The sequence below is a fragment of the Bacillus sp. FSL L8-0152 genome (genome assembly GCF_038006365.1).
Taxonomy (GTDB): Bacteria; Bacillota; Bacilli; order Bacillales; family Bacillaceae_G; genus Bacillus_A; species Bacillus_A cereus.
This window is the reverse complement of the sequence record NZ_JBBOVB010000001.1, coordinates 2953261-3414633: the sequence shown is the minus strand read 5'-3', so window position 1 is coordinate 3414633 and position 461373 is coordinate 2953261. Positions and strand designations below refer to the sequence as shown.

The following is a 461373-nucleotide window of genomic DNA, read 5'->3' as shown; positions in this document are numbered from 1 at the left end:
AATTTGCAATAGCGATATCAGCGTTAGGTAATACGAGTGTTTCACCGATTGTAAATAAAATTACACAAATAAAGAGCCAATATGGGTGTTGAAATAAAGGAATGAGTAAAAAGGAAATACTCATTAATAAAACACCGTATTTAATAATCGAAAGTGTGTTGTATTTGTGGAATAATTTTCGGAATAATACCATAAATATGACGCCTGTTATCGCATTTATCGTAATAACGAGTGTAGCAAGTTGATTGCTATTACTAATGTTTTTCATATGAAGTGGAAGTGCGACAGTAAGCTGAGTAAACATAATATAGAAGAAAATCATGATAAAGGAAAACAGAAGGAAAGACTTGTTTTGTAAGATGGCCTGTATTCCTAATGTAATAGACGTGTTTTCAGTAGTGACTTGGAAGTGATTTTTAAGTAAGTAAAAGATAAAAGCAAATAACAGCATAAGAGATCCTGTTAGAGAGAAAGCGTAGAGTGGATCGAGTAAGAGTAAGAACCCTCCTGCAATTGGTCCGATTATTGCACCGCAATTAAAGCTAAGGTTTAAATATGTAAATAAATTTTTTCTCAAATGAGCTGGCTGTGAGCCAAATATAGCCCGAGCGGCAGGTTCGTAAAATGCAGTTCCGAAGCCAATAAGTGCAGAAGAAATAGAAATTGTATAGAAATCAGAGCATATTCCTAAAGCGATAAATCCGATTCCTCTCAAAAATAAACCAGCTATCATCATAATGATATAGCCTATTTTGTCAGCAATTAACCCTGAGAATAATGGGATAACTCGTGATGTAATTGTCATAACCGTCAACACTGTTCCTACTTGGACAGCAGAAAAATGAAGAAAGGTTAATAGATAAATAGCTAAAAATGCGTATACTGCAAAATATCCAAAAGACATAAAAAATGAAGAAATACGCATGAAACGTATCGGTGTTGAGAAACTTTTCATAGAAATCCCCCTAATTATGTAACCAGTAAAATTATTTGATGGTTAACTATTTTATACTATAATTATACATAAAGTCAGAAAAAAGTAAATTTTAAGAAGAAGGTGGATCGAATTGAATCAAAACGCTCCAAATGAACTAGAATATATTCGGGAATTTTTAAATACATGGAGAATACCAAACGATACGAGAGAGCCAATTGATTTGCTGCAAACAAAAGAAGATATAAAGCTCTTTATGAAAGAATATTTTGATGAAGAGTTTCCATTTCATACGATAGAGGAATTAAGAGGTTTTCGAGAAGATATTCGGATGACAATTGAAGGCGAAGGATCATTGCAAAAATGGTTAGAGAAATACCCATTTCATGTACATATAAAGGATGATATGAAAGGTATTACATATGAACCAGTATATGAAGAGAATGTGTATACAAAAATGTTAAGCATTGTGTTAATGTCAATTCAAGAAAATGTGTGGGGAAGGTTAAAAGCATGTCCAGATTGTCGCTGGGTATTTTATGATTATTCGCGAAATGGAAGTAAAAGATGGTGCGGTATGTATGCTGGAGAAGAAGGAGGAAGAGCATGCGGTACGATTGCAAAAGTGAAAAACTACCGGGCGAAGAGAAAAGGGCGATCTGGTTATGATATGTAATTAATATTAGAGAAAGAAAAATGGATGGGGGGAATGAATAATATGAAAGGCACACAAATGCTAGCTACAAATAAAAAGTGTTGGGATACAGTTGCACCTTATTTCTTTCAAGTGGATTGTTTACCGAAATACGGACCGTATACGGCATCTGAAGATGAGATCCATTTGTTCGATTCAATTAAAGATAAAAAGGTACTTGATATTGGGTGTGGAAGTGGACATTCGTTGCAGTATATGGCGGAACAAGGGGCAAAGGAATTGTGGGGACTTGATCTTTCAAGTGCACAAATTGCAATAGCGAATAAGACGTTAAAGGATTGGAATCCAAAGTTAGTATGCGGAGCAATGGAAGAAGAAGGAGATATTCCGAAAGGGTATTTTGATATTGTATATTCCATTTATGCATTAGGTTGGACTTCAGATTTAAGAAAAACGTTGGAACTGATTTATTCATATGTAAAGCCAGGGGGAAGTTTTATTTTTAGTTGGGAGCACCCAGTATATTCAAACTTACAGTATGGTACGGAAAAAGTTGCTATAAAGTCTTCTTATCATGAGAAAACGCCCATTACGTTTGAAACATTTAAAGGAGAAAATGTACAAGCGACATTATATAAGAGAAAAATAAGTACATACATAAATGAGTTAAATAGATCGGGATTTAAAATTGAGAGAATAGAAGAGCCTGAACCATCGAGCTCGCTTGATGGAGAACTAGCTGAGCCGTCTACGAAATATTATTCTTTATATAAAGCTAGGATGGTGCCAACTACTTTTATTATTAAGGCGAGGAAGTAAATTGTTTTATAAAAAGAAGCCTATCATTTCAAATAGATGAAATGATAGGCTTCTTTATTTTAAAAAAATGAGGTCAAAGGTGTACTTTTCTTATAAAAATGCATTTCATATAAAAGGTGTAATTATTTTGGGGAAGGGGGATTGTTGTGCGTCATCATAGAAAGTGCAAAAAATTTGGAGTGGCACTGCCTCTTCCGCTTATAGGAGCAACGGGTCCGACAGGTAATAGTGGTCCAATCGGTCCAACTGGAGGGCATGAAGGTCCTGTTGGTCCTACAGGGGTGACTGGATCGACGGGAGCAACTGGGCCCCAAGGTCCTCAAGGTATCAGGGGGATACAAGGTCCCCGAGGGACAACAGGAGCTCAAGGGATACAAGGTCCCGTTGGTGATACTGGAGAGCAAGGAATTACTGGTCCGGTCGGCTTACAAGGTCCTCAAGGATTAATTGGAGAGCAAGGTTCTGTTGGCGATATTGGATTACAAGGTATGCAAGGAATACAAGGAATTACAGGCCCTGCTGGTAGTCAAGGTATACAAGGCACACAAGGAATACAAGGGGAAATAGGTGAGCGAGGACAAACGGGAGCACAAGGAATGCAGGGAGAGAGAGGCATAACTGGAGTCTCGGGTGTAACTGGTCCACAAGGTCCTCAAGGTGTTCAAGGAATACAAGGAGAGCAAGGGGCTACTGGTATACAAGGAGAAGACGGCTTCCAAGGGATACAAGGAATTACTGGGGAGGAAGGCCCGCAAGGAGCACAAGGAATACAAGGTGAAGTGGGTCCAACTGGTTCTACTGGAATGCAAGGTGCCCAAGGTATAAGTGGAATAAAGGGGATAACAGGTGCAATAGGTTTACAAGGACCACAAGGTGTGCAAGGAATACAAGGTATAACGGGAGCAACAGGTTTTCAAGGGATAAAAGGAATAAGAGGTATAACGGGAGCGACGGGTAGCGTTGGTATTCAAGGCTCAGAAGGACCACCGGGCGGTCCGACGGGAACAACAGGTCCAATTGGTCCATCTAGTGGGGTGACTGGACCAGCTGGCCCACCCGGTCCACCAGGAGGTCCAACAGGTCCGACGGGTGCGACTGGTTCAACAGGTGTAAGCGGAGGGAGAGGACCAATTGGAGCGCAAGGAGTGCAAGGTATAACAGGTCCAACAGGTCCTCAAGGTGTAAGAGGAGCACAAGGTTCCCAAGGTGTAGTTGGAGCAGTTGGAGTACAAGGGGCACAAGGTCCTCAAGGTAACCAAGGTATAACCGGTCCAACGGGTGCAGAAGGTTCTCAAGGAATACAAGGTCCGCTGGGAGTAATGGGTCCAACAGGTGCAGAAGGTCCTAAAGGTATTCAAGGTATTCAAGGTATTCAAGGTGTAATAGGTCCAACAGGTGCACAAGGAATGGTGGGAATACAAGGCGTAGCTGGTCCAGCTGGTGTTACAGGAGCGGAAGGAGCTCAAGGTGTACAAGGAATCCGAGGAGCAACCGGTCCTGCTGGATCACAAGGTATACAAGGAGTTCAAGGGATACAAGGAGAAACAGGAGCAGCTGGAATACAAGGTCCTCAAGGTGTTCAAGGGATACAAGGGACTACCGGATTGACAGGCACACAAGGTGCACAAGGTCCTCAAGGAGTGCAAGGAATAATAGGACCGACTGGAGCTATTGGCTTGCAAGGTCCTCAAGGATTACAAGGAATAACGGGTCCAACAGGAGCGCAAGGAGTGCAAGGAATACAAGGAGTGCAAGGAATTATCGGTCCAACAGGTGCACAAGGAATTAGAGGTCCCCAAGGAAATACAGGGGAAGTCGGTATAACAGGCTCACAAGGAGTCCAAGGAGCGCAAGGTAGTCAAGGCCCACAAGGCCCACAAGGAAATGTTGGAATTACAGGAGCAACGGGCGAAACTGGAGCCACAGGAGCAACTGGGGCAACTGGACTACAAGGTGTGCAAGGTGTTCAAGGGATTACGGGAATACAAGGAATAACGGGAACGACAGGCAATACAGGAGCAACGGGTCCGCAAGGAATACAAGGTATACAAGGAGTTCAAGGGTTGCAAGGCCCAATTGGAGCAAGTGGGGTGACAGGTGCTAGTGGTAGTATAGGCCCAGTTGGAGCACAAGGTAGTCAGGGCCCAAATGGCGTGGTGGGACCGACAGGAGCAACTGGTAGTGCAGGGTCAATAGGTTTCTTGGGAATAGCGGGAGCGACAGGAGCGACTGGCTTACCTAGCGGGGGCGGTTATTTCTTTTCTACTTCAACGAGTACAATTGCAGCGAATGCGTTAATACCAATTAATTCTGGATCTACAGTTTTTGGTTCTGATGTCAGTTTAACAAATGCAACAACTGTAACGTTAAGTACGCCGGGAATTTATTTAGTAAGTTATTATTTTCAAGGCGATCCAACTGCCGGAAATGAAACAATTTCAGTGAGGCTTACTTTAAATGGAACACAAGTCGCAGGGAGTTTTATTTTTTATGTTACAGGAGGTACTTTTATATTAGAACCAGCAGTTTCGAATACGATGGTCATTGAAGTTACTTCTTCAAATGCAACTTTGTCTTTACAAAATGGTCCGTTAGCTATCGGGCATGTAACGACATTATCTGGTGTGATAACAGCTAGTTTAAATGTATTAAAAATAGTTTGATACGTTAGTTATAACGGGGGAGATGCTTGTGAAGAATCAAGATAAGTGTAGCAAGTTTCAAGCACCTATTCCTTTTCCACCGCCAGGTATTACGGGGCCCACTGGTCCAACCGGTCCAACTGGTGCTTTAGGTGGACCAACTGGACCGCAAGGAATACAAGGCGTACAAGGTCCAATCGGTCCAACCGGCCCACAAGGAATACAAGGAGTGCAAGGGGTGCAAGGAGAAAATGGTCCAACCGGCCCAACGGGTTTAACTGGACCACAAGGTTCTCAAGGTAATCAAGGACCTGTGGGAGAACGAGGGCCACAGGGAATACAAGGTGTTCAAGGAATTCAAGGTGAAAGAGGTCCGACTGGTCCAGCTGGTATTCAAGGGATACAAGGAATTCCTGGCCCAATAGGTCCAACAGGCCCGCAAGGGATTCAGGGAATACAAGGGATACAAGGTCCAACCGGTCCACAGGGAATTCAAGGTCTGCAAGGAATTCAAGGTCCGATTGGTCCAACAGGCCCGACTGGACCTCAAGGCATACAAGGTATAACTGGCTCGACGGGTCCAACCGGTGCAACTGGAGCAACAGGTCCGACGGGAGTAACGGGCCCTCAAGGTCCTCAAGGAATTCAAGGTCCACAAGGAGTAACAGGCCCAACAGGAGCGACCGGCTCTACGGGAGTAACAGGTCCACAAGGAATCCAAGGAATCCAAGGTTCGCAAGGGATAACGGGTCCGACGGGAGCAACCGGAGTGACTGGAATAACAGGCCCACAAGGAATCCAAGGAATTCAAGGCCCACAAGGTGTGACGGGAGCAACCGGCGCAACAGGAGCGACAGGAGCGACTGGTGCAACAGGACCGACAGGAATCCAAGGAATAACAGGAGCAACAGGGGGAACGGGAGTAACAGGCCCAACAGGTGCCACGGGTCCAACAGGTTTAACTGGAGCAACAGGATCATCTGCTATATCGACAGGTGGCGGATATTTCTTTTCTACATCAACAAGTACAATTGCAGCAAATACTAACATTCCAATTAATTCTGGATCCACTGTATATGGAACGGGTGTATCTTTAACTAGTGCTACGACAGTCACAGTAGCGACGCCAGGAATATATTTAGTAAGCTACTATTTCCAAGGGGATGCAAATGGTGGAAATGAGACAGTATCTGTTAGATTACTATTAAATGGAACGCAACTAACAGGGAGTTTTATACAAAACGTAACGACATCAACTGTAGTAATCGAACCAGCCATTTCAAATACACTTCTTGTGAATGTGACGAGTGCCAATTCAACATTAATATTACAAAATGGCCCGTTAGGTGTAGGGCATGTGACTACTATAGCAGGTGCGATTACAGCAAGTTTAAATGTAGTGAGAATTTTATAAAGAATATAAAAAACACAAGGAATGTCTTTGTAAGACACACCTTGTGTTTTTTAATATTAAATAAACATTTTCTTTATCTTTTCGGTTGAAAAATATGCTGAAAGAAGTATTTGTGATGTAAGTTATCTACAACTTTATTTGCTTGATATGTGCGTTGTTTTTCAATTCGTAGTCTTTGCTCCATCATTTTTATTGCGTGATCAGATAAACGTAACATAATACATTCTCCTTTTCTATAAATATAGGTGACTATTTGATATCGATCCCATATTTATAATTAAGGAGGCAAAATGTGTAACATAGGCAAAAAGCACCTTCCTCTCCCATTACGCTTACGAGGTTAGCTGTCGGACTCGGGAAGTGAGAGTTTCCCTACTTAAAAAAGATTCGCCCCAAGTAGCATAGCTACAAAAATGGTTCCCCCGCTCCAAAATTTGGACTCAGCAAAAGGTTTTATAAAGTAAAAGATAACATAAATAAATTGACGAGTCAAACTATTTATTGTTTTCTGATTTTTTAAGTGAGGTTAAAACCACTCCATCGGGTAATATGATATCCTTTACTTCAATAAAGCCATGTTTTTTATATAAAGACAGAGCAGGGGTGTTTTCTTTCCCTGTTTGTACAATATATGTTTTGGAAGGGGAAAACATGTCAAATACATACAGTAGTAGTTTTGTTGCAATCCCTTTATGAAAATGATTAGGGGATACTACTAAACGATGAATATCCACTTCCTCTTCGTCTACTTTAAAAGAAATAAACCCAGCAAGTGTATCTTCATAAAAATAGCCGTAGAAAATTTCATCACAGGATTGAATATCAGCTACAGTATCATAAAGGCGAGGGATAGCTGTACTATTTATATATTTTGCCTCAATTTCATAAGCTGGTATTTGAATGCTTAAAATAGAAGTAGCGTTTTTGTGAGAAGTTGTTATTAATTTTTGAATCATAGAGAAAGAACCTCCTTGTTGGCTGTATTTTCATAGATTTGACAAGATTTTTCTTTATTGGATATAATAATTATAATAGTTACATAACAATTTAGTATGAAAAAGAAATACACCATAATAGAAATGGAGGACTAAAAATGGGATGGATTATCACATTAATAGTTGGTGCTATTATAGGTGCAATTGCTAGTTCTATAACGGGTAAAAATTTCCCAGGTGGTATGTTCGGAAATATTATCGCAGGTTTATTAGGTGCTTCGTTAGGTGGTAGATTATTTGGATCCTTTGGGCCATCATTTGGTGGGATTCATGTCGTGCCAGCATTATTAGGTGCAATCGTGTTAATTCTTATTGTATCATTTGTAGTGAAAGCTGCAAGGAAATAGAGATATAGATTATGATGAAGAGCCCTGAATAAGGGCTTTTCATCATTCGAAGAGGTGGTTTCATTGGAGAAAATAAATATAAGAAAAAGAGATAAGTTAAGAAAGTTTTTTAGAGAACAAAATTATTTGGCGGTATTACTTGGATTTGCGTTATTGTTCATTAATATTTTATTGCTAACAAAAATATCATTTGTTTTTACACCGTTTATCGTATTTTTAAAAACAATTTTCTTCCCAGTACTATTAGCGGGCGTGCTATTCTATATTTTACATCCATTCGTTTCGCTTTTAGAAAAGAAAGGTGTTTCAAGAATCGTATCGATAGCCTCAATATACTTAATAGTAATTGGATTATTTGTGTTTTTAGTTTTAACGGTTATTCCTATTATCAAAGATCAAATTGACGCATTGATAGATAATCTACCATATTTTGGTCATGAAATCGAAAGGGCAGCACGTAGATTTGGGGAAAGTAACTTACTCGGTAAAATTCAGGAGAATTTAAATATTGATGTTGCGAATATTGTAAAAGACTACACAGTTGATTTTACAAAGTCATTATCATCAGTAACTGGTAATGTAACTGGATTTTTGAGTACTATTACAGAGGTTGTTTTAACATTTGTAATGGTTCCATTTATATTGTTCTATCTTTTAAAAGATGGTGAGCAATTACCGAATCACTTTTTAAAGTTCATTTCAGAGCAAAGACAACCAGCAGCAATGAGAATACTAGATGATATGCATTATGCGATTAGTTCGTACATTAGGGGGCAAATTATAGTTAGCTTGTTTATCGGTATTATGCTATTAATTGGTTACCTTATTATCGGTATTAAATATGCAGTACTACTCGCTATTTTAGCGATGATTGTAAATATCGTTCCGTACGTAGGACCAATTATCGCCATTACACCAGCGTTAATTATTGCGTTTATTGATTCGCCAGGGATGGTTTTAAAGGTAATTATTGTAATGATGGTTGTACAATTAGCAGAAGGTAAATTTATTTCTCCGCAAGTTATGGGTAAGAAGTTAGATATCCACCCAATTACAATCATATTTATTATTTTAACTGCCGGAAACTTATTCGGGATTATGGGCATTATTTTAGCCATTCCAGGATATGCGATATTAAAAGTGTTAGTTACACACGGTTATAGATTTGTTAAGTTGAATACATGAAAAAAAGAGCTAAAACAGTGGGAACTGTTTTAGCTCTTTTTTATTAACAATTCATTTGCATATTGGCGCGCCCATTGATCCGCTTCCAATATAGCATCAAGTGAAGGATCTTTTACATTATGATGAGCTTCAACTGTTTTGTAAATTGTTTTTTCAATATCGAAAAAGGCAATTTCATTTTTTAAGTATAGTGCATTCGCAATTTCATTTGCTGCATTTAATACAGCGGGAGTAGTACCACCGATTTTGCCACATTCATATGCGTATTGTAGACAAGGGAACTTCTCTAAATCTGGTTTTTCAAAATGTAAACTACCGATTTCTAATAAATTTAATTTTTCATAGGAAGAAGGTAGCCGAGCAGGATAGTGAAACGCATATTGAATCGGCATTCTCATATCAGGAGCACCGAGCTGTGCCATAACTGATCCATCAATAAATTCTACTAAAGAATGAATGATACTTTCTTTATGAATCATTACATCAATTTTTTCATACGGAATATCAAATAGCCATCTCGCTTCCATTACTTCAAAGCCTTTATTCATTAATGTGGCAGAATCAATCGTTAGTTTTGCACCCATTAACCAGTTTGGATGTTTTAAAGCGTCCTTAGCTTGTAATGTTTGCATTTCTTCACGTGTTTTATCACGAAAAGCACCACCGGAAGCTGTTACAATTAACTTCTCAATCTCTTTATTATTTTCTCCGTTTAAACATTGGAAAATAGCTGAATGCTCACTATCTACTGGAATTAAGCGACATCCGTTTTGTTTCGCTAGTTCAGTTACGATATGTCCAGCTGCAACCAAAGTTTCTTTATTAGCAATAGCGATATCTTTCTTCGCTTTTAATGCTTCAATTGTTGGGAGTAATCCTGAAACACCTACAACAGAGCTTAATACAAGATTTGAATCAGGGTGAGTAGCTACTGCAATTAAGCCATCAGTCCCGTGTGTAATTTTTGTATTTGCTGAAATACGCGTACGAAGCTTGTCTGCTAAGTCTTTTGTCGCAACGCTTACAATACGAGGTTGAAACGTTTTGATTTGTTGCTCAAGAAGATCGATATTATAATTTGCGGTTAAACCAACGATTTTAAAATGTTCAGGATGAGCTGAAACGACATCTAATGAAGATGTGCCGATGGATCCTGTTGAACCTAAAATTGATATATATTTCACCATGAAAAAACCTCCAAAGTTGTTTCGAATATTTCTACAAACCTATATAACATTAGACAATTGAAGTGGAAATTCCTGCTATATAAAATAGAAAATTAGGGTTTGTTTGGAAGTGAAATGTGATAAACTGTAAAAAATAACGAAAAAGCAATGAAAGAGAAGAGTACATATTCGAAACTTTTTAGAGAGCTGATGTGTGGTGGAAATCAGTAAGGGATGAATATGGAATGGGCTCTGGAGCTTCTAACTGAAATGAGTAGGTAAAGACGGTTACTTCACGTTAAGAAGTTGAAGTGAGCTATAATGATAGCTAATTAAGGTGGTACCGCGGGAGTCTCTCGTCCTTTTTTAAGGATGAGAGGCTCTTTTTATTTTGAGAAAGGAGGAGTTAGTGTGAGTGAGAAAATAATGTTAACAGGAATTAAGCCGACAGGTTATCCGCATTTAGGAAATTATATTGGTGCGATTAAACCTGCATTACAAATGTCAAAGAATAATGAAGGAAAAGCATTGTACTTTATAGCTGATTATCATGCATTAAATGCTGTTCATGATCCAGAGAAGTTCAGCAGTTATACGAAAGAGGTAGCAGCTACTTGGTTATCGCTTGGACTTGGAGAAGATGTTATTTTTTATCGGCAAACAGAAGTGCCGGAGATTCTAGAATTAGCTTGGATTTTAGCTTGCCTAACTCCGAAAGGTCTTATGAACCGTGCTCATGCGTATAAAGCGAAGGTGGAGCAAAATAAAGAAGCGGGTTTAGAGGTAGATGCAGGAGTGAATATGGGATTATATACGTATCCGATTTTAATGGCGGCGGATATATTACTATTTCAAGCTACTCATGTACCAGTTGGGAAAGATCAAATTCAGCATATTGAAATTGCACGTGATATTGCGACGTATTTTAATCATACATTCGGCACGACATTTACACTTCCGGAGTATGTAGTGCAAGAAGAAGGAGCAATATTACCAGGACTTGATGGAAGAAAGATGAGTAAAAGTTACGGGAATGTGATCCCATTATTTGAAGAGAAAGAAAAACTACGAAAGTTAATATTTAAAATCAAAACAGATTCTTCACTTCCAAATGAACCGAAAGAACTAGAAACGTTATTTACGATTTATAAAGAATTTGCGACGGAAGATGAAATACAGTCGATGAGTGAAAAGTATGAGGCTGGAATCGGATGGGGCGATGTGAAAAAAGAGTTATTTCGCGTTGTAGATCGTGAGTTAGCTGGACCTCGTGAGAAATATACTATGTATATGAATGAGCCGAATTTATTATACGAAGCTTTAGAAAAAGGTGCTGAGCGAGCAAGAAAAATCGCGAAGGTAAATTTAGCGGAAATTAAAAAACGGATTGGATTTGAGAGGGGGCGCTGAGCGTTCCCTCGTTTTTCGATATAAATTATTCTTTATATCGATACGTAGAGCAAGGAGTTCGCACTTCTTTTCCGAACTTATTAGTTGCATATATGAAAAAGTATGCTAATATAGGGTTGCTTATTAAACGTGTTTAATAAGTTTAATTAAAGGCACTTATTAAAGGTATTTAATAAGTGCATCCCATATAATAAAAAAGGAGAGGATTGTATGAAAACGGAGAAAGAAAAGATGGTGGCAGGAGAAATGTATATTGCTGATGACGAAGAATTGGTGGCTGATAGGGTGGAGGCAAAACGTTTAACACGCCTTTATAACGAGGCGATGGAGACAGGAGATGAGAGGCGTTTTACGTTGTTAAATCAGCTTTTAGGTTCTTCAGCTGATGGGAAATCCCAAATTAATCCTGATTTTCGTTGTGATTACGGCTACAATATTCATGTCGGAAAGAGCTTTTTCGCAAATTTCAATTGTGTGATTTTGGACGTTTGTGAAGTTCGAATTGGTGATAATTGTATGTTTGCACCTGGTGTTCACATTTATACTGCTACTCATCCATTACATCCGGTGGAACGAAACTCTGGCAAAGAATATGGAAAACCGGTAAAGATAGGTAACAATGTTTGGGTTGGCGGAGGCGCTATTATTAACCCTGGTATTTCAATTGGAGATAATGTTGTAATTGCTTCAGGGGCAGTTGTGACAAAAGATGTACCTAATAATGTAGTTGTTGGTGGTAACCCAGCTAAAGTTATTAAAACGATAGAAGAGTAAAAGGTGTTTCATATGAAGAAAGATTTTGCGGAAAATGATACAAAGACGCTACTTGTCTCTCGAAATGCTCTATTCCTCTTATTTGCTTTGCCAGGTGTGGCATTTGCTACATGGATTTCTAGAACAGCAGCTACTCGAGATATTTTAGCAGTGTCAAATGCAGAAATGGGCTGGATTTTGTTCGGATTATCTGTCGGTTCAATAATTGGTTTACTAAGTGCAAGTCATTTTATTGACGGTAAGGGAGCTAGAGACGTTATTATAGGCAGTATGTTTTTTATGATTGTTGGATTGCTTTGTTTAGGTATTACTATTTATTTTGTTTCTAGTATGGGGGCTTTTGGTAGCTTACTAGTATTTGGAGTAGGATATGGATTAGCAGAAGTCGCATTGAATGTAGAAGGTTCTGCCATTGAGCAGAAATTAGGAACAACTCTTCTTCCGAAATTCCATGGTTTTTTTAGTATAGGAACTTTAGTAGGCGCGCTTAGTGGTTCTGCCGCCATCTCGCTTCACATCCCGATTCTGTATCAATTTCTTGCGATTTCGGTCATGTTTGTATTACTTGTATGTATGTTGTATCGTTTTCTTCCGCATGGAACAGGAAAGAAGGAGAAATCGCGGAACAAAAAGCGAGCGAAGCATACTTCCTTACGTATGGAAAGAAGGGTGCTTTTACTTGGTCTTTTCGTGCTTGGAATGGCATTTGCAGAAGGGAGTGCAAATGATTGGCTACCTATTGTGATGGTAGATGGACATGAGCAAAGTGTAGTAACAGGTTCTATTATGTACACTATTTTTGTATTGGCAATGACATTAGCTCGAATGTGCAGTAGTTATTTTCTTGATCGATTCGGTCGTGTCGCGGTTATGCGTGCTACTATTATGATGGCGATTATAGGAATGACAATCGTCATATTTGGGAGTAACTCATATTTTCTAGCACTTGGTGTAGTACTGTGGGGGATTGGTGCCGCGTTAGGTTTCCCGATTGGGCTTTCTGCTGCTGGAGATGACAGTGAAAATGCGACTTCTAATGTTGCTGCAGTTTCTATCATCGGTTTTACAGCGTTTTTAGTCGGACCACCATTTTTAGGAATACTTGGAGAAGCATTCGGAATACGTAATGCTTTGCTAGCTGTTTTATTATTTGTTATCTTGTCTGGAATTGTATCGTCTGTTATGAGAGAGAATGCATCGAGTTAAATACGGAGTGCCGCTAGTAGAAATATATCATCTCTATTGCTTTAGAAAATGATGTATGATATATTGTCAACGCAACTTATTAAAAGTGTTTAATAAGTATGTTGATTAAGGTGGTGAGCGATTTGAGTGAACAATTTGTTACTCAAAAATCGATTAAAGAGACGATCCTTCGCGGCATTCGTACAGCTCTTCTAGAGCGAGGTAGTGCAACGAAAGTTGAACTTAGTAATACATTAGAAATCAGTTTTCCAACGATAAGTAAATTTATAGAAAAAATGAAACAAGACGGTGAAGTCACTTTAGCCGGTTTAGATGATTCAAGTGGTGGAAGAAGAGCAAAACGATATGAATATAATCCAGAATATATGTTAGGTTTAGCGATATTTTTAGAAAAAAATGAGACGAACTATACAATTTTTAACTGTTTAGGGGAAGTAAAAGAACAAGGCAGTACTTCAAGTGCATTAATTGATACGGGTCTAAGTGTATTGACAGAACATATAGAAAGTCTTATAGCTACGTTTCCAAAGATAAGTTCAATCTCAATTGGTGTTCCTGGTGCTGTCGATAATGGGCGTATTTTCTATATTCCTGGATATGAAAAGTTCCAAAATTTTAATTTGAAAAGTCACTTGGAGGAACTGTTTTCTATACCAGTAGTAATAGAAAACGATATGAATGCTGCAGTGCTCGGCTATCATAAAAATACTGGAAACAATGAAAATTCCTCTCTTGTATATTTGTATTCAGGTCAAAATGGCCCAGGTGCGGGGATTATGGTAAATGGAGATGTCGTACGCGGAAGCACATTTTTCTCAGGAGAGATATCTTTCGTCCCGCAGTACGATAATAAAAATTTCTTGCAAGCTTTGAGAAGTGAAGATTCGAATAATCCAGAGGAATATAATATAGATGCTATTACTCGTTTAATAGCTACATGTATAGCTATTATTAACCCTCATGGATTCATCTTCTGTGATGATGAAGTGAACCAAATTGTAATAGATCAGATTGTAAAAAGTTGTCCGCAGTACATTCCGGCAGAACATATTCCGAAAATAACAGTGAGCAACTGGAAAGAAGATTATTTATATGGGTTAAAAAGCCTTGGACTTGATCTTATGATTACGAGAACAAATAAAGAAAATTAAATGAACTGGCAATGAAGCATCCAATTGCCAGTTCAATAACATAAAAGAAAAGGTGTCGATTATGAAAATTGAACATGTAGCAATTTGGGTGAATGATTTAGAAAGAATGCGTGATTTTTATAAACAGTACTTCGGTGGTGAAGAAAATAGCTTATATCACAATCCGAAAAAGCAGTTTGAATCTTATTTCATAACTTTTGAAGGCGGTGCGCGTCTAGAACTTATGAAGCAGGTAGGGATAGACGAGAAAGTACAAACACAAACAATAGGATATGCGCATATTGCTTTTTCAGTAGATAGTAAAGAAAAAGTGAACGAATTAACTAATACATTAAGAGAAGCAGGATACTCAGTGTTAAACGGGCCGCGTACTACAGGGGATGGTTATTATGAAAGTGTAGTAAGTGATCCTGAAGGAAATCAGATTGAGATAACAATCTAACATTATATTAACTAATAATTGATAAAAAATAAAATTTTGTTGTTCCCCAAAATGTGTACGAGAAACCTATTATTTCTGCAGAAAGGGGGACATAATGTTGAGTGAAATCATTTTTATTTTCTGTATATATCCATTGCTTGTTTGTATTGTTTCAATAGCTGGAGCATATAAAGTAGGTAGATTTTATGTGATGCCAATAGTAACATTTCTTATTTTTCTTATGTTAAATGTTACAGTGCACGATCCAGCATTTTTCTTTTGGGTGGGCATGTATACTATTCTTTCATTTATTGTTTCTTATATAACTATCCTTTTTATAAAGGGATATAAAGTTGTAAAAAGAGAGCGTTAATATCATTTTGGGGAAATAGGGATTTACGGTGAACGATAACAACCTCATTTCACGTTGTAATGACGGGAAATGAGGTTGTTTGATTTCTATTTTTTATTGGATTGATGAAAATCGCGAAGAATCTTCTCAATGACTGGATGAAGATTACTAGGTAACTCATCAAGCGGAAAGAAGCGTAATTCTTTCGATTCCCTTTGATCGCATACAAGCTCACCGTGGAATTCTCGGCAAATATAAACAACGAGTACACCATGTACTTGATCACCATTTGGATAGATTTGAAAGAAGTCTGGTCCTGAGTATGTACGGAATAATTCTGGCTCTTTAATAATAAGTCCAGTTTCTTCAAACACTTCTCGTTTTAAAGCATCTTCTAACGTTTCGTTATATTCTAGGGCACCGCCAATAATGCCCCAGCGTTTAAAATCTGTACGGAGCTGCAGCAATACTTCATCTTTTTCATTTAATATAATGGCGTGTGATCCTATTAAAATAAGTGGATGATTTCCTACTAGATTTCTCATATCTTCAATATAACCCATGTCATTGCTCCTTGTATTTAATAATAGTTAGGAAGTTCTTTTAACATTCTTTCTGTTTTACGTGCTGTAAAGGCTAAGTTATGGTCATCTTTCGTTCTGAAAAATAATGTGCGTAAAAAGGTTTTAATATTGGCACATAAAATACAATACTCAGTAAGCGAAAGGCGTTTTCTAATTTGAGGAAGCCTTTTTATTTTTTTTTGAATAATAGAAATTAACTCGTTTTGAGGGAAATCATGATACAGCATTGCTAGTAATGGAGTAACGATGCGCTCATCTTCGTTATTATGAAAAAGGTCAGATGGAATAAAGATTTTATTTAATAAACAATGAATTAATTCTTCGTACCATTCAAAAGTGGTATACGTATTATGAACAATTTCAGTAAAGGCATCAGATACGTGAGCAAGACAATGAGCCCATCCTTTATTTTCGATATAGCCCCGAAAATCTGTTTCTAAGTTTGTGTAAGTAATGAGTTTATTTTTTATTTCTTTGATATCCTCCTCTGTACAAAAGTAGTGCGAATTAGCGAATTGGAGTATTAACGCAATTAACGAAACAGTGTAAGAACGTGTGAAAACCCCATCTGTATGTGGGGAGTAAATGTCACAATATAAATACTCATCACTTAAACAAGTTTGCAGAAGTAATTTCAGCTGATCGTCCATAAGGAATTCATGATGAATGAAATGCGCAAAACATTTATATATAAGTTGGTAACGAACGTAGCTATCAGTCGTTCCGATATACTGAAGCATGTTCAAAGTTAACTCATTTACGTCTATATGTTGCAGTTGCGTATAGTCATTTTGTTGTATAAGCTCTAACTGTTGTTGCAATGCTGTAATATCCACTGGAGAACCTCCTCCGCACTTTAAAGATGCGATCTTTTCTAGTATTCTATATATTCAAGGACAATCCTGCTCATGCAAGGAGAACGATTAGAAATTCGAGTATGATATAGATGAGGGAAGAATATGACGACGATAGAACAGTTAGAAAAACATTTTAAAATAAGAAGAAGTGCTTCTTCTATTATGATAAAAGAAAATAATGCAGAGATTTTTACAGAAGAGCAATTAGAGGAAATGATGCAGTATTGCGTTGCCGAAGCTAAAAAAGGTGGATTAGAAAAACTACATTTTGAAATCTCTTCAAAAAGTCCAAATTATGATGTGTATAAAAAATGTTTTGAAACGTATTCATTTGAATATGTTACGGAAAACATGATTGTATTTAAAGATATATATGAAGTAGAAGATGCAGAAAGTGAAATTGATTTTAAGCTTATTGAAGAAGTAGGGGAAGAGGCTTTTTATTCACTGTGGAATGAAGCGACGGGAGAACCAGTCGCTCATGATCAATTTGTGCATATGATGCTACAAGAAATTGGTGAGCAATGGAAAGAACATTGCTTAACAGCGAGTGTCGATGAAGAGCCGATAGGAATTGTAATCCCGCATATTGAAAGAGGTACGTTAGAAGAAGGGAAACTTATGTACTTCGCAGTTACTCCAAATATACGTAACAAGGGATATGAAGCTGCACTATTTGCAGGTGCGATGTTTGTCTTAAAGGAAATAGGTGCATCTTATTATATTGGTGAGACAAATATACAAAATGAGTGGATGAAGGATGTTTTTGAAAAGAACGGATGTCAGTTGCTGAGTTGTACTGAGCGGTATGTGAGGGAGTTTTAAGATATACCCTGGGACACATCTAGTGGGAACCCGTGTACAAATTTTGAACAAGTAAAAGAACTTTTCGCCTGTTTGTAAGATAAAAAGAAAAATGAGAACGACAAAGTAGATATTTGTATAATAAAATAGAGTAAGATTTGACTATAAGAGAAAGCGTTGGTGAAAGAATGGAGCAGCAAAGAAATTGGCTACAAGCAACTGTAGAGAGAAATGAAGATAATACGTTACAAATAAAATGGGAAAATAATATAGAAGAAGTTCGTATTTATTGGAGTACTTCACCAGATCGTATTGAAGAAAATGGAGAACTACTTGCAACTGTAAATGGAGAATTATCATATACAATTGAAAACCCGAGTGAAAATGAACGTCCATATTTTAGACTAGTAGGAAGTAATGGACAAGCAGTGACAGTAGCTGAGCGTAGATTGCCATTACAAGGTGCGTTTAACTTCCGTGATATGGGTGGATATGAAACGACTGAAGGCCGTAAAGTGAAATGGGGCAAATTATACCGTTCTGAAGAATTAGCAGGACTAACAGAATGGGATATTGCGTATTTACAAAAGTCTGGCTTAAAGTTAATTTGTGATTACCGTACAGACTTTGAAGTGAAGCATAAGCCGAATCCAGAAATTACAGGTGCTCGTCAAGTGTGCTTACCAGTTATGCAAGACTTAGCGAAAGACTTAAATATAAATGAGTTTTTCCAAGTTGGTGACCTTTCTATGTTAGGAAAACCAGGTGAGTATCTTGTGAAAATGAATCAAGATTTCGTAAGTGGAAACGAGGCATTCGTGAGCTTCTTAAACTTAGCGCAAAACCCGGAAAACTTACCGTTAGTAAACCACTGTACAGCTGGAAAAGATCGTACTGGATTTGGTTCAGCATTATTATTACTTTTACTAGGCGTACCGGAAAAAACGGTAATGGAAGATTACTTATTAAGTAACGGATTCCGTGAAAAGTTAAATGAAAAAATGATGGCCTTTTTAGGTGCGAAATTACAAAACGATGAGAGCAGAGCGATATTAGGTGCAATGTTTGAAGCGCGCGCCGAATATTTACAAGCTGCGATTGGTGAAATTCAAAAGCAATACGGATCAGTTGAAGCATACGCTGAAAGGGCTCTTGGCTTTACGAAAGAGTCGTTAGAGGAAATGAAAGAGTTACTGCTGGAAGAAAAGTAAAAAGAAGGGAGGCTGGTTTTAATTAGCCTCCCTTTCTTATTGTTGTTATAATTAAGCTATGAGAATATAGGAGTTGAGAAAAACATCATGAAATACAAAGTTATATTATTCGACGTAGATGATACATTATTAGATTTCCCAAAAACGGAAAGACACGCATTACATAATGCGTTTGTACAGTTTGGTATGTCTACAGGGTATAATGATTATCTTGCAAGTTATAAAGAGATTAGTAATGGATTATGGAGAGATTTAGAAAATAAAATGATTACGCTAAGTGAATTAGCCGTAGAGCGATTTAGACAATTATTTGCAATTCATAATATAGACGTAGATGCGCAGCAATTTAGTGATGTATACCTTGAAAATTTAGGGAAGGAAGTACATCTTATAGAAGGCGCAGTACAATTATGTGAAAATCTACAAGATTGCAAGTTAGGTATTATTACGAATGGATATACGAAGGTGCAACAATCAAGAATCGGAAATTCGCCTTTATGTAATTTCTTTGATCACATTATTATTTCTGAAGAAGTTGGTCATCAAAAACCAGCACGTGAGATTTTTGATTATGCGTTTGAGAAGTTTGGGATTACTGATAAATCAAGCGTACTAATGGTTGGAGATTCGTTAACTTCTGATATGAAAGGCGGAGAAGATTACGGCATTGATACGTGTTGGTATAATCCGAGTTTGAAAGAAAACGGGACAGATGTTAACCCGACTTATGAAGTGGAGAGTCTTCTACAAATTTTAGAAATTGTAGAAGTGGCGGAAGAAAAGGTAGCTTCATTTTAATCATGCTGATATTTGTCGAAAAATCGATATATTGAAAAAATCGTTGATATATTGTAAGTTGCGATAGATATATTTGAAAAATCGCTCATATAAATTCATATACTAAGATATAGAACGAAAAAATAGAGCTACTATACAAGGTCATTCACGTGTTATAATGCGTGAATTAAATATACGTATATAAATAGTTTCCTAGCGTGATGCGATGTCATGTATGATTAGTGTAACAACTAGAGGTGAATAAAGAATGTTAAAGTTTTTATTTGAGTTAGACAAGAATCTCCCGCAGAAGGATGAGCCACGGTATGATGCTTATTCAAAGGGCTTTATCGAAGGAGATGTAACGATTTGCGCGAGTGACAGCGTATTTTTTCAAAAATCATGTATGAAGGTTGCGGAGCTGGGCATTTATTTAGGTCAGTGGATGGAACAAGTTCAACACGGGCAGAACGTACCTATGAAATATGAAACGGCTGACCGTGAAGAGGTAATTCTTGGTTTCTTCTATGAAGAGGATCATAATCAATGGAATGTTTCTTCCAGCTGGCAAGAATTTGAACTTCAAGAGCTTATATCTACTACAACATTAATAGAGAGTGTTCAACACTATTTGTATGAGCTAAATAAAGAACTGCGCATGATAGAATATCCTGTGACGTTTGATCAGTACTTAAGAGGAGAGCGAATGATGCAGCTCTCTTACAAACGACCGTGTGATAGCAAAGCAGATACGACGCCGATAGAGTTTTATAATGGAAGTGAGCAAGTAGGCGTAGTACGGGGTTATTATAAAAATACGTTGATGAGAGTGCTGGACTTCATTCCGAAAATTGGTAGTAATATCATTTATGAAATAAAGGATAGTAAGGGCAATATTCGCGTCATTGCAAAGGATGTAAGTAGGCAGCGCCAAAGAAAGATTTTAGTAACGTACATCGATAATAATGATGCAGAGCATGAAATACTTGTATGTGACGGAAAGTTATTGGATGCAAATTTTATATTTACCTTTACATATAAGGCAGAAGAATATGTTGTTCATAAAACTTCATTTGGAATGGGAAAATTATTACGAAAAGGCTATTTAATCGCAGATTGGAACATTCGTCTTGAGGAAGATATGTATTACATCGAGATGAATGCATATGATGGAGATTACATGGAGGATCAATACTTACTATTAGGCGTATTTCATGCGGTTTTATATGGATAATCTATGAGAAATACCGTCATTCTTCTTGGAAAGAATGACGGTATTTTTTATTTATCCTCAAAAATAAAAATCTCATCAATCGTACTATGAAGTGCCTTCGCTATATCGTGAGCGAGTTGCAATGAAGGATTATACTTACCTTTTTCAAGGTGGCTAATTGTTTCACGCCGTACACCAACTTGCTTCGCTAAATCTTCTTGTGTCATGTTCAATTTTGCGCGGTATTCTTTTATCTTCGTTACGAACGCCATGGTGCATCTTCCATTTCATCAACAGGTTTATCATAAAAGAACATAGAAAAACCGAACGTAAGAATGAGTGTGCCGAAAATAAGAGCGATATCAATTTCTTGTAGCGCCGGGTTTGGAAATAACATTTCAATAAATATAATGATAGCGGTAGTTAGTAATGTAACGATAAATGCATTGCGACACGATTTATTGACAATTTGTTCAAACAGTTCATCGTGTTGAACTGTTCTATACGATGTGAAAAAGGAGAAGAAACAGAACATAGTAAACAATCCTTTTTCATAAAAAAATCCGAGGAAACCGAAGAAACCGAGAAATCCTAAATATTTTATCCAAGTTGTTTTCATGATAGGTCCTCCTTACGTTGTTAGAAATAAGTCACGTTATGTTACAAATATATCACAATTGGATAGGAATGGTAATAATAGTTTTCCAGTTTGCTTCATAATAATAGTAAAAAGAGGAAATATGCTGCGAAATAAAGAGGATAATATTGTAAAATGGTTGTAAGGAGGGGGAGGAAGAAATGCTAACTTGGATCATGATCGTTGTATTACTTGTAGTGATTACTGTCATTGCGACGGTGTTAATTGGGCGGAATGGTGATGCAAATTATAGCAAAGCGACAAAGGGGAATATTAAACGATTAACAATGATTTATATTATACTAGCTGTCGTTTTAGTTGTTGGATTAGGGGTGTATATTTATTTTAAAGGTTAAATAAACTGAAAAATGTAAAAATCTTAAAATGGAAGTATGCTATAATATCAATATAGTTATTTGGTAATTAAGGAAAGGATTGGATGGAATGATTGAAATTACGAATGTGTCAAAAAGTTATAATGGGTCTACTTATGCAGTAAAAGATTTAAGTTTATCTGTACCTAGCGGCGAAATCTTTGGATTTTTAGGACCAAATGGTGCGGGTAAATCCACGACAATTAAGATGATTACTGGCATTCACGGGGTGGACAAAGGGACTATTACGATTAATGGAAAAAATATTATGGAAGAGCCGATGGAAGCAAAGAAGACGTTTGGTTATGTGCCGGATAGCCCAGATATGTTTTTACGTTTAAAAGGAATTGAATATTTAAACTTTATGGCTGATATGTATGAAGTGCCGAAGGAAGTAAGACAAGAACGAATAGAGTCTTTAGCGAAGAAGTTTGATCTTTATAATGCATTATCTGATCAAATTCAAAGTTATTCGCACGGTATGAGACAAAAAATCGTTATTATTGGTGTGCTCGTGCATGAACCAGATGTATGGATTTTAGATGAACCGTTAACAGGGCTTGATCCGAAATCTGCATATATTTTAAAAGAAATGATGAGAGAACATGCGGATAAAGGAAAGATTGTATTTTTCTCTACGCACGTATTAGAAGTAGCGGAAAAAATATGTGACCGGGTTGCTATTATTAATAAGGGGAATTTGCAGTTTAAAGGAAATTTAGATGAAATGAGAGATCATTTTAAATCCAATGAATCACTTGAAAAAATGTTCTTGGAGATGACGGGCAATGAGTAAAATTTGGACGTTAACGAAGGTACTATTAAAGTTAAATTACGCAGATTTTATAGCAGATAAGAAGAAGCGATGGGCGTATTTATTTTCATTTGCAGCTATTTTATTTGTTGGATTTTTAATATTTGGTTCGATGACGCACGGAATGTATGAAGGTTTGAAACAATTAGGGCAAGGGCCGGGAATGATTATTGCAATGGGACTTGCGATTGCGAGTATATGGGTATTTTTAATGAGTATAACGAACATTTTAACTGTATTTTACTACAGCAATGATATTGAAATGTTACTGCCGTTACCATTAAAACCAGCGCAAATTATTTCGGCAAAATTTTTAACGGTATTAATTACACAATACGTAATGAGTTCATTTATTTTATTACCAATCTTCATTACGTACGGTTTAAAAAGTGGCGCATTTATTACATATTACATATATATGATTTTTATTTACTTACTCTTCCCAATCGTGCCGTTAGTATTAGCTTCGTTACTGATGACAATTATTATGAGGTATACAAATATAGCGAAAAATAAAGATCGAGGAAATATATTTATTGGAATCGTAAGTATATTATTTATTGTAGGAATTAACGTATTTATGCAGTGGAGAAATAAAAGTGCGTTTTCTGGAGATGGGGCTGCGGAATACCTTGTAAATAATCAATCTTCTCTTTTAGTACAAATGACAAATTATTTTCCAACTACATATTTTGGAGCAGTGGCATTAGTAGAAAATGCAAATTGGAAGGGACCTTTATATGTAATAATCTTTGCAGTTATTTCATTTGTCTTCTTTGTGTTGTTTTATTACATAGCAGAGCGTACATATTTAAAAGGGGTTATTGGACTTTCAACGAGTACAGCAAAGAAACAAGTTATTTCGGCGGAAGGTTTACAGAAATCAACAGTACAAAGTTCGCATTTAAAAGCGTATGTGAAAAAAGAATTTAAAACGTTATTCCGTACACCACAATTTTTCTTAAATTGCATTGTACAAACTTTCGTTATGCCAATTATGTTGTTCTTTATTTTATTTGTGCAAGATGGAAATTTAAAGTTTATTACAGAGTATATTAACAATCCAGAGACAACGGGATTTGCAATAGGTGTTGGCCTTTGTGCATCGTTATTTTTAATGGGGAGTAACGTCATTGCAACAACGTCATTTTCGCGAGATGGAAACTCTTGGTTTGTGAATCGTTATTTACCAGTAAAGGCTGCGGATATCTTTTTTGCGAAAGCAATCACTGCTTGGTTAATTAATGTAATCATTTTAGCAGTATTCGGTATTACGATGGCAGTTGTAGCTGGGATTTCTCCAGTCTTTATGATACTGTGGTTTTTACTAAGTGCGAACGGGTTACTGTTAATTAATTTAATTGGAACACGCTGGGACGCACAAACTGCAGATATTCATTGGGATACAGAGCAGAAATTATTTAAAAGTCGATATACAACTTTATGGAATTTTTTAGCTAATATTTTAATAGCTTTAATTATTGTGGGGGGAGTAAGTGTATTATACTTCTTCCTTCATGTCGGACTGTGGGTTATGTTTATCGTTTTATTTGTAATGTTTACGATTGTAAATTATATCTTTATTAAAATGTTAAAATTAGGTGCTGAACGTATACTGTCAAATATTCAATAAGAAGATAGATCCTCTGTATTCATGCAGGGGATCTGTGTATAGATGGAGGAGAAAAAGGTGAAGAAAATAGCAATTGTAACAGGGGCAACTCGTCTGAATGGAATTGGTGCAGCTGTATGCAAGGTGCTTGCTCAAAAGGGGATAGACATTTTTTTCACGTACTGGCCAAAGTATGATAAAGCGATGCCATGGGGAATGAGTGATCAAGAACCCTTTTTGCTGAAAAAGGAAATTGAAAGTTACGATGTTCGATGTGAAATGGCAGAAATCAATTTATCGCAGTCTTATTCGCCAAATCGTTTGTTTTATATGGTATCAGAACGGTTAGGTGATCCATCTATTCTAGTTAATAATGCAGTATATTCTACTCATACGAGAATTGAGGAATTAGATGTAGAGCAGTTGGATAAACATTATACAGTTAATGTTCGGGCTATTATGCTATTAAGTTCATTGTTTATAAAACATTATTCACTTAAAACGGGCGGGAGTATTATTAATCTTACTTCAGGACAGTCAGTAGGTCCAATGCCAGATGAACTAGCATATGCAGCAACGAAAGGGGCAATTGAAGCATTTACAAAGTCAGTAGCACCAGTTGCGATGGAGAAGGGGATTACAGTGAATGCTGTAGATCCAGGACCGACGAATACAGGATGGATTACAGAGGAGCTGAAGCATCATTTAGTATGGAAGTTCCCGCAAGGTAAAGTAGGAGAACCGGTGGATGCTGCGCGCTTAATTTCTTTTTTAGTAAGTGAAGAAGCGAAATGGGTTACTGGGCAAGTCATTCACTCGAATGGTGGTTATTCATAAAAATATTATGTTAACAAATGTTGAGAAACAAAAAACGAAAGAAAATTTTATTTTTTTGTATAAATAAAATGTCAAGAAAGATAAAAATTTGATAGAAGAGTATATCGTCATATGAAGATAGTAATTCTTAATGTGACAATATACTCTTTTTCTTTTACTTGCAAGTAGAAAAATGAAGTAGAAGAAACTCGAATATTAAAATGAGTTTATCAGTTTTTGTACGTATTATTATGAAGATTACTGTCGGAAAGATGATAATTCGTATGAAAAGGGATTTTTTAAGGGGGAATCGAATCGTAAAGGGGAGGATAAATTATGTAAAACATAGGGGGATTTATATGAAAATGAAAAAGGTCGCTATCGCATCGATAACAATTGGTACAATGCTTACTATGGCAGCTTGTAGTCCTTCAGCAGATAAAGAAACGGAAAAGAAAGAGCAAGTAACTGCGCAAAATGATGGAGAAGCAAAAACGACAAGTGCAGATGAAGCGTCAAAAACAACGAAAGATACTGAAAAAGAAACAAATACTTCTTCAAATGAAAAAACAGATAAGGATGTAAAAAATACGAAAGAATCATCAGGGACAGAAAGTAACGGCAAAACGTCAACTCAAAACGAAAATGTAAAAACAAAAGAAAAAGAGACGACAGGAAAAACGAATGATCAAACGACTAGCGGGAAAACAACAGATCAAAGCACAAGTACAAGCACAAACAATAACGGAAAGACAACGAAAGATCCGAAGAAAAGTGTTGCTGTGAAAACGAATGTTAAAGAAGTTGTAGCATTAATTGATAGCTTGGACAAGCAGTTAGCTGCTAATCCGAAATTGGAAACAGTGAATAAGCTTGGCAAACAAATTAATGAAAAGTGGGATGTGATTGAAAAAGAGCTAGAGGCATCACATCCGACGGATTCTAAAACAATCGGTCAAAGTATGTATCCGTTAATTGTAGGAGCGGAGAAAGAAAAAATCGATATTAATAAAATGAAATCTTTAACGACGAAAACGAAAAAAGATTTAAATCAGTTATTGACGAAACTTTCGTAGTTTCAAAAGCCTACTCGTGTCAGTAGGCTTTTTTGGTTGTTATACTGTGCATAGTATAACTTATTTATTTTCATTTTCAATTACGATGCGAAAAGAACTGAATGCTTGTTGACTGACATAATCTTCTTCGCTAACTTTAAAAGGAAATGGAAAAGCGACGAGTTGAAAATTACTTTCCTGATCCACTGAAGGCAATATGAAATTAAAGATTTGCCTCGTTTCAGGTGCAACTTTAGTATAAACGACTTTTCTATTGTTAAATATTTCAACTTGTTTCCAATCTTTAAAAGCCACGATTGCGTAAGTCATTTCATCATTCGTTTCATTACCGTTTGATAGGGTTAATTGCTTGCCTTCCTTTTCAAAGAAGACAGTTTGTAAGTTCTCTTCACGGTTCGTAACAAATAATGGTTCGTAAAGACCATCTTTTAAAATAGCATCTGGATCTATAAGGGAGAGTTTTATTTTTTCGCTTTCTTTCTGAGGAGGATGCATTGAGTATCGCATACTTAGAATGTCTTCTAAAATAGCTGCTTTATTTAAGTTATTATCTTTTAATTTGTATTCAGGTTTTTTAATTATTAAAAAGGTTAATTCACTTGCATTAGGAGAAGTGTGTAAAGAGATTTTCGTAGTCATTGAACTGTTTGGCTTCATATCAAAAAAATAGTGTGATATTTCATTAGTAGTATCTTCTATTTTAAAAGGTTTTTGTTCGTAATCTTCTAGAACAATTAATCCATATTTTCGGTTTTCGTTAATAGTATGTACGAATGATAATGATACATTAATTTTATTATCCTCACTAGTAATTGTACTACCGTTGTTAATATGTTGGCCTTGATTATCCTTCAATCCGTAAGAAATAGTATTGGTTTGTTGCTCTCTCTTATTTTCTTTAGAAGGTGGATGAGGTTGTATGATTGAAGTATTGAACAAAATATAAATTGTAAGTAATGAAATGAGTAAAACACCGATAATAATATATATTTGTTTCATAAATAGCACCTCAATATATGTAAAGTATTAGAGAAAAAAGATATGCAAGATGCATATCTTTTTTCTCTTTCTTACCAGAAGGCTTTTGTTTCGTGATTCACATCATTATAACCACTTAATTTATAGGTATGATTACCGATAGCGTAATCATCTCCATAATAAATGCTTGTGTTGGTCGCTGTAGCACTTACAAAGGATGATTTTTTTGCACTATTACTTTTCGTATTTACTAATGAGCCATCGCCATTGAAAGTTCTTGCTTTTGCATAAACATAGTCTTCGGTCGTAGTTGATTTCGATTTCGCAACTGCATATGGGTTACCAAAAAAGGGAGTATATACGCTAATGTTAGAGTCATTCTTAGGTGCAGCTGCAACAGTCAAACTAGGAACACTAGATGTTTTTGTTGATTGAATTGTATCAAAGTCAACTAAAACGGGCTGCCTGTCTACAGTATCGACCTCTGAAGCACTTGCGTTATTAGTAAAACCAAAACCTAAAACCGCTAACCCTAAAGTTGTCACCGATAAAGATTTTTTCATATTCACTAATTTTCCCACCTTTTTAAATTTTTGAGTTCGAACTCAATTCATACAATATATGAAAATTTCGAAACTCTCAATGGTTTATCCCATACTTAACTTTTCTTTTACTTTCGATTCAACATGTCTTCATTTGCAAAAAAGCGAATATATCTTCTAATGCTTAGCCAGCAAGGGATACAGGTTTAATTTTATGAAATTCATGTAAATTTAAATCTATTCATGTCAGAATCTCTGTTATTTTTAAGTTCATATGGGAAACTTATTAAAAAAAGGATGGTGACAAAAATGAAAATCGATCGAATTTGTACAATTGGACCCGCAAGTAATAATAAAGAAACATTAGCGCAGTTAATAAAGAATGGTATGAAAATTGTTCGACTGAATTTATCGCATGGCACGCATGAAAGTCATAAAGACATCATTCGTTTAGTGAAATCATTAGATGACTCTATTAAATTTTTGGGTGATGTACAAGGACCTAAAATAAGATTAGGTGAAGTGAAAGGAGGGCAAATTAAACTTCAGGCAGGAGATTCTTTTATTTTACATACACAACCAGTTACAGGGAGTAATACAGAAGCGAGTGTTGATTATGAAGGAATTGCGAATGATGTGAAAGTAGGCAGTAGAATTTTAATTAATGATGGAGAAGTTGAATTAATTGTTGAAAAGATAAGTACGGACAAAATAGAAACGAAGGTAAAAACAGGTGGCAATATCTCATCTCATAAAGGAGTTAATTTACCAGATGCGGCTGTTCGTTTACCAGCTATTACAGAGAAAGATAAAAAAGATATTCAGTTTCTTTTAGAGGAGAATGTTGATTTTATCGCATGTTCTTTCGTAAGAAAACCTAGTCATATAAAAGAAATACGAGATTTTATACAACAGTATAAAGAAACGTCACCTAATTTAATTGCAAAAATAGAAACGATGGAAGCAATCGAGAATTTTCAAGATATATGTAAAGAAGCAGATGGAATTATGATTGCAAGGGGCGATTTAGGAGTAGAGTTACCGTATCAATGCATTCCGCTTTTACAGAAAATGATGATTCAGGAATGTAATCGAACGAATACATATGTCATTACAGCAACACAAATGCTTCAATCTATGGTAGATCATTCTATTCCAACAAGAGCAGAGGTGACTGATGTGTTTCAAGCTGTACTGGACGGGACGAATGCAGTTATGCTTTCAGCTGAAAGTGCATCAGGAGAACATCCAATCGAAAGTGTGAGAACATTACGTCTCGTTTCAGAATTTGCGGAGCATGTTAAAAAAGATGGACCTTTTGCGATGAAAGATGTACTGGAGTTACTGCATAAATCACTGAATGAGTGATGAATAAAAAAAGAGGGTGGATATGCATCCCCCTCGTGTTTACTCTTGTTCTTGTTCATCTAAAATCTTATCAAAAGCAGCAGATACTTTATCAAACTCTTCATCATTTTCAATGTATGAAAACTCATTATCTTCTTCTACTTTTAAAAAGAAAATATCAATGTCTTCCTCAGTTTCTGTTTGGATATCTTCAACAAAGGCAACTGCAATATACTCTGCGCCTTCGACATCCATCGCTCCAAGTACTTCTACTTCTTGCTCTTCGTTATTCTCATCACTAAGAGTAAACACTTCGCCAACTTCAATATCAGACATATTCATTCTCCTCCTGTTCGACTCTAAAAATAGAGCACTCAAACTGTATACATACTAACATATCTTTCCATGAAAAACCAAATTCATACGTAAGAAAACAATTGATTCTTCTTTAGTATGAGTATACAGCTATTAGGAGCATTATTTGTCTGTGCTATATTACTTAATCCATTCAACAATTGTATCCATAGTCTGTCTTGTTTTATCACGCTTTGGCTCTTCTTTACGGTAACCAAAGGCAACCATAACTGATACTTCAAGATTATCGCCTTGTATAATGCCTTCTTGACGAAGTAAAGAATCTACTTCCTCTTTATCAAATCCTTCTATTGGACAAGAATCAATACCGATTTGAGCTGCGCTCGTCATCATATTACCTAAAGCGATATAAGATTGCTTGGATGCCCAATCAAATACAGCACGATCGGATTGTAATAAGTTAAAATCTGTTTCCTGGAACTTTTTGAAGAATTCATATCTAATTTTTTGAGTGTCTTCAGGCAATCCAATAATATCGTTCATCATATATTTAATATACTCTGCATCATAATGCATATCTTTAATGTTTCTTGAAAGAACAATAACAAAATGACTAGCTGTTGCAAGTTGCCCACCAGCGCCCCATGAATACGGTTGTAGTTTTTCTCTTAATTCTTTATTTTGTACGACAATAAATTTCCAAGGCTCATATCCAAAAGAAGAAGGAGATAATCTGCCTGTTTCTAAAATGAATTTGAAATCCTCTTCTGAAATTTTGTGCATAGGATCGAATTCTTTACATGCATGTCTGAAATGAAAAGCCTCCATAATTTTTTCTTTTGTAATTTCTTTTGTATTTTTCATAAAAGTTCCTCTTTTCATGAATTTATTTTTGTAAGTAAATTATATTTTTAAAGTAACATAGATACAAGTACGCACATTTATGTGGTATAGTATCAAAAAAGATACTAATGTTAAGGGAAGGGATTTATTATGGATTGTCCAAACGAAAATAATATAAATTACCCATTTTTAAATAAATATTCTTGTCCAGTTGAAGCTATGGTTGAGGTGATTGGAGGGAAATGGAAAGGGGTAATTTTGTATCATTTATTAGATGGTACAAAGCGGTTTAATGAATTAAAAAGATTAAAACCAAATATCACACAAAGAATGTTAACACTGCAACTGAGAGAACTTGAAGCAGATGGCATCATACATCGCGAAGTATACCGTGAAGTGCCGCCAAAAGTAGAATATTCATTAACTGAGCTTGGTGAATCTCTTCGTCCAATGATTTTATTAATGATGGAGTGGGCAACTCATAATATGGAGAAGGTTTTGGAGAGTAGGAATACGAAAAATAATAATTAAGAGTTGAAATTGGTATAGACGAGATATGTGAAATAGTTGTAGAAATAAAAGGTGTTTCCATACGTGAAAACACCTTTTATTTCTATATTTTTACTTTTTAACTTCAACTGCTGAAGTTGGAAAGTTATTTAAGTTTGCAATTTGACCATACCAATCAGCATGTTTAAAAACAACACCTTTTCCATATCCTTCAGTTGAAGTACGTTCCCATAGTGTTGTTGAATAGCTAGCGGTAGGGGATGCTGTACGTACAGAAACAATTTGATTTTGCCAACTAGCAGACAAGTTTTTATAACCGCTACTTAGAGAAAAATACTCGCTACCTTGATTTGTGAGTTTATAGAAGTCTGTACTACCAGGTCCGCTTCCTCCAACACCAAGGGGAGTGATTGAATTATTCAACCTTTGTTTATCTTTTTCAATAAAAGACTCTAAACTTTCTTTGCTCGAAAATCCATAAGATAACCAGTCTCCATTTTGATTTTGTTTCGGTAGAACTAACGTTATTTTTACGTCTTCCTTTAATGGAGCACTCAATTTGTTAAACGAATCAACAGTCTTTTCATCTACAGTTACATATTCGAAAGAGGAAATCGTATAATCTTTTTCGGTACTAGCTGATACTGATCCCAGTCCTCCAGTTAACGACAAAACAGTTAATAATGCACCTGCTACCAACTTTTTCAGCATGGATTCATCTCCTTAAAACTTAGATTTTTTACATAACTAAAATGTATGTTAATTTGAATGTATTATAAATATTTAGAAATTTATAAAAATTAAACAGAATATTCTTTTATTAGTCTTGAGTAAGGAAAGTAATTAAAAATGAAAAAAGGTTTACTTAAAAAGTAAATCCTTTTTGCCAACCTATCTCAAAACTCTATGGATTAAAGTTTCATTTTATCCATCTATGAATCACAAACTTCTTTTGCATTCATAGAAGCAGCATCTAATAAAAGGAAAATGGCTGCTATAATATGTAGAAGGATTTCTATATAAGGAAAGAAGGCAACTAGAGTAACGATAATACCTATATAATGAGTGTACGTATTCATGCCTGCTTGTTTAGCTAATAAAAAAGTAGTGATATGTAAAGTAATCAATAGTAGTAAAGGTATCCCATATAGGTTAACAAGACTTGGAAATAAATAATAACAAGGAATTAATAAAAGGTGATAGATTCCTGTGATCCACTTTAGTGCTTGTATGTAAGTTTTCAAAGTAAATCCTCCTAAAACAATATATATCTATATATTACTAAAAATAACAGGTAATTGGATATTATATATTTTTAGTTTTAAATAGATTATAATTTTTTTATGTAAACTAATTATTGATTATCTATAAAATAGAAAAACCACCCAAACGAGGGTGGTTCGTATTATAAATAACTACTTAAAGAAGAAAGGGAGACCTTCACCTCACTACCTTCCTTCATATTTCGCAGCATAGCGGTTTCTGTACTAAGTTCTTCTTCCCCAATAATAAGCACGTAAGGGATATTCTCTTTATTGGCATAATTAAGGGCACGTTTTAATTTGCGTCCTGCTAGTTCTAGTTCGACTTTTAAGGAAGTGGTAGAACGTAATTGCTGGGCAAGTTGTAAGCAGTGTAATTCTGTCCCGAGTGGGATGATAAATAGATCCGCGGTAGATGATATCGTTTCTTTCTGTGATAGTGCTGTATAAATAACGTCTAAACCGAATGAAATACCGACTGTTGGATAGTTCATATTATCACCACGGAATGCTCCGATAATGTTATCGTAACGGCCGCCGCTACCGATGCTGGATGTAATCGATCCATCTTTTAAAAAGATTTCATATACGGTACCAGTATACATTGTGAGTCCTCTTGCTAAAAACGGATTGAATATCGTATTTTCATTTATTCCGAGAGCGAATAAATATTGCTGTAATTGTTGTAATTCGTTTACGCCATCGGCAACGAGTTGGTTATTGAAAGCTTCTTTAAAGTCAGCAATTGTAAGCTTTAGACAAGATAATACAGTATTACATATCGTATCAGCCATTTCTTCAGAAATTCCGCGCTCTAATACATCTTTTCGTACACCATCAATCCCAATCTTTTCGATTTTGTCTAATGATAAAATTACGTCACTTGTTAACTCAGTAGGGATGTTAATGGCCTGAAGAATACCATTTAACAATTTTCGGTTATTATATTGGATTGTTACCTCTAATTTTAACGTTCGGAACAGCTCAAGTGCCATGCTCATAAGTTCCGCTTCTGCCATGACTGATTCTACACCGACTATATCAACGTCGCATTGTATAAATTCACGAAATCTTCCTTGTTTAATGGGGCCATCTCGAAATACTTTCCCAACTTCATAACGTTTAAAAGGGAGGCGAATATTCGGATTCATTGCCACAACTTTTGCGAATGGAATAGTTAAATCGTATCGTAAGGCAAGCTCACGTTTTCCCTGATCCTCAAGTGTATATATTTCTTTTAAAATTTCATCGCCACCGCCGTACTTGTAAGACATAAGCTCATACATATTTAACGTCGGTGTCTCTAACGGTTTGCATCCGTATCGTTCAAACGTATCTTCACAAGCCCTTTTAATTTTATTTCGCAGCACTTGCTCCTCTGGTAAATAGTCTTTTGTCCCTTTTACATTTTTCATTTCCATTGTAATCACTCCTTTTTTAAATTAAAAAAAGCTATGCAGGTATAAAAATACCCACATAGCTTTATGAACGCTTCGTGGGTCAACAGGAAAAGCCCTGTACCCACGAAGAAAAATTTTTCTTCGGATACACGGCGTTACGTATGATGATGAAGTTGGAAAGAAGTATTAAAAATTCGCATTACAAATCTCTCCTTAACATAAGTTTTTCCAAATTATATCAGATGATTTTTGAATTATCAATATTTTTAGTTTTGAAATATACGTGAAGTTATGTAGGAGAAATGGAAAAGGGTGTATAATAAAACTTAATAATATGAAATAACCTTTTAAGGAGAACGTTATGAAAAAAGATAAAACAAATGCGATGCGAATATTAGATAAAGAAAAAATTGAATATTCGATGATGTCATATGATCCAGACAATGGGAAAATTGATGGCGTATCAGTAGCCGAGAAAATTGGACGAGAAGTGAGAGAAGTATATAAAACGTTAATCGCTCAAGGGAATAGTAAAAATTATCATGTGTTTATTATTCCGGTAGATGAGGAACTAAATTTAAAAGCTGCCGCAAAAGCAGTAAGTGAAAAGAAGATTGAAATGATTGCTGTGAAAGATATTACGAAAGTGTCAGGATATATTCGTGGCGGTTGTTCACCAGTCGGAATGAAGAAGTTATTTTCTACATGTATTGATGAAAGTGCCCAATCACTTGAAACGATGATAGTAAGTGGCGGGAAAATTGGAATACAAATTGAGCTTAAAGTAGATGACTTGGCGAAAGTGACGAGAGCGCAGTTTGGTGAGGTAACGAAGTAATGATACATAGGAAAAGAAGTTCTTGTTTTATTAAATTTAGATAAAGATTTATAGGATAATTAGTCCATTATGAGGACGGATTATCCTTTTTTCTTGCTACTGATCATGAGACGTTATGTTAACCGAGTGTTTATACAATATTCAACCGAAAACAAACAACATATCAACTCTATAAAATGGTAAAATAGGGAAAAGGGCATTCTGAATAATACCTTTAGAAACCACTATTTATCACATAGGGGTTTTCAAAAAAGTAAAGGGGGGGGGATAAATGAAATATATTAATGGATTGTACATAGCACTTATATTGATGATGTTCATTAATTTACTTAATTTCACAATTTTTGATAATAAATACTCAGGGATAACAATGTATCTTTCTTCCGTTATATTCATAATTGGGAGCGCATTTTTTGGAAGTGCAAAACGGCTTAAAATGAGTGAGAAAAAATAAACCTTTTAGGAGGTTATAATCATTAATGAAACAACAAGAACAAGTCATCTTTCGTGAGGTTCAGAGATCCCCAATTTGGGTATGGATAATCATATTAGGGATCTCCATGCTGATGTGGTATGGATTTATTCAACAAATTATTCTTGATATCCCGTTTGGAGATAAACCAGCTTCTAATGGTGTCTTAATTGTTATGTGGTTGTTCGGGATTGCCTTTCCTGTATTAATGCTTGGAGTATTGAAACTGATCATTGAGGTCCGTGAAAAAGGTCTTTATGTCCGCTTTGTTCCTTTTCATTTTCAATATAAGCAGTACCTTTTCAAAGATATACATCATTATGAATGCATTACTTACAGTCCAATAAAACGATTTGGAGGATGGGGAATTCGTTTTAACCTTAAGAATGAAAAAGCCTATAACATGAATGGAAATAAAGGTATAGAGTTAAAGTTGCAATATAACACAGTAGTAATCGGCACTCAAAAATCAGATGAATTAAAAAAAGCACTGGACTCAGTACAAAAAGTATAATGAAAATTAAACTTTAACAAACGGGCACAATTCAACAATTTCTACTAGGTATACCTACTTTAAAAACAACTTAAATTTACTTCCAATATCGAAAATTATGTAAATAAGCTGTTCACTGGATTCCCATAGAAAACTGTGATGAGATGAAATGTTTGATTTTGAAGCACTTCAAAATCTTAGCTAGATGGCTATGTAGCGGTACCGACATTAAAAAGGCAGGAACATATCAAATATGTTCCTGCCTTTGATTTTAGACAGATGTTTCCTAACAGTTGATTTTGTAAATGAAAGTCGAATTTAAATCCATATTTTGTGTGAAATATAAAACATATAATAAAAGTATGAGGTGATACAGTGAGAGAGATTCATATTCATAAAATCATTGCGAATAAGAGAAAAGAAAAGGGAATTACGCAGGAAGAGTTAGCGGCGTATATCGGTATTACGAAGGCATCTGTTTCCAAATGGGAGACGGGGCAGAGTTATCCGGATATTACATTTTTACCACTATTAGCATCGTACTTTAACATAAGTATTGATGAACTAATTAGTTATACACCACAAATGGAGCAGAAAGATATTAAAAATTTATATCATCGACTAGCCGAAGCTTTTAGTGAAGAACCGTTTGATGAAGTAATAATGGAGTGCAGGGGAATAATCAAAAAATATTATTCTTGTTTTCCATTATTAATTCAAATAGGAATACTTTTTATTAATCATCACATGTTAACAGAGGACACGGATAGAGGAATTGAAATTTTAGAAGAGGCAATGAATCTCTTTAGCAGAGTGCAGGAAGAAAGTGACGATGTTTCTCTTGTGAAAGAGGCGGCATCGTTTCAAGCAACTTGCTATCTTATACTCAATAGACCAAATGAGGTGCTTCAATTACTTGGCGAAACGATACGTCCTAACTTTCCAGAGGGAGATCTAATCGCACAGGCGTATCAAATGCTTGGAAATGCTGAGAAGGCAAATGAAGTGATGCAAATTAGTATGTATCAACATTTAATACAACTCGTTGGGACAATACCGAATTATGTAGTAGTAAATGCTTCAAGCGCTGAAAAAGTAGAGGTAATTTTAAATAGAGCTTTTATATTAATAGATATATATGAATTAGAAACGTTACATCCCAATATGACTTTAAAAGTATACTATGCTGCTGCACAAGTATATTGCATGCAAGGGAATTTTGAAGGTTCATTAGAAATGCTACGGAAATATGCAGCGGTTTGTACGAATAGCTTCACAGTAAATAGCCTGCATTTACACGGCGATTCCTATTTTGATGCGATTGATGGATGGTTTGCAGAATTTCCACTTGGTGCTAAAACAGTTAGAAATGAAGAGATTATAAAGCGAAGCATGCTACAAAGCATTGCAGAGAACCCGGTTTTCGTTCCGATGAAAGATGTAAGAGAGTACAAAAATATAATAGCGAGTTTGAAATTCAAATTAGATATAACGGAATAGAAGGAGGATTAATATAATGATCTTTGATGAATATGAAGTAGCGGTAAAAAGTGAATTAACTTTGCAAGGTACGATTACAAAGCCAAAAGCTGGTGGGAAGTATGCTGCTGTTGTAATTATCGCTGGATCTGGAGAAGTTGATCGTGATGGAACGATAGTACCGCTAAAGCTTGAGTCGAACATATATAAAGATTTAGCACATGTAATGGCGCAACTTGGAGTAGTGACGCTCCGTTTCGATAAGCGCGGAGTAGGAAAGAGTAACGGAGAAATTCTGAAGACTGGAATGTGGGATTTAGTTAGTGATATAGAGGCCATGATAACGTATTTAAAAGAACAACCATTTGTTGATCCAGAAAATATCATTTTAGCTGGTCATAGTGAAGGGTGTATGTTAGCCACTGTAGTAAACGCAAGAACACCAGTTAATGGACTCATACTTATTACAGGAGCTGCAGAATCATTAGAAGAAGCTACAAAAAGACAAAGAGAAATTGCTTATAAAGAACTAAAAGAGCAGAAAGGAATAAAAGGAAAACTAATGCGTCTTCTTAATGTAGAGAAACGCGGAGAAAAACAGATGGAAAAAATAAAAGAGAAAATGATGAACACAGAAAAAGATACGATTAAAGTTGGTTTTAAACCGATGAATGCAAAGTGGTTTAGAGAGCATTTTCAGCATGACATCTATAAAGACTTACAACAAGTAACATGTCCAGTACTAGCTATTGCTGGTGATAAAGATATTCAGGCTGACCCTGAAAGAGCGAAGCGGATCGGTGAGTATGTGAAGGGTGATTCTGAAGTACGTGTAGTAAAAAATATGGATCATAGTTTAAAAAGTTTTGAAGGTGAATTTAAAGCATTAGAGTTTAAAAAGAATTATGAAGAAGGGGCAGGAAAGCCGCTTCATCCAGAGTTGGAAGAAATAATTGTGAATTGGATGGAAGCACATTTTATCCCGGGCAGTAAAGCTTTTACATCAAAATTAGGTGAGGAAGTTGGGAAAGAAAGAAACTGCTTGTAAAAGATTGGTTGTTGAGTGGGAATCTAGTTTAGTATATAAAAGTTTTTAATAAAAAAATCTGTTAAGAGATAGGTTTTTTTATCTAATTTTCATTTAAAAACGAACATTTTAAGTTGTTTAATCGAAAATGTTCACTTTTTTCTTGCGCATATACTAGTATTTTGTTATATTATCCATATAATAATTTTGAATAACATCACTCGTATATACTCGGTAATATGGTCCGAGCGTTTCTACCTAGTTCCCAATGAAAGAACTGGACTACGGGTTAAAGTATTCGGGCGCTCTATGTAATGTGCGCTACCGATTTATAATTTTGCATGTGCTTAATTAACTTTGACTACCGTAGTTCTAGAAAGTAGAGAATCTTCTACAATTTCTAGAACTTTTTTGTTTGGACCAAAAGCATCGAGTATAGAAAACAACAAGAGAAAGAGGAGATTATTTATGAAGAAGAATACGTTGTAAAAATGTGCTACCCTAGTAACTACTGTTGCATTGTCATTCTCGATACTTGCGGGATGTGATGCGAGTCCGAAACAAGTTGAGGCAAAAAGCAATCAAAAACCAATCTTAATTCAAGGGCCAATGCCGATAGAAGCAGAAAAGTTTGCGAAAAGGCTAAAAAATGTGAAAGAAGAAAAGTCTGGAACTTTTGTATTTTATAAAGGAACTGTCGACAATTATCCTGTAATCGTTGCGAAAACAGGTAAAGGAATGGAGAATACAGCAGCTGCTACAGCGGTGGCTATTGAAAAATATAAACCTACAGCAATTATTAACCAAGGAACATCAGGTGGACATGATCCAAATTTAAATGTATTTGATATTGTGTTAGGAAAACAAGTTGCAAATATAGGTTCATTAAAAACAACAAATATGGATGAGAACCAAGGAATTGAGCCGACAAAATGGATATCTATGGACTTAATGGCTTCTGAAGGAAGTGCAGGAGAAGATCCAAATGCTGAGAAAATCCGATACTACGAAGGAGATAAGGAATTACTTGCAGCGGCTCATGCAGTGAAAGATAAATATACAAAAGGTAAAGTAGTTGAAGGTACGATTGGTTCAGCAGACGTTTGGAATAACGAAGTTGATAGAATTAAGTGGTTCCATACAAAATACGGTACATCTGTAGAAGAAATGGAAGGAGCTGCTGCAGCTCAAATCGCAAAAGCTTATGACGTACCGTTTTTAGGGATTCGAGTATTATCTAATAATAAAACAAACGGTGGGAAATATAACCCAAATACAGCAGCGGCAAATCAAGAATATGTATATGAAGTAGTTAAAAAATATATAGATTCAATGCAAAGTAAATAGTAGTAGTTCTGTTCCAGCATAAACGTCAAGTAACTGTAACTGTAAATGTTTTCGAGACGGATAAACTTGTCTTAGGAATGGTAGTTGAAAAAGAAAAGCTTGTTTCTTATAGAAAATATAAGAAACAAGCTTTTTTATTTAAAATAAATTGGGTAATTAAACTATAACATCAATATATAACGTTGAATATCATAATAATATAATGGAGGTGATGTTATATGGCTCTTACTACAGGACCAATTGAAAACGTAGGAAATCAACCTGCTAATGCAAATAGAGTTAGGGTAAAAATCCTTAACCGTACTGCTGGCCCACTTACTGGAGTAGCTAGAGTTTTTAGACTTGACGGTTCATTAGTATTAATTGAACAGGTAAACTTCAATGTAAATTCTAATGCTTCTACTTTTGCAACTCTAAGTTTAGTTCATCCTGCTCTTGGACAAGCATTTGAATATGAAGTTCAAATTGTTCCTAATCAACCTGGTGGACTATATAGTGTTTATGGACTAACAGCTGACAGTGTTATCATTACTGCACAACGTATTGTGAACTCAGAATTGACACAGTTTCTTTAATTAAAATAGATTGGTGCCTACATGGTATCCAATCTATTTTTGTACGTATTATTCAGAGAAAGAAAGGTTTTACACAAAAATAAAGACAGTTATGGAAACGGGAAAAGTCGAGTTATCATCTTGATTTTTATTATTTCTGTCTTAGACTGTATCTGTTTTGTTGCACGGTTTTCTTTGAATGCTTTTTATTCAAACTGTTTTTTAAAGTATTTATCAAATATGCATTATTGCATAAATAAATTTAAATTTATAAGTTAATATTAAACTACTTTTTAGTTGTAAAGAATATGTTAATAATCTTTATAAGAGAAGGATATTCCTTGTAAAAAGTGAAATTGTTTGGAATGTGAATAAACAAAAAGTTTAGAAGTGATACAGACTGGATAGAGTCTTGTATTAAATAAACAGAAAAGGGGTATGGGTTTCTAAAAGGTTTCGGGGGTTAGAAAGCATTTTTTAGTGAATAGCTTCAAATTATATTTTAAAGGGGAATGGGTATATGAAGTTTCGAAATACAAAGATTGCTATGGTTACACTATCTTCATTTTTTATTTTAGGTTCTGCATCTCTATCATTCACAGATACTATACACGGTGAAGTAGCTCCTGCATCAGCACAAGAGATTATTGTAAAAAGTTATGACGATACATATTATAATAATGCAATAGGAAAAACGGGGTTAGAATTAAAGAAGGAACTGCATAATATTATTGATAATCATACAAAGTTATCATACAGTGCGGTTTGGGAAGCACTAAGAGATACTGATGAAGATCCAAATAATAAAAATAATGTGATACTCTTATATACTGGTCGTTCGCAAGGGAAGCTTACGAATGGATCAGGAGTAAATAACTGGAACCGAGAGCATGTTTGGGCAAAATCTCACGGTGACTTTGGAACGACTGCAGGACCTGGAACAGATCTACATCATTTAAGAGCGACGGATGTATCTGTAAATAGTTCACGTGGAAATCTAGATTTTGATAATGGTGGTGTGAATCATTCTGAAGCGACAGAATGTAAATATGATAGTGATTCTTGGGAACCTCGTGATAGTGTAAAAGGAGATATCGCTAGAATGCTGTTTTATATGGCTGTTCGTTACGAGGGAGACAACGGCGAAATAGATTTAGAACTAAATGAAAAAGTGAATAACAATAAAGATCCATACATGGGGAAACTATCTGTCTTATTAAAATGGAATGAACAAGACCCGGTCGATGATTTAGAGCGAAAGCGTAATGAAGTGATTTTTACAAAATATCAACATAACCGCAATCCTTTTATTGATCATCCTGAATGGGTAAATAAAATTTGGAACTAAGATTTTTAAAGGTATTATATTTTGATAGAAGGGATTGATCATTATGATCAATCCCTTCTTATATTTTTACTAGAATAAATGATTTTAATAGGACTAGTGAGGGAAATAGAATAGATATTTATATGGAACGATAGTACTTATTTATCTAGTTAAGTATTTAGTAAGGTCCCCACTCAATATTCACCCCAACAATAAGAAAAACAAGTCCAATGATAAACCAAATGAGTGCAAGTGGAGCCATGAAACGAATCCATTTTCCATAAGAAATCCCGCTCGCTGCGAGAACGCCCATTAAAACACCAGAAGTTGGATTTAAGCAGTTTACTACACCTTCTCCAAGCATAACAGCTTGTACTGTAACTTGGCGTGTAATGTGCATGAAATCAGCTAATGGAGCTAATATCGGAATGAAAATAACCGATTCTCCTGTCCCGGATGAAATGAGGAAATGTAATGCGGCACTACTCACATACATGCCGATAACACCAAATACAGGGCTTTGTCCTTCGAGAGCTTGTGCGAGTTGGTTAACGATTGTATCAAGTAATTTGCCTTGTTCTAAAATGACTGAAATACAGCGAGCCATTCCGACGATTAAAGCACCGTAGATAAGATTTTGGCAGCCAGTTAGAAAAGTGGATGCGATATCGTTTGCTTTCATGCCACCTATTATTCCTGCTGTAATTGCTATGAAAATAAAAGTAGCGGTCATTTCTGCGTCCGTCCAATGTAGACGAAAAGCGCCTATTAAAAATACAATTAACGATAAAGCTGAAACGAGTAAAATTAATTTATGACGTATCGTCCAAGGGACTTCTTTTTTCTCTGTTTCTTTTTCGCTTGAAAGAGCGTTACTGGGAAACCAGTTGTCGCCAAGGATGCTTCCTTTATTTGATTTTTTCAAGCGTTTTACATACCAATTTATATAAAGGATAGTGGCAAGTAAAAAAGATATATAGATTGCGGTGCGTAAACCAATCCCGGAAAACATCGGAAGTTCTGCGATCTTTTGTGAAATGCCTAAAGGTGAGGGAGATAAAATAGTAGCATTAAAACCAGCATAAGTACCTAAATAAATAATTGCTACACCGACGATAGCGTCCCATTTTAACGTGCGTGCAACGATAATGCCGATGGGGATAAAACCGATAACTGAGTTAACGATAATACCAGTCGTTCCAAGAATAGAAAAAAGCGCAGCAACTATACAAATGAAAAGTAATTGCTGATTACGAAATTTGTTAATAACATGATAGATTAAACCGTCAAGAGCACCTGTTTTTTCAAGAATTGCAATGGCTCCACCTGTAAATAAAATTAGAAAGATAATAGGAGCAGCAAGTGTCATTCCTTTTTCAATAGCGGTAAAAAAAGAAACAAATCCTACGGGTGATTGCGGAACAGAATGGTAGCTACCTGGTATTGTCGTTGTAACGGTCCCGTTTGTAACCCTTTTAAATTCTCCAGCAGGAACGAAGTACGTAGCAATGGCGCAAAGTAAGGCAATAAAAAATAGTAGTACGTACGCATCAGGCATTTTAAACTTTGGTTTACTAGGTTGTTTTTTTGCCTCAGTTTGTATTTGCATAAAATCCCTCCTTCTTCACTTTATTAATTTTAAATATTCTGAATTTAATCCGTGAAATAGATTATAATAAAGGTAGCTTCTTAAGGCAATAGTTTTTGTATCCTTTCCCGTACATACAAATTATTGCAATATTAGACAGGGAAACGATAATAAGCCAAGAATATGTTATGTAGAAAGAAAAAGGAAAAGAGGGAACAAGATGTGGAAAACTACTGATCTATGTGATGAATTTGAAAAGGAATTACAAATATGTCGCCAGTCTTTTCGGTCTTTTGGGAAGAAAGAACAATTCCACGGGAAAATTGCAACTGTAAAAGTGAAAGATGATAATGTACTAGTGAAGGAAGGATTGCAAACATTACCAGAAGGAACAGTATTAGTTGTTGATGGCGGAGCGTCTACGAATTGTGCTTTACTCGGTGATAATTTGGCAGCTATTGCGGAAGAAAGAAAGCTAGCAGGAATTATTGTGAATGGGTATGTTCGTGATTCTAGTGAACTAAAGAATATTAATATTGGTATTTTAGCGTTAGGAACGATGCCAAATAGAAGTGTGAAAGAAGGAAAAGGAGAACGAAATATTTCATTGCACTTTGGACAAGTAGAATGGAATCCAAATGAATATGTCTATGCGGATGAAGATGGCGTCATTATTAGTGAAAAGAGTTTACATAGTTAAGAGTTAATAAGTTATTATTCTTAGAAAATAAATCCGATAAATCATGGACAAAATTCTTTGTCAATAGTAAAATAATACAGAAATTTAAAATTTACAGAATGTATAGGTTTATCGTTTTACGATAACTTAAATGGGAGTAAGTTGTGCCAAGAAAAGTGAATGTTATCACAATGATACGTTCATAAACAAAATTATTTTTCCTATACAAATATAGCCGCGAATGATGCGGGTAGGAGGTGTTGTACATTTTTGTTCGACACTTACAAAAAGAGAGTGTCAATCGCACGCCCTTGAAGGGCCTTTTTTTGTGTAAATGGTAGTAAGGGAGGAAATTTTGGGATGGCAATGTTGAAAAAATGGCTGCTTACATCATTAATGGCAGTGACACTTGTATTTGTTTCTTTTGCGAATACAGTACATATTACGTTTGCTGAAGGAAATACAGCAAAACTTGCAATTATTGGGGAATCACAAAAAGGCATTATGTTATGTCCGAAAGAAGAGCAAATTAAAGATGGAGAAACAGCTTTAAGTTTGCTGCAAAAGGTCATGGGGGACAAGGTAGAATCTGAAACGATGTCGTTTGGAACATATGTAAAAGGCATCGATGGTTTAATGGCCGGGGCTACAAGTGCTTGGCTGTATGATGTAAATGATCAGTCTGCAGAAGTCGGAGCAGATAGTTATAAATTAAAATCTGGAGACGTTGTTGTCTTTCGTTTTGTTTCAGACTGGAGCAATATAAGCCAGGAAACATTGAAAGAAACGTTAGATAAGTTCGGAACGTGTAAAACAGAAGAACCAAAACCAGAAGGCGAAAATGGTAAACCGACAGTCGAGCCAAAACCAGAAGGTGAAAATGGTAAGCCGACAGTCGAGCCAAAACCGGAAGGTGAAAATGGCAAACCGACAGTCGAGCCAAAACCGGAAGGTGAAAATGGCAAACCGACAGTCGAGCCAAAACCGGAAGGTGAAAATGGTAAACCGACAGTCGAGCCAAAACCAGAAGGTGAAAATGGTAAAAAACCAGAACAACCAAAGCAAGAGAATGTTCAAATTCCAGCGAAGCAATTAGAGGAAGCAATCTCAAAAACATCTGACAAGATGTTACAAGATGGAATTGAAAGTGATTGGGTAGCTGTAGCGCTTTCTCGTTCTGGAAAGAATGTGCCAATTGAGGCAAAATTAAATTATGTTAAGTCAGTAACTGAAAAAGTAGAAAAGCGCATTAATCGTTTTTCAGCGACAGATTTAGCTAGAACAATTATTATGATGAATGCAATGAGTGCAGACCCTAAAAATGTAGGTGGACATAATTTAGTTCAAAAATTGTATGAGTCAGATAAAGTGAATTCTGTTACAGGTTATGCATTTGCTTTACTTGCATTTGATACGAAGAAGTATGAGATTCCAGTTGAATCAAAATGGAACAGAGTTGCTCTAGTGGAAGCACTGTTAAATAATCAGCATACAGACGGTGGATGGACTTATAATAGTTCAGGTAGTAAAGATAGTGCTAGTAGCGTTGATGTAACAGGTATGGTTTTATCAGCATTAGCTCCTTATCAAGAGCGATCAGATGTGAAACCAGCTATACAAAAAGCTGTTGCGTATTTATATAACGAACAGCTGCAAAATGGCGGTTTTTCAGCTGATGGACAAGAAAATTCAAATAGTACTGCGCAAGCAATTATTGGATTATCACTTGTTAAAGATGTAGATCAAAATCGTCTTCATAAGGCAATGCAAAACCTATTATCATATCAACTTTCAAATGGTGAATTTAAATGGTTACCAAGTGATCAAAATGGTAACGGAATGGCTACAGAACAGGCTCTTTTAGCATTACTTCAATTTAAAGAAATGGGAAAATCTATTTATGATTGGTCTAATGTAGACGCTGGTGATGTAATTAAGCCAAAACCGATTGAAGAGCCAGAAAAGGTCGTTGAACCAGAAAATAATGTAGTAGAAAAAGAAGTTACTGAAGAACCGAAAGAACAAAACCAAGTACAACAAGAAACAAAAGATGAAAATCTAAAAGTAGTTGTAGATAACGAACCGGTTAAGAATAAAAAAATCGGAAACGGTAACAGTCTACCAAAAACAGGAGCATCTTCTCATAGTGCAGCAACAGAAGTAGGTATGGGTGTATTATGTATTGCTTCTGCATATGTATTATGGAGACGTAAAGCAGCTTAACAAAAAATTAGGAGCAATTATTTGCTCCTAATTTTCGTATGAAAGGTGAGAGATAGGATGAGTAAGGTGAAATGGTTCATTTCTTTACTGCTTTCGCTCGGGCTACTTGCCGGATGTGAAGAGGCAGCTGTAAAGCCTGAGAAGAAGGTAGAACCGAAGCAAGAAGAGGTAGCGAAACAAGAAGAACAAAAAGATGAAGCGAAGCCGGAAGAAAAAACAGAAGAAAAGCAAGCTGAATCAGAGCAAAAGCAGCAAGAAGAGCAGAAAGAGAAACAAGAACAAAAAGTAGAAGAGAAGCCGAAAGAGGAAAAGCCGCAGGCACAACCAGAGGTAAAGAAAGAAGAGAAACAACAGGAACAACCGAAAGAACAGCCGGCTGTAAATAAGCAACCAGAGCAGCAACAAGCACAAGAAGAGAAACAACAACCGAAAGCACCAGAAGTAAAAGAAGAAGCAAAGGTTGTGAATCAGCCGAAAGAAACACCGAAGCAGGAGCAAAAAGTTGATCCGAATAAAGCGGAGAAAACGATACCGACTCCGGCAGTACCAAAACCTGAACCACCAAAACCAGATCCAGTACCAGTACCGAAACCACAAGCAAAACAAGTAACAATCTCGGTAAAAGGAAATAACGGATATATAATGGGTGCGAAAAAGATGGATGTACAAGAAGGCGATACAGTGTATAAAGTATTGCAACGTACAGGATTAGATGTTGATGCAAGCGGATCTAGAGATAGTATTTATGTAAAAGGTATTAATGATTTATATGAAAAAGATATTTCGGATACTAGTGGTTGGAAATATCGTGTGAACGGTGCTTTTCCAAACCATAGTGCTGGTGTAGCTACGGTAAAACCAGGAGATACAATTGAGTGGGTATACGTATTACAATAAGAAAGGCATTCGGTAAAGGGCTATGAAAATAAGTTTTTCTTCTTTACATCCTTTTGTGAATTTTTTCTATTATATCGGGGTGATGATACTATGTATGATGTGTCTTCATCCTCTTTTTTTAATTGGAGCAATAGTATTAATTATTATGTTAAATGTGATGCAAGGAAATAGCGAAAAGATAAGAAAGATGCTACCGAGCACAATTGTTTTCTTTTTTATGGTAATTTTATTTAATTCGTTATTAACGCATAGAGGTCGAACTACGTTGTTTTGGTTAGGTGATAGCCGTATTAAGCTTGAGGCGATTATGTTTGGAATAGTAATGGGGTTATTACTAGTTGCAGTTATGTTTACGTTTGCGTCATACAATGATATTATTTCCAGTCATAAATTTTTATATTTGTTTTCAAGAATTTCACCGAAAGTTGCATTGTTAACGATGATTACAGTGAGATTTGTTCCTTTGTTTATAAGGCGATTAAAGAAAATCACACTCGTTCAAAAGACGAAAGGTGTGCAGGTAGATTCAGGTTCGATAATTGAACGCGTCAAAAATGGTATGCAATTGCTGCAAGTATTATTAATTTGTTCATTGGAAGATGCACTGCAAACGGCAGATTCTATGCAAGCTCGTGGATTTGGTGTAACGAAACGTACGACATATATTCGCTATAGAATGGAAAAACGAGATTGGTATACGCTCAGTTATTTAAGTATTCTATTTATAATTGCTATCATATGTAGTACGTATGGCGGAGGAAAGTTAATCATTTATCCGAAAGTCGAATCTATTTTATTTCAGCAATACGATGGGATGATGTTTATCGTATTTACGATGTTTATTAGTTTACCAATTATAATGGAAGGAAGGGAATGGTTATGGTGGCGCATGCAGAAATAAACAATTTATCATTTGTATATGCTGATGAAAACGAAAAAGCGTTACAGCATATTTCTCTTTCTGTTCAAAAAGGAGAGTTTATTGCACTTGCCGGCGGATCAGGATCCGGGAAGACGACTTTATTAAAACATTTTAAAAAAGAATTACTTCCAATTGGTAAGCGTACTGGGGATACATATTATGATGGTACTTTATTAGAAAATGTACCTGATTTGTTATCTGCTCAAGAAATTGGTATGGTATTTCAAAATCCAGAAAATCAACTCGTAATGGATACAGTTATTCAAGAATTAGCATTTTCTTTAGAAAATATTGGGTTACCATCACATATTATTCAAAAACGAATAGCAGAGCTTATTAGCTTTTTAGGATTTCAAGATTTATTGCATCAATCTGTTCACACGTTATCTGGTGGGCAAAAGCAACTTGTTAATTTAGCTGCGGTATTAGTTATGCAGCCGAAATTGCTATTATTAGATGAACCGACAGCGCAGTTAGATCCAATTGCTGCAAAAGAGTTTTTAGGATTATTAAAACGGATTAATGAAGAACTTGGAATTACGATTATTTTAAGTGAACATCGTTTAGATGAAGTTATCCCGCTTGCAACACGCGTTGTTTGTATGGATAATGGCTGTATTATGTATGATGGTAGTCCTAAAACTGTTATTACGAATATGTGGGGAGTAGAAACATTCCGTCCATTTATTCCGCAAATTCCAAGGCTATTTTTAGAGTGGAATGTGAGAGATATTCCGTTTACGGTGCGAGAGGCGCAAATGAAAATGAATAATTTTTCAGCGATATCATATGTAAATGAGCTAATAGCACAAAGTGAAAAGCAAGAGGTAATTTTAAGCGCAGAGCATATTTCGTTCCAGTACGAAAAAAATAGTCCGCTTATTTTACGTGATTTATCAGTTTCGATTGAAAAAGGAAAATGGGTAGCGCTCGTTGGAAAGAATGGGACAGGGAAGTCTACACTGTTAACGCTTTTAGCTGGTTTGCAAAAAGTGAGAAGAGGGAAAGTAAAGTGGAATGGGAAAGTGATACATAAAATTGATTCGAAAGAACGGTTTAAAAGTATTGGGTATGTATCGCAGCATCCATATTATCATTTTACATTTGATACAGTGTGGGATGAGGTGTATGAACGTGCACGTGAATTATACGGAGAACAAGGAAAAGAAATAGCAGAAGATACGCTAAAACAGTTTTGGTTGTACTCGCTTAAAGAACGCCATCCGCACGATTGTAGCGGAGGAGAGCAACAATTACTTGCGTTATGTACGACATTATTATCAAAGCCAACTTTATTATTACTTGATGAACCGACAAAGGGGTTAGATCCATGGAAGAAAGAAAGAGTAGGAGAACTATTTAGGGAGCTGCAAAAAGAAGGTACAACAATTGTAATGGCAACGCATGACATTGAGTTTGCAGCGAAATACGTGGATCAATGTATGATGTTATTTGATGGAGCAGTTATTATGAATGATGCACCGAAAGAATTTTTTAGTGGTAACTTCTTTTATACAACATCTATTAATCGATTCATTCGAAAAGAATTGCCATATGCATTAACGTGGGAGGATGTGTACGAAGCGTGTCCAAACGATATGTTGCATTCATAATAGGTATTTTTGCAGTAATAATAGGCACATTACTCTTTACTACACTTATTATGGACGGTTATTACATGTTAAGTAGTTTGTTTTTATTAGTTGTTATTATGTTACCTTTCTATATTCGTTTTGAAAGGAAGGCGTTTGTTTCACGTGAAATTGTTCTCGTCGCTGTATTAGCGGCAATTGCAGCAGTTAGCCGCGTACCATTTTCTATTTTACCGAGTGTACAACCAACTTCTTTTGTTATTATCGTTTCTGCAATTGTGTTTGGAAGTGAAGCGGGTTTTATGATCGGTGCAACAGCAGCGATTGTGTCTAACATCTTTTTAGGGCAAGGTCCGTGGACGCCGTGGCAAATGTTTTCATGGGGTATGATTGGTTTTATAGCTGGATTATTGCGTAATACATTTTTAATGAAAAAGCTATGGGGGAGACTTCTTTACGGAGTAATTGTTGGTTTTTTATTTGGTTGGATTATGAATTTCTGGGGCCTTCTCGGTTTTATACGAGAAGCAACGTGGGAAACTGTCATTTCGTATTACATCGCAAGTTTTTACTTTGATTTAAGTCATGCGATTTCGAATGTTATTTTCTTACTACTATTTAGTACGTCTTGGATTACGATTCTCACAAGATTTAAAAAGAAATACGGTATATTAGATAAGCATAACATAGCATAGAAAAGCATACTCATATAAGGTAGGGTCGCGACTTACATATTCGTTTGCCTCTTTCATGCTTCTTACATATTGTAAGGAGCATTTTTTTGTCAAAAAATAGATTCAATATGCATCCGCTATTATATAAAATTATTTGTATAATAGTACGTGAGAACTCTTTTCAAAAGGGAGGTGTATAGTTAATGAAGTTAGTTATTCCGAAGCAACATGGTGCATGGGCTATGCTTGTTATACCTTTTCTATTAAGTATCATACTTGGGAAACCTACTATTTATCATATTCCATTGTTTATAGCATGGTTCTTTATCTATTTAGCCACGTATCCATTTCTTACGTACATAAAGCAAAGAAGAAAAAAAGAATTTTTACATGCTGCTATTGTTTACTTTACTATCGCGTTCCTATTTGGGATGATTTCTTTATTATATGAGTGGCGAATTCTTTTATTCGTAATAGTAATGATTCCATTATTTATAGTGAATATGTATTACGCTCGTCAAAAAAATGAAAGAGCACTATTAAATGATATTTGTGCGATCATTGTGTTTTGTGTTGGTGGGTTAATTAGTTATTATTTTTCAATGAAACAAATCGATCATACAGCATTATTCATTGCACTTATTTCATTCTTATACTTTTTAGGTAGTACGTTTTATGTGAAAACGATGATACGTGAGAAAAATAATCCGAAGTATCGTTTTATATCTTGGGGTTATCATATTCTATTAACAATCATTGTATTTGCAATTAATCCGTGGTGCTCCCTTATTTTTATACCAAGTGTCATTCGAGCCATTATATTGTATGGCAAAAAAATTTCTATTATAAAAGTAGGGATTTTAGAAATTGTGAATTCTGTATATTTTTTAATCATAACGGCAATAATTATGAAGTATGCCATTTGAAAAAACTTCCCACTTTATGATGGGAAGTTTTTTCAATCTTGTTCTAAAATGTGAACGGTGTAATCGCAGCGTTGAATAGCTTGTTCGATCGCATAAAGGGATTGCTCAATACGAGCGCGATTAAAATCTTTTTCAACAGTCTGTAGTGCTTCTTCTAAACAATGTTTTGCTTCTTGTAATGATTGAAAAGAATCTTGTACATATCCGCGAGCATTTTGATGCATTTCATAATCCTCCTTGCATATTCATATATGTATAGTATGAACAGTAAAGAAGAAAATATTATTTGTTATATTTGTTTGACAATTAAAATGAAATTACGTATAGTAAGAATTAAGTGAATATTTTCTTATCCAGAGAGGTGGAGGGACTGGCCCGATGAAACCCAGCAACCGCGATGCAGGTGCTAATTCCAGCAGAACATATTTGTTCTGGGAGATAAGACGAAGATATATACGTAACTTCTTCTTATCGGAGAGGTTTTTTTGTTGCAAAAAAACCGATTACGAAAATTTATATTAAGAAGAAAGGGGTTGCGCATTGCTGTGACACTCGAAAAATACGTAAAACTGCGTAGTACAGTTTATGAATATATGATAGAGCAAGATAAGCCAATATCATTGTTAGATATTCAAGAACATATCGTTTCGCATCATGAAGGAAAATTCACGAAAAAGATGTTACATCAATTTTATTTATCAAGACTATTAGATGAACTGAAACTGGATGGGAAAATTACATTAGCTGATGAATATCTCTATACTGAAAAAGGGGTATTTTATAAGGCGAGAAAAGGGAGCTAAGCTCTCTTTTTTTTTAAATAACGGAGTATGTAGAGTAAAAGACTGCTTAAGCAGCCTGATACAGGGAATGGTGTTGAGTGTGTAGTGTCAAAAATTGAATGTGCCTGAAAGAGGCAATTCGTATCGGCTGCAAATGAAAAGAGACACCTTCGCCGAATAGGTGTCAGTCGTTTTGTCACGTAGACTTGCTACTTAACAGTAATTAGAATAACATGCAGGATTTTTGAAGTCAAAAGGGAATTAAAGGAAGGGGTACAATTATGTACGCTTACTTATTAAAAGATATAACGAAATGGATCCCAAAGTACATTGTAGATAAGGGATATGAATATTATGAAGATGGACATGTAGAAGATGTTGAAATACAAGATAAAAAAGTGTTTGCTTTCGTTACTGGAAATGCAGGGAATTATGAAGTAGTTATCGATCTCGAAGATTTTTCAAAAAGTAGTTGCGAATGTCCGTATGAAAATTATTGTAAACATATGGCGGCAGTTGTTTATGATATTCAAGGTGCTGGTGAGAGTGCAGTTAAAGAGAAACTGAAAGATTTAGAAAAAGAAGAGTTACTTACTGTATTAAATCGACTGTTGCAAAGTTCGAAAAACGTACAAATTGTAGAGAAGTTATTAAAGAAGGGGTAACTTTAACGATAGAGGGAGTTGTTTTGTAGTGAACGTACTGATTATATACGCTCATCCTAATCCTTCAAGTTTTAACGGGGCAATTTTAGAGCATGTGCAAAAAGGGCTACAGGAAACAAATCATTCGGTTACGTTGCTTGATTTATACAAGGAACAATTTGATCCGGTACTTGTATTCAATGAAGAGAAGAAAAGACGTGATTTAATAAATGAAGAAGAGACAGCGCGGTATAGAAAATTAGTGGAAGAAGCAGATACACTTCTCTTTATATATCCGATATGGTGGTGGGGGATGCCAGCTATTTTAAAAGGTTTTATTGACCGTATTTTCGTAGCTGGATTTGCTTATAAATATGAAGGGGCTCTGCCGAAAGGATTATTGCAAAGGAAAAAAACGTGGGTTATTAATACGTTAGACTCGCCTCTATGGTACGTCGCATTGTTATATCGATCAGCAGATTGGATTATGATGAAGAGAGGTGTTTTACGTTTTTGTGGCATTCGTGATATAAAACGGTCAGTTTTTCAATCTGTGAAAACGAGTAAAGTATCAAAGCGCGAAAAATGGTTATTACAAATAGAAGAAAAGGCTCGTACATTATGAATGAAGTCGATCGTATTATAAACTGTTGTCAGTATGATAACGAACTTTTTCGGAAGTATATTACGTGTTTACTTCAATTGAAAAAATGCAGCGATACATTTCAACAAATTCAAATAGAGTTAAGAAATGATTATTTAATAAGGGGAATTTGTGAAAGAGAAGTTGATGAGGTAGTACGGGGAAGTAAAGAATATGAAATGCATTTTCTTCCTAAAGTATTACAGTGGAATTTTTTGAGGGAACATCCACACCTGATTGGAAAAATTTGCGAAGATTTTTTTGCATTTGAGTCATTACATCTTAAGGACATAGAGTGGAATACAGTTATAAATTGCATGGGAAATAAATGATTTATTATGTAAAAAAGCTAGTATAAAACTAGCTTTTCGTTTAAATAAATAAGAAGCATAGACTAATGATAAAACCTGCATATAGTAAGTTCACGACGCAAAATCCCATAATATCACGAGCACCTAAACCAGCTATCGCTAATGCTGGTAATGCCCAGAAAGGTTGAATTAAATTCGTCCAAGCATCGCCCCACGCAATGGCCATTGCAGTTTTTGCAGCAGGTACACCAAGTTCAGCGCCAGCTGGAATCATAATTGGTGCTTGCACGGCCCATTGACCGCCACCAGATGGAACGAAAATATTAACGATGCCAGCACTTAAAAATGTAAAGAGCGGAAAAGTCGTTTCATTTGAAATGCTAATAAAGAAATTAGAAATAGCTCCTCCAAGTGAAAGTCCTTCACTATTTACTCCAATCATCATGCCCATAATTCCTGCGTAAAACGGAAATTGAAGTAAAATGCCAGAAGCACTTTTCGTAGAGTCTGAAAAAGCGCGAATATACTGAATCGGAGTACGGTGGAAAATAAGACCTGCAATTAATAACATAAAAATCACGATATCGAGAGTAAGGTTAAAACCTTTCGTATAAAAGTAATTGAAAATATAAATGAGACCTAACAATCCAACGCAAAGTGTAATAATAATGCTATTTTCCATCTTTTCAGCGAACGTATTATTTTCTACTTCTTGAGCAGCAGCTTCTTCATGGAACACGCTAGGATCTACAGTTATCGTATGTTTTTCATCTGGATGCATCGCTTTATTAATGAGAGGCATCGTAACGAGAAAAATAATAACTGGAACGAGAGCGTATGGTGAGAATAACGTTTCTGTTATCGGAATCGCCTCTTTAATACTTCCAGCAGTCGTTTTAATTAACGTTTCACCGCCTGTTGCTAACGTAAGAGGGATAGAGGCAGAAAGACCGGCATGCCAAATGAGAAATCCAGAGTAAGAAGAGGCAATTGCTAGTCTATAATCTAATCCGTCCAGTTGCCTTGCCACTTCTTTTGCGTATAAAACAGATACAATAATTCCAAAGCCCCAGTTTATGTATGCACCAAGTAAACTTACAATTGAAATGGCAATAATGCCTTGGCCATTCGTTTTTGGTAGTCTGGCAGCTTTCGTTAATCCTTTTTTAATAAGAGGAGCATTTGCTAAAGCAGATCCAGTCACGAGTACAAGTGCCATTTGCATAGAAAAGGCAAGGAGTCCCCAAATTCCATTACCCCAGTGATTAATCATTTCTACAGGTGTTTGGTGAGTCGCAAACATACCAAAGAAGATAACGAAAACAGTTAGTAAACATGATAAAATAAACGGTTCTGGCAAGAAGCGTTGCACTAAGGCGACGCAACCATTTGTAAAGGAACGAAACAAAATAGATCAACCTCCTTATGTATATGTATTAAAATTATTCGAGGTTGTTTGGGAGATAACCTTTAATGTAAAGAAAATTCAGATATTTATAGAGTGGTAATTTATTGATAGGTTGATATAGAGCCTTGTATCAGATTCTGCTTTTAATATACTAGAAGAAAACGGTTGGAAATGGGGTAGCACTTATAGGGATAGTATAGAGAAAGGTTACTAGCTTGCTTCAAAGCAACTGTTGCAAAATGGTCAAAAAATAAAGTTCATCATCCCGGAAGAAACTTTATTTTCATCTATAGAAGAAATTTTCGACCAATATGAACAGACAATCTTTGTAAGGGAAGTGTTTTAAAGGAAACGATTAATTTATTATCTTTTTAATAAAGTGATAGAAAGCTTCATTAAAAAGATGAAGCTTTCTACTTATAAAAGATAACAAAAATAATACATTCATTACTACATTTGTGTGCGAATTCAAGAAAAATTAAACCACCTAGCTCCTAAAGAGAATATAGGAAGCAGATGGTTTAGATGTTTTGAGAAGTATCCTGTTTTCAGGATTTAGTTAAGATTATTGATTTGCATTTTTATATCGATTAAATTTAAGTTTCTGGAATAATTGTAATAGCAACGGTCCGAATCGGAGCCTCTATTTCGTCATCTTTACTTTGGTTATTGTAGTATTTAATCATTAATTCGTTAAGTTCGTTTTGAAATTTTTCAAAGTGTTCCTCATCTAGCTTTAATTCTACTACAGAAAAAGTAGCCTTATCTTCTTGACTGTTTTGTTCCTCTAATTTCTTAAGGTAACTTTGATATTGTGTCATAAGTGATAACTGATAATAGGAAATGTAGTTTAACTTTTCATCATCAGATAATCCTTTCCATTCACTTCCTTCAATTTTTGCATCTTCTTCATTGATTGCGTAATATTTTTCAGAAACAGATTTTACCTTTTTTTCTTTAATTACATGAACGATACCTGAATCAACCATAGTTTGCAGCTGTCTATATAGTGTTGCTTGTGGTACATTTTTAATGATTTTTACCATTTCTAATGGTGTTAACCCATCTTCTTTATTTCTCATTAACACTAGGCAAATTTTCATTCTTACCGGATGCATTAAAATTTCAACTTTATTACTCATTATATCACCTTATGTATTGTTTTTTATTCTCATTATAAATAATGAGAATAATGATTGCAATCCATCCGTTTTTATTTTATCATTATCAATAATGATAATGAGATTTAAAAGGAGTGATGACAATGAAAATACATTATGGATTGAATGATCTTAAAGACATTGATATTATGGCTTTTCTACCCATTATATTACCAGTTATTGCAGTGGGAGCACTTTTAGTTTTAATTGCATTCATTGATTTATATCGACATAGGAAAACAAGAAAAAATGTACTTGTATGGACGTTAATTATTCTTTTCGTTAATATATTGGGACCTATCTTGTACTTTGTTATAGGGAGAAAGGACAGTGAGAAATTATGAAATTAGAGATTAAAAATGTAATAAAATCATTTAAAGGAAAAATTGCTGTGAATAATTTCTCGATGGAACTGCAAGCGGGGGAATGCGTCGGATTAATTGGACCGAACGGAGCAGGGAAATCCACATTAATAAAAGTAATTTCGGATATTATTCATCCAACTGCTGGTGAAGTTTTATTGAATGGGATAAAAATATCAAAAATGAAAAGTGAAATTGGTTATTTACCGCAATATCCTAATTTTTTTCATTGGATGACAGCGAGAGAAACACTTACCTTTATGGGCCAACTTTCGGGGTTGAAAAAAGAAGAATTGTCAAAGTCGATTCCAAAAATGTTGGAGAAAGTTGGACTAAAGGAAGAAGAAAATGCAAAGGTTAGTACATTTTCTGGTGGAATGAAACAACGACTTGGTATTGCACAAGCATTATTGCATAAACCTTCGCTTATTGTCATGGATGAACCAGTATCCGCATTAGATCCGATCGGCCGGCGGGAAGTATTGAATCTGATTAAAGAAATAAAAAAAGATACAACCATTTTATTATCAACCCACATCTTAAGCGATGCAGAAGAAATCTGTGAACGATTTGTCATTATAAAAGATGGAACAAAAATAGAAGATACAACGATTACGGAACTTTTACATCGTAATAGTGAAAATAAATTAATGATTGAAATAACAGCAAAAGATCAAAAGTGGATTGAAATTGTAAAAAAATTACCGTATGTGAAGGACGTTGAAGTGGTTGGGCTTAAAATCAAAGTGAAGGTTGAAAGTATTGAAATAAATAAAAATATGTTATTGCAAAATGCACTCGAACAGAAAGTGAACATCGTTAAATTTGAAATGAGCAACGATACTTTAGAAGAAATCTTCTTGAATTTGGTGGTGCAAAAATGAATAACTCAATTGTATTGATAAAAAAAGAATGTGTTCAAATGTTACGTGATTTCAAGATTATTTGGCTACCAATTGTTTTTATATTTTTAGGCGCAACACAACCGATAGTAATTCATTATTTGCCATCAATTTTAGAAGCGTTAGGTGGAGGACAGGGAATTACCATTGATCCGAGTATGGCAACGCAAAAAGGGGGCGAAGTATTAGCGAGTACTTTGGGATCCCAGTTTGATCAGCTTGGACTTATGATTCTAGTGATTTCTATGATGGGTGCAATTCAAACAGATAAAGCTAATGGTATGTTGGCCTTTATTTTAACAAGGCCCGTTACTGTTACTTCATATGTAGGTGGGAAAATAGTGTCAAACTATTTAATGGTAGCGTTTAGTGTAACAATTGGATACGTAGCTTCTTATCTATATGTAAATTTTCTTTTTACTGCCGTTCCATTTGCACACCTAATTACTGGATTACTATTTTATCTAATTTGGGTTCTTTTTATCGTATCTTTCACAACAATGATAAGTGCTATTTTTCACAGTCAAGGTATTATTGCATTAATTTCAATTGTATTCCTTTTAGCCTGCAGAGTAATCGTCGGTTTGAATCCAATAATGGATCAGCTTAATCCAGCCGGTATGAGTAAGTATGCAATGGAAACGTTAGTCACGGGGGTAGTAAATTCAAACGCAATAATTACTGGATTACTAACTATAGTGTGGATTTTATTGACACTCTTCGTAACGTATTATTGGATTGCTAATAAAAAGTTTCATTATGAATAACCGTGATGAGGGTAGTGGTTTCAAATAAAACAACGCAATAAGAAGAAGCTTCCACTACCGTGGAAGCTTCTCCAAATGATGTGCAATATCAATATACATATTTGAGTAAACTGAATGTATTTCATTACTTGGCGTAGCGTTAGAAGAGAAGTGGACAATTACCATATTTGCTTTCGGATCAATGTAAAGTGTTTGTCCGTAACTACCTAACACTTCAAAAGCACCCTGTTCATTGTGGGGAATCCACCATTGATTATGATAAGAAATGGAAGCTCCAGGGCCAATTGCAAGTTCACCTTCTTGGACATTTTTTATATCTTCAGTAATAGAAGAAGGGAGAATTTGTTTTCCGTTATATTCCCCGTTGTTTAATAGTAATTGCCCGAATCTCGCCATATCTCTAGCAGTTGCATTTAAGCCAGCGCTTGCTTGTTCTATTTTTGTTTCATCTGTAACGTAATACGCGTTTTCTTCCATACCAATTTGAGACCAAATTCGTTCGCTTACATTTTCAGCTAGTGATTTACCAGTAATAGTTCTAATAATCCAAGCGAGCGTTTCTGTTGATCCGTTATTGTAAGAAAAGGAAGAACCAGGCGGTGCAGTTTCTTCGGCTTCTCGTAACATATCATAAATTTTCATCGGACCGTCGTAATTTTTGCCGCGGGGTAAAATATTGCTAGCTAAATATAATTGTGCATCTTGATTTTCTAGCCCAGGCTGCTCATATCCGTGGGTCGGGTATTCTGCTGAAACTTGCATGTCCATTAATTGCTGAAGTGTCGCTTTTCCGAACGGTGTATTTTTTAATTCTTTTATGTAAGTGTCAGCTGTTTTCTCTAAATCAATACGATTTTCTTCAGCGAGAGATTGTATAATTGCCCCGGTAAAGACTTTTGCTAATGATGCCATACCATGAGGTTCATTCTGTTTATACCCATTGAAATATCGTTCATAAACAAGTTGTCCATTATGTACAACGACAAAAGCATCTGTTTTGTTATCGTCTAAAAGTTTTTTTAGAGGAGTTGTATTTCCGAATCTACGCTCCACAGCAAAATCGTCTAAGTTTTGCAATGCGGAAGGGAAGTGAGCAGTTTGGTCAGGATTGATTTTTACGTCATTAACTAAAGTGAATTCTTTCATATGTGTATACGACCAACGTAAGTAAGGGTCATTTAACCAGTTTTCTTTTGTCACATTATGTTTTGATGGGGTCGTTTTATTTTGTTTGAAGTAAGTAAACCCAAGTCCTGTAATTACAAATATGAATGTTAGTATAAGTAAGAGTAGGGGAGATTTTTTTAGTTTCATATATGGCCCTCCTTTTTATTTCTACTATAAGTATACGCTCGTCTTGAAAGAAATACAAAATAAGGAAAGTAAACGGGGAAGTTTACTTTCCTTATTAACGTTAAGCGGAAATTTTTCCGTCTGTAGATTGTTTCTTGAATTTTTGTTTTCGTCCGTGTAATCCATAATATAAAAGTAAAGTGAAAGCAACGATAATAGCTGCGATAAAATACATATTATGATAACTAGATTTCGCTGCGACAATACCTAAAATGAAAGAACCAAAGCCAATACCACTATCAAAGAATGAGAAATACGTAGCTGTCGCAGAACCACGTCTATGGTTTGGAGCAGCAGAAATCGCAATCGTTTGGAAACTCGGAATTAATGTTCCGTAACCTAAACCGATTAGCATACCTGCGCCAAGGAACCAAAATGAAGTTTGTGCTTGGCTTAATATGAACATTCCGATTGTGAAAATAATGATAGCGGGGTAAACGAGTACATTTTCACCGAAGCGATCAAAAATCTTTCCTGTAAATGGACGAGAAATGACAACAACAAGTGCGTATACAATAAAGAAATAACTTGCAATTTCACTTAAACCGAGTTCTTTCGCATAAATAGGAATAAAGGATAAAATACCACTATAAGAAAAGGCTAAAACAAATCCTGTAAGTGCAATCGGAATAGAAGATGGTTCGATTAAGTCTTTCCATTTCATTTTTTCACGTTTTTGTTTGCTCACAGGTGCTTCATGCGGAATATCTACAAGTAGTCCTAATAAAAATGCAAGTAATGAAAATACGGAACAAACGATAAATAAAACAGTAAACGAAAAATGAGAAATAATTGTTAAACCTAAAAAAGGACCAATTACCATCGGCAGACTCATAAATACGCCGAAATATGCAAGTGCTTCGCCTCGTCGATGAGCTGGCGCAACATCAGTTACAATCGTACCGGTAGCTGTCGTTGCCATCCCGAACCCAATACCGTGCAAGAAGCGAAGGGCAAGTAATAAGAATAAACTTTGCGCACCGAAATACATAACAGTAGCGGCTAAAAATAATGAAAGTGAAATAAATAATATTTTCTTTCTTCCTAAATCATCGAGCCATTTTCCTGTGAATGGTCTACATAAAACAGAAGAAATAAGAAACACAGTTGCAACTAAACCAATTTCCTCAGGTTTTCCTTTTAGGCCGTCTATTACATAGACAGGCAGAGTAGTCATAAGCATGTAAAATGTTAAGAAGAGAAATAGACTACTAAAACAAGTTCCGAGGAAATCCTTCGTCCAAAGTTTCTCACTTTGCATCGTCATCCCTCCAATTTAATCTAAATTTTTAATAATTTGTTGTAACACTTGAAATGCTTGATGTAAATCATCTTCATTAATACCTTCTAGCGTTTTTTCTTCGAAAGTATCAACTTCTTCTTGCCATACTGGAATCATCTTTATCGCTGTTTCGGATAAAGAAATGAGCTTCTCGCGGCGATCTTTACCTTCTGTACGAATAATCCATCCCATCGTTTCCATACGTGTTAACGTACGAGTCATCGTTGGTGATTCAACATTTAAATATTGGCATAATTCTGTTTGCGTACAAGAACCAGTTTGATTAATGCGGAAAATAACAGCCCACTGCGCACTAAATAACCCAGTTGGAGATACACGTTCATTAAATTTCTTCGTAAACTTTCGAGAAGTCTGGCTGACGATATGAAAAAAATGTTGTTTTTCGTCCATGTATTTTGATCCTTTCAAATTAGTTACCTAGCTAACTATATACTTTTTTATAATAATTGTCTAGTAATAGACATGTTGATTTATGTAAAAAATTCTTATAGGTTTTATGTTGCGAACGTATATTCTACGTGCTATTCTTTAATTAAGTAAAGAATTTTCTTTCTATTAAATAGAATGGGGGAACTTGTGATGATTAAGCCTGCAACAATGGAGTTTGTTTCACTATCGAACGGAGAAACGATTGCATATCAGGAAGTTGGAAGGCGAAATACAGATATTCTTGTACTCATTCACGGGAACATGACATCGTCACAACACTGGGATTTAGTCATTGAAAAGTTGCAAGATCAATATCATATTTACGCTCTTGATTTAAGAGGATTTGGACAATCAACATATAATAAGTCGATAGATTCATTACAAGATTTTGCAGAAGATGTAAAATTATTTATCGACGAGTTAAAGCTAGAGAAATTCTCATTAATGGGCTGGTCAATGGGCGGTGGTGTTGCGATGCAATTTACAGCGAATCACCCAACTTTTGTAGAAAAGTTAATTTTAGTAGAATCAGTAGGAATGAAAGGATACCCAATCTTTAAAAAAGATACGAATGGGCAGCCAATCGTATCAAGTTTAGTAAAGACGAAAGAAGAAATTGCGCAAGATCCAGTACAAATCGCTCCAGTATTAGACGCGATAAAAAATATGAACAAACTATATTACCGTACAGTATGGAATCTATTAATATATACACATAATCAACCTGAACCGGACCGTTATGAAAAGTATTTAGATGATATGTTAACGCAACGTAATTTCGTAGATGTGAATTATGCGCTCATTACATTTAATATTTCAGATGAACATAATGGGGTTGTAGAGGGAAGTAAGCAAATTCATCATATTAAAGCTCCAACGCTTGTCATACAAGGTGATAGAGATTATGTCGTACCGCAAGTAGTCGGTGAGGAATTAGCGAAACATTTGCCAAATGCAGAGTTGAAGGTGTTAGAAGATTGCGGACACTCACCGTTTATTGATTGTTTAGATGTATTTATAAAACATGTAGAAGATTGGCTAGAATAGAAAGAATCCCCAAAATGAAAAGTTTTGCATATACTATAACATTTGTATGTATAAGGGGAGATTATCAATGCATAAACCATCCTTAATCGCTTATTCGCCATATGATCATCATATCTATACAAAAATAATGATAGATCCGATGTATATGCAAGTTTCACCAGCTGTAGTCCCTTTACAAATGCAGCAGCCACTAACAGCTCATATGCAACATTACTTATATGGATCTTCATTTTATGAAAATCCATATTTTAAACACTTTCATTACAATGTGAAAGCGCAAGTTTGGGAAGGGTAGGAAGCTAAAAGGTTCATTCTTTTAGCTTCTTTTTTATTGTGAATATTCGTACACGCATTTGAAAAAACAGTTTATAATGAAAAGTGGAAGCGTGAGAAGGAGAGGGACAAAGGATGTCAATGCGTTTTACATTTTGGATTATGGTTGGGATTGTAGCAATTTCTGGTTTATCACAAGGAATGCTCTTACCTGCCATTGCAATGATTTTTGAACAAGAAGGGGTTAGTTCAAGTATTAACGGTATTCATGCGACGGCATTGTACATCGGGATATTAGTTATTTCGCCGTTTCTTGAAAAACCGATGCAAAGGTTTGGAATGAAGCCAATTATTGTTATAGGTGGGTTTCTCGTTATTATTTCATTATTCTTTTTTACACAAACATTTTCATTTTGGGTATGGTTTATCCTTAGATTTCTAGTTGGAGTCGGAGATCATATGCTTCATGTCGGAACACAAACATGGATTACGACAACATCGGACCCAAGTAAAATAGGGAGACAAGTATCGATATACGGTGTATTCTTCGGAATTGGTTTTGCCGTTGGTCCGTATTTAGCAAGCACTGTACAGTACGGTCTTGCAACGCCATTTATTATATCTACTATACTTTGTCTAATAGGTTGGCTGTTACTATTACCAACAAAAAATGCATTCCCAGCGCAAGATGAAAGAGAAGTGAAGAGTGAATCATCATTTTCTCGTTATAAACAAGTTGTTGGATTAGGATGGATTGCGTTACTAGGACCACTTGCATACGGTGTACTTGAGGCGATGTTAAATAGTAACTTACCAGTATACGCACTTCGTAAAGGGTGGTCTGTTTCAGATGTATCCTTCTTATTACCAGCATTTGCAGTTGGGGGTATTATTACACAGATTCCGCTCGGTATATTGAGTGATAAATACGGAAGGGATCGTATATTAACCTGGACGTTTAGCATAAGTACGGGCATTTTTCTACTTGCCGCCGTATTTGATCAATATTACTGGATCGTCTTTGCCTGCATGCTTTTAGCGGGTATGGTTATTGGATCGTGTTTCTCTTTAGGGCTTGGATTTATGACTGATTTATTACCGAGACACTTACTACCGGCAGGTAATATATTATCCGGAATCGCTTTTAGTTTAGGAAGTATTATGGGGCCTGTATTAGGCGGCGTATTTATAGAAAAAATACAGTATACAAGCTTTTTTATTGCGGTTATGATTATAATGGGAATTCTAGCAATGTTATACATGGTCTACATGAAGAATCAATTCGCATCAAGAAAAATAGAAAGTAGGTTAGGGCATGACAAAACAACCTAATAAAAAGAAATTTGAAGTACTTGAAAATGAAACAATTACAGACTGCTTAGCACGTATGGAACAAGAAGGCTACGCTCCGTCTCGTCGTATGGAAGAGCCGATCTTTCATGAAGTAAAGAAAGACGGCAAAACAGTAGTTGAGCCGTGCGGTAGGAAGATTGTTTTTGAAGGGAAATTGAAGTAATCCAATAACAAATTCTCTTTATCGTATAGAGCCATCCAATAGCTGGGTGGCTTGTTTTTTTATTAATCAATGAAGGAAGGAATTAATTAAAATGAATCTCCCTTTCATTTCTCCTAATTGGCTTCATTATATGGGTCAAAAGATTGCTACTTTTTTCGTATATTGGTAAAATAAGTTCTTGGGTCTTACTTATTGTTATCGGTATAATGTTTGTCGCTTAACGTAAAGAAATTAGTTACAAAGATTCCATAATATTTAAAGGGGGTACAGCAACGATCCCCTCTTTTTGGAGCCACTCACAAACGTAAAGCAAGAGAAGAGGCTATATGAACTATTCTTCTATCTTGTTTAGATTAAACGAGTTACTGCAATTGGAACAGGTATATGAAACTAGTCGACATCCTGATGGAATTGATAGATTGCTAGAGAATGGAAAATGATTATCTGTATATTCCGAAGCAGATGTAACAGAGTGTCCTTCCATAATTAAGGGTAAAACCAAAATACGTTGTTTTAAAGAATGATTTGTTAGAACTGGTTATAAGTAATAAAACAGAAAAGAGGATCACATGTTAGATACTTTACAGAGAAGTAAAAAGTTTTTTTTATTATGCCTTATTTTTTTAGTGCTTTTAACTGCTTGTGGTAATACAGATGTTAAGACATCTAAAGCTTCATTACCACCGGCTGAATCTAATATAGATATATCATTAAAAGCACCAAATTGGGTAGAGAAGAGTCCTATCCAACAGTCTCCTAATTTTACGGAAGATAAAAAAGTAAAATCGGTTGTGAATTTAATAGCAACGGGTGATAATTTATATCATGACGCAGTAATTAAAGATGGCAAACAAAAAGACGGTTCATATGATTATAACTATATTTATGAAAATATCAAAAAAGCTGTTAAATCAAGTGATCTTGCTATCGTGAACCAGGAGACTCCAATTGCAGGAAATAATCTAAAAGTACAGGGATATCCGACTTTCAATACACCTGAAGAAGTAGGCCAATCTTTAGTGGACACTGGATTCAATATAGTGACTCAAGCGACAAATCATGCTATGGATATGGGTATTAAAGGTGTTGCGAATACAAGAGAATACTGGAAGAAATATCCGGATGTTATCCCAGTAGGCATTAATGGGAGTCAAAACGAGCGTAATGAAATAAAAACGATTACAAAAAATGGTATTCGCTTTGCGTTACTAAATTATACATATGGTACGAATGGAATTAAAATTCCAGCTGATAAGTCTTGGGCTTTAAATTTAATTGATAAAAAAGCGATACAAAATGATGTGGAAAAGGCAAAGAGTAGCTCTGATATGGTGATTGTTATGGTGCATTGGGGAGTAGAATATACCTCAACACCTTCAAAGCAACAAAAAGAAGTTGCTCAATATTTAACAGATTTAGGTGTAGATGTAGTAATTGGAAATCATCCACATGTAATTCAACCAATTGAGTGGAAACAAAATAAAGATGGACATGAAACGCTAATCTATTATTCTCTTGGAAATCTTATTTCTGCGCAAGAAAAATTAGAAACATTGGTTGGAGGACTATCTTATATACAATTCGTCAAGTATGAAGATAAAACTTTTGGTATACGACAAGCGGCAATCGTACCGACAGTAACCGACTACGCTGATGGTAAGAAACAATTTAAAATTCAATTTTTAAAAGATTATTCGGATGAAGAGTCTAAAAAACATGGAATTAAAAAATTTGTCGGCCCCGTTTCTTTGAAGGATTTCAAGGAGATTCCTAGAGACGTGTTGGGAAATTGGTATAAAGACTAATAAACAAAAAGGGAATGAGATACAATTAAAAAATTTATAATTTTAGCATTGGTATTGGCAATGGGATGGAGTCTTGCTGCTTGTAGTGGAAAGCAAACATCTCAGGAAACTACTAATAATAACGATAAAAATAAAAAAGAGATACATGCGAATAAAAAAGATGTTTTACCTATCTCTGATCCTAATGATTGGAGAATTATTCTTGTAAATAGAGAGCATATGTTATCAAAGGAACTAGGAATTGAATTAACAAGTATTACCCAAAATGCTAAGCCGAATATGAAAATAGATAGTAGAATTGCAACTTCCTATCAGGATATGGTAGCGGCTGCAAAAAAAGAGGGAATCAATCTTTATTTAAGATCAGGTTATCGAGCTATAAAATTACAACAAACGTATTATGATGCTTCAGTTAAAAGCTATAAATCGCAAGGTTTGTCGGATAAAGAGGCTAGTGCTAAAGCATTGGAATATCTTCAGTATCCTGGTGCAAGTGAACATCATACTGGATTAGCGTTAGACATTATTTCAGTTGAATGGCAGAATACTGTAGAAGATTTAAATGCAAAATTTGAAACTACCGATGCATTCAAATGGTTAGATAAGAATGCTGCAGAGTATGGATTTACTCTCCGCTATCCAAAAGATAAAGAGAATATTACTGGCATTAAGTATGAGCCATGGCACTATCGTTATGTAGGAAAAGAAGTTGCTGTTTATCTAAAAGAAAAAGGGTTAACTTTAGAAGAATATAACGAAAAAATTAAGTCTGGTAAGTAAAAATACACTTTGATTCTATTAAAAAGTCAGATTTGGAGGGTGTGTTAATCTTCCTCCTAGAATTACGAAAACTGTGTATGATAATGTAAGCACGTATGAACCAGTTATCGTGTGAAACGATGTATGTATAAAAAAGTTACATTTATAAAAGAAGCAATGAAAAAGGATCTGATATTCATATCAGATCCTTTTTCATTCACAACATAGAATACTTACTTAACTAAGCTTTAAAGACTGCCTGCTTTTCAGGTACTATAATAGTAACCTCGCTTTTTTATTTTGGATGTTCGTTTTTCTTAGCTTGATAGACATGTGGAAGTAGTTCAAACAATGCGATTAGCATTTTTTTGTTTGCATGATTTGTGCACCGGATATTCACTATTGATTTCAGTTCAGTAATAACGAATTCTACAATAGATGACAGAACGTATATTTGGTATAATGGAAATATACTACTTAAAATAATGTACATGAGTTATAAAATCTATGTAAAGAGGTAAGGACTACATAACAATAACTAAATGTAAAAGTTCTAGTACATATAGGATTCAGTTCATGTTAAGCAAATTCGTTATGAGAAAGGAAAAGATGTAATGAATCAAATTTCATTTGAAGATTTATTTGAAGACGAAAAAGAAGATAAAAAAGAAAAGGTAGAGGTAGCCGAAATACCTGCACCTTTATCAGCATTGCAAAAAGATATATTGGAATTAATGGATTCTGAAGAAATAAGTGCACTGGAGCTATGCGAACAATTAATACGATCTGGTAAAATATCAGATGAAAGATTTACAACGAATAAGCCAAAAGCATATGGAAAAGTATGCTTAGCATTGGAAGGTTTTGTTACAGAAGGAAAGCTTACTTTTGTTAAAAACGATGAGAAAAGAGATAGGGTGTATAAAGTGAAAGAAGAAATTTCTAACATATAAGTTGTAAAGAGGGAAATGAATGATTTTTAGGGAGGTAGTCCATTTTCTACTTCTACATAAAAAAAAGGTGCCAATCTTTCTTGATTGACACCTTTTTTAATAATCTAACATCTAACGTATTTACGTTTGAAACCAACTCTTCCTCTATCGACTTCTTTCTGAATACTTTCGGAAGCATTTAACAAACTGCTTTTTTTATTATCACGTTTTACTTCAACTATACCAACTTCTTTTGCAGTCTCGACTGCTTTTTCGTGTAGTGGCACATATGAAATTGCTACAGTATTTATAAAATTATTCATAGCAGATTTTGTTCGTTCTGGCGCAGCATGAATTGTATTTTTTATAATTTCAAGCATATCGGAAATTTTGCTTTCGGCAAATTCATTGTCTTTGCGATTTCCTAAAAGCCAGCAGTAGCAACTCCAGCCCGCTGACATTCGTAGCTCATCCCCACTTGCAATCCATTTATCCGCAACGTCTTGGGCGATAGTTGACTCCGATAAAGTTACTGCTACCACATAATCAGATAGCATATAAAAATATGCCCCGTCCATCCAGCGATCAAAATCAGACTCATTCATAGCTTTTGGATCTGCAATAATGCCTGCAAAGTACATAGCATCGTAGTTACCTGTAGCATAAAGTTCCTCAGCTAACTCTTGATTTACTTTTATTTTCTTAGCGATTGGTTTCATAGCACCTGTAGCTACGCCAAAAACCGGCTCGTGTGCACCGTTAGAGATGTATGTTTTTTTTGTTCTTTCCTTACCAAGGGCTTCAAGCTCTTGCATGACTGTTTTAAAATCCATAGCTGTGCACTTCCTTCCTTAATATAAGTAATCATCTAGTTTATATATTTTCAATTCTAATACTAATCGTATGTGAGTAGGATGTCTACTTTCTATAATATTCCCGTATTAATTTTGAAAGCCTAGCTATTCATACTTATGAGGGTACTATATTAATGTAAAGGGAGGGACAATACGGATGTAAATAATATTTTATCTTTGGCTCTTTCTCTGTATTATCATGTTATTTTATAATAAGGAAATAAATAGCATTTTAAATTAAGTATGTGAGGTTAGTTATAAATGATAAAGAAATTTACTAGAGTAGTATTAACTATGGTTATGCCAATCAGTCTTATTACAGGTTGTGGAGCTGCTGAAAAAACTGAAGCACAAAAGCCGAAAGGGGTACAAAAGGAGAAAAAGGACTATACGGATTACTCATATGGTAGCAAAGGTATACTAGTAAGCGGAAAAGCGAAAGAACGGCAACAATACGAGATTGGATATATAGATGATAACAAGTTAATTGGGATTGATGAAAATATTGAAGACTGCATTATTTTAGATAATAAAGATGAAGTAGGTCTCATTTGGAAACAAATAGAGCGTGGATCTATTATTGAAGTGCAATACGGTAAGGATCGCAATGATATTGTAGGCGTGCAATTCGTAGGAGATCGTGAGCCATACGAAATTAGTGATAAGTTTGATCGAAATACGATAAACGAAATTGTCGGACAAGTTAAAGATAATTTGTAATAGTATATAATGTGAAAGAAATAGCATTTACTATAGCTATTAAAGTGTGGATTGTTGAAAATGCTTTTGACGGTATTGGTAATTAGTTGTAAAATAATTTTTGTTGACGGATTTTGTAAAAAGTATGTTAGATGAAATTCATTTGTAGGTATGACATATAAATATTTTCTTAACGGGCATAAAATAATATAATTTAAATATATAAATAAAAAGAAAATATATTAGAAGTACATAATAGATTCGTATTTTTAAAATTAATGTGACAACAAAAGGAGGTTGAGATATATACACGGCGAAAATGTGTGTATATCTATTTATAATAATGAATAAGACAATCAAACAACAAGTAATCGCACTATCAACAAGTCTGGTGATTTTAGGGAGTGTACCTTTATCAGCATCAGCAGAAGAGATAAACAAAGCTCAAACTGATCAACTAAATATTGCCCAAGGAGAACATGGAACGAGCGGATTAAATTATTCTAATTTCAAGTTGGAAGTTCCTGATTATGTACAAGTTAACGAAGCAGAAGTATCTGAAAATGAAAAAATGCTTTTAGAAGAATATAAGCATAAACATGATGAAACAGAAGAATTAAACAAAATGAAAGATGCAAAGAAGGGGCAAGTAGCAGAAAAGGAAGCTATTTTAAATATTGAAAAGGCATTTGAATCTGTAGATGGTCGAAATGATGGATCTGATCGTCAAATGAAACCTGTTGCAAAGCCAAGAGGTATTCAATATAGTGCACCGAGTACGAAGAAATATGGAACACTTGCAGGAGTTCCATTTGTAGAGTGGATTGTTCCGGCAGGAAACTCTGATATTCGTCCTGCAAATCCGATGAAAGCACGTTACATTACAATCCATGAGACGGCAAATACGGCCGCTGGTGCTAATGCTGAAAATCATGCGAAATATTTGTATAAACAAGCAACAGAGGGGACGTTCCGAACAGCTTCATGGCATTTTACAGTAGACGATAAACAAATTTATCAACACTTACCAACAAACGAAAACGGTTGGCATGCAGGAGATGGAGATGGATCAGGAAACAGGGAGTCTATCGGTATCGAGATCGCGGTTAACCAAGACGGTGATTACAATAAAGCTTTAGAAAATGCAAAACGACTTGCGGGTTATTTAATGAACAAAGAAGGAATTGGTGCAGATCATATTTACAAGCATCAACAATGGAGCGGGAAAAAATGTCCTGACATTTTAATTTCACGTGGTAATTGGGCTGGTTTCGTACAAGGAATTCAGTGGTATGCAAATATAAATGCGCAGATTGATACTCCTTTACAAGATAAAAATGACTCATTTAATCCAAATGAAAATAATCCAGCTGAACCTAGCATGGAACTAGTGGTAAATGGTAGTGGCATCAATGTACGTAGTGATGCGGGTATTGAACATCGTGTTGTACGTAAAGCTTCAAACGGAGATCGTTACAAAGTATTAGCGGTTAAAAATGGTTGGTATAAAGTAGGTAATGGAGAATGGATTTTCTATGACCCAAGTTGGATTAAAATTAACTACAATGTACCAAAGGAAGAGGTACAAAAGCCTAAGGAAGAAGTACAAAAACCAAAAGATGATATTACAGGTGGCTGGTTTGAAGGGCATATTCGTAAATTAAACAGTCTAGGTATTATGCAAGGCGAAGGCAATGGTGTATTTGCGCCATATCGAAATGTAACGAGAGCGGAGTTTGCGAAATTAATCTCGAATGCTCTTAAACTACCAGAGGGAAATAAGTCATTTGTAGATATTAATGAGGCACATCCATCACTTCATGACGGTATTAAACGTTGTGCAAGTGCAGGAATTATTAATGGTCGTGGTGAAGGGGTTTTTGATCCTAACTCACCAATTACTCGTGAAGAAGTATCTATTATGATTGACAAAGCATTACGATACAAAGGAATTACAGGTGAGTTAGTAGCATTACCATTTACAGATAAGCATTTAATAACATATAAAGAATCGGTTCAACGATTATACAGCTTAAAGGTAGTTAATGGTGTTGGAAATAATGAGTTTGATCCCCGAGGTACAGCGACTCGTGGTCAGGCAGCTGCTTTTATTGTGAAGATGTTAGATTCAATGCAAAAATAAAACTTTAATCAGTGGGGCCACTCGCGTTGCAATCGAGCAGTTTATTCACCGAATTTTGAAATGAGGGTTTTACTGCCTGCAAATAGCAGAATAAATTGTATGTAGAAGCTGACATTGGTAGAAGTAAAAAATAAGAAGAATTTGAAAGGAGCTATCCAAAATAATAATTTGGAATAGCTCCTATTTAGTAGGAAGAACAAATTGTATTTCATAGATTGTAATGCAGAATGCCCTTCCAAGCCCCTCATAAGCCCCTCATAAGTCCCTACCAAGTAATAAATCACTAAGAAAAAACAAAAACAACTACAAGAACAAAACAAGCACGAAAAAATGAAACCGGCGTTGTAGTAGTAAAAAAAATTGTAATTCGAATGCCAAAACCATTCCCGCATTCCTATTTTTATAATGAAGGATTAAAATCTTCCTATTTACTAGCAAAGAGTGGAGGGAAACATATGGCGGTATACCGTAATGTGCAGGTGAACTTTTGGCAAGATGAATTCATATTAGATTTAACGCCAGAGGAGCGTTATTTTTACATATATTTGTTAACTGGTACGAAAACGAAGCAATGTGGTATTTACATATTACCGAAGCGTGTGGCAGAGCTTGAAACAGGTTATAGTATGGAGACTGTTGAGAAGTTGCTAAACAGGTTTGTTGAGTATGGAAAGATTTTATATGATACGGAAACGAAAGAGGTATTCATAATAAACTGGTTACACTATAACCCTATTTCAAATACGAATGTAGAAAAGTGCGTATTACGTGAGTTAAAGACTGTAAAAAGTAATGAGTTCATACATATCTTTTTACGTAAATGCCTTGAAGAAGAATACACGATTCCATTATTATTGCAGCATTTTGGTATGCCAAAAGAAGAGGATAATAGTAGTTCACAAGTAGTTATTGAAGAGAAAGAAGAAGCGGAAGAGGTAGAAAGTATAGAAGAGAACGTTCCAAATAGTGAAGTTTATAAGTTTTATGAACAAAATATTAGTAGTTTATCCCCATATATTGTGAAAGAATTGAAGAATTGGATACAAAGATTTTCTGGAGAGAAAGTGTTAGTGGCACTTAAAATTGCGTTTGAAAATAATAAGAAAACGTTAGCTTATGTGAAGGGGATTTTGAGGAATTGGTGTAGCAAAAAGTTAAAGGATTTTAGTGGGGAGAAGTGTGTAATGGGAAGTTTAGAGAGAAGGAAATGTATGTTGAGTAGTGTATTTTAATTTAAATTAATTTAATGTAGAATGTACGTTCGTTTTTGTGGGTTTTATGCTATACTACCATTAAATAAGGGTATTTTTATAATAGATAAAAAGATGCGGGGGTACAAAGTTTGACTACTAGTACATCTGAGTTGTTTCAATATATTAATATGATAGAAGAACAGGAACAATTATCACTACGATATTTACAGACAAAAGAAGAAGAGATTTTAAAAGATATTGAACTAACGACGATTCGTGATCAAAAAAGAAGCGATTTTGCGGAGCGATTTATAAACGATTTTAGGAAAGTACATAAACAAGATCCGGGTTTCTTTCGGTTATTTTATCATATACTCGAGGAGCAATTATTAAATGTTCTTGTAGTCCGTTTTGCGCATGTCAGTTTTTCTAAAATGAAGGTTTATTTAGAAAAAAGTGCACTACCTTTGGACAAACTTGTAGCAATTGCATGTAGGTATTTATCTAGTATTTCAAGTTACGTCAATGAAGCAGATGTTTTTCTTAGAGAGTTAACAAAAGAGAAACCGAACTATATAGAGGAACAATTACATACTTTACCAACTAAGCAGCAATTAACATTACTTCTCGTAATGTTTGATGTAGAGTATGAAAAGTTTCGTACATATAGTTCTTTATTGAATGAGAGGTTAGAAGAACATACAGAATTTATATTGAAACTGCTAGGGGAAAAGGAAAAGGTTGAAGCAGTTAAACGGTATTTAAAAGGTGAAGATGATAGTGAAGTATTTATAGGTGGGAATTTACCGGAACATATTTGGCGGCTATTATTTTGTGTTCATAAACATTCGAATGTTGCGAGGCGATATATTGAGATATTGGCGAAGAAAAATGTTTGGGGTTTTATAAACTATGCAACACGTTATATGTGTCACACTCTCGGTCAGTCTCAAAACCACAAAAAAACTGGTAGTGTAAATAGAGAAACATATGAAGAAATTCAAAGTTTTTGTACACAGTTTTGGATTTCTAAGGAAAGATTTTTTGCGCATCGTCTAAGGCAACATGATTTGAATAGTGAGGATTTTTGTAAGACGTATGAATATGAATTGCTATGCTTTATGTTGGAGGAAAACCCTGAATTTATTCAACAAACTTTGCAATATGTAAGTAAAATGAATTATCTCATCATCGCACGAACGCTAGCCGAAAAAGGATATGAGCTAAATAGAGGGAAAATGCGAGAAGAATTTTTTGTTGCTGCTTTGCAAATTAAATTGTCTACAGTGCGGGATACATATTGTGATTATTTACTAGGGAAGTTGTCACTTGAGGATATAAAGCAAATACTTAAAAATCCGAAATATAGAAGTATGTATTGGGGTATGCCGGTGTTAGAGGTTGCGCTTCTTTGGGATATAGATGATGTAGCGAAAAGGGAAGCTGTACTTACACTACAGTTTGGAGATGATGATAGTGTTAATTTATACGAACTTCTTTACGAATGTTCTGTCAGAGGAGTAGAGCCGAAACAAGTATTAGAAGATCTGCTTTCGTATGGGTTAAGTAAGGAAAAACTTATCGCTTATGCAGTTGAAGAAGCTGCATGCTACAGTGAAGAGAGAAATAAGGCGAAGGAAGCGCTTGTTTGTGTAATTGTAAAAGAACAAGCATATATAATTGAACGGTTTGATGAGTATTCTGCTATGGCAAAAGCATATATTTTAGAAGAGTTAGCAAAGGATAACATGGTTAAAATGCGTCCGATTTTAATTAAAAGCTTAGGAGATTCATCTAAAAAAATGCGTGAGTCTGTAGTTAAACTGCTTTCAAAAGATATAGAAGCTGCAGCAGATGTAGCAGTTGAACTTCATAATAAAAAGAAGATTGTTCGTGAAAATGTGATGAAAATACTAATAGAGTATAAGCTTGAAAAATATACGAAACTTGTACAGGAAGCTTTGCAAGAAAGTAAAAATGCATCTTTCGCAGGAAAATTGTCGTTTTTATTTCAAACGGAGGAAGAAAAGATCGAAGAACTATGTGCACGTATTTTAACGGAACAAACAAGAAATTCACTTCTGCAATTGATTGGGGATGAGCCACAAATCCGTTTACGTGACTCTAATGAAATTGCTGATGCTGCAATTCCGTTAGCCTATTTACAACAGTATATTTCAGATGCTGTTATTGAGAAGAAAGAAACGGCAGAAGTAATTGGTAGAGCTTTAAATGAAGAGGACTTAAAAGAATATGTGCAAACAATATATCAAATATGGATTTCTCAAGACGCAGATGTGAAGAAGCGTGGAATTCTTTCGTTATACGGAATGTATAGTGACGACAAAATGGTCGACATACTTATAAAGCAAATTGATGAATGGGTGCTTCAAGTGAGAGGAAAGATAGCAGCGGATGCCGTTCGTGCTTTAGGTTTGTCTTCATCTAAGCTTGCACTTATGTCTATTCATGCAATAGCATTTAAATATAAACATAAGCAAGTACGTAATGCAGCAAAAGAAGCCCTAAGTCTTGCTGCGAAAACACGTGGTATAACAGAGGAAGAGCTGGAAGATCAATTGGTGCCGGACCTTGGCTTTACTATACATGGTGAAAAGATAATTGATTTCGGGAATCGAAGTTTTACTGCCATTTTAACTACAGAGTCAAAAATTGAATTAGAGACAGAGGAAGGAAAACGTATGAAGTCACTTCCAAAGCCGAATGCAAAAGATGATGTAGAAAAGGCTGAAGAGGCTAAAAAAGAATTAGCCTCTTTAAAGAAGGAGCTCCGAACTACTCTTTCAATGCAAAAACAACGATTAGAAGCGGCACTTTCGTTAAAGCGTTATTGGTCACATAATGCATGGAAGTCTGTATTTATGGATAATTCAATTATAAAGCAATTTTCTATTTCACTCATTTGGGGTGAGTATAAGGAAGGGAAGTTGCTGAACGCATTCCGTTATGCAGAAGGTGGCGTGTTCTGTACAATTGAAGGGAAGAGTTATGAACTTTCATTTGGCACTGTTATTGGTTTCGTTCATCCGTTAGAATTGTCTGGGGCGGAGAAGGAATTATGGAAAGAGCAATTAGAAAGTGCGGGAATTGTTCAGCCGTTCCTACAAATTGAGCGTCCAATGTTTGTAGTAGAAGAGAATGATGAGAGTGCTATTGAGAGATTTGGTGGTATTTTACTAAATGGTCGTTCGTTATTCGGTAAGATGACGAAGCTTGGATGGATCCGTGGATCTGTTCAAGATGGCGGTGTGTATTATACATTTTACAAAGAAGATACTTGTAACGGATTAGGAGTGCAATTGTCATTTAGCGGAGCGCTGATTGGTTATGAAGATGAAGAAGATGTATGTGTATTTGACATTCAATTTTATAAAGCAGGTACAGTGAATCGTGGTTCATATGAGTACGATGAAATTGATGATGAAAGACGCATTGTACCAAAAGAAGTAGATAAACGCTTCTTTAGTGAAATGTTATATGATGTGCAAGTAGCGACAGGTGCAAATCTTGGGCATAATGAAAGTTGGCGTAGCAAACGATAAGAAAGACCCCCTTCATTGGTAGGAAAATGAAGGGGGTTTTTTAATGTTTTTTAAAGGTTCATTCTCAAAAAGAAGCGAATAGTGTGAGAAAGGGGTGGTTATATGGAGGTAGTTATAAAGAAGAAACGAAAAAGGGGAAGAAGAATTTTTATTTGGGCTAGTAGTATCGTTCTCTTGTTAGTTATTTCCGCTGCGATTTTTTTGAATATATATACGCTGAAATCTATGCCAAAGATAGATGGAACGATAAAGCTAGAGGATTTACAACACGCTGTTACGGTGAAGCGGGATAGTAAAGGTGTCCCGCATATTAAATCGGAAAATGCACATGATTTATATTTTTCACAAGGGTATGTACAAGCGCAAGATCGGTTGTTTCAAATGGATTTAAGTAGAAGACAAGCTTCTGGTATGTTAAGTGAAGTTGTTGGGGAAGCAGCTGTTGACCGAGATAAATTGTTTCGAACACTCGGTTTACGGCGAGCGGCAGAAGCTTCAGTTAGTCAATATGATGGAGAAGCAAAATATGCCCTGCAGTCATTTGCTGATGGGGTGAACGCTTTTATACGTGAGGCGAAAAAGGAAAAGAAATTACCAGTTGAGTTTACTATATTAGGTTATGAACCTGCTGAGTGGTCAATTGTTGATACTTTAACGATCGGGAAGTATATGGCGTTTGACTTAGGAGGACATTGGCATGGACAGGCGTTTCGATATTGGGCGCTGAAAAACCTTCCGAAAGAGCAAGCAAATGAGCTATTTCCTAAATATCCGAAAGATGCTCCTAGATTGCTAGCTGAACTGAAAAATACAAATGTGGACGTAGCGCAAAGTTTTTCAAAAACGATAATTCCGCCGGAGTTTAACGGTAGTAATAACTGGGTTGTGAGCGGTGAGAAGAGTGCATCAGGTAAGCCAATTTTAGCAGATGATCCTCATTTATCTCTTGCGACGCCTTCTATTTGGTATCAAACGAGACTTGAAATGCAAGGTTTAAATGTGAGTGGCGTTATTTTCGCTGGAGTACCAGGTGTTATATTAGGACACAATGACAAAATAGCGTGGGGCGTTACGAATACAGGGCCTGATGTGCAAGATTTATATATTGAGAAGAGAAATCCTAATAATGAAAATGAATTTCTGTATAACGATAAATGGGAGAAAGCTACCGTTGTAGACGAGTCTATTAAAGTAAAAGGCGGGAAGACAATTCCTTATAACGTTACAATTACGAGGCATGGACCAGTAATTTCAGAGTTTGCGAATAAGGGGAAGGAGAAAACGAAAACCGTATTCTCTTTAAAGTGGACAGCTTTAGAACCGTCAGCTGAGTTAAAAGCTGTATTAAATATGAACAAAGCAAAAGACTGGACGGAGTTTGAAACCGCTCTTCAAGATTTCCATACACCAACGCAAAACTTTGTGTTTGCATCAAACGATGGCACGATTGCTTATAAAGCGAATGGAAATATACCAGTGCGTAAAAAAGGCGATGGTAGCTTGCCTGTTCCAGGATGGACAGATGAATATGAATGGGAAGGATATATTCCATTTGATCAGCTGCCGAAAGTTATAAATCCGAAAGAAGGTTTTATTTCAACTGCGAATAATAAAATTGTTGATGATGATTATCCGTACCATATTAGCAATACGTGGGCACAGCCATATAGGCAAATGCGTATTCAAGAATTTTTGCAAGAGAAGGAAAAGTATACGGTGAAAGATTTAGAAGAGTTACAGATGGATCAAAAGAATTTATACGGGAAAGAGTTTACTCCTATATTTTTAAAAGAGTTAAATAAAGCATCTTTAAATGAGGTAGAGAAAGAAGGTGTAAACCAATTAACAAAGTGGAATTTTTACGATAGTAAAGATGAAGCGGCACCATTAATATTCCATTTATTAATGAAAGAGATTTCAAATACGTTATTTTCAAAAGAAATACCGAAAGATGTAATGGAGTTATTTAAAGGGAAGTCACAAGTTGTGGATGAATTAATCCGGAAACAAGTAGCAGGAGAAAATAGTGCATGGTTTTCTAAGTACGGAGGTTTCACAAAAATTGTGCATACATCGTACGAGAATGTAATGAAGAAATTGCAGAAGGAATATGGACCCGATGTTGGGGCCTGGAAGTGGGGCGATTATCATCAACTCGCTTTTACACATCCAATTTCGAAATCATCTAGTATGTTAGCGTTACTCGCTTTTAATCGTGAGAAACCAGTTCCAATTGGCGGAAGTCAAGTTACCGTTCAAGCAGCGAGTTACGGCGATAACGGCATTGTAAATCACGGGGCTTCTTGGCGATTTGTTATTGATACGAAAGATATGTCAAACGGTTATCATATCGTAGGGCCAGGACAATCGGGACATTTTAGAAGCGATTGGTATCATGATCAAATAGATGATTGGGTAAGTGGAACGTATCATACGACTACATTGAATACGGAGGGAATAGAGGGGAAGGTGCTAAATTTAGAACCGAAGTGATAGGGTGTTTTTGTTTGTGGAGGGACTAGTAATAATCTTTTTGATAATGAAAGCTTATCATTTAGAACATAACCCAGTTCTTAAATAATTTTAACAGCCAGCCTACTATCATTTAATTTGATAGTAGGCTGTTTCCATCTTCGAAATACGCTGTAGCAACTTCTTCAGGATTACGATTATTTCCACATGCTGCAAGTGCTGTAACAAATAAAGCCATTACAACTATTAACATGATTATTCCAGTTTTGAGGGGAATTAGTTAACAAAGACCAGGTATTATTTGCAACAGAACGGTCCCTCTGTACCCCTTGTTTCGTCATTTTTCTACGCCATCCAACTTGACAAATGTTTTTTTATCAAACTACAATGAAAATCATTATCAATAATATAGGGAGGATACTTTTGTCAATAAATGAAAAACAATATATTTATAGGTTAATAACCAGATCTTGTTAAGTCGTATGTACTATTTTTAGTTTAGCGTTGCCCAGAATGTACACCAATTAATCTCGCGAATTACAAGAAAACTATTATTGAAATGAGGCGTGCATTGTGAAGTTGGACGTGAATGAGTTAGCAGAGTATCTTGCCAATAATCCTTTCCGAGTAGAAGGAGTATATCGTTATGCTAAAAATCCAGGTGTGCCTTGTGCTGAGTCTACAGATTCTTTCCCAGGATTTGTATTTCCACTTACAGGGAAGACGCAATTTCAATTTAATGGTACGCCGTATATCCTTTCCCCAGGAAAAGTTATACATGGGGGTGCAAAAATGACATTAGCCCATAAAATGCTTGGTGAAATAAACTGGGAATATATTCTTGTTTTATATCAGATAAGCAATTCAGAACGAGAAGACTCTGGCTTTACTCATCAGCATTTTGAATTATTAACAGGACAATCTCCTCGTCTTGTCGAATTACTTATGCGTCTTTGGGATGTGTATAATCAGCGTGGAGGCATTTCGATGCTTCAGACCGAAATGCTGTTTCGCGAAGCGTTGAATGAAGCTTTATTAAGTGTTGTCAATAGAGAAAACAACTATGAGTCGCATACTTTATTCGAACGAATATCTAGTTATGTTCGTAAATACTATTATAAAGATATTACAATACATACGCTTACAGAACAAAATAATGTTAATCGAAATCGTCTTTCTTACGTGTTTAGAAAGCATGCAGGTATGGGGCCAGCAGAATATGTATTGAACTATCGTATAAAGATGGCTCAAAAAATGTTATGTACAAGTGGTGTGCCTGTACAACAAATTGCGCAGGCTGTTGGAATCGCAGACCCTTTTTATTTTAGTAGAGTTTTCAAGAAGCGAGTTGGCATTTCGCCTACTAAATATCGCGAGAAGTTCATCAATAATCCATACTAATGTCAACAGGGGTCCATTCTTATTTGAAAATCACTGTTCTATACTTATGGAGAGTTAAAGGAAACATTGGATTGAAAGAACTTTCATTGAAATCACTCCTTTGTACTATCTGAATGAAAAGTTCTGGCCGGAGCATTTTCTTTTTAAGCGTAATGACGACTTTTTTACTTAGATTATTGTAATATAGTGGAAGTTAAAAATGAGGAGGGATTATTATCCATTACCAACCTATTAAACTAAATGACGAGTTATCTAAAATTAACGATTATTGGTATCCACGAGTGATTGGTGAAATGAATGATGATCAAATTCAGCTTTTTAAAGCTAATGGAGATTTTATATGGCATGAGCATCCTAATACGGATAAGCTATTTATTGTGCTTGAAGGGGAGATGTTCATCGATTTCCGTGATGGACAGGTGAAAATTTCTAAGGGCGAGATGTTTATTGTCCCGAGAGGCGTTGAGCATAAACCTTTCACTGAAAAGGAATCCCACATCATGTTGGTAGAGCCTAAAAGGGAAATGGATTGATAATCGTAAAAAGATAAAAAAGGAGCGGAAATCCGTTCCTTTTTTATTTATCTTACTATTTTTAGGAGCTTAGTATGAGTAAGATGTGAATAAAGGATGAATAGCATTTTTATCAATAAAAATTTATTGGATTTTTTGTGGAATATATATGAAACGTTGTATAAAATAATCAAGAAAGCCAAAAATTATAGGGGGAAAGTTGTGAAGAAAAATAAGAGTTTAATAAGTTTTTTAGGAGTGTTTATTATGTTGTTTTCTTTTTGTTTTCAAGGAAATGTACAGGCAGATGTAAATACTGTTCAATCTGGAAAAATCAAATCAGGAAACGTAACAGTATGGGAAGTTGGAAATGTAGCGAAAGTATTAGCGGATGTGGAGCGCTTAAATTTAAATACAGTAAATGTACCGATTCAAGTGGATATCCCGAATGTGACTTCTACGAATATGGTAATTAATCAAGCGCAAAAGCAACAAGCTATTATTTTAATTCAAGAATTATTAAAGCGTAATATTCAAGTTATAGTGGAACCGTTCCCGTATATTCAGCAGGGGAATGTTGGAGAGACAGAATGGAACCCAAGTAACATTAATGATTTCTTCTGGAATTGGAAGACGGTTATTCTGCAAGATATTTTTAATTCCATTACAAGTAAATACAATGTGTATGGACTAAAGATTGCTTCTAATTTCGTGAATATGGAGTATGCAGAAGGATACTGGAGCGATACAATTAATTTTGTTCGTAATCAGTATAAAGGAAATGTTTTGTATCAAATGAACTGGTGGTTAACAGCAAGTTGGGACTCTTCTTATGAAGTGAAGTTTAAAGAAAAAATCAATCGCCCGTATTTAAAAAAGGTGGATATTGTTAGCATAGATAGTTGGTTTGAAGTTTCAGGAAAAAGGAATCCAACATATGAAGAAGTGAAACAAAGTTTATTTGCGACAACAGTATATAATCGTGGGCAAAATGTTGTTCAGCAATTGGAACAATTACATAATGCAACAGGAAAGCCAGTTTACTTCGGTGGATTTAACGTTCCAGCACGTGAACTTGGATTACAAAATCCATGGAATCCAGATGTTTCAAATGTGTTTTCGAAAGATGTACAATTAAATGGATGGCGTGCTTACCGCGATGTATTAGAACCGAAACCATATTTTAAAGGTTTTTCAATTTGGTTTATTGGCTCTAATGATAGTACACATCCGTATCAAATACATAGTAAAGAAGCAGAGGCAGTTATTAACGGGTGGTACCGAAAATAAATTTTATAAAATAGGTAAGTTTTAAAGTTTACTACATATATTTCTAGTGAAAGGCCTTTCACCATCTTATCACCTAGGGGGCAATCATAATGAAATTTTTGTCTTACCTTACAGTAATTTTGGTGATTCTTGGCGGTTTGAATTGGTTATTTGTAGCGTTAGATTACAATGTAGTTGAGAAATGGTTTGGTTCTATGCCGGCGCTTGTGGACACTATTTATTGGCTCATTGGTCTCTCTGCTATTTATCAAATTTTTGATCGGTTCTTTACGAACGATTAGCTATTATTCTTTCATTATTAGAGTGTTAAGTACGATTATGTACTTAACACTTTTTTATATGTTCATAAAAAAGTCTGCACTTGCAAGCGATTCCATCGCGTCTTGCGCCGTAATAATAGAAAACAAATTGACCACATATTATATTTTGGGTTATAATTCAGAAAGTTTAAAAAATAATCCGATGAGAAATAGGGAGGTTATGAGGGTAATGGAGAGAGTCTATAATTTTTCAGCAGGACCATCAATACTCCCTTTGCCAGTTTTAGAGAAAGTGCAAAAGAAGCTATTAAATTATAACGGGACAGGCATGTCTATTATAGAAATGAGTCATCGATCTTCTTATTTTCAAAGTATTATAGAGGAAGCGAGTAACTTACTTCGTGAATTAATGAGCATCCCTGATGAGTATGATATTTTATTTTTACAAGGCGGTGCGTCATTACAATTCTCTATGATACCGTTGAACTTAATGAATACGTATAAAAAAGCTGGATACGTACTAACTGGCTCATGGTCTAAAAAGGCATTGCAAGAAGCCGAAAAAGTTGGGGAAGTACAAGTGATTGCTTCTTCCGAGCAAGAGAAGTTTACTACGATTCCTAAACTGAACGGTTTATTAAGTGATGAAAAACTAGATTATGTACATATTACAACGAATAATACAATTGAGGGGACAAAATATGTGGAAATTCCACATGTAGAAAGAGTGCCGCTCGTTGCGGATATGTCCTCAAATATTTTATCAGAGAGATATGATGTTTCGAAGTTTGGTCTTATATATGCGGGGGCGCAAAAGAATTTAGGACCTGCGGGTTTAACGATTGCTATTATAAAAAGAGATTTAATTGGGGGAGCAGATCGCTCTTGTCCGACAATGTTAAATTATGAAACTTACAGTAAAAATAACTCCTTATATAATACACCGCCATCCTTTAGTATTTACGTAACAAAACTTGTACTAGAGTGGTTGAAAGAGCAAGGCGGAGTATCTGCGATTGAAGAACAAAATAAAATGAAATCTTCACTTATTTATCATTTTTTAGATGAATCTAAATTGTTTACTTCACCAGTTGACCCTGCGTATCGATCACTTATGAACATTCCATTTACAACACCGTCAGAAGAACTTAATAATGAGTTTTTACAAAAGGCGAAGGAACGCGGTTTCGTTACGCTAAAAGGACATCGCTCAGTCGGCGGTATGCGTGCAAGTATTTACAATGCGATGCCAGTGGAAGGTGTAAAACAATTAGTAGATTATATGAAGGAATTTGAGCTTGAGAATAGATAGGGAGATGGGGATATGTTTCGTGTTCAAACGTTAAATCAAATTGCAGAAAAAGGTTTACAAGTTTTTACTGAAGAACGTTATGAAGTAGGGGATAAAATCAATCACCCAGATGGGATTTTGCTTCGTAGCTACTCTTTACATCAAGAAGAGTTTTCAAAAGACTTAAAGGCGATTGCAAGAGCTGGCGCTGGTGTAAATAATATTCCTGTCGAGCGATGTACAGAAAAAGGAATTGTAGTATTTAACACGCCGGGGGCAAATGCAAACGCTGTAAAGGAACTCATTATTGCCAGTCTTATTATGTCTTCACGTAACATTATTAATGGTGTAAGTTGGACGAAAAACTTAGAGGGTGAAGAAGTACCACAGCTTGTTGAATCAGGAAAAAAACAATTTGTTGGATCAGAAATTGCAGGGAAACGTCTAGGTGTTATCGGACTTGGCGCAATTGGTGCTTTAGTTGCGAACGATGCGTTAGCATTAGGGATGGATGTTATCGGATATGATCCTTATATTTCAGTTGAAACAGCTTGGCGTCTTTCTACACATGTGCAAAGAGCATTTAGCCTTGATGAAATTTTTGCAACGTGTGATTATATTACACTGCATATTCCTCTTACGAATCAAACGAAGGGGATTATTGGGGAACACGCTGTAGAGAAGATGAAAAGAGGGATGCGTCTATTTAATTTCTCTAGAGGAGAACTTGTAGATGAAAAGGTTCTTCAAAAAGCATTAGAAGAAGATATTATTACACATTACGTAACGGACTTCCCAAATGAAAATGTAATAAAGATGAAAAATGTAACAGCGACGCCTCATCTTGGTGCATCTACGTCTGAATCAGAAGAAAATTGTGCAGTAATGGCAGCACGTCAATTACGTGAATATTTAGAGACAGGAAATATTCGTAATTCAGTAAACTATCCAAACGTAGAATTGCCGTATATCGGAAAGAAACGAATTACAATTATGCATCAAAACGTTCCAAACATGGTAGGACAAATTACAGGATGTTTAGCAGAACATCATATTAATATTGCCGATATGATTAATCGTAGTAAACATTCTTGGGCATACACAATGATTGATATCGATAACGGAATTGATGATATAATAAAAGAGAATATTGTAGAAAATATAAGCAAAATTACAGGTGTTGTAGCCGTTCGAATGATTGTGTAAAGGAGAGAGGAATGTGGCAAAAATACGACCGTTTCGGGCCATTCGTCCAGTAGAGGAAAAAGCGGCACAAGTGGCAGCTTTACCGTATGACGTATTAAATAGTGAAGAGGCAAGGGAAGTTGTAAAAGGGAATCCATATTCTTTCTTGCATGTTGATAAAGCAGAAATTGATTTAGATCCTGAACTGTCACCGTATGATGATCGCGTGTATGAAAAAGCGGGCGACAATTTAAAGCAATTTATACGAGAAGAAGTGTTCATACAAGATGAAGAGCCAGCGCTATATATTTATGAACTGACGATGCAAGGAAGAACGCAGTCAGGCCTTGTCGTTTGTACATCTATTGATGAGTATGAAGATGATACAATTAAAAAACATGAAAGAACACGTCATGAAAAAGAGCTAGATCGTATTCGCCACGTAGATGTGTGTGACGCAAATACAGGTCCGATTTTTTTAACGTACCGTACAAAAGATGAAGTAAAGCATTTAATTAGGAGCTGGAAAGAAGAACATACGCCAATTTATACATTTACAGCAGAAGACGGTGTTAAGCATGTTGTGTGGAAGATTGTAGATGAAGATGTAATTACGACTTTAGTAAACGCATTTGAAGATATTCCTAATCTTTATATTGCAGACGGGCATCACCGTTCTGCATCAGCTGCAAAAGTAGGACTTATGCGAAGAGAACAATATCCAAATTACACAGGAGAAGAGGAATTTAATTTCTTCTTATCGGTTCTATTCCCTCATGATGAATTATCGATTTGGGATTATAACCGAGTTGTGAAAGATTTAAATGGCTTATCAGAGGAACAGTTTTTAAATCAAATTACGCAGTACTTTTATGTAGAAGAAGCAACTGTTTCTCCGTATAAACCAAATGAGCCCAAATCATTTGGTATGTATGTAAATGAGAAGTGGTATAAGCTTACTGTGAAAGAGGAAACGTTTGATGCGAATGATCTTGTTAGAGGTTTAGATGTATCTATCCTGCAAGATCATTTATTAAGCCAAGTGCTTGAAATACATGATCCGCGATCTGATTCACGCATCGACTTTGTCGGAGGAATCCGTGGATTAGAAGAACTAGAACGTCTTGTAAATAGCGGTGAATATAAAGTGGCGTTTTCACTATATCCGACATCAATGGAAGCTTTATTAGCAATCGCAGATGCCGGAGAAGTCATGCCGCCAAAATCAACGTGGTTTGAACCGAAACTGCGTAGCGGGTTGTTTGTACATTCTTTAAAATAAATAGACTTCTTTAGTTAGAAAAACCGAAATGATTTTTAGTTTCGGTTTTTCTTATTTTACAAGTGTTTTTGAGGAGGGGTATGAATGAAATTGCAAGTAGGCGAAAAAATCAACTTTGAACGAACTTTTACGAAAGAGGATGTTGCGTTATTTACAGAAGTATCGAAAGATGAAGGCGTTCATCATGTTACACCAGATGAGCAGGGAAGATTTGTTGTACAAGGGCTGTTAACATCAACATTGCCTACAAAAATTGGCGGTGATTATAACGTACTAGCTCGCAAAATGGATTTTGAATTTTTACGTCCTGTTTTTAGCGGGGATACGATTCGTTGTGACGTAACTATTGAACAATTTGAGCCTGATGAAAAAAATCGTACAAAAATTATTGCGACGTTTATATGTAGGAATCAACTTGAAAAGGAAGTTATGAAGGGGAGTTTTTCGGGGATTATTCTTTAATTAGTAAAAAAAGAAATGAATAGGTGGGGCATGATGTCTCTAGGGCGTAGATTTTTAATTCCCCCATGAACAAAATTTTATGCATTGCTGAATACTGATAATATACTCTGTTCATTTTTAACTTGAATAAACTCGTCAACAAAAAGGACATTCCTAGTATTACAAGAAATGTCCTTTCCACTAAATTATAAGGTATTTTGCTGAAATTCAAACTCTAAAATTAGTTTACTAGTTTGACCTGTAAACTGATAATTATAGGATCCTCTCAGGTTTTCTAAGTTACCGGTAGCTTTAATAATTGTTCCTGGGGAATCTAAATTTCCTTTATCAAATATTCCTTGCTCTAGAGCTGTAAATGTTCCTTGTTGCCCCTTATAAATCCCTTCAAAGTGTAAAAATCCAGAAATTTTAGCAGTAGCTAAGTGACCATCATTTATATTTGAGTCTAAATAATATAATAAGTATTCAACAAAAGCCTTTCCTTTTAATTCCCCATCAATATCATATTCGACATGAGCAATATTAATAGGGAAATCTTTTTTATTATCATCGATTGGTTTTTCATCCCACTTACTTACTGTAAATGTTACTTCCATACACGTAATCTCCCTCCAATTATATACTTTTAAAAAGTACCAATTCACAGACATATCTCATAGGAGTGTTTTTATTCATTCCACGCCACTTTCCAAAATAGAGAAAGATTCATTTTCACAATTAATTTCTGCCATTGCACCGTAAGGTAAAATAAACTTCGGTTCAGTATGGCCAAAATTTAAATTATAAAGAATCGGCAAATCTTCTAAGTTATGTTCCTTCATAACCTGCAATATTTCCTGTTTATATTCTTCATAGTATTGTTCATCTTTCGGTTTACCAAAAATGATTCCTTTTGCTTTTTGCAGAATACCTTGTGCTGCATAATTTCGTAACCAATATTTTATATAACTTGGTTCTGGATGATCTTCAGAAGTTTCAAAGAAGAGAATACTATTCTCCCAATGTTTTTTCTCAGGCCAAAGTTCCGTTCCTTTTGCAAATTCCAATACTTCAATACAACCACCAATTAAGCGCCCCTGTACAGTGGTAGAGCCTTGAAGTAGCTCATATCCATTGTTTTGCTGCATCGTACGTCTTGTATCCTTATTTATTTCAATCCATTCTAAATGCTCACTTGTCCATTCATAAGCTGGTTGAATCTCTCCAATCGTTTCATTTGAAAAGAGAGTACGATTTACCATTTCAATTGTATATGGATCCATCTCTACATTTTCGGCAAAGTCGGTCAAAATTGCTGGACCGTATAAAGAGGAAAGCCCTGCTTTATGGCAAAATAAATGTGAAATAGTAACGTCAGAGTACCCCATAAAAATTTTCGGGTTTTCGCGTATCACATTAAAATCTATATAGGGAAGTAACCGGATGCTATCTTCACCGCCAATATTCGCGATAATTGCTTTCACGCGTGTATCTTTAAATGCTGTCATTATATCTTCCGCACGATCCTCTGGATTGTTATAAAGGTATTCGCTACCTTTTAAGCTATTTGGCATTGGGATAACCGTAAGACTAAAAACTTCTTCTAATCTTTTTACTCCTTGTTCATATCGCCATCTTATTTCAGAATCACCTGCACCGCCCCATGAAGGACTTACTGTTGCTACGATATCTCCTGGCTGTAATCCCTTTGGCTTTATTAACATATGAATCCCGCTCCTATATAATTTAATGAACTACGGCTATACAAACCGTAGAGTTGAAGAACATTGTACATGACATTAGTTTCTCCGCCTTCAATAAGTTCACCTGCTGTAATTTGAGAATTTAGTATTAGTGCTGAATATAGGAATAATTTACAAATATTTTTTGCTAAAATTTATATTTGAAAATCACAGTATGCATCATTGCATGAGGAAAACGGTTGTTATTTTTACAACCTGTAACTATAATGATTACAGGTCGGTCGATACCAATCAAAAAAAATAAAATTATCATGAATGGAGATGTTACATATGGGTATGAAAAAAATAATTTTAGCAGGTGCTTTAGGGATCGCAGCATTATCAGGAACAAATGTACCAGGATTAGAACTAACAAAAGCGAGTGCAGCTTCTATTGAATCGAATTTCTCGACGTTAGAAGGACGAGTAGTAGAAGTAGATAACGGTGTGATTGTTGTAAAATCTAAGCAATATGAGGAACCTGTTAGTGTGTATATTGATTCACTTTCAAACGTGAAAGTAGGAGATGAAGTAAAAGCTACTGGATCTATGATGCGTAATTTTACAGAATACATGGTTGCAACTGCAGTTGAAAATACAACAAACAAGTTAGGTATGCACATGAAAGAAGATGGCTCGCCCGATTATGTAATTGGAGAAGTATCAAAAGTAGGAACGATGGAAGATGAGGGAGACGGTGCTACTAAATATGTTGTAGTTGAGTATCCATCGCTAAACGGGAAGAAAGATATTATTGATGTTTTCTTAACAAAGGGACAAGTATTTAATGTGGGTGAGAAAGTGAAAATTGATATGAAGTATGTAGGGTGGGGCGGAAGTTCTATTAACTGGAACACAGTTGACCATATTGAAAAAGTTCATGAAGCAAAGACGAACGTTGAAAATAATGATGATGTATGGATTTGGTCTTAATAAGGCGAGTATAAGTCGTTATTTGCAATTTTCTCCAAACAATACATGTAAAAACTAAATGTATCATGCAGTACCCATCTAATTATCATTGCGTATGACAATTAGGTGGGTACTTTTTTATTTGAAATTTGTGCAAGTCAATGTTCAGCATTTCTTTTTAAGAGTAAATTACGGGTGAAATCAAAACTTTATTTGCAGTACATAATAAATAATGTTGATTTTTTATCTTATATTAAAATAAAAACAAACCACTGTTCGATTTGAATATTCCACGATATAATGGTGAGAGTTTATGACAGAATAAATATTTACATAAGAAGTGAGGTACTGTATGAAAAAAAGAACGACAGACATTATTTTTATTATTATCGGTGCATTTCTTTTTGCGTTAGGTGTCAATTTGTTTGTTATCCCGAATGAGTTTGGTGAGGGCGGGGTAACAGGTATCACGATTATTACGTACTATTTATTTGAATGGTCACCGGGTTTAGTTAACTTAATTTTAAATGCGATTTTGTTAATAGCCGGTTATAAATTTTTAAATAAGATTACAACAATTTATACAATCATTGCTGTAGTTACAAACTCACTATTTCTTCATTTGACAGAAGGTTGGACGATCGCTTCGGATGAAATGCTCGTAAATGCCATTTTCGGAGGAATATTTATTGGATGCGGGATTGGTCTAATCATTCGTGTTGGCGGAACAACTGCAGGTACTACCATCTTAGCAAGGATGACACATAAATATTTAGGATGGAGCATTAGCTACGGTCTACTGTTCTTCGATTTAATTGTTGCGTTTTCATCGTATTTCATCATTGGTGCAGAAAAACTGATGATAACAATTATTATGTTATATGTAGCAACGAAAGTGATGGAGTTTGTAATTGAAGGTTTAAATCCGAAGAAAGCCATTACGATTATTTCTGATAATCCGAATGAAATTGCCGGGAAGGTAACTACCTTAATGGGCAGAGGGGTTACTGTGTACTCAGGTCATGGCTATTACACGAAAACTCCGAAGGAAATTCTTTATGTTGTTATTAATAAGCAAGAAGTAGTGAAGCTAAAACGGATTGTTCAAACTACAGATCCGGCTGCGTTCATCGCTATACACGATGTTCGTGACGTATTTGGAGAAGGATTCGTTGATATTTCTAAAGCATAGAAATTATTTTTCATTAAAATAATCTTAATACTAAAACGTAAGAATCTATTTTGAATAATCTTTTTTCAAAATAGATTCTTTTTCTTTTTCTTGCAAAAAATTCAATTGTTTCTTAATGTAGTGATGTAGAAGGATGAACGAGAGAGGGTTTAATGAAGATGATACACATTTTATTAGCTGATGACGATAAACATATTAGAGAGTTGTTGCATTATCATTTACAAAAAGAGGGGTTTAAAGTTTTTGAGGCGGAAGATGGAAAGGTAGCGCAAGACGTATTAGAGAAGGAAAACATTCATCTTGCGATTGTAGACATTATGATGCCGTTTGTTGATGGTTATACGTTATGTGAAGAAATTCGGAAGTATCATGATATTCCTGTTATTTTATTAACTGCGAAAGACCAGTTAGTGGATAAAGAAAAAGGATTCATTTCTGGTACAGACGATTATATCGTAAAACCATTTGAGCCAGCTGAAGTCATTTTCCGTATGAAAGCTTTATTACGTCGTTATCAAATGCTGAGTGCAGATATTATTACGTTGCACGGAACGACAATTGATCGAAAAGGTGTGGAAGTAAAGTGTAACGGTCAAACAATTTTGCTTCCTTTAAAGGAATTTGAGCTATTATCACAACTTGCTAGTTATCCTGGAAGAACATTTTCAAGAGAAGAGTTAATTGAACTAGTATGGGGAATGGATTTTGAAGGGGATGAACGAACAGTTGATGTTCATGTGAAAAGGCTCCGAGATCGTTTCTCAAAACGAACGGATGATTTTCAAATTACGACAGTACGCGGACTCGGATATAAGTTGGAGCTGAAATAAAATGAAATCACTATATTCTAGATTTGTATTTATGACGGTCGGTATTATGCTACTTAGTAGTATTATCGGCTTTTTATTAACGAACGTATATTATCAAGTGAAGTTAAAACCGTATAATAGTGAAAAGATTTTAAAGTATGCGGAAGAAGTTAAATCGTTATATGAAAAGCAAAGTGAAGAAAATCAAGAGACGTATTTGCATTCTATTGCAAAGTTAGGGTATGAAATTTATATTGTCGATGATCAAAAGAATGGGAAGCGTATCGGTAATGCGTTTCGTAAGACGTCTATTAGCGATGCTACTGTTCATAAAGTATTGCAAGGAGAAACGTTTAATGGTGTTTCTACGTATCCAACGCGTCTCTTTATTACCGGTTTTTTCGATAATGAATTAATAAATAGTGTCGGTGTACCAGTGCAACACGGTGATAAACAGTACGCTTTATTTATTCGTCCCGACATTCAGAACCAATTTGGCGAGATGCGAATTTTCTTAGCGGTATTACTTGGGTTTATCGTACTATTAAGCATTATCTTTATAGTGATTGCAGCAGGTTACATCGTTCGCCCAATTCGTAAATTTACGAAGGCTACGCAAAAAATTGCGAGTGGGGAATATGAAATTGAATTAGATGTAAAACGAAAAGATGAAATAGGAACGTTATCTACAAGCTTCCAAAAGATGACGAAGAGTATTAAAGAACTAGATGAAATGAGACAAGAATTTGTTTCGAACGTTTCACATGAATTCCAGTCGCCGCTTTCTTCTATACAAGGTTTTTCGAAAACATTGCAAACAGAAAAGATGAGTGAGGAAGAAAGAAACCATTACTTACAAATTATTGAGGGGGAAAGTAAGCGAATGTCTAGTTTATGTAAACAGTTACTGACGCTCGCTTCATTAGATAAAGAAGAGAAAGTTTTACAAATAAAAGAATTCAATTTGCAGAAGCAAATTAAAGACGTCATTTTTATGCTCGAATGGAAATGGCGTGAGAAAGATATCGCTGTTGAGTTTGATGTGCCGGACATTACAATTAAAGGTGATGAAAACTTGCTTCATCAAGTGTGGAGTAATATTTTTACGAATAGTATTAAGTTTTCAAACGATGCTGGGACGATTGAGTTTTTCGTGGAAGAGTTAGAGTATAGTGTCATTATCTCTATATCCGATAACGGAATCGGAATGGAAAAAGAAGAGATGGAACGTATTTTTGATCGTTTTTACAAAGTAGATACAGCAAGGGCAAGAAACGTAGAAGGTAGCGGTTTAGGATTGTCGATTGTGCAGAAGATTGTTGAACTGCATAACGGAACTGTTTCAGTTTATAGCACGAAAGGGGAAGGGACGACTGTACGGGTGGAACTTCCTAAATAGCCTCTTCTTTTTTGTTGCTAGTATACGTGTGAAATGAAAAAATATGAGTCATTTTAATTGCATAATCGGATGAGTTTATGGAGTGGGATTAGGAGGAAGTTTATTTAAAAATGTAGAATCTCTACAGAGTTAGAGGGAGTGTATTAAAACTTGAACTGTGTAGGGAGGAAATTATTTTGAAACGAATTGACTTGTTATTAAATAAACTAGATTCAACATTCGATAAAGAGAGTTGGTATGCACCGTTTAAACATGCTATAGAAGGACTTACGGCCGAACAGGCTATGTGGAAACCATCTAGTGAGGAAACGAATACCATTTGGGAGAACGTTAATCATCTCATTTATTACAAAGAGAGGCTTGCTGCCAACTTGGAAGGCCGTGAATGGACACATAACCTTGATGGAAATGAGACATTTTATCTTACTAAGCAATCTAATGATGATATGGAATGGAAGAAAGTCGTTGAACGTTCTGAAGATGCTCAACATAATTTAAGACAGGTATTAAGTGCAATTTCCGAAAGAGAGCTTGAGCAAAATTCACTAGAGGGGAAATTACTGGATATCATGCTTCATGATGCTTATCATACAGGACAAATTATTCAATTAAGGAAAATGCAGGGGGCATGGCCATCAAAGCGTTAACGGAACCTTTTAGTTGGTGCTATTGTTGAATAAATTTTAGATATTCAAACGACTTCATTGTTATATTTTTAGTGAAGTATTTTACATCCAAAATGAAATAATTATATTTTTAACCCCGTCCCCAATTTAGAACGGGGTTATGTTTGTTCTGTTATAAAGCCGCACCTTTCCCGCACTCTTCTTTAAACCGAAGCTCAAAAGTATCCGCTGTAATGTCATCAGCTTTTGGAAAAGCCCGTAATTTCGGATGAAGTAGCCATACGAGGGAAATGAATAAAATCCCGATGCTAGCAAGCGCGAAAATGAGTTGGCTACTATATACATTCGCAGTGTATCCGCCAATTAAAGAGCCGAGTGGCATAGCAATTGTGCCCATGCTTCGTGTGACTGAATTGATACGCCCAAGATATTGGTTTGGAATTACAATTTGACCAATAGTCGCAAATAATATGTTGGTCGCACCAATTGGTATCCAAGCTAAGCCGAATAAAAAAATGGATAACCATTGAAACGGTACAACTGTAGAGAGAAACCAAAAGAAAGCGCCAGTCGCAAAGCTAATAATGGAGACACGGCCAACATTATGTTTACCAACCCATGAACTGAATAGTGCTCCAATTAAACAACCGGCGGATATAGCGGCTAAAAAGAAACCATATAATTTTACACCGCCTAAAGAATCAGCGAAAGAAGGGAGTATTGCCATCGTCATACCGATTGAAAAATTAGCGACAACGGAACCGATTAAGAATACGCCCATTAAGGAACGGAAGACAATTGAAAAACCTTCTTTTAAATCAGAGAAATATTGTTTAGTTGAAAGTGATGTGCCCGTTTCGGTTTGCTTTGGTATTTTCAATGAAAAGAACAAAAGGGCAGTAATTGCGAATGTGAAAGAGTCAATTACATATAAAGTGATCGCGCCAAATAGTGCTACTAATATTCCAGAAAGCGTCGTACAAATTAAATCAATGCCTTGATATGCAAATGAGAAGAGTGAATTTCCTTTTAATAATTGTGTTTTATACAGTAGAAGTGGTAAAGCTTTTGATTGTGCGGGATAGGCGAATTGTTCAATAAAGGCTACGATAGGCATGATGATGAGTAGTAGGTGGACTGTTAGTAGGTCGAAGTAGTGTGTAATAGGAATGATTAAAATAAGAATGCATTGCAGAACTTGTGTAATGACGAGGGTGTTTTTAATGGACCATCTATCAACGAATGGACCAGTAAGAAATTGTAATGCAGAAGGTAATAACGTAAGGGAACCAGCCAATCCAGAATAAAAAGGATTACCACTTAATTTGTATACGAGCCACATCGCGGCTACATAATACAAACTATCTCCTATGTTGGTGAAAATTCTTCCTAAAAATAATAAGAGGAAATTCCGGTTTTTTAATATGTCCACTTTATCTACTCCTTTATAATAAATTTATTCGGTAAAATAAATTTGACCGTTTATGTAAAAAAAATCGTATTACGATTTTTCTTCTTTTTTAATAAATTGCTGCATTGTTCTCTCAGCGATTTGAAGTGCAGTAGTAGAAATATAATAAGGTTTGCTATTCGGATCTTTATCTGCACCTTTTGTGATTTCGTTTAATTCAGCCATTAATTCATAAAACTTTTTCACCCACACTTGAAATTGTTCTGGCGTAGCATCAAATTCCCAGCAGGATGAAACGTAATTCCACTTAGCTGGATCTTCACTTGCATTTTGTAATGTAAAAGCTTCTTCTGGTGCAGCGAGAATTTGGCTTTTCGTTCTTTCTATCATTTGTAAAAAGATTTGGCGACCTGATTCGCTTACTATCTCTAAATGAGGTAATAGATCTGTAGCAGGGGTGAAGCCTTTCGCGACAGATTGATAAAACTTTTGAATAATCCCATTCTTTTCCTCTGTATAAACGATCTCTATAAGACCATTCTTTTCTAATTCTTTTAAATGATAATGAATTTTCGCCCTTGAAATGCCGAATTTCTCAGATAGTAATTGTCCAGTATAAGGACGTTCGCATAGACGTATCATCATTTCGGCACGTAGTGGATCGCTTAATGCTTTTAGTTGGCTATAAGTAGTTAGTGTTAATACGGGCTTCAAAATGATCAACTCCTTAAATGAAATTACTCGGTCAATATTATTTGACTGAATTGTATCAAGGATTTCAATTATTTTCAATACTTTCTGAAAATTAAATCTTACCCTCTGTAATCTTCTGTTCATATTCCGTTCATATTTCTTTTTTATGATAAGTGCATAGAAAGAAAGAGGAAGGAGCGAGCGAAATGTTTTTAGCTCTGCGTGAATTAAAACAATCAAAATTACGATACGGATTAATCGGATTGATTATGGTGTTATTATCATTTTTAGTCCTTGTTATTTCAGGATTAGCAAATGGATTATCATATGATAATGCTTCATCGATTCAAAATATGGAGGCAAATAAGTTCGTTTTAGCAGATGATGCGGAAAATAAATTACTTCGTTCACAAATTAAGAAAGACGATGTAGATAACGTAGTAAATCAAGTGGGCGAGAAAGAGGCAGTTCCATTTCGGGTGAAAGTTTCAACGTATGAAAAGAAAGATAGTTCGAAAAAGGTTGATATCGCTATTTTCTCAAGTGAACGCGATACATTTTTAGAACCGAACATTGTAAAAGGTGAGAAGTTAGGTACAGCAAACAACGAAATGGTTGCTGATGAATCAATTAAAGAAAAAGGAATCGATATTGGGGATACAATTATCGATCCTGTTTCAAAGAAAGAATTTAAAATCGTCGGATTTACGAAAGATCAAATGTTTAGCCATACACCAGTCGTTTATGTAAATGAAGACGTATGGGGCGCTATTTCACAACCAAACCAAAAAGATTATAGTGCAATCGCACTTAACACAGATAAAGAAATTAAAAATGCTCACGTTATCGATAAAAAAGAAGTACTGCAAAGTATTCCAGGATTTAAAGAAGAGCAAGGAACGTTAACGATGATTATTGCGTTCTTACTTGTAATCGCTGCATTACTAATTGGTGTATTCTTCTACGTCATTACACTGCAAAAAACACAGCAACTAGGTGTATTAAAAGCAATTGGTACGAAGAACTCGTATTTAGCAAATAGCTTAGTCGTACAGGCGTTATTCTTATCAGTCGTTGCGATGGTAATTAGTATCGTTCTTGTACAAGGGTTAGAACAAATTTTACCAGCGGGTATGCCGTTCTTATTAACAACACCGATGATTGCACAATACGCAGCAATCTTTATCGTAATTAGTATTTTAGGAACACTTATTTCGTTATACCAAGTATTAAAAGTTGATGCATTAGAAGCAATTGGAGGCGGGATGTAATGACTTCATTATTAAAATTAGAAAAAGTAAGTAAAGTGTATGGAGAAGGAAATACGGAAGTAACAGCCCTTCATCCGATGTCGCTTGATGTGAAAGCTGGAGAATTTATCGGAATCGTTGGCCCTTCTGGATCAGGGAAAAGTACGTTATTATCGATCGCGGGTGCTTTATTATCACCGTCAAAAGGAGATATTTACATTCGTGAGCAAAATATTACACAGTTATCGGAAAAGGAAATGACAGACATTCGTTTGAAAAAAATCGGTTTCATCTTCCAGTTTGCAAACCTTGTTCCATATTTAAATGTGAAAGAACAATTGCTTTATATTGCAAAGCTAAAAAAGGAAAGTAAACAAGAATCCGAAAAGCGTGCAGATCATTTATTAGCGGCATTTGGATTAGGAGAAAGAAAAAATCATTATCCAAATCAACTATCTGGTGGGGAAAAACAAAGGGTAGCAATCGCTCGTGCGTTCATGAACAATCCGGATTTAATATTAGCGGATGAGCCAACGGCGAGCTTAGACTCAAAACGTGCACGTGAAGTCGTAGAAATGATGAAACGTGAAGTGAAAGAGAGCCAAAAAGCAGCAATTATGATTACACATGATGAAAGAATGCTTGATGTATGTGATCGTATATTGACGCTGAGAGATGGACAGTTAATATAAAAAAAGGAAAACCGTACATGTATGTGCGGTTTTCCTTTTTTTAATGGATTTATTTAGAGAATAACGTTTTAATTTTATTACGAGTAAGTAATAAAATCCCGCCTAATACAGATAGCATTCCTAGAGCCATATTGTTTGATTGCTCGCTACCAGCGTTAGGAAGTTCTTTAGCGTTATTGTTTTTAGTACCATTATCTGCTTGCGTTTGTTTAGACTGTGATACTTCATTAATCTTGTTATCAACATTTTGCTTCGTTGTATGTAACTCAGCTAATTTGTCGTCAATTTTTTTCTCAGTATGCTTAAAGTCGTTGATTTTAATATCTAAGTCTTGTTTTTTCTTTGTTAAATCGTCTGAAACAGTTTGTTTCGATTGTTTAATTTCGTTAATTTTATTTAGTAAATCTTCTCTAGCCTTTTGTAATTCAGCTAGTTTGTTTTTTACATCTTGTTTAGCTAGTTCTAAGTTAGCGGAAAGACTGTCTAAATTGCCTTTAATTTTCTTAAGTTCCTCTAACGTGTTACCAGTATTCGGCTTGTTTTCTTTTAGTTCAGCGAGTTTGTCTTCAGCAGTTTGTTTCGCTTTCTTTAACTCAGCTAATTTTTCATCTACTTGTTTTTTAACTTCCTTAAGTTCATTAACCTTTTGATCAATGTTCTCTTTATGTTGCTTCATTTCATTCACTTTTTCATCGACAGTTTGTTTATGTTCTTTAATCTCATTCACTTTGTTATCGATATTTTGTTTATGCTCTTTTACTTCAGCAACTTTATCTTCTACTTGTTTTTTATGCTCTTTAATTTCAGCGATTTTATCTTCGGCGATTTGTTTGTCTTGCTGAAGTTTTGCATCTAGTTCTTGTTTATGCTGTTTAACTTCGTTAATCTTTTCATCAGCAACTTGTTTACGTTCATGTAGTTCATTCACCTTAGTATCAACATTTTCCTTAACTTTGTTAAGTTCATTTAATGTTTGATCCACGTTTTCTTTATGCTGCTGTAATTTCGCATCTAACTCTTGTTTATGTTGCTTAATTTCAGCTAATCGATCTCCCGTACTTTGCTGAGGAGTAGCATCATTTACTTCTGCATGAGCAGAGTTTGCGCCAGCAATCATTGCTAAAGCTAGTGTAGACGCAGCGATTGTTTGTTTTGTTTTCATATTTTTGTACCTCTTTTCTTTCATATGCATGAGCTGTTTTGTGTAAAATTGAGCATATAGAAGTAGATTCTTCCATCATTATATACCATCTGCGCCGTCTAGAGGAAGTATTTGCATAATAATCTATGATTATGTAATTTTTATAATCTCTTATTTCGGATAGGGGAGTACTCTTTAGCGATATGAATAATTTTTAATATAGTAGAGTTTACATCCTTACTATTACGAATAACAAACAAATAATCAGCTTCATTTTCTACAGGATCTACTACGTCTTCATGTAGTGATTCAGCTTGTTGGCGATGGAGTACTTCTTTGAAACTGGAATAGTTCCCCCTAAAAATATTTGTACTTCGTTTACTAAGGCCCACTCTTTCATAAAGTACATCATCTGGGATGTCAAAGTGAACTAATATGCGTACATATTCATTCTGTGGAAATAATTCGTTTAGTAAATAGAATCTTCCGTTTTTACTGCGATTGGAATTACAAATAATAAGGTGTAAATTTGAATGTTCTTTCGCATAATCAACAATGAATTTTGAAAGACCGTGCTTAAATGTATTAGGGCCTTTAGCCGGCTGTAATTTTTCGTAATGCGTGTTAATAAATTCAGCTTGATTATCTTGATCCATAACGAAAGAGTGGGGTAACTCTTTTTCTAATGCTCTTGCAAATGTAGTTTTTCCACTGTGTGTTTTTCCAACTGTAATGATGACTAATCTTTTCATGACGCCCTCCATTTGTGTTGTTATGAACTGGAATATTCGGTGTAGATCGAAATCTTCCTGCTAGAGATTACACAAATTATTGGAGCGTTAGTAGGCTGAAAACTTGACAAAAAAACTTATTTATGCTATAATTTACCAATATAAAAATAAGGTGTATAATAGGGTTCTCCTGGCCAGGGGAACCCTATTTTTGTTGTGAAAATGAAGGAGAGTGTATGTGCGTGAAACAAGGTGAAGCAAGTGTAACGTCGTTAGTATCGGCTTTCAGCAGAGTATATCATAGTGACTTTGATAATTCTAAAATCTTTGATGATTATGTAGCTAAAGATTTCATTTCACAAAAAGAACGTAACGATATTGAAACGAACATGGTTAAAGGGATACACTTTTTCAATAAAGATATCGCAGAGCAGTTTCAAGACAATCCAAAAGAAATATTAAAATGGATTACACAAGTTCAGTTATCACCAACACCTTTAGCACGTGCGGCATATTGTGAAAGAGTATTCTTACATGAAATTACATTAGGAGCAAAACAATACGTCATACTCGGTGCAGGCTTAGATACGTTCAGTCTTAGACACCGAGAATTAGAAAATAAAATAGAAATATTTGAAGTGGATCATCCTTCTACGCAAGCGTCTAAGAAGGAAAGAATAAAAGAAGCAGAACTTGAAGTTCCAAATAACCTTCATTTTGTTTCAATGGATTTTACGAAAGAATTTTTCTATGAACAGTTACGCAATGAAGGATTTGAAAATAAAAAGACTTTCTTTAGTCTTTTAGGTGTTTCGTATTATTTAACAAAAGAAGAGTTTTCTAGTTTAATAGAATGTTTATTCGCTATGGTTCCAGAAGGGAGTTCTATCGTTTTCGATTATCCCGATGAAAACTTATTTACGGAAAAGGGACTGTCCAATCGAGTTGAAAATATGGTGAAAATGGCTGAGGTAGGCGGAGAACCGATGAAATCATGTTATTCTTATGCCGAAATGGAAGCACTGTTAGAGAAGGTGGGCTTACTTATTTATGAGCATTTATCACCAGAGGACATAAATACATTATATTTTGAAGGAAGAAATGATTATTTGAAAGCTTTTGAGACGGTGCATTATGTACATGCGGTGAAAAGGTAAGAAATTAGTAGGCATGGAGAGGAATCTCTGTGTCCTTTTTTATAAAAAAGGAAATGAGCTGTAGTGGTGGAAAATATAATTATAAATATATAATATATATAAATTAATGTTTTGTAGAAACTAAAGGAAAGGGGAAATAGAAGATGTTGAAATTACGAGGAAAATACAATGAAGCGAAAGTGTATACTACGAATGTAGAAGAAACGGCAGCAGGTCAAATTATTGATCTTTGTAACCAAGAATTCGTAAAGGATAGCAAGATTCGTATTATGCCAGATACACATGCGGGCGCAGGTTGTACGATTGGGACAACAATGACAATTCAAGATAAGATTGTTCCTAATTTAGTTGGGGTTAACTAATTGGCTCAGACTTTAAACTACTCACTCAATTGACTGGGAACCCTAACGATAAAAGGCGAGGGCAATCAGCAGCCAGTGGTTATGGTGACATAATCGAATGGTTCAGAGACTTGTACCATGTTAGCAGACTAAGGTACAGAATTATTCCTCATCCATTTTGAATTGAAGAGGAATAATTAATACGGTGAGCCTACAGTAGAGACTGCATATCTCGATGACTGTAGAGAAGGTATAGTCCACTCTTTCAGGAAACTGAGAGGTAAGTACGATATTGGTTGTGGCATGGAAGTTGTTATGATTAATAAGAAAAAAGAGGAAATCAACTTCGATCGCTTAGACGAAACGATACGTAAATTTGTCCCAAGTGGTTTTCGTATTCGAGATAAGGAACATAGATTTTCAAAAATGATTGATTTTGATAGTGTAAGAGCCCCGTTTACATTGCAACGTGCTCAAAAAAGTATTGGTACACTTGGCGGGGGCAATCATTTTGTCGAACTGAATGAGGATGATAAAGGAAATGTATACATTGTCATTCATAGTGGTTCGCGTAATTTAGGGAAACAGGTAGCAGAGTATTATCAAAACTTTGCTTACGAGCAACTTATAAACGTTAAATCTATTAAAGAAGAAATCATTGAACGTTTAACGAAAGAAGGTAGACAACAAGAAATACATGAAGCTTTACGTGAAATTAAGAAACCGGTGATTCGCAAAGAATTAGCTTATTTAGAAGGACAAGGATTTAAAGATTACATGAATGATATGAAAATTGCTCAAAAATATGCGGAGTTAAATCGTAAAGCAATGATTGATGAAATCGTCACTAAAATGGATTGGAAAGTAACAGATCAATTCACTACAATCCATAACTACATCGATATGGACAATATGATTCTACGAAAAGGTGCTATTTCAGCTCAGAAAGATGAACGAGTAATCATTCCAATTAATATGAGAGACGGTTCTATCATTGCATTTGGTAAAGGGAATCCAGATTGGAACTTTTCTGGCCCGCATGGAGCAGGGCGTATTATGAGTCGTAAGAAGGCGAAAGAAGTACTTAACTTAGAGGATTTTCAAAATACAATGACAGAGGTTTGGACTACATCTGTTGCAGAAAGTACTTTAGATGAAGCACCAATGGTATATAAGCCAATGGATGAGATTGTTGAGAATACAAAGGACACAATTGATATTAAACATATTATTAAGCCACTTTATAATTTTAAGGCTAATTAAAAGAGGAGTAACGTTTATTAAATGAAGAGAACTTGAAAAGAGAGCGTATTTTGTGGCGGTTATATAACAAAGATTAAAAAGACAACATATCAAACGAAGAGATTCATCATATTCATTTACATTTATGTAATGTTAAAGACTAGAAAGCTAGATTGGCGCGAATTACTAATTGTGGAGTGTGAAAAAAAGACAAAATCTCTTAAAAAACACTTAATTTTTTATTCCATCTATCTTTACAATCCCTCCTTATAATGTGAATTGGACAAGCACCTAAGAGAAAGCAGAACATGTCAGTTTGTACATTCTATTATTAGGGGGAGAATTTGTATGAAAAAGACAGTTGCTTCGTTAGCAGTTATGGCGGCATTATTACCGACGTTTTCAGTGCATGCGGAAGGGAAAGAGCAAGCCCGAAAATCAGCTACAACTTTTAATGTTATTAGTGATATTCAAGGTGATTTAGGGGATTTTGATCATGTGCTAAAAGATATGAACAAAGTGACGCCACTTTCTAGAGCGCTTATTATGAATGGGGATATAACGCCGACTGGAAAACAGTCACAATATGATGATGTAAAGCGTGTGTTAAATAAAAATAAGCATCCAGAAAATGTATGGTCTACTGTTGGGAATCATGAGTTTTATGCTGGTAAATGGACAGCAGATGGGAAACTCTCTCAAAGTACATGGCCAAATGGTGTAAATGAGGAAACTTTATTTAACCGCTATCTGAAATTTAGTGGACAAGAAAAGGTATATCATAAAAAAGAATTAGATGGCTATCCACTTTTATTTTTAGGAACTGAAAAATATATGAAATACCACGATTCAAAAATGTGGGACGAAGTATATATGAGTGATGAGCAATTAGGTTGGTTAAAACAAAATTTAGAAGAGTATAGTCAAAAAGATAAAAATAAGCCAATCTTTATTTTCTCTCATCACGTTTTACCTGATACAGTATCTGGATCAAGACAATCACCATATTTACAAGATTATTTAAACGTGGATAAATTGTACGATATATTAAAAGACTATCCGCAAGTTGTTTTCTTCACGAGTCATACACATTGGGATTTAAACTTATCTGACTGGGCTGGTAAAAAGAAAATTACAGGCGGAGATGAAAAAGGTTTTACTGTTGTAAATACGGGCGGGATTGAAACAGGCTGGATGTCAGCAGGACCAAATGGAGGAGAGAAAACTGCTCCAGATGGCTATTCATTTAAACAAGGGTTACAAGTGAAAGCATATGGTAACGATGTAATTGTGACGCTTACGATTACAAACGTGATAAGGATATAAAGAAGTTATTAATTAGTGATTCAAAAATTGCGCAGATGGCACCAAATGTAACGGCAGATGATCGTAAAAATATAATTGTCGGTGCAAATGAATATATGGAGTATTCTATAGAAGGAACGAATGAGTGGCATACGTATAGTCAAGCAAATCCTCCGAAATTTGATGGAGATAAAACTGTATACGTACGTCATAAAGGTGAAATGAATTTAGAGCCGGGATTAACGCAGTTACTTCGTTTTTCGGTAAATAAGTGATTGGAGGGAGTCTGCATTTGAATGTGTGGGCTCTTTTTTTGTTGCTGAGAAAGGGGTTGCCTGTCTGTCGTTTTTTGTCGATAGATCGATATATTAAGAAAATCGTTGATATACTGCAAGTTACGATCGATATATTTGAAAAATCGTTGATATATTGTAAGTAATGAACGATATATTAAAAAAATCGTTGATGTAAATTTCATGTACCGTAATTAAGTTAAAATCATTAATACGGTTTTACTTATCAAAATGAAATTCTAATACATTTTTAACCCATAAAGATGACTTCACCATTTTTACATGTAATAATAGTAACGTTACATATATTGCGAAAGAAGTACAAAAGGAGCGTTACAATGAATTTAGCTAAATTCCCGAGAAAAAAATATACAGAATCCTATACACCAATTGAAAAGTTAAACAATTTTTCTGAAGCACTTGGTGGCCCGACTATTTATTTTAAACGAGATGATTTACTTGGTTTAACAGCCGGTGGCAATAAGACGAGAAAGTTAGAATTTCTAGTTGCAGATGCACAGGAAAAGGGTGCAGATACGTTAATTACAGCTGGTGGTATTCAGTCAAATCATTGCCGCCTGACACTTGCTGCTGCGGTAAAAGAAAAAATGAAATGTATTCTTGTATTAGAGGAAGGGCTTGAGCCAGAAGAGAAGAGAGCCTTTAACGGAAACTATTTCTTATATCACTTATTAGGTGCTGAAAACGTCATTGTTGTACCGAACGGAGCAGACCTGATGGAAGAGATGCATAAAGTAGCACAAGAAGTAAGTGAAAAAGGTAGTACACCATATGTAATTCCAGTTGGTGGATCAAACCCTACGGGCGCAATGGGATACGTTGCTTGTGCCCAAGAAATTATGGCGCAATCATTTGAGCAAGGAATTGATTTCAGTTCAGTTGTTTGCGTAAGCGGTAGCGCTGGTATGCATGCGGGTTTAATTACTGGTTTTTCTGGAACGCAAAGTCATATTCCTGTAATCGGGATTAACGTAAGTAGAGGAAAAGCTGAGCAAGAAGAGAAAGTAGCAAAACTTGTAGATGAAACTTCAGCACACGTTGGTATTCCAAACTTTATCCCGCGCGACGCTGTTACGTGCTTTGATGAATATGTAGGACCAGGCTATGCGTTACCAACGCCGGAAATGGTAGAGGCAGTTCAGTTACTTGCGAAAACAGAAGGTATTTTACTTGATCCAGTGTATACAGGTAAGGCAGTAGCGGGATTAATCGACTTAATTAGAAAAGGTAAATTTAATAAGGAAGACAATATTTTATTCGTACATTCAGGTGGTTCACCAGCTTTATATGCGAATACGTCTCTATTTGCGTAAGTGTAAAAAGCATTGGGTAACCAATGCTTTTTTTGTTATATACTGGAATTGTCGGGAGGTAGGAGGATTATATGAACTCAAATTTAAAAGGGATCATATATACGGTACTCGGCATTTCTATTCTATTAATCTTATTTGTAGCTTATAGGGTGTATTCTTATTTTACATTTTAAAAGCGTAATGGAAGTGAACCATTATATACACTAAAGGCGGAGAGCGCTATGCAAATGAGAAATTTGTATTTAGTCTTCAGCGTGATTTTTTGAAAATAAAAAGGTGGAAATGTCTCGTTCAGCTGATTATCAGTTTGTTTTTCAGTTTAAAAATCCGAAAATAGAAGCGAAAGCTGTTTTATATCAAATGTGGATTAGTCCTAATAAGGATAAAGTAGAAATAATGGCGGGGGATAATCAGTACGCTCAATTAGCAGAGAAAGACGCAGCTGCTTTTATGAAGATTGTTACTGGTGAGAAGTTAGCTGAATAAAAGTATATGGTAGATTTTGCTCTCTAATTCCCCGCTTATTTTTCGCTTTGAGGGATAATTAGTGAGAAATATCGAATGAGAAGTAATCGTGAAATAGTAAAGAATATATTCACTGCTAAAAGAAGAGTTGTTTAAAAAACTCTCCGCATCGTTATGTAATGTTAATAAGAAGAAGTAGAAGGTAGAAGTAAATCTAAATAAAACCCAAAAGGGATAAATAGGAAAATGTAGAATCTTTATATATAAGATGTTCTGAATTTTTAGATATAAGGTAGAGTGGAGGAAGAAAGATGATTCAATTTCCTATGGAAGATGCTGAACAATTTTTTAGATCCTATAGTATTGGTAGGTTTACAGTTAGTGAAGATGAAGGAAAATTAATTTTTAGTACAAACTTAAATGGTCATTCTAATTTATGGGCGATGGATTTACCCAATTTATCCCCTTATCCCTTAACATATTGTAATCAATCAAGCAATTTTATTAAAATGGATTCTTTAAATCGATTTATTTTAGCTGGATTTGATAAAGATGGGGATGAAAATTATCATATTTATGCATTAAAACCAGAGGGTGGTGGATTGCTTGAATTGATTCCAGCAGGAGAGACAGAAAAGGATTACTTTGTGCATTTAACAGAGGATGGGGAACGATTATACTATGTCACAAGTAAAGATAACCCAATGTTCTTAAACTCTCGTTGTTATAATATACGCACAAAAGAAGATACGCTGTTGTTAACTGGTGTGGAGACACCTACATATGTAGAGGCAGTAAGTCCGAATGAATCAAGTTACATTGTTTTAAAGTCATATGGTAATACATATAATGTAGGATATGTAAAAAAAGGAGAAGAACTTATTTGTTTAGTACCTTCCATTGAGAAAGAACATACTGTAGGCTCCATTTCTTATATTGATGAAAATACAGTGATTTTCGTTACAAATTATGAAGAAGAGTTTTCCTATGTAGCTTCTTTTGATTTAAATAAACAGGAATTCAAACCAATCTGTAAAATAGAGAAGGAAGATATTTCCGATATAAAATGGCATGCTGAAACAAAAAATGGCTACATTGTTTCGTCGAAAGGTGTTACAGATAGGTTATATAAATTTGTATGGGATAAAAAAGAGTTAATTCTATTGAATTCTCCGGTAGATACGATAAGTCAAATTGAAATTACAAAATCGGAAAATTTATATTTACTAGGTGAAAGTGCGAAGAAAACAGCAAACATCTATTACAAGAAGAATAGAGATACAGAATGGGCAGCATTAACAAAAAACTATGTTATTGGTCTATCTGAATCTTCTTTTGTTGAACCGGATGTTATAACATATGCCTCTTTTGATGGGTTAAACATAGAAGCATTATTATTCCGGGCGAAAGGAGAAGTACAAAACGGATATACAATATTTTGGCCTCATGGTGGTCCACAAAGTGCTGAGACGAAAGATTTCAGAGCATTATTTCAATATTTATTAAGGCAGGGATATAATATTTTTGCGCCAAACTTTAGAGGTAGTACAAGATATGGTTCAACGTTTACAAAAATGATTGAAGGTGATTGGGGAGAAGCACCGCGTTTAGATTGTGTAGCAGGGATCGAATGGTTATTTGAACAGGGGATATCAACTCCTGATAAATTATTTGTTATGGGCGGTAGTTATGGAGGATATATGACCTTATTGCTTCACGGGCGTCATTCAGAGTATTTCCGTGCAGCCATTGACATTTTTGGACCTAGCAATTTATTTAGTTTTATCGAATCTATGCCTGAAAATTGGAAACCGCTCGCAGTTAATTTAATAGGTGATATTAATAATGATAAAGATAAGCTTATACAAGATTCACCAATTACTTACTTAAATCAAATGAATAAACCACTCCTTATCATCCAAGGGGCAAATGATCCACGAGTTGTAAAGGAAGAATCGGATCAAATTTTTCAAGCGTTGCAAAAACAAGGAGTAGATGTAGAATACCTAGTATTAGACGATGAAGGGCATGGATTTTCAAAAAAAGAAAATGAAATATATGTATATCGTCGCATAACAGAATTTTTAGCAAAGCATAAGTAAAAGAAATGGCATTTTACGGGTTATGATCATATCGCTATCAGGCTAAAAATGCAGAGAAATGACAATGAAATTATTGAATAAACAAGAATGAAACAACTTAATTGTTACGTAACAAAAACGCTATTCTTTCCCTAGAATCATAGGAAGAGATGGCGTTTTTGTTATGAACTTATCGATTTTTTATGAACTGGAATTGTTGTCTAAAGAGTTGCAACAGATTTTTTTATAAATTGAAAGACAAGGAGACGAACTTGGATGGAGTATTGGAAGCACACAATAAATATATTGAGGAGTACATGTTTGAAAACATTAAATCAATGGAAAATGAAATATTTTGTTGGAATGTCTGAGCTGCGGACCAATTCTATCACTTTAATTAACTAAAAGAAGAACTTCCCCATCCCGATTAGACTACTGATCATTCCTATTCCACTCATGGTGCCTTTTCCTGCTGTAAGTAAGTTTCCAAGCATTCCTGGCTGACCGTTACCTCCGTTATTTCCCCATCCCATTGGGGCCCACGGACTACCCCATCCTGGAGGGTTTCCAAAAACACCCGAGTTATTGGTATTGAAATGAAAAGGCTTAGTTGGCGGCGATAGTAAAGCGGCAAGATGCCCTTGTGCGAACATCCCTGTATGATTGAATGGTTGCGCCCAGGGGAAGGAAGGTTTTTGAAAATTAAAACCTTCATGACCTGGTAGTGGAGTCCAATTATCGGGATGTCCTTGGGGCATCATCCCTGCATAATTGATTGGCTGCCCCCAAGAGAAGGGAGGGGGTTGGGGACTGAACCCCGTATAATTGGCTGGTGAATCCCAACTAACTGGATAGACTCGGTAACTCCAATTCTCAGGAAGCTTCAAATCATTCATTACCTCAGATTTAGTTATTTCGGGCTGTGAATATAATGAAATTTGGTTAGTATATTGTTCCCCGTTTCCCTTTGAATTCAAATACCAATATTGGTGCATACGCTTATTCTCCTCACTTTAAAAATGTAATGTTAGACTTAGCCTATGTAATATTCCTTTTTATGGATGGTTACATAACTAGATCTACAAGCCTGTATTTAAAGGAATGGGTGTGTGGACTTGTTGATTTAAAGTTTCACTTTATTTTAGAAGGGTATTTTCAGTTGCTTCTTTTATATATTTCAGCCTAATTTAAATTTCGTTAACAAACATTTTTATAAAGGTTTAATCAACAAAAAGATTTTAAAATGTTATGTTGGGCAAGTGGAATTGCTAAAAAGAGAATATCCATTCGAAGAGTTTGGCAAAATACTGCAAGGGTAATGTTTTCTTGTGCAAATATGTAAACGATTTAAACGAATCAATGAAATTTATAATGAAGGGGCAATTAAATATATGAGTGAAACATTACATAAAAGAAAACCACCATATTTAATGCTTGTAATTCTTTTTATTGGGGCATTTGTTTCATTTCTAAATAACTCGCTTTTAAATGTAGCCTTGCCATCAATAATGAAAGATTTAGACATTCAAGATTATTCAACGATCCAGTGGCTTTCTACAGGGTATATGCTTGTAAGTGGTATATTAATTCCGGCATCAGCATTTTTAATAACGCGTTTCTCGAATAGAAGCCTATTTATTACCTCTATGGTGATTTTTATTCTTGGTACTGCCTTAGCGGCTGTAGCGCCGAATTTTGGTTTATTACTTACTGGTCGGATGGTTCAAGCGGCAGGCTCTTCAGTTATGGGGCCTTTGTTAATGAATATTATGCTAGTAAGCTTTCCGAGAGAAAAAAGGGGAACAGCAATGGGGATTTTTGGACTAGTTATGATTACAGCTCCAGCAATTGGACCGACACTATCAGGTTATATTGTCGAGTATTATGACTGGCGTTTGCTTTTTGAAATGATTTTACCGTTAGCAATCATTAGCTTACTGTTAGGGATTTGGAAATCTGAGAATGTCATGAAACAAAACAAAAATGCAAAACTTGATTATCTCTCATTACTATTATCTTCTGTCGGTTTTGGCGGTTTGTTATATGGATTCAGTTCTGCAAGCTCCGATGGTTGGACAAATAAAGTTGTCTTAACAACCTTAATCATAGGTGCTATTGCCCTAATTGCTTTCATTATTCGTCAATTAAAAATGGATGAGCCGTTATTGGATTTACGTGTTTACAAGTACCCAATGTTTGCACTTGCGTCTGTAATTGCAATTGTTAACGCGGTGGCCATGTTTTCGGGTATGATTTTAACACCAGCTTATGTACAAAACGTCCGTGGTATTTCGCCGCTGAGCTCTGGGCTGATGATGCTTCCAGGTGCGGTTATAATGGGGATTATGTCACCAATTACAGGTAAACTATTTGATAAATATGGTCCTCGGATTCTTGGCATAGTGGGGCTTTCCATTACAGCTGTTTCAACTTATATGCTAGCAAACCTGCAACTCGACTCTAGTCACACACATATTATTCTTATTTACACACTGCGGATGTTTGGGATGGCGATGGTGATGATGCCACTTATGACAAATGGTCTTAATCAATTACCAACTCGTTTAAATCCGCACGGTACAGCTGTTAATAATACAGCTCAACAAGTGTCCGGTTCGATTGGTACTGCTATCCTTGTTACGATTATGAACTCTGTAACAAACACAAAAGCTGAAAGTTTAATGTCTGATATAGATCCAACAACCTTTACAGAAACTACGAAGGCAATAGTAACTCAGAAGGCTTTATTATCTGGAATTCAATATTCATTTTATGTAGCGCTTGGCATGAATGTTGTTGCACTACTATTAGTTTTTTTCGTTAAACGTGTAGATACAAGTGCGGAGGCTGTCGAGAAGTTAAATCGGTAGAGAAGAATAAAACGCTAGATAAAGATTCCTACAAGTTTTTTTGCTGCTAAGGCGCCGGTATTTAAAGCTAGAAAAAACTAAAAGAAGCAGGGAAATAATTATATAGTAAAAGAGGACCTGATGTTCATATCAGGTCCTCTTTCATTAATAACAAGGTATACTTGCTTATCGTATTGGTTTAACTAAACTACTGATTTTTCGAATACTACAATCTTAAGCTCGTCAACTTCTCTATTTTTGGGTGTTTTAGAAGAAAATGAATCAAAATAATCTTTTTTATAAACAAATACAAGAGATGAGATCCGTTTGCAATTTCTCATAAACATTACAAGTTTAGATTATCTTTTAACACCAACATTAAAAGGCTCCAATTATATTTATTCGCTTCATTTTAATTTAGTATTTTTCTACAAGTTATAAATCTAATTGCCAAGCTTATACTCAATATCATAATCATGAATAGTTAGGGAAAAGATAAAATAAGGTAATCAATTACATATCTTTATCCCAGGCGATTAGTTGCTATTTCCTCTTTATTAAATGGGATATGTTATCCCGCATTAACGGGCAGTAAGACCCCCACCTCAAAATTTAGCGGAAGCAAAGAAGTTAGGTGGGGGACCAACTGCCCGTAAAAGCCCGATTGGTTCAACTAATAATCAGTGGGGGATGAACAAAACCCCCACTGATTAAAGTTTCACTTTATTTCATGCTTTTTTGAAAGGGTGTTTTAAATGGAAAAAAAAGTATCTGCCATTCCTCAGCCGAAAACATATGGACCGCTGGGTAATCTCCCATTAATCGATAAAGATAAACCGACGCTATCCTTTATCAAGATAGCGGAAGAGTATGGTCCCATTTTTCAAATTCAAACTTTAAGTGATACCATCATTGTCGTTTCTGGACATGAATTGGTAGCAGAAGTTTGTGATGAAACACGGTTCGATAAAAGTATAGAGGGTGCTTTAGCAAAAGTTCGTGCCTTTGCTGGGGACGGATTATTTACTAGCGAGACTCACGAGCCTAACTGGAAAAAAGCTCATAATATTTTGATGCCTACATTTAGCCAACGGGCAATGAAAGATTACCATGCCATGATGGTCGATCTTGCTGTACAACTCGTTCAAAAATGGGCACGGCTTAATCCGAATGAAAACGTAGATGTTCCGGAGGATATGACTCGTCTTACGTTAGATACAATTGGTCTATGTGGTTTTAATTACCGATTTAATAGCTTTTATCGTGAGACCCCTCATCCTTTTATTACTAGCATGAGCCGTGCTCTAGATGAGGCGATGCACCAATTGCAGCGGCTAGATATAGAAGACAAACTTATGTGGAGAACGAAACGTCAATTTCAGCATGATATTCAATCCATGTTTTCTTTAGTAGATAATATTATTGCTGAACGTAAAAGTAGTGGAAATCAGGAAGAAAATGATTTACTTTCCCGTATGTTAAATGTACAAGATCCGGAAACTGGTGAAAAACTAGATGATGAAAACATTCGTTTCCAAATTATCACTTTTTTAATAGCTGGACATGAGACAACAAGTGGATTGTTATCTTTTGCAATTTACTTTTTATTAAAGAATCCGGATAAGTTGAAAAAAGCCTATGAAGAAGTAGACCGTGTTTTGACAGATCCTACTCCAACATACCAACAAGTTATGAAACTGAAGTATATACGGATGATTTTAAATGAATCACTGCGTCTATGGCCTACCGCTCCAGCATTCAGTCTCTATGCAAAAGAAAATACAGTGATTGGCGGGAAATACCCAATTAAGAAAGGAGAAGATCGTATTTCTGTTCTTATTCCACAGCTACATAGGGATAAAGATGCATGGGGAGACAATGTAGAAGAATTCCAACCTGAACGATTTGAAGAGCTGGATAAGGTTCCTCATCATGCTTATAAGCCATTTGGAAATGGCCAGAGAGCATGTATCGGTATGCAATTTGCACTTCATGAAGCCACTCTTGTAATGGGAATGCTTCTTCAACATTTTGAATTAATCGATTATCAAAACTATCAGCTGGACGTAAAACAAACATTAACGCTAAAGCCCGGTGATTTTAAGATTAGGATTCTACCCCGAAAACAAACTATTAGTCATCCTACTGTTCTTGCACCTACAGAGGACAAGCTGAAAAACGATGAAATTAAGCAGCACGTCCAGAAGACACCTTCTATTATTGGGGCCGATAATCTTTCACTTCTTGTTCTGTATGGCTCGGATACAGGTGTAGCAGAAGGTATTGCAAGAGAATTAGCAGATACAGCTAGTTTAGAAGGAGTTCAAACGGAAGTGGTAGCTCTTAACGATCGAATTGGAAGTTTGCCAAAAGAAGGAGCGGTACTTATTGTGACTTCTTCTTATAATGGAAAACCGCCAAGTAATGCAGGGCAGTTTGTGCAATGGTTGGAGGAACTAAAACCAGATGAGCTAAAAGGGGTTCAATACGCAGTTTTTGGTTGTGGAGATCATAATTGGGCTAGTACCTACCAACGGATTCCAAGATACATTGATGAGCAGATGGCTCAAAAAGGAGCAACAAGATTTTCTAAACGCGGAGAAGCAGATGCAAGTGGTGATTTCGAGGAACAGCTTGAGCAATGGAAACAAAACATGTGGTCTGATGCGATGAAGGCATTTGGATTGGAGCTCAACAAAAATATGGAAAAAGAGCGCAGTACTTTGAGTCTGCAATTTGTTAGTCGTCTTGGAGGATCTCCTCTTGCACGAACATATGAAGCAGTTTATGCATCTATACTAGAAAATCGTGAACTCCAATCACCCAGCAGTGATAGAAGTACACGACATATCGAGGTATCTTTGCCAGAAGGCGCTACATATAAAGAAGGAGACCACCTTGGAGTGTTGCCAGTTAATAGCGAGAAAAATATCAACCGAATTTTAAAACGTTTTGGATTAAATGGGAAGGATCAAGTTATACTGAGTGCAAGTGGACGAAGTATAAATCACATACCTTTAGACAGTCCTGTTAGTTTATTGGACCTTCTTAGTTATAGTGTTGAAGTTCAAGAAGCTGCCACTCGAGCACAAATACGAGAAATGGTAACATTCACAGCATGTCCTCCTCATAAAAAAGAATTGGAAGCATTATTAGAAGAAGGAGTTTACCATGAACAAATACTAAAGAAACGGATTTCAATGTTGGACCTTCTTGAAAAGTATGAGGCTTGTGAAATCCGATTTGAACGCTTTTTAGAACTTCTTCCTGCGCTCAAACCGCGTTACTATTCTATTTCAAGCTCTCCACTCGTTGCACACAATCGTCTGAGCATTACGGTCGGTGTTGTTAATGCGCCTGCATGGAGTGGAGAAGGGACATATGAAGGCGTCGCTTCTAATTACTTAGCTCAGCGTCATAGTAAAGATGAGATTATCTGTTTCATTCGAACGCCACAATCAAACTTTGAATTGCCTAAAGATCCAGAAACACCAATTATTATGGTTGGGCCAGGTACTGGAATTGCACCATTCCGTGGATTCTTGCAAGCGCGTCGTGTTCAAAAGCAAAAAGGTATTAACTTAGGACAAGCGCATCTATATTTTGGTTGTCGTCATCCTGAAAAAGATTATCTCTATCGTACAGAACTAGAAAATGATGAAAGAGATGGATTAATCTCTTTACACACAGCTTTTTCTCGTCTAGAGGGACATCCAAAAACATATGTACAGCATTTAATAAAACAAGATAGAATCAATTTAATTTCGTTATTAGATAATGGAGCTCATCTTTATATATGTGGTGATGGAAGTAAAATGGCTCTGGATGTAGAAGATACCCTTTGTCAAGCGTATCAAGAAATTCATGAAGTCAGTGAACAAGAAGCAAGAAATTGGTTGGATCGTGTGCAAGATGAAGGGCGATATGGAAAAGATGTTTGGGCTGGTATATGAATGTTTCTTAATTAGTTACGTATTAACTAATGAATTTTTTTCGAATAAATTTCACTTTATTAGTATAGTGTATTTAGATGAATAGTGATTAACCGGACTATTTAGTATCTACTAAATAAAAAACAGGACCTGATATTCATCTATCAGGTCCTGTTTCACATAGACATTATACATGGATATTTTCCACACATTATCAATGTTTGTAATATAGTTAGCCTTGTGGGTCAGCGATAAAATCAGATATTATTTTTTCAATATCGAAAGGAGTAATCCCTTTATCCAAAGAAAAAATGCTTTCTGCTTCTTCGATTTCTTGAACGAGTTCACCTCTAGCTTCAATATGTAATCGGAACAAGTCATATAAATTCGGTTTAACTAAATTAGTTAAAGCCTTTCCAACTAGTATCATACCTTTTTGATTAGCCTCGATGGTATTATCATAAGTTAGATCTCTTGTAAGAGACAAATCTGTCCAAATCAATTTTCGTTCCTTTAAGTCTAAAATAACTGGAATAGAGATTTGGGTGTCGGCAGTAATATCCACTTTATCTTGAACAGTAGAAGGTTCAAATACTTCACCTGAACCAGGATATTGACGAACCATCCAACCAGTAAAGCATTCTGGTAAATCTTTATATGGTTGGTCTGTGTAAGAAAGCAAAGTCATAACTACATAGCGTCCACCATATTTCAGCACAGACGGAATATCGAAATCAATGAATTCAGATGCTCCCTTTGGTGCAGAAGTAATATCTCCGCTATGGTAGGCTTTGAAATTTTTGAACGTAAGTTCGTGAAGGATACATGTTCTTTGTATTGCCAATCTTCGTCGTACATTGCAGCAGACAAATCAATGTCAACGCGTCCTGTATGTTGTCCATTCACATAGCCTTCTTTCCACCATAGGAAAAAACGAATCGTATCTCCTTCTGGCAAATCTACTTTACTTCCTCGAGATAATGTGCGAAGCGCTTTGCTGGCTGAACGTTGAGAGAAGGGAACTAAGTGATTTTTTAACTGTTCATCCAAAAATACTTTTCCAAGACTTGGAAGTTCCGTGAAGCGATTTTTTAAAGTATCTTCACACATTTTTACAATCATTAAACAAATATCCTCTGAGATAAATGGAAGTGTATTTTCAATACCTATAGCTTTTGCTACATTTCCCTTTGGAAAAAAGGTACGAAATTCATTTTTATCATTTCGATGCTTAAAATGAGCCGTGAGTTGAAGTAATACAGGAGTAGAAACGTTTCCTATTATACTTAGAAAATCTTCGAGAATATTGAAAACATCTGTTGACTTATTACTACATAAACGGATTAAATGATCCAAGCGTCTGGCAAATTCCCCCGGGCGAGTTTTTAAAAGATTTTTCGCTGTCATGATATCACGATTCAACAAAGCTGCTTCTATTTTTCCATTAAATGTTTCAACTTTAATGTTGTTGCGAAGCATCTCAAATGCTCGGTGGTTTTTTGGGAAACGAGTATGATATTCTGCTGGATGAAGAATTTCACCTAAACGAATCCAACGTTTTTTGTATCGAATCATATCTTCGGTAATGTTTCCGCATTGCTCTAACAATCCTAAAAGGAAGCGTCTTTCTGCTCGGTTAAACTTCTTGAATCGAACGGAGGATGCTAAACTCACATCACCTTCAGATAAAGCAACTGCAAGGCGAAGAACATCAGTTGCTGTTTTAAAATACTTTGCAGCAGCATCGGCTGATATTTTTCTGTTTATTAATAAAACCCCAATTATAAAAGACATATTTTCCTTATGAGGAATTACATTAGGTAGAAAACAGGAAACATCTTCAGTGTGTGTAATAGCCCATTCTACATCTGTCTTATCAGTTGAGGAAATAGAGCTGTTTGCACTAATCAATTGAGAAATCATTTGATTGAAATCTTCTTCACTTCCTAAGTCAATAACTTTCAAATCAACGCTATCTAAAAGAGGAAGTCGTTCTTCTACTTTTGATACAGGTAGGCACGACGTCACATAATGAATAACGGCATTGATGTATAAATCAGCGTCACTTAAATCCATCATTTGTTGCGGAAAGTTTGGATACATAGGAGTAAACTGAATATGTGCACCAACCATTTCTTTTAAATGTTTTACCAACTCTTTGTAAAACGATGTGAATGCATCAACCGAAAGTGTTTGCAACTCTTCTATTAAAGGCTCGGAAAAAGTAAATCCTAAACTTTCCAAGTTTTTTAAAACAGTGGCTAAATACATGTTCGGTAGTTTATTTTCTTCTCTTTTTATAATTACTTTCAAACTTCTTCTTATGTAAATAGAATTTTTCATGAGAACGCCAGCTATTCACTCCTTATAAAAGAGGGGGAATAGTCCGACTGTCCTCCTTTCAGTGGTAGATTTTTATTTTTACATGCATAAAGACACTAATTGTAGAGAAATGCACAGAGGATACATAGTTATTTTTTAGTGAAAAATTAGAGGTATAACATTTAGTTGTTAAGTGGTAATTTGTTAATTAAGAAAAGAAAACCTCTACATCAATGGTTGATAAACTAAAGTTTATTCAATCCCAAAGAAGAAAGAGGTTTTATAGTCTAATTATTTTCATAGGAAATTGACAACTCTAAAACAATTTGAAATTTCTACAAAGAAGGAAGAATTGTCATAGCCTATGTGTTTAGCAGGAAAGTAACATCCCTATTTCGCCAAAGAAGTTAGAAGGAAGGAACGTCATAGCCTGCTTTATTAGTATATTCTCATGCGAAGAGCAATTCAAGTATACTGTCTGATTTTTTATATTTTTCTTAAAGGGGAATTTTCATTTTTGATATATTATGGAATGGAGTTGAATGAGTATTATAAATACAAAAGGTGAAATTAAAAAAACAAAAAGAAAAGTATTACTAACTATACTTACTATGTTAGTAATTATAATTGGATTTGGATATTGGAAACTTTTTAGTTTGCAAGGTGTTCCAAAAGGGGAATTAATTCGAACAGTGAAATCTCCAGATGGAAAATATCTCATCAAGATTTATTTTCATAATGCAGGATCATTAAGTGCGGATGCTGTTAGGGGTGAATTAGTTAACCTTGATACAGATTCAGAGAAAAATATATATTGGAATTATCCAGATACCGATCCATATATTGAATGGGTAAATAAGAATATTGTTAGAATTGGAGATCAAACTTTATATTTTTCGCAGAAAGAAACCTATGATTAGCGTGATGATGATAAGCACGTTAAAGAAATGCCTAAACAGTTTATTAGATAAAACAAGAAAATTTAAATGTATTTAATCTTATTTGTTTAACTATAGATAGTATTATATGAGTGAAAAAGTCCATTTAAATCTTCTAAATGGACTTTTTTAGGTTTCTAGATACGACTACTGATAAAAATGGAACAAACTTGTTACTTAGGTTGTCTATTAAGTATACGTATAAAACAGGTGTTCATGATAGTTCAATCATTTTATGAAAAGTGAGATGCAAGAAGAGTGATATCCGATACACTCTTTAATTGTATCGATATGTATAACACCTAGAAAAACTATATATTCTTGAAAGAGGTTGAAAATGTATGATAGTCTTAAACAAGTTTTTTAACATTTTACATTACAAAAAGATGGTACCTGTAGTATTTCTTTCATGTGCAACGCTTATAGGCTGTTCCGATGGTAATACTCAATCTGAATTACCTAAACAAACAAAACAAACAAATCAAACCAAACAAGAAACTACTGGTAATGATTCTTTTGCTAAACTTGAAAAAGAATTTGATGCTAAACTCGGTATTTATGCATTGGACACTGATACGAATCAAACCGTTACGTATCAATCAGATAAACGGTTTGCATACGCATCTACCCACAAAGCTTTAGCTGTGGGAGTACTTTTACAAAAGAAATCAATAGAAGATCTAAATCAAAGAGTTTTGTATACTCGTGAAGATCTTGTTAATTACAATCCAATTACAGAAAAGTATGTTGATAGGGGTATGACTCTGAAAGAGCTTGCAGATGCTTCCCTTCGATATAGTGATAATACTGCGCAAAATCTTATTCTTAAACAATTAGGTGGACCTAGTGAATTCAAAAAATCACTGAGAGAAATAGGAGATACCGTTACAAATCCTGAACGTTTTGAACCAGAGTTAAACGAAGTGCATCCAGGAGACGTACATGATACTAGTACCCCAAAGGCATTAGCTACTAATCTTCAGTCTTTTGCGCTAGGAGATGTACTTTCAACTGAGAAACGGGATTTATTAATAGATTGGATGAAAAGGAATACTACGGGAGACAACTTAATTCGTGCTGGAGTTCCAGGAGGATGGGAAGTAGCTGATAAGACGGGATCGGGATCTTATGGAACCAGAAATGATATCGCAATTATTTGGCCACCAAATAAAAAGCCAATTGTTCTTGCGATACTTTCTAATCATGATAAAGAGGATGCTAAATACGATGATAAGCTTATTGCAGAAGCAACCAAAATAGCGCTGGGTGTCTTAAAAGCTAAAAATAAATAATAATAGTATTAGTTATTGAAATTTTCCTGTTTTTCCGTCACAATACTGTGACGGTCTTTTTGTGTATTTTACAAAAGATCGTCTTAAGTAAAGAAAGAAGATAGAAACCATCTCTATTAAGTTTATTAACTAAGTAACAACAAATATATGCTTTATTGAATACTTATTGCATTTAATGTGGAGGAATAAAATGGAGTCGAAAATTCTTATTGTTGATGATGATAAAGAGATTAGAAATCTTATCTCGGTATATCTGGAAAATGAAGGCCTAAAAACTCAAAAGGCAGAAGATGCTATACAAGCTTTACAACTGTTAGAAGAAAAGGACTTTGATTTGATTATTTTAGATATTATGATGCCGAATATGGATGGCATTGAAGCATGTATGAAAATTAGGGAAGATCGCAATATGCCTATCATTATGCTATCTGCAAAATCTGAGGATATAGACAAAATTCAGGGCCTAGCCTCTGGTGCAGACGATTATTTATCAAAACCGTTTAACCCACTAGAATTAATTGCTAGGGTAAAATCCCAATTAAGAAGGTTTAAAAAATACAATACGTCCATAGAACATAATAAAAGTATTCTAGAAATTGGTGACTTAACCGTGAATACAGATACTCGTCAAGTATGGATAAGGGGAAAAGAAACAAGGTTAACTCCAAAAGAGTTTGCTATTCTCGAACTACTCGCCCGCAACAAAGGGATTGTCCTGAGTGTAGCAAAAATATATGAAGCAGTTTGGAAAGAGGTTTTTTATAAATCAGATAATACCGTTATGGTGCATATTACAAAAATAAGAGACAAAATTGAAGAAGATTCTAAACATCCCATTTATATTAAAACTGTTTGGGGAATTGGGTATAAAATATGAAAAATATTAGTTTCAGAAATAAGATCATTACAAAACTTCTTGGTGCTGTTGCAATTAGTTTTTTTATTTCATTTGGTTTAACAATCCTCATTTTGGTATACGTCATAGATCCATTATTTGTAAAACACGAAGAATTTGGTATGTTTGAAGGCAATTTGGCATTGTTTTTCTTATTCGCGTTCGCAATCTTTACCTTTATCATACTTTTTTTGATATTGGTTCGAAAGAAAATAGTATATTTGAAGCTCATTTCGGATAATGTAAATGATATTGCCAATGGAAAACTGGGTTTGACAATTGGGATTAAGGGGAAGGACGAATTGACCCAACTTGCTCAAAATATCAACTATATGTCCAAGGAATTGGAAAATACATTTGAACAAGAAAGACGATTAGAACGTACAAAAAATGAACTTATAACGAACGTATCTCATGATTTACGTACACCGTTAACATCTATTATTGGCTATATAGATTTATTAAAACGAGGGCAATACAATAGTAAAACACAATTACAGGAATACCTTGAAACCACGTATTCAAAGGCACAGAGACTGAAATATTTAATTGATGAGCTGTTTGAATATACTCGTTTATCAGGCGTAGATGCTAAGTTAAATCTTAATGAAGTTGATTTATCAGGTTTGTTGGAGCAAATAGTTGGAGAATACATTCCTATATTTGAAAAGGAACGCTTAATCGTTCAAAAATCAATTACACAAGAAACAATACCTATTTTCATAGATGCAGAAAAAATGGTACGTGTATATGAAAATCTGTTTATGAATGCGATAAAGTACAGCATGAAACCATCCGAATTATCTATATGTCTTGAACTAATAGGTAACAAGGCAATTTTGAAAGTATCAAATAAAGTCGAGAAACCGCCTGTTAGCGATCCGAATAAATTGTTTGAAAGGTTTTTCAGGGGTGATAAGGCAAGAAAAAATGATCAAGGAAATGGACTGGGGCTTGCTATTTCAAAAAGAATTGTTGAACTTCATCATGGTAATATACATGCAGAATATAAAGAAGGTTGGATATCCTTTATTGTTGAACATCCAATCGAATAGATTGGCTTATGGAATTACAGGTTCCATAAGCTTTTTTTTTATAAACCTTAAGAATTCTTAAGGTTTTTTCAGGGTGTTTCCTAATTTTTATAGTTTATCATGTATGTATTCAAAGCGATGAGGTGAGTGGAGAAATTAAAATAAAATTTTCTTTACAGCTTCCAAGTGGATACATCGTGACAGCCTTATGGAAAAGGTAGATGCAACATGACTATTTTGTTAGTAGCAAATATGAATAGCAACTTATTTTAAAGAAATGAAAAAACAAACGTAGGAGGATATATATGACGAAACCAGTTGTAGACGTGAAAAACGTCCAAAAAGTTTACGGTAAAAAAGGTGAGAACCAATCACACGCGTTAAAAGGTGTTTCATTCTCAATTCATGAGGGGGAGTTTGTCGGAATTATGGGGCCATCTGGTTCTGGTAAAACAACATTATTAAATGTAATTTCAACGTTAGATAAAGCGACAGGCGGTGTTGTTGAAATTGCGGGTACGGATATTACGAAAATGAAGCAAGGTGAGCTTTCTGATTTCCGTTCGCAAAAATTAGGATTCATTTTCCAAGACTTTAACTTATTAGAAAATTTATCTATTTACGAAAATATTGCACTTCCACTTTCACTTCAGGGTGTCCCATCACGAAATATTGGACAGAAAGTAGAAAAGGTAGCTGATATGTTAGGAATTTCAGCAATCCTTCAAAAGTATCCATCTGAAGTATCTGGTGGACAAAAACAGCGTTCAGCAGCAGCACGTGCGTTAGTGCATGAGCCAGCAATTATTTTAGGGGACGAGCCAACAGGAGCGCTTGATTCTAAAAATGCAACAAGTTTACTGGATGCGATGACAAACTTAAATAAAGAACAAGGTGTATCCATTATGATGGTGACGCATGATCCTTACAGCGCAAGTTACTGTCAGCGTATTTTATTCATTCAAGATGGTGAGTTATATAAAGAAATTCATCGCGGTGGTACCCGTGAAGAATTCTATAAAGAAATTTTAGACGTGCTTGCAAACTTAGGCACACAAAAAGCGTAAGGAAGGAAGTTCAATCATGTTATTTAAACTTTCTATGTCAGGCCTAAAAAGTAAGTTGCAAGATTACATTGTTTTACTTGTTGGTCTTATTGTCTCTATTTCAACTTTTTATATGTTTCAAACGCTAGCATCCAATAAAACGTTCCTTGAATCTAATTCTTCTATTAGGGATATTGTGGCTGTCTTTAAAATTGGTTCCTTTTTGTTAGCGGTTATCACATTTTTCTATATTTTATATGCAAACTCTTTCTTATCAGCTCTTCGTCAAAAAGAATTTGGTATGTATATGATGTTAGGAGCAAAAAAGCATAAAGTTACATTACTTATGTTTATCGAAACAATCGTATTAGGCGCTGTGTCTCTTGCGATTGGAATTACAATTGGTGTAGGACTTGCAGAAGGTATCGGTCAACTATTAATGAAACAACTCGAGTTTGCTGGTGAAGGTTATAAAGCATTTTATCTACCATCAATAACTATTACTTGCGTCTACTTCTTTGTACTATTTATATTATCAGCAATTATGAATAGTATTAAATTATCGCGTATTTCTGTACTGCAACTTGTACATGCAGATGCACAAACTGAACGTGTCGCCGTAAAAGGAAAAATGACCGTTGTAGTTGCATTCCTTGGTATTCTTTTATTGGGTATTGGTTATGCATCATTGATTTATATGTCATATGTAAATCCGCTAATTGCTTTGGGATTAATGGCCGTTGGATTAATCACAGCAACCGTTGGTACTTACCTTATATTTGGATCACTTCTCCCAGTTATGATTAACAAGCTAAAGAGTAATAAAAAACATAGTGAAAAAGGCTTAAATGCTTTTACTTTTGCACAATTAAATTTCCGCATTAATGGTCTAACAAATGTGCTTGCAACAGTAGCAATCTTAGTGGCTCTTGGTGCTGGTGGAATTGCTTGTGGTATGGCATTTAAAAACAACATCCTAAAAACGACAGATCAAATGCGAATTTACGATTCAGTCATTCATAATCCAACAGCGGAAGAAAAGAAAATTTTGGGTGGTATCTTATTTCAAGAAAAACATGAATATCATTACAAAGTTGATGATAGGTATGTTTATTATCTTAAAGAAGATGTAGAAAAAAATCGTCCTTTCTTGCAAGGTATGAAAATAGAGAAAGTTTCAGAGGAAATACCCATTGGTGCATTTTCAATAAAACGGGTTCAAGGAGAGACGAACACAAAACAATGGATCCAGGCTTTCAGAACGATCCAGCCAGATTATATGTATCCTGATTATGAAATGAAAATTGTAGATCAAAACATATACGATGGTATGAAGGGTAAAGAAAGTACTGTGTTTATGGGGAGAACAGATGATTTTGGATCATACATAAAAGAATGGAAAAAACTTGATGAATTACAGATGGCAAAATATAAAAATGTGAGAGCGGAAGAATTGGATAGTAAGTATCAAGCGTATATTGTGAGTCATAATTTTGCCAGCGGACTAATATTTATGGGTTTTTTCGTTGGAGTTGCATTTTTAGCAATGATGGCAAGCTGCTTAATGTTTAAAATTCTATCCGGTGCATCCAAAGATAGTACACGTTATCAAATGCTTCGTAAAATCGGTGTTCGCAGGGAGTTATTAATACAATCGATTTATAAAGAGTTATTCTTCGTATTTTTAGTCCCAGCAATTGTGGGTATTGTTCACGTATTAGTTGGTATAAACATGTTCAGCGTTCTTTTGGCTGATCCGTACTTTCGTATTTGGCTACCAATTATTATTTTCGTAGTGATTTACTCGATTTACTACTTGATTACAGTTCAATTGTATAAAAGAATTGTACTTCCGAAAGAAAAATAGTTTTACAAAACATACAAAATGTTAAACTCAAAAAAACCAGTGATATCCTACACATGTACTAGTATCACTGGTTTTTTATATGGAAATTTGATGGTCAATTTGACAAATTATAAAAAATTACAAGCTCAGTTTTACATTTTTCCAACGATATTTTTGTGAAATTATCTTTCTTTTCCCTCTGTTTGATTGGCTTGGAACTCCATTTTTAACGCAATACTATCCCCTTGGAACACGTTCTGATCTGTGCCGTTGTCTTCAAATACAAACTTTATCCAAAACCAATCCATTTTCCCAGGTTTTAACCCCCCTGTTTCATTCCACTTAGAATGAAATACTTTTTTGGAGACAATCTCTGAACTTTGTGATTTTAGTTCTGCAAGGGTTGTCTCGTATGCAGGGCTTTTTGCAGGATCCCAATCCCAAAGAAATTGTACTTTAATATGTTTACCGAAATCTTCTGTAGTATTATTTTGTTTTAAGTCGTTTACAGTATAGTCTATTTTCATCATGATATCTTTAATATCTAAGGAACCACTATTTTTTAAATTGAATTTTTTTAATATTTTGTCCCCAGGTTTTAAATTTTCTAAGTTAAGTGAAGTAGTTGGTTGCATAGCTAAATCCAATGTACCTGCAGCAAATGTATTATTTGTCACAACTTGATCGCTAAAATATGCATATGTTCCCCCACCAATTAAAGACATACCAAGAGCGGCTGAAACCACTCCAACACCTAATTTCTTTTTCAATGACATTTTTTGTTCCTCCCATATCATTTTTACAATTTTTCTCCCTAATTAACTAAAACGCTCCCCTTAATACAGGTATAGCATCAATTGTAAGAATTTTGTATTGAAATAAGAATATTACTTATTGAGAAAATTATGTTGTTATCTGTTTTCTATAAATTAAACGTACTCAAAATAGAAAGTTTGAATCCGGAATTTACTTAAAGTTAAAGGGCAATGGATGTACCTGTAACGTACTGTTGATTCGGAAGGAAACACAATCGATTTTTGTCTAAACAAAACAAGAGATGAAAAGGCTGCAAAGCGCTGCGGCCTTTTCATGTTTCAAAGCCACGTGTAATAACAGTCGATAAGAATCCGGCTTATTCTATAGCAATTGGGTAGTTGAAAAAAGAAAAAGGCATACCTGATAGTAAGCAACTTAGACAACAAAATTACTTGAATCATATAGTAGATGGACTTGTAACATAGAATACGATTCCGTTAGGAATATATATGTTTTATTCTCTTTTACTTTGTTTTTGCACCAGAACCAAAATACAAAGGGAGCAAGAAGAGCTACGTAACCGTCAAGAGAAAATAAAGAAAGAGACAGAAGAACGACAATATATTCAAATACAGAAAGCGTAGCTATATAGAAAAAAGCGCTATGGAACAAATGAAACTTGTATCATGTCTATATATTGAAACCATATTAAAAGTGAGGGCAGTTTTATGTTTATTCAAATAAGTTTGAGGTGTGGAAATGGAACAGAAGTTTACTGGAAAATGTAATCATGACGAGCTCGACTATGTTATTAAAGACTATTGGCAAGATGTATGGAATTATTCATTTATTATTACAAAAGATCCACACTTATCAGATGATATCACACAAGATGTCTTTATAAAGGTTTTTAAACATTGGCATTCGTTTCGAAAGGATTCATCCATTAAAACGTGGATATTAAAAATCACAAGAAATACAGCCATAAACTATTTAAAATCATCCTATTTTAAAAGGATATCTTTAGTGGGATTTTTTAGTGACGACAAGCAGTCTTCTTCGGCAGAACAACAGTTTTTTAAGCAAGAGGAACTAAATGAAGTGTGGGATGTTGTATTAAAACTACCTAAAAAACACCGTGAAATACTAATATTAGACGCAAAATATGAATTATCTTATGAAGAAATGGCTGAAACATTAGGTGTGTCAATTGGAACAATCAAATCTAGATTAAGTAGAGCGAGAAGTAAAGTTTCAAAACTAATAGGGGAGGGAAGAAGTGATGAACAGTAAAAAAAATCCTGACTGGTATAGTAAATTGAAAAAAGGACCAATGGAGCATCGGAAAGATGAAGAAGAATATATTGATAAAATAAAGCAATCGGTATATCAAAATAGTGAAGTAGATTCTGTAGCATATAAGAGACCATTTCGAAAAAAAGCATTGCCTGTTGTAGTTGTTTTGGTTTGTACAATGTTATTTTTCATTGTTCAACAACCTTGGCTTGATGATAATAAATCACCGGTACAAAGTAGTACTCAAATTGATCCGAAAACAAAAGATGAGTCTGCTCAAGATCCATCATTAAAACAATTTATGAATGAACTATATCAAAGTACGAACTCAAAAAATGAAAATGACTTGTACAAAGCGTTAAATGATGAAGTTCTATTTAAAGGGAAGAGTTATAAGAAGGATGAACTGAAGTTTGATGAAGATATTTTTCATGAGTTGCAAGTCGCCCTTACAATGGGGGGAGAGTTTGCAAATGATACAAAGAAAGTATATAAAGTACCAAGTGGAATGACAGAAAGTAACCAATCAAAGCGAGACCATTATATATATGTAACTGTTACTGGAAATAAAACGAAAATTTTAGCTGAACCAAAACGAGAATCACAAATTTTATATGAAGTATCTAATGAAATTGTAAAAGCTTGGATTCCAGAAAAAGTGCAGAATGATGAATATATGAAAATATCGACATTTAACGGTAATACTGGGTATGTACAAAAAGAGTATGTTTTAACGGATATTAAATATTCATTTGTGTTCGAAAAGGATCATGAAGGTATGTGGAAAATAATAAATATAGATTCTATATGGTAAAAGAGGAAGGTTTACTTTAATGAACCTTCCTCTTTGTTTTTATTTTCTTATTGAAGTGTATGCCAGAACTCTAAAACTTCTGCTGTAACGAGAGCGGCAATGTTTTTTTCTGAATTACTACCAGGAATAACGACAGAAATGGCGATTTGTGGATTTTCGGTAGGAGCATATGAAATGAAAAGAGAATGATTTATCATTCTTTCTTGCTCATTCGGAGAACCTGTACTACCCGTTTTACCTGCGACATGAAAGGGTAAATTTTTAATCTCCTCTATATTCTGACTCATTCCACCTTGCAAGACACTCCAAAATTCCATAGGATAACGATTTGAACTTTCTAAAATGGGTTTAAACTTTTTTGTTTCCTTACCGTCCTGACAAATAATCGCACTTACAATTTGAGGTTTATATTTGTCGCCTTTACTTGCCAAAGTTGCTGCATATTGAGCGAGTTGAAGGGGGGTATGCACTTCGTTTTCTCCCCAAGAGGCATTTAATAAAGCGGAGATTCCCTTTTCAAACGTATTAGATGGATGAAATTCATATTGCCCGTATTCTTCAAAGGGTAAATCAATCCCGGTTTTAGAACGTAGGCCGAATTGCATTAAATAATCTGTCCATATATGTGCCACCTTTTCTATATTCCCATTATTTTGGTTGAATAAGGGCAGAGCTACTTTTGCTGTCATAAATGTGTTAGATGAATTAATAATAGCCTGCCTTGGTGTAATCTCACCTGTTGGCGTTCCAGGTGCATTCGAAATGTTATTTTGATTATCATACTGAAAGGTACCCTTATCTAAATAAGTATCTTCAGGTTGAAAAAGCTTTTCGCTTAATCCAATTAAAATAGTAAGTGGCTTTATAGTAGAGGACATATTTACATAAGATTCACCATACTTTAATTTTTGAATTGTTTTATTTTGCGAAAGTGATTTAAAGTTTTCATTTTTAGATGATACGTGTGTATTTGGATTAAATACTGCCGAGTTGGCCATAGTTAAAATTGCGCCAGTTTTTACATCGCTCACTACAGCATAACCAGCTTTAGCATCAGGAATTTTCTTAATTTGAGATCTTAATGCTTCCTCTGTTTTTTGCTGCAATTTAGAGTCTAAGGCTAGCCGGACATCTTTTCCTTTTTGTACGTTTTGAATGTTCCAGAAGAACTTTTTATTACCAATCTTAAAAATAAGAGTTTTTCCTGGTTTTCCTTTTAAATCATTTTCATATTGTAGCTCAATCCCACTTTTTCCAACAAGCATATGCTTTGAATTAAGGTCATTTTCTACATACCCAATTACCTGCGAGCCAATTTCATGTTTAGGATAATATCGAATCCATTCATCTTTAATTATTACATTATTGGGTTTGTTTTTGTTTATGAATGCAAGTTCATTCTCAGTTATATCAGAGTATAACGGTATATCATTCATAGTCTGCTTTTTACAAGATTGTTGTAATTGAGATTTTATGTTCTCTGTAGAAATATCATGTTGAAATTCGCTTGAAAATTGATTAAAAAAAGCTAATGTGTTTGATGTATCTTGTTTCGATAGCTTTTCATCATTAGAAGTGCAATATAGAGACTTAACTTTCTTATTTGTAGCTAGTATTACACCATTTTGATCAAAAATCTTTCCTCTTTCAGCTGAAGAAGTTGCGATAGTAATTGAAATGAAGTTGATTTTTAATAAAATTAGTAAAATCAAACCTACAATAGAAAGAAACGCAAATAATCTCCATCTTTTTGTATGTAACATATAACCCTCCCTTATGTAGCCTACTTCATCTTATATTTAATTGTTTTTTTTGTAAATGTGGAACAACTGTATTGTTTAGGTTGTCTATTAAGTATTACAGCATGAAGAAAGGAATAATTAGTATGAAAAATTACTAATAAGTCTATTTATAATTTTAATATGAGTCATTATACAGTTTAGTATTTCTAATGTAAGCAACAAAAAAATAGAGAGAAAAATAAGAAAGGCGATTTATCAATTACTGGGCTGTATCCTACCCCGAAAACAAAAATTTTATCTCTTGACAGTTATTTATGTAAATTCAGCTCGTATTTTTGAATGACATGACGATTTTATCTTATTCAGCCTTGTTTAAAATTACTTCCCTAACGAATAAATCCTACATCTTTTGCGAGCCTTTGAAGATCCAAAGCTCGATTGTTGTATTAGTAATCACTATATAAAATGCATATGTACAAAATTATATTCATAAAAACAGAGGTGTAAAATGAACATTATTTTCAATTTAATCGCTAGTTATGCGATTCCTACGATACTACTCACACTCTTGTTACTATTTGTATTTGTTTTTAGTTATTTTGTAGTATACAAAAAGATATGTAAAAGAGAAAAAAAACTAACTGTAAAACAAATTATATTGTTTGTTTTAATAACAGGATACTATTCCCTTGCATTATCAGCTACTTCACTTGGTCGTTCAGATGATATGGCCTTTGCAAGAACCATTGATTTTGATGTACTTAGTATTTATAAAAAAGCATGGAATACATTTTCATTTACTTCCTTTTTCCATATCATTGTGAATATAGGTATGCTTTTTCCTTTAGGAATTTTATTCCCTTTATTTAGTAAGGTTTTTCAAAAAACAAAATGGATGTTAATCATCTCAATTATAGCAAGTTTATTGATTGAAATTCTTGAATTTACACTGCAACGAGGAAGTATGGAACTAGCAGATTTACTTCATAATACTTTAGGCATGATGCTAGGATATTCTGTGTTAAACATAGTTCTTATATTTTTGAAAAAAAATGAAACAGATACAAAAATAATTAAATATTTATACCTTCCCATTACAGTAAGTTTCGTCGCACTCGGAATAATAATTTCGTATCAAATAAAGGAATTTGGAAATATGCCTATTGATCCCATTACAAAAAATGATATGTCTCTAGTTACTATAAAAACATCAATAGAGTTAAAAGACGCAGAGAAAAAAATGCCTGTTTACAAATATTACGGTACAAAAAAATCACATGTTCGAGATGTTGAGATTCTTTCTCCAAAGGAAGCATTTCAAAAACTGAAACAAGGAGAATTTGATCCTATAGGATCTTTCAAAGCAGGTGATACATTATTCATCACAAAATATAATATAGATTACTATACTGATACAAAAGGCTTCTCACAGCCTATATATGTTTTTGAAGTTCAGTTAAATGATAGGGATAGTTGGTTTCAACCTATTTCCGCAAAGAAATAACGTAAATTTGGTTTAATTGCCAAGCTATTTAAGAAATAAACAGAGACCTGAATGTATGAAGAAATATTATGAAGGGCATGAGGATTGGTATGAAAATAAGACGGAAGCAGTTAAGCAACGATATGAGTGGTTAGAAGAAACTTGCCGACTTGAAATGAAATCGTTTAAAGAATTGCAATATAAACGAATTACTGGAACGGATGGAGAAAAAAGATTCATTAATGACATTGATGATTATTTTAAACATTATAGTATAGAAACTTATGATATGGATTGGGTAGAAAAAGAATGTGTAAACGTGACGTTCTTCTTCATTTTAGATGAAGCTAAACAGTATCAAAAATATTATCCTCATAATCTTGGGAAATCAAGAGTATCTTGTACAGCTCTCCTTATACCTAATTATAAATGTTTATGTTCAATCTTAGATTTCCTGCTTGGAGGAATAAAATGATCTTGAACAAAGTTTATATAAATAATCCTACAAACCATTGCAATATAAAATACTGCACAAAAGAAGATTAAAATGTATTTAAATGTCTTGTTTATATTGGTACCTTCCTAAAAGGAACTAATTTGGATTTTAATATTGTATGTAAAAAGGAAAGGATAGTTGAACAGGAGAGTATACCTGTTTACATCTATCCTTTTTTACAACAATATGACCACATTTACTACTACAACAAATTTTCATATAGTTATTGAACTATTTTTTGAATAACTAAATTAACCTTTTCGTTAACTTTAATTACGAATAAATGGTCCCCTTCACCTTCAATTGGATCAACTACATCTTCATTAAAAGATTCAGCATGTTGTCTACCATGTCTATTAAACTAACAGTTTTTATTTTCCCTAATTCTTTTCCATACCTAAGGTACCCAAAAGTCCACTGGATTCCCGAGGCTACTATCCACATTTGTGTCTCTAAAAAGACTTTTTGTGCCACTAGACGTAACTGTAGATTCCTGAACAAGAAAAATCATGAAAATACACACAAAGTTAGATTATCATCCATTACATTACTGTTTTGCTTCGTTCGAATAGAAAAACTCGGAAGAACGCCACTTGTTCGATATCTCCTCAATGTGATAAGGTGTCGTTCTGCAGCATCCGCCTATTAAACGTGCACCTGCTTGGTACCATTCTTCAGATTGAATATCCAACGTGTTACATTGTTCATGACCATGCCATGTTTTTGTTTCTGGATTATAAGTTTCACCAGAGTTTGGATAAACAATAATTGGTTTTTTTGTGTTTGCCCGTAACTCTTGGATTGCACCAGTCACAACAGTTACGGGTGCACAATTGATGCCTATCGCTACAATTTGTTCACTTTTCTCAAAAACTCGTGCACACTCCACTAGTTTCATACCTTCACTAATCTCTTTCTCATTTTTTAGCGAAAAGGAAAGCCACGCATATGTTTCTGGAAACTCACGCAATAATGTATCTAATACTCTTGCTTCTTGCAGGCAAGGGATCGTTTCAAATGCCAATAGATCTGCACCTGCTTCGATTAACGCAGACATTCTCGAACGGTGAAAGTCTGCTAATGTTTTATCTGTCACAACATAGTTACCTACATACTCTGAACCATCTGCAAGGTAAGCTCCGTACGGCCCAACTGATGCAACAACCAATGGTTTAGGCCTATTCGTTTGCGTATTTTCCTTCCAAAAATCATCTCTTGCCTTTCTTGCAAGTAACACCGTTTTCTTAATTAATTCCAAAGCTTCCTGTTCTTGTATTCCACGCGCGGAAAACCCACTAATAGTAGCTTGATAGCTTGCTGTTATGGCACAGTCTGCTCCAGCACGAAAATAGTCCGAATGCACCTGATAAATTAGTTCCGGGTTTTCTAGTAACACACGTGCCGACCAAAGGGGATCGTCCAAATTACATCCATGCGCCTCCAATTCAGTAGCTAATGCTCCGTCAAGAAGCATAATGGAATGTTGGGATAAAATAGCATCAATTGGGTTGATTTTGTTCGACATAATCTACACCCCTCTTTTTTAGATTTTTTGTTAGATAATAACTTCCATAGCAAAACAAAATAAACGGTATGCCGCAATATAAGGCAATTCTCTGTGTTGGATCGAATGCAATTCCAATACACGATGCCAGACAAAGGATAAAAGAAGCAATTGGTACTAATGGATATAGTGGTGTGCGATAAATCAAGTCCTTTTCAGAATTTCCTTCTTTCAAAAATTGTCTGCGAAATAGGAACTGGGAAGCGCTAATACTCATCCAAACTATAACTACTGCTAGACCGGAAATGGAAACAAGTACGATATAGACAGTATCTGGTGCCACAATACTTGAGAGCAAAGCCAAAGCTCCACCCATCATACTGAAAATGACGGCGTTGATTGGAACACCTTGCTTCGTCATTTTCCCAAAAATCGGGGATATCGTATTCTTATTAGCAAGCGACCAAAGCATTCTAGAAGAGGCATAAAGGCCTGAGTTTGCCGCAGATAAAATGGCTGTTAAGATAACGAAATTCATTATGTCAGCTGAATATGGCACCCCAATTCGTTCTAGAACTGCAACAAAAGGGCTCTCTAATACCCCTGCATCGGAAATAGGCAATAACGCAGATAAAACAACAATCGTTCCTACAAAAAAGATGATCAATCTCCACAGAGTAGTTCGAATGGCCTTCGGTATCATTTTTTCTGGGTTCGCTGTTTCTCCAGCTGCAATGCCTATTAATTCTGTTCCCGAAAAAGCAAAATTAACCGCAAGCATGGTCATCATAATGGCCGTAGCACCATGAGGAAATAAACCTCCACTTGTAAAATTAGAAAAGAATGGTGCTGCTTTTGAATGAGTCATTGGAAGAAACCCTAGCATTGCCGCTACTCCTAAAACAATAAAAATCACAATAGCTATAACCTTTATCGATGAAAACCAAAATTCGGATTCGGCGAAAAATTTAACAGTCAGGACATTTAATACAAAGATCAAAATGGCAAAAAGAGCACTCCATACCCAAATATTAACCGATGGAAACCATCGCTTCATAAGTAATCCTGCGGCTGTAAATTCAGACCCTAAAGCAACAGTCCAAGTTAACCAATACAACCAGGCTACTGTATACCCTGTACCAGGTCCAATGTATTTAACTGCATAACTATGAAATGCGCCCGTTTCAGGCATATGTACGGAAAGCTCGCCTAAACATAGCATAACTAGATAAACTACTAGCGCACCAATCAGATAGGATAGAATTGTTCCAAACGGGCCAGCTTGTTGAATAGTGTAACCCGAGCTTAAGAATAAGCCAGTTCCAATCACCCCACCAAGTGATAGCATGACTAAATGACGTGCTTGCATTTTTCTTTGAAATTCTCTCCCATTTTTGTTCTCCATTACTACTCTCCTTTAGTTACTATCCAGAAAAAACAAAAACGCACTCTAAAAAAGAGGGCGTTACTGACAAATAAAAACGGAAGCTCTCATCTATCAGGATTATCACCCGCTGGAATTAGCACAGTGTCTACTTAAGCAGACCTGTTGCTGAGGTTTCATAAGGCCAGTCCCTCCACCTCTCTGGATAAGAAATATTTTTTTATAACCTTATCAATCCATTTAATAACTGTCAAGATAATTCTGTTTTTTTAAAAAATATCTATTATAGAAATACAAAAAATAGAGTATTACTATAACTGCAACCCACTCCTTCTCGGGTATTATTTAAAAATCGAACATACACAACCTGATTTATTTATGATACGGTTCACAAGCACTGCCTCAAAATTTAATGCACTTCTAAATATCTTCTTACTTCTTTGGCTATGGGATCACCATACATAACCATCAACTCAGGTGATTTTAATACCCTCAAATATCAAAAAAACGTTATCTTTTCTAAACAAGCTAAATTAGAAAGGATGATGTTTTCTTATGAATCTCTCGATTCAAGATGAATTATTACCATTTGCAGAATAATTACAACGATATGTTACACCTGTATTCTTAGAAGAACTTGCAAGGGAAATAGGATTTATAAGGCGAAGACTTAAGTTTTCTGGATCAGAATTAGCTGCTATTTTCATTTGGATTAGTCAACGGGCGGCAAGTGATTCCTTGGTTCGATTATGAGTGGGCTTCATGCAGCGGCAGGGCTTAGCCCTGAGGGAATTAATAAAACTCCTGTTGAAGTTTCTAATTGACTACAAAGTTGAGTAATAGAGGTAGTAGCGGTTTGTTGATTTAACCATACACACAAATATAAAAAATGATGCCCATGGCACTTGCGTTTTCATTTCATTCCGCCTGCTTCTATAGCTAATTGATTAAGTGTAGTGGGAGACATATATCGATATAACTCTTTAGCAAATAAAGACAACTCTTGTTTTTGATAAATATTTATAAAAAGCACGTCACCTTTTCTCATTAACATAAGTGAATAGTAACGTGCTTTTAACTTCAAGAATAGTCTAAATCCTTAAGTTGATGGATGTGGGGTACCACCACATGCCCATCAAGCTAAAAATGGATTTTCTATGAAATTCCATTTTTTTGTTGTGCCACTATTACCGTTTCTGTTTCGTTATCAGATAAGCTCAAATTTCTTCCTCATCTTAAAGTGGAACAAATTTATTACTTAAATTGTCTATTTAGTACCCTTTTTAAATATGAATATATTTCTTAAAGTGACTTCAATAATTTTAAGTAAATCAAAAGGAGAATTGAAAGGCAGGAGAATATAGCATGTCAGAAAATTATCGTTCTCGAGAGGAGCGACGACAAGTTAAAAAGAACAAACAGCCAGCAGCTAAAAAACAAAAACCAAAAGGTAAGACATCATTTTTTCGTAAGTTTTTAATTAGTTGTTTATTAGTTGGTATTGTAGGGTTAGTCACAGGGGTTGCTACTTTTTTCGTTATGATCAAGGATGCGCCAAAACTCGAGAAAGCAAAACTTGTTAATCCGTTATCCTCAAAAATTTATGATAAAGATGGGAAATTGATATATGAATATGGGAAAGAAAAACGAACGAATATTATGTATGGTCAAATTCCTAAGTTAGTAGAAAATGCGTTTTTAGCGACAGAAGATGCACGTTTTTACGAGCACAGTGGCGTAGATTTTAAAGGTACTGCACGTGCAGTTTTAGTCAGCCTAAAAGGGGATTACGGCTCTCAAGGTGGAAGTACGATTACGCAGCAAGTTATTAAAAATTATTTCTTATCGATGGAAAAAACGTCAAAGAGAAAGGCACAAGAAATATATTTAGCGTATAAGCTAGAACAACAGTATTCAAAACATGAAATTTTAGAAATGTATTTAAATAAAGTTTACTTAGGTAACCGTTCATACGGAATTGCAACAGCAGTACAAAATTACTATGGTAAGGAATTGAGAGATTTAACACTACCAGAAGTTGCAATGCTTGCTGGCTTAATGAAAGCGCCTAATAACTATGATCCAACGAAAGAACAAAATATCAAAAAAGCAACAGAAAGAAGAAATGTTGTACTTCAATTAATGAATCGACATGGTTATATTACAAAAAAGGAAATGGAAGACGCATCAAAAATTCCAGTAACAGAAGGACTTAAGAAAGCAACTGAACAAAAAGAAATGCCATATCCTGCTTTTATGGATGCGGTTGTGAAAGAAGTTGAAAAAGAAATGCCAGATGCAAATATTGGATCTGACGGTTTAGAAATTTATACAACATTAGATCCAAAGGCACAGGATTTTGCGGACAAGCTTTTAAATAGCGGTATTATTAATTATCCAAATGAGAAATTCCAAGGGGCTTTCACATTTATGGATACGAAAACAGGAGAAGTACGTGCAATTGGTAGTGGACGTGGTGAAAATAAAGCTGTTTTTAAAGGACATAATATTGCAATTGAATTAAATCGCTCAGCAGGTTCCACGATGAAACCAATTTTTGATTACGCTCCTGCAATTGAATATTTAAAATGGGCTACTTACCATCAAATTGATGACTCTCCATATAAGTATTCAACAGGACAAGAAGTTAGAAATGCAGATAGAAAGCATTTAGGACCAATTACAATGCGTGATGCATTGAAAACTTCCCGAAATATCCCGGCTATTAAAACTGCAAAAGAAGTAGGAATTAATAAATCAAAAGCTTTCTCTGAAAAGCTAGGTATTACATTTAATGTAGCACCGACCGAATCAACAGCGATTGGTACAAATGAAGCGTCACCAACTGAAATTGCAGGCGCTTATGCGGCATTTGGTAATGATGGTAAGTACACGAAACCACATTTTGTTAAGAAAATCGTTTATCCAGATGGTAAATCAAAAAGCTTTGAGCAAAAGCCAAAACGAGTTATGAAGGATTCTACAGCATATATGATTACTGATATGCTTCGTACTTTTGTTTCATCTGGATTGGGTACAGCAGCTAATATAGGTTCTTTAGATGTAGCCGGTAAAACAGGGACAACAAACTATTCTTTAGAACAAATAGCACAATATAATCTACCAGAAAGTGCTAATCGTGATAGTTGGTTTGCTGGTTATACACCACAATATACGATGGCTGTATGGACCGGATATACAAAGGATAGTAAAGATGATTATATTAGTAGTAAAAATACGAAAATTGCTCAATTGATTTTTAAAGAAATGATGAGTAAGTTTGCTACAGATAAATCGCAATTTAAAATGCCGAACAGTGTGGTTCAAGAAGATAGCGAATTACGTATTAAAGGTGAGAAGCGTGATACTTCTCCAAATGCGAAAATAGCCAATACGACTGAACAGCCAAATGAAAATAAGCAAAAAGAAAAGCAAAAGAAACAAGAAGAATTAAAGAAACCAGAAGATCAAAAGCAAAGTGAGCCAAACAACGGTAGTGGAGAAGGAAATACAAAGCCGCCAAACAACGGTAGTGGAGAAGGAAATACAAAGCCGCCAAACAACGGTAGTGGAGAAGAAAATACAAAGCCGCCAAACAACGGTAGTGGAGAAGGAAATACAAAGCCGCCAAACAACGGTAGTGGAGAAGGAAATACAAAGCCGCCAAACAACGGTAGTGGAGAAGGAAATACAAAGCCGCCAAACAACGGTAGTGGAGAAGGAAATACAAAGCCGCCAAACAACGGTAGTGGAGAAGGAAATACAAAGCCGCCAAACAACGGTAGTGGAGAAGGAAATACAAAGCCGCCAAACAGTGGTAGTGGAGAAGGAAATACAAAGCCGCCAAACAGCGGTAGTGGCGAAGGAAATACAAAGCCACCAAACAATGGGGAGGGTCATGGAACGCCAATGCAACCAAGTAATGATGGGAATTCAGGAGAGAATCCAGCCAATAATGGTTAATAAGTAATATGAAAATATTGTTGGTCCTTTGCAAATTTAAAAAAAGCATAAATATATTAGTAAATGAGGAACAACGTTTAGGAAGTAGCTAGTAGTCGTTGAAGTACATGGTAAGTCGAAAGGGTGAAGTCTCTTTATATAGTACCTTTTAAATGAAAAATGCGCTATTCTTTCTGTAGAATCATAGGAAAGGATGGCGTTTTTTATGTCTGTTTCTGTGTCTGACGAATTACAACTATTTGCTCAAGAGATTCAAAGTTTTTTATCTCCAAATACCTTACGGGATCTTGCTAGAGATGTTGGTTTTGTACAACGAGTGAACCGGCACTGACAGATATATCGGTGGAGATAAAACGTGGCGAGACTGTGGGAATTATCGGTGGTACTGGTTCAGGCAAATCTACATTTGTGAACTTGATTCCGAGATTTTATGACGCTACCTCTGGACAAATACTCGTCAATGGAATTGATGTAAGGAATTATAGTCTACATGAGTTACGCGGTGAGATCGGAATCGTTCCGCAGAAGGCACTGCTCTTCACAGGGACGATTGCGCTCATGTTGTATACGAATCCGCTCATGACCGTCGTCGTGCTGTTATCTGCACCAGTGACTTTCTTCGTAGCGCGGTTCATCACGATGCGCTCCCAGCAGCTATTTCGTGATCAGGCCCGCATATTGGGTGGACTGAATGGCTATGTCGAGGAGATGATCGGCGGGCAGAAGGATGTTCAGGCCTTCCGTTATGAAGATCACTCTTTTGCGGAGTTTACAGCGCGAAATGATAAATTGTATCACACAGGGGTAAAATCACAATTCGTCAGCTCTCTGTCGAATCCATCCACCCGTTTGGTGAACAATGTTACCTTCTCAATCATCGCCTTAATTGGGAGTATTATGGTCATTATGTCTAGAATATCGGTCGGGGGATTATCGAGTTTCCTGATTTATGCCAATCTGTTCGCTAAACCGTTCAACGAGATTACCGGAGTAATTACACAGTTGCAATCAGCTACGGCCTCGGCGTAACGTATCTTTCAGGTACTTGATGAATCGGCGGAGTCACCGGAGGCTGAAGATGCAGTTCATATCCCAGCTAAGCAGGGGACGATTACATTCCATCATGTGAAGTTCGCTTACCAGCCTGACCGTCCCCTTATTACCGATTTGAACCTAGTTGTTGAACCAGGAACACGTGTCGCAATCGTGGGACAGACGGGTGCTGGCAAGACAACATTAGTGAATCTGTTAATGCGATTCTATGATATTGATGCCGGTGAGATTGCGATAGATGGTATTAATATTAACGATATGGCCCGTGATAGCTTACGCCATACTTTTGGGATGGTGCTACAGGATACTTGGCTGTTTGGTGGGACAATCCATGACAATATCGCCTATGGGAAACCGAATGCTAGCTAGGATGAGGTTATAGCAGCCGCTAAGGCAACTAACGCCCACAGCTTCATCAGGCGGCTGCCGAAGGGCTATAATACAGTAATCAACGGCTCCGGCGGCAGCCTGTCCCAGGGACAGAAACAGCTCTTGACAATCGCTCGGGTTATGCTGGTTGATCCGCCTATGCTAATTCTCGACGAAGCGACGAGCAGCATTGATACGCTGACGGAGATTCGTATCCAGGCGGCGTTCCTGAAGATGATGGAAGGCAGAACGAGTTTCGTTATCGCTCACCGTTTGTCGACGATCCGTGAGGCAGATATGATCCTCTACATGAAGGACGGGGATGTCGTCGAAAGCGGGAGTCATGAGCAGCTGCTGGAGCAGGGTGGGTACTACGCCAATCTGTATAACAGCCAATTCGCGGCTGTGAATGGTTAGTAGACTATTTGTAACATTATTCCGAAAGTGCTCACGATGCGTGGACCGGGTCTTGGCCTAAATAATCTCCATCATTTTATACTATATTTATCATATGTATTAGAAGATGGTGCAACATTAAAAATTAACTCTGATACAGTGTAGTCATATTGTATCAGGGTTTGTATTATTTTATAAAAAAACATAATATATTCAGTTGAATAAACTTTGCTGTAATGAATAATAAGAGTAATCAATGCGTTTCAGTAAAAACACCTATTGCTTTTTTTAACTTATTATTTCTCCCTATAAATAATTCTCCCTTCTATCCATTCGGAAGAAAAGGAGGCGATATAACAAGGAATTATTGTTTGAACTTTTAAAAGAAATTGCCGGAGCAGTTGTGCGTGAGCTTTCAGCCTACATATTAAGATAGCAAATGCAAAAAAGATAACAAAAAACCCGTGCTTCACCGACCAAAGTACAAGCTTGGGTCTAAAAGAAAAAGATAATGCATAATAACAACCACCTTGACAGTAGCAGTTATGAAACGGGATGTGTCCAGCATTTCGCCTATTTTATTTTATTTTATCATTATAAAGAATGAAGGAATCCCCACTTCTAAACGAAGTGAAAGTGGGGATAGTTCAATATATTGTAAATAGAAAGAGGATTAAATTTAGGAGAAAATTTGCATCTTGTAACTACAGTTTACTTTGCTGTAAAGAAACAAAAAACATTTTTCTTATTCAATAATTCCAATTTCTAGAGCCTTTTGAACAGCTTCTTCTTTGTTACGGACTCCTAACTTTGTATAAGCTGTGGAAGCATAATTTCTGACCGTACCACTCGATAAATATAATCTTGATGCTATGGTAGTGTATCGAAGTCCTTTTGCTACTAGTTGCAATATTTCTATCTCCCTAGCTGTTAGCTCATAAGCGGTTGCTTTTGATTGTGGTGTCTCTTTTTGCTCATCAAATTTCTCAAATATTTTGTGAGACATTCCTTGATCAATCAGTGTCCCACCTTTGTGAATAAGTCGGATCGTATTAGCTAGCTCCAATGTTTCAATAGATTTGAGTAAAAAACCATCCGCACCGTTGCGAAGCGATTCCAACGCCTGTTCGGTATCCTGAAAAGTTGTGAAAATCAATACGCGGATATGTGGCCATTGTTGCTTAATCTTTTTGGTTGCTTCAACTCCATCCATGTGCTGCATATCTAAATCCATAAGTATAACATGGGGTTGAAGACGTCCACACAAATCGATGGCTTGATTGCCATCCTCAGCTAAACCGACTACATTTAAATCTTCATATCTATCGAGTAGTGTCCTCAAACTTTCCCGAACAAACGGCTGGTCGTCTACAATTAACAAACGAATAAGTCCATCTTTTATTTCAGTTTGTCGCGGTATGGTACATGTAACAAGCATTCCTTCATCTGGCTTTGTATATACAGACAATTGACCTTGCAAATTCATTGCTCGTTCTTTCATTGCATTCAGACCGAAGCCTTCCTGCCATTCTACATTTCCTTTTCCATTATCTTGAACTTCTAATCTCGTATATTGTTGTTCAAACTGCAATGAAACTATAATTTCAGTTCCCTGACCATGACGTACTGCATTCGTAAGGGACTCTTGTAAGCAACGAATGAACGCTATCTTCGCTTGCCGAGACAATTCATATTCCTCTCCGTATGCCCGAAAACTTACATTAACCTGAGCGTGCTCCTGAAATTCGGCTCCAAGATTTTGGAGAGATTGAATTAAGGAAGGCGATTGACAAGGAGACTCCATTTGATGTAGGTAACCTCTCACGTCCTCGATGCTTTTACGTCCCATTTCAAGCAGAGAATCTAGCCTCTGTATACCCATTTCAGTAGCAATTTCGGTACGCAACGTTTCCATCCCCATAATAATAGAAGTATAAGCGTGACCAACTGTATCATGAAGCTCACTCGACAGTCTGTTTCGTTCTTCCGCCAGTGTAATGCGTTCAATCTGAGACATATATTGCTCAAGTACCGCGTTTTGTTTACGAATCGCTTCATTTTGCTTATGATTGACGATTAATAAATGGAAAGCGAAGCCCATTACATAAGCAAGTCCATAGTAGGTAACTAAAATCCAATAGCTATTACTTGGCGCAACCGCATAGAGAATTCCAGTTGTTATAAAAACTGTTGTTGGAGCTGTCCAATAATAGGACAAATGCTTACTATTCGCAGCAATTAGAAAAGCCGATATCAGAAATGTAACGTTAGCTTCCGGAAATAAAGAGGTTAAATATATACACAGTCCACCATATAGCAGTATTTCTGTGAACAAGTAATATTTGTAATTGAACAGTAAGGCTACCCATGGAATCGAGAAGGCAACAACCTCCCAAAAAATAACAATCCAAAGTGGCAATGTTAAACTATCCTGAAAATCGAATGTGGTTATGGCGATAGAGACACTAACAAGTATACGGACTCCTAACATAATCCAATCGTACCAAAACCAATACTTAACCATATCTAACAAGTCATTTACCCCCTAAGTAGCCTACCTTTTTACTTCATATATTATAATTTAATTCTTCATGCCTATTATACTTTTAAATTTAAAACTGCGATACTACTCACAGATTGCAAACTTCTATCGATTTAGTTGCCGAATCATGATACGTGTATAGCCCCCAAATTTCTTTGTCAAACCATCTACTATTCTAATACTTATGGCGATACATACTATACCCATAAACATTACAAAGAGTGACTTGGCAAACGTATCTATCTGTATGAATATAATATTCATTTCAATGTATTGATACAGTAGTGGTGCCAATAGCAACATAAGTGGCATTACATAAAAAATGATTGCACTAATGAGACTGAAAATGCCAATTACTAATTTCTGCATTAACCAATAGACAGCACACCAAGTGCGACGATCAGTAAGCACTAATTTCACCTGAGCCCAGTTCGATGTATCTATTGTTATACTTCTATCATAAGGGTCTGTTGAAATATCTGTATAAATTTTCGTCTGTATACGCTCGAATTGGATAAAAGGTGTAGTAGTCTGTAGTACACGTATAACTAGTGGAATCCCAATTACAGTAAATGAAAGGGTGAAACTGAATAGCAGAGCTATTAGATAAAAACAAAAATAAAAAAATCCTGTAACGAAAGTTAGCAATAAAAAATAACCATTCTGGATGAATCTTGATTTCATAAAGTTCTCGCTCCTATCTATGTAATAACCGAATTGTACTGCTTTTTTTGTCATTCTCACTAGTGTAAAAGTGTCATATGACATTTCTAAATGATGATAAAAAGGGGGAGAGTAACCTACTTCTGGTTAAAAAAGATGCTTATATCAATCACCATAAAACAATCCCGTTCTTGCAGATGCAAGAACGGGATTGTTTTATACTTTTATTTAATATGAGATGGACTTGTTTTTCGAATATGAAACATAATATCAAATTGCTCAAGCAATGACGTATCAAAGTATGCCGATTCGTTCGGGAAGATTTGTCCCCCTATACTTAGTAATGGTCTTTTTGCTTTAACCCATTTTTCTGCTTGTCCTTTAAGGTGACGGTTATCCAATAAAAACATGTTATATGGTACTTTTCCGAGAGTATAATTGAAACTTTTTACATCTTGTGGAATAGTGTCGGTTGTAATCTTACCTCCAGTGGAAGGATCATATTCGCTGTATAAGGTAAAATTCCCCTCCGTAGTTGTACTACCAATTGTGACATAATTATTGTCTAAACGTTCCTTCAAAAATTGCCCCGCAACATAAGGGTATAATTTCTCATCGATAATTCCTTTAGCTATATGAATATTGTGTGCCCATACCATCGTTTTACCACCAAATGTTTCTTGTGCCCACATTGCATGATCGGCCAAGTATTGCTCATGTAGCTTTAACATACTTGGATAGTCGTTAGGAATTAGCATTGTGGTAAATTTCTCTATTGCACTTGCCGTTGCTTGCGCCCAGATGTACTCGGGTGAAGCTATTTCTGTGTTGGCTTGCCCATTCTCATCTTTTAGTAATTGGGCTACTCTCTCAGCGTTTGCTTTGAACTTTTCTTTTATTTCAGGAGCAAGGTCCATATATTCCTTTGTACTTCCATTAAAAGCCGACAATTCTTTATAATTTCCTTCTACTTCTGCCAGCAAATCTGGTCGATGTAGTCTTACATAATCAATCACTTTATTAAAGCAACCTTGGTCCAACTCCTTTAAGTCGAGCCCAATAAATTGGATCTTTTTTTTATTGGATGGATCAGCATTATAATCTTTCATCCACTCAATCATGGCTATAATTTCATCAGTAGGATATAACAAGTTTAAAAATTCCCTAGGGTTTCCTTTTCCTGTTTGGATATATTCATTTAGTTTTAAGCCGTTTCCCCAATCTTCTTCCATTGTGAAATTTGTAAAACCCATCTCAGTAACCAAATATTTCACAAGGCGAAACTTCATAGTGAAAATTTCAGAGCTCCCATGAGTATTCTCTCCTAATCCTACATATTGTGCGCTCCCAATCATTTTCTTAAGTGGTTTTAAATCCTCAAATGATTTTGACGGCTCTATCGTTTTTAATGGGTAAGCCTGTGATTGTATGGATTTAACTATATTTTTTTGTATTGATTGACCTGAATTTTCGACTGCTACTGTTTGAGCCTTTCCTACTTCCGCGCATCCTGTGACTAATAAAGCTGTACTAACCATTGCAATTATGCTTTTCTTATTCATTTTTTCCACCTCAATTGAATTATTTGTAAAGCAAGATTGATTCATTGTACTTGCATGAATCAATTGCCTTAATTCAATTGTTATCTATTCCATATCATATTTTCTAGTTACATATTGTCATAAGGTTAATTGACACAGGTCATAGACTAATCATTACATTTTTGTACTATCGGTTATGACAACTTATAAATAATAATTACATTGATGAGTCGTAAGTAAGACTAGACTATAAATTGGGGAGGGATTTTAAAGATGAATGAATCTGTATACAAAAACATTTTTATTCTAAGTTGTGTCTGTGGAAATGACAAGAAGTAAATTCGATAAACAAGTGAATGAAAGGGGAAGGGCGGATTAAAATGATATTACACGCAAAATCGTTCCACAATAAAGATAAAATCCAACGTGCTAAAATAGGACTTCAACTCTTTTTGAGTATCTTAATCATTACTTCTATTATCCTAAATGTAGTAGTAATAATTACGAAAAGTATGCCGCTTATTGTGGTATATATGTTTACCCCAGCATTTTCTTCTATTTTGACTCGCATAATACTGAAAGAAGGGTTTAAAGATGTATCTTTTAGTCTCGGTAACTTAAAGATATGGAAGGGGATTGGGTTTGCTCTGCTAATACCTATGATTATTTGTGGAATTACTTATTCTATCGCCTGGTTGAGCGGAATTGCGGGGTTTCAGCATCCCGAAGGTGGTATGTTAGAACCGATCTACAATATACTTGGACTTCAGTATGTACCGGAACCATTCAGTTTTATTTATCTAGTAGTATTGAGCGGCGTTTTAGGAAGTTTGCTTAACTTAATCCCAGTTTTAGGAGAAGAAATGGGTTGGCGAGGTTATATGCTTACAAGGCTAGTCGATGCAGAGTTTTCACGGCCTATCCTTATTAGTGGATTGATTTGGGCAACGTGGCATGTTCCAATTGTTATTGCTGGTCTATATGTAGAGGGATCATCTGTCCTACTTTCAGTACTTGGCATCTATTTTTGTATTGTGCCCTTCAGTTATATTACAGCTTATTTACGACTTATCACAGGTAGCGTTTGGCCTTCGGTTATCATCCATACTACTTGGAATGCCATTATTCAAGGACCTTTCGCACGTGCAAGTACAGGATATCAAACTGAGATTTGGATTGGAGAATCTGGCTTGATAACCGCTATTATTATCTTGGTTACTGCAATAATTACGTCTCGAATCGTAAATTTTACTAAATAGCATACGGATGTGTTTTAAATTCAATTAGTGAAATATGACGAGGCGAAATAAGATGCACCTAAAAATATTAGAAAAAATCTAGTTGAATGGACTCTTACTTAATCTTAGGCTGCTGGATATATGGGAGGCATCAAGCTAAGGGTTTAATTTATAAAAATAAACTTGGGTGCCATAAAAAACATAATGTTTTCATTTAAAGGCTATGAGATGAAATTTCATCATCTTCATCAAGTTTGACCTTCAGGAAATAAAAAGTTAAACGATTATACAAATACTCTAACTGAAAAAACGATAGTCCTTTTATCAAAAATGTAGAAGGACTATCGTTTATTTTTTTGACAAAATTAGGGGTTGATGTTCATAAAAATGGATAATATAATTCGTATTTTACGTAAAGAGAAAAATTTTCCCCTAGAATATTAAGCTAAATATCTTGGTGTGACGGTTAATTTAAGTTTCACTTTATGACTTGTAAAGGGCTGTTCAATGCATCGTACTATTAAAAAATCTAAATTAAATCATTAAATTGCGATAAAATGTGGTCGGAAATAATGAAATTTTAGGAAAAATAAGGTACACTAGTCTATGATTTTAGTTGAAAATCGTTTGACGTTACTGCATACGGGGGAAAGATTGATGAACAACAATACAACAAATGAATCAGTTGAAGAAATTGATCAAAAACGAGTAAGATCAAAAAAACGTTATACAAATTGGAAGTTTATCGCAGCGGGTATTGGTGTAATTGCACTTCTTATTGGGGGAATGAGTTATTATCAGGCAACTCACTTTAATTCGAATGTTACAATTAATGACACAAAAGTTGGTGGTCTGAGCGCTGATCAGGCAATACAGAAATTAAAGACATCTGGACTAGCAAACAAAGTCTATGTTGATCAACAACAAATTTTAGATGAAAAAGATACCAAAACGGAACTTACGGAAAAAGATTTGCCTCAAGTTAAGAAACTATTAAAAAGTCAGTGGACATTTTTCCCTTCCTCAAAGGGAGAAAATTATTCATTGCTACCAGAGAAGGCAGATCAGTATCGTAGTGAAACGATGAAGAAACTTGTAGAAGAAACGCTCATCTCTATGAATGAAAAATTAAAAGCGCCTCAAGATGCTATGGCGAAGCTAGAACAAGGGAAAATTGTTATCTCGAAAAGTGTTGAAGGAAAACAGTATGATGTTACTAGTCTACTGAAAGATTACGATAAGCAAAAATATAAAAGCGAAATTCATCTGAAATCTGCATACATAAAACCTATTAAAGAAGACGATCCGATTGTCAAAAAAGAGGAGAAAGCACTACAGAATCTTCTTGGGCAGTCTGTAGAGTATAAAGTGCAGGATGAAGTTTATCCTTTAAAAGCGAAAGATATAATTCAAAATGCCTCTATGTCAAAGGATATGAAAGTTACAATTGATGCGAGTGACATTAAGAAGAAAATTACTGAAATTAATAATGCCAAATCAACATTAAATAAAGATTTCTCATTTAAAACGCATTCCGGTTCAGTCATATCAGTAAAAGGGCAAGGATACGGCTGGGCACTAGATGTTGAAAAAGAAACTAAACAAGTTCAACAAGCCTTTGAGAAAGGCGAAAAGTCGCTTTCTGCTTCTAATATTCACGGAAATGGTTGGGAGAAGGAAGGTATCGGTTATAAAACAACAGCGAATAATGGCATCGGAGACACGTATGCGGAAGTTTCAATTGCAGAGCAACAAATTTGGATTTATAAAGATGGAAAATTAGTCGTTACAACAAATGTAGTAACGGGTAAACATAGCACGGGTGAAGATACATCACCAGGTGTTTGGTACGTCCTATACAAACGAACACCATACACGCTAAGAGGTAGCGCAGTAGGGAAAGCTGATTATGCGGTTAAAGTAGATTACTGGGTTCCATTCACAAATAGCGGTCAAGGATTCCACGATGCCGGCTGGCGAAAAGACTGGGCAAATAATGCTTATTTAACAGGTGGATCAGGTGGGTGTGTGAACCTTCTTCCTAATGTTGCAAAAACTGTATATGATAGTTTGAACACGTATGATCCAGTTATCGTGTACTAGAAAATAGCTACGTATCAAGAAATAAACAAAGCAGGAAATCTTATCTGATGGTATATGAAAAAACACCTCTTGCATTCGCATACTAAGTGTGCAAATGCAATGGAGGTGTTTTTGTTTGAATACAAGAGTGTATTGCTTATAAGAAACAAAGTAGAAAGAGATTAAGAATAAGTATTCAAATAATCAATAAAATTGACAATGAATATCATTTTCACTTAATATAGAATCGTCGCATTTAATTAGACATGAATTTTTTGTTAATATAATAGATTTCTATTAAGTTGTCATATTTACGAACTATTATTAAATATTTTAAGAATTTAAACGTAGGAAAGGGTAATATAAAATGAACTGGAAAAAAGGCGGGTTATGGGTTATTATTTTTTTCGTTGTAAAAGGCACGATTTCTACACTTTTAATCGTTACAGGTGCTAAATATTTTGATTTATCATTTATGCAACTTATCTTATTAATTCTGACCTTATTAGTGATTTCTCTAATAAGTCGAAAGTTACTGTATAGACATAAACAAAACAAAAAGCAAAAAGAGCTAAATATATAATGAAGCCCCAGAGACCATTGGATTTCTGGGGTTTTATTTTGATAGTTTTTTCGCATGTATATTAATTTAACAGAATAGGTTGTCCAAAATGATAAAATCGATGATGTTTAAAATGCGTCAGTTATTTTTACATAAGGATTGTAGAGAGCCTTTGAATCAATCTTTATTCTGAAGCGACAGACACGTATAAATTATGCTCTTTTTTCAATTGGTAGTTTAAATGTAAAAGTACTGCCTTCTCCTAATTTACTTTCAACCGTAATTTCTCCTCCATGTAGTTCGACAATCCATTTTACCATCGACAATCCTAAACCTGTGTTTCCGATGTTTGAAGATGTTCGTGCTGCGTCAACTCGATAGAAGCGGTCCCATATTTTTGTAATATGTTGCTCGCTGATGCCGATGCCATTATCGGAGACTTTACCTATTATGTTGGTTTCATCACGGAATAGTTGCATATGCACAGTTCCGCTCGCTTTACTATAAGCAATCGCATTCGTTAGTAAATTCATTAATAAACGCATCATCAATGTTTGATCTGCTTTAATAAATAGGTCTTCCTCTATATTAGTTGTTATATCAATCGAAGCTTCTTGAACCATTAATGAAAGCTCTTCTACAACGATTTCCGTTAATTCACTCATATTGATACATTCAAATTGGAAAGTATTATGGTTTCCTTGGTCAGCTCGTGCTAATAATAAGAGTTGTGAGATTAAAGCGGACATTTTACGTGATTGTTTTAAAATTACTTCTAACGATTCTTCCATTTCTTTCGGATTATTTCTCTGCGATAAAGCGTATTCGCATTGCGAAATAATAACAGATGTTGGTGTTCTTAATTCATGAGATGCGTCAGATGTAAATTGTTTTTCACTTTCGAATGATGTCTCCAATCGCTCAAACATTTTGTCAAAGGTTTGTGCTAAATGATACATTTCGTCTTTCGGTGAACCTTGTAAATTAATTCTCTTCGAAAGGTCTTTACCATCACCAATTTTACTGGCTGAATCACTCATTTGTTGCACAGGTCGAAACGCTCTTTGCGTAATAAAATATCCCCCGACTGCCGCAATGAGAATAAGTAATGGGAATGAGATGATTGTTACCACAATAAGCGTATTCATCGTTGAGGATAATTGGTTCATAGTCATTATTCCACGAACCCAGACTTGCTCATCGCCGCCTGCATTATGGAGAAAATCATATACAATCCATTCTTTATTGCCGTCTTTAATGGTTTGTATTTCATCGGATTTAAGCGATATCTTTTTATTAAAGCTTGTTGGACTATGTCCTACCAACAGCTCACCTTGTTTACTATAAATACTAATATTTACTCCATCTTCTAAGGTTTCAAAATCATCGTCAATCTTTAACTGCCCATGCTTATATTTGATATCTTCCATGCTTTCTTTTACTGTGCTCTTCAATTGATCTTTCATATTAAAAAGCAAAACTTTATCTGAAGAAGTTAAAATAAAAGCTAACACGAGTGCCATAATAATTACAATTAGCCCCGTATACCACAGGGTCACTCTCATTTTTATTGATAGTCTATTCATGATTCTACTCGCAATACGTAACCAGTTCCGCGCACTGTATGAATTAACTTCGTTTCAAACTGGCTATCAATTTTTTTACGAAGATAGCGGACGTAAACATCAATAATATTCGATCCGCCTTCATAGTCGTAATTCCACACATGTTGCTCAATTTTATCTCGTGTCAGCACAACTTCTTTATTACGAATCATATATTCTAAAATAGCAAATTCTTTACTGGAAAGAGTGATAACTTGGTCTCCTCTTGTTACTTTATGCATATTGCAATCTACCACTAGGTCAGCGATTTCAAACACATTAGATGTATTTCCTATTTTTCTTCGCATTAACACTCGAATTCTTGCTAACAGTTCATCAAAAGCAAACGGCTTTACTAAATAATCATCTGCACCTAAGTCGAGTCCTGTTACACGATCATCAATTGTATCTTTAGCTGTAAGAAGCAAGACAGGAGTTGCATTATTGTCCGCGCGTAATCTTTGTAATACGCGTAAACCATCTATTCCGGGAATCATAATGTCAAGGACAATCAAATCGTAGGTAGCCATGTTTATATAATCCAGGGCATCTTCTCCATTCCCACATGCATCGCCACTATAATGTTCTGCATTTAATCGTTTCACCAATATATTTTGTAAGTCTTGTTCATCTTCGACGATAAGAACTCGCATTAACATTCTCCTTCTCTTCTTATTAATATGTATCACTATAATTCCAAAACATTAAAGAAAGATTAGAAACTAGTTAATTATATCATTTTATCCCGCATTAACGGGCAGTAAGACTCCTCCCTCAAAATTCGGTGAATGCGAGGTAGGTAGGGATTAACTGCCTGTAAAAGCCTTCACTTTATTTTTTTGTACATTAATCTTCCTTTAATGTTTGTTCAGTAATATAAAGGCAAGGATAAGGTGCACATGTAAAGGGAGGAAAACAGAATGGGAAAATGGATGCTGATTGGAGCAATGTCCTGTTTATTCTTAACAGCTTGTTCTACTCAAGTTGATAACAATACAGAAGTACAACAACTGAAAGTGGAAAATGATAAATTACAAAAAGAAGTCGCTCAACTACAACAAGAACCAAACAAAACACAAGCTGCTACAAATGATAAGAAACAAATACAAGATTTCAAAAACGAAGTCTCATCTATTGTAGAAAAGGCAAATAACACGAAACCAGTTGGAGCAAAAGAAGATAACTTAAATACGTACTTAGCAGCAAAAAAAGAAATTGACCAATTGGATGACAAGATAGATCTATCTGATAATCAGCTAGAAGCAGATTATCACGCTGGAACGATAACTGTTGAGCAATATCAAACGCAAGAAAAAGAACACGATATACTGGAAGATCAATTAGAGCAAGCAGAAAATGCACTTGAAGCAAGATTTGGAATAGAGGATTAATCATTAAGGAGTGGATGAAAATGTTAAAACATAAAAAGAAAATAATTATAAGTGTAATTACTATTTTAGTAAGTGGTATTGCTATTGTTGGTGGATATTATGGTATGGGTTACAATTATGCAAAAAAGAATGAAAACTACACAGAGAAACAAGTTCGTGAAATTTCTTTAGCTCATACAAATGGAGAAATTATTAATGTGAAAAAAGAATTTGAATTAGAAGATGACAACTTAGCACAATCAAAATTTGAATATGAAGTGGAAATCAAGACACCTGATAATCTGTTAAATATTTTAAAAGTTAGTGCTAGAACAGGTACAATAGAACTCAATAATGAAGATTAAATAAATATCGCTTATTTGAAAAAACTCCTAACAAAATTTGTTAGGAGTTTTTTCATGTTTATACTTTACTATTTTAAAATGTGGAAAATCTCCATACTTCTACAATCTATATAAATGACTCAAGCTTCGTATCTTTTGAATGCCCTGAAGTGCTAAACCTAAGTAAAATAATGAACTATCCTATGGAAGAAAGTTGAGGGAGCTAATCGCATATATTTTATTGAAAGGATGTGATTGAATTATGGAACGGCCGAATTGGGGAATTGGAGATTAGTATTCGTTGGCTGTATGTTTCTTGGTGGAGGAGTGGGATCTATGTTAGGTAATGCCCAAACTGGATGGCTAATAGGAATGGGCATTGGATTTCTTGGGATGGCTTTAACGAGACTAATGAGAAAATAATGTAACTGAGATTCTTCTTCTGGTAAATAAGGAAATATGTAAGTAATTCATGGCATCAGAGCTCTATAAATTATAGTTAGAAGCTTCTCTTTTCTAAATTTCTCCATACATAGATATGATTCTCAAATCGGAGAATGGCACCTTAAGGTGTCTTTTTTATGCTCTTTAAAAATGTCTTAACATATATAGCCGAGTTAATTTAAATAATCAAGAATAATTGAGCTAATAGCTCTCGGTAGATTGCCATCATTTTTTTAATAGATTAGATTCATTACCGTTTCAGACCTATGTATTCATTCATAACTTAACAGTAAAAGGGGGGATGATTAAAGGTATGGCGTTTAATGATGAATTAATTTGTCAACAGTTTGCAAGAATTATCGGCGGGCAAGAAGGATTCGCCGGTGGGAAATGCGTGGCAACAATAAACAGGGATGAAATACGAGCAACAATCTTAGGAAAACGTTTTAGAGTAACAACTTCCTTTTCATTCGAATCACGAGACAATAAAACTGGACGGGCATTATGCCTAGGCCGAGTAGCACTCTTACAAAAAGAAGTCACTGAATTTGTGGCGACAATTATTAAACAAGGAATAATCGTTTCGTCTATACACAATGAGTGGTTATGTGATGATCCAAATTTGATTTACGTTAATATCGAAGACGTTGATGATCCACTAAATTTTGCAAGAAAAGTGAGAAGAGCGTTATGCACGTAATCAATTTCTTTAGTTAAACGAGTGATTATATTAAATTGAAAAGTTCAGCGTGTTGGATGGTTTTATAAAACGAAAGAAGGTGTTTCATATTTGGAATGCCTTTTCTTTATGTTTTCGTTACTAATGTGGGTGGTTAACGGATTATATGCTGTTTATCTTGCAACAGCAAAAACTGGACGAGGTATCTTTAAAAGTTTTTGACTGTCCGTATATACCATATTTTATCAAATGTTATTAGCATATCATAAAACGACAGGGGAGAAATCGCCAGAGAAATACGTCAAATTAGTCATTCCTTCTATAATCTAAGGGGACGTTTTTGTTTTCGAAAAATAATAGGTAAATCATTTGACAATTAAAATAATCTACTTTAATATATATGCCATAGCATATATATGGTGAAACAAATACATTCATTGTGAATGATTGACTGGTATGCTATATCCTTTTATATCTTAATTTATAGAGGTGATATATGAACTTACATGATTTAATAGGCTATCTTGTTCATCGTACTGATGTGAAAATGACCAACTATTTTACGAAGAAATTAAAGCCTTATGGAGTTACGCCAGAGCAGTGGGGGATTATTAGTGTTCTTTGTAGCCAAAGGAGCACTACTCAAAAAGAGTTGGCGGAAGCTATTGATAAAGATCAAACTACTGTTGTTAGAATGATACAGTCAATGGAGAGAAAAGGGATTGTAAAGAAGGCTTTGAATGACCAAGATAGGCGTTCACATAACCTATTTTTAACTGAAAAAGGTGACGAGTTAAAGAAAACAATCTTGCCTGTAGTGAAAGACGCTCACCATTTCGTTACGAGTAATTTGAGCGAGGAAGAAATTAAAGTATTACAATCGTTATTAAACAAATTGTATGATACACACTATTAATATTTGTTCCTTATTGATGCTACGCTATTCATAAGGAACAAACTTTGTTTTAGGTATTACATATGCTATAGCATATAATTTTTGTTTGGACGAATGGGAAGATAACTTTATTTTGTATGATATCTGATTCAGGGTCACTTTTTTGCCTAGTACCAGTCAAATTTTTGTATTATATATGCTATAGCATATAATTTTCGGCCCTTTAATATTGAGAAGGGTAATGTAAATTGAAGCGACTTCCATACGGGTAATCTCAGGAAATAGGGTAAAGGTAGTGACTACTACCTGAACAATACTGAGTTTTTATCAAATAATAAGAAAGGTGTGATTACTATTTTAATTTTCATCAATATTGTAAAAGTAGTGTTGTTTCTGTTCTTTTTAATGACAGGAACGAAAATTATATCCGGGAAAATGGCAGATGAATTCAAACGATTTGGTTTACCTTCGTTTTTTAATTTCTTAACTGGAGCTTTTGAGATTGTAGGAGCGATTGGAATGTTGATAGGAATTTGGATTCCAACAGTAGCTTTATTAGCAGGATTGTTATTAGGCGGTACGATGCTTGCAGCCGCATTAACTCTAATTGTATTAGCGAGAGATCCCTTTAAGAAAGCAATACCTGCACTTGTTTTGTTTGTCCTTAGTTTAGGGATAAGTTTGTATCACATTTTTTAAACATAACTGAAAACTATTAAACTTTCACTTTATGCGTTCAAGTTACTATCGTTTTGTGATTATGTTACAAATAGGGGGATTCTCCAATTAGTGCTTGAATAATAATAGCAATACGAATTTAGACATTACGATCATTCGGATCATAATCAGTAAAAGAATGGGAAGAATTTTTATACAAAGGAATTCCCGATGAATTTTATATTAAAAATAGGAGTGAGTGAAAATGGCATATTTATTACAAGTTGATTTTCCGTTTGAAGGTCCTTTTGGTGAAGAAATGGAAAAAGGATTTTGGGATTTAGCAAATAGTATTAACGAAGAAGAAGGATTCCACTGGAAAATATGGACTGAGAATGAAGAAACAAAAGAAGCTGGAGGCATTTATATATTTGAAGAAAAACAAGATGCTGAAAAATACGCGGAAATGCACAAGAGCAGACTTGAAGCAGCTGGTGTTAAAGATATTAGAGTAAGAATTTTTAACATCAATGAAAAATTAACGGAACTGAATCGTGGGTATATTAAATAATTTCGACAGTTGGAGCAAGCGTAAAAAGGAGGGGGATAATCCCCTCTTTTTTTAATTCTTAAATTGATGGTAAGGGGGCTCACATAAAAAATAATCAATTATAAAAGTGATTTTGAACGTAAGGAATTTGTAAGGAAGAGGTAAGAAAAAAGAGATTTTCCTTGTGTAAGATGAAAATGGAAAGAAGAGTGAGAGGAGAAAAATACTATATATTTCTATAAAAAACAAATCAATTAATAAGACTTGTTTGGAGGAAAAGAGACATTACAGATTCAATGTCGTCCTTTTGCAGTGGGTTAAGAAGAAAGCTGTGTGATTAGTTCCAAACAGCAAATAACCATTTATACAATATGAATAGGGGAGAGGATTATTTTGATGAAAAAGCATCGTCAAATTACATGTACAGGTTTAGCCCTTTTAATAACTGGAGGTTCCCTGTTTTATACAACTCCAACCTCAAGTGTAAAAGCGGAGTCCATTCAAAATGTATCTAGTTCGTTACAAACAAGCAACCAAAGAAATCGAAATTCCGTCAAAGAGGCCATGCGGGATACATTGAAACTTGGATATCCAGGGATACTTGCTAAAACTTCTGAGGGTGGAAAAACATGGAGTTATGCGGCTGGTGTAGCTGATCTGAGTAACAAGAAAGCAATGAAAACAGATTTTCGTTTTCGGATTGGCAGCGTGACAAAGACGTTCACTGCAACAGTTGTGCTTCAATTAGCAGGAGAAAACCGCCTAAATCTAGACGATTCTATTGAAAAATGGTTGCCTGGTGTCATTCAAGGGAATGGATATGATGATAAACAAATTACTATCCGGCAATTATTGAATCACACAAGTGGTATCGCTAATTACACAAGGTCAAAGGATTTTAATATGATGGATACAAAAAAATCCTATACTGCTGAAGGATTAGTAAAGATGGGAATATCCATGCCTCCAGATTTTGCTCCAGGAAAGAGCTGGTCGTATTCAAATACAGGATATGTATTACTAGGAATTCTTATTGAAAAAGTAACTGGGAACAGCTATGCGGAAGAGATTGAAAATCGAATTATTGAACCACTTGAATTAGCGAATACATTCTTACCTGGAAATTCAAGCGTCATTCCAGGAACCAAGCATGCCCGTGGATATATCCAATTAGACGGAGCAAGTGAGCCGAAAGATGTTACTTATTATAACCCAAGTATGGGGAGCTCGGCCGGAGATATGATTTCTACAGCTGATGATTTAAACAAATTCTTTTCTTATTTACTTGGGGGCAAATTATTGAAAGAACAGCAACTAAAGCAAATGCTTACAACAGTCCCTACAGGAGTAGATGAGCTTGGCGATTCCGGGCTTGGAATTTTCAAAATGAAGCTTTCAAACGGTGAATCGATATGGGGGCATGGAGGAACCATTCCTGGCTTTTTAACTTTTGCTGGGGGCACACTTGGAGGCAAGCATACATTGGCCGTCAATTTAAACAGTATTAAAGCTGATAGTCCTGATCCTTTTAAAAATATTTTACTTGCTGAATTTAGCAAGTAGGTCAAAGAGGAGAACGGATAAATTTTATCATATTTTCATAGTGGAACAAACAAATGATGAAAACGGTCACTTATCTAAGGAGGTAATTCCGTGATGAAAAATAAGCTAACTGGTGTGTTAGCCACTGCATTAGCGGTAACTATGATTCTACCAACAGGAGTGAAAGCATTTTCTGAAAGTGAGACTACAGTTGTAACTGGTGAAGAAGTAGCTAGTCAGGAACTGAAGAAGATTGCAGCAGAGAAGGCGGAGCTACTTACAAAGTCTTATGAAGCGAATAGCGTGCAGTATGCGCTAATTGATAATGGAAAACTTATTTTGTCGGGTCAGGCTGGCAAGAATGATTTGGAAGGGGAAAAGCCGCTAACCAAAGATACTCAATATGGGATTGGTTCAGTCAGTAAAATGTATGCAACAGCGGCTGTAATGAAATTGGTCGATGAAGGAAAAGTCGATTTAGATGCTCCTGTTGTCCGCTATGTTCCTGATTTTAAGATGAAAGACGGTCGATATAAACGTATTACACCACGTATGTTATTGAACCACTCCTCTGGATTGCAAGGTTCTACGTTAGGTAATGCATTTTTATTTAACGATAATGATACCTATGCCCATGATACCTTGTTACAACAATTGTCAAATCAAAACTTGAAGGCGGACCCTGGTGCTTTCTCGGTATACTGTAACGATGGCTTTACGCTGGCCGAAATTTTGGTGGAAAGAGTTAGTGGTATGGGCTTTACCGAATATCTACATCAAAGCTTTACAGGACCCTTAAAGATGAATTATACGAAAACGCCGCAGGACAAATGGAGGGATGAAAATCGGGCTGGACTATATTTCCCGGCGTACCAAGGACAACTTCCAATTGAATCGGTGAATGTTATTGGTACGGGAGGCATATCTTCTACGGCAGAAGATATGGTGCGATTCTCACAACTATTTATGGGACAGGGAAAAGGAATCCTCTCTGATAAGGTAGTCAAGGCGATGGAGCAAGATGAATATAAAAAAGGAATGTGGCCGGGGGATGGTGATAATATTTTTAACTATGGTCTTGGCTGGGATAGTGTGAAACTATACCCATTCAGTGAATATGGGATCAAAGCTTTGACTAAGGGCGGCGATACGGCACTGCAACATGCTATATTAGTCGTGCTTCCGGAACAGAAAATAGCAGCGGCTGTATTGTCATCTGGTGGACGGAGCTCTACAAATCAACTAATGGCAACTGAATTGCTGCTCGCTACGCTTAAAGAAAAAGGTACTATTAAGGACATCAAGCCGAACAAATCCTTTGGTAAGCCGGTCAAAGTCAAAATGCCTCAAGGCGTAGCAAAGAAAGCAGGATTTTATGGCAATAGCGAAACTCATTTCAAAATTGAAATTACGAAGAACGGTGAACTATTCTTACCATCTAATCCAGAAGAAAAATATGTATATACTGCTGATGGAAGCTTTATTAATGAGGGGGGTACTTCCAAGCTCAACTTCGTAACCGAGAAGAATGGAAGAACTTATTTGAAGGAGAGCGCATATAAATCTCATCCAGGTTTAGGGCAAAGTGTGATGACCCACTATTTAGCTGAGAAATTAGAAGACAACGTGCTTTCGAAGAAAACCGCTGCTGCATGGGCAAAGAGGGAAGGTGTCAAGTTTTATCGTGTAAACGAGAAATTTAGTTCTATTCAATATCTTGTTCAATCGAAACATCTTAGTACTCAAATTACTCGCAAGGAAGGCCCAGCAGGCTATTGGGATGGCAGAAAAATTACAGGTCCGAACACCGCGGTGCATCAGATCCAAGTACCCGTGATGAATGGTCGTGATACGACGGAAACGCATTTCTATACAGAAGGCGGCAATGAATATATGGAGATGGCTGGATTGTTATACGTAAGTGAATCTAATGTAAAACCAATTGATGTAGGCCAATCATCCAAAGTTACGTTGGATGCAAATGGGCATGCGAAATGGTTTACAATTCCACAAGCGGCAACAGACAAAAGGATGACCGTGACGCTGCCATCAAATGGTTCATTTGCGGTGTATGATGAGAAGGGAGTTTGCGTCAACTTTACCATTGTGAGTGGCAATAACAAGGTGGAACTTCCGAAGAACGGAACAATCGTATTCGCTGGGGCACCGAAATCGGAATTTGCAATCTCGGTGAACTAGCTACAATTTAAGATGATCTTAAACAAAACCAGTACGGCACAGAAAAGATGTATTACTGGTTTTGTTTGTATTTATGCATTCTCAATGAAAAAACTTGAATAATATCACGCTCAAACACTATAAAAACATCAAAACTAGAAAATTAGTATCTCTAGAAGATGTACAGTTTTTTGGGAGTTGAATAATTTTAACAGTGTAGAGAGATTAAATTTCTACTCTTTTTCTTCAATTAATAGAAATGTATGTACATACACATTGTATTTTCATTCCATAACTTTTAAAATTTTGTTCACGATAGTTTGATATTGTAAAAAAAGAAAATATGTGGCACGACATCACTTTGTTTTTATACAGCTTTGTAATTAAACTATAGTATTATATTTTTTCTTCATTATTGAAATTAGTAATAATAAAATGTATTATTGAAAAGCACAATTTATAATTCAAGTAATCAAGCATATGTACCTATAATAATTTGAACATTCAGAAATTATAATATTGTCTAAAAACGAGGTGAGATTCATAGAAACAGTACATATTAAGTGGTATGGCATGTATAGTATAAATGACTTTTATAATAGGGAAGAAGCTTCTAAGAAGGGGATATTTGCAATCTCTAGAGTATATGCTAAGAATGTAACATTGCTCTATATAGGACAAACCAAAAGAAGCTTTATACAAAAGATAAGAGAACTTAATAAAGAGTGGACTTTTGATGAGAGCGAATTAAAGATTACATTAGGAATAATAGAATTTCCTAGTGGTGAAATTTACTCTGAAAAGAAGGTAAAAGAGATAAAATCTCTTTTGATTTTACGACATACCCCATTAGAAAACGAAACATCTTTATTATACTATAGAGGGAAATTTAATTTAAAAATTATAAATAAGGGAAGAAGAGGCTTAATTGTTAAAAAGCTTTCTACAGGAGATCTAATGTGGACGTAATTGGAATCACCTTTGAATAAAATTGAAGGTTTCTTAAGTGCAGAAGCTTATCAATTTTTAATGTATTAAACTATTTTGAATAACATATGTCAGATACTTGAAAAAACACAAATTATATTATGATATGAAATCCTGTATGGAAAGTGTAGTTTATTTCTATTGTTTAATAAAAATATTAAGAATTTTAGGGATAATACATAAAGAGTAGAGGAGAAAGTAAAAACGGAGGTTTGAAGAATGGGACAAGTAAGCAGATTTCAAGAAAAACAACAGAATCGTCGTCAAAAGGCAATTTTTAATATTGCATTTACTTTGGTATTAGTGACAGTTGGTATAGTGACATACCAGTTGTTTACCCCTTCTAATACATCAAAGAAAGCAATTGCTCAAGAAAAGAAAGTAACAAAGATAGAAGAGAAGAAAACTGAAGATAAAGAAGCAACAAAGATAGAAGAGAAGAAAACCGAAGATAAAGAAACAGCAAAGATAGAAGAGAAGAAAACTGAAGATAAAGAAATGGCAAAGATAGAAGAGAAGAAAACTGAAGATAAAGAAGCAGCACAGTTAGAAGGGAAACAAAAAGTAGAAAAATCGGTAAAAACGAGCGGAAATGAAAATAAAGAGGAAGAAAAAACGGTATCTCAAGAAAAGGATTCTCAAACTAATCCTTCATGGAAGCCAATTGGTACAGAGCAAGGAGCAAAACCTGAAATGAAATTTAAAGAAGGAACAGTAGATTGGAGTGAGATGAAAAAAGCAATCTCTTATGCTGTTAATGTTCCAGAGAGCCAATTGATTTTCGATTTTATTGGAAATAATGGTAATAATAAAGCCTACGGTAATGTACGAGATAAACAAAGTAATAAAAAATATAAGGTTAATATTGATTGGGTAGAGAATCAAGGGTGGAAACCAGCATCTGTACAAGTGGTAAAATAAAGAATAGAAATGTAATTATATGTTTAAAAGTTTATACTTGTAAAAACTCATAAAAGAGTTTGTTTCAATCAGGACTCTTTTTGTTATGTTGACAGCATTAATTACTCAGGCTCAATTGTGAGATCCTGATGCAGACAAAGTTTGAAGTTTATTAAAATCTACCTGATTTAGTGCTTCGAAAGGTTCAAAATTGCATTTTTAAAGCACTAAATAATTTATGGTACCTTTTGAAATATTTTTGGTCTCATTTCATTAGAAACAATTTCGTCTATATAACTAAAAAATGTATTATAATATCTATTGAACAGATGAATAGGATAACAATTACCTGCTGTTAGCAAGTTGCAGTATATCTAATGAAAAGATCACTTGTTTCTAAGACAAGTGATCTTTTCATATACATTTCCTTTACTTTACTATTTTTGAAATTGAATAGATATTTCAATCTGTGTAATTACAATAGACTTGATTAAAATTAAAACTGCAACAAGGATAATACCGTCCATATTTGTAGTAAGAAATATATATATAATATCTTAATGCAAGGTTGGCCTATATTCTATGAAGATATTAAAAGATTATAGGAAACACTGAGAAACCGGAATTATTTTTATTACAATATTTATGCATATTTAGGTCTAAATAGCTGGGTATTAGCTAAGAAACTTGAGATATTAGACTCCTATTAAGTTAAAAATGGCCTTAAGTATATTTCCCATAAAGAAAATTATGTAAATAAGCTGTCCATATGGGCAGCTTATTGTATTTTTTGGCTTAGCTTGTTTTTTCCGAAGTGCTGGCGCTTCCTCTACAAGTATTCTTGCATTTAAATTATTTTTAATATATTATATTTATATGGTTATATAGAAATGGACGTATACAAAAAGACTCAAATCTATTAATAAGATTTAAGTCCTTTTCAAAGATAAAAAGATTGTACCGAAATGGAATAAAACTTATACTTTTCTTTTTAATATGTATCTAGTAAAAAGACATTTTTCATCAATAAAATTGTATTTTCAATATAAACGGAAGTTTATTTATTTTCAATGATAGGAAATAGTGGGTCTAGAACATAGAGGAACAAGGAAACATATAGAGAAATCTGAAGAACCTGAAAACTATTGTATGTAGTTTGTTCATCTCAAGTACAATAAAAGAGTCTTACCTCTGTAGGCAAGACTCCACTAGTGTAGCTGTATAATATTTACATATCAACTAAAAAACAGAAACCATATAACACCAAGTAGCAGAATCCTAATATTCCTCCTACAGCTAATACTTGTTTAAACCAACTCTTAAATTTTATATTACTGTAAATATCTTGAACTTTTTCCATATTTCCTCCTATTAAGGCGAATCCTTAAAGACTCTCACTTCGTTATGGTACCATTAAAGAATGGCTAATAGAGGTCAAATATTGTCAAAACGTATAAATATGCAATATTGCATACAGAAATGTATTGTTACAAATGTAAGCGTTTACTATAATAAGTGTATAAAGTTTAATCACATCCCAGTACTAACAAAAGAGGAGGAAATAATATGGAAATCGCAATGGCAGTTTTAAAATTTATAGGTGGAGCAATCCCATTAGTTCAAGAGCTTCTAAAAGCATTTATGTAAATTCACTATTTAGCAATTATTTATAAAAATTATCATTCGTATGAGTAAAGCCCCTTTAACAATATTAGGGGGCTTTTTAAATTTCTACATATTTAAGGTTACGTCACATCAATATCAAGTTAAAAGTAAATTTTAAGAATAAACCTATAGAGGATATTTTATAGTGAATCAAGATCCTTTTACAAAGTTGTAGGCATTAAACTCCTACGGCTTTTATTATACTTTATTGAAGTAAAAAGTCTCTTCAGATTATCTCTCCGTTTCAAAAAACTCAATCCACTCCCCATCAGGACCAGCGAAGAATATGTAACGTGTTCCATCTGGTAATGTTTCGATTTCTTCTCCTAGTAAAAAGGTTACTGCGTGTTTCTTTAGTCTCTCGATTTCATCTTCTAATGAATCTACCTTAAAGCATATGTGATGTACTTTTCCTTCTGCTGGCAAGGAAGAATTGTAGCCTTCAATTAATTCGAGTATCGTTTCTTTCGATTCTTCCACACCTAAAAAAGCGAGTTTTAAGTCTGGATTCGGGTGCCCCATACGTTGAAGGAGCTGTAAGCCGACTACTTCTTCATAAAATGAGATAGATGCTTCCAAGTTTGCAACCATAAGTCCTACGTGTTCAATTCTTCTAACTGGCATGTAGATTCCTTCTTTCTGAAAATTATATACAATATATTATTGAAAATTAAGAAAATAAGCAAGATAAAAACCTTACAAATTTTAGCGTGTTGTATGGTATAGTGAGAAAGTATGTTTGGGGAGAAGGAAGGAGATTATACGATGAATACACCTACTCAAACTCCTTCATTATCAGAAACGATGAAAGAGTGGCATTATGCATTAGCATATGAAATTAAACATTGGAAAACGATAGGTGGTAGTAAAATTTCTATCATGAACGGTCGTTTTTTATATACAGATTATGAGAATACAGTGTATGTATTTCAGCTTATTTCGGAAGTAAGCTTACCTGAAGGTTCACCAATTCGAATTGAGTTCGATGGTGAGGAAGCGACAGGAGAAGTATTATCTGTACATGGATTAGAAATAGAACTGAAATTAAATGATTATATACAAGGTGAAATAAGAGAAGCGGTTTTATACAGTGAACCGTGGCAACTTTTAGAGCAACTGCAAGAGCGATTGAAAGAAGCACGTAAAGATAAGCTAAAACGTAATCGTATAAAGCGTCTCGTTGATGGGACGAGCAGTCCGAAACATATTGAGAAGATGAAAAATCCGAAAAATGAACTGGCATATCGCGCATTTTACAATCCGACAACGTACGTATGGGGACCACCTGGAACAGGGAAGTCTTACAATTTATCACGTATTATTTCGGCTCATTATCAAAAAGGAAAATCGGTACTTGTGTTAGCTCATAGTAACGCGGCAGTAGACGTATTAATGAGTGAAGTAACGAAGCAAATTGAAAAGAAAAAGAAATGGACGCCTGGCGAAATTGTTCGTTACGGTTATAGTCAGCATGAACATATACGAAATCATGAAACGTTACTTGCATCGAAATTAGTTGAAACGACGAACGGATCATGGGGTGAGGAAAGACTCTACTTAGAAGAGACACGCCAAGATCTTCGTGAAAAAATCTTATCGTATAAAGCAACATCTGCTGATAAGAAGCGTATACAAGAGATTGAAAGTGAGCTTCGAAAGCAAAAGGCGAAAATTAAAGAAGTAGAAAAAGAATATATTGAAAATGCGAAAGTAATTGGTGCAACTTTATCGAAATGTGCCATTGATTCACTTATTTATGAGCGTACATTCGATTTAGTTGTCGTAGATGAAGTGAGTATGGCGTTCGTTCCGCAAATCGCATTAGCTGCTTCACTTGGGAAACGTATCGTCGTTTGCGGTGACTTTTTACAGTTACCTCCAATTGCGATGGCGAACCATGAACTCGTTCGCAAATGGCTTGGGGAAGATATGTTTTACCATGCTGGGATTGTTGAGTCTGTTAATAAATCAGAAGCACACCCAAACCTATTTATGTTGCAGGAACAAAGACGTATGCATGCGGATATATCGAAGTTTACGAATTCGTTTATTTATAAAAATAGAGTATACGATCATCCGTCTGTTTCAGAGCGTAAAGAACTTGCGCAATTGCAGCCGTTCGCAAATGAAGCGAGTGTTTTATTTGATACGAGCCAAATGGGAGCTTTTTCGTTAAAAGATGCTGCTTCTGGTTCCCGTTTTAACATTATGTCTGGTTTAGTAGCGATGCAAATGATGTTAATCGGATTGTTAGACGGTGTTCAGTCGATTGGTGTTGTGACACCTTACAGGGCGCAGTCACGCTTTTTATCGACGTATATTAGAGAAATGTTGCAGAGAACGAAATATCAAAACATACCAGTTTTAGCGGCGACAGTTCATAAGTTTCAAGGTTCTGAAAGAGATATGATGATCTTTGATACGGTTGACAGTTATCCGCAAGAACGACCTGGCGTGTTATTCTTTGACCATAAAAATCATCGCCTCGTCAATGTAGCAGTGACAAGGGCGAGAGGGAAGTTCATTCAATTATCAGATTGCCATTATATGCGTAAAAATCTTTCTAGAAAACAAGCGTTATCACAATTAACAGCTCATATAGAACGTCACGGAGATGTGTATGATCGCACGACATCAAGACAATTGTGGGAACGGAAAATTTCGAAACGTTTACGCTGGTTTATGGAAATGAATCTTGAAGAGCCGAAAGGGCTATTAAAAGATATTTTAGCCGCAAAACGAAAAATTATTATTTCACTGCCAAGTACGAAACAAGTAGATAAACGAGTATGGCAAGCGTTAATGCGTACAAATGCACAAATAACAGTTTATAGTGATGGACCAGTTCCGCTGAAAAATGTAAAGTTACAAAGACAAAATAAAGCATTCCCATTCTTAGTAATTGATGATGAAATCTTCTGGGCAGGCGCACCGCTTACATCTCAAATGATATTTGAAGGTAGTACGGAATTTCCGTACGTATGTGCAAGACTGCAAGCACCTGAGACAATTGGTGTATTAAAAGGATTTTTAGATATTCGGTAAATTCGGATAGGAATTCCTTGACTTTTACTTGGAATGAACTTAGAATAAAAAATAATTTAATATAATTTTATGAAAATTCTTATCACGAGAGGTGGAGGGACTGGCCCTATGATACCTCGGCAGCGGATTCGTTATGAATACTGTGCCAATTCCAGCAAGGTAACTTGAAAGATAAGAAAGAAGCTCATTTTGACTGTATATACAGAAGCCTCTTTCTATCTTTTAGAAAGAGGCTTTTTTACGTGAAAATAAAAGGAGGAAGAACAATGGGAGCGACAGGAGTAACGTCACAAAGAAAAACAATTGAAGAGAGTATCGAAAGAAATAAGGAAAAGTACATAGAAACAAGTCATGATATTCATGCGAATCCAGAGATTGGTAACCAAGAGTTTTACGCATCTAGGACGTTAAGTTTATTGCTAGGCAGTGCAGGATTTCAGTTGCAGCACAATATAGCTGGACATGAAACGGGGTTTATTGCGCGAAAAAGTTCTGGAAAACAAGGACCGGCAATTGCATTTTTAGCGGAGTACGACGCTTTACCAGGATTAGGCCATGCGTGTGGTCACAATTTAATTGGCACAATTAGCGTTGCAGCAGCAATTGCATTATCAGAAACACTTGAAGAAATTGGCGGGGAAGTTGTCGTGTTTGGTACACCAGCAGAAGAAGGTGGGCCAAATGGTAGCGCGAAATCAAGTTATGTAAAGGCAGGTTTATTTAAAGACATTGATGCGGCGCTTATGATTCATCCGAGCGGAAAAACAGCGACAACGAGTCCTTCACTAGCAGTCGATCCACTTGATTTTCATTTTTACGGAAAAACAGCTCACGCTGCAGCTTCACCAGAAGAAGGGATTAATGCATTAGATGCGGTTATTCAGCTCTATAACGGTATAAACGCACTTCGCCAACAACTTCCGTCAGACGTGAGAATTCATGGCGTCATTACAGAAGGCGGAAAAGCACCTAACATTATTCCTGACTATGCCGCGGCTAGGTTCTTCATCCGTGCAGCAACGCGAAAGAGATGCGCGGAAGTAACAGAAAAAGTAAGAAACATTGCTGAGGGAGCAGCGTTAGCAACAGGTGCAAAAGTAAAAATCCATCAATTCCAAAATGAAATCGATGAATTACTCGTAACAAAAACATATAACGATATCGTAGCGGAAGAACTAGAACTATTAGGTGAAGATGTAAATCGTAAAGAAAGAGTAGGGATTGGTTCAACCGACGCAGGAAACGTCAGCCAAGTTGTGCCGACAATTCATCCGTACATTAAAATTGGTCCAGATGACTTAATTGCGCATACGAATGAATTTAGAGAAGCAGCACGTTCAGAACTAGGAGATAAAGCATTAATTACATCGGCAAAAGCATTAGCGAATACAGCGTATCGATTAATTACAGAAGAAGGGTTGTTAGAGAAGGTGAAGGAGGAGTTTAGGGAGGCACAGAGGAATCAGGGGTAAGGGGATTAAGGCGCTCTTTTCGAAGAGCAATCTAATTAATAAGTAGAGATATAAAAAGAACATTGAAAAATCAATGTTCTTTTTTGTTTGCTAGTCATTGATTTTGTTGGTTTTTCTCAAGAAAGAGAAAATTTTACTGTTAGTGAGGATAATACGTATCCCTTTATTAGAATGACAATTTCTCCTCGAACTCACTCTTTAAAACAATTAAAGGAGATGATAATCCGAATTGCATTAACGAGTCTAAAAACGCAGCGAGGGAATCCATCGAATCGCTCATGACCTTCATCATATAATTAAATTCCCCGCTAATTCGATATAAATCAGTTACTTCAGGAGCGGCATTACAATATTGGATGAAATCAGAGCATTGGCTCGTTTTAAACATGATGAATGCTTGAATGCTTTTATTAATTTTGGAAGGCTCAAATTTCGTTCGGTAAGCCGCTATAACTCCTTGATCTTCAAGTTTATTCATACGCTCCTTTACAGCAGGTTGCGTCATGGATATAATCCGTCCTATTTCTGAAACAGAAATTCTCGCATTTTCATATAACAGGTTCATAATTTTATGATCGATTTCATCCAATTTTACAGCGTTTTGCATTGTGTAGCCTCCTTATTATGTTTTCTAAAGTGAATCACAAATTATAACTATAATATCATAAGTGAACGAACTAAATTACCTATAAATCTGTATTTAAAATGTTTGGTTTTTGCATGAAAATATAAGTATAGGATTTATCAAAAGGGAATTTAGGAAGGTTGGAAATATATGAAGAATCTTGATGGGAAAGTAGCGTTAGTAACAGGGGCGAGTCGAGGAATTGGTCGTGCGATTGCGATGAGATTGGCAAACGACGGTGCATTAGTTGCGATTCACTACGGCCGAAATAAGGCAGCTGCAGATGAAACAATTAGTGAGATTGAATCTAATGGAGGAAAAGCGTTTTTAATTGAAGCAGAACTCAATTCAATGGATGGTGTCAAACAGTTAGTAGAACAATTGAAGAATGAATTACAAATAAGAGTTGGTACATCAGAGATTGATATTTTAGTAAACAATGCAGGGATAGGTACACAAGGGACGATTGAAAATACGACAGAAGAAATTTTTGATGAAATTATGGCCGTAAATATTAAGGCGCCATTCTTTTTAATTCAGCAAACATTACCGTTACTACGAGTAGAAGGGCGCGTTATTAACATTTCATCAGCGGAAGTAAGACTTGGTTTTACAGGGTCCATTGCATACGGTTTAAGTAAAGGTGCACTAAATACGATGACACTTCCTCTAGCTAAACATCTTGGAGAAAGAGGTATAACAGTGAATACAATTATGCCTGGATATACGAAGACAGATATAAATGCGAAATTGCTAGATGATCCGGAAATACGAAATTTTGCTACGAATTCATCTGCGTTCGGACGAATAGGGCAAGTTGAAGATATTGCAGATGTAGTAGCATTCCTTGCTTCTTCTGATAGCCGCTGGGTAACAGGGCAAATTATAGATGTCTCTGGAGGGTTTTGTTTATAGGGGCACTACTCCATAACCAGCAAGCTAATTAAGTAAATTACTAGTTATGAAACGATCCTCGTTTCATAACTAGTAATCTATAGAAAGGTAGGGATGATAAAGAAGTCTATTAAAACGTGATTTTTTGGCTAGGCAACTTGAATAAGGGGGCATTTCTTTTTCTTAAGTTGATGGGTATGTATGGTGACCTCTATTAGACGATAGTGAATTAACAATTTCGGGGTTCAGTTCAACTTTATTCAAAATAAGATTTTTTTGCAGTAAAATCAATGTTAGTGGAACTTTTTTAATCAAACTTTTTTAAAAATTAACATAAATACTTGCAATGTTTAAATTAGTACTATATAGTTCTAGTTATGACAAAGGTAAAATTAATGAATCAAAAACGTGTGATTGAAGTAGCTGCAACATTATTTTTAGAAAAAGGGTTTGCTTATACAAGTATGGATGAATTAGTACGTGTAAGCAAAGTTTCAAAGTCTAATGTGTATTATCACTTTTCTAATAAGGAAGTATTATTAGAAGGGGTCGTTGATTATTGGATTGAAATGTATCAATCTGCAATTGATGACGTACTTTCTCAGAACCAATTTTTAGTTGAAGATCGTATCCAACTGTTTTTAAAGCAATTATCACAAGGAGTTCAGTCGAGAGAGTATAAGGGGAGCTGTCCATTTATTACTCTTTATATTCAAAGTCCTAAACAGGCCACGCAAATAAAAGAAAAAATAGGTCTTTTTTTTACAGGATTACAAAAGAAAGTTTCTCTATTACTTAAACAAGGGGTAGAGAATGGAGAATTTAGAAATACGATTCATATTGATGAGGTTGCATCACTTTTTATTACAAATCTTGAAGGAGCGTTATTTATTTCAGAAACATTGAAGGATGCAACTGTAATCACGAAAACAGCAGATCATTTTTTAAAATTGCTTCGATAAAAGAAGCATTTTTTTTTAATCAAATTAGTACTGATTAGTACTAAAAGGGGGATTTTATATGAGAACAGTATTTTTAACTGGTGGAACAGGCTTTATTGGACAGCAATTAGTGAAAGAATTAGCCAAAGAGGATGTTAAAATTCTTCTTTTAGTAAGGTCGAAAAGTAAAGCAATACGCCTTTTTCAAGAAAGAGGAAACTTAAAAAAGGAAGTTATGCACTTTATTGAAGGTGATTTGACGAAAATAGATTTAGGTCTAAGTGCTGAAGATAAGGAGAGGGTATTGAAAACGGATGTGATTATTCACGCAGGAGGCCCCATGGATATTCAAGCGACAAGTAAAGAGGCAGCTTCCGTATTTTTACATGGTGCCAAACATATTAGTGACTTAGCTAAAAGTATTCATCAATTGAAGGGCTTACAACAATTTATTCATGTTGTAGGTTATATGAGTCCCTTTGATGATAAAAATAGCAAGATTGCAATTGATGTGTTTCAAGAAGGAAATAATTATTTGAAAATAAAAAATCCATATGAGAGAACAAAATTTTTAGCAGATCTTTATATCCGTCAGCAGGCATCAGCAGTAGGTTATCCGCTTTCTGTAATTAATCCGCCAACTGTAGTCGGTAGTAGTAAAACAGGGAGTACAGAGCAGATAGCAGGATTAGGTTTGCTTGTGATGAGTATGCGAAGAGGGCTCATGCCAATGATTCCTGGAGGTAAGGGATATAGGTTACCACTTATTTCAAACGATGAGCTTGCGAAGTTTATTGTGCAGGTTTTCAGATTAGAGCAACCGACTATTCAAACATATACACTTGTTGAAGACAAACAGCACGATCAGAACATTGCTGAGTTATTAAGTATTATGTCAGAAAGTATGAATATGAGGGAACCAAAGATCTCGGTTCCAATGCCGCTTATGAAAACAATTATGAATAGTGGGGTAAGTAAAATAACAAAAATTCCTTCTGATGGACTGAATTTTATTACAAAACGAAAATTTTCAAATGTTTCAGCGAAAAAAATTATGGGAGGGGATTGGTTTAAGAAGACGAGTGTAATGAAATTTCTCCCTGCCGTAGTAGCTGATCTGGATTATCGAATGATAGATCAAAATGGCCAGCATAATCATTTATTTAAACGAACATTATGCGATAACACTACCCTTTACCAATTACAAGGAGAGGGTAAACCGTTTATTTTATTACATGGTTTATTGAGTGATGGAGAGGATTTATTTCCTTTAGCACAAGAGCTTCATGAAAAAACTGGTCAACCTGTATGGATCTTGGATCTTCCAGGTTTGGGACGTTCTCCTTTTAAACGAGAGAAAAATCTTCTAGATATCTATTTGAATGTAGTGAAAAAGTTATTGGAGAAAGCTACTAATGGTGCACATCTAATTGGTCATTCATTCGGTGCATTTATTCTTCTGGAAGCATTGGTACAAGAGTACATAGATAAGAAGTATTCAATCACTTTACTTCAGCCACCTGTTGTTAAAAAAAATGCTAAATCGCTAAATGTTCCTCAATTTATGAACAAATGGAAATTAAAACTGGCAACTACTAATTTCATAGAGCGATATTTATTAAGTAATGGTTTGTTTGAAAGTATAGAGAGCATCCCTGAACATTATATTGAAAAAATAAGGAACAGTTTTACTTCTCCTAGAATTTTAAATACTACGGTTCAGCTTAACAGTTTACTACTGAAAAACGATCAAGGTGATTTCAATGAAGTAACAAAGTATAATCTTCACATTATTTGGGGGGATTATGACAGAGGTTATTCTGCTCCATCGTATCTTGGTAAGGTTGATTTTGTTCCATATGGCCATCATTTTCCTCTTAGCCATCCGAGTGAAACGGCAAGATTAGTAATGAAAAATAGTAATACTAGCAGATGAGAGTTTGGGATAAATAAAAAGTGTGTAGTAAAATCGTTGTGTTTTTGAAATAAAATCGTACTGTGTGGGGGCCCACCCCATCACTATCAGACTAAGAAACGCAAATACCTCAAAACGAAAAAATGAGCATTTTATTACAAGATAGTACAAAATTTCGTTCTGGGGATGCTATAAAATTTTAGCTTGATGGCGATGTGGTGCTACCCCACATCCATCAACTTAAGGATTTAGACTATTCTTAAACTTAAAAGCACGTTACTATTCTCTTATGTTAATGAGAAAGGGTGACGTGTTTTTTATGAGTATGCATCAAAAACAAGAGCTGTCTTTATTTGCCGAAGAGTTATATCGATATATGTCTCCCGCTACACTTAATCAATTAGCTATAGAATCAGGTGGAATGAAACGAAAACGTAAGTGCCATGGGCACCATTTTTTATCTTTGTGTGTATGGTTAAATCAACAAATCGCTACAACCTCTCTTACTCAACTTTGTAGTCAATTAGAAACTTCAACAGGAATTTTATTAAGTCCTGAGGGACTTAATCGACGATTTAACTCGGCTTCTGTAGCCTTCTTTCGAACTGTATTTACTATACTTCTACAAGCTAAAATTGGAGGGTCATCTACAATTTCTCATTCTCTTTCTGCTTACTTTGAGCGAATTCGCATCCTTGATTCTACAACCTTTCAAGTTCCAAATCGATTCGCAGCTACTTATCCTGGTGCCGGAGGCTGTAGTCATACGGCTGGTGTAAAAATTCAATTAGAGTATGACTTGTTGAGTGGAGAGTTTTCTGATGTGAAAATTGAGCCAGGAAAACGAAGTGATCAGGCATATGGGGCGACTCGAATGGACATGACACAAAAGAATGAACTATATATTCGTGACTTAGGGTATTTTCGTTTACAAGACTTTAAATCGATCCAAGATAAGGAAGGGTATTATTTATCACGTCTTAAATTACCAACTAAAATATATAGAAAAGAATTCGAAACAGTGGTATTTAAAACAAAGCCTGCTCAATTGAGACCGGTATATATGCAAATTCATTTGGAAGACATCATGAACCAATTACAACCTGGCCAAGTGTATGAATTACATGATGTATATGTAGGGAGCAAAGACAAACTACCCACTCGCATTGTGGTTTATAGATGTACAGAGGAGCAAAAACAGAAACGTCTACATGATCGAGCTATTCGTGAAAAGAAAAAAGGGATTACATATACAGAGCGTACGAAACTTTTACAAGGAATTACGGTATATATGACAAATATTCCTATGGAATGGGTACCAAAAGAGAAAATCTATGATTTATATTCACTGCGTTGGCAAATTGAGCTGTTATTTAAAATATGGAAATCTTGGTTTCGAATTCATCGTTGTAAATCTATTAAACAAGAGCGATTAGAATGCCACCTTTATGGACAACTCATTAGTATCCTATTATGTTCTTCTACTATGTTTAAAATGAGAGAACTCCTGTTACGTAAGAAACAGAAAGAGCTAAGTGAATATAAAGCAATGTACATAATTAAAGATTATTTCTTACTTTTTCATCAAGCACTACATAAAAACACCCAAGAATTATCAAAGATTCTCCTTCGTCTGTTTAACCTCCTACAGCGAAACGGACGAAAATCTCACAGATATGAGAAAAAAACAGTCTTTGATATTTTAGGTGTTGTGTATGAGTATACCACCTCTGCCTATCAGGTAGCATAGCGAAAAATTTGAAACCCGTTAGGGTTTATTTGATGTGCCTACTTTTATGTTATCTATAAAAGATAATAAAAGACTACGTGAAAAACACACATTTTGTATAAAAAGATACCTTAAGTTGATGGATGTGTGGTGCTACCCCATGCCCATCAACTTAAGAATGTAGAACTCCCCAAAAAAATTATGAGTTTTTTGTTACAAGTTATCACAAAATTTCGTTTTTGGGTAGTTTTATTTTCTTAGCTTGATGGCGATGAGCGGTACCCCATAAAGGCCCCTGATACATAATTGATGTTCTGCCATTTGTAGAAAACAATCCACTTATACCATTTTAACAAGAAGAAATATCTCGTCCATGTTGTAATATTGGCTTACGTTAAGCTTGTGAAAAAAACATATTCATGTATAATACAATTGATGTATGATGCATTAGTTGTAGGAGGGTGACCTATTTGAAAAGAGAAGATGCCTTAAAACTAAGAACGGATATTAAGAAAATGATTATAATAACTGGGGTTTTTGAATCTCAAAATTTGCCCAATGGACCATTTGAAAAACCTTTACCAACTTCTCAAATGATGGCGTTAGAGGAACTAGAGGTGGAAAAATTAACTGTTTGGCAACTATCCAATAAACTTAGATTAGAGACTTCAACTGTAAGTAGATTGGTAGATAAGTTAGTAAAAAAGGGGCTTGTTTATCGTGAAGTAAATGAAAAAAATAGAAGAGAACTTTTTCTGCACCTCACAGAAAAAGGTCACATAACTGTTAATTGCTTAAGAGAGCAATCCATTACATTTTATCAAAGTATTCTCAATAATTTATCAGAATCAGAACAAAAAATAGTTGTGGATGGTTTTGAATTATTTATTGATTCTATTTCTAAGTCTTTTGATTAGAGTGAGGTAAGTCATAACATTTGGAGGATAAAATGAGTTTGCATTTTGAACGTCCTATTATTGAATTAAAAGAGAAATTTGATGAATTAAAGAAAATTATGAAAGAAAATAATGTAGATTTATCGTCAGAAATTCATGAATTAGAAAAACGTTTAAATAAAATGCAAGATAAAATTTATTCTAATATTACACCTTTTCAACGAGTTCAAATTGCAAGGCTACGTAACCGACCCACGACATTGGACTATATACCTTTATTGTTTACAAACTTTCTCGAACTTCATGGTGATCGATTATATGGTGATGATAAAGCAATGATAGGTGGTATTGCAAAATTTAAAGGAATGCCCGTTACGGTTATTGGTCATCAAAGAGGTAGAAATACAAAGGAAAGTATAGAAAGAAATTTTGGAATGGCACATCCAGAAGGTTATAGAAAAGCGCTAAGACTTATGAAACAAGCTGATAAATTTAATCGCCCTATTATTACATTTATTGATACAATAGGCGCCTATCCAGGGATAGGGTCTGAAGAACGTGGAATTTCTGAAGCGATAGCTCGAAATCTATTTGAAATGACTACACTTAAAGTGCCAATTGTTTGTATTGTAATTGGAGAGGCATCAAGTGGTGGAGCTCTTGGCATTAGTGTCGGTAACCATATCCATATGTTAGAGTATTCATGGTACTCGGTGATTTCGCCAGAAGGAGCAGCATCTATCCTATGGAAGGACGCTAAGTATGCTCCAGAAGCTGCTGAACATATGAAAATTTCAGCAAAAGATTTAAAACATTTAGGAATTATTGATGAAATCATTCCTGAAATTAAAGGTGGAGCACAAAATGATATAAAATCACAGGCAAAAATGATTGAATCTGTAATCGAATTATCTCTAAAAAAATTGATACTATTATCCTCAGAAGAGCTTATACAACAGCGGTATGAAAAGTATAGACAAATAAAGAATTATAAATGAAAATATTTAAAGTCCGTATTACATTTCGGAGGATTCTCGCGGAAAAATTTTAAATATTTTGTAAGTAACCTCTTAAACTGGGATATGCTGATACTATTACTCTACAAAAGATGTGTGATCGGTATGGAAAAGGAAAATTTGTTCAAATGGAAGCATTATCACATACCCATCAACTTAAGAAATTGATTGTTCCCCAAAACGAAAAAATGAGCTGAATTCTCATAAATAATTGTAAAAAGGTGAAAATTTCGTTATGAGGGGGATCACAAAAGCTTAGGTTGATGGCAATGGGGTACCGCCACATCGCTATCAAGCTAAACTTCTGAAATATCCCCAAAACGAAAATTTCATCCTTTCATAGTTGTCCATAGGATCTTAGGGTGATTTTCATTTTTGAGAAGAATACATTTCTCAAATTGATGGCAATTATGGAGGGGTAAAAATAATGTTACGATGTTTATAAAAAATATGCGAAGAAATATGTTAATAGATTTTTTAATAATATTCATATAAAATACTATTTTGACTTAGATTAAACTTTGTTTCAAACAAACATTAAAATTTATTTTAAAGAAAGGGAAATATGGTAGAAAATGAAAGCAAATATTAAAATTATTGAAAAGCTTAAAGAAGAATCTTGTACCTTCTACATTCACAAAGTAACATCTTTTATTCTAGATATGGTATCAACACTAGAGAATAGTTCTGATAACTATTTAATAGTTAATTCAACTCACAAAGGTGAACAAGAAAAAATTTCTTGCTCAACTGTTATTTATTTAGAATATCTTGAAAGGAAGATTTTTGTTTATACAAAAGAAAATATATTTGAGATAAAAAGTCCTTTATATAAATTACAATCTGAACTTCCAGATAATTTCACTAGAATTTCAAAAACTATAATTATCAATATTCATTTTTTAAACAAATTCTCCGCTAAAGCAAACGGAAATTTGGAAGCACTGCTTTCAAACAGAGAAAAAGTAATTGTATCAAGAAAATATGTTTCTTCATTAAAAAAACAGCTAAAAAACCATTCCCGATAACCACTTATGTATTGATTTTTACCACTTATGTTTAAAAGCATTTCTTTATATCTCCTTTGATGTAAATATTAATAAAAACAAAGGAGGATATACAATGTATACTATGATTAAAGAAGTATTTATAAGAACTCCATTATGGGTATGGATATTATTATTCATTTTAATAAAAAGGGGTATTGCTATTTCTCAAGAAAGACCAATTAATTTATCTAAAATGTTCCTTGTTCCCATGATTTTTATGATATGGGGGTTAGATAAAATTATCACTAAATTTTCTTACTTAGGATATTGTTTAATAAGCTATACGATTTTCATTCTTCCAGGTATTATGATTGGATATTTGTTATATGTAAAATATCAAATTTTCTTCAAACAAGAGACGGTTACTTTCAGGAAGAAATGTTACCTTCCATTAATAATTATATTGATTAATTTCTTTGTAAAATATCTCTTAAATGTAACTTTAGGAATGTATGCATCATTTTATGATGATATTTCGTTTAATATAATTTATTCTGCCATAAGTGGACTATCTGTAGGTTTATTTTTTGGCGGAATATTCTACACATTTTATATACAATCAAAATTAAATAACCTTATCTTAAAATCATAAAAAAAGAAGGGAAAGACTTTATTGAAACTAAAAAAACGACTGTATACAGGTTTAGGAACTGGTTCATTTATATACATGATAGTTTTACTATCAAGAAACTATAACATATCTATTACACGAGCTGAGATAATAAGTGTTCTTATAATCTCAGCTTGTGCAGGCATTTTTACATTCATTTTTGATATTGAAAAAATCAGCTATTTGTTCGCCTTGGTAATCCATTTTTTCATGATGATTATAGTTGTCTTTCTTATATCTACATATAACCATTGGATAGAAATATTCCCAACTGCTGATTTTCTTGAAAGTATAGTTTTAATATATGTATTTTCTTGGTTAATATCATTTTTAAATACAAAAAAAGATGCTAAAGAATTAAATATGTTACTAAAAAATAAGAAAAACATTTAAAGTGTCCTTCTTATAAGAAGGATTATGGTAATTAATCAGGTCGCTTGTTTAACAAAAACAACCCTTTTTACGTATGTAAACTTTGGTTAGTTTACGTTGTCTTCCGTTTTCGAACCTCATGTCATCTACGTTTACAATTGGATAGCTACATGAAAATAAAAAATAAGTAAAAAAGTGGAGGATGATTTGTCTAAAAATATAGAATTTTTAACAAAAATTCATAAATATGTTATATAATGATGTTAACAAACTATATTTTAGGCATTACCCCCGATTGTGTAGAATAAATAATTTTTCGATGAGCTAAAGTATTTGGCTAAAAGAACTTGTAGCGGGGCCTTGCTACAAGTTCTTTTATTTTTTCAGTAAAGGAAAATAAGAAAAAAGAAGGGGACACGAGTATGATCGGAAACTTAAAGAAAGCAGCATTGAATTCGTTAGATGGGAAATGGGGGGTAGGTATAGGAGTATCAGCTTTATTCTATTTTGTACCAACCTTAAGTGCATCAGCAATCGCCTTTTTTATGTATTTAATATTTGTACTGTTTATCGGGATAATTGGTCCTGATGCATTATTTATTTATTCAATAGGTGGGCAACCACAAGTAGATCCGGTAGCACTTGCTGCACTTATTCTAAGTTATATTGGTTTATGGGGGGTATGTTTCCTAATTTACAGTGTCATTCAAGGTATCTTTAATTATGGATATTCTGTTTTTACTTTACACTTAGGGAAACAAGAAGAAGTTAAGGTAGACGATGTATTTTCAGGATTTAAAAAGAAGAATTTGTTTAAATCAATGAAGTTAGGTTTAATGCAAGCTATCTTTATTTTTTTATGGAGCCTATTATTTATTGTTCCAGGTATTATTAAATATTTTTCTTATTCCATGTCGTATTACATATTAGTTGAGAATCCTGATTATACAGCAAGTGAAGCATTGAGAGAAAGTAAAAGAATAATGAAAGGACAAAAGCTAAAGTTATTTGTTCTTTGGTTATCATTTATAGGTTGGTTTTTATTAGCAGCATTTATCGGAATGTTTACATTTAATCTATCATTTATTTTTATTTCTCCTTATTACAACACAACTGTCTCACATTTTTACTTAGATTTAGTTAAAAAGCAGGATATTGGAGAAGCGAAGGTAAGTATATAAATAGGAAAAAAGTATGTTTAAGGTGAAAAATATTCGTAGTTGAAAGTGGATATGTGTTTAAGCATATCCACTTTTTAATATTATATTAAAAGTCTTAAGCTACTGGTTATTGTGATTTGGATAAGGATACCGCAAACGTGTTGCAAGTTAGATGGAATAGGTGTAGCACTACATCACTTGTAAGCTACGGTTATAAAATCCTCCTGAACAAAGAATATCCCTTTACAATTACTTATGAGTATTTAGTTCAGCTTTATCAAGCATATACTTACCTACTGTTTGCTTTTTATATATTATAGTAAAGACAGAAATCGGTTATGGCTATAATTCTATATAGGCTTTTTCTCCACCTGGAATCTTGAATGTATTTACATCAAATTCTTTAAATATATATATCTTTATCGCTTCAAAATCCTTACCAAAAGCGAGAGATGGATTTTTTAAGAAATATATTATTTTTTCCTTGTCATAGATTCGGGCTGTAATTATTTCTTTGTCCGAGTGAAACGATAAATTGACTCCTTTGTAAAAATATTCGTAATATCCCTCTTCATCCTGCTCACTCTTATCTTCAAAAGGAACAGATTCAATATAATATATAGTGCTATTTACATTTATTGATTTCATATAGCGTTACTCCCTTTTCAAGAATATCCATAAGAAATTATATAGTCTCTGTGTATTATACCAAAAATAGGGAATCTACTTTTGGAATTGTAAATAATATATAGGATCAAATTAAAATCTTTATATTATTTTTCATATTAGGGGTCGCCATATGTGCCCATCACTTAAGAATTTAAACCCTCAAGATGAAAATTTTGTGTATTTTTTACAGAAAACAACTAATTTTTCATCTTGGGGGTATTTGCTTTTCTTATCTTGATGGCAATGGGGTCCCGCCAACAAGATAAGAATTTTGCACGCTAAGCAAAAATACAATAAGCTGTCCATATGGGCAGCTTATATACATAATTCTCGTTATTGGAAGTTATTCTATATTGTTCTTAAATAAACTTAATATTTGTTGAGCATCTGTATCCCTTATTATATAATGTTCGAGATTTTTTTGTTCTTCATTGTCTTGACGAGCAATTACAACTTTTTTATTCTCTAGCCAAATTAAATATGTTTCACTGGAACTATCTTGGTAATTTACATTCATTTGATAATCAATATTTGCTTTGGCCTCATCATCTAGCAAAAGAGGAATAACTCTTTCTCGATCCTTATCTATTCCTGCATGTTCCATAGATTTAATAATTTGATCAAACTCTAGATTTATAGCTGTTTTTTTATTTTTTACCTTAGTTGATATAAGCTCAATTTTCTTTATTTCCTTTCCTTGAAAGAAAATTTGTTTGCGATTTTCTTCTTGTTGTATTGAGGCAGTTTTTACTTTTGGTTGTTCAGTAGTAGATGTACTACCAGTGTTTGTCTCAGTCGAACAAGCGGATAAATATAGGAATAATGATAAGGTCAGAAATGATATATTTTTATTCATAAATTAACTCCTTTTTTTATGGATAATATTCTCTTTCACCATGTAATAAACCTTTTTAAAGGGGAGAAGCTATCTACTCTTCGTATGAATACCTTATACACTTGAAGTTAACATAACGTCTCATTGTCGGTAGCAAGTTTTTCATAGAATCCTTGTTTTTACTAAATTTTTTGTCTCTATGTCTATCTATCACTTATACAAGATTTTATACATCATTGATATAGCGGAGATTTTAGGGATCTTCGCTATTCTTTTTCGCATAAAATCTTGTATAAAAAAGTAGTTAGACTAGTGTGTTTTACTCCAATTCATTTCAAAATATAATTGGAAATTCATCTTTAAATTAAAAAAAGAAGGGGTTACCTATATATATTAATAACTTCGAAATATTGTATAACAGATAATTTTTATTGTGCTAACGAATCAGGATAGTGTGGCGACCGACCAACTAAATAGTTGCTTCTCCTCAATTATTAGAAGGGAAGTTCTATCATTTCGCGAATTTATTAGACATAGATGAGTGCTATAATTTTCTATATTTACATAAAGAGGTGACTACGCATGAATCAAAGACCGTCAGAAGAAGAATACGCCGGGAACTCCGGTGAATATATCCGTTTGGTGCCGGACGGTAACATCATCAACATTCTGCTCGCCCAGGAAAAGCAAATGACTGAGCTCCTGGCATCGTTGACCGAAAGCCAGGCCGCATATCGGTATGCGGAAGGAAAATGGACGCTGAAAGAAGTCGTGGGCCACATTGCAGACGCGGAACGCGTCATGACCTACCGCCTGCTCCGGTTCGCAAGAGGGGACCAGACGCCTCTGACCGGTTTCGATCAGGAATTGTTCCTACCTCCTTTCGGAAGCTGGACAACCGCGCAATTGGCCGAAGACTACCGGGCCGTAAGGCAATCAACGATCACATTGCTGCGCGGGCTACCGGCTGAGGCATGGAATCGTAAGGGCACAGCCAACAACCTAAGCATTACGGCACGCGCCCTCGCGTACGGCATCGCAGGACACGAACTTCATCACATGGGAATCATCCGAAACCGGTACTTGAGTTAATCGTCGGCTGAGATCTTTGAAATGGAACAAACACCTCTCATACAATCTTAGATACCGTTCTTATTGGGGTCCCGCCCCACAACCATCAACTTAAGGATTTAGACTATTTTTGAGATTAAAAGCACGTTACTATTCTCTTATGTTAATGAGAAAGGGTGACGTGCTTTTTATGAATATGCACCAAAAACAAGAGTTATCTTTATTTGCCGAAGAGTTATATCGATTTTTCTCATTTGGGGGTATTTGTTTTTCTTAGATTGATGGTAATGGGGCACTACTTTATAATAATCAAATTAAAAGTTAAATAGTTATAGAGACTCCATTACTAGGAAATATTGTAACTATTAAGTTGTAAAAAGAACCGTAGTTTTTCATTTTTGAAAAGGAGATGGTCCTTTTTAGTTGTAGCAAAGATATAATGCGAGGAAGTTTTTTCTAAATCAAAAAAAATTGATGAATTAGTTGCATAAAGAACTAAACAGCATATATACTATAAACATCAAAAAAAGTTGATGAAGGGAAGTGAACTACAGTGGCACAAGATTTCCAGCTCTATGAGAAAAAGTTTAAAGCGTTGGCGGATCAGAAACGTTTAGAAATCATGTATGAGCTTTGCCAGCGGGGTCAGACATGTGTATGTGATTTAACAGAAGTTTTTGAAATGACACAATCTAAGTTGTCCTATCATTTAAAGATTTTATTAGATGCAGGTTTAATTATAAAAGAAACAAAGGGTACGTGGAGTTATTATGATTTAAATGATGCGGAAGTGAATAATTTATTATCAGAAGAATTGTGCTGTATCTTTAGAAAAACAGGCAAAGGTAGCTGCTGTTAAAATTTTGCGTTATTAATCAAAAAAAATTGATTAATGATATATAAAGAGGAGGAATAATGTATGAGATATGTTCACGTCGGTATAAACGTTACGAATTTAGAAAAGTCTATTGAATTTTATGAAAAGGTATTTGGTGTATCACCAGTTAAGGTGAAAACGGATTATGCAAAATTTTTATTAGAAAATCCAGGTCTTAATTTCACGCTGAACGTACGAGATGAAGTGAATGGAAATCAGGTAAATCACTTTGGTTTCCAAGTGGATACAACTGAAGAAATTACATTACATAAAGAACGATTAGAAAAAGAAGGTTTCTTTGCGCGTGATGAGATGGATACGACTTGTTGCTATGCAGTACAAGATAAGTTTTGGGTAACGGATCCCGATGGTAATGAGTGGGAGTTCTTTTATACAAAAGCAGATAGTGATGTTCACAAAATAGAAGATTCATCTTGTTGCACCACTTCAAATGAGGTAGCTAAAAATTCTTGTTGTTAATAGGAGATGGAAAATAAAATGAAACGTTTATCTTTTCTAGACCGATATTTAACACTATGGATCTTTCTAGCGATGGCTGTTGGGATTGGTTTAGGGTTTGTGTTTCCTAGTGTAGTAGATGGACTAAATACATTACAGGTTGGAACGACGTCTATTCCGCTGGCTGTTGGTTTAATTATAATGATGTATCCACCGTTAGCGAAAGTTCGCTATGAGGAAATGGGCCGAGTATTTAAAGATGTAAAAGTGTTAGTTCTATCTTTAGTACAAAATTGGATTATTGGTCCGGTACTTATGTTTGTGTTAGCAATTATTTTTCTTCCTGATAAACCAGAATACATGGTTGGTCTCATTATAATTGGGTTAGCACGTTGTATTGCAATGGTCATTGTTTGGAACGATCTTGCCGATGGAGATAAAGAGTATGCGGCAGGTTTAGTTGCTTTTAATTCGGTATTCCAAATGCTCTTTTTCTCAGTTTATGCATACGTATTTGTAACTGTAATTCCAGAATGGTTAGGGATTGAAGGTGCTATTGTCGATATTACAATGATAGAAGTAGCAAAATCAGTATTTATCTATTTAGGAATTCCTTTTATAGCAGGTATGTTAACACGTTTTGTACTCGTTAAGTTAAAAGGAAGAGAATGGTATGAAAAGGTGTTTATACCGAAGATTAGTCCACTTACATTACTTGCATTATTATTTACAATCATCATTATGTTCTCTTTAAAAGGGGAGATGATTGTTAGCGTACCATTAGATGTGGTAAGAATAGCGATTCCGTTATTAATCTATTTTATTGTAATGTTTTTTGTATCTTTTTTTATGGGAAGAAAAATTGGTGCAAACTATCCGGTGACGACAACGTTAGCATTTACAGCAGGTAGTAATAACTTTGAGTTAGCAATTGCTGTAGCAGTTGGGGTGTTTGGTATTCATTCAGGCGCAGCATTTGCAGCAGTTATCGGACCATTAGTTGAAGTACCTGTAATGATTGCACTTGTAAACGTTGCTTTTTGGTTTAAACGTAAATATTTTAATGACCAACCAGTCTAAATATAAAATAAAGGTGGAAAATACCATGGAAAACAAAAAGACAATCTATTTCTTATGTACAGGAAATTCATGCCGAAGCCAAATGGCAGAAGCGTGGGGCAAACAATATTTAGGTGATAAATGGAATGTATATTCTGCAGGAATTGAAGCACATGGAGTAAATCCAAATGCAATTAAAGCAATGAACGAAGTAAATATCGACATAACAAATCAAACATCAGATATAATTGATGCAAACATTTTAAATAGTGCTGATTTAGTCGTTACGCTGTGTAGTCATGCGGATTCTGTTTGTCCATCTACTCCGCCGCATGTAAATCGTGTTCATTGGGGATTTGATGATCCAGCAGGAAAAGAGTGGTCCGAATTTCAACGTGTTCGTGATGAAATTGGTGAACGTATAAAGCGATTCTCTGAAACAGGGGAGTAAATAAAGGAAAGAGTCAATCTTCTATCTTATAGGGGATTGGCTCTTTTTTATTATGTATTTCATTTACTTATCGCATCGCTTTAAAACCACTCTTAGAAATAATACAGAATATTATGTGAAGATGGTAAAGTTTCATTTTATAATTTTTACTTTATTAAAAGTTGATTTGTTAGAAAGGATAATCATTTATTGATATAATGAATGGATGCGTGGCAGGGAATAGATAGAAAGATACTGCTAGTAATTTATACTTCAAATGTTGGGAGATTGGACAGAGTTATGGGGACAGAAAAAGAAATTAGTTCCGCTAAATTAATATGGAAGATGACGCGCCCGCATACATTAACGGCGACGTTTTCTCCTGTAATTTTAGGGACAGTGGCATCACTTTATGTTGCCAAAATTGATTGGCTTTTATTTATTGCGATGATGCTTGCATGTTTAGCGCTGCAAATAGCAACGAACTTATTTAATGAGTACTATGATTTCAAACGTGGATTAGATACCGCTGAATCCGTTGGCATCGGTGGCGGAATTGTCCGTCATGGATTGAAGCCAAAAAATGTGTTAACAGTTGCGCTTTTATTGTATGTCGTAGCAGCATTTATTGGCATTTATATTTGTATGAATAGCAGCTGGTGGTTAGTTGTCATTGGTTTAATTGGGATGGCAGTTGGCTATTTATATACAGGCGGTCCATTACCAATTGCGTACACTCCGTTTGGAGAATTAGTTTCTGGTTTGTTAATGGGGACATGTTTTGTAATCATTGCTTTCTTTATTCAAACGAATACTGTAACGATTGAAAGTGTATTGATTTCCATTCCAATTGGAATTTTAGTCGGTGCAATCAATATGTCAAATAACATCCGAGATATCGAAGAAGATATTAAAGGTGGAAGAAAGACATTAGTAATCCTCCTTGGGAGAGAAAAAGCTGTGGTAACACTAGCGGTAGCCTTTTTCATTGCGTATTTATGGATTGCCGTAATTGTATTAATGGGTTATATAAGCCCTTGGGCATTAGTTATGTTCCTAGGTTTGAGAAAGCCAATTTCTGCGATTCAAAGTTTCCAAAAAGGGGCAAAGGATCCTGGATATATGCGCATCGCAATGAAATCAACAGCGATGACAAATACGATTTTCGGCTTCTTGTTGTCAGCAGGATTATTAATTAGTTATTTGTTTTAAATAACTTAACCCCAATTTCTCGATTTTAGTATAGAGAAATTGGGGTTTTATTTTGAGTTTTTTACGTTATAAACTATTATCATTTGAAATGTATATACCAATAAATTGCAACTTCATCACTTGTCTTATCCAAACCTTTATAAACAAGAAAATCAAACCCACCAATTACAAATCCACATTTTTCATAAAATTTACATGCTGCGACATTATTATTTTGCGTTTCAAGCATGATACCTGGCATATTTCCTTTTTTTGCCCACTGCTTTGCTTGATCAACTAATCTTTTACCAACTCCGAGTGTACGATATTTTTTATCTACCGTTATATCTTCTATGTAAGCATAGTGGTTCCAATTCTTTTTCAATACCATTAATCCAATGATTTGGTTATGTAACAGTGCTATGTAAATGACTTGATTAGGTTTATTTATATATTCATTGTAAGCCAGTTCTTCATTATCATCTTGATTTTGTAAATAACTTTTTTCATAACTTGGAACGTCTTCTACTGTATATTCTATACGTTTATTTCCTTTGGAAAGAGAAAGAATTAACCGAGCATTCACTATAAAACTGTCATCAATCTCCGGGAGATTATCTAAATCATTTGTTTCTAACTCTCTAATTACAAGGTTCATCGGGGCACCTCCACATAATAATATTTCTTCTAGTTATTCATTTGGTTCAAATGAATTCCAATTACAAAATTATAATAGAATTTCAATAGTACGGCTATCTTTGTATTTTATCTTTATACCAGTATGTTGTTATCTTGATATAAAAATATTGTTTAGAAAGAGTAGTATCTTTTATTTTGGATGTATATCCAGTTTTCAAATTTAACTGTAGTAGAGAAACAAATATTTTTTTAAAGAGTGGATGCCATACGTTATTCTTTAACTAAATTCGACATTATCTGCATTTTATCTTCACCTTCCTCTATTAATCTATTTATTGTAAACATCAGCTGGAGTTAATGCTCAGCTGTATAAATAATGAATATAAAAATTAATAGGGAAAGGATCGAAAAATAATGAAAGAATCACAAAGTAAGAAAAAAACAAGTCGACTAACTAAGGTAATAATATCTCTAGGAGTTGTTTTAGCAACGACCTTTTTCACCTTCTTTTTAATTGGAAAATGGAACTCTATCCCAGCGAAGGGAATAGCTAACGAAAGTAGTAATCAAGTTAACACGCAACAACAAGAAAAGAAAAAAGAAACACCACCGGCAAAACAGAAAAGACCTGATGGAAAACCGGTAGGAAAGGTTGTTTATTTAACATTCGATGACGGTCCTAGCGAATTAACTGGGAAGTTTTTAGATGTACTAAAAGAGCAAAATGTTGCGTCGACATTTTTTATGCAAGGTAGCAATTTACAAAATACAGGTTTTCAGGAAAACGTAAAACGAGCGGTAAAAGAAGGACATTATATTGGTGCTCATAGTATGACACATAATAGTGATAAGCTATACAAAAAAGGACAATTTGTAACGGAGATGAAAGAAACGTTAGCTCTTATTCATAATATTACGGGTACAACTCCTAAACTAGTCCGTCCCCCATATGGATCTGCACCAGGATTAAAGGGCGAGGACATTCGTAACAAAATCGTAGAAGCAGGAATAAAAGTTTGGGATTGGACGATAGATTCAAATGATTGGAAATTAAAAGATAATCCCATTCAGATTATCGAAAATGTAAAGAAACAGACAACAGAAGAAGTTGAAGTTGTATTAATGCATGAAAAGGCGCAAACATTACAAGCTCTTCCTGAAATTATTAAATTTTATAAGGAGCAAGGGTATGAATTTGGGGTATATAATGACGAGGATCATTTTCGTCTAAACTTCCAAAAAGATCAACGTCTATAGTATAAACATAGTTATTTTAAAAAGGTGTTTTTATTACTAAATCAATAATTAAGCCAAAAGACGATTTCCTATACAATAAAGAAATCGGCTTTTTTTATAAAGTTGACTTTTTGATCAAAAAGGTTTATTCTACTTGTGCAAGTAACGACTTGCATTCGGGTTTGGATAAAGATTATGTGAAAGTTGGATGAAACGTGAATGAAATGACAAATACATCAGAACGTATTATTGAGGCTTTTTTAGAACTATTTCGCACTCATGGCTATAAGGGAACGACGACTCGCTCGATTTCGGAATTAGCGGGCGTAAACGAAGTAACGATCTTTCGGAATTTCGGAAGCAAAAAGAATATTATGGAAAAAGCTGTCGAATCTTTATCGCGTGATATGGAATTGAATAAATTAATGCCTGGAGAGATGACTTGGAATCTTGAAGATGACTTGCTATCTATTGCAGAAGGATATCTTGCATATATAGAAAAGTTAAAGGATTTAATTTTGATTAGTTTTCAGGAAGCTGAAATGTTCCCAGAGCTCAAAGAAAAAATTGCATTAATTCCTAAACAATTAAAAGATAATTTGGTTTCATATTTCATTGAGATGAGAGAAAAGGGAAAGCTTATTGAAACTGATATGGAAGCTCAGGCGATGAACTTTATTTGGATGAATTTCGGTTACTTTCTTTCTAACTCACGCTTTGGTGACAATTTATTTTCCAATTCAAAAGAGATTTTTTTAAAACATAGTGTCCAACTATTTTCTAGGGGGCTAACTCCCTAGGTCTTTTTTTGTACCTAATGCAAGTAAGTACTTGCTATAATAAAACAACAAGGAGTACGACAATGAAAACTTTAAAAAATTTCTTTAAATTCCCTCCAACATTCATTGGAATTGCAACAGCATTTGCCTTTCTGTTAATTTTCTTTTGTGTGTGGATGACTGCATACGATGGTGTTACGGATCGGGTAAACCAATTAAAAGTCGGATTAGTTAATGAAGATAATCAAATGGGAACCGATATTGAAAAAAGCTTGAAGGAAAATCTACCCTTTAAAGTTAAAAGCTATAGCTCGGTAACGCACGCCCAAAAAGATATGGATAACAGGAACTTAGATATGGTTATTCAAATTCCTGCAAATTTCTCAAGCCTATTGAAAGAAAATAATACTACAGAGATTAACTATTTCATCAATCAAGCAAACTCATCTTTGGCAAAACAGATTATGGAAGGCGCGGCAAAGGATATTACGCAAACAGTTAATAAAAATGTATATGCGTATAAACAAAAGCTTATTTCATCTAACCTATCTAACGAACTAAGTACAGTGATGCCGTCAGAAGAATTGGTCCAAAAGTTATCAGAAAACATTACGAAAGCTATGAGTTCATTAAACATTGATTCTGTGCAATCATCTGTCGAAAAAACAAACAATACAGATGGCTTTGCAGCAACCATGATTCCATTTTTAATTGTTCTTGCTTCATGGGTTGGAGCGATGCTTATGAGTTTAAATCTTAATATTGTTGCAACAATATTAAAAAACACGCACGGAAAATGGTCTATATTTTTATCAAGACAAGTTATTAACATTGTCGTATCTGTTATTTTAGCTATTATCACGTTATTATTAATGACCTTATTTAATGTTAAATTGAATACAAGCTTGTTTGAAACATGGATATTCCAAACTCTTGTCTTTTTCTCTTTTTTAAGCGTAACGCAAATGTTTATCGTTCTATTTGGTCCTGCTGGTATGATGTTTAATATCATATCGCTGTCAGTACAATTAGTTACTTGTGGAGTAATTGTTCCAAAAGTGTTGATATCCATTTTTTACCAAATTGTCGGTTCTCTTTTCCCTGGAACTTATGTAGCTGACGGATATCAAACAATAATTTTTGGTGGGGGAAATCTATCACACGATATGAATATTCTTCTTTGCACTTCAATTATTACCATTCTTATAGCGGTGGGGAGAATTATGCTGCAAAGAGATAGTAAAAGTGAATTGATCAAACAAACTGCCAACAGATAAAAAGCTTATATTACATGTGAAGTGCACCCTGATTGCTAAACAAAGTCTAACAATCGAGGGGCACTTTTTTTAGTCAAATTCTCTTAGCGTACGAAATTCGCGTTTTTCTCCGTAGCGAAATAGGGCTCATATGCTCTAACCTCATTCTATTAGTAAATAGCCTGCAATCATTGTCCTCTGTACATGAAATAAATTTGGTTTGTAATATAATCTGAACTAAAATGAAGTCCGTTTTTTATCCACCACATAATGATTCCTACCAATGAAGCGGTTTTAATCTCAATGGCAACATAATCTTCGGGTAGCTCTGTCTCACTATTATTTCTGCGCGTTTCTACTAATTTCTTTATTAATAGAAATAATTGTTCCTCAAAATGATTCATATTAAATAAAACAGATAAATAATTTCGATGAATATATAAATAATCAAGTAATTGTGTTAGCTGTTGTTTTTCTGATAAATTGCTTACGTGTATTAAAGCGGTAATTTTATTAGAAAGTTCGTTTAAAATTTCATCAGTGAGTTGCATGAGTAAATCCTGAATATCTTGATAGTGTAAGTAAAATGTTGTCCGATTTAATCCAGCTTCGTTTGCAATTTTCTGGACTGTTAAATTTGAAATAGTGGATTCCTCTTGTAAAAGGGAATAGACGGCATTTTTAAACATTTCTCTTGAACGAAGTGTACGAGGATCCTCTTTTTTAGATGTAGACATTTTGAAACTCCTTTATAGATTTTTCTTTGACTTTCTCGACATAGCATATTTTCAATGTCGATTAATGAACATTTTCAACAAAATTGTTCATGGTCAGGAATATGTATCTTTGTTACTATGAATTTTATCGACACTGTGTCGATAATGCAACTATAGAAAAAGGGAGTTTACAAATGGAGAAGGGAATAACAGAAAGAAATAAGAAAATTTTATTACTTGTACTAATTGCTGGATGTTTTTTATCAACATTAAACCAGACGTTACTTAATGTGGCAATGAGTAACTTAATGGAAGTATTTGATGTTACAGCTGCAACTGTACAATGGTTAGCAACAGGTTTTATGCTCGTAAACGGTGTTTTAGTGCCAATTACGGCATTTTTAATGAAACGTTTTACAACGAGGCAATTATTTATTAGCTCAATGATTTTTTTATTGATCGGAACATTACTATGTGCCGGTGCCATCAATTTTGGCATGTTATTAACAGGAAGAATGATTCAAGCAATTGGGGCAGGAATTATTATGCCGCTCATGATGACAGTTATTTTATATTTATATCCTAGTGAAAAGCGCGGGAGTGTTATGGGAACTATCGGCTTTGCTATGATTTTTGCGCCAGCCATTGCTCCAACGTTATCTGGTTTTATCATTGAATATGTATCATGGAGATGGTTATTTATTGGATTAGCTCCATTTGTATTCATCGTCATTATTCTTGCGCTAAAATATTTAATGAACGTTGCAGATACGACAAAAGCAAGATTGGATATTGTAAGTGTCATTTTATCAACGATTGGCTTTGGTTGTGTTTTATTTGGATTCAGTAGTGCAGGAAGTAAGGGATGGGATCACCCGATTGTTATTACGACAATTATTACCGGGGTACTTGTTACAACGCTATTTTGCTTACGTCAAATAAAGTCTAACGATCCATTATTAAATTTATCCGTATTTAAGTATAAAATTTTTACTCTTACATCAGTGATCAATGTACTTATCACGATGATTATGTATGCTGATTTAATTCTTTTACCGATTTACTTACAAAACGGAAGAGGCTTTACCGCATTTGAATCAGGTTTACTTCTATTACCTGGAGCGGTCATTAATGCATTCTTATCACCAATTACAGGTAAAATGTATGATAAATACGGAGCAAAACCACTCTTTATTACAGGGTTAGTATTTATCATTATTTCGATGTGGGGGGTAATTGATTTAACTGAATCCACAACGTATATGTATGTAATGGTGCGTACTATTCTTTTACGGATTGGGCTAAGTTTCATTTCAATGCCTTTAAATACAGCAGGACTAAATGCTTTACCTAGAGAATTAGGTTCACATGGTTCAGCCGTAAATAATACGGTTCGTCAATTAGCCGGTGCTATTGGAACAGCTGTTGTTATTACTATATATACAACTCAAGCAACTTCACACGCTTCAGAGTTATCTTTAGAAAATGGAAACATTACAGCTATTCAACTAGCTAAATTATCCTCTATTTTCGGCTCAAGTGATGCGTATCTATTCATGTTATTTTTATCTTTCGTAGCATTAATCTTTGCATGTTTCATGCCTAAAAAAGTGGCAACTCAAAAACTTGAAAGTAAGGCAAGTAATTAGAATCGTTTATAGAGTAGTTTAGAAAGTATATGATGGAAGAAAAGCAAGGGATCTAATAATTAAGGTCATTTGCTTTTCTTTTTGTTTATGAACTTAACTGTATTTTGTAAAGATATTAAAGGAGACATGAAAAAATCCACCTACAACAATTAAAAGATTGATTGACCGAAACAATATAAAAAGGACTCGTAAATTTATCCCACTTTAATGGGCAGTAAGACCCCTACCTCAAAATTCAGCGAAAGCAAAGAAGTTAGGTAGGGGAGGATCAATTGCCCATAAAAGTCCGATTGGTGAGGGCTGATAATCAGTGGGGGATGAAGAAAAACTCCACTGATTAAAGTTTCACTTTATAAGAGTTCTTTTTTGCAATCCCAATAAATTCTTCTCAATAATTGAAAATAAAATCAATCCGGATTATTATATTGTTATTGTAAATTTATTTTATTGAAGGAGGATACATAGATGAAAAGCTCAAAAGGCTCTATTGAATCAGAGATAAGCAAAGCAATTACTCACTGGGAAAAGGACTATCTAGGACGCGGGTCTATATCCGTTAAGACAGATATATTACGGGATATGATTATCGTAAATTTACAAGGTATTTTAACGCCGGCTGAATATACTGTTTGCGAAACAAAAGACGGTATGTTAACGATAAAGAAAAATCGTTCGGAGCTAGTTGAATCTGGAATTGAAGATTTGAAAGAGATTATACTAGAATTAACTGGAGAGAAAGTGAAAAGCTTTCATACGGATATAAGCTCCCGTACTGGTGAACGAGTAATGATTTTTAAATTGTTTCATAATCTTGAGGGAGAATTTTAAAAATTAAAACCACCGTAGGGTTAGTGAGAGATAGGTAAGAAACCTAAAAGTTTTGCACTTTATTTAAATTTATTAACATGATAATAATTAAAAACTTGAAATTATTTACGTATAATGAATTTTGATTGGAATAACCCTCAAAAAAACCGATAAATAAATTGACAAACTGCTTAATATAGTTTATCTTATAATTGTTTTAAAAAATTAATAGATGCTTATTTTAACTGTTTGCTATAATTAAGGCTTTAGCATTTTTTTAATATGTAATATTGACTAAATGAAAAAGTTTCTTAATTGAAAGATAGCGCATAACATAAATTGATATATTGATTGCATAATCTAGGAGATCAGAGATATACTGTTATTTTTAATAGGAGTAATACATACATTACTATCCTCTATAAAATGGGAGCTCTTCAAAAAACTTTATTGAAGTTAGTTGAAGTGAAACCGACAATCTCCATAATTCAATGATGATATAAAATCATTGAATTATGGAAGTTGTCGGTTTTTTTTATGGGAAAAAACGATGCACTAAAAAGAGTGAATGAAAATTGAAATTTAAAAAACTATCGTAATTAAAAGGAATTTTTATAGGCTATTTTCGCTTAGAAGGGAGTATTTAACATGTTAATTTCGCTGAGTTCATCAACACTGTTAACATTATTTTTTATGGCGCTTAGTGCTTCTTGGCTAAGTGGATTATTGTTTTTAAATGCAAGGATGCCTTTACGTTTTGTTCATATCCATATTGGTATCGCTGCCTTGCCTTCATTGATTTCTTTACTCGCACTTGTTAATAACAATGGAGATAGAGTTGTGGGGCCTTGGCATCTAGATACTTTAGCTTGGTTAATGGCTTTCTTTGTTCTTACAATTGGTTTAATCATTCAGCGTTTTTCTGTACGTTACTTAATGGGAGACCGCTCATATCGAAAATACTTTGCACTTTTTACATTTACTACAGGTGTATCTTCGGTTGCATGGTTAAGTGACGATCTTCGTTTCATGATCATTTGTTGGGGAGCAACGCTTATAGGATTGGTTCTACTCATAGGGCTAAATAAAGGGTGGAAAGTAGTTAGTGAAGCAACTAAAATCTCTGGCTATTTATTTACAATAAGTTGGATTGCGTTGCTATCAGCTATCATTTGGCTTTTTCAAGTAACTGGACAGTGGCAATTAACATCAGTTTTAACGAATGAAAATGTAGCGCTACATGGAACATTGGAGAGAACAGGAATTAACTTATTAATTATATTAGCGGTGATGATTCCAGCAGCACAATGGCCTTTTCAAAGATGGTTAATTGAGTCTGCTGTTGCTCCAACTCCTGTTTCAGCTATTATGCATGCAGGTTTAGTAAATGCTGGTGGTATCATGTTAACTAGATTTTCACCTCTTTTTCATGATGATATTGCACAAATCATTTTACTTATTTTCTCTAGTATTTCTGTCTTAATCGGAACAGGAATTAGTTTAGTCCAAGTTGATTATAAACGTCAGCTAGTAGGTTCAACTATTGCACAAATGGGATTTATGCTTATTCAATGTGCATTAGGTGCTTATTTAGCGGCTATTATTCATTTAATTTTACATGGTTTGTTTAAAGCTACACTGTTTTTACAAGCTGGTTCTTCAGTGCAACGTTTTGAGGTAGTGAATCAGTCTAATGAAAAGATGGCCAATCTATGGATTATAGTCGGGCGTGTTTTAGGATTATTTATAGCAATTACTTTCTGGTTTATGACTTCTGGAGATGGGTATCAACTAGTTAGTGCGTTAATCTTAGGCTGGTCACTATACTTTTCATGGAAACAGCTTGTTGTTTTTGGAGAGGGAAGAATGGGACGAATTGCTGGCGTAATTGTTTTGAGTGGATGTTCTCTCATTTACTTTACTGTTCATAATTCTCTTTATAAATGGTTGCATACTGATATTTATCAAAGTGTTCAACCTTCAGCTCCAGCCGTTATCTTTGTTATATGTATTTTACTATTTAGTAGTGTTATTAGTACTTTCGTTACTCGTCATCAATCTTCTACTTTATTCGCTGTACTTTATCTTTGGTTAGTTCGAGTAGGTGAGGCGAGACGAAAGTCAGTAGAAAGTCACCCAAGCTATCTGAAACATTATGTATCAAAGGGAGGTAATTCGTGATGAGCATACCATCAATATTAAAGGAAGACACAAACATTGATATGCAAGAACATAATATAAATGATTTAGTTGCATCTGCTAGCCAAGTTATTGCACCACTTTGGCCTATCTCTACGTTTGCAGCTCACCACCCTTGGATGGGACTTGAAAAGCAATCATTTGAACAAGTCGCGAATTGGTTAAAAGAAGCTCGTAATGTGGATGTTTATCCTAGTGCCTCCATGATTCATTCGGCAAAAGCGAAAGGTGAGATTGAGGAATCATTTTTACAAAGTAGTTTGTCTCGTTGGCTGGATTCACAATCTTTTCATATCCCGCGAGAGAAAGCAGAGCGATTTTGCCAAGCGGCTTTAAAGTTAGAAAAATTACCTTCTAGTCTATTATCATCGCCAGAAGTAAATAAATTGGTAGAAGAAATGAGTTATATAAATACAGCAAGTATGAAAGCCTCTGTTATGCAGCCAATAAGTTCGCTTATAGAGAATCAAAATAGTGAAAACCTATCTGATATTCTTAATTATCATATCATTAAATGGTGTAAATTATATCTTGATGACTCCGGATCAAGTTGGACGATGCCAAATCGAGAGAAAGGTTTTTATCGTGCATGGCACCACCTTATTAAATTTGATCCAGCGCTCAGTAAAAATGAGCGTAAAGTTTTAAAAGATTGGCCACAAGATGCCGAAGTAGCTTTAGCGAGAGCGTTATTTGAACTAGGAATTTCTGAATCTAACATACAAGCTTATCTTGAAGGGCACTTACTTTCTTTACCTGGGTGGGCAGGAATGATACGATGGCGCTCACAACAATCAATTCAGGAACAGCAACTTCTCATAGAATATTTAGCAGTTCGAATTTCTATGGAGCTGGCTATTGCAAAACCTTATTTACCTTTAAAAAATCAAAAGGTTGAGAAAAAAGTTCCGATCGTCCCACTTATAGCTTCTTGGATCTATTGGGGGAATATTTCAACACGGGAATGGTTACAAATGCCTGCTGCTGAACAAAGTGAATTATTAGCATTCGCTTATCGTTTTGATGAAAATATTCGCAGGAAACTTTGGCTGGAAGCTTGGGAACAAACGCATGCAGAGCAATTAAGAGAGAAGATTGCTTCTAAACAACGTGTAACCAATGATAAAAAGCGTGTATTAGCTCAATTAGCATTTTGTATTGATGTACGTTCAGAACCGTTTCGTCGCCAACTTGAAAAATTAGGTCCGTTTGAAACATTTGGAATAGCTGGTTTCTTTGGATTACCAATTGCAACTAGTGCACTAGGTAGTAATAACAACCATCCTTCTTTGCCAGTTATACTTAAACCGAAACATCAAATAAAAGAGCTCACAAATGAAAATGAACTTAAATCTTATGAGCAGCGTAAGAGGGTAGGCAGTTCGGTACGTTATACATTTAAAACGATGAAACAGAACGTAATGACAAGTATGGCGCTACCTGAGTTAAGTGGTCCTTTACTTGGTCTACAGATGGTGACAAGAAGCTTTGTCCCAAGAGGAGTTGGTGGTTTCATTCGTAAACTTCGTAAAACTATGTTACAAAAACCTGATACAACATTCTCGCTTAATCATGTTCATGACACAAAGGGTGAGATACCTATCGGTTTTACGAAAGAAGAAAAAGTGAACTATGTGCGTCAAGCTTTAAAAATGGTGGGACTGACAGAAAAATTTGCTCCTTTAATTGTAATGTGCGGACATAGTAGTCAAAGTACGAACAACCCTTATGCTGCAGCACTTGAGTGTGGTGCTTGTGGCGGAGCAGCAGGGGGATTCAATGCAAGAGTTTTCGCTACTTTATGTAATCTTCCAGAAGTGAGAGAGGCGTTGTTTGCTGAAGGTATTAAAATTCCTGAGGATACCATTTTTGCAGCAGCTGAACATAAAACAACAGTGGATGAATTGGAATGGATTTACGTCCCAGAACTTTCGGAAACTGCGCAAGAAGCATTTGATTGTATCAAGTTGATTATGCCAAATGTGAGCCAACATGCAAATAGAGAGCGTTTAACGCAATTACCAAATTTAAAAACGAAAATAAAAAATGCGAGTAAAGAGGCACATCGATTTGCAGAAGATTGGAGTGAAATACGTCCAGAATGGGGATTAGCTCGTAATGCATCTTTTATTATCGGGCAACGGGAATTAACTCAGGATTGTGACTTAGAAGGTAGGGCTTTCCTCCATAATTATGATTGGAAACAGGATGAAAGTGGCGATATATTAGCTAACATTATTGCAGGACCAGGAACAGTAGCTCAGTGGATAAATCTACAATATTACGCTTCAACTGTAGCTCCTCATTATTATGGTAGTGGAAATAAAACAACCCAAACCGTAACGGCGGGTCTTGGTGTTATGCAGGGAAATGCAAGTGATTTGTTGCCAGGCTTACCTTGGCAATCCGTTATGCAGTCAGATAGTGAGACGTATCATTCACCACTTCGTTTACTAATTGTAATTCAAGCGCCTATTCAATATATAGAACGTTTACTAAATAATGATTTCACATTTCGAGAAAAAGTTCAAAATGGATGGGTTAGACTTGCAAGTGTTGATCCCGAGGGACGCTGGAAAAACTGGTAACAATTATTATTGTTACTAGCTTAAAAGTTTCGTAAATACAATAATGAAGAAGGAGTGCTCCATATGAATTCAAAGAATAAAAAAGTTTTATTATTAACAGACATTGAACACGGAATAGAGCCTAGTATCCAACAAGTAACTAACAGTCAACAAGAAAACATGTTGACTATACACAGCTATGATTCTGTAATTGTACATCCTTATGGAGATATAATGAAATCTATTATTATTGCTATTTATCAAGAAAATGTTAAAGAAATTTTTGTTGTCGGAATAGAGGATAAAGAAACTTCTTCAGTTAATCTACAAACTCAACGTGATTTCATAAAAGATAATATAGAATTAGACTATCTCTTTAAAAATTGTATGCCTGAATTTTCAAGTGGTAGCCTTAATCAATGGCTGAGTGGACAAAAAAATGTTAGTGAAAATATTGAAAAGAGTATAGATATGATCCGTCATCATCCATTAGTACCTTCTGATATTGAAGTTCATGGTTTCATAATTGATAGAACGGGTGAAAAAGAAACGGTTGTTAAAGTTTCTGCTAATAAAGTACTGAAACAAATGCATTCTTATGTGTAAGTTATCGATAGATAAGCAACTTTTATTTGGACTTGTATCCTTTACAAAGAGCAAAAGAAATCTTCTATAAATGGGGATCTTTTGCTTTTTTGTTTGAATTTTTAATGTGTTTTATAGGAGATATCTAATATGTACATAATAAAAATATATAACCTTTTGCATGAAATTTTAAGGACGGATTAGCAGGTGATAATAAAGTTAATCGTAAAATAGAAGTGTATATTGTGATTTATCCCGCATTAACGGGTAGCCCTATTGGTGAGGGCTGATTAAATTTTCACTTTATTTTAAGATTATTGCTAAAAAGAATGGAGATTCTTTAATTATGAGAATAAAACAGTTAAAACCTAAAATGATATGGAAAAAAAGAATGTTGCTAACTCTTTTTATTGTTTTCGGATTGATTATTGCGGGGGGGATTTTCTGGAATGTTTCACCTATTCCGAAAGCGTTTCTCATAAAAAAAGCATTTGAAGGTGGAATGTTTGTTCAATCTAATAATTATAAAAACGCTCTAAAAGAGACACGAATTGTTAAAGATATCAATTATAATTCTAAATTTCCTGATGGTACATTAGACATTATTTATCCCAAAAATTTTATAGGGAAAACACCTGTTATTTTTTGGGTGCACGGGGGTGGATTTGTAGGTGGAGATAAATCAGACATTACTGGTTATGCAGTAGAATTAGCTGCTCGTGGTTATACAGTGATAAATATAAATTACGCTCTTGCTCCTAAAAGAAAGTATCCTACACCAGTACTACAACTTGGTGAGGCTTATGAATATATAAAAGCAAATGCAAAGAAATATAATGTAAAACTAGATGACCTATATTTTGCAGGAGATTCTGCGGGAGCGCAAATATCTGGACAATTTGTTACTATTCAAACATCTCCAGATTATGCGAAATTAACCGGGATTGACGCTGTTGTTGCTCCTTCTACAATTAAAGGTATACTGCTATTTTGTGGCCCGTATAATATGCCTGCATTAGCTAAAATGGAAACATCCAAAGAAGTGCAAGACTTTATGCGTACTACTGGCTGGGCTTACTTTGGGAAAAAGAAGTTTGAAACATTACCTGAAATGGAAATCGCCTCTATTTATAAACACGTTACAAAAGATTACCCACCAACGTTCATCACAGATGGAAATACTGCATCATTCGAAGATCAAGGTAAAGCATTAGCTTCTACTTTACAAAATAAAGGAGTACCTGTAGATACACTTTTCTTTGATAAAAATATCTCTGGCGAGTTAGCACATGAATTTCAATTTAAAATGAACACTCCAGCAGGTGAAGAAGCTTTTAACCAAGTTCTTAAATTTCTAAATGAAAATAAATAATATATATACTATTAACTTTTTATAAGCCTAGTTTAATACCATATATGGGTGAACAAAATATTGCATTAATAATCTAATGGTAGCAAAAATAAATTTGATAAGAAGTATATAGTAAGAATGATTTGGAAATACAGATGGGGATATAACTATTTTATTTAGGACGGTGCACTTTAAATGGATTTACAGAAAGGGAAATTATATTGGAACACAACTTTTTCTAATACACCTTCTTATCCTCGGTTGGAAGAAGATATAAAATGTGACGTACTAATAATAGGAGCAGGAAGTTCAGGTGCTCAATCAGCATATTATTTGAGTGAATCAGATTTAAATATTGTTGTCGTTGATAAAAGAAAGGTAGGACATGGAAGTAACCTTACAAATACAGCACTTATTCAATATTTAGGAGATAAGATGTTTTTTGAACTTGTAAATACATTTGGAGAAGAGTATGCAGTTAAGCATATGAAATTATGTGAACAAGCTATTAATGATATTGAATATGCTGATCAAAATTTACCTTATTGCTCTGACTTTAAACGACGTGACAGTTTATATTATGCAAGCTATGAAGAGGATATAAAGAAATTAGAAAAAGAACTGTATTATTTACATAAGCATGATTTTAAAGCGACTTGGCTATCAGAGGAACAAATTGGACAGAGATATCCATTTAAAAAACGTGCAGCTATTTATACGTATAATGATGGTGAAATAAATCCTTATAAATTTACACATAGTTTATTAGAACAAGCTTCTAATAAAGGAGTTCAAATTTATGAAGATACAGAGATTGTTGGCAAAAAGTTAGAGAAAGAATGTGCTATCTTTTATACAAAGGGGGGCAATTCTATTACTGCCAATAAAGTAATTGTGGCTGCAGGATATGAAGGATTGGAATTTAAAAAGGAAAAGAACGCTACACTGATTAGCTCATATGCAGTTGTTACTAATCCTGTAGAAGATGTATCTTCTTGGTATAAACGTACTCTCATTTGGGAAACTGCGAGACCATATATTTATATGAGAACTACTGCAGATAACAGGATTATTATAGGTGGGCTAGATGAAGATACAAATATTGCTCAAGAAAGAGATTCAAAATTAATCCATAAAAAAGAGAAATTAGTAAATGAATTTAATAAGCTCTTTCCCAATATAACAGTTGAACCTGAATTTTATTTAAGTGCTTTTTATGGTGGTACTCATGATGGTTTACCTATAATTGGAATGTATGAAGAGTTTCCAAATTGTCACTTTATCTATGCGTATGGAGATAATGGATTAGTATATAGTATGGTACTTTCTAAAATTGTTCGAGATATAATTATTAAAGGTTCAAGTCCGGATTTGAATTTATATTTACAAACTAGACCAAAACTAAATGAGTAAGTTGCATGTATGCAAAATCAAGGTAGTATAAAAAAGTAATAGTTTTTACGGTTTTAATTACTTTATATAGGAAGCAATTCTACAATTATAATCTCTCCAATATATTTGGGGGGATTTATTTTTTTTTTATGATTTATTGAAAAATAGTCTAATTAGACTATAATGAGTATATAGTTTAATTAGACTATATATTTTATTGAGTGTGAAAAAAGGAGGAAAGAGGCATGGTTGCAAAAGAGAGCAACTTACGCTTAGTGATAGCTGGGTTAATGCTAGGCATTTTAATGGCTGCAATGGATAATACAATTGTTGCCACTTCAATTGGTACAATTGTCTCAGATTTGGGTGGATTGGATAAATTCATATGGGTTACTTCTGCTTATATGGTTGCAGTTATGGCGGGTATGCCTATTTTCGGGAAATTATCTGATATGTATGGTAGAAAGAGGTTTTATATTTTTGGTTTATTAATCTTCTTAATTGGTTCTGCATTATGTGGTACTGCGCAAAGTATTGTTCAGCTAAGTATTTATCGTGCAATTCAAGGTATAGGTGGGGGGGCACTGATGCCAATCGCCTTTACCATTGTATTTGATATTTTTCCTATTGAAAAAAGAGGGAAAATGACTGGATTATTAGGGGCCGTATTTGGTTCTTCAAGTGTATTAGGACCTTTATTAGGTGCGTATATAACAGAAAATATTAGTTGGCATTGGATTTTTTACGTCAATATTCCAATTGGTCTAATGTCATTAATTTTTATTTTAAAAGCTTATAAAGAAAATAATCCACCTACTAAGCAAAATATTGATTGGTGGGGGGCGATAACACTCGTCATAGCAGTAATTAGCTTAATGTTCGCTTTAGAATTGGGAGGAAAAGAATTTAAGTGGGATTCGATACAAATCATTGGGTTATTTGCATCGTTTATTGTATTTTTTGTTGGCTTCTTATTGGTAGAAAGAAAAGTGAAAGATCCGATAATATCATTTTGGATGTTTAAGCGTAAGGAGTTTGCAATATCACAAATTATTACGTTTTTCTATGGAGCAACATTTGTTATTTTAACAGTATTTATTCCTATTTTTGTTCAGGCTGTATATGGTGGAACAGCAACTAATGCTGGATTAATTTTAACCCCAATGATGTTAGGTTCTGTAGTAGGTAGTGCAATTGGTGGAATATTTCAAACGAAAATTAGTTACCGCAACTTGATGTTATTATCTATAATATCCTTTGGGGTAGGTATGTATTTGTTAGGAACGATGGATCCGCAAACAAGCCGTGTACTTTTAACGATATACATGATTATAACGGGATTTGGAGTTGGATTTTCGTTCTCTTTGCTTCCCACAGTTTCTATTCATAATATGGAACCGAGATTCCGTGGTTCAGCTACTTCGACAAATTCATTCTTTCGTTCACTAGGTATGACAATTGGAGTAACGATTTTTGGCTCCATTCAAAATAGTACCTTTACAGCTAACTTAAAGGATGCTTTTAAGGGAATAGAACATGGTTCCAGCATGTTAAATAATCTAGGTGATCCAAGTGCAATATTTCGCTCAGATGTAAGATCCGGTATCCCTACGTTTATTCTTGAAAAAATTATAGCTGCTATCTCATCTTCAATTACTACTGTTTTTCTATTAGCTTTAATTCCAATTATCGTTTCGTTTATAGCAATATTATTTATGGGAAATTCCAAAGCTGGTACAAAGGATAATAAAGTGAATTTGAAGTCATAAATTTTATAAAACAAAAAGATTCTTTACTTATTTTTAGCTTATACTATTGGTATAGGTTATTAAGGAGTGGAGAGTTATGAATACAAAGCTTTTTATGCTGGGTCTTCTTATGGAGAAAAATAGGCATCCGTATGAAGTCCAGCAACTTTTAAAAAATAGTGAAATGAAATATTATATAAAAATTACTAAAGGCTCTTTATATTATACATTTGAGCAACTTGAAAAGAAGGGCTTTATAGAGGTTGTTGATATTATTCGTAATGAACAACGCCCTGAAAGGACTATTTACGGTATTACTAAAAGTGGTAAACAAGAATTTGAGCATTTATTATTAGAGCAAATGATAAAGAAAGAGGATATGCATCGTCCTATATATGAAGCGCTACTTTTTGCACAATATGGAGAGGAAGAATTAATTCTAGAACAGCTAAAAACTAAAATTTCTCAACTGACGTTATATCTTACTACCCTTCAAAAAGTATATGAAGAAAAGTGTGGAAAAGAGAGTGTAGCTAAGTTATATATATTATCTAGTGTCATTTTACATTTAAGAACAGAGTTAAAAGTTTTACAGAGTTTATATAACACCATAAAAAATGAAAAGATAGATAATATAGGAAATGATGTACTTAGAGAGATAGAAAATCAATGTTTATAGTGAAGAAGATTATAAAATAAAAAGGATGATTCTTATAGTCTTTTAAAAATAACAGAAGTACTTGTTCTCATAAAGAATGAATTGTGCTTTAAGAATTAGAAGGGATAGCCATGCAAAATAAAATTATTGTTATGTTTCAAAAAGATTTTCGTTTATATGATAACCCAGCTCTATTTGAAGCTGTTCAGTCTGGTGAGGTTCTTCCGGTATATATACAAGATGAAACTTTTTCAATAGGAAGTGCGGCAAAGTGGTGGTTACACCATGCTGTAAAAGATGTAAAGAAGCAACTTGAGGCATTGGGCTCTACTTTAATAATTCGTAAAGGACGTACGGAAGAAGAAATACTTTCTCTCATAGAACAATTAGATATAACGGCTGTATATTGGAATATTTGTTATGATCCGGACAGAGTACAATCTAATCAAAAAATGAAAATGATGTTAGAGGATAAAGGTATTATCTGTAAGGAATTTAATTCGCATTTATTATTAGAACCGTGGATTATAAAAAAGAAGGATAACACTGAATATAAGGTTTTTACGCCTTTTTATAATGCATTTCAAAAGCAGGTAATACCTAAACCTATTAGAAAAGTGCAGAGTATAAAGTGGGGAAGCTCTTTGCCAGCAAGCTTATCTGTTTCAGAATTACACTTGCTGCCAACTATACCGTGGACATCTCATATGGAAGCAATATGGAATCCGACAGAAGAAGGGGCATATAAAACATTCAAGAAATTTTTCTCTAGCAAATTAGTCTCTTATAGTGAAGGAAGAGATTTTCCAGATCAAAATATCCATTCGATGTTGGCACCGTATCTTTCATTTGGTCAAATATCAGTAAAGCTAATGTTTCATTACTTAATAAATAAAAGTACCGAAAGACAATGTAGTCTTTTTGAAAAACAAGTTAATAGCTTTATACGTCAATTAATTTGGCGAGAGTTTTCTTATTATTTACTATATCATTATCCATTTACAGTATCTAAACCTCTTAATAAGAGCTTTGAAAATTTCCCGTGGGATAAGGAAGAGGAGTTATTAAGCGTATGGCAGAAGGGTGAAACTGGTTATCCGTTTATTGATGCGGGAATGCGGGAGCTTTGGCAAACAGGTTTTATGCATAATCGGGCAAGAATGGCTGTAGCCTCTTTTCTTGTAAAGCATTTGTTAATTCCATGGCAAGAAGGAGCAAAATGGTTTATGGATACACTACTAGATGCTGATATTGCAAATAATACAATGGGATGGCAATGGGTTGCTGGAAGTGGGGCAGATGCATCACCGTACTTTCGTATTTTTAACCCCATCACACAAGGAGAAAAGTTTGATAAAAATGGAGAGTATATAAGAAGATGGGTACCAGAATTAAGCGATATACCGAATAAATATATACATAAACCATGGGAAGCGCCTGCGCATATTTTACAAAAGGCCAATATAAAGCTTGGGGATACATATCCTTATCCGATTGTTGATCATAAGGCAGCACGAGAGAGAGCCCTTTGTGCATATAAAAGTATGAAAGAATTTGTATAAAATGGGTTAAACAATATGTATTTGGAATTTAAATATTAGAATTTTATCCATTACAAGGGCATACTAATCATATAAAGTTTCTATAATCTTCTAGTAAAAAGGAGAATGTTTATGAAAAAATCTAGTATTATAGTATTTTTACTAACATATGGTTTGTTTTATGTTTCTAGTGTTTTATTCCCTATTGATCGTACTTGGTATGATGCGTTAGAAAAGCCGTCTTGGACACCTCCTGGTATGACAATCGGAATGATATGGGCTGTATTATTTGGACTTATTGCATTATCAGTTGCAATTATTTACAAAAACTATGGATTCAAGCCAAAAACATTTTGGTTTTTATTCCTTTTAAATTATATATTCAATCAAGCGTTCAGCTATTTTCAATTTAGCCAAAAGAATTTGTTTTTAGCAACAGTAGATTGTTTACTTGTCGCTATTACTACGTTACTTCTCATAGCGGTTTCTTCCAAATTATCTAAAGTATCGACATGGTTGCTAATACCATATTTTTTATGGTCTGCATTTGCTACATATTTATCTTGGACAATTTATAGTATAAATTAAAGACGGAACTAAAAACTTGAGCACAATAAAAATGCTCGAGTTTTTATGTGTGTTAATGATAATCCGAAATATGGAATATATACATCTTATGGAGGTCATCTTTGTGAAGAAATGGATAAAAATTACGCTGTACTCTTTACTAGCTATTTTAATTATAGGAAGTTTTACTTTTTTGACTTGGTCTCAGTTTACTTATAAACCGACGAAAGAGGCTTTGTCGTTAGTAGATGATAAAAAAGATGAAGATAATATCGTTTTTGGAGCGAAAGATGCGAAAGTAGGGGTTATTTTTTATCAAGGAGCTAAAGTAGAAGCTGAGGCTTATAGTTACTTAGGAGAAGCGCTTGCAAAAGATGGGCACTTTGTAGTAATGCCTAAGTTACCATTAAATTTAGCGATACTTGGAATAAATGAGGTAGACAGTGTAATTGAAAAGTATCCGGAAGTTCAAAAATGGTATGTTGCAGGGCATTCAATGGGAGGAGCTATGATTTCTAAGTATGCCTTCCAACATGAAGACAAGGTAGACGGGATTATTTTCTTAGGTTCGTATCCTGCAGATGACTTTTCTACAAAATCGATTCCGATGTTATCAATTTATGGGGAAGTAGATGCTTTAGCAACTGTAGAAAAAATAGAGAACAATAAAAAGTTCATGTCAAAGAATACAACTATGCACATGATAAAAGGGGGAAATCATGCTCATTTTGGCATGTATGGTGAGCAAAAAGGTGATAATGCGAGTTTAATTACGGCAAAAGCACAACGAGATGAAACAGTAAAAGTAATTGAACAATGGTTATTGGAACAATGATAACGAATTTAATAAATCTACCGAAAGAATTATCCAAACGGTAGATGGGAGAGAGAATAAAGAGCCAAATCGTATGAATTGGCTCTTTTATTTATTTGCTATCTCCAATTGTCCCCTTATTTTCTCCGGAATATCCTCTTTAGAAATAATATCGTAAGAATACACATATTTTCCTTTCACATGAATTTTTAAGTAAGTTTTTCTTATAAAATCATTAGGCGTGTTCGTTCCAACTGTATATTCTTTTTCATTACTTAATTCGTCAACAGCTTTTAGTGAGTACATAGCTTTTCCTTTATGATGATAATCTGGAACACCATATCCTTTCGCAACGGCATATACATTTTTTTCTTCAGCAATCGGATTAAATCTGTCTAAATCTCCACGTAATATGAAAGGTAGTAAGTATATAGGGAGGCCTATTCCTAGTATGCAAATTACAAATTTCTTCATGATTGTTTCTCCTTTTGTCTATTTACATTTTTGAGTATAGAAAAAAGTTCTTATGAATATAGAGGGAAATTCTTTAAGTTTTTCTTAATAAAGTTTAACTTTGTGAAAAAAACTAATTTGAGCATTAAGTTTACGAAATGAATAGCCAAATAACCTGTTTTCTTTATTTTTTGATGGTAGGTTATTAGGCTTTATATTGGTATGAGTGAATTAAGAAATAAGTGAGATTTAGGAAATAGAATGAATTTATCTTACAGTAATAAGAGAATTACCTAAATAAATGATAGTGAGAACAATTAAAGAAAGCATCTAGTGGGGTGCTTTTTTCTTTTGAAACAGAGAATCTCATGGGTAGGTTACATGTAATTTCGTGCTGTGCTTCTAGGTCATTGGAAAATCCAACAATAAAAAAAGAGGGGGAAGGCGTTTTTTATTGAAGTTTGTTAATGATAGATTTTTAACTTGAGAGGGGGATCGTAAAATAGATTATTAATCTCTTTGGTAATTTTTATTTTCCTTATAGTTGGCATATTGTATTAGAAATTTTAAATTTTGAAGGGAGAATCAATAAGTATGGGTAAGAAAAGAAGAATAAGTAATAAGTTATTACTTATCAGTGCAATTTTTACAATAGCAATTCCCTCAGTCTCATATGCGGAGGAAGTAATTTCACCTGAAAAGTTTACGAGTTCTTCAAGTTTGTATGAGGGACGGAATACGGAAATTTTGAAAACAAATTTATATCCTAATACATATAATAATCCATTTAACCACCAATTTATTTCAAAATTAAAGGAAGTAAACACAAATATAAAAAAAATAGACAATAGTGATGATGAAAATCCTATTATATCTACTACTCTTTCATTTATTCGCCATATGAATAGTGAAGATTATAAATCTGCATTTGATTTAACCTCAAAGTCATTACAGAAAATAATATCCGAAGAATGGCTGAAGAGCTATTGGGAGGGACTCCCAGTTCAATTACAAGCAGGTTCTTTTATAGAAATTGGAGAGGTTACACAAAAAGAGACAAATCCTGTTCATACAAATGTGGAGATTCAATTAGTTTTTGAAAAAATGACTGTACCTTTACTAATTAAACTAGATCCATCTGGAAAAATAGACGATTTTCAACTCAGCATGTCGTTTAGTCCTGTTGCTGAGCGTCCGTCATATAGTAAGCCTGAATCATTTGTTGATAAAGAAGTAGTAGTTGGAAGTGGTGCATTTCCATTACCAGGAACATTGTCGGTTCCAAAAGGAAATGGTCCTTTTCCAGCGGTTATTCTTGTTCAAGGATCAGGAGCAACTGATCAGGATGAAACAGCGTTTGCTTTAAAACCGTTTCGCGATTTAGCTGAAGGTCTTGCATCGAAGGGAATTGCTGTCCTTCGCTATAATAAAAGAACTTATGAACATGGGTTGAAAACACAATTTAGTCCCTTTTATACAGTTGATAAAGAGACAACAGATGATGCTCTTCTTGTAACTCAATTTCTTAAAAATGAGCCTCTAATAAATAAAAATCAAATTTATATTTTGGGTCATAGTCAAGGTGGAATGATGCTTCCGAAAATGATTGAAAAAGACCAAAATAAAAATATTGCTGGAGCAATTGTAATGGGAGGGCCAGCTCGTACGATCCAAGACGTTGTTTTAGATCAATTTGAGTACCTTTTCTCTATTGGAGCAATGAACCAGGAGCAATATAAATTCTACAAATCGCAATTTGAATTATTAAATGATCCAAATTTCTCTGGTCAGAATCCTCCAAAAGATTTTTACTTAGGATCAGCAGTATTTTGGGATTCTATTCGGAAAATTAAAGCAGCAGAAATGTCAAAAGAACAAAAGACACCACTTCTTATTATTCAAGGAGAAAGAGACTATCAAGTTCAATCAAAAATAGAAATTCCTCTTTGGAAAGAACAATTAAAAGAACGAAATAACGTTGATTATCGACTATATCCAAAGTTAAATCATTTCTTTACAGAGGGCGATGGGGAAATAAGTAAGCCGGATGAATATTATAGTCCTGCTAATATACCTGAGTATGTTATAAATGATATTGCTGCTTGGGTGCAAGGCAGATCGCAATTAAATTAGCAACCATATGTTTTAATAAAGACTTTCTTTCTGTAATCAAAATAGAAATATTTTTATTAGGTTATATGTTTTTTTTAGCACTCTTTGAAAAGGAGTGCTTTTTTATTTTTCTATGATTTCTATAAAACAATGTGCTTACCTTCCAAACAAATCGTTATTTGGAGCGCTTTTATCAAAGCAAAGTTCTTGTGACATTTCTTTGATATTAAAAACATGAATAACCTATTGTGTAAAATTTTTCGAAAATTTAGGTTTAACATCTTTAAAATAGGTGTATTACATATTACATAACAACTAAATAAAAAAATAAAAAATCTAAAGGAGGAAAGATACCATGCATACGAATGAAAGAAAAACGGTAGTTTATGAATATCAAAATGAACAGGAAGTAGTTATGAAAGTAAAAGGGCTAGAATTGCAAGGGGTTCGCCACGATGACATTTATGTTTTAGCACATGAAAAACATATAACAAAAAGGATTGCGGATGATACAAACACAAATACGATTGGAGTAAAAGAACAAGGATTGGGCACAAGTATTATCAACTTTTTCTCCAAAAAAGGGGACGAGCTCCGAAATCAAATGGAGGAAATGGGGTTGTCGAAGGAGGAAGCTAACTTATATGAAGAAAAACTAGATCAAGGGAGAATTTTACTCCTAGTAACAGATGAAACACTAACGGCGAGTGATAGGCAGCCGCAAAACTATCATTCTCTCTAATAGATTGCAACATCTGATAAATAGGTAAGGTAATTATTTTAGGTTGTAGCATTGAAGAAAATAAAAATAGAAAAGGATGAGAAAAATGAAACATACAATATTTAAATATGCTGTGATTGGAATTACGACCGGAGTCATAGTCTCCCTATTAAAAAAAGAAAATCGGAAAGCTATACAAACAAAAGGAAAAAGCGTAAAAGAAAAACTACAAGAAGGAAACATAAAGGAAACATTGGAGAAGGTAACTGAGACAAGTAAACAATTTTCTGTAACTGCAGCTAATGTTGCAAAACAAACATTACCACAACTGCTTACAGCCACACCAGTTGTCATTTCTACCATTAAAGACTTAACAGAAAACGAAAATAATAAAAAGAAAACAGGTGAAAAGGATTACGAAATAAATGAAAATAGTAAGAACTTAGACGGGGAAAAAACGAAAAATGAAAAGAAATATGTGAAAGAAGGGAAAGAAGAGAGTGCCTAGATTTAACTCTAAAAATAGAAAGTGAGGAAAAAAGTATGAAATCTCTGTATGCAATTGATGTAGGAATTGGCTTTACCAAAAGGGCATATCGACAGGATGTAGATTCTGAGATGACGGTCAAGAGTGAAGCTTCCACACTAGCCCCTGTACCTAATCATGCTGAAAGTGAAGATTTAACAAAGGTAAGTTTTATAGACTTAGACTTTGCATACTACATGGGAAATGAAGCACATCAATCTGACGCTTCATTTCTTCCTCCATTTGACGATGAAATAGAAAATTATTATGAAAGCGAAGAGTTTAAACAACAAATATTTGGTTGCATTGCAAAGGATTATAAAGAAAATGTCGTGTTACCTCTAGTTGTTACCGGGCTTCCCATCACTTGTTTTGGTAGTCAGCATGAGCAATTACAACGTGCACTAAAAAAAGAAACTTCCGTGCAAATTGATGGGAAATTTATTAATATTACGGTGGAAAATGCTTTGATTCTTCAGCAACCGGTCGCTTTACATGCCTATCTCTTAAAAGAGGGAATCATTCAGGAACGAGATCGCATCTTAATTATTGATGGTGGATTTCGTACATTAGAAATGACAGATATGAAACAGAATCTCATTTTAAATCATTATGAGACGGAACTAGGATGTAGCAAGCCTTTGAAAAATATTAAGAATATCGTGCAGAATCATGAGGGTGAAAGTAATCAATTGCATATTAACGACATGCCAAACATATTAGAAAAAGGATATGAATGTCGAGAAGAAAATCATGAGACAAGTCAGGTTCATACTTTGATTCAAAAAGAGTTGGATGCACACTTCCAAGACGTCATACGTGTATTACAAGAACAATTTACGTTAGAACAGTATGATACTATCATTTGGACAGGAGGAATAGTAGATCTCCACAAAAAACGAATTGAAAAAATGCAAAGTGAAATTTCTTCTTTCCGTATGGTAGACGCTTCGAAAGAGGCTGCACTTCATGGATACTACATTATTGGGAGTCAAGTATTTGACGACATCACCAATCAATCTGCATATGAATCCAAATTATAATAACGACTGAAATGGAGTTCGTTGAATAGACGTGCCAAATTATGTAGCTTCTTTTCCACATATAATAAATTCTTTATAAGAAAAGATAAAAAGTGCTTGTATAGAGGAAATGTTTAAAATTGAAAATAAAAATAACTAATATATAGGGGGTCTTCCTTTTAAAAGAATAAGACCTCCTATGTCATTTATTTTGTAATTTAGATGATCTAAAAACTTTTCCTTCAAGACATGAATACCTACATACAAATTTCGTATTACGGATATGATTCGATCAAACATAAAACTATTTAGAAAGGAAGAATAATATGGAATGCATAAAAATGACGAAATGGAGTTGGTATCATGTGAAAACTAGTGAGCTTGAAAAACTTTCTTCTATAATCCCTCGTGATGTAACATCTTATTTCTCTCAATTTGTAAAGAAAATAAGTTCTCCTTGTGAAAATGGATTATATGTTTATACGTTATCACCAAGTCAAACTTGTGTATATGGTTCGTTTTTATATGATCAAGATAAAAAGGACGCCAAAATTCAAAAATTTCTTCATTATTTCGTAGCTCATGGAATACTGATAACAGTTCAGGAAAAGGAGGAAGAGGATTTCCAAAAATTAATACATAATATCCCTATGGGTACAAAAAATTGTAATAGTTCTGCTGAAGGATTATGTGCTATCTTATCAATGTTTATATCTCATTATTTGCGAAAGGTTGACTACTTTGAAAACAATTTCAGAAATGTATTATGGGATTTTTATCATCATAATAACATAGCAGTTTTAGAAAGGATTTATCATATTCGTCATGAATTATTTATGAACACACATGTGTTTCGCTTAATACAAGAAGTGTTACAAGGCCTAAAAGAAGCTTGGTTAGAAAAACTAACAAACACCCTTTGTTATAAACAAACACACGTAAAATTAGAGCGTGGATTACAACTTGTTAAAGAGTACCAAGAAGAATTAGACACGATGATTCATTTGCAAGAAGTTGTTTCTTCTCATCGTGGGAATGAAATTATGAAAGCTCTTACTGTATTAACTGCTGTGAGTACGCCTTTGACAGCCTTAGGAGCATTATGGGGTATGAATTTTAAATACATGCCTGAACTGGAATGGAAATATAGCTATTTAATCGCTCTCTTATTTATTATTTTCACAACAGGGGGGATGTATATGTATATGCGATTCAAAGGATGGACAGGTGACTTATTACGAGTAAAGAAAAAGAAATCTTTTTTTAAATCTAATTAATCCTGTTTATAAAAAATATGATAGATATTAACCTAGATATATGGTTTGTAATATTTGTTAATTGGGATAGTCCCATATCCCCATCAAGTTAAAGTTTTGATGTCCCCACAATGATAAAAATGGTGAATATTTATATGAAAGATTAGAGCTCTCCTTCTTGTAGGAGGGCTCTAATCTTTGTTTAAAAACTATATCATATACATGGGCGGACTCAATATGTGAACTTTGTCCGGATTCAATTTAGAATATAAAAAAGGAGAACTTGCGTTAGAATACAAGCTCTCTTTAAAAGAAATAACGTAATTGAGATACTTATATATTAACAATTGTTTTCTTCTAATTCCATATGTCATATGTTGAGAAATAAATTATAAATGGATTGATAAAGCTAAAATGAATGATTGACATAATATTTAGACGATAATATAATAAATCTCGAATTCAAGATAACTTGTAAAGGATTGGTAATTATGAGTGTGATTAACGATGAGAGCTTATCTTTAAAGTTATTTGTTATATTATCAAGGGCAATACAGTCAATTACTAAGCGTATTGAAGAGGATATAAAAAGTTATGGACTTAATCCAACTGAATTTGCAGTGCTTGAGCTACTGTATAGTAAAGGCGATCAGCCTATACAAAAAATTGGAGACAAAATATTACTTGCAAGTAGTAGTATCACGTATGTAGTGGATAAGTTGGAAAAGAAGAGGTTCTTAATACGAAAACCATGTCCTAAAGACCGCCGTGTCACGTATGCGTCAATTACTTCAGAAGGTATTGAACTAATGGATATTATTTTTCCTCAGCATAAAGAGGCGATTCAGCAAATATTTGGTGGTTTGGACTATACTGAGAAAAAAATGATAATCGAAAAGTTGAAAAAATTAGGGTATTATGCACTAGAACTATAAATCTTTAGAAATATATCTCGAATTAGTAATGTCCTAATTAAATATAATTTAAATAAATAGGAGGAAAAATTAATAAATGGTAGTAAATTTATTATAATACAAAATGAATAAAGCATGTAATTTCAATCGGTATAATATGAAATGAAGTTGTTATGTTAACGTATACATATCGTCCTTTAAATTATAAATCTTTCATAAAGCGGAGAGTGGGTATCAAGAATGGAATTACGTCATTTAGAGTATTTTATTCAAGTTTGTAATAATAATAGTTTCACTAAAGCTGCGGAAGTTCTAGGTATTTCACAGCCGACTTTAAGTCAACAAATACGAGTTTTAGAAGGTGAACTTGATACACCCTTGTTTCATCGAGTTGGAAGAGGTATCAAAATGACAGAAGCGGGTAAGCTGCTATTTGATAAAGGAAAATTTATCATGCAACAATTTGATGACGTTTATAATGAAATTTTTGAATTAAAGGGTGTAAAAAGAGGTGTGATTACTATAGGAGGTCTATTAGAGGATCTCACTTATTTAACACCTTATATTATGAAGTTTCAACAACATTATCCCAACATTGTAGTAAAGATTATAGAATCCGAAGTTGCTGTAAATCAAATCGTTGACAAAAATATTGATTTCGGGATTACACGTAGTGCTCAAATTCCAGACACATTAACAAGCACCCTTTTGTATAGTGAAGAGCTCGTCCTTGTAATTCCAAAAAATCATCCTTTGAATGAAAAATCATTTGTTTCTTTTAGAGAATTAGTAGGGCTGAGTAGAATAATGGTTTCATGTAGTTGTCGTGAATCTATTAAGATATATTGTGAGAGTTTAGGGTTATCTTTATCTGAAGCAAATATAGAAACAAAATCTTCTATTTCTCTATTGAGCCTTGTATACAATGGACATGGGGTTGCCATAATACCTCTTTCACTGGTTAACTTTGTTAATAATGATACTTTGAGCATAGTTCGTATTACTGACCCAACACCAAGCCAAGATATTAATCTTATTCACTTTGATGATAAATTTTTAAGTTTTGCAGCACGTATCTTTATGCAGAAGTTAAATGATTCGCAAAAAGTATCAGTGTAATAGAAATAATAATGATTCTAGTGTAACAATTGAAAAATTAAGATCTATATTAAAGTCAAAGGGCAGTGGATTTATATGTGTGGTGTAGTCGATCAAGAGGGGGATACCATTGACTTTTAATTAAGGAAAAAAGGACAGACTTTGCAAGGAGAGAAGGCTATCAAAAACAAGTTAAGTTAATCAATCAATTCTTCGGTCTTATCGCATAGTAACAGGTTCCATGTAGGGATATACAATGTTATTTCGAATCTACATACCCTTATTGTAGAAAGAAAACCACCGGCATTATACCGGTGGTTTTGACTTAGAAAGCAAAGCAAGTACAACCAATCCCCCATTTAGTTCCATCTTTTCCTATTACGGTATGAGTGTGTTGATGGAGAGGGTTACTACAACTATGTAACTTGTTATCATGGGAATCGTGGGAAAGTATAGTGTTGGCTAGGTTAGCACCACCATAACCGTAAATGCCCGTCGGTGACCAATCAGGTGATGCTGGCGGCAATTCAGGTGATAAATTTTTAAATTCATCATTTCCATAAACAACCTGTCCACCCATAATGGTGAGTAATGATTCAAGGTTTTTGATTTCTTCTTCTGGCACAGTAAAGTAGTCAGCAGACAATACAGCAATATCAGCAAACTGACCTACTGCCAGGGTTCCTTTTTTACCTTCATCACCAGAGAACCACGCACTTCCTTTTGAATATAATTCCAGGGCTACTTTTCTATCAAGTTTATTTTTTTCATCGTATATCGAAAGACCACCAATGGTTTTTCCAGCAACCATCCAGTAAAGAGCAACCCAAGGGTTATAGCTGGAAACCCTAGTTGCATCACTACCGGCGCCAACAGGTATACCAAGTTCTAACATACGATAAATCGGAGGTGTATGCTTTGCAGCTTCCTTTCCGTATAAATCAACAAAGTATTCACCTTGAAAAGCCATGCGGTCTTGGATGGCAATACCGCCATTTAAAGCCTTAACACGTTCCATACTACGATCTGAGATTGTTTCTGCATGATCAAACCACCAGCGTAGACCATTAAAAGGAATTTCTCTGTTAACTTCCTCAAATACATTTAAGAAACGTGTGATTGACTCATCATAAGTTGCATGTAAACGGAAGGGCCAACGGTTTTCCACCAATAGAGAAATTACTTTCTTTAAGTCAGCTTCCATCATCGTAGCTAGTTCAGGCCGTGGCATTTGAAATTTTTCAAAATCGGCTGCTGAGAATACTAACATCTCTCCGGCACCATTCATTTTATACTTATCAGTTCCTTGACCTGGAGAAACAATTTTTGCCCATGAAGCAAAGTCTTCATATTCATGATTTGGATTTTGCGTAAATAGATTATACGCAATACGCAAAGTTAATTGATCTTTCTCAGCTAAATGTTCAACAACTTTATAATCATCCGGATAATTTTGGAATCCACCACCTGCGTCGATGGCACTTGTAATACCTAATCTATTTAATTCACGCATAAAATGGCGAGTTGAGTTAATCTGGTCGTCAAGATTAAGTACTGGAGCTTTACCCAAACTTGAATAAAGAATAGAAGCGTTAGGGTTAGCAATTAAAAGGCCCGTTGGATTACCTCTTTTATCCCGCTGAATTAAACAGCCTGGAGGGTCTGGGGTATCTTTCGTGTATCCCAGTGCACGTAGCCCTGCACGATTTACAAGTGCTCTATCGTAAAGATGTAGCACAAAGACAGGAGTGTCTTCAGAAACGGCATTAATTTCTTCCAAAGTTGGCAACCGTCTCTCTTTAAATTGAAATTCAGACCAACCTCCAACTACTCTTACCCACTGAGGAGCAGGTGTACGCCTTGCCTGTTCTTTGAGCATTTCTAAAGCAATAAAAAGTGATGGCACGCCTTCCCAACGTAATTCCATATTATAATGCAGACCACCACGAATAACGTGTATATGGGAGTCATTCAGGCCTGGAATAGCTCTCTTTCTTTTAAGGTCTATTTTTTTTGTTTTTTCCGTGGCACTATTAAGAAGCTCATCTCCACCTACTGCAGTGACTAAACCATCAGTTATGGCGATAGCAGATACCTCAGGCTGAGATGGGTCAAGGGTAGTAATTTTTCCGTTATATAAGATCATATCCGGTAAATTCATGTTCACACCTCGTCTACTTTCTATTATTTTGTAACCATGGATGAAATAATTTACCGAAAATCGGCATGACTACCCATGATAGCAAGGACACTATACATACAGAAACGAAAAAAGCGGACATAATAGGATTCATATGTTTTATAATAGGTCCTATCACTTTAGGAACTAACATGCTAAGAGGCCATACACCCAGAAGGGTAACGATAGACATTTTCCATTTTGGCGGTGGAACTGGCGTTTTCGGAGTAACAAACCAATAAGCCAAACTACTTTCAGTTTTGTAACTTGGATTAGTAGCTTGAAATTGTTCTGCCGTTTTTAACAAATCCCGGCGAATGTCTGATTCTTGCCAAGCACGTAGATGCTCATACGTATCAAATCGAAAAATAACAGTATACTCTCTCGATTCGTTACTTGGAACTATTAGATTTACACCTAAATGCCCTGGGAATTTAGTAGCGGCAGCTTCGATTTCATGTCTCCATGTTTCAAACTGTTTTTCTTTACCTTGTTGAATTTCCCATGTAACAATCGTTGTTACTGGATCAGCAGCATCCATCGTGTTCCCTGTATAAGTCTCTTCGACAGCTACTCCTTCTTGTTTCATATTTTCCTGCTTGGAAGCGCGCCGTGCACCATAGTATATGCGTATTCTACTCCTTGACCATAAGCGCCAGTGTGCTCCTTTACAATTTCCATTACAGCATCATAAGTGTCTTTGTGTGCCCAGTCACGTTGGTATTCAAGTAAAACTTGAATTGCTGTCACTGGAATTGCACCAGCTTGTTCTACACGACGCATAGCAGCGTTATGTGCTGTCAGACTAGTACCACCTGAAGCATCATCAACTGCATACACTTCATAGCCAGCTTTAATTGCTTCAAGCACAGGGAATGCAAGGCAAACTTCAGTCCAAAGTGCTGCAAATATTAATTTCTTTCTACCTGTTGCTTTAACTGCTTCAACAAATTTTGGATCTTCCCAAGAGTTCATTGAACTGCGTTCTATAATTTCATGGTTTGGGAATATGTCAAGAATTTGTGGCCAAAAATAACCAGAAAAGCTGCGTGTCTCAACTGTAGTAAGAATAGTAGGTACGTTAAAAGTTTTTGCTGATTTAGCAAGTAGCATAACGTTATTAATCAATGTTTGTCTATCAATACTTGCAACTCCAAAAGTCATTTGAGGTTGAAAATCAATCAAAATTAATGCACTGTTCTCCGGATTTAACAATTCTAAATTACTCATAATAAAACGCCCCTTTTTTAATTGTTTAAAATAGATATTATTGAAAATAATATATTTTCTGTTAATTTAAAATTGTAATCGTAAAAATAAAATTTTTGCTATACCTTTTAAATTAAAAGAGAGTGCTGATTTAATCAGCACTAAATGTATACTATCCATTTTTTTGAAAGTGATTTAAAGCTATTTCTTTGAAATACATTTATGCATTTTGTTTACTAAGATCTCGCTGAGCTCCCCTATAGCTTCCAATTATATTTTGATAGCCTGGAAGATTGCTAGCAAGCAAATTGCCAAAACCTTCGACATCGTTGCGCCAATCGCGTTGTAATTCGCAAGCTACACTAAACCAGTTCATAAGTTGCACACCACTATGTGCCATACGAGTATTGGCAGCATCTGCAACTTGTTTACTGAAAGTTCCTGAAGCATCCGTAACAGCAAATACTTCATATCCAGCTTTTATAGCGGAAAGTGCCGGGAAAGCAACACAAACGTCCGTAACTACGCCTGCGATGATAAGTTGTTTTTTTCCAGTTTCTTCGATTGCTTTTACAAAATCATCATTATCCCATGCGTTAATTTGTCCAGGTCGAGCTATTTTTGGTGCATGAGGAAAGAGATCAACCAATTCTTGCATTAAAGGTCCATTAGGCCCGTTTTCGAAACTTGTTGTTAAAATAACTGGTAAATCAAAAAACTTAGCAGCATGAGCAAGAGCTAAAACATTGTTCTTGAATTCATCAACACCATAGTCACGTACTAGTCCGGACATAAGACCAGTTTGATGATCTACTAAAAGCACGACAGCATCATCTTTGTTAATACGAGAATAGAGATCAGTCATTATGTATTCCTCCTAAAAATTAAGTAATCGAAGAAAGTTTAAATAGTCGAATACTATCATAAGTTTCTTCGTTTATAACTAAGCTGACCAATAATATTGGTTATAGCAGCATTCACAGAACATGAAGTGCTATACAAATTTATAGTATTTGAAAAATGATTCGTTAATCAATTCTAAATTATCTATAATTTGTATAGGTTGTAACTATAGTTGTTTTCACTCTAAAATAGATTGGTTTTACCTATACATCCTATAGATAGAATGATATTGATAGTCACCTATTTTTGTTATTACAATTGAATAGGAGTAATGTTCAGTAATTATTTTATGATGAAAAAGGTATTAGAGGGGGGATTGTTCCAAAAGGAGAAAATGAATGCATTGGAACAATAGAGTTTCATACTTAGAGTTCACAACATAAACGTGCATGAATAGGTTATGACATTCATCCGGATTATTGAAAAAAAGGATACATATTAGAATATTTTTGGGAGGTAGAAGCATGGCTAAAATTACTGTAGGAACCGAAAATCAAGAACCAATTGAGATATATTATGAGGATCATGGCACAGGAAAACCAGTTGTACTCATTCATGGTTGGCCGTTAAGTGGTCGATCTTGGGAATACCAAGTTCCCGCTCTTGTTGAGGCTGGATACAGAGTTATAACATATGATCGTCGAGGATTTGGACAATCATCTCAGCCGTGGGAAGGGTATGAATATGATACCTTTACTTCTGATTTACATCAACTATTAGAACATTTAGAGCTTCAAAATGTCACACTTGTTGGTTTTTCTATGGGGGGAGGCGAAGTAGCCCGGTATATTAGTACGTATGGAACAGATCGTATTGAAAAGGCTGTTTTTGCTGGGGCAGTTCCTCCATATTTATACAAATCAGAGGATCATCCTGAAGGGGCCTTAGATGATGCAACAATTGAAGCATTCAAAAGTGGTGTGATAAATGACCGCCTTGCATTTCTTGATGAATTTACTAAGGGATTTTTCGCGGCTGGTAATCGAACAGATTTAGTTAGTGAGCCATTCCGTTTATATAATTGGGATATTGCAGCCAGTGCATCACCTAAAGGAACACTTGATTGTATTACCGCCTTTAGTAAGACAGATTTTAGAAAAGACTTGGAGAAGTTTAATATACCTACTCTTATTATTCACGGTGATTCTGATGCAACTGTACCATATGAATATAGTGGGAAATTAACACATGAAGCAATTCCTAATTCTAAAGTAGCCTTAATAAAGGGTGGTCCACATGGGCTAAATGCAACGCATGCTAAAGAATTTAATGAAGCACTCCTATTATTTTTAAAGGACTGATTACAACTATATAATTGTTAATTGATAAATTATAAACAAGTAAAAATAAATCTAAAAAAAAGATGCTCTTGGATAAAGCCAGGAGCATCTTTTTTTAATGCGGAGTAGTGCACCACCGTAATCAATTCGAAGGATAGAAATCTTTCATAACGAAATTTCTATTCTTTTTTTAATGGTGGTAATGATATGTTAGGTTGATAAATATTCATTAGTTTCGAATTGAATATTCTTCTTAAAAGCAAAAATTTATTGATTAGAGTTTTTTTAGGTCTTTTAGATGTATTGCTATATTACGATCAAGATAATATTTTGAATAATCCTCCAAACAAAGAAACGCACATTTTCTTGTTTTGGGTAGTGAAGTTTCTTAAGTTGAGTGGGGCCCTTTACATCTTAATAAAAAAGTGTAGGCTTAAGCTTACAAATATTCATCCTCCACTTAAAATTGACGTTTTACACCTTCACATTTTTGAGGAAGGAGTTATTTGTCAGAAAACAATAAAATCTTATTAATTTTTATAATTAGTAGAATTTTTGTAGAAATAATTCTCTTAATATATTAAAATAACATCGTATTATGTCAGATTTTAATTAGGGGAGAGAAATTTTATGTTGAAAAAAATCATTCCAGTTGCTTTAGCATTAAGTACAGTTACTTTTACTAGTGTATTTGCTGCGCCTTCAATCCAAGCAAGTACAGAACAAAACCGCTACATAGATGTACAAATGCTCGGTATTAACGATTTTCATGGGCAACTAGACACTGTAAAAAAAATTAACAATAAAGATGCAGGGGGAATTGAGTACTTAGGGGCTTATTTACGTGATCGTGAAAAACAAAATCCAAATACATTAAAGGTACATGCTGGAGATGTTGTTGGAGCAAGTACTCCTGTTTCAGCATTATTACAAGACGAACCTACAATTGAATTTCTAAATGATTTGAAATTCGATGTTGGAACGATAGGAAATCATGAATTTGATGAAGGTGTTGAAGAAATGAACCGCCTTATTTATGGTGGATACCATGAGAAAACAGGGAATTTTAAAGGAGCAAAATTCCCATATGTTGCTGCAAATTTCTATAATAAATCCACCGGTCGTTTATTTTTACCACCATTCACTATAAAAAAGGTACAAGGAGTTCCTGTTGGATTTATCGGAGTCGTAACAACGGATGTTCCTAATCTTGTTATGCCTACTATGCTAAAGAATGTAGAAATTACAGATGAAGTTGAAGCTATTAACAAATCCGTAAAGCAATTAAAAAAACTAGGCGTTAAATCTATCGTTGTTCTTGCACATAACGGAGGTATAACAGATGGGAACGGCGTAACAAATGGTGATATCGTCCGATTAGCAAATGAGACTGATCCAGAAGTCGATGTTATTTTTGGTGGGCATAGCCACACCTATGTAAATGGAACTGTTAATAATAAACTTGTCGTACAAGCAAATTCATATGGTATGGCTTTTGCTGATGTTGATGTAAAGATTGATCGTAAAACACAAGATATTGTTGAGAAAAAAGCAGAAATTGTTACAACTTACCATGAAGGCATAGAGCCTGATAAAAAAATCAAGAAGAAGATGGAGAAATATCAAGCAAAAATCGCACCTCTTGTTAATGAAGTTGTAGGTAAGTCTATTGCGCCACTAGATCGCAAACTCAATACGGCTGGTGAATCTACTCTTGGAAATTTAGTTGCTGATGCCCAGCGTACAACAATGCAATCTCAAATTGCACTTATGAATCCTGGTGGTATTCGTAATGACTTAGATGCTGGTGATATTACATGGGGAGAGATATATGGTATTCAACCATTCGGAAATCAATTAATAAAAGTAAATTTAACAGGTCAAGACATTCGTGATATTTTAAATCAACAATGGCAAAAAGACATAACAAGAATGCTTCAAATTTCAGGAATCCAATACACTTGGGATGCGAACAAGCCTAATGGAGAAAAAGTAACAAGTATTCGCTTAACAAATGGAGAAGAAATCATTCCTTCTAAAACTTACAGCGTCGTTGCGAACGCATTTCTAGCTTCAGGTGGAGATGGATTTGTATCCTTTAAAAACGGTAAAGATGCTGAAACAGGACCAACTGATTTTGAAGCATTAGTAGATTATATAAAAAAATCAAAAGAACCAATTCAGTCTATTATTGATGGAAGAATTCAAAAAATAAATTAGTTTTTTATTAATCTCAAAAACAACTAGATTACCTGTGCACTATACTTTTTAGTGTGAAGGTAATCTATTTTTTTGATTTGAAATAGTCTAACTGTGGCCAATGGGTATACTGTCTAGATGCAGAGTGCCGAAAAAAATGAAGTGAACAAAAAATAACCCCTAAATTAACTCTATGATAAAGAGACTACAAACAATCAAAATTTGGAACTTCATATTAACCATATATTAACTACGTTAATAATACATACTGAAATTGAATACTTTAGATAACATCATTTATAACAAATATCTGTACATTATAATGTTATGCAATGAGGAATTTACAATACAATGAATTGAAGCTTATTTAGTTTTATATTCGTATAAATGAATTAAGAATTTCTTAAGAACCTATTAAGAAATAAGTGAGTTTTAGGAACTAGAATAAATGTATCTTAACAGTAATAAGAAAATGAATGTTTTAAACGGAAGTTGGCAGAGTATGTCAAAAAGCTATAAGTAAATATTTCAGGAGGTTTTTTATGAAAAAGAAAATAATTATTGCAATTGTTGCTTCTGCTATAACAATGACTCATTTTGTAGGAAATACTTATGCAGATTCGAAAACAGAGGTTTCTGTTACAGCTCCCTATAATACAAATCAAATAGCGAAATGGTTAGAAGCACATGCAAAGCCTTTAAAAACAACTAATCCAACTGCATCTCTTAATGATTTGAAACCACTTAAGGATATGGTAGGTTCAGCTTCAATTGTAGGTTTAGGTGAAGCTACGCATGGGGCTCATGAAGTTTTTACGATGAAACACCGCATTGTTAAGTATTTAGTATCTGAAAAGGGCTTTACCAATCTAGTTTTAGAAGAGGGATGGGACAGGGCCTTGGAACTTGATCGATATGTTCTTACTGGTAAGGGAAACCCAAGCCAACATCTAACACCTGTATTTAAGACGAAAGAAATGCTAGATTTACTTGATTGGATTCGGCAATATAATGCTAATCCAAAACATAAATCTAAAGTACGTATCATCGGGATGGACATTCAATCAGTAAACGAGAATGTTTATAATAATATAACAGAATATATTAAAGCGAACAATTCAAAACTATTGCCTAGAGTAGAAGAGCAGATAAAAGGTCTTATTCCTGTAACAAAGGATATGAATACTTTTGAAAGTCTTACGAAAGAAGAAAAAGAAAAGTATGTTTTAGATGCTAAACAAATTAGTGCTTTATTAGAGGAAAATAAAAGCTATTTAAATGGAAAATCTAAAGAGTTTGCATGGATAGAGCAAAATGCTCGTATTATTGAACAGTTTACTACAATGTTAGCGACACCTCCTGATAAACCAGCGGATTTTTATTTGAAACATGATATTGCAATGTATGAAAATGCGAAGTGGACTGAAGAACATTTAGGAAAAACCATTGTATGGGGACATAATGGACACATTTCGAAAACAAATATGCTTCCTTTTATATATCCTAAAGTAGCTGGGCAGCATTTAGCAGAATATTACGGAAAACGGTACGTATCTATTGGAACGTCAGTTTATGAAGGACAATACAATGTCAAGAATAGCAATGGTGAATTCGGCCCATATGGAACATTAAAATTAGATGATCTAAACAGTTATAACTACATTTTTGGACAGGTGAAAAAAGATCAATTTTTTATTGATTTACGTAAGGCGAACGGCGTGACAAAAACTTGGTTAAACGAACAACATCCAATTTTCGCTGGAATAACCACCGAAGGGCCTGATATACCAAAAACTGTTGATATATCATTAGGTAAAGCGTTTGATATACTTGTTCAAATTCAAAAAGTGAGTCCATCTCAACTACATCAATAAATTTAGAATAATGTGCCTTAATGACAAATTTCATAGTGTTTCATATAACACTATGAAATTTGTTTTATATAGCAAGAAGAATAATCGCATTAGAAAAAATCAGTAATTTAAGCTGTTAAGAGTAAAACGAATCTTCAATATGTAAAGCGCAAAAAACACTGAAGCGAAAAGCATCGGTGTTTTTTGCGCTTTCGGGCACAGATGCTACTTCAACCCTATTGTACAAGTGATTTTGTATGTAAGGAATTTGTAAGGAATAGGTAAGAAAAAAGAGATTTTCATTGTGTAGGATAAAAATATAAGGAGGCGTGAAGGGGGGAACAATTACGGCCTACATATAAAACAAACAATCAGTAACAAGAGTGTTTTGTGAAAATAATGAGTACAATGATTGCAAATGCATTGTTGCCTTTTCATCATTTGGAGAATGGATAGCTGTGTGGTTCGTATATGACACTTCTATCAACTATCTATACAATTTTAATAGAAGAGAGGAATTTTTTATGAAAACACGCAGTAAAATTACATGTGCAAGTCTAGCACTTTTAATAGGTGGAAGTTCCCTGTTATACATAACACCAACATCAGTTGTAAAAGCAGAACCTACGCAAAATGTATCTAGTTCGTTACAAACAAGTACGCAAAGCGATCGTAATTCCGTTAAGAAAGCAATACGAGATGAACTGCAACTTGGATACCCGGGAATACTCGCTCAAATTTCTGAGGGTGGTAAAACTTGGAGTTATACCGCTGGGATAGCGGATCTGAGAACTAAGAAACCAATGAAAGCAGATTTTCGCTTTCGCATTGGCAGTGTGACGAAAACGTTCATTGCAACAGTTCTACTTCAATTATCTGGAGAGAACCGTTTGAATCTAGACGACTCCATTGAAAAATGGTTACCTGGCGTTATTCAAGGAAACGGATATGATGGTAACCAGATTACTATCCGTCAAATATTGAATCATACAAGTGGTATTGCTGATTATATAAATTCAAAAGACTTCGATATTATGGATACAAAAAAATCGTATACGGCTGAAGAATTCGTCAAAATGGGGATTTCTCTTCCCCCAGATTTTGCACCAGGAAAGGGTTGGTCTTATTCAAACACAGGTTACGTATTACTGGGGATTCTTATTGAAAAAGTAACTGGCAACAGTTATGCGGAAGAGGTTGAAAACCGAATTATTGAACCGCTTGATTTGTCAAATACATTTCTACCTGGTAATTCAAGCGTGATTCCAGGCACCAAGCATGCCCGTGGCTATTTGCAACTAGACGGAGCGAGTGAGCTAAAAGACGTTACTTATATTAACCCAGGTAGCTCGGATGGAGATATGATTTCTACTGCTGACGATTTAAACAAATTCTTCTCTTACTTACTCAGTGGTAAATTACTGAAGGAACAGCAGTTAAAACAAATGCTTACTACAGTTCCTACAAATAGAGAGGGAACCGGATATGGTCTTGGAATCCTGGAAATTAAGCTTTCGAACGGTGTCTCGGTATGGGGACACAGAGGTGGCGTTCTAGGGTTTTCCACTTTTGCTGGTGGAACACTTGGAGGCAAACATACATTGGCCGTCAATTCGAACAGTTTTAAGATTAATAATCCAGAGTCTTTTAAAAACGTTTTAATTGCTGAATTTAGCAAGTAGGCAAAAAGGAAAACTGGATACATTTATCATTTGTAATTTTAATCGGAATAGATTACCGATTAAAATTAGTATAGAGGGAATTAAGTATCTAGAAACAATCAATCCGATAATGAGAGATGGCTAAGTAAAAGGATTGGTTTATATATTGTATTCTCTCCAGCCGATTAAAGAAGTAACAGATATAATGAGTGATTATTATGTATATATTATTGTAGTCGTGTTTGTATCGTCCCTGATTATAAATTTGTATAAGGTGCGAAGTCTAATTTAAGACTTCGCACCTTTGCTGTTTAACAGCTTTTATTACTAAGCTATTAATAATAGCAAAAAGGAGAATGTAACTAGTTATGCAGATGAATCTTGGCACAGGTGCTATGTAGGAGATTTTGCTGAAAATAAATTTAGAAGAATATATGAATTAGAGACATGAAAGCTGAAATGAATTTTAGTAGTTTTTATGTTCATCAGTTACTTGAAATTCTAGCTGTTTTGTATACAGAGTTTTTCCCGCCGTGATTGATAGCGCGTAAATATCATTCTTAATTATATGTAGTATGCATTGAGTGAGATTTTTTAGAACTAAATACAGTGTCATCTCCTAATGGTGAAAACAGTATTTGAATATTGTAGGGTTCTTAAGTGTTTTTAGATTTTTAAAGCCCGGTCATTTTAACCAAAATTTTCATAGAAATACCTTTAAAAAGAACATGAGTTCGTATATAATAAGAACGAATGTTCTTTTTGTTAGGAGTGATAACCTTGTATGATTATTCTCTTTTACCGAATCGTATTATTCTTTGTGTAGACCTTCGTAGCTTTTATGCAAGCGTATCATGTATTAAAAAAGGACTTGATCCAAGATATACAAAATTGGCTGTCGTAGGGGATGTGAATCAGAGCGGATCAATTGTATTAGCAGCAACACCGCCATTAAAAGCGTTAGGAATAAAGAAGATGGCAAGATTTTATATTGCTATTTTTTATAGAGTTAAATTAAAATTAATAACTATATCAAAGGTTATCTTAATTTTTCTCAAAAGAAGAAAAGTTTTTGAAGCAAAATTTGATATGCAGAGAATGAAAAAGTTACCAGTAGCCATTATTGGAGGAGGCTCTGTAGGGGGCTGCAGCTGCACATTTAGCAAAATAAGGTGAATCATTCATCTTATTAGAAGGTGGAGACAAGATAGGATTAAACATTCTGACATGGGGCCATGTGCGGGTACCCTCACCTTAGCAATATAACATTGATAAAGCGGCTTTGTCTCTTCTTGAACAGTGTGGCTGGGAGTCACCAGAAATAAAAGCATTGCCAACAGGGAAAGAAATTGTAGAACAATCCTTACAGCCGCTGGAGACCCTTCCAAAATCAAACGATTCATTTGAATACTAAAGTACTATCTATAGGTAGGAAAGACACAGATAAAATGAAAACAGCGAATCGTGAAAAAATTCCATTCATGATTTATACAGAAAAAGAAGGTGTACTGCAAGTTTATGAAGCTAGAGTGATGTTAGATGCCATAGGTACGTGGGGAAATCCAAATCCGTCAAATTCTAATGGTATTTGGTTGAAAGAAGAACAATCTTTTAACGAGCATATTTTTTATGGTATTCCAGATATCTTAGGAAATGAACAAAAGCGATATGCTAATAAGCATGTAGCTGTTGTGGGAAGTGGTCATTCTGCAATCAATGCTTTGTTAGAGTTGGCAAAATTAAAGGAATTCTATCCAGAAACTAAGATTATATGGATCATGGGAAAGCAACGTGTGGAAGAAGCATACGGAGGAGAGGGAAAAGATGCTCTGGAAGCGTGTGGCGTCTTGGGTAGCCGTATTCATCAATTGGTTGATGAAGGAAGCGGTGAGGTAATGACACTATATAAAATTCAATACGTAGTTAGAACGAAAAATGGAATGGACATTGTAGGTCATCAAGGTGAACAAGAAATAAAAATTACTGATGTCCATGAGATGATTGTAAATACAGGTAATCTTATATCGTTGGTTGGGCTTCCATTAATCCATACAGTCATCGATGCGCCTACCAGGGAGAAATTATTAGGCTAATGGGGGTCTGTTAAAAATGCAATTGGAGCCGTTAAAGAAGCTGTAGAGCGAGGAGGGAAAAGTATTTTTCCGTTGCTCTGGTGGATGAAATCGTACAGGGACAGTTGCAACTGGATTATTAGTAGAATTAGGCCATGCATCTAACGTAGAAGAAGCGGAACAAAAAGCAAAAAAATCCGTTCGAGCATTAATATCAAACCAGAAATGAAACAAGTATTGAAACGTTTATATGTATAATTCATCTAAGTCCCAAAAACATTACCGTTTTTGAGACTTTATTATTTTATGAATTTATTTTGGAATGAAGTTCTCATCATTCTTATGAATTTGATATATGGGAAAATCAAATGAAAATTCTGTAAAATTAAAATTGAAGAAAATAAACAGACTCCGTAAAGTTTGTAATTTAGTTACTTTAGTATAGAAGAATAAGATGGGACGCTGTATGCGATGAAAGTCGCACGTACAGTGTTAAGTAGGGGGAAAGATGAAGATAACCTCAAAGTCTTACCCATCGCAATGATTAGTATGTAAAAAGAGCACCTGATCAGGGTGCTCCGCCCAAAATCCATAACAATATATGTTGCTTTTGCCTAATGGTGATAATCTTATAAATTCATTAACGAAATTCTTATTGAATATAGAAAAAGACAATAGCCGGAGGGGTATTGTCTAAAGAAAAGTGAAGTGGAACTAAAATATTAGTTGAAGACATAGCAGGTTATTTAAAGTATATGTATTGCTTCAAAAAGTATACATTAAAAATAAAAGGGTGCTTTTTAAGGCGCTCAATGGCCAAGATACATCTTGGAAAAAGGTGATTACAATTATATCGTATGTGTACGTATGGTTTATGTGCAACCTTTAAACTAAATCATGATTTAACAACAAATAAAAAGAGCGCATATTTATATGCACCCTTAGTAAGGCATGTGAATGTCTTATGAAATATAGAAAATCTAAAAATCGTAATCAGATTTTCACGAGTAAATTTTTAATATTGTATGCCTTATTTGGAATTATAGAGCCTGTCATTAAATAATAAAGAGCGCCCTGAGAGAAAAAGGCTCTGACCAAAATTAATATTGAAAAAGAATACCATAATATTGTATGTATGTTTTTGGTGTAGATGCGAATTTTAATAAAATCTTTATCTTGCGTAAAAAAGGCTTTTATTGATCTTAGCGCTCAATAAAAGGTTGTGTCACATGGGAAATGAGAAAAGATAATAAATAAATAAATAAATTCATTTATTTAGAATGTAACATATACCGTTTTTAAGGAGAAAAGCAAGAAATTCAGTAATGTTTACAGATGTATCACGCGAGCATGAAGATGTTAATGAATTATAAAATCGTTATTTCAATGTAAAAAGCTCTAGAGGGGACTAGGAATTTTTACATAATAAATTTTTCTGTAGTTAAAGGACTTACTAAAGATAACACATGAAGGTTTCATAAATGTATCAGAAATGTGAACAAAGCGTTTCTTCATAACAAACAAAAAGAGCACACATATAAGTATGCCCTTTGACAAGAAAGGTAGATTGCTATGAGTGGATACCTCCATAAAACATCATATGCCTGTCCAATTAAAAGGTGAAAAAATTTCAAGGTAGTTTTGATTTGAACAAAAGAAACCCCATTTATTCACGAGGTTTCAAAGGGGGAATTTCAAGTTATGACGTACTCGACTAATTAACCATATCATGAATTTATTGTTGAAAATACTGGTAAATGTGTCTGGTTTTATGGTCGTTAATTTAAACAAAATGCTATTTGAATTAATGTGGAAAATACCATACGTAACCTAAAATAATTAAGCAAGTAATTCCTAGTGTAATTAATAAATATTTAAGGGTCGTGAGTACTGTTTTCATTGAATATCACCTAGATTTTTAATTATTTTAGGTATTTAGCCAGGTATTTATGTATATAAAAATTTTATTTTGTAGAAAAGTGGTGAAATAGATGTACATTGAAATATTAAGAAGTAAATTGAAGAAAGATTACAAAGGAAAAGCGATGGTCCGTAATACAGGGATTAGGACATTTCTATATTTACCTCGCAAACTCAGATGATATTTTTACAGCGAGAAGCAGTGTCCGAGAAGTTAATGAAAAGTTACATACAACGGACGTACAGAGCGTATTGATGGAAGTTTATATAACTACTACATTCATGCTTGGGATGCAAATCAAAAGGAACAGCTAGTAAAAGCTAACTGCTCCAAACAGGGATGTGTCTCTAGATGTAATTATAGTATGAGCGGAATATTGATTTTTATTCAGAGAAGTAAATAAAAAGCTAAGATTACTCCTAGCTAAAAGGGTATTCAACAAGGTATTCGCACACGGTCGGACATACTTAATTATAGGATGATTAAACACTTATGCATAGGAGTAAGTGAAGATTATAACTGTGAAGTGAGGGGAAACTGAATTTATACAAAATAATCCTTTTTAATATAAATAGTGTGTAACTTAAATTTACAGTTACAGTATAAACAGAGTTGGAAGAGTTATATGGGAATAAAGCTTAATGAAAGGTTTATTTTAAAAGAAAGTGGTGAAACAGATGTATATCTGTCCAAAATGTTTAGAATGTTTTGCCGTATAGCTTGATAAAGAATGTATAGATGGTCTTGAATCATTCCGATGGCTTTATATTCATTTAATTCTCTTTTCTTCTTTTGTAAAATTAATTGTCACATTTTAAACATAGTAGAAGAACATAGAAAAATAGCGATGAGTTTTACAAAAATGTGGCATTCTAATCGCTCTCGTTCGATATTTTGCAATCATTAGTTTGTATAGAGGGAGTAACAATTAGCTTGGAGTATATTGGCTTTTTAGATGCAATGAAAAAATTTGAAGCATCGTATCCTAAATCAGAATAATATAAATCTACAGGAAGATTGGTCTATAGATATTATAATAAACAGTAAATTGTATAATCCATCTTACTCAGGATAGAGCAAGGGGTAGTATCTTTGCAGCAATAAGCCTCTATGCTCTTGGGGGCAAAATAAATGATATAAACAAGGAAAATACAGCTTTTTTTACCAGGATGCTCACTATATTTTGGAGATTCAATTTATATGGGAAGAGCCTATTAAAAAAGATAATGTTAAATGGGTTGAACAGCGATTTAGCTATATAAATATTACAAATGGTTCTTTTATAAATTTTCCTTATAGCGAATTAAAAAATTATATGTGCGCTTACTACGGAGAAAACTCCGAACGTTTAAAGGAAATAAATAAAGAATATGATCCGTGTAATATATTTACATTTCCTCAAGGGATCCAAAATTAAATAAATATGTAGATTCTTATAAAAATCAAGTTTTTTACAAAAAAATTATAAAAACTAAAATTTTAGATTCTTTGTACAGAGTTAAAATATGAACAAAATTTATGAAAATGGGGTTTGTCTATATCTTTTTTTATAGGAAAAATACAATATTCTTAAAGTAATAAGTGTATTTATCATGTGGTTAAATAAAAAAGTACGGAATATATTTTCTGTACATAGAAAATCACTTAGTTCGGAAAACGGAGAAAGCAAGTAACTTTGTATTTATATACTGCTCAGTTTTAGTCTAGGTACAATTAAAAATATAGAAAAATAATAAATTATTTTTGTGAAATTATCTAATCTATTCAAACTCCAATGTAAGTATAATTTTTAAAAATTTGTATTATGTTTATTATAGATTTCTTTAAATGTTCACAAAAATGTGTATAAAAAATATAAGTTTTTTATTTTGGTTATTTTTCAGAATAATCTATATTGACAAATAAACATTTGCGATATAGAATTATTTTGTTCACCGGTGAACATTATGATAAACTTTTTATTTAGTATTCATATTTAGTAACTTTTCCTATCTCTTAATATATATAGTGCGATGTATTCTCAATCACTAAAAATTAATAAAATAGTTTATATTGATAAAAAAATAAAGGGATGATTGTATGACACATTCTATAGCGGTAAGAAATGTTGGGAAATTTATTTCTCACCCCTTATCTACTAATTGTGCTGAAATATTTAAACGTAGTAACCATGCATTAATAGGTATTAGTCCGTTTAATAGTAGATTCTCAGATGAATATATTAATAAACTTATTGAATGGGCATTACACACATTTGATGATGTTAGTGTTTTATTAGCTGGAAAAGAAGCTGCAAATTTGCTTGAAGCATTAGGAACACCAAAAGGAAAGGCTGAAAGAAAAGTAAGAAAAGAAGTATCACGTAATAGAAGATCAGCTGAAAAAGCACTTAAAGAGCATGGTGGTAACGTAAATTCTATTCATACTTTTTCTGATTTTAATGATAATTATGCATATAACAGCATGAGAGCAGAAGCCGAACGTATCTTTTTAAACGAAACTCCTTTTCGAAATGCTTGCTTAGAAATGTCACACGCAGCCATCCTAGGTAGGGCAAGGGGTACCAATATAGATATTGATCACATATCAAATGACATGCTAAATATTGCAGTAGAATATGTAATTGCAGAACTACCATTTTTTATTGGAGGAGCTGAAATTTTAGGAACGCAAGAAACTGTACTTATTTATCATAAACCATGGGAACTTGGTGAACAGATAGTTAGAAATGATTTTTCTATCAAGATGAAACCAAATCAAGGATATTTAATGGTACAAGAAATGGAAGATTTATCTTAGCAAATAGTAAGTATCCAATACAAGGGGGAAGAAATATGTCAAATACTATACAAACGGTAAATATATTAACAGAGGAATTTCAAGAAAATCCATATAAGTATTTTTCATACCTACGTCAGAATGACCCAGTACATTACGAAGCTGAGACTGATAGTTATTTTATTAGCAGATATCAAGATGTCCGTAATATATTGAATGATACTGAAACATTTACAACAAAATCATTAGCTGAACGTGCTGAGCCAGTAATGCGTGGACCAGTATTAGCACAAATGCGTGGAAAAGAGCATGTTGCGAAAAGAAAAATTGTTTTAAGAAGTTTTATGGGAGATGCTTTACAAAAATTAATGCCTTTAATTAAAAAGAATGCAGAAGATTTACTATTTCCACACCTTCCAAATGGAAAGATAGATTTAATTAATGATTTTGGCAGAACATTTGCTGTTTATGTAACAATGGATATGATTGGATTAGATAAGACAGATCATAAGAAGATAGGAGAATGGCATAGCGGTGTAGCTGATTTTATTACCAGTATAAATCAACCACCAGAGGCAAAAAAACATTCTCTTTGGTGCAGTGAACAGTTAGCTAATTATTTAGAACCAATTATTAAAGAGCGAAGATTAAACCCACGGGAAGACCTAATTTCTAAATTATGCAGTGCAAAATATGAAGGAATAGCTATGACTGATACTGATATTCTAGCATTGATTTTAAATATATTATTAGCTGCAACAGAACCTGGTGATAAGACTCTTGCTTTATTAATCTATAATTTAATTAACCAACCGAAACAACTGCAAGATGTATTAAGTGATCGTTCATTAGTACCATTAGCTATTGCAGAAACTTTACGTTACAATCCACCAGTGCAATTGATCCCACGTCAATTGTCAAAAGATACGGAAATAAGTGGTATCCAACTATCCAAAGGAACTACGGTATTTTGTATGATTGGTGCAGCGAACCGTGACCCTAATGCATTTGAAAGACCGGATGAATTCAACATTTATCGCCCGGATCTTGATATTAAAAGGGCATTTAGTGGTGCTGCAAGACATCTTGCATTCGGATCAGGTATTCATAATTGCGTAGGAGCAGCGTTTGCGAAATCAGAAATTGAAATAGTTGTAAATGTAGTCTTAGATAATATGAAAAATATTAAATTAGAAGAAGATTTTCAATATGTTGAAAAAGGACTTTATACACGTGGACCTATTTCCATGCCTATTCTTTTTGATAAGTTGGTTTAAAAAACATGGCTATTTTAGTTAGTAATATAATTCAATTTTTACTAAGGGGCTTAAAACCCCTTAGTTTTTCTATTTTTATGAGAAGGTCAACATATATACCTTCTAAGCAGATATTACAAAAAATTAAATACATTGTTTCCATGCTTCTAAAAATTTTGTTACAACTTGTAACTCGAAATCATTAAATTGTTGGAATAACTCACTGTAACGCTCATGTGCAATTTTGTGTAATTTTTTATGAACAATTGCTAACTGTATTCCCTTATCAGTTAAAGTATAAAAGATTTCCTTCTTATTATCTGTATTTTGATGCGTCAGTAAAATTTTATTATCAATAAGAACGCGAATAGCTTTAGAGATAGTTGCTTTAGAAATATTAAGTTCCATAGATAGTAGAGTGTTATTCATTTGTTGTTTACTCTCATGAATAACCGAAACAATATGTAGTTGCGTTAGAGTCCAATTTTTATTTATATTTTCATCTTCACTAACTAATTCTTTTATCATCTCTTGAGATGCATATTTTTTCTTTTCTCTTGTTATGACAAAGTCTTCAATAGCTTTTAAGGTTTGTTCATGGACAAAATTTGTCATAATAATTTCCCCTATCTAGAATTATTGTTTACCGGTTAACAATATGAAGTTTACCAGTAAACAATAATTAGGTCAACAATTTAAAAAAAGACTTTTATGCATTGAAACTAACTCTTTAATATAATAGGGCTTTATTAGGATAAATTATGAAAAACAGATACATTAAAGGTTCTTACATAATTAGTTAAATTCCAATTTAGCAATTGACAATTGCTAAATGAGGATATAAAATCAAAATAGTTTACCGGTAAACAAAAAACAAAATAGACAAAGAGGGGTAGAAACATTTAAATGAATAAGGGCATAAAACAGAAAATTTACGATAATTATCTACATTTGTTACATCTCAATGAACAAAAGGCAGATAAGGATATTGAGACTTTTTTTAAGCAAGCAAAAATGGAAGAAATAGAACATGTACCGACAAATATGACAAGTATACACGTAATTGCCTGTATTGGTGAGAATCAACCAATAAATAATATTACAATTGCAAGGAAAATGAATTTATCTAAAGCGAATATCACAAAAATTAACACCAAATTAATAAAAGAAAATTTAATCACTCGTTTTCAGTCAGTTGATAACAAAAAGGAGGTATATTATCAACTTACTCCGGCAGGACAATCACTTTGTGAATTACATCAGAAAATTCATGACCAGAAAGAAAATGAATTTTATCAGTTCGTTGATTCATTTTCTGAAATTGAACAAAATGCAATATTGAAGTTTTTACAAAATATAAACGATAAAATGTTGGGGAAATAAATTTATTATAACTTAAATAAATTAGCTAATTATTAATAATCTTTTAGGAGGGATAGCATGAACCGTGTCAAATCAAGTGCTTCTTTTCTTTTATATTTGTTGTGTATTAGTGCTTTTTTCGCTTCTTTAAATCAAAACATATATTCTCCAATAATTCCCATAATTCGGGATTCATTCCAAGTATCTATAACAATGGTTAACCTTTCCGTTTCCATATTTATTTTTATTACGGCAATTATGCAAATTGTTTTTGGTTCTATAATTGATTTTAAAGGTGCTAGGACTATTCTTATTCCGAGTATTATTTTAACAATTATAGCGAGTATTGGTTGTGCAATTACAAGTAACTTTACAGTATTTTTAATATGTAGAATTTTACAGGCTGTAGGGACAGCTGCAATACCACTTATTGCTGCAACTACAATTGGTACTGTATTTCAAGGAGAACAACGAGGAAGTGCAATGGGTACATATCAAACCATGTTATCCATTGCACCTGCTGTTGCACCTGTGCTAGGAGGTTTTATTGGGGAAAAATATAATTACCCAGGCGTTTTCTGGCTACTTGTGGCAGTCTCTTTAATTCTATTTGTAATTAATTGGATATATTTCCCTGAGGATCGTGTAGGAAGTAAAAAAGAATTGAGTGGGAAAACACTTATATCTCACTATGCTTCTATATTTAAAAGCAAAGTGGGCAGTTCCATATTAATATTAAGTTTCTTTGCATTTTTTCTTTATTTCTCCTTCATTGTTTACTTACCAATTTTATTAACTGATCATTATCAATTAAGTTTACAGGTAGTGGGTTTACTTTACTTACCAATGGCTATTAGTTTAATGATTGGCAGCATGACTTTTAAAACAATTCAATCAAGAATTTCACAAAAAAAGCTTTTTATAACTGGAAATGTAGTCTTAGCTTTGAGCGTTATATTATTTGCTGTGACACACTCGAATACTTTAATTGGCGTAACAGTTGCTTTAATTCTTCACGGAATATCAATTGGTATCCTCACTCCTTTATTTGCTACTATGATTGTAAATGAATTTGAACATAATAGAGGAAGTGCAATGGGGATGTTTAACTTTATTAGATACATGGGAATGGCTGTAGGACCAATTATTTCCGGATTATTATTAACATATTACCAACCTACATTTGTATTTAGTATATTTGGAGGATTCTTTATTTTATTGAGTGTTGGTATGCTTATTCGGATTAGGAAGAGAGGTATTAAAATTGTGGTAAAAGAAGAAACCCTAAAATAAGAAAAATATTTAAGATTTCAGCATAGAAAGTTCAGGATGCTGAAACTCCCCCATCTTCACTTCTAAATCAAGTGAGAGTGGGGAAGTTTCAATTAATTTTTCTTTAATCTACAAGAACTATTATAAATTAATTTTAATCATCTTATGAATTAAGGGAAACCATTATAAATTATAATTATTACTTGTTCTTTTAATTCATCAAGGGTCTTACCGCTAATATTGTCAATAATAGTTTCATGTATTTCATGTTTTAATACAATTGTTTTTCCTGCAACTCTCTAATATTTACTCTTCCATACCCTGAATTTAATTTATTATTGGAAAGAACTGATTGTCATAGTAAATCACTGACTTTCAATAAGATATAACAATATATTCGCTCAATTATACTCTTATTTATACAGAATAGAGGTCCATATAAATTCTTAATCCTCAGGTATGTTGTGATATTTTGCTATTTAGATATGTAATTAGGAATGATTAATAGGGAAACAGTCTCAATATATGTATCATTTAGTTATTAGTATACTATCGCTTTTATCTATACTATATTTGTTTTTGGGAAACTATAAAATTACTATTTCTAAGTATATTTTTATCTTTAAATGTTTAATTAATATGATAATAAATTACCCTTTATATTTAAAAAGAAGAAATAATTAGTTCTCCATAAAATAGAAAAACGCCAGCTTTTCTTGTAACCCCATTTGGTGAGATAAAGAAAAAACACCTCCATTAAAATCATAACTGATACTTACGATTTAGAGAGGTGTTTTTTTCGTCTCATTCTAAGGGTTCACTCCATACAAGTTCAGTTTATTGTTAGAATGAAAATGGCACGTGTTTAATTTTTAAACCAACATTAGAAAAATTATTTATTTTCACTTAAAAATTCAAGAGCTTTGTTGAAAACTTCTTGACCTGCTGGGGTATTCATTTTAAATTGGAATTCATGCGCTAACTCACCATAGATATTTTTATCAAAGAAAAGTGTATCTACAGGAACTCCTTTATTTTGTAAAGCAGAAGTTAATGCTTTGGCTTGTTCTTCAAATGATGCTGTATTTCCATCTGTAATAAACGTTGGTGGATAATCTTTTGTTATATGTTTAAAGATTGAAGCAATCTCTATTTCAGGTAAGGTTTCAAAATCCTTTTTCCCAAAATAAGCCCAACCAGTGGTACGCATAAAGTTTTGCACTTCTTTAGTTGTCTCCATTTTAGCTAATGCAGGCATATCATACGGACCACAAAGTAGTAACGTACCTTTAATTGTAGAAGGTTCAACAATAGGATCCATTTTAGTTAATCTTGCATAATCGGGAGATGTTTGAATATTAACGAATTGTCCAGATATCTGTGCTCCAGCTGAATCTCCTGCAAAATAAACGTGATTTAGTTGTACATTATATTTCTTTGCATTTTCTTGTATATATACATAAGCCTCACCAAGTTGGCGTACTGGTGTAGGATATTTCATCTTAGGTGCAAGAGCATAATTTATATTTATCACTATATAACCACGAGCAGCTAATTCTACTGCATAACCAGTGATATCAGATTTATCTCCACCAACAAACCCACCCCCATGTACCCAAAAAATAACAGGTGTTTTTTCACTATGATTTTTTGGATAAATAATGTCTAATGTACCATCAGGAAATTTAGAATTATAATTGATGTCCTTAACAATTTTTGTTTCTTTTAGAGTGTTTTTAAAATTATCAGATTGAACAAACATTCCACCTTCAAATGCTTTTTTTATGAGAAATGCTTTGGGAGTAGGTGAAAGGTTCCAATAACTAACTCCTGTAATAATCAATCCGAAAACAATCAAAAGAAATATAAACATTCTTTTTTTCCATACTCTTTTAGGATTTGGCTGTTTTATTTTCATAATTATATAATCCCCATTCTTGTTAGTATAATACTTATGTGAAAAAGTACAACGTGGATTGCTATTTTAATCTATAGTTATTTAATTATTTAGGGTGGCTAATTAGATTTTTAATCTCAATTGTAATATGTATTCAGACTTTATATTTCATTGCTCTTACATATCAACGTTTGTTTACCTTATGAAGATCAAAATTATTTGTTTCTAAACGTTTATTCATACTAGTTCATAATGCGCTAGGTAGCATTGTGTTTCTAAAAATCACATAAAATAATAAATTACATACACTAGTTATAACCAAAAAATCTATCTTAAAATGAAAGGGATTTAGTATGATTAAATTGAATTTTGAGGGATTAACTGGGGAAATTATTACAGAATTTGATTGTGAGTATGAAAAGGCAAGACAAGAATGGAATCATTCTATAGAAAAATTCCCAGTTGTTATTGTTTATTGTTATACAAATTGTGATGTAAGAAATGCAATTATTTGGGCAAGGAAAAACAAAGTGAGTATCCGTATACGCTCAGGTGGTCATCATTATGAGGGATATTCTATTGGTAATAACGTCCTTGTTATTGATATAAGCAAAATGAATTGTTTAGAGGTTACTTTAAAAGGAGAAGCACTAAAAATACAAGGGGGCGTAAAAAATGAACAAATCTATGATTTTATATCCTCTAAAGGGTATCCATTTCCAGGAGGCACTTGTCCAACTGTCGGAGTAAGTGGATACACACTAGGTGGTGGATGGGGCTACTCTAGTAGATACTTCGGGCTTGGCTGCGACAACTTAATAGAGCTAGAATTAATAGACTATAAAGGTAGAGTTATTAGAGCGAATGAAACCTGCCATAAAGATTTATTTTGGGCATGTCGGGGGGGCGGGGGTGGAAACTTTGGTGTCATTGTTTCACTAACTTTTAAGCTACCTCCAAAAGTTGATAAAGTTACTTTAATTGAATTATATTGGCCTAATACTTCAGTAAATCTCCAAAAAGAGTTTCTTCGTACATGGCAAAGTTGGTTAGTTAACTTAAATAATAAAATGACAATTGGTGTAAGTATTTATAATTCCATCGCAGAAGGAATGGCGATATATGGACGTGGTTTATATTACGGTACTCTTGAAGATGCAACAATTATTTTACAAGAGCTACTCCATATAGGTGGGGGGAGGATGAATTTACAATATGTTAGTTTTCTTGAAGCAATGGACATTGTACAGTCTTCATATCCTTCATCGGAACAATTTAAATCTACAGGTCGCTTTGTCCATAGGCAATATAACGAAGAAGAAATTGAAAAGATCGTTAACCTTATTGAAGATAAGGCAAATGGAAGTGTTTTTGCAGCAATTAGCCTTTATCCACTTGGAGGGAACGTTAAAAGTGTAGATAGAGATGCGACTGCTTTCTATTATCGTGATGCTCATTATATTCTAGGTATCCAAACCATATGGGAAGACCCTATTTATAAAAAAGACAATGTTCAATGGGTTGAAAAGCGTTTTGATTATATAAAAACTATTACAAAAGGTTCGTTTATAAATTTTCCTTATAGTGAATTAAAAGATTATATGATTGCTTATTATGGAGGGCATGCTGAACGTTTAAGAGAAATCAATAAAAAGTATGATCCATGTAATCTATTCTCATTTCCTCAAGGTATCCAGAATTAAATAAGGAAATAGGTGGTATCGATATATTTGAATGCGCAAAACAATGATCTATTGTAACTTTTTTATTTGCTGTTTATTAAAAAATGGGTGCAAAAAATAACAAAGGTATTAATTTTTTACACTATATGTGTTATAACACTACATCCATCAACTTAAGGGCTTGGTGTTGGTTTAGAATAAAGTTTGGTTAAAAAATCATTCTAAACCCGTAATTTCAATGCATATAAAAAGCCATTGTTTTAAACAGTAATTGAACAAAACGATGGCTTTCTATTATTTTTCAGAACTGTTTTTTATAAAAAAGTCTGATTAATTTAATTTTCCGTATACCACTAACGCACCATTTAGTTTAATAAGATTGAATGGATTTAAATTTTCTTCCAATAAAGTTAGTAGGTACGGGGATGAGTTCTATTTCTCTTGACCAAACAGAGAGTTGAACAATGTTGTGAATCTTATGAGCAATTATATGGTGTAATCCAGCGCACTCCAAATATTTGATTATATCGTCTTGCAAACTGAAAACGTGTTAGTTTTGGTTGCTGGCAAAGAAGGTTGTCGCCTTTTTTGAAAGTTCATTTTCCTTTTTTAATGACAGGATTTCACTTCGTAAAGAACGCAGTTCTTTCATATTAGATACCTCATCATCCAAAAATAGGGGAGAATACTTTTTTATCCATGCATTTAGTGTCCCGTTCCCTAGGTCAAATTCTCTTTGAATACTGGAAGTTGTACTCCCTTCTTTAACCGCCAATTCAATACATTGTTTTTTTTTTTTTTTTCATTTCATCATACTGTTTTTTCATCTGAAACACCTCTCATATAGAATAATTTATCTCTATACTATGTTCCAGTTTTACTGTATCCCCTCATAATGCTGTGATTAATATCTCATACTGTATGGCTGTCTTTTTTAGGTGCAGTCCCTTCTTGAAAAAGTGTTATTGTTTTAGAGAGGCAATTTCTCTCACGAATTGAAAGATTTTCAAGTTTTTTGTTTTTGTATTCAGAATTGTTGCATAGTTGATTAGAAGCAAATGTTTTAGATAACATAATAACTTGTTTGCCATACGATTTTGATTTATTTTCACTCATTTCTTGTGTCTGTTTTTAAGGTTGTAACTTAGTTTAAGATACTTCGCAACAGGATCGAACAGAGCCTTTTATTTTTTGCTTTTTCATAATATAGGTAAATTGGCGAATCTCCTCACATAAAATACCATAGAGGCAAAATCGATTTCCTTATCTAAGGAATGAGCATACTCTGTTTGGAGGTGTTAAGATGTTCGATAATCAAAATGAACATAGGAAATGGGAAGGGATTCAGGTTGGAGCTTTGGATTCTAATTTGGTGGGGCCAACGTTTCCAGCAATTCCTTCATTTACTTTCCCAGTTGGGCCAGCAGGCCCAACTGGAGAAACAGGCCCAACTGGAGAAACAGGCCCAACTGGAGAAACAGGCCCAACTGGAGAAATAGGCCCAACTGGAGAAACGGGCCCAACTGGAGAAACAGGCCCAACTGGAGAAACAGGCCCAACTGGAGAAACAGGCCCAACTGGAGAAACAGGCCCAACTGGAGAAACAGGCCCAACCGGAGGAACAGGCCCAACCGGAGAAACAGGCCCAACTGGAGAAACAGGCCCAACCGGAGAAACAGGCCCAACTGGAGAAACAGGCCCAACTGGAGAAACAGGCCCAACCGGAGGAACAGGCCCAACCGGAGGAACAGGCCCAACCGGAGAAACAGGCCCAACCGGAGAAACAGGCCCAATCGGAGAAACAGGCCCAACCGGAGGAACAGGCCCAACTGGAGAAACAGGCCCAACCGGAGGAACAGGCCCAACCGGAGAAACAGGTGCCATGGTTTTAACAGGGGTTGGAGATCCCACATGCGCTATTGGAAATTTAGGAGATATTTACATTGACCTATCCACAGGGAGAACATATTATAAGCTCTCTCAGCCAGTACCTCCAATGGTCAGAGCTATTCCAACACCTACCGGTGCCACAATTCCTGTGGGTTCAACGCAGACTTATACTACAATTGATGCAGCTTTAGCTGTCGCTAATAATGGTGACAGGTTATTACTTGACGCTGAGACCTTTATAATTACATCCACTGTTACTGTTAATAAAACGGTAACGATTGAGGGTCAAGGAATAGGGGCAACTACCGTTATTACTACCTTGAATACTGTAATCTCTATGTTTAATGTTACAGTATCTAACGTTATTTTTCGTAATATGTCAATTGTCCAAAATTTCCCTTCTGTTTTGAGTGTAGAGTCTGTTATTTCAATTAATAATTTGTTAGCAACAGGAATATATGTTGATAGTTGTGAAATTTCAGTATGCGAACTCGGTATCGCCATTAAAGCAACTGAATTCCAAATAACAAATTGTAATTTTACCTATGCACCCGCTGCTTCACCTAACAACGGATACTTCTATATCATTATTTCCTCTACTTCAGGGCAAAGTATTATTGACGATAACACCTTTGTGTCTGACTCAGGTAACACGAGATGCAGATTTATCATCATAACGAATATAACCGTTAATTCAGGCACACTTCAAGGGAATTTAGTAATAAGCAATAATACACAAGACAACTTATCTCCGGCTACATTAAGACACCTGCTAGATATCGAGGAATTTGTTGGTACAAATTTTGGTTTGTTTCTTTTAAACAACACAACAGTAAATGAAGGAAATGTACCTGTTTTATTGTTTAATGCGGATTTTACTATATTTAAATTCATAGAAGTTAATGGTAACAGTATCCAAAATACTGCCGGAAAGGGAATTATCGGAATTGACTCGAGTTCTATCGGTCAAACACCTATTTTTAGTTCGGGTAATACAATTGCAAATCAATTTTTCACTCTAGGATGGGCTTCTGCAACCATTCCACTTAGTTTTATTGTGGGGTATAATACAACGGTAATCTCAGAGCCACCTAACCTGCCATTAACTAGTTGTTATTGGCTTATGTTGATTTGATACCGTATAGATGTAATTTAGAAGTTTAATATGTTACTATGACCCCCAAACAAGGTAGAGCAAGAGCATCACTTTATTAAGAAACGTGTACATTCTATATTAAGAATCAAGTTTTTTCACACAGTTAAATCCTTGCAGAAGTAGGTGACATGTTTTGGTTTTTATGAAGTATAAGAAACCGTCAGAAGAAGTAGAGATTGAATATCGAAATTTCGAAAAAATAAGATCATTACTTTTGGGAACACAACTTTATTAGATTTTCTTGCAAAGTCTTTATGTATATATTAATAAAAAAGAATGCACACAGATTAAAATGTGCATTCTTTTTTAATAAAGCTTGATTAATAACTAACTAACTGTATTCTTATTGCTATGACTATAACTTTCTTCCATAGCCAATGCATCTGCTTTAGTAACATGAACGGTACCAAATGGATGATTTGGAGGAGCGTATATCGAGTAAAGTTTTAACGGAATATTACCTGTATTAGTTACATTATGCCATGTTCCCGCAGGTATCATTATTGCAAAATCATCATAGACATTTCTTTTAAAGTTTAAATTATCTTTACTCTTGCCCATTTGAACAATCCCCTGACCTTGTTCAATACGTAAAAATTGATCGACATTAGGATGTATTTCCAAGCCAATATCTTCGCCAATATTGATGCTCATTAAGGTAACTTGTAAATGTTTACCTGTCCATAAAGCAGTACGATACTTATTGTTTTGTTTTGTTGCTTCATTTATATTAACAACAAATGGTTCTGATCCATAATCTGTTAACGAAATACTTCCAACACCGCCGGAAAAACTAAAAGAATCAAATCTGTTTGCATACTCTATCTCATTGGGGAAAGTCCAGTAAACAGGCGGTTTTCCATAGTTATACGGTACATTAACATAATAAGGACATGGATACATAAAAGGAATATAGTACATTTTTATCAACCCTTCATGATTTTATAAAATTATCCTATGCACTGGTTAAGTTAATGTACTTAGACTAAAGGTAAATTTTGTAAAGAAGGCTTTTTAGCATAAAAGGGGTACGGAAACAATTATGGATTTCAGGGGGGAATCTGGAATTAAATCCTATATTTTAATTTTGATAAGTCAATTTGAGAGCTTCTAAAGCATTTAAAATAAACAACTTGCTATATTATTAATAGCGTATATCCTATTCATAATGCTTGGTATGAATAGGTTTATTTCATTATCGTTATAAATCTGCATAATCCTGATGTGACACGGTTTAGTTTTTAGACATATTATATAAATGTTTTTTTAATTATTAACTGAGGTGAATTATTATGATAAATCCTTACTGTATTAAAAACAGGGCAATAGGCTCAGTCTATACAACCCATGGAGCTCAATCAACAATGCATGCAGTATATCATGCATTGCAGTATATGCCATACTATCAACATCCCGCTATACCTTATTATGAAACCATACAATATCATCCCTCTATAGAATATACACCTCAAAGTATATATCCTACCATTTTTACAACAATTCCACTTTATTAATCATCCTTCTGTTTTTAATTACTTTTAAACTGTATATACAACCACTGGGGAATTGGTCTGTTTGGCTTGGCGACACCCTTGATATAGAGCATTAAGACAACTTATCTTGATACTCTATATAGGAATGTAAATAAAAAAAGAGTGTAGATATCTAGACTTTTTTTTCTCTAACTATCTGAGACTTTTAAAGGGTCTCTTTCTGTTATTACAGATTTTATACATACTTAGACTTCAGAAGAGGATTAACATTCGAATTTATGATATATTTACTACTCACTCGAAGTGTGAACTCTAAACGATCACATGAATTAAGAAAGTCAGTCGTTGAGGGTGGATTTTAGCCTGATTTTCATACACCAATCGAAGCGATGACGTATAACGACGCTACAAGAACTTGCAACGGTGGTGTTTTACAATAATGTTGCTAAGATTGCAAGTAAGCATGATCCAGATCTTGCTACATTATTAAGCCGTGTTGCAAAAGATGAAACTCTTCATTATGCGTTTTATCGAGATTTCATTCGAACACATTTGGAATGGGAACCTAACTATTGCTATTATATTGCCAATGTGATTAGGAATTTTAAAATGCGAGGTGCTGTTATGCCTGATTTTGAAAATAGAATGGCTGTAATTGCAAAAGAAGCGAATTATGGACCACTACATCAAGCACTTGATGTAGTGGTTGATTATTGGGGGTTAAAAGACTTACGACCAATTGCACCTTTAGCTGAAAAAGCAAGAATTGAGATTTTGGAATACCACATAAGATTGAAAAAAATACGTGATCGATTTGGTCGTTTTCAAGGAAAACTGATCTACGTTAATGAGTAGAGATTTCAGAGTATAAGCGGGGTAATTCCCTTTCCCTTTATGGGAAATCTGACACACTCCCTATTGTTTTTGGGATGTTTTTTATTCAATTTAATTTTTTGTTAAAAAGTTGTTGACGATAAAAATAATTTTATGATATTATAAAATATTTGATAAAAAATAAAATATGTGTTAAGGTTAAGGAAGTTTACCATATATGGAGGTGGATTATATGTTTCAAATTGGCGATAACATTGTTTATCCAATGCACGGAGCAGGTATAATTGAAGCCATAGAAGAAAAAGAATTCTCAGGAAAAAAACAACAGTATTATGTTATAAAAATGTCAATCAGTAATATGCAAGTCATGATTCCTATGGGTAAAATACTAAGTTCGAGTATACGCCCAGTTACTGATATACTTGCATTAAAACACATTATACACATTTTTCAGCATGGAGAATCAGATAAATTATTGCCGTGGAAACAAAGGTATAAAGTGAACACGGACAAAATAAAAACGGGTGAAATACAAGATGGTGCTGAAGTTGTACGTGATTTAATGCGTATGAAGAAAGAAAAGGCACTGAATACAAGCGAAAAAAAATGTTGGATAACGCACATGAATTTTTGATTAGTGAACTAGGATTAATTAAAGGAATCACTGAAAATCAAATAAAAAGTTTCTGTTAAGATTCATTATAGATAATGTATTACATCCCCCGGAAATATCCTAAATTTTTCGGGAATATGATGATTATTAAAAGTAAATCATTTCAAAGGCATTCAACTTCTTCAACTCACTTTTAGAGTAGGAACCTCTTTTGTTATTACTTCAATCTTATCCATTTTTATTTTTAAATTTCTTTTACGAACGTTCAAAGTTTCATCAAATAACTCGATTAAATAGTCACTTGATTTTTGCAATCCTGATTCACACTGGCACGGACAAGGATCCGTAAGGATGAAAGAGAGGTAGGGCTTTCATTGTTTTAGGTAATATATTATCTAAGTCATTATTTCTAGAAGAAAAAACAATTAATCTCACCGCTATCTCTTTAAGAGTTCCTTACATCTACTGAGACAGTGAATACTAATTGTTTATCTTCTTTACGTAAAATTGATAAACGAACTGGTAACACCATATGGTCAACTACAAAAAATGGTTTCCAGACCAGGAAACCATTTTTAATCTTATTTACATAACAATAGTAAATTAAGCAGTAAGAAGGAGTGCACACATGAAAAAAATGTTAACAAAAGAATTAAGTAATGAATTAAAGAAGCGAGAAGGGATTATTTCTATTACAGTGGAGCCTTATGAAAAAATCGAAGTTGGTGGAATTCGTGTAGATGGACCAGCTGTGATTCTAATTAATCAAGAATAGCTAAAAATAGTTGAATGAACGAAGAAAAGGATCAGCCTTTACGAGAAGGGAAGATCCTTTTTGTTTACTACGGCTAATAACAGGATATACATATATTCCATCTGATGAGATGGGGTTCAAAGGAAGGAGAGGGTGGAGATTATCATAGTGGAAAGCTTAATATTGGTAGGATTTCTTTTTATTTTATATACATTAGTTGTTCAAAAACAAACTAAGTATTTGAAACGATAGATTGTTTTCTTTTTAAGAGCGGGATTTTAAAGGAGGAATTTAGATGGATGCAAGGAAAGAACGGATAAAATACGAGAAGATGTCAAAGAATTATGATCGTATTTATTTAGTTTCGTTTATCCTATTAATTGTACTTGTTTGTAGTAGTGTGATTATCATAGGAGCTACAGGAGGAAAATATGGAGTGTTTTTATTGTTGGCAATTTTACTTAACGCACGTATTACGAAAGAATCTCAAAAAAAGTATGAGCAGTATGCTAACAAAGAGCGTATTTAAAATGACACATATCTTGAAAAGAACAACCTAAATGTACCTTATTAAAATGTTATTTTTGTTTCTATAATGAATTATCCTTCTAGCATATTTAAAAGATTTATACCATATATTAAGAGAAAGAATGTAGGTTAGAAAGGAGCTTTATAGATTGAGTTATTTGGAGGGAAACGACTTGAGTGAACAAAATATGGTAAGTGTACCGAATCCCTACGTATATCATACATTACAATCAGTAATTGGTAAACATGTGGTTATTGAAACTGTAAGAGGAAAGTTAAAGGATGTGAAACCAGATCATTTGCTAATTGAAGATACGGTACCGTATATTATACGAATTCAACAAATTGTATGGATTATGCCAAAACAATGATTAAATTACATCTAATTTGATTTATAACAAATTGGGTTCATAGACGTCCAAATAAAAACACAGGGTTTTATCTCTGTGTTTCTTCAAATTTTCTTTTTTGGATATATGCTTGAGCATGGATAATTTCTTTCTGAAGTTCTTTTAATTCTTCCGTAGATCCTGATTCAATCCTCATGTACGTAGTAACTAGACTAATCATCATATCCATCTTCTCTACTATATTTTGAATGACCTGTTCAGATTGCTCTTTTTGAGGGTGTTGTATTGCTGTTAATACATCTTCTATATAATTATTCTTTCTTTGCTGGATATCATAAATAAACTGTTTTGTGTTTGAATTCATTTGTTGTTCCTCCATTTTGGATATGTTTCTATTGTATCACCTTTGAATAGAAAATATTGGATTTCCCTAAATTTAAATCTGTCTCACAGATCTACTCAAATATACAAACTAATTCCTGAACGTACAGGGAATTAATTAAAATGTGTCAATAATGTGTATTGATGATTTTGTTTTTTTGTTGTTACTAGTTCGTTAAAAAATACCCCTATTTATACATTGGCCATGCGAGTAGGTAGTTTGTCTTTACTTCTTACATAAACATCATGTAATTCATACACTTGGCCAGCTTGTAATTGTGTCATGATGTCTTCCAAATGAATTTGTATATTACCGGTCTCAATTGAGTGAGCTTTGTTTTAAATGCAGCTGTTTGGCACTCTTTTCTGTATATTTTAGTTGGTAACTTAAAACGTGATAAATAATATCCTTGCTTGTCTTGAATAGACTTAAAGCCTTGTAAACGAAAATATCCTAAGTCACGAATATATAGTTCATTCTTTTGTGTCATGCCTGTTCGAGTCGCACTATATGGGGTAGCACCACACATCCATCAACTTAAGGTATATTTTTATACAAAATGCGGTCTTTCCATATATCTTTTTATTATCTTTTATAGATTTTATAAAAGTGGGCATATCAAATAAACCCTGACGGGCTTCAATTTTTTACTATGCTACATGATGAGTAGAAGTGGTATACTCATACACAACACCCAAAATATCAAAGACTGTCTTTTTCTCATATCGATGAGATTTTCGTCCGTTGTGCTGTAGGAGGTTAAACAGACGAAGGAGAACCTTTGATAATTCTTGGGTGTTTTTGTGTAATGCTTGGTAAAAAAGTGAAAAATAATCCTTAATTATGTACATCGCTTTATATTCACTTAGCTCTTTCTGTTTCTTCCGTAACAGGAGTTCTCTCATTTTAAACATGGTAGAAGAACATAATAGAATACTAATGAGTTGCCCATAAAGGTGACATTCTAATCGTTCTTGTTTAATAGATTTACAACGATGAATTTGAAACCAAGATTTCCATATTTTAAATAACAGTTCAATTTGCCAACGTAATGAATATAAATCATAGATTTTCTCTTTTGGTACCCATTCCGTAGGAATGTTTGTCATATATACCGTAATACCTTGTAAAAGCTTCGTACGCTCTGTATAAGTAATTCCTTTTTTCTTTTCGCGAATAGCTCGGTCATGTAGGCGTTTCTGTTTTTGCTCCTCAGTACATCTATAAACCACAATGCGAGTAGGTAGTTTGTCTTTACTCCCTACATAAACATCATGTAATTCATACACTTGGCCAGGTTGTAATTGTGTCATGATGTCTTCCAAATGAATTTGTATATTACCGGTCTCAATTGAGTGGGCTTTGTTTTAAATACAACTGTTTCGAACTCTTTTCTGTATATTTTAGTTGGTAACTTAAGACGTGATAAATAATATCCTTGCTTGTCTTGAATAGACTTAAAGTCTTGTAAACGAAAATATCCTAAGTCACGAATATATAGTTCATTCTTTTGTGCCATACCTGTTCGAGTCGCACTATATGCCTGATCACTTCGTTTTCCTGGTTCAATTTCCACATCAGAAAATTCCCCACTCAACAAGTCATACTCTAGTTGAATTTTCACATCAGCTTTATGACTGCATTCTCCGGCACCAGGATAAGTAGCTGCGAATCGATCTGGAACTTGGAAGGTTGTAGAATCAAGGATGCGAATGCGCTCAAAGTAAGCTGAAAGAGAATGAGAAATTTTAGATAAACCTCCAATTTTAGCTTGTAGAAGTGTAGTAAATACAGTTCGAAAGAAAGCTACAGAAGCTGAGTTAAAGCGTCGATTAAGTCCCTCCGGACTTAATAAAATTCCTGTTGAGGTTTCTAACTGACTACAAAGTTGAGTAAGAGAGGTAGTAGCGACTTGTTGATTTAACCATACACACAAAGATAAGAAATGGTGCCCAGGGCACTTACGTTTTCGTTTCATCCCGCCTGCTTCTATAGCTAATTGATTAAGTGTAGCGGGAGACATATATCGATATAACTCTTCGGCAAATAAAGATAACTCTTGTTTTTGATGGATATTCATAAAAAGTACGTCACCCTTTCTCATTAATATAAGAGAATAGTAACGTGCTTTTAACTCCAAAAATAGTCTATATACGGATTTGGAATAAAGTCACGAAGTTTAAAAAAGACGTGTTGTTTTAATAAGGTGCAACGCTTTTGCTCGAGATTACTTACCTAGAGCTTGTTTTATTGAACTAACAGGGCAGGTTACTTCAATAAAAAGAGGGGTTTTAGTGACAAAAGCTAATTCTTATTGCTATAAACAATTATATAGGGGAGGGTTTACATTGATAAATTTTTTTAAATATAACTGGCAAGTAAGAGACGAATGGTTTGAATGGTGTAATCAACTATCAAATGAAGAGTTGATAAAAGAGCGAACTGGAGGAGTAGGAAGTATTTTATATACCCTTTTTCACATTATTGATGTTGAATATAGTTGGGTTCGCGGTATTCAAGGCAAAGAAGACATAGTAGTTGGATTTGCTGATTATGATACACTTGAAAGGGTTAAATCTCTTTCAGATAGATTCCGGAATGAAATAGCTGAATTTCTCAAAAAAAATTTAGATGAATTAAAAGAGAAAGCTGTATGTGTTGCTTGGGATGAAGATAAATATACTGTTGAGGAAATATTACACCATATAATTGCTCATGAGATTCACCACATTGGTCAACTCTCTGTTTGGTCAAGAGAAATAGAACTCAACCCCGTACCTGCTAACTTTATTGGAAGAAAGTTTAAATCCATTCATTCTTATTAAACTAAATGGTGCGTTAGTGGTATAAGGAAGATTAAATTAATCAGACTTTTTTATGAAAAACAGTTCTGGAAAATAAAAGAGAGCCATCGTTTTGTTCAATTACTGTTTAAAACAATGGCTTTTTATATGCATTGAAATTATGGGTTTAGAATGATTTTTTAACCAAACTTTATTTTAAACCAGCACCAAATCCTTAAGTTGATGGATGTGTGGCGGTACCCCTGGAAGCTTTGGATACAATCTGATATAGGCTTAATTTCGTGGGTTTGTCCTGGTTGTAGCTGGTATGGATTCGGCAATTGTTACGGGAAAAAGAACCAACATTCTGACAAATATGGAAAACCGAAAACGGCCGTGTATGAAACTTTCTATATTTATACTCAAAGTTGGTGCTACTTCTTTATTGCATTAGATAGTAATGTAATTTATAATACGTTTAAATGATTAAATTCTTAAACAAAAGGAAATGTGAGTGAAATGAACTGTAATGATAAAGTAATGCATCTTTTAGAAAGTTTAGGACCGTGTTTTCAAGGGCTGGGAGATCCAACACGTCGGCAAATTGTATCACTTTTAATTGATAAAGATAGCTTAAATGTGACGCAAATTGCGGAGCATATTCCTATGTCAAGGCCTACTGTCTCTCATCATCTGAAAATATTGAAACAATCAGGGTTGCTTCAAGTTCAGAAAAAAGGCACTGAAATGTATTATTGCCTTGAATTTAATGAAACAATAAATCTTTTAAAAGAACTTGTTTCTTTAGTCGAAGATGAATGTAAGAATTAGATACAAATTTATAATTTAGGGACACATTTTGCCCCTTTTTTAATGATTTTTATGTTAAAAGGTTTAAGTTTTTAATCATTTAAACTTATAAGTGAATACTAATTAAAATGGAGGTTTCAGATGAATAAGAAAACCGTATTAATTGTTGGTGGATATGGAGTTGTTGGTAGCCAAATTGCTCGAATTTTACATGATCGACATCCTGATTTGGAAATTAGATTAGGAGGAAGAACCTTAGGGAAAGCACTACCTTTTGAATCAGAGAGAGTAAAAATAGTCAAGGTGGACAACACAACAGATGATCCTTTAAGAAGTTTGAATGATGATCTCACATTAGTTGTTAATGCGGTTAATGATTCTCAAGATAGACTACTTCTATCCGCGGTCAAAAGAAGAATTCCATTGGTTGACATTACTCGTTGGACTGAACGCTTTCAGAGTTCTATTGCTCGATTGAAAAATGTTGAAGTTCAATCCCCTGTTGTATTAGCTTCTGGGTGGATGGGGGGGACAGCAGCCCTTTTTTCTAAAATTTATTCAAAAGATCTTCAAGAGGTTACAGTTGATATCAACGCATTATATTCTCTTCAAGACAAAGCAGGACCAAATTCAACAGCATATATGGATCGGTTAACTATTCCATTTGAAGTCAAATCTCAAGAGGGAATGCGACAGGCCTATCCAATGACTGATCCAATCAAAGTCCGCTTTCCCAACGGTTATATAACAAAATGTTATCGTTTGGATACTCCTGATCACATAACTCTGCCAGAATCTATTCATGCTGTTTCGGCTAACTTTCGTATTGCTTTTGATAGTAAAATATCTACATATGGATTGGTTTCTCTGGTGAATACAGGAATTTGGAAAATAATTAGCGGAGAAAAATTTACCGGTTTACGGAAAAATATTCTCTATAAACCCGGAAAGGGAAGTGCACATAACATAGTTATTCACCTTAAAGGTTATGATGATACTGGTGTATTGCATAGACGATGTGTGAACATATCGGATCCGTTAGGACAGACACATCTTACTGCTTTAGGAGCATCTGTCCAAGCAGAGAATATTTTACAAACATCTGATATTGTGGTTCCGGATTCTGAAATTTACTTTCCAGAAAATCTATTAGATTTGGGTGTGAATCCATCTACAATTTTAGATTTTTATAGAGAATACGGAGTTAATATTACGACAGAAAATATATAAAAGGTACCGTTCTATACGTGGTAGTACACATATCGCTATCAAACTAAAGTTAAGAAATCGAATTCCTCACATTCATCAATTTAAGAAGTCTAGTATTCCTCAAAACGAAAAAAATGAGCTGAATTGTAAGAAACAACTGTACAGAAATAAAATTTTCGTTTTGGGGTAAATCGTCCTTGTTAGCTTGATGGCGATGGGGTAGCACCAACAAAACGCGAATTTCGTACGATAAGCAAAATTGAAAACGAAAAGACGATTCTTTGGTATTAAGAATCGTCTTTTTTAATAGAAGGTATCGCCAGCATTTTATGTTGAAATATACTTAACGTATTTTTTTTGATTTTCTGACAGTACAACCTAATATAGCTTAGAGAATGAATTTATTGACATACGATAATGCGCGATAAATTTTATAAATAAGCTTGGTAATATTTAAAAGCCACGAGACGCCTTCATACCAGCGTTTCGTGGCTATTTTGAACTATTCATGCACATACTTTTATACATTACCACCATAACTTTTATAGACCTACTTAAAATTGCATTAAACTTTATTCAGCCGGGGCCTGAGTAGTGTCCATTTCTACAAATTCACTAAATTCATCTCCCCAATCACAGATGGCAGTTACTACGTGTTCTAGGCGACGACCTACTTCACTAAGTTCATACTCAACCTTTGGAGGTACTATAGGATATACACATCTAGTAATTATTTTATCTTCTTCTAACTCCCTTAATTGTCTGATTAACATGCGCTGATTCACATCAGGAAGCTTTTTTTGTATTTCACTTAATCTTAAAGGTGAACGTTGTAACAAACACCATATAATTGCGATTTTCCAACGTCCTCCTATTACAGATAAAGCTAAATCTTTTCCGGTGAAAAATTCCTTGTCCTTATAATGAATAACCATAATTTTTGTCCGTCCTTTCGTGAAAAATGTTTATAGTGACAAATTTGTCAGTATTGTAATTAAAATTATAAAGTGTAATCTTAGTGGTGTAAACAATAGAAAAAGAAAGTAGGGATTCAGTTGAAGAGTAGAGCTGCTGTTGCATTTAAGTCAGGAGAACCACTTCAAATCGTAGAAATCGATGTAGAAGAGCCAAAAGCAAAAGAGGTATTAGTTAAAATACTATATACTTCCGTCTGTCATACAGATGCTTTTACATTATCAGGTGACGATCCAGAAGGAGTATTTCCTGCTGTACTAGGTCATGAAGGTGCGGGTGTTGTCGTTTCAGTAGGTGATGAAGTTACTTCAGTAAAACCTGGTGATCATGTTATTCCACTATATACACCTGAATGCGGAGAATGTAAATTCTGTCGTTCTGGTAAAACAAACTTATGTAGTGCTGTACGAGAAACACAAGGTAAAGGTTTAATGCCTGATGGAACAACTCGATTCTCTTATAACGGAGAACCACTTTATCATTACATGGGAACTAGTACATTCAGTGAATATACAGTTGTGAATGAAATTAATTTAGCGAAAATCGACGAAAACGCTCCGTTAGATAAAGTTGCCTTATTAGGATGTGGTGTGACTACAGGTATCGGTGCTGTACACAACACTGCAAAAGTCGAAGAAGGAGCCGTGACAGCTGTATTTGGTTTAGGAGCGATTGGATTAGCTGCTATTCAAGGACTTGTTCAAGCGAAAGCAAGCCGAATTATTGCAGTTGACCTAAATCCTAAAAAATGGAAACTAGCTAAAAAAATGGGAGCAACTGATTTTGTGAACCCTGCGGATTATGATCGCCCAATTCAAGAAGTTATAGTCGAAATGACAGACGGAGGCGTGGATTATAGCTTTGAATGTATTGGTAATGTTGAAGTAATGAAGTCTGCTCTTGAAGCATGTCATAAAGGTTGGGGAGAAAGTATCATTATCGGTGTAGCTGGTGCTGGTAAAGAGATTCATACTCGTCCATTCCAATTAGTAACGGGCCGAGTATGGCGTGGATCAGCCTTTGGTGGAGTTAAAGGAAGATCTGAGCTTCCAGAAATGGTTGAAGATTATATGCAAGGTGATATTGATTTAGATTCATTTATTACTCACCATTTAGAATTTAAAGATATCAATGAGGCATTTGATTTATTACACAAAGGTGAATCCATTCGTACAATTTTAACTTATGGAGAGTGAGATAATGAGTCTTACATGTATTGAACAACATCGTTCTTTCGACGGAGAGCAACGAAAATATAGTCATTATTCAGAAGTTTTGCAATGTGATATGAAATTTAGTATCTATTTACCATCAAATAAAGAAAAGAAAAAAATCCCACTTATATGGTGGTTATCTGGGTTAACTTGTACAGATGATAATTTTAGTCAAAAAAGTGGATTTCAACGTTTGGCTGAAAAGCATCAAGTTGCAGTAATCATGCCAGATACTTCACCACGTGGAGAACACGTTTCAAATGTAGCAGCATGGGACCTTGGACAAGGAGCAGGTTTTTATGTAAATGCTACCGAGGAGCCTTGGGCAAAGCATTATAAAATGTATTCCTATATAGTAGATGAATTAACATCCATTGCTTCGACTATCGTACCTAATTTTTCAGGTGAAGAAAGCATAATGGGACATTCAATGGGAGGACATGGTGCGTTAGTGATTGGTTTGAAAAATGCTAAGAGATTCAAAGCGATTTCTGCTTTTTCGCCAATCCTAACCCCTAGTCAAGCTCCATGGGGAATAAATGCTTTCACCTCTTATTTAGGTGAAGACAAAAATTCTTGGAAACAATGGGATGCTTCAGAATTAATTAAAGAAGACACTATTCCACCTATTCTTATTATGCAAGGTAGTCAAGACGAGTTTTATCCAAAACAATTGGAAGAGCATATTTTCTTAGAGAATGCTCAAAAAAATAGTCAAATGGTAACTTATAAAAAAATAGAGGGCTATGATCATAGCTACTTCTTTATTGCCACTTTCTTACATGAGCATTTCTCTTTCCATATGAAGTATGTAAGATGATTCTTATTTACAAGCAAAATATAGTAACAAAAGTATCCGCATGTAGGGGTGTGGGTACTTTTGATTGTTATATTTTGTCGTGTTTAATCGTTTGTAAAAACAATTAAAGTGGGGGAAGAGTTTATGTGTATTAAAAAAATGCTATTTAATTACGGTGTTAAAAAATCCTTATTAAAAGCACGTTATGGAGTTGAAAAGGAAAATCGACAAGTTGACTTAGTTGAGAGTTCTACTGAAACGTCTAAATCCATTTCGATAAGAGATACCAGATCATATATTCAGCTTAATACTAAAACATTAGAAGACATGATTAATAACTTAGCAGCTATCCGCGAAATTCCTTCTCTTTCTGTGGATAAGAATAAAATGCTTTGGCCATTAATATCCAAATGCTGAATTCAAAAAAATGCCTATACTTTGGCGATTTCTATATCAAATATTTGAGTTAATGGGGGGTAGCGTTTATATGGAAATGAAAAAAATGTTAAACAATGACCGTATTAAACCATATTTATTAAAAGCACGTTTTGGCGTTGAAAAAGAAAGTCAACGAGTTGAGCTATCAGGAAGTTTAGCTAAAACAGAACATCCCAACAGTATTTCAGTAAGAGATGACCATCCTTATATTCAGCGCGATTTCTCTGAAACACAGATGGAACTAATCACACCAGTTACCGAGACACTAGAAGATTTATTTAATTATTTAGCAGCTATTCATGATGTTGCCTATCGTTCTATGGGCGTTACCGAAATGCTTTGGCCATTAAGTATGCCGCCACAGTTGCCGGAAAAAGAAGAAGATATTATGATTGCGAAACTTAATAATCATGAAAATGTTTTATACCGTCGATATTTATCTAATTCTTATGGGCGACGAAAACAAATGATTAGTGGTATTCATTTCAATTTTGAATTTAGCGATGATTTAATTCAGGCATTATTTGAATTACAATCAGAAATAAAAGATTATCATCAATTTAAAACAGAAATTTATTTGAAAGTCACAAGGAATTATTTACACTATCGATGGCTAATAACGTATTTTTTCGGTGCTTCTCCTAGTAGTGAAAAGAATTTCTTTGAAAAAGATCCTCTAAATGGCGCCGTAAGAAGCATTAGAAATAGTAAATATGGTTATAGCAATGAAAATGATGTTCAAGTATCCTATAGTAGTTTACAAAACTATATATCTGATCTTTCTTCGCTGGTGAGTAAGGGGGTTTTATTAGAAGAAAAAGAGTTTTATGCATCTGTTCGTTTAAGGGGCGGCCCTCAAGTCTCAGATTTAAATAATCAGGGCATTCGTTATATTGAATTAAGAAACCTAGATTTAAACCCTTTTGAAACATACGGAATTAGCCAAAAACAAGCAGAATTTCTACACCTTTTCCTTATCTATTTACTCTGGATTGACCAAGACGATAATAATGATGAATGGGTAAAAATCGGTGATATTCAAAATAATTTAGTGGCTCTTGAACATCCTTTAGAACATACACAATTTAAAACAGATGCTGAGCGTATTGTTGATGAGATGGAACATGTAACAGGGCTGTTAGACATAACGGTTTCGGATACCTTATTTGTTAACTTGAGAGAAATGCTAACAAATCCAAGTAAGACTTTATCTGGAAGATTTTACAAAGAGATTATAAAAAGTAGTCAAAGTCAGGTAGCTACCCGTATTGCTAAAGAAAATTATAGCAAATTATGGGATAAACCGTATCAATTATCAGGATTTACTGACATGGAGTTATCTACACAAATTTTAATGTTTGATGCTATTCAACAAGGAATACAAGTAGACGTTTTAGATCGACAAGATCAATTTTTAAGACTAAAGCTAGGAAATCATGTTGAATATGTAAAAAATGGGAATATGACTAGTAAAGATAGTTATATTTCACCTTTAATTATGGAAAATAAAACAGTAACAAAGAAAATTCTTCAACAGCATGGATTTCGTGTACCAATAGGTGAGGAATTTAATGATATAGAAAAAGCCTTACGTTCCTATGATTTATTTGCAAGAAAGCCTTTTGTTGTAAAACCAAAAACAACAAATTATGGATTAGGAATATCTATCTTTAAAGAAGATGGAGCAAGTTACGAAGACTATCAAAAAGCACTCACATTAGCATTTAAAGAAGACTCATCCGTATTGATAGAAGAATTTGTTTATGGAACAGAATATCGATTTTTTGTGTTAGATGACAAAGTTCATGCTGTTTTATTACGAATTCCTGCTAATGTTGTAGGGGACGGTACACATACGATTGAAGAATTGGTCTTTCAAAAAAACTTGGATTCATTAAGAGGAATAGACCATAGGACACCTTTAGAAAGTATACAATTAGGTGAATTGGAGGTCTTAATGCTTAAAGCTCAAGGGTATCAAAAAGATTCAATTCCAACAAGTGGCGAAATTGTATTTCTGCGAGAAAATTCTAATGTCAGTACAGGTGGAGACTCTATTGATGTGACAGATCAAATTCCCGATGATTATAAGAAAATAGCTGTAGATGCGGTATATGCACTTGGAGCTAAAATTAGTGGTATAGATTTGATTATTGAAAATACAGAAGTTCCTGCAGCAAATAAAAATGCTTATGGAATTATTGAGGCAAACTTTAATCCATCAATGTACATGCATATATATCCGTATAAAGGTAAATCTAGACGTTTAACTATGCATGTATTACATTATTTATTCCCTGAATTATTAGTTAGTAATTACAGATAGTTAAATTTAATGTTTATGTTGTAGAAATAACATCCTAAAATTAATTAAAAAAGCCCTTAGATATTGAACTGTATCCCGAATCATGGGGCTTTTTTTAAGTGTCCATGATTCGTGGTACAGTTCAATGTGTTAGAAAGGATAACTTTTTTATTAAATGGTATTAAATTTCTTAAGTTCAAAAGTGGATAAGAAGTACTTTACATTTCAGCTGTAGATAAAATACAGATATTTCTTATGCGCAAGGAAATCCTTTTAGTAATTTTAGATGATTTAAAACATTTATTGTAAGTAAATGTTTTGATTATTATTTAAGGACATGTTGCAGTCATTATTTTATACTGTTACTTTCTACGAACTCAGAGAAGCTATGAATAAACTTTAGGATGAATTGCAATTCATCGATATTTTTTTGATGGATTAGAGAAGTAATGATACTCAGAAATTTAGTTATAATTGTTACTGGATTTAATTCCGTAATTTTTTCCAGTTAGCTAAGATAGGGGATTCTTCTTTTACAATTTTTTTTAGACTATTTTTTTCTTCGTTATTTTTGAGGGTTAAATCAGGATCGAGAAATGAGTGAAGGTCGTCCAAATTATCAAAAGCCTTCTGATTTTTTGATACAGATATTTGATTTTTTAAGCCGTACTTTACTCTATATTTTTCGACACCACTATGATGAGCCATTTCTAAGGTCATTTTTTCATATTTTTTAATCGTTCCTTCCAGTTCAGATATTTCAAGTTTTAGTGAATTAATTTGCTTCTCAAGTATATTATTTTGCAATTTAAAGTCATTATTTTTGGTTAACGATTCATGTAGTAAATTTTCACATGTTAACAAATGTTCTAAAAGCTTTGGTTTATCATGCATATACTTATCAACGATATCAGAAAAATTAGGTATTTCATGATGATCACCTAATTCTGACACGATTTTAATAGTAATTGGTTCGTTTGCTAGATTAATTATTTCTCTTCCCCAGTTACTCCAAACATCTTTATTATATGTTGATGGAAATTCATCGGGTTTTATTTTATTCATTTCTTCTGAAAATCTTACTAAATGAGAGATTTTAATTATTCCTGAAGGATGTCTTTCTCTGTAAAGATAAACTAATTTCTTTAATCTAGTTTGTTCCGCCGGATTGTCATATTTTCTTTTACGTCCAGCACCTTTGGGATTTTTTAATTTGCTCAATTATCTCACCTTTTACTCGAAAATTTTTGAAATAAGTACAGCATAATCATGTATTTCACTGTTTGTTAATTTAGACTCTCTAGCCAGTTCAGCTAGTTCTAAAGGATTTACTCTACAAGATTTATATTCTATTTTAATATCTTTATAAATTCTCGATAGTGTGTGTGCTCTAATTTTTAGTTTTTTGCTGTATTCAGTTTTTAATTCAACAATTTCTTTAAAATTACTTTCTATTTCTTCACGAGGGATCCAATTTTTAGAGCAGAAAATGCAAATTCTTGATTCACATCGTCTTAATTCATCTGTGCAATAGCCAATTTCGACTTCCTCTTTATACTCAAACATTTCCTCAGGAGCTAAGGACCTGTTAATTAAATCCTTTATTACAAGCGTGGAGTTATAGTTTGTATCCCTAGATGAATTTGTTAAACGATTTAATAATGTTGCTTCATACGCTTTGGAATCTATAAAAAATTCAATATGCTTTTGATAGTGGTATTGTGATTCAATATGTTGATGACCAGCCATACGTGCAATAGTTAATGGATTAAATCCTTGAATCATCATACTACAAATTGCAAAATGTCTTGTGTCATTCGGTTGGATTTTGATAATTTGTTTCTCAGCAGTAAATTCACTCAAACCATCATTAGATCTTAATTTTATTACGCTATTTTTTTCTTTTAGCCACTTTGATTTGTCTATTGGTTCCAGACCATATATATCCTTTAAAACTTCAGAATAAAAAGCATGTAGTAAATTATTAAACATATAAAGAAAAAAATGGTTTTGATTTAATATCCTACGTTTTGATTGTGTAGGATAGTTTAATGTACTACGATATACAGCAGCTGATATAAGAGTGGTTGTTTCACCGTACGAATCTGAAATGTGAATATAGCGTTTTATGAGATTGTAGAGCTCTTTAGAAATCGGTAGGGTATTAGGTACTTCAAAAGTTTTTGATGTAGCTTTTTGTTTTTGTCTAGGCAAAGTTATAAAAAAATCATTACCTTGAATAGATAGGCAGTTTCTTTTAATAGAACAAAACTCAGAAGGTCTCATTGGTATAACAGATGTTAATTTCCACCACAATAAAACTGGGAAAAACTTCAGTTCTAATTTTTCATCCCAAACGTTAGAGAATGAAGTAAGGATAAAACTAAACCTGATAATGTCTTTATAAGGGGGGAGGTCTCTGGTATTAGAAAAGAAAAACTTAGATACTATTGACCGTAATTGATTTGAAAATAATTCTATTTTAGATTTAGTTACTTGACTACCATATATATAGTCCAAGAAATTTATTCCGGAAATTAAAACGTTGTATCGAACTGATAATTTAAATTCATTTAAAGAAGCTTCTATTTCATCGATATCAAGGCATGATAAATAATTTGTAAGAAGCAAAAAATTTTTCAAGTTATTTAAATACACTGTTGCAGAACTAGGTGCTACTGTCAGTAAATAATTTAAAATCCAACACTTGGCTTTAATTTTAATTTCAGTATCCAAGATGTCCTGAAAATTAAAATATTTACGTATATTTAGTTCTTTGTTATTTATTAAAACCCAGGAATCATCATCGAATTTTCCATCTAAAAAAACTTTGTTTAAAGTAAGTTCTGCAATAATTTCTTTTGCATTTTCAATTGAATGCTCTTTTAGAAACTCATCCTCCGAAAATTCCTGAGGATAATTAATTCCATATAAGTTACCTTGAATTTTCATTTGTGACAAGAAAAGATCACTCCTCTATAAGGGTTAATTGCTGTACAAAGACATTTTCTCCGCCAGTATAAAAACTAAATACATAGTCCTCACCAAATTTTTCTATTGCTTTAATAAGAAGGTTTTGTAATTTTAAAATAGTATTTTGTTCTCTTTGTTTTACTCCATTTTTGTTTGTATTTTTATACCTTTGAATGCTATCATCAAATTCATTGAATATGGAGGTTAGTGCATAAACGTTATGCACTGCAAAGGGACATTGATTACAACTAAACATGTTAGATGGTCTATGACAATTAGGATAAATTAAACATTGTGCATCTAAGTTTTTTGATGGCATATGTCCTAAATACATTTTTCGCATGTGTTCAAATGCTTGATCTGGGGTTAAGGATAAGAGTTTATCCATTAAATTTTGTTCTTCATCGTTCATTACTTTAGATAAAAAATAAGAAAAATTTTCAACCTCAAATGGTTCGAAAAATCGTTTGAGTTGGCAAATGTCTAGTGTTCTTTGGGATAACGTACTTTCACGCTTATCTGTAAGAAGTTCAATTAAATGGTCATATAAAAAGCCAAATTCTCCTCGAGAAAATAAGTGGAGAGAGATTGTATTTCCTCCATCACTTATGTATTCCTTTGTAACTTCAGTTTTATGTTTACGTAATTTCATCACTAGTTCAAATGCTGAATTACCTTTCCCTTTTTTCTCTTGAATAGAATAAAATAAATGTTCCATCAATGAACGGTTAGCGATTAAAGGAGAAAATTTAATGTGTTTTAGATTCATATTTCTTCCAAAAAAATGATTAAAATCACTCCCTTTAATAGTATTCTTCTTTTTTCTTTCGGTCGTAAAGTCCATTATTGTTGGAATATTAGACTTCCGTCTATGAAATTCACAAATACACAATGCAGTTACCATTGGTTCAAGTAGATCAAGATTGCATGTGAAATCCCTAGGCATTCCGTTTTTAGCTGTAACTAAATTATAACTACGGATAATATTTATAATTTTTTGTGCCTTAGGTTTAGTAATTTTATGATGCGTAAGCCAATCAATGTTAGGGATACCAATAATTTCAGGCTGTATAGGGGGTATTCGAAAAACATCACTAGGTCTCCAAGCGTTAGTTAAGAGTATTATGACGAATAACCATAAATTTGCATACTGTTTATCAATAATAGCTTGATGTAAGTGTGCATCGATTTTCTGTGCATACTTATAAATTTCTAGCCAATCATCAAAACAAAGTTTTTCTTGTTCTTTTTTAAGCCTTTGTTTACGTGGATTGGGTAACTTTTTTAGTGAATATCTACATAATCTTTCTTTTTCTATAAAAGTTAAGATCCTCCATAAACAGGTTTTATGATGTGTTGAGGAGCATTTCTCAATAAATAACTGTACTTCAGTATTATCGAAAAGATAGAGTTCTTTTTTGAGGGGATATTTAATTAAATATTCTATCGCAATTAGATATTCTCTTTTATAACTGTTTAATGTATCAGGGTTAGCTTGTTTTGCTGAAAGATTTTGCTCAGTAAAAGACTTTAAGAGATCTACGGTTTCTTTAAGGCTTTCAGGAAATTTTCTTAAATCAATAAATGATTTTATATAATCGCTAAGGCTAAGGTGCGATTGTTTAAAAATAAGGTGAGATAGTTCTGGGTTATCTAAAAAAAGTTGTGCTTCTTGTTTATCATATAGATAACTACTTAAAATATTGGTGAAAAACTTCATATGCAACGGTACCTTTATAGAAGAGATAGGGATGTATTGAAAGTTATTTGGTAACTGTAATTTTTTTAATAATTCAGCGCGTGTATAATATTTTTCTCTCAGTTTTATTATTTCTTTTAAGTAATTATCGACTTCTTTTTTGCTGATTTTCCAAAACTCTTCTTGATTAATGGGTTCTATATAATCTTTAAAAAGGTTCTTATATTCAGATTTTTGCAGCAGTTTATATAAGGTTTTTTCAGTTCTTGAGGAAAGAGATGCGATACCTTTTAAAGTATAGTAGTCATAGATAGTAGAAGGGATATTGGGATTCGGAGAGTAAGTCTTTTCTATACTTTTTAAGTCATATCTTTCTAAAAGTTTAAATGCTTTTTCTTTTTTTATGTATATTTGTTTACTTATAATGAGCTTGTCATTGTTTGAAAAAACCGAAAGTAAATGTATGTGTGAAAGTTTTAACTTATTCTCTATATGCTCTAGCTTCAAATACTTATTTTCCAATAAATCTAAAAATGAATGAACAGACTCTTTTGTTATCCAAAATGTATTGTTGCCAGCATTTTCATTAATTATTCCATATTCCGTTTTCCGAAAGGTTAAAAACCCTTCTTCAGCTAGAGCCATAATTGAACATAAGCTACTTTCAGCGTATCCAAGCATTTTTTTTACTGCAGAAACTGAATAATGCTCTTCTAAAAAGGTCTGTTCTTCTGCGGCGACTGCTTCTAGTTCTTCGATAGGATAATACAAGCCGCGTTCACTAATATTAGGAGGAGCTATAATAGGATTTAATTTTTTGATTTTTGTATAATATTTAATTCTAGCAAATCCAAAACCATATCTTTTATTAGCTTCTTTTGTGGAAATATGAGTAGAAAATAGTACTCTTTTTTTATCTAAAGTATTTCTAAAGGTGAGGGAGGATTCTTTTGTGATGAAAATATACTTTCCGTTGATCGGAAAAGTTAATTTTATTATTTCAAGAAGGTGAAATTCTTCAGGGAAATGCGATTGAAGATTCTGAATGCCGGTATACTTCGGTATCTGTACAAATTTTGTAAAATCATTGATGTTGAAAGAAGTATCAATTATTCCTTTTTCATAATCTAAGTATTGTAGTATGGAATCTTGCTGATAATATTTTCCGTTAAACTTAATTAGGTTTAATTCTGCTAACCGTCTAACTTTATCTGCACTGAAACCAGTTAACTCAATAACTTCTTTCTGTATTAGTAATCGACTCAAAATTTACAGCACCCTCTCTTAAAATGGAATTTATAAAATTATTGTTATATTGCTGTGCTAAACTAATTGCTTCTTCATCTAAATTATCGTTGGTGTTCATATTCTCTTGATACATCTGTTGTAAACCTTCTTGTATTTCTTCACGAATTGCTTCTTTGCTCATATAAACAAGGGCAGATTCAAGACTTTTATCTCCTCGAAGAATAGCTAACTCAGCTGGACTTTTAACGATCTTTGCCATCAGATTAGTATATATTCGTCGACCAATATGCGTCCCCCAGGTATTAGATGAAAGTAGAGAGAAATAAGCAGGCATTTTCTTTTTTACAGTCATTAAAAATTTACGCTTAACTTTATTAAAACGAGCATCATAAGTATCACCACTCATTGGATTACCATTATTATCAACAAATAGCGCATTATGTCTGTTCGATTTTTGTAACGTTTCTAATCGTATCTTCAAACTTTTTAAAATAGGGACTGAAATAGTTGGGATAACTTGAATGGGTTGTATAGGGAAAAGTTTAGTATCTCTTTTAACTGAGCAAGATGAAATATCATTTAATCTTTCCCATATATAAGGTTTGTAGCCTATCCTAACAGATAAACCATGTTCTCCATTAGGACCGATTTCGCGAAGGTCACTTCGTAAGACATTAACAACTTCACCTCTGCGTAATCCACCAAATATTTGTAGATAAATCCCAAAAGAAATTTCTGGCGCTACCAAATCAGATACTTCTAATAATAAAGTAATTAATTGGGGGTGAGGGAAGTGCTCTAGTTTAAATTCATGTCTTGTAACGTTTTTTGCTGGGAGTGAAAAACCATTTCCAATAAAAATAGAGCTAATTATTTCTTTATTATTTGCTTTGTATGTATGTTTTTCAATAACATCTGCTAATGCACCTTGAAGGATGTGTTGATCTTTTAAGAATTTAAAAAAATATCTTAAGTACAGATCTGCATGTTCTAAAGTCCCTCTAGACCTGTATACGCTATTTCTATCTTTCTTTTTTTTATATTTAGTGGTTTTTAAATAATTCAAGAAATCAACACCATGTGATAAGGTAAGTTGTTTTAAAGAACTTATTTGATAAGTACTGTATTTTTCAATTAATAGCCAATTTAAGAACTGTACAATGACATCAGCAGCTCTTTTTTGCGAGTTAAAATTGTGATCTGTTTTCCCATAGCGTTGTTTAATAAAATTGGTTGTAGGGTGAACTCTAAAAAACTTAGTCTTAGTGTCTTCAACAACTATAGTTGCATACTCCACTTGATAGTCATTTCCAATATCGACACATGCTTTCTTCACACTGAACTTGATATTTCTATTATTCGGATCCAATAGCATCCTCCTTTAGTAATCTAACCAATGCTTAAAGCCCTCCTAATTGATTAATCTCTTAAAATATCATCTTGAGATAAATTAAGTTTATCTGTAAATTACCTGTTAATCAACATATAATTCAGAATATTTATTTTAAATTTTAATTATTAGCGAAATCACCCACATAATCGTTTGTACGAAATACCGAAGCGACCAGATATTATTATTGTGAATCCAATTATGCATACGTATATGAAGTGTTCAACTTTCATAACGGGTTTGGCTTTGCAGTATGTCGCACCGGAAGATTTTCATCAATATAGTATCGATGTTCTGTTATATTAAAGTAAACCAAATAAAATGGTTTACTTTTTTCGTTTATGGCTTAGAAAGAATGTGTTTTAATAGTGTACTAAAAGAATTCCAGTACACTATTAATAAATAAAGAAAATGAGGTGAGAATTGTAGGGTGAAGCATGAAAATACGTATGGATTAAAAGTAAAAAAAGCTAGTAATGGGGAATTTCTAAGATATTTAATTGTGGAGGATGGTATTCCTGTACCAGAAGTATGTTTATGGCTTGATTTTGTTTCAATAAATAGCTATTTAACAGGAGAGAGATATGCTTATGCTTTATTACGATATCTTAGATATTTAAAAGAGAGGAATATCCATTATAAAAATGTGACTAGAAAGGGAGTCATAGAAGAATATGTGAAGCACCTTTTAGGATTAAACGAGAAAGTTTTAAATGTTGATACGAATATGACTTACACAGCCGTGAAGATGAATCTTAGTGTTCTAAAAGGTTTTTACTACTGGCTAGAGGATAATATGAAAATTATACATAATCCCCTTCTCTACGGAAATAACAATATGAAAAATACTAAATTGAAAGAAACAAAATTTTTATACGGACAGATATGGGAATTTGATGTAGAACAAACAATTTTGAATAGATTAACTTACAAGCAAAAAAGAAATCATCTAAAATGGTACAGCGAAGAAGAGAAAGAAAGTATTTTTGATTTTTTACCAACTGTAAGAGATAAACTTATTTTCCAAATTAGTATCGAAACTGGTATGAGAATCGGTGAAATATTGGGTTTAAGGTTAGAGGATTTTGATCCTCATAATAATTGGCTGTCAATAATAAAAAGAGAAAATATTAAAAATCATGCTAAAGCGAAAACAAAAGAAAGAGAGGTACCGATATATGAAACTCTTTCTGAACAAATACAAGTATACAAAGAAAATGAACGAAGAAAATCAGATATTTATTATAGTGAATATTTATTTCTAAATCACAAAGGAAAGTATAAAGGAGAGCCATTAAAAGCACGTAACTTTTTACATACTTTAAAAAATGCTGCTGAAAAGGCTGGAATGAAACGTTCTGAAATTCGAACACATAGTGGAAGAAGCACCAGAGCCCAAGAATTAGTTGAAATCATGAGAGAGCATCCAGAATTAGGTGTGACAGAGGGATTGATATTAGAAGAATTAGGTTGGTCTAGTATAAGAAGTTTAAAAGTATATGAGAAAGGATACACGAAGAAGCAGAGAAAAAAAGTAATGAATAAGATTAGAACTATAGTAGTCAATCAGAACGATGAATAGGAGCGAACAATGGCAAAGGTAAAAGTACTAAGAGACATATCACCAGCACAGGGGGTTTACGAAATTAACGGTTCTGAAATTAAACTGTATTGGTCAAAAAAATTATATGTAGATGATCCAGATTTTATCCCTATAGAGTGTCTGGAGGTTCTAGTGGATGATGTAGAGTATGCATTGAAAAGCACCGATATAAAATTATTTAAATGTGTCATAAGGAGGAGTCCGTTACTAGCAAATAATATATTGAAGATCGCAGAAAAGTTTTTTTATAATGAATTTTCAGCGCTCTTGAAGGAGATTTGTAAGGATTTTTATTTCAAAGAAAAGGTGATTAGTAAGAAAGGAATTATTGGATTTTTAATTGAAGAATATGTCCATACTGGAAACCAGCATCATATTATAAAAGAGAGTGTAGAAGAATTTTATGATCAACTAAAAAATGATTTGAAAAATGCTTTAGTTGATCTACGAATAAAAGGTGTTAAAAGGATTTCAAATTCATTTCCAGATTATATGAGAAGACAACTTTTATACACTGACTTGAAAGAAGTTTGTTCTAATTATCTAATTCGAATTGGAAGGGCATATATAGATGAAAACTTATGTTTTAATAGAAAAAAGTTTGGAGTTTTTGCATTAGGAATTAGTGATATTAATGTACTTGTTATGAACAATATAGATTTTCGATATTTTATGCAACCAATATTTCAACAACTAGAATCTTATTTAATAGAAAAATTGAAAACACACAGATATTCTTTCTCTGATGATAGTTGGCTAATTGTTGATATGAATATACAAATTCCAATGATTAGAAAATTGGATTGGACATTTTTACACGGTATAGTAAAAGTAGAGTTGAAAGAATATATACATAATTATATACAAATGGGAGAGAATGTAAGGGGAACTGTTAGAAGATTTAGGTATATTCAAATGTTAGGAGCTGCATTGCATAAAATGCAATACAATAAATACTCATCCTTATTAGATGTAGATGTAATTAAAGTGCAGCAAATTATTGATATTTTACAAAAAATCCATAGCAAAACAGGCATGAACTATAATATTAAAACAATACAAAGCTGTATTTCTGAATGTAGGCTATTATTTGATTGGATAGTTAAAAAGAAAGAAAAAAGTTATATAGAAAATCCCTTTAGGGCAATGATTTTACATAACGTGGATGCATTTTCTGAAAGCGCTACCTATATCCCTGAAGAAGTTATAAATGTATTAAAAGAAAAATTAAGTGAGCTAGCTCCATTTGTGCAATATGCATGGACTATTATGATGAACACTGGAATTAGAATTAATGAAGTTATTAATTTAAAAGAAGAGTGCCTTATTTATGACGCTAAAGATAAAATTTATTATCTTAAATTTATTCCATATAAGACTTTAAAGTACAGAAGAAAGCATGGCCTTGAAGATTATCATTATCTTCCTATTAGTGATGCGAGTTTGATAAAAATTATTAATCAGCAAATTGAAGATACAAGAGAGTTAAGAAAAATTAGTGGAGAAAATAGAATATTTGTAAAGAATACAAGAAAGGGGATCAAACTGTATTCTGGTGCAGAAATAGCACGAGCGATTAATAAATTAATTCATAAATACAGTATATGCAATCGAGATGGTTTATTGTGGAAATATACCCATCATCAATGTAGAAAAACTGTAGCAGTTAATTTATTCACAAATGGTGCAACAGTAGAAGAGGTCAGTGATTGGTTAACTCATTTAGATTCAAAAGCTACTATGAAACATTATCATGATATTGAACTTATGAAAATTGCAAAATTAGATGCCGAATATTTCAATATTGCGTTCGATAATTTAGATTCAGATATTAAGAATATATATAGTCCGTCAGAACTAAAACATTTAAAAGATGAGATTATGATGGGATCTAGAAATACACCTGAAGGACACGGAACTTGTATAAAACATGTATCATTTGGTCCATGTCATAAGAAAAAATGTGTAGGATGCAAGATGTTGATAACAGGTCCCCAAAAGCTGGAAATGTGGAAAAAGCTATATAGCGAACAACAAAGTTATTTAGATGAATATGAAAAAGTTATGATTGCAAATAATATTGATAATTGGAAAGATTATAGAGAATATCAAGCGGAGATAAGTTTATTAAAAACATATGATGATACAGTTCAGAAACTAGAAAAATTTATAAAAGAGAGGTTATCAGAAGATGAACAAAAACAATATCTCTATAACTAGTGCGGATCCATTATATGATGGCACTCTAAGACGGAGACTTATAGATAAAATCCCACAATTAGGAGATTTTGATTTTGTAGATGAGGTTTGGTATTACCGTCATAAGCATAGAGATTCAAGAGCAAAATTATATTATGTCGTAAGATTTCATCAGTTCAATGAGCCCTATAAAAGTTTATTAAAGTATTATGCCTTAATTAAAACTCATTCTGTTTTTGGTATTCAGCAAAAAGTATATTATATTGCAGTTTTTATAGATTTTTTACATGAAAACTATCCAGGAGTTTCTTTGAGAAATATAAGTAGAGATATTATTAATGCATATGAATATGCAATTCGTATTGATAATAATTACAAGCCAAATCATAAAAGTGCACTCTATAGAGCAATTAGTGATTTTTTTAAAAGTCTTAAAGGGTTTCCAGAATTACCTCATACTGTTCCGACGAAATCTATAAATCCTTTTAAACAAGTTCATAATCCTCAAAATAAGATTGTTCCTCTTAATGCTATTCAAAAGATGGATAGAGCGATGAAGAATATGAATATTAACATTCCTTTAGAATTCCGTACTTTTTACTGGTTAATAAGATCATTCCCAAACAGAGGAACTGAAATATTAAGTATGAAAAGAGATTGTTTAAAAGCTTTTTATAGTGAATATACAATTAGCATACCTACTTTTAAGCAAAATGGTGGGTATTATAATCCTGAAATGAAAGCGATACCTATTATTTATTCTGGGCATGGTAAGTTTGTGGTGGAACTAGTAAAACAATTAAAATTACAAACTGAACAATTATTGGAAAACTATGATTTGCAAGAGGGAGATAAAACAGATTATTTGTTCATTGGAAGATATTTGACACTACGTAACGCCGGTAATGGTAATGTGGATATTAGATATAATAAGAAGTATAAGTTTGTAAGAAGTTTAAACAATATTGCAATGAATAGATACTTGAAAAGTTTTGCTGCAATTATCGGTATTGTTGATGAAGATGGAAATCCTTATACTGTAACTTCTCACCAGTTTAGACATAATGCAGTTACAGATAGAATGTATCAAGTCGGTTACACCATGGAGCAAATAGTTAAGTTAACGGGACATAAAAATATTAACATGCCCTCTCATTACTTACATCAATTAAAAGAAAGACAAAAAGAAGTCCATTTAAATATAGGGGAACTAAAAGGTCTAGAAAATAATGCAGTATCATTTAAAGGAAGAATTATGAATCTTGATACCCAAACAATAAACTTTTTATCAAAGGATTTAAACAAATATTTAACATGGGAAGCAAATGGGAAAAAAGGTGTTGGAATATGCGGCGATATATCTGGGTGTAACCCTAAAGGAACTTCTATACTTTTTGAATGCTATGCATGTGAATGGTTTATTCCGAGAGCCGATTATTATGATGATTACAAAAAAGAACATGAATATTGGCAAGCTGTCATAGAAAGAATTGGTACGGATACAAGAAGAGCCGCTCAGTTAGAAAATGCCATACGAAATGTTAGCTATTTAGAAAGGATAATTAAGATATGTGAGAGCGGTATAGAGCAGTATCAAACAGATATTGTAGATAAATAAGATATAAAATTTGCTGAAAGATAGAGGGGGATAAAATGAATACAGGTCTTATGCAATATCAAGAGAAAAAACGGAAAGAATCCATTGAGAAAGTAAAGTGGGCTATTCAGACTTTAAAAGATTTAGAAGGAGAAGGTGTGATTATTCGACCTGAAAAAATTATAGAAATGACAGGATTAAGTAAAACTGCTATTTATAAACCACATTTAAGAACGATATGGGATCAGCAGTGGATAGGGCCAGTTTCTCATTCAGATAAAATGATAAGTAAAATGCAATATAATAGAGAAATCGTAGAATTAGAAAAAGAGGTGGAACGCATCAATAAGAAGTTAGAAAAAGCAACAACAAAGATGATTAATTTACAGGAGAAATTAGAACTGGAAATATCGAGAAGTCGAGTTTTTATAAATGAGTATGAGGAGCAAAAGAAAGAAAATGAAAAACTTTTATACAAATATTTAAAATTATTAAGGGTACTTCATGTTCGTGGGATAGAGGTTAATGAATTATTAGACGATCAAGTTACTAAATAGATTATTATTAACAAATAAATGAATTATTTAAATATATAATTTCAATGGATTTAGTGTGAATTTTGATCATTCTTTTGCTAATGTATATACATTTGTCTGAATGTATGGGTGAATCAACGCAACTCTTTGATTTTGTAAATGCTAACACATTAAAAATTAGAAACAATATTAGTTTTAAGAGATTAAGTTCTAAAGAAAGGATTCTTAATTTAAGTAAACTAATGTCAGCTGATTATATTGAGGTAACATATAAATCAATTATTATTGAAAATAAAAGTTTTAATTTATGTAATACAATTGATTTGTACAAGTTATTGCGACACGATTCAATTCCGATAATGATTTATGTTGATGAATGACCATAAGAATATGAAGACTATGATATAGTTAGTAGCTTCTGGACTCTAGTAAAAAAAATCTGTTTGAAATTACGAGAGAAAGAGTCGAAGGAAAAGAGCTAAATCAAAGAACTAAATGGATAGGTAGTGCAGGAAATGGATTTGCTGGTTTAGGTGCCCAAGAGGCGACTCAAGTTCATTCTACTTTAGGAATGTTTAATTTAGTTAGAAAACACTCATTTAGTATTAAAGAGGTAAACAGGATACTACAATTTGAAATATCTAGATCTAAATTTTGGTTCTTTGAAATAAATGACTATGGCAGATTAGTTAGGGAAGAACAAAAGGATTATTTCATTTATGCATATGTAAATCCAGATGAACTGACTAAGGAAGAGGAAGAAAAACTAGAAGAAATTAAGGGAGAGCATCCTGAATATTATGAGGGGGTAAAAGGTGGGTGGAGTATACTTTTAATGGGGAATTGAGGTGGATTTATTTTAGGTCCTGGAAAAGTTTCTAAAGATAACATGTTGATGCAAAGTAAAGAAAGGTTTTTTGAAGAGAATTTAAAAATAAATTACTACTTTTTGAATGGAAATAAAATAAAGTAATAAAGAGAATTAGGAAGCGATTTAAAATGAATCCTTTATATGTATTTTTCGTCTTCTAATATTTTGTTAGATTTTAAGGTTGTTTTTACTTGTTTATTTCTATTTTAGAAGTATCATCAATTCCTTACAATCAAAATGAAAATAAATTTGTAGTGAGAAGGGAGTAAATATTCCCGATGATAAAATTGGTAAAAAACGCCGTGAATATTTAAGCATTAAAGGCTTTCGATGAGCTGAATAACTAGGGGGATACACTATTGGTGTAGTGTATCTATTTCTAGAAATTCGACTTAGAGAAAGTCCTTTTTATGTTCTCTCTGTTCGTTGGAATGCACTTGTGGGGCACGGCAACGACTCCTTCTTTTTGGGTTCACTAATAGAATGAAAGAATTATGCTCTGATTATTTACAAATGATAAAATTATCCCCACTTTCAACATCTCTAAGAATTTGAATAAAAAGCAATCTGCTTTACATCTAGACCTAAAATAATCATAATAACTCTGAATTTTATTTTAATACATCATTTTACATTAAAAGTGCAAACTATATATTGAGATTTTTATTTTTAAAACAGGAGATGAATAATATGCAAAAAGATAGAGCGTTATTTTCAATAATGCATACAATACCTGGTCGTATGGATTATCCAATTGATCGATATCTTATGACATTTTCAGATGTTTGGAGTTATGTTAATTTTTTAGAGAAATATGGAATATACCGAAGCGATAACGAAAATTATATTTTGGACAATGTAAATTTTATGTTTCATCCACTAGCACGTGAGGGGCAATTTGATCAAATCCATTTTACTTTGAAAAAAAGAAAGTGAATGAGAAGGTTCTATTGCAAAGTTTTCTAAACTAAGCTAAACTCTGTAAAAAATAAACAGGAGAATGATAAATGAGATATTTTAAAGGAAAACAGTTCAAAAAAGGTATTATTTTAATGGTCTTTAGCTCCTATAGTCGTTTTCCTTTAAAATATCGCGATGTATCTGAAATTCTGAGAGAACATGGCATTTCTGTTCACCCGAAAACCATCATGAGTTGGGTACATGAATATGGCAACCACATATATCAAATTTGGGAAAAGAAAAAAGTACGATTATCTTAGAGAATGGATGAAACCTATATTTAAATCAAAGGAGATTGGTGTTATTCATATCGTACCATTGACAAAGAAGGAGGCAAAAGCGAGATAAACAAGTGATACATGTTTTTATGAAGAGAGCAGTTTGAACTCATGCAGAACCCACGATTCTGACTATAGATAAGACTCCTTCTGTAATTTTCACATTTTCAAAATTACAGAAGGAAAACTTTTACCTGAATACCTCTCATTCTATAACAAAATATCTTAACAATCTATTTCAGCAAAATCATTGACACTTCCTTAGGATTTCAAAATCTTCGGTGTGTTTCAGGAATGATTCAATATACGTCGGAAAAATGAAGTCTGTAACCAGGGTTCGTTTTTTGGACTTATAAATAATTAAAGGGCATACAAAAAACGATTGCAATATTCAGACTTATTTGTGTATTTGTTAAAGAACTTTGCAATAGAACCCACTGATTGAACTTTCTTACATAACTAGGTTTATAAAGATTTCCTTTTCATTATTTCTTGCAGCACATGCTGTGGAATATCTCCAATTTTTTTGACGTCCAGTATATGATTCCCCCATCTTATAGAAAGAATAATCAGCTGTCCATCACTATATTCGGTAAAAGATACCTTTGTCGTTTTCTGTACATGTCCCACATGTGGTGGGTCGGTACTAAATATTTCTGTGGATGATTCATTTATTTTAATAGGATAAAATTCTCCTTTAAACGTCATACCTAATTCATAATCAAGGTTCATTGTTTAATCCTCCTTATCATCAAGTGAGAAGTACACTAATGCCAAATTATTTATACACCTTTGAACATATCCTTGTCTCATTGATTCCACACTATAATGCTTTTGTTAACACAAATTATTCTTAAAAGTACGAGTGCCACACTAATGTACCACCATAAGTCACTCCAAACATCAATAACAACTAAAATTGTAATGAGGGATAGAATTTTCTATATTTTTATCTTCCATATCAATTTCTTAGCTACTTTAACTACTTATATTGCCTAAGAAACTTCACTAATAAATCCTCGATATAATTTGTTCAATGATATTATGACTTAAATCCGATAATTGTATTCAAGATTTCGTATCATCTTAAAAGGAGTGAAGGTTATTTTCTTACAGCTTAAATATTATATATCCAAATTACTTGTTATGGAGAACTCAGAATACAATTTCCCCTGAATAATGACAGCAAGAGGTAACCAGAGGTATCTGTCTGGATATTTATTACATTACTTTACATTAGATTGATTTATCAGTCTTTTTAAAAAATCACATAAATTAGATGATTCTATTATTAGTTCCATATCTATGTAGACCGCCTTGAATAGTTCATTCTCCTATATTTTGGGTATTGGTTCTCGATTACAAGAAAGCTTAATGGATTGACCGATTAACTGTTGGATTTCTTTCTGGTTTCAGAAGAACTCATTATAAGGGAACGCAGTCACTTAGTAGTAAACAGTAGAGTAGAGGAGATAATCCACTCCTCTACTCTACTGTTTACTTTAACCTGAATGGAAATACGTGTGATTCCCTTTGTTGCATTCAAATAACTGGCAGTATGAAAATGAGCCTTGGTTTTATTTTCAAATTTTGAATATATTGGTGCAATTATGGTCAAATTAATAAAAGCTAATCTAATTGGAATAGGGGGAGAGCTCCAAATGTCAGTACTAAAAAAAGTAGATACTGATCAATCAGGTACTTTATTCAATTGTGCCAATACACCTGAAGATATTGGTTGTTTGGCATGCTTATTTCCTAAACAACCGGATAAGGAAGAGCTTGATCTGAATGAGGCTTTATTTCAACTACAAGGTATGTTTTTATTCTCAGAAGAACCATTCCCTGTAGGCTCAGAGGAAGAAACAAGTAGGTTCCTTGAGAATTTGCGGTCTGTTAAATCAGTCTTGAATAAGGACTCTCATGGTAGTTTTCTATGGTTGCAGGATACCAGGAATATTCGGGTGGAAAACACGTTCGTACTTCTAATGAATAAGTCGGGAACCGGTACAATAACGAGCCTGGAATTTCCAATTGGATCAGAAGAGTTTCATCTTAGTATCGGACCTATGAACAAGGTTCAAATCGTCGGGAGCTCATTGCTTTTGAAATCCGATGAAAAAGAAACTGTACGATTTACGGGCAGAAAAGCTCCAGAGGTTATAGACATGGGGCAACTGAACATTCCGTTGGTAGGTCCGCAACGAGGTTGCATTGTGATGAAAAATCTATTTATCAAGCGTAAATCTCTGACTGACGACCAAAGTATTAAGGTTGGATTTCAGTTTGTACAATACGAAAATAAACGCAATACATACGATCAGCTGTGGTTTCCTTTATTAAATCATGTAGCGAAACGAGACGATTCCATTGGATTTAACGCTTGCTTCGAAGTGCTACGTTTGTTTAATTCTGCAGATTTAACCTTGCTTCCATCACCGAGAACTCGTCTAATATTTACAGGGGAAACGATTCCTCAGAATATCCCTATTTTGGAAACTAACTTTATTACACGTCTGGGCTATCCTATTGGATTAATTCCTATCATAAATTCAAATCAACCAGAATATGGAGCTTCTCTTGTTTTACAGGCTTCCCCTAGACAGGAATCGGGATTAAAAGATTGTGTTTTTTCGCCTGCAGGTGAGTTCTCTTTTGAGGTTCCTAAGGGAGGAATGGACAATACCCGTGATATCATATGCGGCCTTTCTGGTACGGAATATATCAAATTTCGCCTAGGAGATCGGATGAAATTCATACCAAACTGTTACGCAACAGCGGACAGTATAGTTGAAGAATCAGAAGAGATGGAACGTACCATCAACAATCCGTTTATCAAAATAGGAAAAGATAGGTTAAAAGGTCCTTATCTCACCTCTTGGGTATATTTCTTAGCTGAATCAGGATCTGTACCTGCTGTTCCAATACGATATGTGGCTCAACCCACCGGTGCTACTTTATATGGAAATGTAAAAGGTGAAGAGGAGATTCATGGTCGTTTTTTCCGTTTTATGGACACAAGCATGCCGATTATATCTGAAACACCATTTCCATTAGTCCCGTATGAATTTGTTCAATCCAAACCCGATCATCTCTATGAGAAATTCGAAAAGCAAGTGCTGTCCCCCGTGCGCAGAGGATGTATTGCAAGTCCACTTCGAGCGTCAGACGAAGGGATGCCATTCACTCCCTCGAATCAAACAGCATCTTGCTCCACAAATAAATATCAAGCGACAACACCCAGCGGACTACTAGTCGCACTTGATCCGGATAACGGAACTTACAAGAAAGTATTGCTCGCCGCTTCAGCTCATCAGGAAGGAGATTCTCCAAAGGATTTGAGTTTTGTAAATTTATCAAGTTCCTTGCAGCAGGCTTTTCAGTCCAATCAACTATTTTTAGTGGCTAACAGTGCTAAGCATTTAGTAGGTTCTCAATCCCATCCGGAGTCATCTTTTTGCAACGAGCTTACGATTGGAGATTGGAAATTTCGAATCAATGTTGGTGAAAACGGTAAGACTGGCATGGATTACAGTAATATTGTGATTGTAAAAGGAACTGCCGGTCCCGGTCAAAGCGTGAAAGACCTGGTGAAAAAACCTGAGGTATGGACACAACCCGATGATTTTGTAGCCTCATCTTTTATCGAAGATGAGAAGTTGGGTGCCATAGAAACAGGAGATGTTAATTTACTCTCGAAATGGATGACTGCATATATTGAAGATACGATAAAACTCCATGGAGAGGACGAGGACTATAAACATTTTGTACGAGCTGTAACGGACCCGTATTGGAAGGGGATGCTTGTATTAAAAGCAACGGTCGAATTCCCGAAATCGCTGGAGGGGTTAAAATTCGGCATGGAAGGCGACGGATTATACGCTCATCATATCGGCTGTGAAACAACTCCCATAGGAGAGCAATTAATAACCCCCGAAACAAATGCTCTATTCGGGCTTGTTCGGTACCATGACCCATTATATCTTACAGCAGACCATGAGAAATCAGTTTTCGTAACAGACCACGACAACGACTTTCGAGTACAGAGTTTACGAGTCATGATTTTTAATGGACAACTTGCTGCTTTTCAATGTAAAGCCCAACTAACACTAGATAAATGGTTCAATCAACCTATCATGTCAGGCAAGCCTAATTCTCCGGAAAACATATTGTTGCTTGAGGGATCACTGCAGAAAAAAAACAACAAGTACCTCTATGTAATGGATACTCAAAAAGAGACCACATTTCGATTCAATAGCAACATTCTTGACCGTGTATTAATCACGAAAGCTACACTCCAAACTACGGATGAAAATGATATGCTGATTAATCAATTTGCTTTAAACGGATATCTATCATTTCAAACGATCCGCCAGCGAAACCAAGCCCCAATAGATATTTTTTCTTTTGGAGCTGAAGAGTCAGGAGACGGAGGAACGAACGAGAAGCCCACTTATACAGGTTTGTGCTTTTCAAATTCCACTGTAGAGATGAAGGTTGACCGGGAAGACGGAAAAATTTCCTTCGACCAGTCTGCGAAACATGTTGTAATGGACATGGCTATGAGCACTCCCCGCGATGCAAGCTTATTCCGGTCCTTCTCTATGGATTTGATTGGTTTCGAACAAGGGAATGATAACGAAAACGGCGGAATAGAAAAGTTAGGATTTACAAAGGTAAACATGAAGGTTCCTGTAAATTGGGATGCACAAGAAAATTGGTGTGCTATGCGTTTTCGTCTCAATGCAGGGACAAGTGGTGCTTTAGCCGGAAACATGAAACTTAGCATGGAACTTTTGTTGGCATGGTCTCCAGATGAGGGAAATCAAACGAGTCATTATAATATATATCTTGGGATAAAACTAGCGGAAGGACAGCAACCTATTAGTTTGCAAGGCGTTATTAAGCTTTCCTTTCAAAATGCAGCTATTCATTTTGAACAAGCAAATGGTGTGTTCTATTTAATATTCCATCAGATGGCACTTAGTTTTCTTGGTATAAAAAAACTGCCCCCTGTTGGAGCACCGTCCTTGTATTTGCTCGGCTCTAAAGAACCGAATCGTCCCTTAGCTTGGTATGCTCATTACAAAGGATAGGAGGTGTTTTCATGCCGCTAAATGAGTTGTATGATCAATTACGGGAAGGTCATCCTGATTTGATAAGAGCTTCAGGTCCAGTTAGTTTTCTTGCCAACCATCTTAAAAGTATTGGAAACCTAAATGTATTAGAAATCAAAGCAGAGGACGTAGAACCTACGAGAGACGACAATGGTACCTTTCTCGAAATCAAAATCATTAAGAAGAATATTTCTGCATTCGACTTTCATAACGCGCTTTTAACAATTACCATCTCAAGTACGTCTGAAAATGGATTGACGGCGGCGATAAACCTGAAAAGTGCGGAGTCATGGCAGTTGGACTTGGTGCATACGCCTTGGATCCGGTTTCATGCGGCGGAAATTGACTTGAATATATCCGACCAAGAGGGTTCGAATGTTGATGGGTACTTGAAGTGGAACATGAAAGTAGGCTCACGTGAAATCAGCCTGCAAACCGAATTTCCATTTCAAGGGGCAATCAGAACTTTCAAAGCTTCATGGCCTGAAGGACAAATGCCGGTTGCTTATTTGCGTATGTTTACAGGAGGTATTCCGTTAGCATACCAGATGCCCGAGACTCTGGCTCAGGATTTGTTTGTGGAACAACTATTATTCGAATATGATAGCAACAACCAAACGTTAAGAAACTTGCAGGCTAGAATCAAAAAGACCAGTCCATCGAATATCGCCCTTTTCGAAATAAATTCAATCAATATGGATCTGTACCTTCCAGACCTAGCGGAAGTGAAAGGGGCTCTTTATACTCTGAAAGGTTCCATTGCAAATCAAGGTATCGAAGTAATTGGAAGTAGTTCTCTGGAAAAACCTTTGACTCTGCAAGTTAAACCAGAACGGCCTTTATCTATGATCAGTTTCGCAAGGTTACTATATCAAGATATTGATTCTTTGGGCCTAAGCCATGAAAATGAAGAAATCGATGAACTAAAAGGCGAGATTACTTTTAATCCGGAAATTAAAATTGATCTAACCATCTCGCTTCCTTTTACGATTACACAAGGCCCCTTAGCAGTTGAATCTCTGCAAATGAACATAAAAGGTAGAGTGCTAGAAGGTCAGCTTCAAACATCTCTCCAATTATTGGGGATTGCCCGCCTGAGTCGAGATAACAACACTATAGAAACAGAAATAATGGCTGAATATGCAAATAATACCGAATGGAATATTTGCGGAAAAATTCAATCTGATGATTTGTTTTTGCTAGCGGAAAATTTGCTGCCTGTAAACGAATTGAAACTAATTACAGATGCACATTTTTGCCTGAAACCGACTACCAACGAATGGGTAATAACGGCTTATACTGATTGGCAACTGAGATCTTTGGGAGACCGTGTTAGCGCAAGGGCTGAGCTCAAATTGAGCTATATGAATAACGCTTGGAATGCTCACATATGCGGTACCGGATATCTCCACGACATTGAACTAAAGTTCTGTTATACCAATGACAAGAAATATTTTATTGAATGGAAAGATAAACAAGCGGCTATTGAAGGAAATACAGCATCGATTCAATTAGGGGACATTAAGATTTTGTCTTTACTCAAAGAGGCAATGGTCTGGATGACAGGCACACATGTCGAGGTGCCCTCACCGTTGAATTTGCTTAATGATATCGTTTTGCGAGATGCCATATTTAACATTGATTTCACTGGAAAATTGGTAAGCATCACTTCCGACATGGGGGGCATAGACTCTTTCAGTAAATTTCATCTTACCTATCATTATCAGGACGAACAACCAAAATTTATTTTGTCCGTAATTTCAGACGAATTCGGTAAGCTTGAATGGGATCCGTCCGACCCATCAACTGAACAAGTTTTGGTGCCTTCTAATGATATTTTTGAACTTAAGATGCTCACACTTGGACAGCATCTTGCTCTGAATGGAAGCGAATCTTTTCGTTCTGTAAATGATGCTATCACTTATCTGAGCAACCTTTCGGATGATCCGTTTCATGACAATGGGATTTCTACGAACCCCGCCGCTGGATGGTTAACTGCAGCTAATTTCAATATCCTTAAAACTGGAAAAGATTCGTCTTTCATCTCAATGGGTATATTGTTTAATGATCCTAGCCTGTACGGAATGAGAATTAAACTTGATGGACCCTTAGCTGATACGCTTCGTGGTTTTGAGTTCGAGATTATGTACAAAAAAATTACTGAATCCATCGGACTGTATCAAGCAGAGATTTTACTCCCTGAGTCACTTAGAACATGGGAATTTGGTGCTTATACCATTACGCTCCCCTCTTTCGGCATCGGTTTGTATACGAACGGAGATTATAAAATTGATATTGGCTTTCCGAGAAAGATGGATTTCTCGCGTTCCTTAACAGTACAAACCATCGTACCACCAGGAATTCCCGCTATCGGTTCTATTGGCATGTACTTTAACAAATTGTCCGGGAAAACTTCAACAAGTGTTCCGAAAGTATCTCAGGGCGAGTTCGATCCAGTACTTGAATTTGGGTTAGGCATGCGGCTAGGAATTGGAAAGGAAGTACAAAAGGGAGCACTTAGAGCAGGATTAAGTATAACTGCCATCGGTATATTGGAAGGAGTGTACGCCTACTGGCATCCACCAAAACAGTCCCTTTCATCCGAGCCAGCTCAATATTACAAAGTTAAAGGAACATTCGGTATACAAGGAAAGTTATATGGTTATGTTGACTTGTCGCTTGTGAAAGCAGATGTAGATGTAACGGTAAACGTTGCTTCACAGTTGACATATGAAGCATATCAAGATATGGAAATTGCAGTTATGGCTGAGGTTGATATAAGAGTGAAGATTAAAATTGGCCATGGCCGATTCAAAATTAAGATTAAGCTGTCCTTTTCGGCCAGAATCAAAGAAGTTTTTGTTATTGAAGCTTCTCAGCAAGCACCATGGGAAGGTAGGTCATTACTATCAAAATCCACTGAAGATGATTGGCATTGTCCTGATGAACAGGAACTAGGGAATGTGAGCATGAACTGGGATAACTTGCAACCTGTACAAACGAGTGCAATTAATCCAGACGATTCTCTTATAGAAGAGTTAACAGTTTATTTGACTCCGATTTTGTCCTTAAGCAGCGATCCTTCACCAGAGACCGATTCATTAGGCAGTAGTGTCAAAAGCGTTCGGCCGGTTTATATCCTAATGCTGGTAATGGGAACGATGGAAGATACGGAAGACATAGAAGAAGGTGGAAGCTTATCAGAGAATCTGAGCGATTTCGAAAAGTTGTGTCTCCAATTTATGAGATGGCTGCTTGCCGCGAGCCAACCGGCGAAAAAGAGCTTTGAGGAGATTGACAGACTATCCGTAGATAAGACTTTGCTATGCCGTCTAAAGCAATTTTTAAACCAAAAACCAGCTCTCGATGAACAATCTTGGACTCCTATTCCGACATCTAAGATTTTGTCATTTATGGAGACCTTTTTCAAAGTGAAAATAGCCGAACTGCCCAGTGAAGACTACGAATCCACTTTCTTCCCAATGATTCCAAGTTTACAACTGACAATCAGTTCTATGGAAACTGAATCTAAGGAACCGATTCGGAAGTATCGTTTCAGCGAAGTGGCCCAAGCAGATCAAGAGTATTTGTTATCACTTTCCGAGGATTTTAAGAAGTTAGCTGTCCAGCTGAAAGAGGAAATGCAACAGGAGCATGACTTCACCCCATCTCGGTCGCCCGGCCCTAAGGTATCCATTGCGGAGTTTGTTTTTAACGATTATTTTGCGCTACTCGCGCAGCAGTTAGTAGAAGCAGGTCTTGATACCCTGGAGGAGTTTGAAGAGAGTTATACTCAATATAAAGTTCAAGCTGATGATACCTGCGAGAAAATAATCCAATTTATCCATACACTTACAGGTAGTGAAGAGTATACCATCATGAAATTGTTTGAACTAAATGGGGATCATTTACTAACTGAGGGAAAATCTATTTGGGTGTCAAATCCTAAGCATCGAGTTAAACAGAATGAGACGCTTCAGCACATTCTTCAAAATGTATATCAAGGAGCCATCTCACTCATGGATCTTGCAAATGTCACAGCAAATCATAATAACACCGAATTGCTACAAGTGGGCCATACAATCGAGTATCGGCAAAATGGTGAGAACCCAGTATCGAAAGTGATTCAAGAGGGAGATACGTTAGAAGTTCTACGCCGATATTTTCAGGCTGACAGTGTATTTCAATTATTGCAGGGAATTGATTTACAGATGATTCTACTTACACATGGTTCCATTTTAGTTTTGCCAACCTTTTCCTATATAAGTAGGAGGGAGGATTTTTTAGATGGAAAGATTACCTTAAATGCTATTGCTAATAAGTTCGATATTTTTCCTGAAGCCATTGCAAGGGATCAACGGAACGGACAAATTCAAGGACTATTTGCAGGTGAAACAGACACACTAGCGGAAATTAAAATCGGGAACTTACATCGCATTAATTTGAAGGCTTTATGGGATCGTATTCGAGCGAAGGACAGACTACAAAATATATCAGGTATGGTTTCGCGTTTTTTTATGCACGGATTACGATTGCCAGAGAAAGGATTGTCTCTGGCACATCAGCGTGAGACCGTAGGAACAAAAAAGGAGGAAATGGATCAATCGATCTTTACGCTAACTGGCCAGCAATTCGATATTCCAGAGGATCCGAAGCCATTTTCAATTGCACTGGATAATCCAGATAATCTCGGATGGATTGTCATGGAACAAGAAAGGGGATAATCATCAATGGGAGATTCATTTTTTTTAGAAATTGGGGACGAAGATAGGAAACAAATTGAAGAATGGAAAAACTATATACGCAATCGGCAAGCTAATATTCCAATAAATAAGTACAAGATTGAGACGCCATGGGAATCGTTTCCTTTGAGGTTCCACAGCACGCAGATGGAAATCTGGAACAGTAGTGTACCGCTATCCGAACTGGAAGGCCCTTTACGGATTTGGAAAATGCCAGACCATTATGCAAATATTTGTATTCAGTCCAAGGTTTTTCAACCCAAAGTTATTGCCAAAGCCGGTATATTTAAATCGCAGTCGAATGCAATGTTCAACAGCAACCTTTCCCATTATGTCTGGGGAACAAAGCTACATATCCAGTTAAAAAAAATCCCTGATTTACCAGAAATTTCGTCTGGCCAATGGTTGTATGAGCTCATTGGTGTACACGAAATGGATTTATGGTTGCTGGAGATGTTGTTGTCTAATTTAGACGACGTTATAAGTAGCGGAGCCTACGTGAAATTATTATATAGTTCTGCTGATAAATCTGTCCTGGAATCCGGTAGTAATTCGATTAATCTATCGATGCTCCAAGTAAACCTGAGCACGGAGAGAAATCCGCCCCAAGATGCCGAGCCGGAAACCGCCACATTAAGTCAAGAGAACAACGGATTATCGATGGATACGCGCCGCTTCCTTGAATTACTGTGGCAAGGAAGTATAACGCGGATGGGGGGACATTACCTGTATTATTATGATTCTGAAAACAGAGATGGACTTCCCGATCATCTTTTTCAAGATAATCAGGAACCTTCTGTGGAACTTCTTATTTTGTATCCAAAAGAAAAGGAGAAGATGCAGGCGTTTATTAATTGTTTGGTAACCGGTCGACAAGAGATTCAAGATGTCTTACCTGAAACTGGTGAACTAGATGATTCTGTATCTGTCTTTGCAGAAGTTGAACCGGAAATCAAGTCCATTCCATCTAACCAGCATAATAGTTTAAATGACTATGCAAAAGATTATTTCAGCGATGTCATTGAAATTGCGGAGCGTAATAAAGAGCTTATACTAGCCAAAGGTAAAATTTTGACCATTACCGATGGGTTATTCAAGGTCGGGGACCGTGAACTAGATACTATAGAAAAAATTACGCAATACTTGTGGATCGATAAGGGTCTCTTCGAAAAAGCAAATCCTGATATTAACTTGGACAATCTGAATATATCCCAACCTTTAAGGGTTCCAAAGATAGTTGTAAATACTTCAGAAGGTACATCTAGCTGGAGTTTGAAGAGTATTTCCGAGAGGTATGGATGCCCAATTGCGGCTTTGGCTGTTGCTAATCAGGAAGAAAAGGGAATATTTGCAGAGGGACAAAACTTACAAATTCTAACTGGTCCCATACTCCGTACAAGCTTATTGCCGGCGGGGGCAATTGAATTAAAATTAGAGAGGGATTCTGTTCAAGAAGAGGGTATACAAGATTCATCCGAAGGGGAAGAAATTCCGGAACAGCAACTTAGACGCTTATTCCATATGTTAAGCTTTCAGATTAGCGAAAACCGCTACTATATGCCGAGCAAACCAATTTTAACGATAAGCCCTAAGCGGCATAAAGAGCAGGGAAAATGGATTTACACAAAAAGCATTCCATATGTTAACTATGTTAAAGAGGTAACACCCTCCATGGTAAATAATCCATATCGTGGTATAGGTTCCATTCTACAAATCCATATAAATTGGCTGGACGTGTTTGGAAATCGGTTGTCTTCTGAGGAAGATTTTTTACATAGATTTGACAATCTTCCTATCATTATTGGATTTACAGATCCCTTGCTTGGTCCTGAGCAATGGCCTTCTGTTACGTTTTTTATTAGCATCGTGAAGAAAAACAACGTACCGGTCATTCAATTTCATTTCCATTTTAATGCGGAATCTTACGAATCCAAAAGAGAGGAGGACCAACATGGAAACATACGGGATACTCAAGACGCGGATAATAAAAAAAGGGCGGCGGACTTAAATATTTATCAAAAAATCATTCACCAATACGAGAGTACAGTCGATGGGAAGGATGCTGTAAGTTTTACGTGGTACTGCTCTTTGCTTAAGGAACCATTTCCCCTTTCTAGTTCCAATGTAGAACAACTAAAGAGCTGGTTAACTGAAATCCAGAGCTATCTGGCGGGTGATACCGCCAAAATTCCCTCTGTTACGGTATTAGAGGAGACGTTGCAGCCTGATAACTTTAATACATTACATTTATTTGAATTTACCACACAGCTAATTTTGACACGCCCCTTAAAACAGGTAAGTCCAGATTACCGGTCTTCGGAGCATGTGTGGAAGTCCAGTACAACATTTTTACCAGACTATCCAAACCCAAAATCTTCGGAAAGAGAACCGGGCGCTCATAAATTGCGAGCATCTCTGCAACTTTTTGCTGAAATGCTTGAAGAAGCTCTTGATATGGATGAAGAATATGTGTTTAAAACTGTGGTAGGGCCTAATAGGTTTAAGACCAACACTACTGAAAACGACCAATCAGTATGGCTAGTTAGGCTTAGCAAGAAAGCAGAAAGAGGAATCCATTACACTATATTGAATCAGGGAAACCCTGCAGTTTATTCCCTTAAACCATTATCCAATAAATCTGAAACGCATTCTTCACCCGAAAAATGGTTATTTGATGGATCAACAGGTTTATTCAGCACGGAGAGTTCGAACTATGTCACGGATTCCAGATTCATGGACCGGCATGCTAAAACATTCCTTCAATTTATGGATAAAATATTGTCGGCTGAATTCATTGCACCGCTTACTTTGCTAAATCAGGCAAAAGGTACAGATTACCTAAAGAGTTTTATAGAATTGAAAGACAGGCTTGCTGTGGCAATATGCAGTCAAGTGACGTATGTATTTCAGAATGAAGAGCAGCTGTCAGAAGAAGGTCTGCGGTCGGCTCAGGAGGCTTATAAACAGCAGTTTTTGCAAGTATTGTCCCATGCTTATGATACGGTTGCGATTGTTCAATTTATTGCGCAAGTTCCTAATGTTTCCTTACCTTCCAAACATGAGGATAATTCAGAGCGATTATTCGGATCTATTATTTCATTTAGCGATGAATCCATGGCGCTTTCAAGTTTAATGCTGAATAAACCTAAGTTAAAATTAAAGACGACCACAAATCAATCATTCTTGCATCTAGCTCTTACCAGAAATACGAATACCGATCTTGCTGAAACTGTCCTTCAGCCGTATGTTACGATGGATGCTGGTTACATGCCTACTCATATCGAGCATCAAGTCGGGAAACTTGAGAATATAGAGGATTACAAACCATCCGCATGGCTTCAATTCGTACTGCCTCCACAAGTCGAAAATGCCAAGGAATGGCCATTATTTCAGCCATTGGGAACTTTTAAAATTCCAATACTGCTGAAGGATTATCCTGAAGTACCAAGACTTATTCATCAAGCATTCGCAAGTCCGAAAATACAGGAACCTGTCCCTACTTTAAGGAGACTTTTGGAATGGGATTATACATTAGTATATAGCTTAAGTCGCCATCATCCGCAGGATCGAATTTATTTCACGATCCGCTTTCAAGAACCAAATATCCCTCAGAGTTTGACTGAATCTCCGGATCTATGCACTGAGCTTGCCCAATTCCATGATTTAGCGCCATCTATTTACGATGCATTAAAAAGCTCGTTGGGTATATTGACTCCAAATGGTACAGAAGATTTTTTACGTGCGGAGCAGACTGTTAAATCACTTAAAGATATGGCCGAACGTATAACGAATCTTTGGTCTAAACTTGGTAACCCACAACCTTTGGCTGATACCCAAACTGTTTCCAAAGTGGTTCCCCCTTACAAATTTTATGTGGAGGAAACTATAAATGATTTGGGAGATCTCCTTATCAGGTTAATCGAAATTAGCCGTGATTCAAAGTGGAACTTTGAACCGGAAATCTGTTTAGAAGGATATAAAACAATTAATCATTCAGTGATTGAAGAAGATACTTGTCTGAACGGACAAGTCAATAAAAGACGAATTTATCCTTTTACGTTCACTAAAGATGGCACAACTTTAAGTGGAAGAGACGGACTCGATATACCGGAGCGGCAAGTACGAATCCGTCATTTGGATATTATTCAAATGAGATCAGTGGATGTTTCATCTTACGTCTCGAGAAATGAAAGTTTAATCAGCGGATACTGCATTGCAGAACCTTTTGTTTATCGTACCGAAGATTGTCCTATGGCGGAACGACTAATTCCTTATCTCCAACGTTCTCAGAAAATTAATATGGCTGAGCTTTCGGGACTAGGAGGCTCGAAGGCTTCGCTTCTTCAACACCTGAACCGTTTTTTTCAAACTTTGTTTGAGGGAGAGTATACGCTGAATGAACAGAGTCTTCAATTAGAATGTAATTATGAATATGATTTAGCACAAGGTGCCGGTTCAATTCAAATCCCCATTTTGCTTACTCCTACTACTAAGTTGAATAAAAACACGGATTTCACATTCTCAAATCCGTGTGGGGAATTCGATCCAAAGGCTTCGTTCATTTGTAATTTAGCATATGTAATCCGGAATTACCTTATTGCAAACACACCATATCAATCTAATGGAAGACTTATTTTCTCTATAAAAGTAATGGCATCTGAACCAAAAAGGGCAGTTCCTGTATTGGAGTTGACCCAATTATATTTAAACATGGATTCCTTGGATCCAAAGTTGTTCTAAGTTTCATAATAATAAATCTACATTAAAGGGAGCAAAATTGCGATGTCTCAGTCACTGGATAAAGAAATACGAACCGATGGAACCCGTTTTCTCATTTTTCCACAAAATCGGAATTTAGCTGGGTTTGAGCAACCCGAGATAGTTTATCTGGCATCTCACCCAGGGGAAATTCAAGCTGGACCAGAAGATAATCGTTTCTATGTAGTAGATGCTCCACGAAAAATTCCATATGGTTTAGATTATGTTCCGCCCTATCAAAGAAAAGAAGATGATCCCGTGCCGGTTCCTCCCGGACCGGACGGGCACTTTGATTATTTAATGCCTGATGAGCCAGGATTTTTCGCAGCAATGTTATACGCCTCGGCCCGACGAGTCATGGAAATTTGGGAAAATTACTTTGGTCGGAGAATTTCCTGGTCGTTTCGCAGCCGTTACCAAAAGCTAGAATTAATACCCCGTTTGAATCTTCAAGATAACGCTTACAGTGGCGACGGATACATCGAATTTGGTTATAAATTACTGGAAGGAGGTAGAAATGGTAAACACTACTATAGTAGCAATTTTGATGTAATCGCCCACGAGATAGGACACCAAATCAAAAATGAAATTATTGGGGAAGTACAACAGTCGAGCAATTTACAATTTAAAGCCCATCATGAATCTTTTGGTGATTTGGTTGCTATTGTTTCGGTGTTACATTTTGACTCTGTTGTTGAAAAGGTGCTTGAATCAAGCAAGGGAAACCTATTCTCGGTTAATGAAATTTCCCGTGTAGCAGAATTAAGCCATTCTGATCAGATACGTATTGCCTTCAACGATATAAAATTTGATCCAATGCTAGCTGGAGACAATGCACATTTATTTTCGCTGCCGTTTACAGGGGGAGCCTTCGATATTTTGGTGGATATGTACCAGAATCTATTAATTGAGCGCGAGGTTATTCCTGCAACCCTGGGACAGGACGCTTTTCATGCACCTCCAGAGAAGGTTCCAGTTATTCAGGCAGAGTTTGAGCAGCTCTATCTTACTCAAAAAACGTTGTTCAAAGAGGCGCTACTGAATGCAAGAGACATGTTTGGAAGATTAATGGCAACAGCATGGGACAAAACGACGCCACAGGCATTTTCCTTTCGTACAGTCGTCAATCACATGATAGACGCAGATTATGAACTTTACCAAGGGAAATACAGTACATCCATCCGGCAGTGTTTCTTCTGGCGTAAATTGGAGGAAGCTCCTCCATTGAGGCTTCCTAAACCAAAAACTATTATTCACCATATTGATATCTAACTTTGAAGAATAATATATATAATAAACGGGAATGAGAAGAAGATAGATAATAAATACTTATAAATGGGAGATGATTTATGTGAACGTTTCATTAAAAGTATGTACTTTCAAAGCGCCGTTAGATCTATTAAAAGAGAGTCCTGGGCAGCAAGAAACCGAATTCAATGTCAGTCCACAATTAGCTGTTCCTCATAGTGTATTGTGGGAAAATGGACAAACTATACGAGTTCGCTTTCTAGAAGGTTCTTCTTTCCTCCGAAGTAAAGTAAAGCAAGTTGCTCTTGAATGGGAACAATATGTTAATTTAAAATTAGAGTTTACTGAAGATCCAGAAGCAGAAATACGAATTGCCTTCGTACAAGGTAATGGTTCTTGGTCGGCGCTTGGTACAACATGTCTGGACGAGAGGTTCTTCCCTAAGAATGAACCAACAATGAATTATGGCTGGCTGAATGATCGCTCGAAAGAAGACGAAATTCGGCGCGTCGTGCTTCATGAGTTTGGTCATGCTCTTGGGTTTCTTCATGAGCATATGTCGCCAGAAGCGGATATCCCTTGGGATAAGCCAAAAGTATACGAGTATTTTATGGGTCCTCCCAACAATTGGACAAAGGAAGAAGTCGATTTCAACGTGTTTAATAAATACAACATAGCGGATACCCATTTCTCTGATTTCGATACCAAGTCAATTATGATGTATAGTATCGAAAATGAACTTACTGTCGGAGATTATGAAGTACCGCTAAGCAATACATTATCTGAAATGGACAAGATGCATGCTGCGATATTCTATCCCCGTGCTACTTCCTTAATAACTTTGAAGACGCACAAAGAGCAATATGTCTCTGTGGACAATAGTGGTGGTCAAGCGTTAGTGGCACATTCTCAGGAACCAGGTAATGATGGTATATTTGAATGTATAGATTTAGGGTTGTCGCGAATTGCTTTGCGCGCTCATAATGGTCAGTTAATAGGAATTAACAGACAGGGTTTGCTGATCGTTAATAGGAAGCAAATTACTCCTGCCGAGATTTTTGAATTCGTCCGGTTAGATCAGGACAAAGCAGCTTTACAGGCAGCGAACAAACAATTTGTAGGCGCCGTGGAGGGAGGCGGACGAGAGTTGATGGCCGATCGCGAACAAGTGGGTGATGAGGAAACATTCCTAGTAACCTTTCATACCGTGGAGGAAACACCAGGGACGCCCGCATCTAGCATCGATACTGGAGCTATAGAAGAATGAACATGGAGCATCATACCTATTTACTCCCGTATCGACAAGTTTCTCGGGACATCGCTCCAGAACCTATACCGGATGGTGTCATACGAATTCAAGCAAATACGATTTGGGATTTTGCAGAAAGGGGGAAGGGCATAAAGATAGCGGTAATCGATACAGGTGTTGATAGGGAACACCCGGACCTTAAGAGTGCGATTATCGGAGGCAAGAATTTTACGGATGCTTATCAAGGTGATGGATCTAATTTCTCAGACGATGAAGTTCATGGGACTCACGTTGCAGGAATCCTTGCAGCCAACGGAAAAATCCAAGGCGTTGCACCTGAAGCAAAGTTACTCATTCTTAAGGCTTTGCGTGTTGATAAGGAAACCGGAAAAACCAACGGAAAAACAGAATGGATAATAGATGCAATCCGCTATGCCATAGACCAACGGGTCAACATTATCTCGATGTCCGTTGGAAGTCCGAAGGAAGACCCTGTTTTACATCAAGTGATCCGGGAGGCAGTAGAGCGAGGGATCCTCGTAGTATGCGCGGCTGGTAACCGAGGAGATCTGGATCATAAGACCATTGAATATGATTTTCCAGCGGCTTTTAATGAGAGCATTTCGGTAGGGGCTATCGGTCCTGATTTAAAATCCCCTTACTTCACAAACTCTAACAGCGAAGTCGATTTGGTTGCACCAGGTGTAAAAATATTATCAACTCTACCCGGTGGTAAGTACGGTGAGTTGGAAGGGACCTCTATGGCGGCACCCCACGTAACGGGAGCTTTGGCTCTACTCATTCCCCTGTGCAGAAAGGTATTTGAGCGAAATTTAACTGAAACGGAACTTTATGCCCAGTTAATTAGACGGACCGTCCCGCTAGGTTATCCAGCCAGCTTAGAAGGTAATGGCTTACTGGATCTTAGTGTGCCAGACAGGCTGCAGCAAGCCAATTCTACTCCATAAAGAAAGTAGTTAACAATGAAAGTATGCTCATCGAGATGAGGCATGCTTTTATTGTTTCTGTTGCAAAAAACTATAAAGGAGCACGGAAAAGATTCCTCTTTTTTTGAGCCACTCATGATTGTAATTTAGTCGAAATATCACTTAAACACGCATTTTACAGCAAATAAAAGGAATACATTTTGAAAGAAGATTAACCCAAATGCATTCTTTTATGATAATACTTATCGAAACATAGATATATAATAGACGTTTAAATGAATACAATCCAAAGAGGGTGCGCCTACATAATTATTAACGTTAACGATGACAATACTTCTTGAAGCATTGAACGTAGACAATCACTTTTTCCTTGGCTATTTCCATCCTCCTTAAACAACGATTTAGAGAAGATTTAATTTAGGATAGAACATATCAATTTTCTTGGAGAAAACAAATTTGAAGGATTGCATGAAACTGAACAAATGAAATTACGTCTTTTACGTATAGAAGTGCCGTTTTATTCTTAATATAACGGCTTTTTTATAGAAAAAATCTTTAACTTTGTTTTTTGAAATTCTGACGGTACCCATGCCCATCAACTTAAAAATCTTCACTATTCCTAAATGTAAAAAACGCTATTCTTTCTAATCTAGCTTGTTTAGAAAGAATAGCGTTTTTTTAGTAAATTCACATATGCACTAAAATTACACCTAAACAAAACGAATAAAACAGATTCTTATTGAGAATCTATAACATGAGCTATTGTATTTCATAAATATTTAATCACATTTACTTTTAAATCTAGAATTTTAGGAGGGAGTAGCATTGAATCGTCAAAAGGAACTTGAAAGGTTACTTAGAGAGTTTACAGAAAATGAAGGATTTCGTGATCAATATGGTTATATCGTGCATCAAAAAAAGAGACATCTGATGCTATAGTACAACCTGATGCACGTGGGGAAGCAACATTATATACAGCAATTGCTGCAATAGCTATTTCGACTAGTAATTATATACAAGATGAATGGGATAAAAATTATGCAAACGAAAAGCTAAAAGAGTTATTAACTACTTTACTCAAAGAAGGTTGGGGAAACAAAGATAACTTTGGACATAAACACCCAATTCGGCATCCTGAAGTTATTGATTACTATAGATATGGGATGATATAAAACAAAGAATGAGTCCACTATCAAAAGATAGTTTTGGTACAATTGTAGCAGCGGCATACTATTACTATTCTTGTCCAAATTCAAGTCAAGAGGTTCGTGAATTAGCTTGGGATTTAATTACAAAGTGGATTGAGTACTTGATACTTTTCCAATGGCGAACTCACTCGATATATATTGAAGGTGAATCGTATGAACAAGATGATGATTATTATAAAAATATTTTTAGTGACGATAAATTAATAAACAGAAAGATGTATAAGGGTATAGAGTCGTTTATGTTATGGCCACATGAAATGTACGCTTTACAGAACGCAGCAGCACATTTAGGTATACCAACAAGTCATTGGAGAGTATGGGAGAACATTATTCCTGAATTAAAACAAACTATCATAGATGTTGCTGCCCCGTACATAGCCCAATATGCTGGAGAAGCTTTAGATGCTTTATTGAAAAATTACCGTATTGTCGTTCAGTATAGCATTCAAATTCTTCCTGGTTGGTCTTCTGGAAAAGTAGACGGGGTATTTGTAGTTGAAATCTCTTCTGACACTCGCGAAAAAGTAGTTGCAAATTTCAAAGAAACCCTTAAAGAGTTACTGCGCAAAATCATAAGAGTTGGGAACTATAAAGATTATCAGAGGGATGAATTATTAGAGATTTTAATTAATCGTATTCTTAATTTTTTTCCAGATGTTTTAGGTCCAAACAGTTGGCGTTCTATTTTAACCAGATCAATACAACAGATCCTACCACGAATTGAAAGTACGATTGGTATAGGGCCTAATTTATTTTTTGAGTAAAGTTGCTTTGAGACTACTAAAAATTAATCTGTACATAAATAAAAAGTACAGATTAGCAACATCTAGTAATTAATTATGGAGTGTACAATGTTTATGTACACTAATATGTAAAGGGGCGAGCGAGATTTGTACATCTAAGTATATTTCTTTCTAAGGTCTTTAAAAATGCATTTCATATGTAGCTTTAAAGGCAAGGATAATAAAAAAGACTGTTAATTACAGGGCATTATAAGATGCTTTTATTTACCAGTTCATATACAATAAAATGTAGGGATTTTATTGTATATGAACTGGTTGATAACAGAATTATTTTATCAGTACATAAAAATATTAGATGTTGAGTAGAGTTTTATTAAATAAGTTCATGGGAATCCTATATGAAATGAAACATACGAAAGTGGTGAGAAAAGTGAATTGGGAACATTTTCAAACTTATAATGATGCCCCGACACAAGCTTTTGAAACTATGTGTAATCAATTATTCGAACTTTGGTGTAAGAGAGAATATAAAGATTCTGTAAATTCGGTTACTGTGGTTAACGGAAGTGGCGGTGACGGCGGAGTGGAAGCGTTCGCTACTTTAAAGGACAATTCAATAATTGGTGTACAAGCTAAATGGTTTCGTTCTAGTATAATGGATGGTCAAATGACTCAAATAAAAAAGTCTATTAAAACTGCAATTGAAGTTCGACCAAATTTAATCCGATATATTGTATGTGTCCCTAGAGATTTAAACTCAATAAAAAAAGGAAGAGAAGGCAAGGTTGTTACTAATACCGAATCGACTAGATGGGATACATTGAAAAAAGTAATTCAAAAAGAATATCCATCGTTAGAAATAATATTGTGGGATGAAACAGAGATATTATCTCAACTTCAACAGCATGAAGCTAGTGGGATATATAGATATTGGTTTGAGAAATCTGAAATAAGTTATGAGAATCTGAAATATTCTTATAACCGCCAGAAAAGTGGATGGCTTTCTCAAAAGTATATACCTAACCTTCATCAAGAGGGGGCTATTAACAATCAGGTATTACAATACTTAGGTACCTCAGAAACTAGAAAAAATATATTTGTTCAATTAAAAAATATAAAAGAATTATGTAATTGTATTAAACGTTCGATAGATGATTATGTAGAATTTATTGAATTTAGGAAAGTAGATGGGTCAGATTTTGATAATCTAGCTCAAATAAAAAATAAGTTTGAAGACATAGAGGGTAAGGTTGCCCAATTAATTGAAATTCTAGTAGAAGAGAAACTAAATGAAACATTACTTAGTTATCATGATTTTTTAATTGACATAGATTTAGTTTACTCAATATTAGATGAAAGAAATATTTCTAATGATAAGCGTTATTTTCATATTAGAGAAATAAAAAAACATATAACTGAATTCGAATTACATGATTTTCATTCAATTTTATCTGAAATGGAATTCACTCTAAATCAAAATCTTTTTGTAATTGTTGGTAATCCTGGAGTGGGTAAAACTCACGGGATTGCAGGTGCCATTGAGGATATCTTTGAAGGAAACTTTCATATACCTATTTTAATTAGAGCTAAGGATATAAATCCTTCTAGTAGTTGGAAAGATATTATGACAAATGTCTTAGGTCTCTCTAGTAACTGGGGAGAAGTAGAGATTTGGAGAGGGCTTGAATCTTTATCTTATAGAAATGAAACAATAGAATTATATAAAAATATTTGTAATGAATTTAAATTAGTACCTAAAGTGATTATTTTTATAGAAGGTTTAGATGAGTCTAGGCCATATGATAAATGGATAGAAAAACTTCGTGAAGCTAGCAGTATAACAGAAGTGTATTCAAGAATAAAGTTTTGTGTTACAAGTAGACCATATGTTTTTGAATCTATATCACATGCAGATAATCTGCTGGAAAATATTTTTAGACTTCAATCAACCGGAGATGTGCCAGTAAATCAACTTTTCTCAATTTATATTAATCACTTTGGTGTAGAGGTAGGTAGTTCAAATTGGATTAAATGGAGCTTAAAGTCACCATTAAGTTTAAGACTGTTTTGTGAGAATTATAAGAATCAAAATGTGAGTAATATAGATAGTACAGCTATGACTATAACAAACCTATTAAAAGAAAAAATAAAAATACTTGAAGAAGAATTTATTAAAACTCACGATTTAAAAGTTGGAATGAATAGTCAAATAATTAAAAAAAGCCTAATAGCAATCTCAAGTTTATTTATTGAAAAGGAACGAATACCTCTTCCTGAAATTGAAAAAGTATTAATCGATTCAATCCCTATGATTAATAGTCAGGAAATAGTAAGTTCATTGATACAGTACTTAGAGAACTATGGATTACTTCAAAGTTTTGAGGAATATTCAGAATCCTTCTTCGGTGATTCAAAAAGGATATTTTCGATTGGTATGCAACCCATATTTGATTATATTTTTGCACTTAGATTATATGAAAGTGGACATAATTATGATGGCATGAAAATACCTGAGCAATTCTTGAAACAAAATGGTGTAATAATGATGCTTGCAATTTTGTTAATGGAAGAACATTCATATCTTCTATCAAAAAATAGTTGTATAAAACAAGCTTTTTCAGATTCGAAAAGTTTGTCTTTAACATGTTTTACTTTAGCTAATGTTTCTATTACTGCAGCTGAAAAATATAAAGAACATATCGCTGAAGTAATGCGAACAGATGCTGAACATTTAAAGAAAATTGTTGATTCTTTAATTAAAGTAGTATCTCGGGTTAAAGGGCATCCACTTGGTAGTAAGATGTTACATGATTATATGATGGAGTTCAGCCTACCTGCTGAAAGAGATATAATTTGGTCCGTTCCAAGTAACATAGTGTATGGTATTAATGAAAAGTGGGTTTCTAGTAGTTTTATTCAGTTAGACCATGAAACTTTTAAATTAAAAGCCGATGATTCTTTCGATGGTTTACCATTAATTTATGCATGGTTATTAACAACTGTAAATAATTCAGAAAGAGTAAGTTATAGAGCAACGTTAGGGGAATGGGCGGTTAGTCAGCCGTTAGAATTCTTTAAGCTGTTTCAATTAGTAATCGAAACTAATGATATGCAAATGAAAGAAGATATTTATTCAATTGCAGCTGGAAGTGTTCTTGCAAATCAAACGAATGAAGAACTTGCTAAATTATTTTGTGATTGGATAATACAATTTGTTTACCCTGATGCTAATACATGCCTCACAAACAATATTGCGATTAGGTACTATACTCGTTCTATATTGGAAAGTGGATATAGAAAAGGATATATTAATGAGGCAACCATTGAAAGATGTCGTCCACCTTACTTTAATAATATGGATATACCAATAGATATTACTGCAAGAACCGGATCAAGAATGGGAGGATATGGAACAATTGATTATGATTTATCAAGGTATGTATTAATTGATCCAATTAATTCGAACTTCTTTTATCCAGAAAAAGTATATTCTGAGAGCGAAAAGGATGAAATAGCTGGATTGGCGGAATATTTCGAATTGGATGAAGTTAAATTACTATTAAAAGTAGAGGATTTGGAAGAAGAAATCAAAATTAAATTGAATAAACTTGTTGATTATTATGAGGATCAACAAAATTTTTGGGTGAGAATTAGTTCTTTAGTAGACTATACTGATTCGGATAGTAGTACCAACATCGAAGAGAAAAATGATGTGGGAATAGTTGAAAGCAAAGAAACTTTTAATTTGATATATAATATTAAAGCTGAAAAGTTATTGAATCGATATATGGAGAATTATGATGTTCAAAACCTTACTTCTGATCAATTTATACTTTGTGCTGCTTATAATTATCTAATGAAGCAAGGCTGGACGAAAGATATATTTTCAACATATATTTCTTCAGATGATGAAGAACGTATTATAGGTATCGACTCGGCTATTCTTGAGAAATTCCATGCGGCTACACATGGTGCAAAAAGTGGAGTAATGAGTTTTTGTGAAAAATACATTTGGACTGCCAAAAATGAAATTTTAGGATATTTAGCTGATAATTTATTATTTAGAGATTATGATAAACCACCTTTTATTATAGAAAATTATACTCTTCTTTCAGATTTTCCTAGTCCATTACAAGAAATCTCCCAGATTGATCCAAAAGAGAAAAGAAAACATACAGAGCTTTACTTACCAGAGAATCTTTCACCAGAGATAGAGGGAGTAGTTAGTGAAGAAGCAATTAATTTATGGATGAAAGATACGCCAGGGCCTACACTGGAAAACTGGATTTGTTTAAAAGGTGAAAAAAATGAGAAAGAATCAGATAAAGTGTTATCATTATTTGAGTATCACTCCTTGTCAAATCAAACTGGTGGAGAAACAAATATGTGGATTACTTCAGTAATAATTGATAAGGAGAATCTTTCGATTTTTAAATATGATTTTTTAAACAAAAAACCATATTTATGGAGTGTGTTTAATAATACTTCTGATGCCCATGCTACAATAGATAACTCTTGTTATATAACTCCAAAAGAGGTTTTGCTTTTAGATGGAATTGAAGAGACTGATGCTATTAAAAAAGTAATCACTTTTAGAGATAAGAGTTTTAAAGAGTATTGTTTTAATTACACAGCAACGGAGTGTGTTTCTCATTTTCTTGAATTTGGTGATGTATATTATATTATGCCATCTAAATATATACGAAACCTCTTAAATATTACTGGTGGAGATGGATATGAATTCTATAACGAAAATTTAGAAGAAGTTGGTTTTTATAGAATATCAGGGGAACCATGGTTTGATGAACAATCATACTTATGTGTTAATAAAGAGAGGTTATTAAAGAATTTAGAAAGTGAACAAAAATCTATAGTATGGATTGTAAGAGTTATGAGAGAGGCAACACCTAAGGCTAGAGAAAAATACCGACATGTGAATGGAAGATATAATGAATATTATATGCTGTGGTTTGAAAATGGAGAGATGCAGCAAATCAAGACTCATTCAGAGGATGACTAATATTACAGTATTCTCTCAAATTTTATATAAATTGAAAATGTTTTTTGAGAGAGTAAATTACTTATTTATTGAGCTAACATTTAAAAATAATGTTAGCTTTTTTGTTAGTGTATAATATAAATGGAGGGGTTTAATTGAATGCTTATGATTTTGGAAGACAAAGTGTAGAAAAGTTGAAAAAAGAGAGTGCAAGATTTTCTAATTTACTTGATTTCTGTAGTAGTTTATCTGGTTATCAAGAACTTAGATTTGTAGAAACCTCTGAAAGTAGGGGAAGGATAGAATATGGAAAAAAAGGTGCTGTAATTGAATTAGAAGAGGTTTGTTATAGGTTGAGACGAGAAAAGAAATGCGCGCAAACAATTCATTTTTCAGTTGGATATAGCAAGGAATACGGTGGGGGAATAAAAAAGGCACATACGTTAAATAGAGCAACAAACTTAACGATGGATATTTATAATGTTTGTACATATTTTTTATATGAGCGCCATACAGGAGAGCCGATTCGATCAGTAAGTGTTTCATTAACAAACCTTATTAATGAAGGGGAAGAGCAAATTTCGCTTTTCGATAACATTATACAAAGAGAAAAAGAAATACGATTAACGAAAGTTATGGACGAAATTCGAACACGATTTGGTAAGAACAGTATTTTACGAGGCATTTCTTACACAAGCGTCGCAACAGCAAGATATAGAAACACATTATTAGGAGGGCACAAATCGTGAAGAATGCTAGTATGCTAAAAGGAAGAGGTATGGTAAAGTGGCAACCGTTTGCCAGTATGCCGGAGCAGTTCGCAGTTATTAAAGAAATGATAAAGGAGCAAACGAAAGCCTCGCGTCCAATTGTAACGCAAGATGCAAAAGAAATGATTGAAAATAAGCTATTAACTTCATTTTTAGGTGAGGAAGAGGTTTTACTTACATATTATAAAGATGGTTATTTATATAAAAATTACATAACAGTAGTAGATATTAATCCATTAATGGAGACGATTACTTGTACTGATGCTTTTCATAATCAAAGAATGTTTAAGTTTTGTGATGTAATTGAGGTTGATTAGAATAATTTTCTATGCAGTAGGTTTATTTTTAGCAGTCTACTGCATAGAAAAATAAAAGGTTCAGTCACATAACAATTTTCAAGGTTTTAAAATAACTTTAATACAATCATCTTCACGATTATTAAAAATTTGATAACCGTAGCTTGCTTCTTCAAGGGGGATTTTGTGTGTAATAATCTCTTTTGGATCAAATTCTTTATTTGTTATTTTTTCAAATAGTTCCGGCATAAAATGAATAACAGGTGCTTGTCCCATTTTAAGATTAATATTTCTAACCCAAAATGCTCCGAGTGGAAATGCATTATAATTGCCACCATAAACGCCAGTCATTTGAACCGTTCCATATTTTCTTACGGCTTTCGTAGCGATTTGAATAGGACCGAGAGTTCCGCCTTGTAATTTTAACTTTTGTTCTAGAAATTCTAGTGGCGATTTTTTTCCATCCATGCCCACGCAATCAATGACTACATCGGCACCGCCATGTGTGATTTCCTTTAAATGTTCTCCCATATCGGGGAATTTTGTAAACTCAAATACCTCAACATTGTTAATCTTTTTTGCATAATTTATACGATAATCTAAGTAATCGACTGCGATTACGCGCTTAGCACCTTGCATCCAAGCAAATTTTTGTGTCATTAATCCAACAGGTCCACAACCTAGGACGATAACAGTATCACCTGGCTTAACACCTGCGTTTATTACACTCCAATAGGCTGTTGGCAAAACATCGGATAAAAACAGTAAAGATTCATCTTCAAGTTCGCATGATTCCGGTATAACAAATGGAGTGAAATTTCCAAAAGGAACTTTTAAATATTCTGCTTGTCCGCCTGGATGGTTACCAAATTTCTCTGTATAACCAAAGTATCCACCAGAATCATAATGAGGATTGGAGTTATCACATTGGCTTTCCATTTCATGTTGGCAATAGAAACAATGTCCACAAGAAACGTTGAAGGGGATGACAACACGATCTCCTTTTTTCACTTTAGTAACATCTGGACCAACTTCTTCAACAATGCCCATTGGTTCATGACCAATAATGTACCCTTGTGGTAAAGGCATGTTCCCTTGATATAAATGTAAATCAGAACCGCAAATAGCGGTTGAAGTAATTTTTACAATAATATCGTCTTTTTTCTCTAACTTCGCATCATCAACTTGTTTAACTTGTACTTGGTTTGGTCCTTGATAGGTTACAGCTTTCATCTCATATCTCCTTATAAATTATTTTTCATAATTTATATGTATCTCTTGGCAAAACAGAAATCTTTAGTAAAGAGAAATTTATACATATTGTTGTTATGAAAGTACGTTATAGTAGCTCTTCTTTCTTATGTCTTTTGCCCTATTTTAAGAAGAAACTCAATATTTATACATAATTTAATTCCCATAAAAAGGATAATTATTATTTCATAATTTGTAGCATATTAAAAACATTGGAGGTGAAACGATATGGCAAATAATAATAGTGGAAGTCGTAATGAATTATTAGTTCGAGGCGCTGAACAAGCTCTTGATCAAATGAAATATGAAATTGCACAAGAGTTTGGTGTACAACTTGGTGCAGATACAACAGCTCGTTCAAACGGATCTGTTGGTGGTGAAATTACAAAGCGTTTAGTAGCAATGGCAGAACAACAACTTGGTGGTAGAGCTAACCGCTAAGTAAATTGGCATAAAATATAGCAAATATGTAAATCAATTTCTTTTGTGTATTCATAAAAATAAAAAACCTTATATTAAACAGATTCTCACTCAAAGATTATTGATAATCTTCTTTCATAATCTTTGAGTATTTTATTTGTAAACGACTTTCCTAAACAATAAACACGCAGTGTTGGAAAGGTGTTTTCCATGCATAGTAGAAAATCTTTTGCAGGAAAAAGCATACTTAAAAATTTGATTTCAATATTGAAATCAATATTTATTATGATATTTTCGAAAGGGAGGAATTTAAAAATGGGTATTTTAAGTGGAAATCCTCAAAATGAACCGTTACATTACGGAGAAGTATTTGATATTTGGAGTTATCTTTTAGCAGCACAAGGTGCAATTGCAAGCCATCAAGTATTTATGAACCACACAGGTGACGAAGATTTGAAGAAGTTTTTAGAAAGCTTAATTGAAAATGATATGAATTCAGAAGTAGAAGAGTTAAAAACTCTTTTAAAGATTAATGGGGTAGCTTTACCGCCTGCTCCTCCAGAACGACCAGTTGCATCTATCGAAGACATTCCCCCAGGGGCACGTATTAATGATGTTGAAATTGCTGCTGCTGTTTCTGCAGGGCTAGCAGCTGGACTTGTGACATGTAGTCAAGTGATGGGGAAATGTCTTCGAGAGGATGTAGGGATGCTATTTGGACAATTTCATATGAAAAAAGCGCAAGCAGGTGTAACGTTGCTGCGTTTAATTAAGAAAAAAGGGTGGGTAGTTCCACCTCCATTACATGTAAGAAATTCTGATCAAGCTTAATAAACAAAAATAAAAAAGTGGCATTGGCCACTTTTTTATTTTTTAGATGTATCCTCAACTTTAGATTTATTTATTGTAGAAGAATCCATATATTCATCTGACATTTCCATAGCATATTTGTCATGATGAATATGGTTGTGATTTCTTAATTCATCATCGTTACGCAGTACTAGTCTCTTCATATAAATGTGGAAGAAAACCTCTATTCCGCCAATAATTAATGCGGCTAAGAATGAAGAAAGTCCAATATTACGAGTAGCATCTAAATTAGTAAATAAGGATGTTAGTAGCCAAATTCCGAAGAAGTTTAAGCCAAAATCTGCCATTGTAGCAATCATATTTCCGTATTTAGGTAAAATGAAGAGATCGCCGATTAAATAAGAAGCTCCTGTTAAGAAAAGAGAAATGAGTAATACTCTAGGAATGGAAATGCCTTGAAAAATACTGAGTACGATAAGTAATACTGCAGTTATCGCTGTGTATTTAATTAATAAAGCAACAATATGTTTCATCATTTTCCTCCATTGTTTAAACGTATACAGAATAAAAGATTTCATTAAAAACGGGTTATGCTATATAGCGTAACCCATTTTAATCAACCTTTAATGGTAAGAAGTACAACCTGGTTAAGAAGCAGGCTTATACTACAGATAGTATTTTCGGAATAACGAGTTTTATTCACAAGGTGTATTTCCATTCTTATAATACAGACGTTGCCTAAGTACAGTGTTTCTTTATTAAACTTAATAATTTTTTCCGTTTTGATTTTTATACTTAATGTATCTTTTTGTCTACATATTTTCCGTAATCAGGTACAGCAATTTTATCAAATTCTTGAACAAGTGTTTTGAGGCTTGTTGATAGCAATTCACCTGACATCGGTATCCCATGTCCAGTAACAGCGGTTAGAGGCTTTAACTTCTCTAGCTTAATAACTGACCCTTTAGCAGCTTTCCAGTCTGTTGTTAAATAACGAGGCGGACCGCTTATTTCCTGTTCTTGAGTTATTACTTTATACAGATACTCCTGTTTCACTGTAACAAAAGCGTCCCCAGCAATTAAAGTTCGGTCTTTCTCTCGGAATAATGAAATATGCCCAGGAGTATGCCCTGGTGTATGAATCCATCTAAACTTTGGCATATGGGGAACAGTTCCATCGATAGGTAGTGCTTTTACGCTATTTCCTAAATCAATCGGTTCATTAGGGAACAGGGGAGACATTTTCGCTACCATACCACCTTCAACTGTTGGATCTGGTTCAGGATAGCTTTGTTGTCCAGTCAAAAACGGTATTTCCATTTGATGGGCATAGACTGGAACATCCCAATATTTAATGAGTTCAATTATTCCTCCAACATGATCAAAATGCCCATGAGTTAAAATAATTGCTTTTGGACGGCTATTTGTACCAAATCGCTCCTCAGTAACAGAGATAATTTCATTTGCACATTTAGGCATTCCAGCGTCAACTAAAACAAAATCATCGGTATGCGGATTCCCAACAAAACATATGTTGACGATTTGAATCGTGTAGCAAAATAAATCAGGTAATACTTCGATGCCGTGACCACTTTCAATTGAAGTTGCTGGAATAAATTTGTAATCACTTCCATAATTCATTTCATTGTTCAATTTTTCTCCCCCCTTAATATATTTTAATACGACATTATAGTTCCCTAATCTTGAAAATTCATTTTGGCGAATTTGAGAAAAGAATTAATGTGGGATTAAAAAAACAATAATTTAGTCCTAGAATTAAGAGGGATTCATATCAATTTATATAAAGTGCAAACAAAAAATATTGCTTTTAAAGTCACAGATTCTACTATTTTTTGAGATGAATTTATGGCTTAATAAAAGATTTATAAGGATATTATAATGTGGATTTATATAAAAAATACATAACAAAGGTCGATAGAAATCCATTATGTCTAATGATTGCTTTTCATAATCAAAGAATGTTTAAGTTTGGTGATGTAATTGAAGTGAATTAGAGGGGGAAATAGGAGTGATGACCTCTTCCTAACTTAATTATATCATGTAATTTAAGTTCGAAATAGACTGTTTCTTCTCATTTACTACTGTTACAATCAAGAACACATGAATAGTAAGGAGAGGTGCCAAATGAGTTCTTTCGTTCTCGATTTTCAGGAAATAGAAAAAACGCAGCTTTTTCTCGTTGGTGGAAAAGGATTGAATTTAGGGGAGTTATCAAATATTCAAGGGATACAAGTGCCAGAAGGATTTTGTGTTACAACGGTAGGGTATGAACAGGCCATCGAAAAAAATGAAGCGTTTCAAACTTTGTTGAATCAATTAGCAATGTTAAAAATTGAGGAACGAGATCAAATTGGTGAAATTAATAAGAAGATTAGAGAAGTCATTATGGCAGTGGAAATTCCAGTTGATGTAGTGAAATCAGTAGTTCATTATCTCTCGCACTTTGGCAATGAATATGCGTATGCAGTGCGTTCGAGTGCTACTGCTGAAGATTTACCGTATGCCTCGTTTGCTGGTCAACAAGATACGTATTTAAATATTATTGGAAAAGAAAACATTTTGCAGCATATTAAAAAATGCTGGGCTTCTTTATTTACAGATCGAGCGGTTATATACCGAATGCAAAATGGTTTTGATCATAATCAAGTTTCTATATGTGTTGTCGTCCAAAAAATGGTTTTCCCTGAGGCTTCAGGGATTTTATTTACTGCGGATCCGATTACTTCGAATAGGAAGGTGTTATCAATCGATGCCAGCTTTGGACTTGGCGAGGCGCTAGTATCTGGATTGGTTTCTGCCGATAATTATAGGGTAAAGGAAGACGAAATCGTCGAAAAGGTCATCGCAACGAAAAAATTAGCCATCTATGGACGAAAAGAAGGCGGAACAGAGACAAAGAAAATTGCTCCTAATCAGCAAAAAGTTCAAACACTTACTGAACAACAAATTTTACAACTAGCACGCATCGGAAGACAAATCGAAGTTTATGTTGGTTGTCCGCAAGATATTGAATGGTGTTTAGTTGATGATACATTTTATATAGTCCAAAGCAGGCCGATTACGACTTTATATCCAATTCCAGGAGTAAATGATGGGGGAAATCATGTGTATATATCGGTTGGTCACCAACAAATGATGACCGATGCGATGAAACCATTAGGTTTATCTTTTTTCCTGTTAACGACTAGTGCCCCTATGCGTAAAGCGGGAGGCAGGTTATTTGTTGATGCTACGCAACAATTAGCTTTACCTGCTAGCAGAGATTACTTAATAAACACTTTAGGAAAATCGGATCCACTCGTAAGAGATGCATTAACGACTATAATCGAGCGAGATGATTTTATTCAATTGTTACCGGATGATGAAAAAGAAAAGGATCTTAGTAAAAATGTGCCATCTGCAAGTTCGCAACAACAACCTGAGAATGATCCGGAAATCGTTACGAATTTAATAAAGAATAGTCAATCATCAATAGAAGAGTTAAAACGAAACATGCAAACGAAATCAGGGGTGGATGTACTTGATTTTATTTTAGAAGACATTCAGCAATTAAAGAAAGTATTATTTAACTCGCAAGGTATAGCTATTATTATGGCAGGTATGAATGCTTCATCATGGATTAATGAAAAGATGGAACAATGGCTAGGGGAAAAGAATGCAGCAGATGTACTTTCACAATCTGTACAAAATAATATTACTTCAGAAATGGGTTTAGCATTATTAGATGTTGCAGATGTGATTCGGCCGTATCCAGAAGTCATTGCGTATTTACAACATGTAGAAGATGACAGCTTTTTAGATGAATTAATTCAGTTTAAAGGCGGGGAAAAAGTTCGGGATGCAATCGATGCCTTTCTAAATAAATATGGAATGAGATGCAGCGGAGAAATCGACATTACGAAAACGCGCTGGAGTGAACAGCCAGCTACAATTATACCGATGATTTTAAATCATATAAGGGACTTTGAATATGGTGCTAGTAAACGGAAGTTTGAAGAAGGGCTGCAGGAAGCTGTGAAAAAAGAAGAAGAGTTAGTAAATCGATTACAACACTTACCGGATAGTAAACAAAAAGTAGAAGAAACGAAGCGTATGATTCGCAACATCCGTAATTGTATCGGGTATCGTGAATATCCAAAATACGGCATGATTAATCGTTATTTCATATATAAGCAGGCGTTACTGAAAGAAGCTGAGCAACTTGTGCAGAGCGGTGTCATTCATGAAGTTGATGATATATACTATTTAACTTTTGAAGAGCTTCACGAAGTTGTTCGCACGAATAAACTAGATTACGAGCTGATACAAAAACAAAAAAATGATTACAAATTATATGAAAAACTAACGCCTCCTCGTATAATGACGTCTGATGGAGAAATCATTACAGGTAAATATAAACGAGAGAACCTCCCAGCTGATGCGATTGTAGGTTTGCCTGTTTCATCAGGAGTTATAGAGGGAAGGGCACGCGTTATTTTAAACATGGAAGAAGCGAATTTAGAAGAGGGCGATATATTAGTTACTGCTTTTACTGATCCGGGCTGGACACCGTTATTTGTGTCTATAAAAGGGTTAGTCACTGAGGTTGGTGGACTTATGACACATGGAGCAGTGATTGCACGTGAATATGGATTACCGGCAGTTGTCGGTGTGGAGAATGCTACGAAAATAATAAAAGACGGACAACGAATTCGGGTACATGGAACAGAAGGATATATTGAAGTGTTGTAATGAAATAAAAGATCATCCGCTATTAAAGTGGATGATCTTTTATTATATAGCGGACTTATTTCTTTAAACCAGCTGCATAAAAAGGTCCATGAACTGCAATAGTTGATAAAAAGCGAGCAATCTCCTCAGGTGTTTCTTTTTGTCCATTATTTAACCATTGCTGGATGACACCTATATGTGCAGATGCCATATAAGAAGTTAAGTATTCGCTTGGAACAAGTAAATTCTCCTTATTAATGAGAGGACCATTCGTATCTTCAAATAATGTTTTCCACATAAAGTCTTTCAGTTTTGTTTGGAAAGATAAATCTCCTTTCGGACTTAGTACAGCTCTCATAAAATCACTATTTTCATTTAGAAATTCAAGAATAGAAGTGATAAGTATAAATGGCATTGCTGGAGAAGGATTTGTTCCAAGGTCAGCAATAACTTCCGGGAATTTCTGTTTAGCAATGTTAGAAAACTCGTACATAATGTCTTCTTGGCATTTTGTCATTAAATCAAATTTATCTTGATAGTGCGCATAGAAAGTACCGCGATTAATGTTTGCTTTCGTTGTGATATCTTTCACTGTAATGGCGTCAAAACCCTTTTCTTCAATTAGCTCCACCAATGCGTTCCGTATGGCAGTTTTCGTACGAACAACACGCAAATCTAAATTACTATCGCGCAAAGCATGTCCCTCCTTAATTTTACTGAACACATTTAGAAAATGTGTCTTATAACCGACACATTCACGATTTTTGATTATTGTATAAGGTTCAACTCGAACATATAATTCAAAATATAAATAAACAACACGTTGTTGATTATTATAAATTAAATTAAAGGAGGAGAAAAGAAGATGTTTAAAAATAAACTTTTATTGTTATCACCAGTTATTGCACTACTTGTTGTTTTTATTTTTTCATTAACGTTATTTCCAACTGTTCAACCGCAGCCGAAAAACTTGCCAATTGCAATTGTAAATGAGGATCAAGGTGTAGAAATTCCAAATCAACCGAAAATGAATATGGGGCAAACAATTGTTGATACGGTGAAAAAATCATCGAAATCAGAGGAAGAACCCGCAGTGAAGTGGGTAGAAGTAAAAAATAAAGAAGCCGTTCAAAAGGGATTAAACAATAAAGAGTATTACGCGGCATTAGTCATCCCGAAAGAATTTAGCGCAAAACAAGCGTCGTTACGAACACCACAGCCATCTTCACCTGAGATAGAAATATATATTAATCAAGGAATGAATACGGCTGCATCAACTATGGCAGGACAAATATTACAGGCGACCGTTGATAATATGAACAATAATGTTCGTACGCAAATATTAGAAGGGTTAAAAGCAAAAGGAGATACTGTAACAACAGATCAAGCTGTGAAATTAGTAACACCTATTGTAAAGAACGTGAAAAATATGAATGAGGTCGGCAAAAATAGTGCGAACGGTAACTCACCAATATCATTGTTCCAGCCGTTATGGATTGCAAGTTTAGCGAGCGCAGCGATTATTTTTATTGCGATTAGTAAAATACCGGTAAGTTCACGAAAAGAAAACTTTATATTGAAAGTAAAACAAATCGTAACAGGAGCTATTGCGGCACTTGTAATTGGATTTGGTCTTACATGGATTGCAGATGGGATGGTAGGATTAAATATTTCGAACTTCACGGATACAGCTCTATTCTTATCCATTACTTCTTTTAGTTTCTTCTTAATGATATCTGCGGTACTTTCATTAGTTGGGCTAAAAGGAATCGGTTTATTCGCTTTATTACTATTTTTCGGGGCGCCGTTATTATCATTAGCACCTGAGATGTTGTCTCCGTTTTATCAAGACTGGGTTTACCCATGGTTACCAATGAAATTTATGATCGAAGGCTTAAGAGAAATCTTCTTCTTCGGAAAAGGGGTAAGCTGGAATACACCTGTTACTGTACTCGTTTGGATTGGTATAGTAAGTGCGGTTATTATATTAGCAACTGCATTCAAACGTAGTGCAGTAAAAGGGCATAAAACAGAATTGAACGCTTAAAAAAAGCCGTTTCACTAAATTAGTGAAACGGCTTTTTTTGATGAAATCTATAAGTTGAAAAATTAGTATTTGCTGTTGTCGCCTTGGAATAAGTTTTGATGACTTTTTCTCAATGAAAAAGCCTGATTGTTAAAAAGTGTTGTATGTAATTAAGGAATTTCTAAAGATCGCGTACGTTCCAAACAATCTCACCGCGCTCGTCATCCCACGTACTGTGATGCCTCTTAAACCCTATCTTTTCTAGCACCCGGAGGGAAGCGATATTCCAAGCGCCTACAGTCGACCAAAGCCTGTGGCGCCCAGTAGCAATTGCAGCGTCCAGTACAACGGCTGCTGCCTCAGTCGCATAACCTTTTCCATGAGCGCTGCGGAACAATTCGTATGCAATCTCCGGCTCTTCAAGTGTGGAACGACCGATAATCAAGCCACAGTATCCAATAAAATCGCCTTCGTCTCGCCTACGAATAGTGAGAAGAGAAATGCCATTTTCGTCTGCTTTCTTGCGCATCTCAATGAGCCGGTTACGAACGGAATCAACGGCTGGAATATCCACACCACGTTCGCCAATTAATTTGCTCAGCCAAACGGAATCGGATTCCTCCCACATACTAAGCTCAAGTCTTTCGGTTTTCAGCTGGAAGGCCATAGATTTAAATAAAGATGGCATAGTGGTACCTCCTAGTTATATGATTGGATTCATAATAGCTTCGCATCTCAACACCACATCTGGTTGGAAACCTGATTCATTCGCGAATTTATAGCCACAGCGTACAAAAAAATAGTGATATTTTATCCGCTATTTGTCGTGTAGTAAAATCCCCACTGAATATAGTTTCACTTTATGAATAAGCAATTCCTTTGCAAAATAGACCCTTTTCTCAAACTTTGCTTTCAATCTAAAGTCGTCCCGTTATATACACAGGCTCCTACTATTTCTAAATGCATAAAATGTTAAGCGAAAGTATGGAGGGATACGATGTATAATTCGAATTATTATGATTGGTATAGACAAAATGATAAGTTGATTAGTGATATTGAAAAAGCTATAAATGGAGAGTATAGCGCTATAAGCTGCTATGCAAAATTAGCGAATATGGCTCCAAATCAAGTAGAACAAAAACAAATTCTTGAAATTCGTAATGATGAAATAAAGCATTTCCACAACTTTGTACAAATTTATACGAACTTAACTGGCAGGCAGCCGAAACCACAAATTACTGAAAACTGCCCAAATACGTATTTACAAGGATTAGAGTTCGCTATACAAGATGAACAAAAGACAGTAGATTTTTATTTGGAAATTTCAGATGAGACATCGGATGCACATTTGAAAGAGTTGTTACGGAGAATAGCTGCGGATGAACAAAATCATGCGGTATGGTTTTTATATTACTTCGTGAAGTCGAAGTGAGCATTAAGAATGAACGACTGATGTAGTGAAGATATTAAAAAATATTTTAAAACGCAGTGCAACGATTGAATAAGATATGTAAATGTAAGTAGAAGGAAACCGTTTCGCTAGTAGTGGAGCGGTTTTTTATGATGTACATAGGTATCGACAAAATATAGTAATTAAATTTGATATATAATGTATGGAACAAAAATAAATAAGCTAGGAGCAGACATATGAAAAGAGGGATTACAGTAGATATTCTAGATGGATATGATAATTTACTTTGGAAAGTCTTAAAGCCAATTGATATTACTGCATTTGATTGGCAAGCCATGGGAAGGGAGGAAGCTTATATAATAGTAGGGAATGAATTAGGTCCAGAATTATTTTCAGAAGATAACGAGATCATGGTAGGTTCAGCTTTAAAAAAGCTAATAAAAGACAACATATATTATCTTTTATTTGTAGACTTAAAAGCATATCCAAAAGGGGAAGTACTAGGAGAAATTGAAACATATGAAGAATTTAAGGAGAGTAAGTGTGAAGTAGTCGTATTAGTAGCGGATGGTGATTACATACAAATTTATGTGAAAAACCAAGAAGAGATTGAAATGATGTATGAAAACGCACGGAATCAAGGATTGTATGTAGAATATATTACAGATGAAAATGATGGAAGGACTCGTTTGTCAGTATGGTAGCAATTTGAAAGGGGAAAGGCAATATGGAGAGAAATATAAGTAAAGAATATGCAATTCGAATTGCTACCGAAAATGAGAGTGATAGTATTAAAACTCTATTAAAAGAAGTAGCACAATGGCTACAACATAAAGAAGTGGATCAGTGGCAGTATCTTTTAGGAGAGGAAGCTACGGCTGAAATACTAGAATGTATAAGAGAGAAATATACATATGTTGTTCTGAAAGAAGATGAAATAGTTGGTACGGTTACAGTTGCTCCTAAACAAAATGAATGGGATGAACATATTTTTGGTAAAGAGGAAGTTTCTAATTCATTATATATTCATAGATTTGCGGTGAAACGGAAGTATAAGGGGAACGGAATTGGAGAATGGATTTTACAGTGGATAGAAGAGAATGTACAACATGACAAAGAGTATTTGAAGTTAGATTGCGTGGGGCATAATCGTACGTTGAATGATTTTTATAAGAAAAATGGTTTTGAATATGTTGGAAGTACGGATGGGCTTAGTAAGTTTCAAAAGAAAAGGAGAATGTGAATGCATCCAATTAACGTAAGTTTAGTTGAAAAGTTAATACAGGAACAGTTTCCCGAATGGGCCCCTTTAGAAGTGAAACCTGTAAAGTTTAGTGGGCATGATAATAGGACGTTTCACTTAGGGGATGAGATGAGTGTAAGATTGCCAAGTGATGTGGCATATGCACCGCAAGTAGAGAAAGAAAATAGTTGGCTTCCTATATTAAGTAAGGGACTTTCTTTACCAATTTCTACACCAATTGCGAAAGGAAATCCGTCTGAAGCGTATCCATTGCCTTGGTCTATTAATAAGTGGATAGAGGGAGAAACAGTTACGAAACAAAACGTTCGTGATTTAAATGAATTTGCAGCGGACTTAGGATCTTTTTTAGTAGAATTGCAATCTATTAATGCGAGTAACGGCCCTTTAGCTGGACCGCATAATTTTTACCGGGGCGGACTTATATCGGTATATGATGAAGAGGCGAGAGTTGCTATCGAAAATAATAAGGATATTTTTGAAGATGCATTATTAAAGCATCTTTGGAATTTAGCACTTAGCTCAACGTGGGATCGTAAACCAGTTTGGGTGCATGGAGATGTAGCACCGGGGAATTTACTCGTTAAAGATGGAAAACTTTGTGCTGTAATTGATTTTGGTATTTTAGGCGTAGGAGATCCTGCTTGTGATGCAGCGATGGCTTGGACGTTTTTTGATGAAAATAGTAGAAATGTATTTAAAGAAGTATTACGCATGGATGAAGAAACGTGGAATAGAGCGAGAGGATGGGCACTTTGGAAGGCGTTAATTACATATGATGCGAATAGGGATAGTAATGAAAAAGTAGCAGAAGAATCTTATCGTATCATTCAAGTGCTTGTGGATGATTATGAGAGGGAATAGAAAAGCCTATTTTAAAATAGGCTTTTTCATATGATTAAATAGTAGAAATGGAAAGAAGGAATACAACATTATTGTACAGAATATTTAGATAATAGGAGGTGTCGAATTTTGAGTGAAATTGAATTAAAGAGTAATGTAATTAAGACAGGGCGAGAGAAGGGGATTATTCTTCGGTTTATACTTGCTAGTCTCGTTGGGGTGTTTATGTTTTTCATTCCTGTTACGATAAACGGTGCATCGTCTATTATGATTGATCATATTGTATCGTGGATTAGGGCTTCGGTTCCAGGCGTAGTACCTTATTATGCATTGTTTGTTATGGCGATTGGTGCGATTTATCCATTTTATACGAAGAAATGGAATGCATCTATCGTAGACATTTGTTTTTCTATTTTAAAAGTAGTTGGCGTTGTTTTTGGTATATTATATTGTTTAAAAGTAGGACCAGCTTGGTTCTTTGCGCCAGATGTTGGGCCGTTTTTGTATGAGAAGCTAGTCATATCAGTAAGTCTGCTCGTTCCAATTGGCTCGGCGTTTTTAGCGTTATTAGTCGGATATGGATTGCTTGAATTTATCGGTACATTTTGTCGTCCGATTATGAGGCCATTATGGAATACGCCGGGGAGATCGGCGATTGATGCAGTTGCGTCCTTCGTTGGAAGTTATTCGCTTGCCCTTCTTATTACGAACCGCGTGTATAAAGAAGGAAAGTATACGACAAAAGAAGCGGCGATTATCGCTACAGGATTTTCTACAGTATCCGCTACATTTATGATCATCATCGCAAAAACATTAGATATTATGCATTTATGGAATGTTTATTTTTGGACTACACTTGTTGTAACATTCATCGTGACTGCTATCACCGTAAGAATCCCGCCCCTTAGTAGAAAACCAGATACATATGTAACAGAAGAAGGGTTCCCAGAGCCTGTTTATAAAGAGAAAATGTTGGAACGTGCTTGGGAAGATGCGTTAGAAGTATCAAAGTCTGCACCGAGCATTATGAAAAATATTGCAGTGAATTTAAAAGACGGATTTATTATGACAATGGGAATTTTACCATCCATTATGTCAGTAGGATTAATTGGTATCGTCTTAGCGAAGTTCACGCCAATATTTGATTGGATCAGTTATATTTTCTATCCGTTTACATGGCTATTACATTTACCAGAAGCAGACTTAGCCGCTAAAGCCGCATCAGTTGGTATTGCAGAAATGTTTTTACCGTCATTATTAGTAGTAAGTGCACCACTCGTGACAAAGTTTGTTATTGCAGTTGTTTCCGTATCATCTATTTTGTTTTTCTCCGCTTCCATTCCTTGTATATTATCAACAGATATTCCGTTAAAAGTATCTGAACTTATTATTCTGTATGTGCAGAGAACGATTTTAACGTTGCTTATCATTACGCCGATTGCTTATTTGTTGCTTTGAACTATAATGTAAGTTCTAAATATATGGCGTTTACTAAATTGTGTAAATGAATATTTATCGTAAAATCGTAGGTAGTGCAAAATTATAAGTGCGATGCTTGAATAAAGGCATCGCATTTTTTATTTTTAGATGTACTATATGTTTATGATTATAATTTATTTTTATGTATATATTAATAAAGCGATGTTAATGATATGTTATAGTAACAACAAAGGGGGCTTAAAAATGGAAATTATTCACGAAAGAGCAAAGTTGCGGTTAATGGATAATACTGATGTCGAAACTTTGTTTTCGATTGTAGAAGGAAATCGGGATATTTGGGCGTATTTAATCTCTAAAATGGATAGTGTGCAAGATATGCAACAATACGTTCAAAAAGCGATAAAGGGTTACGGAAGAGGTACTCAAATACCTTTCATAGTCGTAGATCAACAGTCGAATAAGATTGTAGGAAGTACACGTTTATATAATATTTCAGTAGAAGATAAGACAGTTGAGTTAGGGCAAACGTGGTATCATCCGAGTGTGCAACGTACGAGTATAAATACAGAGTGTAAGTATATGCTTCTTCAGTATGCTTTTGAAAAATTGCATATGCTGAGAGTGCAAATTAAGACGGATACAAGAAATGAAAAAGCACAACGAGCAATTGAAAGATTAGGCGCAGTAAAAGAAGGTGTGCTTAGAAATGAAAGAAAATTACCGAATGGTTATGTGAGAGATGCGGTGGTGTACAGTATTATCTCGAGTGAATGGCCAGGCGTAAAAGAACAATTGTTAGAAAAATTAGAGTTGTATAAAGAAAAGTTATAATTCGTGTTTTGAAAGGTATATTGTTCGTGAGATATGAAAAATATACCTTTTTTCTTACAAAATGCTACTTTATTTTAATTCCTTTTGTTTCATCGTTCCCTTCTGAGAAAAAATTCGTTACAATGTAGTTGTATGGTAATAAACTTATGAATTTAAAAAATGTAATGAAAACCGCAAATGAAAATGAATTGATAATCCTCAATTTTAAATGAAAACCCTTTTATACATAAATAACAAGTAAAGTTCCTTCTTTTAAATAAACTCAAACAAAACGATTTGATATAAATGTTTTTTATAGAAGTATGGATGATGTACGGAGGCAATTACAAATGAAAGAAAATAAGAAAAGTAAGAAAAGACGAATCTTTCAAGTATTTTTACTAATGATTTGTTCTGCTATTTTATATGTAAGTTATGCAGCTTACGATATTTGGAGTTATCGTTTTAAAGCAAATGATGACGTGAAAACGGATGCTGGTATCGTACTAGGCGCAGCTTCATGGAATGGAAAACCATCTCCTGTATTTAAAGAAAGAATTAATCATGCGATTTCTTTATATAAGAACGGAAATATTAAAAAGATTATTTTTACAGGTGGTACAAAGTTCGAGGCAGAACTTGAGGAAGCACGTACTGCAAGAGTATATGCAATGAAACAAGGTGTAAAAGAGGAAGATATTTTAATTGAAACTAAATCCCTTTTCACTGAAGAAAATTTAAAAAATGCGAAGCAAGTTGGAATAGAGAACGGTATACAAACATACACGATTGTAAGTGATCCACTTCATATGAAACGCGCAATGAGAATCGCAAAACATATTAATATTGAAGCGTATGCTTCACCAACGCCGACATCAGCATATAAAACGTTAGATACAGAAATACCATTCTTCTTTAAAGAATTATTCTCGTATATTGGATATGTAACCTCTTTGCCGTTAAAAGCATTGAAGGGGGACTAATATAAGAAAAGGATCTATCCTTAAATAGGAACTTTTCTTATTAGTCAAAAACATTGTATTTTTATCGGAATAGTGAAACAATAGAGAGGTAGCTTCATATAATCATAATGACAAAATGAACGGTTTATGAATCGAGCATAAAGGAGATTATAGTATGGCACTCTCATTTGTTGAAACAGAAGAACAGTCTTTAATTATTGAGAAAATAAATAAATTGATTCCGAAGTTCATGGAAAGGGAGCATCAGCTAAGTGAATTAGGATCATTTCCGTATGAAAATATAAATGATTTGAAAGATATTGGATATACGAAATTAACGTTACCGAAGGAATTTGGTGGTAGTGCGATTTCTTTATATGACTTCGTTTTATTTCAAGAGAAAATCGCGGAAGGCTGCGGAGCTACTGCATTATCGATTGGCTGGCATCTTGGCATTGTGAAGGAGCTAGCGGAAAATCACTCTTGGAATGATGAGATGTTCAAATGGTTTTGCGAAGAAGTACGTAATGGTGCGCTCTTTAACAGGGCAGCAACAGAACCGAAAACAGGGAGTCCGACGCGTGGCGGCAAACCAGAAACAATAGCGGTTCAACAAGGCGAGAAGTGGGTTATAAATGGAAGGAAAACTTTTACAACGATGGCGCCAGTACTTGATTATTTTATTATTTCAGCAAGTATGGAAGGCCGTGAAGAAGTTGGTGAGTTTGTTATTCCAAGAAATACACTCGGTGTATCTATTGAAGAAACGTGGGATAGCGTTGCAATGCGAGGGACTGCTAGCCACGACCTTGTCTTACAAAATGTAGAGATAGACAACCGCTTTTTTACGGATGTAAAAGGCGGGAAAGTGAAACAAAAGGGTATTGGCTGGTTGCTACATATACCAGCATGTTATTTAGGAATTGCACAATCAGCAAGAAATTATGCAGTTCAATTTGCGGGATCATACAAGCCAAATAGTTTAAACCATTCTATTAGTTTATTACCGAATGTTAGAAAATTAGTTGGAGAATTAGAACTCGAGCTTATGCAAGCTCGCGTCTTTTTATATCAAATTGCGAAAAAATACGATGAGGCAGAAGATAAACTGTTACTGCAAGCAGAATTAGCGGCAGTGAAATACGCCGTAACAAATGCGGCGATATCCATAGTGGATAAATCAATGCGCATCGTAGGAGCAAAAAGTTTATCAGAAAAAAATCCGCTTCACCGTTACTATTTAAATGTCAGAGCAGGATTACACAATCCACCGATGGATGATGCAACATTGTCTATGCTGGCGGATGCGGCGTTTCGGTCGTAGTATTTAAAGCTTACATTTTATTGTTTATGGATATTATAGTTGTTTTGAAAGCACGGGTTTGATTAGTAATCAAACCCGTGCTTTTTATGTGTATGAAGTACTTGGTTGAGATGTAGGTTTTTAATATAAATGATTATCATGGTTTTTTGATTGTTTCTTGTTGAAAATTCTTATTGTAATGCCAGTTTGGAGGCTGTATAAACATTTTTCGTATTTAATCCCAAATTAATGGTCTTTCTAAGTTTACCATTCGTAAATATTGTAAAAATTGACCTGCATGGACCGCATCATGATAGGCAATTCTTAATAGCATATCACCTAAATATCGTTGATAGCCAACATCACTTCTATCAATAAGTCTTGAATCTAGCTCGGCTATGCTTATTGATTGAACATATTCTATGAAGTCAGTAAAGTATGATTGTGCCAATTCAATTTCTTTTTTTACACAAGTAATTGGCTCGTCATCATACGGGGTACGTATGTCGTTTATTGAACCGTTGTTTTTTATAATCATATGATAGTAAAAAGTTGAGCTCCATACGTGACGAATCATTTCACCAAAGGACATAGCCTCAGGATCAGGCTTCCAATTAAGAAAATTATCGGGAAGAGAATTCCATAATTTTTCTGAGCGCCTTCTCGTTTCTTTTAAATTTAATATACTAAGATCAATTGCATTCATAATACATTCTCCTTTACTATTAAACTTAAAATAATTGTATCAATTTAATAGTTAGGGTATCATCGAAATATGAATGTATATCCGAATATCTCATATATAGCTAAACTAATTGCTGAACCTACAAGAGCAATCATCTTAGAGTGTCTAATGAATAATCAGGCACTACCTGCTAGTGAATTGGCTTATATGGCAAAAGTGTCACATCCAACAATTAGTTCGCATCTTTCTAAATTAGTAGAAGGGAATTTACTTACAGTTGAACAACATGGTAGACATCGTTACTATCGACTTGCTAATCAAGAAGTTGCAGAAGTGCTTGAAAAGTTAGGGACAATTGCACCAACAGTTCAAGTTCGCTCTTTAAAACAATCAAGCCAACTAAAACAAATTCGTTATGCTCGAACTTGTTATGATCATCTTGCAGGCAAACTCGGTGTAGAGATAACTGAAAAATTACTTGATAGGAAATTTATAATTTTAGAGGATGGAGAATACATTGTAACGGAACAAGGTAAGAAATGGTTTCTGAATTTTGGAATAAATATTGATAAGGCAGATATAAAAAGGAGGGTATTTGCAAAACCTTGTCTTGATTGGAGTGAACGACGCTACCATATTTCTGGTTGGTTAGGGTCTGCAATTGCAAAACTGCTTTTTGAACAGGGATGGATTACGAAAACGGATAAGAACCGAGCTGTCCATCTTACAAAGAAAGGTGTAAAGTTATTAGAAGATCAATTAGGCATTGATATGAAAACTGAGGAAAGAAAAGCTTGAAATTAGAAAAGTCCGTCAAAATGATGGGCTTTTTCATTATGGTAGGAGTGTACATGAATAATAGGATGTTATCAATAATCGTTGCTAATAAAAAATCTTTCTTTTCATTCTTCTTTTTTAAGTTTTAAAGGAGAAAGCTAGGCTTCTTATTTTTACTAATGTTATAATAAGAAAAAAGCACGAAAAGAGGTCATCTCATGCTAGAGGTTATTGCAACATGTTTAGAAGATGTAAAACGAATTGAAAGTGCTGGCGGGAAGCGGATTGAATTAATTTCATCTTATACAGAAGGTGGTTTAACACCGAGTTATGCTTTTATAAAGAAAGCGGTGGAAGCGGTAAGTATACCAATTCATGTTATGATTCGTCCGCATGCGAAGTCTTTTACATATACGGAAGAAGAAATTGAAATGATGAAAGAAGATATTATAGTTGCTCAGAAATTAGGAGTAGCTGGTGTTGTATTAGGTGTATTAAATGAACGAAATGAAGTGGATGAAGGGAAATTAGCGAACTTACTATCTGTTGTAGATGGAATAAATGTAACGTACCACCGTGCGATAGATGATATAGAAAATCCAGTAGAAGCAATGAACACTTTAAAGAAGTTTCATAAAGTGACTCACGTTTTAACTTCAGGTGGACAAGGAAATATAGTAGAGAATATTCCGGTGCTTACAGAAATGCAAAAGGTAAGCGATGGTCAAATTCAGCTTGTAGCTGGAGCTGGGGTGACGAAAGAAAATATAAAGCGATTGCTAGATGAAACTGGAATTTCGCAAGCTCATGTCGGTACAGCGGTAAGAGAAGGAAAATCATGTTTTTCTGAAATAGACCCTAATTTAGTACAAGAATTAGTTGAAATCATAAAATAAGTGCTTAAGAAAGAGGAGAAACGATGAAGGAAAATACGAAGAAAGAATTATTCTCTTGGGCTAAAACGATAGGTTTTACCCTTGTATTAATTGCTATTATTCGCGGTGTTTTATTTACACCTTCTTTAGTGCAAGGTGAATCAATGATGCCCACTTTAAAAAATAACGAACGAGTTCTCGTGAATAAGATTGGTTATAGTATAAGTGGATTAGATCGCTTTGATATTATCGTCTTCCACGGAAAAGAAGGATACGATTTAGTAAAACGAGTAATTGGTTTGCCAGGCGACACAGTTGAGTATAAAAATGATGTTTTATATGTAAACGGAAAAGCGATGGAAGAACCATATTTAAAAAAGTTTAAAGAAAAAGCAGTAGGCCGTGTATTAACTCCAGACTTTACGTTAGAACAAATCACTGGGAAAACGAAAGTGCCAGAAGGCCAAGTATTTGTTTTAGGGGATAATCGTGAAGTTTCTAAGGATGGTCGCATGTTTGGCTTTATTTCAGAAGATGAAATTGTCGGAAAAGGACAAGCTGTTTTCTGGCCGTTGGAACAAGTAAGAGCGTTATAAAGTGTGGTGAAGTATGGGAGAGATATTCTTCCATACTTTTTTATTTGCTTAAAATCTATTGAATGAATTGAAAGAATATTTTATAATTTTAAATTATATGTTTGTTTCGAAAAACGGAATTTAAGTTCCGTAATTCGGAACGAAAGGGAGATAGAATGAGTATAAATAAAACGGCAGTTAAGACAATGGATATTTTAGAGTTGTTTTATGAGCATGAAGAGCTAAGTTTAACTGAGATGGTTCAGCTTACAAATATGCCGAAAACATCTGTTTATCGTTTAATTGGTTCGTTGGAAGAGATGGAGTTTTTACAAAAAAACGAAAAGGGGAAATATCGTTTAGGGGTCGTATTTTTACGGTTCGGTCAACTTGTTTCACACCGATTATCAGTAAGAAATATAGCAATTCCTTATATGAAAGAACTTAGAGATAGTTTAGGACAGGCAGTTAATTTAATAATTCAAGATGGTAATGACGCAATTTATGTTGAAAAGCTGGAAGGTGTTCAGCCAGTACGCGTGTATACGGCGGTTGGAAGAAGAGCACCACTTTATGCTGGTGCATGTCCGAGAATTTTACTATCGTATTTTTCTGAGGAAGAGAAACGGAGATACATAGAGGAAGTGGATTTAAAACAGTTTGCAGATGGAACAATTGTGGATAAGGAACAATTGCTAGAAGTGTTGCAAATGGCAAAAAAGGAAGGCTACACAATTAGTTATTCTGAGTTAGAAAATCATACAGCCGCAATAGCAGCGCCCATTTTCGCAAGTGATGGAACGGTTGTAGCAGGTATGAGTATTTCGGGATTAGCAATTGAGTACAGCGAAAGTAACATTTCATATTTTATCGCTAAGGTGAAAGAAACAGCACATCGCATTTCGAAAGAACTCGGCTTTTTGGCATAGAAAGAGGGAGTAGGATGAAATTTTCTGCGTTAGGGGATCAAGCAATTATTGTTACATTTGGTGAAGAAATTAAGATGGATATATATGAGAAAGTACAGCGGTTATTTCAAGCACTGCAGCAACATCCGTTTGCAGGAATGATTGAGTGCGTTCCGTCGTTTACTTCATTAGCTGTTTACTACAATGTATACGAAGTATGGAAGAGAAATGAGAGAAGTGAAAGGCCATATGATTACGTTCGCCAGTATATAAAGGAGCTGTGTGATTCTTATAAAGAAGAAGTAAAACAGGATGTGAAACATATTTCTATACCAGTGTGCTACGGGGGAGAATATGGACCTGATTTAGAAGAGGTTGCACATTATAAAGATTTACAAGTAGAAGATGTGATTCGAATACATAGTGAAACTACATATTTTGTATATATGTTAGGTTTTACACCAGGGTTCCCGTATTTAGGAGGACTATCAAAAGAATTAGAAACACCTAGAAAAGAAACACCACGGTTACAAATCTCTCCTGGTTCAGTAGGTATTGGCGGAAATCAAACAGGTATATATTCGCTTGAAACACCAGGAGGATGGAATATTATCGGCCGAACTCCTATTTCATTATTTAATCCGGAAGAAGAAATACCAACATATATTCAAAGTGGTATGTATTTACGATTTATCCCAATAACGAAGGAAGAGTACGTATCACTTGAGGGGGCTAAAGAATGGATGTAGAAGTTTTGCATGCGGGAATGTTTACAACAGTCCAAGATTTAGGGCGATCTCATTATCAACAATACGGTGTACCAGTTGGCGGGACTATGGATCAAAGTGCACTTCGGATGATCAATATGTTAGTTGGTAATGAGGAGAATGAAGCGGGACTCGAAATGACGATTATGGGACCTAAATTGTTAATAAAGAAAACGACTTTACTTGCGATTGGCGGAGCAGATATGGAACCGTTATTGAATGGAGAACGTATCCCGTTATGGCGTCCCATTTTAGCGGAAGAAGGTAGTATGCTTTGTTTTGGAAAAGTGAAAAGTGGTTGCAGAGCGTATGTAACTTTTGCGGGTGGTATACATATTGAGCGTACAATGGGAAGCAAAAGTACGTACATACGTGCTGCGATTGGTGGTATAGAAGGAAGAATGTTGAAAAAGGGTAACTACTTCCAAATTGGTGCACAACCAGAAATGGCGAGTCGTTTCATTCAAGATTTACAAAAAGATGCGAGAATAAAAACGAAATGGGCAATTAGCAACAGAGTACTACCAAAGTATAAGAAACATCCAAAGCTTCGTGTCATAACTGACTTTGAATATGATCAATTTACAGAAGAAAGTAGAAAGGCATTTTTTACGAAAGAGTATAAGGTATCTAATTATGCTGACCGTATGGGCTATAGGGTTGAGGGAGAAGTTTTAAATAGGAATGAAGAAAAAGAGATTTTATCGAGTCCTGTTACATTTGGAACCATTCAAGTTCCTAATGGTGGACAGCCGATTATATTAATGGCAGATAGGCAAACGACAGGTGGCTATCCGAGAATGGGAAATATCATTTCAGTAGATTTACCTCTTCTTGCCCAGCTAAAGCCGGGGGACTATGTTTCTTTTGAGAAAATTACGCTTGAAGAAGCGGAACAATTGTACATAGAACAAGAAGTAAATATGAATCTATTAAAGAAATTCATCGCTTTACGAAGCTGAAATTAGGAGGAATACATTATGACTACAATCGATTTAAACTGTGATTTAGGAGAAAGTTTTGGCGCTTATAAAATGGGGAATGATGATGAAATTCTTCCGTTCGTTTCCTCTATAAACGTTGCTTGCGGTTTTCATGCGGGTGATCCGTCTATTATGCGTCAAACTGTTGAAAAAGCTTTGGAGCATAACGTAGCAATAGGGGCGCATCCTGGATTTCCTGATTTAATTGGATTTGGTAGAAGAAACATGAATATTTCAGCAAGTGAAGTATACGATTATGTTTTATATCAAACAGGCGCATTAGACGCATTTGTGAAAGCGGCAGGCGGGAAAATGCAGCATGTAAAGCCGCACGGTGCCTTATATAATATGGCGGCAACTAATCCGGAAATTGCAGATGCAATTGCAAAGGCAATTTATTATATAAATCCAAGTCTATTACTTTATGGTTTAGCAAATAGCGAGGCGTTTATACAGGCTGCAGAAAAATACAAAGTAACTCTTGTACAAGAGGCTTTTGCGGATCGTACATATAAGCAAGATGGTACATTAACGAGCCGTACAGAAGAAAATGCGCTTATAAAAGATGAAGACGAAGCGATAAAGCAAGTACTTCAAATGGTGAAAGAAGGCCATGTAAATGCGGTCAATGGAGAGAAAGTAGCAGTTCAGGCGCAAACAATTTGTTTACACGGTGATGGGGAAAAAGCAGTGCAATTTGCAGAAAGAATATACAGAACATTCAAACTTAATAATATTTCTATTTGTGCACCGAAATAAAAAATAGGGGGAAGTGCTGGGATGATTAAATTAATCGGAATACTACTTGTTGCAGTGGGCTTTTTATTTAGATTAAATACACTTTTAGTAGTTATGGTTGCAGGTATTGTTACTGGTATGGTTTCAGGATTAAGTTTTTATGATGTGATCAGCATGTTCGGTAAATTTTTCATAGAAAATAGATATATGTCTATGCCAATTATATTAACTTTACCGGTAATCGGAATTTTAGAGCGTTACGGTTTAAAAGAAAGAGCAGAGGCACTTATAACGAAATCAAAAGGAGCAACAACTGGAAGAGTATTAATGTCATATTTTACGATAAGAGAATCATCAGCAGCACTAGGGCTTAATATTGGTGGGCATGCGCAAACAGTAAGGCCGCTCGTTGCACCGATGGCAGAAGGGGCCGCGCAAGGTAAATACGGTAAACTTCCTGAAAAATTAAGAGAAAAGATTAAAGCAAACGCAGCAGCAGCTGAAAATACAGCTTGGTTTTTCGGAGAAGATATTTTCATCGCAACTGGAGCTATTTTATTAATGAAAGGATTCTTCGATTCAGTAGGTATGCATGTCGGAGTATGGGATATGGCACTTTGGGGCATTCCGACAGCAATATCTGCACTTATTGTAAGCTGGATTAGATTTAGAAGGTTTGATAAATATATAGAGAAAACAATGAAGGCAGAAGGAAAAGAAGAGAAGGAGGCAATTTAATATGAACATCATCACAATGGATACAATCTATTATGTATTAGGGATAATCGTTGCTTTTATCGCTGTTCGTATCGCATTCGATCGTGAACATCCAAACAGATTCGGTTCTAGTTTATTTTGGGCATTGTTTGCAGTTACATTTTTATTCGGAAATGTAATTCCTTCGTTTTACGTTGGCTGTATAGTGCTCGCTATGGTCGTTTTAGCTTCACTAAATAAAGTAACAAAATCAGAGGAAAAAGAAGTTCCAGTACAAGAACGTGTGAAACATGCTGAGAAATTAAAAAATAAAATTTTTATGCCTGCACTATTAATTCCTATTTTTACAATTATCGGTACGTTGACGTTAGGGAAAATTAAATGGGGAAATGTCTCTCTTGTTGATCCAGATAAAGTAACATTAGTTGCATTAGCGCTTGGTGCATTACTCGCATTCGTTGCGGCGATGCGTATTACAAAATCAAAAATAGCAACGCCTGTACAAGAAGGAAGCAGACTATTACAAGCTGTCGGCTGGGCTGTTATTTTGCCACAAATGTTAGCAGCACTTGGCGGTATATTCGCGAAGTCTGGCGTTGGGCAAGTTGTTTCAGATTTAGTCGGACAAGTGCTGCCGACAGAGTATCCGTTCGTTGCTGTTATGGCGTACTGTTTAGGCATGATGCTATTTACAGTCGTAATGGGAAATGCATTCGCAGCGTTTGCTGTTATTACTGGCGGAATTGGCTTACCTTTAATAGTTCAAATGCATGGCGGAAACCCAGCAATTATGGCAGCACTCGGTATGTTTGCTGGATATTGCGGAACGCTGCTTACTCCAATGGCAGCAAACTTTAATATCGTACCTGCGATGCTTTTAGAGCTAAAGGATAAAAATGCGGTTATTAAAGCACAAGTACCAATTGCTCTTTCAATTTTTATCATAAATATGTTTATTATGTACGGCCTTGTATATCGTTTCTAATTAGGAGGATAAAACTATGAAAACAGTATTATTAACAGGGTTTGATCCGTTTGGCGGAGAAAATATCAATCCAGCTTGGGAAGTAGCAAAAGGTTTGCATGAAAAAACAATTGGAGAATACAAGATAATAAGCAAACAAGTACCAACTGTATTTCATAAATCAATAAGCGTATTAAAAGAGTATATAGAAGAACTAGCGCCGGAAATTATTATATGTATCGGACAAGCTGGGGGCAGACCAGATATTACGATAGAACGTGTCGCAATTAATATTGATGATGCAAGAATTGCTGATAATGAAGGGTATCAGCCGGTAGATGTACCAGTTGTAGAAGAAGGAGTGATTGCATATTGGTCTACACTTCCGATGAAAGCAATCGTAAAAAAACTTCGCGAAGAGGGCATACCGTCATCTGTTTCACAGACGGCAGGCACATTCGTTTGTAATCACTTATTCTATGGACTTATGCATGAACTAGAGAAACATGATAAGAAAATAAAAGGTGGATTCGTTCACATTCCGTTCTTACCAGAACAAGCGAGTAATTATCCAGGTCAACCAAGTATGTCACTTTCTACTATTCGTAAAGGGATAGAATTGGCAATCGAAGTAACGACGACAGTTGAAGTAGATATTGTAGAGGTTGGGGGCGCAACGCATTAAGTAAAATGAATTGTACAACACCTCCTGTAAACAACTGGTATAATAAGAATAGGAAAATACATAGAGGTGATTTTTGTGCAACAATTTGAAGAACTACGTTCAATTTTAGAAAAAGCGAAGAAAATTACAGTATTAACAGGCGCTGGTGCAAGTACGGAAAGTGGTATTCCAGATTTTCGTTCAGCAAATGGGTTGTATGCTGATGCGAATGTGGAGATGTATTTATCGAGAGGGTATTATAATCGAAGTCCGAAAGAGTTTTGGAAGCATTATAAAGAAATCTTTCAAATTAATACGTTCCATCAATATAAACCAAATCGTGGACATCGCTTTTTAGCTGCGCTAGAAGAACAAGGGAAAGATATTACGATTTTAACGCAAAATATTGACGGTTTACATCAATTAGGTGGCAGTAAGCATGTCATCGATTTACATGGAACACTTCAAACAGCACATTGTCCAAAATGTAAATCAGGCTATGATTTACAGTATATGATTGATCATGAAGTACCGCGTTGTGAGAAGTGTAATTTCATTTTAAATCCAGACGTTGTTTTATACGGAGATACATTGCCGCAATATCAAAATGCTATCAAACGTTTATATGAAACAGATGTGCTTATCGTTATGGGAACATCACTAAAAGTACAGCCTGTCGCTTCATTCCCGCAAATTGCAAAGAGGGAAGTGGGAGCAACAACTATTTTAGTAAATGAAGAGTTAACAGGACAGGAATATAACTTTGATTTTGTTTTTCAAAATAAGATTGGTGAGTTTGTTGAAGGGTTATCGTCGGTTAAATAAGTTATTATTTTTATGAAAAACTGAGGTGTATAGAGAACACCTCAGTTTTTTGTTTGAATAAAATTCATGTTATGACGTATGAAGGGGAATGGTAATAAATAGGTTGTAAAATTAAAAAACTGAAAATTAAATCTTTTATTTCTTTAGTAATTAATATAAAATTCTATATATATCATATAAATAAATTTGATACATAATGATTTTGCGTAGAAATGTTAATAGAATGAAGCGAGGGAGCGAAATGAGACAGAAAAAGGAGCAGAAAAAACAATCGAAAAAGAAAAAGACTCATATTCCATTTCGGTTAAATGTACTATTTTTTATTGTCTTTCTTTTATTTTCAGCTATTATAATTCAATTAGGTAAAGTACAAATCATTGATGGAGAAACGTATAGAAATGAAGTAAACAAAAAGGAAGATGTAACGGTAAGTACTCCCGTTCCTAGAGGGAAAATGTTTGATCGACAAGGTCACGTTATTGTAAATAATAAACCATTACGAACCGTTACATATACGAAAATGAGAGGAGTGGACTCGAAAGAAGTTTTACAAGTAGCAAGAGATTTAGCTAAGCTAATTGAAATGTCGCAAGAGGACATGGATAAGTTAACAGAGACAGATAAAAAAGATTTTTGGATGCAGTTAAATGAAAAGCGGGCAGCAGCGAAAGTAACGAAAGAAGATGAGAGTAAATTTAGAAAGCAAGAAATAGAAGGAAAAGAGTTAGATAAAAAAGTAGAAGAACTGCGCCGGGAAAGAATTACACAAGAAGAATTAAATGAGCTTTCAAAGGAAGATATAGAAGTATTAGTAATTAAAAGCAAAATGAATGCGGGATATAAAATGACTCCGCAAATCGTTAAAAAAGACGTAAGTGAAAATGAATATGCTGTCGTTAGTGAAAGGTTGGCAAGTTTACCGGGGGTAGATACAACAGTAGATTGGGAACGTGAATACCCAAATGATAAAATACTGCGCTCTATACTAGGTAGCGTTTCTAATGAAAATGAAGGGTTGCCAAGAGAACAATTAGATTATTATTTAGTTCGTGATTATAATCGAAACGACCGTATTGGTAAAAGTTACATCGAAAAACAATACGAAGATGCACTACATGGAACGAAAGAACAGTCTAAAAATATTATGGATAAAGCAGGGAAGATTGTTCGAACAGAAAAAGTGACTGAAGGAAAAAGTGGAAATAACTTGATGTTAACAGTCGATATGGATTTACAGAAAAGAGTAGAGGGAAGCCTTGAAAAGAATTTACGAGCCTTTCATGCTGCAGAGCCGATGATGGATCGTGCGTTCGTAGTAATGATGAATCCGAAAAACGGTCAAATTTTATCAATGGCAGGAAAGAAAATTGTAAATAAAGATGGCGGTATGCAAATAGAAGATTATGCATTAGGAACGATGACAAGTTCTTATGAGTTAGGGTCAACTGTAAAAGGGGCTACTTTATTAACTGGATATCAAACAGAAGCGATTAAGCCGTATACACACTTCTTTGATGCGCCAATGTATTTTAAAGGAAGTTCTAAGCCGAAGAAATCGTGGAAAGAATTTGGGGATATTGATGATTTAAGAGCTTTGCAAGTGTCATCGAACGTTTATATGTTTAATACAGCTTTAAAAATGGCAGGCATTAATTATGTTCCAAACAATCCATTAGATATTAAACAAGAAACATTTAATAAAATGCGCTACTATTTTAGACAATTTGGCCTAGGTGTGTCGACTGGTATTGACCTGCCAAATGAATCGATCGGTCAAATAGGTAGAACTGATAACATACCCGGATTTTTACTTGATTACGCGATTGGACAGTATGATACATATACACCGCTTCAGCTTGCGCAATATATTTCAACCATTGCAAATGGCGGTTACCGAATGAAACCACAAATTGTACAAGAAGTTAGAGAGCAACCGAATAGACCAGAGGATGCAGGAAAAGTCGTTCGGTCGATTGAACCAGTTGTATTAAATAGAGTGGATATGGAAACTTCGTACATTAATCATGTAAAAGAAGGATTTAGAAGAGTTTTTCAAGAAGCTGACGGAACCGGAACCGGAACATTTAAAGGTCTACCATATAAACCAGCGGGAAAAACAGGAACAGCTGAGACAGTATATGGTGGAGAAAGTGATATTGGAAGAGATGAGAACAACAACCGAAAAAAATGTTATAATTTAACTCTTGCCGGTTATGCACCATATGATGCGGATCCGGAAGTAGCTTTTTCAGTTGTTGTACCATGGGTGAATGATGATAAATCAGGAATTAATTCTGCGATTGGTAAAGAGATTTTGGATGCGTATTTTGAATTAAAAACAAATAGATCAAATACAAATTCAATTCCAGTAGAACAACCGAACAAGGCACAGTAAAAATAGTATCACTGCATGGAAACATATTGTGCAGTGATATATTTTTTGAGTTAAAAAGCGCTTTATAAGGTGGGAATGGATATGAAAAAGGAGATTAAGAGAGGCTGGGGAAAGTACATACTATTTATATTGGTGATAGTCATAGGCTACCATTCTTTTACTTTATGTAAGGTGGAAGGGGAATCGATGCAGCCGACTTTATATGAAGAAGACTACGTATTTGTAAATAAAGCGGTAGTACGTCTTTCTAATTTACAACACGGAGAAATTGTCATTATAAAAGAAGAGGATGAATCGAAATATTATGTGAAACGTGTAATAGGGCTTCCTGGTGATGTAATTAACATAACGAACGGAAAGGTATATGTGAACGATAAAAAGCAAGAAGAACCATATACGAACAAAGATTTATTTAACAACACACAAGTGTTTTATAACTTTCAAAAGACAAAAATTCCACCAAATAAGTTATTTGTAATGGGAGATAACCGCGAAGTAAGTAGAGATAGTCGAAATGGCTTAGGATATATTGAAGAAGATAACATAATTGGCAAGGTGGAATTCGTATATTATCCTTTTTCAAAAATGAAAATGATAGAATAAGTGGGGGATGAGCAAAACCCCACTTATTAAAGTTTCACTTTATTTTCTTTAAAAAACCTTTTGGATTAAATGATATGAAAAATTTATGTTTAGACTCGTCGATTATGAAGTTATTGTTTTTTGTTAAAAACTCTTCCACAGCTTCCATTGGGCCAGGACCCCAATCGGGAAGAAGCGGATTTCCGTTAATGGAGGTATCTTCTACAATTATATAACTGCCAGTAGTGACGATAGATTTATATAGCAAGAGTTCTTTTGAAACATGCTCTTTACTATGATCAGAATCTAAAATAACTAAAATCACATCATCAGGTTTGCGCATACTTACTATTGTTTGGATGGCCTGCACAGAAACAGAAGATGCTGTTAAATACGTAATCCGATTATGTGATGGCCGATTTGGCTGCGGAGTTATATCGATAGTAAGTACGTGACCTTTTCCAATTAAATCTAACATAGAAGCTAAATACAGTGCACTACCACCGTGAAAAGTCCCGCATTCAATAATTAAATCGGGCTTTAATTCATAAATGATTTCTTGATACAAAAAGAGATCAGAGGGAAGTTTACAGATTGGAACTCCAAACCAATGTGTATCTTTTAACCACACAAGGCTGTCGTAATATTGTTTTAGAAATTCATTGCTTATAGTATCGATTTTAAATTCTCCTTTCTAAAAAGGATTCTCTCGTTTGACGTAAAGTGTTTACGCATGAAAGTTGTACTATATATTATGTAGTAAGGAATTGTAAGGCGAGTGTTTTTACTTGAAAATAAGCCAAATAACTCATGTGGAAAATGAAAGGAAATGATCGTATGTACAAATACACAATTTGCTTTATTAGAAAAAGCGATAAAATACTGCTATTAACATAGAAATAAAAAGCCGAATATGGGGATGTGGAATGGTGTTGGAGGAAAAATAGAAGAGAATGAAACGCCATACGAAGGAATAATTAGAGAAACGTTTGAGGAAACGGGCATAGAACTTTCAAGTGTAACGTATAAAGGGACTGTTGGTTTTAAAGGTAAAGGAGAGCCCCAGGCTAGTGAAGGAATGTATGTGTTCGTTGCTGATTTGCCAGATGGAATGCAAATGAATACACCATTACGTACGGCTGAAGGCTTATTAGAATGGAAAGAAATTGATTGGATATTAGATGGTGATAATAGAGGAGTAGTTAGCAATTTACCAAAATACTTACCGACAGTATTAACAGAAGAAAATAAGTTAAAACATATATTCACGTACGATAACCGGAATATTATTAATTACACAACTGCATGTTTGAAAGAAGATGATGCGAACAAGCGATATGAAAAACAACTTGTTTCTCAATAGAAGAGGAAAGTGAAAAATCACGTTTTTGCTCTTGTTATATATGCGAGGTGATTATAAGTTTCAGAAATACAATTCATTGGTCATAATTGTAATATGTATGATATAACTTTTCTTATGGTGAAAGAGTAGAGAACATACGTAAAAGGAATAAAAAAGGAGGTGGCTTTGCCACCTCTTTTCCGTTAGTCACGAATCGCCTTAATCATAAATCGATGTTGCTTCACATCAAAATATCCTTTTTGCAAGATAATCTCATGTATACGATATAACTCCTCATAATACCTTTCGACAGTGAAATCAGGAATTTGCCACGGAATTGCTTTTAAATAATAGACGATAGCGCCAATATCATAAAAGCGTTGGAAAGGGAATTCTTCTTTTGCTTCTAAGATAGTAAATCCGTTTTCCTGTAGTTCATTACATGCCGCTTCAAGCGACCAACTTGCAAATTCACTATTTAGTGGTGTGTCAAATTGGTCATTAAGTTCCGCGCAATCGAGACCGCCAACTTGTTGTGTAAGAAATGTTCCATTTGGAGAAAGGATTCTTTTTACTTCAGAAGCAGCATATGATTCATGTTGGTTTAGGATTAGATTAAACTGACCATCTTGAAATGGCAATGCAGTATCATCGTTCACCTCTACAACAGTAACCCCCAAAGGCTCTAATTTCTTTCGAGCAATTGGCACGTTTGGAGCGTAGCCCTCAGTAGCATAAATAGTTGACGGGAACGGTTGTAACATAGATAAAAACTCTCCGCCGCCAGTCCCCATATCGAGCATTGATTCTGCATGCTGCATAAGCTGGAAAGCTGTACTGCCATATGACCACGATAAAGGCTCGCTCTTCATTCGACCCGTTTCTGAAATAAAAGAAAAATCCCAACCGCTAAAATTTGTATTAGCACTTTCTAATAAAGTTAAAAATAATGGATCACGTTTCATAATTGTATCCTCCTATTTTGTAAGTAAATGATATGGTAAGAAAAGAAAAAAGGAGGACCTCTTATGAAAGGGGAACGGTTTTACGTTTCGTGTTCGAATAGATTCATATAAATTCGCTCCTTGTGAGAATAGTAATTTATATATTCGGGATAATCGAGTGGGAATCCTTTAAAATTATGGGAGAAGGTAGTTGTTTGATGAAAGATTGGATGGAGTGTACAGAAAAAGGTTGCACTCAAACTTTAGAAAAGGTATTTAGTAAACTTAAATTTCCGCCCAGCCCTTTTATGAGATATGTGATATTTCTCACTACTATTATGTAACAATAAAGTCGTACTGTTTATAAAAGAAGTGACGTTTTTGTATCCCTTTGGATTTACTTATCTATGGGATAAGTAAATAAGTAGACATATAAACTGAATATAAAAACGTTTTAATTCTTTGGAAACATTCCATAATTTAGTATTGTTATATATGGAATAAGTTATTTGTACGAAAAGAGGAATAAGATGTTTATACAAAAGTATAAGGATTTGATGCTAGGGATAGTTGGTGCTGTATTAGGAGTAATATCCTTTGTTTATTTTAAAGATTTAGATTATATATAAGACGGGCCTTAAGTTATTATCTGTAACATTAATCATTATAGGTCGGGTTATTGCCTGTGATTCGACCCGTTTCAATAAAAAAGAGAATAATAACGTATAAGATTATTATTATATAAATTTAGCTTGTTGAGCATGGGGAATACTAATCTTACAAAATTGTAAGATTAGAAGTCACATAGTTAGATAGAAGTCATTAACTTATGAAAAAAACTCATCTATAATCCAGATATAAATCATTTACTAAAGGAGTATTCTAATGAAAAAAATTATAAGTTATACGGTTGTTATTGCTATTTTTATAGGAATAGGATTAGGAGTAAAACGTTATGTGCAAGGTCCAGGACAACCAGTCGATGGGATTCTAGTTAGTGGTACTGCAACTGACGTAGAAAAAGTTAAACAAGAGTTTAAAGATGACACTAAACAATCAATAGACTATAAGGTAAAGTACGTCACAATAACAAAAAGGATTCCATTATCAGAAGAAGATAAGAAACAAAATGATACAAATGAAGAATTTGAAATCAACACTACAGAATATGCAGTTATTAATAGTTCTACCGCGGTAAAATTATTTAATAAGGGACTTCTAAGAGCTAGAAAAGATCCAAATTCAGCATCTATTATTTCTGAGAGGGTGAAAGATAAAAATAAAGTATCTAGTGATCAGAATCTATTATTTTCTTATGCGGGTGATAATTTTGAAAATAACCAGTTGAATTTGAACGGTAAGATAGTACCTGCTCAGTATGTTAAACAGCAAATTTGGATTGGGTATGTTCCAATGAACCTTGTTATTCTAAACGACCAAGAATATAATACAATTTCTGAATCAGAGTCAATAATGAAATTGATTCAATTTCAAAAACGTAATTTTGATTATAAAAACAAACAAGAAGTAGACAAAGTTTTACAACAGATTGATAAGCTCTCTTCGAATAATCAGAATAAAATAAACTTTGTAGAGGTACAAGACTAAATTAAAATGAAAATAAGGTGATATAAATGGAAATCGTAAGAATAGAAAATGTAGTCAAAAGTTATGGTGAAGGAAATAGTAGGGTAGATGCTTTGAAGGGCATAAATCTTTCTATACAGCAAGGGGAATTTGTATCAATCGTAGGAGCTTCTGGCTCAGGTAAAAGTACATTGTTACATATTTTGGGAGGGTTGGACCGTCCGAGTTCAGGACAAGTATTTATTGGAGAGAACAATATTTATAATTATTCAGATAATGAACTTTCGATATTTAGAAGAAGAAAAGTTGGTTTTATATTTCAGTTCTTTAATTTAATTCCTGTATTGAATGTGCAAGAGAATATAGCTTTGCCCACTTTACTAGATAATGAACCTGTAGATAATCCTTATATGGACGAAATTATTGAAATTCTGGGACTTCATGAAAGACGAAATCATTTACCATCTGAATTATCAGGAGGTCAGCAACAACGGGTTTCGATTGGGAGGGCACTTATAAATCGCCCACATTTAATCTTAGCTGATGAACCTACAGGAAATCTGGATACTCAAAATACAAAAGAAGTCATGGATTTATTAAGATTGACAGCAAAAAAATATAATCAAACTATTGTATTGATTACTCACGATTTAAAAATTGCATCAACTTCTGACCGTATTATTACAATTGAAGATGGCCAAATCATTTCCGATCAGTGGCTATCCACGAATAAGCCTAAGACGGGAGGAAACTAATCTTGATTGGTAATTATAAACAATTAAGCAGGAGATACTTAAAGGGAAATAAGAAACGAACAATTTTAACTTTGATAGGAATCGTACTCTCTGTATCGTTAATTTCTACAATCGGCCTATTTATGAACGGTACTCAGATTTCTCAAATCGAGAATACGAAAAAGAGGCAAGGGTATTCTTTTCATGCCGTTGTATTAAATTACGATGAATCGATATTGAAAAAAATTAAATATAACCCGCAAATTGAATCATTTGGTTTAATGTCACAGGGAGAAACAGTCCAAGTTGGAGAGGCTGCTGTACAAATGAATTTTGCTGATGATAACGCCTTGGAATTTTTAAAATACAGTATTATTAAGGGCAGATTGCCATCTAATGATCAAGAAGTTGCTGTTGATCCCTGGGTATTACCTTATATAAAAGAAAATATTCAAATAGGTGATTCATTCGAATTAAATGAAAAAAAATACAAATTGGTTGGTTTTCTAAGTGATAGTACATATACACAGGAAAATAAGGTGGGACGGTTACTAACCTATAAGAGTAAGTTTAGCGCTGGTGAAGGAAAAATATTAGTTGGAATTAGCTCAAAAGCAAACTTTAATGAGGTTTTAGAGGGATTCAAGACCATTTCCGGAGAAAATAATATTAATATAAGTAATGAATTAATTCAATTAGAGAAACCAGGTTACAATAATTCGATTATGGCTACGCTAATTATTACAATCAGCATTGTTGTGATAGCGACAATTGTTGTGATTTACAACGCTTTTCAAATCAGTGTCGTAGAACGAACGAGGCAGTTTGGCTTGTTGAGAAGCATTGGTGCAACACGAAAGCAAATTAGACAAATCGTTCTGAGAGAAGCTACTTTTCTGGCTGTTATCGCTATACCAATTGGAATTATATGTAGCCTAATAGCACTTGCCTCTCTGCAGTTCACTTTTTCACTTTTAATGGAAAATAGTAAAGCGGTCTCGATATTTCATGTTGATTGGAATATTTTACTAATCAGTTCGATTATTACCTTGCTTTCTGTAATAGCGTCAAGTTTGTACCCAGCTTATTTTGCAGGGAAAATCTCCCCTTTGTTGGCAATTAGTAGCAGGTTGTCAATTAAAAAGGAACAAATCAAAAAACAAAAGAATTCCATGGTGAAAAAACCTTTATCTATTCCTTTGAGCATGGCTATGAAAAATGTTAAGCGAAATAAAAATCGCTATACCATTACAATCTTATCAATTATTATAAGTAGTGTGTTATTTATTACTTTCTCGTATTTAATGAGTGTTGCATTTGCATCTAAATCTTTTGATAAGTTATCTGTTAAATCGGATATTACAATTAAGATAGTGGATAATAATCCAGATCATTTAGCTGAAAGTGAACAAGTTTTGCATCAATTGAAATCACTTGAAAATATATCTAAAGTATACGAAAAAAAGGAGAATAGCTTTGAAACTAAATTAAAGGATGTAACTCAATCTTCCGCGACAGTAAAGGAAATAGAAAACACGATTGGAAAAAGCTATTCCATTACAATCGTAAATAATTATCAAGAAAATAAAACAAAAAAAGAAGAAAAACTTACTTTACAAGTGCTTGCATATGGTTTCATCACAGTCATTTCTTTAATTAGTAGCGTTAATATCCTCAATACTATAACTATAAGTATCATGACTAGACGAAAAGAATTGGCCGCTTTGAAATCCATTGGTATGTCACAAAAGGATTTGAAAAAAATGATTACCTATGAAGCTTTGATTTACGGTTTTTCGGGAAGTTTACAAGGAATCTTTTTTGGCTGTATATTGTCTTATATTATATATTTAGCTATATCTGATATGTTGAAAATGACATGGACGATTCCTTATGAGGCTTGTATCATTACGTTTGTTTCAGCTTTAATAATTAGTTATTTATCAGTCTTAAATCCATTGAAAAAAATTCAACAAGATAATATTATTGATAATATTAGAGAACAATAATATTATAAGCCTGGCTAGATTATAGCCAGGCTATTGTAATTGGAGTATAAGCTAGGGGAAAAAGGAGAGGGCATACTTGAATAAAAAAATATTACTAGTTGAAGATGATGAAGCTCTTGGCATAGCCATCGAATTTTCATTGAGAAATGAAGGTTATGAGGTGATTAGAGCGTCCAGTGTAAAAGAAGCTAAACACCAGTTTGTTCACAATACATTTGATTTGTCCATCCTTGATATCGGCCTACCAGATGGTAATGGTTATGACTTATGTTTGTATTTTAAAAAGAAAAACGAGAATTCGATTATTATTTTCTTAACTGCACTAGATGAAGAAGCAAATGTGGTAATGGGGCTGGATATAGGCGGTGATGATTATATAACCAAACCTTTTCGGGTTAGGGAACTCATGGCCAGAGTGAAAGTACAATTGCGTAAACAAGCGTCGCTAGAAACGCCATCTCAAATTTTAAGATCTGAGAATATAAGAATCGATACGAACCTAGTCAAGGTTTATAAAAATTGTGAAAGTATTACATTGACGAATTTAGAATACAAGCTGCTATTGAATTTCATGAAGAATTCTCACAAAGCATTAAAAAGAGATGAACTCCTACAACAAATAACAGAAGGAGAAAATGTTTTTTTTGATGAAAACACGTTATCTGTATACATAAAGCGTTTAAGAGCTAAAGTTGAAGACAATCCTCAAAAACCACAGTTTATCGTTACCGAAAGAGGATATGGTTATCGTTGGAGCAAGGACGTGATTGGGTGAGCAAGATAATGAAAAATACCGAGTTAAAAAGCTATATGACGATACTAGCCGTCCTTTTATCTATATTTGTGATTTACCAATTTATTATTCAACAATTATTTTATGATCATTTGAAAAGAGACTCTATTGCAACATGGGGGAAAATTACAGCTAGGTTGGTAGAGCAGAATCCAGAAAATGAAGCGGAAATTATGAAAGTCTTATCAAGTCATTCGTCTCACTCAAGTAAATATCAGGAAAAAGGGACAGAGATCCTAAAGCAATATGGATTATATGAAGACTTGGATTCAAAATTTTTTCCTCACTTAAATAATCTAATTATTAATCACAATCAATTTATGATGTGGGGATTGATTGCTTTTGGATTTTTACTTTTTGTTGCAAACTACATGCAACAAAAAATTATTTTCAATAAGATTAGCCAGCTTACTAGAGCTGCAAAAAAGATAATCGAGGGAGATTACTCGGTTGTCATCAATGAAAATAAAGAGGGGGATTTCGCGAAACTGGCGATTTCATTTCGTTCAATGAGGGATATCATTAGAAAAAATATGCATGATTTGCTTGAAGAGAAACGGTTTTTAGGAGAAATGTTGCAGGATATATCTCATCAGTTAAAAACGCCGCTTTCAACTATTTCTATCTATAATGAAATGTTGTTAAATGAGAAACTATCCCGAGAGCAACAAGCTCAATTACTACAAAATAATGATATTCAGATTTCTAGAATGAATGTCTTAATTCAGAATTTGTTAAAAGTAGCAAAAATTGATGCAAAAGCGATTTCGTTTGATAAAGAGCCAGGGAATTTAGTCGATACGACTGAGGAAGTACTAAATCGCTTGCAGAGCATGATAAGTGATAAAAATATTTTGATTGATTGGAATGCCCCAAGAGAAATAGTCGTTATTCATGACAAATTATGGATGCAGGAAGCTTTGTTAAACCTGTTGAAGAATGCAATCGAACATTCTAAACCCGGTGGTAAAATAATGATTCAGGCCAAAAATTCTCCAATCTATACAGAACTAGTAATCCAAGACTTTGGAGAGGGAATTTCAGCTGAAGAATTACCTCATATTTTTGAACGATTCTATAAATCAAGTAGTTCTAAAAAGCACGGATCGACCGGAATTGGATTGGCACTTGTCAAAGCTATTATAGAGGCACATCACGCCTTAATTACAGTTGAAAGTGAAAAAAATGCTTATACAAAATTTACAATTATTTTTATGAAATTTTAATAACAGTTTGGTATATATTTTAATCTTTTTAATATAAAGGGGTTTTTTTATGTTTAATAGATTGAAGTGTTTTCTTTTATCTGAGAAAGAAATAGTTGATACTGTGAAAAAATACAAGGAGGAAAAAATACACGTTTCCATAATAAAAGATTTTTTAGGGGATTTAATCTTAATAAGAACTTTTACATTTTTAATGTTTGTTCCAGTATCAACTTTTATTTTTTCAGTTATAATTTATGGAGCTGTTTTCTTTTTATCAGGCATTAAGATTACTGTTTGGGGCATCACTATAATGTTATTAGTTCCAATAACATTACTTTTCTATATGAATATAACTAATACAGCAATTATTATTACTGATTTAGTGAGAAAATTTTTATTAACCATAAAATATCTAAATCCATTTTACTCAATCATAAATAAACCTTGGCTCTTTATTTTTGAATTATTAATTGGTTTTTTATATGTATTTCTGCTATCTTTATTTTCTATTTGGATAGTATTACATTCATTAGAAATAGATTTTTCTGAATTTAGTTCGGAGGACAATCGAAGTTTTCAATTTTCAATTATTATTTTACATACAGCAATTTATTTGTTTATAAGAGTTCATGGCCAGTATTGTAAGACAACTAAGCAAAAAATTAAAAAGCTGAAAATGAAGTTTTATTTATGGTTTTGTTCTATGATTGCAAGTATTGTATATATATTTGAATCACTCTTTAATTATATGAATGGAATCCAAGCAATTTATTTTATTTTTGTTTTAATGATTGCTTTAGAAAGAACAGTGACACATTATAAGAAATTTATAGATTTTTTAGAATGTGAAAATTTGTATGAAAAATATTTTTAGAGAGAAAAGTCTTTTGAAATATAAAAAGTTATACTTACTAAATACTGGACGAGTAAAAAAACGCTATTCTTTTTCTAGAATCATAGGAAAAGATAGCGTTTTTGTTTAATATACTCAAAAACAAAAATCTTTTGGTAAAGTACCATTTTTAATAACTGTTCTTAACCCATGTTTTATAATCCAAGGATTAATAGGATGCTGTTTATCACGTAATTGCTGTAACCACTGAAAAACGAGTTCTTTATCTTCTTTCGTAATATCGTTAATATGATTGGCTACAGATTTTTGAACATATTTAGAAGGGTCATTCATTAATGGTTCAAGAAGTTGTAAATTGTACTTAAAATCACCTTTTAGAGCTCCTATTTTTTTAGCCCAAGGAAGCCTTGGTCTTGTACCTTCAGAAACTAATCTCCTAATGTGGCTGTTTTCGTCATGAAGCCACTGTTGTAATATGTTTAGTGTATCTTCATGGTATGTTTCAAGAAAGGGCCGAATGGCATATTCAGCAGTATTCCTTTTCGTTATTTCATACATTGCATTAAACGAGATTTTAAAATCGTTAAGCCCATATTTTTCAACGTATTTTGCAACAGGCATGTACATATATCCATTTGTAAATGTGCCTACTTCTGTTGTATTTTCTGGTCCTAATGTTTTCAGTAATATATGTATTGCGGCATTAAAATCTTTTTGTAAAGCATTGTGTAATTCATCTGCAATTACTTCAATACGCTGTTTTAACTCTAAATTTTCAACTTTACAAGCTACAGAATCTACAAAGATGCTTTTAGAGAAACAAGGATCGTGTTTACAAATAGAATCAGCTATTTTTTCTGCTAATTCTTCATTAAATAAAAATTTTAACGGAATATATTTACCCATTTTTTCACCTCGGTGGTCAAATGAAAACAATTTTTATTTTTTAATCGACAATCCATAAACCAAAGTCTCACTCGGAGTCGTAATACTAAAACCTGTCGTCTTATAATCAAGTTTCACCGTATCACCAGTGTAGTCTTTCGTGAATGAATCCATTTGTACGATAAGCTCTGCATCTTCATATACAACATCATCTGCGTTATATGTATCCCAAATTAAATCGACATCAACGAAAATACTACAAGAGTTCGTCATTGTTCCTCTAATGCGAACGATCTTTTTATCTTCAAGTTCTAATCTATGTATAGCTGCTTTCGCTTCATCAGTAATGCGAATGTTCATTGTATCCCAACCTTTATTTATATTTCCTTTATTATTGCAAAAACAGGAGCAATAGGGAAGTAAAGAGGTTTGCAACAAAAAACGAGCAAACAAATTTGTTTGCTCGTTTCACTTTATTTTAGTTCACATTTATCAAGTGGAATCACTTTTGTTTTTTTCGTAAATTTATAACCTAACCATAGTACTAAGAAGAGTGGTAAACCGATGTAAGAAACGAGTACACCGTTCCAATCAATTGCTTCACCCATAAATGCGCCGTAGTTTTGTCCTAAAATTACGATGATACAAAGTGTAAATGCGAAGATTGGACCGAATGGGAACCATTTTGCTCTATATGGTAAGTCATTTAAATCTTTTCCTTGTGCGATATATGCTTTACGGAAACGGTAATGACTAATTGCAATTCCAACCCATGCGATAAAACCAGACATTCCGGATGCGTTTAATAACCAAATGTATACAACACCATCACCGAATAAAGAAGCAATGAAAGCAATACTACCAACAATTGACGTTACGATTAACGCGTTAACAGGTACACCGCGGCTATCTAATTTACCAAGAAACTTTGGTGCTTTTCCTTGGCGAGCTAAATCCCAAAGCATACGAGTTGATGCATACATACCAGAGTTACCAGCAGATAGTACAGCAGTTAAAATAACAGCGTTCATAACAGAAGCAGCAAAGGCAACGCCCGCTTTTTCAAAAATAAGTGTAAACGGACTTACTGTAACATCACTTGCAGCAAGGCTTTCAGTTGTATAAGGAATTAATAAACCGATAACGAGAATCGCAAGGATATAGAATAAAAGAATACGCCAAAAGATTGAACGAATTGCTTTTGGGATATTACGTTCTGGATCAGACGTTTCACCAGCAGCTACTCCTAATAGTTCAGTTCCTTGGAATGAGAAACCAGCTGCCATAAACACACCGATAATTGCCATGATACCGCCGTTAAATGGTGCATCTGCAACAGTGAAGTTTTTAAATCCAACCGTTTCACCGCCCATAATTCCAAAAATCATCATGAAACCAACAATTAAAAAGATAATAATCGTAACTACTTTAATAAGTGCGAACCAATATTCAGATTCACCAAACCCTTTAACAGATAAGTAGTTTAAAAGGAAAATAATAGCTAAACATAATCCGCTCCAAATAAGAGAAGGGGTATCTGGGAACCAAAATTTCATAATTAATGTTACGGCTGCAAGTTCAGCAGCAATCGTAATTGCCCAGTTATACCAATAGTTCCATCCAAGTGCAAAGCCAAGTGATGGATCAACAAATTTTGTTGCATACGTGCTAAAAGATCCAGTAACAGGCATGTAAGCTGCAAGTTCAGCTAAGCTTGTCATTAAAAAATAAACCATAATTCCAATTGCGGCGTATGCAATTAATGCGCCACCAGGTCCAGCTGTATGGATGACACCACCGCTGGCAAGAAATAGTCCGGTACCAATTGTACCACCGAGAGAAATCATCGTAAGGTGACGAGATTTTAATCCGCGTTTTAATTCACCTTGTCCTTGTGTAGTTTGCGTTTTAGAGGTAGATTGATTTGTTGCGCTATTCATGTTCAACACTCCTTTTCTTGTAGGTTAGGAAGGAGCGGGGGAGAAAAATACAAAAAACCGCCAAAGGAATTTGGCGGAACGTTTCACAAATAACCACCCCATCATACCCTTCCGTTAAGATAGCACCCCACGTTTACACGGTAATTTTGTAAACGTGACAGTTCTGTTCCTTTCGGAGACAGCCCCAGCTCATATTTCCAGAGAAGAAATATAAACTTCGGCAACTTTTCCTTTCAAACGGAGTCAGCTGACATTCTCTGTGTCTCGTCCGTTTTACTATTAAAAGTCGCAACCTCTACCTCATCGGATTGATGAGGATTTATATATTGCTAAGATTTTTAATATATGGCAATTGTAATGACTTTCTGAATATATTGCAAGATATTTTGTTAGGAAAAGTCAAAAAATATCGGTTATTGTATAGGAAACGCTTGCAAAACTCCACCCGAACCTACTATTATGTAGCAATAAGCAAAGAAAAAATTGTTATACAAATGTTTCGCAAAAAATATTGAAAAATCCTCTAAATTAAAAGAAAATTCAGAAAAATATAATTCGACATAACTATCAAAAGAGGATTATTCCTTAAATTCGTTTCAAAGAATAAGTATAAATTTTACGAATAGGATGAATATTCTTTTTATTTTTAGTAAAATTGGGGTATTGTTTAATTGAAAAGGGGAAATCAATATGAAATTAGAAACAGAAAGGCTCTATATAGTGCCGTGTACAGAAGAGAGAATTCAAATTGCTAACGAGCAAGGATACAATAGCGGTCCGCATATTGTAGGGCATGTAAAGAATGTAAAACAAGATGCAGCTATATTACCATGGGGCGCGTGGTATGTTCTTCGGAAAGAAGATGATAGCGTTATAGGTGATATTGGGTTTAAAGGGAAACCAAACGAGAATCAAACAGTGGAAATTGGCTATGGATTTATTGAGAAATATTGGAATAAGGGCTATGCAACAGAAGCTGTAAGAGAACTAATCGATTGGGCTTTCAAAACAGGAGAGGTAGAAACAATAATTGCAGAGACACTTCTAGATAATTATAGTTCGATTCGTGTTTTAGAAAAGTTACATATGAAGAGAGTAAATGCTACAGAAACGATGATTAATTGGAAAATAGAAAAATAAAAAATACCGCTCTAAATTGGGCGGTATTTCTTATAGTTATGGTAGCATTTGCTTCTGATCATTTGGATACTCAGCCGTTGATGCGTTAGGACGATTGGAATGATTTCGAACAGCAATGAAAATAGAAATAATAACGACAAGACCAACTGCAACGTAAGAAAGTGAAATAATAGTTGGATCCACTTTAAATGTAGTAAGCAGTGTACGTATATTCGTAAAGATAATAAGACCGCCAACTAATACCCCAAGTAAATGTGCTGGAACGATACGAACTAACCATGCAGCAATTGGAGCTGCGACAATACCGCCAAGCATTAAGGCAAATACCCAAACCCAGCTTACTTGTTCCCAGCCAAGTGAGATGAAGAAGCCAATTGTTGCAGCGAGTGAAACAGGAAATTCACTCGTATCTACAGATCCAATAACTTTTCTAGCTTCATTTCCTCTTGCTAGAAGAACAGGCGTCGTAATCGGCCCCCAACCACCGCCACCAGTTGAATCAACGAATCCAGCGAATAAACCAAGCGGCACAAGTTGTTTTGCAGACATACGCTTATTTGAAGTGACAATTTGTTTTTGAATGATGAATCGTAATAAAATATAAACCCCTAAAGTAAATAAAAATACGGAAATGTACGGTTTGATTACATCGCCAGGCAAATTACTTAAAAAACATGCCCCAACAAATGCGCCGATTGCCCCAGGTAATGTAAGTCTAGAAACGGTATATTTATCAACGTTTCCAAATTTGATATGAGATGCGCCAGAAGCTGCAGTTGTAACCACTTCAGCTAAATGAACGGACGCGGAAGCTACAGCCGGTGCAATACCAAACATTAATAATAGTGAAGTAGACGTTACCCCATACGCCATTCCAAGTGCTCCATCGATCAATTGAGCGAAAAATCCGATAATAGCAAAGACAATTAATTTCTGCATAAATAATCCCCCTGTAATAATAAATGAAAAAGACACTTTTCCCGTATGAGAAAAGTGCCTTTGGTTTTTCCAATCAGCAATAATTAAATTTGTTTCATTATAATACATATTAATCGTATAAATCAACTAGGTTTTAAAGTTTTTGAATTGAATGAAAGAAAAATAAAATATACAATAAAAGGATGAAGAGAAAGGGGAGAAAGACATGTTACGATTTGATCATCTCGTTCATGCAGTTCATGGTACACCGGAGGAAGCGGTAAAACAAATGCAGGAACTTGGATTTCATACCGCACTAGGCGGAGAGCATACGAATTGGGGTACTTGGAATAGTTTAAGTTATTTTGATTTATCATATATAGAATTTTTAGCAGTTCAACATGAAGAAAAAGCGAAAGAAGCAGAAAATCCATTAGTACAAGAAACAGTGATGAAACTACAAAATGGAGAAGGAATGCTACAAATCGCAATCCGAACAGATGCAATTGAGGAGCTAGTAGTTAACTTTAAGAAGCACGGCTTACATACGATAGGGCCATTTGAAGGGAAACGCATGAGAAAAGATGGCCGGCTTTTAGAATGGAAAATGTTATTTGTTAAGCAAGAAGAGAACGGACTGAAATTACCTTTCTTTATACAGTGGAATGAAACGGACGAAGAAAGAAGAAATGATTTACGTAACATTGGAACGATTACGGAACATAAAAACAAAGTACAACAAATTGAAACGATCCATTATGTAGTGAAAAACGTTCGAGAAACGGTGCGGAAATGGAAAGAAGTAATGGGACTATCTACAAGCTCAGTTGTGAAAAATGAAAAATGGAATGCTGAGTGTCAAAGTGTAGTGTTTGGAGATATTCATGTACAGTTTTGTGAACCGATTGAAGAAGGGCTAGTGCTAGAACATTTGAATAAGAATGGCGAAAATCCATTTGCAGTAGAGTTTACAGGTGGAAATAAACGAGAGCATGAAGTGCTAGGTAGTTTGTACATATATTAATAGAGGTGAATGTTGTGGAAGAAATCCTTAGAGAGATAGAGAGAAAACTAGAATGGCCTCGTATTGCAAAGTGTACAGCTATTTCAAAAGGTTTTTCACATGAAGAGAAGTATAAAATTGAATTAAAGAATCAAGAAACTTATTTTGTAAAAGTATGTGATGCTGTTCATTTTGAATGTAAACAAGAAGAATATACGTATATGAAACAATTAGAGTCATTACATATTCCAACGCCCAAGTTAATTCATTTCATAATACTTGAGAAATTAAATAAATGTGTTCAAGTATTTGAATGGACCCGAGGTATAAATGGTGAAGAAGGTTTAACGAAGCTATCGGTGGAAGAACAGTATAATGCAGGAAGAAAAGCAGGGGAGGTATTAAAGAGGATTCACTCAATTGAAAAAGAAAGTGCAAGTAATAAATGGGAAACATCTAGATGGAATAAATACGAAAGATACATAGAGGCACTAACAGATTACGAGGTGAATTTTCTGGATTTGAAGCCAGTATTAACCTTTGTAGACAAACATAAAGATTTATTGAAAAATCGTCCAATAAGATTTTTACATGATGACTTCCATCCAGCAAATAGTATGATTCATAATAAGGAGTTTATCGTAATCGATTTTGGAGGGTATGATTTTGGCGACCCAATACATGATTTCTATAATGTAGCGATTTTTACTACAAGAATAAGTAAACCATTTGCGGTTGGACAAGTTCACGGTTATTGCGGAGGCGAACCTAATCTACATTTTTGGAAACTGTACTCATTATATGCAGCAATGATATTCCCGGCTGATATCGTATGGACAAACCGAAGCACACCACATTTAGTAGATGATATGAAGGAAAGGTTAAATAGAATTTTAGAAGATCATAATGATTTTTCATCCTATATTCCAAAATGGTATCAATCAAGTGAATTTAATAAATAAAGGAGTAATTTATATGGATAAAATAGCAGTAATTTCAGATATTCACGGTAATATTCAAGCATTAGAATCCGTGTTGAATGATATTAAATTAAGAGGAATCGAGCGCATTATTTGTCTTGGAGATTTAGTAGGAAAAGGACCTCATTCCAGTGAAGCAATTGAAATCATTCGTAAAGAATGTGAAGTAGTCGTAATGGGAAACTGGGATGATTTTATTACAAAGCCAACTGAATTTGAAGCATTAAAATGGCATCAAAAACAATTATCAGAAGAACAAAACGACTATTTAAGAAGTTTACCATTTTCAATCGAATTTTTTATGAGCGGCAAACTCATTCGTATGTTCCACGCCTCACCGAGAAGTTTATATGAAAGAATTCAACCACACGCTTCAAGAGAAGAACGTATTAGTATGTTCGAAAATAGTGATCTGACGGAAAATATAGAAGGGGAAAGAAAACCAGATGTCGTTTGTTACGGTGATGTTCACCAAGCGTTCGTTCAAAATTTCAGAGGGAAAACGTTATGTAACGCCGGTAGCGTAGGAAACCCACTTGAAATAACACAAGCTTCCTATTTAATATTTGAAGGAACTTACAATGAAAAAGAAGCAGCGAGCTTTTCTATTCAACTTGTACGAGTACCGTATGATATTGAATTAGCTATCAGACTAGCAGAAGAACTCGAAATGCCAGAGATTGCAGAATACAAACAAGAGTTACGGACTGCACTGTATCGAGGATTTAAGGGGAAGTAAGCTAATAATATATCAACGATTTTTCAAATATATCTATCATAACTTAAAATATATCAACGATTTTTTCGATATATCAACGATTCGACAAAGGATATCGATTTACCGACAAATAATGATATGAAATGTTACCTGTAATTATGTTATGTAAACTGATTGTAGGAGGAAATATCATGAACCGAATACAACGCATGAAAGAAATTGTAGATCATATTTTAAAATTAAACTTAACTCATCCAACAAGAGTTGGAGTAAGTGGTATTACAGCATCAGGAAAAACAACATTTACAAACGAACTAGCGGAAGAAATAAAAAAACGAGGGTTACCAGTAACACGCGCTAGCATCGACGATTTTCATAATTCAAGAGTGATTCGCTATGCACAAGGTAAAGAATCTGCAAGAGGGTATTATGAAGATGCACACGATTATACAGCTTTCAAAGAAAGATTATTAATGCCTTTAGGACCTAACGGGAATTTACAGTATGAAACGATTTCTCATAACTTAATAACGGATATGCCTGTACATAATGAGCCGCTATTGGCCACACAAAATATGATATTAATAGTAGATGGAACGTTTCTATTGAAAAAAGACGTTGCACATTTATTTGATTACAAAATCTTTGTAGATACAGATTTTGAGATTGCGAGAAAACGTGGTGCTAAGCGGGAAACTGAAGCTTTTGGAGGTTATGAAGAAGCAGAGAAGATGTTTTTAAACAGATATCATGCGGCCTGTAAGATGTATATAGATGAGCGTAATCCGATAGAGTGTGCGGATGTTGTATTTCAGAATAGTGATTTAGAAAATCCAGAAGTTATATTTCATGAAAGAGCGTAATACATAATCAGAAATATATGTATAGCCTTTTATTTATTGTTATAATTAAATTAATTTTATGAAGCAAATAAAAGGGGATAAGACAATAAAAAACGCAAAAAGGGGACAGGAAATTTAATGAATGAAGTACTAGAATTAAAAGAAGAACTACTACAAATTAAAAATAATAATTATGCTGTACCAGAAGATGTGGATGCATATCCATATGCGCAGTGGATGTTAGATTATATCGGATCACCTGATGCTGAATTACGTGATGATTTAATTTATAGTACGCTTCACACATGGATTACAAATGATGTATTTAGACAAAAAGAGTTACGAGGATTAATGTTACAAGCGATTAGTCCTGATTATTTATTTTATAAAATTAGTGAAAAGGGAACAGACTCTGTATTTAAACGTGCGTTCTCCGTATTAATTCCGCCACTTATTTTATCTGTTCATGAAAGAGAACCATTGTTATCGGAAGAACAATTGTACAGTGTAGCAGAACAAGTGCTGGAATATGTATATTTAGAAGAAGATGTAAGGGGTTACGTAGAAGGGAAAGGATGGGCACATTCTACAGCACACGCAGCGGATGCGCTCGATGCGTTAGCACGTACAATACAAAATCGTGAGTTTTCATATGCAATATTAGCTGCTGTTCGTCAGAAGGTTCGTTTAAATGACTACGTGTACATACACTTTGAGGATGAGAGATTAGTAAAGCCAATTATGTCATTACGCGATCAAAATCTATTAACTGGAGAAGAGTGGAGCAATTGGCTACATAGTATAGCAACTGTTGAAGATATCCGACATCCGCAGCATGCTATTTTAGTACAAAATATTAGAACTTTCCTAAGAAGTTTTTATTTCAGAGTTTTAGAGACAGAAGGAAGTACAGCCTTTACAGATGATATATTGGAGACTTTGAAGGATTTGCGTAGGTATTAAAATAATCCATAATTAGAAACAAAGAATACAGTTAATTTTGAAAAATTTATTAGAAATTTATTTTTACATTGTACCCTTTTAGTATAGGCTGAAAGGGGTGTCAAATGAAAAAATTATTAAAGTCAGTGAAAATAATATTTTTAATATGTATTAGTATGATTTTCTTTGGAACAGGCGCTGTATTTATATATCATAACTATCAATTAAAAATGGAATCGAAATTAATGAACAATGAAGGCGAACTTGTTAATTTCGATAATAAAAAATTGAATGTTTATAATGAGGGGAGCGGGGAGGATACGTTTGTATTTATGGCCGGATCTGGAATTGCCGCTCCTGTTTATGAATTGAAAGGTTTATATAGTAAATTTTCGAAAGAAAACAAGATTTCTGTAATTGAGAGAGCTGGTTATGGATACAGTGATGTTTTTCAAGATGAGAGAGATATTGATACGATATTAGAACAAACAAGAGAAGCGCTTATTCGAAGTGGAAATAAACCACCATACATCTTAGTACCACACTCTCTATCGGGTATAGAGGCTATTTATTGGGCACAAAAATATCCGGGTGAAGTAAAAGGGATTATTGCATTAGATATTGGTTTACCTAAACAGTACGTAACTCATAAAATAGGCATGGTGGATTCATTAAAAATAAAAGGGATGAATATTTTAACGAAAATTGGTTTTCAGAGATTAGCTCCCTCTATTACTTATAATCCTCAGGTCATTAAGCAATCCTTTTTAAACGAACAAGAAAAAGAATTTTATAAAGCGCTTACATACAAAAGGGCTTTTAATGATGATATGAAGCAAGAACTTTTACAAAGCTACAATAACAGTAAAAAATCAAATTCCTTATCAATCCCAAAAGAAACACCTATTTTATTTATAGATGCAATTGCTAGGCAAAATAAAGATTCAAAGTATACAAAGCAAAAAAATAAAGATTATAAGGAGTTTGCTAGCGAGTTATTAAGAGCTGATGTGAAAATAATTGAAGGCACACATAGTATTTATTTATACGCTCCTGATGAAATATACAAATTTGCTATGAATTTTATTAATAATAAAGTAGTGAAGAACTAAGCTATTGCTATGATAGCAATGAAAGGTCTACATAATGAAAGCATATAACGTATTAATTGTTGAAGACGATTTAATTATAGGAGATTTATTACAAAAAATTTTGCAGCGCGAGAAGTATAATGTGCATTGGGAGAAAGAGGGAAGGAAAGTTCTTGGTGTAATTCATGAAATAGATTTAGTCATAATGGATGTTATGTTACCAGGCGAAGATGGTTATCAAATTACAAAGAAAATAAAAAATCTAGGGTTAAATATTCCGATTATATTTCTATCAGCTCGGAATGATATGGATAGTAAACTAAAAGGTTTGACTATTGGAGAAGAATACATGATAAAACCTTTTGACCCTAGAGAGTTGTTGTTAAGGATTCAGAAAATGTTAGATAATCAATATGGTACCTTCACGCAAATTAACCATTTATTTATAGATGCAGAATATAAAAGAGTTTTTATAAATGGTTTGCGTAATGAAGTTGCTTTTACAGCAATTGAACGTAAAATATTCTTCTATTTATATGAAAATAGAGATAGAATTTTATCGAAAGAACATTTCTATGATTACCTATGGCAACTCGAAGATAGAAATCAAAATATCATGAACGTACATATAAAGAAAATTAGGACCAAAATTGATGATAAAACAGGTGATATTATACAGAACATATATGGAGAAGGGTATAGACTAAATACCTACATAAAGAAATGAACTTAAAGAAAAAATATCAGTTACTACTATTCTCCGCTATTATTAGCGTACCACTGTTATTGTTGTCGATTAGTATCTTTGTATCAGTTATTTATAATGTTGTCTTTAAAACTAAAAATAAGAACATCCCTTTTCACGAATCCTATGCATATCCTACTATGTTAATCATATTTTTATTATCACTATTAGTATTAGCTTTTGTATTTTCAAAGTCGATTAACACCGTATTAAACAAAATTAATATATTAAATCAAACAATTCGAGATTTAGCTAGTGATAAAAAAATCCCTAATATAATAGATGTTAAAAGTGATGATGAAATGGGAGAACTGATTAAATCAGTAAACTTGCTTATAGAAAGAACAACTTATCGAGAATTGGAACTACAGCAACAGGAACAAATAAAAAAGGAACTATTAAATAAATTACGGCATGATATTAATACACCCTTAACAGCGGTCAGATTACAATTATATTATTTAGAAGGTGAGTACAAGGAACAAGTACCAGTAATTGAATCACTTTATGATCAGATACAATATATAAGTGATTTAACTAACGAATTTAATATTCAATCTACAGAAACCTTAGAGAATACTTATATTGTGCATGATGAAGTGAATATACACAATTTAATAGAAAATATGATTAAAAAATGGAGCTATTTGTATAGCATTCATAAAATTGAATTAGTATATAATTCACAAGATAAAGAGTTGATATGGAATAGTAATGAGTTATGGATTCAAAGGCTATTTGATAATATTTTTCAAAATGTCCTTAAACATTCAGAAGCTAAAAAACTCAAAATCATTATAGATGAAGATATTGTTTCTTTTAGAGATAATGGGATTGGGTTTGATATAAATAGTAAAGGAACGGGACTTGGTTTGAAAAATATTGAAGATATATCAAAGATGTTCGATATAAAATATACTTTACAATCAAATAGTGAGGGGACAATGTTTTCATTTGAAAATACTAAAGTTTAGAGCAAATTACATAAAATCAACATCTCCCAACCATACTAATAAAATGTGTTGGAGGTGAGTTTTATGGACAAAAAAGACTTTGAAAAAGTGTATAATGATTATTTACATCAAGGAGAAGAGCAAGCTCAATTTGAAATAGCTCAGGAAGTTACTTCAGGAGCAGAACAAATTGTTGCCGTTCGTAAAAATGATGATGGAGATTTAATAGCGTTTAAAACAAGTAGCGGGAGAGAGTTAGATTATATGACTGCTCTTAATGAAGCAAAATCAGGGAAGTTAGCTCATGTGGACGTATTTCATAAGTATGGCAGAGATATTATACGTAGTGAACCGGATGGAATAAAAGAAAATAACTTAGATAATTTACCTTCATTTTAAACGGGTAAACCTCAAGAAGAGAATGTTCATTACGATATTCTCTTCTTTGTTTTGCGAAGTTTTCCTAGCAAATAGACGATTCATTTTTAAAGTGAGATCATACTTTTAAAGAGTGCTCTAAATTTCTCTTTATCTTCTGCTGTAAATGGTTTCGGTCCCTTTGTACGTTTACCACTTTTTCGAACCATTGCACTTAAATATCGTGTTTGTAACAATTGTTCAATGTTATCATTCGTATACTTGTACCCTTTATGATGAAGAACGATACAGCCTTTTGCTAAAGCGAGCGAAGCAAGACCGTAATCTTGTGTTACGATTAAATCTTCTTTTTTTGCTAACTGCATAATTCGGTAATCTGCAGCATCTGCTCCAGAATCAACATAAATTGTTTCGACACCTTTTGGCTGCTCTGCATTAGAATAATGTGAAAAACTAGTAACGAGGGTAACAGGAATTTCCACATTCGTAGCCTCAAAAATAATCACATCTTTTACAGGACAAGCATCTGCATCAACGTAAATCTTCATTTTATCACTCCTATAAATAGGTTCGAGTTGATAATAATGGTAGATTTAGGTTTTGTCAAACGAGAAAGCTTTATTTAAAGTTATTTTCACATACCAAAATAGCCTCGCGCAAACGAGAAATACCTTCCGCAATTTGATCAATATCCACTTTTCCATAAGATAAACGTATATAACCATCTTTCGCACCGAAAATACTACCTGGCATAAAAGCAATTTCTTGTTTTAAACTTTGCATAATGAGTTGTTTTTCGTTTATAGGTTCTTTTAATTTCCCCCAAATGTATATACCGCCAGTAGGGTTTGAAAAAGAGATTTTATCATGAAGTTGCTCGTTTAGGGCACGAACGATAACGTCTCTTTTTTCTGCTAATTGTTTTCGTAACGGTACGATATGAGACTGAAATGGTACGGTTTCGAAAAATTGCTGCATAAGCCACTGCGGGAAAATACTCATTCCTAATTCCATTTGGTGCCGTGCGTCTGACAATCGCTCTACGACAGACTGTGGGGCGACAAGCCAACCGACTCGTAATCCTGGCGCAATCATTTTTGATAAAGAATGTACATAAATGACAGTTCCGTTTTCATCTATTGATTTCAAAGTAGGACAAGGTTGTTTCTTTTCTAGCGTCAGCAAACTAGAGGGATCATCTTCAACGATTGCAATTCGTAAATCTGCGCAAAGTGATAATAGTTTTTTTCTACGGTTTGGATGAAGCATCGTCCCCGTAGGATTTTGGAAGTTTGGATTTAAAAAGATCATTTTAATACGGTGTTTTCTATATAACTCCTGTACATCATTTGGATTAATACCATGTTCATCGACAGGTAACGGGAAAATACGAATACCTGCTGATTGGAATAACGGCAAGGAATAACAGTGTGAAGGACTTTCGAAAGCAACAGCATCACCTGGATTTAATAAACATTGCACGATAAGGTGAAGTGCTTGCTGTGCGCCAGATGTAATCATAATGGATTGTTCAGTCGCCTCAACTTTTAAATATTCCTTCATATATTTTACGACCGCTTGTCTTAGCGGGAGATAGCCTTGCGGATGATCGTAACTTAATGAATGCGTTAACGGTTGTTCACGTAAAATCGCTTGTAGTTGATCGTGGGGATAAAGATTACAACCGAGCTCTCCGTTTGCAAAATCAATAATATTTTCATTTTGTTGTACTTCTGCCCGAATATGGCGAAGTAGTGGTAAGTTTGGTAAAAAAGTACCACCTTCTACGAAATTTCTCCAGTTCGGCGTTAATGTTGGAGAAACACCCCACATATGTGTACTCACTCGTGTTCCTTTACCAGTCGTACTCTCTACAATTCCCATAGCACGTAGTTCATTATAAGCAGTCGTTACTGTACTTCTGTTTACATTTAACTGCGTAGCTAATTTCCGTTCTGAAGGGAGGAAGCTTCCTGGAGGAAGTTCTCCATATGTAATACGTTTTTCAATAAAGTCAACAACTTGCTGATAAATAGGGATTTTACTGTCACTATCTAGTTTCCATTCCATAAAAAACGCCTCCGTATCTCTTATATACATCAAGTATAGCAAATTGGCTGGGTAAAAAAACAGCCAATTGGACGGTGTTATATCCAGCCAATTTTACTATGCTAAATAGGGAAGGGGAGATTCGGATGAAACGATGGCAAATGGAATGGCTCCTAGTATCAGTTGCATTAGTATGGGGAGCAAATTATACAATAGGAAAGTATGGAGTGGCATTTATGTCATCCATTCAATTTAATAGTTTACGATTTTTAGTAGCATCACCGGTATTATTACTTATCACTTTTATGATGGAACGCTCATTACGTATTGAAAGAAAAGATTGGTTACGATTAGTAGCAGTCGGTATCGTTGGTACAACAATGTATCAAACGATGTTTATGCTATCTGTGAAATATACTTCAGCAACAAACGCCTCATTATTAATTGCAATGTCACCTATTTTTACAGGGATATTAGCAGTATTGCACAAACAAGAACGTTTTTCGATGAAAGTACAAATTGGTTCAATAGTGGCCTTTGTTGGTGCAGCATTCGTTTTATTAACAGGGCATACAGGAGGAGCTACTTACGAATATGCGTGGCTCGGAAACATAATTGGATTAGTGGCAGCGATTGCGTGGGGATGGTACCCAATATTAGCGCAACCTCTTATAACAAAATATTCCGCAATGAGAGTCACATCTTGGTCAACTTTAATTGGAATTGTACCTCTCGTTGTATATTGTTTATTCAACGTAAATACATTAACGTGGCCAGTAGACATGCCAAGCTGGGGGTCTCTAGCATATTCAATCGTCTTCGCGACAATCTTCGGACTTGCAATGTGGTATGTCGGTATTAGTAAAATAGGCTCAACGAAAGTAATGGTTTATATGTATCTTGTACCATTGTTCGCAGTTATCTTCGCGGCAGTAACTATCGGAGAGCAAATCAACATGATGCAACTCGTTGGCGGACTTATAATCTTTATCGGTTTATATGTTGTAAAAAAGGGTGGAATTCAAAAGCCAGCTCTCAATTTGAAAAAAGTAAGTTAACAATAAAAAGGATCTCTTTCATATAGAAGGAGATCCTTTTGGTTTTTGTAATAAAAGCGCTTGTTCAACAGCCCATTTTTGATGATCATGAATGAGAAGCTCTACAGCAAGTAAAGGAGACATCCACCGCAAAACATGATCTTCCTCACAGTTTTCAGTTTGTGTCTGCACCATGTTCGCAATATAAAAGAACCCATCGTTTAAATAATAAGTATCTTCTTTTTCCGCATAAAAATATCGCATTGCATTACCGATATATTGATTAATTTCAATTACCCATCCTAATTCCTCTAGTAGTTCACGATGTAAGCATTCATCTTTTGTTTCGGTACCTTCCATACCGCCACCAGGTAAAAAATAACGGTCTCCTTTTTGGATAATAGCAATGTTTGAAGAAGTTGAGTTAAAAATAATTGCATAACAACTAGGCCGTAATACATATTGCTCAGTAGGCTTTTTATAACCAAAAATAAGTTTAGATATCATAAAACACGTCACCTCTCTATAAAATACACAAAAGGAATAATAAGGTAAAAATAGAATTGTATAAGTATAATCTTACGAGATTGGAGTGATAACAAAATGATAAATCGAAAGTGTTCGCGCTGTAAAGAAATTACAGGTACATTGCACGGTGGTAAAAAAATTAAGGAAGAATTTCTATGTGAGGACTGTTTGCAAAAAGGAATTGCGAGTGGAGAAATCGAATTATCACAAGTGGAAGAAAAACAAACTTCGTATCTTTCTATAAAAATATTAAAAATAATGAGTGTGATTTATTTAATAGGATCTATTTTAATGGCTTTTTCAACTGGTCCATTTATACATAATCTGGGGTTTGATGAAATGTTCATTTCAGGATCAGAATTAGGTTTAATAAGTATTGTTATGCTAGGTTCTATATTTCAGTCAGTTCTCGTATTTTGCGGGATATGGGTATTTATCCTATTAGTAGAAACAGTCATTAAAATTTATGAAAAAATGAAGTGAGTGAGAGGGAGAAACATATGCGAGTAAGAAACATCCAAGGGGAAGATTATGTAAAGATTCATTCTGTTTTAAATGATTGGTGGGGCGGGAGAGACATGGCTGCCATGTTGCCAAAATTGTTTTTCATTCACTTTCAAGAAACGAGTTTTATTATTGAAGAAGAGGGAGAAACGTTAGGTTTCTTATGCGGTTTTTTTTCACAAACATATAAAGATGAAGCATACGTTCATTTTATCGGTGTGAATCCGAAGTATAGAAGAAGAGGAATTGCATCGACATTGTATTCTTATTTCTTTGATATCGCTCGTGCAAATAACCGTAAAGTTGTAAAAGCAATCACGTCACCAGTAAATAAAAAATCAATACAGTTTCATAGGGAGATTGGCTTTCGAATTGAGGCTGGGGATGATGAAATAGAGGGTGTATCGGTACATACAAATTATGATGGGAATGGTGGTAGTAGAGTATTATTTTTGAAAAATGTGTAAAAGTAGGCTAGCACAAAGTTAGCCTTTTTGTTGTGAGGAGCTAGAAATATGGAGAGTAAACAAAGTAGAAATGAGTATTTAAGACGCATACATAAGGTTCAAGATTATATAGAATCAAACATAGACAGTTCACTATCCATTGAAAAGCTAGCGGATATAGCAGGGTTTTCGAAGTTTCATTTTCATAGAATTTTTAAAGGAATAGTAGACGAGCCGTTATCACGATATGTAAATCGATTGAAGTTAGAAAGGGCAACAAACCTTCTTACATATCGATTGGATATGACGATTACGGATATCGCTTACCATTTTGGTTTCACAGATTCAGCAGTTTTCTCCCGAACATTTAAAAATTATTACGGTGTAAGTCCGTCTCAATATCGAAATGACAATAGCAAGAATTGCAAAGACGTAAGGGGAATTCCTCAATACAATGAATGTAAGCAGGTTCGAGGAAATGTTGAAATTGTAACAGCGGATGATATAAATGTTGCATACATAAGACATATCGGTACATATGGAGAGTTAACGATAGCTTTTCCGAAAATGATAGAGAAAGTATTTCATTACGCAGCTAAACAAAACTATCATGTATTTGATGATACGAAAGTATTAACCATTTACCACGATCATCATGAATTTACTGAGGACTATCATTTAAGAACAAGTTTATGTATAACAATTCCGGATGCGTCCGCAGTAGAAACGAACGACATAGGAATAATGATAATACCTTCTGGAAAGTATGCAGTAGGACATTTTGAAATATTCCAAGATGAATATAAAGGGGCATGGGACTTTATATACGGTGAGTGGCTGCAAAATAGCGGATATAAACCGAGAGATTCGTATCCTTTTGAAATGTATAAAAATGATCCAAGACGGCACCCGGAAAAGAAACATATAGTTGATATATATGTACCTATCGAACCTTTTTAATTATAGGTTAAAGGGGAATGAATGATGAAAAATGCTGAAAAGTTAAATCTGATTATAAAAGAAGAATATGAAAATATGAATGGGATGTTAGTAGTACAAAAAGGGGATTATATTTTTGAAAACTATTATAACGGTCATGGTCCAAATGATGCATTTCATATAGCGTCAGTTACAAAAACGGTAATCTCTGCCCTAATTGGGATATGTATAGATAAGGGCTATATAAAAAGCGTTGATCAAAAAGTAATAGAATTTTTCTCGGAATATAACGTTAATTCATCTGAAATAACAGTACGACATCTGTTGACAATGACAGCTCCACATCCTTTCGTAGACTGGCAGGAGCCGTTAGAAGAACTATGTATGCAACGAGATTGGGTACAGTATACGTTAAATAGGATAGGACAAGGCGGAGAAATTGGATCTTTTAAATATTCATCTGCAGGAGCACATGTACTATCAGCGATTATTACGAGTGTAACAGGAAAAAGTGCCCGTGAGTTTGCGAATGAATACTTATTTCAACCACTCGGCATGAGCGAAATTCCAAACTACAATATGAAAGCATTTGGATTTGATGACTTATTCGGAAAAGCTGTAAAGGGATGGGTTCACGATCCAAACGGTATTTCGACGGGTGGCTGGGGACTAACGTTAACGGTTAGAGATATGGCTAAGTTTGGACAGCTGTATTTGAATGAAGGTATTCATAATGGAAAACAAATACTATCAAAATCATGGATAAAAGAATCAATAGCGATGAATTCAAATCAATATGGTTACTTATGGTGGTTACGAGAAGAAGAGGGTGTCTATTCGTATTGTGCAATGGGTGATGGTGGGAATATGATTTGCTGTATTACGGAGAGGGAATTGGTGGTGGCGATTGCGTCTGAAAGTATACCGAATGCAGGGGATAGATGGAAGTTAATTAAAGAGTGTATACTTCCTTATTTAAAAGATTAATATGTTTATATTATGAAAATAAGAATAAAAGGTCTAGTTATACTTGTTTTGTTTTCCATAATATAAATAAGTGTTGTGAGAACAAAATTGTTCAACTAAGATTATAAAACTTCAACACCTATACGATTATTGAATAATTGCAAGGTGTTGAAGTACTTTATGAGCAATTAAAGGTACTTTCAACTAAAAGTGGAAACACCTTTTTTCTTTAGTTTTAATTATTCTTTAACTTTGTGATGTATAAGATACATTATGCCGAGCACAATTGCTAGTAAGATAAATTTAATTAATTCTATTAGGCTGGCATCCCACTTGTTTTGCACTACATCTGTTAAATAAAATACATTAAACATACCATGTAAAATTGCGGGTGATATTACAGAACCACCGTATTCTCTCACGTATGTCAAAATTATAGATAATATAAATAATAAAGCGAGATAACTTAATATTCCTACAAACCAAAACTCATAATTTTTATAAAAGATTGCTACTGGTAAATGCCATAAAGACCAAAACGAAGCTGTAATAATAGCTGTTTGCATGAATGAATATTTTTTTCGTAAATAGTAATGAAAATTTCCGCGCCATATAATCTCTTCTAATAATGCAGATAAAAATCCAACTGTAAGACCAACGAGTAAGAGAAATCCTAATTCATTCCAATGATTATATAAGAACTTAATATCATAAATATAAAAATAAAAATGGAGACATAGTCCTAGAAGTAGTGGGAATAATATGGAGAAGATTAGTGTTTTTATTTTTGGACGTGTAATTCCAAATGTGTGAACTATTTTTTGCTTCTTATATAATTTTTGATATAAAATAACAGCTAAAAACGGAACAACCATCGTAAACCCCAAATAATTACGACCATTTTCTATGTTCAGCAAGATGACATATACAAGTGATGTAAGAAAATAAATACATAATGTTGAATGATAAACTATGTGTTTATTAATATTTTTCACCTGCCTAAGTATGTATAAGTGGTTAATCGAATATCCGATATTTTAATTATATATGAAATGGAAATCGACAGAATGAATATTTCCATATTATTGTTTTTAAGATAGAAAAAGTGTCGAAATTGCATATATTGAACTTGTAGAAAAAATTTAATTATCCCCGTGACTTTTCACAACAAAAAATCGTTAAACAAAAGAATAGATTTTTTATCACGAATGGGGGAGAACCATGAAAATTCTAATACTAGGCGGTACACGATTTTTAGGAAGAGCTTTCGTAGAAGAGGCGTTGAAAAGAGGGCATGAAGTTACAATATTCAATCGTGGAACAAACAATGAAATTTTTCCAGAAGTGGAACATTTAATCGGTGACAGAAATGGTGATGTATCAAGTTTAGAAAATCGAAAATGGGATGTTATCGTAGATACGTGTGGGTTTTCTCCGCATCACATTCGGAATATTGGAGATGTCTTAAAAGATAATATAAAACATTATATATTCATCTCAAGCCTTTCCGTATATAAAGATTGGATTCCGCATGACATAAAAGAAGACTATATATTACAACCTGAACCGACGGAAGAGCAAATAAAGGCTGTAGAAAATGGTGAAATATCTCCTTATGAGCATTATGGTGCGCTGAAAGTATTATGCGAAAAAGAAGCAGAGAAGTATTGGCCGGGGCGTGTTTTACACGTAAGAGCAGGACTTCTTTCAGGAATGTTCGATTATACAGATCGACTTCCATACTGGATCGGGCGTGTAGCAAAAGGAAGTAAAGTGTTAGTTCCAGGAAGAAAAGACCATCCAGTACAGATAGTTGATATAAAAGACGTCGCAAACTGGGGACTAAACATGGCAGAAAACAAAAATGCAGGTACATTCAATGTAACAGGTCCGAATTATGATTTGACGATGGAAGAGCTATTAAATACGTGTAAAAAAGTTACGAATAGTGATGCTGAATTCGTTTGGATAGAGGAATCGTTTATGAATGAACATAAAGTGCAGCCTTGGACAGAGATGCCTTTATGGCTTCCAGAAACTTTTTCATTAGAAGGTGAAACGAAGCCGTGGAAAGGTGGATTTTCAATTAGTATTGAAAGTGCTGTTAAAGAAGGACTTACTTTTAGAAGGTTAGAACATACAGTTACAGATGTGTATGAGTGGATGAAGAGTGTGGACGAATGGGAATTAAAAGCAGGGATTTCAAGGGAAAGAGAAAAGATGTTATTGGATAAGTGGTATGGAATAAAGAGAGTTTAAATAAGAATCTTGTGAAAAAAGGACTCTGTTTAACCAATAAACAGAGTCCTAATATGAATCTACCACTCAATCGGTTCTTCCCCGTACATCTCCCATAGTGTAGGAAACATCTTTTTTAAACCTTCCTCATCGTCTTCATCCCAATCTAACTCGATATCAACTTCCTCAAACTCTTCATTTGTTAAGACATGGTATAGTGTAAAGTAAGTATCATCTTCATCCCCAGTCTTCTCCATGTAAACTTCTTGCCCGAAATATAGAGTAAGTTCTTCAATCTCTGGGACGTCATACTCACTCAAGTTTTCTAATACAGGAATTAATCGTTCTGGATCTTCAATACAAGCTTCGTATGTCTCTTTTCCTTGATATAATAACCATCCGCGGAAGTAATCGAAAGTATCATCTGAACAGCCACCCATAATAATATAGGCTGCTGTCCATAAACGGGAGGTATAGGAGTCTTTCAAAAGGCGATGCATATGCGTATCAAAAGCTACAATTTCATGTACTGTACGTTTAGCAAGGTGAGAAGTAAGCCATTCTATTTGTTCTTCTTGGTCCTCACCTTTCGTTTTTGCACGATGAAGTAGTTCCCAAAATTCTTCTTCGGTTATCGTTTTTTCTTTTATGTAATCTTCCCCAGGCAACGGGTCTGTATATCCTTTTTTACGTTTGGAAGCAACTAGTTTATTAGCTTCTTTCATACATTCTTCTTCTGTTTCAAACTCTTTAGCTTTCACACTGCCAGCTGTGCCAATTTTTCCGTAAAACACAACATAGTCTTTTTCTTTCACAACGATTTTCCAAAACTTATTTGATTTCTCAGTTTGCTGGATTAATAACGTTTCCATCCGTACCCCCATAATGTTTTCTAGTGTGCAATATGATTGTAACATATGTATATACACTTGTAATGATGAAAAATAATAGTTTAGAAAATTCAAAAATCATTGAATGAAGTGAATAAATTTAGTAACCTTATTTGTACAGTAATTACATAATATTTTTGTAATAATTCGATATTTATATGAGGGGGCATTACGGATGGATCTTACGTTTAAAGTTGAGGAAACATGTTTTAATTACCGCGTTGGAGCAATTTGTAAACATGATAATAAAATACTCATTCTGCAAGGTGACGGTGAAGATTTTTGGTATGTACCCGGCGGTAGAGTAAAAATGCTAGAGAATAGTGAAGATGCATTAAAACGAGAGCTTGCGGAAGAGATAGGTGTTCCTATTAAAAGGAAAAGGTTAATATGGTCAGTAGAAAATTTCTTTACACTTTCTGAGCGAAAGTTTCATGAAATTAGTTTTTATTATGAAGTAGAGCTACATGAGTTACCTGCGAGTGGAGCGGATCAATATATTTTGGAAGAAGAGGGTAGAACGTATTTGTTTAGATGGGTGCCAGTAGAAGAACTGCATACATATAACTTACAGCCTGCATTTATAAAAGAGAAAGTAAAGGATGTATCAGTTCACACAGAACATATCGTATTACAAAAGTAAATGTATTCGGAGGGGAAAATGGTGAAGGGAACTAAAAAAGAGGTACATATAAATGACAAACTAATTCGTTACACACATATCGAAAAAGGTTCTAGTACGGTTTGCTTTATGTTTTCAGGTTCAGGATACAATTATGATAAGCCGTTATTTTATTACGCAACGATGTTAATGCTTGAACATAAAATAGATGTTGTACATATTCATTATTCTTATGATGGACAATTAATGAATAAACCAATGGAAGAAGTAACGAAAGTAATGATGGATGATATTAATCCGGTGATAAATGAAGTATTAAAAGATGAGCAATACAACGAGACTATGTTTTTAGGGAAGTCACTCGGAACAATTCCGATTGCAAATGATTTAATGAAGAGAGAAGAATTCGCGCAGTCAAAAATGATACTACTTACACCTTTACTGACGTTTGATACAATTTTTGATTCTATCTTACATAGTCGACACGAAGGGTTTTTAGTTATTGGGGATAAAGATCACCAATACAATGCAGATCAAATTGATCAGTTATATAAAACGAATTTACAGATTGAAGTTGTCAAAAATGCAAATCATTCTGTAAATGTTGGGGGATATGAAACGGAAAATTCAATTGAGGCTATAGCGAAAATAATAGGAAAGCTTAAAGAAGTTGTTAGGACAAACTAACCTATCAATACATGCAAAAAGAGGTGCAATTTGCACCTCTTTTTTATTTAATAAGCCCTAAGCACATGAAGTAAATAATCCTTACGATTCAGCGGATTATAATCAACACGTTTTCGAGTAGGGAAGGGAGCCTTCAGTTCTTTGTAACCAGATGGCTTTGTTGTAAAAATGCCTTCTCCTTCAGTGAATGAATGAAGCATTCGCTTAAAATTCTCTGTTTTCGCAACAGGTAATGATCCTGTTAATTGGTAAGAATCATTATATAATATAGGCTCTGCAAAAGTTGCTGGAACGGCAGCGAGCTTATACATCGCGGTACTAATTGCGTGCTCCGGTACAGTTAATTCAAACTCTTTTATTGGTTCATATACATGTGTTTCAGCTTGCTTTAAAGCATCCATTAATACGAGCGGTGTTAAGTTTCTAAAGTCACTCGCTGTTGTAACAGGACTAGCATAACCGGTATGTGTTAATGTGACGATAATATCTGTAACTTCCCAACCATATAAACCTTGTTTTAACGTTTGAAATACCGTATCTTCAATCGCTTTATGGAATGCTAAAGGTAGTGATCCGAGTTCAACCCCTAAGTGATATGTTACGCCAGAGTTAAGTTCACCACGTTCAACTTTGAATCCGACTGTTGCGTAAAATGGATTCGCTTTTTCGCCCATTACTTCAACGGAACTCCCTATGCCAATTGGTTTCTCAATACATACAACTCGTGTATTTGAGAAAGTAACCTGCAAATTATACTTCTCAAAAAGTGTGGTTTCAATCACTTCTTTTTGCACTTCACCGAAAAGGCGAATGTATAGTTCATTATGAACATCATCTTTCCACACTTTAATAAGTGGATCTTCTTCACATAGCTCCATAAGTGCAGCGTATAAATCATGAATTCTTTCTTTTGATACTGCATCAATGGAAGCTTCCATTTGTGGTTCGGCAAAGTGAATATCTTTTATATAATCCGTACGTTCACCAATAATATCACCGATTTTTATATCATTCAGTCCCCACACTTTGCAAAATTCTCCGCTAGGAACGATAGTAGATTGAACAGCATTTCCGCTATGAAACATACACATTTTTTTAATCTTTTCTTTATGTTGTAGAGACTCATCGCGCTGTATATCAACATATTTTCTAACATGTAAGCTACCTGAAAAAACTCTTATATAAGCAACCTTTTCTCCAGAAGATTCACGTTCAATTTTAAAAACAACACCGGATAATGGTTCCTCTTGTGCCGATGTAAGAGCTGGCATTAGGGCCGGAATTTTTTCAAGTAGTTCTGTTACTCCTATACCTGTCATTGCTGAACCGAAAAAGATTGGATATACATTTGCTTTCTGTATTTGTTTTTCTAGTTCTTTTCTTAAAAGTGCGTCCGGTATTATTTCGTTATTTACATATGATTCAAGTAATGATTCATTAAATGGTGCTAACAGTTCCATACAATCGTCATATGATATATATTCAATGATCCGGGCTTCTTTCGTTCCTTCGTTTAGAACAGAGTAGAAGGGGAATGCTTCATTTGAAAGAACCTCTTTTATTTGTTTCATAACTTTTTCAGTGTTTGCTCCACTACGATCAATTTTATTAACGAATAAAATTGTCGGTATGTTTAGTTTCTGTAATGTTCGCATTAAAATTTTTGTTTGTGCTTGCACACCTTCAACGGCAGAGATAACTAAAATCGCACCGTCTAGAACGCGGAATGATCGCTCCACTTCAGCGATAAAATCAGCGTGTCCAGGTGTATCAATGACATTTACTTTTACATCATCAATAAAGAAAGAAACGACAGATGCTTTAATCGTAATTCCGCGTTGTCTTTCTAATTCCATTGAGTCAGTTTGTGTATTACCACTATCTACTCGGCCAATTTCTTTAATCACATTCGTTTCATAAAGAATACGCTCAGTCAAACTCGTCTTGCCAGCGTCTACGTGCGCGACAATCCCTATATTTATTGTTGTCATTTGTGAATATCCTCATTTCATTTTCCATTTTCATTTCCTCATTTCTATTTGTGTATTGCCGCATTATCAATCACTCTCCAGTTCTTTAAATTAGTATTATTATAGTGCAATTAACATTATTTGTAACGCTACAAAGCGCCTTAATTTGGAAAAAATAAAATGAAAACAAAATGCTTGCATTCTAAATCGATATAGATTATATTAATTGACATATCAAATATTGATACATCAAATGTTTTTATTTTGATTGTAAAGGAGGGGTAATTTGACAAGTTCATGCTCAAAAGAAGCGATTATTTTATATAAATTACACTTTCTAAATAAAGAAGTAAGTTCGAAATTTGAAGGGTGTACGGGTATGAGCCAGTCTCGATTAGAGCTTATACTTCAGTTATATGAAGTAGGTGAAATTAGTCAAAAAGCACTTCAGCAAGAAGTGAATATTGATAATGCTGCGATAACGAGGCATTTAAAGCAGCTTGAGGCCAATGAGATGATTGTAAGACGTAAAAATCCAGATGATAACAGAATTACGTTAGTTTCTCTTACTGAAGAGGGACGAAATAAAATTCAAGCGTTTCAAGAGGAAAAAGAACGTTTTGCAGCATCTGCATTTAAAGGATTAAGTGAAGAAGAACGCGACAATCTTTTAAATATGTTAAACCACATTCAAGAAAATATAAAAGAATTATAAAAAAGGGAGAATACAACTATGACTAACTCAGTAAAAACAAATGATTTTAACGAAATTTTAACAGGACGTCGTTCAATTCGTAAGTACGACCCTTCAGTGAAAATTAGCAAAGAAGAAATGACAGAAATTCTTACAGAAGCAACACTTGCACCATCTTCAGTAAACATGCAACCATGGAGATTCCTTGTGATTGAAAGTGACGAAGCAAAAGCAACACTTGCACCACTTGCGAAATTCAATCAATCTCAAGTAGAAACATCTTCAGCAATGATCGCTGTATTCGGTGACTTAAACAACTTTGATAACGCAGAAGAAATTTATGGTACAGCAGTAGAGCGCGGACTTATGTCAGCTGAAGTAAAAGAAGATCAAATGAAAAAACTTTCAGGTTACTTTTCAATGGTTACACCAGAAGTAATGAAAGACACTGTATTAATTGACGGTGGTCTTGTAGCGATGCAATTTATGTTAGCAGCACGTGCTCACGGCTATGACACTTGTCCAATTGGTGGATTTGAGAAAGATCAAATCGCAGAAGCTTTCGGACTAGATAAAGACCGTCACGTACCAGTTATGTTAATTTCAATCGGAAAAGCTGCTGACAGTGGTTACCAATCAGTACGTCTTCCAATTGAAAAAGTTGCAGAGTGGAAGTAATTTTAAAGAAATAAGTGGAATATGAAAGGGGAAACACCATGATTATTATTCACGCAATATTTCAAGTAGATCCAGCAAAACAACAAGCATTTTTAGAAGAAATTCAGCCACTCATTCACGGTTCAAGAGAAGAAAGTGGAAATGTATCTTATGACTTATATAAAGATACAGAAAAAGAAAGTGTTTATACGATGGTAGAAGTATGGAAAGATGAAGCAGCAGTTGCGAGCCATAATACGAGTGAACACTTCACATCTTTCGTTAGTAAAGCAGCACAATTTTTAACTGCTCCGCTTAATATAAAAGCTTATAATGGAGAGTTAGTAAAATAATGAGATAGAAAAAGATGACTTTAGCTTATAGTGCTAAGGTCATCTTTTTTATTTTTACAGGAATATATTTACTTTTATCAGTATGTGTTATAATTTGGAAAATAATAATTCTTAATTTTCTGAATAATTGAAGACGGGGGATAAATATATGAACATTTTAAAGAAAATCACTAATAATATTTCGAAAGTTATTATAGGAAAAGATGAATCCATAGAACTTGCAGCCATTGCTCTAATAGCAAAAGGACATATTTTATTAGAAGATGTACCGGGGACAGGAAAAACAACACTAGCGAAAAGTTTGGCTAAAAGCGTGGACGCAAAATTTCAAAGAATACAATTTACAGCGGATACTTTGCCCGGAGATGTTATTGGTCTTGAATATTTTAATGTGAAGGAATCGGATTTTAAAACGAGGTTAGGTCCTATTTTTGCAAATATAGTATTAGTGGATGAAATTAATCGGGCTGTACCGAGAACACAATCTTCGTTACTCGAAGTTATGGAAGAGCGTACTGTTACAATTGCGAAACAGACGCATTCATTACCAGAACCTTTTTTAGTAATTGCAACGCAAAATCCTCTTGAATCTGCTGGTACATTTCCTTTACCTGATGCTCAATTAGACCGATTTTTACTTACGATTCGCCAAGGTTATCCTACGAGAGAAGCTGAAAAGGAAATGATGAATCGGTTTCAAACGAATGATCCGTTAGAAACATTACACTCTATTATTTCAAGTGAAGAAATTATTATGATGCAAAAACGTGCAAGAGAAGTGTTAGTAGGAAATGATGTGCAAGATTATCTTCTTGAAATTATTGAGGAAACGCGTAAGCATGAGCTAATTGAAATTGGTGTAAGTCCGCGGGGGACGTTGGCATTTATGAGAGCGATTCAAGCACGGGCTATATTAAATGAAAGAGATTACTGTACGCCAGATGATATAAAGATACTTGCTGCATCTATATGCGCTCATCGTTTAACGTTGACAATTGAAGGGGAGATGAAAACAACAAAAGAACAAATCATGAAAGAAATTCTTCATACGATTAATGTGCCAGTGGAGAATGTACAATGAATCAACAACTTGTGTATACACCTTTAGCGGAGCCTTTAGTAATGGGAGTTATGTCAGGTGTAGCCGTTATTTTATGTGTATTTTCAAGTAATCTATTGTTTTTATCTCTCGTATTTTTGTATGTAATTTTAATAGGTGCGATGCATGTATACATACGTAAAGTATCTCGTGTTGAATGGGAATACAGTCAAGGGAATTCAAACGTTTTTATAGGTGAAGCGAATGTGTGCAAAATGAAAATTTCAAACAAGTCGTTATTCCCTATTTTCAATATCGTATTTCGATTTAAATGTGAAAATAAGTTAACTTGGAATCATGATGAAATAAACAAAAATCATAGTACAGGTTCAAATTATTATATAAATTTTAATATAAAAGGAAGAGAATCAGTTTCATTTGATTTGCAAGCTGTAGCTGTAAAAAGAGGAATTGCGAAATGGGAAGAAGTTGAAATTGTCATTACGGATCCCTTTGGATTCATAACGAACCATATAACGTATAAACAAGTTGAAACGCCGTCTTATTTAGTTTTACCAGCTGTTCCGAAAATCCAAGTTCCTGAATTGCAAGAATGGTCACGAGGGTTTCGAAAAGCGATGTCATCCCCCTTATATGATGAAACGAAAGTAATGGGAGTGAAGTCGTATGAAAATGAAGATTTTCGTTCTATCCACTGGAGTGCAACAGCGAAAACAGGGACGATAACCGCGAAAAAGTACGAGCGAACACAATCAGATAAATATGCGATATATCTCAACTTGCAAAATAAAAGCGGTATTTCTTTGCGAAATGATACAGAGGAACTCATTGAATTAACGGCAGGCATATGTAAACAACTGCTTATGCAAAACTGTTCATTTGAAGTATGGATCAATAGCGTAAAAGATAACGGTTTGCTACATATAAAGAACGGTCATAACCGAAAACATTTGCAAAATGTATTAAAAGTACTTGCCTCAATATCGGACCAAGATACTCCTGTATCGTCTACTTATTTTTACACAGCAGGCTTTCGGCGAAAAGAATTGGATGCAGTTCCTTTAATTCTTGGTACTTCCCCAAAGAAATACAGTAGAACGAATAAATGGGTCGTAATTAAAGGATAAGAAGGGGTTTATGTTATGGCTAATAAAGAGCGACATATGAAGGTGAAGATTTGGAGTATTAGAGTTTTCATGATACTTTTCTTTACGGTTAGTGCGATAACGTTATCACAAGGTGTTGTGCATGTACAAGACATAGTAAAAGGGCTTTTTTCTAGTAAGACGGAGACAATATCGGAAAGAAATTATGATTTTACTAGTTTAGACGAACAGTTTGATGAACCTGAAAGAATTATAGATGAAGAAACAGGAGTTGTAGATACAAGAACAAAAATAGATAGGAAAATTCCACTTTTTGTACGAAAAAATTCATGGACTGATGTGTTTTCTGTTCTTTCAAATTCATGGATTAGTGTCGTTTTTTATGTAATTATTGCAGTGGTCATTCTATATGCTTTTTATAAATTAATGAGGAAAAAGGTAATGAATTCAGAAATAGAACAGGATAAACAATCGATAACAAAAGAAAATACGGATAGAACCGAAAAGAACAAGAAAGTGAAGCATCAGTTTGAACAGCCGTTACCTAAAGATAAGATAAGGCAAACGTTAGTGGAATGGGAAAGAACTTTACCATTTCACGAACAGAGAAGGTCATATGAAACGATGCAACAATGGTTAAGTAGAATTTGTAGAACGCGAGATATTATTCCGATATATGAGTCTGTCCGTTATGGAGAAAAGACGTATACGGAGTTAGATGTAGAGAAGACTGTACGATGGATAGAGCGAGACGGGAAAGCGTGACATTAATATAAGTAAATGAAATTAACTGTAAATTAATTTCATTTACTTATATTTAATTACATGGTAATGTATACTTACTTTTTTATATCTCTATCAATGGAAAAAAGTTGCCTTAGTAGAGTATTGCTCGTTACATTTTTTATGAGTTTATCTTCGCTTCATCAGTATAGAATGAAAAAGAGATGAATTGATTACGGGTAGCATGTAAATAAAAAATTATAATTTATTTTTAAATTTTTATAAGGGTGTGAAAATAGAATGAAACCTGTATTGAAAAACATACTCCTTTCCTTTATTTTTTCTGCAGCAGGGATGTGTTGGTTTCTGTTTATGTTAGTTAGAGGAGGCGGAGACTGGTTATTGTCTTGGGTAGGTGTATTCATGGCCTTTTTATCTTTATACACGTTAATAGATTTATATTGTAAGTATACATACGATAAAAAATGGAGTAAATTGTTTATCAAAGCAACAGTTACTACCTTTAGTTTTGCAGTATTGGGAATCACCTTTGGTATTGTACACGAGCTATTACAGCCATGGAGTCTCAGTTTAATGGTTTGGTATTGGTTGTTAGTGTTACTTTTATTTGTAACGACCATAATATTATTAGTTTTTATATTATTTGTTAATCGTAAAAATTATAATATTCCTGGGAGATATAGAATACTTATACTGCTTAATCTATTTCTTACGTTAGCACCAGTGCTGTGGCCATTAATACTTACTATTATCGGGAATGGCATGAACGCTAGTGCAGGATGGTAAAAGTAAATGAACTAAAAAGTTGATATAGGGTTTTAAATATGTAAAAGAACGAGTTTTCAAAAATTGAAAACACGTTCTTTTTTTATTTTCATACATTACTTTTTCTCATCTGGGCGTCTAATTTTGAAAGTAAGTATTTCGTAAGGAATGGATAAGAAAAAAGAGAGTTTTATCATTTAGGATGAAAGTATAGCTTGAATCAATACGATATGAATAGAGGAGAGAAAGCCTTATGAAAAAATGTTATTCCATTAAGTTAGCGAGTTTGGCAGTTTTATTAGCGGGTACTACTTTATTCACACCCGGTTTTACTGTGAAAGCAGAGTCTACTCAAAATATTTCTAATTCGTCACAAGAACCTAATCAAAAGAATCGGAATGGATGGAAACAAGTAATGCAGGAAACAATACAAATTGGGGCACCAGGGGTATTAGCTAAGACGTCTAATGAAGGGAAAGTTAATAGTTATACTGCTGGCGTGGCGGATTTAATTACAAAGAAACCGGTGAAATCGGATTATCGTTTTCGGATTGGAAGTGTGACGAAGACTTTTACTGCTACGACTGTTCTTCAATTAGTAGGAGAAAATCGTGTGCAGCTTGACGATTCGATTGAAAAGTGGCTGCCCGGCCTCATTCAAGGAAATGGTTATGATGGCAATCAAATTACGATACGTCAACTTTTGAATCATACGAGTGGTATAGCTAATTATTTAAAGTCAAAAGACGCTGATATTATGAATTCGAAAAAAACGTATACAGCAGAAGAAATAGTAAAGATAGGACTTGCTCTACCCCCAGATTTTTCGCCAGGTAAAGGTTGGTCGTATTCAAACACAGGATACGTAATACTAGGAATGCTTATTGAAAAAATAACGGGTAATAGTTACGCAGAAGAAATCGAAAAGCGCATTATTGAACCTTTGGATCTATCAAATACGTTTTTACCAGGGAATTCACCCGTTATTCCAGGTAAGAATCATGCTCGAGGGTATATGAAAATTGACGAAACAAGTGAATTGAAAGACATGACGTATTATAATCCGAGTTTAGCTAATTCAGCGGGAGATATGATTTCAGATGCAGACGATTTAAATAAGTTCTTTTCATCTTTACTCGGTGGTAAGTTATTGAAGGAACGCGAGCTAAAAGAAATGCTTACTACAGTTCCTGTAGAAGGAAAAGGGGTTGGTGATGGATATGGTCTTGGAATCTATGAGACTAAACTTCCAAATGGTGTCTCAGTATGGGGTCACGGAGGATCAATTCCTGGGTTTATGACTTTTGCAGGCGGAGTAATGGGAGGCAAGCATACATTTGCTGTCAATGTTAATTCTTTAGGTCCGGTTGATATTCTTACACAGTTTGATAAAATGATGCAAGTTGAATTTCAGAAATAGATGGAAAGAATGTGAATGGAATCCTGCTTTAAAGGACAGTATTAACATTCATAGTAGAACATCAAGAGTAATTCAACAATAAAAAAGGATGTCAGTTACACGACATCCTTTTTTATTGAGAATCAAAGAAGTATGTTTTGAATTTTGAAAATTGTTATTTTTGCAATTGTTCCATATAATGAAGGGTAGAGGGGTTATACAGGGGAGTTATGAATGGAGAATACTTTAGTTAGTTAATTGTTTTTATTTTAATAAATAAAAGTAAATTGATGTGGAGTGAAATTCATTGGGAGAAAATCAGTTTAGATGGAGTAACAAGCAATTAAGAGAACATGTTGAAGTAATAGATGGTAAAAGAAGTCCGCACATTTTATTGAAGAATGCAACGTATTTAAATTCCTATATGCGCGAGTGGGTACAAGCAAATATTTGGATCTATGATGATCGCATTATTTATGTAGGAGAAAAACTACCAGCGCAACTACAAGAATGCGAAGTCATTGATTGTGATGAAAAGTATGTAGTTCCTGGCTACATAGAACCACATGCACATCCATATCAATTATATAATCCTGAAACGTTAGCAAATTATGCGATGCAGTTTGGGACGGCGACTTTTATTAATGATAATTTAACTTTATTTTTCACATTACAACGTGAAGAAGCATTTCGTTTATTAGATGAATTTGAAAAGATTTCAGCAAGTATGTATTGGTGGTGTCGTTTTGATGGACAGACTGAATTGCAAAACGGGGAATCTTTATTTAATCGTGAAGAAATAATAGAGTGGCTAAAGCATAAAGCAGTTCTTCAAGGCGGTGAGCTAACAGCGTGGCCAAAGTTATTACATGGCGATGATGAAATGTTACATTGGGTGCAGGAAACGAAACGATTACATAAAAAAGTAGAAGGACATTTTCCAGGTGCATCTGAAACGACTTTAGCAAAGTTAAAACTGTTAGGTACAGATTGTGATCATGAGGCGATGACAGGGCAGGAAGCTTTCGCTCGTCTTATGCAAGGTTACACGGTTTCCTTAAGAAATTCTTCAATCCGCCCAGATTTAGAAGTGTTATTGAAAGAATTGTTGGAACTAGGAGTAAAACAGTTTGATAGATTCATTCTTACTACAGACGGCTCACATCCTTCATTTTATGAAAATGGAATGACAAACGTAATGATATCTACCGCGATAAAACAAGGAGTGCCAGTTATAGATGCTTATCATATGGCAAGCTATAATATCGCCCGTTATTATAATATGGAGCATCTACATGGTTCAATTGCGACAGGTAGAATTGCTAATATAAATATTTTAGAAAGTAAAGAAAACCCGGTTCCAATAAGTGTAATTGCAAAGGGGAAATGGGTGAAGCGCGACGGAGTAAATAAAAATGAATCAGTACAAATAGACTGGAGTAAATTCAAAGTAACTCCATTATTATTAGACTGGTCCATAGAAAAAGAAGATATGATTTTCCCGCATAAAATGGGTATACAATTATTGAATAATGTTATAACAAAAACATACACGACTGAAATTGATTTAAACCGTGATGAACTTTCACTAGATCATGATGAGTGTTTTCTAATGATGATTGCTCGTGACGGTGCGTGGCGAGTGAATACAGTTGTGAAAGGTTTTGCAAAAGAACTTGGTGGGCTTGCTAGCTCTTATTCTGGTACCGGCGACATCATTCTTATTGGGAAGAATAAAGAAGAGATGCTTACAGCTTTTCATAGAGTAAAAGAGCTTGGCGGGGGAATGGTAATAGCTGAAAAGAATGAAGTATTACATGAAATCGCATTACCATTGCTTGGGATTATGTCTAATTTGAAAATGAATGAATTAATACAGGAAGAGAAACAGATGGTGAAATTACTACAAGAGCGTGGTTACGCGTATGACGATCCGGCATTTACCATTTTGTTCTTTTCTGCGACGCACTTGCCTTTTATACGGATAACACCTATAGGACTATATGATGTGAAAAATAGTAAGGTACTGGACTCACCGGTAAATTTAATAAAGCAATATTAAAAGGAAAGGCCCTATAATAGTCTAAATTATAGGGCCTTTTACATTATTAGTATAAGAATATTGTAAGCCTCAAATGATATAGTATCTAAATCATTTGAGGTGATATGTAAATATGAAAAAAATATTTTACATTTTAAGCATATTTATTCTGTGTGTATCGATACAACACGTTGTACATTCCCAATCAGATGCACCAAGGTTATCTTCGGATTGTCTCGAAGAAAGAAAAGTTCGAGATGAAAAGTATGTGAAGAATATAATACAGGACATTAAATCCACATTTAATTTAAATATTGATGAACATAGTTTTTGGGAAGTAAGTAAAAGAGATCTGGAGGCTGCCCATTTGATGTATGGTGGAAAGAAAAATGATTCTTATTATAATTCGCTAACTAAAATTTATGATAGTGGTGGATTTAGCGAACAGCCCAGCTTATTTGTGAGGGCGCAAGAAGCATTTTTACTTTATAAAGAAAAAGATAATATCAATGTAATGAAACGCCTAAAACTAGACGTTGAAAAAGGGGAATGGCTCGTTATAAAAACGAAAAAGAAGAAAGGGAAAAAAGTGAAATTCAAGCCTTTGCAATGTGAAAAAGATTATATGAAAAAGAGAAATGAATAACAAAATACTTATTCATGCTGTTTTTATTCAATGATATTTTGCTGTTGATTTGAAATAGAAAAAGGTAAACGAACATATTAGCTTTATGGAATATGTTTGTTTACCTTTTTTTGAGAGATTTAAAAATTGGGGATGTTTTTAGTTGGAAATTATGTACTGGCTAATGAACTTATAACATTCAATGAATTTGTTCTTCATAAACATTAGATTTTGTGTCAAATGATTTATACATTGCCGAACCACCTATGTATATTTTATTCTACAGTATTTATAAAAGAATATTGGCCATGCATAAGAAATATGATTGGCACAGTTTTTGCTTGTATTAAATGTAAGGAAGGGAGATTGTATGTAAGGAATCTGTACTCGTAATAGTATAAAACAAGCTACTATTGCATTATTAATCATAGTTGTATTTATAGCGGAACTGTAAATACATACAAATAAGTAGGTTTTCGGTTTAAAAATTCTGAATTTTCTTTTAAATTATTAGGGGGCAATGGTATGGTTAAATATTCGAAAATTTCTAAGTGGATTCTTGGTGTTGGACTAGTGACAATAACATGTAATGGTTTGCAAATTCAAGCAGAGACAAAAGAGAAAAATGTGAAGAACGTATTACAAATGGAGCCGGTAGGAATACAGAAATCTGTTGATGAATTGGCGCACCCTTCAAAAGTACAAGAAAATGCATCTTTTACAAAACGGTTAAAATTAGCGGATTTATCGCAGCGTCCACTAGCACCAAACGATAATATTAAACCGTTAGCTGAAGAAAAAAAGTATTCAATGGCTGAGTTAAATCAATTAAATAATAAACAATTAACTGATCTTCTTGTGACAATTAAATGGTATCAAATTCCAGAATTATTTCAGTTTAATAGTGATAGTCTTAAATTCTATCAAGATGATAGTCGAATGCAAGCAATTATTAATAAACTAGCAGAACAAGGACAAGCTTATACGAAAGATGATTCAAAAGGGATTGAAACATTAGTAGAAGCTCTACGTGCAGCATTTTATTTAGGTTTTTACCATGATGAATTAAGCAAACTAAATGAGCGTAGCTACCATGATAAATGTTTACCAGCTTTAAAAACAATTGCAAAAAATCCAAATTTCAAACTTGGTACATCAGAACAAAATAAAGTAATTGCATCATATGGAAAATTAATTGGAAATGCATCAGCAGATGTTGAAACGGTTTTATATGCAGGTGAAATTTTTAAACAATATAATGATAATCTTGCAACTTTCATTGAAGATCGAACAAAAGGAGACGCTATATATGAGTTGATGAAGGGAATTGACTTTGATATTCAGACGGATATGTACACGACTGGAAAAGAGCCAAAAGATACGATGTGGTTTCGAAATATTGATAACTTTATTAATGAAGTAAATCGTTTTGCACTACTTGGTACAGTAACAAATAGAAACGGATGGTTAATTAATAATGGGATTTACTATGCTGGACGATTGGGCAAGCTTCATAGCACGCCGACAAAAGGACAACAAGTTGTTACAGATGCAATGCGAATTTATCCATATTTAGGAGAGCAATACTTTGTTGCGGCAGAACAAATTACTACAAATTATGGAGGAATAGATGCAAACGGAAAAACTGTAAATTTAGATCAAATTCGAGAAGAGGGTAAAAAGAAATATTTACCGAAAACGTATACGTTTGATGATGGAGCAATTGTCTTTAAAGCTGGGGATAAAGTTAGCGAAGAGAAAATTAAACGTCTATACTGGGCGGCAAAAGAAGTGCGTTCTCAATTTTATCGTACAGTTGGTAGCGATAAACCACTTGAAAGTGGACATGCTGATGATGTGTTAACGATGGTTATTTATAATAGCCCAGATGAGTATCAATTTAATCGTCAACTGTACGGATATGAAACGAATAATGGTGGGATTTATATTGAAGGGACAGGGACTTTCTTTACATATGAACGTACACCAGAGCAAAGTATTTATAGTTTGGAAGAATTATTCCGCCATGAATTTACGCACTACTTACAGGGAAGGTACGAAGTTCAGGGATTATGGGGACAAGGAGAAATGTATCAAAATGAACGTTTAACATGGTTTGAAGAAGGAAACGCAGAGTTCTTTGCAGGTGCAACGCGATTAGATAGTGTAGTACCGCGAAAAAGTATAATTGGTGGGTTATCTAATGATCCTACAAAACGTTATACAGCATCACAAACATTAAATGCGAAATATGGAACGTGGGATTTTTATAATTATTCGTTTGCGCTGCAATCATATATGTATAATAAGCGCCCTGAAATGTTCGATAAAGTGCATGATTTGATTCGCGCAAATGATGTTTCAAGTTACGATGCATACCGTGCTACATTAAGCAAAGATAATAAGTTAAATGAAGAATATCAATCTTATATGCAAATGCTTATTGATAATCGCGATAAGTATACAATTCCACAAGTATCAGATGAGTATTTAACTCAGCATGATCCAAAATCGCTTTCGGACATTACTTCAGATATTACGAATGAAGCGAAATTAAAAGATGTGAAAGTAACAAAGAATAAATCACAATTCTTTAATACATTTACACTACAGGGGACATATACAGGAAGTGCGGCTAAAGGAGAAGTTGAGGACTGGAAAGTGATGAATGAAGCAACAAATGATATGTTGAAACGTCTTTCAGGAAAAGAGTGGACTGGATATAAAACATTGACTGCTTATTTTGTAAATTACCGTGTAAATAATGCTGGGCAATATGAATATGATGTTGTGTTTAGCGGAGTGAATACGGAAGAAGGTACGGCTGTAGAAAAAGAACCAAATAATTCATTTGAAACAGCAAACCCACTATCTTTGAATATTTTGTTAAGAGGAACCTTGAGCGATCAAGATCAGGGGGATAAATTTGTTATTGATGTAAAGGATCAAAAAGATTTACAAATTTCTGTTACGAACGAACAAAATCTTGGACTGAACTGGGTATTATATTCTGAATCAGATCTAAATAATTATGTAGCTTATGCAACAAAACGTGATGGAAACAAATTGCTTGGAAATTATAATGCAAAGCCAGGGAAATATTACTTAAGTGTATATAAGTATGGTGGTGGAACAGGGAATTATACGGTACAAGTAAAATAGTTTACTATAATTTATTTTGAAAGGAAACTTATTGCATTTTTTAGCAAAATAAAGTATGTAATGTTAAAAATTAAACTATATCAATATATCCCTGTTCTAATTACAGAACAGGGATATATTGGCTTTATATTTTTAAATTAAATAATCTCATTGGATTTTGACAAGAAAATAATTAATATAGATTTGAATTCTCATTCGTAAAGAATACTTTAATCTTTTTAATGCTCTTTCATTTTTGTCTCAATGCTTGTTTTCAAATCAGTTGATACTTGATTGAAATACCCCAAAACGATCTCCCTAATATCATCGGATATAACTTTCAAATCACTAGCTAAGTTCTCAGCGAGATGTTCTTTTTCTATCGGTTTTAACTTCGTATAAAATTCACCAGCCTGCGTAAAGTCATTCTGTTTTGTTATAGAAGTTCTTTCAAGTTTACCTTCAACGTACCTTCCGTCACCGCTTGTAATTTGATTAGCGGGTGTCCAATCTTGCTGTTGGTTAATCGTTAATTTGCGAAATTCGGGACCAATTCTTCTTCTTTGTGAATCACTGTAAATGTTAGCGCGCCCTTGCAGCATTTTATCATCTGATAGTTCTGCACCATCCAGTAAATTAGAAGGGGAGAATGCGACTTTCTCTACTTGTTCCATAAAATTTTCAGGATTTTTATTTAATACCATTTTCCCGACTGGTATGAGAGGATACGTCTGTTCATCCCATACTTTTGTGTCATCTAAAGGATCATAAGATAGGTGCGCTTCATCTTTCGGATCCATGAGCTGGACGTATAAACCATACTCCACTGGTTTACCATTTTCAATAGCATCATATAAATCTTTCCCGCTATAATCAGGGTTTTCAGCAGCTAGTTTAATTGCTTCTTTACTAGTAATGTACTGTACACCTTCAAATGGGTACCAATGATACTTTACATACTTTCGATTACCTTCCGCATTTCTCCATACATATGTATTAACACTATGTCCTGGAATGTGGCGAAGACTTTTGGCCGTACCATTATTAGAGTATAAACGGACAACAAAATGAATAGATTCAGGTGCTTTAGCGACAAAACTCCAAAATCTATTAGGATCTATTAAGTTATTTTTAGGTGAAGGCAATAATGCTTGAATCGTTTCAGGGAAACGCATTGGGTCACGAACAGAAAAAACAGGAATGTGATTACATAAAAGGTCAAAAATTCCTTCTTTTGTATAAAATTTTGTAGAAAAACCGCGTACATTTCTAGCAGTATCCGGTGTTCCTTTCGTACTAACAGCTAACGAAAATCGCACCATAACAGGAACTTTCTCATTAGAATTTTGTAAAAAACTTAATTTAGTATGTTCAGACATCGAATATATCGTTTGAAAATAACCGAACGCACCAAATCCTTTTACATGAACAGGTCTTTCTAAAATTTTTTCATGAATAAATTCTTGTAATGACTCATGCAGTACACTATCTTGCTCTAGTACGGGTCCACGTGAACCAACTGTTTGAGAGTGAAGTTTAGCTTGTTCATTACGTTCGTCATTTTCATTAAAGTCTTTCCCTAGTATAGATTGCCCCTGTTTATCATAGTTTTCATCCATCGATATAGCCTCCAAATCTTTTTTGTCCAATGTTACTAAATATGATTCTATAGCCTTAATTATGTATGACACGCACAGTTCAAAGCAGTAACATACCGCTAGATGAAAAAAACACATATGTAGTGGACCTGTTGAAATAGAAGAAATTATGGAAAAATGAATATCGGGAAGAGAAAGCACACGTTTTACTATAAATGTGGAAGAAAACCACTATTAAAATTTCAATCTTAAAACTTAATTTATAAACGATTATATAGAGAATGAACGTTAAAAAAGGAAAAATAACTAGGAGGAATTTAACATGTCGGATTGGTTTCAATTAGATAAAGAATATATGATGTCTACATATTGTCGTACAGAGGTTGCAATGGAAAGAGGAGAAGGGTGTAAACTGTATGATGTAGATGGTAAAGAGTATTTAGATTTATTTTCTGGCGTAGGAGTAAATGTATTAGGATACAATCATCCTAAAATTGTACAAATGACAATGGAGCAAGTTGCGAAATCGTTGCATTTACCGTTTCATTTTTTAAACCCAGTTGCAATTGAGTATGCAAAGAAATTAGTAGATTGTACTTTAAAAAGAGGAAAAGTCTTTTTTACAAACTCTGGTACGGAAGCGACAGAAACGACATTAAAATTAATTGATAAATATAGATTTATTGCGAATGAAGAGCGTGATGGAGTAGTTGTGTTAAAAGATAGTTTTCACGGGAGGACGTTAGGGGCACTGCATTTTACGAGACAAGAAAAGGTATATCAAAATTTTCCTAAAACATCTATTCCTGTATATGAAGTAGAGCGCGAGAATATAGACCAATTAGAAGAAACCATTATTAAAGAAAATCCAATTGCGATTATGCTAGAGCCTGTTTTAGGTAGCGGGGGGATTTATCCTTTATCAAGTGAATATTTACATGGTGTTCAAAATTTATGTGAAAAATATAATGTACTTCTTGTCGTTGATGAAGTTCAAAGTGGTATGGGTCGAACGGGAAAATTATTTGCTTATCAAAATTTTAATATCACACCGGACATTATTCAAATTGGTAAAGGAGCAGGAGGCGGGATACCGCTAGGAGGAATTATTGTAGGTGAAAGGTTATGTGATGTATTTTCACCAGGAGATCACGGGACAACATTTGCTCATTCATCAATGGGAACAGCTTTAGGTTTAACTGTATTAAATACATTACTTGATGATGGGTTAATGCAAGAAGCTTATGAAACGTCACTATATTTGAATGACAAACTGCAAGATATTCAGAAAGAAAATGCTTATTATATTCAGGAAGTACGTCATGCGGGGATGATGTTTGGGATAAGTGTGAATGACACGAATGAAAATGTGAAGAAATTACAGATTGAGTTAATGAATAAAGGGATGTTAGTCGATCTAACACAAGGGAATATTATTCGATTACTTCCGCCGTATATTATTACGAAAGAGGAAATTGACGCATTCACTTATGAGTTTATTTCCTGTGTTCATAACATAGCTGCTACAGCAAGTATTTAAAAAAATATAAAAAAATATAAAAAGCTGAAGAAGGCGCTATTTTAGCGGCTTCCTCAGCTTTTTAAAATAGTAAATTACTTAACCTAGAGAGCATCTCATTGGACAAATAATTAATTATGTGAAACAATAATAACAGATAAGGAGACGTTAATTTTCCTTAAGTGCTTCGAATTAATTTTATTCAATAAGAGAAGGTGTGCTTAAAGAAGTTAAATTAAAAAGGAGCTGTTTTATTATATGCAACAAAATAATGATTTAAATTTTGAACCTCAAGACGTTAATATTGTCAATCCTAAACAAGCCAGGAAAGCAGTAATTGCTACTGGTATAGGGAACGCAATGGAGTGGTTTGACTTCGGATTATACGCGTATTTAGCGGTTATCTTAAGTCAATTATTCTTCTCAGGTGTTGATAATAGTGGATTGCAACTTGTACTTACATTCGGTACATTTGCAGCAGCCTTTCTCGTTCGACCAATCGGAGGTGTATTCTTTGGTAGAATAGGAGATAAGTACGGCCGAAAAATCGTGTTAAGTACTACTATTATTTTAATGGCACTTTCTACATTATTCATCGCATTACTACCAACCTATGAACAAATTGGTGTATGGGCACCAATACTACTTTTAGTTGCCCGAATGATTCAAGGCTTCTCTACAGGCGGCGAATATTCAGGAGCAATGGTTTATATCGCAGAATCTTCTCCAGATAAAAAGCGTGGTATACTCGGTAGTGGTCTTGAAATTGGAACACTCTCAGGTTACATTGCTGCATCGGTAATTGTTACCATTTTGACGTTATTGTTAACAGATGAGCAAATGCTCAGCTGGGGATGGCGTATTCCGTTCTTAGTAGCTGCACCAATTGGTTTGGTCGGTTTATACTTACGCCGTCATCTAGATGAATCTCCAATCTTTGAAGAGATGGAAAAAGCACAAGAGGAATCTGAAGACAATGAACAATTTTCATTTATGGATATTATTAAATATCACAAAAAAGACTTCTTATTAAGCACAGTAATTGTCGCCTTCTTTAATATTACGAATTATATGATTCTTTCGTATATTCCTTCTTATCTAACTCAAGTACTTAAAGTCAAAGAAACAACGGGCTTATTAATTATTTCTATTACGATGGCACTTATGATTCCACTAGCACTATATTTTGGTAAATTAAGTGATAAAATTGGTAATAAACGCGTCGTGCAAATTGGTTTACTTGGTTTAACTGTATTTGCAATTCCAGCATTTTTACTAATAGGTAACGGACATATTGCAGCTATATTTGCAGGTATTTTCGTACTAGGTTTCTTCTTAAGTGTATATGAAGGAACATTACCTTCATTATTACCATCACTCTTTTTCACTGATGTACGTTATCGAGCACTTTCGATCTCATTTAATATTTCTGTATCAATATTCGGTGGAACAACACCGCTCGTATGCTCATACTTAGTTCATGCAACTGGTAACCCGCTTGCGCCAGCATTTTATTTGACGGGTGTAAGTATTATTGGATTAGTTGTATTTAGTGTATTATTTGTTACGACTTCAGGGCGTGCGCTAAAAGGTTCATATCCTACAGTAGAAACGAAAAAAGAAGCACACCTAATCGCTAAAGAAGACCCTGAAGAAACACTTTGGTGGCATGAAGAGTCATTAGAAATTGAAGCAGGGAAGAATGCTTCCATTTAAAAAGCAACGTAGAAGTATAAAAAGACTCCTATGAATATAGGAGTCTTTTTGTTACGTTATTTCTTTCGTTTCTTCAAACTTTTCTGATAGGCATAAAGCTTATGAATCTCTTCCTTAAATTCATGCAGAAGTACAATGCTTTTACCATTTGAATAACGCACCGTATTATAAGCATCTATAATAATATCACTTTGAATATTTACATCTTCTTCATCATTTATTCTTTCTAGCCAAGCTTCAACAGTTTCTCCCCGTTTTCTATTTAAAGGAGGGGTTAACTTACTCTCTAGCTTGAAAATTTCCTTCCGAATTTCGTTATGCGGCGGTTTATTTCGTTTAAAACGATTTTGGTTTGTTCCTTCTTTATTAGTAATAATAGTAGATTCGAAGGCGGGCATATTTGGTAAACTGAATTGTTTTCGTTTTTTTACTATTTTCCAAACGACGTAAATAGCGATAGCTGTACATGCTATTATGGTAATGCTATTTATGAGTGTGGGGTCAAAATCAGGAAGTTTTTCCCCATTGTCTTCAATTTTAGGTTTTAAGAGATGCCCTTTACTTGCCCAAACCCCTTCAGTATCTTTCAATTCAGCTGCTATGAGAAATGGATTTATAACATAACCGACTCCTAACGCGACTACTTCTGTGATAAAGCTAAAAATAAGACGAATAAAAGGAAAAACTAAAACAAGTACTATACTCATTACACCAATCGTAATGATAGAAATGAAACGTAATAACTGTTGATTCCGATTTGCCCCAGTTAACCAAAATGTAATCATAATGTGTATAACTAATAGTAACAGCTTCCACAAAGGTGGAAAGGGCGCATAAAATATGGCTGAAATACTAAACCAAACAATACCGCCTAACGATTTTTGAACTGGATATCCTGGTCCGACTACATGTACGATAAAGAAGAAAAGCGGTAACATAATTGTGCCGAATAGAGAGAATGGGAGAAGGAAAGAACAACCAATTATTTGAGTAATGAACAGTATGACAAATCCGTTTGTTTTTTTATTCATAAATTTATGAATAAGAAATACGCCTATATAGCCTGTTGCTAAAAATATGGCAATAGCAACAAGGTCATCCCTTTCTGTTAATAATGAAAGGAGGAGAAGCAAAATAAAGTCATTAACGTGATAGAGCCAAGTTTTCAACCGATTCCACCATCCCTTCGCTATTAATGAGGAACGTTGGCTGCGAGAGAAGAGGGAGTTCATTTTTCTGTAAACCAATGTATATCATTGTAGACGAACGTTCTCTCTTTCTCGTTACATAATGAAGGAATCCTTGTTTCGGAAGTAACGTACTATCATCTGAAATACGTGCTAATTCTTCTAAAGCTTTTGCATATTGTGTTTGCCCTTCATGTAACGATAAATGTAATGCACCACCTTCTGCTAATACACTAATAAATAATTCAAACGGTATGTGATGCTTCGTTGCATATTGGCAAATGTATGTTGCGAATGAAATTAAATCTTCAACATTATCTTTCCAACCAAATCCACGATCGGCAGCTAAAGAAAGACAAATCGTCCAACTATAATTTTTTACAGGTTCAAATTGCTTCGCTTGTAATTCTTGCATTTTAGCAGATGCCTTCCAATGAATAGAGCGGAAAGACTCACGCTCATATCGCTTTACACCGATAATAGATGTTTCATCATTGTAAAAAGAAAAATTAGTTCGATAAGAACCAGTTAGAAGTTGCTGAAGTTCTTGCAAACCTGCTACTTCTTTAGGAGAAGGATACACAATAATTTCAGTTTTTAACTTATCGAAAACAGGTAAGTGTACATTTAATAAATGAAAAGGATCTTTTAAAACGCATTCGAACTGTTCAATTTGAAACACACCACGTTTCGTTGCGGTTAATGTTAAATCCCATTTTTGCGCCGAATGTGCAGGTTGTGAAAATGGAAAAGAGAATAACGTTTTTGATATTCGTTCAATTCCTTGATCTTTATGCTGTATAAGAGACGAATCTAAATGAAAATAACAAACACCATTAACGAGAGGGATATGTGCACCGTTTTTCAAATGAATAAAAAACTTTCCAGATTCATCAGGGAAAAGCCGAGTTGTTTGTCTCTCGTTTATAACTTCAAATTTTTTCTCTATGTAAGCGACATATTTATAAATGAAAATCGCAAATAAATAATAGGAGAAAAAGAGAAACATTATAATTCGTTGCGGCATAAAAAACGTAAATAGTATAGCGCCTGGCACAGTTAGTTGAATAATATGGAGTTGAAAAAATAAAGGTACAGTTACAACACGCTGTCCATTCATGCTTGCTCAATCTCCACAGGTACGTCAACTTCTTTTAAAATACTTTGCATTATATCATTTTTAGTCGTGCGCAGGGCACCTTCCATTGATAAGACAATACGGTGATTCCAAACAGAAGGAGTTAAAAATTGTATATCTTGAGGGGTGCAATATTCTCTCCCGCGTAAGAAGGCTAATGCTTGAACTGCGCGCACTAAAGAAAGTGTGGCACGTGGGCTTACACCGTTAGCGATGTAATCGTGATTTCGAGTAGCTTGTGCAAGTTTAATTATGTAATGTTCTAACGGTTCTGATATGAAAATTTCTTTTATTCGTTTCTGTGATTCTAATATATCTTCTAAAGAGATAACAGGTGTGACACGTTCTAGCGGTATATCGTTACGAAAACGTCGCATCATTTGTAACTCATCTTCAGGAGTTGGATAACCGATTGAAATCGTCATTAAAAAGCGATCAAGCTGTGCATCTGGAAGAGGGAAAGTCCCTTGTGATTCAATTGGGTTTTGCGTTGCAATAACAAAGAACGGTTTTGGGAGAGGAGTAGACTGTTTTTCAAGCGTCACTTGTCGCTCTTCCATCGCTTCTAACAAACTAGATTGTGTTCTCGGCATTGCACGGTTAATTTCATCTGCTAGCAAAATGTTTGTCATAACGGGTCCAATTCTTAACTCAAATTCACTTGTTTTTGGGTTAAAGTATTCAATACCTGTTACATCACTTGGAAGTACATCAGGGGTAAATTGAACACGAGAAAAACTACCGCCAATACTTTTTGAAATGGTTTTCGCCAGTAACGTTTTCCCAGTACCAGGCACGTCTTCGAGTAGTACATGTCCATCAGCAAGCAGTGAAACAAGCAGTAGATCAATAACATTTTCTTTACCAACAAACACAGATCCTATGTTTTCTTTCAATTTATTTATCATATGTACCATTCCTTTCAGTATAAAAGAGCTAATATTTCTATATTTTAACAAATTATTCAGAAAATTGATACCATTTTTAAATTCAAATAAATAGATATTTAATTATTAAATTACTCTTGCATATTTTGGAATATGATTATACAATATCGGTATACGATGTATCGTTAGTCGATATATCGTAAGGCGATGTATCGGAGGTAGTTATAATGAATGCGAAGGCGCAAAAATATATTCCGTTAACTGAGGCGACATACTACATATTATTGTCACTTGTAAAGCCAATGCATGGTTATGGAATTATGCAAATGGTAGAAGAGATGACAAATGGAGAAGTAAAACTCGGTCCTGGTACCTTATACGGGAATACGACGAAATTACTAAAAGAAAAATTAATTGTTGAAGTTGCCTCTACAGATAGAAAGAAGTGCTATGAGTTAACAACGTTTGGGAGAGAAGTGTTAGAGCTCGAGTATAACAGGTTACAGAGATCTGTAAGGAATGGGAATAGTATATTAGGGGAGTGAATGGAATATGGAGACAAAGAAGGTATTCAAACCTTTCGCGATATGGAGCTTGGAAAAAGAAGAAGCTTTTTTAAGAAAAATGCATCAAAAAGGATGGGCTTTACAAAAGTATAATGTAATGTATACGTTTAAGAAAACTGAACCGAAAGATGTAATATATAAAGCGGATTTTAGACTGGATTATAAAGATTCGAAAGAAAAACAACTAGAATATATTGATATATATGAAATGTGTGGCTGGAAACATGTAACGAGTTTTGCGAAATGGAATTATTTCTGTAAAGAAGTAGACGAGGAAAATGAGTTACCTGATATTTATTCAGACAAAGAAACGAAGATACAAAAACTTGTTGAATTGATACAGTTCGTTGCAATTATGTTTGTAACGTTAATTCCAGTGCTTTACTTATGTTTTCTTGGAGTATCAGAATCAGGATTATATAGAGGTATGGTAGGGTTTTTAGTTTGTATATATTCATATGCGTTTATTAATTTATTTAGAAATCTTAAAAAATTGAAAAAGGAAATATTTTAACAAAGAGTGATATTCTTAGAGAAGATATATTGGGAAATCATCTTCTCTAATCTTTATATATATTTATTTTGTTCATTCTTTTTTACATAATAAAAGACGACCTTGTTAATTCATAGAATTAACAGTTACAAAGATAATACCAGTAACAATACCTAAAAAAATCATAAATGAAGAAGAAATAATTAATAATAAAGAATTAGCAATAAATATCACTTTATTAGATTTTTGATTTTTAAAATGGTAATAAAGTAAAAGACCACAAATAGTAGAAACAATCCATATTGTTAGACCGTAAGGAGTCGTTATTTTTTCAAAATCGAAGATCCAAAAGTAAAAGATGACTATGTGGCAAGTTACTAGTATAAATGTTGATGGAAGCATTATCTTTTTATTTAAAATCATTTATTTTACCTCCCTTATGTAAATATTACCAAAAGGGTATGGGTTTTAATATATAATAAGGAAGAAATACATCTTTAATTAACTTATTAAATGGAAAAATCCCTTATAGAAAAATCTATTTCTACAAGGGATAATAATGTTTTTATTAGAAAGACTGATTTTGCGCAGGTTTAATAAATTGTTCTGGGTTTTCAACAAGTCCGCATACAGCACACTGGACACGGTATGTAGGTCCTTGATAGGCCATATGAAAAGCATTCATCGTTTCATTTGTGTATTCTTCTTCTACTTGACCAGTTTGTGGATTTATTTTGACTGGTTTTACTTGTTGCTCAAGAATATTAAAGCGAGTACGGTTCGTTTTACAGCTTGGACATAGCATTGGTTCCATATGTATACACCTCCATTTGTATCATTTCTTAAAATCTTTAATTTTATGCAAGCAAAAAACTTTCTCAATATAAATAGGTGTTTAATGTATTTAAAATTCAGAAAAAATAAAATATAATAAAAGTACGAACTGGTTATGTCCAAACCAAATCTCCTGTTTTATGCCAATAAGCTGGGGGGCCGAGAAATCGGCCTCATTTTTTTTGCTCATTACTACAAGGAACAAGGTTTTTGTGAGACTTTTGTCGAAATTTTAGGGATAGATATAAAGGGGGATGTAAAATGGATTTGAAAATGAAGTACATCATTTTATATGTAGAAAAGTTTGAGGAATGTTTAAAATTCTATAAAGATATTTTACAGTTACCTATAAAAGCAGAGCATGGTACATATATTGAATTTAATACTGGAACTACCATTTTAGCGATGAATACGCGGCAAGATGTGAAAGAATTAACAGGACTACCGCTTACAGAAGGTGAATTAAAGTCTTCTCATTTCGAATTAGGATTCGTTGTTGAGAATGTACAAGAAACGATTGAGCAATTTAGAGAACAAGGAATCAAGATTTTAGTTGAACCTATTGTAAAACCGTGGGGACAAACAATTGCCTACATTGCTGATCCAGATGGAAATTATATTGAAATTTGCAGTTCATTAGAATAGAGGGAGAAAGAGAGATGGGATTTCCAAAACTAGAAACAGAACGTTTACTCTTAAGAGAACTTACACTATTAGATGCAGAAACGATGTTCCAATATTTTTCGAAAGAATCAGTTATACGTTATTTCGGAATGGATTCTTTTGAAAATATTGAGCAAGCGAAAACAACGATTCAAACGTTTAAAAATCGTTATGAAGAGGGCAGTGTATTTCGCTGGGGAATCGAGAAAAAAGGGACGGGCCAATTAATCGGAACGTGCGGATTTCATTTAATTAATAATAATCATAAACGAGCTGAAATTGGTTATGAATTAGATGATACATATTGGGGACAAGGATATGCATCGGAAGCATTACAAGCGATTTTAGCTTACGGATTTGAAATGCTGCAACTGATAAGAATCGCAGCGGTTGTATATGTAGAAAATAAAGCTTCTCAAAAGTTGTTAATAAAAGCAGGATTTCAAGAAGAAGGATTACTTCGAAAACATATGATTCAAAATGGAGTTGCTCATGATACCATTTTATATTCTTTATTAAAAGAAGAGTGGAAGAAGTAATGAGTATAAACGAACTTATAACGATTATGAAGAATCATAGGGAAAATAGATTCATTTTAGGTATAGATGGTTTAAGTCGTTCAGGAAAAACAACATTCGTAGCAAATTTAAAAGAAAATATGAAACAAGAAGGCATTCCGTTTCATATTTTCCATATTGATGATCATATAGTGGAGCGTAATCGACGCTATTATACAAACCATGAAGAATGGTATGAGTATTATTGTTTACAGTGGGATATTACATACTTGAGGCAGAAGTTTTTTCAGAAGTTACAACATGAGACAAAATTAATTTTGCCTTTTTATCAAGAGGAAACAGACTCATGTGAAATGAAAAAAGTACAGATTCCTATTGTAGGCGTAATTGTTATTGAAGGAGTTTTTCTGCAGCGAAAAGAATGGAGAGATTTCTTTCATTATATGGTCTATTTGGACTGTCCAAGAGAGACAAGGTTTCTACGTGAGAGTGAGGAGACACAGAAAAACCTTTCAAAGTTTGAAAATAGGTATTGGAAAGCAGAGGATTATTACTTAGAAATGGAATCGCCGAGGGATAGGGCGGATTTAGTCATTAAATGATTTGAACATAGAAGGTGAATAGAATGAATATTTTATGGGATTTTGATGGGACGTTATTTGATACGTATCCTGCATATACAATGATGCTTTCTGAAATATTAGGTGATTCAGTAGAAAAACAAGAAATATACAAAAACTTAAAAATATCATACTCTCATGCAATTCAGTATTATAATATTTCATGCGAGCAGGAAGAAAAGATTAAAGTTTTGAAGGGAAAATTCACGTCAAAAGATATGAAACCTTTTGCAGGTGTCGAAGAGGTTTTGAAATTTGCAAATAAAAATGTGATTATGACCCATAAACATAGGGAAGGGGTTATGGGCATTTTAAAATATTACGGCTGGGAAAAATACTTCGTAGATATGGTTACAATTGACGATGGCTTTCCTCGAAAGCCAAACTCTTTAGCTTATAATCATCTGCATAAAAAATACAATATTGATTTAGCTATTGGAGATAGAGAATTAGATTTATTACCTGCAAAAGAATTAGGTATTTCAACATGTATGTTTCAAGGTAATTGTGATGTAGCGGATTATTCTTTATCACATTACTCGGAGTTTTTTAAGGTAGTGAGTGATAGAGAGTTTTCTTTATAAAAAAAGTTATTAATAAAGACTGTATCTTTCATTTTAAAGGTACAGTCTTTATTTTTTAGAGCTATTATATACCAATTGCCGTGGATTAAAGAATGATTGTATATCTTTAGTAAAGAAATAGTCAGGTTAGTTGTTAGATAGAAATAAACTGACAGATAAAGTGATAGTGTCCGTTTTATCTGCTTTTTATCATAACTAAATTATGGTTATTCATGCTAATATAAACTCATAGCTATATAGAAGGGGTGGGATTAGTATGAAAACAGAAATAGTTCCTAAAAAGAAGTACAGTATAATAAGCTATATATCTTTACTCATCGGCATTTTGTGTTTTCTATTCGTTTTTATAACGCCAACAAGGATAGCGAATGCAGGTAATATAGTTGGAGATTATATTACAATTGCCCTGACAGGTGTAGGTATCATGCTTTCAATAATCACAATGACGAAAAAAACAGAGAAGAAGGGGATTGCTATCCTTTCATTAATACTGTCCTCATCATTTTTTATATTTTGGATCATAGCGATTATCCTATTGTTTACTGGTCAAATTAGTTTTGCGCCGTAATGTGAAATAAAAAGAGTCCTTTTCGTATGATAACGGGTATAGTTACGGGAGTGAAAATATAAAATAACATACAAATTAGGGATGTAAATCACTTATGATTTAGCATCCCTTTTTTTATTGTTATTTCAGTGTTTAAGCGCTTTTATATAGTTAAATAGCGTTCTAAATAATAAGATAAATGGAAAATTTATGTTAAAATAATTATAGAGATTGTGAAAAAATGTTCTTAAACTAGCGTTCAGATTACTTTAAGAAGGTTTTTTCAAAGGAAATGGTAAATATCATATTTTGAAGGGGTGATTGTAGTGGATTAAGTGATTTTTTTAATCTTGGTTAAATACTTTGAAGATAGGGGTTTATAACTATGAATACAAAACTAATAATAGTAGAAGGGTTACCTGGATTTGGAAAATCAACCACTGCAAAGCTAATAAATGAAATTCTAAGCCAAAATAAAATTGAAGTTGAACTATTTTTAGAGGGAAATTTGAACCACCCAGCCGACTATGATGGTGTATCTTGTTTTAATAAATTTGAGTTCAATAGATTATTATCTAACAGTGGAGATTTTAAAGAAGTGCTCCTTAAGAAAGTTCTAAAAAAAGGAAGCAATTATTTATTACCATACAGAAAGATGAAAAATGAGTTTGGTGACCAGTTTTCGGACGAATTATTTAACATTATTTTTAAAAATGATATATACGAATTACCATTCGATAAAAATGTTGAATTAATTGCTGACAAATGGAATGACTTTACTGAAATCGCTCTAGAAGACAATAAGGTTTATATCTTTGAATGTTGTTTCATACAAAATCCATTAACTATTGGGATGATTAAATATGGTGAACAAAAAGAAAAAATAATAAATTATGTAATGAAAGTTGCAAAAATCATAGAGAATTTAAACCCAATGTTATTGTATGTAGAACAAGATAATCTTGAATTTTCATTTAGGAAGGCGTTAAAAGAAAGAACTCCAGAATGGTCCACAGGAATTATCGACTATTACACTAACCAAGGCTATGGGAAAGAACATCACCATTCAGGTGTAGAAGGAGCGATAAAAGTTCTTGAAGCTAGAAGGAATTTAGAATTAGAAATATTCGATATGTTAAAAATGAAAAAAGAAACAATCAATAATACAAAATATGAAATTGACTCATATAGGTCAATGTTAAAAGATAAGTTAGCCATACAAATGGTGAAATAGCTTTTTACACTAACTGGTGCTTTAGTTGAAGAAGGAAATAAAAAACGCTCAGAATATTTTCTGAGCGTTTTAGTTTGTTATTTCTAATGTTTATTAGCATTTTTCTCTTCCTAAACTGAACCCATTACTCGTATAAAAGACTCTTTTTATTCGGTATCTTTAGGTTGATATTCTAAAATATCCCCCGGTTGGCATTCTAATGCTTTACATATTGCTTCTAAAGTTGAAAAACGGACTGCTTTTGCTTTTCCATTTTTCAAGATAGAAAGGTTAGCCATTGTAATTCCAACCTTCTCCGAAAGTTCTGTTACACTCATTTTTCTTTTTGCTAACATTACATCAATATTAATAATAATTGCCATATTATTCACCTCAGACCGTTAAATCATTTTCTGATTTTATATCTATAGCATCTTTTAATAGTCTTTGGAGAACGGCAGCAAAGACCGCGATTACCATTGAAGCAAAAATCATAATCATTCCGATAATAATAATGCCAGGGGCATCATCTCTCTCTGCCACGAGATAGAAAAGTGGCATACCTAATACATATAATACACTAATTGCCAATGCGCTGTACTTAATATTTTTTAAAGCTTGAACAGATAACTCTGAGAATGCGTTGTTTTTATCAATATAGTTTAAAAGCTTAAATGTTTGGTACAGTGCGAAGTAATAAGGTATTGCTGTTGCGTATAAATTGATAAATACAAGATATTTAATATATGAAATATCTGGATATAATTCTGCGGCGAAATTTCCTATTTTAGGGACTAAAAAAATGCACATAGCAAGAACGGGGATTCCGATCAGAATCACAACGGTCTTTAAAAAGAGTGTGGATCCTTGTTTCATAAAAAGCACCTCATTTATTTATTATCTTATTAATTTAACATGAAATTTATTGTTTAACAATAAATTTTTATTCCTTTTAATCGAGGATTTATTGTTAAACAAGTAATTAATGAAAAGGATGCTAAATCTTTTTTATAAGATAGATGACACATACCGGTATTTAATTAAGGAAAGAAAGAGAAAGTAACTATTGTTAGCTTTATAAGAATTGGGAACTAATAAAACATATGTAGGTTGTGGAATGAAAAAGGAAATAAGGTGTATTGAAATGAATGCAAAGTTTATGGAGGAACAATCATGGTTAATTATGGTGTGAAGATGAAAAAATTACTATTAGTGGGAGCTATAATAGTAAGCGTATTAAGTACGGAAAGTATGATGAATTATCATGCGGCCAAAGCTAAGGTGAAAAAAGTAGAACACCAGCCTAAAAATATAATTATGATGGTTATGGACGGAACGAGTTCAACGGCGACAACATTGGCTCGCTGGTATAAAGGGGCACCGCTTACGTTAGATCAAATTGTAACAGGAGGTGTTCGTACGTTTTCGGCGGAATCAGCTATTACAGACTCAGCACCAGCAGCAACAGCATTAGCAACTGGAAATAAATCGAATTCAGGATATGTAGGCGTACTACCTTCTATTGTAAATTCACCTAACTTAAAGCCAATAAAAGAAGAGGACAAGTTACGGCCGGTCGCAAACGTATTGGAAGGTGCAAAACGTACTGGCCGTGCAACTGGAATTGTTGCTACATCTGAAATTCAGCATGCTACTCCGGCGGGATTCTCGGCTCACCATGTCAATCGCAAGCAATTTGACGTAATTGCGAAGCAGCAAGTATATCAAAATATAGATGTCGTATTAGGCGGGGGAAAAGCGGCGCTGCTACCTATGAAAAGTAATGGAATCCGAAAAGATGGTGAAAATTTAGTAAAGGTGATTCAAGACAAAGGATACGATTTTGTTGAAACGAAAGATGCGTTATTGAACTCCAAATCTAATAAAATTTGGGGCTCTTTCTCAAATCATGCTCTTGCGTTTGATATAGATCGTATAGCAACAAATCCAGAACAACCAACACTTTCTCAAATGACAGAAAAAGCAATTCAAACATTATCAAAAGACAAAGATGGTTTCTTTTTATTCGTAGAAGGTAGTAAGCCTGATTGGGCAGCGCATGCTAATGATCCAATTGGGATGATTAGTGATGTATTGGCATTTGATGAAGCGGTAGCAAAGGCGTTACAATTTGCGAAGAAAGATGGGGATACGATGCTCATAGCTTTAACTGATCATGGTAACAGCGGTATCTCTATAGGGAATAGAAATACGACAAAAGGATACAATACTACACCGGTTTCTGCATACATTGATTCATTGAAAAAGGCGAAAATGACACTTGAAGGAACTATAAATAAACTGAAATCTGATTTATCAAATGTAGAAGATGTAGCTAAACTATACGGTTTGGATAATCTAACTCATGATGAAAAAGAAAAATTAAAAGCGGCAAAAAAGAAAATGGATGTAGGACGAATTCTTACTATATTATTGGCTAATCGTGCAAATATCGGCTTTACGACAGGAGGACATACAGGTGAGGATGTATTTTTACATTCTTATGGACCTCAAAAACCAGAAGGCTTAATCCAAAATACAGACATTGCGAAGACGATGGCGAAAGCGATGGGCTTTAACTTAGAAGAAGTAACGAATAAAATATTTTTAGAGAGTGAACAAGCCTTTAAGAAAGTCGGTGCAACTGTAACAGCTGACAAAACCGAAGGAGCAAACTCGTTACTCGTGGTAAAACATAATAAAGTAGAAGCACAACTATTTGGTAACAAAAATATAATTCGTATCAATGGTAAAGGGTATGAATTAGGAAGTATTATTGTAGAGAGTAATGGAAAGTGCTATGTACCAGAAGAAGCAATTCAACTATTTGTAAAGCATTCTCGTTAAAAAATTGCTAACCAGTTAAGCTAACTGGTGGCAATTTTTTGCGTTTATTCTAAATATAAGGGTTCGGATTGTTTTGGAAAGTTTTCCAGATGAGACTTGTATAAATGTTAAAGGGGAATTATATTTTTTTCTTACATTAAAAAATTTCGTTTTGTAGAATAGAGAATTTATACATATAGTAAAGTCTAATGTATTATCAATTAATATTTATGAAAAATATATTAATACTTTAGAGTTTCTTTAATTTTCATTATTTCTTATTTAATATTATTCGTTATATTTATAATATGTTTATTTCAATTTATCGTATTGTAGCGCAGTTTCATATAATTATAAAGCAAGCATCAAAATAAAATCTCCACTAGAGTAAATTTATTATTTTTTTGCGTCTTTTTTATCCCGCTATTTGCTGGGCAGTAAGACCCCCACCTCAAAATTCAGCGAAAGCAAAGAAGTTAGGTGGGGATCGGGCTGCCTGTAAAAGCCCGATTGGTGAGGGCTGATTAAAGTTTCACTTTATTTACGAAAATTATTATGCAGCTAAGAAAACTGTAGTTCATTGAATTAGAGGTATATTAGAATTTAGTTGAAGAAAGAGAGAGGGAATAAAATGAATATAGTGCACTTACGTCCTAAACAGCGGTCTAAGTATCGCATTATGCTAGGGACGTGGTATTACTCTACAAAGAGATACATTCAGTGGTTAGTAGACGGAAAAACATATGCAAAAAGGCTCCAACAAGAAAAGCTACCTTGTACAGCAATTCAGCACCGAACGATATTACTTCGTAAGCTCAAAGATGTAGATATGTGGTATCAACAGAATAAGGTTGTTAATTTGAAAATTGCTGTTAAAAAACTAAATGGTATCGTCATTAGACCAGGAGAAACATTTTCTTACTGGCGTTTAATAGGTAAGCCTACGAGGAAAAAAGGGTATGTAGAAGGTATGGTATTACACTACGGATCTTTTCAAACAGGTATTGGAGGAGGTCTTTGTCAGCTTTCGAATTTAATATATTGGATGACTTTACATACACCACTGACAGTAACAGAACGATATCGTCATAGCTTTGATGTCTTTCCTGATTCTAGGCGAACTCAACCGTTTGGGAGTGGAGCGACTTGTTCCTATAACTATTTGGATTTACAAATTAAAAATGAAACGGACCAACCGTATCAACTTCACCTTTATATGACAGATGAATATTTAGTTGGTGAATGGAGAACAGTCTATCCGCAACTTTATCAATATGAAGTGTATGAGAAAGAACACTCAATTCAACCTGCATACTGGGGCGGTTATATACGACATAATGTGATTCAACGTAAAGTATATAATCAACAGAAACAGTTAATAGAAGATCAATATGTAACGGAGAATCACGCTATAATGATGTACGAACCACTATTAGCTTGTAATAATGAGAATAGTGAGTAATGTGGTAATCCATAGATTAAATAGTATAGAAAATATTTAATTCTTATTTTTATTAAAAAAATATAAATCTCAGATTTACTGGATTTTGATTGTAACTAAGAACATATAAAAGTTCACTGTTATTTATAGGAGAGCCTGTTTGTTTTTCTATCTTTTGTATTTCACTCTGCATAAAAAAATCTTTCTCAACATTTTATTTGTTGAAAAAGATTGAATATTCGTATTATAACGAATATTATGTTGTTATCGGCAAAAAACGATAATTTGCAGACACTGGGGAGGAAATACATTGAAAAAGAAAAAGAAATTAAAACCATTAGCGGTATTAACAACAGCAGCGGTACTAAGTAGTACGTTTGCTTTTGGAGGTCACGCAGCGTATGCTGAGACACCAACATCATCTCTACCAATAGATGAGCACTTAATACCGGAGGAGCGTTTGGCAGAAGCGCTAAAACAGCGGGGGGTAATTGATCAATCTGCATCACAAGCTGAGACGTCAAAAGCTGTCGAAAAATATGTTGAGAAAAAGAAAGGGGAAAACCCTGGGAAAGAAATCTTAACAGGAGATAGTCTTACACAAGAAGCTTCTGATTTTATGAAAAAAGTAAAAGATGCAAAAATGAAGGAAAATGAACAGGCACAGCAGCCTGAAGTAGGCCCAGTAGCTGGACAAGGTGCAGCATTAAATCCAGGGAAATTAAATGGAAAAGTACCTACTACATCAGCGAAGCAAGAAGAATACAATGGAGCTGTTCGAAAAGATAAAGTACTTGTTTTACTTGTAGAATTTAGCGATTTTAAGCATAACAATATTGATCAAGAGCCAGGATACATGTATTCTAAGGACTTTAATCGTGAACATTATCAAAAAATGTTATTTGGTGATGAACCATTCACTTTATTTGATGGATCGAAGATTAACACATTTAAGCAATATTATGAAGAACAATCTGGTGGTAGCTATACAGTTGATGGGACTGTAACAGAATGGCTTACTGTTCCAGGAAAAGCATCAGATTATGGTGCTGATGCGGGTACTGGGCATGATAACAAGGGGCCTTTAGGACCAAAAGATTTTGTGAAAGAAGCATTAAAAGCAGCGGTAGCAAAAGGAATCAATTTAGCAGACTATGACCAATTTGATCAATACGATCAAGATGGTGATGGAAATAAAAATGAGCCAGATGGAATTATTGATCATTTAATGGTTGTACATGCTGGCGTTGGTCAAGAAGCTGGCGGCGGTAAATTGAAAGATGATGCGATTTGGTCACATCGTTCAAAACTAGGTTCAAAACCATATGCAATTGATGGCACGAAATCTTCTGTTTCGAACTGGGGCGGAAAGATGGCTGCATACGATTATACAATCGAGCCTGAAGACGGAGCGGTTGGTGTGTTTGCACATGAGTATGGCCATGATTTAGGCTTACCAGATGAATATGATACAAAGTACTCAGGACAAGGTGAACCTGTTGAGTCATGGTCTATTATGAGTGGTGGTAGCTGGGCTGGAAAAATTGCAGGAACAGAGCCAACGAGTTTCTCACCACAAAATAAAGAGTTTTTCCAAAAGAATATGAAGGGGAATTGGGCGAATATCCTTGAAGTAGATTATGACAAACTTAGCAAAGGCATCGGTGTTGCGACATATGTAGATCAAAGTACTACAAAATCTAAACGACCTGGAATCGTTCGTGTTAACTTGCCGGACAAAGATATAAAAAATATCGAATCGGCGTTTGGTAAGAAGTTCTATTATAGTACAAAAGGAAATGACATTCATACAACACTTGAGACACCAGTATTTGACTTAACAAATGCAAAGGATGCTAAGTTCGATTATAAGGCATTTTACGAACTTGAAGCGAAGTATGATTTCCTTGACGTATATGCGATTGCAGAAGATGGAACGAAGACACGCATTGATAGAATGGGCGAAAAAGATGTAAAAGGCGGCGCGGATACAACTGATGGTAAGTGGGTTGATAAATCATACGATTTAAGCCAATTCAAAGGAAAAAAAGTAAAACTGCAATTTGAGTACTTAACAGATATTGCAGTAGCTTATAAAGGATTTGCGTTAGATAATGCAGCATTAACTGTAGATGGAAAAGTTGTTTTCTCTGATGATGCAGAAGGTCAGCCAGCAATGACGTTAAAAGGCTTTACTGTGTCTAACGGATTTGAACAGAAAAAACATAATTACTATGTAGAGTGGAGAAATTACGCTGGTTCTGACACTGCGTTACAACATGCACGTGGCCCAGTATTTAATACAGGAATGGTTGTATGGTATGCGGATCAAAGCTTTACAGATAACTGGGTAGGCGTTCATCCAGGTGAAGGGTTCTTAGGAGTAGTAGATTCCCATCCAGAGGCAATTGTAGGGACATTAAACGGACAACCTACTGTGAAGAGCAGTACGCGTTATCAAATTGCCGATGCGGCATTCTCATTTGATCAAACACCAGCATGGAAAGTAAATTCACCAACTCGCGGTATCTTTGATTATAAAGGATTACCAGGAGTGGCAAAATTTGATGATTCTAAGCAATATATCAACAGCATCATTCCTGATGCAGGACGTAAGTTGCCGAAACTAGGACTGAAGTTTGAAGTAGTAGGCCAAGCTGAAGACAAGTCTGCAGGTGCGGTTTGGCTTCATCGATAAAATAAGGTAAAACGAAGAGGAGCTGCCACAAGTCGGTGAAACTGACTTATGACAGCTCTTTTCTTCTTGTGAAAAAACTCTCTGTTTTTTTATGTACTTATTGGAAAAATTCGAAGTTTCTTTGATACATAAAATGCTCCGTCTGTCCAATTATAGAAGCTATTTTGGACGTAAGAAATTTGTAAGTAATGAGTAAGAAAAAAGAGATTTTCATAGTATAAAATATTTATTATAGCTACTTTTAACACCTGATACTAATAGTGTGCTATAATATGAATTAGCAACAAAAAGGAAAGGAATTAGAACAATGACCTTAGAAAATACTAAAAATTTAAAAAAACAAGTTGCTCCTTTTGAAAAATCAACGATTAAAAAAAGTGTTTGGCAACTGATCAACACAATCGTGCCATTTATTATTTTATGGTACCTTGCTTATAAAAGTTTGTCAGTTTCTTATTGGTTAACATTAGTTCCAGCACTGTTAGCCGCTGGATTTATGACAAGGATTTTCATTATTTTTCATGATTGCACCCATTATTCGTTCTTTAAAAGTCGACGTGCAAATAGAATAGTTGGAACGTGTATGGGTGTTTTAACATTATTCCCATTTGATCAGTGGGGGCATGAACATTCTATTCACCACGCTACAAGTGGTAATTTGGATAAGAGGGGTACAGGGGATATTTGGACGCTTACAGTTGATGAATATGTAGCTGCACCATTTAGACTCCGTTTAGCATATCGTTTATATCGCAATCCATTCGTTATGTTTGGGTTAGGCCCGATTTATGTTTTCCTGCTTAAAAATAGATTTAACCGAAAAGGTGCTAGAAAAAAAGAACGTATGAACACTTATTTAACGAATATTTTAATCGTTGCTATTATAGGAATGCTTTGCTGGGCAATTGGATGGCAATCGTTTCTTTTAGTACATGGTTCTATATTTTTAATAGCAGGTTCAGTAGGGATTTGGTTGTTTTACGTACAGCACACATTTGAGGATTCTTATTTTGAAGAGGATAAAGATTGGGAATATGTGAAAGCGGCAGTGGAAGGAAGTTCTTTTTATAAGCTTCCTAAAATTTTGCAATTTCTAACGGGTAATATTGGATTCCATCATGTTCACCATTTAAGCCCAAGAGTACCTAACTATAAACTAGAAGAGGCACACAATAATACGCTTCCGTTAAAAAATGTACCAACGATTACGCTTGCTACAAGCTTACAATCACTACGTTTCCGCCTTTGGGATGAGAAAAGTAACAATTTTGTTAGCTTTAAAGATGTCAAAAATATAATTAAAAATAATGTTTCTGTTCGAGTGAAATCTGAACTATAATTGCATCGTATATAATACTCCCCTTAATCATTTTCGATTTAAGGGGAGTTTGTGTTTAAAGAGTAGATGCCAGATAAGAAGAAAATTTACATAATTCAAATTGTAATTGAAGCAGATTAGGAATAGCTCGTACGTAAGTACAAATATAAGATGACAGTAAATGCATTATGTTAACAAATTTATAGTAAATGGGGAATCGTACAACATTATATCCAAAAATAAGAAAAAACTTGAACGGAAATTCCATTCATTTTTCTTGGTGTTCCTCATTCCATACACTTAAATAGGACGCATATTCTAATTCATCTGGATTCTTATGTAACATAGAAATGAATTCTAATTTATTTCCATCACAATCTAGAAAGTATACACTTGCAGCAGGCATCCACCTTTGGACAATTGGCTTTTGATTTCCTTTTCCTTGACTTCCTATCACTGCTATTCCACGTTCCTCTAACCACGCTTTAGAAGTCATTAAAAACTCTAAATTTACACCAAAAGCAAAATGTCTCGGCTCAAAGTCTTCAATGTTATGTACTTCCCATAGTCCAAGCATTTGTTGTTTATTTTCTCCGACCCAAAAGAAAGCCACTCTTCTTTTGGAGAATTTTCTTGCTAACGTTAATCCTAGCTTGTTTTGATAGAAATTTATTGCGTTTTCTAAATTTCTTACATGTAAATGAGTTTCGTATATGTTCTGTATTATTATGATCATTCCTTTCTTTATTGGTAACTACCAATTAAATAGTGAATGTAATTCTAAAGTTGAAATATGTATAAGCCTAGTAATGTACATCTATATCCGATATACCTATTTACTATTATATTGAAATTGGAATGTGATAAATCCCACTGAGGTAGTAAGTGTTTAAATGAACACTCTACTACTTTTGTAGGAGAGGGGATATATCTATTAAATTCAGATGAAATCATATTTAAATAATGAAAAACGCTATTCTATTCGTAAGAATAGCGTTTTTTTATGTTTTTAAGTTGGTGGCCATAGGGTAGAATTTGAAAAATGAGGATTTACAAAGCTAAGAAGTTTAACTCCAAAAAAAAATCGATTTCCTGTGGAGTTAAAGGAATCGACTTTTTTATTTACCTTGATGTATTAACGCAGCTGTTAACTTAATAGTAAATAAGTAGAATCCACTATTTCTCCCAAAGTTCGATCAATCGACCTTCAGGATCCTTAATCCAAATAAACTGTCCAAATTCACTGATTTCTTCTTTCTTCTCAAGAGGTACACCAATATTCTCAAGATGCTTTATAGTCTCGTTTAGATTATGTACTTCGAAATTTAACATCACTTGTTGTTCTTTTGGAAAATAATTGTCATTCTCTGTAAAGAAAGAAAAGATGGTCTCATTTCCTAACTGGGGTTTAATCACAGTTCCATTCCAATCTTCTATATCAAGTTTCAACACTTCACTGTACCATTTTTTTATAACTTCAAGATTCTTAGTTCTCCAAAATATTCCTCCAAAACCTTTTATCATCGTATCTAACTCCTGTCTGTCTTTAAATATATATTAAATATATTTAAAGACAGACAGTAATAGTAAGCAGAATCATCAACTTATGAATAGTAAAAATAGTAATTGTTAGTATTATAGTATTTACTACATTAACACTTTCTACAACATCATTAGCAGAACTTGAAATTTCGGGAAAGGTATAGAAATGCTCATTTTTCAACCCAAAGTTCACCTGAGCAATCCAGAACTTAAAGTGTTATAAATAATTCTTTCAATAGTAGGGGGAAATGAGAGAAGGAACGATAAAAGACCACACATGAAGTGAAACGCCATGTGTGGTCTTTTATGTATCGTCAAATATTACGAAGTCTCGCTAATTTTAGTTTCACTATGAGTGTTAGTAGAATTTCTTTTCTTAACTTTAAAGTGATAGTAAGTGTAGCAAAAGATGATAAATGGGACAGTGCAATAGATTCCAAGTCGTTGTTCTGGGATAAAAATAAGACTGATTAATATAATGCCATACAATCCAAAACCAAGAATTGGTACGAGTGGATAAAGTGGCGTTTTAAATTTTAAGTCTTCTAATTTTCCGCCGTCTGCTAAATAATGTTTGCGGAAAAAGAATTGAGAAACACAAATTGACATCCAAACAATAATGGTAATGACTCCGGAAATTGAAATGAGCCACAAGTAAACAGTTTCAGCAGCTACTACGCTTGTCAAAAGAGAAAAAGCAGAAATAGCTATCGTCATGATTAAAGCGTTGAGAGGAATCCCACGTGATGATAATTTCTTTAAAAAGGCTGGAGCCATTTCGTTTTTTGATAAAGACCAAAGCATTCGAGTAGCAGCGTATAGTCCTGAGTTTGCAACAGAAAGAACAGCAGTAAGAATAACAAAGTTCATAATATCAGCTGCATATGGAATACCGATATTATCAAAAACAGCAACGAATGGGCTCTTTGTTAATCCAGCTTCTTCCCAAGGAATTAAAGCAACAAGAACAAAGATTGCTAAGACGAAGAAAAACATCGTGCGCCATATAATATTTCTAATAGAACGAGGTAAAGTTTTTGCTGGATCTTCACTTTCACCTGCTGCGATTCCGACAAGCTCTGTACCTTGGAAGGAATAATTGACTGTAACCATTGTTAAAAGAATAGCGGCAAGTCCATTTGGGAATAAACCACCATGATTTACGAAATTTGATAATAGCGGAGCGGGTTCGTCACCTTTTAAATCAATAAAACCGAACATAGCGGCGCCGCCAAGAATAATGAAAGCGATAATGGCAGATACTTTTATACTTGAAAACCAAAATTCTGTTTCTGCATAACTACGAGCAGATAATGCATTAATAGTGAAGATTGTAACGCCAAATATTAAACACCAAACCCAAACAGGAATATCAGGAAACCAGCGCTGCATTGTAATGCCGGCAGTTGTAAATTCAAGACCGGTCGTATTCGCCCAGCTTAACCAATACAACCATCCGATTGTAAAGCCAGTTGCAGGATTGATGAACTTAGTGGCATATTCTTGGAAAGAACCTGAAACAGGCATGGCTACAGCAAGTTCACCAAGACATAGCATAACGAAATACATTAATAATCCACCGGCCATAAAGGCAAGTACGGATCCGCCAGGTCCAGCTTGACTTATAATAAAGCCAGATCCGTTAAATAACCCCGTTCCAATCACACCACCGAGTGCAATCATGAATAAGTGTCTACTTTTCATCGTCCGTTTTAATTCATTGTTTGTATTGCTTACTTGCGCCATTGTTTTTCTCACTTTCATAGTTGATAGAATAAATTTTGATTTTTTTCCGTATTATGGAATGTATTCCGTGATGTGAAATCTTGTTATAATTTTCAGATAATTAAAAAGAAAAGTCAATAATTTTTTGTTTGCGTTTTCAATTCTTTGTTAGTGATACGTTTTTTATTGTTAGAAAATTAAATAAATAGATTGATTTAATTTTGAATCTTTGCTAAATTGATAGTTAATTAAGCATACTAACATATTACGAGTAAAGTTGAGGCGAGTTATGGTACAGTCCATTGATCGAGCGATAAGTATTATTAAATTATTGAATTCTACAAATGAAAAAGAGTATTGGGCTATTTCTGATATAGCTGATGGAACACATCTCCCGGTTAGTACAGTACATAGATTACTTAACTCTTTAATGGAGCATGGGTTAGTTACACAAATTTCAGAGACAAAACAGTACAAAATTGGACCAATGTGGATGGAAATAGGGTTACGTCAATTGGAGAAGGTAGACTACAGATCTGTTGCAAGAGAAGTGATGAAACGTTTAGCTGCTGAAGTGGAGGAAAGTGTCTATTTAAATATTCCAAACGGAACACATTCTATTATCATTGAAAGAATTGATAGTCCTTTAAAAATTCGAGTTATCGATAATCTAGGGGAACAAATTCCACTTTCAATTGGTGCCGCAAATAAAACGATGCTTGCCAATATGAAAACGAATGAAATGGAACATATTGTAGAAAATTTACTTTCTTCATTACCAGAACAAAAGCAAATTCTTCTTAATCAAATAAAGCAAATAAAAAATGAAGGATATGCTGTCAGTTATGGTGAAAAAACAGAAGGGACAGCTTCAGTAGCTGCACCTATTATCGGATTTAATCATAAAGTAGTAGGAGCATTAAGTGTTGGGTTAATTAGTCATCGTATTAATGATGATCGACTATCTTTTCTTATTAGCAAGGTAAAACAAGCGGCTCATGAAATATCAATAAAAATCGGCAGTACATCAGAACTATAATTTTGATAGCTGTCGTCATTTTTTTTATTCATATACTGGAATTAGTTTTCATAATGCGGAAAAATAGGGGGATTTATATGTCAAAGTGGCAATCAAAAGAACAATTGATTCAATTATTAAGCGGTCTTGTTGAAATTCCTAGTATTACCGGTTCAGAAGCTGAAGTAATATTGCCAGACTTTGTTGTGGAACAGTTATCTGATTTACAGTACTTCAAAGAAAACCCGCATCATTTACAAAAAAATCCGACAGGGGACGGACGATATTTTGTTACAGCACTAGTAAAGAAAAGCGATAGTACAAAAAATACTGTAATTCTAGTAAGTCACTTTGATGTTGTAGATGTACAAGATTACGGAGTGTGGAAAGAAGATGCATTTAATCCTAAAAAGTTAACATCTATGTTTTATTCTCATAAAGATGAACTTCCAGACCATGTACGTGAAGATATAGAACATGGAGAATGGCTGTTTGGTAGAGGAACAATGGATATGAAATGCGGCCTCGCATTACAAATGGCAATTATTGAACAAGCATGTGAAGGAAGATTCGATGGGAATGTTCTTTTATTGGCTGTACCAGATGAAGAAGTGAATTCTATAGGGATGAGGGCGGCTGTTCCGAGATTGTTAGATTTAGCAAGAGAGCATAACTTAGATTATAAAACGGTCTTAAACTCAGAGCCTATGTTTTCAAGACATCCTGGTGACCAAAATAAGTATATTTACACTGGCTCTATTGGTAAAGTGTTACCTGGTTTTCTTTGCTATGGAAAAGAGACACATGTAGGTGAACCTTTTGCAGGCTTAAATGGGAGTTATATGGCCTCATTAATAACAGCAGAATTAGAGTTAAACACAGACCTTTGTGACATTGTAGAAGGGGAAGCGAGTCCTCCGCCAACTAACTTACTTCAAAGGGACTTAAAAGAGGATTATTCTGTACAAATTCCGCATCGTGCAGTTACATTATTTAATTTGTTTTTATTAGAAAAATCAATGACAGATGTAGTTTCATTGTTACGTCAAAAAGTAACGAAAGTAGCAGAGAAAATAGAAGAGTCGTATGAAAAACATGCATATCGTTTTTCTAAATATAATCCATTTATACCACCTAATCTCAAAGTAAATGTATTAACTTATGAAGAGCTTATCACATATGCAATTGAGCAACATGGACAAGAAAAAATAAATCATATTCAATCTAATATTATAAAAAATAGAGAAGATAAAGATGATCGTGCGGTAACGATTGATTTAGTAGATAAATTAGCGATTTTATGTAAAGAAAAGGCACCGATGATTGTACTTTTCTTCGCTCCTCCGTACTATCCAGCTGTGAGTTCACGCAACAATCCTTTAATAAAAGAGGTAGTTGTAGAAATGGAAAAGTATGCACACTACAATCATAAGATTACATTTGAAAACCAAAATTATTTTGGGGGGATTTCAGATTTAAGCTATGTAGGCTTGCAGTATCCACTGGATTCAATGAGTTCGCTTGTAGACAATATGCCATTATGGGATAAAGGTTATTCAATTCCGCTTCAGGAATTAGAAGAGTTTGATGTTCCAGTATTAAATATGGGGCCGGTAGGAAAAGATGCACATCAATGGACAGAACGTCTAGATGTAAACTACGCATTTGAAACACTAATAGATATGTTACCGAAATGCATTGAAAAATTATTAGTTTCTAATAAAATTACACAATCATAGTAGGGAATAGGTAAGGGATAAAATAGAACCTTTAAAGAAGATTTGAATTAAATTATTTTAATATAATTAAAAAGCGGAACGGCCAAGCTCAATTTTATATGAGTTTGGCCGTTTATCATGTAGTGAATTTTTAATTAAAATTATGTGAATTCATAGCTAACGTAATCTCTTTTATAGTTTTATTTTTTAGTTTGACCAGATAGTTCAACAGACTTTTGCGTACAACGTTGCATAGCTGAAATAATCGCTGTTCGTAATCCTTTTTCCTCTAATGTTGCTACAGCTTCTATTGTCGTTCCACCAGGAGAACAAACCATATCTTTCAATTCACCTGGATGTATTCCTGTTTCTAGTACCATTTTTGCAGAGCCTAACACAGCTTGAGCAGCGAATTTATATGCTTGATTTCTTGGCATACCATCTAGTACAGCAGCATCTGCCATCGCTTCTATAATCATATATACATAAGCTGGTGAAGAACCACTTACAGATGTTACAACATCCATTAATTTTTCACTTACGATCTCTGTTTGACCAAAACTATTGAAAATGTTTAGTACATCTTCTAAATCTTTTTCTGTCACCATTTCATTAGGGCATAATGCAGACATTCCTTCTCCAACAAGAGCAGGAGTATTAGGCATTACTCTTACAACCTTTAATTTTTTATTAAAGGCATTTTCAGTACTTTCAATACTTTTCCCAGCAGCGATCGTAATGATGATAGCATCGTTTTTGATTACTTCTTTTATTTCATTAATTATTGATGCGTATAGGTCTGGTTTGATTGATAAAATTAAAATATCAGCATTTTTAGCTACTTTATTGTTGTCGGTAGTTGTAGTTAGCCCATATTTTTCACTAGCATTTTTTAAATTAGCAGTGTTTAAATCTGAACAAATAATATGATTTGAAGACACTATATTTTTGTTTATCATTCCGCCAATCATAGCCATTCCCATATTTCCGCAACCGATGAATCCAATTTGTTTATCCATAATAACTCAATCTTGCTCCTTTTATAATCAATTATATCGGTTTGATATTATTTTCTTAGAATAAGAATAACATCCCTGTGCAATATAAAGAAACATTCTAAGAGAATATATTCCTTTTTGCAACACTAAAAGATAAAAATTAATTATATTCGACATTATGTAAATATATACACTATAATTTAAGATTTTATGTTTATGAATATGAGTTAAACTTATATCATTTTGTATTTTCATTCAGTAGGGCGATAATTTCATACAAATAACTTGTGGCTCTATTTATTTTTAAAAATACCTCTTGACACCGAATCGAACTATATCGCATAATATAAAAAAATTAGATTGAAAATCGTTGAAGGGAATTAGTACATATGTCTTCTTGCGAAAGAGAGTGGAATTCACCGGCTGAAAGATTCCTCGTATAGAATATATCGAACCTATCCTTGAGTCTTAAATGAAAGTTTAGGCGTTCGCCTGCGTTATAGGCACCAAGTGGATATCTATGTATATCAATTAAGGTGGTACCGCGGAACAATGACCGTTTCGTCCTTTTTATTTTATTAAGGGCGAAGCGGTCATTTTTATTTTGCTCTTAAATACTTCAGTGCAGCATTGATGAGAATAGATATAGTTACAAAGTGAATGAAGTGTAATTTATAAAAAACTTTGATTTTAGACTTGGGGGATAAAAAAGTGAAAAAACAACGAGTTGTTGTAAAGATTGGGAGTAGTTCCTTGGCAGATAGTCACGGAGGCATCTCTACAGAACAGCTTTCAGATCACGTTGCCGCATTGGCTCGGTTGAAAGCTGATGGGCACGAGGTTGTGTTAATTACATCTGGAGCCGTCGCTGCAGGTTTTTCAGCGCTAGGATATCCTAGCAGACCTGTAACGATTAAAGGGAAACAGGCTGCAGCAGCTGTCGGACAAAGTTTGTTAATGCAGGCGTACACGGAGGAATTCCGTAAATATGGCATCGTTACTGCGCAACTTTTGTTGACGAGAAGTGATTTTTCTAGAAAAGAACAGTATAGTAATGCTTACGCTACGTTAGGAGAATTATTAAACCGTTCCGCTCTTCCAATTATTAATGAAAATGATTCCATCTCTTTAGAGGAGCTGACGTTCGGTGATAATGATATGCTGTCAGCTTTAGTAAGCGGGCTTGTTTCGGCGGATATGCTTATGATCTTTACAGATGTGAACGGGTTATATGACAAAAATCCTCAGAAAAATGCGGATGCAAAAAAATATTATTTTCTTCCTGAAGTTACGGAAGAAATTTCTTCTCTTGCAGGAGATGCTGGCTCAAAACTTGGGACTGGCGGTATGAAATCAAAAATCGATGCTGCAAAGACAGCACTCTCTCTTGGTGTGAGTGTATTTATCGGAACAGGACGTGGACAGGAAAAGTTTGTAGATGTTTTGAAGGGTAAGGGTGATGGAACGTATGTCGGTAATGCTCCTCAAAAAGAAATGAAGATGAACAAGCAATGGATTGCCTTGCATTCGCTTGTTAGCGGACAAATTGAAGTAGATGCTGGGGCAGCTACTGCCATCATTCAGCATGGTAAGAGTTTACTTCCAGCTGGTGTTACGAATGTATCAGGATTTTTCCAAGTGGGTGAAGTTGTAGAGGTTGTAACGCAACAAGGGCGCGTAATAGGAAAAGGACAATGCACATATAGTGCAGAGGAACTAAGAGATGTAAAAGGTATGCAAAGCCAAGATATTCAAGTAAGAGGCGAGAGACATAGTTATGAAGTCATCCATAGGGATCATTGGGTTTCACTTTAAAAAGGAGGAAATAAAAATGAATGAAGTGTTGGCAAAGGGGATAAAAGCAAAAGAGGTTGTTAGGGAACTTGTACTAAAATCTACAAATCAAAAAAACGAAGCACTTGCTGCAATTGCAAATCAATTAATAAGTGAAACAGCTTATATTTTAGAGGAAAACAAACGGGATATAGAAGAAGGTAAGGCAAAAGGGTTTTCTGATTCTCTCCTTGATCGCCTTATGCTGAATGAACAGCGTATTGTTGATATGACAGAAGGGATTAAGCAGCTAATTGAATTACGTGATCCTGTAGGAGAATGTGTAAGTGCATGGGAAAGGCCAAATGGACTATCTATTCAGGAAATGCGCGTACCACTGGGTGTTGTTGGGATGATTTATGAGGCAAGACCGAATGTAACAGTGGATGCTGCTACAATTTGTTTGAAAACAGGAAACGCAGTCATATTACGTGGTAGTTCTTCTGCTATTCATTCTAATAAAGCGATCGTTGCCGTTATTCACAGGGCGCTCAAACAAACAAGCTTACCTCAAGAAAGCGTCCAGCTTATAGAAGATACAACGCGAGATAGCGCAAAGCAGTTGTTTACAATGAAGGATTATCTAGACGTTCTTATTCCAAGAGGTGGCAAACAATTAATCGATACTGTTGTGAGAGAAGCGTCTGTTCCAGTACTTGAAACAGGTGCGGGAAATTGTCATATTTTCATTGATGAAACAGCGGATAAACAAATGGCATTGGATATTATTATAAATGCAAAAACGCAGCGTCCATCTGTATGTAATGCGATTGAAACGATTGTTCTTCATGAGAAGTGGGCAGAGAAATATGGTAGCGAGTTGTTTTCTTCTTTGAAGGGTAGAGGTGTGGAGCTACGTGGTGATCAAAAAGCATTTGCAATGGATTCTTCAATTGTACTTGCTTCAGAAGAAGACTGGGGGACAGAATTTTTATCTCTTACACTAGCAGTGAAAGTGGTTTCCACTGTTGAAGAAGCGATTCATCATATAAATACGTATGGATCTATGCATTCTGAAGCAATTATTACTGAAAACGAGGAAAACGTCAGCAAGTTTTTTACTTCTGTAGATGCCGCGGCACTTTATCATAATGCATCGACTCGTTTTACAGATGGATCCGAATTTGGATTCGGAGCGGAAATTGGTATCAGTACACAAAAGTTACACGTAAGAGGCCCAATGGGGCTTCCAGCATTAACTTCTACAAAATATGTGATTCGTGGAAATGGACAAATTCGAAAATAATAATAAAAGACACTCAATTGGCTTGGGTGTCTTTTATTATAAAAATTATTTACCATACAAATAGCCCAACGAGCATAGCACTTAATAAAGAAACAGCCATCCCGCTAACAAGAAGCTTCCAAACATTTTTACCGATGACTGATGATTTTTCTCCGCCAAATAATGAATTGTAAGTTCCGTAAATCATACCTACTGTACTAAAGTTAGCAAAAGAAGCTAGAAATGTCGTTGCAACCGCAACCGTATGCGGTTGTAGCGACTTTAAGTTTGATTTTAAATCCATCATTGCAACAAATTCATTCGTCGTTATTTTGATCCCCATTAATTCAGCTACATACATAGCATCACTGCCTGATAAACCGAGTAAAAATGCAAAAGGACTAAAGATAATGGAGAAGATTTTTTGAATTGTTAACCCCGTTACAAAAAAGCCTAAAATCCCATTTAAACATGCTGTTAAAGCTACATATCCAATTACCATGGCTAAAATAACGATAACCATATTCATCCCGACTAACATACTGTTTGAAATAGTAGAAAAGAAATCCTTTTTTTCATGTTTGGAAGGTGTGTAAACAACGTCTTCTTCTTTCGAAACTTCCACAGGATTTAATACATTGGCTAAAATTAATGCGTTAATACAGTTTAATGGGATTGCACTGAAAATATATGTTGCTGGAACCATTGATAAATAAGCGCCAAGAATGGATCCGCTAACGCTACTCATACTCATAATTCCAAAAGTCAACAAACGATTTTCTTTTAAAACAGATAATTGATCACGAACAACCGCAAGTGCTTCGGTGTTTCCTAAAAACATCATTTGAATCGAAAAGAAACTTTCTAACTTTGGTAAACGAGAAATCTTTGAAATAACTGCACCTACTTTATCAATAATCCAAGTTAAGATTCCAAAATAAGAAAGAATATCAAAGAACGTGATAACAAAAATGATAGGAAGTAACGCGCTAAAGAAGAAATCAATGTGTGGACTGTCCATAGCGGAAGGAAATGCAAATCGAATTCCTTCATTCGCACATGCCAGTAGCCAACTGAAAAATGACGCAATTTTATTAATGATAATACTGCCTAGTTTTGTGCCCAACATAAACCACGTAATAAAAAGCTCCAATATGATGAGGATTACAATTGGTCTCCATTTTATATGTTTTTTATTAGGCGAACATAAGAAAACGATTAATATGACAACGAAAATCCCTAACATATTTAATATGAAATGCATGTCAACCACTCCTTGAGCTTTATTATTTGTATATAAAAAAGCTCTTATTCTTCTTAATTTAGAATGAATGTGGTTTAATTTATATTTTTGTAAATTCTAAAAGAATAGAAGGTAAAATTCGATAAAGATAGAATTTAATGCATAGCAAACAAGGAGGGGATAAAAATGGAGGTCTATCACATAAAGAGTAAAAAGAGGGAAACATACAATGTTCAGGTGAAATATTCGATACTTTTCGAATGTGCACTTGGCATTGCAGCAATTACTCATAAAAGGTTAATTGATACTCTTGAAAAGACTGAAAGTAAATGGAAAGGAATTAGACAATCATTAACAGATGAGATGGAAGAACACTTACAGTTTGTAGAAGAACATAATACGTGGAAAGCATTGCTTCAGTTATTGTATGAAGAGGATTTTCAAGATTTATCGCAGTTTCATGTTAAAATCGATTCACTTTCAGAAGAAGATTTGAAGTATATATGTTTACCGTTTTTAGGAGAGAAGTACCAAGAAAAAAGAACTTTAGCGGCAAGTGGAAACGTAACTGCAATACATGAACTAATGGAACTGACACAAGAACATCAGTTTTTCTCTACGTATATTCGTTTTATATGTGATGTTGATGTCCAAGTGCTGAAATCTCATTTAATTGCTGTTATGACAGGTTGGTATGAGAGTGTAATTAAGAAAGAGGAAGAAGAAATACTTTCTATATTAAAACGAGATTATGAAGCAAAAAATGAAATGAATAAAAAGATGAAGCCGGAAGAGTTTGTCGAATGGACGACTGGCGGAGTGAACTATATGCCAGAGCCAAGTGTTCATCACGTACTTCTTATTCCGCAAATGACGTACAGACCGTGGAATATTGAAGCAGATATTGAAGATACGAAAGTATTTCATTATCCAGTTGCGAATGAAAGCATTCATCCTGAAGATTCGTATGAACCGAATTATTTTTTAGTTCAAAAACATAAGGCTCTTGGGGATGAAGCGAGATTGCGAATTGTAAAAATGTTGTTTGAAAAAGAACGTACTTTACAGGAAATAACGGAAAGATTGCAGCTTGGTAAATCGACAGTACACCATCATTTGAAATTGTTACGTGCAGCGAAGTTAGTTGATATACATGACGGAAAATATGTATTAAGGAAGAAAGCAGTACAGTCGTTAGCAAAAGAATTAGAAGCGTTTTTGAATAGATAATATGCAACAAGAATGTACATAAAGGGAGGAATTTAAGAGAAAAGTTGGTGAGCTATAGTGAAGAGTGTATTGAAAAGTCGTTCTTTCTTTTTTATGTGGATTGGTAGTGCAATCTCAGAATTAGGAGGGGCTTTCGGAACGTTATGTAATTCAATTCTAGTATATGAATTAACAGGATCGGAAATGGCTTTAAGTAGTATGTGGCTATTATATTTCATCCCATCACTCATATTGCAATTAATAAGTGGCCCATTTATTGATAAATGGAGCCGGAAGTGGATTATGATATTTTCACAATGGATACGAGCGTCCATATTTTTATTACCTTTGGTGATGCTAGTGTCGGGTAGTATAGAAGTTTGGCACATTTATGTTGTTCAAATTGTAGTGGGACTTATTACACCACTTTATACACCTGCAAGTCAAGCAATTACACCGAGCATTGTAGGGAAAGAACAACTTCAAGATGCAAATGCGTATATTGATGGGATGACTCGCCTTATGATGTTTCTTGCGCCAGTATTAGGCGGAGTAGTCATTCATTTGATTGGAACAGAACTTACATTATCTTTCGTATGCATATGTTTATTTGTTAGTGGCACTTTCTTATTTTATATAAAAGAAAATAGAACGTCGCAACCTATTCGGAAAACGTGGTTAGAACAATTTCTTCAAGGTTTTACATATTTTTTTAGAAAACCAATCATCGTTTGGCTCGGTATATTTCTTACTTTCGTACAGTTTGGAGTAGGGGTAACGATGGTTACAAATCTTCCATATATAAAAGACGAGCTGTCAGCGGGATATGCAGAGTACGGTTATTTCATGGCAGGTTTTCCACTTGGCTACGTAATTGGCTCAGTATTAGTCGGAAAAGTAACATATAAAAGCCGGCGTATACTTATGCTCGGAGGATTGTTTATAGGGGGACTCACATACATTTCATTAGGATTCAATCATAGTATTATCATTGCAATAATAATTGAAGTAATAGCAGGGATTTGTATTGCATTTTTCAATGTTCATAACACGACAATATGCCAACAAACCGTCCCAAATAATATGATAGGACAAGTATTTTCAGTGCGTTTATTTTTTATACGATCCGCTATGCCATTAGGGGTGTTAGTAGGGGGAATATTGAGTGAAATGTGGGGAGTAAGAGTGCTATATGTAATCATCGGTGCAATTATATGTGTTACATCTTTAATAGGGATGTTACTTCCATATTTCAAATTTTTAGATGAGGCGATAGAAAAGAAATCAGCATAATTCAAAAAATTAAAACTTTACAATTGAAAATAATTATCATAATCAATTATAATAGAAGAATACTAGTATTCGTATAACAAAGAGGGAGTGGGATATATGTTTATCGAAACGAAAACATTTACAGTAAAAGAAGGTACATCAAATATAGTTGTAGAACGTTTCACTGGAGAAGGTATTATTGAAAAATTTGAAGGCTTCATCGATTTAAGTGTTCTCGTGAAAAAAGTAAGACGCGGCGACGAAGAAGTTGTCGTAATGATTCGCTGGGAATCTGAAGAAGCATGGAAAAACTGGGAAACAAGTGAAGAACACTTAGCTGGACATAGAGCGGGCCGTGGTAAACCAAAGCCAGATCATATTATTAATGTGGATCATGCAGTTTATTATGTGAAATCATCGAAATCGGCTTATCAACAGTCGTAATATACAAGCAGAGGATACATGTTGTAGAAGCAATCATGTATCCTCTTTTTTATTACTGGGGGGATGTAAATGATAGGAAATCTTTCATTCATTAAAAAAATGTTCTAGGATATAGAAAAAAATATTAGACTTATAAAGCATAGTCTTAGATGGAACGCTTGAATATCTTGCCTTACATATTTAAGGGTTATGAAAATGAGTCTATATCCCTTCTATTTAAAAGGAGATGAGTACATGAAGCTGAATCATTTAAATTTATGTGTTGATGACTTATCAGAAGCGAGACATTTCTTTGAAACATTTTTTGATTTTCAATTTTTGGAACAAAAAGGGAAAGCACTTGTAGTTATGAGTGATGAGAGTGGATTTATACTTGTGCTAAGTGATCCAAAAGCATTTAAAGGGAATAAGGAAGTTACGTATCCGGAAGCTTTTCATATTGGTTTTTTAGTGGAAACTACAAATGAAGTGGATCAAGCGTATAATCGTTTAGTAGCAGGCGGCATTGAAATAGATAAGGAACCTTATTCGATGCGAGGTAGTAGTTATGGTTTTTATTTTACAGTATTTAATGGCTTATTAATTGAAGTGTCTTGTCTTGATTATAGAGAAGGTAAGAAAATTTCAAAGCTTAATAGTAATCACCAAGAGTAATCATTTGAAGGTGTATATTTAGCCCCTTATCCAGTTTGGAAAGGGGCTTGTTTATTTTATTACCTTATTTATCTTACTATTTGTGGATTGATTATAGTCTCACCTTATTTGTCTATCTGAATTTCAAATTCAAGCACAGCTTGATCTTTCCTAAACGGCATACTGAGTTCTTTAAATCGTAAGCTTATTCCAGACAAATTATCAGGAAGGACAGGAGATATAACGAATTGATGATTCATATGTCCATCGGTGCCGCCACCACCTTCTGACCAGCAATCGTATGTATCATCTATTGATAATTGGAAGAAACTATGAGGCTTATTTTCAATAAAATCTTCATCCGTGGAATCCCAATCGCTATATAAATAAACTACACTAGCATTTGCATATTGCCGAATAAAAGTTACAGTATACATGACGCCATTATGTTCATAAGTTTTAAAAACAGGTACATGTTTTTTGAAGCCAGTTGGTTCAACGCGAGGTTTAAATTCTTCTTCATCCATCATGGAAGAGAATAATGAGTTTAGATAGTCTGGATAAAATTCGTATTGCTTAGCCCATTTATAAATCGCTTCATCATGTGGAAAACCTGGGTCATCACCTGAAAGTTCTTTTCGTTCTTTTAATAGGGCGCAAATTTTTTCATCAATAGAGTATAAGCGTTCATCGTAATGATCGGTAGGACGTTCGAAAGTCATTCTTCGCATAATCATTCCTCCTTTACTTTATTTTAACAAAAAAGACAGACTAATAAATAGTCTGTCTTTTCACATTAATTCTTCACATCATCATAAAGTTCAAGTGCCTCTTTCACATTCAATCCATTTTTCACAATGCCATGTATTGCTTGGATCATCGCAGCTGGGTGCTCGGATTGCCATATGTTTCGGCCCATGTCTACTCCAACTGCTCCTTCTTGCAATGCATTGTACGTAATGTTTAATGCGTCTTCAATTGAATCTAGTTTTGGGCCGCCCGCGATGACGACTGGGGCAGGGCATGTGCTCGTTATTTTTTCGAATCCTTCGCAGTAATACGTTTTAATAATATCAGCACCCATTTCAACACATACGCGGGAAGCAAGTGCTAGAAAGCGAGCTTCACGTTTTTGTAATTCCTTTGCGACTGCGGTAATGCCTAGTACTGGTAGGCCGTAATCATGAGCTTCAGAAACTACATTTGCGAGATTTGTAACAGTTTGTGTTTCATAGTCTGATCCGACAAAAACAGAAACGCCAACGCCAATTGCGTTTTGCTTCACTGCTTCCTTCACAGGTGTAACAATTGTTTCATTCGCTAAATCTTTACCGACGACAGTAGCGCCACCGGATACACGCATAACCATCGGTGTGCTGCAGTTTTCAGGAATGCAGGAGCTAAGTACACCGCGTGTTAAAAAGAGGGAGTCTGTATAAGGAAGTAAGTTTTTAACTGTTTCAAGTGGTTGTTCTAGCCCGTGAATTGGCCCTAAAAAGTAGCCGTGATCTATTGCTAACATAACCGCTCTACCATCAGGTAAAATTGTATTTAATCGATTTTTAAATCCCCAAGTCATTCAAAATCACTCCTTCGTTAATGTTGGATTTTCCGTTTGTACCGTATCTTTATTTGGTAAATGTGGTGACTTTATAAAAACAGCTTTAAAAGGTTTGTCAGAATGGTTAATTAGATAGTGAGATTCATGAGGGCGAACTTGCAGGACATCACCTTGTTTAATCGGAACTCTTTCGTTATTTACATAGAAGTCTATTTCACCTTCTAACGCATAAAAAACTTCTTCACACGTTGTATGGTAATGATTTTGAAACTCTTGCCCAGGCTGAATGACAACAAGACCAAGATCAATATTCGGGCCTTGTATTAAATATTTCGGCCCGTTATCACCGAAGCGATAGGAGAAATCATTTTCATTCGCTTTTAACATACAGTTCACTCCTTTATGTAAATGAGTTACAGTGCACCTGGCGCAATCCACATATGTGTTGTAAGTCCTTTATCAGCTAAAGCGAGCTGACTGCTATACACGGTTTTCCATGTTTCATAGAATTCCTTGTATAGCTCGTGATTTTCAGTGATTGGTTCAAATATATTTTCCCACTGTACAAATTGTTCGGCAGTCTCTTCCATAGATGTATATATGCCAGCGCCAACTCCAGCAGCAATTGCAGTTCCTAAAGCAGCTGCTTCTTTCACAACGGGTACTTTTATAGGAATGCCGAGTACGTCTGATAGAATTTGTGGCCATAGTTTCCCTTTAGCGGCACCGCCAGCAAAAATGACTTCAGAAGGGAATGTACCAGTAAGATTTTCAATTAGTTTTAAGTTTCCAAGTGTAACGAAGGCCGCATTTTCTTCAATAGCACGGAACATTTCTTTTTTTCCGCATTTGTCAGCGTCTAAACTTAAATTTAAGAATGAAGGTGCGGCATGACGCCAAGAAATGTAGTTCATAACGTTTGAAAAAGTAGGGATAATACCATATGAACCGACAGGTACGTCTTTCGCTTGTTCTTCTAATAATTCATAAGCGTCTAAACCGAGTTTTTCAGCGAGCTTTTTTTCTTCTTGGCAAAAAGCGTCTCGAAACCAACGCATAACGAGGCCAGGGAAAAAGGCAATCGTTTCATATTGCCAAAGGTTCGGAACGACGTGACAATTTACTCGAATTTCCGCATTTGGATCCGTTGTTGACTCTGTAATATTCACTTCCTGTTGCCAAAAGCTGCCGCCGCATATTAAAGTTTGATTTGGTTTTACGACTCCAGTCCCGAGTGCTGCCATTTGAGCATCACCGCCGCCAGCGACGACAGGAATTCCTTCAAGTAAACCAGTTAGTGCTGCACACTCTTTTGTAACATTACCAATCACAGTGCCAGCTTCATTTACTTTTGGTGAAAATGGCAAAGATATACCACACTCTTTAGCGACATTGTTATCCCAATTTCTATTTTGTAAATCAAAGATTCCAGACGTACAACCGTTGGAAGGATCGATTTGCAGTACGCCGCTTAATTTATACAAAATCCAATCATTTAACATCGTAAAGGAGTGAATATTGTTGTAGACGTCTGGTTCATGTTTTTTAATCCAAAGTAGACGTGGTAAAGCACCCAATGAAAAAGTTTGCCCAGATTTTCTGTATAAATCTTCTTCAAGATGTGAGCGGATTTCTTTTAGCTCACTAACTTCAGCGGATGCACGGCCATCAACATTTGCACATGCCCATATTTCTTGCCCATTTTTATCATATAAAACAAAACCTTCTCGCATACTTGTAGCGCTAATAGCTTGAATAGAAGAGGGAAGTATATTACTTTTTTGCAGAACTTCTTTCGTACACTGTTGTACAAGTTGCCAGTTTTCTTTTACATCAAAATTCATAGAACCGGGGTAACGAGGATCAGTTTTATGAACCCATTCCTTTTGGCTTACTGCAATTTGATTGCCATGTAAATCAAAAAGAACAGCTCGAATGCTTCCTGTACCAGCATCGAAAGCTAATAAAGTAGACATTAAGAATCACCTTCCTTTCTTAATAAGGAGAGCGCAGTTTCTTCATCAGTAATTAATGTATGAATAAATTTCCCTTTTAAAGCCCCATAAATGGCATCTATCTTTTGTGTACCTCCAGCCACACCAATGACATGCTTCATGTTGCGAAGAATCATAAGTGGTGTGCCAATTAGACGATTATGATGCGAGAGCTCTAATAACTCACCATTCGTATTATAAAACTGTCCTAAAATATCGCCCGCCCCGTTTTGACTTCGAATATATGTCATTTCACGTAGCGTTAATTTTTCTTCTTTTACAATTGTAGCGTCTTGAGATAACCCGCCAATACCGACAACTGCTGTATGTGCAAGTGAAGCGACATGAAGCATATCTTTCACACTTGGTTCTGATAAAATACTTCGTGCCATTTCAGTAGAAGATGCTAGAAAAGGAGTAGGAATAATATGAAGATCACCTTGCATGTAGTGTAAATAGTTTTGTTTTCTTGAAAGATAGTGGTTTACTCCGCCTGTTAGCGTTACGAATGAAAGATTAATAGAACTTTCAAAATGAATGTTTTCTAGCATTTTACTTATCGTTTCACCCCAGCCGATGCCGAGTAAATCACCTTGTTGGAGATGAGTCTCTAAATATTGTGCAGCGGCTTTTCCGAGAGAAGTAGCATAATTGTTTATTGGAGTAGGGATAATGAAAGTATCTTTTAAGTGGAACTTTTTCATTAAGTCACGTTCAATGCTCAAGCAATGCAAACCGGTTCCTTTTACGTGAAATGTAACGATACCTTCACTGCGTGCCTTATCTAATAACCGGACGACTTTATTTCTTGAAATATGAAGAAGTGAAGCAATCTCTTGTTGTGTTAATTGATCTTTATAATAGTACCAGGCTACTTTAGTTAATAAATTTTCTTCAAAGTTCAGCTGTGACATACTCTTCATCCCTTTCAACAATTGACCAATGCTTAAACATATGTTTCACATATTTTGTTTATTCCAGTTGAAACGATTAATAGTACATTGAAAAAAGTGTTCTAGATATGAAAAAAGGAATATACAATGCTACAAAACAAGTAGAACAAATAATCATTTTCTCAAAAAATGTTCTGGGTAAAGGCAGGTGACATCATGTGGAGAATGTGCCCTTATTACAAGTGAAGAAAATGAGTAAGGCGTTTTCGAATCAACTTGTGCTAAAGGAAGTGAACTTACAAGTAGAGCATGGTGATATATACGCTTTAGTTGGTGGAAATGGCGCCGGGAAATCGACATTAATGAAAATATTAACGGGGTTATATTCGTATGATAGTGGAGAAATGTATGTGAAAGGAAAGAGACAGCAGTTTGCAAATCCAAAAGAAGCACACCAAGAAGGGATTTATTTAATACCACAAGAACCGCTCATTTTTCCTCATATGACCATTGAAGAAAATATATGTATTGGATTAGAGGGGAATAGAAAGAAACTAAAAGTAAAAGTTCAGCAATTAATTAACAGTTTAAGTTGGGATATTGACCTTAATGAACAGGGAGGATCGTTATCCATTGCGCAGCAACAGTTAGTAGAAATCATTAGAGGATTAATACGAGACGCTGAGATTCTTATTTTAGATGAGCCAACATCGACATTAACAACTCATGAAATTAAGAGTCTTTTTGTGCTGATGAAAAGCTTGCAAGAAAAAGGAATTGGGATGATTTATATTACGCATCGTTTTCCAGAAATCTTTGAAATTGCAAACAAAGTAGCAATACTACGTGATGGAATGGTTGTAAGCCAAGGTGATGTATGTGACTATACATATGACATGCTGATGGAAGGACTATTGCCAAAAGGATATAAACAGAAAGAGAAAATAGAAGTAGTTCAAGAGACAGCAAAGACGAAAAAAATATTAGAAGTGGTTGATATAAATGGTCACGGATTCGAAAATATATCATTCACTGTACATGCGGGTGAGGTTGTAGGTGTTGCTGGCATTATAGGATCTGGCAGAACGGAATTAGCAGAAGCGATATTTGGATTGAAAACTATAAAATCAGGGTCTATCTTATTGGGTGGAAAATCAATTGATACGTGTTCTTTGCATAAAAGGCTAGACGAAGGACTAGTTTATGTGCCAGAGGATAGGGCGAGGAATGGAATTTTCTCAATTGCTTCTGTTAAAGAAAATATTGCAGCAGCAAGTTTATATCAAAATAATCGCTTTTTTATAAATCAAGAAAAAGAAAGCGCTTTAGTTAATTCGTTTATAGAACAGTTCCGAATTGTTGTACAGAATATGAATAAAGAACTGGCATCTTTATCAGGAGGTAATCAGCAGAAGGTCGTGCTTGCGAAGTATCTTGCATGTAATCCTAAAATTATTATTCTTGATGAGCCGACTCGCGGAATTGATGCGAAAGCAAGGCTTGAAGTGTATGAGACGATAAAAAAAATGAAAAGGGAAGGACTCGCAATTTTATTAATCTCTTCAGATGTTGAAGAAATTGTCCAATTAGTAAACCGTGTATATGTAATGAGAAATGGGCGATTTGTTTCTCATATGGAAAAAGAACAACTGAGTGTGAATGAAGTTACACGCCTTGCATACGGAGGTGTAGCGGAATGAAACATATGTTAAAAATGCATGAAACGTCTATCATACTGTTACTACTAATTTATATAGCTATTGTAGGAATGATAAACCCTAGTTTTATTCAATTTAACTCGTTATCTTTACTGATGAAATCAAGCGTTATTTTAGTCGTGCTAGCAATCGGTCAATCGTTCGTCTTATTTACGAAAAATATAGATGTATCAGTTGGTTCAAGCATGGGATTAAGTGCAGCAGTTTGCGGAATGATGTTAACGAATGGGTATAGTGCATTCTTGTCGATATTTGTAGCTATTATACTTGGGGCCATTATCGGTTTCGTAAATGGTATTGGAGTTGCGAAGTTTCGGGTACCAGCCATTATTATGACATTAGGCATGTTAGGAATTGTTAGAGGTGCAATGTTAATTTTCACAGGCGGGAAGTGGATTGAAGATATTCCAAACGATTTTAAGCAGCTGTCATCTATCATCATTCTTGGTTTACCTATAACTGTATGGTTCGTTCTTATTATTTTACTACTACTATACTTCTTTTTAAGAAAAGTGCCATTGGGAAGATACTTTTATGCGGTAGGTGATAATGAAGATGGCGCGAGGCTTATTGGTATACCTGTTAATAAAGTGAAGATATATGCGTTTATGATTTCAGGCATAAGCGCTGCGCTCGCTGGTTGCATATTTGTTATGAATATCGGGTTCGTTCCAAATCAAACTGGTACAGGAATGGAACTACAGGTGATTGCAGCTGCTGTGCTAGGAGGAATTCATCTAAAAGGAGGAACAGGTTCTATATTTGGAGCTGCACTAGGAGCATTGTTTTTAGAAGTGATAAGCAGTTCACTTATCTTTTTAAAAATACCAGCATTTTGGAATAATGCTATTTCAGGTTTTTTACTATTACTTATTATCATATTAGATAGCGTCATGAAGAAGTGGAAAGCAGAAAGGAGAATGAATCTATGAAGTATTTTTACAGATGGGAAGGTGTGTTAATCATATTACTTCTTATAGAATTCATTCTCTTTAGTTTTATAAACAGCAATTTCTTAAATATTAGTAATCTCCTTTTTAGTACAAATGATTTTCTATTCATAGCAATCGCGGCAATTCCAATGACTTTCGTTATTGTAACAGGAGGAATTGACGTATCTGTAGGATCAATTATGGGGCTAACCTCGATTTTAATTGGTGTGTTTTGGATGAATGGAATTCATATTTTACTAGCAGTAATAATGGCACTTATAGTCAGTTGCTTAGCAGGAGCTTTAAATGGGCTTATTATAAAATTGACAGATGTAGAACCACTAGTCGTTACACTCGGAACGATGTTTTTATACGGAGGAATTGCACTCGTCATTTCAGGAGGGGCAGGTGCTTCTGGATATGAAGGGATAAGCGGCTTACCTGATACTTATGTACAACTAGCAAATGGTAGTTTTATAGGAATACCCAATTTATTATGGCTACTTATTTTATTAACAATTGTATGCACGATTTTGTTTCACCGAACGATATATGGGCGCCACGTAAAATTAACAGGCGCGAATGAAAATGCAGCAAAATACACCGGGATTAAGACGAAGAAAGTAGTAATCATTGCTTACATACTTTCTGGGTTAGGAGGTGGATTAGGAGGAGCTTTCTTAACTGCATATTTCGGTTCTGCACGTGCTGATATAGGAAGCGAAACAATATTACCAATTATTACAGCAGTTGTATTAGGCGGGACACTTATTACAGGTGGAAAAGGAAGTATTTTCGGTACTGTACTGGCGAGTATTTTCATTGGGCTCATGCAGTATGGCTTGCAAATGACGGGTTTAACAAATGAACAATCCAATGTAGTAATAGGTATTATCCTTATTCTTTCAGTTATTATGAGACATTTCAAATTACATCAATTTTTAGCGGGGAAAAGACAGAGTTTGCATAAGGGGGAAATGTCATGAAGAGAAAACTAGGGATTGTATTGATTGTATGTATTTGTTTAATCGGTTTAATTGCGTGTTCTAGCCAAACGGCAGATAAGAAAAAGGCTGATGATGTGAAATTTGCATTTATTCCGAAATTAACAGGAGTTGGTTTCTTCACATCGGGAGGTGAAGGAGCAAAGGAGATGGGAGAGAAGCTAGGCGTACAAGTGAAATATGATGGGCCGTCTGAAGCGAGTGTATCAGGGCAAGTAAAGTATATAAATAATTTTATTAACCAAAACTATGATGCACTTATGGTTTCCTCTACATCAGTTGATGGTTTATCGCAATCACTACAACGTGCTAAGAAAAAAGGAATGACCGTCTTAACATGGGATTCTGATGTGAATCCGAAAGATCGTTCTTTTTATATAAGCCAAGGAACACCAGACCAACTTGCTAACTTATTAATAGAAATGACTTCTAAGCAAATTGGAGATAAAGGAAAAGTAGCATTCTTTTATTCTAGCCCGACAGTAACGGATCAAAACCAATGGGTAACGAAAGCGAAAGAAATTATTAAAAAGAAATATCCGAACTGGGAAATTGTAACGACGCAGTACGGTGAAAATAATGCACAAAAATCTTTATCCGTAGGGGAGAACATATTAAAAACGTATCCAGATATTAACGCAGTTATTTGTCCAGATGCAACAGCACTCCCAGCAATGGCGCAGGCAGCTGAAAACTTAAAAATGGATAAAAAAGTAGTGGTAACTGGATTTTCTACACCGAACGTTATGCGTGATTATGTAAAACGAGGAACAGTACAACAATTTGGTTTATGGGATGTAAAACAACAAGGTGCTCTCGCAACGTATGTAGCAAATGAAATTGTTGTAAAAGGGAAGAAGTTAAAAGTAGGGGATAGCTTCGAAGTAAAAGGAATTGGAAAAGTGAAAGTAGAGCCAAACTCCATTCAAGGATATGATTATGAGGCAGAAGGGAACGGAATTATCGTATTACCAGAACGAGTTGTATTTACGAAAGATAATATTGATAAGTATAATTTTTAGTAGACAAAAAAACGTCCGAATATATTGGACGTTTTTTTATTTCTGCATTAATTATGAACAGTTTCTTTTTCGTTTAATCCAAGTGTACGACCAGTAGAAGTGTGAAGGTCTTGGAACAATCTTGGATTTTCAGTTAGTGAAATGCCATATGAAGGAATCATTTCTTTTATTTTTTCTTCCCATTCTACCATGCGGCTTGGGAAACATTTTTCTAATACTTCGAGCATGACGTGAACAGCAGTAGAAGCACCTGGTGATGCGCCTAGTAATGCGGCGATTGAGCCGTCAGCTGCACTTACTACTTCTGTACCAAATTGAAGTGTTCCTTTACCGCCAGCATCAGTATCTTTAATTACTTGTACACGTTGTCCAGCAACTACAATATCCCAATCTTCACTTTTCGCGTTCGGAATGAATTCGCGTAATTCTTCCATACGTTTTTCATGTGATAACATAACTTGCTGAATTAAGTATTTTGTAAGTCCCATTTCTTTTACACCAGCGGCTAACATCGTTAAGACATTATTCGGTTTTACAGAACCGATTAAGTCAAGATTTGAGCCAGTTTTTAAGAATTTAGGTGAGAAGCCTGCGAATGGTCCAAACAGTAAAGCTTTTTTATTGTCTATATATCTCGTATCTAGATGAGGTACAGACATTGGCGGAGCGCCAACTTTAGCTTTACCGTACACTTTCGCATGATGCTGCTCTACAACTTTTTGGTTTTTACATACCATAAATAGTCCACTTACTGGGAAGCCACCGATATGCTTTGATTCAGGGATACCAGTCTTTTGAAGTAGAGGTAGGCTACCGCCACCGCCGCCAATAAAGACGAATTTAGCAGTATGATGCTCAATTTTACCACTATTCATATCGTGTACTTTTACTTCCCACAAACCATTTTTCGTGCGCTTAATATTTTCGACACTATGCTTGTAGTTTAGCTCGACATTTTTTGTTTTTAAGTAATCAAACAACATACGTGTTAATGCACCGAAGTTAACATCTGTTCCAGAGTCAATCTTCGTTGCCGCCATCGGTTCATTAGATGTGCGACCTTCCATAATGAGTGGAAGCCATTTTTTTAATGTTTCAGGAGCATCAGAAAATTCCATTCCTTGAAACAGTGGATTTTTTGAAAGCGCTTCAAAACGGTTTTTTAGAAACTCAACATTTTTTTCCCCTTGTACTAAACTCATATGAGGTAGTGGCATAATAAAATCTTGTGGATTACGAATTAATTTGCTCTTTACAAGATATGCCCAAAATTGTCTTGAAAGCTGGAATTGCTCATTCACTTTTACAGCCTTACTAATATCTATAGATCCGTCAGCTTTTTCGGAAGTATAGTTCAGTTCGCATAGCGCAGAATGCCCTGTACCTGCATTATTCCATTCGTTAGAGCTTTCTTCCCCGGCACTTGCGAGTTTTTCAAAAACTTTAATTTCCCATTCTGGTGCTAATTCTTTTAGTAATGAGCCTAACGTTGCACTCATAATTCCTGCACCAATTAAGATAACGTCTGTTTTTTGCTGCATGTTGCTCATGATAATCTCTCCATCCCCTATATTGGCAAAAAAGTGTAGGTGTTTTCTATGTCTAAGCCGTAAAAGAGAAACACCGCCTAGGCCCCACCTAGGTGTATACCTTTTTTGTCTCAATTATATAACCATCTCATACTCTATTATAATAATTAATAGACTAAAATATCTAGTGTTATCTGATAATTTTAAACTATTTAACGTTTTATTCGCTAAAAATCTTATTTAACAAGCTCTTTTAAGGTGGTAAATAGAAAAAAATTACAGTTTGAAATTATCTCGAAAAAGCTTACGTATCCTTAAGTGACTAAATCGAGTACCTTTTTATAGGATTATTCTTTCTGTAATGGTAAGATTATTCCGAAAAATAAAAAGGAGGGACTCTAATGTGTACAAAAGAACAAATTTCAAACTTATTTCGAAACTTTTCAATAAAGGAATGTAAAGGGTCAAGTGATTTATATGAATATTTATCAATGAAAATTGCTGAAGATGAGGAAGTACTTACACTATCGTCCTGTGCTCAGGTAGGTCAACCAGTCCCAAACTTACTATTAGGTGCAGTACATTATTTATTGTTAGCAGGGAAAGAACATCATTTAAAAACGTATTATAGTAGTTTAGTTGAAAATGCCGATACAAATTTAAATAAAGCTTTTGATCATTTTAAAGATTTCTGTAAAGAGTACCGAGAAGAAATCATTACATTGTTACAAACGAAACTCGTTCAAACGAATGAAGTAAGACGGTGTGCATACTTATACCCAAGTTTCTGCTACATATTTAACAAAGTGAAGAAGCCGTTAGCGTTAATTGAAATTGGGACAAGTTCTGGGTTGCAACTGTTCTGGGACCAATATAGTTATTCGTACGGGACGGATGAAATGTACGGAAATATAAATTCAAATGTGCATGTAACTTCTGAAATAAGAGGGGAGAATGTACCGCATTTTCTAAAAGAAGGCCCATCTGTCGTAGAAAGAATCGGACTGGACTTACATGTGAATGATTTACATAATGAGGAAGATTATTTATGGTTACGTGCTTTAATTTGGCCAGAACATAAAGAAAGGCTTGAGATGTTTGATCAAGCTGCATCTTTAGTAAAAAATGAATCTGTCCAATTCATAGAAGGAGACGGTGTAGAGCTATTATCATCTATTATTGAACAAATAAGTGAAGAAGCTGTTATTTGTATTTTCCATACACACGTCGCAAATCAAATACCAGAACAAGTAAAACATAAGTTAGAAAAACAAATACAAGAAATTGGCGCAAAACGTGATGTATTCCACCTTTATAACAACATGTGGGATCGTGACCTTCATATTGATTATTATATTAACGGAAACGAATATCGTGAAACGGTTGGAGAAACAGAAGGGCATGGGAAATGGTTTAGCTGGAAGATTGGAAATGAGACGCCTATTTAGATTAATAGGGGCGCCCTCACTTGTAAAAGGTGGGGCCATAGGCTCAATCATGGACTAAATGGTTAAGGAAATAAATTTATTAGTAACATACAAAAAATGCTTCGGAGAAATCCTAAGCATTTTTTGAATTACATTTAAACCCCATAATGGATCATGTACTTCTGTTCTGCTGCGGCTTGTACAATTTTTGAAGCTAACTCATTCAGCTCATCATATTTTCTGAAGAACTTTGAAGATGTAACTGTTTCATAGAAAATTGCTAATGATTCAGGCGGGATAATTGTAATACCGTAATGAGCTAAACCGTGTTCTTGATTTTTGACTGTATGAAAGTAGGTTTTCATAATTGATAAATTTCGATTTAAGCTACTGATAATATCATCATCAACAGAAATACAATGATATTTCTCTGGTGTATAATCTTCGTAATTTTTTTGAGAAGTAAAATCGTCAATTATTCCAAAATCATGGACACATGCCATCATTATCATCCTTTCAGCTTTAATAAAGTGAGTTCTATTAAAGTAAAATGGTCATTCGTTTAAGTGTAATAGAAATAGTTATGTAGTTCATAAAATATCTTCGGTTCTTCTTCGTGAAGACAGTTTATTTATCGATAAACTCATCGGGAGCCCAAGTGGCGATTTCATTCCCAGGTGCAGCGACTACAAGCCATTGCTCACATAGAACACCAGATTGCCAACATTCATAATAATCATGAAAACCATTTACAAAAATAATTTGTCCACTCTCTAATGTAATAATTAAATGAGGGCTTTCTAAGCCGAGTCGTATATCGGTAACTTTTTGTCTTCTTATCTTAAATATTCTTTCATATTCTTCTTCCTCAGAATAAACTTCAAATTCATCTTCATTTAATGGGTATCTTTTTTGAGGTTTATTAAATAAACACCATTTGGATTCGATATTGATATATAATTGTCCGTCATAATCAACTGAGTCGTGAAAGTTTGTGAAATGAATCTTTATAGCGGCTGGAGAAATACCAAATTGTAATCCATCAACTTGTGATCCGATGAATAGATTTTCCAACACTTTTTCAGCGTAAATTTTATCTTCTTGATTCATTCTTGAAATCCTCTTTTTCTTAAAAATATACCTTATATTTTTATTGTAATAAATAAATTTTCATGTAAAATGAACCTTTTGTGAAAAACGAGCGAATATAGTGTGAAAGATTACGAGAGGGGAACGAAACTTTGGATGAAGTACAATTAAAAGAATGGCTATATAAAAGAAAGTATGTTGCCCAAAAAAGAGTTTGAGAAAGTGTTACTTTGGATTGTTGAATAGATATTTAGCAAAAAAAGTAACTAATAATTATATTATGTAAACTTAGTTTATAAAACACCCATTTAAAAAATGGATGTTTTATATTTTGATATACTAGGTGGAATATATAGTTTAAAAAAGCGGAATACTTTGCGGAAAGTTAAAGACATTTTTCGGATCATATTTTGCTTTTACTTCCATTAATCGGTCAAAGTTGCAACTGAAGTATGCATCTGGCCAATTTTTAATGGATAGGTCAGGAGTATTAACATAGGCACCTTTTGTAAATGGAAGCATTGCCAAACGGAAGTCTTCAACCCATCGAATACTTCCGCCAGCACCTTCTGGTTGCTCCCAAGTAGCGAATATTGACATGTTTGATAGTGCTTTTCGGTAAAAGTAAGCAGTCGCCTCATTTGGCACCTCAGCAACAGCACCGCCTAATCCGTGGAAAAATACGGAGGTGGTGGAAAAGGGAGGTGCATTATTAATAAAGTGATCGATAATGGATAGTCCTTCTTCTGGTAATAGTTCATATACATATGGACCAACACTTTTAAATGGTAAAGGTGTTGCAGGTTGCTTCTCAGCTATTTTCGCTGCTGCTTCTGCCCATGGTATTTCTTCGATAGTTACTTGCAGTGGTGAACCGGCTTCTAGTAATGGCTGTAGTAGCGACTGCAATTCTTGTACAGAACCGAGAAATACACCTTGCATTAATAATGATGGTTCTAATCCTGCAGACATAAAAAGAGTAGTTGTAAGTCGTTTATTAGCGCAAGGTAGCGTATATTCTTGCCAAGAGGTTAATACAGGTTTTAAATCTGATATCCCCCAGCTTATTTCTGCAAATCCTACCGTATTAATTTTATGTGTTCGAAACTTAAACGAAGTACATATTCCAAAGTTACCACCATCAGCACCGCGCGAAGCCCAATAGAGATCGGAGTTACACTTGGCGTTAGCGCGTATTATACAACCATTCGCGTCTACCATTTCTAATTCAAGTAAATGATCGAGAGTTAATCCAAACGGACGAGAGAGAATACTATGTCCGCCACCTAAAGTAACACCTGCAATCCCGGGAGTAGGACAAACACCACTCGGCACAACTAATCCTTCAGCTGCAAGTGTTTCAATTAAAGAAATATTTCTCCATCCAGTCCCGATAGTTACAGTTCCATTATTGTGATCTATTTCTAATTGCTTCATTTCACTTACATCAATTACAAGACCAGCATTACTGACGGATAATGCCTCATAATTATGACGTCCAGAGCGCATGCGTATAGGAACGTTATGTAGCCTTGACCAGCGAACAGCGTTTACTACATCCTGCGTATTTTGAGCAAAAATAATGATTAACGGAAATTTGTTGAAGAATGTATTGAATTCTTCACGCGCTGAATTATAATCAGGATCATTAGGTGTAACGATACGACCAGTAAGTTCAATTTTTTGATTATTCATTTCAGTCATCTCTCCTTGACGTGAAATATTTATAATGTGGAAATACAGAACATAAAGAAGAACTGACAATACTTTATAAGTAAATGAATAAAGGAAAAGGATTATTCCAATAAAGAAAAAGGCAGTGCTACTTAAGTAGCACTGCCTTTTTGTAATTATATGTATGTGCTCAAAATTTCCCCAGGTAATCCATCAATCTCACAAACTTTCTCCGATGTAAAACCTACGCTTAGTAAAATTTTGCGAGAAGGGATATTATTTGGATCGATCATTGCTTTTAGTAGGTTTACATCTGTTTGCTTCACTATTAAAGCTAGATGTTAATTTTTGATTATGTACGTACATACAATGTGTAATTAAGTGAATGATTAACATAGTAATTACAGAAAAGGGTGAATGAAGCATATGAATCAATTTGAGCAAATGATGTACGTTGGTATCATCATGTCTATTGTACTATCCGTAATGATTTTAGGGTCCTTATATTATAATCCTCGACTTTCATTAACTGATTATCCAAAAGATATTCAAAAAGTAGTTTTTCCAAAATCGATTCATGAAAAAAAGCAAACCATTTACTTTAATATTGTATACAATGCTATTCTTTTCGGTTGTCCTTTCGTTTCTACATATATATTACATAAGCATGAAAAATTATTGTATATTGATGCTTATTTACACACTTTTGGTATTTTAATGATTTTCAATTTAGTAGATTTACTTATAATTGATTGGCTAATTTTTTGCTGGATTACTCCAAGGTTTGTTGTGATTCCTAGTACGGCAGGTATGAAAGGATATAAAGATTATAAGTTTCATTTAAGAGGGGCTATAGTCGCTACTCAAATTTTAGCAATCGTAAGTTTATTTTTGGCGGGAATTGCAACAACTATTTAGTGTGAAGAAGGGCATGAAGCTTTTATAAAAGATAAGGAGATTTATAATATATAGAATTAGAAATAAGAATTTGTTAGTATTGAAGTGAGGAGTTTTAATAACAGTATATTAAGCCGTATTAATATACTGTTGCAAATGTTTTGATATTATGTAAAATTATACAATTTTACAGAGACATTTGATAAAATTCAAAAAAATATAATGGAGGCTAATATGAAAAAAGTAATTGGCGCAGCAACAGCAACTATTTTTGGATTGGGGGCGTTTACCACAACTGCTACCGCAGAAACAATCGTAACAGCAGATGTACTTAACGTACGTGAAAAACCGACTACAGAATCAAAAGTGGTCGAAAAAGTAAAGAATGGGCAAGAGTTAAAAGTCATCAATACCGAAGATGGCTGGTCAAAAATTGAATTGAACGGTAAAGAAGTGTTTGTAAGTTCGGAGTTTACAAAAGATGTGTATCATGTAACGGCGAATTTGTTAAATGTACGTACCGAAGCAAACACAGATTCAGAAATTCTTGGCAGACTAAAAAAAGATGATGTAATTGAATCAACGCATCAAGTAAAAGACGGATGGTTGGAATTTGAGTATAAAGGAAAAATTGCTTATGCAAACGTTTCTTTCCTATCAAGTACAGCACCAACTGAAAAGAAAACTGAAGAGAAAACGAAGCAAGTAGCGAAAGTACAAAAATCAGTTAAAGAAAAGAAAGAAGTAAAGATGCAGAAAGTAGCAAAAGCGAAAGAAACAACGAAAGCACAAGAAATAGTAAAGCCTAAAGAAGAAGTAAAAGTTAAAGAAGAACCGAAAGCACAAGAAATAGTAAAGCCTAAAGAAGAGGCAAAAGTTAAAGAAGAAGTAAAAGTTAAAGAAGAAGTAAAAGCGCAAGAAATAGTAAAGCCTAAAGAAGAGGCAAAAGTCAAAGAAGAAGTAAAAGTTAAAGAAGAACCGAAAGCGCAAGAAATAGTAAAGCCTAAAGAAGAGGCAAAAGTCAAAGAAGAAGTAAAAGTTAAAGAAGAACCGAAAGCGCAAGAAATGGTAAAGCCTAAAGAAGAAGTAAAAGCTAAAGAAGAAGAAAAAGCGCAAGAAATAGCAAAAGCTAAAGAAGAAGAGAAAGCAAGAGAAATAGCAAGAGCTAAAGAAGAAGAGAAAGCAAAAGAAATAGCAAAAGCAAAAGAAATAGCAAAAGCTAAAGAAGAAGAGAGAGCAAGAGAAATAGCAAAAGCAAAAGCTAAAGAAGAAGAAAAAGCAAGAGAAATAGCAAAAGCTAAGGAAGAAGAAAAAGCAAGAGAAATAGCAAAAGCAAAAGCTAAAGAAGAAGAAAAAGCAAGAGAAATAGCAAAAGCTAAGGAAGAAGAAAAAGCAAGAGAAATAGCAAAAGCTAAGGAAGAAGAAAGAGCAAGAGAAATAGCAAAGGCTAAAGAAGAAGAGAGAGCGAAAGAAGTATCACAAAACAATATACAGTCTGCTAAACGTGAATTAACGGTAGTAGCGACAGCGTATACTGCTGATCCAAGTGAAAATGGTACATATGGTGGACGCGTTTTAACTGCGATGGGGCATGATTTAACGGCAAATCCGAATATGAGAATTATCGCAGTTGACCCGAAAATAATCCCATTAGGATCTAAAGTATGGGTAGAAGGTTATGGAGAAGCTATCGCTGGTGATACTGGAAGCGCAATTAAAGGTAATCGTATTGATGTATTAATGGGGTCAAAAAGTAAAGCTATGAATTGGGGAAGAAAAACTGTTAAAGTAAAAATTTTATAGTAACTATAATGATCCAAATAGAAGTCAGTTCTCTTTATTGAGGCTGGCTTTTATTTTTTTAGTGGAAGTATAATAGGATTTTTAAATGACTTATTAATAAACCTGTAATAAAACATAAAAATTGTCTCATGTTTAGAAAAACTATTAAGAATGAGGTAAGGAAGTAGAACAGAAGGTTATTGAGAAGTAGAGAAGAATAGTATGTTGAAAACGAAGGGTTAACGTATAATGAAATATATAAATCGGATCAAATCGTTTACTAAACACTTTCACTCATAATAGTGTAATTAAGTTCAAAGGATAGGTGTATTTCATGAAAGAAGTAAGAGAATATATTGAAACAAAGAAACAAGGTGTATTGGAGTTGCAAATAAAAGAAACGGAAGAAAAGCTAGGTGCTGCTTTCCCAAATCAATATAGGGATCTTATTAAATTAGTTAATAATGCTGAAATAGGGGAATGGATACTATATCCGATTAAAGATAATAGAAATGTAACGAAAACTTGGGATGATATTGTTAGACAAAACATTGACATGAGAGATGAGTCTATACCAGAAAATCTTATCATAATTGGTGACGATGGTTCAGGGGATAAATTGTGCTTTAAAATAAATAATGGAAAAATGGATGATAAAATATATATTTGGTATCACGCGGATGACGAAATGGAAGAAATATCTCCGAGTTTAAAAGAATTTATTATGGAAACTATTCAGGAAGACGATGTTTTTTAGTCTTAATTATTATCATTTTGTGAATCATTCTTATAAAAGGCGAGGATAGAATATGACAATAGAATTATATGGCGCACATTGTAATGAGCGGAAAGGGTATAGAGTAATTGAAGGAAGAGGTTCATATAATCATTACTTTGGCGGTCAAGATTGTAATTTGCCAGTATGTAAGTTATGCGGTGAGAAGATGCATCAAATTCTCTGTTTTGATTTAAAAGGTGGGAGACTTGCTGAACTTAAAAGTAATGAACTAAATATTTTACCATTCGTTTCATGCTTGAACTGCGCGATGGTGTGGGAACCGCAATATTTTCAGTTAAGTGATGGAGGTAAAACAGTTCAAATCATAAAGCAGCAAAATACAGAAGAATGGATAATGGAAGAGGAAGATAAGTTACCAGTTTCATTACCAAAAACAACGGTAAAGCTTATAAATATGAAAAATGAAGATATACCTACAGATGAAGATAGTTACTGGGAAGCTTTTGACTTGTTCGGTTCTGAATATGTATGTAGATTATTAGGGGCACCATTATATGCGGATCTTCCAGAGCATTTGGCGTGTCCAACTTGTTCTAAAGAGATGAAGTATGTTGCTACAATTACACAAGATATCGAGGAACGTGAACTTATTTCAGTAGTTGATTTCCAGTTTGGGGAAATGAATATATACTATTATTTATGTAAAGATTGTTCAATTATAAAAACGGAAACACAAAGTACATAACAAGACTAACATATTATATTAGTCTTGTTTTTGTATCGCAACATCATTAAGAATCGCATCAAATATATCTTTTTGCGTAAAGTTATCTGTAAAAATAGTTTCTCTGGCAACCTCAATTGTATCGTGCGGATTATACCATTTTTGGAGGGAATCTTCACCAAATTCATATCGTTTGTCCCTTGTGTTATGTCGTCTAATAGTTTCCTCTAATGATAAATCAAAATAATATGTAAATGCATTTTCATCAAAATAACGAATTAATTCTTTTAACATCTCACCATACCTGCGACTGTCCAATATACCTTCTAAAATAACAAATTCACATTTTCCTTTTCCGTACTTTGTAATTTCAAATAGTAAATCATGTGATAAATTACCCATTGTGTCGTGTACTCTAAGCATATCTCTACGCACAACATCCTGTGATACTAAAAGTGTACCTTGTCCGAAATGTTCTTGTAGTTGCTTTGCAATCGTTGTTTTACCACTTGCGGAGTTTCCTCTAAGAATGATTAAAGTGGATGTAAGTATAGGTTTAGACATAATGTATTCCCCCAACGGTATTAATTATATAGAAAATTTTAACAAATAAAGTGAGGAAAGTGTATAATTAATATGATGGATATTTAAGGAGGGGATTAGATGGGGGATATATTAAAAAATGCACAACCTATATGGAAACGGACTTGGTTTCGTTATCTAGGGGCATTTTTTATTGTTCAGTTACTGTTTATTTTGTGTGAAATAACTGCGTGGGCACCAAACTTTAGGCCAGGCGGAGAGTTTTTTAATAGAATATTAAATTCTCAATTTTTCACTGAATGGTTCACACTCTATACAATCCCGCAATTTAACGTATTTACAGCATTTTTTGCGATTACATTACTACCATATGCATTAGTAGGTGCAATGAAAGATGTAACATCAAGAAAAAATATAAAGGAATAATAGAGGTATAATATGCTTTTTCAAAAAGAAGGTTTATTGATTAGATACGTAATGGAAAATGATGCAGCTATCATTTCTAAATGGTTAACGGACCCAGCAGTCCTGCGGTATTACGAAGGGCGAGATAATCCGCAATCTGTAGAAAAGGTGCTTGATCATTTTATGCATAATCCAAACAGTAATGAAAATAGATGTTTAATAGAATTTGATACCGTTCCGATTGGTTACATACAAATGTACCCAGTTGATTCAGAGTGGAAAGCGATATATGGCTATAAAGAATCACAAAATGTATGGGGAATGGATCAATTTATCGGTGAACCAGTCTATTGGGGAAAAGGAATTGGACAAAAACTCGTTCAGGCAGCAATTACATACATTATGGGTGAAATGGGAGCAGAAGCAATCGCAATGGATCCGAAAGTAAATAATGAACGAGCGATAAAGTGTTATGAAAAATGCGGATTTAAAAAAGTAAAGATTTTAAAGGAACATGAGCTGCATGAGGGGGAACTAGAAGATTGTTGGATGATGGAATACAAACAATTATAATGAATATGCAATGGCTTATATAAACGAAGGGAGCTGTGTGAAATGAAAAAAGCATTAATCGTAATTGATGTGCAAGCCGGTATGTATACAGCTGGAATGCCAGTACATAATGGGGAAAAATTTTTACAAACATTGCAAGAGCTTATTGGGGAATGTCGTTCAAATGATATTCCAGTTATTTATGTCCAACATAACGGTCCTAAAGACCATCCGTTAGAAAAAGGTACGGATGGATGGCGAATCCATGCAACAATCGCTCCGCAAGAAGGGGATGATATTGTTGAAAAGACGACGCCAGATTCATTCCATAAGACAAACTTAAGCGAAGTGTTACAAGAGAAAGGAATTGAACACGTTATTCTTTCGGGAATGCAAACAGAGTATTGTGTAGATACGACAACGCGCAGAGCATGTAGTGAAGGATATAAAGTAACGTTAGTTAGTGATGCGCATAGTACATTTGATGCAGAAGTGTTACGTGCTGAAGATATTGTGAAACATCATAACGCAGTATTGGGAGCGTTTGCGGATGTTGTTGCATTAAAAGACTTGAAAGTGGCTGCCTCTAAATAAGAGGCAGTTTTTTTATTAGAAAAATAGCGTCAAATATTGTTGGTAAGTCGATATTTTGAAATAATCGTTTATATAATTTCACGTACCATAATAAAAATATACAAAAAAGGAGCACCACATAATTAAAAAGGGCGCTCCTGCATTAAAATGTTACTTCTTCTTGTCTTTATCCAATATATTTTGTTCTTCAGCAAACTCCGTACCATATGCAAAGCGGCGATTAATACGAATGTTATCATTGTTGTGCCTTGTATGAGAGTTAGAGAAGCGATGAACGATTACTTCAGATAAAGTGAAGACGATGGCAGAAAGGATACTGCCCCATGCAATTTGCATATAGTTGTCTAATAAAATATTACCGAAAATCCATACGCTTAAATATGTTAATAAGAAATCCGACATAATGGCACCAGTATTGCCAATTCGATTTAAAATAATTTTATCAACGAACATGTAGGATACGATTGTAACAAAGAGACTGAATGAAATAATTTGAACAAACGTTGCAGGGAAAAATAAAGCAAGCCCAATGCTAAATGCGATAATGCACGATATAAACTTGATAAGCACTACTGTGAAATCATTCAAAATTTACACCTCCGATTTATACATAGTTTTGCAATAAATTCTGGAGTTCATACATTGTAACGGATTTATTTACATAAAACTTTTTCATGTTCGGAATTTAGTCTAAATATTATAAAAATAACGAAAAAATGTTATAGTAAAATGAGAGTGTATGACATTTTTAGGTAAGGGGGAATCCAGGATGTGGATTACTTCAGAAGTAGAAATTCCAGATGAGTTAATTGATCACATTGAGCAAGGAAAGTTAGTGTTATTTGTTGGAGCGGGAGTTTCTATGAAAGGGAAATCAAACTTACCAAATTTTGATGATTTAGTTGATGAAATTGCAAAAACGTTATATGTCGAAAAGCGTGAAATAACAGAACCACATGATTATTATCTTGGTAAAATTGCGAAAACAAAAGATGTACATCAAGTCGCAAGAGATCTTGTTCATATAGAGAAATCAAAACCGAATCCATTACATTATGCAATTCCAAGGTTATTTCCTTTAGATACAGATATCCGCATTGTAACAACAAATTTTGATCAACATTTTACAACTGCAATTAAAGAAATAAATAGAGATATCAATGTTTATTACGCTCCAGCTTTACCGACTGGGAGAGCTTTTAAAGGTCTTGCTTATATACATGGTAATGTAGAACAGGAGAAAGAGGCTTTAATTTTAACAGACGGTGATTTTGGAAGGGCTTACTTAACGGAAGGGTGGGCGAGAAGATTTTTAGTCGATCTATTCTCAAATTACACCGTTTTATTCGTTGGATATAGTCATAATGACCCAGTAATGAAATATTTAGCAACTGGTTTACCACCAAGTACAAGACGATTTGCTTTCGTCGCACAAGGAGAAAATACGTACCACTGGGAACATTTGGGGATAAGACCGATTGTGTATCCGAATAAAGTGAATACTCATCAATCCCTCGTAAAAGCGGTAAAACGCTGGGCGGAATTAATGGGTGATAATTATATTACGAAAAGAATGCGTATTCGGGATATTGTAACGGTTCCCCCGTCAGTAGAACAGGAACAATTATCATACATAAAGCAATCAATTAAAAAAATTGAAACAGTTCGTTACTTTGTGGAATTTGCTCACGATTATGAATGGGTCGAATGGTTAGAAGCAGAAGGTAAATTACAAAATTTGTTTATGCTTACGCCAAACTATAATGAAGTAGATGAATTACTTGCAGAATGGTTAGTGGAACAATTTCTTTTTAGTCATCAGATAGAATTATTTCAATTAATTTATAAAAACTATTCTAAAATATCACCGTTATTATGGAGAACAATTTGTAACTACTTAAACGAAACGAAGAGTAAGATGGACCCATTGTTGTTTGCCAGGTGGACACTCCTTTTATTAGAAACTGCTGAAAAAGATAGTAGCTCTATAGAAAAGATTTCTAAGTTACTGCAAAAATGTTCTTTTCCTGAGCATAAGGAAATTGCGTTATTGTTACTAACTTTTATTTTAGACGGAAAGCTGAAGTTGAAACGTGTAAGAAAATGGGGAAATGATACGCAAGAAGCAATAGAACTCGAGGAATCGAGTCGCTTACCAGTATCAACATTTTCTCATGTGGAGCAAATTTGGAATGAAAAGATGAGGCCATATATCGCCTATTATGCTGTTCCAATTATGATGATTGGATTAGAAAAATTGAGAATGTTGTCATTAAGACAAACGGCACTGAAAAAAAGAAATACGGAAGATGTAGAAAAAGAGTTTCATCAAAATGATCTTGCATTTTTAATACAAATTGTAAAAGAGTGTCTAACTTATTTATGTGAAAACAATGAGAAAAAAGCGGATTATTATATTACAGAAATGATAGAAGCGAATAGTGTACTTCAAAAGCGAATTGCAATTGATGCGATGAATAAAAATATTTTTGTTCGTGTAGATGACAAAATGAAATGGTTGTTACATGAAGGACTTCTTTTAGATTTCACTTATAAACACGAAGTTTTCCAACTTTTAAAAAGTCATTATGCAAATTGTTTGGAAAAAACAAAAGAAGAAGTCACTCGAACTGTAATAAAGCGTCTTACAGAAGAGAGAGTATTTGATGCATGTCTCGTATTAGACTTATTATTCAAGTGTGATTCAAATAGTCCATCTACGGCAAATGGGTATGAGTTAATGAAGCAAAAGCATCCTCATTTTCATTCTGAACAATACAGTGTACAAAAGAAAGAGGATACAGCGCAAAGCATTACTTGTAATGTAACAGCTGACGGATTATTGCAGCTGAAAGATGTTGAAATTATGAAGCAAGTTCGGCAATTTTCGCAAGATGGTGTTTTTGAACAACGCCATTTTTTAGAGATGTTATCAAAAGCATGTAAATTGAATACGGAGTGGAGTATTTCATTCGCATATCAATTAGTAGGAGTGCAAGAAATAAGTAATGAAGTATGGTTTGTTTGTATTAGAGAATGGCGAAATAACAGAGGATTGACAAATGATCAAATCCAAAAAATTATTCCGTTATTGCAGAAATTTGTTAGAAATACTGCTTTTCATTGGTTAATTAGTAGTTTTCTATATGAAATTAGTAATCGACTAGAAGAGTTAGAAGAGAATAGTATACGTGTTGTAAAACGCTTTGCTTTTTCAGTGTTTCCTCAAGTTATGAAGAGTGATACGGATTTTAAGCTTGGAAAACAAGATTTTTACAATGAATCAATTCAGCATCCTGTTGGAAAAATGACGGCTGTATTATTAAAGTTGTTATCATATGATCATTTATACGATCGTAATGTATATGAATATTTATTTTTATTTGAAGAACAAGTAAGAGTTAATTCAGTACGAACAAACTTTATGTTTGCTCGTTTAATAGCAGATATTACATTTCTATATCATATTGAAAAGCAATGGTGCCGAAAATATTTGTTACCATACTTAGATTTAAAAAAACAAAATGAAATTACGGAATATGCATGGGCTGGTTTATGTTACACGCAAATAAATTTACCTTTATTTACAGAAATGAAGCGTTTTATTAAGTATGCGATAGAACATTTGGAAGTATTACATCCGCATACGAGGGAAGCTTTCTTGAAGTGGCTTAGCTTTGTATTTATTAAATGTGTACTATATTGGGAGCAAAAAACAGATTGGTTATGCCCTTTACTCGTATTAGAAAATGAAGAAAATAAAATTAAATTTATGCAGTTTTTATGCTATTACGTCAAAACATTAAGTGTAAAAGAACAACAAAAATTTTGGACAGCTTGGCTCAGTGTATTTTTGCGAGAACGACCAAAAATGGGTGAGATAACAGCGAGAGAATATGTAATGCTTTTACGTATTATTTTATACATGGATGAAATATTAGAAAAAGGATTATGTATTATGTCTCGTGCATTTTCAAGTGTAAATGGTAAATGTACAGGTGAGGAAATGAAGCAGTTATTGATTGAAATGCTTCATAAGAAAGAAAGTATGAAAGCGCATAAAGAAATGTTTGCAAATGTGTTTTTTATTTTACTACAAACATGTCAAGAAGCCGTTTTATTTGAAAAAGAAATCATAAAAATAAAAGAATTATTAGTTCAGTATGGAGTAGAGGAATATGTTTTACATTTACTAGAAAATGAAATAATTCGCATAGGAATTGTAATGGGTGATTTACAAGAAGAATTATAGGACGAAAGTGGAATTTTAAAAAATATATAAAAAGTTGTTGACAGTGTTTTGAAAAGCGTTCTATAATACGAATCATACTTATTCAATTTCAAAAACATTTGAATAAACAAAGTGCAATGAAGAGATCACAGTAGTGGTTAGTCTTACTGTAACAGAGAGCTGGTGGTTGGTGTGAACCAGTACAGGGATAATCATGAATTACAGTCTTGGAGCATCTTTTTCGTAATAAAGATAGTTTGTCTTTATGAGGAAAAAGCGGTCAATTGATCGTTAACAGTGAAGAGAGGTAGACAGAAAGTTAGTCTACAACTAGGGTGGTACCGCGATAAATATCGTCCCTACTGATTTATTCAGTAGGGACTTTTTGTATTTTAGTGGTCCAACTTGAAAATAAAATAGTCATGCATTGAAAGGAAAAGCAGTAGTTGTTGTTTCCCTGTAACAGAGAGCTGGTGGTTGGTGCGAACCAGTACAAAAACAAGAGCGAATTACAGTCCTGGAGCATCTTTTTCGTAGTAAAGATAGTATTGTCTTTATGAAGGGAAAGACGGTCAGATGATCGTTAACAATGAAGAGAGGTAGACGAAAGAAGTCTACAACTAGGGTGGTACCGCGATAAATATCGTCCCTACTGATTGGATCAGTAGGGCTTTTTTGTACAAAAAAGTGGCTTTTTAACTAGTAGTTCATGTCTTTGTACGAATTATTAGTTTAAAATAAGAAGAGGTATCGATTCCACTATAAATTTGTATAATTAACCAGTTCAGAAAATAGAGAATCTTTTATTCTCTTACTATACTTTTAAAACATTAGAGGAGGATTTCCAAATGGCAAATCATGAATTAGATCAATTACGTAAACAGGTAGATGAAATTAACTTACAACTATTACACCTTTTAAACAAACGTGGTGAAATCGTTCAAAAAATTGGAGAACAAAAGCAAGTACAAGGTACGAAACGCTTTGATCCAGTACGTGAGCGTGAAGTACTTGATATGATCGCAGAGCATAACGAAGGACCATTCGAAACATCAACAGTTCAACATATTTTCAAAACGATTTTCAAAGCAAGCTTAGAGTTACAAGAAGATGATAACCGTAAAGCGTTACTAGTATCACGTAAAAAGAAACAAGAAAATACAATCGTTGATGTAAAAGGTGAATTGATTGGAAACGGAACACAAACGTTCATCATGGGACCTTGTGCAGTAGAAAGCTTAGAGCAAGTTCGTCAAGTAGGGCAAGCGATGAAAGACCAAGGCTTAAAATTAATGCGCGGTGGTGCATTCAAACCGAGAACATCTCCATACGATTTCCAAGGTTTAGGAGTAGAAGGACTACAAATTTTACGCCAAGTAGCAGACGAGTTCGACTTAGCAATTATTAGTGAAATTTTAAATCCGAACGATGTTGAAATGGCATTAGACTACGTTGATGTAATTCAAGTTGGCGCACGTAACATGCAAAACTTCGATTTATTACGAGCTGTAGGTAAAGTTAACAAACCAGTATTATTAAAACGTGGATTAGCAGCAACAATTGATGAGTTCATTAATGCAGCGGAATACATCATTGCGCAAGGTAACGATCAAATTATTCTTTGTGAGCGTGGTATCCGCACATACGAAAGAGCAACACGTAACACATTAGACATTTCTGCAGTACCAATTTTAAAGAAAGAAACACACTTACCAGTTATCGTTGATGTAACACATTCAACTGGGCGCAGAGATTTATTATTACCAACAGCGAAAGCGGCACTTGCAATTGGCGCAGATGCAGTAATGGCTGAAGTTCATCCAGATCCAGCAGTTGCATTGTCAGATTCTGCACAACAAATGGACATTCCAGAATTCCATAGATTCATGGATGAGTTAAAAGGTTTCAAAAATAAATTATCTTAATTCCATATCATATATGCGTTGAAGAGGAAACAGTAGTGCTTATCTCACTGTTAAAGAGAGCTGATGGCTGGTGTGAATCAGTACAAAGGTAAGCATGAATTACAGCCTTGGAGCATCTTTCTCGACAACTTATGGAGGGGAAGACGGTCAAACGATCGTTAAAGAAGAAGAGAGGTAGACGACAGTTGTCTACAACTAGGGTGGTACCGCGATAAACATCGTCCCTACTGAGCGCTCAGTAGGGACTTTTTTGTACAAAAAAATAGTAAAGGGGCAAGAGAAATGAGATACATTACAGCTGGAGAATCACATGGACCGCAGTTAACAGTTATTTTAGAAGGTGTACCAGCAGGTTTGACACTTACGGCGGAACATATTAATAAAGAATTATTAAGAAGACAAAAAGGTCATGGACGCGGAAGACGCATGCAAATTGAAACAGATACAGTTGAAATTGTAAGTGGTGTTCGTCACGGGATGACACTTGGATCACCGATTACGTTAATCGTAAAAAATGATGATTTCAAACATTGGACGAAAGTAATGGGTGCTGAGCCAATTTCTGAAAAAGAAAGTAAAGACATGAAACGTACAATTACAAAACCACGTCCAGGACATGCGGATTTAAATGGAGCAATTAAATATGGTCATCGTGATATAAGAAACGTATTAGAGCGCTCATCTGCAAGAGAAACGACAGTTCGTGTAGCTGCTGGTGCAGTTGCAAAACAAATTTTAAGCGAATTAGGCGTAAAAATTGCAGGACATGTTCTTGAAATTGGTGGAGTAAAAGCAAAACATATTTCAAACTTACCGATTGAAGAAATTCAAACGATAACTGAAAACTCACCAGTTCGATGTTTAGATAAAGAAGTAGAGCAAGAAATGATGGATGCGATTGACAACGCAAAAAGTAGCGGAGATTCAATCGGTGGTATTGTGGAAGTTATTGCAGAAGGTATGCCAATTGGCGTTGGTAGTTACGTTCATTACGATCGTAAATTAGATGCAAAACTTGCTGGTGCAATTATGAGTATAAATGCATTTAAAGGTGCTGAAATTGGCGTAGGTTTTGAAGCGGCAAGACAACCAGGAAGTAAAGTGCATGATGAAATTCTGTGGGATGAAGAAAAAGGATACACGAGAAAAACGAATAATGCCGGCGGTTTAGAAGGCGGTATGACAACAGGTATGCCAATTGTCGTAAGAGGCGTTATGAAGCCAATTCCTACATTATACAAACCGTTAGCAAGCGTTGATATTGATACGAAGGAAGCATTCCAAGCGAGTATTGAAAGATCTGATAGTTGCGCAGTACCAGCGGCGGGTGTAGTAGCTGAATCTGTTGTAGCATGGGAACTTGCAGATGCACTAGTCGAACAATTCGGAAAAGATCGTATGGAATTATTAAAACAAAACATTATGCAACACAATAACTACGCAAAAGAATTTTAATAAAAAGGTGGGTTTAACGTGCAAGTAAAAGATCAACTATCATCATTACAACCATATAAACCAGGTAAATCACCAGAACAAATGAAAGAAGTGTACGGAGATCATTCGTTTGTGAAATTAGCATCGAATGAAAATCCATTCGGTTGTTCACCGAGAGTTTTAGAAGAGTTGCAAAAATCTTGGTTGGAACATGCTTTATATCCTGACGGAGGTGCTACGACGCTCCGTCAAACAATCGCGGATAAGTTGCATGTGCAAATGGAACAAGTACTTTGTGGTAGTGGTTTAGATGAAGTCATTCAAATGATAAGCCGTGCAGTACTTAAAGCAGGAGATAATATCGTAACGGCTGGTGCAACATTCCCGCAGTACCGTCATCATGCAATTATTGAAGGCAGTGCAGTGAAAGAAATTCCTTTAAATAACGGTGTATACGATTTAGACGAAATTTCGTCAGCGGTAAATAATAATACGAAAATCGTATGGATTTGTAATCCGAACAACCCGACGGGCACATATGTGAATGAGCAAAAATTAACTCAATTTATTGAAGGCATTAGTGAAAATACGTTAATTGTCATTGATGAAGCGTACTATGAATACGTAACAGCAAAAGATTTCCCTGAGACATTACCGCTTTTAGAAAAACATAAAAACATTCTTGTACTTAGAACGTTTTCTAAAGCATACGGATTAGCTTCTTTCCGCGTTGGATATGCGATCGGACAGGAAGAGCTAATTGAGAAATTAAATGTCGTACGTTTGCCATTTAACGTATCTTCATTAGCGCAAAAAGCAGCGATGATTGCTTTTGGTGACGATGAGTTTATTGAGGAAATAGTTCGTGTGAATACAGAGGGATTACAACAATACGAAAGCTTTTGTAAGGAAAATGAAATTCCATTTTATCCATCACAAACAAATTTCATCTTCTTGCCAGTTGAGAATGCTGGAGAGATTTATGAAGCTTGTGCACATGCAGGGTTTATTATTCGTCCATTCCCAAATGGTGTCCGTATTACAGTTGGAACAAGGGAGCAAAATGAAGGAGTGATTTCAGTGTTAAAACAACACTTTGAAAACAAAAAAAGTAAGTCTCGAGATGAGACAAATGCGTAAAAAGGTAGTATTAATTGGAACAGGTTTAATAGGAGGCTCTCTCGCCTTAGCAATTAAGAAAGAGCACGATGTAACGATAACAGGGTACGATATATTTCAAGAGCAAGTAGAGCGTGCAAAAGAATTACACGTAGTAGATGAAGTAGCAGTTGATTTACAGCATGCATGTGAAGAGGCACATTTAATTATTTTTGCTTCTCCAGTTGAAGAAACGAAGAAGCTATTACACAAACTTGCGTCATTCCGTTTACGAGAAGATGTTATAGTGACTGATGTTGGTAGTACAAAAGGGTCTATTATGAACGAAGCGGAAGCTTTATTTTCAAAGGAAGTTTCTTTCATTGGGGGACATCCGATGGCGGGTTCTCATAAAACGGGAGTTGAAAGCGCAAAGGCGCATTTATTTGAAAATGCATTTTACATTTTAACACCGATGAATCATATACCAAATGAACAAGTGGAAGACCTTAAAGTATGGTTAAAAGGAACAGGATCTCATTTTCTTGTTTTAAATACAGAAGAACATGATTATGTAACAGGGATTGTTAGTCATTTCCCGCATCTTATCGCAGCAGGTTTAGTAAAGCAAGTTGAGAAACATGCAGGAGATAATCCGCTCATTCATCAACTCGCTGCTGGAGGTTTCAAAGACATTACACGTATCGCATCTAGTAGTCCTAAAATGTGGAGTGATATTGTAAAGCAAAATCGAGAGCATTTAATGGTATTATTAAAAGAGTGGATCTCTGAAATGGAAGGTTTATATAAGACAGTTTCTACCGGAGATGCAGGCGAGATTCAAAACTATTTTGCAGATGCGAAAGAATACCGTGATTCTTTACCAGTAAGAAAGAGTGGTGCAATTCCTGCCTATCACGACTTATACGTTGATGTATTAGATAAGGTGGGGGCATTGGCTCATATTACGAGTATTTTAGCGCGCGAGGAAATTAGTATTACGAACTTGCAAATATTAGAAGCGCGTGAAGGACTGCTTGGGGTATTACGTATTAGTTTCCAAAGGGAAGAAGATCGTATGAAAGCAAAGCTAGCGCTTGGAGAAGAAGAATACCAAACTTATGAAACAATTTAAATGAGAAGGTGAAAAACGTGAAAGAAAGAACAATACAACCTGTTAATAACGGATTGAATGGCAATATTACAATCCCAGGTGATAAATCCATTTCACACCGTGCTGTTATGTTCGGTTCGATTGCAGAAGGGAAAACAACAATTAAAGGTTTCTTGCCCGGTGCAGACTGTTTAAGTACGATTTCATGTTTTAAAGAAATGGGAGTAGAAATTACGCAAAACGGTGATGAAGTTACTGTAGTTGGTAAAGGATTAGAAGGTTTACAGGAACCGAAAGCTGTATTAGATGTTGGTAATTCTGGTACAACAATTCGATTAATGTCAGGTATATTAGCTAACACACCATTTTTCTCTTGCGTACAAGGTGATGAGTCAATCGCAAAAAGACCGATGAAGCGTGTAACAAACCCATTAAAACAAATGGGTGCAAACATTGACGGCAGAGAAGAAGGAACATTTACACCGCTAACAATACGTGGCGGAGATTTAAAAGCAATTGAATATATTTCTCCTGTTGCAAGTGCACAAGTAAAGTCAGCTATTTTACTTGCAGGTCTTCGTGCAGAAGGTGTAACAGCTGTTACAGAACCACATATTTCACGCGACCATACGGAAAGAATGCTTGAAGTATTTGGTGTTAAAGTAACTCGCGAAGGGAAAACAGTGAAGCTGTCAGGTGGACAAAAATTAACAGCAACAGACATTCAAGTGCCAGGTGACGTATCATCAGCAGCATTTTTCTTAGTAGCAGGTGCAATCATCCCAAATAGTAAACTAGTATTACAAAATGTAGGAATGAATCCAACTCGTACAGGTATTATTGATGTTTTAGAGAAAATGGGTGCTACGTTCACTGTAGATCTAATTAACGAAGGGGCATCAGAACCAGCTGCAAATATTACAATTGAAACATCTTCATTAAAAGGAATTGAAATTGGCGGAGATATTATCCCTAGATTAATCGATGAGATTCCTGTAATCGCATTAGCGGCAACGCAAGCGGAAGGAATTACAGTAATTAAAGATGCACACGAATTAAAAGTAAAAGAAACAAATCGTATTGATACAGTCGTTGCTGAGTTAACGAAACTAGGAGCTCGCATAGAAGCAACTGATGACGGCATGATCATTTACGGAAAATCAGCTCTAAAAGGCAATACAGTAAATAGTTATGGTGATCATCGCATCGGAATGATGCTTGCGATTGCTGGCTGCCTGGCAGAAGGAAAAACAATTATTGAAGATGCAGAAGCAGTAGGTGTATCATATCCTACATTCTTTGATGAACTTCAAAAGTTAGCTAAATAATAAGGATGGAAAGCAGATACGTGATGTATCTGCTTTTTTTGTTAAAACGTCTTTCTAATTTCACTTACCGAACTACAATAGAAAGAATTGTGATACAATTCAAACAGGGAATGGAGGAGAATTATATGAATGTCATACAATTAAAAGAAGATAAGTTCAGAGAAGCATTATGTTTATCAGAATACGCTTTTCAATATAAAGTAGATGAGGAACGATTACAGCAGCAACTTACAAAGATGAAGGAAAGTCATGAAATATACGGCATTATGGAAGGGGAAGACTTAGCAGCAAAACTACATCTTATTCCGTTTCATATTTACATAGGTAAAGAAAAATTTAAAATGGGTGGCGTTGCAGGGGTAGCGACGTATCCTGAGTATAGAAGAAGTGGGTATGTAAAAGAGCTACTTCAAGATTCACTTCAAACGATGAAAAAAGATGGCTATACAGTCTCTATGTTACATCCATTTGCGGTTTCATTTTACCGTAAATACGGCTGGGAACTTTGTGCGAATTTAGTCACATGTCATATGACTAAGAGCGATTTAGTGATGAAAAAACAAGTAAATGGCACTGTGAAACGTTTTAATAAAGAAAATCATCCAGAAGAGGTCGAAAAGCTCTATGAAGTATTTGCAGAACGTTTTTCAGGTATGCTAGTTCGAGAGAAGAACTGGTGGTTACAAGCGGTTTATGATGATTTAACATTAGCGATTTACTATGATGAAAATAAAAGGGCAGCAGGTTACATGTTATACAAAATAGAAAACTATAAAATGACAGTAGAAGAATTTGTACCACTACATAATGAAGCACGAAATGGTCTGTGGAACTTTATTTGCCAGCATGATTCTATGATTAAAGAACTTGAAATGACAGTAAGTGAAAACGAACCGTTGTTATATTCATTGCAAGAGCCACGCGTGAAGACAGAAATAAAACCATATTTTATGGGAAGAATTGTAGATGTAGAGCAGTTCTTAAAACAATATGAGTTGAATTGGAACAATGTACAGCAAGAAGTGATCCTACACATTACAGACGCATTTGCTCCGTGGAACAATGTATCAGTGAGGCTTGCGAATCATGAAATAACAATTATGAAAGAGGAAACAATAGATAAAGGAATTAAGCTGGATATTAACGCATTATCTACAATAATGTTTGGCTACAAGCGTCCGTTAGAACTTAATGAACTAGAATTCATTAGCGGAAGCGAAGAGGAAATACAAGCATTTGAGAATATAGTTCCAGTACGTAAAGCTTTTATTTATGATTTCTTTTAAGCTTTAAATAGGAAATGGGGCTGTCCCAAACAAAATTTGGGACGGTTTTCTCTTTGGTTCTCGTTTTTGTCGGTAAGTCGATGTATTCTAAAAACCGCTGATATAAATTGATTCACAAACAAGGGATTAAAATTGCAACTATACGTAGTTACGCACTTGACTTTTAGTCCTTGTAATTTATAATTAAAAACGGAATGAATTTTCATTCCTAAAAATAGAGGTGGAAAAAATGGCTAAAAACAAACAAGAGGATATTTTTGATGCTGCGATGCAACTTTTTGCAGAGCGTGGTTACGATGGTACGACAATTCCAATGATCGCTGAAAAGGCAAAAGTCGGTGCGGGTACTATTTATCGCTATTTTGAAAATAAAGAGGCACTAGTTAACTCATTATTTTCAAAAAGTATGTTAGAGCTTTCTGAAATGATAAAAACAGATTTTCCTGTTGAAGCAAATATTCGTGAACAGTTTAGTCATACGTACAACCGTTTATTTGAATTTGCGAGAAACAATGTGGACGCTTTTTTATTTACAAATTCTCACTGTGACAGTTATTTTCTTGATGAACAAAGTAAGAAAATATTTGACGATTTTATAGGCTTCTTTATGAATATTATTGAAGATGGAATCGCAAAAGGTTTTCTTCGTCCATTGCCTCCAGTTGCTTTAATTATTATTGTATATCAGCCGCTAGAAGCATTAACGAAAGTAATTGCAACAGGGCAATTAGAATACTCGAAAGAGTTAGTAAAAGAATTGGAAGAAAGCTCTTGGAATGCTATTAGAATCATTTGATTCTATAGCTTTATAAGGACAGGAATGAATATTCATTCCTAAATAGATTTGAAAAATGAAAGTAGGAGAGGGTATTTGTGCAACCAAAGGAATGAACATTCATTCCGGAAAAGATTAGTTTAATAGGGTCTATAGAATAAATCAATAGAATGATAGGAATGAACGTTCATTCCTAAAAATAGTTTCAAAATAACAGGAATGAATATTCATTCCGGAACTAACATTATACTTTCAAAACGGGAGATGATTAAAATGAGTAAGCTAAAAAATTGGAGAAGTTTATCTTTTCTATTATGGATAGTTATTACTATTACAATGATCGTAACGATGCCTAATATGGATAAATTAGTGAAAGAAAAAGGGCATATTACGATTCCGAATACAGAGCAAAGTAGTATCGCTGACAAAATGATAAGAGAGATGGATAAAGACGGGACAGAAAGATATGATGTTATAGCTGTTTTTAATAGTGGAAGTAAAGCAGCTTTAACAACTGAGCAAAAAGATGAAATAATAAAAACAATCAACGCTTTACAAAATGAAAAAGAGCAATTAGGAATTAAGGAAGTTGTTTCACATTTAGATAATAAAGACTTGGAAAAACAATTGATATCTAAAGACAATACGACCATTTTAACGCAAATTTCTGTAGATAAAAAACATGGTGAAATATCAAAAATTGCAAATGGGCTTCATAATAAAATTAAACCGAAGGGAGTTAAAACGTACTTAACAGGAAGTGATTTAATAGCGGGTGATTTTCTTACATCCTCTCAAGAGGGAGTGAAAAAGACAGAAGTTATTTCTATCATTTTCATTTTAGTTGTATTAATCATTGTATTTCGTTCACCAATTGTTCCAATCGTTTCTCTGCTTACAGTGGGTGTATCATATTTAGTTTCAATGGGGATTATTGCCCATCTAGTAGATCAATTTAATTTTCCGTTTTCTAACTTTACACAAGTGTTTGTAGTTGTTGTCCTGTTTGGGGTTGGAACAGACTATAACATTTTATTATATACAAGGTTTAAGGAAGAATTAAGTAAACAAGAAAATGCATTTTTAGCTACGAAAGAAACGTTTAAATCGGCAGGGAAAACCGTTTTATATAGTGGGATAGCAGTACTAATTGGTTTTGCATCTCTTGCTTTAGCGAGTTTTAAATTATATCAATCTACTTCAGCCGTAGCAATTGGTGTCGCAGTATTATTACTCGTATTAACTACGTTAAATCCATTTTTTATGGTGCTTTTAGGAAAAGGAATGTTTTATCCAGTAAAAACATTTAAAGGTCATGAGGATAGTCGTTTATGGGGATTTCTTGCGAAAAACTCAGTAGTAAGACCATTCGCAGCTTTAATCATTGTATTTGTGATATCGATTCCTTTCCTAATGAAATATTCTAACACACTAAATTACAATGATTTATTTGAAGTAGATAATAAATATGAATCGAAAAAGGGGATTAACGTAATAGAAGAACATTTTCCACCTGGTTTTTCTTCACCAAGTACGTTAGTCATTCAATCGGATAACAAGTTAGACGAGGCGAGTTCTCTTCAAACTTTAGATGAACTAACTGATAAGATTTTGAAAGTGAAAGGTGTGTCAGAAGTATATTCACCGACGCGTCCAACTGGGGAAAGGATAAAAGAACTATATATAAATAAACAAGCTGGAGAACTAAATACGGGGTTAGGAGATGCCAATGGTGGTATAAAGGACATTAATGATGGGTTAACTGCTGCGAAAGATAAAATGGGTAGTAAAGACTCAAATAGTCTTGCAAACGTTCAAAAGTTAATTGATGGAACAAACGAAGCGAAAAACGGTGTAACGGCATTAGGAACAGCTTTACATCAACTATCAAGTGGTATAAATGACGGAGCACAAGGTGCGCAACAAATTGAGGGTGGATTAACTTCAGTAAATGAAAATATAAATGTTTTATCTAATGCAACTTCACAACTTCATGCTGGTTATGCACAGTTAGAAAAAGGTTTAAGCTCTTACGATCAATACTTTGGAAGTATTTCTCAAGCAATTGATGGTGCGAAAAAAGGTTATGAACAAATTGAAGTGTTAATGACCAATTTTATTCAAACGAAACCAGAATTAGCAAATGATCCGAACATACTACAAACGATAGGAATTGCTAAAGAGGCTCAGAAGCAATTAGGTGTGCTTTCAAATGAATTAAATCAATTAGCAACGCATCATAAAGCGGCGATTGGCTCATTTAAAGAAGCGAATCAATCGTTATTGAAAGTGGATAACGGTTTAAAAGAAATGAACAATGGAGTTACTAAATTACAAAAAGGAGCAGCTGATCTTAAAAATGGATTAGATGAAGGTGCTTCAGGTTCTAAACAAATTGCGAACAAGTCATCTGAGTTACAAACCGGATTAACAAAAATAAATGATGGGCAAGGCCAGTTATTAACCGGGCTGAAAGACTTGCAAGAACAGATGGGGCAATTACAATCAGGATTATCTAAAAGTACAGAAGGGCTCGAAAAGGTAAGTAACGGACTAGGGGATGCTCAGAAATATTTAGGAGAATTGAATGAATCAAAAAGCTCTGAGAAATTTTATATTCCAAAAGAAGTTTTAGAGGGAGAAGATTTCCAAAAAGCATTGAATACGTACATGTCACATGATAGAAAGACTGCTAAAATGACAATCATTTTAGACGTAAATCCGTATTCAAAAGAAGCGATGCCAATCATTGAAGAAATTAATAAAACGATAGACGGTACATTAAATGGTACAGAATTAAAATCAACAAAAAAAGCGATCGGCGGTACAACAGCAAGAAACGTTGATTTAAAAGAAGTAACGGGCCAAGATTTCTTACGTACAGCTACAATTATGTTAATTGGAATTGCGGTTGTATTACTCGTTATTACACGGTCATTTTTAAATACAATCTTCATTATTGGATCTTTAATATTAGCTTATTTTGCATCACTTGGTATAAGTGAACAAATTAGTACACACATACTAAACGTAGAGTCATTGAGCTGGAATGTACCATTCTTTAGTTTTATAATGATAGTCGCTTTAGGTGTGGATTATAGCATTTTCGTAATGATGAGATACAATGAGCTAGAGGGGGACCCAGCAACGAAAATTGTAAATGCATCTCGTCACATAGGAGGAGTCGTATTATCAGCGGCACTTATTTTAGGTGGTACATTTGCTGCATTAATCCCTTCAGGTGTATTGACGCTTATACAAGTAGCATCTGTTGTTGGTGTTGCACTGTTATTATTAGCTATTATTGTGATGCCAATATTGATACCTGCGTTAATAGGGTTAACGAATAAAATGAAGAATTATACGAAAAAATTAAGTAAAAGAAAGTAAAGAATCCCCTTTTAAAAGGGGATTCTTCTTATTTAATAAATTTGTCCATCACATCTTTATATTTTGCGAATTTTTCATATTTCATATCTCTGTTCATTATGAAATATGCTTCTATATAATATTATTTCGTTAAAAACGTACATTTTATTCAAGATAGAAAAGGGATGAATAGTAATCAACCGTTGCTATTCATCCAGCTTCTACTATATAATAGCTATAGTCTACAATAATTGAGTCGTAATATGCGATTTTTTAAGACAATCGGTGAGAAAACGCTGAAATAAGCGGTATTAGTAGGAGGACACAAATGATTACAGTAAGTAACGTTAGTTTGCGTTTCGCGGATCGCAAATTATTTGAAGATGTTAACATAAAATTCACGCCAGGTAACTGCTACGGTTTAATCGGAGCAAACGGTGCTGGTAAATCAACATTTCTAAAGATTTTATCTGGAGAAATTGAACCATCAACAGGTGATATACATATTACGCCAGGTGAGCGTCTAGCAGTATTAAAACAGAACCACTTCGAATATGAAGAGTTCCCAGTATTAGAAACAGTAATTATGGGTCACACGCAACTTTACAAAGTAATGCAAGAGAAAAATGCTATTTACATGAAAGAAGACTTTAGTGATGAAGATGGAATGCGTGCTGCAGAACTTGAAGGTGAGTTCGCTGAGCTTAACGGTTGGGAAGCTGAGTCAGAAGCTGCAATCCTTCTAAAAGGTCTTGGTATTGGTGAAGATCTTCATGACAAAAAATTATCAGAATTGACTGGTGCAGAGAAAGTAAAAGTATTACTTGCTCAAGCATTATTCGGTAAACCTGATATTCTATTACTAGATGAGCCTACCAACCACTTGGACTTAAAAGCGATTCAATGGTTAGAAAACTTCTTAATGAACTTTGAAAATACAGTAATCGTTGTATCCCATGACCGTCACTTCTTAAATAAAGTATGTACGCACATGGCTGATCTTGATTTCGGTAAAATTCAACTTTATGTTGGTAACTATGACTTCTGGTATGAGTCAAGCCAATTAGCTTTAAAATTAACACAAGATGCTAATAAGAAAAAAGAAGAGAAAGTAAAAGAGTTACAAAACTTCATTGCACGCTTTAGCTCAAACGCATCTAAAGCGAAACAAGCAACTTCTCGTAAAAAATTATTAGGTAAAATTACATTAGATGATATTAGACCATCATCACGTCGTTACCCATTCGTTGGCTTCACACCTGAGCGTGAAATAGGAAATGACTTATTAACTGTTGAAGGCCTTTCTAAAACAATTGATGGCGAAAAAGTGTTAGATAATGTGTACTTCACTTTAAATAAAGGTGATAAAGTTGCATTTATCGGTCGTAACGATATCGCGATGACAACATTATTTAAAATCCTTATGGGTGAAATGGAGCCAGATGGCGGTTCATTCAAATGGGGTGTTACAACATCTCAATCTTACTTCCCAAGAGATAACTCTAAATACTTTGAGAACAGTGACTATAACTTAGTTGATTGGTTACGCCAATTCTCTCCACAAGATGAGTCAGAAAGCTTCTTACGTGGTTTCTTAGGCCGTATGTTATTCTCAGGTGAAGAAGTTAAGAAGAACGTTTCTGTATTATCTGGAGGCGAAAAAGTTCGTTGTATGTTATCTAAAATGATGTTAAGTGGTGCGAACGTAATCACACTTGACGATCCAACGAACCACTTAGACCTTGAGTCTATCACTGCATTAAACAACGGTTTAATTGCTTTCAAAGGTACAATGTTATTCACATCTCATGACCATCAGTTCGTACAAACAATTGCAAACCGCATTATCGAAGTAACACCAAACGGTGTAATCGATAAAGAGGCAACTTACGATGAGTACTTAGAAAATGAAGAACTTCAAAAACAAGTAGATGCAATGTACAAAGGTCAATAATATATCATGAAAAAACTCGCTCTTTTTAGAGCGAGTTTTTTTGTCGAGAAAACATAACACCACTGGTGGGGCAAATGAATAATTATTCAAATATAATATTAGTGAACATGAGGATTTTTCATGTACGGAAGAGATGTAATGACTTTAAGATTTAGTTGAAGCAGGGGAATGTAAGGTGAGCAATATAATTAAATAACATTATTTTGTCATGTGAAATATGTACCAAAATTGGAGATAGAATAGTTTGCGAATGAGTTTATAAAGGTATATAGTATGGGATGTCATAATTAGTGGATTAATCTTGGGAGAAAACAGGAAATGTTACAAATTTATTTTGTTAAATAGAAACCAAGGTCAAAATGTTTAAAAAGAAATAGTTGAATAAATACTAGCTTCAAATTATAATTACTAATATTCTTCATATAGTTAAATAAAGATAATCTATTTGAAGAAGAAAATTTGAATAGAGAGACAGACTTATAAAAAATAAGCCTTGGATGATTAAAAGAGGTGGAGAAATGAAACAGTTCTTATTAAAGAGCAAAAGTGTGTTAAGCAATCATTTTGGATTCTTTCTGTTTGCCGTTATTTTATTGTGGCTCAAAACGTATGCAGCCTATGTAACGGAATTTAATTTAGGAATTTCAAACACAATCCAAAAATTCTTGCTGTTTTTCAACCCGCTTAGTTCAGCAGTTCTATTTTTAGGACTTGCATTATTTGCAAAAGGGAAACGATCTTATATTTGGTTAATCGTTATCAACTTGTTATTGTCGATTCTTTTATACGCAAACGTAGTTTACTATCGCTTTTTCAGTGACTTTATTACGTTCCCGACATTAACACAAACGAATAACTTTGGAGATTTAGGTGGTAGTATTCTTGCGTTGCTACATCTTTATGATCCACTATACTTTTTAGACACGATTATATTAATTGTGTTAGTCGCAACAAAATTCGTAAATCCAAAACCAATTCGTGTTGCGAAGCATAAATTATCTCTAGTATTTGTAGCAGGTATTTTATTATTCAGTGTTAACTTAGGTCTTGCAGAATCCGACCGTCCTGAATTATTAACAAGAACATTCGATAGAAATTATATTGTGAAATATTTAGGGGCATACAACTACACAATTTACGATGGTATTCAAAGTGCGAAAGCATCAACAGAACGAGCATTAGCTGATGGGGATAATATGACAGAAGTAAGAAATTATTTAACATCAACTTATGCAAGTCCAAATCCTGAGTATTTCGGTAAAGGAAAGGGAATGAACGTAATTTATATTCATTTAGAGTCATTCCAAAACTTCTTAATCGATTACAAATTAAATGGTCAAGAAGTTACACCGTTCTTAAACTCATTTACAAAAGATGCGAATACACTATACTTTGATAACTTCTTCCATCAAACAGGACAAGGGAAAACATCTGATGCGGAGTTTATGTTAGAGAATTCAATGTTTGGTTTACCGCAAGGTTCTGTCTTTACAACGAAATCTCATAATACGTATCAATCAGCACCAGCTATTTTAGGACAACAAGGATACACATCAGTAGTATTCCACGGTAACTACAAAACATTCTGGAACCGTGACGATATTTATAAATCATTTGGTTTTAATAAATTCTTTGATGCGTCATACTATGATATGAATGAAAAAGATGTAGTAAACTACGGATTAAAAGATAAACCGTTCTTTAATGAATCTATTCCGTTATTACAAACGTTGAAACAACCGTTCTATACGAAGTTTATTACGTTATCGAACCATTTCCCTTATCCAATCGATAAGGCAGAAGCAACGATTGAACCAGCGACAACAGGCGATTCATCAGTAGATACGTACTTCCAAACAGCACGCTATTTAGATGAATCTGTAAAAGGTTTCATCGATTACTTGAAACAATCTGGTTTATATGATAACTCAATTATCGTTATGTACGGAGACCATTACGGTATTTCAGATAATCATAACGCAGCAATGTCAAAAGTAATGGGTAAAGAAATGAACTCATTTGAAAATGCACAGTTACAACGTGTGCCTTTAATCGTTCGTGTACCAGGAGTGAAAGGTGGCGTACAACATCAATATGGCGGTGAAATTGACGTTCTTCCTACGTTATTACACTTACTAGGTACAGATACGAAAAACTATGTTCAATTCGGTTCAGATTTATTATCACCAGAGCATAAACAAGTCGTTGCGTTCCGTAACGGCAACTACGTAAGCCCAACTGTTACTGCACTGAACGGCAAATACTATGATACAACAACTGGAAAACCTGTAGAATTTACAGATGAAATAAAGAAAAATGAACAAATGGTTCAAAACTCACTAAAATACTCTGACCAAGTCGTAAATGGTGACTTATTACGATTCTACACACCGGAAGGATTCACTCCAGTAGATCGTTCGAAGTATAACTATAACAATCGTGATAAAAACAAAACGAAGGTAAAAACGACTCCGGAAGGGGAAGCTAAATAAATAATAAAAAGCGCTATTCATATGAATAGCGCTTTTTATTTGTAAATATACCATCATTATTAGACAGAACTAGCTGTTGCTTTTTGTTTTGCCTTTCCGAAGAAAACTACACCGACGATGATAATAATGATAAATGCCCATTTAATGAAAGGGTTACTTTCGAAAAATCCAGCAAACCATTTCTCATCTACAATCATTTTTGCAGCAGTATAAGCTAAAACGGCTGCTCCAATCGTAATGATGACAGGAAAACGATCCACCCATTTTAGAATCAATGTGCTGCCCCATACGACTACAGGAATAGACACTAATAATCCAATGATTACTAAAGAAAAGTTACCATGGGCAGCTCCTGCAACAGCGAGTACATTATCAATGCCCATTAACGCATCAGCGATAATAATGGTTTTAATAGCAGACCAAAATCCTTCTTCCGCTTTAATATCATGATTTTTGCCCTCAGCAATCAACTTGTAAGCGATCCATATAAGAAGTATACCGCCAATTAGGAGTAAACCAGGTATTTTTAATAACCAAACGACAACTAAGGTAGCGAGGGCTCTAATAGCGATCGCCCCGACAGTACCCCATATGATAACTTTTTTTTGTTGGTCTTTCGGTAATCTTCTTGCTGCTAATCCAATTACGATGGCATTATCTCCGGCTAACACTAAATCGATTACAATGATGGCAAGCAAGGCAGACAAATATTCAGATGAGAGAAACTCCATATACATATCACTCCTTATGGTTAATATGTGCTAAAGTGTTGATAATATAAAAAGGGTTGAAATTTTATATTCAATCCATAATTTCTTACTATATTTTGATAAATCTGTTTTAATTTCGTATAAGTCGCTTTTGCAATCTTTTTTGTTTTTCGATTCTTTTTCTTAATTTTCGATTCATCTTTTTAATACGGTTTTCTTTTCTACTATCCCAGTTATCACTTCTGATTTCATTAATAGATGTATCTTCCTTAGCGCGAAAACGCCTTACTTTTTTTACGAAGGAAAGGGGGATGTTGCCGATAACACCTTGTTTTTCTAACGAATCCTCTTTACCTAGACACCAATCAGGATGAGATAATAAATAATCGAAATCAAATATTATCTCGTATTTTTTATCCATATATGTATACCATTCATCTAAAGTACACTTATTTTTTGTATGTAAATATATTGATCCATCAGTCATAGCGCAGCACCAATAGTCAAAATAGCTCCATAGTACCCATTCTTTCGGTACATCTAGTGTTAAAATTGCCATTTTTGAATTTGTTCTACCCCAAGCTTTATGATTTCGATTTGGGTAATTATTTGCTTCCCAGACCCAAATAGGATAGTTACCTTCGTAATGAGGCAATCTTGTTTTAGCAACGCGCACCATCCAGTCATATGAATATAAATCGTCTGGATCGATGAATTCTTTATTACCTTCTAAATAACCAAGTTTCTTAAATTGTTTCCAAGCTTCTTCAGTTTGTACTGTATATACGATCATATGGCACCTACTTATTTAAACTAAATTTTAGTATAACATGTGATTTTGAATTTTTATTGATATTAGAGAAGGGGGAATTTGAGTCGAATATACGAGGAGTAATTCCCAAAACGATAAAAAGACTTGATTCCCAGATAAAGGGAATCAAGTCTTTTCATTACATACGATTATCATGCCAGAAGTTTAATGGGAAATGTTCGTTCTCATTATATGCTTCTAATTCATATCCTTTTTCTTTCAGTCCTTTAATAATTCCAGGTACTGCTTTTACTGATTGTGGATGAATATCATGCATAAGGATAACTTCTGTTGGATTTGTAGCACCATGTAACACGTTCTCTACAATTTTAGCAGATGCAGCATCAACTTGCATTTTGTTGTATTTCCAGTCTAAAGAATCAATTGTCCAATCCCAAACTTTTAAGCCATTTTCTACAACTTTGTTGCGAAGAGCTTCGTTTAATCCTGGCATAGAGCCGTAAGATGGACGAGTTAATACTGGTGATTTACCTAAAACACCAGCGATTAAGCCTTGGTCTTCCTTCATTTCATCTACGTAATGACCTTCTGTGTAAAGTTTCTTGTAGTTATGAGTCATACTGTGCATCCCAACGTAGTGGCCTTCAGCATCTTCGCGTTTTACAAGATCAGGGAAAGCTTTTACGTTTGAACCAATTAGGAAGAATGTTGCTTTTGCATTTTCTTTCTTTAACATATCTAAAAGCTCAGCTGTGTATTTTCCAGGACCATCATCAAATGTTAAATAAGCGACTTTTCTAACTTGCCCGTTATAATGTTTAGGAGCTTCTTTCGGAGCAAGAGATGTTTGAATCTCACTTACAAGTTGAACAGATTTTGCTTCATCCTCTGTACTAGCTAGAGCAGTATGTACTGATCCCAAAGCCGCTTCGTATGTGAATAATACCCCCGCACAAACTAACATAGCCCTTTTTACTAAAGTTGTCATTCGAATTCCATTGTGCATAATTTTCCTTCTCTCTATAAAAGTTCTACTCTACTATATTAGCAATTATAGGTAGGGAAATGCAAAAAAACTTTTTTACAAGTGTAAAAAAGTTTACTCAAAAGTATGCAAGATTTTATATCAATTGCAGTTTTGAAAAATAGGATGAATTTAAACTTTATTATTTAAACTTTCAATCATCAAATTTAAATCTTCTAATAAGGATGCATGCGCTTTTTTAGGAGAACCTGTATCAAAGGGAGGCTGAGGGTCGTATTCTAACATGAGTTGAACTGCTTTGCTTTTTTCATCTCCAAATTCCCAAGCTATTAACTGAAGGGCCATATCAATACCTGCAGATACACCAGCAGCTGTTATAATTTTTTCATGGCGCACGAATCTCTCTTCAGTTGGAACAGCTCCGAGAGAACGAAGTAAGTTAAAACAGCTCCAATGACTAGTAGCATTAACACCATTTAGTAGACCAGTAGCACCTAAGATTAAGGAGCCCGTACATACAGTTGTAGTCCACTTTGTCGTTTTATGTATTTGGAGAATCCAATTAAGAGTTTCTTCATCCTTCATAAGTTGTGTAAAGTTTGGTGGACGACATCCGGGAATAATAAGAATATCTGCTGAAGTAATTTCATTAAAATTGTAATCAGCATGTAAATAGCCCATTTTCGAATCTAATTTTATTAATCCCTTCGTTTTAGCAACAAATTTTATGTTGTTGTTGCTTTCTGCAGCAAATACTTCGTATGGACCAATAGCATCTAATGCAGTAATTCCATCATAGAGCATAATAACGATTTCCATTAAAACCTCTCCTTTATTTGTTACGAATTGAATCTAGTAACGATAAGGAAGATAAAATTATTGAATATTCTTTTATCTTTACTTTAAATATACTATACCCCTAATGTGTATCGCTTAGTGCAACTGTGTCAAAGGTGTGACGAAATCTATGAATAGGTTCATTTATTTTGAAAAGATGTATTCACTTATTTAATGGGTAAAAGTTTAATTTACTTGGAATTTCTATTAAAAACGATATGCAACTTTCACAGAAAGAAGAAATGAAAAATATAGTACTTAGGCTAAAGTCTTAAAACGAAAGGAGACTAATCATACTTTCGTATCATTTCATTTTCGTTCCAATTATTGATTCGAATATTTTTGTTTTTTATTAAAATATTGGTAAAGAAACAATTACATGAAAAAAGGAGTGGGAATATGGATAATTATATTTGCACTACATGTGGAGTACAGTATCCCGAAAATGAAGAAGCACCTTCTCGCTGTAAAATTTGTAATGAGGAAAGACAATATGTTAATCCAATTGGGCAGTCATGGACAACATTAGAAACGATGCAAAATAGCAATTTATACAAAAACGAAATAATAAAAGAAGAAAGCGGTTTGTATAGCATTACTACTAAACCTAAATTTGCGATTGGACAAACAGCATTTTTAATACAAAGTAAAACTCTAAATGTTATGTGGGATTGCATTAGTTATTTAGATGATAAAACGATACAACGTATATATGATTTAGGTGGTATTCAAGCAATAGCACTTTCTCATCCACATTATTACTCTACACAAGTTAAATGGGCGGAAACATTCAATGTACCTATTTATATTCATGAAGATGATAAAGAGTGGGTGGTTCGTCCGAGTAAGCAAATTAAATTTTGGTCTGGGGAGCATCTGATATTATCGGAAGAACTTACATTGCATCGCTTAGGAGGCCATTTTAAGGGGGGAACTGTTATACATTGGAAAGACGGTAATGAAGGGAAAGGCATTTTGTTATCAGGTGATATTATACAAGTAGTTTCGGATCGAAAATGGGTAAGTTTTATGTATAGTTATCCCAATCTCATTCCATTACCAGCGAATAAAGTTAGAGATATGGCAGAGAAGGTAAAAGATATCCAATTTAGTCGACTATATAATGCATTTCATGGTGTGGTGGAAGATGCGAATAAAGCTGTACAAAGATCTGCTGATCGGTATATAAAGGCCCTGCAAGGAGAACTATTTCATACGTAATAGCTTGTAATTCATCTCTACATTTATATAACTAACTTTATATGAATTTTATACTAAAGTCCTATTGTTTATTAACTAATAGGTCTTTCAACTTAGGAAGTTCACACTAATGAGGGATGTTAAAGGGAATATATGTAACCTATACTAATTACTATAAAGCTTTGGAAATGAAAAGGAGGAGATTTGCATGAAGAATTGGGTTCAATTTAGAATTGCAAGACCAACAGATAAATTTGAAGAAGTGATAAATTTTTATGAAACAGGATTAGGTTTAAAACGTATAGGGGAATTTCACAATCATGAAGGATATGATGGGGTTATGTTTGGCTTACCAGATGAAGAGTATCATTTGGAGTTTACTAAACATGTTAATGGAAGTCCATGTCCGGCACCGACAAAAGATAATTTACTAGTTTTTTATATGCCTAATAAAGATGAAATTGAAAAGATAGTGAATCGATTAAGTAATATGGGCTATCATGAGGTGGAACCAGAAAACCCGTATTGGATAGAGAAAGGAACCACAATAGAGGATCCAGATGGTTGGAGAATTGTGCTTATGAATGCATCTGAATAAAGAAACTATTTTCATATGAAATAGAGTGTAACAAAATGATTTAGACATAAATCCCTACAGTGTTTGTAGGGATTTTTATATAAGAAGATCTTATTGAGAGAGTTATTAAAATGTAGAAAGTATTTTGGCTAAGAACAAATGTAATAAACATAATTTATGAAGGAGGTATAAAAGTATGATAGTAAACCATTTTGAAGAGTTTTCTAAACATGTTGGAAATACACCTCTCATGAAATTAAAATGCGAAGAAACGAAGGATCTTTCTATCTATGCTAAATGTGAATGGCATAACCCTACAGGGTCAATTAAGGATAGGACAGCACTTGGAATGATTAATAAATATTTACAAGAAGCGGACAAAAAACAAAATATTTTAGAGTATAGTGGTGGAAGCTTAGCGAGGTCAATTGGGTGTATTTGTAATTATTTAGGGATTCAATGCACGTTAGTTTTAAGTTCTGGAACCGGTAAATCTCTATTAAATGAACTTGATCGTTATGGTGCTAACGTAATCTTAGTTGATAAATGTAAAGGGTTCTACGCAGTAATTGAGAAAACAATAGAGATTAGCAAACAAAAGCCAGAATTATACTTTTTATTCCAACATTATAATAATGCAAATCTAGTAAGTCATATAGAAGGTACAGGGCGAGAAATTATTGCACAAATGAATGGAAAACCAATACATGCATGGGTAGCATCTGCTGGTACTGGTGGGACTCTAATGGGAGTCTATACAGCAATAAAGAATTATACAAAAAATGTTGAACTACATTTAGTAATGCCTGCTGAATTGCCTTATGGTTCGGAACAACCACCAAATGATTTAAAGAAATATGCTGGATCAGGTGGGTTCGGCTTAGGAAGGAAACAACATTTCATAGAACAGGAAGAAAATTTGATAGAAAAACAATGGACTTATTCATATGAAGATACCCTGTATGAAATGGCACGTTTTTACAAAGATACTGGTATAAAAATAGGAACTTCTGCGGCAGCGAATTTATTAGCAGCTAAACAAATTGGGAAAGAAAAAGGTGCGAATTTTAATGTAGTTACAGTTTTTCCGGACGCAGGGTCAATAGAAGAGTGGTCAGATGTAAAAAATTTAGTTGAAAAAATAGGTGATTGAGAGGATCATTAAAAGTTCTTTCGTAGTTTATATCTTATTCTACGCAAAATTGATACCATCAAAAAACTGTATGTTTAACATGTACAGTTTTTTAATGGTATAGCTGTGCAATGTTTAGAAATTTCACATACCGTATTTTAAAAATAAATATAGGAAAAACAAAAAGTAATGTAGAATATATCGTACATACATATATACAGTCAACATAAAAGATAAAGAGGTGGGTATATGTTACTTGAGGAAGTAATGCAGCAACTAGAGGAATATGGAACAGAACAAAATCGAAAAACGTATAAAAACCACGGAGCGAAAGAGCCATTATTCGGAGTTAGTTTTGCGAATCTAAAATTGTTAAAAAAGAAAATAAAAAAAGATCACGATTTAGCAGTTGAATTGTGGGAAACAAAAAATATGGACGCGATGACATTAGCAACTTATATTTTAGACCCGAAGAATATAACAGCAGAACAGCTTAATAGTTGGGTTCAGGATGTTGATTATTACTGTTTAATGGATGTTTTTATGACATCTATATGTACTTCGCCAATTGCAATAGAAAGAATGGAAGAGTGGACAAAGTCTAATGATGAATGGATTGGAAGAGCTGGCTGGTCTTTATTAGCAAATATATCGATTAAAAATAAAGCGTTACATGATGATTTCTTCTCTCCATACTTAGAAGAGATTAAAGAAAATATACATAATGAAAAAAATAGAAAAAAAGAAGCGATGAATAGTGCTTTAATCGCAATAGGAATCCGTAATGAAGACTTAGAGCGACAAGCGATTGAAATCGCACGTGAAATTGGAAAAGTAGAGGTTGATCACGGTACAACATCATGTAAAACACCAGATGCAGAAAGCTATATAAAAAAAGCGAGAGAAAGAGCTGAAAAAAAGAAAATGAAATAAGAAAAGAGGAACGGCTATGAAACCCATTGAAGCAGCACAAAGCATAATTACATCACAATTTCCGAATTGTGATGTAGCTTTACTCGGCGGAAGCGTTGCACGAGGAGAAGCGACGAAAACATCTGACCTTGACATTGTAATAGTCGATCAAAGTTTAAATTCTTGCTATAGAGAATCTTTCTATAGTAATGGATGGCCTGTTGAGGTGTTTGTTCATAATTTTACAACATATAAAACCTTTTTCAGAATGGATTGTGATCGAGGGAGACCGTCGTTACCACAATTAGTTTCAGAAGGGGTTGTATTAAAAGGGGAAAAGGAAATTGTTGAGAAATTAAAAAAAGAAGCGAATGATTTACTACATAAAGGACCAGCTAAATGGACCGAAGAAACGATTAAGCAGAAGCGATATTTTATTACGGATACTTTAGATGACTTTATTGGTGCAACAAAAAGAGAAGAAGAATTGTTTATCGCTAATTTATTAGCGGATTTAGTACATGAATATGTATTAAGAGTAAATGGTAGGTGGCTTGGGAGTTCAAAATGGTTTATTAGAGTGCTAAGAAGATATGATGAGCAATATGCAAACAAATTTGTAGCGGCTTTTGATCATTTTTATAAAACGGGAGAGAAAAATGAATTAATTCATTTTATAGAAATGACGTTAGAACAGTATGGTGGAAGAGTGTTCGAAGGATTTTCTATTGGTAAATAAAAAGGGGAGAGAAAAATGAATGTACCATATGTTCAATTAAGAGAATTGACACTAGATGATGTAGAAGATCGCTATCAATGGTCGTTAGATAGCGATGTAACAAAGCATTTAGTCGTACCAGACCAATATCCTCCGTTCACTCGTGGAGATACGAGAATCTGGATTGAAGCTTGTATAAGCCGAAAAAATGGTTATGAACAAAGGGCGATCGTTACTGAGAAAGGTATACATATTGGATGGGTAGACCTTAAAAATTTTGATAAAACAAATAAAAATGCAGAACTAGGAATTGCGATTGGAAATAAAGACTATTGGGGTAAAGGATTTGGAATGGCAGCTCTAAACAGCATGTTACAAATAGGTTTTTCCCAGTTTGAATTGGAGAAAATTTGGTTACGTGTAGATGAAGATAATACACAAGCTAAAAAGAGTTATGAAAATGCCGGATTTGTATGCGAAGGGTTAATG

Annotated in this window: 400 protein-coding genes, 27 pseudogenes, 6 riboswitches and 5 other annotated features (2 of these 438 cut by a window edge); of the genes and pseudogenes, 311 read left to right on the top strand and 116 right to left on the bottom strand. The window is 34.5% G+C overall.

The features are described 5' to 3' along the window. On the bottom strand, nucleotides 1-955 hold the 5' portion of the coding sequence (locus MHH27_RS17080) for an MDR family MFS transporter (RefSeq protein WP_340943469.1). Its footprint begins 227 nt before the window's first position; the window shows 955 of its 1182 coding nt (coding positions 1-955); the start codon lies at nucleotides 953-955; the stop codon falls past the left edge of the window. 112 nt (nucleotides 956-1067) lie between these two features. Between MHH27_RS17080 and MHH27_RS17075 the strand changes: the two genes are divergently transcribed. The 4 genes and pseudogenes from MHH27_RS17075 to MHH27_RS17060 all read left to right on the top strand — a co-directional run. Beyond that, the gene (locus tag MHH27_RS17075; protein ID WP_001072944.1) at nucleotides 1068-1610 is read left to right on the top strand and encodes a CGNR zinc finger domain-containing protein; all 543 of its coding nucleotides are present in this window, start codon (nucleotides 1068-1070) and stop codon (nucleotides 1608-1610) included. 42 nt (nucleotides 1611-1652) lie between these two features. Further along, the gene (locus tag MHH27_RS17070) at nucleotides 1653-2408 is read left to right on the top strand and encodes a class I SAM-dependent methyltransferase (protein WP_340943467.1); all 756 of its coding nucleotides are present in this window, start codon (nucleotides 1653-1655) and stop codon (nucleotides 2406-2408) included. A 146-nt stretch (nucleotides 2409-2554) separates the two neighbouring features. Continuing rightward, nucleotides 2555-5071, top strand: coding sequence for a collagen-like protein (locus tag MHH27_RS17065; RefSeq protein ID WP_340943464.1), 2517 nt, complete (start codon nucleotides 2555-2557; stop codon nucleotides 5069-5071). A gap of 79 nt (nucleotides 5072-5150) precedes the next feature. Further along, nucleotides 5151-6464, top strand: a pseudogene (locus MHH27_RS17060) (collagen-like protein); the annotation flags it as partial. A gap of 73 nt (nucleotides 6465-6537) precedes the next feature. Here MHH27_RS17060 and MHH27_RS17055 read toward each other — a convergent pair. Together MHH27_RS17055 and MHH27_RS17050 are read right to left on the bottom strand one after the other, a co-directional pair. Continuing rightward, nucleotides 6538-6681: a hypothetical protein gene (locus tag MHH27_RS17055; RefSeq protein WP_000945243.1), complete on the bottom strand. Its 144-nt coding sequence runs from the start codon at nucleotides 6679-6681 to the stop codon at nucleotides 6538-6540. 96 nt (nucleotides 6682-6777) lie between these two features. Next, nucleotides 6778-6920, bottom strand: a riboswitch (cyclic di-AMP (ydaO/yuaA leader). 38 nt (nucleotides 6921-6958) lie between these two features. Further along, a complete protein-coding gene (locus tag MHH27_RS17050; protein ID WP_072939134.1) occupies nucleotides 6959-7420 on the bottom strand; it encodes a GNAT family N-acetyltransferase in 462 nt (153 codons plus the stop codon). Between the two features lie 137 nt (nucleotides 7421-7557). On the opposite strand from MHH27_RS17050, the gene MHH27_RS17045 reads away from it, so the two are divergent. Beyond that, complete coding sequence (locus MHH27_RS17045; protein ID WP_000539733.1) at nucleotides 7558-7806, top strand: GlsB/YeaQ/YmgE family stress response membrane protein; 249 nt, start codon at nucleotides 7558-7560, stop codon at nucleotides 7804-7806. Between the two features lie 63 nt (nucleotides 7807-7869). After that, nucleotides 7870-8991, top strand: coding sequence for an AI-2E family transporter (locus tag MHH27_RS17040; protein ID WP_000411478.1), 1122 nt, complete (start codon nucleotides 7870-7872; stop codon nucleotides 8989-8991). Nucleotides 8992-9020: 29 nt separating this feature from the next. On the opposite strand, the gene MHH27_RS17035 is transcribed toward MHH27_RS17040, so the two are convergent. Continuing rightward, a complete protein-coding gene (locus MHH27_RS17035; RefSeq protein ID WP_098562547.1) occupies nucleotides 9021-10178 on the bottom strand; it encodes a 1-deoxy-D-xylulose-5-phosphate reductoisomerase in 1158 nt (385 codons plus the stop codon). Nucleotides 10179-10316: 138 nt separating this feature from the next. After that, nucleotides 10317-10524, top strand: a binding site (T-box leader). A 44-nt stretch (nucleotides 10525-10568) separates the two neighbouring features. Between MHH27_RS17035 and MHH27_RS17030 the strand changes: the two genes are divergently transcribed. From MHH27_RS17030 to MHH27_RS17005, 6 genes are all read left to right on the top strand, one after another. Then, entirely contained in the window at nucleotides 10569-11567 is a 999-nt protein-coding gene (locus tag MHH27_RS17030; RefSeq protein WP_098236396.1) for a tryptophan--tRNA ligase, read from the top strand. 210 nt (nucleotides 11568-11777) lie between these two features. Continuing rightward, complete coding sequence (locus MHH27_RS17025; RefSeq protein ID WP_090977552.1) at nucleotides 11778-12341, top strand: maltose O-acetyltransferase; 564 nt, start codon at nucleotides 11778-11780, stop codon at nucleotides 12339-12341. Between the two features lie 12 nt (nucleotides 12342-12353). Then, a complete protein-coding gene (locus MHH27_RS17020; protein ID WP_098566734.1) occupies nucleotides 12354-13547 on the top strand; it encodes an MFS transporter in 1194 nt (397 codons plus the stop codon). Between the two features lie 122 nt (nucleotides 13548-13669). Continuing rightward, on the top strand, nucleotides 13670-14698 hold the full coding sequence (locus MHH27_RS17015; protein WP_000003038.1) for an ROK family transcriptional regulator: 1029 nt from the start codon (nucleotides 13670-13672) through the stop codon (nucleotides 14696-14698). A 61-nt stretch (nucleotides 14699-14759) separates the two neighbouring features. Further along, entirely contained in the window at nucleotides 14760-15140 is a 381-nt protein-coding gene (locus MHH27_RS17010) for a VOC family protein (protein ID WP_000687573.1), read from the top strand. Nucleotides 15141-15237: 97 nt separating this feature from the next. Beyond that, on the top strand, nucleotides 15238-15492 hold the full coding sequence (locus MHH27_RS17005) for a YbeF family protein (protein WP_098015291.1): 255 nt from the start codon (nucleotides 15238-15240) through the stop codon (nucleotides 15490-15492). Nucleotides 15493-15578: 86 nt separating this feature from the next. Here MHH27_RS17005 and MHH27_RS17000 read toward each other — a convergent pair whose 3' ends face one another. Continuing rightward, nucleotides 15579-16034, bottom strand: coding sequence for an NUDIX hydrolase (locus MHH27_RS17000; RefSeq protein ID WP_097924193.1), 456 nt, complete (start codon nucleotides 16032-16034; stop codon nucleotides 15579-15581). A gap of 17 nt (nucleotides 16035-16051) precedes the next feature. Further along, nucleotides 16052-16891, bottom strand: coding sequence for a DUF2785 domain-containing protein (locus MHH27_RS16995; RefSeq protein ID WP_098015247.1), 840 nt, complete (start codon nucleotides 16889-16891; stop codon nucleotides 16052-16054). Between the two features lie 123 nt (nucleotides 16892-17014). Between MHH27_RS16995 and MHH27_RS16990 the strand changes: the two genes are divergently transcribed. From MHH27_RS16990 to MHH27_RS16975, 4 genes are all read left to right on the top strand, one after another. After that, nucleotides 17015-17737, top strand: a complete 723-nt coding sequence (locus MHH27_RS16990; protein WP_110497063.1) for a GNAT family N-acetyltransferase — start codon at nucleotides 17015-17017, stop codon at nucleotides 17735-17737. A 167-nt stretch (nucleotides 17738-17904) separates the two neighbouring features. Further along, nucleotides 17905-18927 carry a tyrosine-protein phosphatase gene (locus tag MHH27_RS16985; protein ID WP_098015245.1) on the top strand — a complete coding sequence of 341 codons (1023 nt, stop codon included), beginning with the start codon at nucleotides 17905-17907 and terminating at the stop codon, nucleotides 18925-18927. An 87-nt stretch (nucleotides 18928-19014) separates the two neighbouring features. Beyond that, nucleotides 19015-19725 (top strand): YjjG family noncanonical pyrimidine nucleotidase, encoded by a 711-nt coding sequence (locus MHH27_RS16980; protein WP_090977561.1) that lies wholly within the window; start codon nucleotides 19015-19017, stop codon nucleotides 19723-19725. 247 nt (nucleotides 19726-19972) lie between these two features. Continuing rightward, nucleotides 19973-20938, top strand: a complete 966-nt coding sequence (locus MHH27_RS16975; RefSeq protein ID WP_072939108.1) for a tubby C-terminal domain-like protein — start codon at nucleotides 19973-19975, stop codon at nucleotides 20936-20938. A gap of 47 nt (nucleotides 20939-20985) precedes the next feature. Here MHH27_RS16975 and MHH27_RS16970 read toward each other — a convergent pair whose 3' ends face one another. Both MHH27_RS16970 and MHH27_RS16965 read right to left on the bottom strand, forming a co-directional pair. Beyond that, nucleotides 20986-21189 carry a helix-turn-helix transcriptional regulator gene (locus MHH27_RS16970; RefSeq protein ID WP_000896294.1) on the bottom strand — a complete coding sequence of 68 codons (204 nt, stop codon included), beginning with the start codon at nucleotides 21187-21189 and terminating at the stop codon, nucleotides 20986-20988. Beyond that, on the bottom strand, nucleotides 21177-21536 hold the full coding sequence (locus MHH27_RS16965; protein WP_000859208.1) for a DUF3796 domain-containing protein: 360 nt from the start codon (nucleotides 21534-21536) through the stop codon (nucleotides 21177-21179). Before MHH27_RS16965 ends, MHH27_RS16970 begins: the two co-directional genes overlap by 13 nt. A 179-nt stretch (nucleotides 21537-21715) precedes the next feature. On the opposite strand from MHH27_RS16965, the gene MHH27_RS16960 reads away from it, so the two are divergent. The 5 genes from MHH27_RS16960 to MHH27_RS16940 all read left to right on the top strand — a co-directional run bounded on the left by MHH27_RS16960 (nucleotide 21716) and on the right by MHH27_RS16940 (nucleotide 26246). Then, nucleotides 21716-21910 carry a hypothetical protein gene (locus MHH27_RS16960; RefSeq protein WP_000958863.1) on the top strand — a complete coding sequence of 65 codons (195 nt, stop codon included), beginning with the start codon at nucleotides 21716-21718 and terminating at the stop codon, nucleotides 21908-21910. Nucleotides 21911-21998: 88 nt separating this feature from the next. Continuing rightward, a complete protein-coding gene (locus MHH27_RS16955) occupies nucleotides 21999-22724 on the top strand; it encodes an ABC transporter ATP-binding protein (RefSeq protein ID WP_000570204.1) in 726 nt (241 codons plus the stop codon). Next, on the top strand, nucleotides 22717-24375 hold the full coding sequence (locus MHH27_RS16950) for a putative ABC transporter permease subunit (protein ID WP_090977564.1): 1659 nt from the start codon (nucleotides 22717-22719) through the stop codon (nucleotides 24373-24375). The genes MHH27_RS16955 and MHH27_RS16950 overlap by 8 nt, the downstream gene beginning before the upstream one ends. A gap of 57 nt (nucleotides 24376-24432) precedes the next feature. After that, the gene (locus MHH27_RS16945; RefSeq protein WP_090977657.1) at nucleotides 24433-25191 is read left to right on the top strand and encodes an SDR family oxidoreductase; all 759 of its coding nucleotides are present in this window, start codon (nucleotides 24433-24435) and stop codon (nucleotides 25189-25191) included. Between the two features lie 338 nt (nucleotides 25192-25529). Continuing rightward, a complete protein-coding gene (locus tag MHH27_RS16940) occupies nucleotides 25530-26246 on the top strand; it encodes a hypothetical protein (protein WP_258131435.1) in 717 nt (238 codons plus the stop codon). 60 nt (nucleotides 26247-26306) lie between these two features. On the opposite strand, the gene MHH27_RS16935 is transcribed toward MHH27_RS16940, so the two are convergent. Next, nucleotides 26307-27245 carry a hypothetical protein gene (locus tag MHH27_RS16935; RefSeq protein ID WP_000810149.1) on the bottom strand — a complete coding sequence of 313 codons (939 nt, stop codon included), beginning with the start codon at nucleotides 27243-27245 and terminating at the stop codon, nucleotides 26307-26309. A 71-nt stretch (nucleotides 27246-27316) separates the two neighbouring features. Then, nucleotides 27317-27793, bottom strand: coding sequence for a hypothetical protein (locus tag MHH27_RS16930; protein WP_001056360.1), 477 nt, complete (start codon nucleotides 27791-27793; stop codon nucleotides 27317-27319). Between the two features lie 282 nt (nucleotides 27794-28075). On the opposite strand from MHH27_RS16930, the gene MHH27_RS16925 reads away from it, so the two are divergent. Further along, nucleotides 28076-29134, top strand: a complete 1059-nt coding sequence (locus tag MHH27_RS16925) for a pyruvate kinase (RefSeq protein ID WP_340943451.1) — start codon at nucleotides 28076-28078, stop codon at nucleotides 29132-29134. A 39-nt stretch (nucleotides 29135-29173) separates the two neighbouring features. Here the strand turns inward: MHH27_RS16925 and MHH27_RS16920 are convergent, their stop codons facing one another. Both MHH27_RS16920 and MHH27_RS16915 read right to left on the bottom strand, forming a co-directional pair. After that, nucleotides 29174-29455, bottom strand: coding sequence for a DUF1292 domain-containing protein (locus MHH27_RS16920; RefSeq protein ID WP_025118598.1), 282 nt, complete (start codon nucleotides 29453-29455; stop codon nucleotides 29174-29176). A gap of 153 nt (nucleotides 29456-29608) precedes the next feature. Continuing rightward, nucleotides 29609-30292 carry an NAD(P)H-dependent oxidoreductase gene (locus MHH27_RS16915; RefSeq protein ID WP_098015239.1) on the bottom strand — a complete coding sequence of 228 codons (684 nt, stop codon included), beginning with the start codon at nucleotides 30290-30292 and terminating at the stop codon, nucleotides 29609-29611. Nucleotides 30293-30421: 129 nt separating this feature from the next. Between MHH27_RS16915 and MHH27_RS16910 the strand changes: the two genes are divergently transcribed. After that, nucleotides 30422-30802, top strand: coding sequence for a winged helix-turn-helix transcriptional regulator (locus tag MHH27_RS16910; RefSeq protein ID WP_097822597.1), 381 nt, complete (start codon nucleotides 30422-30424; stop codon nucleotides 30800-30802). Nucleotides 30803-30892: 90 nt separating this feature from the next. Here the strand turns inward: MHH27_RS16910 and MHH27_RS16905 are convergent, their stop codons facing one another. The 3 genes from MHH27_RS16905 to MHH27_RS16895 form a co-directional block, all read right to left on the bottom strand. Next, the gene (locus MHH27_RS16905) at nucleotides 30893-31492 is read right to left on the bottom strand and encodes a hypothetical protein (RefSeq protein ID WP_000914418.1); all 600 of its coding nucleotides are present in this window, start codon (nucleotides 31490-31492) and stop codon (nucleotides 30893-30895) included. 221 nt (nucleotides 31493-31713) lie between these two features. Next, entirely contained in the window at nucleotides 31714-32025 is a 312-nt protein-coding gene (locus tag MHH27_RS16900; RefSeq protein WP_097822599.1) for a hypothetical protein, read from the bottom strand. A gap of 161 nt (nucleotides 32026-32186) precedes the next feature. After that, a complete protein-coding gene (locus MHH27_RS16895; protein WP_340943445.1) occupies nucleotides 32187-33464 on the bottom strand; it encodes a histidine--tRNA ligase in 1278 nt (425 codons plus the stop codon). Between the two features lie 340 nt (nucleotides 33465-33804). On the opposite strand from MHH27_RS16895, the gene ybaK reads away from it, so the two are divergent. The 8 genes from ybaK (at nucleotide 33805) to MHH27_RS16855 (ending at nucleotide 41001) form a co-directional block, all read left to right on the top strand. After that, the gene (gene ybaK, locus MHH27_RS16890) at nucleotides 33805-34281 is read left to right on the top strand and encodes a Cys-tRNA(Pro) deacylase (protein WP_340943442.1); all 477 of its coding nucleotides are present in this window, start codon (nucleotides 33805-33807) and stop codon (nucleotides 34279-34281) included. A 271-nt stretch (nucleotides 34282-34552) separates the two neighbouring features. Next, complete coding sequence (locus MHH27_RS16885) at nucleotides 34553-34735, top strand: hypothetical protein (RefSeq protein WP_000875160.1); 183 nt, start codon at nucleotides 34553-34555, stop codon at nucleotides 34733-34735. Between the two features lie 25 nt (nucleotides 34736-34760). Beyond that, nucleotides 34761-35267, top strand: coding sequence for a DUF6141 family protein (locus MHH27_RS16880; protein WP_335466116.1), 507 nt, complete (start codon nucleotides 34761-34763; stop codon nucleotides 35265-35267). A 354-nt stretch (nucleotides 35268-35621) separates the two neighbouring features. After that, entirely contained in the window at nucleotides 35622-36746 is a 1125-nt protein-coding gene (locus tag MHH27_RS16875; RefSeq protein ID WP_098250786.1) for a helix-turn-helix domain-containing protein, read from the top strand. Nucleotides 36747-36762: 16 nt separating this feature from the next. Further along, entirely contained in the window at nucleotides 36763-37773 is a 1011-nt protein-coding gene (locus tag MHH27_RS16870) for an alpha/beta hydrolase (RefSeq protein WP_086422613.1), read from the top strand. A 180-nt stretch (nucleotides 37774-37953) separates the two neighbouring features. Further along, nucleotides 37954-38057, top strand: a riboswitch (purine riboswitch). Between the two features lie 214 nt (nucleotides 38058-38271). After that, nucleotides 38272-39099 (top strand): 5'-methylthioadenosine/S-adenosylhomocysteine nucleosidase, encoded by an 828-nt coding sequence (locus MHH27_RS16865; RefSeq protein ID WP_340943432.1) that lies wholly within the window; start codon nucleotides 38272-38274, stop codon nucleotides 39097-39099. 218 nt (nucleotides 39100-39317) lie between these two features. Then, on the top strand, nucleotides 39318-39674 hold the full coding sequence (locus MHH27_RS16860; RefSeq protein ID WP_001229424.1) for a hypothetical protein: 357 nt from the start codon (nucleotides 39318-39320) through the stop codon (nucleotides 39672-39674). 499 nt (nucleotides 39675-40173) lie between these two features. Next, complete coding sequence (locus MHH27_RS16855) at nucleotides 40174-41001, top strand: endonuclease I family protein (RefSeq protein ID WP_016512554.1); 828 nt, start codon at nucleotides 40174-40176, stop codon at nucleotides 40999-41001. A gap of 157 nt (nucleotides 41002-41158) precedes the next feature. Here MHH27_RS16855 and MHH27_RS16850 read toward each other — a convergent pair whose 3' ends face one another. Beyond that, nucleotides 41159-42589 (bottom strand): YfcC family protein, encoded by a 1431-nt coding sequence (locus MHH27_RS16850; protein ID WP_098684175.1) that lies wholly within the window; start codon nucleotides 42587-42589, stop codon nucleotides 41159-41161. A gap of 199 nt (nucleotides 42590-42788) precedes the next feature. On the opposite strand from MHH27_RS16850, the gene rraA reads away from it, so the two are divergent. From rraA to MHH27_RS16815, 7 genes are all read left to right on the top strand, one after another. After that, nucleotides 42789-43268, top strand: coding sequence for a ribonuclease E activity regulator RraA (gene rraA / locus MHH27_RS16845; protein ID WP_029442832.1), 480 nt, complete (start codon nucleotides 42789-42791; stop codon nucleotides 43266-43268). Nucleotides 43269-43607: 339 nt separating this feature from the next. Beyond that, on the top strand, nucleotides 43608-45470 hold the full coding sequence (locus MHH27_RS16840) for a DUF4430 domain-containing protein (protein WP_336820398.1): 1863 nt from the start codon (nucleotides 43608-43610) through the stop codon (nucleotides 45468-45470). 57 nt (nucleotides 45471-45527) lie between these two features. After that, a complete protein-coding gene (locus MHH27_RS16835) occupies nucleotides 45528-46367 on the top strand; it encodes a DUF4430 domain-containing protein (protein ID WP_072939079.1) in 840 nt (279 codons plus the stop codon). A 22-nt stretch (nucleotides 46368-46389) separates the two neighbouring features. Next, nucleotides 46390-47268 (top strand): energy-coupling factor transporter transmembrane component T, encoded by an 879-nt coding sequence (locus tag MHH27_RS16830; protein ID WP_015055161.1) that lies wholly within the window; start codon nucleotides 46390-46392, stop codon nucleotides 47266-47268. Continuing rightward, nucleotides 47241-48902, top strand: coding sequence for an ABC transporter ATP-binding protein (locus MHH27_RS16825; RefSeq protein ID WP_016512560.1), 1662 nt, complete (start codon nucleotides 47241-47243; stop codon nucleotides 48900-48902). The genes MHH27_RS16830 and MHH27_RS16825 overlap by 28 nt, the downstream gene beginning before the upstream one ends. After that, nucleotides 48875-49576, top strand: a complete 702-nt coding sequence (locus MHH27_RS16820; RefSeq protein WP_071714306.1) for an ECF transporter S component — start codon at nucleotides 48875-48877, stop codon at nucleotides 49574-49576. The genes MHH27_RS16825 and MHH27_RS16820 overlap by 28 nt, the downstream gene beginning before the upstream one ends. A gap of 182 nt (nucleotides 49577-49758) precedes the next feature. Further along, nucleotides 49759-50481, top strand: a complete 723-nt coding sequence (locus MHH27_RS16815) for a YwiC-like family protein (RefSeq protein WP_072939075.1) — start codon at nucleotides 49759-49761, stop codon at nucleotides 50479-50481. A 32-nt stretch (nucleotides 50482-50513) separates the two neighbouring features. Here MHH27_RS16815 and MHH27_RS16810 read toward each other — a convergent pair whose 3' ends face one another. Further along, nucleotides 50514-50705 (bottom strand): hypothetical protein, encoded by a 192-nt coding sequence (locus MHH27_RS16810; RefSeq protein ID WP_000554029.1) that lies wholly within the window; start codon nucleotides 50703-50705, stop codon nucleotides 50514-50516. A gap of 122 nt (nucleotides 50706-50827) precedes the next feature. Beyond that, a riboswitch (SAM riboswitch) is annotated at nucleotides 50828-50926 on the top strand. Between the two features lie 40 nt (nucleotides 50927-50966). On the opposite strand from MHH27_RS16810, the gene MHH27_RS16805 reads away from it, so the two are divergent. The 4 genes from MHH27_RS16805 to MHH27_RS16790 all read left to right on the top strand — a co-directional run bounded on the left by MHH27_RS16805 (nucleotide 50967) and on the right by MHH27_RS16790 (nucleotide 52882). After that, nucleotides 50967-51284, top strand: a complete 318-nt coding sequence (locus tag MHH27_RS16805) for a hypothetical protein (RefSeq protein WP_002094089.1) — start codon at nucleotides 50967-50969, stop codon at nucleotides 51282-51284. A 260-nt stretch (nucleotides 51285-51544) separates the two neighbouring features. After that, entirely contained in the window at nucleotides 51545-51928 is a 384-nt protein-coding gene (locus MHH27_RS16800) for an SWIM zinc finger family protein (protein ID WP_000271532.1), read from the top strand. 28 nt (nucleotides 51929-51956) lie between these two features. Next, nucleotides 51957-52532, top strand: coding sequence for an NAD(P)H-dependent oxidoreductase (locus tag MHH27_RS16795; RefSeq protein WP_072939069.1), 576 nt, complete (start codon nucleotides 51957-51959; stop codon nucleotides 52530-52532). After that, nucleotides 52529-52882 (top strand): hypothetical protein, encoded by a 354-nt coding sequence (locus MHH27_RS16790; RefSeq protein WP_001006466.1) that lies wholly within the window; start codon nucleotides 52529-52531, stop codon nucleotides 52880-52882. Before MHH27_RS16795 ends, MHH27_RS16790 begins: the two co-directional genes overlap by 4 nt. A gap of 40 nt (nucleotides 52883-52922) precedes the next feature. Here MHH27_RS16790 and MHH27_RS16785 read toward each other — a convergent pair whose 3' ends face one another. Next, nucleotides 52923-54269 carry a short-chain fatty acid transporter gene (locus MHH27_RS16785; protein WP_000490008.1) on the bottom strand — a complete coding sequence of 449 codons (1347 nt, stop codon included), beginning with the start codon at nucleotides 54267-54269 and terminating at the stop codon, nucleotides 52923-52925. 439 nt (nucleotides 54270-54708) lie between these two features. Between MHH27_RS16785 and MHH27_RS32045 the strand changes: the two are divergent. Then, nucleotides 54709-54794, top strand: a pseudogene (locus MHH27_RS32045) (IS3 family transposase); the annotation flags it as partial. A 71-nt stretch (nucleotides 54795-54865) separates the two neighbouring features. Here MHH27_RS32045 and MHH27_RS16780 read toward each other — a convergent pair. Further along, on the bottom strand, nucleotides 54866-55411 hold the full coding sequence (locus MHH27_RS16780) for a transcriptional regulator (RefSeq protein WP_340943421.1): 546 nt from the start codon (nucleotides 55409-55411) through the stop codon (nucleotides 54866-54868). 122 nt (nucleotides 55412-55533) lie between these two features. Here MHH27_RS16780 and MHH27_RS16775 point away from each other — a divergent pair, with 122 nt between their 5' ends. The 3 genes from MHH27_RS16775 to MHH27_RS16765 are packed head-to-tail and all read left to right on the top strand — an operon-like array spanning nucleotide 55534 to nucleotide 57460. Beyond that, nucleotides 55534-55773, top strand: a complete 240-nt coding sequence (locus MHH27_RS16775) for a PLD nuclease N-terminal domain-containing protein (RefSeq protein ID WP_000690914.1) — start codon at nucleotides 55534-55536, stop codon at nucleotides 55771-55773. Continuing rightward, nucleotides 55770-56675, top strand: coding sequence for an ABC transporter ATP-binding protein (locus MHH27_RS16770; protein WP_000763099.1), 906 nt, complete (start codon nucleotides 55770-55772; stop codon nucleotides 56673-56675). Before MHH27_RS16775 ends, MHH27_RS16770 begins: the two co-directional genes overlap by 4 nt. Next, the gene (locus tag MHH27_RS16765; protein WP_061660432.1) at nucleotides 56672-57460 is read left to right on the top strand and encodes an ABC transporter permease subunit; all 789 of its coding nucleotides are present in this window, start codon (nucleotides 56672-56674) and stop codon (nucleotides 57458-57460) included. Before MHH27_RS16770 ends, MHH27_RS16765 begins: the two co-directional genes overlap by 4 nt. 54 nt (nucleotides 57461-57514) lie before the next feature. Here the strand turns inward: MHH27_RS16765 and MHH27_RS16760 are convergent, their stop codons facing one another. The 3 genes from MHH27_RS16760 to MHH27_RS16750 form a co-directional block, all read right to left on the bottom strand. Next, nucleotides 57515-58774 carry a serine hydrolase domain-containing protein gene (locus MHH27_RS16760; RefSeq protein WP_090977581.1) on the bottom strand — a complete coding sequence of 420 codons (1260 nt, stop codon included), beginning with the start codon at nucleotides 58772-58774 and terminating at the stop codon, nucleotides 57515-57517. 100 nt (nucleotides 58775-58874) lie between these two features. Then, a complete protein-coding gene (locus MHH27_RS16755; RefSeq protein ID WP_001190321.1) occupies nucleotides 58875-60074 on the bottom strand; it encodes an MFS transporter in 1200 nt (399 codons plus the stop codon). Between the two features lie 15 nt (nucleotides 60075-60089). Further along, on the bottom strand, nucleotides 60090-60506 hold the full coding sequence (locus tag MHH27_RS16750) for a MarR family winged helix-turn-helix transcriptional regulator (protein ID WP_000343680.1): 417 nt from the start codon (nucleotides 60504-60506) through the stop codon (nucleotides 60090-60092). A 189-nt stretch (nucleotides 60507-60695) separates the two neighbouring features. On the opposite strand from MHH27_RS16750, the gene phaZ reads away from it, so the two are divergent. The 7 genes from phaZ (at nucleotide 60696) to MHH27_RS16715 (ending at nucleotide 66898) form a co-directional block, all read left to right on the top strand. Then, the gene (gene phaZ, locus MHH27_RS16745) at nucleotides 60696-61592 is read left to right on the top strand and encodes an intracellular short-chain-length polyhydroxyalkanoate depolymerase (RefSeq protein WP_000594875.1); all 897 of its coding nucleotides are present in this window, start codon (nucleotides 60696-60698) and stop codon (nucleotides 61590-61592) included. Between the two features lie 67 nt (nucleotides 61593-61659). Then, entirely contained in the window at nucleotides 61660-61887 is a 228-nt protein-coding gene (locus MHH27_RS16740) for a hypothetical protein (RefSeq protein WP_000549497.1), read from the top strand. A 113-nt stretch (nucleotides 61888-62000) separates the two neighbouring features. Further along, nucleotides 62001-63197: an MFS transporter gene (locus MHH27_RS16735; protein WP_000062798.1), complete on the top strand. Its 1197-nt coding sequence runs from the start codon at nucleotides 62001-62003 to the stop codon at nucleotides 63195-63197. Beyond that, nucleotides 63181-63381 (top strand): NETI motif-containing protein, encoded by a 201-nt coding sequence (locus MHH27_RS16730; RefSeq protein ID WP_000166303.1) that lies wholly within the window; start codon nucleotides 63181-63183, stop codon nucleotides 63379-63381. Before MHH27_RS16735 ends, MHH27_RS16730 begins: the two co-directional genes overlap by 17 nt. A 569-nt stretch (nucleotides 63382-63950) precedes the next feature. Next, nucleotides 63951-65186, top strand: a complete 1236-nt coding sequence (locus tag MHH27_RS16725) for a CapA family protein (protein ID WP_340943415.1) — start codon at nucleotides 63951-63953, stop codon at nucleotides 65184-65186. Between the two features lie 48 nt (nucleotides 65187-65234). Continuing rightward, nucleotides 65235-65966, top strand: coding sequence for a M15 family metallopeptidase (locus MHH27_RS16720; RefSeq protein WP_000241993.1), 732 nt, complete (start codon nucleotides 65235-65237; stop codon nucleotides 65964-65966). 593 nt (nucleotides 65967-66559) lie between these two features. After that, complete coding sequence (locus tag MHH27_RS16715) at nucleotides 66560-66898, top strand: DUF3895 domain-containing protein (protein ID WP_072939051.1); 339 nt, start codon at nucleotides 66560-66562, stop codon at nucleotides 66896-66898. A gap of 104 nt (nucleotides 66899-67002) precedes the next feature. Here the strand turns inward: MHH27_RS16715 and MHH27_RS16710 are convergent, their stop codons facing one another. After that, on the bottom strand, nucleotides 67003-67710 hold the full coding sequence (locus tag MHH27_RS16710; RefSeq protein ID WP_098015227.1) for a DNA alkylation repair protein: 708 nt from the start codon (nucleotides 67708-67710) through the stop codon (nucleotides 67003-67005). Nucleotides 67711-67992: 282 nt separating this feature from the next. Here MHH27_RS16710 and MHH27_RS16705 point away from each other — a divergent pair, with 282 nt between their 5' ends. From MHH27_RS16705 to MHH27_RS16645, 13 genes are all read left to right on the top strand, one after another. Beyond that, nucleotides 67993-68451, top strand: a complete 459-nt coding sequence (locus MHH27_RS16705; RefSeq protein ID WP_090977585.1) for a hypothetical protein — start codon at nucleotides 67993-67995, stop codon at nucleotides 68449-68451. 322 nt (nucleotides 68452-68773) lie between these two features. Next, nucleotides 68774-70573, top strand: coding sequence for an S-layer homology domain-containing protein (locus tag MHH27_RS16700; RefSeq protein WP_025117791.1), 1800 nt, complete (start codon nucleotides 68774-68776; stop codon nucleotides 70571-70573). 455 nt (nucleotides 70574-71028) lie between these two features. After that, nucleotides 71029-71805, top strand: coding sequence for a DnaD domain-containing protein (locus MHH27_RS16695; RefSeq protein ID WP_090977587.1), 777 nt, complete (start codon nucleotides 71029-71031; stop codon nucleotides 71803-71805). Nucleotides 71806-71915: 110 nt separating this feature from the next. Then, nucleotides 71916-75329 (top strand): DUF4132 domain-containing protein, encoded by a 3414-nt coding sequence (locus MHH27_RS16690; RefSeq protein ID WP_340943412.1) that lies wholly within the window; start codon nucleotides 71916-71918, stop codon nucleotides 75327-75329. A 102-nt stretch (nucleotides 75330-75431) separates the two neighbouring features. Next, complete coding sequence (locus tag MHH27_RS16685; RefSeq protein WP_086387795.1) at nucleotides 75432-77822, top strand: penicillin acylase family protein; 2391 nt, start codon at nucleotides 75432-75434, stop codon at nucleotides 77820-77822. 552 nt (nucleotides 77823-78374) lie between these two features. Beyond that, entirely contained in the window at nucleotides 78375-79202 is an 828-nt protein-coding gene (locus MHH27_RS16680) for a helix-turn-helix transcriptional regulator (protein WP_061660427.1), read from the top strand. Between the two features lie 293 nt (nucleotides 79203-79495). Then, the gene (locus tag MHH27_RS16675) at nucleotides 79496-79735 is read left to right on the top strand and encodes a cupin domain-containing protein (RefSeq protein WP_000997182.1); all 240 of its coding nucleotides are present in this window, start codon (nucleotides 79496-79498) and stop codon (nucleotides 79733-79735) included. A gap of 201 nt (nucleotides 79736-79936) precedes the next feature. Beyond that, complete coding sequence (locus MHH27_RS16670; protein WP_340943410.1) at nucleotides 79937-81004, top strand: glycoside hydrolase family 113; 1068 nt, start codon at nucleotides 79937-79939, stop codon at nucleotides 81002-81004. A gap of 89 nt (nucleotides 81005-81093) precedes the next feature. After that, entirely contained in the window at nucleotides 81094-81285 is a 192-nt protein-coding gene (locus MHH27_RS16665; RefSeq protein WP_000670804.1) for a DUF378 domain-containing protein, read from the top strand. A gap of 208 nt (nucleotides 81286-81493) precedes the next feature. Continuing rightward, nucleotides 81494-82576, top strand: coding sequence for a 3-phosphoserine/phosphohydroxythreonine transaminase (gene serC / locus MHH27_RS16660; RefSeq protein WP_340943408.1), 1083 nt, complete (start codon nucleotides 81494-81496; stop codon nucleotides 82574-82576). 12 nt (nucleotides 82577-82588) lie between these two features. Beyond that, nucleotides 82589-83761, top strand: coding sequence for a 3-phosphoglycerate dehydrogenase family protein (locus tag MHH27_RS16655; protein ID WP_000490222.1), 1173 nt, complete (start codon nucleotides 82589-82591; stop codon nucleotides 83759-83761). Between the two features lie 13 nt (nucleotides 83762-83774). After that, nucleotides 83775-85022, top strand: coding sequence for a DUF1015 domain-containing protein (locus MHH27_RS16650; RefSeq protein WP_001063081.1), 1248 nt, complete (start codon nucleotides 83775-83777; stop codon nucleotides 85020-85022). A gap of 84 nt (nucleotides 85023-85106) precedes the next feature. Further along, nucleotides 85107-85484 (top strand): MaoC family dehydratase, encoded by a 378-nt coding sequence (locus MHH27_RS16645; protein ID WP_000776354.1) that lies wholly within the window; start codon nucleotides 85107-85109, stop codon nucleotides 85482-85484. A 185-nt stretch (nucleotides 85485-85669) separates the two neighbouring features. On the opposite strand, the gene MHH27_RS16640 is transcribed toward MHH27_RS16645, so the two are convergent. Together MHH27_RS16640 and MHH27_RS16635 are read right to left on the bottom strand one after the other, a co-directional pair. Next, nucleotides 85670-86080 carry a DUF3224 domain-containing protein gene (locus MHH27_RS16640; RefSeq protein ID WP_000454093.1) on the bottom strand — a complete coding sequence of 137 codons (411 nt, stop codon included), beginning with the start codon at nucleotides 86078-86080 and terminating at the stop codon, nucleotides 85670-85672. Between the two features lie 75 nt (nucleotides 86081-86155). Further along, entirely contained in the window at nucleotides 86156-87187 is a 1032-nt protein-coding gene (locus MHH27_RS16635; RefSeq protein ID WP_340943406.1) for a S66 family peptidase, read from the bottom strand. Nucleotides 87188-87496: 309 nt separating this feature from the next. On the opposite strand from MHH27_RS16635, the gene MHH27_RS16630 reads away from it, so the two are divergent. The 5 genes from MHH27_RS16630 to MHH27_RS16610 all read left to right on the top strand — a co-directional run bounded on the left by MHH27_RS16630 (nucleotide 87497) and on the right by MHH27_RS16610 (nucleotide 92164). Then, nucleotides 87497-88138 (top strand): F0F1 ATP synthase subunit alpha, encoded by a 642-nt coding sequence (locus MHH27_RS16630; protein ID WP_016512568.1) that lies wholly within the window; start codon nucleotides 87497-87499, stop codon nucleotides 88136-88138. 331 nt (nucleotides 88139-88469) lie between these two features. Next, nucleotides 88470-89309: a YitT family protein gene (locus tag MHH27_RS16625; RefSeq protein ID WP_000747488.1), complete on the top strand. Its 840-nt coding sequence runs from the start codon at nucleotides 88470-88472 to the stop codon at nucleotides 89307-89309. Between the two features lie 152 nt (nucleotides 89310-89461). Beyond that, nucleotides 89462-90139 carry a response regulator transcription factor gene (locus tag MHH27_RS16620; protein ID WP_000781961.1) on the top strand — a complete coding sequence of 226 codons (678 nt, stop codon included), beginning with the start codon at nucleotides 89462-89464 and terminating at the stop codon, nucleotides 90137-90139. A 1-nt stretch (nucleotide 90140) separates the two neighbouring features. Next, nucleotides 90141-91517 (top strand): sensor histidine kinase, encoded by a 1377-nt coding sequence (locus MHH27_RS16615; protein ID WP_048558184.1) that lies wholly within the window; start codon nucleotides 90141-90143, stop codon nucleotides 91515-91517. Nucleotides 91518-91693: 176 nt separating this feature from the next. Further along, nucleotides 91694-92164: a DinB family protein gene (locus tag MHH27_RS16610; RefSeq protein ID WP_000820997.1), complete on the top strand. Its 471-nt coding sequence runs from the start codon at nucleotides 91694-91696 to the stop codon at nucleotides 92162-92164. Nucleotides 92165-92315: 151 nt separating this feature from the next. On the opposite strand, the gene MHH27_RS16605 is transcribed toward MHH27_RS16610, so the two are convergent. Both MHH27_RS16605 and MHH27_RS16600 read right to left on the bottom strand, forming a co-directional pair. Then, nucleotides 92316-93575 (bottom strand): MFS transporter, encoded by a 1260-nt coding sequence (locus MHH27_RS16605; RefSeq protein WP_340943401.1) that lies wholly within the window; start codon nucleotides 93573-93575, stop codon nucleotides 92316-92318. 69 nt (nucleotides 93576-93644) lie between these two features. Then, a complete protein-coding gene (locus MHH27_RS16600; protein WP_000805789.1) occupies nucleotides 93645-94268 on the bottom strand; it encodes an ArsR/SmtB family transcription factor in 624 nt (207 codons plus the stop codon). 185 nt (nucleotides 94269-94453) lie between these two features. On the opposite strand from MHH27_RS16600, the gene MHH27_RS16595 reads away from it, so the two are divergent. Then, entirely contained in the window at nucleotides 94454-95518 is a 1065-nt protein-coding gene (locus MHH27_RS16595) for an ABC transporter permease (protein WP_071731913.1), read from the top strand. Continuing rightward, the gene (locus MHH27_RS16590) at nucleotides 95518-96189 is read left to right on the top strand and encodes an ABC transporter ATP-binding protein (RefSeq protein ID WP_340943398.1); all 672 of its coding nucleotides are present in this window, start codon (nucleotides 95518-95520) and stop codon (nucleotides 96187-96189) included. The genes MHH27_RS16595 and MHH27_RS16590 overlap by 1 nt, the downstream gene beginning before the upstream one ends. A gap of 49 nt (nucleotides 96190-96238) precedes the next feature. Here MHH27_RS16590 and MHH27_RS16585 read toward each other — a convergent pair whose 3' ends face one another. Both MHH27_RS16585 and MHH27_RS16580 read right to left on the bottom strand, forming a co-directional pair. Then, nucleotides 96239-97351: an LPXTG cell wall anchor domain-containing protein gene (locus MHH27_RS16585; protein WP_075717665.1), complete on the bottom strand. Its 1113-nt coding sequence runs from the start codon at nucleotides 97349-97351 to the stop codon at nucleotides 96239-96241. A 140-nt stretch (nucleotides 97352-97491) separates the two neighbouring features. Next, nucleotides 97492-98082, bottom strand: a complete 591-nt coding sequence (locus MHH27_RS16580; RefSeq protein WP_097945808.1) for an AAA family ATPase — start codon at nucleotides 98080-98082, stop codon at nucleotides 97492-97494. A 215-nt stretch (nucleotides 98083-98297) separates the two neighbouring features. Between MHH27_RS16580 and MHH27_RS16575 the strand changes: the two genes are divergently transcribed. The 7 genes and pseudogenes from MHH27_RS16575 (at nucleotide 98298) to MHH27_RS16545 (ending at nucleotide 106300) form a co-directional block, all read left to right on the top strand. Continuing rightward, nucleotides 98298-99218, top strand: coding sequence for a class I SAM-dependent methyltransferase (locus tag MHH27_RS16575; RefSeq protein ID WP_097945805.1), 921 nt, complete (start codon nucleotides 98298-98300; stop codon nucleotides 99216-99218). 143 nt (nucleotides 99219-99361) lie between these two features. Next, nucleotides 99362-99580, top strand: coding sequence for an RtcB family protein (locus MHH27_RS16570; protein WP_000916247.1), 219 nt, complete (start codon nucleotides 99362-99364; stop codon nucleotides 99578-99580). Nucleotides 99581-99862: 282 nt separating this feature from the next. Beyond that, nucleotides 99863-100822, top strand: coding sequence for an RtcB family protein (locus MHH27_RS16565; RefSeq protein ID WP_097945802.1), 960 nt, complete (start codon nucleotides 99863-99865; stop codon nucleotides 100820-100822). Between the two features lie 327 nt (nucleotides 100823-101149). Then, nucleotides 101150-102381, top strand: a pseudogene (locus MHH27_RS16560) (DUF4073 domain-containing protein). Between the two features lie 356 nt (nucleotides 102382-102737). Then, a complete protein-coding gene (locus tag MHH27_RS16555; protein WP_097945797.1) occupies nucleotides 102738-103733 on the top strand; it encodes a D-cysteine desulfhydrase in 996 nt (331 codons plus the stop codon). A 261-nt stretch (nucleotides 103734-103994) separates the two neighbouring features. Further along, nucleotides 103995-104219 (top strand): annotated as a pseudogene (locus MHH27_RS16550) (hypothetical protein); the annotation flags it as partial. Nucleotides 104220-104509: 290 nt separating this feature from the next. Next, entirely contained in the window at nucleotides 104510-106300 is a 1791-nt protein-coding gene (locus MHH27_RS16545; protein ID WP_098566724.1) for a S9 family peptidase, read from the top strand. 380 nt (nucleotides 106301-106680) lie between these two features. On the opposite strand, the gene MHH27_RS16540 is transcribed toward MHH27_RS16545, so the two are convergent. Then, entirely contained in the window at nucleotides 106681-107274 is a 594-nt protein-coding gene (locus tag MHH27_RS16540) for a hypothetical protein (protein WP_000554433.1), read from the bottom strand. A 396-nt stretch (nucleotides 107275-107670) separates the two neighbouring features. Here MHH27_RS16540 and MHH27_RS16535 point away from each other — a divergent pair, with 396 nt between their 5' ends. Then, nucleotides 107671-109149 (top strand): DHA2 family efflux MFS transporter permease subunit, encoded by a 1479-nt coding sequence (locus tag MHH27_RS16535; protein ID WP_340943385.1) that lies wholly within the window; start codon nucleotides 107671-107673, stop codon nucleotides 109147-109149. 734 nt (nucleotides 109150-109883) lie between these two features. Continuing rightward, nucleotides 109884-113081 carry a bifunctional P-450/NADPH--P450 reductase gene (cypD, locus tag MHH27_RS16530; RefSeq protein ID WP_340943383.1) on the top strand — a complete coding sequence of 1066 codons (3198 nt, stop codon included), beginning with the start codon at nucleotides 109884-109886 and terminating at the stop codon, nucleotides 113079-113081. Nucleotides 113082-113292: 211 nt separating this feature from the next. On the opposite strand, the pseudogene MHH27_RS16525 reads toward cypD, so the two are convergent. Next, nucleotides 113293-115403 (bottom strand): annotated as a pseudogene (locus tag MHH27_RS16525) (TerD family protein). A gap of 521 nt (nucleotides 115404-115924) precedes the next feature. Here MHH27_RS16525 and MHH27_RS16520 point away from each other — a divergent pair. The 6 genes from MHH27_RS16520 to MHH27_RS16495 all read left to right on the top strand — a co-directional run bounded on the left by MHH27_RS16520 (nucleotide 115925) and on the right by MHH27_RS16495 (nucleotide 122454). Beyond that, a complete protein-coding gene (locus MHH27_RS16520; RefSeq protein ID WP_098566722.1) occupies nucleotides 115925-116302 on the top strand; it encodes a DUF5412 domain-containing protein in 378 nt (125 codons plus the stop codon). Nucleotides 116303-116661: 359 nt separating this feature from the next. Further along, nucleotides 116662-117612 (top strand): class A beta-lactamase, encoded by a 951-nt coding sequence (bla, locus tag MHH27_RS16515; RefSeq protein ID WP_098566721.1) that lies wholly within the window; start codon nucleotides 116662-116664, stop codon nucleotides 117610-117612. A gap of 190 nt (nucleotides 117613-117802) precedes the next feature. After that, nucleotides 117803-118489, top strand: a complete 687-nt coding sequence (locus tag MHH27_RS16510; protein ID WP_065229073.1) for a response regulator transcription factor — start codon at nucleotides 117803-117805, stop codon at nucleotides 118487-118489. Beyond that, entirely contained in the window at nucleotides 118486-119562 is a 1077-nt protein-coding gene (locus MHH27_RS16505; protein WP_098235075.1) for a sensor histidine kinase, read from the top strand. Before MHH27_RS16510 ends, MHH27_RS16505 begins: the two co-directional genes overlap by 4 nt. A gap of 284 nt (nucleotides 119563-119846) precedes the next feature. Next, nucleotides 119847-120608, top strand: a complete 762-nt coding sequence (locus MHH27_RS16500; RefSeq protein ID WP_000165834.1) for an ABC transporter ATP-binding protein — start codon at nucleotides 119847-119849, stop codon at nucleotides 120606-120608. 16 nt (nucleotides 120609-120624) lie between these two features. Continuing rightward, a complete protein-coding gene (locus MHH27_RS16495; protein WP_000897819.1) occupies nucleotides 120625-122454 on the top strand; it encodes an FtsX-like permease family protein in 1830 nt (609 codons plus the stop codon). 161 nt (nucleotides 122455-122615) lie between these two features. Here the strand turns inward: MHH27_RS16495 and MHH27_RS16490 are convergent, their stop codons facing one another. Continuing rightward, nucleotides 122616-123209, bottom strand: coding sequence for a TasA family protein (locus MHH27_RS16490; RefSeq protein WP_098566720.1), 594 nt, complete (start codon nucleotides 123207-123209; stop codon nucleotides 122616-122618). Nucleotides 123210-123402: 193 nt separating this feature from the next. Here MHH27_RS16490 and MHH27_RS16485 point away from each other — a divergent pair. The 3 genes and pseudogenes from MHH27_RS16485 to MHH27_RS16475 form a co-directional block, all read left to right on the top strand. After that, nucleotides 123403-123659 (top strand): annotated as a pseudogene (locus tag MHH27_RS16485) (DDE-type integrase/transposase/recombinase); the annotation flags it as partial. Nucleotides 123660-123948: 289 nt separating this feature from the next. After that, nucleotides 123949-124482: an RNA polymerase sigma factor gene (locus MHH27_RS16480; protein WP_025118212.1), complete on the top strand. Its 534-nt coding sequence runs from the start codon at nucleotides 123949-123951 to the stop codon at nucleotides 124480-124482. Then, the gene (locus MHH27_RS16475) at nucleotides 124472-125299 is read left to right on the top strand and encodes an anti-sigma factor (protein WP_098015202.1); all 828 of its coding nucleotides are present in this window, start codon (nucleotides 124472-124474) and stop codon (nucleotides 125297-125299) included. The genes MHH27_RS16480 and MHH27_RS16475 overlap by 11 nt, the downstream gene beginning before the upstream one ends. A 47-nt stretch (nucleotides 125300-125346) precedes the next feature. Here the strand turns inward: MHH27_RS16475 and MHH27_RS16470 are convergent, their stop codons facing one another. Then, entirely contained in the window at nucleotides 125347-127062 is a 1716-nt protein-coding gene (locus tag MHH27_RS16470) for a peptidoglycan D,D-transpeptidase FtsI family protein (protein ID WP_258131446.1), read from the bottom strand. A 487-nt stretch (nucleotides 127063-127549) separates the two neighbouring features. Here MHH27_RS16470 and MHH27_RS16465 point away from each other — a divergent pair, with 487 nt between their 5' ends. After that, a complete protein-coding gene (locus tag MHH27_RS16465) occupies nucleotides 127550-128545 on the top strand; it encodes a VanZ family protein (protein ID WP_098015765.1) in 996 nt (331 codons plus the stop codon). Nucleotides 128546-128600: 55 nt separating this feature from the next. Then, nucleotides 128601-128999, top strand: coding sequence for a hypothetical protein (locus MHH27_RS16460; RefSeq protein ID WP_098015764.1), 399 nt, complete (start codon nucleotides 128601-128603; stop codon nucleotides 128997-128999). Nucleotides 129000-129567: 568 nt separating this feature from the next. On the opposite strand, the gene mmuM is transcribed toward MHH27_RS16460, so the two are convergent. Both mmuM and mmuP read right to left on the bottom strand, forming a co-directional pair. After that, on the bottom strand, nucleotides 129568-130545 hold the full coding sequence (mmuM, locus tag MHH27_RS16455; protein ID WP_098015682.1) for a homocysteine S-methyltransferase: 978 nt from the start codon (nucleotides 130543-130545) through the stop codon (nucleotides 129568-129570). Continuing rightward, on the bottom strand, nucleotides 130520-131929 hold the full coding sequence (mmuP, locus tag MHH27_RS16450) for an S-methylmethionine permease (protein WP_000428531.1): 1410 nt from the start codon (nucleotides 131927-131929) through the stop codon (nucleotides 130520-130522). The genes mmuM and mmuP overlap by 26 nt, the downstream gene beginning before the upstream one ends. A gap of 83 nt (nucleotides 131930-132012) precedes the next feature. After that, nucleotides 132013-132120: riboswitch (SAM riboswitch) on the bottom strand. Between the two features lie 343 nt (nucleotides 132121-132463). On the opposite strand from mmuP, the pseudogene MHH27_RS16445 reads away from it, so the two are divergent. Continuing rightward, nucleotides 132464-132708: pseudogene (locus MHH27_RS16445) on the top strand (IS4 family transposase); the annotation flags it as partial. Here the strand turns inward: MHH27_RS16445 and MHH27_RS16440 are convergent. Next, nucleotides 132684-132932 (bottom strand): annotated as a pseudogene (locus tag MHH27_RS16440) (IS4 family transposase); the annotation flags it as partial. The pseudogenes MHH27_RS16445 and MHH27_RS16440 overlap by 25 nt on opposite strands. Nucleotides 132933-133273: 341 nt before the next feature. Between MHH27_RS16440 and MHH27_RS16435 the strand changes: the two are divergent. The 5 genes and pseudogenes from MHH27_RS16435 (at nucleotide 133274) to MHH27_RS16415 (ending at nucleotide 138201) form a co-directional block, all read left to right on the top strand. Next, nucleotides 133274-135871 (top strand): PBP1A family penicillin-binding protein, encoded by a 2598-nt coding sequence (locus tag MHH27_RS16435; protein ID WP_340943373.1) that lies wholly within the window; start codon nucleotides 133274-133276, stop codon nucleotides 135869-135871. A 205-nt stretch (nucleotides 135872-136076) separates the two neighbouring features. Continuing rightward, entirely contained in the window at nucleotides 136077-136202 is a 126-nt protein-coding gene (locus MHH27_RS16430) for a hypothetical protein (RefSeq protein ID WP_255259072.1), read from the top strand. 11 nt (nucleotides 136203-136213) lie between these two features. Beyond that, nucleotides 136214-136360, top strand: a pseudogene (locus tag MHH27_RS32040) (ATP-binding cassette domain-containing protein); the annotation flags it as partial. A gap of 18 nt (nucleotides 136361-136378) precedes the next feature. Then, nucleotides 136379-137710, top strand: a pseudogene (locus MHH27_RS32035) (ABC transporter ATP-binding protein). Nucleotides 137711-138020: 310 nt separating this feature from the next. Beyond that, a pseudogene (locus MHH27_RS16415) lies at nucleotides 138021-138201 on the top strand (hypothetical protein). A gap of 233 nt (nucleotides 138202-138434) precedes the next feature. Here MHH27_RS16415 and MHH27_RS16410 read toward each other — a convergent pair. The 3 genes from MHH27_RS16410 to MHH27_RS16400 all read right to left on the bottom strand — a co-directional run bounded on the left by MHH27_RS16410 (nucleotide 138435) and on the right by MHH27_RS16400 (nucleotide 142456). Beyond that, entirely contained in the window at nucleotides 138435-140222 is a 1788-nt protein-coding gene (locus MHH27_RS16410) for a helix-turn-helix transcriptional regulator (protein ID WP_098566997.1), read from the bottom strand. Between the two features lie 114 nt (nucleotides 140223-140336). Then, the gene (locus MHH27_RS16405) at nucleotides 140337-140915 is read right to left on the bottom strand and encodes a sensor domain-containing protein (protein WP_097914605.1); all 579 of its coding nucleotides are present in this window, start codon (nucleotides 140913-140915) and stop codon (nucleotides 140337-140339) included. 203 nt (nucleotides 140916-141118) lie between these two features. Beyond that, a complete protein-coding gene (locus MHH27_RS16400; RefSeq protein WP_016512591.1) occupies nucleotides 141119-142456 on the bottom strand; it encodes an erythromycin esterase family protein in 1338 nt (445 codons plus the stop codon). Between the two features lie 359 nt (nucleotides 142457-142815). Here MHH27_RS16400 and MHH27_RS16395 point away from each other — a divergent pair, with 359 nt between their 5' ends. From MHH27_RS16395 to MHH27_RS16385, 3 genes are all read left to right on the top strand, one after another. Beyond that, nucleotides 142816-143694, top strand: a complete 879-nt coding sequence (locus MHH27_RS16395; RefSeq protein WP_000600462.1) for a CPBP family intramembrane glutamic endopeptidase — start codon at nucleotides 142816-142818, stop codon at nucleotides 143692-143694. A 636-nt stretch (nucleotides 143695-144330) separates the two neighbouring features. Continuing rightward, on the top strand, nucleotides 144331-145776 hold the full coding sequence (locus MHH27_RS16390; protein WP_340943363.1) for a L,D-transpeptidase family protein: 1446 nt from the start codon (nucleotides 144331-144333) through the stop codon (nucleotides 145774-145776). A gap of 346 nt (nucleotides 145777-146122) precedes the next feature. Continuing rightward, entirely contained in the window at nucleotides 146123-146338 is a 216-nt protein-coding gene (locus MHH27_RS16385) for a hypothetical protein (RefSeq protein WP_001104104.1), read from the top strand. A gap of 191 nt (nucleotides 146339-146529) precedes the next feature. Here the strand turns inward: MHH27_RS16385 and MHH27_RS16380 are convergent, their stop codons facing one another. Together MHH27_RS16380 and MHH27_RS16375 are read right to left on the bottom strand one after the other, a co-directional pair. Then, on the bottom strand, nucleotides 146530-147903 hold the full coding sequence (locus tag MHH27_RS16380) for a sensor histidine kinase (RefSeq protein WP_098566996.1): 1374 nt from the start codon (nucleotides 147901-147903) through the stop codon (nucleotides 146530-146532). Next, nucleotides 147900-148574, bottom strand: coding sequence for a response regulator transcription factor (locus MHH27_RS16375; protein WP_340943360.1), 675 nt, complete (start codon nucleotides 148572-148574; stop codon nucleotides 147900-147902). Before MHH27_RS16375 ends, MHH27_RS16380 begins: the two co-directional genes overlap by 4 nt. Nucleotides 148575-148841: 267 nt before the next feature. Here MHH27_RS16375 and MHH27_RS16370 point away from each other — a divergent pair, with 267 nt between their 5' ends. From MHH27_RS16370 to MHH27_RS16320, 11 genes are all read left to right on the top strand, one after another. Further along, a complete protein-coding gene (locus MHH27_RS16370) occupies nucleotides 148842-149312 on the top strand; it encodes a hypothetical protein (protein WP_029442741.1) in 471 nt (156 codons plus the stop codon). Between the two features lie 20 nt (nucleotides 149313-149332). Continuing rightward, a complete protein-coding gene (locus MHH27_RS16365; protein ID WP_000912137.1) occupies nucleotides 149333-149656 on the top strand; it encodes a PepSY domain-containing protein in 324 nt (107 codons plus the stop codon). 234 nt (nucleotides 149657-149890) lie between these two features. Continuing rightward, nucleotides 149891-150058, top strand: a complete 168-nt coding sequence (locus tag MHH27_RS16360) for a hypothetical protein (RefSeq protein ID WP_340944906.1) — start codon at nucleotides 149891-149893, stop codon at nucleotides 150056-150058. 322 nt (nucleotides 150059-150380) lie between these two features. After that, nucleotides 150381-150779: a DUF1259 domain-containing protein gene (locus MHH27_RS16355; RefSeq protein ID WP_000589730.1), complete on the top strand. Its 399-nt coding sequence runs from the start codon at nucleotides 150381-150383 to the stop codon at nucleotides 150777-150779. Nucleotides 150780-151254: 475 nt separating this feature from the next. Further along, nucleotides 151255-151674, top strand: coding sequence for a MarR family winged helix-turn-helix transcriptional regulator (locus tag MHH27_RS16350; RefSeq protein WP_001048563.1), 420 nt, complete (start codon nucleotides 151255-151257; stop codon nucleotides 151672-151674). 327 nt (nucleotides 151675-152001) lie between these two features. After that, nucleotides 152002-152352 (top strand): DoxX family protein, encoded by a 351-nt coding sequence (locus tag MHH27_RS16345; protein ID WP_033657524.1) that lies wholly within the window; start codon nucleotides 152002-152004, stop codon nucleotides 152350-152352. Between the two features lie 223 nt (nucleotides 152353-152575). Continuing rightward, the gene (locus MHH27_RS16340; RefSeq protein ID WP_016512594.1) at nucleotides 152576-152881 is read left to right on the top strand and encodes a monooxygenase; all 306 of its coding nucleotides are present in this window, start codon (nucleotides 152576-152578) and stop codon (nucleotides 152879-152881) included. Between the two features lie 375 nt (nucleotides 152882-153256). Continuing rightward, complete coding sequence (locus MHH27_RS16335) at nucleotides 153257-154423, top strand: serine hydrolase domain-containing protein (protein ID WP_072939515.1); 1167 nt, start codon at nucleotides 153257-153259, stop codon at nucleotides 154421-154423. A 93-nt stretch (nucleotides 154424-154516) separates the two neighbouring features. Next, the gene (locus MHH27_RS16330) at nucleotides 154517-156601 is read left to right on the top strand and encodes a serine hydrolase domain-containing protein (RefSeq protein ID WP_340943356.1); all 2085 of its coding nucleotides are present in this window, start codon (nucleotides 154517-154519) and stop codon (nucleotides 156599-156601) included. A gap of 513 nt (nucleotides 156602-157114) precedes the next feature. Continuing rightward, on the top strand, nucleotides 157115-157549 hold the full coding sequence (locus MHH27_RS16325; protein WP_002094078.1) for a hypothetical protein: 435 nt from the start codon (nucleotides 157115-157117) through the stop codon (nucleotides 157547-157549). Nucleotides 157550-157786: 237 nt separating this feature from the next. Further along, nucleotides 157787-158488: a YrrS family protein gene (locus MHH27_RS16320; protein WP_098508532.1), complete on the top strand. Its 702-nt coding sequence runs from the start codon at nucleotides 157787-157789 to the stop codon at nucleotides 158486-158488. 1207 nt (nucleotides 158489-159695) lie between these two features. Here the strand turns inward: MHH27_RS16320 and MHH27_RS16315 are convergent. Beyond that, the gene (locus tag MHH27_RS16315) at nucleotides 159696-159827 is read right to left on the bottom strand and encodes a hypothetical protein (protein ID WP_000416932.1); all 132 of its coding nucleotides are present in this window, start codon (nucleotides 159825-159827) and stop codon (nucleotides 159696-159698) included. Between the two features lie 99 nt (nucleotides 159828-159926). Here MHH27_RS16315 and MHH27_RS16310 point away from each other — a divergent pair. After that, nucleotides 159927-160114: pseudogene (locus tag MHH27_RS16310) on the top strand (hypothetical protein). A gap of 249 nt (nucleotides 160115-160363) precedes the next feature. Here the strand turns inward: MHH27_RS16310 and MHH27_RS16305 are convergent. Then, the gene (locus MHH27_RS16305; RefSeq protein ID WP_001145271.1) at nucleotides 160364-160756 is read right to left on the bottom strand and encodes a VOC family protein; all 393 of its coding nucleotides are present in this window, start codon (nucleotides 160754-160756) and stop codon (nucleotides 160364-160366) included. Between the two features lie 111 nt (nucleotides 160757-160867). Between MHH27_RS16305 and MHH27_RS16300 the strand changes: the two genes are divergently transcribed. Continuing rightward, nucleotides 160868-163177, top strand: coding sequence for an AAA domain-containing protein (locus tag MHH27_RS16300; RefSeq protein ID WP_002094077.1), 2310 nt, complete (start codon nucleotides 160868-160870; stop codon nucleotides 163175-163177). A 76-nt stretch (nucleotides 163178-163253) separates the two neighbouring features. Then, a riboswitch (SAM riboswitch) is annotated at nucleotides 163254-163355 on the top strand. 88 nt (nucleotides 163356-163443) lie between these two features. Further along, complete coding sequence (locus MHH27_RS16295) at nucleotides 163444-164649, top strand: M20 family metallopeptidase (RefSeq protein ID WP_000501367.1); 1206 nt, start codon at nucleotides 163444-163446, stop codon at nucleotides 164647-164649. 166 nt (nucleotides 164650-164815) lie between these two features. Here MHH27_RS16295 and MHH27_RS16290 read toward each other — a convergent pair whose 3' ends face one another. Beyond that, the gene (locus MHH27_RS16290; protein ID WP_065229048.1) at nucleotides 164816-165256 is read right to left on the bottom strand and encodes an Lrp/AsnC family transcriptional regulator; all 441 of its coding nucleotides are present in this window, start codon (nucleotides 165254-165256) and stop codon (nucleotides 164816-164818) included. 168 nt (nucleotides 165257-165424) lie between these two features. Here MHH27_RS16290 and MHH27_RS16285 point away from each other — a divergent pair, with 168 nt between their 5' ends. The 10 genes from MHH27_RS16285 to MHH27_RS16240 all read left to right on the top strand — a co-directional run bounded on the left by MHH27_RS16285 (nucleotide 165425) and on the right by MHH27_RS16240 (nucleotide 175877). Then, nucleotides 165425-166189: an SDR family oxidoreductase gene (locus tag MHH27_RS16285; protein WP_098284648.1), complete on the top strand. Its 765-nt coding sequence runs from the start codon at nucleotides 165425-165427 to the stop codon at nucleotides 166187-166189. Between the two features lie 374 nt (nucleotides 166190-166563). Then, complete coding sequence (locus MHH27_RS16280; protein WP_001072318.1) at nucleotides 166564-167130, top strand: TetR/AcrR family transcriptional regulator; 567 nt, start codon at nucleotides 166564-166566, stop codon at nucleotides 167128-167130. Between the two features lie 58 nt (nucleotides 167131-167188). Further along, nucleotides 167189-169045: an alpha/beta fold hydrolase gene (locus tag MHH27_RS16275; protein WP_340943348.1), complete on the top strand. Its 1857-nt coding sequence runs from the start codon at nucleotides 167189-167191 to the stop codon at nucleotides 169043-169045. Nucleotides 169046-169343: 298 nt separating this feature from the next. Continuing rightward, a complete protein-coding gene (locus tag MHH27_RS16270; protein ID WP_340944859.1) occupies nucleotides 169344-170774 on the top strand; it encodes an IS4-like element ISBce2 family transposase in 1431 nt (476 codons plus the stop codon). 449 nt (nucleotides 170775-171223) lie between these two features. After that, nucleotides 171224-171670 (top strand): MarR family winged helix-turn-helix transcriptional regulator, encoded by a 447-nt coding sequence (locus MHH27_RS16265; RefSeq protein WP_002094076.1) that lies wholly within the window; start codon nucleotides 171224-171226, stop codon nucleotides 171668-171670. Nucleotides 171671-171702: 32 nt separating this feature from the next. Beyond that, a complete protein-coding gene (locus tag MHH27_RS16260; protein ID WP_000052084.1) occupies nucleotides 171703-172647 on the top strand; it encodes an acetyl-CoA carboxylase carboxyltransferase subunit alpha in 945 nt (314 codons plus the stop codon). 593 nt (nucleotides 172648-173240) lie between these two features. Then, nucleotides 173241-173693: a LytTR family DNA-binding domain-containing protein gene (locus MHH27_RS16255; protein ID WP_061660782.1), complete on the top strand. Its 453-nt coding sequence runs from the start codon at nucleotides 173241-173243 to the stop codon at nucleotides 173691-173693. 94 nt (nucleotides 173694-173787) lie between these two features. Continuing rightward, complete coding sequence (locus tag MHH27_RS16250; protein WP_061660781.1) at nucleotides 173788-174306, top strand: hypothetical protein; 519 nt, start codon at nucleotides 173788-173790, stop codon at nucleotides 174304-174306. Between the two features lie 21 nt (nucleotides 174307-174327). Continuing rightward, entirely contained in the window at nucleotides 174328-174717 is a 390-nt protein-coding gene (locus MHH27_RS16245) for a DUF3021 domain-containing protein (protein WP_061660780.1), read from the top strand. Nucleotides 174718-175118: 401 nt separating this feature from the next. Then, nucleotides 175119-175877 (top strand): DUF975 family protein, encoded by a 759-nt coding sequence (locus MHH27_RS16240; RefSeq protein WP_061660779.1) that lies wholly within the window; start codon nucleotides 175119-175121, stop codon nucleotides 175875-175877. Nucleotides 175878-176198: 321 nt separating this feature from the next. On the opposite strand, the gene MHH27_RS16235 is transcribed toward MHH27_RS16240, so the two are convergent. Next, nucleotides 176199-176504, bottom strand: a complete 306-nt coding sequence (locus tag MHH27_RS16235) for a hypothetical protein (RefSeq protein ID WP_340943342.1) — start codon at nucleotides 176502-176504, stop codon at nucleotides 176199-176201. Nucleotides 176505-176868: 364 nt separating this feature from the next. Beyond that, nucleotides 176869-177381 (bottom strand): hypothetical protein, encoded by a 513-nt coding sequence (locus tag MHH27_RS16230; RefSeq protein WP_061660777.1) that lies wholly within the window; start codon nucleotides 177379-177381, stop codon nucleotides 176869-176871. 561 nt (nucleotides 177382-177942) lie between these two features. Here MHH27_RS16230 and MHH27_RS16225 point away from each other — a divergent pair. From MHH27_RS16225 to menA, 6 genes are all read left to right on the top strand, one after another. Beyond that, a complete protein-coding gene (locus MHH27_RS16225; RefSeq protein ID WP_001076303.1) occupies nucleotides 177943-178452 on the top strand; it encodes a DinB family protein in 510 nt (169 codons plus the stop codon). 532 nt (nucleotides 178453-178984) lie between these two features. After that, complete coding sequence (gene arsR / locus MHH27_RS16220; protein ID WP_340943340.1) at nucleotides 178985-179290, top strand: arsenical resistance operon transcriptional regulator ArsR; 306 nt, start codon at nucleotides 178985-178987, stop codon at nucleotides 179288-179290. A gap of 60 nt (nucleotides 179291-179350) precedes the next feature. Next, a complete protein-coding gene (locus MHH27_RS16215; protein ID WP_001271008.1) occupies nucleotides 179351-179788 on the top strand; it encodes an ArsI/CadI family heavy metal resistance metalloenzyme in 438 nt (145 codons plus the stop codon). A gap of 18 nt (nucleotides 179789-179806) precedes the next feature. Next, a complete protein-coding gene (gene arsB / locus MHH27_RS16210) occupies nucleotides 179807-180847 on the top strand; it encodes an ACR3 family arsenite efflux transporter (RefSeq protein ID WP_098508893.1) in 1041 nt (346 codons plus the stop codon). A 25-nt stretch (nucleotides 180848-180872) separates the two neighbouring features. Continuing rightward, nucleotides 180873-181277, top strand: a complete 405-nt coding sequence (gene arsC, locus MHH27_RS16205) for an arsenate reductase (thioredoxin) (RefSeq protein WP_000428354.1) — start codon at nucleotides 180873-180875, stop codon at nucleotides 181275-181277. Between the two features lie 279 nt (nucleotides 181278-181556). Then, nucleotides 181557-182468: a 1,4-dihydroxy-2-naphthoate polyprenyltransferase gene (gene menA / locus MHH27_RS16200; protein WP_000536367.1), complete on the top strand. Its 912-nt coding sequence runs from the start codon at nucleotides 181557-181559 to the stop codon at nucleotides 182466-182468. Between the two features lie 79 nt (nucleotides 182469-182547). Here menA and satA read toward each other — a convergent pair whose 3' ends face one another. Beyond that, nucleotides 182548-183105: a streptothricin N-acetyltransferase SatA gene (gene satA, locus MHH27_RS16195; protein ID WP_001054993.1), complete on the bottom strand. Its 558-nt coding sequence runs from the start codon at nucleotides 183103-183105 to the stop codon at nucleotides 182548-182550. Between the two features lie 395 nt (nucleotides 183106-183500). On the opposite strand from satA, the gene MHH27_RS16190 reads away from it, so the two are divergent. The 3 genes from MHH27_RS16190 to MHH27_RS16180 all read left to right on the top strand — a co-directional run bounded on the left by MHH27_RS16190 (nucleotide 183501) and on the right by MHH27_RS16180 (nucleotide 186378). Beyond that, the gene (locus MHH27_RS16190) at nucleotides 183501-184343 is read left to right on the top strand and encodes a polysaccharide deacetylase family protein (RefSeq protein ID WP_000665176.1); all 843 of its coding nucleotides are present in this window, start codon (nucleotides 183501-183503) and stop codon (nucleotides 184341-184343) included. A gap of 194 nt (nucleotides 184344-184537) precedes the next feature. Next, the gene (locus MHH27_RS16185) at nucleotides 184538-185122 is read left to right on the top strand and encodes a TetR/AcrR family transcriptional regulator (protein ID WP_001004645.1); all 585 of its coding nucleotides are present in this window, start codon (nucleotides 184538-184540) and stop codon (nucleotides 185120-185122) included. A 62-nt stretch (nucleotides 185123-185184) separates the two neighbouring features. Further along, nucleotides 185185-186378 carry a YhgE/Pip domain-containing protein gene (locus MHH27_RS16180; protein ID WP_340943335.1) on the top strand — a complete coding sequence of 398 codons (1194 nt, stop codon included), beginning with the start codon at nucleotides 185185-185187 and terminating at the stop codon, nucleotides 186376-186378. Nucleotides 186379-186545: 167 nt separating this feature from the next. Here the strand turns inward: MHH27_RS16180 and MHH27_RS16175 are convergent, their stop codons facing one another. Next, complete coding sequence (locus MHH27_RS16175; protein ID WP_000107858.1) at nucleotides 186546-187094, bottom strand: TetR/AcrR family transcriptional regulator; 549 nt, start codon at nucleotides 187092-187094, stop codon at nucleotides 186546-186548. Nucleotides 187095-187267: 173 nt separating this feature from the next. On the opposite strand from MHH27_RS16175, the gene MHH27_RS16170 reads away from it, so the two are divergent. The 12 genes from MHH27_RS16170 to MHH27_RS16115 all read left to right on the top strand — a co-directional run bounded on the left by MHH27_RS16170 (nucleotide 187268) and on the right by MHH27_RS16115 (nucleotide 202972). Next, nucleotides 187268-188722 (top strand): DHA2 family efflux MFS transporter permease subunit, encoded by a 1455-nt coding sequence (locus tag MHH27_RS16170; protein WP_098250564.1) that lies wholly within the window; start codon nucleotides 187268-187270, stop codon nucleotides 188720-188722. A gap of 465 nt (nucleotides 188723-189187) precedes the next feature. Continuing rightward, nucleotides 189188-189550 (top strand): DUF2294 domain-containing protein, encoded by a 363-nt coding sequence (locus MHH27_RS16165; RefSeq protein WP_000842544.1) that lies wholly within the window; start codon nucleotides 189188-189190, stop codon nucleotides 189548-189550. Between the two features lie 627 nt (nucleotides 189551-190177). Beyond that, nucleotides 190178-191710 carry an NADH dehydrogenase subunit 5 gene (locus MHH27_RS16160; protein ID WP_098250565.1) on the top strand — a complete coding sequence of 511 codons (1533 nt, stop codon included), beginning with the start codon at nucleotides 190178-190180 and terminating at the stop codon, nucleotides 191708-191710. Then, the gene (locus MHH27_RS16155) at nucleotides 191710-194316 is read left to right on the top strand and encodes a DUF2309 domain-containing protein (RefSeq protein ID WP_098566903.1); all 2607 of its coding nucleotides are present in this window, start codon (nucleotides 191710-191712) and stop codon (nucleotides 194314-194316) included. Before MHH27_RS16160 ends, MHH27_RS16155 begins: the two co-directional genes overlap by 1 nt. 63 nt (nucleotides 194317-194379) lie before the next feature. Next, nucleotides 194380-194901: a carbonic anhydrase gene (locus MHH27_RS16150; protein ID WP_016512609.1), complete on the top strand. Its 522-nt coding sequence runs from the start codon at nucleotides 194380-194382 to the stop codon at nucleotides 194899-194901. A gap of 325 nt (nucleotides 194902-195226) precedes the next feature. Next, the gene (locus tag MHH27_RS16145) at nucleotides 195227-196252 is read left to right on the top strand and encodes an alpha/beta hydrolase (RefSeq protein WP_061660768.1); all 1026 of its coding nucleotides are present in this window, start codon (nucleotides 195227-195229) and stop codon (nucleotides 196250-196252) included. Nucleotides 196253-196426: 174 nt separating this feature from the next. Further along, on the top strand, nucleotides 196427-197644 hold the full coding sequence (locus MHH27_RS16140; RefSeq protein ID WP_098250567.1) for an NAD(P)/FAD-dependent oxidoreductase: 1218 nt from the start codon (nucleotides 196427-196429) through the stop codon (nucleotides 197642-197644). A gap of 224 nt (nucleotides 197645-197868) precedes the next feature. Further along, nucleotides 197869-199392, top strand: a complete 1524-nt coding sequence (locus tag MHH27_RS16135) for an MDR family MFS transporter (RefSeq protein ID WP_075718355.1) — start codon at nucleotides 197869-197871, stop codon at nucleotides 199390-199392. Between the two features lie 76 nt (nucleotides 199393-199468). Next, nucleotides 199469-200050: a PadR family transcriptional regulator gene (locus MHH27_RS16130; RefSeq protein WP_001093176.1), complete on the top strand. Its 582-nt coding sequence runs from the start codon at nucleotides 199469-199471 to the stop codon at nucleotides 200048-200050. A 110-nt stretch (nucleotides 200051-200160) separates the two neighbouring features. Continuing rightward, complete coding sequence (locus MHH27_RS16125) at nucleotides 200161-201591, top strand: cryptochrome/photolyase family protein (RefSeq protein ID WP_097924009.1); 1431 nt, start codon at nucleotides 200161-200163, stop codon at nucleotides 201589-201591. A 111-nt stretch (nucleotides 201592-201702) separates the two neighbouring features. Further along, on the top strand, nucleotides 201703-202158 hold the full coding sequence (locus tag MHH27_RS16120) for a TspO/MBR family protein (protein ID WP_000749739.1): 456 nt from the start codon (nucleotides 201703-201705) through the stop codon (nucleotides 202156-202158). A 103-nt stretch (nucleotides 202159-202261) separates the two neighbouring features. Beyond that, nucleotides 202262-202972: an alpha/beta hydrolase gene (locus tag MHH27_RS16115; protein WP_000758821.1), complete on the top strand. Its 711-nt coding sequence runs from the start codon at nucleotides 202262-202264 to the stop codon at nucleotides 202970-202972. Between the two features lie 87 nt (nucleotides 202973-203059). Here MHH27_RS16115 and MHH27_RS16110 read toward each other — a convergent pair whose 3' ends face one another. Next, nucleotides 203060-203425 carry a YxeA family protein gene (locus MHH27_RS16110; RefSeq protein ID WP_000714887.1) on the bottom strand — a complete coding sequence of 122 codons (366 nt, stop codon included), beginning with the start codon at nucleotides 203423-203425 and terminating at the stop codon, nucleotides 203060-203062. A gap of 573 nt (nucleotides 203426-203998) precedes the next feature. Here MHH27_RS16110 and MHH27_RS16105 point away from each other — a divergent pair. From MHH27_RS16105 to MHH27_RS16075, 7 genes are all read left to right on the top strand, one after another. Beyond that, the gene (locus MHH27_RS16105; RefSeq protein ID WP_000516846.1) at nucleotides 203999-205537 is read left to right on the top strand and encodes an alpha/beta hydrolase; all 1539 of its coding nucleotides are present in this window, start codon (nucleotides 203999-204001) and stop codon (nucleotides 205535-205537) included. Nucleotides 205538-205871: 334 nt separating this feature from the next. Further along, the gene (locus MHH27_RS16100) at nucleotides 205872-206258 is read left to right on the top strand and encodes a general stress protein (protein WP_098250569.1); all 387 of its coding nucleotides are present in this window, start codon (nucleotides 205872-205874) and stop codon (nucleotides 206256-206258) included. Nucleotides 206259-206343: 85 nt separating this feature from the next. Beyond that, the gene (locus tag MHH27_RS16095) at nucleotides 206344-206745 is read left to right on the top strand and encodes a hypothetical protein (RefSeq protein ID WP_000683216.1); all 402 of its coding nucleotides are present in this window, start codon (nucleotides 206344-206346) and stop codon (nucleotides 206743-206745) included. Nucleotides 206746-206780: 35 nt separating this feature from the next. Beyond that, on the top strand, nucleotides 206781-207806 hold the full coding sequence (locus MHH27_RS16090) for a ParM/StbA family protein (protein WP_000839448.1): 1026 nt from the start codon (nucleotides 206781-206783) through the stop codon (nucleotides 207804-207806). 305 nt (nucleotides 207807-208111) lie between these two features. Beyond that, nucleotides 208112-209062: a magnesium transporter CorA family protein gene (locus tag MHH27_RS16085; protein WP_000388935.1), complete on the top strand. Its 951-nt coding sequence runs from the start codon at nucleotides 208112-208114 to the stop codon at nucleotides 209060-209062. Nucleotides 209063-209532: 470 nt separating this feature from the next. Then, nucleotides 209533-209976: a MarR family winged helix-turn-helix transcriptional regulator gene (locus tag MHH27_RS16080; RefSeq protein WP_000111421.1), complete on the top strand. Its 444-nt coding sequence runs from the start codon at nucleotides 209533-209535 to the stop codon at nucleotides 209974-209976. A 219-nt stretch (nucleotides 209977-210195) separates the two neighbouring features. Then, on the top strand, nucleotides 210196-211074 hold the full coding sequence (locus MHH27_RS16075) for a LysR family transcriptional regulator (RefSeq protein ID WP_061660758.1): 879 nt from the start codon (nucleotides 210196-210198) through the stop codon (nucleotides 211072-211074). Between the two features lie 304 nt (nucleotides 211075-211378). On the opposite strand, the gene MHH27_RS16070 is transcribed toward MHH27_RS16075, so the two are convergent. The 4 genes from MHH27_RS16070 to ycaC all read right to left on the bottom strand — a co-directional run bounded on the left by MHH27_RS16070 (nucleotide 211379) and on the right by ycaC (nucleotide 215306). After that, nucleotides 211379-213214, bottom strand: a complete 1836-nt coding sequence (locus MHH27_RS16070; protein ID WP_001052853.1) for an amidohydrolase — start codon at nucleotides 213212-213214, stop codon at nucleotides 211379-211381. 13 nt (nucleotides 213215-213227) lie between these two features. Further along, the gene (locus MHH27_RS16065; protein WP_000806852.1) at nucleotides 213228-213821 is read right to left on the bottom strand and encodes an antibiotic biosynthesis monooxygenase; all 594 of its coding nucleotides are present in this window, start codon (nucleotides 213819-213821) and stop codon (nucleotides 213228-213230) included. Continuing rightward, nucleotides 213818-214462 carry a hydrolase gene (locus MHH27_RS16060; RefSeq protein WP_000067162.1) on the bottom strand — a complete coding sequence of 215 codons (645 nt, stop codon included), beginning with the start codon at nucleotides 214460-214462 and terminating at the stop codon, nucleotides 213818-213820. Before MHH27_RS16060 ends, MHH27_RS16065 begins: the two co-directional genes overlap by 4 nt. Nucleotides 214463-214661: 199 nt before the next feature. Next, nucleotides 214662-215306, bottom strand: a complete 645-nt coding sequence (gene ycaC / locus MHH27_RS16055; RefSeq protein WP_098566907.1) for an isochorismate family cysteine hydrolase YcaC — start codon at nucleotides 215304-215306, stop codon at nucleotides 214662-214664. 502 nt (nucleotides 215307-215808) lie between these two features. Here ycaC and MHH27_RS16050 point away from each other — a divergent pair. The 7 genes and pseudogenes from MHH27_RS16050 to MHH27_RS16020 all read left to right on the top strand — a co-directional run. Next, nucleotides 215809-216645 carry a bromoperoxidase gene (locus MHH27_RS16050; protein ID WP_001074328.1) on the top strand — a complete coding sequence of 279 codons (837 nt, stop codon included), beginning with the start codon at nucleotides 215809-215811 and terminating at the stop codon, nucleotides 216643-216645. Nucleotides 216646-217254: 609 nt separating this feature from the next. Then, nucleotides 217255-218844, top strand: a complete 1590-nt coding sequence (locus MHH27_RS16045) for a bifunctional metallophosphatase/5'-nucleotidase (protein ID WP_016512618.1) — start codon at nucleotides 217255-217257, stop codon at nucleotides 218842-218844. 521 nt (nucleotides 218845-219365) lie between these two features. Next, nucleotides 219366-220697, top strand: a complete 1332-nt coding sequence (locus MHH27_RS16040) for an erythromycin esterase family protein (RefSeq protein ID WP_098566908.1) — start codon at nucleotides 219366-219368, stop codon at nucleotides 220695-220697. A gap of 503 nt (nucleotides 220698-221200) precedes the next feature. Next, the gene (locus tag MHH27_RS16035; RefSeq protein ID WP_098566909.1) at nucleotides 221201-222358 is read left to right on the top strand and encodes a serine hydrolase domain-containing protein; all 1158 of its coding nucleotides are present in this window, start codon (nucleotides 221201-221203) and stop codon (nucleotides 222356-222358) included. A 759-nt stretch (nucleotides 222359-223117) separates the two neighbouring features. Further along, a pseudogene (locus tag MHH27_RS16030) lies at nucleotides 223118-223327 on the top strand (Y-family DNA polymerase); the annotation flags it as partial. A gap of 96 nt (nucleotides 223328-223423) precedes the next feature. Then, nucleotides 223424-224409: pseudogene (locus MHH27_RS16025) on the top strand (NAD(P)-binding domain-containing protein); the annotation flags it as partial. 27 nt (nucleotides 224410-224436) lie between these two features. Then, a pseudogene (locus MHH27_RS16020) lies at nucleotides 224437-224667 on the top strand (protein-tyrosine phosphatase family protein); the annotation flags it as partial. A 2356-nt stretch (nucleotides 224668-227023) separates the two neighbouring features. Here the strand turns inward: MHH27_RS16020 and MHH27_RS16015 are convergent. Then, a pseudogene (locus MHH27_RS16015) lies at nucleotides 227024-227227 on the bottom strand (IS4 family transposase); the annotation flags it as partial. Nucleotides 227228-227513: 286 nt separating this feature from the next. Between MHH27_RS16015 and MHH27_RS32030 the strand changes: the two are divergent. The 3 genes from MHH27_RS32030 (at nucleotide 227514) to MHH27_RS16000 (ending at nucleotide 230385) form a co-directional block, all read left to right on the top strand. Next, complete coding sequence (locus tag MHH27_RS32030) at nucleotides 227514-227747, top strand: BBE domain-containing protein (RefSeq protein WP_445688037.1); 234 nt, start codon at nucleotides 227514-227516, stop codon at nucleotides 227745-227747. 662 nt (nucleotides 227748-228409) lie between these two features. Then, nucleotides 228410-229129, top strand: coding sequence for a tRNA-dependent cyclodipeptide synthase (locus MHH27_RS16005; RefSeq protein WP_340943320.1), 720 nt, complete (start codon nucleotides 228410-228412; stop codon nucleotides 229127-229129). 35 nt (nucleotides 229130-229164) lie between these two features. Next, the gene (locus MHH27_RS16000) at nucleotides 229165-230385 is read left to right on the top strand and encodes a cytochrome P450, cyclodipeptide synthase-associated (protein ID WP_074651232.1); all 1221 of its coding nucleotides are present in this window, start codon (nucleotides 229165-229167) and stop codon (nucleotides 230383-230385) included. 123 nt (nucleotides 230386-230508) lie between these two features. Here MHH27_RS16000 and MHH27_RS15995 read toward each other — a convergent pair whose 3' ends face one another. Beyond that, a complete protein-coding gene (locus tag MHH27_RS15995) occupies nucleotides 230509-230979 on the bottom strand; it encodes a MarR family transcriptional regulator (RefSeq protein ID WP_074651233.1) in 471 nt (156 codons plus the stop codon). A 291-nt stretch (nucleotides 230980-231270) separates the two neighbouring features. Here MHH27_RS15995 and MHH27_RS15990 point away from each other — a divergent pair, with 291 nt between their 5' ends. Continuing rightward, nucleotides 231271-231747, top strand: a complete 477-nt coding sequence (locus MHH27_RS15990) for a MarR family transcriptional regulator (protein WP_044585258.1) — start codon at nucleotides 231271-231273, stop codon at nucleotides 231745-231747. A 57-nt stretch (nucleotides 231748-231804) separates the two neighbouring features. Continuing rightward, entirely contained in the window at nucleotides 231805-233019 is a 1215-nt protein-coding gene (locus MHH27_RS15985; RefSeq protein ID WP_340943314.1) for an MFS transporter, read from the top strand. An 871-nt stretch (nucleotides 233020-233890) separates the two neighbouring features. Here MHH27_RS15985 and MHH27_RS15980 read toward each other — a convergent pair. Further along, nucleotides 233891-234916: an alpha/beta hydrolase gene (locus tag MHH27_RS15980; protein WP_074651235.1), complete on the bottom strand. Its 1026-nt coding sequence runs from the start codon at nucleotides 234914-234916 to the stop codon at nucleotides 233891-233893. Nucleotides 234917-235248: 332 nt separating this feature from the next. On the opposite strand from MHH27_RS15980, the gene MHH27_RS15975 reads away from it, so the two are divergent. Beyond that, a complete protein-coding gene (locus tag MHH27_RS15975) occupies nucleotides 235249-236598 on the top strand; it encodes an FAD-dependent oxidoreductase (RefSeq protein ID WP_340943309.1) in 1350 nt (449 codons plus the stop codon). 529 nt (nucleotides 236599-237127) lie between these two features. Here MHH27_RS15975 and MHH27_RS15965 read toward each other — a convergent pair. Next, nucleotides 237128-237361, bottom strand: a pseudogene (locus MHH27_RS15965) (transposase); the annotation flags it as partial. A gap of 128 nt (nucleotides 237362-237489) precedes the next feature. Continuing rightward, entirely contained in the window at nucleotides 237490-237693 is a 204-nt protein-coding gene (locus MHH27_RS15960; protein ID WP_340943304.1) for a hypothetical protein, read from the bottom strand. A 187-nt stretch (nucleotides 237694-237880) separates the two neighbouring features. On the opposite strand from MHH27_RS15960, the gene MHH27_RS15955 reads away from it, so the two are divergent. Continuing rightward, nucleotides 237881-239602 (top strand): exosporium leader peptide-containing protein, encoded by a 1722-nt coding sequence (locus tag MHH27_RS15955; protein WP_340943303.1) that lies wholly within the window; start codon nucleotides 237881-237883, stop codon nucleotides 239600-239602. A gap of 348 nt (nucleotides 239603-239950) precedes the next feature. On the opposite strand, the gene MHH27_RS15950 is transcribed toward MHH27_RS15955, so the two are convergent. Then, a complete protein-coding gene (locus tag MHH27_RS15950; RefSeq protein WP_340943301.1) occupies nucleotides 239951-240544 on the bottom strand; it encodes a cupin domain-containing protein in 594 nt (197 codons plus the stop codon). Between the two features lie 371 nt (nucleotides 240545-240915). Here MHH27_RS15950 and MHH27_RS15945 point away from each other — a divergent pair, with 371 nt between their 5' ends. From MHH27_RS15945 to MHH27_RS15920, 6 genes and pseudogenes are all read left to right on the top strand, one after another. After that, nucleotides 240916-241137 carry a hypothetical protein gene (locus tag MHH27_RS15945; RefSeq protein WP_340943299.1) on the top strand — a complete coding sequence of 74 codons (222 nt, stop codon included), beginning with the start codon at nucleotides 240916-240918 and terminating at the stop codon, nucleotides 241135-241137. 171 nt (nucleotides 241138-241308) lie between these two features. Beyond that, a pseudogene (locus tag MHH27_RS15940) lies at nucleotides 241309-241971 on the top strand (acyl-ACP desaturase); the annotation flags it as partial. Nucleotides 241972-242182: 211 nt separating this feature from the next. Continuing rightward, nucleotides 242183-242643 (top strand): annotated as a pseudogene (locus MHH27_RS15935) (CarD family transcriptional regulator). A 548-nt stretch (nucleotides 242644-243191) separates the two neighbouring features. Continuing rightward, the gene (locus MHH27_RS15930) at nucleotides 243192-243338 is read left to right on the top strand and encodes a BC1881 family protein (protein WP_000738547.1); all 147 of its coding nucleotides are present in this window, start codon (nucleotides 243192-243194) and stop codon (nucleotides 243336-243338) included. 274 nt (nucleotides 243339-243612) lie between these two features. Continuing rightward, complete coding sequence (locus MHH27_RS15925) at nucleotides 243613-243846, top strand: hypothetical protein (RefSeq protein ID WP_340943296.1); 234 nt, start codon at nucleotides 243613-243615, stop codon at nucleotides 243844-243846. Between the two features lie 148 nt (nucleotides 243847-243994). Next, the gene (locus MHH27_RS15920; protein ID WP_340943294.1) at nucleotides 243995-244216 is read left to right on the top strand and encodes a DUF2642 domain-containing protein; all 222 of its coding nucleotides are present in this window, start codon (nucleotides 243995-243997) and stop codon (nucleotides 244214-244216) included. 67 nt (nucleotides 244217-244283) lie between these two features. Here MHH27_RS15920 and MHH27_RS15915 read toward each other — a convergent pair whose 3' ends face one another. The 3 genes and pseudogenes from MHH27_RS15915 to MHH27_RS15905 all read right to left on the bottom strand — a co-directional run bounded on the left by MHH27_RS15915 (nucleotide 244284) and on the right by MHH27_RS15905 (nucleotide 246657). Beyond that, nucleotides 244284-244559 carry a hypothetical protein gene (locus MHH27_RS15915; RefSeq protein WP_340943292.1) on the bottom strand — a complete coding sequence of 92 codons (276 nt, stop codon included), beginning with the start codon at nucleotides 244557-244559 and terminating at the stop codon, nucleotides 244284-244286. A gap of 221 nt (nucleotides 244560-244780) precedes the next feature. Further along, nucleotides 244781-245088 (bottom strand): annotated as a pseudogene (locus MHH27_RS15910) (transposase); the annotation flags it as partial. Between the two features lie 139 nt (nucleotides 245089-245227). Continuing rightward, nucleotides 245228-246657 (bottom strand): annotated as a pseudogene (locus tag MHH27_RS15905) (IS4 family transposase). Between the two features lie 268 nt (nucleotides 246658-246925). On the opposite strand from MHH27_RS15905, the gene MHH27_RS15900 reads away from it, so the two are divergent. The 3 genes from MHH27_RS15900 to MHH27_RS15890 all read left to right on the top strand — a co-directional run bounded on the left by MHH27_RS15900 (nucleotide 246926) and on the right by MHH27_RS15890 (nucleotide 249400). Continuing rightward, nucleotides 246926-247402, top strand: coding sequence for a DinB family protein (locus MHH27_RS15900; protein WP_340944856.1), 477 nt, complete (start codon nucleotides 246926-246928; stop codon nucleotides 247400-247402). A 477-nt stretch (nucleotides 247403-247879) separates the two neighbouring features. Next, nucleotides 247880-248191 carry an ArsR/SmtB family transcription factor gene (locus tag MHH27_RS15895; RefSeq protein WP_000995772.1) on the top strand — a complete coding sequence of 104 codons (312 nt, stop codon included), beginning with the start codon at nucleotides 247880-247882 and terminating at the stop codon, nucleotides 248189-248191. A 120-nt stretch (nucleotides 248192-248311) separates the two neighbouring features. After that, nucleotides 248312-249400: a saccharopine dehydrogenase NADP-binding domain-containing protein gene (locus tag MHH27_RS15890; protein ID WP_074651239.1), complete on the top strand. Its 1089-nt coding sequence runs from the start codon at nucleotides 248312-248314 to the stop codon at nucleotides 249398-249400. 551 nt (nucleotides 249401-249951) lie between these two features. On the opposite strand, the gene MHH27_RS15885 is transcribed toward MHH27_RS15890, so the two are convergent. Further along, a complete protein-coding gene (locus MHH27_RS15885) occupies nucleotides 249952-250314 on the bottom strand; it encodes a winged helix-turn-helix transcriptional regulator (protein ID WP_074651240.1) in 363 nt (120 codons plus the stop codon). Between the two features lie 120 nt (nucleotides 250315-250434). Between MHH27_RS15885 and MHH27_RS15880 the strand changes: the two genes are divergently transcribed. The 4 genes from MHH27_RS15880 (at nucleotide 250435) to gshAB (ending at nucleotide 255131) form a co-directional block, all read left to right on the top strand. Then, a complete protein-coding gene (locus tag MHH27_RS15880) occupies nucleotides 250435-251550 on the top strand; it encodes an S-(hydroxymethyl)glutathione dehydrogenase/class III alcohol dehydrogenase (RefSeq protein ID WP_340943287.1) in 1116 nt (371 codons plus the stop codon). Nucleotides 251551-251554: 4 nt separating this feature from the next. Beyond that, entirely contained in the window at nucleotides 251555-252388 is an 834-nt protein-coding gene (fghA, locus tag MHH27_RS15875) for an S-formylglutathione hydrolase (protein WP_074651242.1), read from the top strand. A 123-nt stretch (nucleotides 252389-252511) separates the two neighbouring features. Further along, entirely contained in the window at nucleotides 252512-252784 is a 273-nt protein-coding gene (locus MHH27_RS15870) for a UDP-N-acetylmuramoylalanyl-D-glutamate--2,6-diaminopimelate ligase (protein ID WP_074651243.1), read from the top strand. Between the two features lie 70 nt (nucleotides 252785-252854). Next, on the top strand, nucleotides 252855-255131 hold the full coding sequence (gshAB, locus tag MHH27_RS15865; protein ID WP_340943284.1) for a bifunctional glutamate--cysteine ligase GshA/glutathione synthetase GshB: 2277 nt from the start codon (nucleotides 252855-252857) through the stop codon (nucleotides 255129-255131). Nucleotides 255132-255459: 328 nt separating this feature from the next. Here gshAB and MHH27_RS15860 read toward each other — a convergent pair. From MHH27_RS15860 to MHH27_RS15840, 5 genes and pseudogenes are all read right to left on the bottom strand, one after another. After that, nucleotides 255460-255573, bottom strand: a pseudogene (locus MHH27_RS15860) (helix-turn-helix domain-containing protein); the annotation flags it as partial. 23 nt (nucleotides 255574-255596) lie between these two features. Then, complete coding sequence (locus MHH27_RS15855; RefSeq protein WP_340943282.1) at nucleotides 255597-256331, bottom strand: hypothetical protein; 735 nt, start codon at nucleotides 256329-256331, stop codon at nucleotides 255597-255599. Nucleotides 256332-256343: 12 nt separating this feature from the next. Beyond that, complete coding sequence (locus tag MHH27_RS15850) at nucleotides 256344-258062, bottom strand: tyrosine-type recombinase/integrase (protein ID WP_191965772.1); 1719 nt, start codon at nucleotides 258060-258062, stop codon at nucleotides 256344-256346. A 16-nt stretch (nucleotides 258063-258078) separates the two neighbouring features. Then, the gene (locus tag MHH27_RS15845; RefSeq protein ID WP_340943277.1) at nucleotides 258079-261048 is read right to left on the bottom strand and encodes a hypothetical protein; all 2970 of its coding nucleotides are present in this window, start codon (nucleotides 261046-261048) and stop codon (nucleotides 258079-258081) included. Further along, nucleotides 261014-262399 carry a hypothetical protein gene (locus MHH27_RS15840; protein ID WP_074651249.1) on the bottom strand — a complete coding sequence of 462 codons (1386 nt, stop codon included), beginning with the start codon at nucleotides 262397-262399 and terminating at the stop codon, nucleotides 261014-261016. The genes MHH27_RS15845 and MHH27_RS15840 overlap by 35 nt, the downstream gene beginning before the upstream one ends. 171 nt (nucleotides 262400-262570) lie before the next feature. Between MHH27_RS15840 and MHH27_RS15835 the strand changes: the two are divergent. From MHH27_RS15835 to MHH27_RS15800, 8 genes and pseudogenes are all read left to right on the top strand, one after another. Next, nucleotides 262571-262711, top strand: a pseudogene (locus MHH27_RS15835) (DNA repair protein); the annotation flags it as partial. Between the two features lie 139 nt (nucleotides 262712-262850). Continuing rightward, entirely contained in the window at nucleotides 262851-264002 is a 1152-nt protein-coding gene (locus MHH27_RS15830) for a tyrosine-type recombinase/integrase (protein ID WP_340943273.1), read from the top strand. 9 nt (nucleotides 264003-264011) lie between these two features. Beyond that, nucleotides 264012-266243 (top strand): tyrosine-type recombinase/integrase, encoded by a 2232-nt coding sequence (locus MHH27_RS15825; RefSeq protein WP_340943270.1) that lies wholly within the window; start codon nucleotides 264012-264014, stop codon nucleotides 266241-266243. Beyond that, complete coding sequence (locus MHH27_RS15820; RefSeq protein ID WP_340943267.1) at nucleotides 266215-267840, top strand: tyrosine-type recombinase/integrase; 1626 nt, start codon at nucleotides 266215-266217, stop codon at nucleotides 267838-267840. The genes MHH27_RS15825 and MHH27_RS15820 overlap by 29 nt, the downstream gene beginning before the upstream one ends. 35 nt (nucleotides 267841-267875) lie before the next feature. After that, nucleotides 267876-268376 (top strand): DUF6262 family protein, encoded by a 501-nt coding sequence (locus MHH27_RS15815; RefSeq protein WP_340943265.1) that lies wholly within the window; start codon nucleotides 267876-267878, stop codon nucleotides 268374-268376. A gap of 550 nt (nucleotides 268377-268926) precedes the next feature. Then, on the top strand, nucleotides 268927-269202 hold the full coding sequence (locus MHH27_RS15810; protein WP_340943263.1) for a hypothetical protein: 276 nt from the start codon (nucleotides 268927-268929) through the stop codon (nucleotides 269200-269202). Between the two features lie 714 nt (nucleotides 269203-269916). After that, a complete protein-coding gene (locus MHH27_RS15805; protein ID WP_340943259.1) occupies nucleotides 269917-270162 on the top strand; it encodes a hypothetical protein in 246 nt (81 codons plus the stop codon). A 71-nt stretch (nucleotides 270163-270233) separates the two neighbouring features. Beyond that, nucleotides 270234-270715 (top strand): annotated as a pseudogene (locus MHH27_RS15800) (IS6 family transposase); the annotation flags it as partial. A gap of 214 nt (nucleotides 270716-270929) precedes the next feature. Here the strand turns inward: MHH27_RS15800 and MHH27_RS15795 are convergent. Further along, the gene (locus MHH27_RS15795; RefSeq protein WP_340943258.1) at nucleotides 270930-271196 is read right to left on the bottom strand and encodes a hypothetical protein; all 267 of its coding nucleotides are present in this window, start codon (nucleotides 271194-271196) and stop codon (nucleotides 270930-270932) included. A 929-nt stretch (nucleotides 271197-272125) separates the two neighbouring features. Between MHH27_RS15795 and MHH27_RS15790 the strand changes: the two genes are divergently transcribed. The 10 genes and pseudogenes from MHH27_RS15790 (at nucleotide 272126) to MHH27_RS15745 (ending at nucleotide 296562) form a co-directional block, all read left to right on the top strand. Beyond that, nucleotides 272126-275560: a hypothetical protein gene (locus MHH27_RS15790; protein ID WP_340943254.1), complete on the top strand. Its 3435-nt coding sequence runs from the start codon at nucleotides 272126-272128 to the stop codon at nucleotides 275558-275560. A gap of 11 nt (nucleotides 275561-275571) precedes the next feature. Continuing rightward, complete coding sequence (locus MHH27_RS15785; RefSeq protein ID WP_340943251.1) at nucleotides 275572-280305, top strand: hypothetical protein; 4734 nt, start codon at nucleotides 275572-275574, stop codon at nucleotides 280303-280305. A 6-nt stretch (nucleotides 280306-280311) separates the two neighbouring features. Then, a complete protein-coding gene (locus MHH27_RS15780) occupies nucleotides 280312-285063 on the top strand; it encodes a hypothetical protein (RefSeq protein WP_340943248.1) in 4752 nt (1583 codons plus the stop codon). A gap of 42 nt (nucleotides 285064-285105) precedes the next feature. Then, nucleotides 285106-286353 carry a hypothetical protein gene (locus MHH27_RS15775; RefSeq protein WP_340943246.1) on the top strand — a complete coding sequence of 416 codons (1248 nt, stop codon included), beginning with the start codon at nucleotides 285106-285108 and terminating at the stop codon, nucleotides 286351-286353. A gap of 70 nt (nucleotides 286354-286423) precedes the next feature. Beyond that, entirely contained in the window at nucleotides 286424-287596 is a 1173-nt protein-coding gene (locus tag MHH27_RS15770; RefSeq protein ID WP_340943244.1) for a M12 family metallopeptidase, read from the top strand. A 2-nt stretch (nucleotides 287597-287598) separates the two neighbouring features. After that, nucleotides 287599-288546: a S8 family peptidase gene (locus tag MHH27_RS15765; protein WP_445688704.1), complete on the top strand. Its 948-nt coding sequence runs from the start codon at nucleotides 287599-287601 to the stop codon at nucleotides 288544-288546. 1159 nt (nucleotides 288547-289705) lie between these two features. After that, nucleotides 289706-290497, top strand: coding sequence for a hypothetical protein (locus tag MHH27_RS15760; RefSeq protein ID WP_340943240.1), 792 nt, complete (start codon nucleotides 289706-289708; stop codon nucleotides 290495-290497). 382 nt (nucleotides 290498-290879) lie between these two features. Then, the gene (locus tag MHH27_RS15755; protein WP_340943238.1) at nucleotides 290880-295496 is read left to right on the top strand and encodes a hypothetical protein; all 4617 of its coding nucleotides are present in this window, start codon (nucleotides 290880-290882) and stop codon (nucleotides 295494-295496) included. A 311-nt stretch (nucleotides 295497-295807) separates the two neighbouring features. Continuing rightward, a pseudogene (locus MHH27_RS15750) lies at nucleotides 295808-296224 on the top strand (DinB/UmuC family translesion DNA polymerase); the annotation flags it as partial. Then, a complete protein-coding gene (locus MHH27_RS15745) occupies nucleotides 296221-296562 on the top strand; it encodes a YolD-like family protein (protein ID WP_016512621.1) in 342 nt (113 codons plus the stop codon). The pseudogene MHH27_RS15750 and the gene MHH27_RS15745, both read left to right, overlap by 4 nt. Nucleotides 296563-296640: 78 nt before the next feature. Here MHH27_RS15745 and MHH27_RS15740 read toward each other — a convergent pair whose 3' ends face one another. Then, the gene (locus MHH27_RS15740) at nucleotides 296641-297774 is read right to left on the bottom strand and encodes a zinc-dependent alcohol dehydrogenase (protein WP_000649083.1); all 1134 of its coding nucleotides are present in this window, start codon (nucleotides 297772-297774) and stop codon (nucleotides 296641-296643) included. 246 nt (nucleotides 297775-298020) lie between these two features. On the opposite strand from MHH27_RS15740, the gene sasP reads away from it, so the two are divergent. Together sasP and MHH27_RS15730 are read left to right on the top strand one after the other, a co-directional pair. After that, nucleotides 298021-298233 (top strand): small acid-soluble spore protein, SasP family, encoded by a 213-nt coding sequence (gene sasP, locus MHH27_RS15735; protein WP_000002841.1) that lies wholly within the window; start codon nucleotides 298021-298023, stop codon nucleotides 298231-298233. 294 nt (nucleotides 298234-298527) lie between these two features. Further along, nucleotides 298528-299043, top strand: a complete 516-nt coding sequence (locus tag MHH27_RS15730) for a DUF3231 family protein (RefSeq protein ID WP_098566920.1) — start codon at nucleotides 298528-298530, stop codon at nucleotides 299041-299043. Nucleotides 299044-299078: 35 nt separating this feature from the next. Here MHH27_RS15730 and MHH27_RS15725 read toward each other — a convergent pair whose 3' ends face one another. Together MHH27_RS15725 and MHH27_RS15720 are read right to left on the bottom strand one after the other, a co-directional pair. After that, a complete protein-coding gene (locus MHH27_RS15725) occupies nucleotides 299079-299555 on the bottom strand; it encodes a YndM family protein (protein ID WP_141534625.1) in 477 nt (158 codons plus the stop codon). Between the two features lie 262 nt (nucleotides 299556-299817). Then, nucleotides 299818-300675 carry an MBL fold metallo-hydrolase gene (locus tag MHH27_RS15720; RefSeq protein ID WP_098566921.1) on the bottom strand — a complete coding sequence of 286 codons (858 nt, stop codon included), beginning with the start codon at nucleotides 300673-300675 and terminating at the stop codon, nucleotides 299818-299820. Between the two features lie 492 nt (nucleotides 300676-301167). Between MHH27_RS15720 and ppsA the strand changes: the two genes are divergently transcribed. Beyond that, nucleotides 301168-303774, top strand: coding sequence for a phosphoenolpyruvate synthase (gene ppsA / locus MHH27_RS15715; RefSeq protein WP_340943234.1), 2607 nt, complete (start codon nucleotides 301168-301170; stop codon nucleotides 303772-303774). A gap of 55 nt (nucleotides 303775-303829) precedes the next feature. Here the strand turns inward: ppsA and MHH27_RS15710 are convergent, their stop codons facing one another. Then, nucleotides 303830-304447 carry a TetR/AcrR family transcriptional regulator gene (locus MHH27_RS15710; protein WP_098250576.1) on the bottom strand — a complete coding sequence of 206 codons (618 nt, stop codon included), beginning with the start codon at nucleotides 304445-304447 and terminating at the stop codon, nucleotides 303830-303832. Between the two features lie 171 nt (nucleotides 304448-304618). Here MHH27_RS15710 and MHH27_RS15705 point away from each other — a divergent pair, with 171 nt between their 5' ends. Beyond that, the gene (locus tag MHH27_RS15705; RefSeq protein WP_016512626.1) at nucleotides 304619-305800 is read left to right on the top strand and encodes a YhgE/Pip domain-containing protein; all 1182 of its coding nucleotides are present in this window, start codon (nucleotides 304619-304621) and stop codon (nucleotides 305798-305800) included. A 160-nt stretch (nucleotides 305801-305960) separates the two neighbouring features. Here MHH27_RS15705 and MHH27_RS15700 read toward each other — a convergent pair whose 3' ends face one another. Next, a complete protein-coding gene (locus tag MHH27_RS15700; RefSeq protein ID WP_098250577.1) occupies nucleotides 305961-306467 on the bottom strand; it encodes a GNAT family N-acetyltransferase in 507 nt (168 codons plus the stop codon). A 309-nt stretch (nucleotides 306468-306776) separates the two neighbouring features. On the opposite strand from MHH27_RS15700, the gene MHH27_RS15695 reads away from it, so the two are divergent. The 8 genes from MHH27_RS15695 to MHH27_RS15660 all read left to right on the top strand — a co-directional run bounded on the left by MHH27_RS15695 (nucleotide 306777) and on the right by MHH27_RS15660 (nucleotide 313830). Continuing rightward, complete coding sequence (locus tag MHH27_RS15695; RefSeq protein WP_000282832.1) at nucleotides 306777-307211, top strand: ferritin-like domain-containing protein; 435 nt, start codon at nucleotides 306777-306779, stop codon at nucleotides 307209-307211. A 215-nt stretch (nucleotides 307212-307426) separates the two neighbouring features. Next, nucleotides 307427-307894, top strand: a complete 468-nt coding sequence (locus MHH27_RS15690; protein WP_098250578.1) for a DUF2691 family protein — start codon at nucleotides 307427-307429, stop codon at nucleotides 307892-307894. A 23-nt stretch (nucleotides 307895-307917) separates the two neighbouring features. Beyond that, the gene (locus tag MHH27_RS15685; protein WP_098250579.1) at nucleotides 307918-308433 is read left to right on the top strand and encodes a GNAT family N-acetyltransferase; all 516 of its coding nucleotides are present in this window, start codon (nucleotides 307918-307920) and stop codon (nucleotides 308431-308433) included. After that, nucleotides 308434-309315 carry an aminoglycoside phosphotransferase family protein gene (locus MHH27_RS15680; protein WP_098250580.1) on the top strand — a complete coding sequence of 294 codons (882 nt, stop codon included), beginning with the start codon at nucleotides 308434-308436 and terminating at the stop codon, nucleotides 309313-309315. A gap of 108 nt (nucleotides 309316-309423) precedes the next feature. Continuing rightward, nucleotides 309424-310752, top strand: coding sequence for a YjiH family protein (locus tag MHH27_RS15675; RefSeq protein ID WP_098566923.1), 1329 nt, complete (start codon nucleotides 309424-309426; stop codon nucleotides 310750-310752). Nucleotides 310753-310977: 225 nt separating this feature from the next. Continuing rightward, entirely contained in the window at nucleotides 310978-311565 is a 588-nt protein-coding gene (locus MHH27_RS15670; RefSeq protein ID WP_000402588.1) for a GNAT family N-acetyltransferase, read from the top strand. A gap of 329 nt (nucleotides 311566-311894) precedes the next feature. Then, nucleotides 311895-312527 (top strand): YdcF family protein, encoded by a 633-nt coding sequence (locus tag MHH27_RS15665; protein WP_000662215.1) that lies wholly within the window; start codon nucleotides 311895-311897, stop codon nucleotides 312525-312527. Between the two features lie 154 nt (nucleotides 312528-312681). Next, on the top strand, nucleotides 312682-313830 hold the full coding sequence (locus tag MHH27_RS15660; RefSeq protein WP_098835735.1) for an acyl-CoA dehydrogenase family protein: 1149 nt from the start codon (nucleotides 312682-312684) through the stop codon (nucleotides 313828-313830). A 214-nt stretch (nucleotides 313831-314044) separates the two neighbouring features. Here MHH27_RS15660 and MHH27_RS15655 read toward each other — a convergent pair whose 3' ends face one another. Next, the gene (locus tag MHH27_RS15655) at nucleotides 314045-314515 is read right to left on the bottom strand and encodes a DinB family protein (protein WP_000991274.1); all 471 of its coding nucleotides are present in this window, start codon (nucleotides 314513-314515) and stop codon (nucleotides 314045-314047) included. Between the two features lie 69 nt (nucleotides 314516-314584). Here MHH27_RS15655 and MHH27_RS15650 point away from each other — a divergent pair, with 69 nt between their 5' ends. The 13 genes from MHH27_RS15650 (at nucleotide 314585) to lepB (MHH27_RS15590) (ending at nucleotide 326285) form a co-directional block, all read left to right on the top strand. Next, nucleotides 314585-315292 (top strand): ArsR/SmtB family transcription factor, encoded by a 708-nt coding sequence (locus MHH27_RS15650; RefSeq protein ID WP_001103831.1) that lies wholly within the window; start codon nucleotides 314585-314587, stop codon nucleotides 315290-315292. Nucleotides 315293-315489: 197 nt separating this feature from the next. After that, a complete protein-coding gene (locus MHH27_RS15645) occupies nucleotides 315490-316167 on the top strand; it encodes a copper homeostasis protein CutC (protein ID WP_097822344.1) in 678 nt (225 codons plus the stop codon). A gap of 23 nt (nucleotides 316168-316190) precedes the next feature. After that, complete coding sequence (gene lepB / locus MHH27_RS15640) at nucleotides 316191-316742, top strand: signal peptidase I (RefSeq protein WP_000662498.1); 552 nt, start codon at nucleotides 316191-316193, stop codon at nucleotides 316740-316742. A 155-nt stretch (nucleotides 316743-316897) separates the two neighbouring features. Continuing rightward, nucleotides 316898-317650, top strand: a complete 753-nt coding sequence (locus MHH27_RS15635) for an IclR family transcriptional regulator (RefSeq protein WP_075719959.1) — start codon at nucleotides 316898-316900, stop codon at nucleotides 317648-317650. A gap of 14 nt (nucleotides 317651-317664) precedes the next feature. Continuing rightward, nucleotides 317665-318378: a 5-oxoprolinase subunit PxpB gene (pxpB, locus tag MHH27_RS15630; RefSeq protein WP_098451539.1), complete on the top strand. Its 714-nt coding sequence runs from the start codon at nucleotides 317665-317667 to the stop codon at nucleotides 318376-318378. Further along, nucleotides 318369-319358: a 5-oxoprolinase subunit C family protein gene (locus MHH27_RS15625; protein ID WP_097997358.1), complete on the top strand. Its 990-nt coding sequence runs from the start codon at nucleotides 318369-318371 to the stop codon at nucleotides 319356-319358. The genes pxpB and MHH27_RS15625 overlap by 10 nt, the downstream gene beginning before the upstream one ends. Before the next feature lie 18 nt (nucleotides 319359-319376). Then, on the top strand, nucleotides 319377-320138 hold the full coding sequence (gene pxpA, locus MHH27_RS15620; RefSeq protein WP_098566925.1) for a 5-oxoprolinase subunit PxpA: 762 nt from the start codon (nucleotides 319377-319379) through the stop codon (nucleotides 320136-320138). Between the two features lie 21 nt (nucleotides 320139-320159). After that, on the top strand, nucleotides 320160-320855 hold the full coding sequence (locus MHH27_RS15615) for a DUF969 domain-containing protein (RefSeq protein WP_000593392.1): 696 nt from the start codon (nucleotides 320160-320162) through the stop codon (nucleotides 320853-320855). A 1-nt stretch (nucleotide 320856) separates the two neighbouring features. Further along, entirely contained in the window at nucleotides 320857-321819 is a 963-nt protein-coding gene (locus MHH27_RS15610; RefSeq protein WP_075719963.1) for a DUF979 domain-containing protein, read from the top strand. A gap of 16 nt (nucleotides 321820-321835) precedes the next feature. Next, nucleotides 321836-322483, top strand: coding sequence for a pyroglutamyl-peptidase I (gene pcp, locus MHH27_RS15605; RefSeq protein WP_097822349.1), 648 nt, complete (start codon nucleotides 321836-321838; stop codon nucleotides 322481-322483). Nucleotides 322484-322558: 75 nt separating this feature from the next. After that, a complete protein-coding gene (locus MHH27_RS15600; RefSeq protein WP_141541752.1) occupies nucleotides 322559-323287 on the top strand; it encodes an NAD-dependent protein deacylase in 729 nt (242 codons plus the stop codon). Nucleotides 323288-323528: 241 nt separating this feature from the next. Beyond that, on the top strand, nucleotides 323529-325682 hold the full coding sequence (locus MHH27_RS15595) for a peptidoglycan D,D-transpeptidase FtsI family protein (RefSeq protein ID WP_023522349.1): 2154 nt from the start codon (nucleotides 323529-323531) through the stop codon (nucleotides 325680-325682). Between the two features lie 81 nt (nucleotides 325683-325763). After that, on the top strand, nucleotides 325764-326285 hold the full coding sequence (gene lepB / locus MHH27_RS15590; RefSeq protein WP_002094069.1) for a signal peptidase I: 522 nt from the start codon (nucleotides 325764-325766) through the stop codon (nucleotides 326283-326285). Between the two features lie 34 nt (nucleotides 326286-326319). On the opposite strand, the gene MHH27_RS15585 is transcribed toward lepB (MHH27_RS15590), so the two are convergent. Then, nucleotides 326320-326943, bottom strand: a complete 624-nt coding sequence (locus MHH27_RS15585; RefSeq protein ID WP_265736938.1) for a cephalosporin hydroxylase family protein — start codon at nucleotides 326941-326943, stop codon at nucleotides 326320-326322. Nucleotides 326944-327101: 158 nt separating this feature from the next. On the opposite strand from MHH27_RS15585, the pseudogene MHH27_RS15580 reads away from it, so the two are divergent. Beyond that, nucleotides 327102-327627: pseudogene (locus MHH27_RS15580) on the top strand (NUDIX hydrolase). Nucleotides 327628-327809: 182 nt separating this feature from the next. Here the strand turns inward: MHH27_RS15580 and MHH27_RS15575 are convergent. Further along, complete coding sequence (locus tag MHH27_RS15575; RefSeq protein ID WP_000817586.1) at nucleotides 327810-328571, bottom strand: class I SAM-dependent methyltransferase; 762 nt, start codon at nucleotides 328569-328571, stop codon at nucleotides 327810-327812. A gap of 864 nt (nucleotides 328572-329435) precedes the next feature. Here MHH27_RS15575 and MHH27_RS15565 point away from each other — a divergent pair. The 6 genes from MHH27_RS15565 to MHH27_RS15540 all read left to right on the top strand — a co-directional run bounded on the left by MHH27_RS15565 (nucleotide 329436) and on the right by MHH27_RS15540 (nucleotide 335755). Then, the gene (locus MHH27_RS15565) at nucleotides 329436-330158 is read left to right on the top strand and encodes a lipoprotein BA_5634 family protein (RefSeq protein WP_072938836.1); all 723 of its coding nucleotides are present in this window, start codon (nucleotides 329436-329438) and stop codon (nucleotides 330156-330158) included. A 26-nt stretch (nucleotides 330159-330184) separates the two neighbouring features. Continuing rightward, entirely contained in the window at nucleotides 330185-330892 is a 708-nt protein-coding gene (locus MHH27_RS15560; protein ID WP_000407086.1) for an ABC transporter ATP-binding protein, read from the top strand. 2 nt (nucleotides 330893-330894) lie between these two features. After that, nucleotides 330895-332880 (top strand): ABC transporter permease, encoded by a 1986-nt coding sequence (locus tag MHH27_RS15555; RefSeq protein ID WP_097822352.1) that lies wholly within the window; start codon nucleotides 330895-330897, stop codon nucleotides 332878-332880. 76 nt (nucleotides 332881-332956) lie between these two features. After that, nucleotides 332957-333655: a response regulator transcription factor gene (locus MHH27_RS15550; protein ID WP_001035094.1), complete on the top strand. Its 699-nt coding sequence runs from the start codon at nucleotides 332957-332959 to the stop codon at nucleotides 333653-333655. An 8-nt stretch (nucleotides 333656-333663) separates the two neighbouring features. Next, complete coding sequence (locus tag MHH27_RS15545; RefSeq protein WP_340944853.1) at nucleotides 333664-334899, top strand: HAMP domain-containing sensor histidine kinase; 1236 nt, start codon at nucleotides 333664-333666, stop codon at nucleotides 334897-334899. A 49-nt stretch (nucleotides 334900-334948) separates the two neighbouring features. Then, nucleotides 334949-335755 (top strand): hypothetical protein, encoded by an 807-nt coding sequence (locus MHH27_RS15540; protein ID WP_098566926.1) that lies wholly within the window; start codon nucleotides 334949-334951, stop codon nucleotides 335753-335755. A gap of 114 nt (nucleotides 335756-335869) precedes the next feature. On the opposite strand, the gene MHH27_RS15535 is transcribed toward MHH27_RS15540, so the two are convergent. From MHH27_RS15535 to MHH27_RS15525, 3 genes are all read right to left on the bottom strand, one after another. After that, nucleotides 335870-336640, bottom strand: a complete 771-nt coding sequence (locus MHH27_RS15535; RefSeq protein WP_097822353.1) for a DNA alkylation repair protein — start codon at nucleotides 336638-336640, stop codon at nucleotides 335870-335872. Nucleotides 336641-336673: 33 nt separating this feature from the next. Continuing rightward, entirely contained in the window at nucleotides 336674-336979 is a 306-nt protein-coding gene (locus MHH27_RS15530) for an iron-sulfur cluster biosynthesis family protein (RefSeq protein ID WP_001026167.1), read from the bottom strand. Nucleotides 336980-337092: 113 nt separating this feature from the next. After that, nucleotides 337093-338559 (bottom strand): amino acid permease, encoded by a 1467-nt coding sequence (locus MHH27_RS15525; RefSeq protein WP_001083396.1) that lies wholly within the window; start codon nucleotides 338557-338559, stop codon nucleotides 337093-337095. Nucleotides 338560-338671: 112 nt separating this feature from the next. Then, a riboswitch (Lysine riboswitch) is annotated at nucleotides 338672-338865 on the bottom strand. A 384-nt stretch (nucleotides 338866-339249) separates the two neighbouring features. Here MHH27_RS15525 and MHH27_RS15520 point away from each other — a divergent pair. Then, on the top strand, nucleotides 339250-339699 hold the full coding sequence (locus MHH27_RS15520) for a GNAT family N-acetyltransferase (RefSeq protein ID WP_025117841.1): 450 nt from the start codon (nucleotides 339250-339252) through the stop codon (nucleotides 339697-339699). A 36-nt stretch (nucleotides 339700-339735) separates the two neighbouring features. On the opposite strand, the gene MHH27_RS15515 is transcribed toward MHH27_RS15520, so the two are convergent. Beyond that, entirely contained in the window at nucleotides 339736-340638 is a 903-nt protein-coding gene (locus MHH27_RS15515; RefSeq protein ID WP_001170743.1) for a sulfite exporter TauE/SafE family protein, read from the bottom strand. Between the two features lie 205 nt (nucleotides 340639-340843). On the opposite strand from MHH27_RS15515, the gene MHH27_RS15510 reads away from it, so the two are divergent. From MHH27_RS15510 to MHH27_RS15470, 9 genes are all read left to right on the top strand, one after another. Continuing rightward, a complete protein-coding gene (locus MHH27_RS15510) occupies nucleotides 340844-341641 on the top strand; it encodes a VOC family protein (protein WP_340943214.1) in 798 nt (265 codons plus the stop codon). A gap of 14 nt (nucleotides 341642-341655) precedes the next feature. Beyond that, nucleotides 341656-342582 carry an aminoglycoside phosphotransferase family protein gene (locus MHH27_RS15505; RefSeq protein ID WP_075717765.1) on the top strand — a complete coding sequence of 309 codons (927 nt, stop codon included), beginning with the start codon at nucleotides 341656-341658 and terminating at the stop codon, nucleotides 342580-342582. A 13-nt stretch (nucleotides 342583-342595) separates the two neighbouring features. Further along, complete coding sequence (locus tag MHH27_RS15500; protein WP_000357655.1) at nucleotides 342596-343339, top strand: metallophosphoesterase family protein; 744 nt, start codon at nucleotides 342596-342598, stop codon at nucleotides 343337-343339. Between the two features lie 170 nt (nucleotides 343340-343509). Then, nucleotides 343510-344181: a uridine kinase gene (locus MHH27_RS15495; RefSeq protein WP_097947192.1), complete on the top strand. Its 672-nt coding sequence runs from the start codon at nucleotides 343510-343512 to the stop codon at nucleotides 344179-344181. A 117-nt stretch (nucleotides 344182-344298) separates the two neighbouring features. Then, on the top strand, nucleotides 344299-345123 hold the full coding sequence (locus MHH27_RS15490; RefSeq protein ID WP_097947193.1) for a DUF2785 domain-containing protein: 825 nt from the start codon (nucleotides 344299-344301) through the stop codon (nucleotides 345121-345123). A 104-nt stretch (nucleotides 345124-345227) separates the two neighbouring features. Next, nucleotides 345228-346214 (top strand): alpha/beta hydrolase, encoded by a 987-nt coding sequence (locus tag MHH27_RS15485; protein ID WP_097914082.1) that lies wholly within the window; start codon nucleotides 345228-345230, stop codon nucleotides 346212-346214. A 34-nt stretch (nucleotides 346215-346248) separates the two neighbouring features. After that, a complete protein-coding gene (locus tag MHH27_RS15480) occupies nucleotides 346249-346920 on the top strand; it encodes a response regulator transcription factor (protein ID WP_000649346.1) in 672 nt (223 codons plus the stop codon). Further along, complete coding sequence (locus MHH27_RS15475; protein ID WP_097947197.1) at nucleotides 346917-347912, top strand: sensor histidine kinase; 996 nt, start codon at nucleotides 346917-346919, stop codon at nucleotides 347910-347912. The genes MHH27_RS15480 and MHH27_RS15475 overlap by 4 nt, the downstream gene beginning before the upstream one ends. Before the next feature lie 63 nt (nucleotides 347913-347975). After that, the gene (locus MHH27_RS15470) at nucleotides 347976-348290 is read left to right on the top strand and encodes a DUF3892 domain-containing protein (RefSeq protein ID WP_000358159.1); all 315 of its coding nucleotides are present in this window, start codon (nucleotides 347976-347978) and stop codon (nucleotides 348288-348290) included. An 86-nt stretch (nucleotides 348291-348376) separates the two neighbouring features. Here MHH27_RS15470 and MHH27_RS15465 read toward each other — a convergent pair whose 3' ends face one another. Next, nucleotides 348377-348817 (bottom strand): YaiI/YqxD family protein, encoded by a 441-nt coding sequence (locus MHH27_RS15465; protein ID WP_000708772.1) that lies wholly within the window; start codon nucleotides 348815-348817, stop codon nucleotides 348377-348379. A 70-nt stretch (nucleotides 348818-348887) separates the two neighbouring features. Continuing rightward, nucleotides 348888-350339 (bottom strand): MocR-like pyridoxine biosynthesis transcription factor PdxR, encoded by a 1452-nt coding sequence (gene pdxR / locus MHH27_RS15460; RefSeq protein ID WP_053564116.1) that lies wholly within the window; start codon nucleotides 350337-350339, stop codon nucleotides 348888-348890. A gap of 125 nt (nucleotides 350340-350464) precedes the next feature. On the opposite strand from pdxR, the gene MHH27_RS15455 reads away from it, so the two are divergent. After that, complete coding sequence (locus tag MHH27_RS15455) at nucleotides 350465-351376, top strand: DMT family transporter (protein WP_053564117.1); 912 nt, start codon at nucleotides 350465-350467, stop codon at nucleotides 351374-351376. A gap of 18 nt (nucleotides 351377-351394) precedes the next feature. Here MHH27_RS15455 and MHH27_RS15450 read toward each other — a convergent pair whose 3' ends face one another. Further along, nucleotides 351395-351862: an NUDIX hydrolase gene (locus MHH27_RS15450; RefSeq protein WP_000623967.1), complete on the bottom strand. Its 468-nt coding sequence runs from the start codon at nucleotides 351860-351862 to the stop codon at nucleotides 351395-351397. Between the two features lie 96 nt (nucleotides 351863-351958). Between MHH27_RS15450 and MHH27_RS15445 the strand changes: the two genes are divergently transcribed. The 4 genes from MHH27_RS15445 to MHH27_RS15430 are packed head-to-tail and all read left to right on the top strand — an operon-like array spanning nucleotide 351959 to nucleotide 354759. Continuing rightward, nucleotides 351959-352366 carry a DUF3980 domain-containing protein gene (locus MHH27_RS15445; RefSeq protein WP_097947198.1) on the top strand — a complete coding sequence of 136 codons (408 nt, stop codon included), beginning with the start codon at nucleotides 351959-351961 and terminating at the stop codon, nucleotides 352364-352366. A 17-nt stretch (nucleotides 352367-352383) separates the two neighbouring features. Then, nucleotides 352384-352854, top strand: a complete 471-nt coding sequence (locus tag MHH27_RS15440) for a GNAT family N-acetyltransferase (RefSeq protein WP_097822359.1) — start codon at nucleotides 352384-352386, stop codon at nucleotides 352852-352854. A gap of 48 nt (nucleotides 352855-352902) precedes the next feature. Next, complete coding sequence (locus MHH27_RS15435) at nucleotides 352903-353793, top strand: AraC family transcriptional regulator (protein ID WP_075717777.1); 891 nt, start codon at nucleotides 352903-352905, stop codon at nucleotides 353791-353793. A gap of 24 nt (nucleotides 353794-353817) precedes the next feature. Further along, nucleotides 353818-354759 carry a serine hydrolase domain-containing protein gene (locus tag MHH27_RS15430; RefSeq protein WP_075717779.1) on the top strand — a complete coding sequence of 314 codons (942 nt, stop codon included), beginning with the start codon at nucleotides 353818-353820 and terminating at the stop codon, nucleotides 354757-354759. A 218-nt stretch (nucleotides 354760-354977) separates the two neighbouring features. On the opposite strand, the gene MHH27_RS15425 is transcribed toward MHH27_RS15430, so the two are convergent. Beyond that, nucleotides 354978-355733, bottom strand: a complete 756-nt coding sequence (locus MHH27_RS15425) for a CPBP family intramembrane glutamic endopeptidase (protein ID WP_097947200.1) — start codon at nucleotides 355731-355733, stop codon at nucleotides 354978-354980. 226 nt (nucleotides 355734-355959) lie between these two features. Between MHH27_RS15425 and MHH27_RS15420 the strand changes: the two genes are divergently transcribed. After that, entirely contained in the window at nucleotides 355960-356997 is a 1038-nt protein-coding gene (locus MHH27_RS15420; RefSeq protein WP_097947202.1) for an SDR family oxidoreductase, read from the top strand. A gap of 59 nt (nucleotides 356998-357056) precedes the next feature. Here the strand turns inward: MHH27_RS15420 and MHH27_RS15415 are convergent, their stop codons facing one another. Then, nucleotides 357057-357848: a DUF4240 domain-containing protein gene (locus tag MHH27_RS15415; protein WP_075720336.1), complete on the bottom strand. Its 792-nt coding sequence runs from the start codon at nucleotides 357846-357848 to the stop codon at nucleotides 357057-357059. Between the two features lie 193 nt (nucleotides 357849-358041). Between MHH27_RS15415 and MHH27_RS15410 the strand changes: the two genes are divergently transcribed. Together MHH27_RS15410 and MHH27_RS15405 are read left to right on the top strand one after the other, a co-directional pair. Further along, entirely contained in the window at nucleotides 358042-358509 is a 468-nt protein-coding gene (locus tag MHH27_RS15410) for an NUDIX hydrolase (RefSeq protein WP_000366230.1), read from the top strand. After that, complete coding sequence (locus MHH27_RS15405; RefSeq protein ID WP_141541753.1) at nucleotides 358510-359175, top strand: alpha/beta hydrolase; 666 nt, start codon at nucleotides 358510-358512, stop codon at nucleotides 359173-359175. It begins immediately after the preceding gene. 47 nt (nucleotides 359176-359222) lie between these two features. On the opposite strand, the gene MHH27_RS15400 is transcribed toward MHH27_RS15405, so the two are convergent. Next, nucleotides 359223-361166, bottom strand: coding sequence for a translation factor GTPase family protein (locus MHH27_RS15400; RefSeq protein ID WP_340943199.1), 1944 nt, complete (start codon nucleotides 361164-361166; stop codon nucleotides 359223-359225). Nucleotides 361167-361431: 265 nt separating this feature from the next. Here MHH27_RS15400 and MHH27_RS15395 point away from each other — a divergent pair, with 265 nt between their 5' ends. From MHH27_RS15395 to colA, 11 genes are all read left to right on the top strand, one after another. Next, the gene (locus MHH27_RS15395) at nucleotides 361432-361860 is read left to right on the top strand and encodes a MarR family winged helix-turn-helix transcriptional regulator (protein WP_000204172.1); all 429 of its coding nucleotides are present in this window, start codon (nucleotides 361432-361434) and stop codon (nucleotides 361858-361860) included. Nucleotides 361861-361878: 18 nt separating this feature from the next. Continuing rightward, a complete protein-coding gene (locus MHH27_RS15390; RefSeq protein WP_340943197.1) occupies nucleotides 361879-362517 on the top strand; it encodes a nitroreductase family protein in 639 nt (212 codons plus the stop codon). Between the two features lie 38 nt (nucleotides 362518-362555). Continuing rightward, nucleotides 362556-362849, top strand: a complete 294-nt coding sequence (locus MHH27_RS15385; protein WP_000583805.1) for a putative quinol monooxygenase — start codon at nucleotides 362556-362558, stop codon at nucleotides 362847-362849. Nucleotides 362850-362997: 148 nt separating this feature from the next. After that, nucleotides 362998-363930 (top strand): AAA family ATPase, encoded by a 933-nt coding sequence (locus tag MHH27_RS15380; protein WP_097822364.1) that lies wholly within the window; start codon nucleotides 362998-363000, stop codon nucleotides 363928-363930. Then, nucleotides 363927-365036, top strand: coding sequence for a DUF58 domain-containing protein (locus tag MHH27_RS15375; RefSeq protein ID WP_098250591.1), 1110 nt, complete (start codon nucleotides 363927-363929; stop codon nucleotides 365034-365036). Before MHH27_RS15380 ends, MHH27_RS15375 begins: the two co-directional genes overlap by 4 nt. 15 nt (nucleotides 365037-365051) lie before the next feature. Then, nucleotides 365052-365780, top strand: a complete 729-nt coding sequence (locus tag MHH27_RS15370; protein WP_001284442.1) for a hypothetical protein — start codon at nucleotides 365052-365054, stop codon at nucleotides 365778-365780. Nucleotides 365781-366038: 258 nt separating this feature from the next. Next, nucleotides 366039-366545 carry a DUF3902 family protein gene (locus MHH27_RS15365; protein ID WP_098566929.1) on the top strand — a complete coding sequence of 169 codons (507 nt, stop codon included), beginning with the start codon at nucleotides 366039-366041 and terminating at the stop codon, nucleotides 366543-366545. A gap of 232 nt (nucleotides 366546-366777) precedes the next feature. Then, a complete protein-coding gene (locus MHH27_RS15360; RefSeq protein WP_098566930.1) occupies nucleotides 366778-367944 on the top strand; it encodes a serine hydrolase domain-containing protein in 1167 nt (388 codons plus the stop codon). Between the two features lie 286 nt (nucleotides 367945-368230). Beyond that, nucleotides 368231-369985, top strand: coding sequence for an adenine deaminase C-terminal domain-containing protein (locus MHH27_RS15355; RefSeq protein ID WP_025117852.1), 1755 nt, complete (start codon nucleotides 368231-368233; stop codon nucleotides 369983-369985). 112 nt (nucleotides 369986-370097) lie between these two features. Continuing rightward, nucleotides 370098-370610 (top strand): hypothetical protein, encoded by a 513-nt coding sequence (locus MHH27_RS15350; protein ID WP_097822367.1) that lies wholly within the window; start codon nucleotides 370098-370100, stop codon nucleotides 370608-370610. A 504-nt stretch (nucleotides 370611-371114) separates the two neighbouring features. Next, nucleotides 371115-373751 carry a collagenase ColA gene (gene colA, locus MHH27_RS15345; RefSeq protein WP_097947210.1) on the top strand — a complete coding sequence of 879 codons (2637 nt, stop codon included), beginning with the start codon at nucleotides 371115-371117 and terminating at the stop codon, nucleotides 373749-373751. A 218-nt stretch (nucleotides 373752-373969) separates the two neighbouring features. Here the strand turns inward: colA and MHH27_RS15340 are convergent, their stop codons facing one another. Beyond that, complete coding sequence (locus MHH27_RS15340; RefSeq protein ID WP_097947212.1) at nucleotides 373970-375349, bottom strand: catalase; 1380 nt, start codon at nucleotides 375347-375349, stop codon at nucleotides 373970-373972. 301 nt (nucleotides 375350-375650) lie between these two features. Here MHH27_RS15340 and MHH27_RS15335 point away from each other — a divergent pair, with 301 nt between their 5' ends. Together MHH27_RS15335 and MHH27_RS15330 are read left to right on the top strand one after the other, a co-directional pair. Continuing rightward, complete coding sequence (locus MHH27_RS15335) at nucleotides 375651-376868, top strand: aspartate aminotransferase family protein (RefSeq protein WP_097997380.1); 1218 nt, start codon at nucleotides 375651-375653, stop codon at nucleotides 376866-376868. Nucleotides 376869-377105: 237 nt separating this feature from the next. Further along, entirely contained in the window at nucleotides 377106-378563 is a 1458-nt protein-coding gene (locus tag MHH27_RS15330; RefSeq protein WP_001186932.1) for an MFS transporter, read from the top strand. Between the two features lie 56 nt (nucleotides 378564-378619). Here MHH27_RS15330 and MHH27_RS15325 read toward each other — a convergent pair whose 3' ends face one another. Genes MHH27_RS15325 through MHH27_RS15315 form a run of 3 tightly spaced genes read right to left on the bottom strand, consistent with a single transcriptional unit; the run spans nucleotide 378620 to nucleotide 381796 of the window. Beyond that, nucleotides 378620-379732 carry a DUF4018 domain-containing protein gene (locus MHH27_RS15325; protein WP_098236887.1) on the bottom strand — a complete coding sequence of 371 codons (1113 nt, stop codon included), beginning with the start codon at nucleotides 379730-379732 and terminating at the stop codon, nucleotides 378620-378622. Beyond that, on the bottom strand, nucleotides 379707-380870 hold the full coding sequence (locus MHH27_RS15320; RefSeq protein ID WP_089171324.1) for a DUF58 domain-containing protein: 1164 nt from the start codon (nucleotides 380868-380870) through the stop codon (nucleotides 379707-379709). Before MHH27_RS15320 ends, MHH27_RS15325 begins: the two co-directional genes overlap by 26 nt. Beyond that, nucleotides 380867-381796: an AAA family ATPase gene (locus MHH27_RS15315; protein ID WP_098250592.1), complete on the bottom strand. Its 930-nt coding sequence runs from the start codon at nucleotides 381794-381796 to the stop codon at nucleotides 380867-380869. The genes MHH27_RS15320 and MHH27_RS15315 overlap by 4 nt, the downstream gene beginning before the upstream one ends. A gap of 206 nt (nucleotides 381797-382002) precedes the next feature. Here MHH27_RS15315 and MHH27_RS15310 point away from each other — a divergent pair, with 206 nt between their 5' ends. Both MHH27_RS15310 and MHH27_RS15305 read left to right on the top strand, forming a co-directional pair. Then, nucleotides 382003-382320 carry a PadR family transcriptional regulator gene (locus MHH27_RS15310; protein WP_000991893.1) on the top strand — a complete coding sequence of 106 codons (318 nt, stop codon included), beginning with the start codon at nucleotides 382003-382005 and terminating at the stop codon, nucleotides 382318-382320. A 79-nt stretch (nucleotides 382321-382399) separates the two neighbouring features. After that, nucleotides 382400-382855, top strand: coding sequence for a DUF2812 domain-containing protein (locus tag MHH27_RS15305; RefSeq protein WP_313886351.1), 456 nt, complete (start codon nucleotides 382400-382402; stop codon nucleotides 382853-382855). A gap of 105 nt (nucleotides 382856-382960) precedes the next feature. On the opposite strand, the gene MHH27_RS15300 is transcribed toward MHH27_RS15305, so the two are convergent. Next, nucleotides 382961-383257: a hypothetical protein gene (locus tag MHH27_RS15300; protein ID WP_000602670.1), complete on the bottom strand. Its 297-nt coding sequence runs from the start codon at nucleotides 383255-383257 to the stop codon at nucleotides 382961-382963. Nucleotides 383258-383402: 145 nt separating this feature from the next. Beyond that, on the bottom strand, nucleotides 383403-383648 hold the full coding sequence (locus MHH27_RS15295) for a hypothetical protein (protein ID WP_000433602.1): 246 nt from the start codon (nucleotides 383646-383648) through the stop codon (nucleotides 383403-383405). 281 nt (nucleotides 383649-383929) lie between these two features. Here MHH27_RS15295 and MHH27_RS15290 point away from each other — a divergent pair, with 281 nt between their 5' ends. From MHH27_RS15290 to MHH27_RS15265, 6 genes are all read left to right on the top strand, one after another. Further along, nucleotides 383930-384313, top strand: a complete 384-nt coding sequence (locus MHH27_RS15290; protein ID WP_000364497.1) for a VOC family protein — start codon at nucleotides 383930-383932, stop codon at nucleotides 384311-384313. Between the two features lie 14 nt (nucleotides 384314-384327). Then, nucleotides 384328-384870 (top strand): GNAT family N-acetyltransferase, encoded by a 543-nt coding sequence (locus tag MHH27_RS15285; RefSeq protein ID WP_000506652.1) that lies wholly within the window; start codon nucleotides 384328-384330, stop codon nucleotides 384868-384870. Beyond that, nucleotides 384870-385451, top strand: coding sequence for a kinase (locus tag MHH27_RS15280; protein WP_097946236.1), 582 nt, complete (start codon nucleotides 384870-384872; stop codon nucleotides 385449-385451). Before MHH27_RS15285 ends, MHH27_RS15280 begins: the two co-directional genes overlap by 1 nt. 23 nt (nucleotides 385452-385474) lie before the next feature. Continuing rightward, complete coding sequence (locus tag MHH27_RS15275) at nucleotides 385475-386053, top strand: HAD-IA family hydrolase (protein WP_016512647.1); 579 nt, start codon at nucleotides 385475-385477, stop codon at nucleotides 386051-386053. 256 nt (nucleotides 386054-386309) lie between these two features. Next, nucleotides 386310-386621, top strand: coding sequence for a hypothetical protein (locus MHH27_RS15270; protein WP_000845548.1), 312 nt, complete (start codon nucleotides 386310-386312; stop codon nucleotides 386619-386621). A gap of 364 nt (nucleotides 386622-386985) precedes the next feature. Continuing rightward, entirely contained in the window at nucleotides 386986-387834 is an 849-nt protein-coding gene (locus MHH27_RS15265) for a hypothetical protein (RefSeq protein WP_097946234.1), read from the top strand. 146 nt (nucleotides 387835-387980) lie between these two features. Here MHH27_RS15265 and MHH27_RS15260 read toward each other — a convergent pair whose 3' ends face one another. Both MHH27_RS15260 and MHH27_RS15255 read right to left on the bottom strand, forming a co-directional pair. After that, nucleotides 387981-388196 carry a helix-turn-helix domain-containing protein gene (locus MHH27_RS15260; protein ID WP_000974623.1) on the bottom strand — a complete coding sequence of 72 codons (216 nt, stop codon included), beginning with the start codon at nucleotides 388194-388196 and terminating at the stop codon, nucleotides 387981-387983. 10 nt (nucleotides 388197-388206) lie between these two features. After that, entirely contained in the window at nucleotides 388207-388689 is a 483-nt protein-coding gene (locus MHH27_RS15255) for a DUF2975 domain-containing protein (RefSeq protein WP_000809125.1), read from the bottom strand. A gap of 297 nt (nucleotides 388690-388986) precedes the next feature. Between MHH27_RS15255 and MHH27_RS15250 the strand changes: the two genes are divergently transcribed. The 4 genes from MHH27_RS15250 (at nucleotide 388987) to MHH27_RS15235 (ending at nucleotide 396117) form a co-directional block, all read left to right on the top strand. After that, entirely contained in the window at nucleotides 388987-390660 is a 1674-nt protein-coding gene (locus MHH27_RS15250) for an alkaline phosphatase (RefSeq protein WP_000248720.1), read from the top strand. A gap of 610 nt (nucleotides 390661-391270) precedes the next feature. Further along, nucleotides 391271-392101: a VanW family protein gene (locus tag MHH27_RS15245; protein WP_016081140.1), complete on the top strand. Its 831-nt coding sequence runs from the start codon at nucleotides 391271-391273 to the stop codon at nucleotides 392099-392101. Between the two features lie 289 nt (nucleotides 392102-392390). After that, nucleotides 392391-394778 (top strand): immune inhibitor A domain-containing protein, encoded by a 2388-nt coding sequence (locus tag MHH27_RS15240; RefSeq protein WP_000727446.1) that lies wholly within the window; start codon nucleotides 392391-392393, stop codon nucleotides 394776-394778. 307 nt (nucleotides 394779-395085) lie between these two features. After that, complete coding sequence (locus MHH27_RS15235) at nucleotides 395086-396117, top strand: fatty acid desaturase (RefSeq protein ID WP_000171498.1); 1032 nt, start codon at nucleotides 395086-395088, stop codon at nucleotides 396115-396117. 247 nt (nucleotides 396118-396364) lie between these two features. Here the strand turns inward: MHH27_RS15235 and MHH27_RS15230 are convergent, their stop codons facing one another. The 3 genes from MHH27_RS15230 to MHH27_RS15220 all read right to left on the bottom strand — a co-directional run bounded on the left by MHH27_RS15230 (nucleotide 396365) and on the right by MHH27_RS15220 (nucleotide 399384). After that, nucleotides 396365-396823, bottom strand: a complete 459-nt coding sequence (locus MHH27_RS15230; protein WP_033657522.1) for a VOC family protein — start codon at nucleotides 396821-396823, stop codon at nucleotides 396365-396367. A gap of 449 nt (nucleotides 396824-397272) precedes the next feature. Beyond that, nucleotides 397273-397620 (bottom strand): VOC family protein, encoded by a 348-nt coding sequence (locus MHH27_RS15225; RefSeq protein ID WP_000589591.1) that lies wholly within the window; start codon nucleotides 397618-397620, stop codon nucleotides 397273-397275. A gap of 339 nt (nucleotides 397621-397959) precedes the next feature. Continuing rightward, nucleotides 397960-399384 (bottom strand): amino acid permease, encoded by a 1425-nt coding sequence (locus MHH27_RS15220; protein ID WP_000079995.1) that lies wholly within the window; start codon nucleotides 399382-399384, stop codon nucleotides 397960-397962. A gap of 268 nt (nucleotides 399385-399652) precedes the next feature. Between MHH27_RS15220 and MHH27_RS15215 the strand changes: the two genes are divergently transcribed. Together MHH27_RS15215 and MHH27_RS15210 are read left to right on the top strand one after the other, a co-directional pair. Then, nucleotides 399653-400402, top strand: coding sequence for an IclR family transcriptional regulator (locus MHH27_RS15215; RefSeq protein WP_000250751.1), 750 nt, complete (start codon nucleotides 399653-399655; stop codon nucleotides 400400-400402). A gap of 53 nt (nucleotides 400403-400455) precedes the next feature. Beyond that, the gene (locus MHH27_RS15210; protein ID WP_340943177.1) at nucleotides 400456-402120 is read left to right on the top strand and encodes a M20 family metallopeptidase; all 1665 of its coding nucleotides are present in this window, start codon (nucleotides 400456-400458) and stop codon (nucleotides 402118-402120) included. A 179-nt stretch (nucleotides 402121-402299) separates the two neighbouring features. Here MHH27_RS15210 and proC read toward each other — a convergent pair whose 3' ends face one another. Continuing rightward, nucleotides 402300-403118: a pyrroline-5-carboxylate reductase gene (gene proC / locus MHH27_RS15205; protein ID WP_000360722.1), complete on the bottom strand. Its 819-nt coding sequence runs from the start codon at nucleotides 403116-403118 to the stop codon at nucleotides 402300-402302. A 340-nt stretch (nucleotides 403119-403458) separates the two neighbouring features. Then, nucleotides 403459-403669 (top strand) — a binding site (T-box leader). A 139-nt stretch (nucleotides 403670-403808) separates the two neighbouring features. Here proC and proB point away from each other — a divergent pair. Both proB and proA read left to right on the top strand, forming a co-directional pair. Further along, complete coding sequence (proB, locus tag MHH27_RS15200; RefSeq protein WP_000744798.1) at nucleotides 403809-404912, top strand: glutamate 5-kinase; 1104 nt, start codon at nucleotides 403809-403811, stop codon at nucleotides 404910-404912. Nucleotides 404913-404928: 16 nt separating this feature from the next. Continuing rightward, the gene (proA, locus tag MHH27_RS15195; RefSeq protein ID WP_001006626.1) at nucleotides 404929-406176 is read left to right on the top strand and encodes a gamma-glutamyl phosphate reductase; all 1248 of its coding nucleotides are present in this window, start codon (nucleotides 404929-404931) and stop codon (nucleotides 406174-406176) included. Between the two features lie 49 nt (nucleotides 406177-406225). Here proA and MHH27_RS15190 read toward each other — a convergent pair whose 3' ends face one another. Further along, complete coding sequence (locus MHH27_RS15190; protein ID WP_000545482.1) at nucleotides 406226-407419, bottom strand: NupC/NupG family nucleoside CNT transporter; 1194 nt, start codon at nucleotides 407417-407419, stop codon at nucleotides 406226-406228. A gap of 165 nt (nucleotides 407420-407584) precedes the next feature. Here MHH27_RS15190 and MHH27_RS15185 point away from each other — a divergent pair, with 165 nt between their 5' ends. The 4 genes from MHH27_RS15185 (at nucleotide 407585) to MHH27_RS15170 (ending at nucleotide 410977) form a co-directional block, all read left to right on the top strand. After that, nucleotides 407585-408628, top strand: coding sequence for an ArsR/SmtB family transcription factor (locus MHH27_RS15185; protein WP_340943174.1), 1044 nt, complete (start codon nucleotides 407585-407587; stop codon nucleotides 408626-408628). A gap of 57 nt (nucleotides 408629-408685) precedes the next feature. Continuing rightward, complete coding sequence (locus MHH27_RS15180; RefSeq protein ID WP_000843855.1) at nucleotides 408686-409900, top strand: MFS transporter; 1215 nt, start codon at nucleotides 408686-408688, stop codon at nucleotides 409898-409900. 96 nt (nucleotides 409901-409996) lie between these two features. After that, on the top strand, nucleotides 409997-410323 hold the full coding sequence (gene hmoA / locus MHH27_RS15175; protein ID WP_000469498.1) for a heme-degrading monooxygenase HmoA: 327 nt from the start codon (nucleotides 409997-409999) through the stop codon (nucleotides 410321-410323). Nucleotides 410324-410557: 234 nt separating this feature from the next. Then, a complete protein-coding gene (locus tag MHH27_RS15170; RefSeq protein ID WP_000773089.1) occupies nucleotides 410558-410977 on the top strand; it encodes a VOC family protein in 420 nt (139 codons plus the stop codon). A 104-nt stretch (nucleotides 410978-411081) separates the two neighbouring features. Here MHH27_RS15170 and MHH27_RS15165 read toward each other — a convergent pair whose 3' ends face one another. The 5 genes from MHH27_RS15165 to MHH27_RS15145 form a co-directional block, all read right to left on the bottom strand. Then, nucleotides 411082-411687, bottom strand: coding sequence for a hypothetical protein (locus MHH27_RS15165; RefSeq protein WP_001253822.1), 606 nt, complete (start codon nucleotides 411685-411687; stop codon nucleotides 411082-411084). A gap of 65 nt (nucleotides 411688-411752) precedes the next feature. After that, nucleotides 411753-412535, bottom strand: a complete 783-nt coding sequence (lsrF, locus tag MHH27_RS15160; protein WP_340943171.1) for a 3-hydroxy-5-phosphonooxypentane-2,4-dione thiolase — start codon at nucleotides 412533-412535, stop codon at nucleotides 411753-411755. A gap of 6 nt (nucleotides 412536-412541) precedes the next feature. Beyond that, the gene (locus MHH27_RS15155; protein ID WP_000909986.1) at nucleotides 412542-412904 is read right to left on the bottom strand and encodes a cupin domain-containing protein; all 363 of its coding nucleotides are present in this window, start codon (nucleotides 412902-412904) and stop codon (nucleotides 412542-412544) included. A gap of 26 nt (nucleotides 412905-412930) precedes the next feature. After that, nucleotides 412931-414493, bottom strand: coding sequence for an autoinducer-2 kinase (lsrK, locus tag MHH27_RS15150; protein ID WP_000105703.1), 1563 nt, complete (start codon nucleotides 414491-414493; stop codon nucleotides 412931-412933). After that, nucleotides 414493-415443 carry a sugar-binding transcriptional regulator gene (locus tag MHH27_RS15145; protein ID WP_140337052.1) on the bottom strand — a complete coding sequence of 317 codons (951 nt, stop codon included), beginning with the start codon at nucleotides 415441-415443 and terminating at the stop codon, nucleotides 414493-414495. Before MHH27_RS15145 ends, lsrK begins: the two co-directional genes overlap by 1 nt. Before the next feature lie 179 nt (nucleotides 415444-415622). On the opposite strand from MHH27_RS15145, the gene MHH27_RS15140 reads away from it, so the two are divergent. The 4 genes from MHH27_RS15140 to lsrB are packed head-to-tail and all read left to right on the top strand — an operon-like array spanning nucleotide 415623 to nucleotide 420080. Next, on the top strand, nucleotides 415623-417104 hold the full coding sequence (locus MHH27_RS15140; protein WP_000432626.1) for a sugar ABC transporter ATP-binding protein: 1482 nt from the start codon (nucleotides 415623-415625) through the stop codon (nucleotides 417102-417104). Continuing rightward, nucleotides 417101-418054 carry an ABC transporter permease subunit gene (locus MHH27_RS15135; protein ID WP_340943161.1) on the top strand — a complete coding sequence of 318 codons (954 nt, stop codon included), beginning with the start codon at nucleotides 417101-417103 and terminating at the stop codon, nucleotides 418052-418054. The genes MHH27_RS15140 and MHH27_RS15135 overlap by 4 nt, the downstream gene beginning before the upstream one ends. Beyond that, nucleotides 418051-419040, top strand: coding sequence for an ABC transporter permease (locus MHH27_RS15130; RefSeq protein WP_000873530.1), 990 nt, complete (start codon nucleotides 418051-418053; stop codon nucleotides 419038-419040). Before MHH27_RS15135 ends, MHH27_RS15130 begins: the two co-directional genes overlap by 4 nt. Next, nucleotides 419037-420080 carry an autoinducer 2 ABC transporter substrate-binding protein LsrB gene (lsrB, locus tag MHH27_RS15125; protein WP_000823656.1) on the top strand — a complete coding sequence of 348 codons (1044 nt, stop codon included), beginning with the start codon at nucleotides 419037-419039 and terminating at the stop codon, nucleotides 420078-420080. Before MHH27_RS15130 ends, lsrB begins: the two co-directional genes overlap by 4 nt. 47 nt (nucleotides 420081-420127) lie before the next feature. Here lsrB and MHH27_RS15120 read toward each other — a convergent pair whose 3' ends face one another. After that, the gene (locus tag MHH27_RS15120; RefSeq protein WP_000069138.1) at nucleotides 420128-421630 is read right to left on the bottom strand and encodes a malate:quinone oxidoreductase; all 1503 of its coding nucleotides are present in this window, start codon (nucleotides 421628-421630) and stop codon (nucleotides 420128-420130) included. A 380-nt stretch (nucleotides 421631-422010) separates the two neighbouring features. On the opposite strand from MHH27_RS15120, the gene MHH27_RS15115 reads away from it, so the two are divergent. Further along, complete coding sequence (locus MHH27_RS15115) at nucleotides 422011-423057, top strand: DUF2332 domain-containing protein (RefSeq protein WP_090977735.1); 1047 nt, start codon at nucleotides 422011-422013, stop codon at nucleotides 423055-423057. A 134-nt stretch (nucleotides 423058-423191) separates the two neighbouring features. On the opposite strand, the gene MHH27_RS15110 is transcribed toward MHH27_RS15115, so the two are convergent. The 4 genes and pseudogenes from MHH27_RS15110 to MHH27_RS15095 all read right to left on the bottom strand — a co-directional run. Then, nucleotides 423192-423542 carry a hypothetical protein gene (locus MHH27_RS15110; RefSeq protein ID WP_003270899.1) on the bottom strand — a complete coding sequence of 117 codons (351 nt, stop codon included), beginning with the start codon at nucleotides 423540-423542 and terminating at the stop codon, nucleotides 423192-423194. Nucleotides 423543-423663: 121 nt separating this feature from the next. Beyond that, a complete protein-coding gene (locus MHH27_RS15105) occupies nucleotides 423664-424146 on the bottom strand; it encodes a hypothetical protein (RefSeq protein ID WP_016512655.1) in 483 nt (160 codons plus the stop codon). Nucleotides 424147-424482: 336 nt separating this feature from the next. Next, nucleotides 424483-425820, bottom strand: coding sequence for an FAD-binding oxidoreductase (locus MHH27_RS15100; protein WP_340943159.1), 1338 nt, complete (start codon nucleotides 425818-425820; stop codon nucleotides 424483-424485). A gap of 155 nt (nucleotides 425821-425975) precedes the next feature. Continuing rightward, a pseudogene (locus MHH27_RS15095) lies at nucleotides 425976-426128 on the bottom strand (GNAT family N-acetyltransferase); the annotation flags it as partial. Nucleotides 426129-426225: 97 nt separating this feature from the next. Here MHH27_RS15095 and MHH27_RS15090 point away from each other — a divergent pair. The 4 genes from MHH27_RS15090 to MHH27_RS15075 all read left to right on the top strand — a co-directional run bounded on the left by MHH27_RS15090 (nucleotide 426226) and on the right by MHH27_RS15075 (nucleotide 429962). Then, a complete protein-coding gene (locus MHH27_RS15090) occupies nucleotides 426226-426717 on the top strand; it encodes a hypothetical protein (RefSeq protein ID WP_016512657.1) in 492 nt (163 codons plus the stop codon). Between the two features lie 213 nt (nucleotides 426718-426930). Continuing rightward, nucleotides 426931-428499 (top strand): cell wall-binding protein EntB, encoded by a 1569-nt coding sequence (gene entB / locus MHH27_RS15085; RefSeq protein ID WP_340943156.1) that lies wholly within the window; start codon nucleotides 426931-426933, stop codon nucleotides 428497-428499. Nucleotides 428500-428812: 313 nt separating this feature from the next. Continuing rightward, nucleotides 428813-429235, top strand: coding sequence for an SMI1/KNR4 family protein (locus MHH27_RS15080; protein ID WP_000665935.1), 423 nt, complete (start codon nucleotides 428813-428815; stop codon nucleotides 429233-429235). A gap of 52 nt (nucleotides 429236-429287) precedes the next feature. Further along, complete coding sequence (locus tag MHH27_RS15075; protein ID WP_340943153.1) at nucleotides 429288-429962, top strand: hypothetical protein; 675 nt, start codon at nucleotides 429288-429290, stop codon at nucleotides 429960-429962. A gap of 18 nt (nucleotides 429963-429980) precedes the next feature. On the opposite strand, the gene MHH27_RS15070 is transcribed toward MHH27_RS15075, so the two are convergent. Then, entirely contained in the window at nucleotides 429981-430505 is a 525-nt protein-coding gene (locus MHH27_RS15070) for a kinase (protein ID WP_074625439.1), read from the bottom strand. A 99-nt stretch (nucleotides 430506-430604) separates the two neighbouring features. On the opposite strand from MHH27_RS15070, the gene MHH27_RS15065 reads away from it, so the two are divergent. From MHH27_RS15065 to MHH27_RS15055, 3 genes are read left to right on the top strand one after another with little or no spacing between them, the layout of a single operon-like run. Beyond that, entirely contained in the window at nucleotides 430605-430910 is a 306-nt protein-coding gene (locus MHH27_RS15065) for a YfzA family protein (RefSeq protein ID WP_000502339.1), read from the top strand. A gap of 12 nt (nucleotides 430911-430922) precedes the next feature. Then, nucleotides 430923-431462 (top strand): GNAT family N-acetyltransferase, encoded by a 540-nt coding sequence (locus MHH27_RS15060; RefSeq protein ID WP_000898784.1) that lies wholly within the window; start codon nucleotides 430923-430925, stop codon nucleotides 431460-431462. A 42-nt stretch (nucleotides 431463-431504) separates the two neighbouring features. Next, nucleotides 431505-432035, top strand: a complete 531-nt coding sequence (locus tag MHH27_RS15055; protein ID WP_016081173.1) for a cysteine hydrolase family protein — start codon at nucleotides 431505-431507, stop codon at nucleotides 432033-432035. Nucleotides 432036-432185: 150 nt separating this feature from the next. On the opposite strand, the gene MHH27_RS15050 is transcribed toward MHH27_RS15055, so the two are convergent. Next, nucleotides 432186-432623: a YndM family protein gene (locus MHH27_RS15050; RefSeq protein WP_000997702.1), complete on the bottom strand. Its 438-nt coding sequence runs from the start codon at nucleotides 432621-432623 to the stop codon at nucleotides 432186-432188. A 181-nt stretch (nucleotides 432624-432804) separates the two neighbouring features. Between MHH27_RS15050 and MHH27_RS15045 the strand changes: the two genes are divergently transcribed. From MHH27_RS15045 to MHH27_RS14995, 11 genes are all read left to right on the top strand, one after another. After that, nucleotides 432805-436287: a DUF4020 domain-containing protein gene (locus tag MHH27_RS15045; protein ID WP_340943150.1), complete on the top strand. Its 3483-nt coding sequence runs from the start codon at nucleotides 432805-432807 to the stop codon at nucleotides 436285-436287. Between the two features lie 107 nt (nucleotides 436288-436394). After that, nucleotides 436395-436630 (top strand) — a binding site (T-box leader). 54 nt (nucleotides 436631-436684) lie between these two features. Beyond that, nucleotides 436685-436920, top strand: a binding site (T-box leader). Between the two features lie 194 nt (nucleotides 436921-437114). Beyond that, on the top strand, nucleotides 437115-438191 hold the full coding sequence (locus MHH27_RS15040; RefSeq protein WP_001273575.1) for a bifunctional 3-deoxy-7-phosphoheptulonate synthase/chorismate mutase: 1077 nt from the start codon (nucleotides 437115-437117) through the stop codon (nucleotides 438189-438191). A 9-nt stretch (nucleotides 438192-438200) separates the two neighbouring features. Continuing rightward, nucleotides 438201-438420: a binding site (T-box leader), on the top strand. 53 nt (nucleotides 438421-438473) lie between these two features. Further along, nucleotides 438474-439646 carry a chorismate synthase gene (gene aroC, locus MHH27_RS15035; RefSeq protein ID WP_001269431.1) on the top strand — a complete coding sequence of 391 codons (1173 nt, stop codon included), beginning with the start codon at nucleotides 438474-438476 and terminating at the stop codon, nucleotides 439644-439646. Between the two features lie 18 nt (nucleotides 439647-439664). Then, nucleotides 439665-440765, top strand: coding sequence for a histidinol-phosphate transaminase (hisC, locus tag MHH27_RS15030; protein ID WP_340943147.1), 1101 nt, complete (start codon nucleotides 439665-439667; stop codon nucleotides 440763-440765). Further along, nucleotides 440758-441858 (top strand): prephenate dehydrogenase, encoded by a 1101-nt coding sequence (gene tyrA, locus MHH27_RS15025; protein WP_071732053.1) that lies wholly within the window; start codon nucleotides 440758-440760, stop codon nucleotides 441856-441858. The genes hisC and tyrA overlap by 8 nt, the downstream gene beginning before the upstream one ends. 17 nt (nucleotides 441859-441875) lie before the next feature. Beyond that, complete coding sequence (gene aroA, locus MHH27_RS15020; RefSeq protein WP_340943143.1) at nucleotides 441876-443165, top strand: 3-phosphoshikimate 1-carboxyvinyltransferase; 1290 nt, start codon at nucleotides 441876-441878, stop codon at nucleotides 443163-443165. 125 nt (nucleotides 443166-443290) lie between these two features. Beyond that, nucleotides 443291-444451, top strand: a complete 1161-nt coding sequence (locus MHH27_RS15015) for a GNAT family N-acetyltransferase (RefSeq protein WP_340943140.1) — start codon at nucleotides 443291-443293, stop codon at nucleotides 444449-444451. A 229-nt stretch (nucleotides 444452-444680) separates the two neighbouring features. Beyond that, nucleotides 444681-445247, top strand: a complete 567-nt coding sequence (locus MHH27_RS15010) for a TetR/AcrR family transcriptional regulator (protein ID WP_001107300.1) — start codon at nucleotides 444681-444683, stop codon at nucleotides 445245-445247. A 252-nt stretch (nucleotides 445248-445499) separates the two neighbouring features. Beyond that, nucleotides 445500-448616: an MMPL family transporter gene (locus MHH27_RS15005; protein WP_340943138.1), complete on the top strand. Its 3117-nt coding sequence runs from the start codon at nucleotides 445500-445502 to the stop codon at nucleotides 448614-448616. A gap of 307 nt (nucleotides 448617-448923) precedes the next feature. Further along, nucleotides 448924-450549, top strand: coding sequence for an ABC-F family ATP-binding cassette domain-containing protein (locus MHH27_RS15000; RefSeq protein WP_340943136.1), 1626 nt, complete (start codon nucleotides 448924-448926; stop codon nucleotides 450547-450549). Between the two features lie 518 nt (nucleotides 450550-451067). Beyond that, nucleotides 451068-453041 carry an LTA synthase family protein gene (locus tag MHH27_RS14995; protein WP_340943134.1) on the top strand — a complete coding sequence of 658 codons (1974 nt, stop codon included), beginning with the start codon at nucleotides 451068-451070 and terminating at the stop codon, nucleotides 453039-453041. Nucleotides 453042-453100: 59 nt separating this feature from the next. Here the strand turns inward: MHH27_RS14995 and MHH27_RS14990 are convergent, their stop codons facing one another. The 4 genes from MHH27_RS14990 to MHH27_RS14975 all read right to left on the bottom strand — a co-directional run bounded on the left by MHH27_RS14990 (nucleotide 453101) and on the right by MHH27_RS14975 (nucleotide 456327). Beyond that, nucleotides 453101-453772 carry a TerC family protein gene (locus MHH27_RS14990; protein WP_000395169.1) on the bottom strand — a complete coding sequence of 224 codons (672 nt, stop codon included), beginning with the start codon at nucleotides 453770-453772 and terminating at the stop codon, nucleotides 453101-453103. 109 nt (nucleotides 453773-453881) lie between these two features. Continuing rightward, on the bottom strand, nucleotides 453882-454544 hold the full coding sequence (locus MHH27_RS14985) for a DUF3841 domain-containing protein (protein ID WP_340943133.1): 663 nt from the start codon (nucleotides 454542-454544) through the stop codon (nucleotides 453882-453884). Between the two features lie 157 nt (nucleotides 454545-454701). After that, the gene (locus MHH27_RS14980) at nucleotides 454702-455529 is read right to left on the bottom strand and encodes a peptidoglycan-N-acetylglucosamine deacetylase (protein WP_000551449.1); all 828 of its coding nucleotides are present in this window, start codon (nucleotides 455527-455529) and stop codon (nucleotides 454702-454704) included. Nucleotides 455530-455679: 150 nt separating this feature from the next. After that, nucleotides 455680-456327: a DJ-1/PfpI family protein gene (locus tag MHH27_RS14975; RefSeq protein ID WP_075717741.1), complete on the bottom strand. Its 648-nt coding sequence runs from the start codon at nucleotides 456325-456327 to the stop codon at nucleotides 455680-455682. 417 nt (nucleotides 456328-456744) lie between these two features. Between MHH27_RS14975 and MHH27_RS14970 the strand changes: the two genes are divergently transcribed. The 6 genes from MHH27_RS14970 to MHH27_RS14945 form a co-directional block, all read left to right on the top strand. Beyond that, entirely contained in the window at nucleotides 456745-457566 is an 822-nt protein-coding gene (locus tag MHH27_RS14970) for an MBL fold metallo-hydrolase (protein WP_000371021.1), read from the top strand. 187 nt (nucleotides 457567-457753) lie between these two features. Further along, complete coding sequence (locus MHH27_RS14965; protein ID WP_340943130.1) at nucleotides 457754-458143, top strand: VOC family protein; 390 nt, start codon at nucleotides 457754-457756, stop codon at nucleotides 458141-458143. Nucleotides 458144-458318: 175 nt separating this feature from the next. Then, entirely contained in the window at nucleotides 458319-459275 is a 957-nt protein-coding gene (locus MHH27_RS14960; RefSeq protein WP_340943127.1) for a PLP-dependent cysteine synthase family protein, read from the top strand. Between the two features lie 228 nt (nucleotides 459276-459503). Next, on the top strand, nucleotides 459504-460187 hold the full coding sequence (locus tag MHH27_RS14955; RefSeq protein WP_088020674.1) for a DNA alkylation repair protein: 684 nt from the start codon (nucleotides 459504-459506) through the stop codon (nucleotides 460185-460187). Nucleotides 460188-460203: 16 nt separating this feature from the next. Continuing rightward, the gene (locus MHH27_RS14950) at nucleotides 460204-460905 is read left to right on the top strand and encodes a nucleotidyltransferase domain-containing protein (RefSeq protein ID WP_340943123.1); all 702 of its coding nucleotides are present in this window, start codon (nucleotides 460204-460206) and stop codon (nucleotides 460903-460905) included. A 15-nt stretch (nucleotides 460906-460920) separates the two neighbouring features. Next, a protein-coding gene (locus MHH27_RS14945) for a GNAT family N-acetyltransferase (RefSeq protein ID WP_340943121.1) crosses the window boundary here: on the top strand, nucleotides 460921-461373 show its 5' portion. It continues 93 nt past the right edge of the window; the window shows 453 of its 546 coding nt (coding positions 1-453); it begins with the start codon at nucleotides 460921-460923; the stop codon falls past the right edge of the window.

Excerpts from the sequence above, each read along its gene's own strand:
- MHH27_RS14980 (WP_000551449.1), bottom strand. The coding sequence starts at position 455,529 with ATGCACAATGGAATTCGAATGACAACTTTAGTAAAAAGGGCTATGTTA.
- MHH27_RS15925 (WP_340943296.1), top strand. The coding sequence starts at position 243,613 with ATGGATGCAAGGAAAGAACGGATAAAATACGAGAAGATGTCAAAGAAT.
- MHH27_RS16910 (WP_097822597.1), top strand. The coding sequence starts at position 30,422 with ATGGATTGTCCAAACGAAAATAATATAAATTACCCATTTTTAAATAAA.
- MHH27_RS17070 (WP_340943467.1), top strand. The coding sequence starts at position 1,653 with ATGAAAGGCACACAAATGCTAGCTACAAATAAAAAGTGTTGGGATACA.
- MHH27_RS16750 (WP_000343680.1), bottom strand. The coding sequence starts at position 60,506 with ATGGACGAAAAACAACATTTTTTTCATATCGTCAGCCAGACTTCTCGA.
- MHH27_RS16120 (WP_000749739.1), top strand. The coding sequence starts at position 201,703 with ATGAAAAAATCTAGTATTATAGTATTTTTACTAACATATGGTTTGTTT.
- MHH27_RS16155 (WP_098566903.1), top strand. The coding sequence starts at position 191,710 with ATGAGCATACCATCAATATTAAAGGAAGACACAAACATTGATATGCAA.
- MHH27_RS16045 (WP_016512618.1), top strand. The coding sequence starts at position 217,255 with ATGTTGAAAAAAATCATTCCAGTTGCTTTAGCATTAAGTACAGTTACT.
- MHH27_RS15185 (WP_340943174.1), top strand. The coding sequence starts at position 407,585 with ATGGAGGTCTATCACATAAAGAGTAAAAAGAGGGAAACATACAATGTT.
- MHH27_RS15730 (WP_098566920.1), top strand. The coding sequence starts at position 298,528 with ATGGGTATTTTAAGTGGAAATCCTCAAAATGAACCGTTACATTACGGA.
- pxpA (WP_098566925.1), top strand. The coding sequence starts at position 319,377 with ATGACTACAATCGATTTAAACTGTGATTTAGGAGAAAGTTTTGGCGCT.
- MHH27_RS16250 (WP_061660781.1), top strand. The coding sequence starts at position 173,788 with ATGTATACTATGATTAAAGAAGTATTTATAAGAACTCCATTATGGGTA.
- MHH27_RS15895 (WP_000995772.1), top strand. The coding sequence starts at position 247,880 with ATGAACTGTAATGATAAAGTAATGCATCTTTTAGAAAGTTTAGGACCG.
- MHH27_RS16135 (WP_075718355.1), top strand. The coding sequence starts at position 197,869 with ATGGTTGCAAAAGAGAGCAACTTACGCTTAGTGATAGCTGGGTTAATG.
- MHH27_RS15330 (WP_001186932.1), top strand. The coding sequence starts at position 377,106 with ATGCAACAAAATAATGATTTAAATTTTGAACCTCAAGACGTTAATATT.
- proA (WP_001006626.1), top strand. The coding sequence starts at position 404,929 with ATGAATGAAGTGTTGGCAAAGGGGATAAAAGCAAAAGAGGTTGTTAGG.
- MHH27_RS16645 (WP_000776354.1), top strand. The coding sequence starts at position 85,107 with ATGAAATTGCAAGTAGGCGAAAAAATCAACTTTGAACGAACTTTTACG.
- MHH27_RS15825 (WP_340943270.1), top strand. The coding sequence starts at position 264,012 with ATGGCAAAGGTAAAAGTACTAAGAGACATATCACCAGCACAGGGGGTT.
- MHH27_RS15475 (WP_097947197.1), top strand. The coding sequence starts at position 346,917 with ATGAACTTAAAGAAAAAATATCAGTTACTACTATTCTCCGCTATTATT.
- MHH27_RS15155 (WP_000909986.1), bottom strand. The coding sequence starts at position 412,904 with ATGTTAAAAGCGAATGAAAATGATTTCTCCTATCGCTTCGGTGATAAC.
- MHH27_RS16575 (WP_097945805.1), top strand. The coding sequence starts at position 98,298 with ATGTGCGTGAAACAAGGTGAAGCAAGTGTAACGTCGTTAGTATCGGCT.
- MHH27_RS16130 (WP_001093176.1), top strand. The coding sequence starts at position 199,469 with ATGAATACAAAGCTTTTTATGCTGGGTCTTCTTATGGAGAAAAATAGG.
- MHH27_RS15495 (WP_097947192.1), top strand. The coding sequence starts at position 343,510 with ATGAACCGAATACAACGCATGAAAGAAATTGTAGATCATATTTTAAAA.
- proC (WP_000360722.1), bottom strand. The coding sequence starts at position 403,118 with ATGGATAAACAAATTGGATTCATCGGTTGCGGAAATATGGGAATGGCT.
- MHH27_RS15500 (WP_000357655.1), top strand. The coding sequence starts at position 342,596 with ATGGATAAAATAGCAGTAATTTCAGATATTCACGGTAATATTCAAGCA.
- MHH27_RS16870 (WP_086422613.1), top strand. The coding sequence starts at position 36,763 with ATGATCTTTGATGAATATGAAGTAGCGGTAAAAAGTGAATTAACTTTG.
- MHH27_RS16060 (WP_000067162.1), bottom strand. The coding sequence starts at position 214,462 with ATGAGTAATTTAGAATTGTTAAATCCGGAGAACAGTGCATTAATTTTG.
- MHH27_RS15815 (WP_340943265.1), top strand. The coding sequence starts at position 267,876 with ATGAATACAGGTCTTATGCAATATCAAGAGAAAAAACGGAAAGAATCC.
- MHH27_RS15980 (WP_074651235.1), bottom strand. The coding sequence starts at position 234,916 with ATGAAAATAAAACAGCCAAATCCTAAAAGAGTATGGAAAAAAAGAATG.
- MHH27_RS16695 (WP_090977587.1), top strand. The coding sequence starts at position 71,029 with ATGGCGGTATACCGTAATGTGCAGGTGAACTTTTGGCAAGATGAATTC.
- MHH27_RS14950 (WP_340943123.1), top strand. The coding sequence starts at position 460,204 with ATGAAACCCATTGAAGCAGCACAAAGCATAATTACATCACAATTTCCG.
- MHH27_RS16880 (WP_335466116.1), top strand. The coding sequence starts at position 34,761 with ATGAAACAACAAGAACAAGTCATCTTTCGTGAGGTTCAGAGATCCCCA.
- MHH27_RS16150 (WP_016512609.1), top strand. The coding sequence starts at position 194,380 with ATGAATTCAAAGAATAAAAAAGTTTTATTATTAACAGACATTGAACAC.
- MHH27_RS16100 (WP_098250569.1), top strand. The coding sequence starts at position 205,872 with ATGCATACGAATGAAAGAAAAACGGTAGTTTATGAATATCAAAATGAA.
- MHH27_RS16580 (WP_097945808.1), bottom strand. The coding sequence starts at position 98,082 with ATGAAAAGATTAGTCATCATTACAGTTGGAAAAACACACAGTGGAAAA.
- MHH27_RS15255 (WP_000809125.1), bottom strand. The coding sequence starts at position 388,689 with ATGAAACAAGGATCCACACTCTTTTTAAAGACCGTTGTGATTCTGATC.
- MHH27_RS16990 (WP_110497063.1), top strand. The coding sequence starts at position 17,015 with ATGACGACGATAGAACAGTTAGAAAAACATTTTAAAATAAGAAGAAGT.
- MHH27_RS15360 (WP_098566930.1), top strand. The coding sequence starts at position 366,778 with ATGAAAAAATGTTATTCCATTAAGTTAGCGAGTTTGGCAGTTTTATTA.
- pcp (WP_097822349.1), top strand. The coding sequence starts at position 321,836 with ATGAAAACAGTATTATTAACAGGGTTTGATCCGTTTGGCGGAGAAAAT.
- MHH27_RS15635 (WP_075719959.1), top strand. The coding sequence starts at position 316,898 with ATGAGTATAAATAAAACGGCAGTTAAGACAATGGATATTTTAGAGTTG.
- MHH27_RS16070 (WP_001052853.1), bottom strand. The coding sequence starts at position 213,214 with ATGAATTTACCGGATATGATCTTATATAACGGAAAAATTACTACCCTT.
- MHH27_RS16975 (WP_072939108.1), top strand. The coding sequence starts at position 19,973 with ATGTTAAAGTTTTTATTTGAGTTAGACAAGAATCTCCCGCAGAAGGAT.
- MHH27_RS16565 (WP_097945802.1), top strand. The coding sequence starts at position 99,863 with ATGGAAGTTGTTATGATTAATAAGAAAAAAGAGGAAATCAACTTCGAT.
- MHH27_RS15645 (WP_097822344.1), top strand. The coding sequence starts at position 315,490 with ATGCTAGAGGTTATTGCAACATGTTTAGAAGATGTAAAACGAATTGAA.
- pxpB (WP_098451539.1), top strand. The coding sequence starts at position 317,665 with ATGAAATTTTCTGCGTTAGGGGATCAAGCAATTATTGTTACATTTGGT.
- MHH27_RS15520 (WP_025117841.1), top strand. The coding sequence starts at position 339,250 with ATGAAATTAGAAACAGAAAGGCTCTATATAGTGCCGTGTACAGAAGAG.
- aroC (WP_001269431.1), top strand. The coding sequence starts at position 438,474 with ATGAGATACATTACAGCTGGAGAATCACATGGACCGCAGTTAACAGTT.
- MHH27_RS16495 (WP_000897819.1), top strand. The coding sequence starts at position 120,625 with ATGTTATTTAAACTTTCTATGTCAGGCCTAAAAAGTAAGTTGCAAGAT.
- MHH27_RS16800 (WP_000271532.1), top strand. The coding sequence starts at position 51,545 with ATGTACGCTTACTTATTAAAAGATATAACGAAATGGATCCCAAAGTAC.
- MHH27_RS16080 (WP_000111421.1), top strand. The coding sequence starts at position 209,533 with ATGAGTGTGATTAACGATGAGAGCTTATCTTTAAAGTTATTTGTTATA.
- MHH27_RS16395 (WP_000600462.1), top strand. The coding sequence starts at position 142,816 with ATGATATTACACGCAAAATCGTTCCACAATAAAGATAAAATCCAACGT.
- MHH27_RS15435 (WP_075717777.1), top strand. The coding sequence starts at position 352,903 with ATGGAGAGTAAACAAAGTAGAAATGAGTATTTAAGACGCATACATAAG.
- MHH27_RS16570 (WP_000916247.1), top strand. The coding sequence starts at position 99,362 with ATGTTGAAATTACGAGGAAAATACAATGAAGCGAAAGTGTATACTACG.
- lsrB (WP_000823656.1), top strand. The coding sequence starts at position 419,037 with ATGAAGAGAAAACTAGGGATTGTATTGATTGTATGTATTTGTTTAATC.
- MHH27_RS16960 (WP_000958863.1), top strand. The coding sequence starts at position 21,716 with ATGCTAACTTGGATCATGATCGTTGTATTACTTGTAGTGATTACTGTC.
- MHH27_RS16655 (WP_000490222.1), top strand. The coding sequence starts at position 82,589 with ATGTTTCGTGTTCAAACGTTAAATCAAATTGCAGAAAAAGGTTTACAA.
- MHH27_RS16000 (WP_074651232.1), top strand. The coding sequence starts at position 229,165 with ATGTCAAATACTATACAAACGGTAAATATATTAACAGAGGAATTTCAA.
- MHH27_RS16625 (WP_000747488.1), top strand. The coding sequence starts at position 88,470 with ATGAAAAAAAGAACGACAGACATTATTTTTATTATTATCGGTGCATTT.
- MHH27_RS16465 (WP_098015765.1), top strand. The coding sequence starts at position 127,550 with ATGAACATTATTTTCAATTTAATCGCTAGTTATGCGATTCCTACGATA.
- MHH27_RS15885 (WP_074651240.1), bottom strand. The coding sequence starts at position 250,314 with ATGGTTATTCATTATAAGGACAAGGAATTTTTCACCGGAAAAGATTTA.
- MHH27_RS16380 (WP_098566996.1), bottom strand. The coding sequence starts at position 147,903 with ATGAATAGACTATCAATAAAAATGAGAGTGACCCTGTGGTATACGGGG.
- MHH27_RS15650 (WP_001103831.1), top strand. The coding sequence starts at position 314,585 with ATGAATGTATATCCGAATATCTCATATATAGCTAAACTAATTGCTGAA.
- MHH27_RS16285 (WP_098284648.1), top strand. The coding sequence starts at position 165,425 with ATGAAGAATCTTGATGGGAAAGTAGCGTTAGTAACAGGGGCGAGTCGA.
- lsrK (WP_000105703.1), bottom strand. The coding sequence starts at position 414,493 with ATGTCTACTTTATTAGCTTTCGATGCTGGTACAGGAAGCATTCGAGCT.
- MHH27_RS16730 (WP_000166303.1), top strand. The coding sequence starts at position 63,181 with ATGACAAAACAACCTAATAAAAAGAAATTTGAAGTACTTGAAAATGAA.
- MHH27_RS15680 (WP_098250580.1), top strand. The coding sequence starts at position 308,434 with ATGCATCCAATTAACGTAAGTTTAGTTGAAAAGTTAATACAGGAACAG.
- MHH27_RS14975 (WP_075717741.1), bottom strand. The coding sequence starts at position 456,327 with ATGGAAATCGTTATTATGCTCTATGATGGAATTACTGCATTAGATGCT.
- MHH27_RS15545 (WP_340944853.1), top strand. The coding sequence starts at position 333,664 with ATGAAAAATACCGAGTTAAAAAGCTATATGACGATACTAGCCGTCCTT.
- MHH27_RS16965 (WP_000859208.1), bottom strand. The coding sequence starts at position 21,536 with ATGAAAACAACTTGGATAAAATATTTAGGATTTCTCGGTTTCTTCGGT.
- MHH27_RS16385 (WP_001104104.1), top strand. The coding sequence starts at position 146,123 with ATGAACTGGAAAAAAGGCGGGTTATGGGTTATTATTTTTTTCGTTGTA.
- MHH27_RS15990 (WP_044585258.1), top strand. The coding sequence starts at position 231,271 with ATGAATAAGGGCATAAAACAGAAAATTTACGATAATTATCTACATTTG.
- MHH27_RS15770 (WP_340943244.1), top strand. The coding sequence starts at position 286,424 with ATGATTTATGTGAACGTTTCATTAAAAGTATGTACTTTCAAAGCGCCG.
- MHH27_RS17045 (WP_000539733.1), top strand. The coding sequence starts at position 7,558 with ATGGGATGGATTATCACATTAATAGTTGGTGCTATTATAGGTGCAATT.
- MHH27_RS16555 (WP_097945797.1), top strand. The coding sequence starts at position 102,738 with ATGAATTTAGCTAAATTCCCGAGAAAAAAATATACAGAATCCTATACA.
- MHH27_RS16435 (WP_340943373.1), top strand. The coding sequence starts at position 133,274 with ATGTCAGAAAATTATCGTTCTCGAGAGGAGCGACGACAAGTTAAAAAG.
- MHH27_RS16260 (WP_000052084.1), top strand. The coding sequence starts at position 171,703 with ATGAGTTTGCATTTTGAACGTCCTATTATTGAATTAAAAGAGAAATTT.
- MHH27_RS15995 (WP_074651233.1), bottom strand. The coding sequence starts at position 230,979 with ATGACAAATTTTGTCCATGAACAAACCTTAAAAGCTATTGAAGACTTT.
- MHH27_RS16225 (WP_001076303.1), top strand. The coding sequence starts at position 177,943 with ATGAATCAAAGACCGTCAGAAGAAGAATACGCCGGGAACTCCGGTGAA.
- MHH27_RS16505 (WP_098235075.1), top strand. The coding sequence starts at position 118,486 with ATGAAAAATATTAGTTTCAGAAATAAGATCATTACAAAACTTCTTGGT.
- MHH27_RS15420 (WP_097947202.1), top strand. The coding sequence starts at position 355,960 with ATGAAAATTCTAATACTAGGCGGTACACGATTTTTAGGAAGAGCTTTC.
- MHH27_RS14990 (WP_000395169.1), bottom strand. The coding sequence starts at position 453,772 with ATGGAGTTTCTCTCATCTGAATATTTGTCTGCCTTGCTTGCCATCATT.
- MHH27_RS15405 (WP_141541753.1), top strand. The coding sequence starts at position 358,510 with ATGTATTCGGAGGGGAAAATGGTGAAGGGAACTAAAAAAGAGGTACAT.
- MHH27_RS16630 (WP_016512568.1), top strand. The coding sequence starts at position 87,497 with ATGGGTATGAAAAAAATAATTTTAGCAGGTGCTTTAGGGATCGCAGCA.
- MHH27_RS17035 (WP_098562547.1), bottom strand. The coding sequence starts at position 10,178 with ATGGTGAAATATATATCAATTTTAGGTTCAACAGGATCCATCGGCACA.
- MHH27_RS16835 (WP_072939079.1), top strand. The coding sequence starts at position 45,528 with ATGAGTAAGGTGAAATGGTTCATTTCTTTACTGCTTTCGCTCGGGCTA.
- MHH27_RS16665 (WP_000670804.1), top strand. The coding sequence starts at position 81,094 with ATGAAATTTTTGTCTTACCTTACAGTAATTTTGGTGATTCTTGGCGGT.
- MHH27_RS16280 (WP_001072318.1), top strand. The coding sequence starts at position 166,564 with ATGAATCAAAAACGTGTGATTGAAGTAGCTGCAACATTATTTTTAGAA.
- MHH27_RS15135 (WP_340943161.1), top strand. The coding sequence starts at position 417,101 with ATGAAACATATGTTAAAAATGCATGAAACGTCTATCATACTGTTACTA.
- MHH27_RS16540 (WP_000554433.1), bottom strand. The coding sequence starts at position 107,274 with ATGCACCAATATTGGTATTTGAATTCAAAGGGAAACGGGGAACAATAT.
- MHH27_RS15235 (WP_000171498.1), top strand. The coding sequence starts at position 395,086 with ATGACCTTAGAAAATACTAAAAATTTAAAAAAACAAGTTGCTCCTTTT.
- cypD (WP_340943383.1), top strand. The coding sequence starts at position 109,884 with ATGGAAAAAAAAGTATCTGCCATTCCTCAGCCGAAAACATATGGACCG.
- arsB (WP_098508893.1), top strand. The coding sequence starts at position 179,807 with ATGAAACGTTTATCTTTTCTAGACCGATATTTAACACTATGGATCTTT.
- MHH27_RS15310 (WP_000991893.1), top strand. The coding sequence starts at position 382,003 with ATGAATGCGAAGGCGCAAAAATATATTCCGTTAACTGAGGCGACATAC.
- pdxR (WP_053564116.1), bottom strand. The coding sequence starts at position 350,339 with ATGGAATGGAAACTAGATAGTGACAGTAAAATCCCTATTTATCAGCAA.
- MHH27_RS16925 (WP_340943451.1), top strand. The coding sequence starts at position 28,076 with ATGAAAATCGATCGAATTTGTACAATTGGACCCGCAAGTAATAATAAA.
- MHH27_RS16545 (WP_098566724.1), top strand. The coding sequence starts at position 104,510 with ATGATTCAATTTCCTATGGAAGATGCTGAACAATTTTTTAGATCCTAT.
- MHH27_RS16585 (WP_075717665.1), bottom strand. The coding sequence starts at position 97,351 with ATGAAAACAAAACAAACAATCGCTGCGTCTACACTAGCTTTAGCAATG.
- MHH27_RS15315 (WP_098250592.1), bottom strand. The coding sequence starts at position 381,796 with ATGATAAATAAATTGAAAGAAAACATAGGATCTGTGTTTGTTGGTAAA.
- MHH27_RS15690 (WP_098250578.1), top strand. The coding sequence starts at position 307,427 with ATGAAAAGAGGGATTACAGTAGATATTCTAGATGGATATGATAATTTA.
- MHH27_RS15655 (WP_000991274.1), bottom strand. The coding sequence starts at position 314,515 with ATGAATGCAATTGATCTTAGTATATTAAATTTAAAAGAAACGAGAAGG.
- serC (WP_340943408.1), top strand. The coding sequence starts at position 81,494 with ATGGAGAGAGTCTATAATTTTTCAGCAGGACCATCAATACTCCCTTTG.
- MHH27_RS16350 (WP_001048563.1), top strand. The coding sequence starts at position 151,255 with ATGAACTTACATGATTTAATAGGCTATCTTGTTCATCGTACTGATGTG.
- MHH27_RS16755 (WP_001190321.1), bottom strand. The coding sequence starts at position 60,074 with ATGCAAAGTGAGAAACTTTGGACGAAGGATTTCCTCGGAACTTGTTTT.
- MHH27_RS15985 (WP_340943314.1), top strand. The coding sequence starts at position 231,805 with ATGAACCGTGTCAAATCAAGTGCTTCTTTTCTTTTATATTTGTTGTGT.
- lsrF (WP_340943171.1), bottom strand. The coding sequence starts at position 412,535 with ATGACTTGGGGATTTAAAAATCGATTAAATACAATTTTACCTGATGGT.
- MHH27_RS15375 (WP_098250591.1), top strand. The coding sequence starts at position 363,927 with ATGAATCAACAACTTGTGTATACACCTTTAGCGGAGCCTTTAGTAATG.
- MHH27_RS16830 (WP_015055161.1), top strand. The coding sequence starts at position 46,390 with ATGAAAATAAGTTTTTCTTCTTTACATCCTTTTGTGAATTTTTTCTAT.
- MHH27_RS15540 (WP_098566926.1), top strand. The coding sequence starts at position 334,949 with ATGTTTAATAGATTGAAGTGTTTTCTTTTATCTGAGAAAGAAATAGTT.
- MHH27_RS16470 (WP_258131446.1), bottom strand. The coding sequence starts at position 127,062 with ATGTTACATACAAAAAGATGGAGATTATTTGCGTTTCTTTCTATTGTA.
- MHH27_RS15040 (WP_001273575.1), top strand. The coding sequence starts at position 437,115 with ATGGCAAATCATGAATTAGATCAATTACGTAAACAGGTAGATGAAATT.
- MHH27_RS16355 (WP_000589730.1), top strand. The coding sequence starts at position 150,381 with ATGATTAAAGGTATGGCGTTTAATGATGAATTAATTTGTCAACAGTTT.
- MHH27_RS15945 (WP_340943299.1), top strand. The coding sequence starts at position 240,916 with ATGATAAATCCTTACTGTATTAAAAACAGGGCAATAGGCTCAGTCTAT.
- MHH27_RS15320 (WP_089171324.1), bottom strand. The coding sequence starts at position 380,870 with ATGAATGGACAGCGTGTTGTAACTGTACCTTTATTTTTTCAACTCCAT.
- MHH27_RS15365 (WP_098566929.1), top strand. The coding sequence starts at position 366,039 with ATGAAACCTGTATTGAAAAACATACTCCTTTCCTTTATTTTTTCTGCA.
- MHH27_RS15455 (WP_053564117.1), top strand. The coding sequence starts at position 350,465 with ATGAAACGATGGCAAATGGAATGGCTCCTAGTATCAGTTGCATTAGTA.
- MHH27_RS15100 (WP_340943159.1), bottom strand. The coding sequence starts at position 425,820 with ATGAATAATCAAAAAATTGAACTTACTGGTCGTATCGTTACACCTAAT.
- MHH27_RS15790 (WP_340943254.1), top strand. The coding sequence starts at position 272,126 with ATGTCAGTACTAAAAAAAGTAGATACTGATCAATCAGGTACTTTATTC.
- MHH27_RS16175 (WP_000107858.1), bottom strand. The coding sequence starts at position 187,094 with ATGTCTACATCTAAAAAAGAGGATCCTCGTACACTTCGTTCAAGAGAA.
- MHH27_RS16765 (WP_061660432.1), top strand. The coding sequence starts at position 56,672 with ATGAATAACTCAATTGTATTGATAAAAAAAGAATGTGTTCAAATGTTA.
- MHH27_RS15660 (WP_098835735.1), top strand. The coding sequence starts at position 312,682 with ATGGCACTCTCATTTGTTGAAACAGAAGAACAGTCTTTAATTATTGAG.
- MHH27_RS15080 (WP_000665935.1), top strand. The coding sequence starts at position 428,813 with ATGAAAGAAGTAAGAGAATATATTGAAACAAAGAAACAAGGTGTATTG.
- MHH27_RS16140 (WP_098250567.1), top strand. The coding sequence starts at position 196,427 with ATGGATTTACAGAAAGGGAAATTATATTGGAACACAACTTTTTCTAAT.
- MHH27_RS15685 (WP_098250579.1), top strand. The coding sequence starts at position 307,918 with ATGGAGAGAAATATAAGTAAAGAATATGCAATTCGAATTGCTACCGAA.
- MHH27_RS15170 (WP_000773089.1), top strand. The coding sequence starts at position 410,558 with ATGAAGCTGAATCATTTAAATTTATGTGTTGATGACTTATCAGAAGCG.
- MHH27_RS16295 (WP_000501367.1), top strand. The coding sequence starts at position 163,444 with ATGGGAGCGACAGGAGTAACGTCACAAAGAAAAACAATTGAAGAGAGT.
- MHH27_RS15930 (WP_000738547.1), top strand. The coding sequence starts at position 243,192 with ATGAAAAAAATGTTAACAAAAGAATTAAGTAATGAATTAAAGAAGCGA.
- MHH27_RS16215 (WP_001271008.1), top strand. The coding sequence starts at position 179,351 with ATGAGATATGTTCACGTCGGTATAAACGTTACGAATTTAGAAAAGTCT.
- MHH27_RS16330 (WP_340943356.1), top strand. The coding sequence starts at position 154,517 with ATGAAAAATAAGCTAACTGGTGTGTTAGCCACTGCATTAGCGGTAACT.
- MHH27_RS15045 (WP_340943150.1), top strand. The coding sequence starts at position 432,805 with ATGTGGATTACTTCAGAAGTAGAAATTCCAGATGAGTTAATTGATCAC.
- MHH27_RS15090 (WP_016512657.1), top strand. The coding sequence starts at position 426,226 with ATGAATCAATTTGAGCAAATGATGTACGTTGGTATCATCATGTCTATT.
- MHH27_RS15285 (WP_000506652.1), top strand. The coding sequence starts at position 384,328 with ATGGGATTTCCAAAACTAGAAACAGAACGTTTACTCTTAAGAGAACTT.
- MHH27_RS15245 (WP_016081140.1), top strand. The coding sequence starts at position 391,271 with ATGAATATAGTGCACTTACGTCCTAAACAGCGGTCTAAGTATCGCATT.
- MHH27_RS15740 (WP_000649083.1), bottom strand. The coding sequence starts at position 297,774 with ATGAAAGCTGTAACCTATCAAGGACCAAACCAAGTACAAGTTAAACAA.
- MHH27_RS16315 (WP_000416932.1), bottom strand. The coding sequence starts at position 159,827 with ATGGAAAAAGTTCAAGATATTTACAGTAATATAAAATTTAAGAGTTGG.
- MHH27_RS15385 (WP_000583805.1), top strand. The coding sequence starts at position 362,556 with ATGATTATTATTCACGCAATATTTCAAGTAGATCCAGCAAAACAACAA.
- arsC (WP_000428354.1), top strand. The coding sequence starts at position 180,873 with ATGGAAAACAAAAAGACAATCTATTTCTTATGTACAGGAAATTCATGC.
- MHH27_RS15535 (WP_097822353.1), bottom strand. The coding sequence starts at position 336,640 with ATGGGTAAATATATTCCGTTAAAATTTTTATTTAATGAAGAATTAGCA.
- MHH27_RS16165 (WP_000842544.1), top strand. The coding sequence starts at position 189,188 with ATGAAAAGCTCAAAAGGCTCTATTGAATCAGAGATAAGCAAAGCAATT.
- MHH27_RS16145 (WP_061660768.1), top strand. The coding sequence starts at position 195,227 with ATGAGAATAAAACAGTTAAAACCTAAAATGATATGGAAAAAAAGAATG.
- MHH27_RS16915 (WP_098015239.1), bottom strand. The coding sequence starts at position 30,292 with ATGAAAAATACAAAAGAAATTACAAAAGAAAAAATTATGGAGGCTTTT.
- MHH27_RS15560 (WP_000407086.1), top strand. The coding sequence starts at position 330,185 with ATGGAAATCGTAAGAATAGAAAATGTAGTCAAAAGTTATGGTGAAGGA.
- MHH27_RS15390 (WP_340943197.1), top strand. The coding sequence starts at position 361,879 with ATGACTAACTCAGTAAAAACAAATGATTTTAACGAAATTTTAACAGGA.
- phaZ (WP_000594875.1), top strand. The coding sequence starts at position 60,696 with ATGATTAAGCCTGCAACAATGGAGTTTGTTTCACTATCGAACGGAGAA.
- MHH27_RS15225 (WP_000589591.1), bottom strand. The coding sequence starts at position 397,620 with ATGATAAAAGGTTTTGGAGGAATATTTTGGAGAACTAAGAATCTTGAA.
- tyrA (WP_071732053.1), top strand. The coding sequence starts at position 440,758 with ATGCGTAAAAAGGTAGTATTAATTGGAACAGGTTTAATAGGAGGCTCT.
- MHH27_RS16375 (WP_340943360.1), bottom strand. The coding sequence starts at position 148,574 with ATGCGAGTTCTTATCGTCGAAGATGAACAAGACTTACAAAATATATTG.
- MHH27_RS16715 (WP_072939051.1), top strand. The coding sequence starts at position 66,560 with ATGAATCAAATTTCATTTGAAGATTTATTTGAAGACGAAAAAGAAGAT.
- MHH27_RS16075 (WP_061660758.1), top strand. The coding sequence starts at position 210,196 with ATGGAATTACGTCATTTAGAGTATTTTATTCAAGTTTGTAATAATAAT.
- MHH27_RS15210 (WP_340943177.1), top strand. The coding sequence starts at position 400,456 with ATGCGGAAAAATAGGGGGATTTATATGTCAAAGTGGCAATCAAAAGAA.
- MHH27_RS16065 (WP_000806852.1), bottom strand. The coding sequence starts at position 213,821 with ATGAAACAAGAAGGAGTAGCTGTCGAAGAGACTTATACAGGGAACACG.
- MHH27_RS16535 (WP_340943385.1), top strand. The coding sequence starts at position 107,671 with ATGAGTGAAACATTACATAAAAGAAAACCACCATATTTAATGCTTGTA.
- MHH27_RS15115 (WP_090977735.1), top strand. The coding sequence starts at position 422,011 with ATGTGTACAAAAGAACAAATTTCAAACTTATTTCGAAACTTTTCAATA.
- MHH27_RS16460 (WP_098015764.1), top strand. The coding sequence starts at position 128,601 with ATGAAGAAATATTATGAAGGGCATGAGGATTGGTATGAAAATAAGACG.
- lepB (WP_002094069.1), top strand. The coding sequence starts at position 325,764 with ATGAAAAAGGAGATTAAGAGAGGCTGGGGAAAGTACATACTATTTATA.
- MHH27_RS15765 (WP_445688704.1), top strand. The coding sequence starts at position 287,599 with ATGGAGCATCATACCTATTTACTCCCGTATCGACAAGTTTCTCGGGAC.
- ybaK (WP_340943442.1), top strand. The coding sequence starts at position 33,805 with ATGAAAAAAGATAAAACAAATGCGATGCGAATATTAGATAAAGAAAAA.
- MHH27_RS15290 (WP_000364497.1), top strand. The coding sequence starts at position 383,930 with ATGGATTTGAAAATGAAGTACATCATTTTATATGTAGAAAAGTTTGAG.
- MHH27_RS16490 (WP_098566720.1), bottom strand. The coding sequence starts at position 123,209 with ATGTCATTGAAAAAGAAATTAGGTGTTGGAGTGGTTTCAGCCGCTCTT.
- MHH27_RS15220 (WP_000079995.1), bottom strand. The coding sequence starts at position 399,384 with ATGGCGCAAGTAAGCAATACAAACAATGAATTAAAACGGACGATGAAA.
- MHH27_RS15465 (WP_000708772.1), bottom strand. The coding sequence starts at position 348,817 with ATGAAGATTTACGTTGATGCAGATGCTTGTCCTGTAAAAGATGTGATT.
- MHH27_RS16510 (WP_065229073.1), top strand. The coding sequence starts at position 117,803 with ATGGAGTCGAAAATTCTTATTGTTGATGATGATAAAGAGATTAGAAAT.
- MHH27_RS15005 (WP_340943138.1), top strand. The coding sequence starts at position 445,500 with ATGAGTAAGCTAAAAAATTGGAGAAGTTTATCTTTTCTATTATGGATA.
- MHH27_RS15410 (WP_000366230.1), top strand. The coding sequence starts at position 358,042 with ATGGATCTTACGTTTAAAGTTGAGGAAACATGTTTTAATTACCGCGTT.
- MHH27_RS16810 (WP_000554029.1), bottom strand. The coding sequence starts at position 50,705 with ATGCATCAAAATGCTCGCGGATATGTACAAGATTCTTTTCAATCATTA.
- MHH27_RS15705 (WP_016512626.1), top strand. The coding sequence starts at position 304,619 with ATGTTTAAAAATAAACTTTTATTGTTATCACCAGTTATTGCACTACTT.
- MHH27_RS16825 (WP_016512560.1), top strand. The coding sequence starts at position 47,241 with ATGGTTATGGTGGCGCATGCAGAAATAAACAATTTATCATTTGTATAT.
- MHH27_RS15265 (WP_097946234.1), top strand. The coding sequence starts at position 386,986 with ATGAATACAAAACTAATAATAGTAGAAGGGTTACCTGGATTTGGAAAA.
- MHH27_RS15850 (WP_191965772.1), bottom strand. The coding sequence starts at position 258,062 with ATGAAAATTCAAGGTAACTTATATGGAATTAATTATCCTCAGGAATTT.
- MHH27_RS15820 (WP_340943267.1), top strand. The coding sequence starts at position 266,215 with ATGAACAAAAACAATATCTCTATAACTAGTGCGGATCCATTATATGAT.
- MHH27_RS16480 (WP_025118212.1), top strand. The coding sequence starts at position 123,949 with ATGGAACAGAAGTTTACTGGAAAATGTAATCATGACGAGCTCGACTAT.
- MHH27_RS16050 (WP_001074328.1), top strand. The coding sequence starts at position 215,809 with ATGGCTAAAATTACTGTAGGAACCGAAAATCAAGAACCAATTGAGATA.
- MHH27_RS15780 (WP_340943248.1), top strand. The coding sequence starts at position 280,312 with ATGGGAGATTCATTTTTTTTAGAAATTGGGGACGAAGATAGGAAACAA.
- MHH27_RS16740 (WP_000549497.1), top strand. The coding sequence starts at position 61,660 with ATGCATAAACCATCCTTAATCGCTTATTCGCCATATGATCATCATATC.
- MHH27_RS15975 (WP_340943309.1), top strand. The coding sequence starts at position 235,249 with ATGATTAAATTGAATTTTGAGGGATTAACTGGGGAAATTATTACAGAA.
- MHH27_RS16125 (WP_097924009.1), top strand. The coding sequence starts at position 200,161 with ATGCAAAATAAAATTATTGTTATGTTTCAAAAAGATTTTCGTTTATAT.
- MHH27_RS16635 (WP_340943406.1), bottom strand. The coding sequence starts at position 87,187 with ATGTTAATAAAGCCAAAGGGATTACAGCCAGGAGATATCGTAGCAACA.
- rraA (WP_029442832.1), top strand. The coding sequence starts at position 42,789 with ATGTGGAAAACTACTGATCTATGTGATGAATTTGAAAAGGAATTACAA.
- MHH27_RS16760 (WP_090977581.1), bottom strand. The coding sequence starts at position 58,774 with ATGAAACTAAAAAAATCTCCCCTACTCTTACTTATACTAACATTCATA.
- MHH27_RS15510 (WP_340943214.1), top strand. The coding sequence starts at position 340,844 with ATGTTACGATTTGATCATCTCGTTCATGCAGTTCATGGTACACCGGAG.
- MHH27_RS16685 (WP_086387795.1), top strand. The coding sequence starts at position 75,432 with ATGGAGGTAGTTATAAAGAAGAAACGAAAAAGGGGAAGAAGAATTTTT.
- MHH27_RS15335 (WP_097997380.1), top strand. The coding sequence starts at position 375,651 with ATGTCGGATTGGTTTCAATTAGATAAAGAATATATGATGTCTACATAT.
- MHH27_RS15015 (WP_340943140.1), top strand. The coding sequence starts at position 443,291 with ATGAATGTCATACAATTAAAAGAAGATAAGTTCAGAGAAGCATTATGT.
- MHH27_RS14995 (WP_340943134.1), top strand. The coding sequence starts at position 451,068 with ATGAAACAGTTCTTATTAAAGAGCAAAAGTGTGTTAAGCAATCATTTT.
- MHH27_RS16290 (WP_065229048.1), bottom strand. The coding sequence starts at position 165,256 with ATGCAAAACGCTGTAAAATTGGATGAAATCGATCATAAAATTATGAAC.
- MHH27_RS15190 (WP_000545482.1), bottom strand. The coding sequence starts at position 407,419 with ATGCATTTCATATTAAATATGTTAGGGATTTTCGTTGTCATATTAATC.
- MHH27_RS16105 (WP_000516846.1), top strand. The coding sequence starts at position 203,999 with ATGGGTAAGAAAAGAAGAATAAGTAATAAGTTATTACTTATCAGTGCA.
- MHH27_RS15445 (WP_097947198.1), top strand. The coding sequence starts at position 351,959 with ATGATAAATCGAAAGTGTTCGCGCTGTAAAGAAATTACAGGTACATTG.
- bla (WP_098566721.1), top strand. The coding sequence starts at position 116,662 with ATGATAGTCTTAAACAAGTTTTTTAACATTTTACATTACAAAAAGATG.
- MHH27_RS15625 (WP_097997358.1), top strand. The coding sequence starts at position 318,369 with ATGGATGTAGAAGTTTTGCATGCGGGAATGTTTACAACAGTCCAAGAT.
- MHH27_RS16255 (WP_061660782.1), top strand. The coding sequence starts at position 173,241 with ATGAAAGCAAATATTAAAATTATTGAAAAGCTTAAAGAAGAATCTTGT.
- MHH27_RS15295 (WP_000433602.1), bottom strand. The coding sequence starts at position 383,648 with ATGGAACCAATGCTATGTCCAAGCTGTAAAACGAACCGTACTCGCTTT.
- sasP (WP_000002841.1), top strand. The coding sequence starts at position 298,021 with ATGGCAAATAATAATAGTGGAAGTCGTAATGAATTATTAGTTCGAGGC.
- mmuM (WP_098015682.1), bottom strand. The coding sequence starts at position 130,545 with ATGTCGAACAAAATCAACCCAATTGATGCTATTTTATCCCAACATTCC.
- MHH27_RS15010 (WP_001107300.1), top strand. The coding sequence starts at position 444,681 with ATGGCTAAAAACAAACAAGAGGATATTTTTGATGCTGCGATGCAACTT.
- MHH27_RS15610 (WP_075719963.1), top strand. The coding sequence starts at position 320,857 with ATGAACATCATCACAATGGATACAATCTATTATGTATTAGGGATAATC.
- MHH27_RS15470 (WP_000358159.1), top strand. The coding sequence starts at position 347,976 with ATGGACAAAAAAGACTTTGAAAAAGTGTATAATGATTATTTACATCAA.
- MHH27_RS15000 (WP_340943136.1), top strand. The coding sequence starts at position 448,924 with ATGATTACAGTAAGTAACGTTAGTTTGCGTTTCGCGGATCGCAAATTA.
- MHH27_RS16675 (WP_000997182.1), top strand. The coding sequence starts at position 79,496 with ATGAATGATGATCAAATTCAGCTTTTTAAAGCTAATGGAGATTTTATA.
- MHH27_RS14985 (WP_340943133.1), bottom strand. The coding sequence starts at position 454,544 with ATGATCGTATATACAGTACAAACTGAAGAAGCTTGGAAACAATTTAAG.
- MHH27_RS15480 (WP_000649346.1), top strand. The coding sequence starts at position 346,249 with ATGAAAGCATATAACGTATTAATTGTTGAAGACGATTTAATTATAGGA.
- MHH27_RS16320 (WP_098508532.1), top strand. The coding sequence starts at position 157,787 with ATGGGACAAGTAAGCAGATTTCAAGAAAAACAACAGAATCGTCGTCAA.
- MHH27_RS16710 (WP_098015227.1), bottom strand. The coding sequence starts at position 67,710 with ATGGATTTTAAAACAGTCATGCAAGAGCTTGAAGCCCTTGGTAAGGAA.
- MHH27_RS15380 (WP_097822364.1), top strand. The coding sequence starts at position 362,998 with ATGAACATTTTAAAGAAAATCACTAATAATATTTCGAAAGTTATTATA.
- MHH27_RS16090 (WP_000839448.1), top strand. The coding sequence starts at position 206,781 with ATGAAATCTCTGTATGCAATTGATGTAGGAATTGGCTTTACCAAAAGG.
- MHH27_RS15525 (WP_001083396.1), bottom strand. The coding sequence starts at position 338,559 with ATGAATAGCGCAACAAATCAATCTACCTCTAAAACGCAAACTACACAA.
- MHH27_RS16110 (WP_000714887.1), bottom strand. The coding sequence starts at position 203,425 with ATGAAGAAATTTGTAATTTGCATACTAGGAATAGGCCTCCCTATATAC.
- MHH27_RS15305 (WP_313886351.1), top strand. The coding sequence starts at position 382,400 with ATGCATCAAAAAGGATGGGCTTTACAAAAGTATAATGTAATGTATACG.
- MHH27_RS15870 (WP_074651243.1), top strand. The coding sequence starts at position 252,512 with ATGTGTATTAAAAAAATGCTATTTAATTACGGTGTTAAAAAATCCTTA.
- MHH27_RS16520 (WP_098566722.1), top strand. The coding sequence starts at position 115,925 with ATGAGTATTATAAATACAAAAGGTGAAATTAAAAAAACAAAAAGAAAA.
- MHH27_RS16955 (WP_000570204.1), top strand. The coding sequence starts at position 21,999 with ATGATTGAAATTACGAATGTGTCAAAAAGTTATAATGGGTCTACTTAT.
- MHH27_RS16980 (WP_090977561.1), top strand. The coding sequence starts at position 19,015 with ATGAAATACAAAGTTATATTATTCGACGTAGATGATACATTATTAGAT.
- MHH27_RS15530 (WP_001026167.1), bottom strand. The coding sequence starts at position 336,979 with ATGAACATTCGCATTACTGATGAAGCGAAAGCAGCTATACATAGATTA.
- MHH27_RS16085 (WP_000388935.1), top strand. The coding sequence starts at position 208,112 with ATGGAATGCATAAAAATGACGAAATGGAGTTGGTATCATGTGAAAACT.
- MHH27_RS15370 (WP_001284442.1), top strand. The coding sequence starts at position 365,052 with ATGGCTAATAAAGAGCGACATATGAAGGTGAAGATTTGGAGTATTAGA.
- MHH27_RS16365 (WP_000912137.1), top strand. The coding sequence starts at position 149,333 with ATGTTAAAACATAAAAAGAAAATAATTATAAGTGTAATTACTATTTTA.
- MHH27_RS16005 (WP_340943320.1), top strand. The coding sequence starts at position 228,410 with ATGACACATTCTATAGCGGTAAGAAATGTTGGGAAATTTATTTCTCAC.
- MHH27_RS15060 (WP_000898784.1), top strand. The coding sequence starts at position 430,923 with ATGCTTTTTCAAAAAGAAGGTTTATTGATTAGATACGTAATGGAAAAT.
- MHH27_RS16700 (WP_025117791.1), top strand. The coding sequence starts at position 68,774 with ATGAATAAGACAATCAAACAACAAGTAATCGCACTATCAACAAGTCTG.
- MHH27_RS16885 (WP_000875160.1), top strand. The coding sequence starts at position 34,553 with ATGAAATATATTAATGGATTGTACATAGCACTTATATTGATGATGTTC.
- MHH27_RS17025 (WP_090977552.1), top strand. The coding sequence starts at position 11,778 with ATGAAAACGGAGAAAGAAAAGATGGTGGCAGGAGAAATGTATATTGCT.
- MHH27_RS15415 (WP_075720336.1), bottom strand. The coding sequence starts at position 357,848 with ATGGAAACGTTATTAATCCAGCAAACTGAGAAATCAAATAAGTTTTGG.
- MHH27_RS15915 (WP_340943292.1), bottom strand. The coding sequence starts at position 244,559 with ATGAATTCAAACACAAAACAGTTTATTTATGATATCCAGCAAAGAAAG.
- MHH27_RS16780 (WP_340943421.1), bottom strand. The coding sequence starts at position 55,411 with ATGAGTAATAAAGTTGAAATTTTAATGCATCCGGTAAGAATGAAAATT.
- MHH27_RS16920 (WP_025118598.1), bottom strand. The coding sequence starts at position 29,455 with ATGAATATGTCTGATATTGAAGTTGGCGAAGTGTTTACTCTTAGTGAT.
- MHH27_RS16620 (WP_000781961.1), top strand. The coding sequence starts at position 89,462 with ATGAAGATGATACACATTTTATTAGCTGATGACGATAAACATATTAGA.
- MHH27_RS15755 (WP_340943238.1), top strand. The coding sequence starts at position 290,880 with ATGAAACATACGAAAGTGGTGAGAAAAGTGAATTGGGAACATTTTCAA.
- MHH27_RS15615 (WP_000593392.1), top strand. The coding sequence starts at position 320,160 with ATGATTAAATTAATCGGAATACTACTTGTTGCAGTGGGCTTTTTATTT.
- MHH27_RS16615 (WP_048558184.1), top strand. The coding sequence starts at position 90,141 with ATGAAATCACTATATTCTAGATTTGTATTTATGACGGTCGGTATTATG.
- MHH27_RS15810 (WP_340943263.1), top strand. The coding sequence starts at position 268,927 with ATGTTTAATTTAGTTAGAAAACACTCATTTAGTATTAAAGAGGTAAAC.
- MHH27_RS16770 (WP_000763099.1), top strand. The coding sequence starts at position 55,770 with ATGAAATTAGAGATTAAAAATGTAATAAAATCATTTAAAGGAAAAATT.
- MHH27_RS17050 (WP_072939134.1), bottom strand. The coding sequence starts at position 7,420 with ATGATTCAAAAATTAATAACAACTTCTCACAAAAACGCTACTTCTATT.
- MHH27_RS17000 (WP_097924193.1), bottom strand. The coding sequence starts at position 16,034 with ATGGGTTATATTGAAGATATGAGAAATCTAGTAGGAAATCATCCACTT.
- MHH27_RS15070 (WP_074625439.1), bottom strand. The coding sequence starts at position 430,505 with ATGTCTAAACCTATACTTACATCCACTTTAATCATTCTTAGAGGAAAC.
- MHH27_RS16370 (WP_029442741.1), top strand. The coding sequence starts at position 148,842 with ATGGGAAAATGGATGCTGATTGGAGCAATGTCCTGTTTATTCTTAACA.
- MHH27_RS15250 (WP_000248720.1), top strand. The coding sequence starts at position 388,987 with ATGGTTAATTATGGTGTGAAGATGAAAAAATTACTATTAGTGGGAGCT.
- MHH27_RS15260 (WP_000974623.1), bottom strand. The coding sequence starts at position 388,196 with ATGGCAATTATTATTAATATTGATGTAATGTTAGCAAAAAGAAAAATG.
- MHH27_RS16705 (WP_090977585.1), top strand. The coding sequence starts at position 67,993 with ATGATAAAGAAATTTACTAGAGTAGTATTAACTATGGTTATGCCAATC.
- MHH27_RS15280 (WP_097946236.1), top strand. The coding sequence starts at position 384,870 with ATGAGTATAAACGAACTTATAACGATTATGAAGAATCATAGGGAAAAT.
- MHH27_RS17020 (WP_098566734.1), top strand. The coding sequence starts at position 12,354 with ATGAAGAAAGATTTTGCGGAAAATGATACAAAGACGCTACTTGTCTCT.
- MHH27_RS14960 (WP_340943127.1), top strand. The coding sequence starts at position 458,319 with ATGATAGTAAACCATTTTGAAGAGTTTTCTAAACATGTTGGAAATACA.
- MHH27_RS16860 (WP_001229424.1), top strand. The coding sequence starts at position 39,318 with ATGGCTCTTACTACAGGACCAATTGAAAACGTAGGAAATCAACCTGCT.
- MHH27_RS15350 (WP_097822367.1), top strand. The coding sequence starts at position 370,098 with ATGAAAAAAATATTTTACATTTTAAGCATATTTATTCTGTGTGTATCG.
- MHH27_RS15340 (WP_097947212.1), bottom strand. The coding sequence starts at position 375,349 with ATGGATGAAAACTATGATAAACAGGGGCAATCTATACTAGGGAAAGAC.
- MHH27_RS16230 (WP_061660777.1), bottom strand. The coding sequence starts at position 177,381 with ATGAATAAAAATATATCATTTCTGACCTTATCATTATTCCTATATTTA.
- MHH27_RS15725 (WP_141534625.1), bottom strand. The coding sequence starts at position 299,555 with ATGAAACATATTGTTGCTTTATTAATTAAATACACAGCGATAACTGCA.
- MHH27_RS16475 (WP_098015202.1), top strand. The coding sequence starts at position 124,472 with ATGAACAGTAAAAAAAATCCTGACTGGTATAGTAAATTGAAAAAAGGA.
- MHH27_RS16305 (WP_001145271.1), bottom strand. The coding sequence starts at position 160,756 with ATGCCAGTTAGAAGAATTGAACACGTAGGACTTATGGTTGCAAACTTG.
- MHH27_RS15165 (WP_001253822.1), bottom strand. The coding sequence starts at position 411,687 with ATGCGAAGAATGACTTTCGAACGTCCTACCGATCATTACGATGAACGC.
- MHH27_RS16390 (WP_340943363.1), top strand. The coding sequence starts at position 144,331 with ATGAACAACAATACAACAAATGAATCAGTTGAAGAAATTGATCAAAAA.
- MHH27_RS15075 (WP_340943153.1), top strand. The coding sequence starts at position 429,288 with ATGACAATAGAATTATATGGCGCACATTGTAATGAGCGGAAAGGGTAT.
- MHH27_RS15065 (WP_000502339.1), top strand. The coding sequence starts at position 430,605 with ATGGGGGATATATTAAAAAATGCACAACCTATATGGAAACGGACTTGG.
- MHH27_RS16590 (WP_340943398.1), top strand. The coding sequence starts at position 95,518 with ATGACTTCATTATTAAAATTAGAAAAAGTAAGTAAAGTGTATGGAGAA.
- MHH27_RS16815 (WP_072939075.1), top strand. The coding sequence starts at position 49,759 with ATGAAGTTAGTTATTCCGAAGCAACATGGTGCATGGGCTATGCTTGTT.
- MHH27_RS15490 (WP_097947193.1), top strand. The coding sequence starts at position 344,299 with ATGAATGAAGTACTAGAATTAAAAGAAGAACTACTACAAATTAAAAAT.
- MHH27_RS16640 (WP_000454093.1), bottom strand. The coding sequence starts at position 86,080 with ATGGAAGTAACATTTACAGTAAGTAAGTGGGATGAAAAACCAATCGAT.
- MHH27_RS16040 (WP_098566908.1), top strand. The coding sequence starts at position 219,366 with ATGAAAAAGAAAATAATTATTGCAATTGTTGCTTCTGCTATAACAATG.
- MHH27_RS16940 (WP_258131435.1), top strand. The coding sequence starts at position 25,530 with ATGAAAATGAAAAAGGTCGCTATCGCATCGATAACAATTGGTACAATG.
- MHH27_RS16340 (WP_016512594.1), top strand. The coding sequence starts at position 152,576 with ATGGCATATTTATTACAAGTTGATTTTCCGTTTGAAGGTCCTTTTGGT.
- MHH27_RS16935 (WP_000810149.1), bottom strand. The coding sequence starts at position 27,245 with ATGAAACAAATATATATTATTATCGGTGTTTTACTCATTTCATTACTT.
- MHH27_RS16790 (WP_001006466.1), top strand. The coding sequence starts at position 52,529 with ATGAATGAAGTCGATCGTATTATAAACTGTTGTCAGTATGATAACGAA.
- menA (WP_000536367.1), top strand. The coding sequence starts at position 181,557 with ATGGGGACAGAAAAAGAAATTAGTTCCGCTAAATTAATATGGAAGATG.
- MHH27_RS15275 (WP_016512647.1), top strand. The coding sequence starts at position 385,475 with ATGAATATTTTATGGGATTTTGATGGGACGTTATTTGATACGTATCCT.
- MHH27_RS17055 (WP_000945243.1), bottom strand. The coding sequence starts at position 6,681 with ATGTTACGTTTATCTGATCACGCAATAAAAATGATGGAGCAAAGACTA.
- MHH27_RS15955 (WP_340943303.1), top strand. The coding sequence starts at position 237,881 with ATGTTCGATAATCAAAATGAACATAGGAAATGGGAAGGGATTCAGGTT.
- MHH27_RS16300 (WP_002094077.1), top strand. The coding sequence starts at position 160,868 with ATGTTTGGGGAGAAGGAAGGAGATTATACGATGAATACACCTACTCAA.
- MHH27_RS15300 (WP_000602670.1), bottom strand. The coding sequence starts at position 383,257 with ATGATTTTAAATAAAAAGATAATGCTTCCATCAACATTTATACTAGTA.
- colA (WP_097947210.1), top strand. The coding sequence starts at position 371,115 with ATGGTTAAATATTCGAAAATTTCTAAGTGGATTCTTGGTGTTGGACTA.
- MHH27_RS15450 (WP_000623967.1), bottom strand. The coding sequence starts at position 351,862 with ATGATATCTAAACTTATTTTTGGTTATAAAAAGCCTACTGAGCAATAT.
- MHH27_RS15700 (WP_098250577.1), bottom strand. The coding sequence starts at position 306,467 with ATGCCATCTTTATTTAAATCTATGGCCTTCCAGCTGAAAACCGAAAGA.
- MHH27_RS14955 (WP_088020674.1), top strand. The coding sequence starts at position 459,504 with ATGTTACTTGAGGAAGTAATGCAGCAACTAGAGGAATATGGAACAGAA.
- ppsA (WP_340943234.1), top strand. The coding sequence starts at position 301,168 with ATGAGTTCTTTCGTTCTCGATTTTCAGGAAATAGAAAAAACGCAGCTT.
- hmoA (WP_000469498.1), top strand. The coding sequence starts at position 409,997 with ATGTTTATCGAAACGAAAACATTTACAGTAAAAGAAGGTACATCAAAT.
- MHH27_RS15665 (WP_000662215.1), top strand. The coding sequence starts at position 311,895 with ATGAAAGAAAATAAGAAAAGTAAGAAAAGACGAATCTTTCAAGTATTT.
- MHH27_RS16405 (WP_097914605.1), bottom strand. The coding sequence starts at position 140,915 with ATGAAATCAAGATTCATCCAGAATGGTTATTTTTTATTGCTAACTTTC.
- MHH27_RS15805 (WP_340943259.1), top strand. The coding sequence starts at position 269,917 with ATGCAAAAAGATAGAGCGTTATTTTCAATAATGCATACAATACCTGGT.
- MHH27_RS15440 (WP_097822359.1), top strand. The coding sequence starts at position 352,384 with ATGCGAGTAAGAAACATCCAAGGGGAAGATTATGTAAAGATTCATTCT.
- MHH27_RS15695 (WP_000282832.1), top strand. The coding sequence starts at position 306,777 with ATGTATAATTCGAATTATTATGATTGGTATAGACAAAATGATAAGTTG.
- satA (WP_001054993.1), bottom strand. The coding sequence starts at position 183,105 with ATGAACCTTGTAATTAGAGAGTTAGAAACAAATGATTTAGATAATCTC.
- MHH27_RS16970 (WP_000896294.1), bottom strand. The coding sequence starts at position 21,189 with ATGGCGTTCGTAACGAAGATAAAAGAATACCGCGCAAAATTGAACATG.
- MHH27_RS16855 (WP_016512554.1), top strand. The coding sequence starts at position 40,174 with ATGAAGTTTCGAAATACAAAGATTGCTATGGTTACACTATCTTCATTT.
- MHH27_RS15120 (WP_000069138.1), bottom strand. The coding sequence starts at position 421,630 with ATGAGCAACATGCAGCAAAAAACAGACGTTATCTTAATTGGTGCAGGA.
- MHH27_RS16035 (WP_098566909.1), top strand. The coding sequence starts at position 221,201 with ATGAAAACACGCAGTAAAATTACATGTGCAAGTCTAGCACTTTTAATA.
- MHH27_RS16275 (WP_340943348.1), top strand. The coding sequence starts at position 167,189 with ATGAGAACAGTATTTTTAACTGGTGGAACAGGCTTTATTGGACAGCAA.
- MHH27_RS16170 (WP_098250564.1), top strand. The coding sequence starts at position 187,268 with ATGGAGAAGGGAATAACAGAAAGAAATAAGAAAATTTTATTACTTGTA.
- MHH27_RS15055 (WP_016081173.1), top strand. The coding sequence starts at position 431,505 with ATGAAAAAAGCATTAATCGTAATTGATGTGCAAGCCGGTATGTATACA.
- MHH27_RS16240 (WP_061660779.1), top strand. The coding sequence starts at position 175,119 with ATGATCGGAAACTTAAAGAAAGCAGCATTGAATTCGTTAGATGGGAAA.
- MHH27_RS16500 (WP_000165834.1), top strand. The coding sequence starts at position 119,847 with ATGACGAAACCAGTTGTAGACGTGAAAAACGTCCAAAAAGTTTACGGT.
- MHH27_RS16985 (WP_098015245.1), top strand. The coding sequence starts at position 17,905 with ATGGAGCAGCAAAGAAATTGGCTACAAGCAACTGTAGAGAGAAATGAA.
- MHH27_RS16840 (WP_336820398.1), top strand. The coding sequence starts at position 43,608 with ATGGCAATGTTGAAAAAATGGCTGCTTACATCATTAATGGCAGTGACA.
- MHH27_RS17010 (WP_000687573.1), top strand. The coding sequence starts at position 14,760 with ATGAAAATTGAACATGTAGCAATTTGGGTGAATGATTTAGAAAGAATG.
- MHH27_RS16725 (WP_340943415.1), top strand. The coding sequence starts at position 63,951 with ATGTTAGATACTTTACAGAGAAGTAAAAAGTTTTTTTTATTATGCCTT.
- MHH27_RS15130 (WP_000873530.1), top strand. The coding sequence starts at position 418,051 with ATGAAGTATTTTTACAGATGGGAAGGTGTGTTAATCATATTACTTCTT.
- MHH27_RS15270 (WP_000845548.1), top strand. The coding sequence starts at position 386,310 with ATGAAAACAGAAATAGTTCCTAAAAAGAAGTACAGTATAATAAGCTAT.
- MHH27_RS16270 (WP_340944859.1), top strand. The coding sequence starts at position 169,344 with ATGAGTATGCATCAAAAACAAGAGCTGTCTTTATTTGCCGAAGAGTTA.
- gshAB (WP_340943284.1), top strand. The coding sequence starts at position 252,855 with ATGGAAATGAAAAAAATGTTAAACAATGACCGTATTAAACCATATTTA.
- MHH27_RS15595 (WP_023522349.1), top strand. The coding sequence starts at position 323,529 with ATGAGACAGAAAAAGGAGCAGAAAAAACAATCGAAAAAGAAAAAGACT.
- MHH27_RS14965 (WP_340943130.1), top strand. The coding sequence starts at position 457,754 with ATGAAGAATTGGGTTCAATTTAGAATTGCAAGACCAACAGATAAATTT.
- MHH27_RS15485 (WP_097914082.1), top strand. The coding sequence starts at position 345,228 with ATGAAAAAATTATTAAAGTCAGTGAAAATAATATTTTTAATATGTATT.
- MHH27_RS16735 (WP_000062798.1), top strand. The coding sequence starts at position 62,001 with ATGTCAATGCGTTTTACATTTTGGATTATGGTTGGGATTGTAGCAATT.
- MHH27_RS16950 (WP_090977564.1), top strand. The coding sequence starts at position 22,717 with ATGAGTAAAATTTGGACGTTAACGAAGGTACTATTAAAGTTAAATTAC.
- MHH27_RS15795 (WP_340943258.1), bottom strand. The coding sequence starts at position 271,196 with ATGAACCTTGATTATGAATTAGGTATGACGTTTAAAGGAGAATTTTAT.
- MHH27_RS16850 (WP_098684175.1), bottom strand. The coding sequence starts at position 42,589 with ATGCAAATACAAACTGAGGCAAAAAAACAACCTAGTAAACCAAAGTTT.
- MHH27_RS16595 (WP_071731913.1), top strand. The coding sequence starts at position 94,454 with ATGTTTTTAGCTCTGCGTGAATTAAAACAATCAAAATTACGATACGGA.
- MHH27_RS15760 (WP_340943240.1), top strand. The coding sequence starts at position 289,706 with ATGAGTCCACTATCAAAAGATAGTTTTGGTACAATTGTAGCAGCGGCA.
- lepB (WP_000662498.1), top strand. The coding sequence starts at position 316,191 with ATGAAGGAAAATACGAAGAAAGAATTATTCTCTTGGGCTAAAACGATA.
- MHH27_RS15775 (WP_340943246.1), top strand. The coding sequence starts at position 285,106 with ATGTCTCAGTCACTGGATAAAGAAATACGAACCGATGGAACCCGTTTT.
- MHH27_RS15515 (WP_001170743.1), bottom strand. The coding sequence starts at position 340,638 with ATGCAGAAATTAATTGTCTTTGCTATTATCGGATTTTTCGCTCAATTG.
- MHH27_RS16400 (WP_016512591.1), bottom strand. The coding sequence starts at position 142,456 with ATGAATAAGAAAAGCATAATTGCAATGGTTAGTACAGCTTTATTAGTC.
- fghA (WP_074651242.1), top strand. The coding sequence starts at position 251,555 with ATGAGTCTTACATGTATTGAACAACATCGTTCTTTCGACGGAGAGCAA.
- MHH27_RS15785 (WP_340943251.1), top strand. The coding sequence starts at position 275,572 with ATGCCGCTAAATGAGTTGTATGATCAATTACGGGAAGGTCATCCTGAT.
- MHH27_RS16335 (WP_072939515.1), top strand. The coding sequence starts at position 153,257 with ATGAAAAAGCATCGTCAAATTACATGTACAGGTTTAGCCCTTTTAATA.
- MHH27_RS15105 (WP_016512655.1), bottom strand. The coding sequence starts at position 424,146 with ATGAATCAAGAAGATAAAATTTACGCTGAAAAAGTGTTGGAAAATCTA.
- MHH27_RS15670 (WP_000402588.1), top strand. The coding sequence starts at position 310,978 with ATGGAAATTATTCACGAAAGAGCAAAGTTGCGGTTAATGGATAATACT.
- entB (WP_340943156.1), top strand. The coding sequence starts at position 426,931 with ATGAAAAAAGTAATTGGCGCAGCAACAGCAACTATTTTTGGATTGGGG.
- MHH27_RS16095 (WP_000683216.1), top strand. The coding sequence starts at position 206,344 with ATGAAACATACAATATTTAAATATGCTGTGATTGGAATTACGACCGGA.
- MHH27_RS15565 (WP_072938836.1), top strand. The coding sequence starts at position 329,436 with ATGAAAAAAATTATAAGTTATACGGTTGTTATTGCTATTTTTATAGGA.
- MHH27_RS15890 (WP_074651239.1), top strand. The coding sequence starts at position 248,312 with ATGAATAAGAAAACCGTATTAATTGTTGGTGGATATGGAGTTGTTGGT.
- MHH27_RS16160 (WP_098250565.1), top strand. The coding sequence starts at position 190,178 with ATGTTAATTTCGCTGAGTTCATCAACACTGTTAACATTATTTTTTATG.
- mmuP (WP_000428531.1), bottom strand. The coding sequence starts at position 131,929 with ATGGAGAACAAAAATGGGAGAGAATTTCAAAGAAAAATGCAAGCACGT.
- MHH27_RS16190 (WP_000665176.1), top strand. The coding sequence starts at position 183,501 with ATGAAAGAATCACAAAGTAAGAAAAAAACAAGTCGACTAACTAAGGTA.
- MHH27_RS16895 (WP_340943445.1), bottom strand. The coding sequence starts at position 33,464 with ATGGAAATGAAAAATGTAAAAGGGACAAAAGACTATTTACCAGAGGAG.
- MHH27_RS16430 (WP_255259072.1), top strand. The coding sequence starts at position 136,077 with ATGTCTGTTTCTGTGTCTGACGAATTACAACTATTTGCTCAAGAGATT.
- MHH27_RS15215 (WP_000250751.1), top strand. The coding sequence starts at position 399,653 with ATGGTACAGTCCATTGATCGAGCGATAAGTATTATTAAATTATTGAAT.
- ycaC (WP_098566907.1), bottom strand. The coding sequence starts at position 215,306 with ATGACTGATCTCTATTCTCGTATTAACAAAGATGATGCTGTCGTGCTT.
- MHH27_RS15950 (WP_340943301.1), bottom strand. The coding sequence starts at position 240,544 with ATGTACTATATTCCTTTTATGTATCCATGTCCTTATTATGTTAATGTA.
- MHH27_RS15575 (WP_000817586.1), bottom strand. The coding sequence starts at position 328,571 with ATGAAACGTGATCCATTATTTTTAACTTTATTAGAAAGTGCTAATACA.
- MHH27_RS16235 (WP_340943342.1), bottom strand. The coding sequence starts at position 176,504 with ATGAAATCAATAAATGTAAATAGCACTATATATTATATTGAATCTGTT.
- MHH27_RS15400 (WP_340943199.1), bottom strand. The coding sequence starts at position 361,166 with ATGACAACAATAAATATAGGGATTGTCGCGCACGTAGACGCTGGCAAG.
- MHH27_RS16775 (WP_000690914.1), top strand. The coding sequence starts at position 55,534 with ATGAAAATACATTATGGATTGAATGATCTTAAAGACATTGATATTATG.
- MHH27_RS14970 (WP_000371021.1), top strand. The coding sequence starts at position 456,745 with ATGGATAATTATATTTGCACTACATGTGGAGTACAGTATCCCGAAAAT.
- MHH27_RS16180 (WP_340943335.1), top strand. The coding sequence starts at position 185,185 with ATGAAAACTTTAAAAAATTTCTTTAAATTCCCTCCAACATTCATTGGA.
- MHH27_RS15110 (WP_003270899.1), bottom strand. The coding sequence starts at position 423,542 with ATGATGGCATGTGTCCATGATTTTGGAATAATTGACGATTTTACTTCT.
- MHH27_RS15430 (WP_075717779.1), top strand. The coding sequence starts at position 353,818 with ATGAAAAATGCTGAAAAGTTAAATCTGATTATAAAAGAAGAATATGAA.
- MHH27_RS15960 (WP_340943304.1), bottom strand. The coding sequence starts at position 237,693 with ATGAGTGAAAATAAATCAAAATCGTATGGCAAACAAGTTATTATGTTA.
- MHH27_RS16905 (WP_000914418.1), bottom strand. The coding sequence starts at position 31,492 with ATGCTGAAAAAGTTGGTAGCAGGTGCATTATTAACTGTTTTGTCGTTA.